General features: G+C 34.3%; 418 protein-coding genes, 56 pseudogenes and 1 riboswitch (1 of these 475 only partly in view). Of the genes and pseudogenes, 187 read left to right on the top strand and 287 right to left on the bottom strand.

Annotated features, from left to right (window positions below; all coding sequences use genetic code 11):
• The 3 genes from ACQ9BO_RS15255 to ACQ9BO_RS15245 form a co-directional block, all read right to left on the bottom strand.
• Positions 1-549, bottom strand: the 5' portion of a protein-coding gene (locus ACQ9BO_RS15255; protein WP_431241441.1) for a pirin family protein. 159 nt of this gene lie to the left of the window's left edge; the window shows 549 of its 708 coding nt (coding positions 1-549); its start codon is at positions 547-549; the stop codon falls past the left edge of the window.
• Positions 550-591: 42 nt separating this feature from the next.
• On the bottom strand, positions 592-1,020 hold the full coding sequence (locus ACQ9BO_RS15250) for a VOC family protein (protein WP_431241440.1): 429 nt from the start codon (positions 1,018-1,020) through the stop codon (positions 592-594).
• Between the two features lie 65 nt (positions 1,021-1,085).
• Positions 1,086-1,664, bottom strand: a complete 579-nt coding sequence (locus ACQ9BO_RS15245; protein ID WP_431241439.1) for a Crp/Fnr family transcriptional regulator — start codon at positions 1,662-1,664, stop codon at positions 1,086-1,088.
• 277 nt (positions 1,665-1,941) lie between these two features.
• Between ACQ9BO_RS15245 and ACQ9BO_RS15240 the strand changes: the two genes are divergently transcribed.
• Positions 1,942-2,340, top strand: a complete 399-nt coding sequence (locus ACQ9BO_RS15240; protein ID WP_431241438.1) for a nuclear transport factor 2 family protein — start codon at positions 1,942-1,944, stop codon at positions 2,338-2,340.
• Positions 2,341-2,599: 259 nt separating this feature from the next.
• Here ACQ9BO_RS15240 and ACQ9BO_RS15235 read toward each other — a convergent pair whose 3' ends face one another.
• From ACQ9BO_RS15235 to ACQ9BO_RS15225, 3 genes are all read right to left on the bottom strand, one after another.
• The gene (locus ACQ9BO_RS15235; protein ID WP_431241437.1) at positions 2,600-3,004 is read right to left on the bottom strand and encodes an ester cyclase; all 405 of its coding nucleotides are present in this window, start codon (positions 3,002-3,004) and stop codon (positions 2,600-2,602) included.
• A 163-nt stretch (positions 3,005-3,167) separates the two neighbouring features.
• The gene (locus tag ACQ9BO_RS15230) at positions 3,168-3,527 is read right to left on the bottom strand and encodes a nuclear transport factor 2 family protein (RefSeq protein ID WP_431241436.1); all 360 of its coding nucleotides are present in this window, start codon (positions 3,525-3,527) and stop codon (positions 3,168-3,170) included.
• A 90-nt stretch (positions 3,528-3,617) separates the two neighbouring features.
• Positions 3,618-4,562, bottom strand: a complete 945-nt coding sequence (locus ACQ9BO_RS15225; RefSeq protein ID WP_431241435.1) for a SphA family protein — start codon at positions 4,560-4,562, stop codon at positions 3,618-3,620.
• Positions 4,563-4,777: 215 nt separating this feature from the next.
• Between ACQ9BO_RS15225 and ACQ9BO_RS15220 the strand changes: the two genes are divergently transcribed.
• The 8 genes from ACQ9BO_RS15220 (at position 4,778) to ACQ9BO_RS15185 (ending at position 10,333) form a co-directional block, all read left to right on the top strand.
• A complete protein-coding gene (locus ACQ9BO_RS15220; protein WP_431241434.1) occupies positions 4,778-5,824 on the top strand; it encodes an alpha/beta fold hydrolase in 1,047 nt (348 codons plus the stop codon).
• A 4-nt stretch (positions 5,825-5,828) separates the two neighbouring features.
• Entirely contained in the window at positions 5,829-6,131 is a 303-nt protein-coding gene (locus tag ACQ9BO_RS15215; RefSeq protein ID WP_431241433.1) for a hypothetical protein, read from the top strand.
• Positions 6,132-6,388: 257 nt separating this feature from the next.
• Positions 6,389-6,790 (top strand): putative quinol monooxygenase, encoded by a 402-nt coding sequence (locus ACQ9BO_RS15210; protein ID WP_431241432.1) that lies wholly within the window; start codon positions 6,389-6,391, stop codon positions 6,788-6,790.
• Between the two features lie 802 nt (positions 6,791-7,592).
• Complete coding sequence (locus ACQ9BO_RS15205; RefSeq protein WP_431241431.1) at positions 7,593-8,408, top strand: oxidoreductase; 816 nt, start codon at positions 7,593-7,595, stop codon at positions 8,406-8,408.
• A 24-nt stretch (positions 8,409-8,432) separates the two neighbouring features.
• Entirely contained in the window at positions 8,433-8,873 is a 441-nt protein-coding gene (locus ACQ9BO_RS15200) for a DUF2147 domain-containing protein (RefSeq protein ID WP_431241430.1), read from the top strand.
• Positions 8,870-9,178, top strand: coding sequence for a hypothetical protein (locus ACQ9BO_RS15195; RefSeq protein WP_431241429.1), 309 nt, complete (start codon positions 8,870-8,872; stop codon positions 9,176-9,178). The genes ACQ9BO_RS15200 and ACQ9BO_RS15195 overlap by 4 nt, the downstream gene beginning before the upstream one ends.
• Before the next feature lie 247 nt (positions 9,179-9,425).
• Positions 9,426-9,773, top strand: coding sequence for a hypothetical protein (locus ACQ9BO_RS15190; RefSeq protein WP_431241428.1), 348 nt, complete (start codon positions 9,426-9,428; stop codon positions 9,771-9,773).
• 2 nt (positions 9,774-9,775) lie between these two features.
• Positions 9,776-10,333, top strand: a complete 558-nt coding sequence (locus ACQ9BO_RS15185; protein ID WP_431241427.1) for a helix-turn-helix domain-containing protein — start codon at positions 9,776-9,778, stop codon at positions 10,331-10,333.
• An 880-nt stretch (positions 10,334-11,213) separates the two neighbouring features.
• Here ACQ9BO_RS15185 and ACQ9BO_RS15180 read toward each other — a convergent pair.
• Positions 11,214-11,657, bottom strand: coding sequence for a winged helix-turn-helix transcriptional regulator (locus ACQ9BO_RS15180; RefSeq protein WP_431241426.1), 444 nt, complete (start codon positions 11,655-11,657; stop codon positions 11,214-11,216).
• Between the two features lie 78 nt (positions 11,658-11,735).
• Between ACQ9BO_RS15180 and ACQ9BO_RS15175 the strand changes: the two genes are divergently transcribed.
• From ACQ9BO_RS15175 to ACQ9BO_RS15160, 4 genes are all read left to right on the top strand, one after another.
• Positions 11,736-12,539, top strand: coding sequence for an enoyl-CoA hydratase/isomerase family protein (locus ACQ9BO_RS15175; protein ID WP_431241425.1), 804 nt, complete (start codon positions 11,736-11,738; stop codon positions 12,537-12,539).
• 4 nt (positions 12,540-12,543) lie between these two features.
• Positions 12,544-12,741, top strand: a complete 198-nt coding sequence (locus ACQ9BO_RS15170; RefSeq protein WP_431245228.1) for a hypothetical protein — start codon at positions 12,544-12,546, stop codon at positions 12,739-12,741.
• On the top strand, positions 12,647-12,862 hold the full coding sequence (locus ACQ9BO_RS15165) for an alcohol dehydrogenase catalytic domain-containing protein (RefSeq protein ID WP_431241424.1): 216 nt from the start codon (positions 12,647-12,649) through the stop codon (positions 12,860-12,862). The genes ACQ9BO_RS15170 and ACQ9BO_RS15165 overlap by 95 nt, the downstream gene beginning before the upstream one ends.
• A 62-nt stretch (positions 12,863-12,924) precedes the next feature.
• Positions 12,925-13,548, top strand: coding sequence for an NADP-dependent oxidoreductase (locus tag ACQ9BO_RS15160; RefSeq protein ID WP_431241423.1), 624 nt, complete (start codon positions 12,925-12,927; stop codon positions 13,546-13,548).
• A 391-nt stretch (positions 13,549-13,939) separates the two neighbouring features.
• Here ACQ9BO_RS15160 and ACQ9BO_RS15155 read toward each other — a convergent pair whose 3' ends face one another.
• Positions 13,940-14,305, bottom strand: coding sequence for a winged helix-turn-helix transcriptional regulator (locus tag ACQ9BO_RS15155; protein ID WP_431241422.1), 366 nt, complete (start codon positions 14,303-14,305; stop codon positions 13,940-13,942).
• A 97-nt stretch (positions 14,306-14,402) separates the two neighbouring features.
• Between ACQ9BO_RS15155 and ACQ9BO_RS15150 the strand changes: the two genes are divergently transcribed.
• Positions 14,403-14,996: an FMN-dependent NADH-azoreductase gene (locus ACQ9BO_RS15150; RefSeq protein ID WP_431241421.1), complete on the top strand. Its 594-nt coding sequence runs from the start codon at positions 14,403-14,405 to the stop codon at positions 14,994-14,996.
• A 134-nt stretch (positions 14,997-15,130) separates the two neighbouring features.
• Here the strand turns inward: ACQ9BO_RS15150 and ACQ9BO_RS15145 are convergent, their stop codons facing one another.
• The 8 genes from ACQ9BO_RS15145 to ACQ9BO_RS15110 form a co-directional block, all read right to left on the bottom strand.
• A complete protein-coding gene (locus ACQ9BO_RS15145; RefSeq protein ID WP_260669929.1) occupies positions 15,131-15,940 on the bottom strand; it encodes a hypothetical protein in 810 nt (269 codons plus the stop codon).
• Positions 15,941-15,977: 37 nt separating this feature from the next.
• Positions 15,978-17,537, bottom strand: coding sequence for a DUF1254 domain-containing protein (locus ACQ9BO_RS15140; protein WP_431241420.1), 1,560 nt, complete (start codon positions 17,535-17,537; stop codon positions 15,978-15,980).
• Between the two features lie 33 nt (positions 17,538-17,570).
• Positions 17,571-18,914 carry a DUF1254 domain-containing protein gene (locus ACQ9BO_RS15135; protein ID WP_431241419.1) on the bottom strand — a complete coding sequence of 448 codons (1,344 nt, stop codon included), beginning with the start codon at positions 18,912-18,914 and terminating at the stop codon, positions 17,571-17,573.
• Between the two features lie 804 nt (positions 18,915-19,718).
• Positions 19,719-20,330 carry a hypothetical protein gene (locus ACQ9BO_RS15130; protein WP_431241418.1) on the bottom strand — a complete coding sequence of 204 codons (612 nt, stop codon included), beginning with the start codon at positions 20,328-20,330 and terminating at the stop codon, positions 19,719-19,721.
• Between the two features lie 4 nt (positions 20,331-20,334).
• Positions 20,335-20,508 carry a hypothetical protein gene (locus ACQ9BO_RS15125; protein WP_431241417.1) on the bottom strand — a complete coding sequence of 58 codons (174 nt, stop codon included), beginning with the start codon at positions 20,506-20,508 and terminating at the stop codon, positions 20,335-20,337.
• Positions 20,483-20,749, bottom strand: coding sequence for a hypothetical protein (locus ACQ9BO_RS15120; RefSeq protein ID WP_431241416.1), 267 nt, complete (start codon positions 20,747-20,749; stop codon positions 20,483-20,485). Before ACQ9BO_RS15120 ends, ACQ9BO_RS15125 begins: the two co-directional genes overlap by 26 nt.
• A gap of 62 nt (positions 20,750-20,811) precedes the next feature.
• Positions 20,812-21,117, bottom strand: a complete 306-nt coding sequence (locus ACQ9BO_RS15115) for a hypothetical protein (protein ID WP_431241415.1) — start codon at positions 21,115-21,117, stop codon at positions 20,812-20,814.
• Between the two features lie 10 nt (positions 21,118-21,127).
• Positions 21,128-21,502 (bottom strand): hypothetical protein, encoded by a 375-nt coding sequence (locus tag ACQ9BO_RS15110; RefSeq protein ID WP_431241414.1) that lies wholly within the window; start codon positions 21,500-21,502, stop codon positions 21,128-21,130.
• Between the two features lie 52 nt (positions 21,503-21,554).
• Here ACQ9BO_RS15110 and ACQ9BO_RS15105 point away from each other — a divergent pair, with 52 nt between their 5' ends.
• Positions 21,555-22,037, top strand: a complete 483-nt coding sequence (locus ACQ9BO_RS15105) for a winged helix-turn-helix transcriptional regulator (RefSeq protein WP_431241413.1) — start codon at positions 21,555-21,557, stop codon at positions 22,035-22,037.
• A gap of 173 nt (positions 22,038-22,210) precedes the next feature.
• On the opposite strand, the gene ACQ9BO_RS15100 is transcribed toward ACQ9BO_RS15105, so the two are convergent.
• The 4 genes and pseudogenes from ACQ9BO_RS15100 to ACQ9BO_RS15085 form a co-directional block, all read right to left on the bottom strand.
• Positions 22,211-22,663, bottom strand: coding sequence for an Lrp/AsnC family transcriptional regulator (locus tag ACQ9BO_RS15100; RefSeq protein WP_431241412.1), 453 nt, complete (start codon positions 22,661-22,663; stop codon positions 22,211-22,213).
• 138 nt (positions 22,664-22,801) lie between these two features.
• A pseudogene (locus ACQ9BO_RS15095) lies at positions 22,802-23,741 on the bottom strand (bile acid:sodium symporter family protein).
• 145 nt (positions 23,742-23,886) lie between these two features.
• On the bottom strand, positions 23,887-24,918 hold the full coding sequence (locus ACQ9BO_RS15090; RefSeq protein WP_431241411.1) for a methionine synthase: 1,032 nt from the start codon (positions 24,916-24,918) through the stop codon (positions 23,887-23,889).
• 30 nt (positions 24,919-24,948) lie between these two features.
• Positions 24,949-26,001 (bottom strand): DUF1852 domain-containing protein, encoded by a 1,053-nt coding sequence (locus ACQ9BO_RS15085; RefSeq protein WP_431241410.1) that lies wholly within the window; start codon positions 25,999-26,001, stop codon positions 24,949-24,951.
• A gap of 266 nt (positions 26,002-26,267) precedes the next feature.
• On the opposite strand from ACQ9BO_RS15085, the gene ACQ9BO_RS15080 reads away from it, so the two are divergent.
• Positions 26,268-26,741, top strand: coding sequence for a nitroreductase family protein (locus ACQ9BO_RS15080; RefSeq protein ID WP_431241409.1), 474 nt, complete (start codon positions 26,268-26,270; stop codon positions 26,739-26,741).
• The gene (locus tag ACQ9BO_RS15075; RefSeq protein WP_431241408.1) at positions 26,707-26,898 is read left to right on the top strand and encodes a hypothetical protein; all 192 of its coding nucleotides are present in this window, start codon (positions 26,707-26,709) and stop codon (positions 26,896-26,898) included. Before ACQ9BO_RS15080 ends, ACQ9BO_RS15075 begins: the two co-directional genes overlap by 35 nt.
• 220 nt (positions 26,899-27,118) lie before the next feature.
• Here ACQ9BO_RS15075 and ACQ9BO_RS15070 read toward each other — a convergent pair whose 3' ends face one another.
• Positions 27,119-27,781, bottom strand: coding sequence for a hypothetical protein (locus ACQ9BO_RS15070; protein WP_431241407.1), 663 nt, complete (start codon positions 27,779-27,781; stop codon positions 27,119-27,121).
• Complete coding sequence (locus ACQ9BO_RS15065; RefSeq protein WP_431241406.1) at positions 27,778-29,523, bottom strand: arylsulfatase; 1,746 nt, start codon at positions 29,521-29,523, stop codon at positions 27,778-27,780. The genes ACQ9BO_RS15070 and ACQ9BO_RS15065 overlap by 4 nt, the downstream gene beginning before the upstream one ends.
• 457 nt (positions 29,524-29,980) lie before the next feature.
• Here ACQ9BO_RS15065 and ACQ9BO_RS15060 point away from each other — a divergent pair, with 457 nt between their 5' ends.
• Together ACQ9BO_RS15060 and ACQ9BO_RS15055 are read left to right on the top strand one after the other, a co-directional pair.
• Positions 29,981-31,027: a DUF1254 domain-containing protein gene (locus ACQ9BO_RS15060; RefSeq protein WP_431241405.1), complete on the top strand. Its 1,047-nt coding sequence runs from the start codon at positions 29,981-29,983 to the stop codon at positions 31,025-31,027.
• Positions 30,960-31,385: a DUF1214 domain-containing protein gene (locus ACQ9BO_RS15055; protein ID WP_431241404.1), complete on the top strand. Its 426-nt coding sequence runs from the start codon at positions 30,960-30,962 to the stop codon at positions 31,383-31,385. The genes ACQ9BO_RS15060 and ACQ9BO_RS15055 overlap by 68 nt, the downstream gene beginning before the upstream one ends.
• 205 nt (positions 31,386-31,590) lie before the next feature.
• Here ACQ9BO_RS15055 and ACQ9BO_RS15050 read toward each other — a convergent pair whose 3' ends face one another.
• The 5 genes and pseudogenes from ACQ9BO_RS15050 to ACQ9BO_RS15030 all read right to left on the bottom strand — a co-directional run bounded on the left by ACQ9BO_RS15050 (position 31,591) and on the right by ACQ9BO_RS15030 (position 37,172).
• The gene (locus ACQ9BO_RS15050; protein ID WP_431241403.1) at positions 31,591-32,397 is read right to left on the bottom strand and encodes a DUF2490 domain-containing protein; all 807 of its coding nucleotides are present in this window, start codon (positions 32,395-32,397) and stop codon (positions 31,591-31,593) included.
• Between the two features lie 566 nt (positions 32,398-32,963).
• Positions 32,964-33,371 (bottom strand): hypothetical protein, encoded by a 408-nt coding sequence (locus ACQ9BO_RS15045; protein ID WP_431241402.1) that lies wholly within the window; start codon positions 33,369-33,371, stop codon positions 32,964-32,966.
• A 194-nt stretch (positions 33,372-33,565) separates the two neighbouring features.
• Entirely contained in the window at positions 33,566-34,585 is a 1,020-nt protein-coding gene (locus ACQ9BO_RS15040) for an META domain-containing protein (protein WP_431241401.1), read from the bottom strand.
• 369 nt (positions 34,586-34,954) lie between these two features.
• A pseudogene (locus tag ACQ9BO_RS15035) lies at positions 34,955-36,381 on the bottom strand (amino acid permease).
• 176 nt (positions 36,382-36,557) lie between these two features.
• A complete protein-coding gene (locus ACQ9BO_RS15030; protein WP_431241400.1) occupies positions 36,558-37,172 on the bottom strand; it encodes a YdeI/OmpD-associated family protein in 615 nt (204 codons plus the stop codon).
• 229 nt (positions 37,173-37,401) lie between these two features.
• Here ACQ9BO_RS15030 and ACQ9BO_RS15025 point away from each other — a divergent pair, with 229 nt between their 5' ends.
• On the top strand, positions 37,402-39,087 hold the full coding sequence (locus tag ACQ9BO_RS15025) for a S41 family peptidase (protein WP_431241399.1): 1,686 nt from the start codon (positions 37,402-37,404) through the stop codon (positions 39,085-39,087).
• Positions 39,088-39,123: 36 nt separating this feature from the next.
• On the opposite strand, the gene ACQ9BO_RS15020 is transcribed toward ACQ9BO_RS15025, so the two are convergent.
• The 25 genes from ACQ9BO_RS15020 to pnuC all read right to left on the bottom strand — a co-directional run bounded on the left by ACQ9BO_RS15020 (position 39,124) and on the right by pnuC (position 64,955).
• On the bottom strand, positions 39,124-39,822 hold the full coding sequence (locus ACQ9BO_RS15020; protein ID WP_431241398.1) for a DUF1826 domain-containing protein: 699 nt from the start codon (positions 39,820-39,822) through the stop codon (positions 39,124-39,126).
• A 33-nt stretch (positions 39,823-39,855) separates the two neighbouring features.
• Positions 39,856-41,214, bottom strand: a complete 1,359-nt coding sequence (locus ACQ9BO_RS15015; RefSeq protein ID WP_431241397.1) for an NAD-dependent succinate-semialdehyde dehydrogenase — start codon at positions 41,212-41,214, stop codon at positions 39,856-39,858.
• Positions 41,215-41,412: 198 nt separating this feature from the next.
• Entirely contained in the window at positions 41,413-42,501 is a 1,089-nt protein-coding gene (locus ACQ9BO_RS15010) for an efflux RND transporter permease subunit (protein WP_431241396.1), read from the bottom strand.
• Positions 42,473-44,524 (bottom strand): efflux RND transporter permease subunit, encoded by a 2,052-nt coding sequence (locus ACQ9BO_RS15005; protein ID WP_431241395.1) that lies wholly within the window; start codon positions 44,522-44,524, stop codon positions 42,473-42,475. The genes ACQ9BO_RS15010 and ACQ9BO_RS15005 overlap by 29 nt, the downstream gene beginning before the upstream one ends.
• 4 nt (positions 44,525-44,528) lie before the next feature.
• On the bottom strand, positions 44,529-44,828 hold the full coding sequence (locus ACQ9BO_RS15000) for a DUF190 domain-containing protein (RefSeq protein WP_431241394.1): 300 nt from the start codon (positions 44,826-44,828) through the stop codon (positions 44,529-44,531).
• A gap of 179 nt (positions 44,829-45,007) precedes the next feature.
• Complete coding sequence (locus tag ACQ9BO_RS14995) at positions 45,008-45,301, bottom strand: efflux RND transporter periplasmic adaptor subunit (RefSeq protein WP_431245128.1); 294 nt, start codon at positions 45,299-45,301, stop codon at positions 45,008-45,010.
• 5 nt (positions 45,302-45,306) lie between these two features.
• A complete protein-coding gene (locus ACQ9BO_RS14990) occupies positions 45,307-45,903 on the bottom strand; it encodes a hypothetical protein (protein ID WP_431241393.1) in 597 nt (198 codons plus the stop codon).
• A gap of 48 nt (positions 45,904-45,951) precedes the next feature.
• On the bottom strand, positions 45,952-46,491 hold the full coding sequence (locus ACQ9BO_RS14985; protein ID WP_431241392.1) for a TolC family protein: 540 nt from the start codon (positions 46,489-46,491) through the stop codon (positions 45,952-45,954).
• Positions 46,476-47,204: a TolC family protein gene (locus ACQ9BO_RS14980; RefSeq protein WP_431241391.1), complete on the bottom strand. Its 729-nt coding sequence runs from the start codon at positions 47,202-47,204 to the stop codon at positions 46,476-46,478. The genes ACQ9BO_RS14985 and ACQ9BO_RS14980 overlap by 16 nt, the downstream gene beginning before the upstream one ends.
• A 284-nt stretch (positions 47,205-47,488) precedes the next feature.
• Complete coding sequence (locus ACQ9BO_RS14975; protein WP_431241390.1) at positions 47,489-48,136, bottom strand: porin family protein; 648 nt, start codon at positions 48,134-48,136, stop codon at positions 47,489-47,491.
• Between the two features lie 64 nt (positions 48,137-48,200).
• Entirely contained in the window at positions 48,201-49,484 is a 1,284-nt protein-coding gene (locus ACQ9BO_RS14970) for a T9SS type A sorting domain-containing protein (RefSeq protein ID WP_431241389.1), read from the bottom strand.
• Positions 49,444-50,949 carry a choice-of-anchor J domain-containing protein gene (locus ACQ9BO_RS14965; RefSeq protein WP_431241388.1) on the bottom strand — a complete coding sequence of 502 codons (1,506 nt, stop codon included), beginning with the start codon at positions 50,947-50,949 and terminating at the stop codon, positions 49,444-49,446. Before ACQ9BO_RS14965 ends, ACQ9BO_RS14970 begins: the two co-directional genes overlap by 41 nt.
• Before the next feature lie 385 nt (positions 50,950-51,334).
• Positions 51,335-52,045: a hypothetical protein gene (locus ACQ9BO_RS14960; protein WP_431241387.1), complete on the bottom strand. Its 711-nt coding sequence runs from the start codon at positions 52,043-52,045 to the stop codon at positions 51,335-51,337.
• Positions 52,029-52,424, bottom strand: a complete 396-nt coding sequence (locus ACQ9BO_RS14955) for a hypothetical protein (protein ID WP_431241386.1) — start codon at positions 52,422-52,424, stop codon at positions 52,029-52,031. The genes ACQ9BO_RS14960 and ACQ9BO_RS14955 overlap by 17 nt, the downstream gene beginning before the upstream one ends.
• Entirely contained in the window at positions 52,408-54,351 is a 1,944-nt protein-coding gene (locus ACQ9BO_RS14950) for a M4 family metallopeptidase (protein ID WP_431241385.1), read from the bottom strand. The genes ACQ9BO_RS14955 and ACQ9BO_RS14950 overlap by 17 nt, the downstream gene beginning before the upstream one ends.
• Before the next feature lie 395 nt (positions 54,352-54,746).
• A complete protein-coding gene (locus ACQ9BO_RS14945) occupies positions 54,747-56,300 on the bottom strand; it encodes a tetratricopeptide repeat protein (RefSeq protein ID WP_431241384.1) in 1,554 nt (517 codons plus the stop codon).
• A gap of 279 nt (positions 56,301-56,579) precedes the next feature.
• Positions 56,580-57,017, bottom strand: a complete 438-nt coding sequence (locus ACQ9BO_RS14940) for an energy transducer TonB (protein WP_431241383.1) — start codon at positions 57,015-57,017, stop codon at positions 56,580-56,582.
• A 130-nt stretch (positions 57,018-57,147) separates the two neighbouring features.
• A complete protein-coding gene (locus tag ACQ9BO_RS14935) occupies positions 57,148-57,510 on the bottom strand; it encodes a hypothetical protein (protein WP_431241382.1) in 363 nt (120 codons plus the stop codon).
• The gene (locus ACQ9BO_RS14930; protein ID WP_431241381.1) at positions 57,507-58,502 is read right to left on the bottom strand and encodes an AMP-binding protein; all 996 of its coding nucleotides are present in this window, start codon (positions 58,500-58,502) and stop codon (positions 57,507-57,509) included. Before ACQ9BO_RS14930 ends, ACQ9BO_RS14935 begins: the two co-directional genes overlap by 4 nt.
• Complete coding sequence (locus tag ACQ9BO_RS14925) at positions 58,489-59,070, bottom strand: hypothetical protein (protein ID WP_431241380.1); 582 nt, start codon at positions 59,068-59,070, stop codon at positions 58,489-58,491. Before ACQ9BO_RS14925 ends, ACQ9BO_RS14930 begins: the two co-directional genes overlap by 14 nt.
• Complete coding sequence (locus ACQ9BO_RS14920; RefSeq protein WP_431241379.1) at positions 59,063-60,826, bottom strand: hypothetical protein; 1,764 nt, start codon at positions 60,824-60,826, stop codon at positions 59,063-59,065. Before ACQ9BO_RS14920 ends, ACQ9BO_RS14925 begins: the two co-directional genes overlap by 8 nt.
• On the bottom strand, positions 60,819-61,790 hold the full coding sequence (locus ACQ9BO_RS14915; protein ID WP_431241378.1) for a hypothetical protein: 972 nt from the start codon (positions 61,788-61,790) through the stop codon (positions 60,819-60,821). Before ACQ9BO_RS14915 ends, ACQ9BO_RS14920 begins: the two co-directional genes overlap by 8 nt.
• Positions 61,778-63,370 (bottom strand): AAA family ATPase, encoded by a 1,593-nt coding sequence (locus ACQ9BO_RS14910; RefSeq protein ID WP_431241377.1) that lies wholly within the window; start codon positions 63,368-63,370, stop codon positions 61,778-61,780. Before ACQ9BO_RS14910 ends, ACQ9BO_RS14915 begins: the two co-directional genes overlap by 13 nt.
• 15 nt (positions 63,371-63,385) lie before the next feature.
• Positions 63,386-64,393, bottom strand: a complete 1,008-nt coding sequence (locus tag ACQ9BO_RS14905; protein WP_431241376.1) for an AAA family ATPase — start codon at positions 64,391-64,393, stop codon at positions 63,386-63,388.
• Positions 64,383-64,955, bottom strand: a complete 573-nt coding sequence (gene pnuC / locus ACQ9BO_RS14900; RefSeq protein WP_431241375.1) for a nicotinamide riboside transporter PnuC — start codon at positions 64,953-64,955, stop codon at positions 64,383-64,385. Before pnuC ends, ACQ9BO_RS14905 begins: the two co-directional genes overlap by 11 nt.
• Positions 64,956-65,843: 888 nt before the next feature.
• Here pnuC and ACQ9BO_RS14895 point away from each other — a divergent pair.
• A complete protein-coding gene (locus ACQ9BO_RS14895; protein ID WP_431241374.1) occupies positions 65,844-66,653 on the top strand; it encodes a polysaccharide lyase in 810 nt (269 codons plus the stop codon).
• A 243-nt stretch (positions 66,654-66,896) separates the two neighbouring features.
• Here the strand turns inward: ACQ9BO_RS14895 and ACQ9BO_RS14890 are convergent, their stop codons facing one another.
• Positions 66,897-67,199 carry an EthD family reductase gene (locus ACQ9BO_RS14890; RefSeq protein ID WP_431241373.1) on the bottom strand — a complete coding sequence of 101 codons (303 nt, stop codon included), beginning with the start codon at positions 67,197-67,199 and terminating at the stop codon, positions 66,897-66,899.
• A 149-nt stretch (positions 67,200-67,348) separates the two neighbouring features.
• Here ACQ9BO_RS14890 and ACQ9BO_RS14885 point away from each other — a divergent pair, with 149 nt between their 5' ends.
• From ACQ9BO_RS14885 to ACQ9BO_RS14870, 4 genes are all read left to right on the top strand, one after another.
• Positions 67,349-68,212 (top strand): GlxA family transcriptional regulator, encoded by an 864-nt coding sequence (locus ACQ9BO_RS14885; protein ID WP_431241372.1) that lies wholly within the window; start codon positions 67,349-67,351, stop codon positions 68,210-68,212.
• Positions 68,184-68,336, top strand: coding sequence for a helix-turn-helix domain-containing protein (locus tag ACQ9BO_RS14880; RefSeq protein WP_431241371.1), 153 nt, complete (start codon positions 68,184-68,186; stop codon positions 68,334-68,336). Before ACQ9BO_RS14885 ends, ACQ9BO_RS14880 begins: the two co-directional genes overlap by 29 nt.
• Before the next feature lie 126 nt (positions 68,337-68,462).
• A complete protein-coding gene (locus tag ACQ9BO_RS14875; protein ID WP_431241370.1) occupies positions 68,463-68,918 on the top strand; it encodes a DUF6597 domain-containing transcriptional factor in 456 nt (151 codons plus the stop codon).
• A 23-nt stretch (positions 68,919-68,941) separates the two neighbouring features.
• Positions 68,942-69,280 (top strand): helix-turn-helix domain-containing protein, encoded by a 339-nt coding sequence (locus ACQ9BO_RS14870; protein WP_431241369.1) that lies wholly within the window; start codon positions 68,942-68,944, stop codon positions 69,278-69,280.
• A gap of 123 nt (positions 69,281-69,403) precedes the next feature.
• On the opposite strand, the pseudogene ACQ9BO_RS14865 reads toward ACQ9BO_RS14870, so the two are convergent.
• The 3 genes and pseudogenes from ACQ9BO_RS14865 to ACQ9BO_RS14855 form a co-directional block, all read right to left on the bottom strand.
• A pseudogene (locus tag ACQ9BO_RS14865) lies at positions 69,404-70,182 on the bottom strand (DUF4861 family protein).
• A 232-nt stretch (positions 70,183-70,414) separates the two neighbouring features.
• Complete coding sequence (locus ACQ9BO_RS14860) at positions 70,415-70,600, bottom strand: hypothetical protein (protein ID WP_431241368.1); 186 nt, start codon at positions 70,598-70,600, stop codon at positions 70,415-70,417.
• Positions 70,601-70,635: 35 nt separating this feature from the next.
• Positions 70,636-70,860, bottom strand: coding sequence for a hypothetical protein (locus ACQ9BO_RS14855; protein ID WP_431241367.1), 225 nt, complete (start codon positions 70,858-70,860; stop codon positions 70,636-70,638).
• A gap of 148 nt (positions 70,861-71,008) precedes the next feature.
• On the opposite strand from ACQ9BO_RS14855, the pseudogene ACQ9BO_RS14850 reads away from it, so the two are divergent.
• A pseudogene (locus tag ACQ9BO_RS14850) lies at positions 71,009-71,704 on the top strand (class I SAM-dependent methyltransferase); the annotation flags it as partial.
• A 48-nt stretch (positions 71,705-71,752) separates the two neighbouring features.
• Complete coding sequence (locus ACQ9BO_RS14845; protein WP_431245127.1) at positions 71,753-72,568, top strand: class I SAM-dependent methyltransferase; 816 nt, start codon at positions 71,753-71,755, stop codon at positions 72,566-72,568.
• A gap of 265 nt (positions 72,569-72,833) precedes the next feature.
• Here ACQ9BO_RS14845 and ACQ9BO_RS14840 read toward each other — a convergent pair whose 3' ends face one another.
• Together ACQ9BO_RS14840 and ACQ9BO_RS14835 are read right to left on the bottom strand one after the other, a co-directional pair.
• Complete coding sequence (locus ACQ9BO_RS14840; protein ID WP_431241366.1) at positions 72,834-73,286, bottom strand: hypothetical protein; 453 nt, start codon at positions 73,284-73,286, stop codon at positions 72,834-72,836.
• A 154-nt stretch (positions 73,287-73,440) separates the two neighbouring features.
• Positions 73,441-74,076, bottom strand: coding sequence for a hypothetical protein (locus ACQ9BO_RS14835; RefSeq protein ID WP_431241365.1), 636 nt, complete (start codon positions 74,074-74,076; stop codon positions 73,441-73,443).
• 262 nt (positions 74,077-74,338) lie between these two features.
• On the opposite strand from ACQ9BO_RS14835, the gene ACQ9BO_RS14830 reads away from it, so the two are divergent.
• Positions 74,339-75,136, top strand: coding sequence for a polysaccharide deacetylase family protein (locus ACQ9BO_RS14830; RefSeq protein ID WP_431241364.1), 798 nt, complete (start codon positions 74,339-74,341; stop codon positions 75,134-75,136).
• 84 nt (positions 75,137-75,220) lie between these two features.
• Here ACQ9BO_RS14830 and ACQ9BO_RS14825 read toward each other — a convergent pair whose 3' ends face one another.
• On the bottom strand, positions 75,221-77,623 hold the full coding sequence (locus ACQ9BO_RS14825) for a TonB-dependent siderophore receptor (protein ID WP_431241363.1): 2,403 nt from the start codon (positions 77,621-77,623) through the stop codon (positions 75,221-75,223).
• A 224-nt stretch (positions 77,624-77,847) separates the two neighbouring features.
• Here ACQ9BO_RS14825 and ACQ9BO_RS14820 point away from each other — a divergent pair.
• Positions 77,848-78,989 (top strand): annotated as a pseudogene (locus ACQ9BO_RS14820) (PepSY-associated TM helix domain-containing protein).
• Between the two features lie 28 nt (positions 78,990-79,017).
• Here ACQ9BO_RS14820 and ACQ9BO_RS14815 read toward each other — a convergent pair.
• From ACQ9BO_RS14815 to ACQ9BO_RS14790, 6 genes are all read right to left on the bottom strand, one after another.
• Positions 79,018-79,284 carry a hypothetical protein gene (locus tag ACQ9BO_RS14815; RefSeq protein WP_431241362.1) on the bottom strand — a complete coding sequence of 89 codons (267 nt, stop codon included), beginning with the start codon at positions 79,282-79,284 and terminating at the stop codon, positions 79,018-79,020.
• Between the two features lie 59 nt (positions 79,285-79,343).
• Positions 79,344-79,784, bottom strand: coding sequence for a methyltransferase domain-containing protein (locus ACQ9BO_RS14810; RefSeq protein ID WP_431241361.1), 441 nt, complete (start codon positions 79,782-79,784; stop codon positions 79,344-79,346).
• Between the two features lie 15 nt (positions 79,785-79,799).
• Positions 79,800-80,270 (bottom strand): helix-turn-helix domain-containing protein, encoded by a 471-nt coding sequence (locus ACQ9BO_RS14805; RefSeq protein WP_431241360.1) that lies wholly within the window; start codon positions 80,268-80,270, stop codon positions 79,800-79,802.
• A complete protein-coding gene (locus tag ACQ9BO_RS14800) occupies positions 80,246-80,620 on the bottom strand; it encodes a hypothetical protein (RefSeq protein ID WP_431241359.1) in 375 nt (124 codons plus the stop codon). Before ACQ9BO_RS14800 ends, ACQ9BO_RS14805 begins: the two co-directional genes overlap by 25 nt.
• Positions 80,621-80,713: 93 nt before the next feature.
• Positions 80,714-81,709, bottom strand: coding sequence for an SDR family NAD(P)-dependent oxidoreductase (locus tag ACQ9BO_RS14795; protein WP_431241358.1), 996 nt, complete (start codon positions 81,707-81,709; stop codon positions 80,714-80,716).
• A 102-nt stretch (positions 81,710-81,811) separates the two neighbouring features.
• Complete coding sequence (locus tag ACQ9BO_RS14790; RefSeq protein ID WP_431241357.1) at positions 81,812-82,996, bottom strand: serine hydrolase domain-containing protein; 1,185 nt, start codon at positions 82,994-82,996, stop codon at positions 81,812-81,814.
• Positions 82,997-83,585: 589 nt separating this feature from the next.
• On the opposite strand from ACQ9BO_RS14790, the gene ACQ9BO_RS14785 reads away from it, so the two are divergent.
• Positions 83,586-85,529: a glycoside hydrolase family 97 catalytic domain-containing protein gene (locus tag ACQ9BO_RS14785; RefSeq protein WP_431241356.1), complete on the top strand. Its 1,944-nt coding sequence runs from the start codon at positions 83,586-83,588 to the stop codon at positions 85,527-85,529.
• Positions 85,530-85,589: 60 nt separating this feature from the next.
• Here the strand turns inward: ACQ9BO_RS14785 and ACQ9BO_RS14780 are convergent.
• The 13 genes and pseudogenes from ACQ9BO_RS14780 to ACQ9BO_RS14720 form a co-directional block, all read right to left on the bottom strand.
• Positions 85,590-86,211: pseudogene (locus ACQ9BO_RS14780) on the bottom strand (DUF417 family protein).
• A gap of 79 nt (positions 86,212-86,290) precedes the next feature.
• Positions 86,291-87,103 carry a helix-turn-helix domain-containing protein gene (locus ACQ9BO_RS14775; RefSeq protein ID WP_431241355.1) on the bottom strand — a complete coding sequence of 271 codons (813 nt, stop codon included), beginning with the start codon at positions 87,101-87,103 and terminating at the stop codon, positions 86,291-86,293.
• Between the two features lie 42 nt (positions 87,104-87,145).
• Positions 87,146-88,499: pseudogene (locus ACQ9BO_RS14770) on the bottom strand (glycosyltransferase family 2 protein).
• A gap of 87 nt (positions 88,500-88,586) precedes the next feature.
• Positions 88,587-89,258: a hypothetical protein gene (locus ACQ9BO_RS14765; protein ID WP_431241354.1), complete on the bottom strand. Its 672-nt coding sequence runs from the start codon at positions 89,256-89,258 to the stop codon at positions 88,587-88,589.
• Between the two features lie 152 nt (positions 89,259-89,410).
• A complete protein-coding gene (locus tag ACQ9BO_RS14760) occupies positions 89,411-90,103 on the bottom strand; it encodes a YaiO family outer membrane beta-barrel protein (protein ID WP_431241353.1) in 693 nt (230 codons plus the stop codon).
• Positions 90,078-90,626: a tetratricopeptide repeat protein gene (locus tag ACQ9BO_RS14755; protein WP_431241352.1), complete on the bottom strand. Its 549-nt coding sequence runs from the start codon at positions 90,624-90,626 to the stop codon at positions 90,078-90,080. The genes ACQ9BO_RS14760 and ACQ9BO_RS14755 overlap by 26 nt, the downstream gene beginning before the upstream one ends.
• A complete protein-coding gene (locus ACQ9BO_RS14750) occupies positions 90,626-90,991 on the bottom strand; it encodes a response regulator transcription factor (protein ID WP_431241351.1) in 366 nt (121 codons plus the stop codon). Before ACQ9BO_RS14750 ends, ACQ9BO_RS14755 begins: the two co-directional genes overlap by 1 nt.
• A gap of 74 nt (positions 90,992-91,065) precedes the next feature.
• Entirely contained in the window at positions 91,066-92,514 is a 1,449-nt protein-coding gene (locus ACQ9BO_RS14745) for an ATP-binding protein (protein ID WP_431241350.1), read from the bottom strand.
• Positions 92,484-93,050, bottom strand: coding sequence for a GAF domain-containing protein (locus tag ACQ9BO_RS14740; RefSeq protein ID WP_431241349.1), 567 nt, complete (start codon positions 93,048-93,050; stop codon positions 92,484-92,486). The genes ACQ9BO_RS14745 and ACQ9BO_RS14740 overlap by 31 nt, the downstream gene beginning before the upstream one ends.
• Positions 93,051-93,309: 259 nt before the next feature.
• Entirely contained in the window at positions 93,310-94,728 is a 1,419-nt protein-coding gene (locus tag ACQ9BO_RS14735) for a TolC family protein (RefSeq protein WP_431241348.1), read from the bottom strand.
• Positions 94,709-96,064, bottom strand: coding sequence for an HlyD family secretion protein (locus ACQ9BO_RS14730; RefSeq protein ID WP_431241347.1), 1,356 nt, complete (start codon positions 96,062-96,064; stop codon positions 94,709-94,711). Before ACQ9BO_RS14730 ends, ACQ9BO_RS14735 begins: the two co-directional genes overlap by 20 nt.
• Positions 96,065-96,066: 2 nt before the next feature.
• Positions 96,067-97,722 (bottom strand): peptidase domain-containing ABC transporter, encoded by a 1,656-nt coding sequence (locus tag ACQ9BO_RS14725; protein ID WP_431241346.1) that lies wholly within the window; start codon positions 97,720-97,722, stop codon positions 96,067-96,069.
• 106 nt (positions 97,723-97,828) lie between these two features.
• Positions 97,829-98,164: a hypothetical protein gene (locus tag ACQ9BO_RS14720; protein WP_431241345.1), complete on the bottom strand. Its 336-nt coding sequence runs from the start codon at positions 98,162-98,164 to the stop codon at positions 97,829-97,831.
• A gap of 586 nt (positions 98,165-98,750) precedes the next feature.
• On the opposite strand from ACQ9BO_RS14720, the gene ACQ9BO_RS14715 reads away from it, so the two are divergent.
• The 9 genes from ACQ9BO_RS14715 to ACQ9BO_RS14675 all read left to right on the top strand — a co-directional run bounded on the left by ACQ9BO_RS14715 (position 98,751) and on the right by ACQ9BO_RS14675 (position 114,563).
• Entirely contained in the window at positions 98,751-100,577 is a 1,827-nt protein-coding gene (locus tag ACQ9BO_RS14715; RefSeq protein ID WP_431241344.1) for a PKD domain-containing protein, read from the top strand.
• Entirely contained in the window at positions 100,555-103,701 is a 3,147-nt protein-coding gene (locus ACQ9BO_RS14710; protein ID WP_431241343.1) for a PKD domain-containing protein, read from the top strand. Before ACQ9BO_RS14715 ends, ACQ9BO_RS14710 begins: the two co-directional genes overlap by 23 nt.
• Positions 103,673-104,797: a hypothetical protein gene (locus tag ACQ9BO_RS14705; protein ID WP_431241342.1), complete on the top strand. Its 1,125-nt coding sequence runs from the start codon at positions 103,673-103,675 to the stop codon at positions 104,795-104,797. Before ACQ9BO_RS14710 ends, ACQ9BO_RS14705 begins: the two co-directional genes overlap by 29 nt.
• Positions 104,712-108,038: a DUF11 domain-containing protein gene (locus tag ACQ9BO_RS14700; RefSeq protein ID WP_431241341.1), complete on the top strand. Its 3,327-nt coding sequence runs from the start codon at positions 104,712-104,714 to the stop codon at positions 108,036-108,038. Before ACQ9BO_RS14705 ends, ACQ9BO_RS14700 begins: the two co-directional genes overlap by 86 nt.
• Positions 108,028-111,153 carry a gliding motility-associated C-terminal domain-containing protein gene (locus ACQ9BO_RS14695; protein WP_431241340.1) on the top strand — a complete coding sequence of 1,042 codons (3,126 nt, stop codon included), beginning with the start codon at positions 108,028-108,030 and terminating at the stop codon, positions 111,151-111,153. The genes ACQ9BO_RS14700 and ACQ9BO_RS14695 overlap by 11 nt, the downstream gene beginning before the upstream one ends.
• Positions 111,154-111,208: 55 nt before the next feature.
• Entirely contained in the window at positions 111,209-112,132 is a 924-nt protein-coding gene (locus ACQ9BO_RS14690; RefSeq protein WP_431241339.1) for a PorP/SprF family type IX secretion system membrane protein, read from the top strand.
• A 117-nt stretch (positions 112,133-112,249) separates the two neighbouring features.
• Entirely contained in the window at positions 112,250-113,794 is a 1,545-nt protein-coding gene (locus ACQ9BO_RS14685; protein ID WP_431241338.1) for an OmpA family protein, read from the top strand.
• Positions 113,772-114,074 (top strand): OmpA family protein, encoded by a 303-nt coding sequence (locus ACQ9BO_RS14680; RefSeq protein ID WP_431241337.1) that lies wholly within the window; start codon positions 113,772-113,774, stop codon positions 114,072-114,074. The genes ACQ9BO_RS14685 and ACQ9BO_RS14680 overlap by 23 nt, the downstream gene beginning before the upstream one ends.
• Before the next feature lie 207 nt (positions 114,075-114,281).
• Entirely contained in the window at positions 114,282-114,563 is a 282-nt protein-coding gene (locus tag ACQ9BO_RS14675; RefSeq protein ID WP_431241336.1) for a hypothetical protein, read from the top strand.
• 381 nt (positions 114,564-114,944) lie between these two features.
• Here the strand turns inward: ACQ9BO_RS14675 and ACQ9BO_RS14670 are convergent, their stop codons facing one another.
• The 3 genes from ACQ9BO_RS14670 to ACQ9BO_RS14660 all read right to left on the bottom strand — a co-directional run bounded on the left by ACQ9BO_RS14670 (position 114,945) and on the right by ACQ9BO_RS14660 (position 116,918).
• Positions 114,945-115,853 carry a sensor histidine kinase gene (locus ACQ9BO_RS14670; protein WP_431241335.1) on the bottom strand — a complete coding sequence of 303 codons (909 nt, stop codon included), beginning with the start codon at positions 115,851-115,853 and terminating at the stop codon, positions 114,945-114,947.
• Entirely contained in the window at positions 115,799-116,191 is a 393-nt protein-coding gene (locus ACQ9BO_RS14665) for a tetratricopeptide repeat protein (protein WP_431241334.1), read from the bottom strand. The genes ACQ9BO_RS14670 and ACQ9BO_RS14665 overlap by 55 nt, the downstream gene beginning before the upstream one ends.
• A 151-nt stretch (positions 116,192-116,342) precedes the next feature.
• Positions 116,343-116,918 carry a tetratricopeptide repeat protein gene (locus ACQ9BO_RS14660; protein WP_431241333.1) on the bottom strand — a complete coding sequence of 192 codons (576 nt, stop codon included), beginning with the start codon at positions 116,916-116,918 and terminating at the stop codon, positions 116,343-116,345.
• A gap of 219 nt (positions 116,919-117,137) precedes the next feature.
• Here ACQ9BO_RS14660 and ACQ9BO_RS14655 point away from each other — a divergent pair, with 219 nt between their 5' ends.
• Entirely contained in the window at positions 117,138-117,809 is a 672-nt protein-coding gene (locus ACQ9BO_RS14655) for a response regulator (protein WP_431241332.1), read from the top strand.
• Positions 117,810-117,944: 135 nt separating this feature from the next.
• Positions 117,945-118,550: a hypothetical protein gene (locus ACQ9BO_RS14650; RefSeq protein WP_431241331.1), complete on the top strand. Its 606-nt coding sequence runs from the start codon at positions 117,945-117,947 to the stop codon at positions 118,548-118,550.
• Positions 118,551-118,714: 164 nt separating this feature from the next.
• On the opposite strand, the gene ACQ9BO_RS14645 is transcribed toward ACQ9BO_RS14650, so the two are convergent.
• The 8 genes from ACQ9BO_RS14645 to ACQ9BO_RS14610 form a co-directional block, all read right to left on the bottom strand.
• A complete protein-coding gene (locus ACQ9BO_RS14645) occupies positions 118,715-119,812 on the bottom strand; it encodes an AI-2E family transporter (protein WP_431241330.1) in 1,098 nt (365 codons plus the stop codon).
• Entirely contained in the window at positions 119,790-120,539 is a 750-nt protein-coding gene (locus ACQ9BO_RS14640; protein WP_431241329.1) for an ion channel, read from the bottom strand. Before ACQ9BO_RS14640 ends, ACQ9BO_RS14645 begins: the two co-directional genes overlap by 23 nt.
• 33 nt (positions 120,540-120,572) lie before the next feature.
• A complete protein-coding gene (locus ACQ9BO_RS14635) occupies positions 120,573-121,442 on the bottom strand; it encodes a hypothetical protein (RefSeq protein ID WP_431241328.1) in 870 nt (289 codons plus the stop codon).
• A gap of 2 nt (positions 121,443-121,444) precedes the next feature.
• Positions 121,445-122,032 (bottom strand): hypothetical protein, encoded by a 588-nt coding sequence (locus tag ACQ9BO_RS14630; protein ID WP_431241327.1) that lies wholly within the window; start codon positions 122,030-122,032, stop codon positions 121,445-121,447.
• 110 nt (positions 122,033-122,142) lie between these two features.
• Positions 122,143-122,529 (bottom strand): HlyD family secretion protein, encoded by a 387-nt coding sequence (locus ACQ9BO_RS14625; RefSeq protein ID WP_431245126.1) that lies wholly within the window; start codon positions 122,527-122,529, stop codon positions 122,143-122,145.
• A 40-nt stretch (positions 122,530-122,569) separates the two neighbouring features.
• Positions 122,570-123,205 carry an HlyD family secretion protein gene (locus ACQ9BO_RS14620; protein ID WP_431241326.1) on the bottom strand — a complete coding sequence of 212 codons (636 nt, stop codon included), beginning with the start codon at positions 123,203-123,205 and terminating at the stop codon, positions 122,570-122,572.
• A gap of 10 nt (positions 123,206-123,215) precedes the next feature.
• Entirely contained in the window at positions 123,216-123,833 is a 618-nt protein-coding gene (locus ACQ9BO_RS14615; protein WP_431241325.1) for a TolC family protein, read from the bottom strand.
• A 91-nt stretch (positions 123,834-123,924) separates the two neighbouring features.
• On the bottom strand, positions 123,925-124,551 hold the full coding sequence (locus tag ACQ9BO_RS14610; RefSeq protein WP_431241324.1) for a TolC family protein: 627 nt from the start codon (positions 124,549-124,551) through the stop codon (positions 123,925-123,927).
• A gap of 325 nt (positions 124,552-124,876) precedes the next feature.
• Between ACQ9BO_RS14610 and ACQ9BO_RS14605 the strand changes: the two genes are divergently transcribed.
• Entirely contained in the window at positions 124,877-125,884 is a 1,008-nt protein-coding gene (locus tag ACQ9BO_RS14605; RefSeq protein ID WP_431241323.1) for a BamA/TamA family outer membrane protein, read from the top strand.
• Positions 125,885-126,092: 208 nt separating this feature from the next.
• On the opposite strand, the gene ACQ9BO_RS14600 is transcribed toward ACQ9BO_RS14605, so the two are convergent.
• The 4 genes from ACQ9BO_RS14600 to ACQ9BO_RS14585 all read right to left on the bottom strand — a co-directional run bounded on the left by ACQ9BO_RS14600 (position 126,093) and on the right by ACQ9BO_RS14585 (position 130,631).
• A complete protein-coding gene (locus ACQ9BO_RS14600; protein WP_431241322.1) occupies positions 126,093-127,160 on the bottom strand; it encodes a type II asparaginase in 1,068 nt (355 codons plus the stop codon).
• Between the two features lie 24 nt (positions 127,161-127,184).
• Positions 127,185-128,633 carry an aspartate ammonia-lyase gene (locus tag ACQ9BO_RS14595; RefSeq protein ID WP_431241321.1) on the bottom strand — a complete coding sequence of 483 codons (1,449 nt, stop codon included), beginning with the start codon at positions 128,631-128,633 and terminating at the stop codon, positions 127,185-127,187.
• Positions 128,634-128,836: 203 nt separating this feature from the next.
• A complete protein-coding gene (locus ACQ9BO_RS14590) occupies positions 128,837-129,880 on the bottom strand; it encodes a DcaP family trimeric outer membrane transporter (protein ID WP_431241320.1) in 1,044 nt (347 codons plus the stop codon).
• Between the two features lie 499 nt (positions 129,881-130,379).
• The gene (locus tag ACQ9BO_RS14585) at positions 130,380-130,631 is read right to left on the bottom strand and encodes a hypothetical protein (RefSeq protein WP_132991200.1); all 252 of its coding nucleotides are present in this window, start codon (positions 130,629-130,631) and stop codon (positions 130,380-130,382) included.
• 477 nt (positions 130,632-131,108) lie between these two features.
• Between ACQ9BO_RS14585 and ACQ9BO_RS14580 the strand changes: the two genes are divergently transcribed.
• The gene (locus ACQ9BO_RS14580; protein WP_431241319.1) at positions 131,109-131,831 is read left to right on the top strand and encodes a hypothetical protein; all 723 of its coding nucleotides are present in this window, start codon (positions 131,109-131,111) and stop codon (positions 131,829-131,831) included.
• Between the two features lie 68 nt (positions 131,832-131,899).
• Positions 131,900-132,292 (top strand): hypothetical protein, encoded by a 393-nt coding sequence (locus ACQ9BO_RS14575; protein ID WP_431241318.1) that lies wholly within the window; start codon positions 131,900-131,902, stop codon positions 132,290-132,292.
• Positions 132,293-132,377: 85 nt separating this feature from the next.
• Here the strand turns inward: ACQ9BO_RS14575 and metQ are convergent.
• The 12 genes and pseudogenes from metQ to ACQ9BO_RS14515 all read right to left on the bottom strand — a co-directional run bounded on the left by metQ (position 132,378) and on the right by ACQ9BO_RS14515 (position 142,415).
• A pseudogene (metQ, locus tag ACQ9BO_RS14570) lies at positions 132,378-133,194 on the bottom strand (methionine ABC transporter substrate-binding lipoprotein MetQ).
• 115 nt (positions 133,195-133,309) lie between these two features.
• Positions 133,310-133,963 carry a methionine ABC transporter permease MetI gene (locus tag ACQ9BO_RS14565; protein ID WP_431241317.1) on the bottom strand — a complete coding sequence of 218 codons (654 nt, stop codon included), beginning with the start codon at positions 133,961-133,963 and terminating at the stop codon, positions 133,310-133,312.
• Positions 133,956-134,987, bottom strand: coding sequence for a methionine ABC transporter ATP-binding protein MetN (gene metN, locus ACQ9BO_RS14560; protein ID WP_431241316.1), 1,032 nt, complete (start codon positions 134,985-134,987; stop codon positions 133,956-133,958). The genes ACQ9BO_RS14565 and metN overlap by 8 nt, the downstream gene beginning before the upstream one ends.
• Positions 134,988-135,265: 278 nt before the next feature.
• A complete protein-coding gene (locus ACQ9BO_RS14555) occupies positions 135,266-136,744 on the bottom strand; it encodes an aminotransferase class V-fold PLP-dependent enzyme (protein ID WP_431241315.1) in 1,479 nt (492 codons plus the stop codon).
• A gap of 140 nt (positions 136,745-136,884) precedes the next feature.
• On the bottom strand, positions 136,885-137,223 hold the full coding sequence (locus ACQ9BO_RS14550; RefSeq protein WP_431245125.1) for a peroxiredoxin family protein: 339 nt from the start codon (positions 137,221-137,223) through the stop codon (positions 136,885-136,887).
• Positions 137,145-137,783, bottom strand: coding sequence for a DUF4369 domain-containing protein (locus ACQ9BO_RS14545; protein WP_431241314.1), 639 nt, complete (start codon positions 137,781-137,783; stop codon positions 137,145-137,147). Before ACQ9BO_RS14545 ends, ACQ9BO_RS14550 begins: the two co-directional genes overlap by 79 nt.
• A 290-nt stretch (positions 137,784-138,073) precedes the next feature.
• Positions 138,074-138,174, bottom strand: a riboswitch (SAM riboswitch).
• 236 nt (positions 138,175-138,410) lie between these two features.
• Positions 138,411-139,496 (bottom strand): NAD(P)H-dependent flavin oxidoreductase, encoded by a 1,086-nt coding sequence (locus ACQ9BO_RS14540; RefSeq protein ID WP_431241313.1) that lies wholly within the window; start codon positions 139,494-139,496, stop codon positions 138,411-138,413.
• 17 nt (positions 139,497-139,513) lie between these two features.
• Positions 139,514-139,963 (bottom strand): nuclear transport factor 2 family protein, encoded by a 450-nt coding sequence (locus ACQ9BO_RS14535; protein WP_431241312.1) that lies wholly within the window; start codon positions 139,961-139,963, stop codon positions 139,514-139,516.
• A 1-nt stretch (position 139,964) separates the two neighbouring features.
• Complete coding sequence (locus ACQ9BO_RS14530; protein WP_431241311.1) at positions 139,965-140,699, bottom strand: SDR family NAD(P)-dependent oxidoreductase; 735 nt, start codon at positions 140,697-140,699, stop codon at positions 139,965-139,967.
• Positions 140,700-140,704: 5 nt separating this feature from the next.
• Positions 140,705-140,923: a tautomerase family protein gene (locus ACQ9BO_RS14525; RefSeq protein ID WP_026729644.1), complete on the bottom strand. Its 219-nt coding sequence runs from the start codon at positions 140,921-140,923 to the stop codon at positions 140,705-140,707.
• Between the two features lie 4 nt (positions 140,924-140,927).
• A complete protein-coding gene (locus ACQ9BO_RS14520; RefSeq protein ID WP_431241310.1) occupies positions 140,928-141,482 on the bottom strand; it encodes a YceI family protein in 555 nt (184 codons plus the stop codon).
• 357 nt (positions 141,483-141,839) lie between these two features.
• Positions 141,840-142,415 carry a Crp/Fnr family transcriptional regulator gene (locus ACQ9BO_RS14515; RefSeq protein WP_431241309.1) on the bottom strand — a complete coding sequence of 192 codons (576 nt, stop codon included), beginning with the start codon at positions 142,413-142,415 and terminating at the stop codon, positions 141,840-141,842.
• Between the two features lie 160 nt (positions 142,416-142,575).
• Here ACQ9BO_RS14515 and ACQ9BO_RS14510 point away from each other — a divergent pair, with 160 nt between their 5' ends.
• Positions 142,576-142,974, top strand: a complete 399-nt coding sequence (locus ACQ9BO_RS14510; RefSeq protein ID WP_431241308.1) for a DoxX family protein — start codon at positions 142,576-142,578, stop codon at positions 142,972-142,974.
• Between the two features lie 207 nt (positions 142,975-143,181).
• Positions 143,182-144,771: an ABC-F family ATP-binding cassette domain-containing protein gene (locus ACQ9BO_RS14505; protein ID WP_431245124.1), complete on the top strand. Its 1,590-nt coding sequence runs from the start codon at positions 143,182-143,184 to the stop codon at positions 144,769-144,771.
• 208 nt (positions 144,772-144,979) lie between these two features.
• Here the strand turns inward: ACQ9BO_RS14505 and ACQ9BO_RS14500 are convergent, their stop codons facing one another.
• The 13 genes and pseudogenes from ACQ9BO_RS14500 to ACQ9BO_RS14440 form a co-directional block, all read right to left on the bottom strand.
• Positions 144,980-145,138: a LytTR family transcriptional regulator DNA-binding domain-containing protein gene (locus ACQ9BO_RS14500; protein ID WP_431241307.1), complete on the bottom strand. Its 159-nt coding sequence runs from the start codon at positions 145,136-145,138 to the stop codon at positions 144,980-144,982.
• A complete protein-coding gene (locus ACQ9BO_RS14495) occupies positions 145,135-145,746 on the bottom strand; it encodes a LytR/AlgR family response regulator transcription factor (protein WP_431241306.1) in 612 nt (203 codons plus the stop codon). Before ACQ9BO_RS14495 ends, ACQ9BO_RS14500 begins: the two co-directional genes overlap by 4 nt.
• Positions 145,727-146,743, bottom strand: coding sequence for a sensor histidine kinase (locus tag ACQ9BO_RS14490; RefSeq protein WP_431241305.1), 1,017 nt, complete (start codon positions 146,741-146,743; stop codon positions 145,727-145,729). The genes ACQ9BO_RS14495 and ACQ9BO_RS14490 overlap by 20 nt, the downstream gene beginning before the upstream one ends.
• 342 nt (positions 146,744-147,085) lie before the next feature.
• Positions 147,086-147,250, bottom strand: a complete 165-nt coding sequence (locus tag ACQ9BO_RS14485; protein ID WP_431241304.1) for a hypothetical protein — start codon at positions 147,248-147,250, stop codon at positions 147,086-147,088.
• Positions 147,247-147,852 (bottom strand): DUF1223 domain-containing protein, encoded by a 606-nt coding sequence (locus ACQ9BO_RS14480; protein ID WP_431241303.1) that lies wholly within the window; start codon positions 147,850-147,852, stop codon positions 147,247-147,249. The genes ACQ9BO_RS14485 and ACQ9BO_RS14480 overlap by 4 nt, the downstream gene beginning before the upstream one ends.
• A 154-nt stretch (positions 147,853-148,006) precedes the next feature.
• Complete coding sequence (locus ACQ9BO_RS14475; protein ID WP_431241302.1) at positions 148,007-148,375, bottom strand: Ohr family peroxiredoxin; 369 nt, start codon at positions 148,373-148,375, stop codon at positions 148,007-148,009.
• Positions 148,376-148,475: 100 nt separating this feature from the next.
• Positions 148,476-149,489 (bottom strand): alpha/beta fold hydrolase, encoded by a 1,014-nt coding sequence (locus ACQ9BO_RS14470; RefSeq protein ID WP_431241301.1) that lies wholly within the window; start codon positions 149,487-149,489, stop codon positions 148,476-148,478.
• Positions 149,490-149,793: 304 nt separating this feature from the next.
• Entirely contained in the window at positions 149,794-150,207 is a 414-nt protein-coding gene (locus ACQ9BO_RS14465; protein WP_431241300.1) for a cupin domain-containing protein, read from the bottom strand.
• Positions 150,208-150,635: 428 nt separating this feature from the next.
• Positions 150,636-150,782, bottom strand: coding sequence for an SDR family oxidoreductase (locus tag ACQ9BO_RS14460; RefSeq protein WP_431241299.1), 147 nt, complete (start codon positions 150,780-150,782; stop codon positions 150,636-150,638).
• 23 nt (positions 150,783-150,805) lie between these two features.
• Positions 150,806-151,378 carry an SDR family NAD(P)-dependent oxidoreductase gene (locus tag ACQ9BO_RS14455; RefSeq protein WP_431241298.1) on the bottom strand — a complete coding sequence of 191 codons (573 nt, stop codon included), beginning with the start codon at positions 151,376-151,378 and terminating at the stop codon, positions 150,806-150,808.
• Between the two features lie 586 nt (positions 151,379-151,964).
• Complete coding sequence (locus ACQ9BO_RS14450) at positions 151,965-152,231, bottom strand: IS3 family transposase (RefSeq protein WP_431241297.1); 267 nt, start codon at positions 152,229-152,231, stop codon at positions 151,965-151,967.
• Positions 152,232-152,362: 131 nt separating this feature from the next.
• Positions 152,363-152,575, bottom strand: a complete 213-nt coding sequence (locus ACQ9BO_RS14445; RefSeq protein WP_431241296.1) for a transposase — start codon at positions 152,573-152,575, stop codon at positions 152,363-152,365.
• Positions 152,576-152,617: 42 nt separating this feature from the next.
• A pseudogene (locus ACQ9BO_RS14440) lies at positions 152,618-153,776 on the bottom strand (IS3 family transposase).
• A 408-nt stretch (positions 153,777-154,184) separates the two neighbouring features.
• On the opposite strand from ACQ9BO_RS14440, the gene ACQ9BO_RS14435 reads away from it, so the two are divergent.
• Positions 154,185-154,475, top strand: coding sequence for a hypothetical protein (locus tag ACQ9BO_RS14435; protein ID WP_431241295.1), 291 nt, complete (start codon positions 154,185-154,187; stop codon positions 154,473-154,475).
• 34 nt (positions 154,476-154,509) lie between these two features.
• Here the strand turns inward: ACQ9BO_RS14435 and ACQ9BO_RS14430 are convergent, their stop codons facing one another.
• Both ACQ9BO_RS14430 and ACQ9BO_RS14425 read right to left on the bottom strand, forming a co-directional pair.
• Positions 154,510-155,334, bottom strand: a complete 825-nt coding sequence (locus ACQ9BO_RS14430; protein WP_431241294.1) for a reverse transcriptase domain-containing protein — start codon at positions 155,332-155,334, stop codon at positions 154,510-154,512.
• Between the two features lie 257 nt (positions 155,335-155,591).
• Positions 155,592-156,212, bottom strand: coding sequence for a hypothetical protein (locus ACQ9BO_RS14425; RefSeq protein WP_431241293.1), 621 nt, complete (start codon positions 156,210-156,212; stop codon positions 155,592-155,594).
• A gap of 332 nt (positions 156,213-156,544) precedes the next feature.
• On the opposite strand from ACQ9BO_RS14425, the gene ACQ9BO_RS14420 reads away from it, so the two are divergent.
• Positions 156,545-156,862 carry a hypothetical protein gene (locus ACQ9BO_RS14420; protein ID WP_431241292.1) on the top strand — a complete coding sequence of 106 codons (318 nt, stop codon included), beginning with the start codon at positions 156,545-156,547 and terminating at the stop codon, positions 156,860-156,862.
• Positions 156,850-157,497 carry a hypothetical protein gene (locus ACQ9BO_RS14415; protein ID WP_431241291.1) on the top strand — a complete coding sequence of 216 codons (648 nt, stop codon included), beginning with the start codon at positions 156,850-156,852 and terminating at the stop codon, positions 157,495-157,497. The genes ACQ9BO_RS14420 and ACQ9BO_RS14415 overlap by 13 nt, the downstream gene beginning before the upstream one ends.
• Positions 157,498-158,015: 518 nt before the next feature.
• Here the strand turns inward: ACQ9BO_RS14415 and ACQ9BO_RS14410 are convergent.
• Positions 158,016-160,523, bottom strand: coding sequence for a hypothetical protein (locus tag ACQ9BO_RS14410; protein ID WP_431241290.1), 2,508 nt, complete (start codon positions 160,521-160,523; stop codon positions 158,016-158,018).
• Between the two features lie 371 nt (positions 160,524-160,894).
• On the opposite strand from ACQ9BO_RS14410, the pseudogene ACQ9BO_RS14405 reads away from it, so the two are divergent.
• Positions 160,895-161,312, top strand: a pseudogene (locus tag ACQ9BO_RS14405) (OsmC family protein).
• 215 nt (positions 161,313-161,527) lie between these two features.
• On the top strand, positions 161,528-162,298 hold the full coding sequence (locus ACQ9BO_RS14400) for an alpha/beta hydrolase (RefSeq protein WP_431241289.1): 771 nt from the start codon (positions 161,528-161,530) through the stop codon (positions 162,296-162,298).
• Between the two features lie 138 nt (positions 162,299-162,436).
• On the opposite strand, the gene ACQ9BO_RS14395 is transcribed toward ACQ9BO_RS14400, so the two are convergent.
• The 3 genes from ACQ9BO_RS14395 to ACQ9BO_RS14385 all read right to left on the bottom strand — a co-directional run bounded on the left by ACQ9BO_RS14395 (position 162,437) and on the right by ACQ9BO_RS14385 (position 164,652).
• Positions 162,437-163,354 carry a hydrogen peroxide-inducible genes activator gene (locus ACQ9BO_RS14395; protein WP_431241288.1) on the bottom strand — a complete coding sequence of 306 codons (918 nt, stop codon included), beginning with the start codon at positions 163,352-163,354 and terminating at the stop codon, positions 162,437-162,439.
• 318 nt (positions 163,355-163,672) lie between these two features.
• Positions 163,673-164,158: a MarR family winged helix-turn-helix transcriptional regulator gene (locus ACQ9BO_RS14390; RefSeq protein WP_431241287.1), complete on the bottom strand. Its 486-nt coding sequence runs from the start codon at positions 164,156-164,158 to the stop codon at positions 163,673-163,675.
• A gap of 2 nt (positions 164,159-164,160) precedes the next feature.
• Positions 164,161-164,652 (bottom strand): GNAT family N-acetyltransferase, encoded by a 492-nt coding sequence (locus ACQ9BO_RS14385; protein ID WP_431241286.1) that lies wholly within the window; start codon positions 164,650-164,652, stop codon positions 164,161-164,163.
• Between the two features lie 274 nt (positions 164,653-164,926).
• Between ACQ9BO_RS14385 and ACQ9BO_RS14380 the strand changes: the two genes are divergently transcribed.
• On the top strand, positions 164,927-165,274 hold the full coding sequence (locus tag ACQ9BO_RS14380; RefSeq protein WP_431241285.1) for a winged helix-turn-helix transcriptional regulator: 348 nt from the start codon (positions 164,927-164,929) through the stop codon (positions 165,272-165,274).
• Positions 165,275-165,278: 4 nt separating this feature from the next.
• Here the strand turns inward: ACQ9BO_RS14380 and ACQ9BO_RS14375 are convergent, their stop codons facing one another.
• The gene (locus tag ACQ9BO_RS14375; protein ID WP_431241284.1) at positions 165,279-165,872 is read right to left on the bottom strand and encodes a Crp/Fnr family transcriptional regulator; all 594 of its coding nucleotides are present in this window, start codon (positions 165,870-165,872) and stop codon (positions 165,279-165,281) included.
• Between the two features lie 357 nt (positions 165,873-166,229).
• Here ACQ9BO_RS14375 and ACQ9BO_RS14370 point away from each other — a divergent pair, with 357 nt between their 5' ends.
• The 10 genes from ACQ9BO_RS14370 (at position 166,230) to ACQ9BO_RS14325 (ending at position 174,645) form a co-directional block, all read left to right on the top strand.
• The gene (locus tag ACQ9BO_RS14370) at positions 166,230-166,655 is read left to right on the top strand and encodes a GlcG/HbpS family heme-binding protein (protein ID WP_431241283.1); all 426 of its coding nucleotides are present in this window, start codon (positions 166,230-166,232) and stop codon (positions 166,653-166,655) included.
• Positions 166,656-166,804: 149 nt separating this feature from the next.
• Complete coding sequence (gene mgrA, locus ACQ9BO_RS14365) at positions 166,805-167,800, top strand: L-glyceraldehyde 3-phosphate reductase (protein ID WP_431241282.1); 996 nt, start codon at positions 166,805-166,807, stop codon at positions 167,798-167,800.
• Positions 167,801-167,825: 25 nt separating this feature from the next.
• Positions 167,826-168,644 carry a glycoside hydrolase family 30 protein gene (locus ACQ9BO_RS14360; protein WP_431241281.1) on the top strand — a complete coding sequence of 273 codons (819 nt, stop codon included), beginning with the start codon at positions 167,826-167,828 and terminating at the stop codon, positions 168,642-168,644.
• A 2-nt stretch (positions 168,645-168,646) separates the two neighbouring features.
• Complete coding sequence (locus ACQ9BO_RS14355) at positions 168,647-169,294, top strand: glycoside hydrolase family 30 protein (RefSeq protein ID WP_431241280.1); 648 nt, start codon at positions 168,647-168,649, stop codon at positions 169,292-169,294.
• A 10-nt stretch (positions 169,295-169,304) separates the two neighbouring features.
• On the top strand, positions 169,305-169,940 hold the full coding sequence (locus tag ACQ9BO_RS14350) for a carbohydrate-binding protein (protein WP_431241279.1): 636 nt from the start codon (positions 169,305-169,307) through the stop codon (positions 169,938-169,940).
• 165 nt (positions 169,941-170,105) lie between these two features.
• Positions 170,106-170,696, top strand: coding sequence for a TetR/AcrR family transcriptional regulator (locus ACQ9BO_RS14345; RefSeq protein ID WP_431241278.1), 591 nt, complete (start codon positions 170,106-170,108; stop codon positions 170,694-170,696).
• Between the two features lie 208 nt (positions 170,697-170,904).
• The gene (locus tag ACQ9BO_RS14340; protein ID WP_431241277.1) at positions 170,905-171,348 is read left to right on the top strand and encodes a PaaI family thioesterase; all 444 of its coding nucleotides are present in this window, start codon (positions 170,905-170,907) and stop codon (positions 171,346-171,348) included.
• Positions 171,349-171,401: 53 nt separating this feature from the next.
• On the top strand, positions 171,402-172,952 hold the full coding sequence (locus ACQ9BO_RS14335; RefSeq protein ID WP_431241276.1) for a DHA2 family efflux MFS transporter permease subunit: 1,551 nt from the start codon (positions 171,402-171,404) through the stop codon (positions 172,950-172,952).
• Positions 172,953-173,020: 68 nt separating this feature from the next.
• Complete coding sequence (locus ACQ9BO_RS14330) at positions 173,021-173,608, top strand: TetR/AcrR family transcriptional regulator (protein WP_431241275.1); 588 nt, start codon at positions 173,021-173,023, stop codon at positions 173,606-173,608.
• A 224-nt stretch (positions 173,609-173,832) separates the two neighbouring features.
• Positions 173,833-174,645 (top strand): SDR family NAD(P)-dependent oxidoreductase, encoded by an 813-nt coding sequence (locus ACQ9BO_RS14325; RefSeq protein WP_431241274.1) that lies wholly within the window; start codon positions 173,833-173,835, stop codon positions 174,643-174,645.
• A 120-nt stretch (positions 174,646-174,765) separates the two neighbouring features.
• Here ACQ9BO_RS14325 and ACQ9BO_RS14320 read toward each other — a convergent pair whose 3' ends face one another.
• From ACQ9BO_RS14320 to ACQ9BO_RS14305, 4 genes are all read right to left on the bottom strand, one after another.
• The gene (locus ACQ9BO_RS14320; RefSeq protein WP_431241273.1) at positions 174,766-174,954 is read right to left on the bottom strand and encodes a hypothetical protein; all 189 of its coding nucleotides are present in this window, start codon (positions 174,952-174,954) and stop codon (positions 174,766-174,768) included.
• 127 nt (positions 174,955-175,081) lie between these two features.
• Entirely contained in the window at positions 175,082-175,390 is a 309-nt protein-coding gene (locus ACQ9BO_RS14315; RefSeq protein WP_431241272.1) for a hypothetical protein, read from the bottom strand.
• 413 nt (positions 175,391-175,803) lie between these two features.
• Positions 175,804-176,190 (bottom strand): DoxX family protein, encoded by a 387-nt coding sequence (locus tag ACQ9BO_RS14310; RefSeq protein WP_431241271.1) that lies wholly within the window; start codon positions 176,188-176,190, stop codon positions 175,804-175,806.
• A 152-nt stretch (positions 176,191-176,342) separates the two neighbouring features.
• Positions 176,343-177,356, bottom strand: a complete 1,014-nt coding sequence (locus ACQ9BO_RS14305) for a zinc-binding alcohol dehydrogenase family protein (protein ID WP_431241270.1) — start codon at positions 177,354-177,356, stop codon at positions 176,343-176,345.
• Between the two features lie 809 nt (positions 177,357-178,165).
• Here ACQ9BO_RS14305 and ACQ9BO_RS14300 point away from each other — a divergent pair.
• From ACQ9BO_RS14300 to ACQ9BO_RS14270, 7 genes are all read left to right on the top strand, one after another.
• On the top strand, positions 178,166-178,738 hold the full coding sequence (locus tag ACQ9BO_RS14300; RefSeq protein WP_431241269.1) for a GNAT family N-acetyltransferase: 573 nt from the start codon (positions 178,166-178,168) through the stop codon (positions 178,736-178,738).
• A gap of 83 nt (positions 178,739-178,821) precedes the next feature.
• Positions 178,822-179,274 carry a carboxymuconolactone decarboxylase family protein gene (locus ACQ9BO_RS14295; RefSeq protein ID WP_132991246.1) on the top strand — a complete coding sequence of 151 codons (453 nt, stop codon included), beginning with the start codon at positions 178,822-178,824 and terminating at the stop codon, positions 179,272-179,274.
• Positions 179,275-179,368: 94 nt separating this feature from the next.
• Positions 179,369-179,707: a YciI family protein gene (locus tag ACQ9BO_RS14290; RefSeq protein WP_431241268.1), complete on the top strand. Its 339-nt coding sequence runs from the start codon at positions 179,369-179,371 to the stop codon at positions 179,705-179,707.
• A gap of 138 nt (positions 179,708-179,845) precedes the next feature.
• Positions 179,846-180,346 carry a sigma factor gene (locus ACQ9BO_RS14285; protein ID WP_431241267.1) on the top strand — a complete coding sequence of 167 codons (501 nt, stop codon included), beginning with the start codon at positions 179,846-179,848 and terminating at the stop codon, positions 180,344-180,346.
• Complete coding sequence (locus tag ACQ9BO_RS14280) at positions 180,321-181,040, top strand: RNA polymerase sigma factor (protein ID WP_431241266.1); 720 nt, start codon at positions 180,321-180,323, stop codon at positions 181,038-181,040. The genes ACQ9BO_RS14285 and ACQ9BO_RS14280 overlap by 26 nt, the downstream gene beginning before the upstream one ends.
• 63 nt (positions 181,041-181,103) lie before the next feature.
• Positions 181,104-181,922 (top strand): helix-turn-helix domain-containing protein, encoded by an 819-nt coding sequence (locus ACQ9BO_RS14275; RefSeq protein WP_431241265.1) that lies wholly within the window; start codon positions 181,104-181,106, stop codon positions 181,920-181,922.
• A 79-nt stretch (positions 181,923-182,001) separates the two neighbouring features.
• Complete coding sequence (locus ACQ9BO_RS14270) at positions 182,002-183,051, top strand: alpha/beta hydrolase (protein ID WP_431241264.1); 1,050 nt, start codon at positions 182,002-182,004, stop codon at positions 183,049-183,051.
• A 225-nt stretch (positions 183,052-183,276) separates the two neighbouring features.
• Here the strand turns inward: ACQ9BO_RS14270 and ACQ9BO_RS14265 are convergent, their stop codons facing one another.
• Together ACQ9BO_RS14265 and ACQ9BO_RS14260 are read right to left on the bottom strand one after the other, a co-directional pair.
• On the bottom strand, positions 183,277-183,627 hold the full coding sequence (locus tag ACQ9BO_RS14265) for a hypothetical protein (RefSeq protein WP_431241263.1): 351 nt from the start codon (positions 183,625-183,627) through the stop codon (positions 183,277-183,279).
• Positions 183,545-184,156, bottom strand: coding sequence for an NAD(P)H-binding protein (locus ACQ9BO_RS14260; protein ID WP_431241262.1), 612 nt, complete (start codon positions 184,154-184,156; stop codon positions 183,545-183,547). Before ACQ9BO_RS14260 ends, ACQ9BO_RS14265 begins: the two co-directional genes overlap by 83 nt.
• Positions 184,157-184,238: 82 nt before the next feature.
• Between ACQ9BO_RS14260 and ACQ9BO_RS14255 the strand changes: the two genes are divergently transcribed.
• Positions 184,239-184,628 (top strand): winged helix-turn-helix transcriptional regulator, encoded by a 390-nt coding sequence (locus ACQ9BO_RS14255; protein WP_431241261.1) that lies wholly within the window; start codon positions 184,239-184,241, stop codon positions 184,626-184,628.
• A gap of 64 nt (positions 184,629-184,692) precedes the next feature.
• Here ACQ9BO_RS14255 and ACQ9BO_RS14250 read toward each other — a convergent pair whose 3' ends face one another.
• From ACQ9BO_RS14250 to ACQ9BO_RS14240, 3 genes are read right to left on the bottom strand one after another with little or no spacing between them, the layout of a single operon-like run.
• Complete coding sequence (locus tag ACQ9BO_RS14250; RefSeq protein ID WP_431241260.1) at positions 184,693-185,166, bottom strand: GNAT family N-acetyltransferase; 474 nt, start codon at positions 185,164-185,166, stop codon at positions 184,693-184,695.
• Between the two features lie 45 nt (positions 185,167-185,211).
• Positions 185,212-185,598 (bottom strand): hypothetical protein, encoded by a 387-nt coding sequence (locus tag ACQ9BO_RS14245; protein WP_431241259.1) that lies wholly within the window; start codon positions 185,596-185,598, stop codon positions 185,212-185,214.
• Positions 185,591-186,679 carry a PLP-dependent aminotransferase family protein gene (locus tag ACQ9BO_RS14240; RefSeq protein ID WP_431241258.1) on the bottom strand — a complete coding sequence of 363 codons (1,089 nt, stop codon included), beginning with the start codon at positions 186,677-186,679 and terminating at the stop codon, positions 185,591-185,593. The genes ACQ9BO_RS14245 and ACQ9BO_RS14240 overlap by 8 nt, the downstream gene beginning before the upstream one ends.
• 77 nt (positions 186,680-186,756) lie before the next feature.
• Here ACQ9BO_RS14240 and ACQ9BO_RS14235 point away from each other — a divergent pair, with 77 nt between their 5' ends.
• Complete coding sequence (locus ACQ9BO_RS14235) at positions 186,757-187,158, top strand: DoxX family protein (RefSeq protein WP_431241257.1); 402 nt, start codon at positions 186,757-186,759, stop codon at positions 187,156-187,158.
• A 170-nt stretch (positions 187,159-187,328) separates the two neighbouring features.
• Here ACQ9BO_RS14235 and ACQ9BO_RS14230 read toward each other — a convergent pair whose 3' ends face one another.
• The 11 genes from ACQ9BO_RS14230 to ACQ9BO_RS14180 form a co-directional block, all read right to left on the bottom strand.
• Positions 187,329-188,030, bottom strand: coding sequence for a DUF5597 domain-containing protein (locus ACQ9BO_RS14230; protein ID WP_431241256.1), 702 nt, complete (start codon positions 188,028-188,030; stop codon positions 187,329-187,331).
• Complete coding sequence (locus ACQ9BO_RS14225) at positions 188,018-188,818, bottom strand: beta-galactosidase (RefSeq protein ID WP_431245123.1); 801 nt, start codon at positions 188,816-188,818, stop codon at positions 188,018-188,020. Before ACQ9BO_RS14225 ends, ACQ9BO_RS14230 begins: the two co-directional genes overlap by 13 nt.
• Before the next feature lie 225 nt (positions 188,819-189,043).
• Positions 189,044-191,251: an endo-1,4-beta-xylanase gene (locus ACQ9BO_RS14220; RefSeq protein WP_431241255.1), complete on the bottom strand. Its 2,208-nt coding sequence runs from the start codon at positions 191,249-191,251 to the stop codon at positions 189,044-189,046.
• 12 nt (positions 191,252-191,263) lie between these two features.
• Positions 191,264-192,628: a glycan-binding surface protein gene (locus ACQ9BO_RS14215; RefSeq protein WP_431241254.1), complete on the bottom strand. Its 1,365-nt coding sequence runs from the start codon at positions 192,626-192,628 to the stop codon at positions 191,264-191,266.
• 36 nt (positions 192,629-192,664) lie between these two features.
• On the bottom strand, positions 192,665-193,531 hold the full coding sequence (locus ACQ9BO_RS14210; RefSeq protein ID WP_431241253.1) for a RagB/SusD family nutrient uptake outer membrane protein: 867 nt from the start codon (positions 193,529-193,531) through the stop codon (positions 192,665-192,667).
• Positions 193,532-193,554: 23 nt separating this feature from the next.
• Positions 193,555-194,262 carry a RagB/SusD family nutrient uptake outer membrane protein gene (locus ACQ9BO_RS14205; RefSeq protein WP_431241252.1) on the bottom strand — a complete coding sequence of 236 codons (708 nt, stop codon included), beginning with the start codon at positions 194,260-194,262 and terminating at the stop codon, positions 193,555-193,557.
• A gap of 45 nt (positions 194,263-194,307) precedes the next feature.
• The gene (locus ACQ9BO_RS14200) at positions 194,308-197,475 is read right to left on the bottom strand and encodes a SusC/RagA family TonB-linked outer membrane protein (RefSeq protein WP_431241251.1); all 3,168 of its coding nucleotides are present in this window, start codon (positions 197,473-197,475) and stop codon (positions 194,308-194,310) included.
• 508 nt (positions 197,476-197,983) lie between these two features.
• A complete protein-coding gene (locus ACQ9BO_RS14195) occupies positions 197,984-199,015 on the bottom strand; it encodes a LacI family DNA-binding transcriptional regulator (RefSeq protein ID WP_431241250.1) in 1,032 nt (343 codons plus the stop codon).
• A 219-nt stretch (positions 199,016-199,234) separates the two neighbouring features.
• Positions 199,235-199,627 carry a hypothetical protein gene (locus ACQ9BO_RS14190; RefSeq protein ID WP_431241249.1) on the bottom strand — a complete coding sequence of 131 codons (393 nt, stop codon included), beginning with the start codon at positions 199,625-199,627 and terminating at the stop codon, positions 199,235-199,237.
• Positions 199,602-199,934 (bottom strand): cation:proton antiporter, encoded by a 333-nt coding sequence (locus tag ACQ9BO_RS14185; protein WP_431241248.1) that lies wholly within the window; start codon positions 199,932-199,934, stop codon positions 199,602-199,604. Before ACQ9BO_RS14185 ends, ACQ9BO_RS14190 begins: the two co-directional genes overlap by 26 nt.
• Positions 199,931-200,713, bottom strand: coding sequence for a cation:proton antiporter (locus tag ACQ9BO_RS14180; protein ID WP_431241247.1), 783 nt, complete (start codon positions 200,711-200,713; stop codon positions 199,931-199,933). The genes ACQ9BO_RS14185 and ACQ9BO_RS14180 overlap by 4 nt, the downstream gene beginning before the upstream one ends.
• Before the next feature lie 418 nt (positions 200,714-201,131).
• On the opposite strand from ACQ9BO_RS14180, the gene ACQ9BO_RS14175 reads away from it, so the two are divergent.
• The 6 genes and pseudogenes from ACQ9BO_RS14175 to ACQ9BO_RS14150 all read left to right on the top strand — a co-directional run bounded on the left by ACQ9BO_RS14175 (position 201,132) and on the right by ACQ9BO_RS14150 (position 206,506).
• The gene (locus tag ACQ9BO_RS14175) at positions 201,132-201,653 is read left to right on the top strand and encodes an ankyrin repeat domain-containing protein (protein ID WP_431241246.1); all 522 of its coding nucleotides are present in this window, start codon (positions 201,132-201,134) and stop codon (positions 201,651-201,653) included.
• A gap of 45 nt (positions 201,654-201,698) precedes the next feature.
• Positions 201,699-202,046: an ankyrin repeat domain-containing protein gene (locus tag ACQ9BO_RS14170; protein WP_431241245.1), complete on the top strand. Its 348-nt coding sequence runs from the start codon at positions 201,699-201,701 to the stop codon at positions 202,044-202,046.
• Positions 202,030-202,614 carry an ankyrin repeat domain-containing protein gene (locus tag ACQ9BO_RS14165; RefSeq protein WP_431241244.1) on the top strand — a complete coding sequence of 195 codons (585 nt, stop codon included), beginning with the start codon at positions 202,030-202,032 and terminating at the stop codon, positions 202,612-202,614. The genes ACQ9BO_RS14170 and ACQ9BO_RS14165 overlap by 17 nt, the downstream gene beginning before the upstream one ends.
• A gap of 110 nt (positions 202,615-202,724) precedes the next feature.
• The gene (locus ACQ9BO_RS14160; protein ID WP_431241243.1) at positions 202,725-203,207 is read left to right on the top strand and encodes a DUF2271 domain-containing protein; all 483 of its coding nucleotides are present in this window, start codon (positions 202,725-202,727) and stop codon (positions 203,205-203,207) included.
• 127 nt (positions 203,208-203,334) lie between these two features.
• Positions 203,335-205,481 (top strand): annotated as a pseudogene (locus ACQ9BO_RS14155) (PepSY domain-containing protein).
• Positions 205,482-205,494: 13 nt separating this feature from the next.
• Positions 205,495-206,506: pseudogene (locus ACQ9BO_RS14150) on the top strand (FAD:protein FMN transferase).
• A 65-nt stretch (positions 206,507-206,571) separates the two neighbouring features.
• Here the strand turns inward: ACQ9BO_RS14150 and ACQ9BO_RS14145 are convergent.
• Positions 206,572-206,991: a Pr6Pr family membrane protein gene (locus ACQ9BO_RS14145; RefSeq protein ID WP_431245122.1), complete on the bottom strand. Its 420-nt coding sequence runs from the start codon at positions 206,989-206,991 to the stop codon at positions 206,572-206,574.
• Positions 206,992-207,522: 531 nt separating this feature from the next.
• On the opposite strand from ACQ9BO_RS14145, the gene ACQ9BO_RS14140 reads away from it, so the two are divergent.
• Positions 207,523-209,724, top strand: coding sequence for a mechanosensitive ion channel family protein (locus ACQ9BO_RS14140; protein WP_431241242.1), 2,202 nt, complete (start codon positions 207,523-207,525; stop codon positions 209,722-209,724).
• A 79-nt stretch (positions 209,725-209,803) separates the two neighbouring features.
• Here ACQ9BO_RS14140 and ACQ9BO_RS14135 read toward each other — a convergent pair whose 3' ends face one another.
• The 5 genes and pseudogenes from ACQ9BO_RS14135 to ACQ9BO_RS14115 all read right to left on the bottom strand — a co-directional run bounded on the left by ACQ9BO_RS14135 (position 209,804) and on the right by ACQ9BO_RS14115 (position 216,190).
• On the bottom strand, positions 209,804-210,262 hold the full coding sequence (locus ACQ9BO_RS14135) for a hypothetical protein (protein ID WP_431241241.1): 459 nt from the start codon (positions 210,260-210,262) through the stop codon (positions 209,804-209,806).
• Between the two features lie 307 nt (positions 210,263-210,569).
• Complete coding sequence (locus tag ACQ9BO_RS14130) at positions 210,570-211,838, bottom strand: efflux transporter outer membrane subunit (RefSeq protein WP_431241240.1); 1,269 nt, start codon at positions 211,836-211,838, stop codon at positions 210,570-210,572.
• A 17-nt stretch (positions 211,839-211,855) separates the two neighbouring features.
• Positions 211,856-215,024: pseudogene (locus tag ACQ9BO_RS14125) on the bottom strand (efflux RND transporter permease subunit).
• A 6-nt stretch (positions 215,025-215,030) separates the two neighbouring features.
• On the bottom strand, positions 215,031-215,474 hold the full coding sequence (locus ACQ9BO_RS14120; protein WP_431241239.1) for an efflux RND transporter periplasmic adaptor subunit: 444 nt from the start codon (positions 215,472-215,474) through the stop codon (positions 215,031-215,033).
• A complete protein-coding gene (locus ACQ9BO_RS14115; RefSeq protein ID WP_431241238.1) occupies positions 215,456-216,190 on the bottom strand; it encodes an efflux RND transporter periplasmic adaptor subunit in 735 nt (244 codons plus the stop codon). Before ACQ9BO_RS14115 ends, ACQ9BO_RS14120 begins: the two co-directional genes overlap by 19 nt.
• 268 nt (positions 216,191-216,458) lie before the next feature.
• Between ACQ9BO_RS14115 and ACQ9BO_RS14110 the strand changes: the two genes are divergently transcribed.
• From ACQ9BO_RS14110 to ACQ9BO_RS14095, 4 genes are all read left to right on the top strand, one after another.
• On the top strand, positions 216,459-216,992 hold the full coding sequence (locus ACQ9BO_RS14110; protein WP_431241237.1) for a hypothetical protein: 534 nt from the start codon (positions 216,459-216,461) through the stop codon (positions 216,990-216,992).
• A gap of 5 nt (positions 216,993-216,997) precedes the next feature.
• Positions 216,998-217,417 (top strand): sensor histidine kinase, encoded by a 420-nt coding sequence (locus tag ACQ9BO_RS14105; RefSeq protein WP_431245121.1) that lies wholly within the window; start codon positions 216,998-217,000, stop codon positions 217,415-217,417.
• A gap of 82 nt (positions 217,418-217,499) precedes the next feature.
• Positions 217,500-218,231, top strand: a complete 732-nt coding sequence (locus ACQ9BO_RS14100; RefSeq protein ID WP_431241236.1) for a LytR/AlgR family response regulator transcription factor — start codon at positions 217,500-217,502, stop codon at positions 218,229-218,231.
• 18 nt (positions 218,232-218,249) lie between these two features.
• Positions 218,250-218,543, top strand: a complete 294-nt coding sequence (locus ACQ9BO_RS14095) for a DUF3861 domain-containing protein (protein WP_431241235.1) — start codon at positions 218,250-218,252, stop codon at positions 218,541-218,543.
• A gap of 84 nt (positions 218,544-218,627) precedes the next feature.
• On the opposite strand, the gene ACQ9BO_RS14090 is transcribed toward ACQ9BO_RS14095, so the two are convergent.
• From ACQ9BO_RS14090 to ACQ9BO_RS14070, 5 genes are all read right to left on the bottom strand, one after another.
• The gene (locus tag ACQ9BO_RS14090) at positions 218,628-219,311 is read right to left on the bottom strand and encodes a hypothetical protein (RefSeq protein WP_431241234.1); all 684 of its coding nucleotides are present in this window, start codon (positions 219,309-219,311) and stop codon (positions 218,628-218,630) included.
• A 200-nt stretch (positions 219,312-219,511) separates the two neighbouring features.
• Positions 219,512-219,766: a hypothetical protein gene (locus ACQ9BO_RS14085; RefSeq protein ID WP_431241233.1), complete on the bottom strand. Its 255-nt coding sequence runs from the start codon at positions 219,764-219,766 to the stop codon at positions 219,512-219,514.
• Positions 219,745-220,122 (bottom strand): redoxin domain-containing protein, encoded by a 378-nt coding sequence (locus ACQ9BO_RS14080; protein ID WP_431241232.1) that lies wholly within the window; start codon positions 220,120-220,122, stop codon positions 219,745-219,747. Before ACQ9BO_RS14080 ends, ACQ9BO_RS14085 begins: the two co-directional genes overlap by 22 nt.
• Positions 220,123-220,125: 3 nt before the next feature.
• The gene (locus ACQ9BO_RS14075) at positions 220,126-220,653 is read right to left on the bottom strand and encodes a TlpA family protein disulfide reductase (protein WP_431241231.1); all 528 of its coding nucleotides are present in this window, start codon (positions 220,651-220,653) and stop codon (positions 220,126-220,128) included.
• A gap of 115 nt (positions 220,654-220,768) precedes the next feature.
• Positions 220,769-221,086, bottom strand: coding sequence for a winged helix-turn-helix transcriptional regulator (locus tag ACQ9BO_RS14070; protein ID WP_431241230.1), 318 nt, complete (start codon positions 221,084-221,086; stop codon positions 220,769-220,771).
• A 167-nt stretch (positions 221,087-221,253) separates the two neighbouring features.
• Between ACQ9BO_RS14070 and ACQ9BO_RS14065 the strand changes: the two genes are divergently transcribed.
• The 4 genes and pseudogenes from ACQ9BO_RS14065 (at position 221,254) to ACQ9BO_RS14050 (ending at position 224,739) form a co-directional block, all read left to right on the top strand.
• Complete coding sequence (locus tag ACQ9BO_RS14065; protein ID WP_431241229.1) at positions 221,254-222,168, top strand: DsbA family protein; 915 nt, start codon at positions 221,254-221,256, stop codon at positions 222,166-222,168.
• 170 nt (positions 222,169-222,338) lie between these two features.
• Positions 222,339-223,174 (top strand): annotated as a pseudogene (locus tag ACQ9BO_RS14060) (sulfite exporter TauE/SafE family protein).
• Positions 223,175-223,178: 4 nt separating this feature from the next.
• Positions 223,179-223,568 (top strand): DUF1634 domain-containing protein, encoded by a 390-nt coding sequence (locus ACQ9BO_RS14055; protein ID WP_431241228.1) that lies wholly within the window; start codon positions 223,179-223,181, stop codon positions 223,566-223,568.
• A 147-nt stretch (positions 223,569-223,715) separates the two neighbouring features.
• A pseudogene (locus tag ACQ9BO_RS14050) lies at positions 223,716-224,739 on the top strand (LLM class flavin-dependent oxidoreductase).
• A gap of 148 nt (positions 224,740-224,887) precedes the next feature.
• On the opposite strand, the gene ACQ9BO_RS14045 reads toward ACQ9BO_RS14050, so the two are convergent.
• From ACQ9BO_RS14045 to ACQ9BO_RS13965, 17 genes are all read right to left on the bottom strand, one after another.
• Complete coding sequence (locus ACQ9BO_RS14045; RefSeq protein WP_431241227.1) at positions 224,888-225,184, bottom strand: hypothetical protein; 297 nt, start codon at positions 225,182-225,184, stop codon at positions 224,888-224,890.
• Positions 225,185-225,233: 49 nt separating this feature from the next.
• The gene (locus ACQ9BO_RS14040) at positions 225,234-225,707 is read right to left on the bottom strand and encodes a TonB-dependent receptor domain-containing protein (RefSeq protein WP_431241226.1); all 474 of its coding nucleotides are present in this window, start codon (positions 225,705-225,707) and stop codon (positions 225,234-225,236) included.
• Positions 225,682-226,413, bottom strand: a complete 732-nt coding sequence (locus tag ACQ9BO_RS14035) for a hypothetical protein (RefSeq protein ID WP_431241225.1) — start codon at positions 226,411-226,413, stop codon at positions 225,682-225,684. The genes ACQ9BO_RS14040 and ACQ9BO_RS14035 overlap by 26 nt, the downstream gene beginning before the upstream one ends.
• 8 nt (positions 226,414-226,421) lie before the next feature.
• A complete protein-coding gene (locus tag ACQ9BO_RS14030; protein ID WP_431241224.1) occupies positions 226,422-226,775 on the bottom strand; it encodes a hypothetical protein in 354 nt (117 codons plus the stop codon).
• Positions 226,730-227,329, bottom strand: a complete 600-nt coding sequence (locus tag ACQ9BO_RS14025) for a carboxypeptidase-like regulatory domain-containing protein (RefSeq protein ID WP_431241223.1) — start codon at positions 227,327-227,329, stop codon at positions 226,730-226,732. Before ACQ9BO_RS14025 ends, ACQ9BO_RS14030 begins: the two co-directional genes overlap by 46 nt.
• Before the next feature lie 163 nt (positions 227,330-227,492).
• Positions 227,493-228,470 (bottom strand): glycoside hydrolase family 43 protein, encoded by a 978-nt coding sequence (locus ACQ9BO_RS14020; protein WP_431241222.1) that lies wholly within the window; start codon positions 228,468-228,470, stop codon positions 227,493-227,495.
• A gap of 181 nt (positions 228,471-228,651) precedes the next feature.
• A complete protein-coding gene (locus tag ACQ9BO_RS14015) occupies positions 228,652-229,827 on the bottom strand; it encodes an aldose epimerase family protein (RefSeq protein ID WP_431241221.1) in 1,176 nt (391 codons plus the stop codon).
• A gap of 21 nt (positions 229,828-229,848) precedes the next feature.
• Entirely contained in the window at positions 229,849-230,871 is a 1,023-nt protein-coding gene (locus ACQ9BO_RS14010) for a glycoside hydrolase family 43 protein (RefSeq protein ID WP_431241220.1), read from the bottom strand.
• Between the two features lie 94 nt (positions 230,872-230,965).
• The gene (locus tag ACQ9BO_RS14005) at positions 230,966-232,798 is read right to left on the bottom strand and encodes a glycoside hydrolase family 2 protein (protein ID WP_431241219.1); all 1,833 of its coding nucleotides are present in this window, start codon (positions 232,796-232,798) and stop codon (positions 230,966-230,968) included.
• A gap of 289 nt (positions 232,799-233,087) precedes the next feature.
• Positions 233,088-234,011, bottom strand: a complete 924-nt coding sequence (locus ACQ9BO_RS14000; RefSeq protein WP_431241218.1) for a glycosyl hydrolase family 43 — start codon at positions 234,009-234,011, stop codon at positions 233,088-233,090.
• A 414-nt stretch (positions 234,012-234,425) separates the two neighbouring features.
• On the bottom strand, positions 234,426-235,598 hold the full coding sequence (locus ACQ9BO_RS13995) for a cellulase family glycosylhydrolase (protein WP_431241217.1): 1,173 nt from the start codon (positions 235,596-235,598) through the stop codon (positions 234,426-234,428).
• Between the two features lie 272 nt (positions 235,599-235,870).
• Complete coding sequence (locus tag ACQ9BO_RS13990) at positions 235,871-236,404, bottom strand: RagB/SusD family nutrient uptake outer membrane protein (protein ID WP_431241216.1); 534 nt, start codon at positions 236,402-236,404, stop codon at positions 235,871-235,873.
• Between the two features lie 8 nt (positions 236,405-236,412).
• Complete coding sequence (locus ACQ9BO_RS13985) at positions 236,413-236,736, bottom strand: hypothetical protein (RefSeq protein ID WP_431241215.1); 324 nt, start codon at positions 236,734-236,736, stop codon at positions 236,413-236,415.
• Complete coding sequence (locus ACQ9BO_RS13980) at positions 236,714-237,394, bottom strand: RagB/SusD family nutrient uptake outer membrane protein (protein ID WP_431241214.1); 681 nt, start codon at positions 237,392-237,394, stop codon at positions 236,714-236,716. Before ACQ9BO_RS13980 ends, ACQ9BO_RS13985 begins: the two co-directional genes overlap by 23 nt.
• A gap of 18 nt (positions 237,395-237,412) precedes the next feature.
• Positions 237,413-238,270 (bottom strand): hypothetical protein, encoded by an 858-nt coding sequence (locus ACQ9BO_RS13975; protein ID WP_431241213.1) that lies wholly within the window; start codon positions 238,268-238,270, stop codon positions 237,413-237,415.
• Positions 238,254-239,669 carry a hypothetical protein gene (locus tag ACQ9BO_RS13970; RefSeq protein ID WP_431241212.1) on the bottom strand — a complete coding sequence of 472 codons (1,416 nt, stop codon included), beginning with the start codon at positions 239,667-239,669 and terminating at the stop codon, positions 238,254-238,256. The genes ACQ9BO_RS13975 and ACQ9BO_RS13970 overlap by 17 nt, the downstream gene beginning before the upstream one ends.
• Entirely contained in the window at positions 239,651-240,340 is a 690-nt protein-coding gene (locus tag ACQ9BO_RS13965; RefSeq protein ID WP_431241211.1) for a TonB-dependent receptor plug domain-containing protein, read from the bottom strand. Before ACQ9BO_RS13965 ends, ACQ9BO_RS13970 begins: the two co-directional genes overlap by 19 nt.
• A gap of 468 nt (positions 240,341-240,808) precedes the next feature.
• Here ACQ9BO_RS13965 and ACQ9BO_RS13960 point away from each other — a divergent pair.
• The 7 genes and pseudogenes from ACQ9BO_RS13960 to ACQ9BO_RS13930 form a co-directional block, all read left to right on the top strand.
• A pseudogene (locus ACQ9BO_RS13960) lies at positions 240,809-240,967 on the top strand (hypothetical protein); the annotation flags it as partial.
• A gap of 716 nt (positions 240,968-241,683) precedes the next feature.
• Positions 241,684-241,863, top strand: a pseudogene (locus tag ACQ9BO_RS13955) (two-component regulator propeller domain-containing protein); the annotation flags it as partial.
• A 108-nt stretch (positions 241,864-241,971) separates the two neighbouring features.
• Entirely contained in the window at positions 241,972-242,370 is a 399-nt protein-coding gene (locus ACQ9BO_RS13950) for a hypothetical protein (RefSeq protein ID WP_431245227.1), read from the top strand.
• 112 nt (positions 242,371-242,482) lie between these two features.
• Positions 242,483-242,539: pseudogene (locus ACQ9BO_RS13945) on the top strand (two-component regulator propeller domain-containing protein); the annotation flags it as partial.
• Positions 242,540-242,554: 15 nt separating this feature from the next.
• Positions 242,555-244,735: a hybrid sensor histidine kinase/response regulator transcription factor gene (locus ACQ9BO_RS13940; protein WP_431241210.1), complete on the top strand. Its 2,181-nt coding sequence runs from the start codon at positions 242,555-242,557 to the stop codon at positions 244,733-244,735.
• Between the two features lie 272 nt (positions 244,736-245,007).
• The gene (locus tag ACQ9BO_RS13935) at positions 245,008-245,745 is read left to right on the top strand and encodes a bifunctional helix-turn-helix transcriptional regulator/GNAT family N-acetyltransferase (protein WP_431241209.1); all 738 of its coding nucleotides are present in this window, start codon (positions 245,008-245,010) and stop codon (positions 245,743-245,745) included.
• A 280-nt stretch (positions 245,746-246,025) separates the two neighbouring features.
• Positions 246,026-247,307, top strand: a pseudogene (locus ACQ9BO_RS13930) (acetyl-CoA C-acetyltransferase).
• Positions 247,308-247,455: 148 nt separating this feature from the next.
• Here ACQ9BO_RS13930 and ACQ9BO_RS13925 read toward each other — a convergent pair.
• Positions 247,456-248,067, bottom strand: coding sequence for an FMN-dependent NADH-azoreductase (locus tag ACQ9BO_RS13925; RefSeq protein WP_431241208.1), 612 nt, complete (start codon positions 248,065-248,067; stop codon positions 247,456-247,458).
• A 107-nt stretch (positions 248,068-248,174) separates the two neighbouring features.
• Here ACQ9BO_RS13925 and ACQ9BO_RS13920 point away from each other — a divergent pair, with 107 nt between their 5' ends.
• From ACQ9BO_RS13920 to ACQ9BO_RS13890, 7 genes and pseudogenes are all read left to right on the top strand, one after another.
• Positions 248,175-248,546, top strand: coding sequence for a winged helix-turn-helix transcriptional regulator (locus ACQ9BO_RS13920; RefSeq protein WP_320567172.1), 372 nt, complete (start codon positions 248,175-248,177; stop codon positions 248,544-248,546).
• Positions 248,547-248,696: 150 nt separating this feature from the next.
• Positions 248,697-249,851, top strand: coding sequence for a PQQ-dependent sugar dehydrogenase (locus tag ACQ9BO_RS13915; RefSeq protein WP_431241207.1), 1,155 nt, complete (start codon positions 248,697-248,699; stop codon positions 249,849-249,851).
• On the top strand, positions 249,736-251,511 hold the full coding sequence (locus ACQ9BO_RS13910; RefSeq protein WP_431241206.1) for a carbohydrate-binding protein: 1,776 nt from the start codon (positions 249,736-249,738) through the stop codon (positions 251,509-251,511). The genes ACQ9BO_RS13915 and ACQ9BO_RS13910 overlap by 116 nt, the downstream gene beginning before the upstream one ends.
• A 242-nt stretch (positions 251,512-251,753) precedes the next feature.
• Positions 251,754-253,661: pseudogene (locus ACQ9BO_RS13905) on the top strand (fumarate reductase/succinate dehydrogenase flavoprotein subunit).
• A gap of 90 nt (positions 253,662-253,751) precedes the next feature.
• A complete protein-coding gene (locus ACQ9BO_RS13900) occupies positions 253,752-254,498 on the top strand; it encodes a succinate dehydrogenase/fumarate reductase iron-sulfur subunit (RefSeq protein WP_431241205.1) in 747 nt (248 codons plus the stop codon).
• A 105-nt stretch (positions 254,499-254,603) separates the two neighbouring features.
• Complete coding sequence (locus tag ACQ9BO_RS13895) at positions 254,604-255,287, top strand: sulfatase-like hydrolase/transferase (protein WP_431241204.1); 684 nt, start codon at positions 254,604-254,606, stop codon at positions 255,285-255,287.
• Positions 255,278-256,066 carry a sulfatase-like hydrolase/transferase gene (locus ACQ9BO_RS13890; protein WP_431241203.1) on the top strand — a complete coding sequence of 263 codons (789 nt, stop codon included), beginning with the start codon at positions 255,278-255,280 and terminating at the stop codon, positions 256,064-256,066. Before ACQ9BO_RS13895 ends, ACQ9BO_RS13890 begins: the two co-directional genes overlap by 10 nt.
• Positions 256,067-256,207: 141 nt before the next feature.
• Here the strand turns inward: ACQ9BO_RS13890 and ACQ9BO_RS13885 are convergent, their stop codons facing one another.
• Positions 256,208-256,957, bottom strand: coding sequence for a 4-hydroxy-tetrahydrodipicolinate reductase (locus tag ACQ9BO_RS13885; RefSeq protein WP_431241202.1), 750 nt, complete (start codon positions 256,955-256,957; stop codon positions 256,208-256,210).
• Between the two features lie 412 nt (positions 256,958-257,369).
• Between ACQ9BO_RS13885 and ACQ9BO_RS13880 the strand changes: the two genes are divergently transcribed.
• From ACQ9BO_RS13880 to ACQ9BO_RS13820, 13 genes are all read left to right on the top strand, one after another.
• Complete coding sequence (locus tag ACQ9BO_RS13880; RefSeq protein ID WP_431241201.1) at positions 257,370-257,804, top strand: DUF1810 domain-containing protein; 435 nt, start codon at positions 257,370-257,372, stop codon at positions 257,802-257,804.
• 278 nt (positions 257,805-258,082) lie between these two features.
• Positions 258,083-258,586 (top strand): sigma factor, encoded by a 504-nt coding sequence (locus ACQ9BO_RS13875; RefSeq protein WP_431241200.1) that lies wholly within the window; start codon positions 258,083-258,085, stop codon positions 258,584-258,586.
• 165 nt (positions 258,587-258,751) lie between these two features.
• Positions 258,752-259,438 carry a hypothetical protein gene (locus tag ACQ9BO_RS13870; RefSeq protein ID WP_431241199.1) on the top strand — a complete coding sequence of 229 codons (687 nt, stop codon included), beginning with the start codon at positions 258,752-258,754 and terminating at the stop codon, positions 259,436-259,438.
• Positions 259,372-259,584 (top strand): hypothetical protein, encoded by a 213-nt coding sequence (locus ACQ9BO_RS13865; RefSeq protein WP_431241198.1) that lies wholly within the window; start codon positions 259,372-259,374, stop codon positions 259,582-259,584. Before ACQ9BO_RS13870 ends, ACQ9BO_RS13865 begins: the two co-directional genes overlap by 67 nt.
• Positions 259,575-259,853: a FecR domain-containing protein gene (locus ACQ9BO_RS13860; RefSeq protein WP_431245120.1), complete on the top strand. Its 279-nt coding sequence runs from the start codon at positions 259,575-259,577 to the stop codon at positions 259,851-259,853. Before ACQ9BO_RS13865 ends, ACQ9BO_RS13860 begins: the two co-directional genes overlap by 10 nt.
• A 14-nt stretch (positions 259,854-259,867) precedes the next feature.
• A complete protein-coding gene (locus tag ACQ9BO_RS13855; RefSeq protein ID WP_431241197.1) occupies positions 259,868-262,378 on the top strand; it encodes a carboxypeptidase-like regulatory domain-containing protein in 2,511 nt (836 codons plus the stop codon).
• Positions 262,345-262,638 (top strand): hypothetical protein, encoded by a 294-nt coding sequence (locus ACQ9BO_RS13850; RefSeq protein ID WP_431241196.1) that lies wholly within the window; start codon positions 262,345-262,347, stop codon positions 262,636-262,638. The genes ACQ9BO_RS13855 and ACQ9BO_RS13850 overlap by 34 nt, the downstream gene beginning before the upstream one ends.
• A gap of 35 nt (positions 262,639-262,673) precedes the next feature.
• A complete protein-coding gene (locus ACQ9BO_RS13845; protein WP_431241195.1) occupies positions 262,674-263,228 on the top strand; it encodes a hypothetical protein in 555 nt (184 codons plus the stop codon).
• Positions 263,229-263,232: 4 nt separating this feature from the next.
• Positions 263,233-264,690, top strand: coding sequence for a RagB/SusD family nutrient uptake outer membrane protein (locus ACQ9BO_RS13840; protein ID WP_431241194.1), 1,458 nt, complete (start codon positions 263,233-263,235; stop codon positions 264,688-264,690).
• Positions 264,659-266,119: a hypothetical protein gene (locus ACQ9BO_RS13835; RefSeq protein ID WP_431241193.1), complete on the top strand. Its 1,461-nt coding sequence runs from the start codon at positions 264,659-264,661 to the stop codon at positions 266,117-266,119. The genes ACQ9BO_RS13840 and ACQ9BO_RS13835 overlap by 32 nt, the downstream gene beginning before the upstream one ends.
• A 180-nt stretch (positions 266,120-266,299) precedes the next feature.
• Positions 266,300-267,442, top strand: a complete 1,143-nt coding sequence (locus ACQ9BO_RS13830) for a cytochrome-c peroxidase (RefSeq protein WP_431241192.1) — start codon at positions 266,300-266,302, stop codon at positions 267,440-267,442.
• Positions 267,443-267,595: 153 nt separating this feature from the next.
• Positions 267,596-268,312, top strand: a complete 717-nt coding sequence (locus tag ACQ9BO_RS13825) for a DUF6624 domain-containing protein (RefSeq protein WP_431241191.1) — start codon at positions 267,596-267,598, stop codon at positions 268,310-268,312.
• On the top strand, positions 268,281-268,883 hold the full coding sequence (locus tag ACQ9BO_RS13820) for a DUF6624 domain-containing protein (protein WP_431241190.1): 603 nt from the start codon (positions 268,281-268,283) through the stop codon (positions 268,881-268,883). Before ACQ9BO_RS13825 ends, ACQ9BO_RS13820 begins: the two co-directional genes overlap by 32 nt.
• Here the strand turns inward: ACQ9BO_RS13820 and ACQ9BO_RS13815 are convergent, their stop codons facing one another.
• The 5 genes from ACQ9BO_RS13815 to ACQ9BO_RS13795 all read right to left on the bottom strand — a co-directional run bounded on the left by ACQ9BO_RS13815 (position 268,884) and on the right by ACQ9BO_RS13795 (position 277,579).
• On the bottom strand, positions 268,884-270,884 hold the full coding sequence (locus ACQ9BO_RS13815) for a heavy metal translocating P-type ATPase (RefSeq protein ID WP_431241189.1): 2,001 nt from the start codon (positions 270,882-270,884) through the stop codon (positions 268,884-268,886).
• Positions 270,885-271,362: 478 nt separating this feature from the next.
• A complete protein-coding gene (locus ACQ9BO_RS13810; RefSeq protein WP_431241188.1) occupies positions 271,363-272,631 on the bottom strand; it encodes an efflux RND transporter periplasmic adaptor subunit in 1,269 nt (422 codons plus the stop codon).
• Positions 272,632-272,633: 2 nt separating this feature from the next.
• Positions 272,634-273,875 (bottom strand): TolC family protein, encoded by a 1,242-nt coding sequence (locus ACQ9BO_RS13805; protein WP_431241187.1) that lies wholly within the window; start codon positions 273,873-273,875, stop codon positions 272,634-272,636.
• Positions 273,876-274,028: 153 nt separating this feature from the next.
• Positions 274,029-277,148 carry an efflux RND transporter permease subunit gene (locus ACQ9BO_RS13800; RefSeq protein ID WP_431241186.1) on the bottom strand — a complete coding sequence of 1,040 codons (3,120 nt, stop codon included), beginning with the start codon at positions 277,146-277,148 and terminating at the stop codon, positions 274,029-274,031.
• A 107-nt stretch (positions 277,149-277,255) separates the two neighbouring features.
• Positions 277,256-277,579: a DUF6660 family protein gene (locus tag ACQ9BO_RS13795; RefSeq protein ID WP_431241185.1), complete on the bottom strand. Its 324-nt coding sequence runs from the start codon at positions 277,577-277,579 to the stop codon at positions 277,256-277,258.
• A 303-nt stretch (positions 277,580-277,882) separates the two neighbouring features.
• On the opposite strand from ACQ9BO_RS13795, the gene ACQ9BO_RS13790 reads away from it, so the two are divergent.
• Together ACQ9BO_RS13790 and ACQ9BO_RS13785 are read left to right on the top strand one after the other, a co-directional pair.
• Positions 277,883-279,004 (top strand): hypothetical protein, encoded by a 1,122-nt coding sequence (locus ACQ9BO_RS13790; protein WP_431241184.1) that lies wholly within the window; start codon positions 277,883-277,885, stop codon positions 279,002-279,004.
• A gap of 3 nt (positions 279,005-279,007) precedes the next feature.
• The gene (locus ACQ9BO_RS13785; protein ID WP_431245119.1) at positions 279,008-279,790 is read left to right on the top strand and encodes a porin family protein; all 783 of its coding nucleotides are present in this window, start codon (positions 279,008-279,010) and stop codon (positions 279,788-279,790) included.
• Positions 279,791-280,257: 467 nt separating this feature from the next.
• On the opposite strand, the gene ACQ9BO_RS13780 is transcribed toward ACQ9BO_RS13785, so the two are convergent.
• From ACQ9BO_RS13780 to ACQ9BO_RS13745, 8 genes are all read right to left on the bottom strand, one after another.
• On the bottom strand, positions 280,258-280,845 hold the full coding sequence (locus ACQ9BO_RS13780) for a chemotaxis protein CheB (protein WP_431241183.1): 588 nt from the start codon (positions 280,843-280,845) through the stop codon (positions 280,258-280,260).
• Positions 280,827-281,636: a CheR family methyltransferase gene (locus ACQ9BO_RS13775; RefSeq protein WP_431241182.1), complete on the bottom strand. Its 810-nt coding sequence runs from the start codon at positions 281,634-281,636 to the stop codon at positions 280,827-280,829. Before ACQ9BO_RS13775 ends, ACQ9BO_RS13780 begins: the two co-directional genes overlap by 19 nt.
• A 7-nt stretch (positions 281,637-281,643) precedes the next feature.
• A complete protein-coding gene (locus tag ACQ9BO_RS13770) occupies positions 281,644-282,009 on the bottom strand; it encodes a response regulator (RefSeq protein WP_431241181.1) in 366 nt (121 codons plus the stop codon).
• Between the two features lie 103 nt (positions 282,010-282,112).
• A complete protein-coding gene (locus ACQ9BO_RS13765) occupies positions 282,113-282,772 on the bottom strand; it encodes a response regulator (RefSeq protein WP_431241180.1) in 660 nt (219 codons plus the stop codon).
• A 17-nt stretch (positions 282,773-282,789) separates the two neighbouring features.
• On the bottom strand, positions 282,790-284,106 hold the full coding sequence (locus tag ACQ9BO_RS13760) for an ATP-binding response regulator (protein WP_431241179.1): 1,317 nt from the start codon (positions 284,104-284,106) through the stop codon (positions 282,790-282,792).
• Positions 284,107-284,144: 38 nt separating this feature from the next.
• Positions 284,145-285,680, bottom strand: coding sequence for a CHASE3 domain-containing protein (locus ACQ9BO_RS13755; protein ID WP_431241178.1), 1,536 nt, complete (start codon positions 285,678-285,680; stop codon positions 284,145-284,147).
• 16 nt (positions 285,681-285,696) lie between these two features.
• The gene (locus tag ACQ9BO_RS13750) at positions 285,697-286,581 is read right to left on the bottom strand and encodes a sensor histidine kinase (protein ID WP_431241177.1); all 885 of its coding nucleotides are present in this window, start codon (positions 286,579-286,581) and stop codon (positions 285,697-285,699) included.
• The gene (locus ACQ9BO_RS13745) at positions 286,581-286,841 is read right to left on the bottom strand and encodes a response regulator (RefSeq protein ID WP_431245118.1); all 261 of its coding nucleotides are present in this window, start codon (positions 286,839-286,841) and stop codon (positions 286,581-286,583) included. The genes ACQ9BO_RS13750 and ACQ9BO_RS13745 overlap by 1 nt, the downstream gene beginning before the upstream one ends.
• A 344-nt stretch (positions 286,842-287,185) precedes the next feature.
• Here ACQ9BO_RS13745 and ACQ9BO_RS13740 point away from each other — a divergent pair.
• Both ACQ9BO_RS13740 and ACQ9BO_RS13735 read left to right on the top strand, forming a co-directional pair.
• Positions 287,186-288,030: pseudogene (locus ACQ9BO_RS13740) on the top strand (SDR family oxidoreductase).
• Positions 288,031-288,164: 134 nt separating this feature from the next.
• Positions 288,165-288,380 (top strand): SemiSWEET family sugar transporter, encoded by a 216-nt coding sequence (locus ACQ9BO_RS13735; protein WP_431241176.1) that lies wholly within the window; start codon positions 288,165-288,167, stop codon positions 288,378-288,380.
• A gap of 386 nt (positions 288,381-288,766) precedes the next feature.
• On the opposite strand, the gene ACQ9BO_RS13730 is transcribed toward ACQ9BO_RS13735, so the two are convergent.
• The 3 genes from ACQ9BO_RS13730 to ACQ9BO_RS13720 form a co-directional block, all read right to left on the bottom strand.
• Positions 288,767-289,048 carry a hypothetical protein gene (locus ACQ9BO_RS13730; RefSeq protein ID WP_431241175.1) on the bottom strand — a complete coding sequence of 94 codons (282 nt, stop codon included), beginning with the start codon at positions 289,046-289,048 and terminating at the stop codon, positions 288,767-288,769.
• On the bottom strand, positions 289,021-289,353 hold the full coding sequence (locus ACQ9BO_RS13725; RefSeq protein ID WP_431241174.1) for a hypothetical protein: 333 nt from the start codon (positions 289,351-289,353) through the stop codon (positions 289,021-289,023). The genes ACQ9BO_RS13730 and ACQ9BO_RS13725 overlap by 28 nt, the downstream gene beginning before the upstream one ends.
• A 309-nt stretch (positions 289,354-289,662) precedes the next feature.
• Positions 289,663-290,001 carry a hypothetical protein gene (locus ACQ9BO_RS13720; RefSeq protein WP_431241173.1) on the bottom strand — a complete coding sequence of 113 codons (339 nt, stop codon included), beginning with the start codon at positions 289,999-290,001 and terminating at the stop codon, positions 289,663-289,665.
• A 226-nt stretch (positions 290,002-290,227) separates the two neighbouring features.
• On the opposite strand from ACQ9BO_RS13720, the gene ACQ9BO_RS13715 reads away from it, so the two are divergent.
• From ACQ9BO_RS13715 to ACQ9BO_RS13700, 4 genes are read left to right on the top strand one after another with little or no spacing between them, the layout of a single operon-like run.
• On the top strand, positions 290,228-290,725 hold the full coding sequence (locus ACQ9BO_RS13715; protein ID WP_431241172.1) for a PAS domain-containing protein: 498 nt from the start codon (positions 290,228-290,230) through the stop codon (positions 290,723-290,725).
• A complete protein-coding gene (locus tag ACQ9BO_RS13710) occupies positions 290,683-291,366 on the top strand; it encodes a PAS domain-containing protein (protein ID WP_431241171.1) in 684 nt (227 codons plus the stop codon). Before ACQ9BO_RS13715 ends, ACQ9BO_RS13710 begins: the two co-directional genes overlap by 43 nt.
• Positions 291,357-291,929 carry a PAS domain-containing protein gene (locus ACQ9BO_RS13705; protein WP_431241170.1) on the top strand — a complete coding sequence of 191 codons (573 nt, stop codon included), beginning with the start codon at positions 291,357-291,359 and terminating at the stop codon, positions 291,927-291,929. The genes ACQ9BO_RS13710 and ACQ9BO_RS13705 overlap by 10 nt, the downstream gene beginning before the upstream one ends.
• Positions 291,899-293,431: a sensor histidine kinase gene (locus ACQ9BO_RS13700; protein WP_431241169.1), complete on the top strand. Its 1,533-nt coding sequence runs from the start codon at positions 291,899-291,901 to the stop codon at positions 293,429-293,431. Before ACQ9BO_RS13705 ends, ACQ9BO_RS13700 begins: the two co-directional genes overlap by 31 nt.
• 66 nt (positions 293,432-293,497) lie before the next feature.
• Here the strand turns inward: ACQ9BO_RS13700 and ACQ9BO_RS13695 are convergent, their stop codons facing one another.
• Positions 293,498-293,929: a response regulator gene (locus tag ACQ9BO_RS13695; protein WP_431241168.1), complete on the bottom strand. Its 432-nt coding sequence runs from the start codon at positions 293,927-293,929 to the stop codon at positions 293,498-293,500.
• Positions 293,930-294,119: 190 nt separating this feature from the next.
• Between ACQ9BO_RS13695 and ACQ9BO_RS13690 the strand changes: the two genes are divergently transcribed.
• The gene (locus ACQ9BO_RS13690) at positions 294,120-294,623 is read left to right on the top strand and encodes a pyridoxamine 5'-phosphate oxidase family protein (RefSeq protein WP_431241167.1); all 504 of its coding nucleotides are present in this window, start codon (positions 294,120-294,122) and stop codon (positions 294,621-294,623) included.
• A gap of 96 nt (positions 294,624-294,719) precedes the next feature.
• On the opposite strand, the gene ACQ9BO_RS13685 is transcribed toward ACQ9BO_RS13690, so the two are convergent.
• The 4 genes from ACQ9BO_RS13685 to ACQ9BO_RS13670 form a co-directional block, all read right to left on the bottom strand.
• The gene (locus ACQ9BO_RS13685; RefSeq protein ID WP_431241166.1) at positions 294,720-295,433 is read right to left on the bottom strand and encodes a DUF72 domain-containing protein; all 714 of its coding nucleotides are present in this window, start codon (positions 295,431-295,433) and stop codon (positions 294,720-294,722) included.
• A complete protein-coding gene (locus ACQ9BO_RS13680; protein ID WP_431241165.1) occupies positions 295,430-295,966 on the bottom strand; it encodes an endonuclease in 537 nt (178 codons plus the stop codon). Before ACQ9BO_RS13680 ends, ACQ9BO_RS13685 begins: the two co-directional genes overlap by 4 nt.
• A 38-nt stretch (positions 295,967-296,004) precedes the next feature.
• Complete coding sequence (locus ACQ9BO_RS13675) at positions 296,005-296,160, bottom strand: hypothetical protein (protein WP_431241164.1); 156 nt, start codon at positions 296,158-296,160, stop codon at positions 296,005-296,007.
• Positions 296,161-296,229: 69 nt separating this feature from the next.
• Entirely contained in the window at positions 296,230-296,802 is a 573-nt protein-coding gene (locus ACQ9BO_RS13670; protein ID WP_431241163.1) for a ferritin-like domain-containing protein, read from the bottom strand.
• Between the two features lie 188 nt (positions 296,803-296,990).
• On the opposite strand from ACQ9BO_RS13670, the gene ACQ9BO_RS13665 reads away from it, so the two are divergent.
• Positions 296,991-297,584, top strand: a complete 594-nt coding sequence (locus ACQ9BO_RS13665; RefSeq protein WP_431241162.1) for a hypothetical protein — start codon at positions 296,991-296,993, stop codon at positions 297,582-297,584.
• A gap of 101 nt (positions 297,585-297,685) precedes the next feature.
• Here the strand turns inward: ACQ9BO_RS13665 and ACQ9BO_RS13660 are convergent, their stop codons facing one another.
• From ACQ9BO_RS13660 to ACQ9BO_RS13635, 6 genes and pseudogenes are all read right to left on the bottom strand, one after another.
• Positions 297,686-298,333, bottom strand: a complete 648-nt coding sequence (locus ACQ9BO_RS13660; protein ID WP_431241161.1) for a DUF5661 family protein — start codon at positions 298,331-298,333, stop codon at positions 297,686-297,688.
• Between the two features lie 89 nt (positions 298,334-298,422).
• Complete coding sequence (locus ACQ9BO_RS13655) at positions 298,423-298,584, bottom strand: DUF1328 family protein (RefSeq protein WP_320567139.1); 162 nt, start codon at positions 298,582-298,584, stop codon at positions 298,423-298,425.
• A gap of 108 nt (positions 298,585-298,692) precedes the next feature.
• Positions 298,693-299,776: pseudogene (locus ACQ9BO_RS13650) on the bottom strand (DNA topoisomerase IB).
• Between the two features lie 11 nt (positions 299,777-299,787).
• Positions 299,788-300,027, bottom strand: coding sequence for a DUF7218 family protein (locus ACQ9BO_RS13645; protein ID WP_431241160.1), 240 nt, complete (start codon positions 300,025-300,027; stop codon positions 299,788-299,790).
• Positions 300,028-300,234: 207 nt separating this feature from the next.
• A complete protein-coding gene (locus ACQ9BO_RS13640; RefSeq protein WP_431241159.1) occupies positions 300,235-300,630 on the bottom strand; it encodes a hypothetical protein in 396 nt (131 codons plus the stop codon).
• Between the two features lie 12 nt (positions 300,631-300,642).
• The gene (locus tag ACQ9BO_RS13635) at positions 300,643-301,527 is read right to left on the bottom strand and encodes an XAC2610-related protein (protein ID WP_431241158.1); all 885 of its coding nucleotides are present in this window, start codon (positions 301,525-301,527) and stop codon (positions 300,643-300,645) included.
• Between the two features lie 147 nt (positions 301,528-301,674).
• On the opposite strand from ACQ9BO_RS13635, the gene ACQ9BO_RS13630 reads away from it, so the two are divergent.
• Positions 301,675-302,262 (top strand): DUF4142 domain-containing protein, encoded by a 588-nt coding sequence (locus ACQ9BO_RS13630; protein WP_431241157.1) that lies wholly within the window; start codon positions 301,675-301,677, stop codon positions 302,260-302,262.
• Between the two features lie 306 nt (positions 302,263-302,568).
• On the opposite strand, the gene ACQ9BO_RS13625 is transcribed toward ACQ9BO_RS13630, so the two are convergent.
• From ACQ9BO_RS13625 to ACQ9BO_RS13590, 8 genes and pseudogenes are all read right to left on the bottom strand, one after another.
• Positions 302,569-303,552 carry an aldo/keto reductase gene (locus tag ACQ9BO_RS13625; protein WP_431241156.1) on the bottom strand — a complete coding sequence of 328 codons (984 nt, stop codon included), beginning with the start codon at positions 303,550-303,552 and terminating at the stop codon, positions 302,569-302,571.
• A gap of 94 nt (positions 303,553-303,646) precedes the next feature.
• A pseudogene (locus ACQ9BO_RS13620) lies at positions 303,647-304,700 on the bottom strand (NAD(P)-dependent alcohol dehydrogenase).
• Between the two features lie 252 nt (positions 304,701-304,952).
• Positions 304,953-305,360, bottom strand: coding sequence for a cupin domain-containing protein (locus ACQ9BO_RS13615; protein ID WP_431241155.1), 408 nt, complete (start codon positions 305,358-305,360; stop codon positions 304,953-304,955).
• Positions 305,361-305,664: 304 nt separating this feature from the next.
• Positions 305,665-306,537, bottom strand: coding sequence for a helix-turn-helix domain-containing protein (locus tag ACQ9BO_RS13610; protein ID WP_431241154.1), 873 nt, complete (start codon positions 306,535-306,537; stop codon positions 305,665-305,667).
• Positions 306,538-306,739: 202 nt separating this feature from the next.
• Positions 306,740-307,594: a DUF4982 domain-containing protein gene (locus ACQ9BO_RS13605; protein WP_431245117.1), complete on the bottom strand. Its 855-nt coding sequence runs from the start codon at positions 307,592-307,594 to the stop codon at positions 306,740-306,742.
• Positions 307,568-308,550: pseudogene (locus tag ACQ9BO_RS13600) on the bottom strand (glycoside hydrolase family 2 TIM barrel-domain containing protein); the annotation flags it as partial. The gene ACQ9BO_RS13605 and the pseudogene ACQ9BO_RS13600, both read right to left, overlap by 27 nt.
• Positions 308,547-309,149 carry a sugar-binding domain-containing protein gene (locus ACQ9BO_RS13595; protein ID WP_431245116.1) on the bottom strand — a complete coding sequence of 201 codons (603 nt, stop codon included), beginning with the start codon at positions 309,147-309,149 and terminating at the stop codon, positions 308,547-308,549. The gene ACQ9BO_RS13595 and the pseudogene ACQ9BO_RS13600, both read right to left, overlap by 4 nt.
• Positions 309,140-309,553: a hypothetical protein gene (locus ACQ9BO_RS13590; protein WP_431241153.1), complete on the bottom strand. Its 414-nt coding sequence runs from the start codon at positions 309,551-309,553 to the stop codon at positions 309,140-309,142. The genes ACQ9BO_RS13595 and ACQ9BO_RS13590 overlap by 10 nt, the downstream gene beginning before the upstream one ends.
• Before the next feature lie 210 nt (positions 309,554-309,763).
• Here ACQ9BO_RS13590 and ACQ9BO_RS13585 point away from each other — a divergent pair, with 210 nt between their 5' ends.
• Positions 309,764-310,147, top strand: coding sequence for a hypothetical protein (locus tag ACQ9BO_RS13585; RefSeq protein ID WP_431241152.1), 384 nt, complete (start codon positions 309,764-309,766; stop codon positions 310,145-310,147).
• Positions 310,148-310,314: 167 nt separating this feature from the next.
• On the opposite strand, the gene ACQ9BO_RS13580 is transcribed toward ACQ9BO_RS13585, so the two are convergent.
• Both ACQ9BO_RS13580 and ACQ9BO_RS13575 read right to left on the bottom strand, forming a co-directional pair.
• A complete protein-coding gene (locus tag ACQ9BO_RS13580; RefSeq protein ID WP_431241151.1) occupies positions 310,315-310,806 on the bottom strand; it encodes a TlpA family protein disulfide reductase in 492 nt (163 codons plus the stop codon).
• A 114-nt stretch (positions 310,807-310,920) separates the two neighbouring features.
• Positions 310,921-311,604, bottom strand: a complete 684-nt coding sequence (locus tag ACQ9BO_RS13575) for a S24 family peptidase (protein WP_431241150.1) — start codon at positions 311,602-311,604, stop codon at positions 310,921-310,923.
• A gap of 309 nt (positions 311,605-311,913) precedes the next feature.
• On the opposite strand from ACQ9BO_RS13575, the gene ACQ9BO_RS13570 reads away from it, so the two are divergent.
• The 34 genes and pseudogenes from ACQ9BO_RS13570 to ACQ9BO_RS13405 all read left to right on the top strand — a co-directional run bounded on the left by ACQ9BO_RS13570 (position 311,914) and on the right by ACQ9BO_RS13405 (position 347,382).
• Positions 311,914-312,051 carry a hypothetical protein gene (locus tag ACQ9BO_RS13570; RefSeq protein WP_162847919.1) on the top strand — a complete coding sequence of 46 codons (138 nt, stop codon included), beginning with the start codon at positions 311,914-311,916 and terminating at the stop codon, positions 312,049-312,051.
• Positions 312,044-312,322, top strand: a complete 279-nt coding sequence (locus tag ACQ9BO_RS13565) for a hypothetical protein (protein ID WP_431241149.1) — start codon at positions 312,044-312,046, stop codon at positions 312,320-312,322. The genes ACQ9BO_RS13570 and ACQ9BO_RS13565 overlap by 8 nt, the downstream gene beginning before the upstream one ends.
• Before the next feature lie 12 nt (positions 312,323-312,334).
• Positions 312,335-313,048, top strand: a complete 714-nt coding sequence (locus ACQ9BO_RS13560; protein ID WP_431241148.1) for a DUF3164 family protein — start codon at positions 312,335-312,337, stop codon at positions 313,046-313,048.
• Between the two features lie 119 nt (positions 313,049-313,167).
• Positions 313,168-313,368: a hypothetical protein gene (locus ACQ9BO_RS13555; protein ID WP_431241147.1), complete on the top strand. Its 201-nt coding sequence runs from the start codon at positions 313,168-313,170 to the stop codon at positions 313,366-313,368.
• Positions 313,369-314,404: 1,036 nt separating this feature from the next.
• Positions 314,405-314,563, top strand: a complete 159-nt coding sequence (locus ACQ9BO_RS13550; protein ID WP_431241146.1) for a hypothetical protein — start codon at positions 314,405-314,407, stop codon at positions 314,561-314,563.
• 58 nt (positions 314,564-314,621) lie between these two features.
• Positions 314,622-315,074 (top strand): CHAP domain-containing protein, encoded by a 453-nt coding sequence (locus tag ACQ9BO_RS13545; protein ID WP_431241145.1) that lies wholly within the window; start codon positions 314,622-314,624, stop codon positions 315,072-315,074.
• Between the two features lie 45 nt (positions 315,075-315,119).
• The gene (locus tag ACQ9BO_RS13540) at positions 315,120-315,602 is read left to right on the top strand and encodes a hypothetical protein (RefSeq protein ID WP_431241144.1); all 483 of its coding nucleotides are present in this window, start codon (positions 315,120-315,122) and stop codon (positions 315,600-315,602) included.
• 26 nt (positions 315,603-315,628) lie between these two features.
• The gene (locus ACQ9BO_RS13535) at positions 315,629-316,210 is read left to right on the top strand and encodes a hypothetical protein (protein ID WP_431241143.1); all 582 of its coding nucleotides are present in this window, start codon (positions 315,629-315,631) and stop codon (positions 316,208-316,210) included.
• A 272-nt stretch (positions 316,211-316,482) separates the two neighbouring features.
• Complete coding sequence (locus tag ACQ9BO_RS13530; protein WP_431241142.1) at positions 316,483-317,817, top strand: hypothetical protein; 1,335 nt, start codon at positions 316,483-316,485, stop codon at positions 317,815-317,817.
• Positions 317,817-319,520 (top strand): hypothetical protein, encoded by a 1,704-nt coding sequence (locus ACQ9BO_RS13525; protein WP_431241141.1) that lies wholly within the window; start codon positions 317,817-317,819, stop codon positions 319,518-319,520. The genes ACQ9BO_RS13530 and ACQ9BO_RS13525 overlap by 1 nt, the downstream gene beginning before the upstream one ends.
• A complete protein-coding gene (locus ACQ9BO_RS13520; protein ID WP_431241140.1) occupies positions 319,520-319,846 on the top strand; it encodes a hypothetical protein in 327 nt (108 codons plus the stop codon). Before ACQ9BO_RS13525 ends, ACQ9BO_RS13520 begins: the two co-directional genes overlap by 1 nt.
• A complete protein-coding gene (locus ACQ9BO_RS13515) occupies positions 319,809-321,176 on the top strand; it encodes a hypothetical protein (RefSeq protein WP_431241139.1) in 1,368 nt (455 codons plus the stop codon). The genes ACQ9BO_RS13520 and ACQ9BO_RS13515 overlap by 38 nt, the downstream gene beginning before the upstream one ends.
• An 11-nt stretch (positions 321,177-321,187) precedes the next feature.
• Positions 321,188-321,616: a hypothetical protein gene (locus tag ACQ9BO_RS13510; protein ID WP_431241138.1), complete on the top strand. Its 429-nt coding sequence runs from the start codon at positions 321,188-321,190 to the stop codon at positions 321,614-321,616.
• Between the two features lie 261 nt (positions 321,617-321,877).
• Positions 321,878-321,994 (top strand): annotated as a pseudogene (locus ACQ9BO_RS13505) (transposase); the annotation flags it as partial.
• 267 nt (positions 321,995-322,261) lie between these two features.
• Positions 322,262-323,701 carry a hypothetical protein gene (locus ACQ9BO_RS13500; protein ID WP_431241137.1) on the top strand — a complete coding sequence of 480 codons (1,440 nt, stop codon included), beginning with the start codon at positions 322,262-322,264 and terminating at the stop codon, positions 323,699-323,701.
• A gap of 288 nt (positions 323,702-323,989) precedes the next feature.
• Positions 323,990-324,214, top strand: a complete 225-nt coding sequence (locus tag ACQ9BO_RS13495) for a hypothetical protein (protein WP_431241136.1) — start codon at positions 323,990-323,992, stop codon at positions 324,212-324,214.
• 255 nt (positions 324,215-324,469) lie between these two features.
• Positions 324,470-325,612: a hypothetical protein gene (locus tag ACQ9BO_RS13490; RefSeq protein WP_431241135.1), complete on the top strand. Its 1,143-nt coding sequence runs from the start codon at positions 324,470-324,472 to the stop codon at positions 325,610-325,612.
• Between the two features lie 502 nt (positions 325,613-326,114).
• Positions 326,115-327,299 (top strand): hypothetical protein, encoded by a 1,185-nt coding sequence (locus ACQ9BO_RS13485; RefSeq protein WP_431241134.1) that lies wholly within the window; start codon positions 326,115-326,117, stop codon positions 327,297-327,299.
• Positions 327,300-327,355: 56 nt separating this feature from the next.
• Positions 327,356-329,659, top strand: coding sequence for a hypothetical protein (locus ACQ9BO_RS13480; RefSeq protein ID WP_431241133.1), 2,304 nt, complete (start codon positions 327,356-327,358; stop codon positions 329,657-329,659).
• Positions 329,641-330,603 carry a hypothetical protein gene (locus ACQ9BO_RS13475; RefSeq protein WP_431241132.1) on the top strand — a complete coding sequence of 321 codons (963 nt, stop codon included), beginning with the start codon at positions 329,641-329,643 and terminating at the stop codon, positions 330,601-330,603. The genes ACQ9BO_RS13480 and ACQ9BO_RS13475 overlap by 19 nt, the downstream gene beginning before the upstream one ends.
• 107 nt (positions 330,604-330,710) lie before the next feature.
• Positions 330,711-333,560, top strand: a complete 2,850-nt coding sequence (locus ACQ9BO_RS13470) for a hypothetical protein (protein WP_431241131.1) — start codon at positions 330,711-330,713, stop codon at positions 333,558-333,560.
• A 15-nt stretch (positions 333,561-333,575) separates the two neighbouring features.
• Positions 333,576-334,379 (top strand): hypothetical protein, encoded by an 804-nt coding sequence (locus ACQ9BO_RS13465; RefSeq protein ID WP_431241130.1) that lies wholly within the window; start codon positions 333,576-333,578, stop codon positions 334,377-334,379.
• A gap of 290 nt (positions 334,380-334,669) precedes the next feature.
• Positions 334,670-336,901, top strand: a complete 2,232-nt coding sequence (locus ACQ9BO_RS13460; protein ID WP_431241129.1) for a hypothetical protein — start codon at positions 334,670-334,672, stop codon at positions 336,899-336,901.
• Positions 336,902-336,999: 98 nt separating this feature from the next.
• On the top strand, positions 337,000-339,399 hold the full coding sequence (locus ACQ9BO_RS13455; RefSeq protein WP_431241128.1) for a hypothetical protein: 2,400 nt from the start codon (positions 337,000-337,002) through the stop codon (positions 339,397-339,399).
• An 88-nt stretch (positions 339,400-339,487) separates the two neighbouring features.
• Positions 339,488-340,492: a hypothetical protein gene (locus ACQ9BO_RS13450; RefSeq protein ID WP_431241127.1), complete on the top strand. Its 1,005-nt coding sequence runs from the start codon at positions 339,488-339,490 to the stop codon at positions 340,490-340,492.
• Between the two features lie 176 nt (positions 340,493-340,668).
• A pseudogene (locus ACQ9BO_RS13445) lies at positions 340,669-341,036 on the top strand (tail fiber assembly protein).
• 65 nt (positions 341,037-341,101) lie between these two features.
• Positions 341,102-341,752, top strand: coding sequence for a DUF5977 domain-containing protein (locus ACQ9BO_RS13440; protein WP_431241126.1), 651 nt, complete (start codon positions 341,102-341,104; stop codon positions 341,750-341,752).
• A gap of 73 nt (positions 341,753-341,825) precedes the next feature.
• The gene (locus ACQ9BO_RS13435; protein WP_431241125.1) at positions 341,826-341,975 is read left to right on the top strand and encodes a hypothetical protein; all 150 of its coding nucleotides are present in this window, start codon (positions 341,826-341,828) and stop codon (positions 341,973-341,975) included.
• A 3-nt stretch (positions 341,976-341,978) separates the two neighbouring features.
• On the top strand, positions 341,979-342,614 hold the full coding sequence (locus ACQ9BO_RS13430) for a DUF5977 domain-containing protein (protein WP_431241124.1): 636 nt from the start codon (positions 341,979-341,981) through the stop codon (positions 342,612-342,614).
• 78 nt (positions 342,615-342,692) lie between these two features.
• Positions 342,693-343,307, top strand: coding sequence for a hypothetical protein (locus ACQ9BO_RS13425; RefSeq protein WP_431241123.1), 615 nt, complete (start codon positions 342,693-342,695; stop codon positions 343,305-343,307).
• Between the two features lie 137 nt (positions 343,308-343,444).
• A complete protein-coding gene (locus ACQ9BO_RS13420; RefSeq protein ID WP_431241122.1) occupies positions 343,445-344,038 on the top strand; it encodes a LamG-like jellyroll fold domain-containing protein in 594 nt (197 codons plus the stop codon).
• Positions 344,039-344,155: 117 nt separating this feature from the next.
• On the top strand, positions 344,156-345,742 hold the full coding sequence (locus ACQ9BO_RS13415; protein ID WP_431241121.1) for a hypothetical protein: 1,587 nt from the start codon (positions 344,156-344,158) through the stop codon (positions 345,740-345,742).
• A 223-nt stretch (positions 345,743-345,965) separates the two neighbouring features.
• Positions 345,966-346,268, top strand: a complete 303-nt coding sequence (locus tag ACQ9BO_RS13410) for an ArsR/SmtB family transcription factor (protein ID WP_073414322.1) — start codon at positions 345,966-345,968, stop codon at positions 346,266-346,268.
• Between the two features lie 7 nt (positions 346,269-346,275).
• Positions 346,276-347,382, top strand: a pseudogene (locus ACQ9BO_RS13405) (NADH:flavin oxidoreductase).
• Between the two features lie 204 nt (positions 347,383-347,586).
• On the opposite strand, the pseudogene ACQ9BO_RS13400 reads toward ACQ9BO_RS13405, so the two are convergent.
• The 7 genes and pseudogenes from ACQ9BO_RS13400 to ACQ9BO_RS13370 form a co-directional block, all read right to left on the bottom strand.
• A pseudogene (locus tag ACQ9BO_RS13400) lies at positions 347,587-348,713 on the bottom strand (acyltransferase family protein).
• Between the two features lie 66 nt (positions 348,714-348,779).
• A pseudogene (locus ACQ9BO_RS13395) lies at positions 348,780-349,354 on the bottom strand (DUF1349 domain-containing protein).
• 264 nt (positions 349,355-349,618) lie between these two features.
• A pseudogene (locus ACQ9BO_RS13390) lies at positions 349,619-351,834 on the bottom strand (glycoside hydrolase family 3 C-terminal domain-containing protein).
• 205 nt (positions 351,835-352,039) lie between these two features.
• Entirely contained in the window at positions 352,040-353,680 is a 1,641-nt protein-coding gene (locus tag ACQ9BO_RS13385) for a DUF6377 domain-containing protein (RefSeq protein WP_431241120.1), read from the bottom strand.
• Positions 353,681-353,852: 172 nt separating this feature from the next.
• Complete coding sequence (locus ACQ9BO_RS13380) at positions 353,853-354,821, bottom strand: acyl-CoA dehydrogenase (protein ID WP_431241119.1); 969 nt, start codon at positions 354,819-354,821, stop codon at positions 353,853-353,855.
• A complete protein-coding gene (locus ACQ9BO_RS13375) occupies positions 354,724-356,115 on the bottom strand; it encodes an acyl-CoA dehydrogenase family protein (protein ID WP_431241118.1) in 1,392 nt (463 codons plus the stop codon). The genes ACQ9BO_RS13380 and ACQ9BO_RS13375 overlap by 98 nt, the downstream gene beginning before the upstream one ends.
• A gap of 282 nt (positions 356,116-356,397) precedes the next feature.
• Positions 356,398-357,314 (bottom strand): annotated as a pseudogene (locus ACQ9BO_RS13370) (EamA family transporter).
• 187 nt (positions 357,315-357,501) lie between these two features.
• Between ACQ9BO_RS13370 and ACQ9BO_RS13365 the strand changes: the two are divergent.
• A pseudogene (locus ACQ9BO_RS13365) lies at positions 357,502-358,921 on the top strand (PLP-dependent aminotransferase family protein).
• Between the two features lie 219 nt (positions 358,922-359,140).
• Here the strand turns inward: ACQ9BO_RS13365 and ACQ9BO_RS13360 are convergent.
• The 6 genes from ACQ9BO_RS13360 to aspA all read right to left on the bottom strand — a co-directional run bounded on the left by ACQ9BO_RS13360 (position 359,141) and on the right by aspA (position 366,292).
• Positions 359,141-360,088: a bestrophin family protein gene (locus ACQ9BO_RS13360; RefSeq protein ID WP_431241117.1), complete on the bottom strand. Its 948-nt coding sequence runs from the start codon at positions 360,086-360,088 to the stop codon at positions 359,141-359,143.
• Positions 360,089-360,275: 187 nt separating this feature from the next.
• Positions 360,276-360,998, bottom strand: a complete 723-nt coding sequence (locus tag ACQ9BO_RS13355; RefSeq protein WP_431241116.1) for a hypothetical protein — start codon at positions 360,996-360,998, stop codon at positions 360,276-360,278.
• Positions 360,999-361,075: 77 nt separating this feature from the next.
• Positions 361,076-362,185 (bottom strand): HAMP domain-containing sensor histidine kinase, encoded by a 1,110-nt coding sequence (locus tag ACQ9BO_RS13350; RefSeq protein ID WP_431241115.1) that lies wholly within the window; start codon positions 362,183-362,185, stop codon positions 361,076-361,078.
• Positions 362,186-362,478: 293 nt separating this feature from the next.
• Positions 362,479-363,153, bottom strand: coding sequence for a response regulator transcription factor (locus ACQ9BO_RS13345; RefSeq protein WP_431241114.1), 675 nt, complete (start codon positions 363,151-363,153; stop codon positions 362,479-362,481).
• 310 nt (positions 363,154-363,463) lie between these two features.
• Entirely contained in the window at positions 363,464-364,540 is a 1,077-nt protein-coding gene (locus ACQ9BO_RS13340) for a BamA/TamA family outer membrane protein (RefSeq protein WP_431241113.1), read from the bottom strand.
• Positions 364,541-364,882: 342 nt separating this feature from the next.
• Positions 364,883-366,292 (bottom strand): aspartate ammonia-lyase, encoded by a 1,410-nt coding sequence (aspA, locus tag ACQ9BO_RS13335; RefSeq protein WP_431241112.1) that lies wholly within the window; start codon positions 366,290-366,292, stop codon positions 364,883-364,885.
• Between the two features lie 156 nt (positions 366,293-366,448).
• Here aspA and ACQ9BO_RS13330 point away from each other — a divergent pair, with 156 nt between their 5' ends.
• Together ACQ9BO_RS13330 and ACQ9BO_RS13325 are read left to right on the top strand one after the other, a co-directional pair.
• Positions 366,449-367,027 carry a pentapeptide repeat-containing protein gene (locus ACQ9BO_RS13330; protein WP_431245115.1) on the top strand — a complete coding sequence of 193 codons (579 nt, stop codon included), beginning with the start codon at positions 366,449-366,451 and terminating at the stop codon, positions 367,025-367,027.
• 24 nt (positions 367,028-367,051) lie between these two features.
• The gene (locus ACQ9BO_RS13325) at positions 367,052-367,447 is read left to right on the top strand and encodes a hypothetical protein (RefSeq protein WP_431241111.1); all 396 of its coding nucleotides are present in this window, start codon (positions 367,052-367,054) and stop codon (positions 367,445-367,447) included.
• 57 nt (positions 367,448-367,504) lie between these two features.
• On the opposite strand, the gene ACQ9BO_RS13320 is transcribed toward ACQ9BO_RS13325, so the two are convergent.
• The 4 genes from ACQ9BO_RS13320 to glyA form a co-directional block, all read right to left on the bottom strand.
• Positions 367,505-368,002 (bottom strand): GNAT family N-acetyltransferase, encoded by a 498-nt coding sequence (locus tag ACQ9BO_RS13320; RefSeq protein WP_431241110.1) that lies wholly within the window; start codon positions 368,000-368,002, stop codon positions 367,505-367,507.
• 1 nt (position 368,003) lies between these two features.
• The gene (locus tag ACQ9BO_RS13315; RefSeq protein WP_431241109.1) at positions 368,004-369,044 is read right to left on the bottom strand and encodes a GMP reductase; all 1,041 of its coding nucleotides are present in this window, start codon (positions 369,042-369,044) and stop codon (positions 368,004-368,006) included.
• 204 nt (positions 369,045-369,248) lie between these two features.
• Positions 369,249-369,842, bottom strand: a complete 594-nt coding sequence (locus tag ACQ9BO_RS13310) for a tRNA-(ms[2]io[6]A)-hydroxylase (RefSeq protein ID WP_431241108.1) — start codon at positions 369,840-369,842, stop codon at positions 369,249-369,251.
• Positions 369,843-369,975: 133 nt separating this feature from the next.
• Positions 369,976-371,250 carry a serine hydroxymethyltransferase gene (gene glyA / locus ACQ9BO_RS13305; protein ID WP_431245114.1) on the bottom strand — a complete coding sequence of 425 codons (1,275 nt, stop codon included), beginning with the start codon at positions 371,248-371,250 and terminating at the stop codon, positions 369,976-369,978.
• A 109-nt stretch (positions 371,251-371,359) separates the two neighbouring features.
• Here glyA and fahA point away from each other — a divergent pair.
• Positions 371,360-372,642: pseudogene (gene fahA / locus ACQ9BO_RS13300) on the top strand (fumarylacetoacetase).
• Positions 372,643-372,771: 129 nt separating this feature from the next.
• On the opposite strand, the gene ACQ9BO_RS13295 reads toward fahA, so the two are convergent.
• On the bottom strand, positions 372,772-373,116 hold the full coding sequence (locus ACQ9BO_RS13295) for a hypothetical protein (protein ID WP_431241107.1): 345 nt from the start codon (positions 373,114-373,116) through the stop codon (positions 372,772-372,774).
• 51 nt (positions 373,117-373,167) lie between these two features.
• Positions 373,168-374,208: an agmatine deiminase family protein gene (locus tag ACQ9BO_RS13290; RefSeq protein ID WP_431241106.1), complete on the bottom strand. Its 1,041-nt coding sequence runs from the start codon at positions 374,206-374,208 to the stop codon at positions 373,168-373,170.
• A 188-nt stretch (positions 374,209-374,396) separates the two neighbouring features.
• Here ACQ9BO_RS13290 and ACQ9BO_RS13285 point away from each other — a divergent pair, with 188 nt between their 5' ends.
• Both ACQ9BO_RS13285 and ACQ9BO_RS13280 read left to right on the top strand, forming a co-directional pair.
• Positions 374,397-375,914 carry a choice-of-anchor I family protein gene (locus ACQ9BO_RS13285; protein WP_431241105.1) on the top strand — a complete coding sequence of 506 codons (1,518 nt, stop codon included), beginning with the start codon at positions 374,397-374,399 and terminating at the stop codon, positions 375,912-375,914.
• Between the two features lie 202 nt (positions 375,915-376,116).
• Positions 376,117-377,381 (top strand): annotated as a pseudogene (locus tag ACQ9BO_RS13280) (OmpA family protein).
• Between the two features lie 276 nt (positions 377,382-377,657).
• Here ACQ9BO_RS13280 and ACQ9BO_RS13275 read toward each other — a convergent pair.
• The 7 genes and pseudogenes from ACQ9BO_RS13275 to clpB all read right to left on the bottom strand — a co-directional run bounded on the left by ACQ9BO_RS13275 (position 377,658) and on the right by clpB (position 385,049).
• Positions 377,658-378,549: pseudogene (locus ACQ9BO_RS13275) on the bottom strand (carbon-nitrogen hydrolase).
• A gap of 174 nt (positions 378,550-378,723) precedes the next feature.
• Positions 378,724-379,137: a hypothetical protein gene (locus tag ACQ9BO_RS13270; protein ID WP_431241104.1), complete on the bottom strand. Its 414-nt coding sequence runs from the start codon at positions 379,135-379,137 to the stop codon at positions 378,724-378,726.
• 338 nt (positions 379,138-379,475) lie between these two features.
• Positions 379,476-380,363 (bottom strand): annotated as a pseudogene (locus ACQ9BO_RS13265) (DUF808 domain-containing protein).
• A gap of 409 nt (positions 380,364-380,772) precedes the next feature.
• Positions 380,773-381,300: a hypothetical protein gene (locus ACQ9BO_RS13260; protein ID WP_431241103.1), complete on the bottom strand. Its 528-nt coding sequence runs from the start codon at positions 381,298-381,300 to the stop codon at positions 380,773-380,775.
• 31 nt (positions 381,301-381,331) lie between these two features.
• Positions 381,332-381,736, bottom strand: coding sequence for a hypothetical protein (locus tag ACQ9BO_RS13255; protein WP_431241102.1), 405 nt, complete (start codon positions 381,734-381,736; stop codon positions 381,332-381,334).
• Positions 381,737-381,831: 95 nt separating this feature from the next.
• Entirely contained in the window at positions 381,832-382,323 is a 492-nt protein-coding gene (locus tag ACQ9BO_RS13250; RefSeq protein WP_431241101.1) for a T9SS type A sorting domain-containing protein, read from the bottom strand.
• A 128-nt stretch (positions 382,324-382,451) separates the two neighbouring features.
• The gene (gene clpB, locus ACQ9BO_RS13245) at positions 382,452-385,049 is read right to left on the bottom strand and encodes an ATP-dependent chaperone ClpB (RefSeq protein WP_431241100.1); all 2,598 of its coding nucleotides are present in this window, start codon (positions 385,047-385,049) and stop codon (positions 382,452-382,454) included.
• Between the two features lie 204 nt (positions 385,050-385,253).
• On the opposite strand from clpB, the pseudogene ytxJ reads away from it, so the two are divergent.
• Positions 385,254-385,644: pseudogene (ytxJ, locus tag ACQ9BO_RS13240) on the top strand (bacillithiol system redox-active protein YtxJ).
• 82 nt (positions 385,645-385,726) lie between these two features.
• Here the strand turns inward: ytxJ and ACQ9BO_RS13235 are convergent.
• Positions 385,727-386,893 carry a hypothetical protein gene (locus ACQ9BO_RS13235; protein ID WP_431241099.1) on the bottom strand — a complete coding sequence of 389 codons (1,167 nt, stop codon included), beginning with the start codon at positions 386,891-386,893 and terminating at the stop codon, positions 385,727-385,729.
• Positions 386,890-387,888, bottom strand: coding sequence for a DUF2157 domain-containing protein (locus tag ACQ9BO_RS13230; protein WP_431241098.1), 999 nt, complete (start codon positions 387,886-387,888; stop codon positions 386,890-386,892). The genes ACQ9BO_RS13235 and ACQ9BO_RS13230 overlap by 4 nt, the downstream gene beginning before the upstream one ends.
• A 228-nt stretch (positions 387,889-388,116) precedes the next feature.
• Here ACQ9BO_RS13230 and ACQ9BO_RS13225 point away from each other — a divergent pair, with 228 nt between their 5' ends.
• Both ACQ9BO_RS13225 and ACQ9BO_RS13220 read left to right on the top strand, forming a co-directional pair.
• Complete coding sequence (locus tag ACQ9BO_RS13225) at positions 388,117-389,199, top strand: pectate lyase family protein (RefSeq protein WP_431241097.1); 1,083 nt, start codon at positions 388,117-388,119, stop codon at positions 389,197-389,199.
• A gap of 28 nt (positions 389,200-389,227) precedes the next feature.
• Positions 389,228-389,434, top strand: a complete 207-nt coding sequence (locus tag ACQ9BO_RS13220; RefSeq protein ID WP_431241096.1) for a T9SS type A sorting domain-containing protein — start codon at positions 389,228-389,230, stop codon at positions 389,432-389,434.
• 76 nt (positions 389,435-389,510) lie between these two features.
• Here ACQ9BO_RS13220 and argH read toward each other — a convergent pair.
• From argH to ACQ9BO_RS13170, 10 genes and pseudogenes are all read right to left on the bottom strand, one after another.
• Positions 389,511-390,793: pseudogene (gene argH, locus ACQ9BO_RS13215) on the bottom strand (argininosuccinate lyase).
• A gap of 138 nt (positions 390,794-390,931) precedes the next feature.
• On the bottom strand, positions 390,932-392,002 hold the full coding sequence (locus ACQ9BO_RS13210; protein ID WP_431241095.1) for a M20 family metallo-hydrolase: 1,071 nt from the start codon (positions 392,000-392,002) through the stop codon (positions 390,932-390,934).
• A gap of 248 nt (positions 392,003-392,250) precedes the next feature.
• The gene (gene argB, locus ACQ9BO_RS13205) at positions 392,251-393,027 is read right to left on the bottom strand and encodes an acetylglutamate kinase (protein WP_431245041.1); all 777 of its coding nucleotides are present in this window, start codon (positions 393,025-393,027) and stop codon (positions 392,251-392,253) included.
• Between the two features lie 97 nt (positions 393,028-393,124).
• Positions 393,125-394,073, bottom strand: a pseudogene (locus ACQ9BO_RS13200) (N-acetylornithine carbamoyltransferase).
• Positions 394,074-394,204: 131 nt separating this feature from the next.
• Positions 394,205-394,967: pseudogene (gene proB / locus ACQ9BO_RS13195) on the bottom strand (glutamate 5-kinase).
• 188 nt (positions 394,968-395,155) lie between these two features.
• A pseudogene (locus ACQ9BO_RS13190) lies at positions 395,156-396,350 on the bottom strand (glutamate-5-semialdehyde dehydrogenase).
• Between the two features lie 108 nt (positions 396,351-396,458).
• Positions 396,459-397,599, bottom strand: a pseudogene (locus ACQ9BO_RS13185) (aspartate aminotransferase family protein).
• Positions 397,600-397,679: 80 nt separating this feature from the next.
• Positions 397,680-398,657: an N-acetyl-gamma-glutamyl-phosphate reductase gene (argC, locus tag ACQ9BO_RS13180; protein WP_431245040.1), complete on the bottom strand. Its 978-nt coding sequence runs from the start codon at positions 398,655-398,657 to the stop codon at positions 397,680-397,682.
• Positions 398,650-399,844 (bottom strand): annotated as a pseudogene (locus tag ACQ9BO_RS13175) (argininosuccinate synthase). The gene argC and the pseudogene ACQ9BO_RS13175 overlap by 8 nt, the downstream one beginning before the upstream one ends.
• Before the next feature lie 55 nt (positions 399,845-399,899).
• Positions 399,900-400,546 (bottom strand): annotated as a pseudogene (locus tag ACQ9BO_RS13170) (GNAT family N-acetyltransferase).
• 202 nt (positions 400,547-400,748) lie between these two features.
• Between ACQ9BO_RS13170 and ACQ9BO_RS13165 the strand changes: the two are divergent.
• Positions 400,749-400,916: a hypothetical protein gene (locus ACQ9BO_RS13165; protein WP_431245039.1), complete on the top strand. Its 168-nt coding sequence runs from the start codon at positions 400,749-400,751 to the stop codon at positions 400,914-400,916.
• Between the two features lie 102 nt (positions 400,917-401,018).
• Here the strand turns inward: ACQ9BO_RS13165 and ACQ9BO_RS13160 are convergent, their stop codons facing one another.
• The gene (locus tag ACQ9BO_RS13160; protein WP_431245038.1) at positions 401,019-403,286 is read right to left on the bottom strand and encodes a M1 family metallopeptidase; all 2,268 of its coding nucleotides are present in this window, start codon (positions 403,284-403,286) and stop codon (positions 401,019-401,021) included.
• Between the two features lie 184 nt (positions 403,287-403,470).
• On the opposite strand from ACQ9BO_RS13160, the gene ACQ9BO_RS13155 reads away from it, so the two are divergent.
• From ACQ9BO_RS13155 to ACQ9BO_RS13145, 3 genes are all read left to right on the top strand, one after another.
• Complete coding sequence (locus tag ACQ9BO_RS13155; RefSeq protein WP_431245037.1) at positions 403,471-404,322, top strand: aldose 1-epimerase family protein; 852 nt, start codon at positions 403,471-403,473, stop codon at positions 404,320-404,322.
• 1 nt (position 404,323) lies between these two features.
• Complete coding sequence (locus tag ACQ9BO_RS13150) at positions 404,324-404,872, top strand: GNAT family N-acetyltransferase (protein ID WP_431245036.1); 549 nt, start codon at positions 404,324-404,326, stop codon at positions 404,870-404,872.
• Positions 404,873-405,002: 130 nt separating this feature from the next.
• The gene (locus tag ACQ9BO_RS13145; RefSeq protein ID WP_431245035.1) at positions 405,003-405,563 is read left to right on the top strand and encodes a DUF3575 domain-containing protein; all 561 of its coding nucleotides are present in this window, start codon (positions 405,003-405,005) and stop codon (positions 405,561-405,563) included.
• Between the two features lie 2 nt (positions 405,564-405,565).
• Here the strand turns inward: ACQ9BO_RS13145 and ACQ9BO_RS13140 are convergent.
• Both ACQ9BO_RS13140 and ACQ9BO_RS13135 read right to left on the bottom strand, forming a co-directional pair.
• Positions 405,566-405,789 (bottom strand): annotated as a pseudogene (locus tag ACQ9BO_RS13140) (VF530 family DNA-binding protein).
• Between the two features lie 110 nt (positions 405,790-405,899).
• Positions 405,900-406,556, bottom strand: a complete 657-nt coding sequence (locus ACQ9BO_RS13135; protein WP_431245034.1) for a hypothetical protein — start codon at positions 406,554-406,556, stop codon at positions 405,900-405,902.
• Between the two features lie 138 nt (positions 406,557-406,694).
• On the opposite strand from ACQ9BO_RS13135, the gene smpB reads away from it, so the two are divergent.
• The 3 genes from smpB (at position 406,695) to ACQ9BO_RS13120 (ending at position 408,965) form a co-directional block, all read left to right on the top strand.
• Positions 406,695-407,150, top strand: coding sequence for an SsrA-binding protein SmpB (gene smpB, locus ACQ9BO_RS13130; protein WP_026729458.1), 456 nt, complete (start codon positions 406,695-406,697; stop codon positions 407,148-407,150).
• An 80-nt stretch (positions 407,151-407,230) separates the two neighbouring features.
• Positions 407,231-407,869 (top strand): hypothetical protein, encoded by a 639-nt coding sequence (locus tag ACQ9BO_RS13125; RefSeq protein ID WP_431245033.1) that lies wholly within the window; start codon positions 407,231-407,233, stop codon positions 407,867-407,869.
• Between the two features lie 88 nt (positions 407,870-407,957).
• Complete coding sequence (locus ACQ9BO_RS13120; RefSeq protein ID WP_431245032.1) at positions 407,958-408,965, top strand: helix-turn-helix domain-containing protein; 1,008 nt, start codon at positions 407,958-407,960, stop codon at positions 408,963-408,965.
• A 28-nt stretch (positions 408,966-408,993) separates the two neighbouring features.
• On the opposite strand, the pseudogene ACQ9BO_RS13115 reads toward ACQ9BO_RS13120, so the two are convergent.
• A pseudogene (locus ACQ9BO_RS13115) lies at positions 408,994-409,634 on the bottom strand (protein-L-isoaspartate(D-aspartate) O-methyltransferase).
• A gap of 356 nt (positions 409,635-409,990) precedes the next feature.
• Between ACQ9BO_RS13115 and ACQ9BO_RS13110 the strand changes: the two are divergent.
• The 6 genes and pseudogenes from ACQ9BO_RS13110 to ACQ9BO_RS13085 all read left to right on the top strand — a co-directional run bounded on the left by ACQ9BO_RS13110 (position 409,991) and on the right by ACQ9BO_RS13085 (position 415,902).
• Positions 409,991-410,955: pseudogene (locus tag ACQ9BO_RS13110) on the top strand (Gfo/Idh/MocA family protein).
• Positions 410,956-411,042: 87 nt separating this feature from the next.
• Positions 411,043-411,930 carry a 3-hydroxyacyl-CoA dehydrogenase family protein gene (locus tag ACQ9BO_RS13105; RefSeq protein ID WP_431245031.1) on the top strand — a complete coding sequence of 296 codons (888 nt, stop codon included), beginning with the start codon at positions 411,043-411,045 and terminating at the stop codon, positions 411,928-411,930.
• 524 nt (positions 411,931-412,454) lie between these two features.
• A pseudogene (locus ACQ9BO_RS13100) lies at positions 412,455-413,125 on the top strand (YggS family pyridoxal phosphate-dependent enzyme).
• Positions 413,126-413,187: 62 nt separating this feature from the next.
• Positions 413,188-413,535 (top strand): four helix bundle protein, encoded by a 348-nt coding sequence (locus ACQ9BO_RS13095; RefSeq protein ID WP_091496967.1) that lies wholly within the window; start codon positions 413,188-413,190, stop codon positions 413,533-413,535.
• 136 nt (positions 413,536-413,671) lie between these two features.
• Positions 413,672-415,032 (top strand): annotated as a pseudogene (locus ACQ9BO_RS13090) (exonuclease domain-containing protein).
• Between the two features lie 30 nt (positions 415,033-415,062).
• A complete protein-coding gene (locus ACQ9BO_RS13085; protein WP_431245030.1) occupies positions 415,063-415,902 on the top strand; it encodes an ion transporter in 840 nt (279 codons plus the stop codon).
• On the opposite strand, the gene ACQ9BO_RS13080 is transcribed toward ACQ9BO_RS13085, so the two are convergent.
• Positions 415,899-416,075 (bottom strand): hypothetical protein, encoded by a 177-nt coding sequence (locus tag ACQ9BO_RS13080; protein ID WP_431245029.1) that lies wholly within the window; start codon positions 416,073-416,075, stop codon positions 415,899-415,901. The two genes, ACQ9BO_RS13085 and ACQ9BO_RS13080, sit on opposite strands and share 4 nt — an antisense overlap.
• Here ACQ9BO_RS13080 and miaA point away from each other — a divergent pair.
• From miaA to ACQ9BO_RS13065, 3 genes and pseudogenes are all read left to right on the top strand, one after another.
• A complete protein-coding gene (miaA, locus tag ACQ9BO_RS13075; protein ID WP_431245028.1) occupies positions 416,056-416,976 on the top strand; it encodes a tRNA (adenosine(37)-N6)-dimethylallyltransferase MiaA in 921 nt (306 codons plus the stop codon). The two genes, ACQ9BO_RS13080 and miaA, sit on opposite strands and share 20 nt — an antisense overlap.
• A gap of 283 nt (positions 416,977-417,259) precedes the next feature.
• Positions 417,260-418,005, top strand: a pseudogene (locus ACQ9BO_RS13070) (acyl-[acyl-carrier-protein] thioesterase).
• 193 nt (positions 418,006-418,198) lie between these two features.
• Entirely contained in the window at positions 418,199-419,173 is a 975-nt protein-coding gene (locus ACQ9BO_RS13065; RefSeq protein WP_431241922.1) for an integrase core domain-containing protein, read from the top strand.
• An 87-nt stretch (positions 419,174-419,260) separates the two neighbouring features.
• Here ACQ9BO_RS13065 and ACQ9BO_RS13060 read toward each other — a convergent pair whose 3' ends face one another.
• The 17 genes and pseudogenes from ACQ9BO_RS13060 to ACQ9BO_RS12980 all read right to left on the bottom strand — a co-directional run bounded on the left by ACQ9BO_RS13060 (position 419,261) and on the right by ACQ9BO_RS12980 (position 435,065).
• On the bottom strand, positions 419,261-419,794 hold the full coding sequence (locus ACQ9BO_RS13060; RefSeq protein WP_431245027.1) for a hypothetical protein: 534 nt from the start codon (positions 419,792-419,794) through the stop codon (positions 419,261-419,263).
• Positions 419,781-420,470 (bottom strand): peptide chain release factor H, encoded by a 690-nt coding sequence (gene prfH, locus ACQ9BO_RS13055; RefSeq protein WP_431245026.1) that lies wholly within the window; start codon positions 420,468-420,470, stop codon positions 419,781-419,783. Before prfH ends, ACQ9BO_RS13060 begins: the two co-directional genes overlap by 14 nt.
• A 13-nt stretch (positions 420,471-420,483) precedes the next feature.
• Positions 420,484-421,875, bottom strand: coding sequence for an RtcB family protein (locus ACQ9BO_RS13050; RefSeq protein ID WP_431245025.1), 1,392 nt, complete (start codon positions 421,873-421,875; stop codon positions 420,484-420,486).
• A 4-nt stretch (positions 421,876-421,879) separates the two neighbouring features.
• Entirely contained in the window at positions 421,880-422,149 is a 270-nt protein-coding gene (locus ACQ9BO_RS13045; protein ID WP_431245024.1) for a hypothetical protein, read from the bottom strand.
• Positions 422,150-422,167: 18 nt separating this feature from the next.
• Entirely contained in the window at positions 422,168-422,626 is a 459-nt protein-coding gene (locus tag ACQ9BO_RS13040) for a hypothetical protein (protein WP_431245023.1), read from the bottom strand.
• A 508-nt stretch (positions 422,627-423,134) separates the two neighbouring features.
• A complete protein-coding gene (locus ACQ9BO_RS13035) occupies positions 423,135-423,851 on the bottom strand; it encodes a response regulator transcription factor (protein ID WP_132991417.1) in 717 nt (238 codons plus the stop codon).
• Between the two features lie 3 nt (positions 423,852-423,854).
• Positions 423,855-425,441, bottom strand: coding sequence for a sensor histidine kinase (locus tag ACQ9BO_RS13030; RefSeq protein ID WP_431245022.1), 1,587 nt, complete (start codon positions 425,439-425,441; stop codon positions 423,855-423,857).
• A 59-nt stretch (positions 425,442-425,500) separates the two neighbouring features.
• Positions 425,501-426,096: pseudogene (coaE, locus tag ACQ9BO_RS13025) on the bottom strand (dephospho-CoA kinase).
• A 1-nt stretch (position 426,097) separates the two neighbouring features.
• Positions 426,098-427,096: a glycosyltransferase gene (locus ACQ9BO_RS13020; RefSeq protein WP_431245021.1), complete on the bottom strand. Its 999-nt coding sequence runs from the start codon at positions 427,094-427,096 to the stop codon at positions 426,098-426,100.
• Between the two features lie 126 nt (positions 427,097-427,222).
• Positions 427,223-428,415, bottom strand: a pseudogene (fabV, locus tag ACQ9BO_RS13015) (enoyl-ACP reductase FabV).
• A gap of 103 nt (positions 428,416-428,518) precedes the next feature.
• Positions 428,519-430,171, bottom strand: a complete 1,653-nt coding sequence (recN, locus tag ACQ9BO_RS13010) for a DNA repair protein RecN (RefSeq protein WP_431245020.1) — start codon at positions 430,169-430,171, stop codon at positions 428,519-428,521.
• A 58-nt stretch (positions 430,172-430,229) separates the two neighbouring features.
• The gene (locus tag ACQ9BO_RS13005) at positions 430,230-431,114 is read right to left on the bottom strand and encodes a DUF4835 family protein (RefSeq protein WP_431245019.1); all 885 of its coding nucleotides are present in this window, start codon (positions 431,112-431,114) and stop codon (positions 430,230-430,232) included.
• A 64-nt stretch (positions 431,115-431,178) separates the two neighbouring features.
• Positions 431,179-432,388: pseudogene (gene coaBC / locus ACQ9BO_RS13000) on the bottom strand (bifunctional phosphopantothenoylcysteine decarboxylase/phosphopantothenate--cysteine ligase CoaBC).
• A gap of 9 nt (positions 432,389-432,397) precedes the next feature.
• Positions 432,398-432,715 carry a DNA-directed RNA polymerase subunit omega gene (locus tag ACQ9BO_RS12995; RefSeq protein WP_008463064.1) on the bottom strand — a complete coding sequence of 106 codons (318 nt, stop codon included), beginning with the start codon at positions 432,713-432,715 and terminating at the stop codon, positions 432,398-432,400.
• Positions 432,716-432,723: 8 nt separating this feature from the next.
• Positions 432,724-433,518 carry an outer membrane protein assembly factor BamD gene (locus ACQ9BO_RS12990; RefSeq protein WP_431245018.1) on the bottom strand — a complete coding sequence of 265 codons (795 nt, stop codon included), beginning with the start codon at positions 433,516-433,518 and terminating at the stop codon, positions 432,724-432,726.
• A 136-nt stretch (positions 433,519-433,654) separates the two neighbouring features.
• Complete coding sequence (gene dapA / locus ACQ9BO_RS12985; RefSeq protein ID WP_431245017.1) at positions 433,655-434,536, bottom strand: 4-hydroxy-tetrahydrodipicolinate synthase; 882 nt, start codon at positions 434,534-434,536, stop codon at positions 433,655-433,657.
• Between the two features lie 13 nt (positions 434,537-434,549).
• On the bottom strand, positions 434,550-435,065 hold the full coding sequence (locus tag ACQ9BO_RS12980) for a DUF6913 domain-containing protein (RefSeq protein WP_431245016.1): 516 nt from the start codon (positions 435,063-435,065) through the stop codon (positions 434,550-434,552).
• A 47-nt stretch (positions 435,066-435,112) separates the two neighbouring features.
• Here ACQ9BO_RS12980 and ACQ9BO_RS12975 point away from each other — a divergent pair, with 47 nt between their 5' ends.
• On the top strand, positions 435,113-435,892 hold the full coding sequence (locus ACQ9BO_RS12975; RefSeq protein WP_431245015.1) for a 5'-nucleotidase C-terminal domain-containing protein: 780 nt from the start codon (positions 435,113-435,115) through the stop codon (positions 435,890-435,892).
• Between the two features lie 52 nt (positions 435,893-435,944).
• Positions 435,945-436,856, top strand: a complete 912-nt coding sequence (locus tag ACQ9BO_RS12970) for a bifunctional metallophosphatase/5'-nucleotidase (RefSeq protein ID WP_431245014.1) — start codon at positions 435,945-435,947, stop codon at positions 436,854-436,856.
• Here ACQ9BO_RS12970 and ACQ9BO_RS12965 read toward each other — a convergent pair.
• The 12 genes and pseudogenes from ACQ9BO_RS12965 to rpsF form a co-directional block, all read right to left on the bottom strand.
• A complete protein-coding gene (locus tag ACQ9BO_RS12965) occupies positions 436,842-437,537 on the bottom strand; it encodes a hypothetical protein (RefSeq protein ID WP_431245013.1) in 696 nt (231 codons plus the stop codon). The genes ACQ9BO_RS12970 and ACQ9BO_RS12965 overlap by 15 nt on opposite strands.
• Positions 437,524-439,530, bottom strand: coding sequence for an NAD-dependent DNA ligase LigA (gene ligA, locus ACQ9BO_RS12960; protein ID WP_431245012.1), 2,007 nt, complete (start codon positions 439,528-439,530; stop codon positions 437,524-437,526). Before ligA ends, ACQ9BO_RS12965 begins: the two co-directional genes overlap by 14 nt.
• A gap of 246 nt (positions 439,531-439,776) precedes the next feature.
• On the bottom strand, positions 439,777-441,207 hold the full coding sequence (locus tag ACQ9BO_RS12955) for an OmpA family protein (protein WP_431245011.1): 1,431 nt from the start codon (positions 441,205-441,207) through the stop codon (positions 439,777-439,779).
• On the bottom strand, positions 441,135-441,713 hold the full coding sequence (locus tag ACQ9BO_RS12950) for a tetratricopeptide repeat protein (protein WP_431245010.1): 579 nt from the start codon (positions 441,711-441,713) through the stop codon (positions 441,135-441,137). The genes ACQ9BO_RS12955 and ACQ9BO_RS12950 overlap by 73 nt, the downstream gene beginning before the upstream one ends.
• Before the next feature lie 11 nt (positions 441,714-441,724).
• Positions 441,725-442,657 carry a PorP/SprF family type IX secretion system membrane protein gene (locus tag ACQ9BO_RS12945; protein ID WP_431245009.1) on the bottom strand — a complete coding sequence of 311 codons (933 nt, stop codon included), beginning with the start codon at positions 442,655-442,657 and terminating at the stop codon, positions 441,725-441,727.
• Positions 442,658-442,704: 47 nt separating this feature from the next.
• Entirely contained in the window at positions 442,705-444,357 is a 1,653-nt protein-coding gene (locus ACQ9BO_RS12940) for a gliding motility-associated C-terminal domain-containing protein (protein ID WP_431245008.1), read from the bottom strand.
• A complete protein-coding gene (locus ACQ9BO_RS12935) occupies positions 444,305-452,419 on the bottom strand; it encodes a hypothetical protein (RefSeq protein ID WP_431245007.1) in 8,115 nt (2,704 codons plus the stop codon). Before ACQ9BO_RS12935 ends, ACQ9BO_RS12940 begins: the two co-directional genes overlap by 53 nt.
• On the bottom strand, positions 452,337-453,743 hold the full coding sequence (locus ACQ9BO_RS12930; protein WP_431245006.1) for an immunoglobulin domain-containing protein: 1,407 nt from the start codon (positions 453,741-453,743) through the stop codon (positions 452,337-452,339). Before ACQ9BO_RS12930 ends, ACQ9BO_RS12935 begins: the two co-directional genes overlap by 83 nt.
• Before the next feature lie 1,333 nt (positions 453,744-455,076).
• Positions 455,077-455,550 carry a DUF6495 family protein gene (locus ACQ9BO_RS12925; RefSeq protein ID WP_431245005.1) on the bottom strand — a complete coding sequence of 158 codons (474 nt, stop codon included), beginning with the start codon at positions 455,548-455,550 and terminating at the stop codon, positions 455,077-455,079.
• Positions 455,551-455,689: 139 nt separating this feature from the next.
• Positions 455,690-456,129 (bottom strand): annotated as a pseudogene (rplI, locus tag ACQ9BO_RS12920) (50S ribosomal protein L9).
• A gap of 67 nt (positions 456,130-456,196) precedes the next feature.
• Positions 456,197-456,492: pseudogene (gene rpsR, locus ACQ9BO_RS12915) on the bottom strand (30S ribosomal protein S18).
• 5 nt (positions 456,493-456,497) lie between these two features.
• Positions 456,498-456,839, bottom strand: coding sequence for a 30S ribosomal protein S6 (rpsF, locus tag ACQ9BO_RS12910; RefSeq protein ID WP_068842999.1), 342 nt, complete (start codon positions 456,837-456,839; stop codon positions 456,498-456,500).
• 176 nt (positions 456,840-457,015) lie between these two features.
• Between rpsF and ACQ9BO_RS12905 the strand changes: the two genes are divergently transcribed.
• Positions 457,016-457,714, top strand: a complete 699-nt coding sequence (locus tag ACQ9BO_RS12905; RefSeq protein WP_026729423.1) for a LytR/AlgR family response regulator transcription factor — start codon at positions 457,016-457,018, stop codon at positions 457,712-457,714.
• Here ACQ9BO_RS12905 and priA read toward each other — a convergent pair.
• The 3 genes and pseudogenes from priA to ACQ9BO_RS12890 all read right to left on the bottom strand — a co-directional run bounded on the left by priA (position 457,711) and on the right by ACQ9BO_RS12890 (position 461,366).
• A pseudogene (gene priA, locus ACQ9BO_RS12900) lies at positions 457,711-460,160 on the bottom strand (replication restart helicase PriA). The gene ACQ9BO_RS12905 and the pseudogene priA sit on opposite strands and share 4 nt — an antisense overlap.
• Positions 460,161-460,188: 28 nt before the next feature.
• Entirely contained in the window at positions 460,189-460,935 is a 747-nt protein-coding gene (bla-B1-FLAV, locus tag ACQ9BO_RS12895; RefSeq protein ID WP_431245004.1) for a subclass B1 metallo-beta-lactamase, read from the bottom strand.
• 14 nt (positions 460,936-460,949) lie between these two features.
• Positions 460,950-461,366: a DUF2147 domain-containing protein gene (locus tag ACQ9BO_RS12890; RefSeq protein ID WP_431245003.1), complete on the bottom strand. Its 417-nt coding sequence runs from the start codon at positions 461,364-461,366 to the stop codon at positions 460,950-460,952.
• Positions 461,367-461,373: the final 7 nt, after the last annotated feature.

The following is a 461,373-nucleotide window of genomic DNA, read 5'->3' as shown; positions in this document are numbered from 1 at the left end:
CTTTTTCTTAAGTTTATAATTTGCTGTAGCACCTTTTTCAAATTGACCTATATTCAGCCATGCATCCTGCTGTATCCAAAGTCCCTGATCATCAGGATTGGGAGATACTACTTGATTAAAACTATCATTCTGAATGTTCAGAGCAATTTGTTGATATCTCGGCGCTACATCACTTTTATTAGGCTTAATCCAAATTTGCAAGAACCTTAATTCATCGGTATGACTGGGATTCGATTCACTATGACGAATGCCAGTACCTGCGCTCATTATTTGAATATCTCCTGTTTCTATAACAGCCTGCATACCTGTATCGTCTTTATGCTTGATGGATCCAGATAAGGGTATGGAAATAATTTCCATATTGGCATGCGGATGAGCCGCAAATCCAGTACCAGGTATAATCTGGTCTTCATTCATAATTGTCAATGGACCAAAAGCTTGGCGTGATTCTTCGAAAAATGGACCGAAATTAAAAGAGTGCTTCCCATTAACCCAACCTCTATCGGTTTGAAATCTTGTTGCCGCGGGATGAAATACTATTACTGACATAAGTTTATGTTTTTATTTTTAATTTTTATTAATAGAGAAGAATTAAATAGCTGTTTCCTGGTAAAGTCCTATAACCATACCATCAGGCAGTTGCAGATGACAGTACCGCATAACATCGCCAACAGGAATGATTTCTGTCAGGATCTTTACGCCTAGCGATTGAGCCTGATTTAATGCGAGCTGAATATCTTTTACCTTATAGGTAATAACAATATTACTATCCTTAAAAAAATATTCGGGAAAACAAGAGTAAGATGTATACAGTTCAAGAAGCGTACCATCCTCTGTAAGTAATGCAGACAAACCGCATTCGTCGTAAATTTCGGTAGCGCCACATAACGAAACAGCTAGTTTTTTCAGTATATTGAAATCATTGCCGTCTGCTTTAATCGCTACTTTTTTGAAGTCATTAATCTGTTCATAACTTTGCAGTTGAAGGAATAGTTCAACAAGACAAAGTTCCGTATTCACAGATTTGTAAACATTGACATTTAATAACAAAGAAATTGATATAGATCAATTAAGACAGAAGATTTTTATTTCTTAGCGGACTGATTTCTTATCCTACTCAGTGTTTCTGGAGTAATTCCTAAATAAGAGGCAATCATATTTTGGGGCATACGAAGTGCAAATCCGGCATATTTTTGGATAAAATTCAGGTATTTTTCTTCTGCAGTATAACTTATAGCCGAATGTATTCTGTTTTGGGAAGCAACAAAACTCCTTTGCAATATCAGATTAACCATATCATTAAACACAGTAATTTCTTTACAAAGCATATCAAAATCTGCTTTACGAATCAATACTATTTCGCTGTCTTCTATCGCATCAATATTAAATCTCGAAGGTTCGCCGCTAAGTAGGCTTTCCCTGTCGCCTGTCCACCAATTCTCTACCGCAAAACTAAGAACATGCTCAATGCCTTTGTCATCTACAGAATAAGTTCTCACACAGCCTTTAGTTATAAAAGCATTATAATTCCATACATCTCCCTCCTGCATCAAATATTGCTTTTTACGCAGTTTTTTGATAACAGCTACAGATTTTATAAGTTCTGATTCAGAATCAGTCAGGGTTATTTTACTATTGAGATAATTTTGAAAAACTTCGTACATGCGACATATTTAATAATTCAAAAATAAGAAAAAAAATATGCTTTAGCTATATTCTTGAGGTATGTTAGAGAACTATTATTTAATACTTAAAAAAACTATCACAATTACCATTTAACATATATCACTTTAGGGCACTGGCCCATACAGAAATTATTAGATATTGAAATAAGCTATAGCACGGAAAAAATTGATAAAAGTCAATTACTTTATTATTAAATATCAATGCTTGTTTACACTCAAATCAGCAATTTTGTAATATAATAACAACTAAAAAATCATGAAAACAGCTAAAGAATTATTATTGGGCTATCTGGAAAACATTAATGATGCAGATGCAACTATTGACCTATTTGAAGACAACGCGGCAATCGAACTGCCATACTTGGCAAGTCTTGATAAGCAATGGCGCTGGGAAGGGCGTGATGTACTTTATAACTTTATAAAAAGTTTTCCAAAGGGTTATGAAAACTTTGCTTTCAAAAACATTCAAATACTCATAGATACCCCTGAGCAGGTTTTTGCTGAGTATCAGGTGGAATCCATCTTTAAAAAGACAGGAAAAGTATATTATCAGACTTATATGGGAAGGCTTGTTGCCGAAAACGGCAAGATCAAATTACTAAGGGAAGCATTAAATTTAGTAGAGGTTACTAAAGCCATGACTGTACAGCAGTAATCTATTTACGAAACACTCCTCTTATCAAAAAAGACTGTCCTGTTATTTCTAATCAGGACAGTCTTTTTTAATTATTTAATAAGGCTAAGACAAACTCTATTTTAAATTTATCAATCTTATGATTTAGTATAGGAGATTATAAGTAGATAGTAATAAAAATTTGAGCTTTTAAGTTTATTACTTTGCCAAAAAAACAAAAGTCTGCGGATATCAACTACTTTAAAAAGTTTAATATCCTCAGCTTTAAAATTACACTAAATTATTTCTCTTCAGCCGCAAAAGCCGCACCAAGATTTCCTAAAACACCAATTTGTCCTAAAAGCACCGTTGCGGCAGTGTAGCAATTAAAGGATAATACCTTACCATCTTTTATTCGAAACACATCGCGACAAGGTGTCTGAATTCTATTACCTGTTGCAGGAATTGTACCAGAAGGCAGTTTTAACGGCCCTTTATGAGTTCCATTTAAAGACAACTCAACTACCACTACATCTCCAGATACATACATGTCATAAAGTTCACGATGCATATCAGGAAACGCCTTAGCATAAATTTCTACCGGAAGCCCTAATTCCTTTTTGCCTGTGTAGGTAACACCGGCTGATTCGTCATTAAATGTTCCATCCTCTGTAAATAGAGATATAAATTTCTCTACATTCTGCACCTCAGCCGCAAAGATAGAGTTCCTTAATAATGCGTTCGCTTTCTGAGTTTAAACTGATGTCTTCTGTTTTAACTAATTTTACGTTCATGATTTTTAGTTTTATACCGGCTGGTCCGGCGTTAGAAATGATTAAAAAAATTGTTTATTAATGATTTTATGCTCTTTAAACCTGCGGGTCTATAAAAACGATTAATGTTTTTATAAGTCCGTTTTCAAGTGTAATTATATCCATACCTGTTTCAACATCGGACTTATCTTTTGATCCCAATTGCCAATATAATCTTGCTACATTATGATGATGTTCTATAGGTTTTCTTAAAGTGAATTGATAAAGCGGGAACATCTTCTGAACATTTTCAATCAACCCATTTAACTCCCCATGGCCGTGCGCCACAAAATGCGGATCAATAATATCTAAATCAGGCGCGTAAACTTTTTCAATATCGGCTATCCTCAATTGTTCATTCCTTTCGCTCCATATAGCCAGATGCTTCTCTACAAGAAGGATTTCATTCTTTTCCATATTAATATTTTAAATTATTTATTAGTTTTTTTCAACTACTTAAAGACTTTTAATCATTTTAAAAAGGGATAGCAACACGCAACGTTGGCCTTACCCCTGAGTGGTATTTTTTGCAATCGTTTCAAAAAACACTTTACCTTCAATTAATAACCCAGAATGCCCAAGATAAACAAGTCCTGGACCAAGGCCAAAAACACTCTGTTTAGTGTTTTCTATACCATACTGGTTAATATAATATTTATTATCGCCATCATAACTGTCCTGATTTAACTGGGCGAGATAATAGGCAGCGACTTCTACGTGCAGATTTTTAAGCAAAGCAAATTCGACCGAATAGTTTCCGTTATAAAAAGCACCAGGCTTGTCCTCTTTACCAATTATATGCGTGTTATAATTAAATTGATTCCTTGTACTAACACTTAGTTTTTCATTAATGGTAAGGGTAAAGGCATGATAAAAACCTATTGTGTAAAGATGTGCTGAGGGATTAATAGCATAATTTTTACTGTATGAGCCAATTGGAAAAGATACATCAAGTTCTATCCTATGTGAGAATTGCTTGCCAAATAGTTTTTTATCACTCCATTGTATTGCAGTACCTTGAACTACATCTCCTAACATTGACGGGTTAAATGCAGGTGCATCGCCATTTTGAGATGTAGCAGTTATTTTTACTACAGGAATTAGTACAGTAACTCCCAAATTGCCACCAAAAAGTTCAATTGGCGTAAGATAAATAAACTGATGCATAGACAAAAGCGAGTTTATCTTTAAGTCTGAGCCTGTATTTTTTCCATTTGAATTATTTACCTGATGATTTTCATAAGCCTGCGTGTAGTTTACATATACAAAACCCGGCTTGCCTGCAATACCATCATACATGTTAGCGAGTCCAAGATTTGTTGGAGGCAGAACAGGATCTTGTGCATAAACAAATTTCCCGCTTAGAATTAAGAGTAAGAATAGCAAACTCGACCATAGCTTACCGGCCTTTTTTTCTTTGTTATATTCCTGTAAAATAAAAACTGTTTTCATAGACGTCTTAAATAATGGATTAGCAACATCACAAAACTATCATCTGCATATCCAAAAGGACTTGATTTATGATAAGAAATCAATTGACATTTATCAACTTCTTAATTATCATAAGTCAATCGCCAGGTACTAACCTTTGCAGAACTTTGACTTATCAAAAACAACGACTTTTTATAGAAATTAAGTCATTATAATAATTATAAAACTTCAGAATAATGAAATCAAAAAATCACCCCTTCAGTCCAATGCAATACAATGCAAATGTGAGATCACCAAAATTATTTGTGAAACAAATCTTTATAGTGTTACTATTAGCTTTAAGTATTCAAAGTGCCATGTCACAGGAAAATATTAAGAATTCTAAAAAAGAACTTTCAGATGAAAGGCTTGTGAAATCACTTCCTGGATTCAAAAACGGTTTTTCGAATGTAAATGGTTTTAAAATACATTATGTAGCTGGCGGTCAAGGCAAACCTTTAGTCTTACTTCCTGGATGGCCTCAAACCTGGTGGTCATTCCATAAAATCATGCCGGAATTGGCAAAAAAATACTACGTAATTGCAATTGATATTAGAGGCATGGGGGCATCAGACAAGCCACAATCAGGCTACGATAAAAAGACTATGGCTAAAGATGTATCTGAATTGCTTCACAGTCTGGGAATTGAAAAAGCACACATTGCCGGACATGACATAGGTGCGCAAGTTGCTTTTAGCGTTGTCGCTAATTATCCTAATCTTACAGAGAAATTAATAATAATGGACGTTCCACATCCTGATGATTCATTTGCATCTTCGCTATTACTGCCTGCCGTTGGCACGCCAACCGATAAGTTAGATCCCGCAAGACCTTACTTATGGTGGTTTGCTTTTAATCAGGTAAACGACATGCCCGAAGAAATACTTTTGGGAAGAGTAGCGACTTTTCAAAAATATGTTTTTAACTACTTATTGTTTGATGAGAAAGCGCTAAGTCCATTTGACAGGGCGGTATATGCCAATGCCTATGACAGCCGTGACGGAATTAGAGCAGGAAATGGATGGTATAAAACATTCCCTCAGGATATTGTCGATTATAAAGATTATTCAAAATTACAAATGCCGGTTTTGGCAATAGGCGGACCTGGATACAATTGGCTTCAATATGTACTTCCAGCTAAAACCACTAATCTTAAAGTAGTAAAAGCGGAAGGAAGCGGTCATTTTATAGCAGAAGAAAAACCACAAGTTGTCATCGATTATATCACAGAATTTTTAGACTAAAATCATGCTACATCTAAAATACTTTTATAAAATTTTCATCCTGATTGTACTTCTATTTGCTTATGCGGCTAAAGCACAACAACATCATATGATGTCTGCAAACTCAAAAAATGTTTATCTCTCGATCATGCATAACATGATAATTGAAATGGACAAATATGAAATTACAAATGGCAATAATACTGTCAGAGGAAGAATTGCCGTAAGAAGTATTGGACTGGCAGATCTTATTGAGCAGTATTTTGGAAGCTTAGAACCTAAAAGAGCATACGTTTTTGCACTTACAAAATCATCATCTCTCCCCTAAACAAGTGATTACCAAATAAATTTATTCATATCAGACGATAATGGTTTGTAATTCGGGCAGTCAACAGAATTAGTAAAATCACTGCACAATGTTAACAACTCTAATTATTTACATGTTATACTTGTCGATACACAAACCAACAAAACAGTGTTGATTGATCACATTTAAGATTGCTCTAGAATTTTTTATTGAATCCACAAATCAATACCCAAAAATTGCATAAATAAAATTTTAATAAATATTAAATCATACAAATTATGAAATCTAATAATGTAACAAAGACAGAAACGAACACTCCATCTTCTGTCGTAAGCCATGATAAAACCTTACCAACCCAAATTTTGGTAAGTGCATATTACAGAGTACACTCTGATGACAGACAAACATTCATTAATGCAGTAATACCAGATATGACTGCCGCCGCAAAGATGCAAGGATGTATTTACTATGCCTTTGCTCAAGACCTGACAGATCCTAATACTTTTCATCTTCTTGAAGGTTGGGCGGATGAAGCCGCATATGAACGTCATGAGAATGCAGAAACATTTTTAAATGCACTCAGTACCGTGGTTAAAAATGTGAGAATATTAGATCGTCAGGGCATTCGCTATGATGTTGCGAAACAACACATTGATGACCCAAGAGGGAAGATAAATTAATTCTACATTATATAAAAAAACCTCCAAAACATTTTGGAGGTTTCCAATTTTGAGCTAAAAAGAGTGCGAACCAGCAATTTACTATTTTTAGAATGCTTCTTGAGGTTGGCCATTCCTAACACAGCTTCGGGCACTTCATAATTAGTCGTATTTTAAGAAAGATTCAATACATGTTAAATTTTATAATAAAACAAAAAAATGTGCTCCAAATTTTGTGGCAGAATGAATCGTGGCTTATCACTCTTGACATCAGGCTTAAATCATTAAAATTAAACTCTTCACGACTAAGGTTCGAATCGTAAAGTCTCCGTGGATAGCCTAAAACGCAACTTTCAAATTCTACAAAAAAGCTAAAATTCACGGAAACTCTACAATTTCAAAATTTACAATATATTTATAAAACAAAAAGAATAATACTACTGTCTTCTAGTTTGTTAGGATGCTAATTTTTGCGTGTGATTTCATATCGAAATAGCAGAAGTGAATTTGGTTGCAGAATCGGTGCACTTTGGTCAAAGACATTTATAAAACCAGTATATACACAGCTTCAACGATAAAGTATATAGTAATTCCCAAATTAATTATAGCACCCTGATCCCAATTCCATTAATTTTATATCCTTTATCAGCATCCCCCAAAAATCGATTTTGTATACCAAAATCAAAGTATAGTAACATAAAATGCAAATGTTGAATCTTTTTAAGATTTTATATTAGAAAAGTATACAACTATCAGGGATTCGTATTAATTCATACTTCTATTATCATTCTAATTTTGCCTTATAATTTAAACGAAATAAGAAATGAAAAAAATAATCTTAATTACAGGCGCAAGTTCAGGTATGGGCAAAGAAACCGCGAAAGCACTTATCAGACAAGGTCATACAGTTTATGCAGTAACAAGACGAATTAACCAGATGCAGGATTTAAATGCATTAGGAGGATATCCTATTCAAATGGATGTTACAAATGAATCTGAAATAGAAAATGCTGTAAATGCAATTATTCAAAAAGAAGGAAAAATAGATGTCTTATGGAACAACGCCGGTTTCGGTTTGTATGGATCCGTTGAAGATATTTCTTTGGAGGAAGCCAGAAGACAATTTGAAGTAAATGTTTTTGGAATTGCGGCAGTAACCCAAAAAGTGGTGCCCCATATGCGTAAAGCAAATTCAGGAACAATCATCAATACCTCTTCAATGGGAGGAAAAATGTACTTTCCCATGGGGGCATGGTATCACGCTTCCAAACACGCAGTTGAAGGGCTAAGCGACTGTCTACGATTAGAATTGAAAGCATTCAACATTAAGGTTGTGGTTTTAGAACCTGGTTTTATTGCAACTGAATTTGGTTCTGTTTTACTGGACAACTTCTCAAAAATCTCCCCAAAAAGCGCTTATAAAAATCTGATGGAAAAAATCGTTGAAGGAACCAAAAAGTCGGCAGAAGGAAACGGCTCTTCCAATCCATCCGTTATTTCTGATGCTGTCCTTAAAATTGTAAACAGCAATAATCCGAAAACACGTTACAGGGTTGGAAAATTCGCAAAACCAATGGTCTGGATGAGGACATATCTGGGAGATAAGCTTTTTGATAAAATTGTGATGAGCCAAATGTAAAACCTATTTATAAAAACAAAAATGATGAAAACAGCTAAAATTTTGTTTGTGCTTTTATTGGCTATGGCCTCTAAAATGCAGGCTCAAGCTAATGAGAAATCGATAGTTGGCGTGTGGGAATCTGACAAAAAGGATGTGCGAATGGAATTCTTTAAAGATGGTGCCAATTATTCGGCCAAACTTTTATGGGGAAATCTTGTGGTTGAAAGAGATGGCATAACTTCTAAAAAAGACAGTAAAAACCCAGATACAAGATTGAAAACCAGAAACATTCTTGGCATAATCAGCTTAACAGGCTTGGAATGGAACGGCAAAGAGTACACTAACGGAAAAATTTACGATCCTCCAAGCGGTGACACCTATACCTGCAAGGCATGGATGGAAGACGGAAAACTTCACTTAAGAGGTTATTTAGGAATATCATTATTAGGAAAAACAGTAATCTGGCATAGATACAAATCATGAATTTTTACAATCATACCCTAAATTGGATAACAGGCGAATTATTTGAAGCCTATTTTATCACTAACTTTGGCGTTATCACGATCATTGGTGGCATTTTATTTGGAAAATTCGGTTCTACCTTAAATGCCAAAGCATTAGTTATTCCTTTAATTGTGGTGGGAATAATTTATGCCGCAATTGGACTCTCGATGATCGTATCAAACAATAACCGATTAACATCCTACAAACAGGATTTTGAAAAAGACCATTATGCTTTTGTAAAAGCCGAAAAAAACGCGTTGAGGATTTCCAGATCGGATATATGATATCAAAGATTGTGGCCGCTGTTTTTTTTCCTAGTACGTCACGCTCTTTTGGTTCTCTAAAAGTCAAGCTCTTCACGGATTAGGCCTTGGACTTGCCCTTTTTGCCTTAGCCGGATTAATGGTTGATTATTTTTCGCAGGAGAGAGCCAATGCATATTACGAAATGATAGTAACAGAATTAAGCAATGCAAAAATTTAAAACTAAAGAGTTAAAGTAAATTAATAATTTGTTTTTGATCAAGAGAATATGAAACCGATAATCAATTTAAAAAGCATTTCCGACATAAATAAGTTTGTGCACCAGGGCAATATCAATCATCCGCTGGTGGCTGTTATCGATTTTAGCAAAGTAGACGAATATGTAGAAGAAGGCACGCGCATCTGCTGTGATTTTTATTCGATAATGTTTAAAAATTATTGTGCAAACGGACTCCGATACGGCAAGCAGACATATGATTTTCAAGAAGGAAGCCTAATCTGCATCGCTCCCAAACAGACAATGACGATGGATAATGAAATTGAAAAAAGAGACGACATGATGGGATGGGGGCTTTTTTTCATCCAGACCTTATCCGCAATACTTCTCTGGGATTAAAAATGAAAGAATACACGTTTTTCTCCTATGAAACATCCGAAGCCTTACACCTTTCTGAAAAAGAAAAACAGATATTGCATGACTGTGTTGTAAAGATTCAAAACGAACTTCAGGAAAACATTGACAATCATAGCCAAACTTTAATTGTATCCAATATCGAATTGCTTTTAAATTACTGTACGCGTTACTATGGCCGACAGTTTATTACCAGAAAAAATTCGAATCGGGATATTGTCGCTAAAGTCGAAAACCTTATTAAAGAATATTTTGCTAAAAGTGATCTAAAAAAGAACGGGCTTCCAACAGTAAAAGATCTTGCAGATGCACTTCATTTGTCTCCAAATTACTTAACTGACTTGTTGAAAAAAGAAACTGGAATGAATGCTCAAGACCATATTCATTATTTTCTCATGGAAGAAGCCAAAAGCATTTTAATGAATACAGATTCTTCTGTTGCAGAAATTGCCTATTCTCTCGGTTTTGAATATCCGCAGTATTTTAGCAAACTATTTAAAACTAAGACAGGAAAGACACCTAAGGAGTATAGAAACCTAAATTGATATTTTTTACAACAACTCCATTTTAAAATTTATCATGGGTAAATTATGATAGGGATATTTTGGAAATTTGAATTTGCTTAAATTGTTCCGTGAGTTCACAAAGCCAGATGGCACCACTTGAAGACAATTTGTGACATTTTTTTTACTACTCCTACTATACTACGATAACTTTGAATCATTCTTTTTTGATTTTCTTTCTTTAAAATAATGCTTTAATAAGAAATCTAATGTGATGATTCGAAGTAATTTGCGCAAGTGGCACTTGCACAAATTCATTATCTGACTATGCGAGCGGACTAATTGAGAACAAAAGATGATAATTCACGAATAATAATTAGTAGCAGTGTCAAAAAGTACACAATGACACTTCTTTTGACTACAATGATTGGTCAATCATAAAATATTTTAAAATTGTTTATTAGTTTACTTCCATAAGACAATTTAGTTTTTACAATTTTTACATCAATCCCCAACATGACATCTAAACCAAATTTACAAAGCCAATGGAAGACAGACATTACATATAATACGCCAATTTCTTCAAATCATCCAAAAATGATGTTGAAATTTGTCCTGTCGAGGTCACAAAAAGAGACAACTAATTAATAGTTGTCTCTTTTTTTATGCACTAATGTGTAGATTTTTCAAGCCTTTACAGCCTAAAATTTGCAGTTCGATTTTTTCAAAAGAAATTCTTAGTCCGTTTGAAATAAACAGTCTTAAAGTGGCACTATCAGAGATTTAATCGAAGCTAAAGGATGGTTCGAAATCCCGTTAAGGATATAGGATTTTTTTCTCTTTTGGTTTATCGTAATTTTTTGATATTAAATACAATAATTCCAAAATAATTTCAGCTTCCTTCTCATCTACTTGAGTATCATTATTTTGACACAATCGCTTTTTTCATTTTGTCAGTCAGCTTATCTATAAAAGCCTGTTTATCTTTTTTGATTTCTTTTAAAAATTCAATGTGATGCTCAGAAAGCATAAAATACTTTTCGCCCCAGATATACATCTCGATTAATACCGGAAGCAGATCAATGCCCTTCTCAGAGAGTTGATATAAAAATTTCACTTTGCTTTCGGGGTGATCCAGCTTTACAATGATCCCTGCGTCTTCAAGAGTTGACAATCTTGCGGCAAGTATGTTAGTCGCAATTTTTTCATCCGATTTCAGAAAATCACCATAAGTGCACTTCTTATAGTACATCAGATCTCGAACAATTAAAAGCGACCATTTATCTCCTAACAAATCAAGAGAACTGCTCACTGGACAGCCCGACCTTTTTTTAATTTCTTTCATTATTATTTCAGCTACTTGCATTTTGCAAGTAAATTTAATTATATTTGTACTTTCAATTTGCAAGTAAAATTACAAAAAATTAACCAAAACGACTACATTATGATTTTTACCACACACAAAATTACAAATGGATACTGGAAAATCAGTTTCAACAATCCTCCTATCAACATGTTTGATACCGAATTTTCTAAACAGTTAATGACTATAATGGACGAACTGGAGTCAAATGAAAACCTAAAAGTTGTAGTCTTTGAGAGTGAAAATCCAGACTTTTTTGTTGCTCATGTAGAGTTGCTAAATGTTGGAGACTTTCCAAAAGGAACCGGAAAAACAGGCCTTTCTATAGCTTGGCCAGATATTGCACGCAGACTGGAACTTGCCCCTTTTGTAACCATAGCTTCCATCCGTGGCCGTGCCAGAGGACTTGGAAGTGAATTTGCACAAGCATTTGATTTGCGATTCGCCAGCAAGGAGAAAGCATTCTTAGCTCAGGTAGAAATAGGGATCGGTTCATTTCCTGGTGGTGGCGGACTTGAGCGTCTGCATCTGCTTACAGGACGCGACCGAGCTCTTGAAATTATTTTAAGCGGTAACGATTATGATGCAGATACAGCCGCATTCTACGGCTGGGTAAACCGCTCAATTCCAGACACTGAACTGGATGAATATGTTGAAAAATTTGCAAGGCGCATAGATTCATTTGACAAAAAACCAATTGCCGCCATAAAGCAAATTATGAACCAAAGAGCCAAACTTCCTTCAAACGAAGAAATTTTAGACACACAGGTTAAATTCTTTGCCTCACTCGAGGAGCCGGAAGCGCGCAACCGCATTAAGAATCTATTTGAAAGAGGACTCCAGCAAAATGGCGATCTAGAACTAAATCTTGCTGATAACATCTAAAAATATGAAAGCATATATCTTACCTAAATACGGCAAAACAGAAAAATTAGTACTCAGCGATGTAAAAATACCTGAAATTGGAGATTATGAGGTATTAGTAGAAATTCATGCTCGCCAGCATCAACCAGCTGGACTTAAAAATAAAAAATGGGGATTTCAAGTTAATCCTTCCTTACCAATTACCTTTAATATTAGGTCATGATATTGCAGGAATAGTGGTGGAAACCGGTTCTAAAGTCAGTCGCTTTAAAATTGGAGACCAAATTTATGGACGAGCTGACCGATTTTCATATCGGTTCCTTCGCAGAATATATTGCTGTTAATGAAAATGATCTGGCACTAAAACCTATAAATATATCAATGGAGCAGGCGACTGTCAATTCCATTGGTCGGACTAACTGTATGGCAGGCATTCGTCGAAAAAGCGAAACTTCGTAAAGGCCAAAAAGTTTTTATTCAAGCAGGTTCTGGCGGAGTTGGTACAATAGCAATTCAGTTTGCCAAACATCTTGGGGCATTTGTCGCCACAACAGCCAGCGAAAAGAATTTTGACATGCTGAAAGCCCTTGGAGCTGATATTATAATAGATTACAAAAAGGATAACTTTGAAAATATTCTTAAAGATTATGATGTGGTACTTAACAGCCAGGATGTTAAAACACTTGAAAAATCATTGACAATTTTAAAACCGGGAGGCAGTATTATCTCAATTTCTGGACCTCCAACTCCAGAGTTTGCAAAATCAATAGGCGCATCAGCAATAATACGCTTCATTATTTGGTTGACCAGCCTAAAAATCCGTAATAGGGCTAAAAATTTAAATATTAATTATTCCTTCTTATTCATGAAGGCGAACGGAAGACAACTCGAACAAATAAGTAGTTTACTAGAATCTAAAGCAATTAAACCAGTTGTGGATAAAGTATTTTCTTTTGAGCAAACCAACGATGCTTTTGAATATATGGAAAAAGGACATGCAAAAGGAAAAGTGGTTGTAAAAATAAAATGATCACCTACTTCTCTTTAATTATCAGCAATAAATCTTGATTCAAATATTCTTCTAATTATTATCTAAATTTACTTCTAATACTTTGAACTTTTGACGACAAAAATTTATGAATATAAATTAATTTTATAAAATCATGTGTTTATCAAATTAACGATTTTAACATCTGACCCTAAACCATAACCGAATTAAAATCAAAGGCAATTATCTTACAAATCAACTTAAAAACAAGCCAATTTCTTTAAATCATTCATAAAATGGTTTGTAAATTGTTCTGTAAGGATCACAAATCTAATCCCATTTCTAGCGAAATGGGATTTTTTTGCTTATTTTCTATCATTTAGTAATCAGGTGGGAAATTGATTATGCATAAAAGATCAAATCAAAAACTTATTTAAATCGAAGTAGATATTTTAATTTTATGCATTCTTCCCCACTCTCCTAAAACAGAAACCAAATTTTTCAGAGTTTCCGCATAATCAGTCGGAAAATATTGTGTGATTGCAGGAAAATTGTCTGTATAAACAACTCTTTTAACTAATCCGTTCATTTCTAAAGATTTTAATTCACTTGAAAGTACCCTAGCCGAAATACCAGTTACAGTTCTTTGCAACTCATTAAAACGTGTATATCCACTAATTAATGCTATAATAATCCTTAGTTTCCATTTACCACCTAATACATACAAAGCATCTTCAACTGCGGCTAATTTTTCAGCGCATTCTATTTCAGAAATGATTTGCTCTTTTTTCTTTTCCATTGATTTAACTAACCTAAATATTACTACTAACCTTTTGTTTACTACTTACTTTTTATTAGCTAATTTAAATATTTTTGTCTTATAAAATAATCATCAAATGAAAAAAATACTGCACATTAGTTCAAGTCCTAAAATAGAAAATTCATCCAGTAGAATATTAGGTCGAGAAATTGTTAGAAAAATTACCGAAAAGTATCCTCATAGTATTATCAAAAAATATGACGTTACAAAAATGCGACTTCCGCATTTAAATGAAATTCAAATTAATTCATTTTTTACAGATCCGAACGAGCGCTCTACAATGCAAAAAAATGCTATAGAGCATTCTGATGAGGCAATTGCCGCATTACAGGAAGCCGACATTATTGTGATAGAAGCACCAATGTATAATTTTACAATAACATCAACTTTAAAGGCCTATTTTGATATTATTGCAAGATCTGGAATAACTTTTCGTTACACCGGAAACGGATTATTACCAGAAGGTTTGTTAAATAAAAAAACTGCATATATAGCGACTGCTTCTGGCGGAATTTATTCTCAGAGAGAATTACAGCCATATGATTTTGCAGTTTCTTACACCCGCTTTTTTCTTGAATTGATTGGCATTAAAGTAGCCGCTGTTTACCGTTCAGAAGGACAAGCTGTAATTGGCGAGAAAAAGCATTACAAAAAGGAATCGATAGTATAAAAATAGAATAATCAAGATTCGAACAACAAGGAACATCAAAAGATAAAAGTATAATTTAATTCTACTTGTAATAAATTTCCTTTATTTAATCAAAAATAAAAATTGCAATTAGATAGGAAGTTGGTATAGTATGGTCAAAAAATAACCTGAAACTGCAAAATAGCCTGCCAATTTCCGATTAAATCTGGTCTCACTACATTATAAAAAGCTTGAGCGCCTGCAGAATAAAAAAGTTTGCTTTTTTGTCCTATTTGGAATGTTTTTCCTGGGCCTCCGCCAATGGGAACCAGCCATTTATCATTGTCTGATGCCAGCCAGTTGACTTCAACCGTAGCATTGCTTTCAATAAACCATCCCTTAGAAAAATTATAATAAGCAATGTATTGAATACTTCCAGAATTTACTTTGTTTGCTTCATCGCCTCCGAGCGACCAATAGTTTTGAGCTACAATTCCGCCTGAAAATTTATCTCCTGCTAGATACAATAAAGCAGTTGGCCCAATGCTCAATTGGTTGCTTCCTAAAGCTGGATTTGTTCGGGTAGGAATTTGCATTGCTGGCCCTATTCCCCAACTAAATTTCCCTTTCTTCTGAATGCTTGAAAAATAACCGTTAAACAATATATTTCCCATTCCTCCTTCATGTGTACCGCCAGGAGTTAAAGGCGGTACACTTTGAAAAGGAATAATAGTATAAGTTATCAATTTTAGATTACTTCCCAATTTAAAAGGATAAACGGGTTGTATTGAGAATGAACTCGCTGTGCCATCTGCAACGGGCAATAAAACTTCCTGCAGAAAAACACTTCGCAAACCACTTACGGGATCTTGTCTTTTTTTGCTCATTTCTTCGATAGAAGTTTTTTCTGGTTCATTCTCTTGGCTGAAAACCGGAAGCCAAAAGAAACTAAATAAAAAGATTAAAATATATGATTTTAAATTCATTGCTTATCATTTTATTAGTCATGTAGGTTTAACCAAACTATTCAAATTTTTCAAAATCGCCCGGCACCCACGAGTTATCCAGTGCTTTTTCGGTTGGGCCATATAAACGTAGAATAGCGAAATAGCCTTTACCCGGAACCGTTTTTAGCCAATTTTTAGTTTTGCCCTCCGGTGCTTTTGGACCTACGTACAAATCAGTAGAGCCGTCTGCATTTTGTACCGGTTTATCTTTTGAACCAAGTGATGGGAAAGGTTGTCCATTAGCATAACCAGAAGCGTTTTCTGCTTCGTATAAAGTAAGCGACCAGAAATTAGCAACCGGAACATTTGCAGGAAGTGTTACTTTGTATGTTGTAGAAGGATTAAGGTATTTGCCTTCTTTATCGCGGAAACCTACCACATATTTAGCACCTTTACCCGGCGTTTGTGATGCCATTCCAGGACTCCAAGAATAATAATCCGTAAAGAACCATATACGTGTATCAAGATCCATATATCCTCCTTCTTTACGTTTCCAGTCCAACTCTTTCGTAAAAGGGCCTGAAATATTATCGCGAGTAGCGCCAGTCATTGGATTTACCCATTGGCGATCAGGATACATTAAAAACGAACGTCCACTAACTTTGTTGCTCATACCTACTACACGACTCATTCTATAAGCGGCTTTGGTCGCTTTATCAAGAATATCCTTAGTATGCTGATCAGGATTAAAAGGCTGTCCTTTTACAATGCCTAATGAAGCCAACATTCCTAGCCAGTCTGCTGAACCAACGTTTGCAGAATCTTCTGTATCAACAAGATGTTTTAATTGTTCGAATGCTGAAAAATCACGAGCAGGAAGCATATTCGCCTTTACACCCGAAGCATCCGGAAATTTCATTGGCAATGCACTGCTTTCTTTACCCAAAGGATAAATTTTAGATTTCTCTACCAAAGAAACTGCAGGTGTCAATTCGGTAGGCAATTCATAAAAAGAACGAAGGAAAATAAATAGATTATTAGTTTGCGAACGATACACAAAATAACCTGAAGGTACGGTTCCTTTGTAATTTGGTGGCAATATCAAAAATTTACCTCCTTTACCCGCATCTGGACCAAAAAAGCCAAGATCTCCAAAATATTTGCCTCCATCTACCGGAATTGGACGTTGCCAAAAATCCAGTAAAATTCCTTGCAACATGGGCGGTGCTTCAAAAACTATTGGTCCATCTTTACCCAGATCAACATAACTCATTGCATAAATAACATCAGAGTTTGGTGTTGTTACTAATGTGTTAGCATCCAATCGTTTTTTCCATATTGGCAAAACATTATAGCCTGCACCAAAGGTTTTTTCTGAACCTTCTTTCATACTAATTGTATTAATTAAAGGCAAAGCCCAAAGATACGTTTGGCAAGCGCGTTGAAACAATAATTCATCTGCTAGTGTTTTAGCTTGTTCGTCTGTTGGACGATTCTCTTCAAAAGACATATTGGCCAAATCATCAAATTTTGAACTTCCATCTGATGAAGTGGTTTGCGTTTCTGTAGTCTTATTTTCCTTGCGACCTATAAATATTGCAATTGATAATACTGCCAATACAATTTTCTTTTTCATAAGGTAACTTTTTAATATTTGCTAAATCATTTATTAAATTTTTGCAATAGCTGGCGGCGTCCATGTGCCTTTGGTAATTCCTTCTTTGCCCCAATACGCGCGGATATATAATGAAAATGTTCCACTTGGTGACGGAAGCCAATTACTTTCCTTATCAGCTCCAGGAGATACTGAGCTTACGTAAATCGTTAAAGAACCATCTGCGTTCTTTTTAAGGCCTTTGTTTTTTGTGCCTAGTGAATATCGGTTTATTTTATTTTTGGAAAATAAATGGTGCTCATTGTACAAAGTCAGCGACCAGAATCCCTGTACAGGAGGTTCTTCTCCCTTTGCAAACGTTACCGTATAATTATTCTTGCCGTCCAGCTGCGTTTTATCTGAAGCATTATCTGTGTAGAAATACTGTGTTTCATTTGGCCTGTTGTCAAACATGTTTGATTTGGCAGTTGCGGCTCTGTTGTAATAATCATAAGTTCCAGAACCTTCCCAATCAGCACTGTAATAGGAACGGTTCCAGCCGTTTCCGGCGACTACTCCGTTGTTTTTCCAAAGGAAGAAACTATGTATGATACTTTCTTCTGTTTTTTGAGCTGTTTTGACAAGTGCTTCTTTTATTGCTGGATCTGATTTTGTCGCCGCCAATAATTCTTTAAGCTGTGCATATAATTCTTCTTCACCTTTAAGCGGAGGCAAAATTTCTAAAACTTTTCCAAGTTCGTTATCATCAAAAAACTTTTCAGGAACAACCCATTTTGTTTCTTTTCCGTCAGAAGCTGGACCTTTTATAGATGGCAGATTTTTATATATAACAGTTTTCATTTTACCATCAAATTCAGCAACAGGATAAGCGACAATCTGATTTATAGTAGCCTGAATGGCTTGTTTATCTTCTTTTGAGTCATTTTGGAATACTCTCGGGATAATATTGGCTAATGTTGTTGGACATTTAACAACATCTGTAATTCCTTTAGGAGTTTCACCTTTCCAATTAGGTCCGGTTAACAGGTAAAATCCCGGTTTAGTGCCATAAGGTTTTCCCAATTGCCCAAACTGATTTGTTCTATGATCGTACATGGCATACACCCAAAAACGGTCTCCAAAATCTGGAACTTGAACGACTACAGGCTGTGAATCTAAATCGAAAAATCCAAGACCATAAACTACATCCTGATTGGGACAAGTAACAAACGTTTCGTCAGGCGTAATATAATCGTTAAGCATCGCCAATTGTCCCTGAGGAGCTACTGGCAAGACGCCATTTAAATAAGCTGGCTTAGGCGCTTGTGTTATGGCTGTGCGTCGGTTTAGCATATTTATCATAGGCCATGCCCAAACGTATGCAAACTCTCCTAGTTTTTGTGCGTATTCTACGCTCATTTTCTCCTTTTTGGAAGTACTAGAGAAAAGTCGTCGCCTGCTTCAGTATTCTTTATTTCTAAAGTAGTCGACACAACCGGTGTTGTTTCCTCTGTTTTAACCGTTTCTTCTTCGGACTTTTTTTGCATGAAGATGCTATTCCTACTGTTAATAAAAATAATACCGCTAATTGTAATGATTTTTTTCATGTCATGTTGTGATTAAATTATAATTCTATAACTGCAATCCTACTTTTATGGTTTAATTGCTAACTTGGCAAACGGTTTATATGCCTCTGGAATGATTATCAAGGATAAATAATGGTTATTTTTGTTTTATGCTTTCAATTATTGTAAAATAAAATTACTAAGGCATATTCTAAAATATTTAAAAAAGTGGTTGCATATTATAATTTGAAACATCAAAGCATTATGAAATGTAGCAACTTTCTGAGGTTCCCTGCAAAAGTGCTCGCAAAAAGTTAAGGTTAATTCAGTTTAAGCCAGCTTAAAAGATCAAAAAATAGATTCTTGGTTCAATCACCAACAAGACGGACATCCAAACCAAATTCACAAAGACAACAAAGACAGCCTATACTTCCAATAAGCCATATTTCTTCCTATCATCCATAAAAGATGTTGAAATTTGTCCTGTCGAGATCACAAAGCCAAATGGCTCCAATTGAAGACAATTGGAGCCATTTTTTCTATACAATATATTATCTTGTTTACTTTTTCCTTAGTTTTAATTAATGGTTCTGTCGCAGTACGCAAAATACTCTTGTCAGTTTTCCTAAAATATTAAAAAATCATATCCTAAATTATATCATTTTACGTATGATTCCTCCACCATAGTAATTTTTATATCATCTTCCTGCGACGAATTTAAAAAGTCGCCCGTCGCAAATGCTTCTCCAAGTGTCTTTACACCATTTGAAGTCGCTTTTCCAGATAAAATTCCGTTTACCGCCTCTACAACTAAGGGAGCAGTCACAGCATAAATATCTTGGCCTTGAGCCGAAATTCTTCTTTCTTCATTACCTTTTAAAGCAACGACTTCAAGACTAAATTGCTGTGAAGATCTGTTTTTTTCATCTATCGCTTTTGGCTCTGGCGTACTGTTGTTTCTAAGATCGTCTAAAGAGTTATGACTTAAATAGGTAGTAACCGTATTCACGTTTAAATGGTTCGAAATTGTAATGATTTCTGAAAGAGGCAGACTTACCACTTCTTTGTTGCCTATTGGTTTTTTAAAATTCCATTCTTTTGAAGGAGTTGGTTCAAGTTCTTGTAAGCGATTGTCTTTGAACGTTAATCTTTTGTAGTGATTTCGATCTCCTGTCAATCTCGTCCCTTTTGTAGGATGCCAGGAATCCAGGCCAATATAAACGTTGATTTCATCTGTATGCTCCCACTCTTTTGTTAATTGAGTCGCCAATACATCAGCCAATCCACCATAAAAGGTGTACCGCTGGAATGATTAAGATTTCTTTATTTTTGGCTTCTTCTGAAAATTCATCAATAATATCTAACACTGGTTTTTGTTCTGCCGATAAATCAATATAATGACTGCCAGATCTTAAAGTCGCTTTAATTATGGGCGCCGAAGTATCCAAATATGGACCAGCGACTGTTTATAATAATTTTGGTGTCTTTAAAAGCTTCATCTAATGATTTTGGATCATCTATATTTGCCACTCTTATTTCTGAATCCGGAAAAAACGGAAGCAAAGCGACCAATTTTTCCGAATCTCTTCCAGCAAGAATCAAATTTCTATAGCCTTGTCTGTAAAGTTCTGCTACAATAAATTTTCCTGTATGTCCATATGCTCCATAAATTGCAATAGTATTTTCCATAAATTATATTTTTTAGATATTATTCTATCAGATGATTAATAAATATTTGAAAAGTTGTTTTTTTATTGAACAAGCAATAAAGTATTTTGTGTCGTGATTAATTGCCGCATCGATTGTTTCAGGTGGTTGTTCATTTCATTGATCAATTTTTGTTTTAATTGATAGTCTTTTTCATTTTCAAAAGATGAAATAGAAACCAAAAGATTTTTGTCCTGAAAAACTGGAAGTCTGGGAAAATCATTTTCTTGCATTTCACTGACCCACAGTGTTGTATTTTTGATCTCTATGCTTTCTAAAAATGGTATATATTCAGTATTAAAAAGAGCAATTACTTTGTCCAGTGTACTGTTGCGGCTATAAAAATTCACCACAACAATTTTATGACTCGCGTCTAAGAAATTGGTAGAAATACTTGTGGCAAGTGGACGCGAGCAAATAAACGTTGTCTGAATTGATCATCATCTCATTGGCTCCTTTTCCAAAGTCTTTCCAAGTTTTACTGTCAACATAAAAATCATTTAAGAATTTTATTCTTGCTTCCATATTCTTAAAACCTCTAAACCATACAAATCTATCATTTACGCTGTCAATTTTAAATTGTCCCAAAGTAAAACCGCCAAGAATATGCATTGGAGCAACAAAATGAGCATTGAAGTACTTTTTAAACTCGTCTGTCATATTAGGCTTTAATAAATAATTACGAAGCTCTAATACTGTAATTTCTTGATTATTTGATTCTTGGGCGTTTGTCATAATTCTTAGTTCTTAAAATGATTAAAAGCGGAGCAAAAACAATCTATCACGAATGAAAATCAGAATCTGTTTAATAAAATATATTAATAATTCCTCTAACAAAGAAAACAATATAATATCTTTACCACAAGTACGTACAAAAAAGTACCCTACGTACCAAAACCATACTAATACTGAAAATCAGTATTTTAAAAATAAAAAAAATGGCAAAAAAATAAACGTAAAAGCGTATTGCCCAGTTGATTACGCATTTCAACGAATTGGAGGAAAATATAAAGGCCGAATTTTGTGGTCACTAAAAGATGACATCTTGCGCTATGGCGAACTAAAAAAAGCCATTGAAGGAATCACACCAAAAATGCTCACCCAAACTTTAAAAGAATTAGAAGCTGACGGATTGATTTTCAGAAAAGTATATCTCGAAGTACCGCCTCGAGTTGAATATTCGTTGTCTGAAACTGGCATTGAGTTAATTCCTTTCATCAACCAAATGAGTGCTTGGGCTGAAAAACAAATGGCTTTGATTCAGATTTAAAATGTAATAAAATAGCATTTGGATTTTGTATCGTATAGTCACAAAAAGAGACAACTAGTTGATAGTTGTCTCTTTTTTTACGAATAAATATGTAGATTTTTCAAGCCATTACAGCCTAACATTTTACTGCCCGATTTTTTTACAATATTTCAAATAAACAAACCATCGCAAAACTATCCGTACAGATTTTTTATTTCCGCCATAACAAAGGTACTCTGAGTGCTCCCTATGCTTTCCACAGATCCCAATTTATTAAATACAAAATCCTGATAATGCTTCATGTCTTTAGCTGAAACTTTCATTAAAAAATCATAATCTCCTGAGATATTATAACATTCCACTACTTCTTCTATTTTCATAATATCACTAACAAACTGATTTCCAATATTACGATCGTGTTGTTTAAGCTTGATATTACAGAAAACAATGAATCCTCTGTTTAATTTCTCTGCATCTAGAAGCGCTATGTACTTCTTAATATAACCATTGTTCTCCAATCTTTTAATACGCTCAAAAACGGGCGATGCAGAAAGATTTACCATTTTAGCAAGCTCTTTCACAGTGTATTTAGAATTATCGTGAAGTATATTTAATAACTTAAGATCAATATCGTCTATTTGTTCCATAGAATATTACTTTAAACAGGTTTAATTTATTTCTAAATTAGAATAAAATTCTTTAAACACAACTAAAAACAATACAAAAATCTTATTCTGCACCAATTAAAAATATAATAACCTGCACTTAAATTCATAAAACAAAAATCACACTTCTTTTCGGCGAGCCATACCCTGAGCGATGATGCTGGCGGCAATCAATTGCAAGGCATGGTAAAGCATTAATGGCAACAATACGATTCCGGTAATAGTACTATGCTGAAAGAGCACTTTTGACATAACAGTGCCGTGTACCAATGATTTTTTAGATCCGCAGAATAAGACCGTAATACGGTCTTCATCTGAAAAACCAAGCAAACGACTGAGTAGTCCAACACAAAAGAATACGGCAAAAAACAGCGCCATCATTCCTACAGCAAGTCCGGCAAGTTCAAGAGCGGTGAAACCTTCAAAAAGATGTTCGGAAAATGACTTACAAAACGACGTGTAAATAATCGTTAAAATAACTGCCTGATCGAAATATTTGAGCTGTTTCTTATATTTTTCGGCAATGGCACCAAAACGGGAATTGAGACTTATGCCAATGATGACAGGAAGCAAAACTTGAAGAATCAACTTTATGACGATAGTACTGACATCAAAATCGCCCGTTGCAGAAGCTATGAACAATCCAACCCAGAGCGGCTGTAACCACTACCCCTATCAAACTAGAAATACTCGCATTGAATATGGCCGCAGGAATGTTTCCCTTGGCGATCGAAACCATAACCACAGAAGAGGATACTGTGGACGGCAAAGTCGCCAGAAAAAATACACCCAACCAAAGCGACTCGAAACCGTTATTGACAAACAACGGGCGGAATGCCAAAACAAGGAGCGGAAAAAACAAAAAGGTTGTCAACTGAACAACAATGTGCATTTTCCAGTTGGAAAGTCCGGCTTTTAGTTTCTCAATACTCAGCCGCATCCCGTAAAACAAGAAAATCAAGGAAACGCCAGCATTTGCAATTTCCTCAAGCGAAACAGGTTCTTTGATCATTCCTGGCTTTGGCAAAAAATAAGCCAGCAGAATCATGGTGGCTATCATTAACAGGAAACCGTCGAAACCTGCTTTTTTTAATACTTCTAATAATTTCTTCAATTTGTTTTTAATATTATTCCTCCGTGGAGTTCAGATTATAAAAATATCTTACGCAGATAAGCTAGGAAAAAATCTTGGCAGATAGCGCGCATTAAACAGAAAGCTCTTTGCGAATAATTTCTGCTCCTGCGCTTAAAGCATTTAATTTACCGCTGGCTACGTTTCGGGACAAAGGAGCCATACCGCAGTTTGTAGAAGGATAAAGATTTTCGGCGTCTACAAACTCAAGAGCTTTACGCGCCGTATCAGCTACTTCTTCAGGTGTTTCGATAGTATTGGTTGCGACATCAATAGCTCCTACCATTACTTTTTTGCCGCGAACAAGTTCCATTAAATCTAAAGGCACATTAGAGTTGTGGCATTCTAATGACACCACATCAATTTTAGATTTTTGAATTTTCGGAAAAATTTCTTCGTATTGTCGCCACTCTGAACCTAATGTCTTTTTCCAATCAGTATTTGCTTGTATTCCATAACCATAACAAATATGAACCGCAGTTTGGCAATGTAAACCTTCAATGGCTCTTTCTAAGGTCGCCATTCCCCAATCGTTTACCTCATCAAAAAACACATTAAACGCAGGTTCATCAAACTGGATAATATCTACTCCTGCGTCTTGAAGTTCTCTTGCTTCTTCATTGAGTGCTTTCGCAAATTCCCATGCCAGTTTTTCGCGGCTTTTATAATGGTCATCGTACAAAGTATCTACCATTGTAAGCGGGCCTGGCAATGCCCATTTTATAGGCTTATTAGTCTGTTTGCGTAGAAATTTAGCATCCTCAACAAAAACTGCTTTCTGGCGTGCAACCTCACCTACAACCATAGGAACACTCGCATCATAACGGTTACGGATTTTTACGGTTTTACGATTTTCAAAATCTACACCACTTAAATGTTCAATAAAAGTCGTTACAAAATGCTGGCGTGTCTGCTCGCCGTCACAAATAATATCCAGACCTGCCGATTGCTGTTCCTGCAAAGAAATGCGAAGAGCATCCTGTTTTCCTTCAAGCAATTGCTCTCCTTCTAATTTCCAAGGTGACCAAAGTTTTTCCGGCGGTGCAAGCCAGGCAGGTTTGGGCAAACTTCCAACAATAGAGGTGGGTAATAATAATTTCTTCATGATAGTATAATTTTAATGCGTTGTAATCAATTAAAGGGTAAAATTGGCAGACCACTGCTCCAGAACATTTTTATAAGGCTTAATGAAATGCTCTTCTGCATATTTGCCTTGTTCAATAGCCAGTCGGCTACGTTCTTCACGGTCATATTCTACACGAGTGAGCGAATAATCTTCGTGTTTAAGACTAGGCTGGTAGATTTTCCCGGCCACTGAATTTGCATTGTAAATTTCGGGGCGATAAATCTTCTGGAAAGTCTCCATCGTACTGATTGAGCTGATTAGTCCAAGATCAGTATAATCAGCAAGTAGATCTCGGGAATGATAAAAAGCCATTGGTGCCAAACTGTTCGGAGGCATGAAAAAACGAACTTTTAAGCCCATTTTAGAGAAATATTCATCAGTGAGAGAATACTCGTTCTGCAGATATTCAAAGCCCAGAACTGGATGCTGATAGTCAGTGCGGGTATAAGTTTTATTGCTCGATACACTTAGACAAATGATCGGTGACATCTTAAAGTGCTCTTTATAAGTATCTGAGTTCACAAAGCACTTATAAAGTTTTCCGTGCAAATCACCAAAATTTTCAGGAATAGAAAAAGCGACTTTATTTTTATTGTGCTCGATCAATAAAACACTGAAATCATAATCCCGAACATAAGAAGAATAATTATTTCCAGCAATCCCTTCGATTTGCTGGCCAGTCTTACGGTCAATAATATTCGTTTTTAAAACTTCAATCATCGGTAGATCGTTACTGCCATTCTTATCATCAATACTCATCGTTACTGTGAGGATTTCAAGTTCCACATGATAACGATCCCCTTTTGGATTATCCAAATGAGCCAATGCATTGAATCGATTGTTAATCATATTTAAGGCATTGCGCAAGTTTTGTTGGCGATTAGCTCCTCTAGCCAAGTTTGCAAAATTGGTTGTCAAACGCGTTTTACTTGAAGGGTGATAATTTTCATCTAAACAAGTGGTTTTCAGCGTGAACACAAAATCATTCTTGATCGTATTCTCGGTGTTTGCAATATCCTGTTTTTCGTTTATTCTTAAATCTTCTTGTATTTTCGCTTTCATGATGACAAGGTTTAGTTTTTTTACCCTGCAAATTTGAAAATAAAAGATTTAATATTTTACAAAACTAAAAAATTAAGATAATTATACTTTTTTATATAACTTTTAAAGATTATTAATCTTTTTACAAATACAATAATAAAGGAAAACAGATAATTATTCTTTAGAGAACTCAAATATGACTGATTTGAAGTTTCTCATAGCAATTCAAGCCTCGAAAAAGAAAACAAATAAATTTATATTTGCCTAAATTTAAGATAGACATAGTAATGAATTTGATAGAAAATTTGAAATGGCGTTACGCCACAAAAGCTTACAATAACATTAAAGTAACAGAAGAAAAGATCGATCAGATCTTAGAGGCTATCAATCTTTCAGCATCTTCTTGTGGTCTGCAATCATATCGCGTTTTTGTTGTAAGCAATCCAGAAATCCAAAAGAAATTAGGTGCTGATTCGTATAATGGACAGATTAGTTCTTGCTCTCATTTGTTGGTTTTTGCCGCATTCAATGACATGACTTCAACTTACATTGACGATTACATCGCAATGACAGAAAAACAAAGAGGTCTTGAAACTGGCGCCCTATCAGGATTTAGAAATGGATTGCATGCCTATTTTGGATCTATTGATACAGAACAAAAAGCACTTTGGGCATCCAAACAGGCTTATATAGCACTAGGAACTGCACTAATTGCTCGCGGCAGAATTGAAAGTAGATGCCACTCCTATCGAAGGATTTAATGCCGATATTGTCGATGAAGTTTTGGGCTTGAAAGAGAAAGGGTCGCATTCTTCAGTTATCCTCGCTTTAGGATATCGCGATTTGGAAAAAGACTATATGGCAACTGTGAAAAAAGTTCGTTTGCCTATAGACGAAATGATAACTAAAGTTTATTAATAGCTACTAAATTTACAACTCAAAAATTTTGTGATTAATAATGCCGTTAAAAAATTTTCATAATACTCACAAAATTTTGATATAAATCATTCCTTGATCATTTTATAATTTTACTAAAAAACTAACTCGTTTTCTTCAGGCAAGTATGAGTAATTATTATAAACAGAAAAACTTCTCTATACGAGAAGTTTTTCTGTTTATAATAATAATTTAAGAGCAATTATCGCTTACGAGAATTATAAGCAACCGCTTTTGATTTCTGTTCCAAGTCAATAGTCACTTTTTGAAGCGTGCCAGTAAATTTATTATCCCAAGCTTTATAATCTTCTGTAACTGGAGTTGCGTCATCGCGTCCAATATCTGCAGTTTCATCAGTGCAGAAAATTACGGCGTGTGTTTTTGCAATATTGCCTTGGGCGACTTGTTTATCATTTATAAAAATAGACGCCACAGCACTTTTCCCCATTCCACCTCCACTGTAATCAAATTTGAGCTTTACAGTCACATTTCCTGCAGGAACTGATTCTTTAGAAGCGATAGTATATCTTTCTTTTCCAAGCCAATTATAATGAAATATTGGTTTTCCCCCTTTCATATATAATGACCAGCCTCCAAATCTTCCGCCTTGGCAAATAACTACACCATTGGCACTATTGGATTTATCTAGTTTTGCTGTAATCGTAAAAGAAGTATTTTTTACATTAATAAAGGCATTTTCAACCATACCGGGGGCACCATTATAAAGTGTCAATGAATTTCTTCCGGCCATAAGATCCGGTCTTCCGGCAAGTTTTGCATTTAATCGTTCAAACGACCTGTCGTCTATTGGCAAGACATGATATTTTTTTGCTTCAGACATAAACAGATCTTGAAGTTCTTTCAATTTCTCTGGATTTTTTTAGCGAGATCTGTAGACTCACTAAAGTCATCAAGAGTATTGTAAAGTTCCCATTTATCCTGATTTAATGGAACCGGTTTATCATAACTCCACGGTACTTTATGAAGTGCAACTGCGACCCAACCGTCATGATAAATCGCTCTCGATCCTGTAAGCTCAAAATATTGTGTATTATGCTTTTCTTTTGCTTTGCCGTCATTAAAAGAATAAACCATACTCACACCTTCTATGGGATGTTCTGTAATACCATTGACTGTTTTTGGTTGCGGAAGTCCGCTTGCTTCCAGTACAGTTGGCGCAATATCAATTATGTGTGTAAACTGGGTTCTTAAACCACCTTTTTCTTTTATGCCTTTTGGCCAATGCACAATCATTCCATTTCGAGTACCTCCAAAATTGGCGGCGATCTCTTTTGTCCAAGCAAAAGGCGCATCACCAGCTACTGCCCAAGTCGCTGAATAATGCGGAACACTATACGGACTCCCTTGCAAATCCAAATCCTTATAATATTCCTGAACCGTTGTTGGAGCGCCATTTAAGAATGCTAGTTCGCTTCCGCCTCCTAATCCTCCTTCTGGACTATCGCCATTATCTCCTAAAATGTAATAAACAATTGTGTTATCAGCAATTCCCATTTCTTCAAGCGATTCATAGACTTTTCCAACATAATAATCAGCATATTCGCCAAATGCCGCATAAATTTCCATTTGTCTGGCATACACTTTCTTTTCCATATCCGAAAGTTTATCCCAATCTTTAATATCTCGATGTTTGGTCGCTAATTTTGTATTTTGAGGAACAAGACCCATTTTTTTCTGTCTTTCAAGGGTTTGTTCTCTCATTTTATCCCAGCCCATATCAAATTTTCCTTTATATTTTGCAATCCATTCTTTCGGAACATGATGTGGCGTATGAGTTGCTCCCGGCGCAAAATAAACAAAAAACGGTTTATCTGGCGTCAACGCTTTTTGCGCTTTGATCCAATCGATAGCATGATTTGCTAAATCTGGCATAAGATGATAATTTGGGTCTTTTGGCGGATCGATTCGGGTTGTGCCATCAAAAAGCCCAGGATACCATTGATTGGTTTCGGCTCCCATAAAACCGTAGAATTTTTCAAAACCAGCTCCTGTCGGCCAACGATCAAAAGGACCAGATTCACTGATTTCCCAAGGCGCAGTTTCATGACATTTGCCAAATTGAGCTGTATTATAACCATTCAATTTTAAAATCTCTGCTAAAGGTGTAATATTTTGCGGACGTAAGCCCGTATTGCCTGGAAAAGCAGTTGCAGTTTCAGCAATTGTTCCCATGTTATTAGAATGATGATTTCGTCCTGTTAAAAGCGCAATTCGGCTTGGCGAACACAATCCAGTAGTATGAAAACGATTATAGCGAAGTCCAGACGCCGCCAGTTTTTCAGCAGTTGGCATTTGTACTGGCCCACCAAAGGCACTTGGCATCCCAAAGCCCATATCATCAATCAGAACAACCAAAACATTTGGTGCATTTTTAGGAGCTTCAGCTTTAAATGGTTTAGGAGGTTTAGCATCTCTTGCGTCGAGTTGATCATACTCAGGCATTTCTGGTTCTTTGATAGGAAGAACCGTTCTGTCTATTTCTTCGTTTGTTGCCGTTAAATTAGTTTCATTGTTTGTTGTGCTTTCTTTTTTGCATGCTGTCAGCACCACTATCATAAAACTAAAGCTGAGGAGAAGTTTTTTCATAGTATAAAGTTTTAAAAACAGATAAATTTACAATACTTGAAAAGACTAACTGAAAACATAACCACCTAACATGTTGCAAGTTACAAAATGAAACCATTTTTATAAATAACAATAAAAAATTAATATCACACTCCGCAATTGAATCATTCTTTTTGTTTAGAAATTAGTTCCAATATATCTGTATCTCCAACAAAGGCCAAATAAATAAAGATACTCTGTAGATGTTTTTATAAGAATTCGAAATATTCAAACTTTTAGTTCCTTCCAAAGGTTTGAAAATAAAATGATCAATCTTTCTGAATCCTGCGATTTTCCCTAATACTTATTTCTCTTCAATTTTGATGTTTCAAATTGTAATTTGAAACCATGTTTGGGGTTAAATACTGCAAAATTTTACTTTAATATTCTAATTTTAAAATCAGAAAAAAATTACTCGTAAAAGTAAAATGTCAAAATCATGAAAAATCTAACCTCTCTATTTGTTGTTGCTTTTTTAATATTTACTTCTTGTAAAAAAGATCATGCGACAGATAACCAAAGTAATGCAGACAAAGCCACTTCTACCGATTCGATAACGGCTATTACAAAAGAAGCTTGGATTTATGGCTATCCAATGTTTTATAACTATAAAACTATTTATTCAAGTGCAATTAATAAGCAAGCGAAAGAATATGTGGGGTTTAATAAATTCAAAAGTTTTTCTGAAAGTGCAACTCCAGCTGATACTTTGGTTGTTACCATCAACAACGATACACCTTATTCAATGGCCGCAATTGATGTTTCAAATGAGCCAGTAATTCTTGATGTTCCAAAAATTGAAGACAGCCGATATTATGTGATGCAGTTTGTAGATTTATATACCTTCAATTACGAATATGTGGGATCTAGGGCAACTGGAAATCAACCAGGAAAATACCTGATTGCCGGTCCGGATTGGAAAGGCGAAACACCAAAAGGCATTAATAAAGTTTTGCATTCAGAAACGAATTTGATTTTTCTTGTTGGACGCACACAACTTCACGATCCTTCCGATGTTCCTAATCTTAAAAGAATACAAGAGCAATACAAATTAATTCCGTTGCATCTATTTACAAATCAGCCGGCTCCAGCAGTTAAAAAATATAATATGCCACTTCCTGAATGGAAAGAAAGCGATTATACTTCTCCGCAATTTATTAATGTCTTAAATTCTTTATTACAATACACCAATATCGACGACAGCGAAAAAGAACTTAGAACTCGTTTTGCAAAAATAGGAATTGAACCCGGCGTTCCGTTTGACAGTTCTAAATATCCACCTGAAACGATTAAAGCAATAGAAAAAGGAATTGCAGAAGCAAAACAGGAATTAGATGCTAAAGTAAACGGCGTGAAAGATGCTGGAAGTCTTTTTGGCACACGAAAAGAATTAAACAACAACTATCTCAACCGCGCGATTGCAAGCAATTGCAGGATTGTACGGAAACACAAAAATAGAAGCAGTTTATACAGGAAGTATTGTTGACACTAATAAACAAACACTTTTGGGCGATAAAAATTATGTGTTGAAGTTTAAGAAAAATGAACTTCCTGAAGCAAAATATTTTTGGAGCGTTACGATGTATAATTTGCCTAAGCGCTTCCTTGTACCAAATAAAATCAACAGATATTCAATTGGAAACAAAACCAAAGGATTGAAATATGAAGCAAACGGAGATCTGATTATTTACATGCAGAAAGATTCTCCAGGAAAAGACAAAGAAAGCAATTGGCTTCCGACTCCGCAAAAAGGACCATTTATGTTTGTTATGAGAATTTACGGGCCACAGCCTGATGTAATTAATAATGTTTGGAAAATGCCTTTACCAGAAATGGTGAAATAAATAATATAATTGACATCTATACAAATCATCCAGCTTTAAAATATTTTAAAACTGGATGATTTTATTTTTTACTGCCGAGCTGTCCACCATATTTAAATTATCGTTCAATTCTTTTGTTTACTGAAAATGAACAGATAATAAAAAAACAGAATTCATTAGGAACACTGATTTTCCTCATTAACGAAGAAAGAAATCTCCAAATAATTTAATCTGCGCCACCATCGACGCTATCAAAAGTTTCTCGTTCCTTAGGTCGGATGCTGTATTTGACTGAAACCATTGGTCCGTAATAAACGTCAAATTGAGTTCCGTTTGTGCGCAACTGCATCTGGCCAATTATTCCAGCCAGAAAGTGAATATTTGGCGTAATTCCTGCTGTATAATAGACCGATAATCTGAAGATATCAAAATGTTCTTCGGCATAATCTTTCTTGGCAAACTTTAGCATCAATTCAGTGTAATAACCAATATTCGGCGCTAGAAACAGAGGTTTTTCCTTGCTTTGACGAAGATAATGATTCACTCCAAATCTTGCCCTTATTCGAGGAATTACCTGTTGCTGGCCAGTTCTGTCATCAAAAAATTTAGTTTCAAAACGCAACTGCTCAAAAAGCGATCCTTTCGGCATTTCTTGCGTATAAGTTCCCATGACAATTAATCTGTTTTCAAGGGTTTCGTAATTCCCCATTTCTTCTAAATTATATTTTTGATTATGGGCATAGCCAAGCCACAACTTCATATTCTTAAAACCTGAAAATACAATCCATGGTCTTATAACTTTACGTTGCGTATATTCAAACGGATTAGAACTATCATAAGTTCCCTGCGTTACCAATTGAAAATCGACCTGGCCGCTTAAATGCCATTTATCATATATTGGAAAAGCGATATCTCCTTCTGAAATAGAAGCTGGAATAAACCCCATAGTATATGGCGCATCTTGTTGTGCATATATAATTGATTCGCAAATAATACAAAGCAGTATTGTAATTGCCTTTTTAACTTTACTCATCTATTTTCTAATTTACATTTTATATAGCATTCATTTTATTGTCTAGGTGACAACTTGAATACTTCGAAACAGACCTCTTATAATTTGAAATAAAAATGACCTGCAAGTAATATTGTCTGTCAATTTTCAATCACTTAGGGACAGACTATATTTTATAAAATTCATATCCACTAAATTAAATCTAATGCTTAAAATAAAATTTCTAAAAATGTTGCAAATTATAATCTGAAACAAAGTTATAATAATGAGGATAGAATAAATTTCGGAGCCGTTGGTACATACAATCAGATTGATTTACATTGCTAAAATAAAAACATAGTATTTAAAAAAGCATTGAAAACCAACTATATGTTAACGTCATCCACATCCACATGATGAATAAAATACCCGATCGCGCCGATTTGCAATCCTTGCCCCCAACAGTAAGACACAAAACAAATCATCAAAACAAAAGTTACACAAATTAACGTGTTTTTTTAAATTTACAAAGTGAACTAACCAATCTTTGTGGGCACGGATTGCAAATCCGCACTATCGTTGCGGAGATAAAACTGCGGTATTAGGTTTCATTCGGAAATTAATTTTTCCAAGTACTCATCCTTTTTATTTTCCCATTCTATATCTTGATTATCTTGCGGGATTTCAAACATTTCTAGAATTCTGTCAATTTCATTCTTTTTTCTTTTGAAATATTCAGTGGCGGTTTCTATTTTACTAAAGAATTCTGTGTGAAATAATAGGCCATATATTCCAAATGTAACAGCAAAAGGAATATTTCCAGCATTGGCTTCAACCGTTATTCTCGCACCATTTATATTTTCTTGATCATTTAAAATCTTGCCTCCTTCAGAACCTTTCTTTCCTATTGAATTGCCATTTTCGTATTTAATCCAACTTTCGGTTAATTCAATTTCTACATTCAGAACTTCTTCTGGCGTTGATTTTCTGAATATTCTTTTTATAAATTCTTTCACTTTAGTTTTTTTAGTCACACAAATTAACGTGTTTTTTTAAATTTACAAAAAGAACTAACCAATCTTTGCGGGCACGGATTGCAAATCCGCGCTATCGTGCAATAAAATAAAAAAACCAGTGAATCAACTTCACTGGTTTTGTATTTATTAGTTATAAATCATCAGCTATTTTAAGATGATTTATAGAACCTAATTTATTTTGTAATGCCAAACATCATGACCAATTTATCGTTCAGATAAAAATTAAGCGTTTGGTCGGCTACATCAAGACGCAGGTCTTTGCTATTTAAATAAGATACTATTTTTTGTTCTGTTTTATTTCCTTCACCAATACATGCCATTCTTGTAGTCGCTATTTTATCAAAAGAAATACGATCACCATTCGTTTCATAAGTTCCAAAGAAGTTGTTGCAACCTGTATTGCCGCTCACTTTCTTTTCTGCTGGATTAAACTTAATAGAAGCTTTTCCGTAATCTTGCCCAACGTTTTCAAGTGCAATTAGTTTCCAATTGTTTTTTGCAATAAAACTCCACAATTGGTCTTGAGTTGGAATAGAAAATTCCATCACCACTTTGTTCTTCGCATTTTTGAACTGTACTGTATTGTTCTTCTTTACAATTTTGAACTTTTTATTGGTTATCGCGACGTTAAACTCTTGTTCTAATTTCATGCTTTCGTCGTCGCAAGCCATTAAAGTTCCCATAGGAGAATTGGTCTTGATTTGATTTTTTGAAGAAAGCTTCGTGTATTTTACATTAAAATTATTGCACCCGTTTTTACCGCTTATTGTGCCCGTTTCATCATTAATTGTAATAAATGCTTTTCCGCTGTTTATCTTTTTTCCGTTTAATTGGGTCAAGATCATTTTGGTATTATAAATTCCTTTTTCTTTGCTTACAGGCGTTTTAGAAATTATGCTTTTCAGTTTATATTGGTATGCAGAAGCATCAGCCGGAATAGGTTCTTGCCTTTTTGTTCTTGTTACCAATATCTCATATCGATTTCCTTTTTCAAAATTAAAACCTTCAATATGATCATAAAACAACTGCCAATCTTTGTCATTATCATACTTTACCTGCAGACATTCCATTGGGCCAACACCCTGACATGGCACTTTACTTTCTTTCACAAACATTTTTAAACTTTCCTGACCATATGTAAATGTTGATAATAACACTACCACAAAAACATACATACATTTAAATCTTTTCATTTATTTTAATTTTTTTAGAACACCGATTAAGCGCTCAGATTATTCAATGATTTTTTTGCAGGCAGGAATTGTGCCACTTTAAAATAGAGAATGTTTTTAACTTTTTTTATTAGCACTAAAATCCGTTTTTTCTTTGATAAACAAATTGCTAAACATTGACAATCAGTTTGTTTGTTCAATAAGAACAAAAAATCTTCTTTATATTACATTTAAGGATGTTTTAGTAAGATTTTTAAATATTTTAGACAAAACTACCATCGTAGTAATACGCGGATTTATAATCCGCGGCATCGTTGCGGAGATAAATCTACGATCGGATAACAAAAAAGCAAAGTCCCATTTCATTAGAAATGGGACTTTTTTAACTATTTATTTCTTTGTATCAAATACCTTATAAAACACAAAAAGAATCCCCAACCAAACAGGAATTAATTCAACGGATAACTTCATATTCGTCATCCACATGATGGCTAAAATACCCAATAAAAATGCAAAACAGATGTAATTGCTTACTGGATAGAATATAGAAGCAAACTTCGTTTTTGTGTTTTCTTTGTCTTTTGCACGTCTAAATTGCAGGTGCGTATATGAAATCATAACCCAATTAATCACTAAGCAAGACACTACTAAAGACATTAAAATACTAAAAGCTTCTTCTGGCATTATTTTATTTATTAAAATACAGATCGCGGCAAAACAGGAAGAAATTAAAATGGCATTAATTGGCACCGAATGCTTGTTTAGCTTCTTTAAAAACTTTGGAGCATTGCCTTGATCCGCCAAACCAAACAACATACGTGAGTTGCTATAAACACTACTGTTATACACCGATAATGCGGCTGTCAATACAATCAAATTAAGCACATTGGCGATAAGGCTTGTAAAGAATATTTTGTGGCCAAAAAGCTCAAATTCCATTCCGTTTAAATTTTGGAAAACCATCACAAATGGACTGCTGTCTGTCGTAATTTGTCTCCAAGGCGATAAAGCAAATAAAATTACCAATGCACCCACATAAAATATCAGGATTCTATAAATAACCTGATTGGTTGCTTTTGGAATATTTTTTTCTGGGTTTTCTGCTTCGGTCGCCGTAATTCCAATTAGTTCTAAACCACCAAAAGAGAACATAATCAGCGCCATTGCCGACAATAAACCTTGAAAATCTCCAGTTGCAGTTTTTTCAAAGATGCCTTTTGGAAAGAATCCGCCATCATTATACAAATTATGAATTGTAGCATGTTCTCCTCCTGTACCGCTTATTAACAAATAAGTTCCAAAAAGAATCATAGCAATAATTGCCACAACTTTTATGATTGAAAACCAAAATTCAGTTTCTCCGTACACTTTTACAGAGGCAAAATTCAAAGCATTAATAACCAGAAAGAAAAATAAGCTGGATGCCCACAACGGAATTTCAGGCCACCAAAACTGCACATAAACTCCAATCGCTGTAAGCTCAGCCATACTAACTAGAATATACAAAATCCAATAATTCCAACCTGATGCAAAACCGGCAAAAGAACCGCAATATTTATAGGCAAAATAACTAAAACTTCCTGACACAGGTTCTTCAACAACCATTTCGCCAAGTTGTCTCATAATAAAAAAGCGATAATTCCGGCAATAGCATATCCTAAAATAACAGAAGGTCCTGCTAATACGGCGACTGGTCCAATACCAAGAAAAAGTCCTGTTCCTATAGAACCTCCTAAGGCTATTAATTGAATATGTCGATTAGTTAGTCCGCGTTTAAGCTGATTTTCTTCTACAGCATCTTGATTTTTTTCACAGATTAGATTTTTAGATGAGTTAAATGTACTCAGAAATGTATAAACAGCGAAGATAAGTTAAAAAAGGAATCGTCAAAGCATCGTTTTTTCATAATCTTTATAAAAAACAAACCCCTTAAATGTTTTTTAAGGGGTTTTCTCCGTAGTTGTATTTTTATACAAAATTTAGTTTTTACTGCTTATTTTTTAGATTGCCAAAATCTGTCTTTTCCTTCTGCAATCCATTCTAAAGATTGGGCAATTCTTTTATTTCTCGTTTCGTCTGTCTTTGCATCTGCAATCCAAATGATATAATTTTTACGGAAAGATGGCGACTTGCTTTCAAAAATTTCGGTTGCTTTGCCGTCTTTTGCTAATGCGTCAATAAATTCTTTAGGCGCTACAACTTCTGCAGATGATTTTTCTTTTACAGGTTTGGGTTTGGCTGTACCATTTTCATTTAAAACCATTGCTTCTTTAATATAGGCAACTAATTTTTCTTTAGTTGGCAATTCAGACACATCTTTAATTTTGTCCATATAGCCAAACTTTTTGCCAGTCGCAACACTTGTTTGTATATCCTTGTCTTTCATTAATTCTGCTTTGTACAAACTAAAAGAACAATGCTGTTTAAAACCGCCCATCATAACTAAATGATCGCCTTTATAAGAATAATGCGGTGTTCCCCATTTAATATTTTCTTCAACTTCTGGACAGGTACTAAAAATTATTTCACGTAAATTATTAAGAATAGGTTTTGCAAAATCGGCCATTTTTTCAATGTATGCCGTAACGTCTTTGTTATAATTTTCCATTGACTGAAGAATTTAATTTGTGATATTTAGCTAAATAGTAATCCTTATTCGAAGTTAAAACAAATCGCATTAAATACGATTATTCTGATTGTTTAAATTATTGCAATTTCGCCTAACAGTCATAAATATAATATAACCTGGATTTTTGTATACATAAAATGTACTAAATTGGTTCCTATTGCAATTATTATTACTCAATTTTACGATTCAAAATTCAAAAAAAATATTTATGAATAAAAAAATTTTCTTTGCAATTACGCTTTGTTTTTCTTTGGTTACTCAAATGATTTCTCAGGAAAAACTATTACTTACAAATACTGAAAAATATAAACAATTCGGTCTAATTTGGGGATTGATGAAATACCATCATTCTGAAGTAAGTGCAGGAAAATATAATTGGGACGAAGTATTTGTTACCAATTTTGATAAGCTTGAAAGTGTAGATACACAAAAAAGTCTCGATGCATTTTTATTAAATTTTGTACTATCAGCAAAAGAAAGTAAGATCAAAACCAATACGAATACTGACGGTTTATTTACAAAAAACTATGATTATAAATGGATTGAGCAATATTCAGACAACAAAGAACTTTACACTAATCTAAAAAACTTACAAACCAATACAAATATTAACACTTACTATACTTCAAAGAGTGGCATCCCAACTTTCGAAAATGAAAAAGGATTTAAAGCATTTGACTATAAAATAAAAAGCCACAGATTATTGGAACTATTTAGTTTTTGGAATGTTATCCAATACTATAATGTAAATAAGTATCTGATGGACAAAAACTGGTTTAGTCAATTAGAAAATTTCATTGGTGATTTCACAAACAGCAATTCTCAATTAAAGTATGAGTTGGCAAAAACCAATTTGATCGTATCACTAAACGATTCACATTCCTATTATTTCTCAAAAACAGTAGTAGATTCTTTGCTTAAATTTAAGCCACCAGTCTCCGTGGTGAATATTAATGATACTTTAGTAGTCACAGGAATATTCAATAAATTGGCAGAAAAAGATGATTTGAAACTAGGGGACTTGATTATTGAGATTAATGACACAGGCATTAAATCGTTTCAAAAGCAAAAAATAGGATCAATGATTTCTTCTTCAAATGATACTCATTTAAAATTTTGGGCGAGATACATATTGTGGAATAAGGAAGATAGTATTAAAGTCAAAATAAAAAGAAAAGATGCTATTACTACAAAATATATTCATCTTTATAATACTTTTTCTAAAGATGAGGAACATTCTAGCCTCCCATTTTTTTCCTATAAAAAAGAATGGCAAATCATTGATGATAATATTGGCTATATAAATCTTGGTAAAATTTCAAAAGAGGATATCGAAAAAGCATTAGAAGCTTTTTCAAATACTAATGGGATTATATTAGACTTAAGAAATTATCCTAAAAATATTTCAGGCTCAGAAATTGCCGAATATACCTATCCTGAAAGAAGAGAGTATATTAAAGTTCTTTCACCATTAGCAGAAAGACCATCTTTGGCAAACTTTGGCAAACCTTCAATCAGTATGATCATAGATCCTTTTAAAGCTGGCGACAAAAACTCAAAATACTACAATAAAAAAATTATTCTGTTAGTAAACACTTCCACTCAAAGTAAGGCTGAGTACATCGGAATGATTATTCAACAATCTCCTTCTTGTATAACTTTAGGCCAAATGACATCGGGTGCTCCATTGAATGTTGCCGTTTTCAAACTGCCTGATGGAACAGAAATTCAATTTACTTCAATGGGAGGATTTTATCCTGATGGTACGGGTGTGCAAAGAAACGGTTTGAAAATAGACCACTTTGTAAAGGAAACAACATCAAATTTTACCGCCGATCAATATATTCTGAAAGGGATTGAATTAATAAATGCCGCAAAAAACAAAGCAAATTAATTTATGTACCAATTATTGACGCCTAAATAGCCTCCTTTAACAAATCAACAACAATCGATACTCGCCATCATTTTCTTTTGGTGCTCTGTGAATGCAAGGCAGTACTTGTTGTTTGGGGTGATCTACAGCCAGGCGCCAAAGATGCATTTTTCCTAAATTGATAGGTGATGCATCCTCATTTATCTGATAATGCAAATCGAAATAATTTTCCGTTAAAAAGCTTTCAAATTCTTCCTCTGGTCCATTATGCAACTCTTTTAGTTTTGCTCGGATTTTTGGAATTAAAACTTTTTGTTCTGCTTGAGAATTAGGTATAATGTCACTAGAAGCTCCGTAATAGGTGCATAAAAAAGTGTCTGTTGCAATAGGCGAACGATCAACATGAAACGAATAAACATCTGTCGATATGAAATCAAATTCATCATCACGTTCATAGCATTTCAGCAAATTAAGAGACGGCGATGCTCCAAAATCTGTTAATAATTGCAAATCATTCAGGATTATTTCTCTTGCTGTATTTCCCTTTTCTGAAAGTTGCAACGCTAGTAGATCTTCAGGAAAAATTTCGGTTATATTTTCTTCTAAAGATAATTTAGCAACAATCTCTTTAAAATTGCCATCCAAATCTCTGTGCCAACATAAGGCATTTGTTTCTCCTTTGAAATTTGTGTTCACAAGTTCAGAAAAAGTAGATACAATTCCTATTTGATTGTTGGCAGAAAATTCATTACTCATCATATAATTTTAAAGAAGCTAATAATTCGACTTTTAATATTTATTGATATAAACCGTTTTCTTGTTTACAAATTCCTGAATACCATCTTGCGAAAGTTCACGGCCATATCCCGAATTTTTAGTTCCGCCAAAAGGCAATCTCTGATCACTTTTCACCAGTTCGTTCACAAACACCGCACCTTCGTTAAATTTCGGCACTAATCTAGACGCTCTTTCGAAATCCTCTGTAAAAATTGTAACTCCAAGTCCAAACGGACTGTTGTTGGAAAGCGCAATTGCTTCTTCTTCATCTTTAAAAGCAGTAATTCCGATCAACGGACCAAAAACTTCTTCTTTAAAAATAGACATGTCCGTGGTAACATTTCCAATAACTGTAGGTTCAAAATAAGCTTTGTTCCTTTTGCCTCCCAACAAGATTTCTGCTCCCTTATCTAATGCATCTTTAAATTGTTTTTCCAATTCTTCAGCAAGATCAACGCGGGCCATAGTACCTATTGTTGTTTCCTCACTCAAAGGGTCTCCTGAGCGAAGCTTGCTTACTTCTTCTAAAAATGCTTTTGTAAACGCAGACGAAATGGAAGATTCTACCAACAAACGTTTTCCTGCAATACAGCTCTGCCCTGCATTTTGAAAGCGCGCTTGAACGCAAGTTTTAACGGTCTGTTGCAAATTACAGTCGGCAAAAACGACCAAGGCATTACTTCCTCCAAGTTCTAAAACTGTTTTTTTAATTTCACTTCCAGCAACTCCTGCCACAGCTCTTCCTGCGGCTTCGCTTCCTGTTAAAGTAACTGCTTTGACTTTAGGATTTTTGATGATTTCTTCTACCATTTTGCTCCCAATAGGCAAATTTGTAAAACATCCTCCAGGGAAACCTGCTTTTTCGAATATTTTTTCAATACTCATAGCACTTTTCATGACATTGCTGGCATGTTTTAAAATTGCAACATTTCCTGCCATTAGTGCCGGCACTGCAAAACGCATAACTTGCCAAAAAGGATAATTCCAAGGCATGATTGCCAAAACAATTCCTATTGGCTCATAGCTTACATAACTCTTATATGCTTCTGTTTCGATTATTTTATCAGAAAGCATCTTAGAAGCGTTCTCAGCATAAAAATCACATAAAGCCGCACATTTTTGTACTTCTGCAATTGCTTGAGTAATGGGTTTTCCCATTTCCTGAGTTATAATTTGAGCATATTCCTTTGAATTTTTCCTCAATTCCTCACCCACCGCTCTCATCAATATTGAACGTTCAGAAAATTGAGTTTCTTTCCAAATCGCATATTGAGCATCTGCCTTATCAATTGCATTTTCAACATCTTTTATACTAAATTCTGCGACTTCATATACAGTCTCCTGATTATATGGATTTATAGACTTTATCATATTATTATTTTTTACCGTATCTATTAAAAACTTTTAATAAGATACAATTTATTTTTCACATACTAAGACACTGGTTCTTTTCAAAAAAAATGACAGCATAAAGTAGAAATCAAAAGTAGAAAGATTGCGGTTAATTAAATAAAGCCGAAAGAAAATAAAACTTTCGGCTTCACATTATTTTGTTCTAAAATGTTTATTTCATTTTTTCTCGTTCATCCAAAAATATAAGGGCGGAATTAATATTGGTGCAAAAAATAATGTACTCGTCAATCCGCCTATAATTACCGTTGCGAGCGGGCGTCGCACATCTGAACCAATACCTGATGATGTAGCGGCAGGAATAAGACCAACGATAGCGACAACCAGAATTGATAATAAAGCTCTTAATTGCTCTTTTGAAGCGGTCAATACATTTTCCTGCAAATCATCTTTGTTAAACAATGTTTTTCTGTTTAAAGCTGATACAAGAAGCACGCCCGACATTACTGAAATTCCAAAAATGCTCACAAAACCAACACCTGCAGAAACATTAAAATAATACCCTCTAATAAGCAAAGCCATAATACCGCCGCCCAAAGCAAACAAAATACAACTCATTGTAATCATAGTATGCTGAAAATTTTTATAGAGCATAAACAAAAACAAGAAAACCATAATAATGGTTAGAGGAATGGTGAATGCCAATTGTTTTCCTGCTCGTTCCAGATTTTCATATTGCCCTCCGTAAATGATGCTATAACCTTTAGGAACAGTCACATTTTTCCCTACTTTTTCTTGCAGTTCTTTTACAAAACTTCCTTGGTCTCTTCCTTTGATATTGGTTCTAACTGTAATCATGCGTTTACTGCCATAACGATAAATATTCGTTTGTCCTTCAACGAAATGTATGTTTGCCAGCTGATTCATTGGGATTAATGCACCGTTTGAAGAGGGTACCAAAATATCTTTGATCGCATCGATAGAGTTTCTGTACTGTGGCAAAAAACGAACTACAATGTCATAACGTTTTGCACCATCATATAAGGTCGAAATTGTTTTTCCGCCAATTGCTACCTCGATCATATTTTGAATATCGGCCACATTGATTCCAAATCTCGTCGCTTGTTCTCTATTAATATCAATTGCTAATTGCTCTTGATCTCCTTCTTGTTCAATATTAACATTATCAGCACCTTGAGTGTTTTTAGCAATTTGGGCAATAGTTTCAGCCTTTTTTCTCATCATTTCCAAATCATCGCCTACAACAGAAACTGCTAGATCAGCCGCACTTCCGTTTACGATTTCCATAACCTGATCGATAATAGGCTGTCCCGAAGAAAATTGTACCGATGGAATTTCTCGCCGCCAGATCGTTTTTTATTATTTCGACCAAATCTTTCTTGGCAATCGTATCGCTCCAGAGTTTATAATCTTTTAATCCTACTAGAATCTCATTTCTATTAGCAGGAAATGGGTCGGTACCATCATCGTTACGCCCTGTTTGCGTTATTACGTAAGATATTTGCGGATATTTTGCGATTATTTGTCTAATTTTAGGAGCATACTTCGCATTTTCTTGTATCGAGATTCCGGCTGGAAAATTTCCTCTTAAAAAGATTGATCCTTCATCTAATGTTGGCAAAAATTCGGTTCCTAATTTTAATCCACATAAAATAAATATTGCAACAATCGAAAAACCAATTACTGTTGTTTTTTTATGATTATTTAAAAAACGAGCTAATGCTTTTTCGTATGAATTAGTCAAATAGTCCAATACCACATTTTTGTGCTCTTTTATGGGTTTATCTACATCTAGCATTGCCTTTCGATAAACAAACGAAATTAAAACCGGAATAAAGGTAAGTGCTCCGAGCATGGAACCGATAACGGCAAAAGCCAAAGTCAAGGCCATTGGCGAAAACAATTTACCCTCTACTCTAGTCATTAAAAGTATTGGCATATAAGCCAAAATGATAATCGTTACAGAAAAGAAAATTTCTCGACCTACTTCCTGCGCGGCCTGAAGCGTGATTTGAACAATTCCTTGTTGTTTTTCTTCTGGTGTTGCTGTTCGGTATTTCCTTATAAGATGTTCCGCCATTAGACAGGCGCCGTCAACAATAATTCCGAAATCTATAGCACCAAGCGAAAGCAAATTGGCAGGAATACCCGTAAGTCGCATTAAAATGAAAGCAAACAATAATGAAAACGGAATGGTTAAAGCCACAACTAATGCGCTTCTGACACTTCCTAGAAACAAAATCAATAATATAATTACAATCGAAATTCCTTCAAATAACGTGTGCGCAACAGTTTCCAGCGAATGATCAATCAAGAAAGTCCTGTCGTACATAGGACGCAGTTTTACGTCTTGAGGCAAATCATTTTCCTCTAAATCGGCCATTCTTTCTTTTAAAGAAATCAAAACCTCACTCGGATTTTCATATCTTCTTAAAAGAATAATTCCTTCAACACCACTGCTTACATCTTTTTTGTCTTTGGTAACTGTATATCCCATAACGCCGCTTGGCGGAGGTGGCGTAATTTCAACAGTTGCTACATCACGAACAAAAACCGGCACTCCATTTTCAGATTTAAGTACAATGTTTTGAATATCTCGCTCTGTTTTAATTGCTCCTAAACCACGTACTGCAAAACCTTGTCCGCCTCTTTCAATTATATTTCCGCCTGTGTTTAGGTTGTTTGCATCGACTGCATCCATTACGTTTTTGAGCGTAAGATTGTATTTTCTTAGTTTTTCTGGCGAAGTAATAATATGAAACTGCTTTAATGGTCCGCCAAAAGTTGTTACATCGGCAATTCCTGGAACTTGCAACAAAGCAGGTTTTATCACCCAATCTTGCAAATCTCTGAGTTCTGCCTGACTGTAATTTGCCGGAGCTTCTACAACATATCTAAAAATCTCACCTACTGCGGTAGAAAGTGGTGCTAATGAAGGCGTGACACCATCTGGCAATTCAGCCTCTGTAAGTCGCTCTGTTACCTGCTGACGTGCAAAATAATCGTCAGTACCGTCTTTAAAAGTAAGCTGTACTACTGACAAACCAAAAATAGTTCTGCTTCTTCGGTCTAAAACATTTGGCGTATTCTGCAAGGCTCTTTCAATAGGAACCGTGACTTGTTGTTCTACTTCCTCAGCCGCTCTTCCGTCATATTGTGCTACAATGATCACATTGGTATCTGCAATATCCGGATATGCTTCTATTTTTAGCTTGGTAAAACACCAAAAACCAATCGACATTAAAACAATGCTGATTGCAATTATAACCCAGCGGTTACGAAGGCTGAATATTAGTAAATTTTTGATCATATGTTTACCATTTTTCTACATGATTCGTAACTATAAAACCTCCATTATACACTTTTCTTAAAGCTATTAAAGCAGATTTTACCTTTTCGTCTTCGTCTATAAAATTGATCAGTAAAGGAATTTTATCAAAACTGAACAAATCATGAGGCCTATTTAAATACCGACTGGCTCCATAGCCTAATTTGCCATGAAATACTGTAGCTCCCTCGATTTTGTGCTCGATCAAAAATCGTAAAATGTACTCGTACAAAGGTTGCGTTCCTTTTAACTCGTCTTTATCAATATATACTTGTGCTTGTGTCATTGTTTTTCTTTTAAAGTGTTAGCAAATACTATTTTCACTCTCTTTTTACAGACATAATCTTTATTATCAATACCCAAAACTGAGTCCTTTTAACTGCATAACGCCTTTAACCGCTATTGCATCACCGCTTGTTAAACCGCTATAAACAACAATTCTGTCTCCTATTTGATTTCCTATCGTCACTTCTGTACGTTCAAATTCTTTGTCGCCTTTTTTACAAAAACATAATTTTTTGCTTGAACCGTTACTAATGAATTTTTATCGATACTTATATTATCTCCTTCGCTTACACCAAAAGAAACTGTCGCAAACATGCCGGCCTTAAATTTGCCGCTTGCATTGCTCAGACTAATTCGCAGTTTCACCATTCTGGTTGACTGATCAATCATATCAGCAATGTCATCAATTTTTCCTGAGAATTTTTCATTCGGAAAAGCTGTGAATTGCACCGTACAATTATCTCCACTTTTTATTCTGCTTATCTGATTCTCTGGAATATCACAAATAATAAATGATGTTCCTGCTTTTGCTTTTTGAGTGCTTCGGGTTCAAATCCTCCGGCTTTCAAGTTCGTTTCGAACTCAATCAAGGTCGCTTTCTCATTGGCCAAATTGGTCTGTTCTACAGATAATGCTGTCTGAGCTTCGAGCAAATCTTTTCCTGTTGCGGCACCGTGCGCCAACAAATCTTTAGCCCGATCAACTTCTATCTGTTTTTGTTTTATGTTTTTATTCTGAATTTGATTGATATTAGCCAAATGCTGAATAAGCTGGGTGTAGCTGGCGGCCAAGTCAGGATTTTCAAATAAAATAATATTTTGCGACGCTCCTTCCTGTGATTTCATGACAGTTGCAGAAACTTTTGCGGGAGCCATAATTTGATTATTAAGAACCGAATTCCCTATAGATTCTGTTTCAAAAAAAACAACACTGCTGTCAGTAGGAAATACAATAGTTTTTCCGTTATTCGTAACCTGTGGCATATTGTTTACAGCTTGATCTTGTTTATTTTCTTTTCCGCCGCAGGCATAAAGAAATAATGCTATAATGCCGCTATACTTTATTAAATGTTTCATAAGTAGATAATTTTATTTTTAATGAATCTCGAAAATTATCGCAGATCATTATTGTGCTATTTGATTAATTAATCCTGAAGCGTAAAGTAATGTGATATAACTCCTCCTGTATTCTTGCATAGAATCGTAATATTGTTGTTGTATATCGAGCCAACTTCGTTGTGCCTCTAGAAAATCGATAATAGTTGTTCCACCTCTTAAATAGGAATATTTTACGCTCTTTAGAATATTTTCTGATCTCGTCAGCAATCCGCTAAAATTTTCAAGATTGCTTTTTTGAGTCTGATAAGCATTAAAAGCATTCGTTATCTCTGTCCGAATTAAAACCTCGGTAGCTTGTAAATTCTGCTCGGCTTGTTGTTTTAGGTAACCTGATTTTTTTATTTCACCTTGATTTCTCGAAAAAAACGGAAGTTCGACCGTACCATACAAACCAACATACGGAATTGTATTTTGCGGATTGTAAATTAATCCGAGTTCAGGCTGTGGATAAGCTAATGACTTTTGAAGATTAATATTCGTATTGGCAACATCTAAGATTGATTTAGAAGCCAAAACATCGGTTCGTTTATCTAAACCTTCTTGCAAAAATCTTCTAAATTAGAAGGCAGAACGAATGTAAAATCATCATTAGAATCAATGTTAATTTCATCCTGAGTGCCTAGCAAATATTTAAGGCTAAGCAATTCGTTTTTTAGATTTTGCTCAGCTTTTTTTATTTCTAATGCATATTGATTTGCCAGCAGAGTCGTTCGGTTTAAATCTGTTTCTGTAATTACTTGATTTTTTAAACGTACTTTATTTATAATTACCAAACTATCTAAGTTACCGCTGGCTTTTTTTACTATTTCTAATTGTTTTTGCGCTGCCCAAACATCAACCCATTTCAAGCCTACATCCTGAAAAAGATTACGTTCTATTTCATTGTAGTTTTTTTGTGTCAGAACCGAATTTTGGCTTGCAAAATCAATTTTGTTTTTACGTGTTCCTGCAAGCTGAAAAACTTTTCCTAATTGCAAATTCGTTTGTGTATTGGCGCTATTAAGAAAACCAGTATTTGGTGCATAATTTTTTTCTCCAGCTACGCCAATATAATTAAATCCCAAAATTAGATTGGGCCTTAATTTTGCTGTCATAATATCACTTTCAGCCATATTGATATCATAATACTGACCTTTGAGAACGGGATTGTTTTTCTTTGCTGTCTGAAGGGATTTTTGAAGATTGTAATTGGTTTGTGAAATTCCGTTGACTGAAGACAAACTCAACAAAACAAATAAAAGAAAGTACTGTTTTTGCATAGCTTTATTCTTTATTTATTGCATTATAAATATACGTAAAACCTAATTATCAAACAATTAGAGATCATGAAAATAAAATCTATCATTTATCCTCTTTATCTACCCTAAGTTAAAAATTATCCATTTTTGATTTTTTTAAAGATGTTTCAAATTATAACTTGGAACATAATTTTTGAAAGTTATTTTTTTGAAGAAAATCAAAAGAAAATTAAGAACAAGCAATAAAAAAAGCCGCTCCTAAAAAGGAACGGCTTTCGAACTATATAAAGAACCTACTAACTCTACTAGTTAAAAAAATAACCAAATGTTACTTGAAAAACTCTATTCTTCATATTGCTGTTAATAATGTAATTGGTGTTTGAAGTTGCATCTTTGAATACATTGGTATAAGACATATTGTATCTTGCATCTACATAAAATCTGTCTTTGAACTGGTAACCTAGTCCAAAATTTACTGACGCATCTACTCCATTCGAATAATCTTTCAAATTAAGATTCTCATAATTTTCGTATCCTAAAAAGTTGTCCTGATATTCGTTTTTAGCCTTCAAAAGTATTCCCACTTGTGGTCCTGCCTGAAGGCTTAAACCTTTGGCTACATAATATTTTAACATTACAGGAATGTTTATGTAGTTTAAGCTTACTGTGCTTTTGTAATGTGAATTTTGAACGTCGGCATCAGCATACGAAAACTTCATTCCTTGCTGGCTGTATAGTAACTCAGGCTGAACCGAAAAATTCTCGGTTAAAGGAATTTCTCCCATTAAACCAACCGTAAATCCGCTTTTGCTTGAAGAGTCTATTTCACTTTCATCAAAAGTAAGACTCGAAATATTTAAACCTGCTTTTACACCCAGTTTAACCTTTTCGGTTTGAGCTGTTACAGTTGCACACAACATAAGTGTACACATAATTAGCATGGATTTTTTCATAATATTTAATTGTTTTTAAGAATGGCAACGCTAAAAAGAGTCGCCATTTCTATCTGTAATTTTGTTACTTCTTGATAATTTTAGCCGAATATTTTTTGCCTTGTATTGTACAATCTAAAATGTACACTCCAGTAGTTAATTCGCTAAGATTTATCGTTGATGGCATACTAGAATAGGTCTTGTTCCAAAGCACATTACCATTCATAGCAACTATTGCAATTTGAGTTTCACCTTGAACATCATCGGCCAAGAAAATGTTTACATTATCTACAACTGGATTTGGGAAAGCTCTAAATGGATTTGTTAGTTTTCCAATAATCAAACCTTTAGACTCATATGATACCGACATGCTGTTACATCCATTACTATTTGTCGTCTGAAGGCTATAACTTCCTTCCCAAATTGTTGCTACCGCTTTTTCAGTTGCATTTGGAATTGGTTTTCCATTTAAAAACCATTGGTAAGAAACAGCATCTTCAGAAGCAATTATTTTCTTATCGTCTAAAACTCTAATCGAAGGTTGCTTATTTTCAAGGACTGTAATACTAGTATTGAAAATTTTACCTAATCCGTATTCATTGTAAACTGTTACATAATACTCGCCACTTTTCGTTGTACTATATGTTGGATCTGTTGAACCATCGAACCATTCGTAAGCTTTGTATTTTCCTGGGTTCAAAATTACCTCAGGACCGCAAACATTTCCGCTTACCAATTCAGATTCAAAAGTGTCAAATGTTACACTTACTTTTCCTGTAATCGAACATCCGTTTTTCAAAACAGCAGTTACAATATAGTCTCCAGGTTTGGTTACTTCAATTGCATTGGTAGTTTCGCCAGTATTCCAGATAAATGAATCGGCATCAACTTCTTTACTCAATAAATTAGATTCGGCATTCAAATAAACGCTTTTACCTGCATATCCATGAACTGAAGCATTGTCAAATAATTTAAAATCTGCCGCTACTCCTTGATAAGTATAATCTTCGATTGTATTATTCTGAGCAATAATGTCATTCTCTAATTTTGCATTAAAATTAAATATGTGAGAATCTCCATCCACTAATTTAGGCTTTGTTTTAAAAGTATATTCGATACTTTCTCCAACAGGAATTCCTGCCGCAACAGCTTCTGAAATTTTCTCCGAAGTGTTTTTGTATTCCATATTTACCTGAATCGAATTGGTCGCAATAGCAATCTGACCTTCGTTTGTCAATCTTACTTTGTACTCTTCGTTTCCGCAAACATCTTTTGGTGATAAAATTTGCATCGAAACATCTGTAACTGCCTCGTTAAAGATTTTTAAATCATCTAAAACCAAATAAGAATAACCGGTCAGCCTTAGCATGTCTAAGACGAAACATTACTGATTTTCCTTTATACTTCGTGATATTCAAATCAACTTTTTTCCACTCAGTGTCAACATATGAACCTTCTTTGTTCGCTCTCCATAATTCTGTCCAAGTACCGCCAACTGTTTTAATATCTACAAGTAAAATGTCGTTAACGTTACTTTGCATTGCATAATAAAACTCTAAAGCACTTGCATTTTCTCCTAATTTGTACATTGGAGAAACTAATTCACTGTAATAAGCTAGGTTCTCTAACTGGCTGTAAAGCATGTTTGCTTTAGTATCGCCTGTATGATCTTTTTTAGGCACAGTCAAATTAACATTGTCTGGAGTCGTTACCACTCTCCATGGATAGTTGTCATCACTTAAACTAGAAACAAATCCTTTTTGACCAAATAATGAACCACTTGGTGTCGTTGAGAAATTTTCAAGGCTTAATTCTGAAGCTTTTGCAACAACTTCAAAAGATCCTTTTATAACTTGAGCTTGATCTTTTGGTTCAGTAGCAGAATATGCTTTTACAGCAATGTCATATTTTCCAGTCGCTAACTGTGGCAAATTATCAATTTTGTACGTAATTGTCTGTCCTACTAATATCTCTCCTGTTTTTTCAAAAGAAATTGGATTTCCAACAGCAGTTCCGTTTTGAGAAATTTGATATTCAATCGTAAACTTATCCAATGCATTATAAGCCGAATTTCTAAAGTTTACATTAAATTCATGAGAAGGTGCATCTTCGTAAACCGTTTCTGCAACAACTAAATTAGAAGGTCTTAAATTCGATTTCTTTTCTTTAATTTCGATATTATCTACTGCAAAACCGTTTGCAAATAATCCGTTGTCATTGTGTACGAATGCTACCATTACACATGATTTGCCAGCATATTCGGTTAAATCTACACCATATTCCCACCACGAACCATAATACGGAATGTGGAATACTTCTTTCCAAGTCTGACCTCCATCTGTACTCACTTTTACAGCTCCGTCAGAGAGATGTTGAGCATCACCAAAACCATCAAATGATAAATGCGCTTCTTTGTAATTTGTCAAATCAAATACCGGCGAAACCAACATATCGTTTGCTTCATCACAGTTGCATTTGTCATCATTACTTGCCATGAATTTTGTATGATCATCAATAAACCATCCTGGCGAACCTAGATCTGCGCGAGTTCCTTGTTTCCAACCTGCAGATCCTTTGTTTTCAAAAGTTCTCCAGCCTTTGTATTTAGAAACATCTTCAAAATCCATTTTATATGGAAGTACAGAAACTTTCATATCTTCATTATTCCAATTATCGTATGCCAATACATAAGAGTTATTGGCTTGCTTAACATCTTGCAACATATCTTCTGGAAAAACAGTTAATGTTACAGTATGCTCGCCAGTTGTTTTCAAACTAATATTTGGAACATTGATTGTAATGGTGTCTTTAAACTTAGCAAAATTCAAAGTCATTTTTTCAGTTTTAGAGAAAATTTCACTTTTTGTCGCATCTAAAACTTTAGTTGTTACATTAACAACCTGACTCGTCGTAGCGAAATTGTTAGTTATTTTTGCTTTTACCGTAACATTTGTATTGTTGATGTCACATTTACCTGCATCTAATTTTGCATCTATTATTGCTAAATCATAAGGAGCATCGCTTACAAGAATGTTATCTAAAAATCCTCCTAAGAAACCATCATTATAGTCGTCTGTTTTAACGTGGAAACGAAGTGCTACTTTTTTCCTGCAAGAGAATTTAAACGTATTTGATAAGGATCTTTTTTAAGAACTGTATTTACTCCAGTAAACCAGCCCCCATCAAACAAATCATTTCCGTGTACATTATCAGGATAATTTACGTCTTCAACTTTTTCCAGCTTTTTCCTTTATCTTCAGAGTATTCAACTATTAATCCGTCGTATCCTTTATGGAATAAATAATACAAATCGAATTCAGCATAAGGAGAAACAATATTTGTAAAGTCAAAGATTGGAGATTCTAACACGAAATCAGAATTAAGAGCGGGTCTTTCATTTGTTTTAAAATCTACCATACCCCACATATATTGTGACTTAACAGATCTAAACGATGCTGGGTAATTTTGGAACAAAAACTTTTGATTTGTTGTGTTTAATGATTTTGTATTCCATCCTCCTGGGGTTCTTTCAAAACCTTGAACATAAGGAAATTGACTTATGATACCGCTGTAAGCCGCATTTAAAATACTGTTATTGGTTGTAACCGGGTCTTTATCGTATGTTACATAAGCTTCATAAGTATGTAATCCAAGTCCAGATAAATCTACTGTTCCATCAAAAGGAATTTTGATTTCTGATTTTCCTTTAAAAGCAGTTTCTAAAGTAATATCTTTCCAAACGGTAACACTTCCTGGTGTTGTATCAGCATATCCAATTTTCAATTTAGTTCCTGCTGGAATATCCTGACAACCTAAGTTGTAAAGTGAAATTGCTAATGTATGATTTGCTGTTTGCACTCCTCCATTGTAATCAGGAATTTCTAGATTCGTTACCTTAATATCAAAATCTTTATCAGCTAGGTACAACAATTTGTGCCGTAAAGGTATAACCATCTTTTTGACCAAATTCAGTAATTGGTTTAAGATCTGTTTTTACTTCAATATAATTTACAGCACCACCTGTTTGATATGGTATTTTGTCTCTAAGTTCTAGAGTCACTTTTTCTCCAGGTGCTAAATCTTTAGGGAAGTAGATTTTACCATCATTAGTATAAAACACAATAAGCCTGCCTAAGGCACTTGCCATTGCTCTTAATTTGTAATTTAAAACTTCATACGCCTTAATTGGAGTAATTCCTGTGTTTTCAAAAGTTATATAAAAAGGTTCATCGCCTTTTAACTGTCCGCATGGCAACGCTGGATTTTGTACCGAAACAATTGATAATTGCTTATCAGAATAAGCGAGCACCAACACCAATTGCATACCAAGCATTAGTAACTTGTTTGTATTCTTCAGAACCTAATCCGTATAAATCTTCTGTCGCCATTAAAGAGGCATTACGCATATCTCTAAAATTTGACGAAGGCGATAAATACTCTGTTAACGTTAAATAAGCAATTTTTTCTGCTTTCTCAAGACCAATTCCTTTAATCTTGTAGCTATTATTAAGATCATTAACTCCTTCTCCACCTTCAACTAAAAGGTAATACCAATAATTGGTGATTCCGCTGTTTTGGTGAACACCTCCATTGTCAGAACCTGTATTTGCAGGATCTGCCCAATATTGGCCTCCGTAAGTATCTGGCTGACCAGCCGCTTTTGGGTCAGCCATACTTCTCAAACTTCCGTGTTTGTACAATTCATCACCCAACATCCAGATATCATTTTTTGAATCTTTTCCAGCATAAAGCTCAATAGAAATACCAAAAATATCACTGAAAGATTCATTCATTGCACCAGATTCTCCAAGATAAACTAAACCTGCAGAAAATTGCGTTACTGCGTGCGTCATTTCGTGGCCGGTAATTCCTAAACTCACAAACGGTCGCTTATCACCATCTCCAAACTGCGCCCAACCTCCTGTCCAAGAAGCATTTTGAACATTAGTTCCTAAATGTGCCAGTGCAAAAATGGTCATCCCTTTATCATCAACACTATTACGGTTAAATTTTTCTTCATAATAGTTCAACGTTTTTTGCATTCCCCAATGAATATCAATTGTCGCTTCATCATGGTCTTTGTTGTACAAATCATTCCAGTTGTTATCTTCATCGATATATTCTGTAAGCACATCGTCTGATGCATGCTCAGCATGATTCATATTTAAAGTGTACATTGGAACTTTGTATTTTCCTACTAAGCTTTCCAATCTATAACCATCTGCATATTGCGTTGTTCCAAAAGTAACATCTCCAGCAAATCTTGCTTTTCCTTTACCAATAGCAGGTCTTCCGTCTGCAACTGGTGAAGAAGCTGAACGAACATCTCTGTTCAAATCAATTTTTAAAATCGTTTTTCCAGAATTTGCGTCAACATAAATCGTTTGACTTGATTGCGGATTCGTTGCAAAAACATCATATTTCCACGCCAAGTGATATTCGTTCAATTCAGAAGAAAAATCTGGGCCTACATATACCAATTCGCCTTCTGGCTTTTTGCTGATGTTTTTATTTACTAAAGTGCTTAGTTTTTTGCTTTGCCAAACATATTCTTTAGCATTTACGGTTCTAAGAGCGCTTTCAAGACCTTGAGAAGCATTAATTTTATAGCTCCCGCTTTCTGGTAATTTTTTTCTAATCGCACCAAAAGCATCAATCTTGGTTTTGTTTTCCCTAACCTTATAAATTGATCCTTCGACAGGAATAGAATTATGCAATTGCTGATAAGTAGCTAAAGTTCTCCCGTTTTTATCTGAGATAGATTTTAATTGCATTCTGTCTGAACTGGCCAATCCAAAAGCTTCTTTTTTAACTTCAAATATGTTTTTTGACGTTAAGTTTCCAGATTTAGCAAATGACTTTACTTTCATGATTGAATCTTGAGCAGTTCTTTTGCTTGTCGCAGAATTTCCATATTGGCTAAATAGCTTTTGACTTGCTTGTGCTTGTTTCATTACAGCATCTCCTTCTTCTTTTGAAAGTTGCTGTCCTTTTATGTTTTCTTCTCGAATTACTAAAGAATTACTATCCTCAGTTTCCTGAATAGCACTTTGATCATTAGTTTTCTTAGAAATTTGATCCTTTGTCTGACTTGCAGTGGGCGATCCGAGCGCCGTTTGCACATTACCTGATTTGCTTTTTGGCAAAGGTGACTTTGACTGAGCCATTCCTGCGGAACTGACTAAGAAACCTAGCAAAAGAAACAAATACCTGGGTTTAGTGTAAATTTGGTTCATTTTTAAAAATTTAAATTAGTATTAAGGTTGCATTGTTAATAAGAGCGATGCTTTAATTATTCGCGCAAAAAGCATAAAAAAACATTGTCTAAAATCAAGTAGAAGTTTGATCTTTAGAATCTGGTTTCGTAATTTTTTGCAGAATTTTTAACAGGGCGCTTTTTTTGTTTCTGCTTCCTCTAAAAGTTCTTCCAAACTTTTAAGAGGTGCATTCTTTTTCTTCGCATTCATTTAAAATTAACTTCTGATATTTTTTTGGTAAATATAGAAGCCGAAATTGTCGCCAATAAAAAAAGGACTAATGCAAAAACACTCTTAAACAAAAAAAGAGCACTTAAGTAGCACTCATTTCAAAATAAAACCAACTGTACCAATTAGTTACAATTAAAATTATTTTACATTGTTTCTCCCTTAAAACTGTTTAAATAAGTGGAAAGATTTACTTTTTCGTTTGTCAAATCAAACTTTTTACGCAATCTTGTGCGGGCATTTTCAATAGATTTAAACGATTGTCCCGTGATTTGAGAAATCTCTTTTGTAGTTAAATCTAAATAAAGCAGTGCGCATAATCTGCGCTCTTTTGGAGTAAGTGTTGGGTAATCGATGGTGAGTCTGTCAAAGAAAGATTTATGAACTTGCTCAAAACTAATTTCAAATTCTTTCCAGATATCGGTATTCAAATCTTTTTCTAAACGTTTTAATACAATATCAATCGCCTGTTGTAATTCTTTATTGGGTGTTTTGAGCTTGATCATTTTTAAATCGGTCAAAATCTCATTGATATTATCTGTACGCTGAATTTCGGCCATGGCTTTTCCTACCAAAACCATATTTTTGGCTTCAAGGCTTTGGTTGAGTTCTTGCTGTTTTGCTTTTAATTTTTCTTTCTCAAGCTGATTTTTAATATTCCTGTTTCGGTATTTTATCAATAAAATAATCAGAAACAATATTCCAACAACCAAAATCAAACCGATGACATAATACTTAAATCGCTTTTGTTCTTCTTCTAGCGTTCTGATTTTATTTCGAACTTTATAATCTTGTTCCAGCCTGATTCTTTCCAGATTTACGGCCTTTTGCTCAATATTAATGCTATCGCTGATTTTACTGTATTGCTCAAAATAATAAACCGCATTTTTATAATCCTGTTTGCTCAAATACGCATGATACAGCATTTTATTGAGTCTCATAGCAGAAAAACCAAACGATTTGTCTTTATTCAATTCTAAAGCTTGTTTTGCGTTTAAAATCGCGTTTTCCAAATTATTCTCTTGCAAATTATATTCAGAAAAAGATTCGTGTACAAATGCTTTCAGAGAATTATCTTTACTGAAATTAAGCAAATCAAAAGCCTTTTTAAAATTAAGATCTGCATTCTTTTTGTCTTTTTTGAAAGCATAAGCTCTTGCTAGATTTGTATAAACATAAACGCTTAATTTATTGTCGTTTAACTTATTGGTCAACAAATGCGCTTTCTGATAATAGTATAAAGAAGAATCTGGATTTTTGTCTAAATAAATTGTTCCAATATTATTTAGAATTTTTGCCAATTTAACGGGATCATTTTTTGCTTTTTGATATTTATAAACATGAGCAAAAAATTGTAAAGCTTTTTCCTGATTATTGCTTTTTGCATATAAGATGGCGAGATTGTTTTCGAGTCTGGCCGACTCCGGAACATTATTCATTTCCTTGTAAATATCGTAGGCTTTTAAATAGTATTCTAAAGAGACATCGAGAACATCCTTTGAATCATAAATTTCTCCAGCAGTTACATAAACTCCCGCCAAAGCTAAATCTGGCGTTGCTGTTTTCTTGGCTTCAGCTTCTGCCAATTCAATATACTTTACTGCCCTTTCCCAGTCTGAATTCTTTAATCTTAAAGCGATTTTTCGGCTTAATTCTACCTTCTTTTCGTGATTGTCAATAGCGTTCAAACTATCAATCAATTCTTTTGTTGAAGATTGAGATTGAATCGATAAAGAGAAAAAAGAAGAAAAAGGGAAAGTAATCGTGGTATCATTGGTAAAAAATCTTAAAAGATGTTTTTTAATTAAGCAAAATAAAGAGTTCTAACGCTTACAAAAAAATACTGTTATGAATTTAACATAAATTCATAACAGTATTTAAACAACGGTTCAAATTAGTAAGTTTTATATTTTTGGTCAAGTCCAAAAAAATCCTTTTATTGCCGTTTCTTAAAAAAATCTGTTGACAAAAAAATCATTTTAAATACAATAATAAGGCACCGAATACATGCATCTTACAGCTTTTCCATTTTTGATTGCGGGTTTCCAATTAGGAGATAATTTTAAAACACGCTGTAATTCTTCTCCTGATCCATATCCAAAATCATGAAGGATTTTTATATCGGATAATCTTCCATCTTTTTCAATTACAAAAGAAGCAAAAATTGCAGAAGCTTTCATTTCATCTTGAACCACCTCTTCTGGTATAACATAATTTTTCTTTAAAAAAGCTTGGAACTTTTGTATGCCTCCAGGATACTGCGGATGAACATCAACCTCTGTAGCATTGTATAATTTTTCTGGTATGTTGCTTTCAATTTTGACAGACTTTTGAGGTCCTCTTAAAGTAGGATCAGCTATTGTTGGTTCGTTGGTATTTTTTTGACAGCTTGCAATGAAAATAAAACTAAAAAGCAAAAAAAACTTTTTTTCATGGTTTTTATGGTGTTTCTATTTGGTTTAAGAATTTACTAATGTAAAAATTAAAACTGTTTTTACATAACTGATTGTAATAGAAATATGAAACGTTTTTGGTATCTAAATATCTTTAAACAGTAATCAAATCCGAAGAATACTTCGTCTTTTCCACCGCATTATTTTGGGCTATTTTTTGAATTTCTGCTTCAATTTCAATGTCATTTTTAAAAATTGCATATAATTCGTCAACAATTTCTTTTGATGTGATTTCATTAGAATAGCCAACAAACTCAATCAACTTATCTTTTCTTTGATGCATTTTGAAACCTGCCAAAGGAAATTCTGATAACCGATTAGAAATATCAATATTATTGACTTTTAAATCTGATTTTGTTACAAAAACTATTGGATTTCGTGCTTCTAAACCTACTAAAAATGGAATACCGTTTTCTATTTTTAAACTGCAAAAATCGCCGGTTCTATAACGAATCAAAGGCAAAAAGAATTGTCGCCTCCGGTTACAACTAATTCGCCTCTTTCGCCATTTGGAAGTTTTATATCGTTGTGTTCATCAAAAATTTCCAAATATAAATCGGGGCGAATAACTTTATGTCCGATTTCAGAAGCAAAGGCAATATTCCTGCATTCTGTCATAGAATAAAGATCTATAACAGGACATTTAAAGTAATCTTCCAATTTGTTTTTGACGCCTTTTGTCAACTTCATTGCTGAAGATATTAATGCTTTTGGGCTTATTTTAGGTTTTAAATCTAATAATGCTGTAAATGCAATTGGATCACCTGTCAGGATTTCCGGATTGTATTTTTCGAGGTATTTTTTCGCATCATCTGGATGATTCCACTCAGATGGATTCAGATTTATTTTTAAAATTCCGGCACCGTTTAAATAAGTTGATAAAGAAGCATACGTCAATGTTGTTTCTTGAGCACAAATCAATGCAATGGCAGTTGTATTGTTGCTTTCGGTGATAGAAATATTGAACTCTTTCAGTACCGATTCAATTTGTGGCAACCAACTCGCCTGAGAAACCGAATCAAAAAGTACATCTAGCTTCGATCCTGTTGATCCAGAAGTATGATAAACCAGAAGTTCTTCTAAATTGGCTTCATTTGAAACCAATAAATAAGGAAACTTTCTAATATCTTCTCTGGAAATAGTTGGAAAAACATCGAAATCATTTCCTTTATTCTGATAAAAAGGAACTGTTTTGATACACCATTCAAAATAATCTGCCAGCCAACTTGGAGTTTGCCCTTCGTTCCAGAATACTTTTTTATCGTAAAATCTCTTTTTGTACAACTTAACTCTTGAAAGCTGTTCTGCATTTAAGCGATCACCGCTTTTAAAATTGAATTTTGGAGCAAAAGCATCTTGTCTAAGTTCGTTTAAAAAACTTAAATCGTCAAGCAACGGAAAACGTTCTTGGTCTGTTAATGCTATTTGTGGGCCTTTACTCGCGTCCATAAACATTTGCGGCTTCACGGGCTTTTTGTTCCGCCATTTCTCTCTGAATTCTCATGATTCTTTCATGAGCTTCATACGATTCTTTTAAAACTCTATATCGCTCTTCACTGTTTATCGAAGACAATTTATCTGCCGCTTCATTATGATTTTCGCCATAAGGAATAATTTCACAGCAATATAAAAGCAATCTTACCATTTCTTCTGCGCGTTCGTCATCAGAAATCCACTCATTATGTTTTACATATACAGTGGTTTTAAGCAGTTCTTCAAACCAAAATTGATGTAATTTGTTTTCTATTTGAGGATTATTTATAAAATCGGGATGACATAATAACCATGTCGAAATGTGAATGGCTCGCCAATGATTGTCATCAACAAGTTTTAAATCAAAATTTGACGGATTTTTAAAATCCTTTTTCAAAAAATTATTGCTTACAATCCTGTAAGTATCAGTAATCAAGGCGATTGAATTTAATCCTCCTAATTCAAAAAAATCAGATGATCTTAAATAAGAATCTGGGCATTTCCTTAGGTGTGTAACCAGTTCAAAAACATCATATTTAGACATAAGCATAATTTTGTTGTGAAAACTCAGCCGCAAACTTCAAAAGTTCAGCTTCATTTGTAACATAGTAAACATTCCATCCCATATTTTTCAATCGAACTACCAAATGTTGATTATAATCTGGTGGAGAATGCAAAACCATTGTTCCATGTCCGCCAGCATTTTTTAATGCAATTTCAGCCAGTTCCCAATTGGTTTGTTTGGTATGTGTATCAGCATCCAGCATGCTGAAAATATCGTTATCAGTAACAATCACAATATGCGATTTTTTATGGGGTTTTATTTCAAATGGTTTTCGTAATCGTTCAATTCCATAAGCATAACCGGTTCCTAAATAAGAAGTCAAGGTTGTCAGCAAATCTGTTTCGTCTGTAATAAAACCATCTGTTTCCAAATAACTTCCCGGCTCGCCAGAAAGACATCCCATAACCGAGGCTCCTGCACGCAAGGCAGATAATCCTATAATTGTTGTCGCCAAAATTGGCCAAGAAAAGTTATGTCTCGGATTTCCCATCGAACCGGAACAATCGATACCAAGGTAAACGTTCAGCGGACTTTTTGAAACTGAATTATCTGAATCTGAACCATAAGTTCTTTTTTGAGTCGTCAATCCCGGAATAAGTTCTGGCGATAAAATGGCAGATTGAAGCCAATCTACTTCTTCAATAGAATCGCCAATATCCCAAGTTTCTAATCCTTCTGGCAAATCCATTGATACATTTTCAGACGTTTCTACCGGAAAATCAATTAAATGAGGCAAAGCAATTTCCTTGTAATAGGCATTTATCAAAGATTGTTCATCCGCATTTGGATTGGCTTGTTGCATCAAATCAATGTAATCGCCGGGTCCCATGTAGCCATTTCTTGGTCCGTGCCCTCCGTATTCATTTCTTTCAATACCTAAACTTTCCTTTTTCTTTTTATCGTCACTTTTTTCTTTTGAGTCGATGGCTTCTTTTCGCATATCAATTACTTCATCATAACCTTCCAAATCAAGTTTGGTCATACCTGAAATATCCATAGCGCCTTTTCCTGCGTCTTCAGCATCTAACAATACTAAAATCTTCTTTCGTGCATCTTTAAATTTTTTGTCATCCATCAAATATGGATACAACATCACAGCAAAACGACCACCGCCATGAATCCAGTTTTTTGAATAGCTTCTTATCAAAGAAGCCAACAACGATGCATCAGAATCTATTTTCTTGCTATGAAGCGATAGTTTTGTTGCCAATTCTCCTCGATTCAGTCGCCATAAATATTCATAAGTACGCATCATCAACGTCCAGAATTCTGAAAAACTTTCCTCTGTATTAATCGCTTTATAAACTTCTGACATTCTTAATTTATTGACGCGCCGCAACTTATCATTTATTATAAAATCTTCATATAAGTTAGCCACCATTGGCGCTCTGTCTTCTATACTTGGTAATCCAAAACGAATTCTATTCAGCAAAACAGCGTTGTCATATAAATTTGCAGGCGTAAAAATATGATGACCAATTTCGTGTGCCAGCACTTCTAGAGCATAATCGGTTATATTGCGCTCTACAATTTCTTCCAAATTAATAACAATGCGGTGATCTGTTAACCGAATCATTGCAAAACTGCCCGTAAGTCCTTCTTTATAAGCTTCTTCGTTTGATAAACACCAAATAGGTTCTTGCAAACGCAACATAGGATTCCATTCCAACTTTGCTTGTTGCCAATGGGATTTCCATACTGCGAGCGTTTCTTCTATTTTGGATTGATTATGCATTTCCAAGACTGTATAAATATATAAAATACGAATTCTGCAAGGTAAAAATCAGCGTGTCTCGCGTAGTTACAACTGACGAAATTACAGTTGTGTCTATTTCATTATTATCTCTTCCTAGCCATTTCTCTAAATTTGTAATTCGTTTAGAATTTAAAGCAATATCTTCTGCATCAACCGTTTCAGCCGGAAGCAAAACTTTTCCAAATTGATCTGCAAACAACGCATAACTGCTTTTTGAGTCGGTTGCAAATATATACTCGCCCATTTGTGCCAGTACCGGCGGTTCTTCAAAAAAGCCAGTCATTCCTTTAAAACCGCCTTGAACTCCTTCAAATTTTGTTTTATTTTCCGACCACGGATTTTCAAAAATTTGATTTGCATTTGAAGACGAATCAATAGTTTTGATAATTGTTTGCTGTAGACTTTCAGAAAGCCCAGCAAAATCATCCTTTAAGCGAATTCTTAAATGTGCTAAACCGCATTTCCATGCATAAATACGTCCTACAATTTTAAAATCTTCTATAGTTTTAATTTCACTACTGCTGTTTGCAACAAGTTTACACCATTCTATAACTTTTTCTGGAGCATGAACTTCAAGGTTCAAAAGAACATCGTGCAACAATGAAATGGTTTTTAAAGGAAATTTTACCGCTAAATTTGGCATATGCGCCATTAACAGCCAAGCTTCTTTATATTCATCTTTATAACGAATTGCTACTCCGCTTCCAATTAGTTTCAGTGACTCTAAATAAAGTGCTTTTACAACTTCATGGATTTTTTCTGGAGAATCATTAAAAACAGCAATAGCCTTTACAATAGGCTCTACGACTTCTACCATCCAATTGGCAAAAATGTGAGCATCTAAATTTCCATATTTTATTTCACCTTCATTGTACCATTGATTGTAGAGCGCACTATTATCACTAAATGTTGAAATGAGCGGCTGAAAGCTTATTTTTTCCATTGCGACCATCTTTTGTAATTCGTATAACGCTGATGCAGGTATTTTAGTTTTAAAATGTCATCTGCTCTGTATCCATAAAGCTTTTTCTCCTGCGACCATATCTGGAGTTGTTTTTCGATATTTAAAAGTCGGCTGTCGATTTCTTTTGAAGATATATTTTCAAGTCCTTTTTTAAATTCGGTTTCAAATTTATCAACCGGATCATTTCGGTCTAAATCCTGACTCACATATTCATCACAAGACAAATCAAACAATTCGCGCGACCATACAATTCTGTCTACTCGATATACTTCATTGCCCGCTTGATCAAAAAATGGAGATTCTAAATGTGGCGTCAAACTATCATGCAAAACAAATGGCAAAACTTGTCTCACATCTTCTAATTCCACTTTTTTATTTCCTCTAAAATAAGCCATCGCTTTAGAAAACATCAATAAAGTCATTATTTTTCTGACCGATAAACCATTTTTAGCCTGCGAACCTAAATCTTTAATTGGGTCTTTTCCTGTTTCTTTTCTAAAAAGCGTACGCATGTCAATACCCGACAATTTTGCCGTGTCTTTTGTCATATATTCCAATCGATTCGAAGCTGGTTCAAAAAACTCAAATTGGCGACAGAAAAACTCAATGCGTTTGCGCAATCCGGGTTCTATCTGAATTCCTCTAATTTGTTTGTTTATCGTATTGAGCTCTTCTTCAGTAAAAATAATTTCTTCTGGAATTATAGATTCTGGCTTAAAGTTGAGTTCTATACGTTGCAATAAATCGTCAATAAATCTTGTATTAAAATGCATCGCTCTAATTACAATATCGATTCTGTCTTTTAAAGCTTCAATAACTTGATACGTTCCTCCTCCCGCATCGTCATTGGCAGTCAAATACCAAGCGCCTTCCGGACATTCATAAATTTGATCGAAGATTTCAGCATAATTATCAGCCAAAACCGTTAATAAAGCCGATTGTGTTCTGGTTGGAATTCGGTTATACTCGTCAATGATTTTCACCCTCATTCCGAGCCATTTTCTCCAAGCTATTCTGATATCTGAAGTTTTCTCCGCCTTTACCATGTCTGAAGGCAGTGGATGCCCCAACAAATCTGAAATTGTCATTTGAGGCTGACCATGCTGAATGGCGCGCATTACATCTTTTTTGTCATATCCCGCCAACAATCCCATCAATACTGATGTTGCTGTTTTTCCGCGACCTGGGCCACCAACTATAAGGCATTTTCCTAATGCGGCCAAATTCAATAACGGCATTAAAACAAAACTCGAATAACTTTGATCTGTTGGCAAGTAAACTGGTACTTTGCTGTCTCCAAATAAAAACTTTTTAGGATCACCATCATTGAATTCGATATCATAATACGGACTAATAACAGCTGTATTTGTGATCCAAAAATAAGCCTGACGCAATTTTTCATCCAAAGCCACTGAATCCTTAGAATCACTTTGATCTGTATCGCTTGAATATAAATCTTCTACCTTAAATTTGGTAGCTTTATGAGTTTCTTGTGGATTTGTAGGTGATTCTGGAACTTTCTTGAAAAACCCCATTGTTTTATTTATTAAATCTGACATGCTTATATTTTGTTTCTAAGTTAGATTAAATTTACTGTTTTCTTGATCAAATACTACTTTTGAGACCTGTTCAATTCTTTCTTCAACAGTTCCCCTAAGCATATAATATTTAAGATTTCTAGAATTCAAATCATCAATTATTTTTTCTTGAAATTCTTTTCTTTTTACATCACCAGATCTGTCCCAAGTGTCATCATAAGGAATATCAGTATCGCATAAAAAGATGATGTCATGCCTGTTTTCGGCTTTTTTAGCCAGATTTTCTAATGCATCCAGCGCTTTTCCATGATAATCGAGCGAAAACAAATAAGTCGTAATCGCATTAGTATCAGAAAATAAAAACTGATTCGACTGCAAGACTAGAGCATCTTCTCTTTCGATATGAGTTTCGGCTATTTTTAAAAGATCCTCTAAAGTGAGTCTTTTATTAATTTGGTGTTTTTCCCAATATTCTCTTCCATATTCAGGCATCCATTGCGTATTGAAATGGGATGCTAATTTTTCTGCCAAAGTTGTTTTTCCTGTTGATGGCGCACCAAGCAGAACCACTTTCGTAATCAAATCTTTATAAACATTTGGATGAAGAAATTCTTTGTTTTTATAAGAATCATTTCTGATTTTAGTAGCCGAAATTGGAATAGCGTTCCTATCAATATCAACCTGTCTGTTCATTGCTTTTAGCGCAACACTCATATGTTCCCCATAAGGTTCGCTAGAATAAAAATGTGATACATTACGATCGCCTAAAATTGATAAGACATAATCTTCCTGAATCTTCATAATCTCGGCTGTGTATCCACTGTCATTAGGTGAATTGGCGCCTTCGATAACAGTAATTTCCGGATATATTTCGCGTATCCAGCCAGCACGTATTGATAACGGAATATTTATTACAGGATCATCATAAACCAGCACGATCACTTCATCAACCTCTTTAATAGCCGTTTCTATTAATAACTGATGACCTTTGTGGAAAGGGGCAAATTTGCCTAATGTCAATCCGACAGTATTTTTAATTTTCATAAATTAACTCTTGATTGTATGCTTTTTTCCATTCCAAATATCCTGCAATTGCCATAATTAAGAAAAGCACATACAATATTGCTGTAAAATAAAGCTCTTTATAACTGTAAACACCAATAGCTACTACATCGACCGCTATCCAAAACAGCCAAGATTCCAGCACTTTTATAATCATCAAATATTGAGCAACGAGACTTGCAACCATTATAAAAGCATCAATATAAGGACAAGATGCATCGGTTCTTGTGTCCATAAAATAGCCTACCAAAATTGATATAAAAACGGTTAGAGCAACCCAAAGAATTCTTTTTGTCAGCAAGCTTATACGCAACGTATCATGATTAGCACCACCATATTTCCAACTGTACCAGCCATATCCCTGCAGAAATATATAAATGATATGCAAAATCATATCTGAATATAATTTTGAAGTATAAAAAACGAAGCAATACAACATCACTTGAATCAAACCAAAAAACCAACACCAGATATTTTGTCTAATTGTAAAATAAACGGCTAAAAAACCGAAAATTGCGCCAAAAATTTCTATAACTGTATCCATAATTGTTGATAAAGATATAATAATGAATTGAAATTTTAGAGAGCAAAATAGGTTTTTTGAAGCAGTATTTGATCAAAATTTATCTTGCAAGTTTTATTTTAAAATCGAGACAAAAAAAACGCTAAACAGTACAGTTTAGCGTTTTTCACCTCTTTTTTCAGAACAACTTAATATACGTTTACTCCGATTTTCTTATTGTTTTGGATCCACACTCAAGGGAGGTAAAGTCATTTCTTTGCTGTTTAGCATTGTTTAGCTTGCTAGATTGTTCTGTATCTTCCATTTTCCATTGATCCGCCATAAGAACCGCTTTGTTGTGGTCTTGGAGGAGTTGCTGAATATTAATTTATATAGGATTACTACTATGATAAAATTAAAATCTTAATTGCTTACTTCTTCATATTAATCTCAATTTGATGTTTCATATTAGAAAATTGAACAAATTCTATACTATGAAACAGCTGTTGGATATTAATTTATTGTTGGTCAAAACATATGAGTATGGCCTAATTTCAATAAAAATTAAAAACCTAAATCGATGATTTAGAAAGTTTTAAAAATTATTTTAATAACTGACGTCTTTAAAAACTTCTAAAAACATCAAAGATTGCACGTAAAATCTGTAGGCTGGATTTTTGTGTACGTAAAAACGTACTTTATTACTCCCCGTATAAATAATTATTAATCACCTTTACATCATCTATTAAAAGTCATTGATAATCAATCATATAAATTTCAACAAAAAACAAATTAAAATTCGAAGAATCAAATGAAGACATATACTGATTTATAAGATTTGAAAAAGTCTCATGTTTCAGCATTAAAAGCAATAACCACAATTTATTATTTACTATCTATTAATTATTTACTAACCTTAAAATTTTAAAAATGAAGAAGTTATTAAAATTATCCAGTTTATTATTAGTTATGGCGGCAGTGTTTTATGCCTGCGGAAATGAACAAGACTTGAATGTTGCTCAAAATCTTGAAAATCTTGTAAAAGATGAACAGCCCATTGTAAACAATGACGACACAAACTTAACCAAGAAAGCCGCCGCTGAAACTGCCGCTGTTGCCGCTTTAGCAGGTAGCGCCAGTGCTAGAACAATTACATTACAAACCAATACATTATCGTGTCCTGGTGGTTTGTGTACCTCTTATGGTGTTTGGTCAGAAGGACTTTATACAGTTTGGTTTCAAATGAAATTCAATTCAGGATTTTATTGGAGCCGAGGCGGTAAATGTGGATACGGAATCCTAATTGGTGACCAAAACACTGGTGGCGATCCAGGTTGGGATGGAAATGGAGGAAGTGCCCGATTTATGTGGTATTGCCCGAATGGTTCAAACACTGCAAAAGGAAGCGGTGCTTACCTTCAACCTTATGTTTACTACAAAGATCAACCAGGACAATACGGTAATGATTTCGGAAAAAAATATTACATCCAAGAAGGTGTAACTTACAATTGCCAAATCTCTGTTAAGCTTAATACAGGATCAAATACTGACGGATATGTTAAATATTATGTCAATGGAACTGAAATATTGAATGAAAAAATTCGTTGGGTGACTAACAATGCTAAGCGAAATGTCAATGCAGTAAGTCTTCACACTTTCCGTGGCGGTAGTCAAGATTATTGGACAGCTCCAGTAACAAGTTCTATTTACTATCCAAGTGCTTCTTGGGATGCTAAATAATAATTATATTTAAAACCAATGCTTTAAAACTCAAAAGCCTATTTCTAAAGAAATAGGCTTTTTTATCATTTTGCATTTAACGCTTCTTTATCAGAATGTTATTTAAGTATTGTCAAAAAACACGAGTTTAGTCCTAGTAATTGTGCAGGCATCAATTACGTTTCTCAAAATAAGTCCGGTATTGTTTGGTTTTTCTATCCACTAAATTACTGAAAATTGCTATACAATAATTCTCGAATCAATTTAGATGTTTTTTGTATCATACACATAAATCTGGACTTCATCATCGCTGGCAAAAATCCTTCTATCTATCACGCATTCCTGCCTAATTTCTGATTTAAAAGCACTCATCATTGATTCCATTGACTCGAAATACAAATTGGCAACACGATAAACTTCAGAATGTCCTGTCAGCGATACAACCGGCCCTTTATTAATTTCATATTTTACTAAACCCGGAAGCCTTTTTGCCAAGGGAACATGAACCTCAAAATAGTGTTTCTCAAAGAAAACCACGTCTTTTGGCGTTTTATAAATTACAGTCATTTTTGCCATGATACAAGTTTGATTAAATAGTTGATTTTCAATATATGATAAAATTAACTTCAAAGTTCAATTTTTGTAAAGTGCTAATTAGACATTCTTAAGGGGAGATTTGGACAAAAACTTTTCATATCTTTATAAGAAAAACAAAAATGAAACTGCTTACTATTTTAGTTCCAGAAGGAGAGAATAATCTTTCCAGTATTACTGGCGCGTACGAAATCTTTAATAAGGCAAATGCTTATTACAAAGCAAACGGCAAGAAAGAATTATTCAAAATTCAGCTCGCCGGTCTTTCTGAAAAAGTAGAATTTAATAGCGGACTTTTTACTATTACACCGCATATTCATATTTCTGCTGTTGCAAAATCTGATCTTATTATAATTCCGTCATTAAATCACAATTATAACCTAGCATTGCAACACAATGAACTTTTAGTAAAATGGTTGGAAAAACAATATCATAGTGGCGCAGAAATCGCTACTATTTGCACAGGAGCATTTATCTTGGCGGCTTCGGGGCTTCTTGACGGAAAAAGCTGTTCGACGCATTGGTCGGTTACTGAAAATTTCAATCTTCTATTTCCAAAAGTCAATTTGCGCACTGACGAATTAATTACAGATGAAAATGGAATTTATACCAATGGCGGTGCGTATTCCTTTCTAAATTTGATGATTTATCTTATTGAAAAGTATTATGATCGAAAAACAGCTGTTTACTGCGCTAAAGTTTTCCAGATCGAAATGAACAGAAGTACACAGTCTCAATTTGCTATTTTCTCAGGCCAAAAAAGGCACGACGACCAAATTGTTCAACAAGCGCAAATGTATATTGAGGAAAATCTAGGAGAAAAAATATCTATCAGCGAATTGTCCTCAAAATTTAATGTTGGCAGAAGAAATTTCGACAGAAGATTTGTCAAAGCAACCGGAAATACACCAATTGAATATTCACAAAGAGTCAAAATTGAAGCAACTAAAAAAACCTTTGAAACAAACAAAAAAAACGGTCAATGAAGTGATGTATGAAGTTGGTTATTCAGATGTTAAAACTTTTAGAGATGTATTTAAAAAAGTGACTGGAATATCGCCATTAGAATACAAAAAGAAATATTATAAAGACGTTCTTTTGATGGCTTAAAGATTTAAAAAATGTTATAATTATCTTATTTTTTGGTTCTAAACCTGTTCCTTTTTTATTTATTTTTTAATTTAGAACTAGCTTAAAATCAGGGAATTTAGACACAAGCAATTTCAACATAATCTTATGCAAATACTGCCTTCAGCCAGTTTAGCGCCATACATAAAAAATTACACTATTGTTACGATTGAAAAGGATCTTGACAACGAAGTATTCTATCCCAGTGGCTATGTCGATTTTATTGTCAATATATCTGAAGGATATGCCGCTACGATTATTAACGGAAAACAAAAAGATACACCAGCTATAGAGCTTTTAGGCCATCTCACCCTTCCTACTCGACTTTCTGTAGCCAAAGGAACTTCAATACTTATTGCGCGAATTTATCCCTACGCCAGCGCATTATTTTTCTCCGATCCGTTGTCTGAATTTACAAATTATGCAACTGACATGTATGATGTTTCTTTAGCAGAAAATAGAGAATTATATGGCCGAATCATGGAAGTGCCTGAACTTTCAGCCAAAATCAAAATTCTAGAAAATTATTTTCTGAATCAATTGAAAAAAATGAAACGAGATTAAAAAAAGTTTCAACATTACAAGCATTGAGCCAACAACTTACTCTCGATTCTCAATTATCGGTTTTGCCATTTTTGGCACAGCATTCGGGATTGTCAGAAAGGTATATTCAAAAACTTTATATGTCCAATATCGGCATTAGTCCTGTTGCATATACATCAGTACTACGTTTTAACAAAAGCCTTCAATTGGTACTCAATACGCCACAATCACTGACAGAAATAGCATACGACTGCGGATACTATGATCAAGCTCATTTTATTAAAGAGTTCAGAAAATTTACTGGCATAACACCTTCTGCATCGAGAAATTCAACATTAAAAAATGACACTGATTTGCAACAAGCAGTCAACATTGGTTTTTAAATCTTATTTATCAAAAAGTAACGTCACCATATTTCTATAAAATGATGTCTAAGTAAAAAAAGAATCGGTAAAAACACAATGAGTTTTTACCGATTCTTTTTATTGTTATTCTATATTCTTCAACTATAATAATTGTTTCATATAAGCTTCCAATTTGTCCAATGTATTCAATTCTTGTTCTCTTGCACTTGACGAAATAATTTTTGTCTCTAAATTTTTAGTTGGTTTTGAGATCAGCAAATATTGATTTCCGTCGTCGGTCGTTTTTTCATAATCTTTTGGATTATAGATAATCCCTGCTCCAATTCCAACAATTTCGGCCGCAACATCCTCTGGGTGTTTCCCCCAAACTGCAATATAATTTGCTCCTTTTTTTGTCTCAAAATCTTTAAAATAGTTTACTCCAGTTGCAAATTGTACTTTTTCTCCAGTCAAACTAACAGCTTCAACTTTAGCTTCTCTTTTTCCTGAAAATACGGTTACACGCACTAAAATATCCACTTTTTTCCTTTGTATGGCACACCTCTTGAAATCATTTCCATATATGAAGTAGTTTCTGTTTTACCAATGTGAGCCAAGCGATTCGACACTGGATTCAAAGGAATCAATTTCTCTCCATCCCAAAGTTTAACACCTCCTAATCCTACTGTATTAGCAACTTTATAATAGTCTGCTCCCCATCCGTCTTTTTGCTGTTCCGGAGTTGGGTACCAATGCGGCGCTTTTAGTTCTAAACCTGGTTTTGCTTTTGAGTAAACATCAATCGCAACTTTATCACTAAAATAGATTCTCAACGCCATCCATTCATTTTCAACTGCAGGTCCGTGATGCCCAATTGTACTGTACAAATCCCCCGATTCTGAGCCAACATCTGTCAGATAAGATATTTTGTCTGCTTTCATATACAAACTTGCATCTGTTTTATTCTGCGCAAAACAAGTAAAGCAAAACGATAAAGTCGCTAAAAATGATAATTTCATAATTTCAATTTATTAGATATTTAATTTTTATAAATTTAAAATAACTGTTGAAATTACACGAATAATTCTATAAGATTATTTAAAAATTATGTGAAATTTATTTTTTAGTTATCACAAATACTATTTCGCAAGCTTTAAATAGAGATAATAAATACTATTTGGCCGGATGATTGTCGCTAAACATGTCTCGATGCATTTTCCACCCCTCTTTTGTTTTTTTCCAGATCACGATTACTTTTCCATCATCTATTTTTTTGCCATTCATATCAGTCATTTCATAAAAACTTTCTTCGGTTACAGCCGTTTTTTCGTCACCATAAAGATGTTGAATGGTAAACACAACGTGCACTTGAGGTCCGCCTCTAAAAAAGGAATCTATTTGCTTTGCTCCACATTTTGGCTCTGAATTTGGCGGAAACAAGCAAGCATCCTCTGTATATCTAGCAACAATAGAACCGTCGTTCTTGTTTGTAAAATCGGAGAACGTTTTGTTGCTGGCTTCAATAACTTTTTTACCTCTTTTAAAACCGGATCTGTCGTTTGGGCATTACACCAAAAAGTAAGCATAATAAATGCGCTTAAGATAATTTTTGTTTTCATGGTTTATATATTTTTTCCAAAGTAAATTATTTCGAAAATCAGAAAATTGTAAAATAACGAACAACTTTTCAGAAAGCTAAAAAGCTGTAAAACAATAGCGCAACACTCAAAAAAATCCTTATTTTTAACTAACCTTCATTTTTGTACTATGACCGATACATCACAACTTCGAAGCTCCATTTTCAAACATCTTGACGGTTTAGCGGTTGCTCCCACTGCAATTGCACTAAAGAATAAAGCTGTTTTAGATTATATACTTAAGAAAAAAACAGTACAACTAGCTGAACTTACTAGCACCTTCAAAGCAAATGAAGGCTATTTAAATGTTGGCTTAAGAATTTTAGCTTCTCAAGGATTCCTAGATTACGATGTTGATAATAGCACTCAAGAAATCACAATTTCAATAAATGAAAAAACAGAAACTGCTTTTTCATTATTTCATCTTTATGAAGATGTGGCCGATTTGCTTCAGTTCTCCTCTCAATTTCATCCACGTTTATTTGAAGATGCGCCCTTTGAAAAACTCAACTTGATTTTTGAAAAATATAAAACGAATTACGGACTCGAATCTTCGGATAATCTCATAACAAACGAAATTCAGAATCAAATTTTAAAGCATATTGAAGGTTATTTAATTGGACCAACAATTGTGCGCTTAGCGATGAAAGGAATGTTTCATAAATATTTCATGGAGACTTGGTTCAAGCCAGAAGAATTTCATAAATCACCCGAAAATTTCAAAAAATACTTGACTTTTTTACTCACTTAGGTTGGTTCATAGAAAAAAAGGAAATTATCAATTTACCGATATAGGTCTTTTTTTGCCAAAAGAGCCAGTGCTTATGGCGTAACGGTTTCTTATTTGCCCACATTTGCCAAAATTAAAGAATTGATGTTTGGAGATCCAATGATTTTAAGAATGGTTGCTGATGGCGAAAATGAAATTCATGTAGATCGCGAAATGAACGTTTGGGGAAGCGGAGGTGCGCATGATACTTATTTTAAGGTTGTTGATGAAATTATAGTGAAACTTTTTAATTTGCCAATTGAAGAACAGCCAAAAGGAATTCTGGATATGGGTTGTGGCAATGGCGCTTTCCTGCAACATATTTTTGAAGTAATCGACAGGCAAACTTTAAGAGGAAAAATGCTCGACGAATATCCTCTTTTTTTAGTAGGAGCCGATTATAATCAAGCGGCATTAAAAGTGACAAGAGCCAATCTTATAAAAGCTGATATTTGGGCAAAAGTAATTTGGGGCGATATTGGCCGTCCCGATTTGCTTTCAGATGATTTGAGAGAAAACTATAATGTCGATTTAAAAGATTTACTTAATGTGAGAACCTTTTTAGATCACAACCGAATTTGGGAGGATCCAAAACAAGCTAATAAAGGCAGAATCAGCAATTCTACTGGCGCATTTGCCTTTAGAGGAAAAAGAATCAGCAATAATCTTGTTGAAGATAATTTATTGGAACATTTGCAAAAATGGTCACCTTATGTAAGGAAATTTGGTTTGCTTTTAATTGAATTGCATACCATAAATCCTAAAATTACGGCCAGCAATTTAGGAAAAACGCCAGCAACTGCTTATGATGCGACTCACGGTTTCTCTGACCAATATATAGTCGAAATTGATGTGTTTAATAAAATTGCTCGCCGAAGCTGGATTGTTTCCAGACCCATCTTTTTTCAGAAAATTTCCTGATGCTGACATTGCAACGGTAAGCATTAATTTGTTGAAAGGGAATTAATTTATAACCAATAAAGAAGATATTTTATAAACAGAATTTATTGTAGAGAATTTATTGTAGAGACGCACCGCAGTGCGTCTAACGTTTTTTGTATCCATGTCAATATACGTTACGCAAGACGCACTGTCGTGCGTCTCTACGGATAGAAAACGTTCTAAAGCAAAAAAAACTCCAAAATCAAATGACTTTGGAGTTTTTTATATTAGTATTTTTAAAATATTACATTTCGTTCAAGTCGTTGAACTCGTGTAAAGATTTCAATGTGCTTTCGTAAAATAAGATGGCCGCGATAAGGTTTCCTTTATCAGAATAAGGCATCATTTTTCTTTGGAAATCAACCGTTGTATCCAAGAAAGTTGTAGTACCAATTGCTTGAGTATCTAACACTTTTTTGTGCTCATTATCGTCTGGAATCCCCAAATCTGCCATTGTAACTCCTGGTTTTGTAACCAAAGCAATGTAAGGAAGTGTTTTTACCAAAACTTTAATACGCTCGATGTACAATTCTAAAAGTTCTCCCTTTTGCATACCGCTCAATTCTTTTTGATCATGGTATTTACGGATTAGGGCTGTTGTACTGATAATACTTCTTGGAGCATTTTTTGCTTGTGCTGATACAGCTACAGTAGCCAAGAAGCAAAGGAAACTTAGTAAAAAGATCTTGCTTTTCATTTGTTAGTAGATTTGGTTAATGGTGTTTCGAAACAAAAATATATAAATTAACTTAAATTGCAACTGTATTGATTTCTTTTTTGCAATTAAATTTTCGATTATATTAATTTATAAGTTAAATATTACAAATTATTTAAAAATCAATCTTAAATTCTTATGACTTAATGATTCTGAAGCGTCCTGGATATTTAATCCATATACTTTTCTTATTTCCATAATAGTCCATATATTCTTCGCAAACAAATACTGCATGCGCTGTTGACCATGCAACTACACCGCAAAACTCACTTCCTGCTTCACGTTTCAATTTTTCTATTTGTTTGCCTTTTTGGAATCCCAGATATTTATAAATTGTTGGCGTATAGACTTCGCCACTTTCTAAATCCTCCAATGCTTTATCAAAAGTATCTTCTTTATCAATAATCTGTTTGTATTTTGCCATTACAGCGTAGGTCAATATTGCGTATTCGATTATTTTTTCATTCTCGCAATTATCTTTAATACAAACAAAATCGGCAGATATTTTAGCTTTGCTTATTTCGTCATTATTAATATGAAAAGAGTCGTTATTTTTTAGTGTTATTTTTTGCTCTTTATCATTTATTTTCTCCGTTACAAAAAGATTGTCTAAGCCGTAAATATTTAAAGAAGCTTTAATAAATGCAATTGAAGAACAATTTGTGCGCTCGCCCTGCTTAAAGCTTTCAAATATTTTATCAGAACTTAATTGACCATACGAACTTGAACAGACAAAGACTAAAAATAAAAATATTGAAGTTACAGATTTCATGCCTTTAAGTTTTATAATTGTGTACCAATACATCTTTGAAAATAATATTGGGTTTACAAATCTAAAAAAATCAACTCATAGTCTAATCTACTTTTCAAATTTTATTAAAAAATATAAATTCTTTATCGGTTTCTTAAAAAAGAAAATTTAAAACTTATGAAATTAATTTTTAAAAATTATCTTTATATCAACTCAGAAGGAGCATGAAAAGGATAAAAAAACAATAAAATCACAGTAAATGAACTAATCGAAATTTCTTTTTATGAAGAACTTATTTTCAAAAAAAACAGCACTGATTCTAATTGTTGCTATTGCCGTTTTTGTTCTATTTTTTAAAATGTATCCAGAAGAAAAGACTTCTGCTGAAAAATCACCTAAAAAATCATATCCACCCGGTGTCCTTTTTACTTTTGACGATGATTACATAGAAGATTGGTACCAAGCCGATCAATTATTACGTCCTTACGGATGGAAAGCAACTTTCTTTGTTTGCTGGTATGGAAGTTTGACCGAAGACCAGAAAGCGAAACTTCATTTTTTGCAAAACAGAGGACATGATATTGCTGGTCATGGTTATAATCATTTGAATGCACTAAAATATTCAAAAGAATTTGGCATCGAAAAATACATCAATGATGATATTTTGCCCTTGAAAGTCATGATGAAGAAAGATGGATTCAACATACATTCCTTTGCATATCCTGATGGTGCGCGAGATGCAGAATTGGATACTGAATTACTCAAACATTTTGATATCATTAGAGGTACAACTTATGAAGAAATTAGGCCAGAATCTCAATTTTGCTATTATGAAGGCAACAGAGTAGTTTACGGTTTAGGAATTGATGACGACTACAAACAATTCAATATTCCTTATTATAAAACGCTAATCGATTATGCCAAAGCTCATAATAAAATAGTCATTTTTTACGGCCATAAAACTGTTGCTAATGCTGATGAAAAATTAGAAACTCCGATTTCTGCATTAGAAGATCTTTGCAAATACGCCAAAAACAATGGTCTGAAATTTTATACTATTGATGATTTGGCTAAATTATAATTAAAAAGTAAATCAAAAGGGATGATTTCAAACAATTGAAATCATCCCTTTTGATATTATAGAATTCTATTTTTGAAACACAATTTAGAATTTAAACGTCACATTTGCTGTTACACGTGTTGGGTTTTGAGCCGCAAGTCGATATGACCAATATTTTTCGTTTGTCAAGTTGTCCACTTTCAAGCCAATTCTATATTTTGGCTGATCGTAAAAAAGCGAAGCATCTAAAACGGTATAAGACGGAATAGTAAATTTGAAAGTAGTGGTGTTTGTCTGATAGTATTCACTTCCATAAATTCCACCAAAACCAATTCCTAAACCTTGCGCACGTCCCGTAACTACCCTATAACTTGCCCATAAATTTGCCGTTCTTGGCGATCCTGCTGTACTTGGACGTAAACCTTCAACATTCGGGTTGCTTTTTTCGTATTTACTATCATTGTAAGTGTATCCAGCAACAATGTTTAATCCAGAAATTGGATTGGCAATCAATTCTGCCTCAAAACCTTTACTAACCTGCGTTCCATCCTGAATTGAATAATTAATATGATCTGGATCGTCACGAGTAATATTGGTAACAGCAATATCATAATAACTAAGTGTTGCCGATACTTTAGGAAGATCAAACTTAAAACCTCCCTCCCATTGATTCGCTTGATTTGGTTTGAAAGTATTCCCATAAAAATCCGAACCAGAAACATTGCTGAAACCATTCATATAATTACCAAAAGCGACCACTTTATCTTTTACAAGTTGGTAAACTACTCCAAATTTTGGAGATACCGCTGTTTGATTATAATTTCCAGCAATAGAATCTTTACTAGGATAATAAGTACCATGATTCTCGTATTTATCAATACGAACACCACCCATAACTAATAATTTCTCCGTTACATTTAAAACATCCGAAACATAAGCGCTATATGTATCTTCGTCATTAGATACAAAATTTGCATAAGTGGCATTGGCAAACATTGGTTCCACTTTTTGAAGAGTAAAATTATCGTAAGTCGCACCTGGTTTCTTGTAATCCATCGCTGGCATATTCACTGTCGCATCATTTCTTGTAGCACGTAAACTGTAAAAATCTAATCCTGCAACAACCCTGTTTTTAAGCTTGCCAATATTAAATTTCCCAATAAAATTTTGCTGAATATCAGTTCCATAAAATGGTGAATCCTGGTTAGTAACCTGTTGTCTTAATGTTGTTGCCGATCTCATTTGCAAAGCCACAACATAACCCTCAGACGATGATCTAGTTCTTGACAAAATAGTTTGAGAAGTCCATTCGTCAGACATTTTATATTTTAACTGCGTAAAAATATTGTATTGCTGACTGGTATAATTGATTGTATTATTAGCGAAAGATAATTTATAAGGAATATCAAGTGCTTCAATACTACTTTGTGTGTTAGCCACCACAAAAGGAGCAAGTCTTGTTGGCGAAGTTGCTTTGTACAAACTAAATTCAATATCAATTAAAAGATCTAGCCTGTCATTGATTTTATATGAAAAACTTGGTGCAATTGAGAAGTTTCTGTTAAAACCAGCATCTTGAAAACTTCTTTCGCTATGAAGCGCTGTATTGATTCTCAACAAAGCTGTTTTATCCTGATTAATTGGCGTATTTACATCAAAAGTCAATCGGTTTAAATCCCAACTCGCCGCTGAATAAGAGACTTCTCCTTTAAAAGTATCAAAAGGTTTTTTCGTAACACGATTGAAAAGTCCTCCAAAAGAAGACAAAGTACTTCCAAAAAGTGTTGCAGATGGTCCTTTAATTACCTCAATACGCTCTAAGTTCGAAGGATCAATTGTAGTGTAAGTAAAACTTCCAACACCATTTCTAACTACTTGTGGAGTAGGAAAACCACGAGACATTGAAGTTGTTCGACCTTGATTACGAACCTCGGCAATACCCGCTCCAGGAACATTTTTAAAAGCACTATTGTAATCTGTTACTACTTGCTCTTTCATTAATTCCTTGCTTACTACAATATAAACTTGAGAATTTTCAATGTTTTTCAAAGGCATTTTGGCTACATCAAAACTCTCTTTTTTAGCAAATCTGTTTCCTCCTGTACGAATTACGACATCATCTAAATTTTCGATTGATGAATTTACTTTGACATCTATTGAAACTGAAGGAATTTGTTCTGTAATTTCAGCAGTTTCTAATGAAGATTCGTAACCTGACATGGTAACTTCTAAAGTATATTTCCCAAAAGGAACTTTTTTAAACTCATAATTTCCTGCTGAGTTGGTTACGGCAGTTTTATTGATTTCGACCAATTTTACCAAAACGCCCTGACCAGCATTTCCTTCATTTGTAATCACACTTCCAGAGATTTGCCCTGTTTGAGCGTGAGCAAATCCAAAACTGAAAAACAAAGCAATTAATAAAAATGTTGGATTGTTTATTAAATCTGATATTTTTAAGCTAGAAGATTTTACAAAAGAGGAAATTAAATGTAAAGATATTTTCATGTTATTCTTATTTATACTTATTCTAAATATGGCGCAAATGAACAATATTTATTTCAATCTATCAACTGAAAAGTGCAATTTTTTCAGAAAAAATCATTAAAAATAAGCGTACCAAAAACACTAAATCAAATCCTTGAAAAGCGCTAATTATTATTTGGACTGTTTCTAAAATACAACTATATTTGCGCGCACAGCCCAGAATTCTCAATAAATACATTTCAATTATGATTTCAATTCCGAGTCTAAAACAGATTAAAAATATAGCTCGCCAAATTCACTTATGGCTTGGGCTTGCAACCGGAATTATTGTTTTCATAATTAGTATAACAGGCTGTATTTATGTTTTTGAAGAAGAAATAAGAGACTTTTCAAAAAACGAAAAATTAGTTGTTCCGATTCAGGAAAAGCCTTTTGTTGGACTTGAAAAAATTATCAACAGCTTTCAGAAGGAATTTCCAAAAGATAAAATCACTGCAATCAAAATAAACCAGCAAATTCTAAATGCCGCTGTAGAACTTTCGACAAAAAAGAAAACCTACTATTTTAATCCGTATGATGGTTTTCTGATAGGCAATGAAAAACAAGATTGGCTAACTGTTGTGAGAAAACTTCACACAGAACTGCTTTTGGGTGAAACAGGTAGTTTTATACAACGCTGGGCAGTTGTAATTTTTGCTTTGATGCTAATTACCGGATTAATTCTATGGTTCCCACAGCAAATGAGGTCTTTAAAACAATCTTTGACGATTAAATGGAAAGGCACTTTTAAACGTGTTAATTATGATTTGCACAATGTATTGGGATTTTATGCTTCTTTTTTCTAATTGTGATTGTATTTACGGGTTTGTTTTTTGCTTTTAAAGAAGTTAAAAATGCAGTTGCTTTTGTAACAGGAACAAAACTTAGCGAAGGAACAGAAGTAAAATCTGAAACCATTCCGCAAAAAGAATCTCTAGCGGTACGTTACGACCGAATTTACAAAACAATAAATCAGAAATATCCGGGTGCAAATACCGCATCGTTTTCAATAAAAAAGGACAAAGATGTAAGATTAAGATTGACTTATCCTTACAAATGGTCCCGAAATCAGAATACATTTTTCTTTGATCCCAAAACTGGGCAACTACTTCGTTACAAATTATATAAAGATTTCAATGTCGCTGATATTATAGAAGCATCAAATTATGAAGTTCATACTGGAAGATTCTTTGGTTTATTCGGTAAAATAATCGCCTTTTTTGCGAGTTTGATTGCGGCAAGTTTGCCGATTACAGGATTTATTATTTGGCTTAAAAAGAAGAAAAAAACACAGAAAAAAGCTCCTTCGAAAAAGACTCACAAAAAATTAAAAGAGGCAATAATTTAAAATATTGCCTCTTTAATTTTATATCATTTTAAGCTTTTGTTCCGTAAAGGAAAATCCTTTTGAAAGCATAAATAGCGGGAAGTTTCGGGAAATTTTCCGCTATTCTTTCTTTATAAATGTTTGTAAAAAGATTTTTCTGATCTTCATTAAAAAGTTCCATATACGGAATCAACGCTGAACCAGAAATAAAGTCATAAAGTTCATCGTGACTTTTAGCAATGATGGGATAAACCTTCGTCATAATTTGAATATCTTCGAGATTACCGTCAAACATTATTTGTGCGTACTGATCCATACTCAACACAGGAGATTTTCTTTTCCAACCTTTTAAATAACTTTTAAACGGTTCTTCACTTACAAGCTGATGCAGGATTTGATTGAGCTTATTTTCATTCTGAACCGGCATTTGTATTGCAAATTGCCCCCAGAATTAAGCAAATTAATAAGCTTTGAAAATAACTCTTCATGATTGTCAGACCATTGCAAAGCCGCATTGCTAAAAATCAAATCCCATTTTTTATCGGAATTTGCAATGCCTTCATTAGTAGATTGTTCAAAATGAAGATTTTCAATTTCAAATGCTTTTGATTTTGCCAGCATTTCTGCTGAAGAATCGACTCCAAGAAAATCAATCTGTTTGAATTTTTCGGCTAAAAAAATAGACTGCTCCCCTGTTCCACAACCTAAATCAATGGCCTTTCCAGATTCTACAGGTTTAATCAGCTCCATTAAATCAAGGAAAGGTTTAAAACGAATGTCTTTAAACTTATTATATATTTCAGGATTCCAAGGCATATTTATCTTTATTTACTAATTGTTAGTATTTAATTTATTCAATAAATCTGTTGGTGCATAACCAAATCTCTTTTTAAATGCGACCGAAAAATGCGAAAGATTTTCAAAACCAGTTTCATAACAAACATCAATCGGTTTTTTCCTTTTTTCAGCAAACTGATAATGTGCCAATTCCAATCTTTTCTTCGTGAGCCATCGCTGTGGCGTGCTATCAAACGTTTTGCTAAAATCTCGTTTAAAAGTTGTCAGACTTCTGCCAGTTAAATAACTGAACTTTTCTAAAGGCAGATTGAACATAAAATTCTTTTCCATAAATCCAGCCAAATCAATTTTTCCGGGCTCTTCAAAATTCGCCAATACATTATCAATGTCTTTATCAATTGCTCTCAGAATCGTGATTGCTTCTGTGATTTTCAGAGAAGCAATGTCCTCAGGAAGTTCGTCCATATCAAAATACGGAATCAATGATGCGAGACAGCTTTCCAACAAAGGATGATTGCTGAAGGTGTATATTTTTTTGATTCTACCGCTTTTGGTTTTCTATCTAATTTAGCATAAAAATCACGCAATTTTTGTACTGACAAATGCATTACAACCGTTTTATGTGGTAGCCCATCTTTAGGATAATTAATAATAGTTGCCAACTGATTTCTTGGTATCAAAAAAATATCTCCTTTTTTAAAAACATAAGTTTCATCAGCTTGTACAATTTTTGTTTCTCCTGAAATAAACCATATCAGCATGTGATGCTCAAACATAATATCCGATTTGAAAAATGCATCTTCATATCTAGAAAGTTTTATGTCTTCGGTGATGTATTTTGCTTCGTAATTCATTGTATTTCTTTCTGATAAAAAAACACTGCTTTTATTTTTTAATCTTTATTCTCCTAAAGATATTAAAAAATAAAAAAGCAGTGTTGGTTTTATTTACTTAATATTAAATTTAATCCCAGTCATTTCTTCGCTTAAAGCCCATAAACGCTTAGCATTGTCTTGATCCAAAGAATATATCTTAACTCCTGGAGTTATCGAATTATCAATCGCAATTGACGCAATTTCTGAATCTTCACAATACACCCCGCCAATATTATTCAATTTTGGACTTACAGCACACCAAACTGTTGTTGCGGCACCTTGAGGTATTGTTTTAAGTGAAGTCGCGACTTCTGGACGAATATTGCCTTCTGCATCGCACAATCCCATTTTAATGAATAATTCTAATGGTGCTTCTCGAGCTAATTCGGTGCCACCAATTGAACCCGGATGTAGTGAATAAGCTCTTACATCATGTTGCTTTGCTCTTTGGTCTAATTCTAATGCAAATAAATTGCTTGCTGTTTTTGACTGGCCGTAAGCTTGTAGTGTTTCATATTCTCGATTCAAAAAATTTGGGTCATCAAAATTAAAATCTCCAAACTGATGTCCTTGAGAAGATACATTGACTACTCTTGCTCCATTTGCTTTTTTTAAAGCAGGCCATAATTTGGCGGTAAGCTGAAACTGAGCTAAATAATTAGTTGCCAATTGTGACTCAATACCGTTGCTCGTTCTGCGAAGCGACACCCACATTATACCTGCATTGTTAATTAGTAAATGGAGAGGCCTATTTGAATCTAAAAATCTTTGGGCAAAAGTGTCAATAGATTTTGGGTCTGCTAAATCGAGTGCTTCTACTTCTGTATTTTTAATTCCTATCAGATTTCTATTGGCTTTTTCAACATCTCTTGCCGCAACTATAACTGTTGCACCTACTCCTGCCAATGCTTTTACTGTTTCCAAGCCAATTCCAGTGTTTCCGCCTGTTACGATTGCGATTTTGCCTGTAAGATCAATACCTTTTATAACATCACTTGCTGTTGATGCAACATTAAATCCAGAATCAACTGGTTTTTGCATTAATCCTTGATAATTGTTCTGTTCCATTTTTAAAATTTTTAATTATTTTTTAATGAAACAAAGGTATAAGTCATTCAATGCATCAATTTTGTTCAAACGTCCGAATGTACTTTGTTTAAACGTCCAGAATTACTGTTTAGCATCATACGGAATATATTGATCCCATTGCCAAGGCGTGTAAGTGTCTGCAATAGCTGTTTCTAATAAATATTTTATTATGCTTCCAGTACTGTAACTGTTGGACAAAATCAACATCCCGATGCCTTTTTCTGGAAAAACAATACTATAATTTTGAAAACCAGAACCTTGACCCTCTTTAAATGCTCCAACTCCATAAGGCGATTTTAAAACACCCCAACCCAAACCGTATGAAAGATCGATGGCATCATTCCAATTGCCATCTTGAGTTGCGCCTGGTCCAAATTGGTTTTTAGACCGAATGCGAATCTGCGGACTAAACATTTCTTGATATGATTTTGCTTTTAGTATCTTTTTGTTCAAAATTGCCGTCATGAATTTGCTATAATCTTCAGCAGTCGTTTCCAAGGTCCCTGCACCTCTTGGCGCATTATCTTTGTCTTTTTCCTGCTTTTTTCCGTCATTATCATAGCCATATGCATAATCTTTTTCAAATTTTTCCTGCCATTTATAGCTGGAATTTGTCATTCCCAAGGGCTTGAATATTCTTTCTTGAGCTAGTTCTTCTAAAGGTTTTCCTGTAATTTTCTCAATCACAACTTGCAGATACGTTAGTCCTTCTCCAGAATAGCTGTATCGTGATCCTGGTTCAAATTTTATGCGCAGTTTTTCATCTGGTTCAAACCAACGCCAATTTGGAAATCCTGCAGTATGATCCAAACACATTCGGGCTGTAATTTTTACATATTCAGGGCTTGCTTTTAAGTCGGTATAATCTTCATGCCATACTTTGTGCTCATATTCATAAATTGGTTTTGGAAGATAACTTTGTAATGGCTTGTCTAAGCTTATAACACCTTCTTCAATCATTTTCATTACTAAAACAGCAAAAACTGCTTTGCTTAAAGATGCACCATACATGTTGGTTTGAACTTGTAATTCTTTTTTATTTTCAACATCGCTGTAACCAAAAGCTTTCATATATACCGGCTTTTTTGCATTAAAAACAGTTACCGACAATCCTTTTACATCGGCTTTTTGCATTAAAGTTTTGATCTTGTTTGTTAAAGAATCGGGAGAAATGGAACTTCCGTCGAGTTTATGGATTGAAGTAGATTTTTGGGCAGACACAGAAAAAAGACCTGCAAGAAAAGCAATCAAAAGAATTTTTCTCATTTTAAAGTTATTAAAAGATTAGTCTGTTTTCGATTTTTTCAGATAATCGGCTTAAACTTTTAAAGCAAAATCACCATCAAACAATCTGATTATAAACTTAATAGAAAAATAACCAATTTCAAAATAAGAAATTTTTAGTCTAATTATTTCGGAATGACTCGAGCGGAGTTTTAATTCTTATTCTGTTTTTTAGAATTCAAAATGGTTTTTCTGATAATAAATAAGGAAACTCCGTATCCAAAAATGATGAAAAGCAATAAAATCATTTCAACTATTACATTTTGCGATACAATTTCCATTATCATATCTATAATATTTAATTCAAAAATAAACAGCATCTTCTCTGTGAAAGTAAATTTAGTTGTTATTTTTTAAACACAACTTTAATGGGATTGCTTAGTTTTTTTACAAAATCAAATGGTTTGAGTTCCTGTAAAACTTAGCTTTTAAAACAATTCTTTAAAAATTTCCAAGCAAAATCTTCATTCAAAATGATTCTTTTAAAAAACATTTCAAAAATAGTGTTATTTTTACACTTATAACTATTTTTAACCGCTATATTTTTACTAACCTATTTAAAACCGCCAAAATGAGATGTTTTTTTCTTAGTTTTCTTTTATTTTCAATTTCATATTCGATTCAAGCCCAAAAAACAGAGGCATTTAGCCCTGATAAAAACATAAAACTCGAAATTTCTGTAAACAACGGAAATGCTTTTTATAATGTAAGTTTTCAAAACAATGAATTTCTGGGGCAATCTCCTCTTGGTTTGGTAAGTTCTGTAGGAGATTTTTCTAAAAACTTAAAATTGGTCGGCAGTGCCAAAGAGAAAATCCAAGAATCCTACAAGTTAGATCGCTCAAAAGTCAGTCAAGTGAATTATAAGGCGAATCAATTAAAATGTATTTTCACAAATACTGCAAATGACACTCTAAATGTCATTTTTAGAATTACAAATACAGATATTGCTTTCAGTTATATCATTCCAAAAAGCAAAAAAAATAGCGGAAACTGTACGATTGAAAAAGAAATTACAGGTTTCAAACTTCCTTCAAAATCCACCACTTTTATTACGCCACAAGCACCGCCATTAAGTGGTTGGGAAAAAACAAAACCTTCTTATGAGGAAGAATATACTCGAGAAGCTACTATTGGGACAAAATCACAATACGGATTAGGATTTACTTTTCCAGCACTTTTTCATGTGGAAGATAAAGGCTGGCTTTTGATTTCTGAAACCGGAATCAGTGGAAATTATGTTGGAACTAGATTAAGTGACGCGAGCACTGACGGAATTTACACGATTAGTTTTCCGCAAGAAGGCGAAAACAATCATGAAGGTCCAGTAACAGCAACGGCAACTTTGCCAATGCAAACGTCTTGGAAAACCATAACATTAGGGAAAACATTGAAACCAATTGTTGAATCGACTGCTTCTACAGATGTTGTAAAGCCTCTTGTCAAAACTTCAAAAATATTTGATGCCGGCCGTGCGAGCTGGAGCTGGATTGTTTGGCAAGATGAAAGCTGTAATTACAATGACCAAAAAACTTTTATTGATCTTGCCTCAGACATGAAATGTGAATTCATTTTGATTGATGCGCTTTGGGATGTAAATATCGGAAAAGAAAAAATGGCCGAATTGGTCCATTATGCTAAATCAAAAAATGTTGGCGTTTTACTTTGGTACAATTCAAATGGAAACTGGAATACAGCGCCACAAACGCCAAAAAACAAAATGAATACATCAGAAGCGCGTCGCGAAGAAATGAAATGGTTGCAACAAATTGGCGTCAAAGGATTAAAAATTGATTTTTTTGGCGGAGACAAGCAAGCTACTATGAAATTATATCACGATATACTTGTTGATGCCGCTGAATTTGGCTTGAACATTAATTTTCATGGCGCTACCCTTCCCCGTGGTTGGGAAAGAATGTATCCGAATTACATGACAAGCGAAGCGGTTCTTGCTTCTGAAAATTTGGTTTTCCAACAAGCATTCAGTGACAAATATGCTTCAACCGCGACGATTTACCCTTTTACAAGAAATGCTGTCGCTTCAATGGATTTTGGTCCTGTTTTTTTAAACAAACGTCTGCATCGTGAGCCAAACAAAGGCACAATCCGTAAAACTACAGATGCTTTTGAAATGGCGACAGCGGTTATTTTCTTTTCAGCTGTTCAACATTGGGGATTAACGCCAGAAAATTTAAAAGAAAAACCTTCTTACTTGTTCGATTATTTAAAAGCTGTTCCGACAGTTTGGGATGAAACCGTTTTTATAGATGGTTATCCTGGAAAATATTGTATAATTGCCCGCAGGAAAAATACAAAATGGTATGTTGCCGCAATTAATGGCGAAGACAAACCAAAGAATATAACCGTAAATCTTCCGATGTTAAAAGGCAAAAATGTTTCTGTTATAAGTGATGGTGAAGGTCAGGAATCAAAATTCAGTACTATCAAACTAAATAAAGCTTCGTTCAATCTTGAGCTTTCTGCAAATGGCGGAACGGTTTTGTTTATGCCTTAATTTTCAAAAAATATACAAAAATCCCTGCGTATTAAATGCGCAGGGATTTTTGTATATTTTTTAATGAATAAACGTTTTTGCTTTGCCAAGAATTCTTTTTGCACTATCAGATGCAATAATCAAACCGTACGCTCATCATAATTATATCTTTTAAAACCAAACGTCCTCCGACAGAAAGATAAGGAAAACCAAACTCTGGCGTCGGGAAATCTCCTCCTAGATTTGGGACATAAACTTCAGGCGTTGTGATTAAAAAGGACAAAGTGACAAATGACATTCCGAAAGTTAAAAGTCCGCCCCAAAATCCAATTTTAGGAAACCAAATTCCTAAAAGAACCAATAAACCAATCGAAACAATTACAGTTCCCAATCCGTACGAAAAAATGTAAGTGCCATTTTCTTCGTGCCATTTAATGTTTTTTTCAACTGTTTTGCCTTCTAAATTTTTGTGCAATGTGTACGCTTTGACTTGTTTTCCTTCATCATTGGCAACCATTTTATTGGCATCTTTATAAAAGAAACTCATAAAAGGACTGTTTGAAACAAGCGGAACAATTCCGTCAGCTTCATATTTAAAGGCTTTTAATCCACCAATCCAAGCCATTACGATGAAGATGGCAATTCTCAAAAAGTGAACAAAATTGTTTTGTCCGCCAGCAATAAATCTTATAAATTTTTCCATTTTGATTCTGTTTTAAATACACACCAAAATTAGTTTACAAGTGCATGGATAAAAATGGATTTAAAGGAGTTTACATGGACTATTTAGCCACAATAGAAATACCGACTTCTTTTCGGAAATCCTTCGGGGAAATTCCGACATTCTTTTTAAAATAACGGCTGAAATAGAACTCATCTTCAAAATTAAGATCAACGGCAATTTCTTTAATCGGCTTGAGGGTTAAATGCAAAAGTTTTTTGGCTTCTAAAACGATGCGATCCTGAATAAGTTGTGAAGGTGATTTTCCGAAATGCTTTTTTATTCTTTTACTAAATGTATTGACCGTAAGTTTGTATTTAGAAGCATAAAAAGCTACTTCTTTGGCTTCCCGAAAATGTTCGTCGAGCAAATGCTGAAACTGTAAAATAGTAGCATTACCAATCGATTCCTGAATTTCAGAAGGCATTTTCAACTGTTTTTCTTTACTGCTTAATGCTAAAACAACCTGCAAATAGGATTTTAATATCGAATCGTCATAATCAAGTTTCGAATCTTCAACCTTTTTCATTCTTTCGATGATGCTGATAATTTCTTCATAAATAAAATCAGAAATGGTTACAAAAGGTTCCTTATAAATATCATTGAACAAAATTCCATTGCAGGCAACTTCTTTTTTATGATATTCAATACAATAAAAATCTCCATGAAAACTCACTTGATTTATAAAAGGCGCTGAAGAATTATTCCATTTAAATAATTGATATGGAGATAAAAAGACAAGACTTTTCCCGCTACATTCATAATCCGTTAAATCAACTGAAAAAGAAGCCTGACCGTCAAATATCAGAATATAATAATACGGTTCGTTTATTTCTTTTCCAATAAAATCGGTTTTCTTTAATTCAATTCTCATAACGGAGCTCCTTTTTCAGAAATAGGATAATACAAAAATAACTTATTCCTTTTTAGTAAAACCTTTTCGGGTCATTTCGCCCCAACCGTGCGTTCCTTTGATTTTCTCTTTATACCCCACTAAAGCCGCGTAAACTGCCATTGGATGAAAATATAGTGGTTCAATAAAAGCCGCCAATAGCAACTTAAAAAAATCGGCTTGTTTTGGATATTTATGAAAAGTTCTTTCTTCGCTGAACAATGCCAAAACCGAAAAGAAAACGGCAAAAGTGTAAACAAATAATAACAGCAAAAAGAAAAAATGCCAGTTAAGCAAACCTAAAATTATAAAAACCAAGGTAATGACAAGGCCGATAAATTCAATTCCTGGAGCCAAAAACTCAAATAATGTCCAATAAGGAACACTCAGCATTCCCAACAATTTATATTTTGGATTCATGAACATTCTCTTATGAAAACTAAGTGTTTCGATTGTTCCTCGCATCCATCGACTGCGTTGTTTTTTGAATATTTTGAATTCTTCTGGAGCTTCTGTCCAACAAAGCGGATCTGGAATGTAACTTACAGAATATGGCAACTTATTTTCAAGCATATAGCGACGCATTCGAACTACTAGTTCCATGTCTTCACCTACTGTTTTTGTACTATATCCGCCAGCCAATAATGCAATTTCCTTGTCAAATGCACCAAATGCACCAGAAATCAATAATAATCCGTCCAGTCTTCCCCATGCCATTCTTCCCAAAAGAAATGCACGCAAATATTCTAAAACCTGAATCCTCGGAATCATGCTGTCTGGAATATTCACTTCGATCAAACGGCCGTTTTTAATTATACATTGATTGGCAATTCTCACCACACCTCCAGTTGCAATAATGCGTTTTTCATGCGATTCTAGAAAAGGTTTTGCCAATTTCAAAAGTGAATCTTTATCTAAAATACAATCTACATCAATACAAACCACATACGGATTTTGAGCAATATTCAATCCTACATTCAAAGCATCGGCTTTGCCTCCATTTTCTTTATCGGCAACAATTAATTTTTTGAAAGCGGCGTTTCTAGAAGTATAAATTCCTTTGAGTTTTTTGGTCTCAATTTGTGGATGGAAATCAAGTTCGGTCAAAACTAAATCATACGTTTTGATTAGAATTTCCATTGAATTGTCTTTACTTCCATCATTTACCACAATAACTTGATAATTATTATAATTCAATGAAAGCAAGGATTTTACATTTTCTTCAATTGTAAAACCTTCATTATAAGCTGGCGCAATCAACGAAAGTTTTGGCGCTAACTCGCTTGTAAGCAAAACTTCGTAGTCAACAAAACTGTTTTTTTAGATAGCTCCTAAGCTCCTTTGTAGAAAGATACGCTAAGATAAGATACGAAGACATGATCAATATCGCATAGCCCAAAATAAGCACTATGTATATATCTACAAACCACAGCAATTCGTTATTTAAAAAATCCATTAGTTTTAATTATACGGTTAAAGTCTGCAATACATTTTGCGCTTCATATTTAATCAAAGTATTTGGCGCTCGATCTACTAATTCAGCCACATAAGGAACTTTTTGTGTAAGCTTCAGTTCTTTAATGAGTTTTAATCCAAGTGTGACTACAGTTGTGTTTTTTGATTCCAATAAAAGCTCCACTCCTTTTGTATCGCCTATATCATGTTTTTTAAAAGCTCCAATTATATTCAACTGTGTCCAATCATCGATCGGATCAGGATGTTCGGTCAAATGAACAATACCTTTTGTTCCCGCTAATTTGATACAAGCATTAATTGCGACGATTTTTAAAGTCTTTTTTCGGGCTTTGGAAAATGTTGTAATATTTTCAAGTGCATCGCTAATATTAAACTCAGCAAGTTCTGTAATTCCTTTGCATTTTACTTCCCATCTGAAGTTTCTAAGTTTCTTAAATGAATCATTTATCAACCCTGAATCTTTATAAAGCTGTTCTAGTTTTTGAGCATAAACACCATCATAGTTTTTGTGCAGATTTAGGATCGTTTCCATTACAACTTCTCTAAAAAATGCATTATTTAAAAACAAATCCAAGCTTCTTTCTTTCTGAATTGTAGCAAAAGTCATGTCTTCAAAAACCACTGCCGCCATCAATTCTTCAATTGCTCGCACTGTATTCAATTCTGAGTCTTTCTCTTTTAATGTTTTTATTTCTGCTCCAAATAATGACTACATACAACAAAAAAGAGGCTCCAATAAACAAGTATATTGAAAAAATCAAAAATGGTACTACCCAATCCCCTTTTTCATATAGTTCCCAAACTTTTTCCATATTAAAAACGTTTAGTAACGATTAGCCGCAGATTAAACCTGTTTCTATATTCTCCTGGAGTATATTCCTCGCGCTCATAAAGAAAAATTGGTCGAACGAAAAAAGAATCTCCAAAACGATGCTGATATTGCAATCCAACTCTAAAAGCTTCTAACGGTTGTGTAAAGCCGTTATAAAGATACAAGTACGGAACCGTTCCGTATTGAAGTTCTAATCTTATAATACTTTCTTTTTCTTCATTAGTTTTCTGCAAACTCAAAACATGTGAAAACAGTGAATTTCCGGTGTCGTAATACGGTCTGTATGCCAATGTATAACTTCCTGTATTGTATGCAATTTGTCCTGTAAGCAATGTAATATCATCATTTTCAAAATGCATAAATCGCGCTCCAAATGCAAAATCAAATTTTTTAACTGGTGCAAAATAATATTCTAGACCAGCCTTTCCAACGGGAAATAATGTTTCTCCTGTTGAAAGTCCAGCATTGGCATATAAATAACTTTTGTTGGAAAAGGTTTGATAAAAATCAGTTTCAAAAAGCATTTGTGTATCATTGCTGGTATTTCCAATATTAGCGCGACCCACAATTGCCGATTTGCTGAATTTATGTGAATATTCAACATACCCATAATGCAAAGGCGATTGCCCTGGCTCTGAAGTAGAAATATTAAGATAAGATGCTCGCAATTGCATTTTTTGCTTTTTTACCAATCAATGTTCGAATGCTTCTAAATGGCTGTGTGCTATTGTCTGCAATAGATGCTTTTTCTATAAGTTCCAAAGCTTCTTGATCGCGGTTTAGTTTTTCAAGACAAGTCGCTTTTGTTTTGATAACTTCTGTAGATTTAGGCTCGATTTCAAGATATTTATCACAATATGAAATACATTTTTCATATTGTTCTGACCAAAAATACGTATTGATAATCGCCAAAAGAGCATCCGGATTTGGTTTTGCCCTATCAGCCATCGGAGCCAATATCTTTATTGCTGTGGAATACTCCTTTTTCCAACTATAAATTCGGCCTGTATAAACCTGAATATCTTCGTTTTCAGGAAATTTTGCACGCAAAGGCTCAATCAATGATAAGGCTTTATCGAAATTATTCTTCTCTGTTTCTTGTTTTACTTGAGCCAAAACTGCATCGATATTTACTTCTTGCCCAAAACAAATTGAAGAAACAAACAACAAAACAATTGAATAATATAGAACTTTCATTAAGCTTTGATTTTTAACAACTTATTAATTCGGACTAAAAGAACGGCAGGACTGATTGGTTTGGCAATAAATTCATTTGCACCAATATCAAAAGAATCCAGTTCAGTTTGTTCAACACCTGAAGAAGTCAATATTATGATAGGAACTTCTGAATTAATAGTTTCCCTCACATACTGCGTAATTTCCATTCCGCTTATACCAGGCATGTTTATATCGGTTAAAATCAAGTCGTAATTGTTTTTTTCGATGGCTTCAAGCGCATCTTTTCCGTCAGAAAACTGGTCAACAGTAAATCCTTTGGACTCTAAGAAAAATGATAATGATTTGCGTAGGATATCATTATCTTCGGCTAAAATGATTCTCATTGTTATTATAATTTGAGGCAAAAATGCCATTTATATTAGGCGTATATGTAAAGCTAAGGCTTATTTCTTTTTTATCAAAGCTCCTTTAGGATTTTAACGGTCTCATCTATACCACAATGCAAAATGTTTATTTTATCAGCACTTTCAGAAGTAAATTGTTTTTTTGAAGCTTCTTCTTCAATAATTGACAAACAATTTGTGAGATCAGAAAGCATAAAAATATCTAAGCTTGATTTCATATTATGTGCCAGTTTCTTTGCCACATCATACTCCTCATTCTTAAATGCTTCTTCAAGTTGTACTGTTTGACTAGGGATTTTTTCTATAAAAAGATCAATCATTTCTTTTCTAAAATCAGGATTGCCACAAGCCATTTCGTCTAAAATAGAAAAATCAATAATTCTTCTTCTTCCATGATCAGCATCTGGGCTCATTACCGTTTTAATAGCTTTTAAAAGCACCGCCTGTTTAAAAGGTTTTGGGACATAAGCATTCATTCCAACCTTGTAACAACGTTCCTGCTCTCCAACAAGAGAGTGCGCGGTCATGGCAATAATCGGAATATCCGATTTCATTTCATTTCTGATGTATTCTGTGGTCTGATAGCCATCTTTAATTGGCATTTGAAGATCCATCAAAACTAAATCATAATTATTCTTTGATAAAAGTTCGATGCCTTCTTCCCCATTTTCGGCGATATCTATTTCAAAACCAAAATTTTGCACGACGCTTTTTGCTAATTTCTGATTCAGAATATTGTCTTCGCAAAGCAAAATTTTTAGATTTCCGAGGTCATTTTTTGAAATTGTTTTGACAGTCTCAAGTCTTTCAGTCGCTTTTTTATAAGAAATAACAAAAGAAAATTCTGAGCCTCGTCCTTCCTTACTTTTTACCTGAATTTCAGCATTTTGAAGTTCAACCAATTGTTTTACAATATTTAGTCCGAGTCCAGTGCCTCCAAACTTTCGAGTTGTGCTTTCTTCGGCTTGTGTAAAACGTTCAAAAATAGAATTCAGCTTGTTTTCTGGAATTCCAATTCCGGTGTCTTTTATAGAAAATCGCAGTGAATAATGACCTTCTGTTTCTTCGATCATTTTTACCGAAACTGTAACATCTCCATCATGAGTAAACTTTAACGCATTTCCAATAAGATTAACCAAAATCTGATTTAATCTTCCTTGATCTCCAATAACCGTATCAGGCATATCAGCATCTAAAAAGAGATTGAATTCTACCTCTTTGTGCGCTTTTACTTTTAATAAATTATAAACATGTTTAAGTGTCTTTTTTAAATTAAAAGGTTCTGAATCAATCGTTAAATTTCCCGATTCGATTTTAGAAAGATCTAAAATATCATTTACAATCAAAAGCAGATTTTCGCCGGCAATCTGAACGCTGTCAATATAATCGCGCTGTGTTTCATCAAGTTTTGTTTGCGCCAAAAGATCTGTAAAACCAATAATTGCGTTTAATGGTGTACGGATTTCGTGGCTCATATTGGCCAAGAAACTGTCTTTTGCCAAAACAGCACGTTCTGCAATTTTTTCTGCGTGGCCAATTCAATATTTTTAGTCTGAACTTCCAACTGATTTATGACGTGTTTTGCAACTATTGAAAGCGCATTTCGCTGATTTTCATCTAATGTTTTTGTAACATGATCTATGGCGCATATTGTTCCGATGTTAAATCCATCTGGAGTTGTAAGCGGAATTCCGGCATAAAATCTTATTTTAAAACCGCCGGTAACATTTGGATCATCTTTAAAACGCTCGTTCAAAAATGTGTCATTAATTTCGACCATTTTTGATTCCATAATGGTATATTGGCAAAAACTGATTTCACGCGGCACCTCTGAAACTCCTATTCCAATCTCAGATTTAAACCATTGTCTGCTTTCATCAATAAAAGAAATATGGGCAATTGGAACTCCACAAATATAAGAAACCAACTTTGTGGCATCGTCAAAAGCATGATCTGGAAGTGTATCTAAGATATTATAACGTTTTAGGGTCGCTAAACGTTCGAATTCATTCTCTGGAATTGGATTTTCTTTGCTCATTTATAAAGTGGTAAAGTGCATAAAGGTAAAATATTTCAGCTAAAAATTGGCATAAATTGTGGTTTAAGCAGGCTAATAACTGAATAAAGCACACATATGACACAGATTGAACGAATTTTCACTGATTATATATAAAATCTGTTCAATCCGTGTTATCTGTGTGCTATTTACTAATGATTAAAAACAAAAACAGCAGTAAAAAAAATTACTGCTGTTTTCTCCTAATATAACCAACAACTAAGCGAACAAATAAGCTTTTTTAATCTGGATTTGCCAGTATTTTGTACAATTCGGCATTTGACATATAAAACTGATTTTCAATGCTAATTTGAGACAGTTTTGCGCTCACTAGATTATTCTCTCTCGAATTAATCAAGAAAATGGAGCTTTCGCCAAATGAAAACAGTTTTTCTTCTGAATTCAACATTGTAACGTAATCTTTTACCAGATTATCAATTACCTTTTTTTGTCTTTTTAAAGATGATATTTCAGTTTGTTGTGCTTTAATTTTGTTTTTCAGCTCCAACCTTTGTTGCTCGATATCAAATTGTATATCCTGAATTTTGAATTTTGCCAATTTAAGGCTTCCTCTTTCTTTTCTTAAAAAGATAGGAATACTAAAATCGACATTAAATTTGTAATCATCGGCATTGAAAGAACTCCAATATGAAGGCTCTGAAATATAATTGTAGCCAACATTCAACTTAGGAAGCAATGAATTTGCTTTCAGTTTTCTGTTGATTTCCAACATATCCATTTTTGTTTCCAAAGCCTGAAGTTTTGGATGTGATTCTAAGCCTTCAACCTCCACCATCATCGCGTCGGTTTTTAAGGTTGTTTCTAATGTTTGAATCAGATTTTCTTCTGGTTTTACATTATCTTCTAACTCAACCGGAACGTTTTCAATCCATAAATAATTGGACAAGTACAATTTAGCTTTAGCCAATTTTAAATTTCCATTTTCAACATTAAGCTGTCTGTTTCTTACTGTGATTCCAGCTTCAACACTATCAATTGCAGGTGCATCGCCTAATTCAATCAACTTTTTTACGCCTTCAAAACGTTTGCTTGCAAAGCCTAAATATCGATTATAAAGTTCGGCTTCATTATAGCTTTTTCTCCATTCAAAATAGGCTTCGCTTGCTTTGTACAACACTTCAATTGCTTTTAGTTTTCGCTGTGCATCGCTTAATTTTACTTGCAGTTTTCCTTCCCTAACATCAGCCATTCTTTGATTGATGAACATTCCTTGTCCTAAAGCTACGTTTATGCCTAGTGAAGTCAAACCCGCTTCTGGAGTTTTATTCTGCGGATTATAATATTGCCCGTCAGTATCGTCAAAACCCGCTTTTATCTCAATTCCGTACCAAGTCGGGATTTTGAAACTACTATTTAATAACGAATAATATTCGGTTCCTTTAAACTCTTTTTTGCTGTAATCAACTTCAATTTTAGGATCAAATCCGCCACGTGCGACCATAAGCGGCGCCTGTGCATTGCTGATATCAAGGTTCGCTTGTTTTACTAATGGATGGTATTTTTTGACGTATCCTAAAAATTCGCTGTAACTTAATTCTTCTTTATTAAAATCCTGACCATACGAAATCGAAAAACAGAATAAAAACAAAAGAGAAAATAGTCTTGCAACGTATTTCAATTTATTTTTTGTCCTTTTCATATTTTGCCTCCTTTACATCTGACTTATAATAATTCGGTGGAAAACCATTTAGATTTCGCCATATTTCATACCAAACCGAAACCGTTTCCAACAAGGCAATACTTTGCGCTCCAGCTCCAATACTCAATTCCTTTGGCCATTTATTGTCTGGACCATCTGGCGAAATAAGTACTCTGTATTTTCCATTAGAACTGATGAAATTTTCGATAGCTACAATTCTTCCTCCATAAGTTCCGTACGATAATCCCGGCCATCCAGAAAATACGATTCTTGGCCATCCATCAAACCAAACTCTCACTTTTGCACCACGATGCACCAACGGAAGATCGATTGGATCCACATAAGTTTCGACAGCAATATCATAACTTGCCGGCATAATGCTTACAATTGGAGTTCCTTCTTTGATCGTTTCTCCCAAACCAGCCAGCAAAGCACGGTTTACATAGCCACTTTGTGGTGCTGTAATATAATATAGTCCGTTTCTAAGTCGGTAATTTGTGTATTGATTTTCCAGCTTATTTACCTGCGCTTCTGTGTCATATTGCGTGCTTAAGGCAGTGAATTTATCGCTTCTTGATTTCGAAATTTTCTCGGCGTACTCAGCTGTAATTCGGTTAATTTCGACTTTTGCATTTATCAATTCATTTTTGTCGCTTAAAAGCTTGTTTTGCTGTGTAATGATATACGCTTCAGATTCCTGAAGTTTTAGTCGTTTCTGCTCGACATCTGTCAATGGTTTTAAACCTTCTTTATTCAGTGCTGTCGAACGATCAAATTGTGTTTTAGCAATTCTCAATTGCGTTTTTACAGCTTCAAGATCCATACTATCACTCTTTATTTTCAATTGCGATTGTCTTATCTTATTTTGTGCTTGTTGGAGTTTTAACTCTCTTTCTGTGTTAAGTGATTTTGCCTGAACTTCAAGAGAATTTACTTTGTCGCCATACGATTCAACTGCCATTTTTTTAGCATCAACCTGCTGTTTTGTATTTCCAACAAGATTTGGATCTAGGTAATCTTCTTTTACCTCAGAAATAAAAACAATTGTATCGCCTTTTTTAACATAATCACCTTCCTGCACGTACCATTTTTCGATTCTTCCCGCAATGGCGTTGTGGACTGTTTGTGGTCTTTGATCTGGTTTTAAGGTTGTAACCGAACCGCTTCCTGAGATATTCTGCGTCCAAGGAAGAAACAGACAACCAACAGCAAACAATAAAAATCCGATGATGACTCTGTTTAAAATTTTATAATGTGGTCTTCGAGCAACGTTTGTTATAGACGTGTATTTTCCTGGAGTTATAATTATATTATTATCTTTTGATATATTGAGCATGATTATAGCTTTATGTCGTTAATAATTTTTCCGTCGTCAATGGTTATCATACGATCGCATTTGTTCTTCCAAATATCATTTTTAGAAGTTACGATTACCGTCCAGTCATTTTCTTCAGAAAGTAAAAAATCAACAATTTTTCCTGATGTCAATTCGTCCATTTTATCAACAGGATCTTCAAGGAATAAAATATTAGGTTTATGAACAATGCTTCGCGCAAGCAATATTTTCTGAATATCTGAAGCCGAAAGTTCATGTCCGCCCGGATGAACTTGATGTTCCAATCCGTTAGGAAATGTTTTGATATCTGGTGTTAAGCCAACACTATCTAAAGCCCATTTCAAATCGTCGTTATTCAGTTCTTCGTTTCCAAAAAGAATATTTTCTCTGATGGTTCCTGCAAAGAGTGTATCGCCTTGCAAGTATGTTCCTGCTTGTGCTCTGTAGCTGTCTTCATCAAGTCGGTTCATAAAACTATCCGTAACATACATATCACCGCTTTCCGGCTCCAACAAACCTGCAAGCAATCGAAGCAGTGTACTTTTTCCAGCTCCGTTTGTTCCTCTTAAAATTATTTTTTCGCCTTGATTTATTTTCAGATTGATATTTTTAAGCGACTTTTTATTATGCTCTGGATAGTTATAAGCAACACTTTCAGTTTCGATTGTGATTCCAGTTTCATTTACAGCTGATTTTTCAGGAATGCACGAAATTTCCATATCGGTTACTTGGCCGATTTTTTCGACAGATGTCAATACATCATAAAAAGATTCAAGTCCGAAAATGATTTTTTCTACCGAATTGATCAGTAACACAATAACAATTTCAGTCGCCACAAACTGCCCAATGTTCATTTGATGGTGAATTACCAGAAAACCACCAATAGACAATAAGGCGACTGTAACAATTACTTTAAAAATAGTTAGCTGAATGTATTGTTTTTTCATTACCTGAAAGTGTTTTTCACGATTATCTACATATTTCGTTACATAACCGTCATTGCGTTTCAGCGCATATTCGAAACCACCTTTTTTGCGGAAGCTTTCGCGATTTCGTGCAATTTCCTGAAGCCAAGCCGCAACTTTATATTTGAATTTTGATTCGTTAAGACTCGTTTCAAGACCATCTTTATAAGAAAATTTAAAGATGATGTACAAAATGGCAATAAACAAAAGTCCAATTACCATAAAGAAAGAATGATACAAAACCAATAAAATAATTCCAAGTCCAACCTGTAAAAAGGCTGTACAAAAGTCCAAGAGCAGTTTTGCTGTTCCTTTTTGAACCATCAGAGTGTCGAAAAATCGGTTTGCTTTTTCAGGTGCATATTCAGAATACATTTCTTTGAATTTTATCAAAGGCATTCTGTACGCGAATTCAAACGATGAACGCACGAAAATTCGCTGTTGCAGATTTTCGACAATTCGAAGTTGCAGAATGGTCAAAACGCCACCAAAACCAACTCCGATTGTTACCAGAATTACTAAAATAATCCAAGAAACACTTACTTGTCCGCTTTGAATAAAATTGATGATAGCTTGAATTCCCAAAGGAAGCGAAAGGTTTACTAAACCGGCAAATGCCGCATAAAATATAATTTGATACACATCTCGCTTATCGAGCGTGAGTAAATTGTAAAAACGTTTAAAAGGTGTCATGAATTTATGTATAAATATTACATTAATAAATAATTATTAATTTACGAAAAAAATAATGCATTGGATTTCAATTACATGTATTTTTCAACATCAAAAAAACTACTATTTATGCAATATTTTGAGGAGGGCGCAAATGAATTTTGCCATGAAATCCAAATGAGAAAATCGGATTGTTGATGTATTTTTTGCCTTTTGCATCAACCTGAAAATACAGATTAGCCATTGAAGAATCTAAAGGCATGATATACTCTAGTAAAGGAATTCCCTTTGCTAGCTTAGTAGTTTTGGTTTCCTTGTTTTCATAATCATCCAATTCTTCCGGGATTCCGTCACATTTGAAGATTTTTTTCAAGAAATTACACGTCATTCCTTTTACAGAATGTTGCTCAGAATTGTTATTTACAATTCTTGCAAAAGTTCCAGACATATTAATGCTGTTCATTAAAAAATAGCCGATAAGCAATGCATGAACGCATTTACAAAAGATACTATTTTTAATTTTACTCAACATTTTTCTGTTCTTAATGGGGCGCAAGTTAGGACGAAATTTTCGGCGCTACATTAAAATAACATTAGAATTGGTTTAGCTTTTGTTATTTTTTTCTTAATGAAAATTAAATGCGAAAGCACTCCTTTTTTGACTTATTTCTGCGAAATTTAATTTCAAGGGATAATAAAAATATCCTCATTTCTGATTTATAAAAAACATTGTATTTCTCAATATTTTTTCAAAATTGCTACTTTTTAAATTTGCTGAAAAGTGCATTTCAACCGAACTAACTTTCACAAAACCTCGACGAACAGCATGTTTTATTGTTGCAACATCTAATTTATTGTTTCATTTTATAATTTGAAACGTCAAAAACGCCTTACTGCGTATCTACTTTATTTAACTTTGAGGGACTCCCCTTTTCATTCATCGTCAGAAAACCTGCAAATGCTCGCAACACTATTTAATTCACACATCGTAATTATTAATTTAAGGTTGTTGTAATCTTATTTATGCGCCTTTAAAATTCTGATTGCTTATGCCACAATTTTATTTTTCCTCTGCGGTTTCAAATTTTTCTAAAAAACTGTATTCAGCCATTATTTTAATAATTTTAGGTACAGTAAGTGTAAATGCCCAAAACTGTACTGTAAATGCAGGAATACTTAATGTTACTATTTGTGAAACTGATGCATTGGTTTTAGAGGGAAATAACCCTTCCCCAATAATTGGCGACGTGTCATGGACCCAAATATCTGGACCCACTGTAGTAATAAACAGCCCAAATAATCCCAGTACAACCGTAACAGGATATGTTGGCGGAAATAGCTATACTTTTAGATACGGTGCGACCTGTGGAGACGGAACCTTTACCTACCAAGACAAAGTAGTTGTGGTACAACCCATTACTATAGCAAATGCAGGTGGAAATATTACTAGTTGCCCAAACAGCTCAGGAAATTTAACTATTTCAGGAAATTCACCTCAAAACTCCGGTGAAACTGGTCATTGGGAAATCGTAGACAGCAACAATGCGGGTGTTGTTATAAATTCACCTGATTTGCCAATTTCTACTATTACTTTACCTTCTACTAGTTGTGGCGTCACAACGTTGCAATGGGTTATTGAAGGACCAGAATATTCTCCTGGACAGCGCCGCAGAACTACTTCACAAATAACAGTAACCAATTACGGTGGTGTAACACCTGTTTCTGCCGGCCCAGATCAATCTTTGAGCAATTGTTACACTACCACGCAAAGCGCAAACCTTGTCGGAACTTATGGTGGCTGTAATTTAAATGGACAAAGCGGTACATGGACATTTGTAAGTGGCCCTAATACTCCAACAATTGCAAATCCTGGTTCAAATAACACAGGCGTTTCAAATCTTATCGAAGGTACTTATACCTTTAGATGGACTGTCACAGGGCCATGTGCTTCTGGAAACGATACTGTTTCTATTACTGTCCCTCCAGCAACACAAGATGTAACCACTCTTCCTGGTGGTGATGTAGATATATTCTTTTGTGATAATACAATCACTCAGACAACACTTGAAGCACAAACACCTTTATATGCAGGTGAAACTGTACTGTGGACGCAAATATCCGGGGATCCAGGTGCTGTCATTGTATCACCGACGAATCCTACCACGCTAATTACTAACATTTCTGATTCTGGCGATCCGTATAAATTTAGATATACTTTAACCAATAATAATACAGGTTGCGTTTTTACTAAAGATTATAATATTCAATATAATGGCGCTACAAGAACTATTGTGGCCAATAATGGTAATGATTTGGTGGGAAGCTGTAATCAAACCGTTTTTACGGTTCCACTAACTACAACAGGTACAGGAATAAATCAATATCGAATTGTAAGTGGTCCAAGTACTTCGCCATTGGCTCCATTTCCTACTGCATTACAGAATGTCGGAAATTCACTTACGCTAACTTTGACTGCTTCTGGCACCTACAACCTTGAATTTATCAGAAGTGAAACTGGTACACTCCCTGTCGGTTGTGACTATGGTTTTGACAGTATGAATATATTAGTTTCTGGCGAACCAACACCTTCAAACGCGGGATCTGATGTTAGTTTACCTTGCGGTGACACCTCTACAATGCTGTCTGGTGTAGCAACGACAGAAGGTGCGCATTATTGGAGTCAACTTAGTGGTCCAAATAATGCTGTAATTGCTGATCCTCTTGCTGTAGATACACAAGTTAGCGGACTTGTACCTGGTTCTTATATTTTTCAATATATCACAAAAGGTGGTGGTGCAACTTGTGGTTTTTCAGTTTCACAAGTTACAATACATGTCTCGGATACTAATTTAAGTGGAGGCAGCTGCAGGACCTGATCAAGTTGTTTGTGCGGATTCTCAGGTAAAACTTGCCGCAACTCCAGTAGATATTGACGAAATTGGAGAATGGAGTCAAGTTTCCGGACCTAGCACTGTTACATTTTCTGATATAAATGATCCAAATGCTGTTGCAACTGGATTTACTACAAATACCTCATCTTATGTTTTGCAATGGACTGTTTCTTACCTACATCCGGGGCCTTCCTGCTCTGCTTCTGTTAATGACCAAGTAACTATAATAACTAATAGTAATAATGCCGCCGCAACATCAGATGCAGGACCTGATACTTGCTACCCTTCTGGAACAACTTCCTTTAATCTTGCTGGTAATACTCCGGGCACTTTTGAAACAGGGTTCTGGTCAGTAACACCTTCAGCCGGTGTCATTATTGCCGACACAAGCGATCCTAATACATTAGTTACCGTTCCTGGAAACGGAACTTATACTTTTACTTGGTCTATAGAAACATTCACAAGACTTTGCGCGACAAATCAAAGCGACGTTTCTATTACTATTGCTGATACTCCTCCATCTGCTGATGCAGGTCCGGATCAGGATATTTGCGGCACTACCATAACTATGGTCGCATCAACAAATAGTGGTGCTGTAGGAACATGGACCAGAATCTCTGGTTTTGCAAATTATACCGTGAGCGACATTCATGATCCAAATGCTGTTTTTACTTTTAGCTATAGTGGTTTTTATATTTTTAGATGGACTGTAGATGCAAATGTATGTGGTGAAGCGTTTGATGATGTTACTTTAACCATTGGAGTGCCTCCAGCACAGGCAATTGCAGGACCAGATCAAAATGTTTGTGCCAATACCAGCGTTACAATGGTCGCTAATGCTTATGATAGCTTTTTTGAAAATGGGCAATGGTCTGTACTTACAGGTGCTCCAAATCAACCCAATATTGTTGATCCATCAAATCCAAATACAGTAATTAATGGATTAGTTGCAGGAACTTATACTTTTAGATGGACTATTGCGGCAAAAAATGTCTTCTTATGTCCAGATACTTTTGATGATATGATAGTTGTGGTAAGTCCGCCTGCCAATGCCGGATCAGATCAAACCTATTGTGATGTTACAAGTGTTCAACTTAAAGGAAATGAAAACTCAACCGGAACATGGACACTTACCTCAACTACTGGAAACGCCGCAGACGTTGTAATTACACAATCTCCGCCAGACAGTTATATTGCCAATGCAACGGTAGTTCCTGGAGAAGATTATGTTTTTACTTACACTACTACTCCTGCTACTTTTCCTGATAGCTCTACTTGTCCTGGATCATCTGATTCAGTAAACATATCCGTCTTTAGTGGCGCAAGTATCGACCCAATAGCAGGACCTGATCAGACTTTGTGTATTTCTGATGTTAGTGCGACTACAACTTTAGACGGAAATACACCTCCAGCTGATGTTACAACCGCCACATGGCGTTTTGTATTTCAACCAAGCGGAAGTGTAGCAATAATAGACACGCCAAATTCTCCGAACAGTACACTTTCAAACTTAACTGTACCGGGATTGTATATTTTAGAATGGGTTTTTGAAAGCCAGTCTTGCAGAACTTTATCCGATATTGTCCGTATTGAAATGTATGATGCACCAAGTACAGCAAATGCTGGACCGGATGATGCAGTTGCATGTCAAACCTCTTATGTAACAGCGGCAGTTGCACCTACAGTAGGTATTGGAACATGGACTTTGACGTCTAATCCACCTGGCGGAACCTTGACAATTGATAGTCCAAATAGTCCGACAACAACTTTGTCTAACATAACGGCTCTAGGAACTTATGAATTAACATGGACGGTAACTAATGGTCCTTTCACAAGTCCGTCTTTGTGCCAGCCTTCCTCTGATAGTGTATCAATAACTTTTAACGATGATCCGCCTTCAATTGCAGATGCTGGCCCTGATCAGGAATTATGTAATGAAACCATTGTTACTATGAATGCTGTACCTGTAACTTCGGGTGTTGGGACATGGACACAAGTATCAGGACCTAATACGCCACTAATTCCGCCAGGAGGTCAAAACAATCCAAATCTTGTAATTACAGGAATTATACCAGGGGTCTATGAATTCTTATGGACGACTACTACGGTAAATGCTAACGGTTGTACTTCAGAAGATTCTGTTATTATAACAAACTACGAACAACCTTCAACTGCCGATGCGGGACCAGATCAAACGATACCACAATTCTCAACTGTGAATATGAATGCTGTGACCCCTACAGTTGGTACTGGAATGTGGACTCAAGATTCGGGTCCAAGCACAGCTGTCTTTACTGATCCAACTTCACCAACAACCACTGTCTCAGGAACTGTCTCAGGAACATACATTTTTAGGTGGACAGTAACTAATGGTAATTGTAGTGCTTCTTTAGATGCTATGGTACTTACTATTTTATCTGTTGCAGATTTAGAATTAACTAAAACATCAAATCATACTACTGGAAGTGCTGGTGACGTTGTAACTTTTAGCATAGAAGTATTTAATAACAATGCTTTAGGTGGTGCTACTACAGCGACGAATGTTGCAGTGCGTGACTATATTCCATCTGGTTATACATTAGTTCCTGGCTCCGTAAGCAATTCAGGACAATATAATGTTGGTGATAATACTATTTTATGGAGTGGCCTCACAATTCCTGTTGGAAGTCAAATAGTTTTGACTTTTGATGCAACTGTAAAAGCTAGCGGAACTTATGTAAATAATGCAGAAGTAGTAGCATCTGATCAGTTTGATCCAGACAGTACTCCAAATAATAATATTTCAACAGAAGATGATCAGGATAATGTGACTTTTACCTTAGACGTTGTCGATTTATCACTTCAAAAAACAGTTTCTCCTACAACTGTTAGTATTAATGACAATGTAACATTTACAATAGCCGTTACCAATAGTGGACCGAATAATGGTACTGGAATTAGGGTTTTAGATCACTTACCACCTGGTTATACCTACATTAGTGATAACAGTGCCGGAAAATATAATCCTTCAACAGGAATTTGGAATATTGGTAACCTAAATAATGGCAACTCCATTTCACTTCAAATAACTGCAAAAGTTAATGTGGCAACAGCGAGCAAATTATATTAATGTTGCAGAAGTTCAGACCGTTAATCAAATTGACCCTGATAGTACACCAGGAAATGGTATATTAGCAGAAGATGATATGGATGATGCTAATGTAACATTAAAATCAGCTGATTTAGAATTAACCAAATCGGTTACTCCAACTTCTGCGGCGGCGGGGCAACAAGTTAATTTTACCCTTAATGTAGTCAATAACGGTCCAGGAAATGCAACTGGTGTCGATGTACAAGATGTCATTCCGGTAGGCTTTACGCTAATTCCGGGGTCGGTATCTAATGGCGGGACTTATCAAGTTGCTAACGCTACCCTTCAGTGGAATGACCTATATCTGCCTGCTAACTCAAATATTAATTTGACTTTTAGTGCAATTGTAAATCCTTTGGGTGGATATATAAATATTGCACAAATAACTGCTAGCGATCTTCCTGATCCTGACAGTACACCAAATAATGACGATGGTGATCAAAGTGAAGATGATGAAGATAATGCAGAAGTAACATTTATCGGGCCGTCTGCTGATTTATCATTAACTAAGAATGTGGTTACGGGAAATACAAGTCCAGTAGTAGGAAGCCAAATATCTTTTGAGCTTGTAATTACCAACGACGGACCAAATAATGCGACCGGAGTTCAGATTACAGATCTTCTTCCTTCAGGTTATCAATATGTAAATTACAGTTCGTCTGCTGGTCTTTATGATAGCGCAACAGGAATATGGAGTGTAGGAACTGTCGATTCAGGGGTTTCAGAATCACTTATTTTAGATGTAAAAGTACTTCCAACAGGTGATTATAAAAACATAACACAAGTAACAGCCAGTGATCTTCCGGATCCTGACAGTACACCAAATAACGACGATGGTGATCAAAGTGAAGATGATGAAGATAATGTTATCATTACTCCTATTCAGCCGTCAGCAGATTTGTCTTTAACTAAATCCGTAAGCAATACAACGCCATTGGTCGGTTCGTCTGTTACCTTCGAAATTATTACAACAAATCATGGCCCTCAAGATGCTCGCACAAGTTCAGGTGACAGATCTTCTTCCTTCAGGATATACTTTTACCAGTTTCAACGCAACAAGTGGTACCTACAATAGTACAACCGGTTTATGGACATTGGATATCTTAGCAAACAGTGAATCTGAAACCTTGCAAATTATTGCCGTTGTTAATCCGACCGGAGATTATACCAATATTGCCGAGGTGACAAACAGTGATACTCCAGATCCCGATTCGACTCCAAACAATGGAGTTACAACAGAAGATGATTACAGTACAGCAACAACAACTCCTATTCCGTTATCATCCGATTTGTCTCTGACTAAAACAGTAAACAATACTACTCCTATTGTAGGTTCTGAAGTAACATTTGAAATTGTGATAACCAATAATGGTCCTCAAGATAATAACGGAATTCAGGTAACTGATCTTCTTCCTTCGGGATATACGTTTACGGGATTCAGAATCTCTACAGGTACTTATGATTCTGTTACCGGAATTTGGAATGTAGGCAATTTAGTTGCTGGTGATTCTGAAACAATGCAATTACTCGCAACGGTAAATGCTACCGGAAATTACACAAACACTGTCGAAGTCACTGCAACCGATCTTGCCGATCCTGATTCGACACCAAATAACGGAGTAACTACAGAAGATGATTATGCAGAAGCGACTACAGTTCCAGTTCCAACCTCAGCAGATTTATCTTTGACAAAAACAGTCAATAATCCTACTCCGCTTGTTGGTTCTTCAGTAACTTTTAGCATACAAATAACAAATTCCGGTCCACAAGAAGCAAATGGTGTTGTGGTAACTGACTTATTACCTTCTGGCTACAATTATGTATCTTATAGTGCCACAACAGGAACTTATGATTCTACAAATGGACTTTGGAATGTTGGAAATATGCCAATTTCAGATTCTTACACTTTACAAATAACTGCTTTGGTTAATGCAACAGGAAATTATACCAATAGTGCAGAAATCACAGCCAGCAGTCAGCCAGATCCTGATTCAACTCCAAATAACGGAATTACAACAGAAGATGATTATGCGGAGGTTACTACTACTCCAACAGCACAATCTGCTGATTTATCGATTACCAAAACAGTAAATAATGCGACACCACTTATCGGTTCTCAGGTTACTTTTGAAATTGCTGTAACTAATAATGGTCCACAAGACACCGCTGGCGTTACGGTTACTGATTTACTTCCTTCAGGATATACGTTCAATGCATATAGTGCTACTTTTGGAACTTATAATAACGCAACTGGTTTATGGACAATTGGCAATTTGGCAAACGGAGTTACGCATAACTTACAAATTACGGCAACTGTAAATGCATCAGGAACTTATTTGAATACAACTGAAGTGACCGCAAGTAGTTTACCTGATCCAGATTCGACTCCTAACAATGGAGTCATTCTTGAAGATGATTATGCGGCTTCAGGCGTGATTCCTGTTGCTCCTCAAGCCGATTTATCGCTTACTAAAACTGTAAATAATAGTTCGCCGGTAGTTGGTTCTCTAGTCACTTTTGAAGTTAAAGTAACCAATAGTGGTCCAAATGACGCGACAAATGTTTCCGTTGAAGATTTATTGCCAAATGGATACGCGTTTAATAGTTATACAATATCTACAGGTACTTTTGACAGTACTACAGGAATGTGGTCAGTAGGAAATCTCGCAAATGGTGAGGTTGAAACTTTACAAATAGTTGCCGAAGTTCGAGCAATAGGAAACTTCAGAAACATTGTAGAAGTACATCACAGTGATCAAATCGACCCGGATAGTACACCAAATAACTTTGTAACTACAGAAGATGATTACGCTTTCGCGGAAACTGTACCGGTTCCTGCAACAGCTGATTTATCTCTTACTAAAACAGTAAATATTGTAAGGCCAGTTATAGGCTCACAAGTGACCTTTAGTATTGCGGTGAACAATTCTGGACCACAAGATGCTACCGGAGTTGTTGTTGAAGATTCTCTTCCTGCAGGATATACTTTTGTTTCTTATAGCACAACGGCTGGTACTTACAACAGCGGAACTGGCTTATGGACGGTAGGTGCAATTCAATCAGGAACAACCCATACTTTACAACTAACTGCTACAGTCAATGCAACAGGTCCGTACCTTAACATTTCTGAGGTAGTTGCAAGTGATCAATTCGATCCAGATTCAACCCCTAATAATAATGCCATATTAGAAGACGATTATGCGGTTTCTGCAACGATACCAGAAGCACCAAGCTCAGATTTATCGATAACTAAAACCGTTGATAATCCGTCTCCAATTGAAGAAACTGAGATTACTTTTGAAATTGTTGTAACCAATTCTGGTCCAGAGAACAATACTGGTGTTCAAATAACTGATTTGCTCCCTATAGGATTTACATACTCACGCTATACTGTTTCTACTGGAACTTATAATCCAACTACAGGACTCTGGAATGTTGGTAATTTGACTAATGGACAATCTGAAACTTTACAAATTGTTGCCATAGCTAGTGCTGTTGGAAATTTTACAAATATTGCTGAAGTTACTGCGGCTGATCTCCTTGATCCGGATTCAACACCTAATAATGGTGTTACAACCGAGGATGATTATGCGGCCGTACTGGTAACAATTAGAGCCAAAAATCCTCCTTCACCAAAATCTGACCTATCGATAACCAAAACTGTAAGTAATCCAACTCCTTTGGTTGGATCGCAAGTAACTTTTGAAATTATCATAACAAACAATGGAATTGATGATAATAACGGAGTTCAGGTTACAGACTTGCTTCCATCTGGTTACGCATTTAATTCATTTACCGTTTCAACTGGAACTTATAATCAAGCCACAGGAATTTGGACCGTAGGAAATTTAGCAAACGGAATCTCTGAAACACTTCAAATTACAGCAACTGTAAATGCTACAGGAAATTATCTAAATAGTGCTGAAGTAACTGCCGCTGTTATTCCAGACCCTGATTCAACGCCAAATAACGGCATTACAACAGAAGACGATTATGCTGAAATATCAACAACACCAATTCAGCAAGCTTCTGATTTATCATTGACTAAAACTGTAAATAATGCAACTCCGTTAGTTGGAAGTCAAGTTACTTTTGAAGTCATTGTTACCAATAATGGACCGCAGGATAATAATGGTGTTCAAGTTACAGATTTGCTTCCGACAGGATATACTTATAACAATTTTACCATTTCAACAGGAACTTTTAATTCTACAACCGGATTATGGACAGTTGGAGAGCTAAAAGTTGGAAAATCACAAACATTACAGCTTGTAGCAACAGTTAACCCAACAGGAAACTACACAAATGCTCGCTGAAATAACGGCAAGCGATATTCCAGATCCTGATTCAACTCCTAATAATGGAGCTAATGCAGAAGATGATTATGCTGAAGCAACAACAACTCCTATTCAGCAAGCTTCTGATTTATCATTGACTAAAACAGTAAATAATACAACTCCGTTAGTTGGCGGTCAAGTTACTTTTGAAGTCGTTGTTACTAATAATGGTCCACAAGACAATACTGGAGTGGCAGTAACTGATTTACTTCCTACAGGATATACTTATAACGGATTCACAGCTACAACTGGAACATATAATCCTACAACAGGATTATGGACCGTTGGTAATCTAATCAATGGTAAATCAGAAACTTTACAGATCACAGGTACCGTAAATCTTACTGGTGTTTATTCAAACGTTGCTGAGGTAACAGCCGCCACACTTCCTGATCCTGATTCGACTCCAAATAACGGAGTTACAACAGAAGATGATTATGCAACTGTTACAACAACTCCAATTACTCAGGCGACTAATTTATCATTGACAAAAACAGTAAATAACCCAACTCCGCTAATTGGTACTGATGTTACTTTTGAAGTTATTATTACAAATAGCGGTCCTCAAAATACTGCAGGAGTTGAAGTAACTGATTTATTGCCAACTGGCTATACCTTCAAAAGTTACAGTGCGACCAAAGGAACTTATAACAAAACTACCGGAAAATGGACTATTGGCTCTCTAATTAATGGTGACTCTCAAACCTTGCAGTTGACAGCAACTGTAAATGCTTCGGGCAATTACACTAATATTGCTGAAGTGACAGCGAGCACTCTGCCTGACCCAAATTCAACTCCAAATAATGGAGTTACAACGGAAGATGATTACGCCACCGCAATTACTGCACCTGTCGTTCCAATGGCAGATTTGTCACTTATAAAAGCGGTCGTTGGAGGCAATTTAAGTCCGATTTTTGGTGCAACAATAACATTTGAAATAACAGTAAATAATAGTGGTCCGCAGGCGGCAACAGGCGTTAGTGTAAAAGATCTTCTTCCTAGCGGTTATCAATATATTGTTTATAGCTCAACCGCTGGGCAATATTTTAATACAACCGGAATATGGAACATCGGAACAATTCCGAGTGGAGGATCTGAATCGTTATTAATTGGAGTAAAAATTAATACAACAGGCAATTATAACAATATTGCTGAAGTCTATTCTTCAAATGAACTTGATCCAGATTCGACACCAAACAATAATGTAACTGGCGAAGACGACATGGGTTCTGTATTAGTAACTCCAGTTCCTGCAGAAACAGATCTTTCAATAGAGAAAAATGTCGTTGGCAACAACCTCACTCCCGCCGTTGGATCACAAATTGGATTTACTGTAACCATAACAAATGACGGTCCAAGTATTTCAACCGGTGCCACAGTTAAGGATATTCTGCCATCTGGCTACCAATATTCGTTCTTTAATTCTACATCAGGAAGCTATAATCCTGCAACAGGAATATGGACACCAGGAATCATTTTACCAGGAAACAGTCACACATTATTGATAAATGCTTTTGTTAAAGCACCAACTGGAACTCCTGATGAATATTTGAATATTGCAGAAATAATGACTTCAGATCAACACGATCCTGACAGTACTCCAGGAAATGGTGTCACTACCGAAGATGATTATGACAGTATTTCTGTAACGCCTCAAATTGTCATGGCCGATTTATCGATCAGCAAAACGGCACTAAATCAAGATGCAACGTATGATGTTGGCTCAACCGTTATCTTTACCGTTACCGTTAAAAATGATGGACCTGCAAATGCAAGCGGTGTTTCTGTTAAAGATTTACTACCACCAGGATTCAAGTATTTAACAAGTGCTCCAACAAGTGGTCTTTACAATTATATTACGGGAGTTTGGAATGTTGGTATTGTGACAGCTGGCAATGACGAGTCGCTCGATATTTATACGACCGTAAATGCACCGACAGGAGTTGCAGGCGAATATACCAATATCACCGAAATAATCGCCAGCAATCTGCCTGATCCTGACTCAACTCCGAATAACGGAGTGACAACAGAAGATGATTATGACAGCCTTTCAATCAATGTAGCAGTTGCTGATTTAAGCCTTGATAAATCTGTAAGCAATAAAAATGCAAACGTAAATGAAGTAATTACGTTTACATTACAGCTTAATAATGAAGGACCTAGTACCGCAACCGGCGTTAATGTTGACGATATAATTCCGTTAGGTTATCGAAATATTACCAATATTAACAACGGAGGAATATTCAGCAACAATACTATAAAATGGGCAAACCTTACAGTCCCTGTTGGTGGTGTAACGTTGACTTACCAAGTTACAGTTAATAATCCAAAAGGACTTGAACAGGAAGATTATAAAAACATGGCCCAGGTTACAGCTTCAAATCAGTTTGATCCTGATAGCAAGCCAAACAACGACAATGGTGATCAAAGCGAAGATGACGAAGATTCTGAATTCATAAACATTCCGTCAACTGATATTGCCATCATCAAAGAAGTTGACAAAACAGATGTAACCATGTACAGCACCGTTGTATTTACAATTACAGCCCAAAACCTTGGAAATCTAGGCGCAACAAATGTTGAGGTAAAAGATTTGTTGCCAAAAGGATACGAACTGCAATCGGCTTTGACATCATCCGGAACATACGACAGTACCACCGGGATTTGGGAAATTCCAAATGTTGCTCCAAAAGGCATCCAAACGCTAACGCCGCAAGTAAAAGTGGTTGATTTTAAAGATTATCTAAATATTGCTAATCTGGTTTCAATGGATCAAATCGATACAAATGCATCTAATAACCAAGACAGTGCTACCGTATCGCCAAGCTGTTTGAAAATTTGGAATGAATTCTCTCCAAATGACGACGGACAAAATGATACTTTCTACATTGATTGTATCGCACAGTATCCTGACAACCAATTGTCCATATTTAATCGCTGGGGTAATTTGGTTTACTTCAAAAAAGGTTATGACAATACTTGGGATGGAAAAGCAGAGGGATCTGCAAAAACACTTCCTGAAGGCACCTATTTCTATATTCTTGATCTAGGAGACGGTTCTCAAAAAACCTCTGGATGGCTTTATCTAAAATAAAAACATCGGAGTACTAAAAATTAAGAATTAGGATTAACCAAAATATGAATTGGCTATGATTAAAAATATTAAAATAGTTTTCACTATACTCGGTCTGATGACATTCTGCGGAGCTCTAGCACAGCAAGATCCGCAATACACGCAATATATGTATAATACAATGACGGTAAACTCTGCGTATGCAGGATCATTAGGACATTTAACGGTAACTGGACTTATAAGAACACAATGGGTTGGTATTGATGGTGCGCCTGATACGCAAAGCTTTTCATTAGATACCCCAATTGCAAAAAATCTAGGTTTGGGAATCTCGATTGTAAATGAAGAAATTGGCCCAATGGAAGAACAATATCTAGATGCCAATTTCTCCTATACTATTCAATCTGGTGAAACACATAAATTGTCTTTTGGTGTAAAAGGAGGCGGAAGAGTTTTAAATATTGACTGGACAAAAGGAAGTCATAGAGATCCCGATGTTCAGTTTCGTGAAAACATCACAAACAAGTTTCTGCCTGTAGTTGGTGCCGGATTATATTGGCACGGTGAACGCGATTATATTGGATTATCAGTTCCTAACTTTTTGACGCGAGAGCGCTATACTTATGATGATATTGCCGATGATCTTATTAACGAAAGAATGCACTTGTACCTTATTGGAGGAATTGTTTTTGACTTATCAGCACACACAAAATTCAAACCGGTCGCAATGGTAAAATACGTAGCTGGTGCTCCGCTTATTGCTGATATCTCAGCCAACTTTATGTTCAATGATGCCATTACTCTTGGCGTTTCTTATAGAACTTCAGATTCTGTAAGCGCTATTGCAGGTTTGCAGATTTCGCCAATGTTTATGGTTGGTTATGCTTATGACTATACTTTGACTGATCTTCAAAATTACAACAGCGGTACGCACGAAATTGTGCTTCGATTTGAATTGGTTAACCGTAAAAAAGGACTAAAATCACCAAGATTCTTTTAATACAATTGTCTATGAAAAGAAGAATTACTATACTCGTACTGCTAGTCATTCAAATGGCATTTTCGCAGACCAAAAACAAAACAGCCGACGCACTTTTTGATAAAATGTATTACGTCGATGCTCGCAAAGTCTTATGAGATTTCGGTAAACAATGGAGACAACTCTAAAGAGATGCTACAGCGTCTTGGCGATTCCTATTATTTCAATACAAAAATGTCAAGCGCTTCAAAATGGTACGAAAAACTGATTTCTGCCTATTCAAATGAAGTTTCTGCCGAATATTACTTTCGATATGCGCAGTCATTGCAAGGCGTTCAAAATTATGAACTGGCAAAAAAATGGATGAAGCTTTACGCACAAAAGCAAAAATCAACCGATTCAAGAGCACAGAATTTCTCTTTGAAAAATGTAACATTGGAGGATATCGAAAATATTAAACCGTCCTTTTTGCTCGAAAATTTAGATATAAATTCAGCTTATTCTGATTTTGGACCAATGTTTTACAAAGGCGATCTCGTTTACTCTACTACAGTTGATTCTTCGTTTCTAAAAACCAACAAATACGGATGGAATGATCAACCTTACTTGAACATGCAGTTGGGCAAAATAAACGATATGCAGTCGAATGTCACTTTCAAAGAAAAATTCGGAAAAGACATTACAACGCAATATCATGAAGCCTGCGTGGCATTTTCTCCAGATGAAAAAACAATCTATTTTACCCGAAACAATTACAACGGAAAACTAAAACGAGACAGCAAAGGTGTCAATAATATCAAAATCTTTTCGGCAACAGCTGTCGAAAACAATAATGGAACTGTTTCTTGGAAAGATGTAAAAGAACTTCCTTTCAACAGTGATGATTATTCTGTTGGACATCCTTCTGTGAGCAAAGATGGCAAAAAACTTTATTTTGTTTCCGATATGCCGGGAACACTGGGTTCAACAGATATTTTTGTAGTGGATATTTTAGGAAACAACCAATTCTCTCAACCTAAAAATTTGGGAGAAAAAGTAAATACCACCGGACGCGAAATGTTTCCATTTATAACAGATCAAGCATTATATTTTGCTTCTGATGGTTTCTTAGGGCTTGGCGGTCTCGACGTTTTTGAAAGCCGATTGAAAGATGGTGTTTTTGATTCTCCAGTCAATCTTGGTGCGCCTTTAAACAGCAACAGAGATGATTTTGCTTATATCGTAAATGAAGATACCAATAAAGGTTTTGTTTGTTCTAATAGAAAGGACGGAAAAGGCGACGATGATATTTATTCGTTTGAACGTTTTTGCGTTCAGGGCGTAAAAGGTTACGTTTTTGATGCTATTTCCAATAAAAAAATTGCAGGTGCTGTAGTGACCTTAAAAAATGCTGGCGGAGTTGCAATTGAGGAAACCGTTTCTCAAATTGATGGAAAATATGAATTCAGCAAAACGTTAGATTGTGGTACCTCCTACACTATTGAAACTGCGAAAGATAATTATACTCCCAGTTCGAAAGTGATTCTGATACCAAAAAATTCTGGAAAAACCGAAGTCCCAATTGGTCTAGATCCTGCACTTATTGTTCGTGAAAATGGTCTATTGAAAATCAAAATCGGAGTTATTTTCTTTGACCTCGACAAATCTGATGTTCGATATGATGCTCGCAATAGAATTAAATAAAGTGGTGCTTTTAATGACACAATATCCTACAGTTGTTATTAAAATTGAATCCCACACCGATTCACGAGCAAACGATCAATATAACCTTGAACTTTCAGACCGAAGAGCCAAAACCACCAGAGATTATATTATTTCGCAAGGTATAGCTCCAGAACGTATTGAAAGCGCTATTGGTTATGGAGAAACACAACTTCTCAACAATTGTTCAAACGGAGTTCCGTGTACCGAAGCACAACATCAAATGAACAGACGAAGCGAATTCATCATTACTAAAATGTAATTTCAGTCTTTTCTGACTCTTTTAAAAAAAGTTTGAATTGTACATTTTAATACAATGATTATCAGTGTAGTTATTTTCTTTCAGAGTCGCTATTTATTTTATTTTTTGACATATAAACAGGTATTTATACCTGTTTGTACCTGTAACTTAAATTCTAATTTTGAGCACCAAAACCAAAAAATAACCAAAACCAACCAGCTCAAAACTATGATTTCAGATTTCTTTGAAACGAATAACTATTTTGTCGATAAAAAGGATGGCTTTCAGGAAAGTTGCCATATCTATAACGAAAAAAGAGAAAGAATAGGCCGAATCAAACAAAAATTAAGTTTAATTCAAAAAGTGCTTCCAACAGCTTTTGTCAAATCAATACTTCCTTTTAATATTGAAATTAGAAGTGCAAATGGTGGCTTAGAAGCTACTATTTTAAGAAGAGGTAGTTTCTTAAAATCTGAAATTGTGATTCAAGATGCTTCTGGAAAAAAATAGGTGCAATAAACCCAAATTCTAGCTTTTCTAAGCCTGTTTTTAAAATTCTAAACACTTCCAATCACGTCATTGCAGAAATTTGTGATGTCTGGAAAAAATCTAATTTTATCATTAATGATTCTTCTGACAATCAGATTGGATCAATCGATAATAAATGGAGCGGAAAGATGAAAAACAGCCGCAATATCAGCAAGTGGCTACAATGTAAATGTTATGGCAACTTATTCCAACCATGAAGAAAAGATCGCAATCTTATCTAGCGCAATTGCTCTCAATATGTGCTTTTTAAATTAAAAAACTTCTTTTAATTAAGGCATTTAAGAACTTAAATGCCTTAAAATCTATTTTAATTTAATCATTAGATTTTGAGTGATTTTTTGTTTAAATATCAAACAGAATAGTAAGTTGAGTTCCCTTTCTTCTTTTAGACAAAATTTCAAAATGGCCTTTTAAAGAATTTGTTCTTTCTTTAATGTTATTAAGTCCGATTCCCTTTTTTTCCGTTGCAACATCAAATCCCTTTCCGTTATCTTTAATAGATAATTTTAGTGACTTATTGCCAATCATTTCAATTTTTATAACGGCTTCTGAAGCGTTAGAATATTTATGGATATTCAAGATTCCCTCCTGAATTATTCTGTAAATATTTATTTTATGGATATTTGAAACTGCATCCCAATTAAATCCTTCATCAATTACATAATGAAATTCGATATCATTTACTTCTTTTTGTTTATCGACTAAATTTGATAACAAAGTATTAAAATCGCTGTTTTCCAGAAAAGACTCTTGGCTCAAGTCATGAGAAATCGCCCTAATTTCGTTTTCTACATTTTGCAGTTCAAAAATATATTCTTTCCTTTTCTCTATTGTTTTTTCATCAACTTTAGCATTAAAAAAACCTAAATTCATTCGTATCGAATATATTTTATTCATTACACCGTCGTGAAGTTCTCTGGCAATTTTGTTTTTTTCTTCGTCTTTTGCTCTGTTTATTTTTTCATTTTGTTCGCTTAAAAGTTGAAATATCTCATCACTGTCGCTTTGCCGCTGTTTTACAAATCGCAGTTCTTTGTTTCTAGATCTCAAATAAATGTAAAGTGAAATTGCAGAAAGCACTAAAAAAAGAGAAAACGAGAAAATTAAGATATAAAAATTTTTTCTGGTTAGAACTTTGTTTTCATCTTCAATACTTTGAGTTTCATATTCGATTCTGGCATATCTATTACTCGATATTATTTTAATCTTTTCAATACTATCACGCATTTCAATGTATCTATTGGCATACACAAGACTCTTTTTTTATCTGCTTGAGACAACAATTTAAGACTTCTTAAAACCTCATTTGTATTTCTCTGGCCAATAGCATTCTCATGAGCTTCTTTTAGACTTTTAATTGCTTTTAGGGTATCTTTTTGTGTGAGATAAAACTCTCCTAAATTGATTTTAGCATATATGGTTCCCGCTGGGTCATTAGTGTTTTTTTTAATTTTAATAGACTCAAAAAATAAGGCCTCAACATTTTTGTAATCTTTGTTTTTCATCTTACAATGCGCCAAATTTGATAAAACTGTGGCGTATGTACTTGGAGATCTATGAAGTAAATCTTGCGTTAACAACTGGCTCAATTCTTTTATTACTTCAGGATATTGTCCTTTTATCTCATAAAGATTGCAAATATTAATAACAGAGATTACATTATAATCATTTACAGCGTCTTTTGTTCTTAATCCTTTTTTTCCATTGTTTTTAAGACTCCTAATGCTTTTTGATGATACTTTAATGCTTCATCGTACAAAAAAGTTTTTCTAAACAATTACCCATCATATTATTACACAAAAAAAGATCTTTTAAATTATCTGTTTCCTCGAAATAATTCAACGCTTTTGTAATTTCAATTTCACATTCAGGATAGTTTCCGTCATAAAATAAAACATAAGCTTTATTAAAATGTACACGACCCAATTTATCATCATCGTGGATTTTTTGATAAATTTTTTGAGCCTTTAAATAATAAAAATAAGCACTGTCTTTTTGGGTATTTTCGTAACAATCTCCCATATAGTACAGCGATTTTGCCATTCTTGAACTGTCTTTATCTTTAATAGAAAGTTTTAAAGCTACTGCGCTGTACTTATATGATTGGTCCAAATTATTTAAAAAATAATATTCTGCTCCTATTTTTAAATAAAGATTGCGAAGAACAGTATCATTCTTTTTATTCGGTAACAGCAATGCTAATGAATCTAAATATTTTACCTTTTTCTCATTCGAAAGTGATTTATAATGTTTCTCATTAAAAAGACTTTCTTGATCTCCACTAAAGCGTGATTTATCCAAATAAATAAGGCACACAAGAGTGATTAAAAAAAGACTAAAAGCTCCAACTTTAAATTAAACTTCACAATATTTGATATTTATTGAACCAAATATAAAGCAAAAAAAAATCAAATATGAAATAAACTTTTCAAACAGAAATGATTGTCTTGAATTCAACTTAAACTAGAGATTTTTTTAAAAAAATATTACTATTTTAACATAATCATTATTTATGTTTGTAAAAAAATTTACAAAATGCCTCTAAATATTTTGATTGTTGACGACCATCCTATGACCGTAGACAGCTACGTCAATCTATTATCCTATGAATCATTCAATACAGCCTCCGAAACCATTTTTCACAAAAATTACAATTGTGAGAACGCGCACAAACAAATAACACAACTAAAAAAGCGACATCAAAATATTGATTTTGCAATTCTAGACGTTAATTTGCCTCCTTATACTGAATTAAATATTTTAAGCGGAATTGACTTGGCCGCTGTAATTAGAAAAACACATCCGGAATGCAAAATTTTATTGCTAACCATGCATACGGAAGTCTTTATCGTTAATAGAGTATTAAACGATATAAAACCTGAAGGATTCATTTATAAAGGCGAAATAAATTTTGAGTCGTTCCCTTTAACATGTGAGAAAATTTTATCTGGAGAAACTATTTATAGTTCAGAAATCAAAAAATCACAGAAAGAATTCTCTCAAAAAAATTATGATTGGGATAAATTTGATACTGAAATTTTAAATCTGCTTGCTAAAGGCATAAAAACAATTGACATTCCAACTCACATTCCTTTATCTATCAGCTCCGTAGAAAAACGAAAAGCCAATATAAAAAGTAGGCTCTTATTAGGAAAAGGAAGCGATACAGAACTAGTAAACAAAGCTCGACAACTGGGGCTTCTGTAAAATGTTTTTATATTAATCTATAAAGCCACTGTTAACAACCTAAAATTGGCCTAAAGGGCAATAAATGCTTTAATTAAATGTTTATACATATAGAGATAAACAAATTAATTTAAAGAATATATGCATTTAGTACAATTGAAAAATAGAATCGGATTTTTGTTTTTGATTCTTGCAATCGGAATTTCGGTTCAAGGATTTGCGCAAAAAGAGCTGGATAACAAATACAAGCCAATTCCGGCGAAAACTCCAAAAACAAAAGAAGTTGTTCCGCCAAAAGAAGAAGCTCCAAAAGTGAATCCACCGGCGCCTGTCGAAAAGCCAGATCCTTCGAAAATTGACCCAAACGAACTTTTTAAAGACACCAATTTGTATAAAACACCTGCAAATGTAGAAGGTATTTTTTACAGACAAAATCAATTTTTGGGAAGCTTTAAAACCTCGACTTATACCTCAACAATTCGCTATCGTGACGCCGCTTTTGTTGATGGCGACAAAATCAAAGTATATTTAAACGACAAAGTAATCGAGCCCGAAGTTACAATGAATGGTGAATATCAAGGTTTTAAAATTACCTTGGTTCCTGGCATCAATAAAATAGATTTTGAAGCTTTAAATGAAGGTTCTGCATCGCCAAATACAGCCGAATTTCAAGTTTACGACGACAAAGGCGCAGTAATTGAATCCAGCCAATGGAATGTTGGCACAGGATATAAAGCAACTATTGTATTGTATAAAGAATAATTTTTCGCTTTTAGCTCAGCTAAGATCTTATTTTATACTTTATTAATTCACACAACCACTAAAAGTTATTTTTATAACAGAATAAGATTTATTTTATTCAGAAACAAAAAAATCCCATTTCTTTCAAAATGGGATTTTTTCATATTATAGATCTTATAACTGATTTACGCCAGAGGTTCAATATTTTCTAATGGTTCTGGCTCAGCTTCCGTCTCTGCATTATCATCTAACCAAGCAATAAATAATTTATAACCTATTGAAAATACAATTGGTCCTACGAAAAGTCCAATGAATCCCGACATGATAAAGCCGCCAATAACTCCGAGGAAAATAATTAACATTGGCACTAACGCTCCTTTTCCTAACAAAAGCGGCTTCAAGACATTATCTGAAAGTCCGCTGATAATGAAAAATATGGTCCAAAAGATAGCATAACCAGAGTCTCCAGTAGAAAATAAATATACGATAACACCAATATTAATGATAATTGGTCCAATTTGCAGAATCGAAAATACAAGGCATATCAAAGTCAAAATTCCGGCATACGGAATATCAGCCATAAATAACCCAATTGCCTGAATAATAGTTTGAATAACAGCAACTCCTAATATTCCTTTAACAACTTGATAAATTGTTGAAACCGAAATAGTCATGATTTCATCTGCTTTATTTCCAGCAATTTTTCTAAGAAATTTCATAGCAAAAGTCTTCCCTCCAGTAACCAATAAAACTCCAGCTATAATTACGGATAGAATAAACTGCAAAAATGCGGCACCAGAACTCAAAATGCTTCCCATAATTTTTGAAGAAAACTCTTTGATTTGATCCTGATATTTTACTACGCCTTGCTCTAAATCTGTTGACATCATTAGCAGAAATTCATATAGAGGTTTACCAATTATCGGCCATTCTTTTATATTTTGTCCAGGAGGCGTAATTTTTAAAGTTCCAGCTTCAAAATTATTTTTCAATTCTAAAAAATTGGCTATTGCCGCTTTTAAAAAATAAATAAGTGGCACTAACATAACTGCAATAATTACAATTGTTATTATTACAGATGCCAGGGTTTTCCTTCCTTTCAAGATTCTTTGAAGAAAATCAAACATTGGAAAAAATACGACCGAAAGTATTACCGCCCAAAGAATTGGCATAAAAAACGGCAACAGCAATTTAAGACAAAATCCAACGATCAGGAAAATGAAAAATAACTGCAAAATCGTATCAAAGAGCTCTTTGCGTTTAATTGAATTGGTTGTTTTCATGTTTATTTTGATTTAGATATGATTGGTTAAATTTGATTTTATTTTTTTGGATAGAAAAATTAGCATCAGAAACTAATCTTCCTATTAAGATGACAGGATATAAAACTCCCGTAAGCACTTCGATCTGGACCAAAGAGCGCGCTAATGGATGCAACGGCACAATTTCTCCATAACCTGTAGAACTCATGGTGATATAACTGAAATACATAAAACTCGCCTGATCGCTATTGATTTCAAACTTAGATTCCACCAAATTAAAAGAGCCTTCAATATGCCTAAAAAGAAATAAGTAAAGCGTACACCAAAAATGAACCAACAGCATGTACACGACAACCGAACCTATTATGCGATAAGTAGTTACTGGACCCGGTTCTAATACTTTTTTCAAAACCATTATAATTAAAAGCGCCATAACTGCAATGGACAAAAAAAGGTCAGCAAACAAAATGATGATGTTTCTGTTGAAATAATCTATACATTGAATCACAACAAACAAAATCGGAATAATTGAAATCAAGAGCGCTTGTTTTTTATGCTTCGAAAGTGAAAAAATACCAGCAAACAAAAACAACATCCAAAAAATATTGAGCCAAACCATAAAATGTGGGTAACTTCCAAAAAACGGAATAGCGACAAAATGCATAATAAAAAGCAAGACAAGCATCCCGCTTAATCCACTTTCTTTATTCCATAAGCCAAATAAAAAACGTTCTTTTTTTGCCATCATAATATGAATTATCAACTGTTGTTTTCATAAAAATTAAATCGGTATCGGCTCTACTTCTACTCTGCCAATTGGTCTTCGCCACAATTTGAAAAGCAGAATGATCAAAATAGGAAAAAAGCATATCGCAGACATTACAAGATAAATATCTTTGTAAGCCAATAATATTGAGGCTTGAGCGGTTTGATTTGAAAGGCTTTTTTCTGCTTTTTTCTGCGCTTCAGCATCTGATAAACCCATATATAAAAAGTTTCTTTTGTAAGTTTCCAATTGATTTTCTGCCATTTTATTAACCTCTGATAATTGCTGACTTAAACCTGTTTTATGCTGGATATTCATATTTGTAATAAATGTTCCGAGAATAGCGCTTCCAAGCAAAGACGCAAAAACAGCTTGCGAAATAATTCCGGTCATCATGCGCGATGTACTCAAAATTGGCGGAACACCTTCTGAAATATAAAGCAAGGAAACAGGAAATAGAAAACCCATTCCTAAACCTTTAAAAACAAGCGGCACAAAAAAATCAGTTGAATCAATTCCGGGGTAAAATCTAAAGAACAGGATCATATGATAAAATCCATAACAGGCAAAACCAATCACCCAAATAGTGGCCAAATAAATCCTTTTAAACAAAAGATAAGTCGAAAGCGGAATCGAAATACATAATCCAAATAATATTGCCAAATGCGTCAAAGCATTAAGTACTGGGTCAAATCCTAAAACATTTGTCATATATCCCGTTACAACGCTTCCAGTGCCATTCATCACGCCGATATAAAACATCAAAAAAGCGCCAATGACAACATTTTTATATTTATAAACATCTGGGTTAATAATGGGATCAGAAGTAAAACGAACGTGCGACAGATAAATCCCGGCCATTATAAACAATAATCCTATTGCCAAAACTACTTTAGGATCGCTGAGCCAATTTCTAGTTTGTCCCTCCGCACATAAAAAAGAATTATTAGAAAAAATAAAAGCATGATAATCCAACCGCGCCAATCAAACTGAAATACATTTTTCATTGGAGCAACATCTGCTCTGTAAAAAAACCAAGCCAATAGAATACAAATCAAGAAATTGACATTCAAAAAATAAATTCCAAAAGTCCAATTATGCAGACTTGTAAAATTTGTTCCTAAATATTGATAAAGATGCTGACTTCCTTTTTGAATAAACTGCAGAATTCCATACAATAACGCCATATTAAATGCCGGATTGTATTTTATTAAAATAGGAACCATTGATGCAAATATTCCAATTACAGAAACTATAGCTAGAAGCGATCTAAAAAACACAAACCATTCAATAGTAGACACAAACAACAAAGCAGTATTGAAAATCAAAGACAGAAAACTCGCTGACAAAATCAAGGTTCGAACCTTGATTTGTTTCCCCAATTTTAGTCCCAAAGGCATAAAACCAAGCATAGCAAAAATGGGAATATAAATGGAGTATGTAAAAACAGTAGTCGATTCTCCAAAATGCCCCATGATTTGCGAATTATCATAAGTGGTAACGTTGAGACCATTAAAAAAAGGAATGGTAAGGATATATAATCCTATGAGAGTAAAAACGCTTCCTTTTTTCCTGCAAACATCTCTTATTTTTTTACGTCAACGGTTACATTCATTCCTGGTCTTACTTCTGCCAATTCTTTAGCGGGAGTTTCAAACTCAATCTTCACGGGAATTCTTTGCGTAATTTTTACAAAATTCCCTGTAGAATTATCAGGCTCAACCATTGAAAATTTAGCGCCCGTTGCCGGAGAAAACCCAACCACTTTTCCTTTAAATTCTTTTCCATCAAGAGCATCTATCGTAATGGTTACTTCTTGTCCGCTTTTGATTTTTTCAATTTGGGTTTCTTTGAAATTTGCCGAAATCCACAATTTTTGATTCAAAACAATGGTTGCGACAGTCTGATTTGAATTGATCAATTCTCCAATCGACAAATTGCGCTCGCCAACATATCCATCTCCTGGCGCAATAACACTGGTATAGGATAATTGCAGTTTTGTCGCCGCTAAATCAGCTCTTTTTCTCGCGACTGTAGCTCGTGCTTGCTTCGAGGTTGATTGTACTTTGCTTGGTTATCGAACTGCTTGCTTCTAGATTTTTCTGCCCTGCTTTTACATAAGCTTCTTCCGATTTTAATTTTGAAATGACTTGATCGTATTGATTTCGCGTCACTGCTGAATCTGCATACATGTTTTTAAATCGCTGATAATCTTTTTGTGCTTTTTCAAGGCTCGCCATATCGCCGGCCAGTTTTTCTTTTCCCGATGCCTGATTTGACATCGATGTTGTAATATTTTGTTCCAATGAATGCAGATTTCCTTCGGCTATAGCCAAATCGGCTTCTGCCTGATTTACTTTTATAATGTATTCCTCATCATCCAAAATGATCAAAGTATCTCCCCTATGAACAAATTGATTGGATTCAAATCTGATTTCTTTGATATGCCCTGTGGCTCTTGCCGCAACATTGTTGATATAAGCTTCAACCTGAGCATTATTAGTGGTTTCATAAGTACTAAAGTCAAAAAACAAACTCAAAATCCATAAACCGCCGGCAATCAAAAAACCAAAAGACAGCACAGTAAGAATGGTATTTCTCTTTTTATCTTTTTGAATCGTTTCGTTTTGGACATTTGCTTCGCTCATACTTTTTAAATTAAAGTTTTCCCATTGCGTATTGCAGAGAATAATATTGAATAATTAAATCTAAATTGGCATTAACCAATGAGATTCTGGAATTGTTCAGTCGCAACTCAGCATCGACTATTTCGCTGATCAAAGCAAAATCATTGTCATACCGACTTTTTACGATTTTATAATTGCTCATTGAAAGTTCAACATCTTTCTTGTACGTTTTAATATTTTCTTTGCTTTCTGCATAACGCACATAAGCATTCTTAACTTCGGTACTGATTTGATCTTTTGTAACCTGAAGCGCTATATTGCTTTTGTCAATTTCTAATCTATCGCCCGAAATACGGTGTTTAAGATTGTAAAAACTCGAAACATCCCAATTCAGCGAAACGCCCGCCGCCCAGTAATTCAGAATATTGACATAATTTGGCCATTGTGCCGGATATTCGGTATTCAAAATAAGATTGGCATTTACATTTGGCATAAAACCGCTTTTAGTCAAACTCAAAGACGATTCAGATAATTTGATTTTTACTTCGGCTCTTTTAATTTCTTCTCTATTTTGAAAAGCTTCGGCCAAACTTTCCTGTAAGTTTACATTTTCTGTCGGAAGCATGCTTTCTGTGACTATTGGCTTCAAAATAGTATTGGTTGGAAAACCAATTAAAATATCCAGATAATTACTGATCAATTCTATTGTATTGGTACTTCTAAAAACCGAAACTTTAAAATTAGATTGCTCGCAATTCTGTTCTTAAAAGATCACTTTTGATATTTTGTCCGTTATTTACTCGCGATTTCAACTGCCTGATACGAAGATCAGTATTGATGATGTTTTGTTTCGTTACTTCAATTTGCCTGTATAACTTTTCGAGTGTAAAATATTGTTCTGTAATGGCGTTTTTGACATCGGCTTCAGTCATTTTAACAGCCGATTGTTGCATTTGGCTCAGAAGTTCTTGCTGATCAATTCTCTTGTTAATGGCACTTCCATTGTAAATTGGCAACGACGATATGATATTGGCAAAAGCCTGATGATTATAATAATCTACCGAAATATTGCTTTCATAAAAACCTTCATAAATTTTAGGATCGCCTATGTAAGTATATCCTCCGTTGACGCCAATTCGTGGCATTTTTGCAATTTTTGCCTGACTGACATTTTCATTGGCAATGGCTAAATCTGCATTTGCAATTTTAAGTTGGCGATTATTTTGAATTCCTAATAATATTGCTTCATCAAGCTTAATTACTTTTGCCGATCCAAGACTATCTTGTTGTGCAAAACTCAAATTGACACAACAGTATATCAAAGCCAGAAACTTTAATTTTAAATCTTTTAATTGCCAATATCTCATTAAATTTTATGCGTTTAAATTTGATTTTTGAGATTGCTTTTTTTGTCTTCAGAAACACGCTTTAATCATTCGGTTTTAGTTTTTCTTTAGGCTTATTTTAAGAAATAAATTTAGAGAATTCTTAAAAGGAAAATCGCAAGAACTTGTTTCATTTTATAAAATGGAACGTCTTAAACAGCCCTTAAGTTTCATGAAAAACAAATTGGTTTTAATTTAGATGTCAGACAATTAACCGTAACCACCTCATCTCTTAAATCATATGCAAAAGCCTTTCTTTATAACACTTCTTCTCCTTTGTTTTTCCTGTACTTTGGCTCAAGAAAAAATGACAGACAGCACAAAGACTAAAACATCTGAAACCAAGAATATTGATTTTAATGTAATGCCTTATATAAGTTACAATAGAACGTTGGATTTCATGTTTGGAGCAATCCCAATGATGATGTACAAAACGGATAAAACCGATACAATTTCACCAAAATCTTTGTCTGGGCTTACCGCCATTTATACCACAAACAAATCATATTTTATTTGTTCTTTCAACAAATGGCATTTTAACGAAGACAAATGGCGTGCACAGTTGTTCCTTATGACTGGCAATCAAAATTCTCAATTTTTTATGGATGATTTTGATGCCCCTACTTTTTATGATTACAGTACCAAAACTACTTTAGTAAGTGTGAGTTTGTTGCGAAAAATCGTCAAATCATTTTATGGCGGATTAGGTTATTCGTATGCACATTATGACACCGCGTATGAAGATGATATACAGCCCGCCTCTACCTCACATACAAACGGACTGCAAACCATTTTGCTCTATGATACCCGAGATGCCATTTATTATCCTACCAAAGGAAATAAAATAAGAGCAAGATGGATTAGCTATCCCGAATGGTTTGGAAATGAAGTCAATGCTAATAAAATCATTTCCGAATATAATTCTTATTACTCCGTAAGAGATAAAAAAGATGTTGTAGCGACACGTTTCGCTGGTAAATTTGGATTAGGAAATATTTCTTTTGAACAGCAGGTAACAATTGGTAACGATGACATCAGAGGCTATTCTGAAGGCAAATATCGTGGTGATGGACTTATGGCTATTCAAGGCGAATATCGATATAATTTCAATAAAAGAATGGGTGCTGTAGGTTTTGCCGGTATTGCAACAATTTATGGATCGGATACACCTAGTTTTGATTGGAAATTATATCCGGGAGCTGGTGTAGGTTATCGGTATAGAGCTTTTAAAAACGAAAAATTCAATGTTGGTTTAGATGGCGCGGTTGGAAAAGGCGATTGGGGAATTTATTTTAGAATTGGAGAGGCTTTTTAAGAAAACAAATATTTTTTTGCGGCATCGATTTAAAAGATAGCTCCATAGGTTTTATTGAACCCCTTGTAATAAAACCTACTCGGCCATCATTAACTAAACCAATAATAAAAAAACGAAATAAAAGTTCTAATTTTTGCAAATTGAGTATTGTGATGTTTTCGTGATAATAAAACAACTCAATACTCAACAATACTTTTTCACAAAACTCTTAGTATTCCAAGAATATTTTTTGAAGTTCGTCCAGTTTTCGAGGTTTCAATAAAGCCACCGTCAATAAGATTCTAGCCTTTTGCGGATTTAATCCATAAGACGCAATAAGCCCTAATTCATCATCATTGCATTCTACGTTACGTCCAACAATACCTGTTGCAACACGTGTGCTTCGCACTACAATAATTCCTTTTTTGCTGGCTCTGGCGCAAGCATCAAGCGATGCTTTGTTCATATTTCCGTTTCCAACTCCAGCAATTACGATTCCTTTAGCTCCTTTTTCGATAGAAGCGTCAATCAAATCTGGTTTCATATCAGCATCAGCATAAATAATATCTACGCGAGGAAAAGAAGTAACGCCTTTTACATCAAATTCGGAAGTTTTTCCAAATTTTTGATCAGGATAATGATAAAAGTCATTCACTCCGTATGCCGTAGTTCCAATAAGTCCACGAATTGGAGACATAAAAGTTTGAACAGCAGTTGTACTTACTTTGGTAAGCGATTGAGCAGAATGAATCCAATCATTCATAACCAAAAGCACGCCATGACCTTTAGCATTAGGATCTGCGGCAACTGCAATTGCATTGTACAAATTCAAAGGTCCATCGGCGCTTATGGCTGTCGAAGGGCGCATAGAACCAACAAGAACTACAGGCTTGTCTGTTTTTGATACAAGATTTAAAAAATATGCAGTTTCCTCCATAGTATCAGTTCCGTGAGTGATTACAAAACCGTCAACATCTTTACTGGAAGCCAATTCATTGATTCTGTTTGCTAATTTCAACATGATTTCAAAAGACATATCCTGAGATCCTACATTCGAAATTTGCTCGCCTTTGATGTCTGCCAGTTTCAATGCATCTGGAACTGCATTTACCATTGCATCTATAGTAACTTGACCAGAGGTATATCCTGATTGTACGCCACTTTTAGCGGCTCCGGCAATAGTACCTCCCGTTGCCAAAATAAGAACCTTAGGTTTTGCTTGTCCAAATAGGCTGATGCTTAGTGACAACATCACCAAAAGAAGCATTCTTTTATAAAAATTTACATTTGATTTCATATTTTTTTACTTTTTAAGTTGATGTTATTTTTGTCCTGTCAAGGTTGCGGGATCAAGAAGTTTTTTAATTTGATCTTCTGTCAGCAATTTCTTTTCACGAATAAGCTCCAGAATTCCTTTATTAGTTTCAAGTGCTTCTTTGGCCAGTTCTGTTGTTTTTTCATATCCTAAAACTGGATTTAGAGCGGTAACAATACCTACACTTCTTTCCATATAATTATTCAAGACATCTTTATTTACAGTAATGCCTTCGATACAATTTTTTCTAAACAATGGAAAAGATTTAAAAAACAATCCTTGCGATTCCATCATCGCAATGGCTTCAATAGGCTCATAAGCATTTAACTGCAATAAGCCTGAATGTGTCATGAGTGTCACCGTTAGATCATTTCCCATTACTTTAAAGCAAAGCTGGTTCATGAGTTCTGGCATAACAGGATTGACTTTACCTGGCATAATTGAGGATCCAGGCTGAAGTGCAGGCAAATTGATTTCAAAAATACCTGTACGAGGTCCAGAAGTCAAAATAATAAGATCGTCGCTTATTTTAGAAACAGCAACCGCCATGCTTTTTAGCGCTGATGAATAGAGCACAAATCCTTGCTGGCTAGTTGTAGCCGCAATAAGATCCTTGCTCATTACAATTGGTTTCCCTGTGATTTTTGCAAGATGTGTCGCAACCTTTTCAGCGTATCCCGGTGAAGCCGTAATTCCTGTTCCAATGGCAGTAGCTCCCATGTTTTGCTCGCATAAAAAGACTTCGACTTTGCGAAGCGTATTAACTTCTGCATCTAATTGATTCCCAAAGGCATGAAACTCCTGTCCCACAGTCATTGGAACAGCATCTTGTCCTTCTGTACGTCCCATCTTCAAGACATCTTTGAACTCATCTCCTTTTTTATGGAATGCTTTTGCAAGCAAATCGGCTTCTTTTACCAGTTTATCATTATGAAGCAACAAAGCTACTTTTATAGCTGTCGGATAAACATCATTTGTAGATTGCCCCATATTTAAATCGTCATGAGGTTCAATGTATTGATATTCTCCTTTTTTATGTCCGCTTAATTCGAGGGCGATATTGGCAAGAACTTCATTAACATTCATATTTGCCGAAGTACCTGCGCCGCCTTGGTATAAATCTACCAAAAACTGATCGTGGTACTTGCCGTCAATAACAGCTTGACACGCTTTTTCTATCGCCGCAAGTCGGTCTTTTTTTAGTCGGCCAACATCAGCATTTGCTCGAGCGGCGACTAATTTTACCATAGCAAAAGCTCTAACATAATCTGGATAAAATTGTGTTGTCATGCCACTGATCTGAAAATTCTCTAATGCACGAGCCGTTTGGACTCCATAATATGCATTTGCAGGAATTTGTTTTTCGCCCAAAAGATCTTTTTCAGTTCTGGTTTGAGCCTTTAGAGAAGTAATACACAAACTGCACAATATTATGTATTGTATTTTTTTATACATATTTTCTATTTTTTTGTTTTGGTAACTTTTTACAGCTATCAACTGTTAGTTTTTTCTATAGAATGTTTCTGAGAAATTGTATTTAAAAGAAAACTGCACTTTTGTGATCGAAGTGCTCCAACCATCTCTAAAGTTATCTCGGTCTCCCCATTGAAATTCACCTCCAACTAAACAGTTTTTTGCTGGTGAATAAAGCACATTAGCTATAATGTACTGACCTTTTTGAAAGAATCGTTGGTCATTGCATTAGAGTTATCAATATCAATCATTGAATAACCTACTGAACTTGTGAATTTGTCATTCCATGAATGATCCAAAAAAGCGACTACTCCAAGCAAAGGAAGCGCAACACCTTTTATAGGTCTTGCTGGATTTCCTGTGTTTTCAATTCCAATATCTACAGGAGCATCATTCATGTAGTTCTGAATTCCTTCTCCATAAACGACCTGTCCTCTAAAAACATCACTTTTACCAAATTTGACATTCGTACTCAAGTTCAAACCCCAGCCAAGTGCATCTCCAGATAAATCATATTGGTCATTATTTAGATCTTTCCACTCCACTTTTCTCAAAATTCCCGCTAGCTCAAGATATCCCCAATTGAATGCATGACGGTATTCTGCTGACAAATCCGGAAATGGAAATCTTGCATTTACACCTTGAAGTTCGATACGATCTGCATAAATTCCCTGATCTGCACTTGCTCCTGGTCTTTCTAATGCAATCGTCAAGCGGGTATCGCCCTGAATTGGCATATAACGAATTTGAATATTTCTAAAAAACACCATTCCGGTTGGCCCCCAATATTCTAATGTATTTGGAAAAACATCAATATCCATAAATGGGCTCCAAGTTTGCCCAGCTCCAAATTTGCCTAATTCAGCATAAGCATGGCGCAAACGGAAAGTAGTTTGGCCAGCATCAACTCCAGTTCCAAACAACTCAAATTCAAAATGAGTTTTTAATTCTCCAATTCCAGTATCAAAATAATTTTTGATTCCAAATCTTGTCTGGCGCACGGATGCATAATAGTTTCCGTCTGGGCCGTATTGATCTTTGTACGATGGCAGTTTTGTTGGTCGGACAACATCGTACCAATCGGATTGAATCTGATTAAAATTATAACCAATATCGGTCATAATGAAACCATAGATTTCCATACTCTTTTTTGCTCCATCATCCTGCCCATGCATGAGGTTTATGGCCAGAAAGCTGACAACAATGGCCAGATACCTGATCTTGACCATACGCAAACACTTTTTTTCATAATGATTCTAGTTTAATTTATATTGATTTCGAGGGATTTAAATGAAAAAAATTTAAAACTGTCTTTCTTTATGGATGTCTTATTTTGGCGTTTACAAAGTTTTATTATAACATAAATCTTACTAATTTAATTTCATTACTCATCTGAAATATGTGGTTTTCAAAATTTTATGTTAAAACAGCATAAAATTACAAAGTAAAAATGTTGATTATCAAATATTTGTGTTTCAATTTATAATTTGCAACCTAAAAAAAATCCTGAGATGATCGTAAAAAAGATGCGCGAGGCACCGAAAAATCAAGGTTTTTTTATCTTTAAAAAAAAATGAAACAAAAATTACTTGCGAAAAAGATTAAACAATCGTTAAAATAAATACTGAAATTTAAATTTTGATATGTAACAAGCATAAAAAAAATCCCATTTAAAAATGGGATTTTCATAACTACTAACCAATTCATTAAAATAAAACTAACAACCATTTATTTTTTATCCCATCCATTTCTGATCAGGTAAATCAAAATTTCTTCTTCTAATTCTTTAGCTAAATTTTCTGCTTCCAATTTATATTGAAAATACTTTTCAAACTTTTTCTTGTACTTCTCGGTTTTTAGCATGTTGGAGCAATAATCATCGCAGATTGCTTTAAAATTATCATCTACTAGATACAAAACCTTTAGAGATTCTAAATATTCTGAGAATTTTAAATTATATAACTCTTTGGGAACAGACATACTATACAATTTATAAAATTAAATGAATCCTTGTTTTTGGTGAAAACAAAATGACAATCAAAAAAATAATCGATTAAAAAAAGAAACAAACAATTTCTTATTCGATATACATTTAAATATTCTATAAAGTTAGGCAGGAATAAAGCTTAAAATATCTTTTTTTTATACAAGTCTGTTTCATATTATAAAATGAAACCTTTTGATTTTTAACAACCTAAATTGAACCACTTTTGTTAAATGCATTCTTTTAAGCCAAAATCAAAAAAACATAGATTTACCGCAGATTTAAACAGTCTCTATTTTAGAAAATAGTTTTTTTGAAAAATTGATGTTAGCCTAAAAAAGTATGCAAATTACTTATGCATTTATTTTTTTGCAACATCTTTTTAAGTAAAATCTAATTACGCATTCCAAAATCGATAAAACTTCTTATATATTTGTTTGCCTTTAACTATCAATTTTAACCCTATTAATTAGATGAAAGAATATAAAATGAACAAAGGATGGGCAGTTTTCATGTACATCTTTGGGACACTTTTAATTGCTGTTTTCGGTTTCTTGCTGTTTATGCCAATTATTCCAGCCGTAAAAAATGATCTTCCTCCAAATTCATATTGGATTTTTGGACCTTTATCCCTTGTTATGCTTTGCGTATTTGTAATTGCAGTTTTAGATACCGCAAAAGGCAAATTTGTAATTGACAAAAACCGTATTTATAACATTACCACACTTTCAAAAAGAGAATTATTTTTTCATGAAATCAAAGGTTACAGAGTCAATGACAAGTTTATTATAATTGAATCTAAAAGCGAGACCAAAAAAAACATAAAAATCAGTACTTATTTTGGCAAAACCGATGAAATAAAAAAATGGCTTAGAGATAATAACTATCGTGATTTGGATGTGATTGAAGAAATTGAAGAAAAGCAAGAGATTTTAAATAATGAAGAATTTGGCTGGAACAAAGCTGAAAGAAAGAATAAGTTAAATCAGGCGCAAATATTTGCCAAAATCATGAATGGAATTGGGGCAATTGCAGGAGTTTGGGTATTATTTTTTCCAAATCCGTACAAGTATGCCATTGTTCCATGCATTATATTTCCTATTGCTTCCCTAATTGTTTTGCGTAGCTTTAAAGGCTTAATAAGGATTGATGAGAAAAAAACAGTGCATATCCTAGTATTTACTTTGGTTTCTTAATGAGCACTTTGTGCATATTTTTAAGAGCTTTGATAGATTTCGAATTGCTTGAATACTCCAATGTTTGGATGCCAACACTATTAATTGCTTCGGCTTTTATTGCTATTTTATATTTTTCTCATTTAAAAACAGAGCACAACAAAACATCTGAAATTTTAAGTTTTTTGGGAATTTTTGTATTTGCAATATGTTACGCGTACGGTACATTCATAACCATAAATTGCCTTTATGACCATTCTGAGCCTAAAGTATTTAAAACTTCTGTATTAGATAAAAGAATTTCTACAGGAAAAACAACAACCTATTATTTACAGCTTGGCCCTTGGGGACCTCGAAAAGAAAGTGATGAAGTCAAAGTCTCTAAAGAACAGTACAATAATTCTAAAATAAATGATGAAGCAGAAGTTTATTTAATGAAAGGGGAATTTGACATTCCTTGGTTTGAGGTTTCAACTAATTAATTTATTGCTTCTATTAAAAAAAAGACAGATACCATCAATAATTGATACTATCTGTCTTTTTTTATTTTAAAACCTTAAATTTAAATTACCAGCCTTTTACCGCTCCGCCTTTAAATTCTTGTTCTGCGGCTTTTTCAACTTCTGGAGATTGAAAAGCTTGCAAAAACTGTTTTACTTTCTCTTCGTTTTTATTGTCTTCACGACTAACTACCAAATTCACGTATGGAGATTCTTTATCTTCAACAAATAAAGCATCACGTGAAGGAACTAATCCAGCGGCAGAAGCAAATGTATTGTTGATAATCGCAATAGAAACATTCGCATCGTCTAAAGCACGTGGCAATTGAGGCGCTTCTAACTCCAATATTTTCAGATTTTTAGGATTATTGATAATGTCGGTTACTTTTGGAAGCAAACCAACACCATCTTTCAATTTCAATAAACCATTTTTCTGCAAAAGCAATAAAGAACGTCCTCCGTTTGTTGGGTCATTCGGAATAATAATCGTGCTTTCGTTTTTCAAATCCGAAAGGCTTTTTATTTTTTAGAATAAGCCGCAATTGGATAAACAAATGTTTTTCCAATAATTGCCAATTTATAGCCACGCTGTTTAGATTGCTCATCTAAATAAGGTTTATGCTGAAAAGCATTGGCATCAATATCGCCTTGGCTTAAAGCTTCATTCGGAATCACATAATCGTTAAAGGAAACCAGTTCCACTTCTAATCCAAATTTTTCTTTCGCTACTTTTTTAGTACTTCCGCAACTTTTAATTCTGGCCCCGAAGCAACACCAACTTTTATAAAATGTGGATCAGTATTTTTTGCTTTTCCGCAATTTGACAACACAAGCGCCAAAGCCAAAACTCCAGCCGTTCTTAAAATATTTAATTTATTTTTCATTTCTATATTAATTTTTAATGTTCAGTTTCAGGTTTCTCCCGAAGCCTCGGGATCAAGTTTCAAGTTCTAACTCATAACTCATAACTCATAATTCATAATTCATAATTCATAATTACTATCGGTGATCAAATCGCTTTGATAATCGGTCTCCTGCAAACTGAATCAGGAATACCAAAATCACCAATAATCCTAAAACCGAGTTCATAGTCAGCGCATCATAGCCAATATATCCGTACTGATAACCAACTTGTCCTAATCCACCGGCGCCAACTGCACCGCCCATTGCAGAATAACCTACAAGCGTAATTAACGTAATTGAAGCCGCATTAATCAATGATGGCAAAGCTTCTGGAAGCAAAACTTTATATACAATCTGAAAAGGTGTTGCGCCTAAGGCTCTTGCCGCTTCTATTAATCCTGACGGAAGACTTAACAAACTGTTTTCAACCAAACGTGCTATAAAAGGCGCCGCGCCAATACTTAAAGGAACCAATGCCGCACTAACCCCAATAGAAGTTCCTACAATAGCACGTGTAAACGGAATCATCCAAACAATCAAAATAATGAATGGAATAGAACGAAAAATATTGACCAAAACCGATAATATTCGGTTTAAAACGGGCTGTTCTAAAATTTGATTTTTACGAGTCAAGAAAAGCAAAATTCCCGTTGGAAGCCCTAATAAAAATCCAAAAAAGCCCGATACAAAAGTCATAACAATGGTTTCCCATGTTCCTTTTACTAATAAATCTATAATTGAATCAGACATAACCTATAATTTCTGTTTTAATGTGTTTTGAATTAAAATATTGAATCGCCGCATCGTAATTTTCGCGTTTTCCTGAAAGTTCAATCAGCATAACACCAAAATTTACTTCGCCAGCCTGATCCATTTGTGCGCTTACAATTTTGAAATCAGTATCAAAAAGCCTTGAAACTTCTGAAATTACAGGTTCATTAACTGATTTTCCAGTCATTTCTAATTTTAATAACGGATTCAGATTTCCATTATCTTCTTTCTCCAATTTCTCCTGATAAACCGATGGAACTTCAATATGCAACGAAGAAGAAATAAATTCTCGAGTCAATTCCTCTTTTGGATCAGCAAAAATTTCTCCTACGGTTCCCTGCTCGATCAATTTACCATGACTGATAACTGCCACTTCATCACAAATTGATTTTACCACTTCCATTTGGTGCGTAATCAGCAAAATGGTAATATTCAATCGCTTATTAATGTCTTTCAATAAATTCAAAATAGAACGTGTTGTTGCAGGATCCAGAGCGCTTGTCGCTTCGTCACACAACAAAACTTTTGGATTATTGGCTAATGTTCTAGCAATTGCCACTCTTTGCTTTTGTCCTCCCGAAAGACTTGCTGGATAATCGTTTGCTTTTTCTGCCAAACCTACCAACTGCAATAATTCTAAAACTCGTGTTTTGATTTCAATTTTTGAATTTCCTGCCAATTCTAGTGGAAAAGCAACATTTTCAAAAACAGTTCGCGAAGACAACAAATTAAAATGCTGAAAAATCATTCCGATTTCTCTTCTTTCAATTGCAAGTTCACTGTTTGACAACTGCATGAGCGCTTTTCCATCCACAATAATTTCTCCCGAAGTTGGTCTTTCCAACAAATTCACACAACGGATCAACGTACTTTTTCCGGCACCAGAAGTCCCAATTACGCCAAAGATTTTCCCCGGCGGCACCGTCAACGAAACATCTGAAAGTGCCGTGACAATTCGGTTTTTCTGATGAAAAGTTTTGGTTACATTTTTTAATTCAATCATTTCTTATTCAAGTTAAAAACAAAAAAGCCTTTCAATTGTTCATGAAAGGCTTTTTTGAAATAAATAATATCATTTTATATAGAAGCCAGCTCAATGAATAGCATTACAACATTACAGCACATCATACTGCTGTTGTAATAATTCTTCATATTCTGGTCGTTTTTTCTCATTTCGGTTGCAAATTTAAAGAGTTATTTTCAATTTCAATACAAAAACGATAAAAACTTTTATTACCCTATCAAAATAATAGGTTATTTTGTTGATACATTTAAAAAAGTCTATTCCAAATCAAACCATTCATTGACTTCTTTAGCAATTGTATCTTGGATTCTAGGATTATCAAACTCATTTGTTGCAGGATTATATTCATAATCCTTTTGCCATTTTTTGTAATTTGAAGCCACTTGTTGAATTGCATTGCAAATAAAGGAGAGCTCTTCGTTTGTCATAATGGGATGAAGCGACAAACGAACCCAACCTGGTTTATTAGTCTGGTTTTTCTGTGCCAATTCAGTTGTAATTGCTTTTGATCGCTTTTCATCAATATTAAAAAGATAATGCGCATAAGTGCTCGCACATGACCAACCTCCGCGAACCTGAATTCCAAAACGATCATTTAAAAGTCTCACAATCAAATTATAGTGAATATCATCAATTACAAACGAAACGCATCCAATTCGTTTGCTTGTTAAATCTCCTAAAATCGATAAGCCTTTTATTTTTTGAAGCTTTTCAAAACAAATAGCCAATAGTTCTTTTTCTCTATTGGTAATCTGCTTCACTCCCATTTTTTCTTTTAGTTCCAATGCCAAAGCGGTTCTAATAACTTGCAAAAATCCCGGAGTTCCGCCATCTTCTCTAACTTCGATTATATCACTGTACAAATGATTTCCAAACGGATTTGTCCATTTTACATTTCCTCCCCCAGGATTATCAGGGAATTCAGCGTTGTATAATTTTTCATTAAAAACCAAAATACCGCTTGTTCCTGGCCCACCCAAAAACTTATGTGGCGAAAAGAAAATAGCATCTAATTGTTGTTCTGGATCTTTTGGATGCATATCGATTTTGGCATAAGGTGCCAAAGCCGCAAAATCAACAAAGCAGTAGCCACCGTTTTGATGCATGATTTTAGCCAATTCATAGTAAGGCGTAATAATTCCTGTTACGTTTGAGCAAGCTGTAAACGAACCAATCTTTAAACTTCTGTCAGCATATTTTTTTATTTCCACAGAAAGAATAGCAGGATCAACCAAGTTATTTTCATTTGGTGGCAAGATCACAACATCAGCATCGATCGCGTACCAAGAAACCTGATTAGAATGATGCTCCATATGTGTAATAAAAACTACAGGTTTGTCATTTTCATTGGCATAATTTTTCTTCAAACCAATAATTCGCCGCAGTTTTGATAATGCCGCAGTCATTCCTGTGCCGGCAGTTACTAAAACATCTGATTCATTTGCATTAACAGATTTTTTAATTATCTCTCTTGCAAGCTGATAAGCATAAGTAGAAGTTTTTCCTGTTTGACTCGAAAGTGAATGCGTATTGGCAATCATCGGACCAATTTTATTGAGCATTATATCTTCAATCGGCATGTATAATCTTCCGCTGGCAACCCAATCTGCATAAATCAGATTCTGTTCTCCGTAAACCGATTCGAAAGTATGTTCAATTCCTACTGTGTTTTCTCTAAATTTAGAAAAGTAACATTCAGGCTCCGTTGGTTTTGTTGTTGGCTCAATAGCATTCATTTCCCTATCATTTTTAAATTAACAAATTGTATTATTGGTTGATTAATTGGTGCTTACTTTTTTATCCAAAAGCGATTTTAAAGTAGATTGCAACTCTTCTCCATGAAGATTTTTTGCGACAATTATTCCTTTAGAATCCACTAAATAATTGGCTGGAATTGCTCGTACTCCGTATAATTTTGCCACTGCACTGTTCCAAAAAGCAAATCCGAAAGATGTGTCCATGTCAACTTATCATCCTGAATTCCTTTGATCCAGTTTTCTTTCTTTTTGTCTAAAGAAATGGCGATGATATTAAATCCCTTATCATGGAATTCTTTATAAGTCGCAACAATATTTGGGTTTTCTCTACGGCAAGGCCCGCACCATGAAGCCCAAAAATCTACTAAAGTGTAGCCTTTCAAGTTTTCTGAAAAACGAACTGGTTTTCCTTCTGTATCTTTCTCTGTAAAATCTGGTGCTTTTTTCCAACTGCTAATCCGTCTAATACAATAGCTAAATCTTTTAACTCTTTCACGTAAGTGGTATTGTGAAGACTTTTATCCAGCAATGCAATATTTTGTGTGATCTGTTCTGGAGTAAGTCTATACGACCAATTTCTATACAAGACATAAGCTGAAACAATCGATTTTGGGTTTTCTGTAATGAATTTGCTGATCTCTACATCTTTTGATTTTTTATAGGTTTCAAACAAATCTTGCGCCGCAGAACCTTCAACTACTGAATTCGTATAATACTTTTTTGGACTTAATTTCACCGTAATCGGTCCCTTTTCAAGGAAAATATACAAAGGAGAACTAGCCGTATTTACACTTAAACCGTACAATTCTGGCGTTTTTACTTTAGTTTTAAAACTAAAATTCCCGTCTTTGACTTTTACCGAATCGATTGTGGTAAACATCTTATTGTGAAACTTTTGCAGATAAACATATTGTGCAACCGTATCAACAACAGTTCCTTTTAATTGCAAATTATTTTCTTGTGCTTGGGTTTGTATGATTCCAAAAGAGAAAGCTAAACCTAATAGTATTTTTTTCATGTAATTTGATTTTTAGTGGATTAATTATGTTTTAGTTTTATTTGTGATTTTCGTTTAAAATTGGACAATAAAGCCTTTCAGACATTGTTTAACGCCCTTTTATATGATTAAAAAAAGATAAAAAAGAAGAAAACCTAACGTGGTCGCATTCGGAAAACCATCTTATTATTTTCTTGAAAGAATAAATTCAAACGATCAGAATAAGTGCGTGCTACAACAGACTTGGTTTTCATTTTTGAAATACTAAATTTTAATATTGATGATCTTACTCAGATTCACTTCGGAAATCTTTCTTATCTGTCCCACAAGATGGGAAGGATTTAGCACCTTGTTTGGCAACAGGTTGCTAAGACTTCATTGGGCCTACTCCCTCAGTCTTTCTGGATAAGTATCATTGCAGATGTTTTCTGCACTACAAATATATATTAATTCTACCGAATTAGTCAAGTTTAAAATAACTTTTTTCAAATTATTTTTTAAACCCAAAATAAAAACCTCAATTACAACATTTTAAAAATCCAACCATATTGGCTTTTTAAGACTAAAACTTGCAAAATTTCATAAAAAAAACTCATTTCGATACTGAAATGAGTTCCGTTTATCCTTAAAAAAAGCACTATTAAACCATTATTTTTTCAATTCATCAAAATATGAGTTTGTTTCTTCAATCAAAGAATGCATCAATTCCCCTGCTCTTCTATGCTTTAAAATTGGCGAAATCTGTCCGCCCCAAAAAAGTATCATATCCCATTTTTCTTGATCCAATGCCGCTTTTCTTAAATGCGACATAAAAGTAGTTTGTAGTGGAAATGGCAACACTGATGCTTCTTTTCCTAAAATTTCTTTTGCAATTCGGCTTGTGATGCCACGCCCTAACCTTCCTGTATAAGCGCGCGATAAAGTCGTGTATTTAGAAGCTTCAGAAAAAAGCATTTCTCTATGAATTGGTAATGCGTTTGATTCTTCAGTAGCTAAAAATGCGGTTCCAATTTGAGCCGCACTCGCCCCTAAAGCCAATGCTCCAGCAATTCCCTTTCCGTTTGCAATTCCGCCAGTAGCGATAACGGGAACTTTTACTTTTTCTTTAATCAATTGCAATAAAACAAAAGTTCCCGTTACGGAAGATTCGGCGGAAGCCAAAAATGAAGGTCGGTGCCCGCCTGCTTCAAATCCCGAAGCGATAATCATATCAACTCCTGAATTTTCTAAAAAAATAGCTTCATCTAAAGTGGTTGTCGCACCAACAGTTACAATTCCAAGTTTTCTGCATTGTTCCAAAATATCCTGAGAAAGCGTTCCAAACATAAAACTGAAAACCTTCGGACGAATATCTAAAACCACTTGTAGCTGATTTTCAAATCGGGATTGAAATGGTGCTGGTTTTTCTGGCAACGGAATTCCGGCTTCATCAAAATAAGGCTTAAAGAGCTCTTTTGCTTTATCGTACTGTTCATCTGAGATTCCATTTGGATCAGCATCTGAATCAGAAACCCATAGATTTAGATTATATGGTTTGTCCGTTAAAGCTTTTATCTGTTTGTCAGCTTCAAAAATTTCCTGCGGACTTAAAGTATATGCACCATAACCACCCAATCCTCCTGCATTTGAAACGGCGGCTGTAAGTTCAGGTGTTGAAAGATTGCCACCAAAAGGACCTTGTAAAATTGGATACTGAATCCCTAATAATTCCGATGCTTTTGTATTGTACCACATCATTTTAAAATTTAAAATTATTCGCTTAAATCCGTCAACATTTTATTGACAATAAGCCATTTTCCATCAATCTTATGAAAAGATAAAAAATCTCGATAATTGAAATCGTACATTTTCACATTTAGTTCTGCAACAGCGATTGAATTTACGACTTTTATATTCAAAATTTCACCTTTAAAAGGTTTTCCTGAATCTTTTGGGCTTTGTCTGTTTTGTACGCCATTCAAATAAAGATCGACAGTTTTGAAATAAGGCTGTCCTTTTACATCACCAAAAACAAAACTTCCCGGATAAAAAATACTTCCTAAAAGCATGACATCGCCTTCGTAAATTCCTTTAAAATAATAGTTCTCTACTGCATCTTTTATGGCCGCAATTTCAGCTTGATTTTCCATTTTGATCGTATTTTGTGCTTTTATGCTCTGGAATGACCAGAACATAAAAGCAGTTAATAAAATAGTTTTCATTTTAATTTAAGTTGTGCCCTGCTCCTTTTCCACCGTCAACATTGATAATTGAACCGGTAATAAAATTGCTTTTGGCAACCGTGTACACCATTTCGGCAACATCGTCAATTTCTCCAACTCGGTTTAACAAATGCAGACCAGCGGTTGCATCAGCATTATCACCATGCATTGGAGTTCTGATTACTCCCGGAGCAACAGTATTGAAACGAATGTTTTGTTTACCAAATTCTGTCGCTAATTGAACTGTAATGGCGTGAATTGCTCCTTTGCTCGCGATTGGCGCCGAAGCCGGCCATCCGCCTAAACCGTGATTTACTAATGGCGTTCCGATATTGATAACAACGCCGTCTTTTTGTTTCAGCATTTGAGGAACTACGGCTTGTGTTGTGAAATACGTTCCTTTTAAGTTGGTTGTCAAAAATTTATCTAAATACGCTTCGTCAACTTCTAAGAAAGGCTTGCTGTCAAAAATTCCAGCATTGTTAACCAAAACATCCACTGAACCGAATTTTTCGATTGCAATTTTTACTAATTGTTCACCAGTTTCTTTGTTGCTGATATCTCCGGCATACATGGCCAAATTATCGCCTCCGCCAAATTCATTAAAAGCACTTTCTAATGACGAAGGAGTTACTGAATTGATAACAACATTATCTCCTCTGTCTAAAAAATATTTGGCGATTCCTTTTCCAATACCAGACGCCGCTCCAGTAACGATTATAGTTTGTTTTTTCATGATATTTATTTTTTATCGGCTGTGATGCCTTTTTCTCTTAATACAGATACTTGTTCTCCTGCGTAACCCCAATCGTCTAATTCAACTTCCTGAATTACAACGTGAGTCAAATGCGGATCTTTATTTAAAACCTCGGTAATCAAATTAGTGATACCGCTTATTAATTGCTGTTTTTGCTCGCGTGTTACGCCTTCGCGAGTCAATTCTAATTTTACGTAAGGCATGGCTTTAGTTTTTAGATTGTTCTGAAAAAACGGCTTCGGCATTGATATTAAAATCCAATTCAAAGTCATTGTAAATTAAGGTGTCGCCCAAATCTTTGAAGAAATTTCCTGAGCGGAATTTGATATCGTATTTGGTACGATCAATTACCATTTTCCCTGTAAGGGCAATTGCATTTCGATTGTTTTCTAACGTTGCTTCAAAACCTGCAACGTGTGTAATATCTTTTATGGTAAGATTGCCTTCAAGATAAAAAGTGGTGTCTGATAATTCTTTTACAGAAAGAACATCAAAAGTTGCTGTTGGAAATTTTTCGATTGAGAAAAAATCATCTGAGGCAAGGTGACCCCCGAATTGTGTGTTTGTTGCCGGATCTGTTACATCCAGAATTTTAATAGAAGTTGTATCAATTACAACTTTCCCTTCTTTTACTTTTCCATCCTCTATGATGAAATTACCTTCTTTGATACCAATTGTACCATTATGTGCACCGGTTACTTTTCTTCCAGTCCATTCTACGTTGCTGTTTGAGCTTACGATTTTATAATTTGTTGTTTCCATTGTGATTGTATTTAATTGTGTTAAGACTACAGTACAAAGGAACGGCGGTTATGGAAATTGGTTACGTGACCTACATCACATTCTTTTTTGAGGTTCAAAGGCTCAAAGGGACAAAGGGACAAAGGGACAAAGTTTTTTTGCATAATGCTTATTTTGGTCTCTCGCAGATTTGGCAGATTATGCAGATAAAAAAGATTGAAAAAATAATCAGCTCAATCTGCAAAATCTGCGAGAGACCATGTATTTGTCGCTTTGCGAGATTAATTAGTAATTACATAATCCCCTTAAATCAACAAAATCTGCGTGAAACAAACTATTTAAATCCGTTTCATCCGCAAAATCCGTGGGCCATAAAACCTACGAATTATAAAGTCTGCTCAGTGTTTCTCTGGAAACTCCTAAATAAGCCGCAATCAAATGCTTCGGAACAAGATTATACAATTGCGGATATAATGCCAAAAGCTCTTCATAACGCACTTTGACATTGTTATTCATAAAAGATAAAAGCCTTTTTTGAGAAGCAATGTAGCCTTTGTTCGTTCGCCAGCGGAAGAAATGCTCCACTTGATGAAATTCTTTGCAGAGTTTTTCGCGGTCTTCGTTTGACAGGCAAAGTACTTCAGAATCACTAATGCAGTCAACGTTTATGGTAGCTTCTGTTTGATTGTATAAAGCAGTATAATCTGATGCCCACCAAGTTGGCATAGCAAACTGAAGAATGTACATTTTGATTTCATCATTAATAAAAAAAGACTTCAAACAGCCTGAAATAACGAAATACTCACAGTTTACTTTATCTCCGGCACTAATAATGGTTTGGCCTTTTTTAAAAGACAGAGGTTTGAAATGAGAATAGAAATACTCAAACTCTTCTTCTGTCAATACAGCGGTTTTGGCTATATGTTGTTGCAAAATGGCTTTGGCTTCCATCATTAATTTTGGGATTTTAAATCTACTGTAAAGTTATAAAATCAGATGAACTTTCGGATTGTCTATTTCAGAAATCATTTTGTCCGTTTCACCTAAAAACTGATATTTTTTCTCTTGGTTCTGACGCAATTTTGTCCTGTTTAACAACTTAAAAATTAAAATCATGAACACAAAAACGACAAAAATTATTTATTGGACAGGAATCATTTTAACTTCTTTATGGTTTGGCGCCAGCGGGTTTTTCGAATTAACTTCAAATCCAATTGTTTGGGGAATAACACAACAATTGGGTTATCCTGCACATTTTATTTACATTCTTGGCGTATTTAAAGTCGCTGGAGTAATCACATTATGGATTCCGAATAAATTATTACGATTGAAAGAATGGGTCTTTGCCGGAGTTTTCTTCGACATTATTTTTGCATTTCTCTCAAAATTGGCAGTTTTAGGTTTTCCGGCAACAATTGATGCTATTATTGCTTTTGCGATGGTAAGCGTAACTTACGCCATGTTTAGAGAATTATATTCTGCAAACTATTCTAAAAACGCGATTGTAGGCTAATTTTAAGCTTTTTAAGATCAAAAAAATATAAAAGCGTCTAAGAACTTCTCAGACGCTTTTGATTTGTTATGATATTTAAAACATTTCTTATCTTTGCACTTTAAAATAAAACACTTCCGTAAATGTGAATAAATAATTTCTTTCAGATATAGAGACAGCAAGCCAGACCTGGTTTTTGCTGATTTATTAATGCTTAAGAAAGAGATTATGATCATTCTGCAAAACATTTCATATACACATTCTAATACAGAATTGCTGTTTAGCGCTGTCAGCTTAACAGTAAATACAGGCAATAAAATAGCCTTAACAGGACATAACGGTTCTGGAAAATCGACTTTGCTTAAAATTATTGCAAAAGAATTATTTGCGTCAAGCGGAACAATTGAAATTGGGGCCGAACCCTATTATATTCCGCAAATTTTCGGACAATACAATCATTTGACTATTGCCGAAGCTTTACAAATTGATCAAAAACTGACCGCTTTTCATGAAATTCTCGAGGGAAATGTAACTGAAGCCAATTTGAATATTCTGAACGACGACTGGACAATTGAAGATCGTTGCAACGAAGCGCTAAAATATTGGCATCTAAATGATTTTGATTTAAATCAAAAAATGCAATTTTTAAGCGGAGGCCAGAAAACAAAAGTATTTCTTGCTGGAATAATGATTCATCAACCCAAACTTATTTTATTAGACGAACCCAGCAATCATCTAGATGTTGAGGGACGAAATTTGTTGTACCAATTCATAAAAGATTCAACCACAACAATGCTGATTGTCAGTCACGATCGAAAATTGCTGAATTTGCTTGATACAACTTGCGAGCTAAAATCAAACGGAATCAAAACCTATGGCGGTAATTATGATTTTTATTTAGAACAAAAAAACATCGAAAAAAATGCTTTAGCACTTGATATTCATTCGAAGGAAAAAGAGCTTCAAAAAGCCAAAGAAAAACAGCGAGAAACAATTGAAAGACAACAAAAACTGGATTCAAAAGGCAAAAAGAAACAGGAAAAAGCCGGAGTTGCTCGCATTATGATGAATACTTTAAAAAATAAGGCTGAAAATAGTTCTGCTAAAACCAAAAGCGTTCATGAAGAGAAAATTGGTGGCATTTCACAAGAATTGCGCGAACTGCGTGAAAATGTTTCGAGTTTAGACAAAATGAAATTCGGACTTGATAATTCGCGCCTGTACAAAGGAAAAATAATCGTAGATGCCGAATCGCTGAATTACGCCTACAATGAAGAAAACATCTGGAAAACCGATTTGAATTTTCAGATTCTTTCGGGCGACCGAATCTCCATAAAAGGAAACAATGGCTCAGGAAAAACAACACTGATTAAATTAATTTTAAAAGAATTACAGCCAAAATCAGGAATCTTGAAAATCGCAGATTGCGAAAGCCTTTATATTGACCAGGATTATTCACTCATAAACAATTCTTTGACTGTTTACGAACAAGCACAACAAAATAATACTTCAGGATTAGAAGAACATGATATTAAAATGCGATTGAATCGTTTTCTTTTCGGACAATCTGATTGGGATAAACCTTGTCTTTATTTAAGCGGAGGAGAAAGAATGCGCTTAATGCTTTGCGGTTTGACAATCACAAATCAAGCTCCGGATTTAATCATTTTAGACGAGCCAACGAACAATCTCGACATCCAGAATATCGAAATTCTGACTGCCGCTTTAAACGAATATGAAGGTACACTAATTGTGGTTTCACACGATGAAATATTCTTAAAAGAAACAAACATAAATAACTGTATTAGTTTGTTTTAAAAACACTTATATAAATAAAAACTTAAAATTAATTCACAAGTTTCTTTTACATAAAATACAGAATGATTTAACCGCAAAGCACGCAATGGTTTACGCAAAGTTCGCAAAGTTTTTTACACATAGCTTTGCGTGCTTTGCGGTTGTACTAAGTCCTGAATGTAAAAATCTTAGCGTGCTTTGCGGTTAAACTATTTACATTTCACAATTATCAACGGTTTTCCAGCCAGCTCAAAAAAGCTGTCGCTTTCTCTTTTCCAACTAATAATTTCTCCTCAGTCGGAATAGTGAGTTTAATAATCAGCTTGCGCGAAAAATAATGCTCCGCTTCTCTTATCGCCGAAAAATTCACCAAATACTGTCGGTTCATTCTAAAAATTGAATTGGCGACAACAACTTGTGCACCTCATCCAAAGATTGCGTAATCTGATATTCGGTTTTATCAAAAGTCATTATCGTGGGCGTTTCATTTTTAATAAAGAAAAACGCTATGTTTTCAGTTTGAATTGTTTGGTATTTATTGTTTTTAAAGACCAAAAAGCTTTTTTTGCCTGTGTTTTCGCCGGTTCTGGTCAAGAGATAATCGAAATCGGGCATCATTTTTTTATTTCTTTGGAAGAAATTCTTCAGTTCGCCTGCTTTTTTGATCGCTTGCGAAATGCTATCTCTTGAAAAAGGCTTCAGTACATAATCGATTCCGTTTGATTTAAAAGCTTCAATCGCATAATCATCAAAAGCCGTACAGAAAATGACCGGAGACAAAACCTCAACATTTTTAAAAATCTCAAAACAAAGTCCGTCTGCCAGTTGAATATCCATAAAAATCAAGTCCGGCTGATCGTTTTCCATCAAATAAGCCACCGCTCCATCAATACTCTGAATGTACGACAAAATCTGAGCATCAGGCCTGATACTCAAAATAAGCTGACCTAGCGCTTTGGCCGTTTTTACTTCATCTTCAATTATTATGATATTCATAAATAAGCGGTATTTTAACTTTAAAAATAGTGTCGTTTTTGTCAATTTCGATTTCCTTGTGAGCCAAATGCATAAAACGTTGATTGATATTATCCAAACCAACGCCCGTTGACAAAACGCCACGTTTCAGCTGAATTGGATTTTCAATTACTAGAAAATCATTTTCTGTATATAATTTAATTCGCAAAGGTTTTTCTAAAGAAACAACATTGTGCTTGATGCAATTTTCAATCAAAAGTTGCAACGAAAAAGGCGGAATGGCGCAATCGTATTGTTTTGGATCTATTTCATTTATTACTTCAAATCCATCTTCAAAACGTGCTTTCAGCAAATAAACATACGAATCTAGAATCTGAATTTCCTCCTTTAAGGATATCAAGTCAAGCTTTCGACTATCTAGCGTAAACCTATAAAAATCAGACAGTTTCAAAATAAAATCTGAACTCTGCGGATCTTGAATATCAACCATAGATTTTAGCGTGTTCAAACTGTTGAACAAAAAATGTGGATTGACTTGCTGTTTCAAAAGTTCGTATTGAGCACCTAGATTTAAAGCTTTGGTTCGTTCCAACTCCACGCCTATTTGTTGCGTTTGATAATTCTGAAAAAGCAAATGCAGAAACATATACACAATCAAGTTGATCAAAACGCCTCGAAGCTCAAACATAATTGGCGCATCCATTTTTGAAACCTGAAAGAGCTCCTGATGCGCGATTACCAGTACAACCATAAGCAAAATCCCTAATACAACGCTTAACAACAACTTCCAGTTAAACAAACTCTTATTAGTGCGTTGTGCCGAAAATTTCGGCAAACTATAAATGTTGTAATACCAGATAAAAAGCGAAAATAGAAGTGTAATTGAAGAATTGATTACCAAATCGCCAAGCGTTGTGGCCGCATCGAATAATTTGGGAATAGAAGCAAGAATCGCAAGTGCTATAGAACTTCCCCAAATGACTCTCGAAGAAACCTGAAAGCGTTTTACTTTTTCCATATTTTTTATTTGTTTCTCCCGAAGCTTCGGGATTATGTTTCAGGTTTCAAGCTGGCTTTACTTTGTCAAAGATAGCAATAAATTAACGGGGTTTTGATTATAAAAAAAGTAAAATCACAATCAAGAACCCGTTCTATTTTTTTATATTTCAGACTTAATTTATAAATTTACATAATAAATTAAAAATTACTGGTATTCAATAATTTAAATACAAATAAAAACACACTACTGTCATTGTGTCAGAACCAAAAAAAGCACTTTTTTCGCCCTAAATCTTTCTCAAAATGACAGTTTAAGACATTCGAATTTCATTTTAAAAATATTGAAAATCAGCTCCCTTTATTACAATAAATTTTGTGCAAAAACTGCTCGGTTTGTCCCCAAAATAATTCCGGAATTCATGTCTTGAACAAAACCGATAACTTCAAAATCTTTTGCATTAAAACCTTTTGGCAAAGAAACCGAAACATTCCCTTTTGGATTTCCAGTCAAAGCAAAACTATTCAAGTCATGCGGACAATTTGAAAATGCGACAAAACACGATTGGCATTCTCCCCTCTTTTCACATTACTTTTAGCCGATTTTTGAACAACTGCAACATACAAACGATTGTTTTTTGAAATCTTATTTATGTTATAATTTAAATTCAGTTTGTTTTCCTGCTGACTTGCTTCCAGAGTTATTTCGGCAACAGCAGGTTTTAGAAGCGCTGTAAGAATTCCGTTTTGAACTGCTGTTTCCTGAGAACCGATGCAATCTATTTTGCCATTGATGATCAATTGGGGCGTATAAATGGGCTCTTTTTCCATGAATTTAGCGTAATCGTATTGTCGTTTTGTATTTGCCGCACTGCTAAATATATCTTTCCAGCCTTGTTTGTCCCAATAATCAACATGATACGATAGAACAAAAACATTGCTGTCTTTGTATTGATTTTGGATTTTTCCCATTAATTCATCTGCCGGAGGACAGCTTGAACAGCCTTCAGAAGTATATAATTCTAAAAAGGCAAAACCTTTTTTGTCTTTATTGCTTTGGCCAAAAACAGCGTTTCCTGCTAAAAGCAACAATATTGCAAAAGCATTAATTATTCTTATCTTTTTCATCATTTCTATTTATTTTCTCCATAGTTTTTAAAACCTTGGAGGTATATTTTTCTATTTTAAAAGCCTTTAATTTAAACCCGACAGGTTTTTAAAACCTGTCGGGTTTGCTCTAAGTTACAAAATATTAAGTTCGACATTAATGTTTCCTCTTGTAGCTTTAGAATAAGGACAAGTTTGATGTGCTTGTGCTCGCTAATGCTTTAGAAGTTTCTAGATCTAAACCTGGCAAACTGATATTCAATCTTGCCTGCAAAGAATATTCGCCTTCAGTAACACATAAATCAACCTCAGCATCAACAGCAGTTTCTGCCGGAAGTTTAATTCCTTGTTTTGACGCCGCGATTCCTAAAGCACCAATAAAACAAGCCGACCAGCCCGCGACAAACAACTGCTCTGGATTTGTTCCCGGACGTGATGATCCCGGTGAACTTAATTTGATATTCAATTGTTCGTCTGAACTTTGAGAAGCTCCTTCTCTACCGCCTGTTGTGTGTGTTTTTCCTGTGTATAAAACTTTTGTTTCCATAATAATTTTAGATTTTAGATTGTTGATTTTAGATTATTTGAATTTTATTATTGAGATTTTCATTGACATTGACATTGACATTGATATTGATTTTTGATATTTATTTCAAATTATCCACGTCAATTATCGCTTGCGCAAATGCTTTTGGATCTTCTTGAGGCACATTATGTCCGATTCCTTTTAAGATTCTGTGTTCGTATTTTCCTGTGAATTTGTTGGCGTATGCTTTTCCATCCGCGAAAGCGCCGTCAAAATCGCTTCCAATTGTGATTGTTGGAACTTTGATTTCTGGTCTTGTGGCCAAACGTTTTTCAAGATTGTTGTATTTTGATTCTCCAGCCTCTAAAGATTGTCTCCATCTGTAATTGTGAATCACAATCGCCACATGATCTGGATTGTCAAATGATTGTGCGGTTTGGTCGTAAGTTGCTTTGTCGAAATTCCATAGTGGAGAAGCAATTTTCCAGATCAGTTTATTGAAATCGTAGGTATTTTGTGTGTAACCTTGTTTTCCTCTTTCGGTTGCGAAATAATATTGGTACCACCAACCCAATTCAGCTGTTGGAGGAAGCGGTTTTAAATTTGCTTCTAAATTCACTACCAAATAACCGCTTACCGAAACCAAACCTTTTACGCGCTCTGGCCAAAGTGCCGATACCACAACCGCCGTTCTCGCTCCCCAGTCAAATCCGCCAATTACAGCTTTATCAATTTTCAAGGCATCCATAAAAGCGATAATATCACTCGCTAAAGCCGCTTGCTGGCCATTTCTGAACGTATCTTTTGAAAGAAAGGTTGTTGTGCCGAAACCTCTTAAATAAGGCGTAAAAACGTGATATCCTTTTGCAACCAAAATCGGAACGACTTCGTTGTAGCTGTGAATATCGTAAGGCCAACCGTGAAGCAATATAACCGGAGTTCCGTTTGACGGACCTGCTTCTGTATAACCTACATTTAATAATCCGGCATTGATTTGTTTTAAAGTTCCAAGTGAACTGTTTGTTTCGATAGCTTTTGGAGCTTGTGCATTCGTTACATTCACATTCATAAAAAGAATTGCAATTAAGATTGATTTTGCAAAAATGTTGTTTGTAATTTTTAATAGCGTTTTCATAATTTTTATTTTTTGATTAGTTGATTATCAGTTAATTTCTTCGTAAAAGGTATCTTGACAATTGTTGTTTTTAAAGTAGAAAAAAGGTGAAGTGGACAAAGTTTAGGGTGAAATGGACAAGCTGTTAATTGTGAATGATCTTGCCACAGATTATGGGGATTAAATGGATTTTCTCTCGCAGATTTAGCAGATCTAGCAGATTATTTTTTTCAACCATTGCAAATAATTTATCTGATCTGCCGAATCTGCTAAATCTGCGAGAGAAAAAACTTTACAGTTAAGCTATTCGCATTTCAACCTGAAACTATTTCTTCATAACCAAAACCGGTTTTCCTTTTTCGACTATATACGTCGCCAATTCTGAGGCTTTTATATCTGTATTATTTCTTGCTGAGTGAACTATTCCGGCCGGAATAAAAAGTACTTCTCCGGCTTTTAATGTAATTGGCACTTGGCCTTCAACTTCATATTCTAATGATCCTTCGAGTACATAAATAATCTCTTCGCCCGGATGAAAGTGTTTCCCAAAAGCGGTATGACCATCAAAATCGATTCTAGCTTGAACTATTTCCTTGTTTGGAATACTCAAATCGTGTTTTTGCAAATCAGTGCGTTTTATTCCGTTTTGGGTCGCGATTTGATTCGGAACCAAAAAGGCGATGATGCCTAAAATGATAATTGCGATAATAACCCAGGTTTTTTGTTTTTTAGTTTCCATAACTTTTGATTTAAATTATTTGTTATCAGTTAATTTCTGAGTCAAAAGTATGCCGACAATGCTTCCTGCGAAATCATAAAATAGCCGAAATGGACAAAGTAGTAGTTTAAGTGGACAGAGGGAAATGCGAATAATTTAACCGCAAAGCACGCAAAGATATTTTTAAGCCGTACGTATTATAAACGCAAAGATCGCAAAGCTATCTGTATATAACTTTACGATCTTTATAGATAATTTTTTCACGCAGATCCTTCAGATTTAGGCAGATTTGAGCAGATTTCTTATTCAAAAATTAAAATAAATCTGCTCAAATCTGCCAAATCTGCGTGAAACAAAAACTTTGCTCCCGATAGCTATCGGGATTGCGTAAACCTAAGCGTGCTTTGCGGTTAAACTTTAATTTATAATTAATAATTCACAATTAATAATTAAGCTAAAACCATTCCCCCATCCATAATAAAATCAGCACCGGTGATAAATTTTGTCGCGTCGTCGCTTAAATACGAAACCATTTTAGCCACATCTTCCGATTTTCCCATTTGTTTCAATGGCACTTTTTCGACTACAACATCCATAATTCCTTTTACGGTGTTTTCGTCTAAACCGACTTTTTCATTACTTCTGTTTCCGTAGGACCCGGACTAACAGAATTCACTCTGATTTTTCGTGGCGCTAATTCCAACGCCGCCGATTTCATAACCGAATTCAAAGCCGTTTTGCTCGCCGAATAAACCGAAGATCCCGGCCCCGGCATACTTGCAGTATTCGAAGAAAGAAACACTACCGAAGCACCGTCTTTTAAAATTGGGATAAATTTGCTCAGCGTAAAATAAGCGCCTTTCAAATTGACATTCATAATGCTGTCGTACAATTCCTCCGAAGTTTGCTCAATGGTTCCCAAACCCGCAATTCCGGCATTGATAAAAAGAATATCAACCGCACCGAAATCTTCTTTTACTTTAGCAACCAGATTCTCAATATCCAAAACATTGGCTTGATCTGCGGTAAATGCTGTAACGTCTAATTCCTGTGCCGCTTTTTCAATGGCTTCTTTTCGTCTTCCGGTAATAAAAACCTGAGCGCCTTGCTCTTTTAATTGTTTTGCTGTTGCGTAACCTATACCGCTGTTTCCGCCTGTAATTACGGCTACTTTATCTTTTAAATTGTCCATTATTTTATGTTTTTAAATTAATGGGACAAAGTTAGATTGGAAATTGGGTTGGTTTTTTGATGGTATCATGGAGTATACTAAATATGCTTTTTTATGATGATGATTTTCAGGAGCTGTTTCCTGCCGTTCGCTGTATCTTTTATGCCGAACCCCTGCACAAAAAGATGCCACTTCCATCAGAGTAAAACACAATACAAATTATAAAAACAAAAGCTACAATATCATGTAGCTTTTGTTTTAATTCCCCGCTGATACGAACGTCAAGCTTTTGAAAGTAACCAACTTCAAAATTATGAGCGCTATTGAGACGTTCGCGCAGACAGGAGGTTTATTCTATAAAAAGTATAATCATTAGAAAAAGTACTATTATAGCTATTAATAGCTTTTTGCTTTTTCGTTCCCAAAGCATCTTTTTTCTTTGGGCTTCGATTTGAATCAATTTATGTACATTTTTAAAATCAATATGACTTCTTACACTTTCCATTTTTTCTATCAAAAATATAGAACAGTAAGAAGTAAAAAAGTCTATTAAGGTTTCATTTATAATAGAATAAGACAAACATTCCCACTAATGCGAATTTGTCCGTTAATTTTTGATTGCTTGATTATTTTTCTTTATTGATACATAAATACCCAATTCTCTCATACATTTCAACACTGTAGTGTGTGATACAAAATAACCTGATTTTTGAAGTTCTACTGCAATACGATGGCATCCATAAGTTTCTTTAGAAGTAGAAAAGATAGAACTGATTTCCATTTTTAAAGCCATTTTCCATTTTTGTGTTTCTGTGACAGAACCCTTTTTCCATATTCGATACGTTCCTCTATTTACGCCTAATGTTATGCACATAAATTTTATCGAATACTTTTTTCATTTTCTGCCATAAAATGAAAGATGAAAGGTTTTCCGAGAGAAATATATTTACTAGCATTTCTAATGATTTCAAACTTTAAATCCGTTTCCTTAATTTTTTTTCGAGATTATATTTTTTTCTCTTCGGAGTTTAATTTTAAATATCCATAGCCTGGAAAGCTTCCTGTTCCAAGTTCTTTACATTCCTTACGCCACAGAAATAAAAGGTTTTTGTGTATTTGTAAATCTTTAGCTGTCTGAGCTAAACTTCCATTTTCATAGCTTAACATAACTGCTTTTAATTTGAAATCTCGTTCATAAGTTTTTCTAATCGCTTTCATAAATTTAAAATTAAGAATACAATTGGTGTTATTTTAACATAGCTAATTTATTATATTGAATTCTTCTATAGTTTTGTAATTAAGAGTTGAATGTATTCTTCTTTTATTATACCAATTTTCTATATACTTAAATATTTCAATTTTCATTTCATTTGTTGTTAGTAAGCTTGTTTGCTTATAAATTAATTCTCTTTTCAATGTATTAAAAAAACTTTCAGCCACAGCATTATCTTTACTATCACCCTTGCGACTCATACTTTGAATACATTTAAATTCTTTCAATTTATTAGAAAATATTTTATTCGCATACTGTGATCCTCTATCAGAATGAAATATTAATCCGTCTGAAACTGGACGATTAATAATAGCTTTTTCAAACGCCGCAAAAGTGGTCACCGCTGTAGAAAGTACGGAACTCAAATTCCATCCTACTATTTTTCGATCATACAAATCCATAACAATAGTCAGATACAAAAACCTTCTCTTTATTTGGATATAAGTAATATCGGAAACCCAAACTTTACAAGGCTTATCTACTTTAAACTGTCTTTTTAATACGTTAGGAGCAACGTATAGATTGTGTTTTGAATCGGTTGTTACTTTGAATTTCTTTTTTACTTTGCTACGCAATCCAAGCAGATCCATGTAAAATGACACTTGTGTATCAGAAATTTGAAATCCACGCCTATGGAGTTCTCTGGTAATTAGTATGCTCCCTTTATGCTCGCTTAAATTCAAAAAATATAGACGTTATTTCTTTTTTAAGTAAATAGACACGTGTTTCTGTTTTCGAAAAAGGTTGTTTTGTCCATAAATCGTAAGTTGAATGAGAAGCTCCTAAGACTTCGCACATCTTGTATAAAGGATATTTATCTCTGTTCTGATGTATGAAATTACAAAGTACGTGCTTGCCCTGATCTATGTACTTCAGTCCTTTTTTCAGTATTTCTAACCGTAGTTGAGAATCTGCAAGTTTCTTTTCTAATTCGTAGATTTTCTTGTTTTCAAAATATACTCTTTTTCTACCTTCACCTGGGAAACTTCCTTTTCCGAATTTAAGGTAGGCACTACGCCATTTAGAGAGTATTTTAGGAGTGATACCTAATTCTTCTGCAGTTTCTGAAACCGTATTTCGTACATAACTTAATAGAACTGCATTTTCTTTAAAAATTGGGTCGTAATGTCTAACATTCTTTCTCATATTGCAAAGCTAACACAAACACATCATACTCACTACTAAACACTTACTTGTGATTAAAAACTAAAATATACCAACTCTTCCAAGTGTTCTTTTATAAAACCTGATCGCCTTGCTCTTTTAATTGTTTTGCTGTTGCGTAGCCAATACCACTGTTTCCACCTGTGATTATGGCTATTTTATCTTTTAAATTGTCCATCATTTTATGTTTTTAAATTAATAGGACAAAGTTAGATTGGAAATTGGGTTGGTTTTTTGGTGCTATCAGGGAGTATACTTGAATTGGATCATACTTCTCATAAATAAATCTTTATAAGTTATGGATTTCCGTAAAAAATGCCTTCTATAAATATCAATCTTTGTATAAATACCAATAAAAAAATTAATTATTCATTAACTAAATTTAAAAAAATGGGACTTATTACAAAATCTGACTTACATTACACCGATTATTCTTGGACGGTACTAAAAGAAGACGATCCAAAAATATCTGGAGAACCCGACAGCACCTTGCTTAACCGCAAAGAAGGCTACGAAGTTTTATATTTCATTAACAAATTTTCTGAAATACAAGGTTTCAAAAATAAGAATTCAGCAATTAAAGTTGAAAAAATGATTAGGAATGAAGTTCCAAGTGACAAAAGAAGCCAGTTAAATATCAAAACATGGATTGAACAAAATTGGAGTACGAGTAAATTTTAATCAAAAATTAGTAATGCAGATAAAATCTGCATTACTAATTAAAATTTTCTTTTAGATGCTTAGTAATTGCAGTGAATGCAATATGCCTGCTTTTACTGATTTGTTTTTGAAAAGAATTAGTTTGAAATTCAACACAGCAACGTCTAATATAACTATGATAATTTGCCTGCTTTTTGTTTTTCCTTTCACTAAATTTAAATTCATAAAATCCTCTATCATTTAAAACAAGATTATATCTCATCTTTTTGTTTACTCTCTTTTCCATAAGATCTCCATCTTTAAATTTTACTGGAAGATTATAAATTTTCTTAACCTGATTTTTAAAAATTGCTTTTTTTGTATTAGGATTTTGCTCTATTAATTTTAGCGTTCTTTTACTTTTTCGCTTAACTGTAGATATAATTTTTCTATAATATTTAGCAAGATTAGTAGATTTTATTCCCGTATGGTAACCTCTAAACTCAAACCCCAAGTATGCCATAGTAGAAGATATTTCTTTTCCATCTTTTAAAACCCTAAAACATTCCAATCTACTTTTGTTTGCAGAAACTATATTTCTGAAAACAAATTTTTCTGTTTTATCTTTGCTTATTTCTATTTCATATTGCTTTATTAAAGCGTGAATATAATTTTCAATTTCGTCACAAAATTGCTTGTCACAAACAATAAATATATCATCAGAATATCTCCTATAATATACATTATGTTTTTTGACCCAATTGTTCACAATGTCTAGATCAAAATCAAAAAGATAAAGATTTGCTAAAACAGCACTTATAGGTAAACCTTGAGGAATCCCATATTTAACAGTTTTCCCATTATCTATTTTTTTTGAAAATGGATTCGAATAAATTGGCAATCTACCTTCTTTAATATGTCTTCTAAAATCTTCATTAGATTCAAAAAAACACCTAAATCCTTTTGTTTTTCGAATATCAGCTAATTTAGATTCGTCAAAAGGAGCTTTTCTTCCATTTTTATTTTTTCGAATACGTAAATCATCTAAAAGAACATACTTAAAGTTTGTACAAGCTCTAAAAACATTATAATGATCTTTAGGAATATTTTCAGACTCATTTAGTGCTTTTGCCCATTGCTTCTTTAAAATTTTATGATCTAAAGTTGAAAAAAGCTTTTCAAATCAATCGCCAACACAGCCGTTTCTTTATCTTTGTCGGTTCTATTTTTAATTTCATCAAAACATTCTCTTGCAAAATGAATATTTGATTTGCCAATTCCGGAATTTTTAAATGTTTCTATTTTTCTATATGCAATAACTGCCTCATCTTGTAAAGGTTCTTTTTTAAGAAGCTGTTCATATCTGGTTTTTAAAATATCGGCATAATATCCATATATTAAAGCATCTAAATGACTTGCATAGTGTAATGGTCTTTTTTTGGAATTCTTGACTGGATGTAAAGTCTTATGGCGATAATGAGTATGTTTCCTTTTTTCAGTAGTAAATTTTTCAAAATTACCTTTTTTAAATTTTCTATCGGAAAGAATTGTGTGGATTAATGGATAAAAGGCATAATTTTCTACATACTTTTTACTCGTAATTTTTCGTTCAATATTTTGCCAATTGCTTCCTAACTCCAATGATGGTGATAAATGCAAATAGCCTTTTTCTTTTAGCCAATTAGGTTTATCCATAGTCATATAATAAAAGAATCTGCGATCAGCAATAGCGTTAATAAAAATTACATACCTCATTTTATGAGTTGGATCGGTACCCAATTACTGAGTCATTGGTTTTGCGAGTAAATTTCTGAGAATTACTATGAAAGCATTTATTATTGTATTACCTTGCATTAAATCAATTATAACTAATGACCTAATTGGCATACTGTTTGATTGCATCATTATTCTGCTCTCGGTGTGTCTATCGATAGAGACACCGAAGAGAATTGTTAAATCTTCGGCCCTCAAATATCTTTCTATATTTGAGTAAAACAAAATAAATTCTGTCTTAAGATCCACACAGTTGTAATATAACTCATCACGCAGATTCTTTTCAAATTTAACATTAAAATTCATATATTGGCATTTTAACTAAAATAAATTAACCAATGTCAGAATTTAAAACTGGAGAAATAATAGTCTTCAAAACACACCCATTTTTAAAAGAATTCACAAATATTAAACTTTCAGCATATCCTGATTATACTTCACCAATAATGGTGATTAAAGAAACAAAAGAAAAATCATTTGATAAAGAAACTGGTCGCGATATAGGACAACAATTGCATTGTGTATATTACAACTCACGGGATGGAAAATTTAATGACAAATGGATAAATAGTAAACTAATAAACAAAGTTCTTTTTTCTGTACTAAATCATAAAATTCTCAGTGATTTTAATTTAAAAAAGAATTGGATAACTTAAAAAAAGAGCATACTAGCAAAAATTATGAAGATTTAATTAAAGAATATCATTTAAATAAAAAAGTAATTTTGAAAAGTGTAGATTTAGAATTATTCAAAAACAAAATTAACCGTACTACAGAAAATGGGGAATTAGTTGAGACAAATCATTTAGAGTTTCTACCTCCTTTAATGACCGTTATTGGTTTCAAGTTTACAGATGATAAAAACAAGTTTTGCGAAAAAACTGGCTCTCCATTAATAGAATTAAAGTGTAAATGGTATAATTCTCACACAAAATCATTTTCCGAAAATTTTCTTCCCATTGAAACGTTGTATCAAGTTAATGATACGCAAGATATAATATTTAAAACAGATTTACTTTCCGATATAGTAAATTCTATAGAAGAGAACTTTTTCTTTAATTTACCCGCAATCAAATCGTTTAAATTAGAAGGTCAAGATATCATGATAACTCATACGCTTGGCCGTTCTGAAGCTGTTTTATATAAACATTACTTTTATCAAATGAATTATTTTGACTATATAAGCCACAATAAATCTGCTGTTACTATTGATGAAACATTTACTAAAAAAATGAGAATGAGGTTTTTGGAAAAAAATATCCTAATTATAATTCAAGAGGATTTAGATTAAAAACTATTGATTGTAAATTTGTTATTGGTTCTTATTACTATATACGATACAAGGATGCTTATGACAACATTACCAGAAGGGTAGTCAAAATTAATGATCTATTAATTTATATAAAAGATTTTAAAATTTTTAAGGATACTTATAAAAATTTAGATTCTTGGATTACCGAAGATGCAACTTTTGTTAATTACAATTATCATGATAACGGTAAAATATATATTTATTCAGATGGAGAAATAATACCTGATAATACATTACCAAAAACTATTTTTGACGATAAAAATGTTGAGATAATTTTAAAAACAAATTGCTTACTAAGAAAAGGCAAAATCCGTAACTTTAAAATTAATAGCATATTAGATATTCAAGAAATAATTGATGGACAATTTATTTTTGAGGATTTAGCATAAAAATTCAAGATTGAATAGTGAAAAATTATTATTAAAAAAATCAGGTTCAGCATTTAACCGCTAAACCTGATTTTTTTTAATGAATTATATTTAACCTTTTACAAAAACCTATCTCCTACCCCTAAAACCACCGCCACCTCTAAATCCGCCACCATTAAACCCGCCTTGACGTTGGAAATTTTGGAAATTACGAGTTTGCGATTCACCACGGTCTCTTGAAAAAGCAGAGCGATCAAGATCGTTTGTAACATCAGCACGGCCGGGTTCTCCAAGCGGTTTATTGGGTTGTCCTAGCGTTTGTTCTGGTCTGTTTAGATTATTTCCTTCAGTTCTGTCGCCTAATCGGGTTTCACCACCTAGGTTTTGGTTGGCTTTTGGCAAGTTGTCACGTTGGATTCGTTCTCCAGCGCCATTTGCTCCAAGTCCTTCGTTGGGTTTGTCACGCTGGATGCGCTCCCCTGCTCCATTGGCACCAAGTCCTTGATTCGCTCTATTCTGAATGCCTTCACCTGCTTTTTTTGACGAGCCCAAAGTTCCTGCTTGTGTCCAGCCACCGTTTCCATTATTATAATGACTCCAGTTTCCGTTTGCATCTCTTTTATAGACATGTCCGTCGTGGCCTGCGTATAGATTATTATTGGTGTGAATCGTAGTTCCTCCGCCACGGCGATGCGTAATCACACCTTCTTTTCCGCCCGAAGTTTTATACGCCACTGCTGTCCCGCGTCGCGTTGTGATATGTCCGGTCTGCGCCCATTGATTGCCATTTGTAGCGGCAGAATGCCCCCATTGCGCATACGCATTATGTCCTTGATTGGTTCTGGCGTAATTTCCTGTCCACGGATTATAGGTACTTGCGGCAGTGCGACCGCCGTACCAACCTTGCACACTTGCAGAACGCCCGTATCTTCCCGTTGCTGGATTGTACCAAGCCGACGTTCCTGCGGCACCATAAGGTCCGTACACACGTCTTCCGGTAGCGTAACCACCTGTCCACGGATTATAAACCGCTCCGCCTCCATACGCATACGGCCACGGACGGTAAATTGGATACATTCCGCCATAATATACATACGGCGGATAATACCATCCAGTACCATAACTCAATATGGCGCCAAAAGTAGCTCCAATAATAAAAGCACCCAAATAACCGGCAGTTGAACTGCTTTCTACAGTAGTATCGGTTGTGGTTTGCGTTACATACGTCACATTATACACCGGAGAACTTGGTGGAATCGTATAAATTTCTTTCGGAACAGAATCGCATGTTTTCCAAGGTCCGTTTGGACTTGTCGACATAAACCAAACGGCTTGAAAACACAAATAATACAAATCGCCTACTTTGATAATTTTCTCTTGCGTATTGCTTGCATATTGCATTTTTGTACCATCAATTGGTTTAAATTGAGGCGTTCCGCCATCATAGGTCACTTTTACCTTTGCTTCGGCATCTGATTTTTTCAAAATAGCCGTCGTTGGAACTTGCGACAACATTACCGCATCATTGGCTTCCTGCGTTCCAGGTACAGAGGCCAATACATTTGCACGTGGCGAATTTTTCGGGATTTTAGCAAAATCAGCTGGCAAATTATTTCCTGCATACGACCACGGTCCTGTCAATTCTTTCGATTTAAACCATCTTCCTGATAATAATACATAATATTGCCCGTCGGCTTCATTGGCAAAAACATCATTTTCGGTATTGTCAATGTACATCAATTTGGTTCCGTCAATTTTAATGAATTTCGGATTTCCAGTTACTGCGATCAATTCGGCTGGTTTATTGCTGTAGAAAACTTCTGGAGCATTGCCCGAAGTTGGAGGCGGAATCATTTTTTTGACATCATCATAATTTTCTCCGGATGGAAGATTGCTTAAGCCTGAAGGTAGTTTTGTCGTTTTTGTCCATTTGCCTTCCACTTTTTTCGAAGTCAGCCAGATATTTTCGGCTAGCAAATAATAATCTTTCGTCGTTTTATCAAAAAACAAATCCCAATTGGTGTTCACCACATATTGTATATCCGATTTATCAATCGGAACTAAAACCGGCTCGCCTTGAACAATAAGCAAAAGCGACGGCTTTGTACTGTAAAAAATTGCTGGCGGATCGTTTTTAGCCGCAATTCCCTTTGGCGGACTTTTGGTATGACTTAAATCGGCCAAAATGCGATCTACAGAAATAGGATCTCCGCTTTGAGGCAGTGTTTCTTTGAACAGTTTTTCCATTTCAGGAACTTTCTTTTCGTCCAATGCTGGAAATCGCACATCGGTCACTTGAAGGTTTTTGATATAAGCGCTTCGGTTGTCTTTATCGACCAATGTTTCGGCTTTTAAAGAAGCAACGCCCAAAACCTGTTTTCCATCTTTTGGCGTCAAAGAAAAAGCTACTCGAGCTGTAAGTTCTTTAAAATCTTTCCAGTCATCCACCTGAGGCTGATAATAAACGAGCTTTGTACCGTTATTTTCAGCTTCGCGTGGCCAACCGTTATCAGCAAAAGTAGAATCTGTAACAGTATCAGACTTTTCAGCTTCTGTAGGTACTTGCTCTTTGTCTTTCTTGCAAGAGAACAAAACGGCACTCAAACAAACTGTAATTATTAGAAAAGCATTTTTCATAAATCTAAAAGTTAGGTTATTCACTCAAAAAATTATTCTTCTGATATTCTTATAAAAATTGTTTCGGATAAAAATAATTTCAATGCTTTTATAAAACTAAAAATCAGCTGTTTACTTTGTTTCAAATTCTAACTTGAAACCAAATAACGAAGTGAAACATGCTCTTTCCTCTCCTATTCAAAATTTAGGAATAAAAAAATTTCAACTAAAAGTTTTAATCTACACCAGTAAAACCTATGATTATAAATTATTTTTATAACTACTAAAAATTATTAATTTGATTAATGATTACCATCACCATAACTTTGTCCCATCAAAATCAAAGAAATGATTTGATCATCTTAAAAAATAACTTTAAAAAATTAGAAATCATGAAATTTACAAGAAGAGCAAACGCAAATTGGAAAGGTACAGGAATGGAAGGAAAAGGAACCATTAGTACGCAAAGCACAACTTTAGATAATGCACAATTATCTTTTAAAACTCGTTTCGAACAAGGTGTTGGAACTAATCCTGAGGAATTAATTGCAGCGAGCACATTCTGGCTGTTTTACTATGCAATTAAGCTTTTTATTATCTGAAGCTGGTTTTGTTCCGGAAGATTTAGACACAACAGCTAAAGTAACTTTTGAAGACGGAACGATCACTTTAATTGCTTTAGAACTTACTGGAAAAGTTCCTGGAATTTCTGCAGAAGATTTTCAGAAAACAGCTCAAAAAGCAAAAGAAATTTGTCCGATTTCTAAACTTTTGAATACAGAAATTACTTTATCAATCACTTTATTATAAATAAATTAAATTCCAATACAAAAATTTCAAATCCCAATTACTCACAATCTTGTCATTCCGAGGAACGAGGAATCTCCACGAGAAACTCTACAAAGATTGGCGACATACCTGACGGAGCAACTTGCGAAGATTCCTCGTTCCTCGGAATGACAAGATTGCGGGGAAACGGAATTTAAACAAACAATCTAAAATCAACAATCTAAAATTTTATAAAAATGAAAACAATATTTAAAAGCTTTTTAGCATTCGCAGTAATAATCCTTAGTTTGACACTTACAACAGCAAACGTAAACGCTCAAACTACTCCTAAAATTAAAAACGTAGTATTGGTTCACGGTGCTTTCGCGGATGGATCAGGATGGAAAGGTTTGTACCAAATCTTGACAAAAAAAGGTTATAATGTAACAATCGTTCAGAATCCGTTAAGCTCTTTAGAAGATGATGTCAGAGCAACAAATTTAGCCTTAGACAAACAAGACGGACCAACAATTTTGGTTGGACATTCTTGGGGAGGCACCGTAATTACTGAAGCTGGAAATCACCCAAAAGTGGCGGCTTTGGTTTACGTAGCGGCTTTACAGCCTGACAATGGAGAAACTTCTGTTCAATGGCTTCAAACTGCGCCTCCAGCTCCCGAAAATGGTGTTTTAGCTCCAGATGATAAAGGTATTGCTTACTATGACAAAGCGAAATTCCACGCTGGTTTTGCAGGCGATTTAAGCAAAGAAGATGCTGATTTTATGTTTGCTTCACAAGGTGCTTTTTATGCAAAAGGTTTTGTAACGCCAATTACTAAAGCGACTTGGAGAACTAAACCTTCTTACGGAATCGTTGCAACTGAAGACAAAAGCATCAATCCTGACATCGAACGTGCGATGTACAAACGTTCTAACACAAAAATCACTGAAATTAAAGGAAGCCACGTGGTTTTTATTTCTCAGCCTGAGAAAGTGGCAAATGTGATTATTGAAGCTTCTAAAAAATAATTATAAATTATTAATTGTTAATTATCAATTCAATATAAGCTTGTCATTCTTCATTCCTCAGAATGATAAAAACATAAAATTCCAAATTCCAAGTCTTAAAAAATTGGAATTTGGAATTTTTATTTTGGAATTTAAGTATTACATAAACTTACTAACCGCTTTTATAAAATAAGGCGAATCGTTCCAACGGATTTTTTTATAGCTGAAATCTTTTTTGAGCGATTCAGGAAGGCAATTCCAAATGGCTTCGTTCATTTTTTCGAGCAATAATTTCTTTGAAAACGAATCTGAAACTACGAGGCTGATTTCTCTTACCGGAACGGGTTCTTTAAAAGGTTTGAAAAGTCCGCCGGATTCGTTTACTGTTGAAAGCTTCGGAATAATCGCGAATCCTAAATGTGCGCGAACTAGGTTTTTTAAAGTTTCTATGGAATTGATATCATAGGTAAATTGTTCCTTTATTTTATCCGAAGATTTTAATCCGCAAATATCTAGCAATTGTGCGTTGTAGCAATATTCATGATGCAGGAGTAATAATTCGGTTTTATCGCCGGGTTGCATTTCATAAAATTCATTATTCGCCATCGGATGGGTTTGATTTAAATATGCCACAAATGGTTCTTTAAAAATAACGTGTTCAATTAAATTTGGATTTCCCGTTGGAGTCGCCATAATGGCAACGTCAATAGCACCGGTTTCCAATTCTTTCATCAATACTCCGGTGTAAGCTTCTTTGATGATAAAATGCACATTTGGCGCCGCTTCTTTCATCGCCTGAATAAAAAGCGGAATCAGATAAGGCGACAAAGTCGAAATAATGCCGAGTTTTAATTCTCCTTCCAACAGATTTTTCTCGTTCACCACAAAATCCCTGATTTCATCTACTTCACGAAGAATCTTTCTGGCTTTGTTGATAATCTCAATTCCAAGAACGGTTGGCGTGAGCGGTACTTTATTTCGGTCAAAAATCTTGATTCCAATTTCTTCTTCGAGATTTTTTAGCTGAATCGTAAGTCCGGGTTGCGTTACCATGCAAACTTCGGCGACTTCTTGCAAAATGACGTTCTTCGTCTAAAGCGACAATATATTTTAACTGCTGAATGGTCATCTTTATAATTTTATTTTATAAAGATACATAAATATCAATTTCGTTTATAAACCAAAATTTTACAGATGTTAAAGTTTTGCAAAAACATCAAAACTCTAAATCCAAAATATACACTTTATCGTACATAATAGAAACGATTTTTAGGAATAGTGGCAAATAAGAATGGAGTAGTTTTTGGAGCATATCGGACTTTATCACCTATCCTGAATATCATTTTATAACCAAATTATATAAAAAAAGCGATCCTAATAAGATCGCTTTTTGTTTTATTTCTCTTCTTCACTCTTCAATTGCAAAGCCCTCTGCAAAAAACTTTGATGCAAAATTTTATTTTCGGCTTCTTCAATAGCTCTTAACAGATTGTTTTGATTGTTAGTGATTTCGGTTAAAGCACTTTTCATGACTTCCCAAACGGGTTTCATTTGTTCGATAAGCTCCTGCCCTTTTGAAGTCAACTGAATGAGTCTTTTTCGTTCGTCGATTTTGTCTTTTTTAGAGCGAATCAGTTTTTGTTTTTCCAGTTCTTTCAACAAACTTATTGTTGACGGATGCGTGTAGCCTATTTCATTGGCAATCTCCACGACGCTTAAAGTATCTTTATGATATAAGGTATAAATTACTGGAAACCATTTCGGTTCAAAATCAATTCCGTATGACTTGTAAACCAATGCGCCGTCTTTTCGCAATTGCTCGCTCAAACGCTGTAATCGCGTCGAAATAGCCAAAATTCCTGATTCGTCTATAATATTCATTTCTATTTCTTTAAAGTTAAATGACAGAAAACATTATCGGGTTTCATTAACGGGAATTTTTCTGGAAGCGCTTCTTTTTCAATTCGCACAAAATCATTCTTTTCATAAAATCGCAATGCCGCTTCTAAAATCGCAACAGTTCCCAAATATAAATCATCGATTCCGTTTTCTTTGCAATATTCTATTAAAGTCTCTAATAATTGCTGTGCAATCGAAAACTCTTTTCCGCGGAATTCTTTCTTTACAAACATCTTTCGTATGGCGGCCGAATGTTCATCAAATTTTACCAAAGCTATCGTACCAACTAATTCATCATTGACAAATGCGCCCCAAAATCCGCCACCTCCAGCATAATAAAAGTTCTGAATATTGAATAAATCGGGCTGATCTTCTCTCGTAATCGGAACATTGAATTCATTAATTTGAATGTTTAATATTAAGTCGGCAATGGCATTTTCGAACTTGTTTTCTATTGGAACTATTACAGGTTTCATTTGTTTTAAAATTTTATTACACAAAACTACGTAGTTAAATACATAAATGCAATTATTTATGATTTATTTATACTTTTGTTTAAGTCATGCCACCAAGACGCTAAGACACAAAACTTAATTTGTTTCCCGCAGATTTGGCAGATAATGCAGATTTATTAGGCTGAATAAAATGAATTAAAATATTTTTAATCAGTGGCAAAAAATTATCTGTGCAATCTGCTAAATCTGCGGGAGTAAAAAAATATCAAAATTTTCAGTACGCAAAAATAAAATTATGGCAAGAAATCAAAAAGAGGAATTTCAGGCGCTTCAAGATACTTTGTATGTTTTGGGCGGAAAATGGAAACTTCCTATTATCAATTCTATTTGCAACGGAAATAACCGATTCAAAGACATCAAAGAAAGTATTCCCGGAATAACATCCCGAATGTTGTCTAAGGAATTAAAAGATATGGAACTGAATAATTTAGTCAAAAGAACCGAAGATCCTGACGCTTTAATTCCGATTCTTTATGAATCAACGTCGTATTGCAAATCTTTTGGCCCTATAATTTCTGAAATGATCAAATGGGGAATTTCACATCGAAATCATATCAAGAATAGAGAAGCTTCAAAAAGCTAAATTGCTATTCCTGCGCTTTTCCGCTTTTTAGGTGTTTTGTGCGTAATCGGCTTAAAAATTCAGGCGTTATTCCGAGATATGAAGCGATATATTGTTGCGAAACACGCTGTGAAATAGATGGATAGCGCGTAATAAATTCGACATATTGTTCCATTGCAGTGGAAGAAACGGTTTTAAAAAGTCTTTTTTGAAGTTTTGATAAATGCCGTTGAATCATCAAACGAAACATTCTTTCTAAATGCGGCACTTCGTTGATTAGGTTTTCTTTAGATTGTCGGGTTAAAACCAAAAGCTCGCAATCTTCCAAAGTTTCAATATACATATCACTTGGCACTTGATCTTCAAAACTCGTAATGTCGCTCACCCACCAATCTTCAACAGCAAACTGGAGTGTTAATTCCTGTCCGTTTCGGTCAATAAAATATTCTCTAATACATCCTTTATTAATATAAGCTTCAAAATTACAGATTTCTCCAGCTTTAAGCAGAATCGTTTTCTTCGGAACCATTCTGAATTCAAGACTTTTTTCAAAGATTTTTACTTCTTCTTTAGAGAGACGCGCAGATCTGGAAAGGTAATCGTGAATTTTCTGAAACATTTTATCTCTTTTAGCAATTGGGCAATAACTTCATTTACAAACAAAAAGTAAATATAAGAGGTTTTATTTATTATTATTTCTTGATCTAGTTTAAGAAATGAAATAATTTAATAATTCATCTTTGTTTTCGCTTAAAGCTGTAGGCTATAAGCCAATGTCATTAAGTTAAGAGTTTTTCGCTAAGATTTTCTTTAATCTAACTCTCGCAAAGTCGCGAAGACGCAGAGAAGATAGTCCTAAACTTTGTGTCTTTGCGACTCTGCGAGAAAAATTTAACGCTTAACTTAAATGACATTGGCCTTTAAGCTTTACGCGAAAAAATTAACCATTAACAATTCATAATTTACAATTATTAAAATGGATTCTCAAATTGCTCTGGCTTTCGCCGAAATTGAAAAACTGATTCCGCAATACCTTCAAATAGAAGAAGATCGACAGATTTCAAACGGAAATGTTGCGGTTTGCATCATTAATGAAGAAGGAAATATTTACGGCAAAATGTACGGAAATGACAAACCACGCCAAAGACAATCGTACAAGATTGCCTGGACAAAAGCGAGCCAAGTGTGGCTTACCGGAGTAAAAACAGGAGAATATGAAAAAATGGTTTTCAACGGAATTTTCGACGAAAACGCAAACGGAATCGAAGCTCCAGATTTAATTGGCTGGCAAGGCGGACAACCGATAACTTTAAAAGATGGTACAAAATTATCAGTTGGTTTCAGCGGTTTCAGAGGCACAACCGATTTAGAAATTGCTGAAAAAGCTTTTGAAAAAATCTAAATTTAAACACATAGAATCATAGATTTTACTTGCGCAGAAAGGCGTTTCACTTGTTTAAATACACATAGTTTTTCCATCAAAAAAAGTGTCGCATTTCACTTTTCACTTTTTACAATTTATAATTAACAATTTATAATTAACAATTAAAAATGACTTACATACCAGATTCAAACCGTTATCAAAAAATGCAATACCGTCGTTGCGGCAATAGCGGTTTACTTTTGCCAGCACTTTCTTTGGGATTGTGGCACAACTTTGGCGGTATTGACAACGTTGATAATGCACGCGAAATTCTGCACACTGCTTTTAATAATGGCATTACACATTTTGATCTTGCTAATAATTACGGTCCGCCTCCAGGTTCAGCAGAAATTACTTTTGGCGAAATATTCAAACAAGATTTTAAAGAATATAGGGATGAACTTTTGATTTCAACAAAAGCCGGATGGCCAATGTGGGACGGACCTTATGGTGATTTTGGTTCAAAAAAACATTTAATAGCAAGTTTAGACCAAAGCTTAAAACGCATGGGACTTGATTATGTGGATATATTTTACCATCACCGACCAGACCCAAATACGCCAATGGAAGAAACTATGGCGACACTTGATTTGATTGTACGCCAAGGAAAAGCACTTTATGTTGGAGTTTCAAGCTACAGTCCGGCAGAAACTGAAAGAGCGTATCAAATTTTGAAAGAATTAGGAACGCCTTGTGTCATTCATCAGCCGAAATATTCCATGTTTGAACGTTCTGTTGAAGATGGTTTGTTGGATGTTTTAGAAGTAAACGGAATTGGTGGCATTGCTTTTTCTCCTCTTGCGCAAGGACTTTTGACCAATAAATATCTTAATGGGATTCCAGAAAATTCAAGAGCAAACGCCAATCGTGGAAACGGTGCAATGGAAAAAGATGCTATTACCGAAGAAAATATTGCTAAAGTTCGCCGATTAAATAAAATGGCCGAAGAACGCGGTCAGAGTTTGGCACAAATGGCATTGGCGTGGGTTTTAAAAGACAAACGAATTTCATCTGTAATCATTGGCGCAAGCAAATCAGAACAAGTAATTGATTCTTTAGGCTGTCTTCAAAATACTTCTTTTTCAGAATATGAATTGCAGACTATCGATCAAATTTTAGCATAAAAATCTAAACCAAAAAACCTCAATTATGACTATTAATACCAACAAAACATGCCTGACCATCATGTTATCTGGATTTTTATCTGTTGGTTTATTGGCGCAACAAAAAGCCAGTAAAACAATAGATTACAAAAGCGTTACCGTTTATGTAACGGCTAAAAATTCGGACAAAAAACTAAGCAAAACCGAAACGCTTTCTTTTTCTGCAAAATCACAAACAACAGAAAAAGAAATTGCGGTTTTTGTTGATCCAGCCAAAACTTATCAAACCATGTTAGGAATTGGAGGCGCTTTGACAGATGCTTCTGCAGAAGTTTTTTATCAGCTTCCAAAAGACAAACAACAGGAAATCCTGACGGCTTATTATGATAAAGAAAAAGGAATTGGATATACTTTGGCACGCACGAACATGCAAAGTTGTGATTTTTCGAGTGATATTTACAGCTATATCAAAGAAGGCGACAAAGATTTAAAAACTTTTGATATCAGTCACGACAGAAAATATCGAATTCCGTTTATAAAAGAAGTAATTGCAAAAGCTGGAGGCAAAATCACTTTGTATGCTTCGCCTTGGAGTCCGCCGGCTTGGATGAAAACCAATAATAACGTTTTACAAGGCGGTACTTTGAAACCAGAATACCATCAAAGTTGGGCTAACTTTTTTGTGAAATTTGTAAACGAATACGAAAAAGAAGGCATTCCGATTTGGGGTTATACGGTTCAAAATGAGCCAATGGCGGTTCAGCGCTGGGAATCGTGTATTTTTACTGCCGAAGAAGAACGCGATTTCATCAAAAACTTTCTAGGTCCAACCATGCAAAAAGCTGGACTTTCAAAAAGAAATTGATTATGTGGGATCACAATCGTGATTTGATGTATCAACGCGTAAGTACGGTTTTGGAAGACAAAGATGCGACAAAATATGTTTGGGGCGTGGGCTATCACTGGTACGAAGACTGGATGAAAAACGGAATGAATTTCGAGGCTGAACGCCGAGTTGCTGAAGCTTTTCCGGACAAACCATTAATTTTAACGGAAGGCTGTGCCGCCGATTTTGATCAAAAATTATTAACCGATTGGAGTTTTGGCGAAAAATACGGCATGTCGATGATCAACGATTTTAATATTGGAACCGTTGCTTGGACCGACTGGAATGTTTTATTGGATGAAAAAGGCGGGCCAAATCACGTTCAAAATTTCTGCATGGCTCCTATTCACGCCGATTTGAAAACCGGAAATTTAATTTATACAAATGGTTATTACTATTTAGGACATTTTTCTAAATTTATTCGCCCTGGTGCAAAACGTATTGCTTGTAATTCAAGCAGTAATAAGCTTTTATCTACTGCTTTTGTAAATGAAAACAATAAACTGGAAGTTGTGGTAATGAATTCAGGCGAAACTGATGTTGATTATTTTCTTTGGATAAAAGGAAAAGCGACAAAAGTAACAAGTGCTCGCACATTCAATTGCTACTTTGGAAGTTCAATAATTTAAATACAATTCCATGAAATCATTTTTAATACTGAATATCGTTTTACTGAATTGTTTTGTTTGCACGTCGCAAACATCAAAAGCATTGAAACCGCAACAAATTCCGGGCAAAATAGAATGCGAATTGTTCGATCAAGGCGGCGAAGGAATTGCATATCACGATACGGACGAAATAAACAACGGAAGCGGAAAATTGAATCCGGTAAACGGAAATCCGCTGAATGAATTCAGAATAAAAGAAGGCGTTGATATTTCGTATTCGAAAGATGGCGATATTGACAACAATCCATATAATAAAGTTCCGAGAAGCATTGGAGAACTTTATATAGGCTGGACAATGCCCGGAGAATGGATAAATTATACGGTTAATGTAACCAAATCTGGAACTTATAAAATAGGTGCCCTTTATACCGCAAATGGAGATGGCGAAATCAGTATCGAGGTAAATGGAAAAGATGCTACCGGAAAAATGAAAATTACCTCAACACATGATGACAAAGATCCAATCGATTGGCGACAATGGCATCATTGGAACAGCTCTGACTCTATTGGAACAATTAAATTGAAGAAGGGCAAACAAACACTCCGACTTCATATTGTTTCAAATGGCAACATGAACTTTGATTATCTGACTTTTACTGCCCAATAATTTATAATGCCCCAAAAGCTCCCAGTACTAACCAAATGGGAGCTTTTATTTTTTCTGAAAATGATTTTTTACTCCTAATTTTAATCTTCTATTTAAAATAAATCAGAAAAAAGATCAAAAATAATACCGATTGGTATATATTTGCAGTATCAAAATGATTTTGTCATGAGCAAAGCAGAAAGAACCAAGCAATTTATTATCGAAAAGACGGCGCCAATCTTTAATATGAAAGGATATAGTGGCACTTCAATCAGTGACATTACTGATGCGACTGGTTTAACAAAAGGAAGCATATATGGCAATTTTGAAAGCAAAGACGAAGTAGCGATTGCATCATTCAAATACAACGTAAAAAAACTTCAAGATGCTTTTTCAAAAGAGATTGACAAACAGACAACTTTTAAAGATAAATTGTTAGTTTACCCAAAACTATACTCAGAATACGCAAATTTAAGAGTAACAAAAGGTGGCTGTCCCATTTTGAACACTGCAACAGAATCAGATGATACGCATCCTGTTTTGAAGAAATATGCTGAAAGAACGCTTAATTATTGGAAAGAAAAAATAATGTATTTTATCGATCAGGGAATTTTGGCAGGAGAATTTAAAGCGAAATCTATTGATACCGAAAAAACTGCACTAACTATAATTGCTTTGATTGAAGGCGCCATAATGATCAGCAAACTGACTAACAGTCTGGATAATTTGTCAACTATTATGACTTCGGTTTACAAAGTAATTGACGATTTAGAATAAAGCAATTTCAGAAAGTTGCTTTTTTTAGCAAATAAAATATACCAATCGGTATTTTAAAAATTATAAATTGTTAATTATGAATTATAAATTTAATTGTAAGACTGAGCGAAGTCGAAGTCAACCTGAAACCTGAAACAAACAATAAACAATAAACAATAAACAATAAACAATAAACAATAAACAATAAACAATAAACAATAAACAACAAATGAAAACAAGACTACAAGTACTTCAAGATCATATTGGAAGAGAATTTTCAGTCTCTCCTTCTCCCTTCATGCTTTGGATGAATCCGATAGTTGTTGCGGCAGAACAAGGAACTGTTACCTTCAAATATGTAATTCGACATGAAATGTCAAATCCGATTCAATCTTTGCACGGAGGCATAACCGCCGCGATTGCAGATGATTGTATTGGCGCGACAATGTTTTCACTCGACGAAGAAAACTTTTACACAACTATCAATCTAAATGTTGATTATTTTGCTCCGGCACATGTAGGCGACACGATAATTGCCAGATCTTCTATCATCAAAAAAGGAAAACAATTTGTAAATGCACAATGCGAAATCTGGAACGAAGCCGAAACCCGACTAATTGCAAGAGCTTATTCGAATCTATTCAAAACTAACGTAATTAAAAAAGTGCTTTAATTTTCAAAAGCCTTTTTTTAACCAAAAATATACCAATCGGTACAAAATAAAACATGACACCATTACAACGAAAACTTCTGATTTTAACCGTAATCCTTGCGGCGATTATGGAACTTATTGATATTTCAATTGTCAATGTGGCACTTTCGCACATGAGTGGAAATCTTGGAGCAACTCTAGAAGATACTTCCTGGGTCATAACCGCTTATGCCATTGCCAATGTAATCATCATTCCGATTACGAGTTTTCTAAGTGCAAATCTCGGACGCAGAAATTATTACATTGGTTCGGTTATTTTATTTACATGCTGTTCTTTTATGTGCGGGCATTCGTCGAATATATGGATGCTTGTCTTTTTCAGATTCTTTCAGGGAATTGGTGGTGGCGCTTTATTATCCATATCTCAAGTTGTAGTATTTGAACTTTTCCCGAAAGACAAACAATCAACCGCAGGTGCTTTATTTGGAGCCGGAATTTTCATCGGACCAACAATCGGACCAACGCTTGGCGGATATATTACAGAAAATTATGATTGGCCTTGGATTTTTCTAATCAATATTCCAATCGGAATTTTAGTAACGATTTCGTGTATTTTCTTGTTGAAAGAACCGCCTGTAAAACCAGAAATAGCTAAAGTCGACTGGATCGGAATTGCTTTATTAGCAATTGGTGTCGGTGCACTTCAAACTGTTTTAGAACGCGGCGAAGTCGAAGATTGGTTTGAAACTCGTTATATAGTGGTTCTTGCTGTTATTGCTTCAATTGCCTTATTGACTTTTATTTATTGGGAATTAACGGTCGACAAACCCGTTGTCAATCTTCGCGTTCTTAAAAGCAAATCTTTGAGCATTGCCGCAATTCTAACTTTTGTGACCGGATTTGGTATGTTTATTTCTATTTACATCAGTCCAGTTGTGGCGCAACGACTTTTGAGTTTTTCACCTTATCAAACTGGTTTGCTTTTATTGCCAGGCGCTTTATTTGCTTTAGTCGCCTTAAAACTATGTGGGACATTGCTTCAAAAAGGTGTTTCACCCGTTCTTATTATTGTCGCGGGATTTTTACTGTTTATTTATTTCAATTGGAGAATGTCTGAAATCACTTTAGATACCAGTGCTTTTGAAGTATCAACGGCCTTGATTTTCCGTGCCCTAGGAATGGCTTTATTGACTGTTCCATTGACAATGTTGGCTGTTTCTTCACTTGATGACAAAGACGTTGGACAAGGCGCCGCACTGAACAATATGATGCGCCAATTGGGCGGTTCTTTTGGCGTTTCTATTATAAACACCTATATCGCGCATCGTTTTGCTGAACATCGAAACGTTTTGGTTTCGAATGTAAGTTTGGATAATCTAAAAGCAATGAATCGTCTTAACGGCTATATTGCTTACTTTCAACATCATGGTTTTGCTTATAACGAAGCAAGATCAAAAGCACTTAAATTAATGGAAAACATCATAATGAGACAATCTTCTTTATTGAGTTATAGAGATGCTTTTCTTTTCGTCGGTTTATTTTTTGTCATCACGCTACCCCTATTATTACTGGTAATGAACAAATCTAAAAAGCCAAAAACCAATATAATTTTATCCGATCATTAAATAAAACACGAAAAAATTTGTTTTTATGACCAATCGGTCATATATTTGTACCGTAAAATTTAGCTATCATGGCAAAGGGAGAAGAAACCAGACAATTTATCATCGAAAAAGCGACACCTATTTTTAATACAAAAGGGATTGCGACAACGTCTATGAGCGATATTATGGAGGCAACCAAATTGTCAAAAGGAAGCATGTACGTTCATTTTGAAAATAAGGAAGTTCTTGCCTGTCTTGCTGTTGATCATAATATGAAAAAATTAGGCGATAAACTGGTTTCTGAAATCAGCAAAAGCAAAACAGCTAAAGAAGAATTATTTACTTATATCGATTTTTTTAGTAATGCTGTCAATCCGCCTTTAACTGGAGGTTGCCCGTTATTAAATTTCGGGACTGAAGCCGACGACACCAACCCTATTGTTAAAGAGAAAATCAATAAAGGTTGTAATGCCAATCAGCAATTATTAGCCAACAGTGTCAACAAAGGAATTGCCAACGGAGAATTTAAGCCAAACTGGAATGCCGACGAATTTGCAGTAATCATGTTCGCCATGATGGAAGGTGGTCATTTAATTTCAAGAATGTCAGGCAACAACGATAAAATGAAAATAATCGCTAAAACCCTCAAAAATATAATAGAGGAAAACAGCCTCTAATTTTTTTTATTAAATAAATGACCGATTGGTCATATTTAAATGACAATATCAAAAATCAATTTCAATATTTAAAAAACTTATTAATAGAAATAAAAACAAATAGCAAAAACTAACTCATAACTCATAACTCATAACTCATAACTCATAACTCATAACTCATAACTCATAACTCATAACTCATAACTCATTAACAATTCATCATTAACAATTAACAATTAGAAAACATGTCAAAAACAATTTTAATTTCAGGAGCATCAAAAGGATTCGGAAGAGCCTGGACAGAAGCATTTTTAGCAAAAGGATACAAGGTAGTCGCAACAGCCAGAAATATTGATACCCTAGCCGATTTAAAAGCACAATACGGAGAGGCAATTTTACCTCTTAAACTAGATGTAAACAACCGCTCAGAATCGTTTGCAGTGGTAGAAAAAGTACAACAGCATTTCGGGACTATAGATATCCTGATCAATAATGCGGGTTATGCTTTAAACGGAGCTGTCGAAGAAGCTACAGAACAAGAAGCGAGAGCACAATTTGAAACCAATTTCTTTGGTACACTTTGGTTAACACAAGCCGTATTGCCAATTATGAGAAAACAACAAAGTGGCCATATTATTCAAGTTTCTTCTATTTTAGGAATCGCTACTTTACCAATAATTGGTTTATACAACGCATCAAAATTTGCTGTTGAAGGTCTTACTGAAACATTGGCTTCAGAAGTAAAACAATTCGGAATCAACGTTACTTTGGTTGAACCAAACGGCTACGTTACTGATATTTGGGGCAACGGAATCATAAGCGAAAGCATCCCTGCTTATGACGGAATTAAAAAAGCAATCGCAGATGGACATGATCCTGATACTTTCGGGAAAACAAGCGCAACAGTTCCAGCCATCATTAAATTAGTTGAAGCTGAAAATCCTCCTCTACGCCTATTCTTAGGAAAAGTAGCTTTACCATTTGCCAAACAAACCTACGAACAAAAACTAAAAACCTGGGAAGAATGGGCAGACGTTTCTGTTGCCGCTCACGGTTAATTTGATTTCTGATTTTAATTGAAAAAGCGAGACAACTTCTAGTTTATAGAAAGTCTCGCTTTTTTTAGTTCAATTGCATCATCCTTACTTCAAATCCATTTGCTCAAAAATTGATTTTTTTCATTCAGCATCTGAAACATTATCTCTATTTTTTTCGGGATCAAATAACATTGCAGTACACAAACAATTTTTTCTTTCTTTGCTTAATAAAATAGGACAATTGATACAGCTTTTGCAGTTTTCCCAAAAATGCTCATCTTTTGTTAGTTCAGTATACGTTACCGGTTCAAAACCGAGTACATGATTCATTTTCATAACAGCAAGCCCTGTCGTTAAGCTAAATATCATTGCGTCAGGATACTTTCTACGACTAAGTTCAAAAATCTTCTTTTTGATTTTTTTGCCAGTCCAGTATTTCTAAATTGAGGAGCGACAATTAATCCAGAATTTGAAACATAACGGCCATTTTCCCATGAAGATATAAAAGCAAAACCTGCCCATTTTCCATCTTTTGTAAATGCAATAACAGCTTCACCTTTTTTATTTTTTCCGATAGTAATTCAGGTGGCCTTCCTGAGATTCCAGTGCCGCGAGCTTTTGCAGATAAAAGTGTTTCTTTACAGATTTCATTTAAATAAAGAATATGTTCGGCTTTTGATTCTTCGATAAAAAAATCATTAGCTTCACTAACTTTTCCTGTTGAAGAAAAAACAGACGCATTTATCCTCTGTTGAGTGGCTTCCATAATAGACTAAACTATTTTAGTAATTAACAAAACAGTGATAAAAAGAACTACGGTAAACACCATCAAGTTGACTAATCGATCTTTATTTCGTCTAGATTTATTTGAAAAATATGCTTTTGTGATTTCTTTACTTCTATTTTTATTCGTTTTCATCATTTTATTTTTTAGAATTAAAAAGCGGTTTTTACAAAACAATCCTGCTATTAACTCATAAAAAACAAAAGGCGTGCCACAGCAACTAAAAACATCATAAATAGCTAATTGTAAACCACATACCAAAAAACATACAAAATCATTCTTTAGAAATTTATCAAAATGATACGATAACATTTTCAAAATGGAAGGGATGAAACATAAAAAAGCTCTAAATTTTTGATTTAGAGCTTTTTTGTTGGTACTATTTTAGAAAGGAATTAATCCCAATGATTTGTTTTAGAAACTGCAAATTTTCCTGCACCTGTAAAAAACAAAGCGACAGATCCCAAAAGATAAAGCATAAGCAATTCATTTGCGTAACCTCCATGATCACTAATTGAAAACATATCTTGTGAATGAGCCACCGTTAATGCTACCACGCAATTTATAGCAAAAACAACTGATGCAATTCTAGTTCTCCATCCTAATAAAATAAGCAAAGGAGCCAAAACCTCACCAATATAAACGGCATAAGCAAATGTTCCCATGTTTTCTACCAGAAAAGAAATTCCGTGAAGCAGTTTTGCTACTCCATGAAAAAGCATTAAACCTCCAACGCTGATTCGCAATACTAATAATCCAAGATCTCTGTTTTTTGAAATCATAATAATTTTCTTTTGGTTTTAAAGTTTCGTTACAATTAAATTTTACAAGTAAACTAAAATACAACATTTTGTTATATAGCAAACACTATTCTTTAAAAGGTTTTCTACACAGATTATCAGAAAAGTCAAAATCTCCGATTCAATATTTTTATTTAAAACTTAATGGCAATTTTTCCAATCGTTCTACCCGATTCCAAAAGTTGATGCGCTTTCTTTAAATTATCAGCTGTTAGTCCGTTTAACGTTTGATTTAAGGTGGTTTTTAAAATTCCTTGATCAAGCAAATCGGCAACTTTGTTTAAAATATGATGTTGTTCAATCATGTCTTCTGTCTGAAACATCGAGCGTGTGTACATTAATTCCCAAGAAAAAGAAACACTTTTGCTTTTCAAACTGTTTAATGCAACGGGGTTGCTACTTCCTGTAATTGAAGCAATATGGCCTTGAGGTTTAATAAGTTCAGTCATAATGTCCCAATAAGCATTAGTATCTACAAAATCCAAAATAAAGTCAACGTGTTCAAAACCTGCTTCTCTAACTGTCGAAATCAGGTTTTTATGATCTACAACATAATCAGCACCTTGCTTTTTGCACCAATCTATTGTTTCAGGACGCGACGCTGTTGCAATAACAGTTAATCCGGCTATTTTCTTGGCCAATTGAATAGCAATTGAACCAACTCCTCCAGCTCCGCCAATAATTAAAATTGATTTTCCTTTGTCTTTTTCGGCACTAATTCTGATTCTGTCAAACAAAATTTCCCAAGCAGTCAATGCAGTCAACGGAATTACAGCCGCTTCTTCAATATTTAATGATTTTGGTTTTCTGCCTACAATTCTTTCATCTATAATCTGAAATTCGGCGTTACTTCCTTGTTTTGTAATATCTCCAGCGTAATAAACTGGATCTCCAACCTCAAATAAAGTTACTTTTTCTCCAACGGCCTGCACAATTCCAACGGCATCCCAGCCAATGATTTTTGGCGTTTCAAGCACTGTATCTTTTGCGCTATTTTGGCGGATTTTAAAATCGACGGGGTTTACAGAAATTGCATCAATTTTTACTAATAAATCATGTGAGCCTGGCACTGGTTTTACAGTTTCAAATTCTATAAAACTTTCCTTTTCTTCTATGGGTAATGATGTTTTAAATCCTATTGCTTTCATTTCTTTTTAATTTTATATTAAAATATACCAACAAAGATACTAGTGGTTTAAATTATTGAAGTTGTATATTTTTATCCAATATCGGTAGAAATTTAGCAATTGTAAATTGGTTTCTCGCAGATTACAGATTCAAATCCTTTCAAAACCTAAATAACTGAATTTCAAATACTTTTATTTGAACTGTTTTTAAAATTAAAAATATTTCGAACTTTTTTCAAATAATTCAAAATCCAAGTTTGAACTTTTATCGTAGTTAAGAGTAAAAAAGCTGGGAATGCAGTAAACTCAAATGACAATATTTTTTGGGTCATTTTGAAATTTATCGCATTTCTGACTATCAGTTGTTTTATTAAATTTTAAGAAGTTACAATTTGGACAAATTAGAGATTGAAAGATTAAAAAAATCTTTGCATTATTTAAAGAGTAAACAAAGGGAATTGAAAAGGCATGATGAAAATGAAATCCGAAGTTTTGAATCGATTATTAAATATCAAAAAAACTTTATGGTGGAACAATACAAATTGTTGCATTACGAACCATTAATCAAACAAGAAATCAAAAACACCGAAATTTTCATCGGCAACGTACAGAAAATTATAGACCGATACTCCTAGACTGTTTTTCAAGAATTTAATTTGGTTTATTATTCATCAGCGCTTCTAGTTTTCAATTTTGAATTCCAGAAAGCGTCACAATATTTTCGTAGAACTTTGTCAAAGTTTCAAACTTTGACAAAGTTTTAAGCGAAAGCATGCTTCTTTGTGTTTAAATAAAAACTTTAACTTTGCTAAAGTTAAGCATTCCAAAAAATGAATATCCGAAAAGCCCAAATATCTGATTCAGCACAAATTGCTCCGATTTTATTATTGGCAATGGAAGATATTATTTATAAATTCATTAAAAAGAAAGATTACGCTTCCGCGAAAGATTTCCTGCTACATTTCATTGGGAAAGAAAACAACCAATATTCATATCAAAATTGTTTTGTGGCTGAAGCTGACAATGAAATAATTGGCGTCGTGAATATTTATAATGGCGCGGATTTAGAAATTTTGCGAAATCCAATTATAGAATACGTAAGAAGCAATTTCAATCCCGAATTTGATCCTGAATTCGAAACAAAGGCTGGTGAATTTTATATTGATTCATTAGGTGTAAATCCAAAATATCAAGGGAAAGGAATTGGCTCAAAAATCCTTCGATTTCTGATTGAAGAATATGTAACTCAAAAACATCACACTTTAGGATTATTGGTTGACGAAGATAATCCGAATGCCAAAAAATTATATTTAAATCTCGGATTTCAGTCGGTTGGAGAAAAAACTTTGGTCGGAAAAAAGCTTGAACACCTTCAAATTAGCCCAAAAACATTGGTTTTTTAATTTTTTTTACATTTTTTTTCAAAATTTTGTCCAATTCCGAAAGTTCAGTTGTCATTAGGGTATAACATTTAAAATTATACATCATGGAAACTAGAATTAACGTATTCGAAAAAGGTCAAAAAGCAATCTCAACATTATTTGGAATCAGTGGTTATTTGAAAAAATCAGAACTTGAAAGATCACTTTTCGAATTAGTCGAAATTAGAATTTCTCAAATCAACAATTGCGCATATTGCCTTGATATGCATACTAAAGAAGCGATGGCGCACGGCGAAACAACACAACGTTTATTTGGTTTAAGTGCTTGGAAAGAAACTCCTTATTTTACAAAACGCGAAAGAGTAGCACTTGCTTACGCCGAAGCTGTAAATGCCTGTGAGGTGCCAGATGAAATCTACGAAATCGCAAGAGCTGAATTTTCTGAAGAAGAATTAATCGATCTTACGCTTGCCATTGGAACAATCAACATGTGGAATCGTCTTAACATCGCTTTTGCGAATACTCCTGGAACTTACAGAGTGGGCCAATTTGGATAAATAATCTGGGCTGTTTTTATTTTGGCAAAAACAGTAAATTTATGTCGATATAAAAACAGCTTCTTTTTTATAAAATCATTAAAAACGAATCAAAATGAACGAATTCATATTAATTTTCAGAAGAGATTTTTCAACAAAAGAGCTTCAGCCTTCGCCTGAAGAATATCAACAGCATTTACAGCAATGGCAAAATTGGTTTGGAAGTCTGGTCGCGCAAGATAAATTAGCCAGACCTTTACAACGCTGGGACGGAAAAGGAAAATTAGTAACCTCTAACAAAGGAATTACTGATGGACCTTTTGTAGAAATCAAAGAATCTATTGGCGGATTGATCGTTATTAAAGCCAAAGATTATGATGAAGCCGCCGCAATTGCTCAAGATTGCCCAGTATTGAATTTTGGTGGCAATGTTGAAATCAGAATGGCAGTTTAAAAATAATTATGAGTTTTGAGTTATGAATTATGAGTTGATAATTCTTTAACTTAAAACTCATAACTCATAATTCATAATTTGGAAAACAAAGAGCTAATACCCAATTTATTCAGAACCGAGTACCAAAAAATTGTTTCGGTGCTTTGCAGTTTGTTTGGCATTCATCATATTGAAATTGCCGAGGATATTGTGAGTGATACTTTTTTGACTGCTTCGGAAACTTGGGCTATAAAAGGAATTCCAGATAATCCGACAGCTTGGCTTTATACCGTTGCTAAAAATAAAACCAAAAACCATTTTAAGCGAAATGACATTTTTGAGAAGAAAATCGTCTCTGAAATAAAACATACTTCCCCATTAAATGGTGAGGAAATTGAAATTGATTTATCAGAACAAAATATTGTTGATAGTCAGCTGGCGATGATTTTTACGGTCTGCAATCCTTGTAATTCAGACGAAGCGCAGATTGCATTGGCATTGAATTTATTGTGCGGTTTTGGAATAAGTGAAATCTCAGATGCTTTTTTATCGAATAAAGAAGTGATTTACAAACGTATAAATCGTGCCAAAGAAAAACTCAAAGAAGAAAACATCAAAATTGAAAGTCCGAGTATTGCTCGCAATCAAAGACCGAATTGATACGGTTTTAAAAACGATTTATTTGCTTTTTTCTGAGGGCTACTACTCTACTTCTCAAAATACAACTTTACGAAAAGATCTTTGTGCCGAAGCCATGCGCCTTACTTATTTATTGATTCAGAATTCGGCAACAAATTTGCCTTCTACAAATGCTTTAATGGCGCTGATGTGTTTTCATTCTTCTCGATTTGAAGCTAGAACTTCAGAAAACGGCGAAATTATTTTATACGAAGATCAAAATGAAACGCTTTGGAATCAGGAATTGATTGATCGCGGCGCTTATTTCTTAGGAAAATCATCTATCGGAGATACACTTTCAAAATATCATATTGAAGCCGGAATCGCCTATTGGCATACACTGAAAAGCGATACTTCGGAAAAATGGAAAAACATACTTGAACTCTATAATCATTTGATTATTCTGGAATATTCGCCAATTGTAGCTTTGAACCGTACTTTTGCCTTATCAAAAGTTATGGGCAAACAAGAAGCAATAATTCAAGCAGAAAAACTAAATTTGACTGATAATCATTTTTATTATTCGTCGCTCGGGAATTTATATAGTGATATTGATAACCAAAAAGCGAAAAATCATTTTGAAATGGCTCTTAAATTGGCCAAAACAGTTTCGGATAAAAATATCATCAATAAAAACATTTTGGAACTTCATTCTAAAATTGAAAATCAGAAATAAAAACTCAATATGCTAAACCACAATTTTTTTGAATCTAATTATAAAAAACTCGGCTTCTTTGCCTTGAATGAAGATTTTATTGAAGAAATTAATGGAGAAGCGTATAAACCTTATATTAAAGTCCTTTATCTTCCTGAAGAGTATTCAATTACGATCGACTTTAAACATTATCAAACTTCTTGTCCATCCCTATTTTTCATCAACAGCAATCAATATCTGCAAATTGATAAAGAAGGGCAAAAACCAGGTTATTTTATGTATTATAACCGAGATTTTTATTGTGTACAGATTCATGATGCCGAAGTTGCCTGTGACGGATTATTATTCAATAATATTTTTGAAATGCCAATGACAGCAATTCCGGATAAAGAAGTTGTGTTTATAGACGGCATTTACAAACAACTGCAACAAGAATTTGATGCTCCCGATTCTTCTCAAGAAGAAATGATTAGAACCTATTTGAAACAGTTGATTATAAAAGCAACCCGAATTTGGAAAATACAGCAATTGGGCGTTTTGAATGATGAACCTTCAAAGGAAATGGATTTCTTTAGAGATTTCAGCCGATTGGTTGAAATTCATTTCAGAACCAAACACACCGTTGCTGATTATGCTGATATTCTTGGTGTTGCTCCAAAAACACTTTCGAATAAATTCAATCGATTAGAACTTCAACAGCCAAATGATATTATCAAAGACCGAATTATTCTGGAAGCAAAACGACTTTTGGGCTATTCCTCTTTAAGCGTAAAAGAGATTGCTTATCAGCTTGGATATGAAGATCCGGCCTACTTTAACCGACTTTTTACCAATAAGGTTGGCGACACTCCATCGAATTTTAAGAAAAAATACCTTCAAGGGAAAAATATACAATTAGAATAGACTTTTATCTATTTTTAAGGCTTTATAACCGCCATATCTTTGTCCTATCAAATTATAAATAATTAAAAAGATAAAAGATATGAAAACTATTAAAGCATTACAACAGCGCTTATTTATTGCCGCATTGTTAATCACAAGTACAATTGCTTCAGCACAAGAAAGACCTTTTAAAGGACAAAATGACCCAGAAATTTTTACAGAAGTACGAGGCTTTTTAAACGCATTAAATTCAGGTGACGGAAAACCATTGGAACAATTGCCAGTCGCTGATGCAAGAAATGTATTAGTTGGAGCCCAAAAATCGGTTGAAGTTGATTATTCAGGAATTGAAGAATCTGAAAAAGTAATTTCTCAAAACGGTTTAAAAGTAAAAATTCACATTACAAAACCTAAAGGCGCAAAAGCAAATGCACCAGTCTTTATTTTCATTCACGGCGGTGGCTGGGTTTTAGGAGATTATCCAACTCATAGAAGATTAGTGAGGGATTTGGTTGTCGAAAGCGGTGCAGTGGCAGTTTTCCCAGATTATACGCCTTCTCCAGAAGCAAAATATCCGGTCGCAATCAATGAAATTTATGCCGCAACACAATGGGTTTCTGAAAACGGGAAAGAAATTGGTGTTGATGGTAAAAATCTAGCCGTTGTTGGAAACAGTGTTGGAGGAAACATGACAGCCGCAATTACTTTGATGGCAAAAGATAAAAAAGGTCCACACATTAAATTGCAAGTTTTATTATGGCCTGTAACGGATGCCAATTTTGAAACTGAATCTTATAATTTATATGCAAACGGACGTTTCTTGACTAAAAATATGATGAAATGGTTTTGGGATAATTATTTGCCAGAAACTTCAAAAAGAACTGAAAAATATGCTTCTCCATTGCAAGCTAGCTTAGCTGAACTTAAAGATCTTCCTCCTGCATTAGTTCAAACTGCCGAAAATGATGTTTTAAGAGACGAGGGCGAAGCTTATGCCAGAAAACTAAACGAAGCTGGAGTTCCTGTAACTTTGACAAGATACAACGGATTAATTCACGATTACGGACTTTTAAATCCAATTTCAAATGTTCCCGCTATTCAAACTGCTATTCAGCAAGCCGCAATCGTAATCAAAACAACTTTGAAATAAGAATCAAATCAAAAAATTAAAAAATGGGCAGAAATTATTCTGCCCATTTTTATTGCTCAAAAAATCAAAATAGGCTTATAAAAAATCTTTTTAAAGGCTTACTTTATTCTTAGGCTTACTACTTAAAATAAAAAAAAACAAAAAAATATCCAGTGGCGAAAGTAGCAAGTTGCTAAACCAAAAAAATCACTATAAATAGTGATTTTTTATTCTGAACCTAAAAATTTAAAAGTTTGAAGCAAACTCTAGGGCGAAATCTTCCAATTTGATTTTTCCATCAACTGAAGTTTTATTTTTCAAAAAATCCTCGGCAATTGCTCCGCTTCTCAAGCCTGTTCCCATTTCTGTATACAAACCTGCAATTTCTTCGGGCAATCCAGCCTGAGCCATACCGTTTAAGGATTGTTCGTCAGTAAACTCAATCCAAGGCAATTCTGGTTTATCAATTGCTTCTCCTAAAACTTTTGCGGCATCACCTGGCGTGCGAACGTCACTAACAATATAACGAACATTTATTCCTGATCCTGTTTTTTCTAATTCTTCTGCAACGGCAGTCGCAATATCTTCCGGATGCACGTAAGGAACTACAGTTGCGAGCAGAATAATTTGCACCAATAATTCCAGCGCCTTTTATAATTGGAACATCATGATAAAAATTGGTGTAGAAAAATCCGGCTCTCAAAAATGTTATCGAAGTATTTTCTAAAGTCTCGTAAATTTTTTCGATGTTATAAATTCCGGCGATTGGACCCGTTCCATTTGGTAAATCAGCGCCAATACTACTTAGCATTACTACTCGTTTAATTCCTGAATTTTTAATTGCTTTTGCAAAAGCATTTCCTGCTTCTGTCATATTCGCCAAAATATTTGAACCGCCCATATTTGGAGGTGTCATTACATAGACCGCATCAGCTCCTGCAAATGCTTTCTCTAAAAATAAAACATCACTCACAGAACCAATTGCTGGTTTTGCGCCTAAAGCTTTAATTGCTTCACTTCTATCAGAACTACTGCTGATAACGGTTACTTCATGTCCTGAAGCTACAAGTTTTTTTGCTAATGGTTTGCTCACGTTCCCTAAAGAACCAGATATTGTAATTTTCATAATGATATATTTTTTTATTATCTGAAACAAAGGTATATTTGCACTTACTTTTAGACAAGTACTTACCCTAAAGTATGCACAAATGACAGCGATAAAAGAATCTTCAACTATACAGGAAAATAAACAATATGCATTGGAAAAATGCCCTGTAACTTATGTTATGGAAAAAATTGGCGGTTATTGGAAACCCATTATTCTATACCATCTTTCCGGCGGAAGTCAACGTTACAGTGAATTAAAAAGAGCGATTCCAGCCGTTAGTGAAAAAATGCTGATTCAGCATCTTAAACAACTTGAAGCTGATAATCTTATTATCAGAGAAGCAAAACCAGTTGTTCCTCCTTTTGTAACGTATCGTTTAAGTCCCGCAGGAAACGGCTTGATGCCTGTTATTCAGGCAATGGCAGAATGGGCTTTTATTGATAAGGAAAAAGGATTTTTTAAGGTGCAAAGGGACAAAGTAACAAAGTAACAAAGCGACAAAGTTAAAAGTGCAGTAAAAACCTTTGTCTCTTTGTTACTTTGTCGCTCTGTCCCTATTTAAGTTTATTAGACAAATGAACGGCTGTTAATGCAAATCCGTTTTTAAGATATACTTTTTGCGCTGTATTGTTTGTGAATGCAGTATCTAAAACCACATAATCTTTATCGAGAGAGATTGCAATTTCTTCAACATGTTTCAATAATTGTGTTGCTAAACCTTTACCTCTATGACTTTCTAAAGTACAGAGATCATCAATATAAATGATATTGCCACTGTGAAGCGAAGTCATAATTCGGTAACCGGCAAATGCAACAACCTTGTTTTGATCCATTATTCCGGCGATATTGTATTTTTCGTTTTGCATCATTTCGGCAATTGTAGGTTTCCATTTTGTTTTATCCAAATGTGGCCTTAAAACAAAAGCTACATCCCAGCATTGCTCGATTTCTAATTCGGTTTCAATTTTTTTGATTTGATAAATAGTCTCCATAATTCTGTTTTTATTCAAAATTATAACAGTCTTCAAAATTTAAAATAACCCAATTTTAAAATCAATACTGGTCCAGAAAAGCTACGAAAGCACTTTTTTCAAAATCGCAAAAGCTTTCTCCATTTCACTTTCATCTAAAGATGCAAACCCCATTCTGATGGCATTTGTATCGAAAAAATCATTTTTATAAAACTTTCCATTGCTTATTGAAAGTCCTTTTGCAGAAGCATCATTCGACATTTTCTCCAAATTAATATTCTGATGAAAATTTGCCCAGACTGCCAATCCGCCTTCGGGAATTTTAAATTCAATTTGATTTTTAAACTCCGATTGGAGAATATCACAAAAATGATTTCTGCGCTGTTTGTAAATTTTTAATGATTTTCTGAAATGCCTTTCCATTTCTCCATTTTCAAATAATACAGCAAAAGCTTCCTCCAAAAGCGTATCACCTTGTCTATCAATCATTTTTCTCAAAGATGATGCTGACTTCAATAAATGCAGTTGGTCCAACCATAAAACCTATTCGCAAAGCCGGCGCAAAAGTTTTAGAAATAGATCCAATGTAAATCACATTTTGATTGTGATCAATGCTTGCAAGCGGTAAATACGGTTTGTTTTCGTAATGAAAATCAAAATCATAATCGTCTTCAATAATCGCAAAACGGTATTCTTTGGCAAGATTGAGCAATTTCAAACGGCGTTCCATACTCATTGTAACGCCTGTTGGACAATGATGATGCGGAATTACATAAACTGCTTTTATTTTTTTATGTTTCAAGATTTCTTCCAAATATGCTGTATCCATTCCGTTTTCGTCAATCGGAATTCGCTCTAATTTTGCGCCAGAATATTGAAACGTCTCATCAGCTGTTGTAAAACTCGAAACACCAACAGCAATTATATCATTAGAATTCAGAAGCAATTGCGAAGCTAAATAAATTCCCATTTGACTGCCTTTTGTGATGATCATATTTTCAGGAGAAATTGACAAACCTCTCGTATTGGAAAGATAATTGCAAATCGCAATACGCAAGTTTTCTGATCCAAATGAACTTCCATATTTCAAGAAATTTTTTCCATAAAATTTTCGAGACAAACTCCTATATTCTCGCATCAGCTGATCGATTGGTGCCAAGCGGACATCGGGAAAACCGTCATCAATAGTTATTTGGTTTTTCTGAATGTTTTTTCCTGAAGTAATAATTTCTTTCTGAAATTTATTTTCCCAAATAAAACCTTCTTGTAATTGTTTGTTACTGTTTTCCGATAATTTTATTTTTGAAATTATAGGAAGCTTAGAAAGTACAAAAACACCTTTTCTATCAATTGATTCAGCCCAGCCCTGACTTATCAATTCTTCATAAGCCAATTTCACCGTATTTCTGTTGATTCCGATAAGTTCTGCCAAAACACGAGAACTTGGCAAAATATCTGATGGTTTCAACGTTCCATTGGTAATCAATGCAATAAAGGTATTGCAAACCTGAATATAGAGCGAAACCGAAGATTCGCGATCAACTTGAATTAATGATTTATAGGGCAACATCTGGGCTGTAGTTTTTATTAAAATTGGCTCGTAAATTTACCCAACATCTTTTTACTTTTACATAAAAATTTATCCAAATGAAAAATATATCCCTATCACATGCCGGTTTTATATTAAGAATCTTTTTAGGAATCACTATGCTTTCTGCTGTTGCAGATCGTTTTGGCCTTTGGGGCGCACCAGGAGCACCGGGCGTAGCTTGGGGAAATTGGGACAATTTCATTGCTTATACGCAGACGCTAAACTCTTTTGCAAGCAAATCTCTAGCAGAAATTTTGGGTGCTGTGGCTACATTTTTTGAAATTGCCTTTAGCTTGCTCTTAATCATCGGATTTAAAACACGATACGCCGCACTCGGAACAGCAGGATTAATGTTGCTTTTTGCAATTTCCATGTCGATCGCAATTTCTATAAAAGCACCTTTAGATTATTCTGTTTTTACCAGTTTCTGTCTTCGCTTTGACACTTTCTGCAATTGAAAAAACGTCTTTTTCTTTAGATACAAAGTAACAAAGTAACAAAGGTGCAAAGGTTTTTGCTCACATCTTTAAAAAGAATAAACCCGACAGATTTTAAAAACCTGTCGGGTTTGATTTATAAAATACAGTTTGGAAACCTTTGAAACTTTGTCGCTCTGAACCTTTGAACCTCATTCAAAAGAATACAATTTTATCTTCTGAATTTCATAATCATCAACGGCAATTCTTAAATGACGGCCTTGATGAGTTTGATCTCCGTTAAAATGACGAATGGTTTTCCATACTCCGTTTTCAAAAATTCCTTGATCTGTTTTTAAAATTCCTGCGTTTAATTCTTTATTCTTTAAAGGTTTGAAAGTCACAACAATTCCGGAACCAGAAATATAGAATTCGTCTGGAGCAATTTCGATTATAATGGCACTTGTCATTGGCCAAACTGCTTCTTTGGCACCATCTGACCAATTTAAAGTATAATCATGTTTAAAAGTAAATTCATAATTTCCTAACTGAATGATTTGTGACTGATTTTCTTTATCCAATAAAACGCCATCAATTTTTCCTTGTCCTTTATTTACTTCAATAACAGGTGTTAATTGTTTTATCAATTCATAAATTTTGCCCAAAGGTTCTTTTTTGGCATCTCCTACAGACTCAATTGAAAAAGGCGAAAATCCAATCGCTTCATAATGCCCAATGGCATATAAACCTTTAAACGGCGCCGTAGTATCAAAACGATGTTCTGGAATAAACAACGGATCGCCTTGACGTGTAAACAAATCATTCCAATGCTTAAAATTAGGATTGTAAAAATCTGGTGAAAGAAAATCAATTGAATTTCCTGTAGCTTTCCAAACGTCCATTACGTGAGGCAATGGACCTGCACTTGGGTATTCACCTGGTTTTTTTCTGGTGCGTTTAATGCCGCATTTACAAACATTGGCAATGAGTAAGCTTCTTTTCCTGCTTTGGCTACTTTATTGGTAAATTCTGAAAAATACCAAGCCATAAAAATTTCATCAGTCTGAATTCCTTTTCCAAAGATTTGTTCCCAATTTCCTTTAGTTTTGAAACCATTTTTCTTCCAGATTTCTAAAAACTCAGGAACTAATTTTTCCTTGTTTTGTCGCATGTATTTTAATAAAACAGCAGGAACTTCTTTCTGGAAAGCAACATTTGCTTCTGGACAATAATCTCTAGCTGTTGGCAACATTCCAATTTCATTTTCGACCTGAATCATAATTACCGTCTGCTCTTTCTGGTCGAAATCTTTGATATGTTTCATCAGTTTTTGAAAAGCACTCAAATCGGCGACCAAATTATTCTCGTTGAAAGGCGTCAGGATTTCATGACTTTTATTCTTGTCATCTTTGATTCTTGGATATTTCTTCTGATTCAATTTTACCCATGCCGGGGCGTGACTTGACATACTGTTTTTCCATGAACCAAACCACAGAAATACCAATTTTAAATTCTCTTTTCTGGCTTTTACAATTAAATCATCCACTAAAGAAAAATCGAATTTGCCTTCTTCCTGCTCTATTAATTCCCAATATATCGGCGTCAAAACTGTATTCAAATTCATGTCGGTAAGTTTGGGCCAAATCGGCTCCATACTTTCCATTGTGGTTGCTGAAGAATTTCCTAATTCTCCACCACGAATTATAAACGGTTTTCCGTTGACAATTAACTGTATTTTATTTCCCTTTTTTGAAGATTCGGAATTTTTTCTTGAGAAAATCCAAACTGAATAAATAGTATTAAAAGCAGGAAATAATTCCTTTTTAGAAAATAAAGCATTCTGATTATTTTAAAATTATAAAAAACAAATAATCCATGCACAAACCCGAAATGGAATTTGTGTCATGGATTACTTCAAACTAAAAAATTATTTTTTTACTAATTCACCAGAGAATCCAGTGCTTACATCTTTTCCTGCAAGTCCATCTGCAGTTCCTTTGTAAGCATGTTTGCGTACATAATTTGCATCCCAAAGGTTTGGAGATTCATTTGGAAGCCAGAACTCGTGCTCTTTTACACTGTCTGAAACACCCCAAATTGTAATTCCGTATTGCTGTGCCGCTGGAATGTATTTTTTGTACATATCGATAACATATTGATACATTGCCGCTTGAGAAGCTTGTTGCTCTACTGTTGGTGTAGCAGTTCCTAATCTGATATCTAATTCAGAAATTTTGATCAATTTTCCTGAAGCCGCCAGTTTTTGGAACATCTGAACAATTTTATCTTTATCAGTTGTCAGCGAAATGTGCATTTGAGTTCCAATTCCGTCAACTGTAGCGCCTTTACTTTCAATGTATTTCACATATTCGATCAAACCATCACATTTGTCTAATCTTGATTCCAGATTGTAATCATTGATGAAAAGCTTATCAGTAGCATTTCCATTTGCACGAGCTAATTTAAAAGCAGTTACAGCGTAATCTTTTCCTAAGTATTTCACCCATGAGAAATAATCGGTTGCTGTATCACCTTCGTTTCCACTTCTTAAAGTCCCGTCTTCTTTCATTGGTTCATTTACAACATCCCATGCAAAAACGCTTGTTTTATAGTGCGCCATCATTTTAGTAATCCAATCTGCCATAGCATTGCCAATAATGGTAGTTTTTTCTGCATCAGTCTTATCAATATTAACTGGCGGAGTCGCTCCTCCGCTTGAAGTTCCGTCAGAAACCACCACATTATCGATGTAATATGTTCCTGCAGTTCCTCCTAAATCAAAGTTCAACCCAGTTTCTGTTCCATTTCCTTTAAACTTCCATTCAATCAATTTCCAAGTTGGTGAAGTTGCCTGATCTCCTTGATAATGTGCTGTTGTTCCAGTCGTAGAGCAACGTACAGAACCTGTTGCTTCTGAACGAATCATAAAAGAAATTGTATAATCTTTATCCAAAATTAGCTTGGAAGTAAAATCAGCGTGAATCTGTGTTTTCCATTGATTAGCCGCATCGCTGGTAGCGTTTACAACTTTCAATGCTCCGTTTCCTTCGTAGGCATTTGCTGTTGGTGCAAGGGTCATAGCAACAGTTGGTACAGCAGGATTGTACTGCGACCATCCTGTAAGGTCTGTGTTAAATTTACCATTGGAAACCAAATTCGTAACTCCTACAGGCGCATCTAAATCTACAACCGCAAGCGTATTTACATCAATTAAATACGTCACATTTGGCAAATAACCTAAATCAATATTGAATTGAAAACTTGTGCTTCCTGCTTTAAAATCACCCGGAGCCAATTTAATTTTAACCTGTTGCCAAGAAGATGTCGTTGCAAAGGCTTCTGTCCAAGATCCTCCCGTAGCGTACCAATCTTTGTATGGATATTGATTTGTCAGAGAACCATTAAACGAAATACGTCCTTTTCCAGCAACATCTGATTTGATATAAAATGAAATTTCATAATTATGAGCAATATTAATAGGGACATTTGGCGACGTCAGCTGTAAATTGTAAGTCGCCGAAGATGTCGCACTTGACTGCAATTGCACTGCTTGTGAAGTACTTGTAAGTCCAGAATTTGCTACTACCGAAATTCCTTTTCCTGGATTATTTCTTGACCAGTTTGTAAAAGCACCGCTTTTTAAACCTGCAATATCCAAAATATTTGTTCCGCTTGAACCTGGAATTACTGTTGGAGCAATAATGCTGTTCAAATAACTCGCATTTTGATTGGAATGCCAAACAAGAGTGTGTCCAAAAACTTTTAATCCTGCTTTCTTTGTTTCTGCAATAAAAGCATCAATTGTCGCAAAATTTATTTCCCCTTTTGAATTTACCATTGCGCCGTGTTTCATTGCGTAGCCTGGCGTCACTTCGTCAAAATTTTCATTTACAATTTTGCGGTAAGCGGCATCACTCATGTATAAATCTGCTCCAATTCCGTTTCCAAGAACGAAGTCAGTATAATTTTTTAAAGGCTCGTAACGGCTAATTTTTTCGACTAGCTCTAATGGAAGCTCTGCGCCAGTTACAGCACCGTGTTCCGGATCTTTTTCCCAGTCCATTAAATTATCATCGCAAGATGACAAAAACATTAGAGACAAGGCGACTATTGGAAGTATATTTTTATATTTCATTTGGATGCTTTTTTAGTTAAAATCGTTATAAACTGGCGTGTTTAAAGAAACTATTCTCCAGTTGTCTGTATACACTTTGACAGAAGTTGCTTTTGCCGCAAATTCTACTTCACTTGCAGTTCCTGTAACATCTTTAAGTTTCACGTTTGAGTTTTCGAAATAGATTCCGAAGTTCTGGTAAGTTGCGGCTTCTCGGAATGCTAAAACAGTTTCGAAAGTATAAGCTTCTTTAGACCAAGCGTAGAATTTATTTAACGGAATTGTTACAGTTCTCCAACCAGTTGTTTTAAATTCTGTTGATTTTCCATCAACAATCCACGGAACATAATTATAAACAGCGCCTGCCCATTCTCCTCCATTAAAGTTATTAATCATGCATATTTTTAAGAAACCTGAATCTTTCCACACATCTGGAACAAAAACATCAAATTGAAATGCAACTTTATCTAGCGGTGTATTTGCTGGAATATATGGCGTCAACTGAGCTCTCCAGTTATCAACTCCGTTTCCTGCAGTCCATACTTCTGAAAGACGATTTTTTCCTGCTTCAAAAGAAGCGATACGAGCCGGACGATGCGGTACATATTTTCCTTGCGAAACATTCCCAATTCCAATTGCGGCTGATTCTAAATCTGCTGGCTGAATCATACTTGTGCTTGTTCCCCAATATCCGTGCTGTCCTTGTCCGTCAAAATTAAGAAGCAATCCTTTTTTGAAATTGAAGTATGCCGGAGAATAAACTCCACCGTTTGAACCTTCAACGAATAATGAACCTCCATTATCTGAAACTCCGTTTGGCATTGTAACCATAAAAAACTCACCATCAGGATCTGAAACAATTCCGGTTGTTACCACCACATTTCCAGGGAAAGTTACTTTTTTAATTTCTGTCAAACCAGAGCCTGAAACTGTAATAATTTCACCTGGATTAGGCATTGTATTCGAAATGTCAGTAATCGAAGGTTTTCCCGAACGAATATCAAAATTGAACGTCGTTTCTGTATTATCATTTACAAAACGAATTGTATTTCTGACAGCTGGATCAGCTTCAATTGTAGGCGTATCAGATGAAACGCTGACAATCATCGAATTATCAGAAACAAAAACGACATTAAAATACGTTGAATATCCATTGATGAACACTCTTCTTAATCCAGTAAACCCTGAACCTTCAATACGCAATGTCTGACCTAAACGAGCAAAATTCACTTCTCTATCTGGAACGGTTGAATTTACATCTTCTAGAAATACTTTGCTGATTACTATTTGTTTACTTGCATTATCATTACTATCACAGGAAGTAAACAGCATACTAAAAACCATTATTCCAAGAAGCGCAATGGATGCCCAATACTTTTTATTTAAAATATATTTCATATTAATCTTTCTTTTAGATTTATTATTTTCAGATTATTAGAATAAGTCTTTGATTTTTTCTTCCTTAAACTCATAAGGAACTGGATTTTCTCTCAACAATGGATTCTGAACCAATTCAGATTCTGGATAAGGCAAAAGGAAAATAGTCGCATCAATTACACCGATTGAACGTGTACTGTTACTTCTTGTAGCATCAATTGAAACTGTGTTTGTTGCAGAATCATATAAAATCGGTACTATAGTTCCTCTATTTTGAGCCGTTACATAATTTATTACTTCTTGTTGTTTGTAATATGATCTTCGAACTAAATCATACCAATATTGTCCTTCCATACATAATTCTACTCTTCTTTCGTGAATAATATCAGCATAAGTCAAAGTTGTTTTTGGATCAAGTCCTGCGCGTTGGCGAAGCGCATTTACTCCTGCAATTGCCAAAGCATCTGCAGTTGAAGCGTTATTTCCTAAAGCGGCTTCAGCATAATTCAAATAAACCTCTCCTAAACGCAACATATAAGTGTTTAAACCTGAATTCATACGAGTCGTTTTAGGATTATCTTTTGTAGAACCTACAACGCCTTTTTTAACTGTAAGGAAATCCTTTCCATGATCTACGGTATAACCCCCGTTTGCTTTGTTTATTTCTGCATAAAAATCATCGTCTCCCATCCAAGTTGCTTTACGGCGGGCATCTTTAGATTCATATTCTTTCAGAACATCATAAGAAGCTCTAGTCCAATAACCCCAAGCCGCATCATCTCCCGTAATATCAGAGCCTAGTGCAAAATATGCCTGTTGTGTATTGTTTACTCCATAATCGCCATTTGGAACCCATTGAAGCGCAAACATTGATTCTGGATTGTTGTTATTGTCAATTTTAAATAAATCAGCATAATTAGCCAATAATTTGTACGGACCAGAATTGATTACTTTTTCTGCCGCTTTTTTGCTAAATCGAGGTATTCTTGTTTTCTTGTTCCGCTGTTTGGATTATCACTTACGCCAGAAAAAGACAAATAAACTCTAGAAAGCATTCCGTAAGCACTATATTTTGTCAAACGTCCCGCCTGACCTGCAGTTTCTGGAAGATATTTCGCGACAAATTCTAAATCGCGAATAGCAAATTCATAAACATCTTTCATCGGGTTTTTATTTACAACCGGATTTTTAACCAATTCTCTAGGATCTGTAGAAATAATGGCGTCACCCCAAAGCGATGCCAAATACCAATAAGCAGTTCCTCTCATAAAACGAGCTTCAGCAATATATTTGTTTTTGATAGTCGAATTTACATTACTATCTGAAATACCTATAATTACATTATTAGATTGTTGTACAACATTGTATAATGATCCCCAAGCCGAAACTAAAGGGCCTGTCAAACCAGTTTCAGACAAATCTGTAAATGGATAAACGTAATCTGAATATGGTGCATACAAGTTATCTGAACGTCCATCTCCTAAGCCGTAATAGAATTTATCATTAAAATCGAACCAAACTTTATTGTAAAGTGGTCCAGTCGCGACCTGAAAATCAGCTTCCGACTGGTAAAAATTTTCTTTTGTAATTTGATCTTCAGGTTCAACATCTAAAAGATCACTGCAACTTGTCCAAACAAATGGTAATGCGATCAAAAGAACCGAGTATATTATTTTTTTGTTTTCATTGTCAGCAAAATTTTAGAAATTAACATTTAATCCAAGTGTAGTAATCATTGGCGAAGGATAGCGTCCGTTATCGATACCTGTTAAAAGTGCATCTTGATTTAACGAACCAACTTCTGGATCATACCCTTTGTATTTTGTGAATGTCAAAATATTTTGAGCATTTGAATACACTCTTATATTTGAAATTCCGTATTTAGAATATAATTTTTGAGGCAAATTATATCCGATCGAAATATTTTTGATTCTCACATAAGAACCATCTTCAATAAATCGGTTGCTGAAACGGTAATTCGATGATGATGCCGCTGATGAAGCCGCAATTCTTGGCATATAAGGATCTCCTCCAACAATGTGAACATTACGGTAATCGTTTGGTCCAGTTGGATCAATTAATTCCAATTGTGCATATCCTAAAGCTGAAGTCAATAAATTTGTGTTTTCACGAGGATTTTCTAACCAACGTCTTTGGTAGTTTGCAACATCATTTCCGTAAGAACCTGTCACCAAAACACTCACATCAAAACCTAAGAAAGAAAATGAGTTATTGACACCAAATGTAAAATCAGGATTTGCATTACCAATATAATCACGGTCTTTTTCGTTGATTACGCCATCTTTATTAATGTCTTCAAAAATATAATCGCCAATCCAAACACCATTTTCACCAATTTTCATTCCTTCTGGCAAAGCAGTTGGTTGTACTACTCCGTTTTTATCTTTATAATAAAAATCTGTAGCATTTTCAAAACGTCCTATAACTTTGTAACCGTAGAATTGTCCAATTGGTTCTCCAACCGCAGTACGCGTAACAACTGTCACATCAGAACCTTGCTGAATGCTTTTGTTCAAAATTCCTGTTTCTGTATTCAATGAAAGCACTTTGCTTCTATTCATTGAGAAAGTAACGTTAGTTTTCCAAGTGAAATCTTTTCTGTCCATGTTCAAAGTATTCAATGTAAACTCAATACCTTTATTTTCAAGCGAACCAACATTTACCCAAGGTGAAGATGTTGCTCCTTGCCCTGTCGTACCAACATATGCTGGCAGAGGCAATTGCAGAAGCAAATCGTTAGTTTTTTTATAATAAACATCTGTAGTCAATTCGATTCTGTTGTTTAAGAATCCTAAATCAAGACCTACGTTTGTTTGAGAAGACGTTTCCCATTTCAAATCTTTATTTGCTGTATTTGCGGCAAGAAGTCCAGTTCCCCAATTTGTTGCAGAAGCATTATAAGTCGAAGTATAAGCAAAGTTTGGTACGTTTTGATTTCCTACTTCTCCCCAACCAACACGCAATTTCATATTGTTGACTACTTTGCTGTCTTTTAAGAATTCTTCGTTTGAAACTTTCCAAGCCACAGCCGCAGATGGAAACCAACCCCAACGATTTTCTTCAGCAAATTTTGAAGAACCGTCACGACGAATAGTCGCTGTCAATAAATATTTGTCGTTGTAAGAGTAAATCAATCTAGCAAAATAAGATTTTAAAGCACTTGTATTACTTGCATTTGAGTTTTTCGCAGTTGTCGCGTCACCAGCATTTAAGTCTGTTGCGCCATTAGTCAAATATCCTGAACGGTAACCGTAAAGATTTTCCCAATGTGACTCTTGCATCTCTTGAGAAACCATTGCATTGATATTGTGCGAACCGAACGTTTTATTGTAATTCAATGAATTTGTCCAAAGCCAAAAATCACTATTTGATTTTGTTCTTGTTCCTTCACGAACATCATTTACAAGAGCACCAAAAGTGTATGATGGACTAAAAGTGTAATTGTTTACAAAACTATAGTCTACAGAATATTGCGTTTTAAATTTCAGGTCTTTTGTAAAACTGATTTCAGCATAAGTGCTGGCTCTCATATTATAATTGATATTATGATTGTCTTTTATAGAAGCCAGACCAATTGGGTTGTTTTGTACAAATTCAGTTGTATCTGGGCCATCAAAAGTTCCGTCTGCGTTACGTACAGCAACGTTTGGAGTTTGTTTAAGAGCTGTCAGAATCAAAGAATCATCAGTAACAGTAGTTGTTTGGTTGGTTTTGCTCATTGCAAAATTTACTCCCACCTTAAAATAGCTTTTTAGTTGAGAATCAATAACCCCTCGCAAATTAAAACGATCAAAACCAGATCCGATAGCAATACCTTCCTGATCTAAATACCCAATTCCCATTGCATAAGTAGTTGCATCAGAACCTCCAGAAGCTGATAAGTTGTAGCTTTGCATCAAGGCAGTTGTAAAAAGCTCTTTTTGCCAGTCTGTTCCTTCACCAAGCAAATCAGGTCTAATGAAATAATTGTCACGTTGAACGATTCCTAAATCTGAACGCGTATTTTTAAGCGTACCATATTCTTTCAAATTTAGCAAATCCAAGTGTTTTGGAATTTCTTGCCAACCAACATAGCTGTCAAAGTTAAGCGCCATTTCTCCTTTTTTCCCTCGTTTTGTTGTAACGATAATTACTCCATTTGCGGCTCTAGATCCGTAGATTGCCGTTGCCGAAGCATCTTTTAAAACATCCATCGAAACAATATCTGAAGGATTGATGAAAGACAATGGATTTGAAGTTGCTCCGCTTGCTGTACCATCAATAATAACCCCGTCGATTACATATATAGGTTCATTTGATCCGTTTAATGAACTTATACCACGAATACGAACTGAAGAACTTGCTCCTGGCGCACCACTATTGGCTTGCATTTGAACCCCTGCAACTCTTCCTTGCAAAAGCTGGTCAACAGTCGTTGTTACCGACTCTGTAACTGCTTTGCTTGAAATTGAAGAAATTGCACCAGTCAAATCACCTCTTTTCATGGTACCATAACCTACTACGACTACCTCTTTTAAGTCATTTGAATCTTCTTCAAGTGTTACATTTATTTTTGTTTGATTAGCAACAGCTACTTCTTTTGTTTTATATCCAATGAAACTGAAAACCAAAACGCCGTTTGCAGGCAATGTATTAATGGTATAGGCACCATCGAAATTAGAAACCGTGCTGATATTAGTTCCTTTTACAATGATATTAACACCAGGTATTGGTCCATTTGCATCTGAAACTACTCCAGATACATTGGTTTGGGCATTTACCGCGGCAGAAAATACAAACATCAGGAATAACATCCCCAGCTTTTCAAAGTATTTCCATTTGCTTTTAGTAATTAAAAAGTTAGTCATAAATGGTTGATTTAATTAGTTAATAGTTATGGTTAGTTGTTTTTTATAGACTTATCTTAGTTTGAACAAATATATATAAAATACAACAACACACAACCGGTTGTGCAATTTTTTTATTCGAATAATTAAAAAAATACCCGTTTAAAAAATATATACTACATTTTTTTTATTAAAATTTTAAACATTTAGCAAAACACTATTCTCTATCTACGAAAACGTTGTAGATAAAATAGTGTTTCATTGAAAAAACTAAAAAAAATGTAAAAATTAAGATTGGATTTATTTTCAATTTCAGTTCGCAAAGCCAACTTGATTGAACTGTAAGTAAACATTGAGTAATTCAACTGCAACGTAAGAAAAATGCCAAGATCTTAATTTTATTCAGAAAAATAAACTAAAAAGACAATCGGTTGCTCAGAATAGCAAAAAAAACTCCCGTCAATTGAAATGACGGGAGTTCTATAGTATTGAAAATAAGCCTTCAATTTAAGGCCAAAGACTTTGGCTATTATTTTCTATGGGAAGATTCTCGAACCAGGACTTCGGTATTTAAGAATGTTATCTCCTGGACTTCACTCTCTTTCAAGGATTTTAGGTTTTTTATAATAATTTCAGCAGTGGCTTTACCCATTTTTTCCGCTGGATGTGTAATCGTAGATAAGTTTGGATCAATAATTTCAGAAATTGGATCGTTATTAAAACCAATAACTGCTAAATCTTCCGGCACTTTTATGCCTCTTTTTTTGGCAGTCTGAACGGCACTAACCGCAATAATATCTCCAGAAGCAAATAGTCCATCTGGAAGCGGTTTTAGATCAAACAATTTATTGCTGGCTTTTACTCCATCTTCATACGTAACCGATTTCAAATCAACAATCAATTCATCAATTATAGGCAAATTATGATCACGCAAAGCTTCCATGTAGCCACGTTTTCTTTCATTATAAAGGTTTCCAAATTCGGCACCAGCAGTTAAATGTGCAATTCGAAGACAACCTTGCTCAATTAAATGCTTGGTCGCTTTATAACCTGCCGAATAATTGTCGATTACAACTCTAAAAGTATTATAATCCTTCGGAACCCTGTCAACAAATACGAGTGGAATATTATTATTTGAAAATTGCTCAAAATGCGCCGTATCTCTAGTTTCCATTGCAAGCGAACAAATTACGCCGCTTACGCGATTACTATACAATGATTTAGCCATATTCACTTCATCATGATAGGAGTCATGCGACTGCATAATAATAACCGAATAATCCGATTTTTGTGCTGTAATTTCAATACCACTAATAAGTGATGACAAAAAGGGCTGTGTAACCGTTGGAATCAAAACCCCAATTGTTTTTGTTTTATTGCCACGCAGTCCTGCCGCCAGAGTATTAGGAACAAATCCCATTTCTTTGGTCGCTTTTTTGACTTTTTTTATCGTTTTATCACTTATTGAATGATGATCTTTTAAAGCTCTTGAAATTGTGGAAGTCGCTAAATTCAACTTCTCTGCAATATCGTAGATCGTGACGTGTTTATTCTCTTCCATGAAATAAATAATATGAGATGTAAATATAAGTTATTTTACAACATTATATGGATTTCTAAATTTGAGCCAAGTTAATTTTCTAATTATCTAATTACTTTTATTCCTCATACATTTCCATCCAAAGGCGTGTTTCTTCAAGATCAAGCTCTTTTTCTATCTTTCTGAAAATCTCCTCATTTACAGAGCCATTTTTGTGCATTACTTCTAATTTTGCACGCTCTACATTAAGCAGATCGATTTGCAGTTTTGTAAAATCATTGAAAATCTCCCTCCCATTACATTGCCTTTTCCAAAGAAATTTGCAGGAAGTTCTGTTTTCTGCAAGCGATTGAATTTTACTTCATATTTGCTTTTGATATTATGAAGCAAATCGTCATTCAGAAGTGAAAAATTATCTTCAATATGGGCGATCGTTTCAGAAACAATCACATTTCTGATTTCATATTCTTCAGCCAAAATAGAGTACGGCTGTAATTTTAATTTTCGAATGAGCCACGGAAGCGTTAATCCTTGAACTACCAAAGTCGAAAGTATAACACAGAAAACCAAATAAATAATAAGATTACGAAGCGGAAATCCCTCTTTTTCATTCAGCATTAATGGCAAAGCCAATGCGGTACGCCATAGAAACCACACCACGCATTCCAGACCAGCCAAAAATAATCATGTTTCTATAATCAAATTCTTCGTTTTGACGGATTTTTTTGCTGAGAAACCTCGGAACCAATGTCGCCGGAATAATCCATAAAAAACGAACCAAAATAACCACTATACTAATACTCGCTCCCCATAAAAATAAAGAGGTACCCGAATAATTGCTAATTCCCGAAATAATATCGCGCAACTGCAGACCAATTAATATAAAAATCAGTCCGTTTAAAATATTGGTCAAAATATTCCAAATCGTTCCGGCCATCATACGGCTTTCATGGGTAAAAATGCTTCCCGATCTCGCCGACAAAAAAGTCCGGTTGTTACTACTGCAAGTACTCCTGAGCATTCAAAATGTTCTGCCAGCAAATAGGATGCAAAAGGTGTTAACATTGTCAATGTTGCCTCAATAATATCATCGCAGACAAATCTTTTATGAATGATACTCATAACGTAACCAACTAAAAGACCAATTGCAATTCCTAAAGTTGACATGATAAAGAAATTCAAACCTGCTTCCCACAACACAAAATTACCAGCAACTATAGCAGTTAATGCATATTTATAGGCTACAAGTCCGCTTGCATCATTCAGCAGGCTTTCACCTTCTAAAATAGCAATCAATCGTGGGTGAAGTCCAAGTCCTTTTGTAATTGAAGTTGCAGAGACAGCATCTGGAGGCGAAACTATAGCGCCTAGCAAAAACGCTAACGGCCAAGAGATATCATCTATAAGCATATGCGCGGCAACCGCAACCGAAAATGTGGTAAACAAAACCAAACCAACTGCCGCAAGCGTTATCGGACGAATTGTTTTTTTAAACTCATACCAGCTTGTGTACCACGCCGCATGGTATAAAAGTGGCGGTAAAAAGATAATAAAAACGACTTCTGGATTTAAGGCAATAACAGGAAGTCCTGGAACTACGCTGATCGCAACACCACAAAGCACTAATACTATAGGGATAGGAAAATTATATCTTTTGCTTATCAAGCTCAAAAAGGCAACGCCAAACAGAAGCATTATAATTACGGTAATATTTTCCATTTAGAAATGTTTTGGATTTTTAAGGTTTAATTTTGGAAACGGCTACTAAATTAATATTTAATCAGAATTATACCTTTTTGTTTTGTAAAAAAACATTCGACAAAATAATTTTACCGATTTTTTGTAGAGACGCACTGCAGTGCGTCTCTCCTACAGATATACTTTGCGTTACAATTAAATTTTAATCCGAATTAAACTTTTATCACGATTATAAGTCTTATAAAGGCTGAATCAGACAAAAAAAGTCTTAAAATCTGCTTAAAGCAAAAGTTTCTAAGCTAAATAAATTGATTTACTGAGATTAATTTTTACATTTGCGTTATTTTTATTTATTCTAAATAGAACAGCTTTTTCTAAAATTTTAATCTTTAAAAGAGCTAACAACTTTAACTAATTGAAAAACAACAAATACCAAAATATGAAAAAGAATTTCTTTCTTTCTTTAGCATTAACTACCGCTTTATTTGTTAGTGCGCAACAAAAAAATACTTTATTAGACGCTTCATTCTGGAAAACAGCTCCAGATGTAAATACCGTTAAAGCAGAAATAGCAAAAGGAAATAATCCTGCAGAAGCCAATGCAAACGCTTTTGATGTTACTACTCTGGCAATTAACAACGACGCACCTCTAGAAAGCATAAAATTTTTATTAGACCAACCTGGAAATCCTGTAAGCAAATCTACTCACGATAATCGTATTTATTTACACTGGGCGACTTACAGAGGAAATACTCAACTTGTACAATATTTAATCAGCAAAGGTTCAGACATCAATCTTGAGGATAGCCACGGCACTACTCCGCTTGTTTTTGCCGCCTCAAATGGACAATCTGATCCAGCGCTTTACGAAGCTTTTTTAAAGCAGGAATCAATCCGAAGAAAAAATATAAAGATGGAGAAAACTTGCTTCTTTTGGCTATTCCATCGGACAAGGAATTAAAACTGACTGACTTTTTAATCACAAAAGGTTTATCGCTAAAAGACGTTGACAATAACGGAAGTACTGCTTTTGATTATGCTTGCGAAAACTGGAAATATTACTCTTTTGAAAAAGTTATTAGACCGAAAAGTAAAATATACTGACAACGCGCTTCTTATAGCAACTCAAGGAAACCGTAGAGAAACTACTTCTCTTGATGCTTATAAATTTTTAGTTGAAGAATTAAAATTAAAACCAACTGTAACTGGAAAATCTGGCGAAAATGTATTGCATTTATTGGCAGGAAAACCAAATCAAAAAGAAATCATTTCTTATTTCCTTTCTAAAGGTGTTGATGCAAACAAAATAAACAACGATGGAAATACGGCGTTTATGATTGCCTGCAGGCGCTAGAGAAAATGGTGCTTTAGAAGTTTTATTGCCTGTTGTTAAAAACATCAATTTACAAAATGCAAAAGGAGAATCGGCTTTGACAATGGCTGTGAAATCTGGAACTCCAGATGCTGTGGCGCTTCTTTTAGGAAAAGGTGCAGATGTTAATGTAAAAGATAAAGACGGAAATAATCTAGGTTTTTATTTAGTACAATCGTACAGACCAGATCCTAAACAAGACACTTTTGATGCTAAAGCTAAACTGCTTCAAGAAAAGGGATTAAATCTTGTCGCTCCGCAAAAAGACGGAAGCACTTTATATCATTTTGTCATGCAGCTGAAAAACGATTTATCTTTGCTTAAAAAATTAGCTTCTTTGAATATTGATGTAAATGCAAAAAACAAAGACGGAATCACAGCACTTCATAAAGCGGCAATGGTTGCAAAAGATGATACTATCTTGAAATACTTGCTTTCTATTGGTGCTAAAAAAGAACTTACAACAGAATTTGACGAAAGTGCTTATGCTTTAGCAAAAGAAAACGAGTCGTTGACAAAACAAAATATCTCAATCGAGTTTTTAAAATAAATTTAAAAAGTTATGAATTATGAGTTATGAGTTTTGAATTCAATTCTTTAACTCACAATTCATAACTCATAACTCATAACTCATAACTCACAATTCATAATTAACAAAAAATGAAATCAATTCTAAAAATCGCGCTTACAAGTGCTCTTATCTGCCTTATTTCTTTTCAATCAAACGCACAGACTAGCAAATATAAATGCATGCTTCAAATGGCAAATTATATGGGCGAAGGTGCATATATCGTGGTTTCGTTAATTAATCCAAAAGGCGATTATGAGAAAACACTTTATGTAATGGGAGATGATAAAAAATGGTACAAATCATTAAAAGAATGGAACAAATTCCATACTGCAAAAAATGATGACATTAGTGCTATTTCAGGAGCGTCAGTTACTGGAGGAGACCGAAGTGTCACTACTTTCGAAATCGATGAATCTAAAATCAATAAAGGATATAAATTAAGATTTGAATCGGCTGTTGAGGATCAAAAATATTATGTAAGCGATCTTGAAATTCCGTTAACAACAGCTGGTTTAGCTGATAAAACTGAAGGAAAAGGCTACATCAGATATGTAAGATTAAACAAAATCTAATTCTCGCTTAAACTAAAAAATATGGCTTTGTCAAAATTTAAAACTTTGACAAAGCTTATTACATTTTATTATATTACAATAGCTTACATTCAATGACTCTTTCTTTTGGCGTTACACACACTTAGCCTTGGCTTTGTTTTCTTCTCTGTTTTTACTGCTGGCATCTATTACTGGAATTATTCTAGCTGTTGATGCTGTACAGGAAAAAACTTTGCCTTATAGAACAGAAAATTTTGACACACTAACTGTAGGTCAAACACTTCCCGTTTTAAAGAAGAAATATGCCGAGATTACAGAATTAAGCGTCGATTATAATCAATTTGTAACGCTTCAAGCTATTGATGAAGATGGAAATGATATTAAATCTTTTATTGATGCCAGAACGGGTAAAATACTAGGAACTCCTGCAAAAAAAGCGAATTTATACAATGGATTACGAGTCTTCATCGTTCCTTATTTCTACATGAAACAGGTCGTTTTTTTGTTGGTGTAATTTCATTTTTATTATTCCTGATCGCTATTTCGGGTTTTATGCTTGTTTTAAGCCGACAAAGAGGAATTCGCAATTTCTTTTCGAAAGTAATCAAAGAATATTTTGCCCAATATTATCATGTTGTTTTAGGAAGACTTGCCTTGATTCCGATTTTGATTATTGCGCTTACAGGAACTTATTTATCTCTTGAAAGATTTAATTTTTTTGTGGGAGATGAAAAACCAAAACCTATAAAAACGGAACTTTCGGCCGAAGCCAAAAAAACTTCAGTCTTTGAAAAAACACTTTTGAAAGAGGTTAAGAAAATCGAATTTCCTTTTACAGATGATCCAGAAGAATATTATATCATTGAATTAAAAGATCGCGAAATCGAAGTCAATCAGGTTACTGGTGCCGTGGTTAGTGAAAAGCTTTCGCCAATGACAATTCAATTGGCCGCTTTAAGTCTTGATATTCATACAGGAAGAATAAATGCAATTTGGGCAGTAATTTTGGCAATTGCTTGTCTAAATATCCTGTTTTTCATTTACTCTGGTTTTGCAATAACTTTAAAACGAAGAGCGAGCCGAATCAAAAATAAATTCAAAGCCCACGAAAGCGATACCATTCTTTTAGTTGGATCTGAAAACGGAAGCACTTTGCGTTTTGCAAATGCTATTTTGAAACAATTGATTGACCACGGCAAAAAAGCACATATTGCAGAATTGAATAGTTTTACGGTTTTCCCAAAAGCCGAACATTTTATCGTTTTCTCTTCTACACATGGATTGGGTGACGCACCGTCAAACGGAGGTAAATTTGAAACCCTTTTAAAGAAACACAATCAACAGCAAAAAATTAAATTTTCAGTGGTTGGTTTTGGTTCCAAAGCCTATCCTGATTTTTGTGGTTTTGCAATCGAAATTGACAAACTTCTGGAAAAACAAGATTGGGCAGAACGATTTATTGATTTGCATACTGTAAACGACAAATCGGCCACAGAATTTGTAGAATGGATTAAATTGTGGAGTGCCAAAACCGGAATAGAATTATCTACTACTCCGTCTGTTTACAATCATGTTCCAAAAGGACTTCAAAAATTAATGGTTTTAGACAAAACATTGGTTTCTGATTCTGAACAAACTTTCTTGGTCACATTAAGGGCAAATGCAAGAACCAAATTTACATCTGGAGATTTACTAGCAATTTATCCAGCAAACGACACTAGAGAACGCCTTTATTCTATTGGGAATCATTCCGGAAATATTCAATTGGTTGTCAAGCTACATCCGCATGGATTGGGTTCTGGTTTCTTGAATGAGTTAGTTCCTGGAAAAGTTATAAAAGCAAGAATCATCAATAATCATGCTTTTCATTTTCCTAAAAAAGCATCAAAAGTAGCGTTGATTTCTAACGGAACCGGAATTGCGCCTTTTCTCGGAATGATTGAACAAAACAAGAAAAAGACAGAAACCCATTTGTATTCTGGCTTTAGAATGGAAACAGAAACCGTTTCTGGCTACAAAAAGTTTGCTTCTGAAATGATTCAGAAGAAGCAACTTCATAATCTACATTTGGCTTTTTCGCGAGAAGCGGAACATCATTATGTAATGGATTTGATCAAAAGAGATGCTGATTTCTTTATCAACTTATTGCAGAATAATGGCGTTATTATGATTTGCGGTTCACTTGCTATGCAACAAGATGTTGAAACCGTTTTGAATGATTTATGCTTAGCCAACGGAATGAAAACTCTTTTGAGCTATAAAAACAACAAACAACTCCTAACCGATTGCTATTAGATTTTTTATGTCAATGACACCAAAATTACCTTTAAATAAGCTTTTGTTTTTGTTTGTAATTGCCTGCAGTTTCTCATTAAATGCTCAGGTTTTACGAAAAAGAACGACATTGCTTATGGGCGGACGTTTTGATATTAGCATTGTTGCAACTGATTCTTTAACAGCTGAACAAAATATAGATCTGGTAATTGCCGAAATTACGCGAATTGAAAATTTAATTTCAGATTGGAAACCAACTTCACAAGTTTCTGAAGTGAATCAGAATGCAGGAATTAAACCTATAAAAGTAGATCGCGAAGTTTTTGAACTTGCACAAAGAGCCATCAAATTATCGCAAATTACAAATGGGGCTTTTGATGTAAGTTTCTGTCGCAATGGACAGAATCTGGAAATTTGACGGCTCAATGACCGAAATGCCTTCGGCGGAAGCCATAAAAAAATCAGTAGAGAAAGTCGGTTATAAAAACATCATTTTAGACAGTGTTCAATCGACAATTTTCCTGAAATTAAAAGGAATGAAAATTGGTTTTGGCGCTCTGGGCGAAGGTTACGCTACTGATAAATGCCGTGAAATGATGATTGCAAAAGGAATCAAAGCCGGAATTATTAATGGGTCCGGAGACATGAGCACTTGGGGAAAACAACCAAATGGAAATCCATGGAAGATTGGCATTACAAATCCGTTTAATACTGAAAAACTTTTAGCTGTCGTTCCACTCGAACAACAAGCCGTAACAACTTCTGGCAGTTATGAAAAATTTGTTGTTTTTAATGGCAAACGCTATTCACACATTATAAATCCTTCAACTGGTTATCCTGCAACCGGTTTATGTTCTGTTTCTGTTTTTGGCCCAAATGCCGAAACCGCAAACGGATTAAGCACTTCGATGATGGTTTTAGGCAAAAAAAATGGTTTGATTTTGCTTAAAAAGTTCCCCAAATATTCTTGTTTGATAATTACAGATAAAGGAAAAGTGATTAAATCTAAAAACTTCAATATTAAACACTTTAAGGCAAAGTTTTAATTTTTAGCTACTATCCCGAAGCTTCGGGGCTAAGAAACTAAGTTGCTATTTTTTTTTGCAGATTACTATTTGACACTTTTACTTCTTTTATTAGAAATAAAAATTAAAATAAATGATAAAATCACAAACGCCACTAGAACAAAAAGTCCGTTTATAATTGCTTTTTCAAAACCGATTTTTGACACATCTACAAATGGATAAGGATAAAAATTGGTTGAAATTCCGTGAAGCAAAGTATAAATCATATAAATGATTGGATATATTAGCCACGGCAAAATAACCTTAAAAGAAATCTTTTCCGGAGCAACAACAAACAGCCAATAAATAAAGAATAAAGTCGGCACTACGGCATGAAAAATTTCGCTGACAATACGATGTTGTCCTTGTAAATCGACAATCGATCGAAGAAGCAAGTTAAATACTGCTCCAACAATTACAATATATACTGTGATTGCCGTAATTGTAGCATATTTAGAAAAAAAGATTTAGCATTGGATTTTCCTCCAAATAAAAATAGTGCAGACCATAAGAATACTATAGAATTAGTGAGAATTGTAAAAAAACTAAAAAAACGCACTGTGGTGCTTAAAAAAGTAAATCCAGATCCTGCATAAAACAAACAAAACTGCATTGGCAAAGCATATAGCTCCAAGATAAAAATAATGCTTGGCAAAATCTTGCTTTTTACTTTTTTGGTATTTTCCTTATTCATAATTACTTAAAGTCAGATCACTAAAATAAAAATTTTATTTCTCACTTTATGAAATTCTTCAAAAAAAACACACAAAACTTAATCCTGATTTTTCCTAATATTTACTTAATTAGAGCTTAGAAGTAGTCGAAAAAATTTAAATTTGAAAACCCAAATTTCATTCTTAAATTATGATTTTAAAAAGAAGTTACCTTTATTTATTCGCCTTATTTTTTGTATCGTTCGCTTACTCACAAACTGCTTCGCAAAAAAAGAAAACCGTCCAAAATTATTTGAAAAAACCACAACCGACAGTGATTACCTGATGGCAATTGAAAAAGCCAGCGAAGTCATGGAATCTGCCTACAACGACGCCGATTTTGATGGTGGAACGCATCATTTATTTGGCGAAATCAAAAGAACACAAAGCAAACTTGATCTTATTTTGACGAGTCTGAAAGGCGCAAATCCTAACGTGCGTAATCAGCAAATGTATCGCATAGTTTTAAAAGAAATTCAGCAAGAACTGGAAGATCAAAATACAGCTATCAATTCTCGAAATGCCGAGCTTGAAAAGATCAAAAACAGATTTGTCGATCTACACAAAGACAAAACTTTTATGGAACTCATAAAAGATACGGTTCGTCGCAAGCAATTCAAGAAAGAATTCGCCAATCTTAAAAGTAGATATTTGGCAACAGACAGTTTGATGACTAAAAATCAAGGCATCTTAAACAATAAAAAAAGACTGACTGTAGAAAGAAAAATTGCGGTTTCAAACGCTTTAATTACTGTTGAAGGCAAACTGGAACAATCTGGAATTAGTATCCTAAGAAAAGAATATCCATTTTTATGGAGTACAAACGATTCTGTACCTAAAAAAGCAGTATCGCAAAACATTAGAGCTAAAGTAATTATTGAAAAAAGCGTTGCTTCTTATTATCTAAGTTACCGCGCTGGTGGATTGATTACATTATTGTTCTTTATGGGAATTTTGTTTTGGTACATTTTCCGAAATTTAAAGTACCTAAAAGAAAACGAATATGCCGAAAATCTGGCTCTTTTTAATTTTAATTATTTAAATCGAGGTGTTCTCATTCCTGTTCTTGTTATCGGACTTAATATTGCCGTAGTCAGCAATTTGTATGCTCCTGCCTTGTTTCTGGAAATGCTTCAGCTTATTTTGCTGGGAGTTTTAACCATTCTTTTCAAGAACAAATGGTCATTACAATCAATGAAAAACTGGGGACTGCTTTTGGGGCTTTTCTTTACACTTTGTTTCCTTGATTTATTTATAGAAGTTGGTTTTATACAGCGTTGTGCTTTCATTGTAATTAATGTTTTGGGAATACGCTACGGTTTGGTTCAAATCAAAAGCATTAAAGATCAATTGTATATTAAAGGATTTTTTAAATGGGCAAGCATTATTTTTATTGGTTTTAACGGCTTATCGATACTTTATAACCTTTTCGGAAGAGTTTCACTTTCGAATATGTTGACACTTACCGCTTTTATTTCACTTACACAGATTATTGCGCTTAGCGTTTTATTAAAAATTATTCTTGAAATCATTCTGCTTCAAATTTATACTACTAGAATAAAACGCGGTATTGAAAAGATTTTTGATTATGAAAGTTTATCAGATACTTTAAAAAAGCCCTTTATCATTGTGATAAGCTATATGTGGCTTGTGGTGATTGCTTCTAATCTAAATATTTGGGAATCGCTTCGTACTTCTTTAGGAGATTTGCTGAGTCATCCAAACACTATCGGAAGCATTACGTTTACTTTAGGAAACATTGTTTTATTTTTTATCATTATTTGGATTGCCCATCTTCTTCAAAAATATGTGGCTTACTTTTTTGGTGAAATCGATGATGAAAACGAAGAAAACGTAAACAAAAGACAGCATTCTAAATTACTGATTACAAGACTTCTTGTTTTAATTGCTGGTTATCTTCTTGCAGTTGCGGCTTCAGGAATGCCATTGGATAAATTGAGTATTCTTCTAGGTGCACTTGGAGTTGGTGTTGGACTTGGGCTTCAAAATGTGGTCAATAATTTTGTATCTGGTGTCATTTTAATTTTTGATAAACCAATTCAGATTGGAGATGTCATCGAAATTAGTTCAGAATCTGGCCGAGTGAAATCAATGGGATTAAGAACTACAAAAATTAATGCGCCAAATGGTGCCGAAATTATTATCCCGAACGGAAATTTACTATCTCAAAACATCACAAACTGGACGTATACAGACAATTTTAAACTTGTGGAAGTTGCAATCGAAATCAATGGAGATACAACTCCAGATGCCATAAATGAAATTATAATGCAAGCGCTTGAAAGTCTGCCTTTAATTAATTTGGAAAAAGCGCCACAAATTTTCTACACCGCAATTTCAGACGGAAAATATAAGCTGTCGATTAAATTCTGGTGCAGTATTTACCGTACCGAAGAAACTATTAGTAGTGCACGTCAGGTTTTGTTCAGTAATTTTAAAGCAAAGGGATTGACTTTTTCTACTTAAAATTTTAGAACCGAAATACGCTAAAATCAAAAAACGTCCCGAAATTCGGGACGTTTTTCTTTGTCATGTTTAAATATGATTAGTGGTGATCGTGGTTTTTATTTGAATGCTTGTCGTTTCCTTTTCCTTTATCATTCCCGTAATGGTTTCCGTTATTCCCTTTTGGTTTTTCACCTCTATTTTTCTGAGGTTTTCCATGATATCCTTTTGGATATTCTGCTCTGTGTTTAGTATGATAAGTATAAGGAGCATCTCCTCTGTAATCATTCAAAACCACTTTATATCCTGAATAAAGATCATAATTTCTGTATCTGTCCGGAAGCCTTTTTGCGCGTACCCATCTTCCGTTATTATCTGAAATAAATACGCTTTGATTTATATCATAATAAACATCAATATCTGGCAAATAATAGTATCTGCTGTTATCGTAGCCAACCGGTCCCCAATTTGGAGGTGTTCCAATATTTACATTAACTGAAACCTGAGCCTGAGCAAAAACACTTGTAAAAAGCATTAAGGCGAATACTAACTTTTTCATCTTTTTAAAATTTAAATATTAATTATAGTATATAGTAATCGAAAGTAGTGCCAAAATTCATATTTAAAGCATTCAATATACAATACCACCAAACCAATCGACGAAAAATGCTTCTCAGCCGATATACATGCAAAAAAACATCTCAAGATTTGAGATGTTTTTTATTTTTTATTTCCAGCCTCCACCTAAAGCTCTATAAAGATCAACTACAGCTTGCAATTTCTGCAGATTGTCATTAACACCACTCAATTGAGTCGCTAAAAGGTTCTGTTCAGAAGTCAAAACATCAGTGTAATTTGTTGCCGAACTATATTCTAAAAGTTGCTTGCGTATAATCAACCGCTTTTACCAAAGCTTCAATTTGTTTTGTTCTCGAATCTTCTTTTTCAACTGCCATTTGATAAGAATACAAAGCATTTGAAACTTCCTGACCAGCCGTCAAAAGACTTTGCTGAAAATTGTTATAAGCTTGTAATTGCTGTGATTGGGCGGTTGTCAATCGCATTTTATTGATTCCGTGATTGAAAATTGGTTGCGTTAATCCGCCAATAATCGAGTAAAAAACAGAATTAGTAAAGAAGTCCGTCAACTGCAAATTCGAAAATCCGCCACTTGCTGTAAGTGTCAAACTTGGATAAAAATAGGTTTTAGCCAAATTTGTAGATTCAAAAGCCACTCTGAAATTAAACTCTGCCTGACGCACATCTGGACGATTCTCCAATAATTGTGATGGCAAACCTAAAGAAAGATTTTCAGGGACAATCTGCGAATCCAGATTTCCTCTTTCAATTGGCCCTGGCGCTTGTCCTAACAAAATATTCAAAGCGTTTTCTGTTTCACGAATATTCTGTTTCAAATCTGGAATCAAAACCTCAGTCGCGTGCTGATTGGCTTCACTTTGCACAACTGCCGCGCCAGTAACAATAGCACCTTCTTTAAGTTCTTTTATTGTTGCAACATTTTTAATACGACTTTCTAATGTTTCCTGCGTAATTTTTAGCGATTTATCATAAGCAAGAAGTCTGAAATAATTATTGGCAATATCTGAAATCAATTGCGTCTGAACAGCTTGTTTTGCCGCATCTGATGCTAAATAAGTTGCCAAAGTCGCTCTTTTGGAACTGCTTAATTTCCCCCAAATATCAGCTTCCCAACTTGTGCTTAAACCTAATTTATAAGTCGTTGTCAAAGTATTGATATTGATTCCTGCAGGAAAATTTAGTCCCGCTTCAGATTGTTTGGTATGCGTTGCGTTTGCATCCAATTGCAATGTTGGATAATAAGCCAATTTGCTTTGGCGCAAAGAAGCACGAGCCTGTACAATATTCTCAATTGCATTTTTCAGGTTAAGATTATTATCTAGTCCTTTCTGAATTAAAGCATTCAATTTTTCATCTTTAAAAACAGTCTGCCAAGGCATATCAGCAATCGTAGTTGTATCAGCAGAAGCCTGATCACGATACAATTTGTCTGTCGAAAGCGTTGTGGGACGTTCGTACTTTTTGGTAACGGAGCACGCACTCAAAAGTGCGGCCGTCATTACCAACAAAATATATTTATTTGAACTATTAGTCATTTCTTTTTAATTAAATTTTACTCTTTGTGAGCTTCTAATACGTGAATTTCTTCATCATCATCTTCGTCATCATAACCATCTTTTGCCGGACCGCTCACTTTTTCCTGTAAAGTCTGGAAAATGATAAACAGCACTGGAATTACAAAAACTCCCAAAATGGTTCCGATCAACATTCCTCCCACAGCTCCTGTACCAATTGATTTATTTCCAACAGCTCCTGCGCCAGAGGCAAACATCAATGGAACAAGTCCGAGAATAAAAGCAAAAGATGTCATCAAAATTGGTCGCAAACGTGCCACCGCTCCTTCAATTGCTCGCTTGAACGATTGGCAGACCTTTTCGCCTTCTGTCCAAAGCAAATTCAACAATCAAAATACCGTTCTTGGCAAGAAGTCCAATCAACATGATTAGAGAAATCTGTAAATAAATATTGCTATTCAGTTTGAAAATAATCGAGAACAAATAAGCTCCTGCCAATCCAAACGGAATTGACAATAATACCGCAAACGGAAGAATATAACTTTCGTACTGCGCACTCAACAAGAAATAAACGAACACTAAACACAATAGGAAAATAAATATCGTCTCACTTCCCGAAGCTAATTCCTCACGCGTTAATCCCGAAAATTCATATCCGTAACCTGCAGGAAGGTTTTCTGTCGCCACTTCTTGAATCGCTTTAATCGCATCTCCAGAACTATAACCTGGCTTTGGTGCTCCTGTAATCGAAATCGACGTAAATAAGTTGAATCTCGAAATTGATTCTGGTCCAAAAACACGTGTCATATTTACAAACTCTGTTATTGGCGCCATATTTCCTGCGCTATTTCGAACAAATATTTTATTCAGACCTTCTTTATTCGTTCTGAATTCTGGAGAAGCTTGAATCATTACACGATATTGTTTCCCGAATTTATTGAAATTCGAAGCATACAATCCGCCATAATAACCTTGCATGGTTGACAGAATCGTATTTACAGAAACTCCTGCGTCTTTGGCTTTCGCCAAATTAATATCCATCATATACTGAGGAAAACCAGGATTAAATGGCGTTGTTGCATATTGAATTTCTGGGCGTTCTGCTAATTTTGCTAAAAATTCATTGTTTACTTTATAGAATTCGGCAGTAGTGTGACCACCTTTATCCTGCAATTGGAATTCAAATCCACCACTTTGTCCAAAACCTTGAATAGTAGGCGGTGAAATAAAGAAAATATTAGCTTCGCGAATACCGCTTGTTTTAGCAAATAATTGCCCAATTACATCATCAACACTAAGGTCACGTTCATCCCATGGCTTCAATTTTACGATAACCATACTATAGGCACTTCCTGCTCCAGCTGTAAAGTTTTGTCCAATGATTCGAAGCGTGTTTTTCACGCCCGGAATTGTCTTCGCGATACTGTCTACTCTTTTAGCAATAATATCTGAACGCTCCATAGAAGAAGATGGTGGCAAACTGATATTCGCAAAAACAGTTCCCTGATCTTCGGAAGGAACGAAAGCTGACGGCGTCGTTTTCATCATATAAACTAATGCAACACCAGCAATGACAATTGAGGCTAATGCAATCCATTTTTTTACAGAAAGAAAACTTACAGAACGTTTATATCTTTCGGTTACATTATCGAATGCAACGTTGAATGAAGTATAAAAACGCTGTAAATAGCTTTTATGCTTATGATCATCTGCATGCGGTTTCAATAAAAGCGCACATAATGCCGGGCTCAATGTCAAAGCGTTTACTGCCGAAAGAATGATTGCAACAGCCAGCGTAATACCAAATTGCTTGTAGAAAACCCCTGTCGATCCATTAATAAAAGTTACCGGAATAAATACGGTCGCCATTACTAATGTAATCGAAATAATTGCTCCAGAAATTTCGTCCATTGCATGAATGGTCGCTTTTTTAGCCGATTTGTATCCGTGATCGAGTTTGGCGTGCACGGCCTCGACGACGACAATTGCGTCATCGACCACAATACCAATGGCGAGCACCATCGCAAAAAGCGTCAATAAATTGATCGTAAATCCGAATAAATTCAGGAAGAAAAACGTTCCTACAATCGCAACCGGAACCGCAATTGCCGGAATCAATGTCGATCTAAAATCCTGAAGGAAAATAAATACTACAATGAAAACCAATATAAATGCTTCAATCAAAGTATGAATTACTTTTTCAATCGAAGCATCCAGATTTTCATTGACGTCAACCATAATGGTATATTTCATTCCTTTTGGAAAACTCTTTGCCGCTTCTTCAATCAGTTTTTTAGAATTGATGATTACATCACGGGCATTTGACCCCGGAGTCTGGCTGATTGCCATTGTCGCCGATTCAACGCCATTTGTTTTAATCGTTGACGAATAACTCAGAGACCCCAACTCTACTTTGGCAATATCTTTTAAACGCAACATTTGTCCGTTTCCAACTGATTTTATGACAATGTCTTCAAATTCTTTCGCACTCGTTAAACGCCCTTTGTATTTAATTACATATTGAAATGCCTGATTTCCGTTTTCACCGAATTTACCTGGCGCCGCTTCAATATTCTGCTCCGCCAAAGTCGCCGAAATATCACTCGGAATCAACTTATATTGTTGCATTACATCTGGTTTCAGCCAGATTCTCATTGAGTAATCTTTTGCACCAAAAACCGTTACATCTCCTACTCCAACTACACGCTGGATTTGAGGCACAAGATTAATTTTCGCATAATTCTGAAGAAACGTCTGATCATAAGCTTTATCATCACTATAAAGTGAAAAAATCAACAAGTTACTACTCTGACTTTTAGTAACCGTTACACCTGCCTGAGTTACCTCAACAGGCAATAAACTTGTAGCTCTTGAAACCCTATTTTGAACGTTTACTGCCGCTAAATCAGGATTTGTTCCTACTTTAAAGAAAATTTTAATCGAAGCATTTCCATCGTTTGTGGCAGTAGAAGTCATGTAAGTCATGTTTTCTACACCATTAATCTGCTCTTCCAACGGAATAACGATACTTTTCAGTACCACATCGGCATTGGCACCTGTATAACTAGCCGAGACATTTACTGTTGGCGGTGCAATATCCGGATATTGAGAAATAGGAAGCTCAATCAATCCTAAAACACCCAAAATAACAATAATAACAGATATTACTGTTGAGAGTACAGGTCGTTGTATAAATTTTTTAAACATGTGTTTTTATTTTAAATCGGCGTAAACTTTATCGGCTTGTTGATTTTGGCTCTTGATTTCTGTTCCGTCTTTAAGTGTTGCCACCCCTTCTAGAACAATTTCATCTCCCGTGTTCAAACCGCTTGTAACGACATAATAATTTCCTGCACTATTGTCTAAAATGGTAATGTTGGTACTTTTTGTTTTACCATCTTTACCAACAGTTACTGCAAATATTTTATCCTGAAGTTCATATGTTGCACTTTGCGGAATAATCAATCCGTCTTTTACTTCATTCGGAATTCTGACAGTTGTACTGCTTCCGCTTCTAATAATACTTCTTGGGTTTGCAAAACGAGCTCTGAACGTAACCGAACCTGTTTCAGTATTTATTAAACCATTTACAGTTTCTACTCGGCCTTTTTCTGAATAGGGTGTTCCGTCAGAAAGCACTAATGAGACTGCTGGCATATTTTGGATTTTTTGTGCCAATGTTGCACCCGGTGTTTTGCCCTCGGTAAAATCCAACAATTTTTTTCGTTTATTGCAAAATAAGCATAGACATTTCCAATACTAGAAACTGTTGTTAAAGGATCAGCAGTATTTGAACTCACCAAACTTCCTAAACGAAACGGAATCGAACCTACAACTCCATCAACCGGACTTGTTACAGTTGTATATCCTAGATTGGTTTTAGCATTGACTAAAGCCGCATTTGCCTGAGCCAACGTCGCCATAGCCGATTCATAAGTATATTGTGCTGATTCTAAATCATATTTACTAATAATTCCTTTTTCAACTAAAGGTCTTACTTTATTAACTGCCAGTTTTGCGGCACTTACTTCGGCCTGAGCACTTTTAATGCTGGCACTTGCCGTGCGAACTTGCTGTTCATATTCTGGCGCACTAATTTTAAACAATGGCTGTCCTGCTTTTACTACAGCACCTTCGTCTACAAAAATCTTATCAATATAACCTTCAACTCTCGGACGTATTTCAATATTTTGCTGTCCTTGAATACTCGCAGGATAATCGCTGTATAGGGTTGCAGATTCTGGCCGCAAGGTCAGCGTTTTATACTCCTTAACCTGTGACGCGGCTCCGGCCTGAGCCGATTTATCATTTTTACCGCAAGAAGCGATAAGAACTGAAGTCGCGAAAATGCTTAAAAATGATTGCTTATTCATTGTCAAAAATGTGTAATTATCTATTTATTAATAAGCAAAAGAACTAAAATAGAGTACACAAAATTTTTAGAATAGACGAAGAGCAAAGGACAATCGATAGAGACAGCCTGACACCCGACGGTTTTTTATACAGAATTAAACAAGCGTTTAATTTAAAACTCGTCGGCTAAAAAATGGTTTCTATTGGCTGTAGTGCCATTTTAAGCGATTGGTTCCAGATTGTATTCAAATAAAATGTAATATTGTCTTTATAAATCAATAATTTGTAATGGCTTCAAATATCTACAGACCCTATTTATTTGCCGGATTGCATATTCTCGGCTGGTTATTATTAGGATTTATCATGCTGTTTTACATTCCTTTAACTTGGAATGTGATTCTTCCTGGCGTATTTTGGCTTTGGCAAATAATCGTATTGTTTCTGCTCATTATTATTTTTTATACGAATGCCAAAATCATAGTTCCAAAAACCATTATTAAAGACAATACATCACCCTTTTTATTTTGGGCTTTTTTCGCCATTTGTGCACTACAGTTTATCGCTTACTTCTATAATGCTAAAACCGATGTACATACGAAAGTGAGTTTAGTTTTAGGCTTTAAAAAATACCGAAATCCTTATTTTGACAACTATGTTTTCATGCTCACTTTATTGGTTTTAGGAATCAGTACGAGTTGGGCTATGTTGCGGCATTGGCAAAAAGCGGCGCAACACAAACAAAAATTAGAACAGGATAAAACGATGGCCGAACTGGCAATGTTAAAGGCGCAAATTAATCCCCACTTTTTTTCAATTCGTTAAACAGCATTTATTCGCTAACTTATACTGATATTGAAGATTCTAGAAATGCGCTTCATACTTTAAGCCGAATGATGCGCTATCTGCTTTACAGCACTGAAGAAACAACTTCTTTGCTCAAAGAAGCTGAATTTATGAAAGACTTTATTGCGTTAATGAAGCTTCGTGCCAACAGCAAATTGACCATAACAACTGATATTCCCGAAAAATTACACGATTATCCGATTGTTCCAATGCTATTGCTTCCGTTAGTTGAAAACGCTTTTAAACACGGAATTCACGCAACAGACAAAAGTGAAATTTATATTAAGCTTCGCCAAAATGGAAGCGAACTTGATTTTGAAGTTGAAAATACTTATTTCGAAAAATCTGGAACAGCCGTCGAAGGTGGCATTGGCTTGACCAATACAAAAGAAGACTTCATTTGATTTATCCGAATAAACATAGTTTGAAAGCCGGAGTTGCCTCAAATGGAAAATATAATGTAAAACTGCGGCTAAATTTAGAATAATGATGATATTAAAATGTATAGCAGTTGACGATGAACCTCTAGCATTAAAACTGGTAGAAACCTTCATAGAACAGACGCCTTTTCTGGAATTGACTGCAAGTTGCGATAATGCTGTAGAAGCAATGGGGTTGATTAGGCAAAAACAGCCTGATATTGTATTTCTAGACATCAATATGCCTAACCTTACCGGTATGGAACTCGCTAGGCTTTTGCAAGATACGCCGGGATTGATGCCTAAAATAGTTTTTACAACGGCATATAATCATTATGCTATTGAAGGCTATAAAGTAAATGCGGTAGATTATCTTTTAAAACCTTTTAGCTATGAAGAATTTCTTCGAGCCGCTAATAAAGTGCCGCAAATAACTGAGGAAAACTCAAATAACTTTCAATCCATTTCTGCTGATGATGAATTTATTTTTCTGAAAGTAGAATACAATTGGGTCAGAATTTCGCTGAAAGATATTTCATATATCGAAAGTTTGAAAGATTATGTAAAAGTGCATCTTGATGATTCGCAGAAAACGGTTCTTTCTTTAATTTCTTTAAAAGCTTTAGAAGAAAAACTGCCTTCATCGAAATTTATTAGAATTCATCGTTCGTTTATTGTATCGCTTGACAAAATAAGTGCCATCAGCAAGCATTCTGTTTTTATTGGAAAAACTGAAATTACGGTTGGCGAACAATACAAAGAACCATTCAAAACCATCGTTGACAAGTGGTTAAAATAAAATTAGATTTTAATTATCATGGAAAAAAGAGCAAACAAATACTATTTGACATTAAGCTTAAAAGAGTACGCAAACGGAGAAACTAAGCCTGCAAAAGAACTCGGAATCGAATTTTCTAATCATGATGAGATTTTTGGCATCATTCAAAAAATGAAAGACAAAAACTTATTTGAAGATCCATCTGAAGCCACGCAGTTTGCGTTAGGATTGAAATTATTCAGCGAAATCAAACTAAAACACCGCAAAAATCCATTATTTGAGGAGCTAAACGAAGTTTTTCCCATTTTCATGAAAAAACTGAAAAGTTTATAACATAAAAAATGCATCGAAAATGATGCATTTTTTATTCTATCTGACTTCAAATTGTAAATAGCTTAAGCTTATTTGTTTTTTAGCTTAAACCATTAAAGTTCCGTTTTTATCCTGAAAGACAATATAATCATCTATTCTTCCGGTTTTGTAAGCATTGCGGAATCTTCCCATTTTTCTTGGAATTTTTTCATCATTCCGTACAAATTTCACCTCGATTCTTTCTTTTCCTTTTTTTAATAATAGTTTTAGCTCATGATCTTCGAAAGTATAATCAGCAATTGTACTCCCAATCATATATTCCGTCAGTTCGTCCCATACTAAATTGTAAGAATCAGATATCCGTGGCTTCATCTTTTCATAACAATCTTGAGAACACCCAACGATTCGATCGTTGACAAGGACATAATTATTTGCGTACCAAACAGAATAAACAAGATATTCTTCATTATCGAGCAGTAGTCCAAAAAAGCAAGTACTGTCTAATCCGTAAGTACCTAAGTGTGTATTTATTTCTGTAATTTTTCTACCAATCAATTTATTCCTTCGAGCTTCTTTCAGTAAAATTGGTTTACTAAAAATTAGCGTTTCCATTCTGTTTTTCAATAAGCCAAAAAGCAGTTCTGAATTTTTATCTGTTTTTTCTTGATTAATTTCTGAATATTCTTTCCAATTCAACCTCTTCCAATAATTTAAATCTTTTTTCTTAATTATCATTGAATATTGTTCAATATTCCCCATTCTCAGATTTAAATAATCGCTCTTTTCCATGACATCGTTCCCTCTTCTAATTAAAATAATGACGCAAAATTACAACAGGCCTTTAATTAGAAAAGGCCTGAAAAGTCATAAATATGCCAGAATAGGATAATTCAAGTTCTCAATAAAGACGGCAGTTAACGATCTATTAAAAAAATTTATGCAAAAAAAGTCTCATAAAAATGAGACTTTTTTGCTTTTTATTCGATCGCTTAAGCTTTCGCTTTTCTTTTTACCGTACAGCCAATTTCTTTAGTTTGAGTAACTGCTGGTTTTTTGTTGCTTTGCAAAGCCGCAATTGCATCTTCGGCATATTTTGTTTTTTCGGTTTTTGTTCCTTCTGGATCATTATCTATTGCTCCTACATACTCAATTACATTTCCTTTTGCAGTTTTAGATACAATAAAAATATGAGGTGTATGTTTTGCTCCGTATTGATCTGTAGTCACTTGTCCTGCATCAAACAAATAAGGGAAGGGATATTTTTTTCTTTAGCCAAATCTTGCATTTTACTGAATTCATCAGCTTTTGAAGCTTCAGGATCATTTGGGTTAATTGCGATTACAGGATATCCCTGAGGTCTGAATTTTTTATCCAAATCAATAATTCGTTGTTCATAAGCAACTGCATACGGACATGTGTTGCAAGTAAAAACCACAATAAATCCTTTTGCTTTAGGAAAACTTGCAAATGAAACTTCTTTGTTATCCACATTTTTAAGTTTAAAATCTGGTGCTGGATCTCCAGGTTTAAGCGTTGCGGTTTGTGCTTGAGAAAGCCAAGCCGTAAACGTCAATACTAATAAAATGATAATCTTTTTCATAATTTACAGTTTTTTATATTCAGTTAATAGTTGTTCGTATGTCAATTCGGTTTCGACAAATTTTCGTTTATCGTCTTTAATAAATAAAGTTGCGGGAATACTTCCAGACCATGAAGGATCAATTCTGTCAATATATTCCTGCGGACTGCTTTCATTCAGCAGAAACACTTCGTTTTTCATATTTTTTCGTTTGACGAAAGGAATTACGGCTGAATTCAGTTTAGATTTAAAATCAACGCTTACTAATAAAACGGCTAATTTCTCTGTTTTATATTCGGCCTGAAGTTTTTCAAAATGAGGAAGTTCTTTTACGCATGGTGCACACCAAGTTGCCCAAAAATTCACGACATACGTACTATCTTTGCCATTTTTCATTCGTTCTTGAAGCTGATCTACAGTAATTAATTTCACATTTTGACCAAATGAAACTGTCGATAAAGCGACCAATAAAAAAGGCATAAAAACGACTTGGCTTTCATAAGAAACACATTTTAGGATTGATTTGTCTCTTACAAATATAAATGAATACAAACTTTCTTTTTGTTAATGAAAATTTAATGATTTGTTTTTTAGGTTCAGAGGCGCAAAGATGCAAAGATGCAAAGGTTACTTTCTTGCCGAATTTTGCAAAGCTGAACTTTAAAACTTATTTTTCAAAAAAAGACTCCAATTGTCTGAAAACTGGAATTAGAGATTTTCCTTTTTCTGATAAATTATACTCCACATGAAGCGGTTTTAGTTTAATGACACTTCTGTTTAAAAGTCCGTGTTCCTCCAATTCGCGCAGAGCAACAGTAATTGACTGTTTATTTGAATCTTTAATGTCTCTCAAAAGTCCGTTGAAGCGCAATGGACCATCGACGGCTAATAAAAAGATTTGCGGTTTAAATTTTCCTGATAACAATTTTAAAAGTCCCGCCGCAGGACATTCAGTTTCTTTTGGAGTTTTATTTTCTGTAGTCATATTTTTTTGACTAATTGACTTTTGGTTAAACACTAGCGAACTTTGTTATAAAAGTATAAAATTTTAAAAAACTGAATCCGACTTTTCCAGCAGTTTTTATGAAAAAATGGCCACTACTATTAATCCTGATCTGCAGTATATGCTGTAAATCGCAAACGAATTTAAAAATGACCGAAAACAATTCGAATCCGTTATTTTGTGATCCTGTAACTGGAACATGCGAAATGCCTTCTAACACGCAATCAAATGAAACTGCCGACATTAAAACTGAAACCAAACCCATCAAAATAGTTTATTATACAGATCCTATTTGTTCTTCGTGTTGGGGAATCGAGCCACAACTCCGAAAACTAAAACTGGAATATGGAGATTATTTTGAGATTGAGTATCGAATGGGCGGCCTGCTTCCAGATTGGAGCTATAATAGTGGAGGCATAAGCAAACCATCAGATGTGGCGCATCATTGGGATGAAGCAAGTTTGCATTACGAAATGCCTATCGATGGAAATGTTTGGATTGAAGATCCGCTGGATTCCTCTTATCCTTCTTGTATTGCAATGAAAGGCGCTCAAATGCAAGACAAAGAAAAAGCTGTTCAGTTCATGCGCATACTTCGCGAAAAATTATATCTCGAAAAGAAAAATATTGCTAAATGGCAAAACATTGAGGAAGCCGCAAAATTAGCAAAACTTGACATTGAGAAACTAAAAGCTGATTATGATGATGCCGAGGAGCTTTTTCAGGAAGATTTGGATTACGGAAAAAAACTTGGCGTAAGAGGTTTCCCGACATTATTTTTTGCCGACAAAAATGATACTCGTTTTGTGGTTTACGGCTCAAGACCTTATGCTGAGTATGAAAGTGCTTTGTTAGCCATTTTTCCAAACGCAAAAAAGAAAATGATTCCAAATGAAGATCCATTATCGCTTTTTGAAATTTTTCCGACATTGACACCAAAAGAGTATTCCGTTATTTTGAATAAATCCTATTTTGATGCTCGAATGATTCTTGGAAAATTACATGAAAAGGGCCTATTGAACAAGACATCAATAAAGAATGGTTCACTGTATCATAAAAAATGACTTCTGTAAAGCCACAAAAATTAATCTTTGTGGCTTTATTATTTCAACAAAATTTCAAAAGTTCAGATTTCAATATAAAACGTTTTCGGATTTTTAAGGACTTTTTAAGCCCCTAAAAATTCTTCGGCCAAATATCAATTCGTAAATTAGCCGAAACAAATTTTATTCGAATGACAGTACTTACGTTTACGCTCATTATGATTCTCGGTGCTTTTTTAGCAGGTTTTATTGGTTCATTATCAGGATTAGGAGGCGGCATCATTATTATTCCACTTTTAACTGTCATTTTAGGCGTTGATATACATTATGCAATTGGAGCCGCATTAGTTTCTGTAATTGCTACTTCATCAGGTTCTGCGGCGACTTATGTAAAAGAAGGGATCACTAATATGCGATTGGGAATTTTTCTTGAAATCGCGACAACAATTGGTGCAGTTGGGGGTGCATTGCTTTCTGCCATTGCTCCTACTTCATTTATAGCCGTTTTATTCGGACTTACATTGATTTTCTCAGCAATCAATTCCCTTCGAAAAAAGAAGAACATATTGTATTAGAATCAAGCCCTTTGGCTAAAAAACTAAAATTGAATGGAACTTACCCAACACATGACGGAGAAGTTGTAAGCTATGGCACAAAAAATGTTTTAGGAGGATTTGGAATGATGGGATTAGCCGGGATGATGTCCGGTTTGCTCGGAATTGGCTCTGGCGCTTTTAAAGTTATCGCAATGGATAATATTATGCGAATTCCGTTTAAAGTTTCAACTACAACCAGCAATTTTATGATGGGCGTTACCGCAATGGCGAGTTCTGTAATTTATATTCAAAAAGGGTACATTGAGCCTGGAATTTGTATGCCGGTCGTAATTGGAGTTCTTTTTGGAGCTATGGCCGGAGCCAAGGTATTGGTGCGAACAAACCCTAAAAAATTGAGAATCTTTTTTGCCTGTTTAATTTTTGTACTTGCAATTAATATGATTTATAACGGACTAAATGGAAAAATCTAAAGCTATGCAACACGAAAAATTTGGAGAAAAAGACTTTCAGGCTATTGTTGGAAACTTATTGCGTTATGGTGTATGGATTTCACTATCAGTAGCTTTTATTGGCGGAATTGTTTATTTGATGCATCACGGAAGCGACATTGAAGATTATTCGGTTTTTAAAGAAAATGATCGAAATATTTTTGAAGTAATTGCCGATGTGTATCATGGCGTAATTCAAGGAAATGGTGAATTTTTAATTTTCTTCGGAATTATATTATTATTTCTTACACCGGTTTTTAGGGTATTGTTATCATTATTTTCTTTCCTTATTGAAAAGGATTATCTTTATGTTGTTATTACACTGATTGTTATTTTAATTATTATAACCAGTATTTCATTTGGATTCTCGCATTAAATGGCTGTAGGCTTTAAGCCGTAAGCTGTAAGCTCTTTAAAAAGCTTAAAGCCTATTGCTTAAAGCTTAAAGCAAAAAAAATTGCAAAAGGTTATCGGTTTTAACAAGCTTAAAGCCTATTGCCTAAAGCCTAAAGCTTATAAAAAAATGGAAATAGGAATTGACAGTTTTGCTTCGGCAATGTATGGCGACAACAATACTTTGAGCAGTGTTGACGCAATGGAACAATTACTCCAAAGAATTGAACTTGCAGATCAAGTAGGTCTTGACGTATTTGGAATTGGAGAGCATCATAAAAAAGAATTTTTAGATTCGGCTACCGCCGTGATTTTAAGTGCGGCAGCAGCACTGAACAAAAAATATACGTTTGTCAAGTGCGGTTTCTGTTTTAAGTGCCGCCGATCCGGTAAGAGTGTACCAAAGTTTTGCGACTTTAGATTTAATTTCGAAAGGAAGAGCCGAAATTGTTGCAGGCCGAGGATCTGCTATTGAAGCTTATCCCCTTTTCGGATTTGATTTGAATGATTATGATGCACTATTTAAAGAGAAATTAAATTTATTGCTTCAAATCAGAGATAATGAATTTGTGACTTGGTCAGGAAAATTTCGTCCAGCTCTAAATAATCTTCCCGTTTATCCGAGAGCATTACAAGAAAAAATGCCGATTTGGTTAGGTGTTGGCGGAACTCCAGAATCTTTTATCAGAGCCGGAAGTCTGGGATTGCCTTTGATGGTCGCTGTTATTGGCGGCCAAACACATCGTTTTCGTCCGTTGATCGATTTATATCGTGAAGCGGGAAAAGCCGCAGGCTATAAACCCGAAGAATTGAAAGTTGGTTTACATTCGCCTGGTTATATTGGAACTACAACTGAAAAAGCAATCGAAGAATATTATCCTGGTTATGCCGAACTTTGGACAAAATTAGGCTACGAACGTGGCTGGCCTCCAGTTACCAAAGGAAAATTTGACGGACTTATTGACGATTTAGGTGTTTTGATTGTTGGAAGCCCAGAAAGAGTCGCTGAAAAAATATTGCGACATAGTGAAGCGCTTGGAGGTGTGGACCGATTTACTTTTCAAATGGATAATGCCGGATTAACACATACTCAATTAATGAATTCGATAGAGTTAATTGGAACAAAACTGATTCCTTTAATTCGAAAAGGATAATTTTTCAGCCACAGATTAAAAGGATTAAAAAGATTATTTTTAAACTTAGAATCTCAGCATCTTAGAATCTCAGCATCTCAAAAAAAGCATCCGCTACAACTAACGGATGCTTTCTCTTTAACTAACAATTCTTTTTAAAGGCGAATAATTAAAATTTATAAGTCACACCAACTCTAAAGTTTGTCGGCGCTTCTGTTTGCCAATAATAAGCATTTAACCAGCTGTAGAAAGAACCGCTATATAAATATTTATTTAAGATATTAAATACGTTAGCTGTTACTTTAACTTTACCAGTTTCATAAGACAAACCTCCATCTAATTTAAAGTAAGAAGGTAGTCTTTGAAGGCCTGCGCTCCAAGTATCAGTTTGGCGTCCGTCAAGGAACGTTGCTCCGATAGAAGCGCCAAAACCTTTTAATTTTCCGCCTTGTACTGTGTAATTCAACCAAGCATTTGCAGTATGTTTAGCATAACCCGGAACGATATCGCCTTCTTTAATTCCTGTTGCGAACAGAAACTAAAGGATCAACCTTATTTACAATAGATTCTGTAAAAGCATAATTTGCAATAAGATTTAAACCATCAAACAATTTTCCTCTAACATCAAATTCAACTCCTTGGGCTCTTTTTTCTCCAAGAACAATTTTGTATTGTTCATTTGGTGTATTTCTCGGATCAGCGGTAAGTTCATTCTTTTTCAAGATGCTATAAACAGATACGCTAGTGTTCCAAGAACCGTCAAACCAGTCTTTTTTAATTCCGAATTCAACATTGTTTCCCGTAAGCGGTTTTACCTGACCATCTCTAACAACTCCTGATTGAGGAGAAAAAGCCTGATCGTATAATCCGTAAAAGGCTGTACTTTCGTTTAAAGAATAACTAACTCCTACACGAGGTGTAATGTGACTATCTTCTTGTGGATTATCATAACTACTAGTCTGCTTAATCCATGTATATCTTGCGAGCAAGAGTCAATCTTAATTTATTCTGAAAGAAACCAAGCTCATCCTGAATATAACCCGCAAGATATTCCGAACCGTAAAGTCCACCAGCTCTTTGGCTCAATGGCGTGTCGTGGTCAAAAGCTGGGAAACCGTTAGATGGAGTTCCGTAATTTGGATTGTAAACATTAAAAGGATTGTCAACTGTATCAAGATCATGAGATTGTCCCCAATCTGCCATATAATCCTTGCTTCCTAAATCTACACCACTTAAAATTTTGTGGCTTACAGATCCTGTATTGAATTTTCCGTTAACAAATATTTGTCCTAAATACATATTGCTTTCTGCATCCCAAATACCAACGTTTCTGATAATTTCCCCTTTTGCAAGAGTTCCTTCTGAAATTCCATCATAATTTCTGTCAACATCACCAGGACCAACTACACCCGGCCAAGAGCTATATCCTTGTTGAATATATTTAAAATAAGAAGTTTGCGCTGTAAGTTTCCAGTTGTCATCAAATTTGTGTTCAAACATCAAATAACCACTATGGTCCTGAATATTGGTATCTGGCAAACCTGGCTGTGTCATTGTGAAACCTACAGGCAAAGTTGCATATCCGTCAGATGCTGGCCCAAAAACATAATAAGAACCAACTTCGGTCATATTTGCGTACTGAAAATTGTATTCAGCTGTAATTTTTGTTTTGTCGTCAACCTGATATGAAATCACCGGAGCAATTACATAACGGTCGTTATGCTCAAACGGACGGTGAGAACGTTTTTTTGCGCAGCGCCATTAAATCTGTAAAGCAGTTTTCCTTTTTTATCTAATTTTCCGTCTAAATCAAGACTTACTCTGTAAAAATCGTAGCTCCCTCCTAGTACTGAAACTTCGCCTTTTGTTACTCCAGTTGGTTTTTTAGTTACCACATTATAAAGTCCGCTTGGATCACCGCTCGAAAGCATAAATCCTGCTGGCCCTTTTACAAATTCGATATGATCTACAAAACTCATATCTTCGGTCAATGGTCCCCAAAAAGAAGAAACTACATTAAACCCGTTTCTAAAAGCCTGAATTTGAGATCCACGCATTGTAATGTTTGTATATAAATCCCCCAGTGCTCTAAACGCACTGCCCCACTTACGTTACGGATAACTCCATCGCTCATGCTTGTAATTTGCTGGTCTTTCAAAGTCTGACCACTTACAATCTGTACGTTTTGAGGAATCTCTAAAACTGGAGTCTGCAAACGCAATGACAATGAAGGTTTGTCTTGCTTGTATTTGTTTTTTGTAATAACAACCTCATCAAGATCTTCTTGACTTTCAGAAAGTGCAAAGTTTTTTGTCGTAGTTTGTTTTGCCGTTACAACAATGGCATCTTCCTTGCCTTGAATACCAACGGAATGAATACTAATTGTGTAAGATCCCGGTTTAACATTTCTAATTTCGTACTGACCATTTTCATTGGTTACAGCACTATATTTTGTTCCTTTAAGAGCAACAGAGACACCTTCTGCCGGAACATTTCCGCTTAGAGATATTTTTCCTGTTACCTTGCCTGTATTTTGATTTTGCGCTAACATCGTAAAAGACGTTAAGAAAAATACAAAAAGACAGATTTTTTTAATGGTTAAACTATTCATTTTGTCTGGTTTTAAATTTCGTTGGCAAAAGTACTTTCTAAAACTTGTTTTTCCAAATTATTTTTAACCATTCTAAATAAAAATAAATTTCTGCTTCTATTTAATAATAAAAAAACTCTTCTCATATTGGAGAAGAGTCTAATTGTTTTTTCTGATTATCAAGTCATTTCGTTTCTAAAAATGAAAAACTATCAGGTTTCGCTACGATTTTATTTCCCGAAAATTCAATTGAAATAATTCCTGCTTTTCTTGGGGAAACAGCACTTTCATTAAAATGAGTGTGCAATACATAATGCATTTTATTGTCTTTATCCCAAAATACATCGCCGTGGCCTATTCCGTTTTGTTTAGTATTTTTTCTGCTGATAATAGGGCTATCTGTTGCTTTTTCCCAAGGCCCAAGTGGACTTTTGCTTGTAGCATAACCTACTGCATAATCAATATTTCTAAAATCATTAGCCGAATAAATCATGTAATATAAGCCGTTGTGTTTTAAAACCGTTGGCCCTTCTGTAACTGGCCAGCTTACATTTTGAGTGTTTTCCCACGGCAAAATTCCTGAAATACATTCGGTTAAAGTTTCTGGTTTTATGCTTTGAAGATCATCGTTTATTTCTGCTACGAAAATTCTATTCCCATTTGTCAAACGAACATGATACAGGTATTTTTTTCCATCTTCATCAATAAAAATAAACGGATCGATTTGATTTCCAGCTTTAATAATAGGCTCTTTTGATTCGCTTTTAAATGGCCCAAGCGGACTATCGCTGGTTGCAACTGCAATATTCTCATTGGCCGTATAAATCATGCAAAATTTGTTTTTATACGAAAGAATCTGTGGTGCCCAAAATCCTTTATCTCCAAAAGCATCTCCTTTTTTCAAAGCCAAACCATTCTGAGCGCCAATTGGACCTTTCCAGTCTTTTAAATCACTTGAAGTATATACTTGAAATCCTTCACCATTTGGAATATCTCCCGTTGTGGTTCCGTATAAATAGTACGTTCCGTTATTGTAGAAAATTGTAGGATCTGCCAATAAAATGGTATTTGATTTTGCTTCTTTTGGTTTGTCTATGTTTTTTTCCTGCGAACAGGCAGTAAAAACGCAGAATAATGATATTACGGATAGTATTTTTTTCATGTTTTATAGGGTTTATGTTTTTTAACCGCAAAGAGCGCAAAGGTTTCCGCTAAGAACACAATGAATTTGAAAAATAAGGAATTACTTTGCGCCCTTCGACTTCGCTCAGGGTGACAAAAGTGATAAAAAACTTAGCGCACTTTGCGTAGTCCTTTGCGACCTTTGCGGTTAAACGACTTAGTTATTTCACAGAAAACTGATAATAAGAAACTGTATGATATTTTTGTCCCACTTTCAAAACAATCGGCGCAAATTTTGGCTGATTTGGTGCATCTGGAAAATGTTGTGTTTCTAAAGCAAAAGCCGTTCTGAAATCATCTTTTGAACCACTTTTAAAAGTGTTTTTTGACTGCATGAAATTCCCACTGTAAAATTGCAATCCCGGTTCTTCTGTGAAAATATCCAATGTGATTCCAGATTTATCTCCTGAAATTGTTGCGGCGTGATTCAGGCCGTTTTTCTTCGTTCCGTTCAAGACATAATTATGATCGTAACCTTTTCCGAATTTTAATTGCTCATCTTTCGTTTCAATTCGTTCGCCAATAGTATGCTTTGAAGTAAAGTCAAATACCGTATTTTTTACCGATTTTAATTCGCCACTTGGAATCAGTCCTTCATCAACCGGAGTAAATTCGTTTGCATAAATCTGTAATTCGTGATTTAAGATGGTGCCACTTCCCTCTCCATTTAAATTAAAAAAGGCATGATTTGTTAAGTTTACTAGCGTCGTTTTGTCTGTAGTCGCTTCATATTCCATTTTAACCGAATTATCATCTGTAATCGTATACGTTACTTTTACATTTAAATTCCCAGGAAAACCTTGTTCCCCATCTGGCGAAACGTAAGTAAAAACCAAAGTGTTTTCATTTGTTTTTTTAGCATTCCAAACTACATCTTGAAAACCTTTTATACCGCCATGTAAAGCATTTTTTCCATTATTTAAAGGAACTTGGTATTGTTTTCCTTCCAAAGTAAATTTCCCTTTTCCGATTCGGTTTCCAACTCTTCCTATTGTTGCACCAAAATACGGCTCTGTAGATGTTTTAAAACCTTTTGCACTGTTCATTCCAACCACGACATCGGTTGATTTTCCGTTTTTATCGTTTACCCAAAGCCCAATTAATCTTCCGCCGTAATTCGTAAAAGTCGCTTTGATTCCTTTATTTTCGATCCAATACAAATTGACTTTTTTACCGTCAATTATGGTGTCAAAATTTTTAGTTTCTAAAACTGTTTTTACTGAATCTGTTTTGATTTCAGTACTTTCCTTCGAAACCGAATCTTCCTTTTTATTGTCTTTGCAATTAAATTGAAAAAGCGCCAGCAAAACAACTGCGACAATTTGAATGTTTTTCATTTTTATAATTTTAAGATGATTTTATTTTGATGGAATTGCCAATTTAGTTTCTTCGCTAACTGGCTCTCCCAAAACTGGAAATCCGTTGGCATCCCAATTGATTTTCTGCATTCTTGGCGATCTTTTGTTTCCGCATCCTTCTCCTGGATTTGAATTAGCGTGGTACAAAATCCAGTCTTCTTTTCCATCAGGAGATTTAAAAAACGAATTATGTCCCGGTGCATAAACTTTATTTTTATCTGATTGTTTGAAGATCGGCTCTGGAGATTTTTTCCAAGCCGAAGCATCTAACAAATTATCACTTCCATTAAAAGTCAATAATCCTAAAGAGTAGAAATCAGTCCAACATCCACTTGCAGAAAACACGATGAAAATTTTTCCGTTTCTTTCTAAAAATTGTGGGCCTTCGTTTACATTTACTTGTGGTGGATTTACATCATCATGTAATGCTCCGTGTGTTTCCCAATCGTTTGTTGGTGCCGAAATCATAACGCGTTCGCCATCAATTTCAAGTGGATTTTTCATTTTAGCGATGTAGATATTTTGCTGTCCGTTGGTGTCGCCAGCCCATCCAGCCCAAATCATATATAGCTGTTTTTTATGTTCAAAAACATTTCCGTCAATCGCCCATTTATCTGTTTTTGCCGCTATTTTTCCTTTGAATTCAAAATTGCCTTTAAACGGATCTGATGATTTATTCTCTAAAACATACATTCTGTGATTGTTATTATCGCCATTATCTGCGGCAAAATAACAGTACCATTTTCCGTTAATAATGTGAAACTCTGGTGCCCAGATTTCTGCTGAATAGTTGGTGTTTTTTGGTGGTGTCAATATTACTTTGCTTTCAGCATTTTTGATGTCCGACAAGTCTTTTGTTTTCCATAAAACCAATTTATTTCCAAGTGTATTGGTGTAGTAATAATAGCCTTTGTAATATGTGCTATATGGATCTGCTCCTGATGGCAGTATTGGGTTTGTGAATGTTTTTTGCTGGGCAAAACTTATTGTTGAGAGCAGAAAAAGAATTAGGTATTTTTTCATTTTTAGTTTTTTTTATTTGAATTTTTCCCGCAGATTTGGCAGATTGTGCAGATTATTTTATCCGCTAAATCTGCTAAATCTGCGAGAGGAAAAATCATTTTTGATTCAAAGCATTAATAACTTCAGTATTGATTTTATTTACAGCTTTGAAATCCATTTTGTCTACTTTTCTATCGTATGTCATAAAACCATTTACTTCGCCTTCAACATCTGTGGTTTGCGTATAAACTGCGGCTGAAAATCCTGTTTTTACATAATTCTTTAGAATTTTAGCGTATTTAATATATTCAGCTGTAACTTCAGCTTCATTTTTAAATTTGATGTAACCCCAATTATCATTGGCTCTCCATAAATGGCCTTCTAAAGGCAATCCAATTCCGCCGTATTCGCCTAAGACAGTAACTCTTCTGGCATCATACAAATACATTTCTGGTCCTGGATAATTGTGCAAATCCAAAATATCTCCGGTTTGAAAGTGATTTCCTCCGCTTGACGAATTAATTAATCTACTTGGGTCGTGATTTTTTGTCCATTCTGTAATTTCAACCGTTTTAAATTGTCCCCAAGCTTCGTTAAACGGAACCCAAACCACAATACTTGGGTATGAATACAAATGATCCATTATTTCCTTCCACTCTTTTCTGTAGATTTCTTCTGATTTTGCTGAACGCTGTAATTCAGTTCCGTCGAAGTATTTTTTATTTTGCCAAATCGGCTGGTCATCTCCACTTGGCATGTCTTGCCAAACTAAAATCCCCAATTGATCGCAATGTGTGTACCAACGTTCTGGTTCTACTTTTACGTGTTTGCGAATCATATTAAAACCTAATTCTTTCGTTTTAATGATATCATATTTCAAAGCTTCGTCAGTTGGCGCGGTGTATAATCCGTCTGGCCACCAACCTTGATCTAATGGTCCATATTGAAAATAATCTTTATTGTTTAACTGCATTCTCAAAATACCGTTTTCATCTCTTTTAGAAGAAATTTTTCGCATAGCAAAATAGCTTTTCACCTCATCAACCACTTTATTTTTGCTGATTAAACGAATTTTTGTCTGATACAAAAACGGACTTTCCGGCGACCATAATTTCGGAGCATTCAAAACAATATCATTGCTTTCGCCCACAACCGCTTTTTCTTTAGCAATTTCTTTTCCACCATCAAAAACAGAAATTTCAACTAAATCTCCTTTTTCGGCTCCATTTATATCAGCTTTAATGCTGATTGTATTTTGTTCGATATTTGGCGTTGTTTTTAATTCTGAAATGTTTTTAGCATTTACCGGTTCTATCCAAACCGTCTGCCAAATTCCCGTTACAGGTGTGTACCAAATTCCTTCTGGATTTTTAACCTGTTTTCCTCTTGGCTGAGGCCCGTCGTTTGAAGGATCCCAAACTTTCACAACCAGTTTTTGATTTTTTCCTTTTTGAATAAAAGGTGTAATATCAAACGAAAATGGTGTATAACCTCCTGTATGCGAACCAACTTTTACGTCATTTATAAAAACTTCTGTTTTCCAATCGACTGCACCAAAATGCAAAAGAATATTTTTACCGTTCCAATTTGATTCAATCGAAAAATTGGTTTCGTACCAAAGTTCATTTTTGGCTCCAACATCTTTCATAACACCAGACAAACTTGATTCTGCCGCAAAGGGAACCAGAATTTGCCCATCATATTTTGAAGGCGCCGTTTTGCCAAATTCCTGAATAGCATAATTCCATAAACCATTCAGATTTTTCCATTGGTAGCGCTCCATAATCGGACGGGGATATTCAGGTAAAGTTTTGTTCGGATCAACCTGCTCTGCCCATTTTGTTTTGATTTTATCGCCTTGCGGTTTCCATTGTGCATTTGCTGTAAACACTGATAATAAGGCTAAAAAAAGATGCTTTTTCTTTTCATTCGGTATATATTTAAGCACTTTATAAAAATGCTGTGATGTTTCTAAATCAAAATGAATTACCAGACTTATATCCACATAAGCCTGGTAAATTCCCAAACTAACTTAACTAACCAATTCTTCTTAATTATGAGTTTTGAATTATGAGTTATGAGTTTAACGCCACTCAACTCATAATTCATAACTCATAATTCATAACTTATAACTTTTTTGTAAGGCCAAATTTCTTCACCAAACTGTCGTATTCTTTTTTGAAATTGTAATCATACAGCCGTGGCGTACTTTTTCTGGAAGACTGTATTTGTCCCAATCAGAAAAAAGTGTAGCCTGAGGCTTGAAACCAAGGTCCGTTTAGATTATCTGCGATGGATAATCCGTATGAAACTCCTGGATATTGTTCGTAATACATGTACCATATTTTGTCATCAGGAGAAGGAATCAACATTGGAGCTTCTCTGAAATTCGGACTGATAGATTGCTGGGGCAAAGAATAAGGTCCTAAAAGGGATTTTGATTTGGCAATTCGGATGGTTTTTCCGGTTGTCCAATACAAAGTTGGATAGGTTTCGTCTTTAATCACAGCGTAGTAGGAATCGCCCACTTTACGAATAAAAACATCAATTGTTCCCATATCCCAATCGAATAAACGTTTTGGCGTTCCTTCGAAAGTTTTTAAATCTTTAGACAAAACATACAATGTACGCTGACTTGCCCAATAACGTTCTCCATCTTCTTTTGTTCCTTCCAAATGCGGCGTGTGCCAAGTCATGATAAATTTTTGGGAGTCTTTATCATAATATAATTTTGGAGCGCCAATTCGCTGTAATGCATTTGAATAATCTGGCGTGCTTTTTAAATCTGGCGTATAATCTGAATGTTTTTTCCAAGTAATCAAATCATCCGAAACCCATATATTTATAGCTTTTGCATCATCTCCGGTATTTCCCGCGATGTAATATTTTCCGTCTGGACCTTTGCAAATGTCTGGATGACCTTTATATTCTTCAAAAACACGTTTTCCGTCATTCAGATTTTCCCAATGCAAACCATCTAAACTCACAGAATAATACAATCTGCCGTAATCGCTGTGCGTCATGTGCGCAAAAAGATAGGCTTCGTTTTTAGGTTTTTCATTTCCCTTAACTTGTCCCGGCGGATCTGGTTGCTGTGCTTTCGCAGAAAATCCAATCAGAATTATCGCTAGAAAAAAGAGTCTTATTGCGTGTGTTTTCATTGCTGTTCGTTTTAGTTTTTTGCCCACGGATTAAACTGATGAAACAGGTTTCCGCTGATTGTTTTTTTACCACAGATTTAAAGGATTAAAATGATTTTTTTTAACACATAGAAACATAGTTTTACTTTGCCTGTAAAGGCGTTTCACTTACATCAATAAACATAGCTTACACAATCTTGTCATTCCGAGGAACGAGGAATCTCCGCTAGAAACTTTACAAAGATTGGAAATTCGCTACGGAGTTACTTGTGGAGATTCCTCGTTCCTCGGAATGACAAACTACGCAAGAACTATGTGTAGAAACTAGTTTCTTTTACATTCTTTTTAATAATTTCAAAATCTATGTTTCTACGTGTTTGATTTTTTTACCACGGACTTAATCCCTTTAATCTGTGGAATCTGTGGCTAAAAAAGCTACTTCTTATTCGCTTCAGAAGTCATCTTTTTGATCAAATCTGTTTCAGCTTTAATGTATGGCGTTCCGTCTGTGTGTAAAACTTCGTGAAACCAAACTTTTGGTTCAGCAGTATATGTTTTTGTCCAGCTGTCCCAAGCGTATTTTGTTTGTGTTTTTCCGTCAACAAATCCCCAGTTGATCATACCAACATTGTATTTTCTGGCAATTGGCAAAAATCCTTCGAAAGTACTTCCGTTTGGTCTTGCCATATATTCTGTACAGATTAATGGTTTTCCGTAACGTTTTAATTGTTTGATTACTTTTTCGAAATCCTGAGGCGTGTTGTAATTGTGGAAAGAAACAATATCAGACTGTTCTAACTGCAATTTGTGCATTGGTCGCATTTTAGCTTCGTCGCTCCAATCGCCAACCCAAACTCCAGAAGTCAATGGTTGTGACGGATTGCTTTCTCTTGCCCAAACAAAAACATCTTTTAAAAGAGGCAAAATCAAATCCACTTTGTTTTTGATTTCTACTTTTTCGTAAGACGGGCCTGTCATATTATCTGGTTCGTTCCAAACATCCCAACCTAAAATACGATTATCATCTTTAAAATGACCTACAGTTTCTTTTACATATTTCTCTAAACGAGGATATTGTGTTTTATCCTGAAGTGCTTTTTGACCTGGAGCCTGAACCCAACCTGAATTGTGCGTATGTGGTTTTGGAGCGCGTTGTTTTCCTAAAGCAGGAAACGGATCCCAACAAGAATCAAACAACACAAAAAGTGTTTTGATATGATGTTTATCTGCAATTTCAAGAAACTGATCCATGCGTTTGTAAAGTCCTTCGGCGTCTTGTTGGTGCAATAAATCATGAAGATAAACACGCATTACATTCATGCCTAGACCTTCTGCCCAACCCAATTCCTGATCAATTCTTTTTGGGTCAAAAGTATCTTCCTGCCACATCTCTAACTGATTTATAGCTGTGCTAGGAGAATAATTTGAGCCCACTAACCAAGGCTGTTCTGCGTACCATTTATTGGCCTGATCTTTTGTCCAGATTTCTCTTTTTTCTGCTGAAGTGGTTTCGATTTTGTTTTCTTCAGCATTACTCTTTTTATTGTTGCGACTAAGCAATACTAGCCCTGCCAACATAAATGTCAGACACAATTTTACTTTCTTCATTTTCAATATTGTTATTATGAACAATTGTTCTTTATGATAAGGGAATCAGATTTATAAATCTGATCCAAAAAAAATCAGCTTTAACACATCGTGTGTGTTTTTCTATTTATCAGCTTTAATTTAAATCCCTCTAAATCTGCTTTAATCTGTATAAATCTGCGTGAAAAAATGAATGTAAAAAGTATTTCACGCAGATTTTGAAAGATTTCAGCAGATCAAATTAGATTTCACTTGTTGAACGAAATTATTTTATTTTCATCCAATTCGTGATTTTAATATCCTGAGTTTTGATCTAAATTTGGATTATTATCTACATCTGTTTGTGGAATTGGCATTCTGTGATTTTTCCCCACTTTGAAGTTTTTAAAATCGGAATCACGAAGTGCGATTTTATCAACAGAAGCTTGAGTGTTCAAATCTCCCCAACGTTTTAGATCTTCCCAGCGAACACTTTCTCCTGCTAATTCTAAAACTCTTTCCATTTTTAATCTTTCCAAGAACAAATCATGATTATTTCCAATTTCAGGATGTGCAACCGCTAGCGTGTTCATGTTAGCACGCGCTCTTACCATATCAACATATTGGTACGCTTGCGCAGTACTTCCTAATTCGTTCAAAACTTCTGCATAGCGCAACAAAATATCACCATAACGAACTAACCTGTAGTTCACCTGAGAATAGTAATCTTCATTATCTCTGTAATAATCACGGCTTCCTTTTCTGAACCAAGCTTCGTTATTGTTCCATTCCCAGTTTCTGTTGTATGTTTTGTCTCCAAAATCAGCTAATAATTGAGGATAATACAAAGTCCATCTTAAACGGATATCAAGATTTCCATCTTTATTTTTTCTTCTTTGAAAGCATTTACTAACCAAAAGCGTGCTTGTCCGTCAGACCATCCAATTCCTCTTGGTGCAAAAAACTGACAACGGTTGCTAGAAACTGCGGCGTTTTGATCTTCTCCAGTTCCGCCTTTTCTTTGGTCTCCAAATTGAATTTCAAAAACAGATTCGCTATTGTTTTCATGTAAATCTGTAAAATTGTCTCTGTAGTTTGCTTGTAAACTGTATTTTGCACCAGCTCCAGAAATCAAATACTCTAAAGAAGTTTTTGCTTCAGCCCATTTGTGTTGCCGCATATACACTTTTGCAAGAAAAGCTTTTCGTCGCGCCTTTATCAGGTCTTCCAATATCTGCACCTGACCAGTCTCTTGGCAAATCTGCGTAAGCTTCATTCAAGTCTTTTTCAACTTGAGCCCAAATTTCTGTTACCTTAACTTGCTTTGGCAAATCTGCTGGCGTAGATGGATCTAGAACCAACGGAATATCTTCCCAAATCACTGCCGCATAATAGTAATGCAAGGCTCGTAAAAATTTAGCCTGCGCTATAATTCTCTTTTTCGCGTCTTCATTTTGGAAAGTAATATTTGGAACATTTGCCAAAACTTGGTTACATCTGAAAATCGCTTTGTAAGTATCTCTCCATGTTACAGCATTTCCTTCCCAGAAATTATAATTGATATAATTGAATCTTGTCCAATCTGCCAATTCTGTCCACGGACTTACGCTATATCCTTCATCAGAAGTCAAATCTAAACGGAAATAAATCCATCTTGCCCACAAACCATCTTTGTAAAACATGGCATAAATTGAATTTACTCCAGCTTGTGCGTCACTTTCAGTTTTCCAATATTGATCTACTGTAATATCATTTGGGCTATTTAGGTCAAGTTCTTTTTCGCATGAAGCAAAAATGAGACCTAGAAAAGCTACGGTTATTATGATTGATTTTTTCATTATGCTATTTTTTTAAAATTAAAAGCTAAACTCTACACCAAAAGAATATGTCTTAAGATTTGGGAAAGCCCCATTATCAACACCTCTTTCAAAAATATTACCGTTGGTAAATTCAGGATCTAAACCTTGATATTTTGTAATTGTGATGATGTTTTGTGCCGAAAGCGTTAATCTTGCTCTTGTAATACCAGAGTTTTTTAAGACACTGCTTGGCAAATTATAGCCAAATCCGATGTATTTCAATCTGATGAAATCGCCACTTTCTAAGAAACGGTCGCTGTCTCCTCTTGAGTTTAAAGTCGAACCTTTTGTAATTCTAGGGAAATCAGTGTTTGGGTTTTCTGGTGTCCAAGGCTGAATTCCTGTTCTGTAGTTACTATTGTCGTCAAAACGATCCACAACGCTTCTGAATCCGTCATAAACAGTCGCTCCGTGTGAAGCAATCCAGTTCATAGAAAAATCAAAACCTTTGTAGTCTGCTCCTGCATTGAATCCCATTTCAAATTCTGGCCACGGACTTCCTACCACAGCTTTGTCTTCATTTGTAATTTGTCCGTCTCCATTGTTGTCTTTAAAACGAATATCTCCAGGAACAGCATTTGGCATAATTACTTTTCCGCCTGCCGTTTTATAATTGTCGATTTCTTGCTGATTTTGGAACAAACCATCTGTTTGTAAAACATACCACATTCCTACTGGCATACCCGCTCTTGTAACTGTATTTCCAGAAAAGTTTTCGTTTTGTCCGTTACCCAATGAAACTAATTTGTTGTTTACTTTTGTGAAATTCACAGAAGCGTTAAAAGAGAATTCATTGATTTTTTTGCTATAAGCCAATTCCAATTCAAAACCTTTATTTTCAACCGTTGCGAGCATTAGAAATTGGATTTCCACCATCATTTCCTGTTGTCAATAAAATTGGGAAACCAAATAATACATCTTCTGTACGAGCAATAAAATAATCGGCTGTAAGACGCAAATCATTGTTTAAAACGCCAAGATCTAAACCAAAATTCGTTTGTTTTAATTTTTCCCAACGCAATTCTGAATTCGATAATTTTACTTGAGTTGCAGATGGATATAACTTTTGCTCGTTACCCATTACAATCTGCCCAAAATTGTTTACGAAGCTTTTGTATTCATAATTTCCAATATTTCCAGAACCTAACTCTCCGTAACTTGCTCTTAATTTTAAATCTTTAATGAATTCTGATTTGAAGAAAGATTCGTTACTAACTCTCCATCCTGCAGAAAGTGAAGGGAAATTACCCCATTTGTTTGCGTCGCTGAATTTTGAAGATCCGTCACGTCTTAAAACGGCATTAAATAAATAGCGATTATCATAATTGTATTCTAATCTTCCTAAGTAAGATGCCAAAGTCGCTTCGTTAATGAAACCTCCAACAACAGGCGAATCTCCTTGATTTAGAACTTCATAATATTGACCTGTTCCAGAATTCATTGGAAGATTTCTCTTTGTTCCATAAATTTGGTTATAGTTATCTTTTTGGTACGTCTGACCTACTAAGAATGTAATATCATGTTTACCAAATGCTTTTTTGAAAGTCAAGGTATTTTCAAACAACAAGGTTTCTGATCTTCCTTTGTTTTGATCGGTATACGATTGATCAATTGGCTGATTTAAAGACCAGTTTCCAACTTTTCTCATGAATTTATAAGAGTCGAAACTAGTTTCATATCCAAAATTGAAACGGTATTTCAACCAAGGAGCAAATTTTAATTCCGACCAAATATTTCCTCTAATTCTGAAATTTTCATTAATCGTATTTGCAAAATCAGCAATTGCTAAAGGGTTTGTTCCAAAAGTATCTGCAACACCTTGTTTTCCGTAACCGTAGCCACCTGGATTTGCAGGATCATACAACGGAATTGTAGGCGTCATTCTGTACACATCAATAATTGGATTTCCAGACATTTCATCTGTTTTTGAATTACTGATCGCTAAGTTTTCTCCGATGCTAAAAATTCCTTTTGTACCGCTTGAATTTACTCTAAATGAAATTCTGTCGAAATCAGTTCCGATAACAGTTCCTTCGTTTCCAAAATAATTTCCAGACATAAAGAATGTTGAGTTTTCATTTCCTCCAGAAAAACTTGCATTGTAATCTTGCATCATTCCAGTTTTGAAAACAGCATCCTGCCAATCTGTATTCACAGACATGTTCAAATTTTGTCTTGTAAATCCAGCATTATCATACGCCATGTTGTTGTATTTTGCGAACTCTTCAGTTCCCATCAAATCGTAACGTGGCATAACCTGAAAGCTCGTTTTTGCAGAAACCTCAACCTGAAGCGGTCCTTTTTTCCTTTTTTCGTAGTAATGATGATTACACCATTTGTCGCGCGTGAACCATAAATCGCCGCCGCCGATGCATCTTTCAAAACTTGAATGCTTTCAATATCATTTGGGTTAAAATCTCTATTTGCAGAAGTTACTAAACCATCAATTACGTATAATGGATTTGTATTTTGAAGATTCTTTAAACCACGAATCTCAACGCTGGCTTCTTGTCCAGGACGACCTCCACCGCGCACTTTTACTCCAGTAACTAAACCTTGAAGTCCGTCTGCAACTGTTGTGATTTGTCTTTTTTGAATTTCTTCTGGTTTTACTAATGCAACTGCTCCAGTAAGATCTTTTTTCTGTTGTGAGCCGTAACCTACAACAACTATCTCATCGAGTTTCATTGCATCTTCTTCTAAAGTAACATTTATAGAAGTTCTGTTGTTAATAGCAATTTCTGTTGTTTTGTAGCCTTGCGAGCTAAAAATTAAGGTCTGGTTACCGCTAGCGTTAATTTTGTAGCTTCCATCAAAATCAGTAACCGCTCCATTTGTCGTGCCTTTGATTACAACGTTTGCAAACGGAATTGATTCACCAGACGCAAGCAACAACTTTTCCAGAAATCGAGATTTGTTGGGCATAGGTTTGTTGTAATAATAAACTAAAGAAAAACAAGAGGTAATATCTCTGCTTTAAAATTTGAGTGAACTTTGTTTTCATTGATTTTTCATTTTAGATAGTTTTCATTTCTTGGTTGGTTTTACAATAAATAATTAAATTTCTAATCATCTCTGATTGGAGCAAAACAGTATTTAATTTTACTCACTGATAATAATTTGTTCATTTGGTTTCAAAATTGTGATTGGTTTTATTTTTCAAATATTTTTTTATTGATACTATATTTTTTCAGCCTAAAAATTATCAATATGGTTTATTTGAAAATTCAAAGTAGATGATTTTAATTCAAAATAAAATGCTTCATTTGTGTCAATATCTCTCTCAAATGATTCAAATTGTAGAAAAAAGGTCAGAAAATACGAGGCTTGCAACATTTGGTAGAATATTGAGACGATTTGAAGAAATTTATTTTTTTATAAAAAAACATAACAATGCGTAAATTCTTTCTTTTTACATTTTTATTACTTTTTTCTATAAATTTTATTCAGGCTCAGGAATATTATTTTAAACATTTTCAAGTTGAAGAAGGATTGTCTAACAACACGGTAATTACATCAACTCAAGATGAAGATGGTTTTATGTGGTTTGGAACGAAAGATGGACTGAACAGATTTGACGGCTATCGTTTTAAAACTTACAGAAGCCAATCTGACCCAATTAACAGCCTCGGAAGCAACTACATACAATCAATTCATGCTTTTAACGGCATTATTTGGGTAGGAACTGACAAAGGTTTGTATCAATACAATAAAAAAACAGATCATTTTACAGTCTTGAATGAAGCCATAAATGATCGTATCAACGATATCAATCATGATAAAAAGGGAAATATTTGGTTTGTTTCTGGAAATATCCTTTATAAATATTCGCCGAGCAAAAAAGAAACTAAAACTTTTAATCCGAATAAATATTTTGTTACAACTTCTATTTGCCGTGATGAAAATGGCGAAATCTGGGCTTCTTCTTTAAATAAATTATATCATTATTCAGAGGAAAGTCTTTCGTTTGAAAGCATGAACATAAATCCGCCAGCTGATAAAGCCAATTTCAGAATTACGGTTGTCTACGCTTTAAATAAAAACAACATTCTGATTGGTACGCAAGATCATGGAGTTTTGGTTTATAATGTAAAAGATAAAACGACTTCAGTTTTGCAATTTTCAGGAAAAGAGCCCGTTTTTGTGCGTCAATTTAAAAAGAGAGGAAACGACGAAATCTGGATTGCGAGCGAATCTAGTGTTTATGTTTATGATTTGAAAACAAAAACGAGCATTAATCTGAAAAAAATTACAACGATCCATACGCCATTTCAGATAATGCGGCCTACTCTATTACCATTGATAAAGAAAACGGAATCTGGATTGGAACTTATTTCGGCGGAATTAATTATCATCAAAAACAATATACACAATTCAAAAAATATTTTCCGCAGAAAAATCAAAATTCCATCAGCGGAAGTGCAGTCAGAGAAATTCATAAAGATGATTATGGCGATTTATGGATTGGAACTGAAGATGCAGGCGTAAATCGTTTCAATCCGAAAACACAGCAATTTACTTCTTATCCTGTTTCGTATTACAATATTCACGCTTTAATGCCTCGAAAAGATAAAATTTGGGTCGGAACATTTGAACATGGTCTAGATGTTTTGGACCGAAATTCTGGAGCTGTCATAAAACATTACAGTGCCAATAATCCGGCTTCTGGACTGCACAGTAATTTTATTTTTTCTTTTTATGAAACTAAAAAGAAAGAACTGATTGTGATTACAACAATGGGCTTATATCGTTATGATGAACTGGAAGATAATTTTGACATTTTAAAAAATTTCCCCGAAACAACCCATTATACAACTTACAAAGAAGATCACGACGGAAATTGCTGGGCCGGAAGTTATCGCGACGGCTTGTTTTACTACAATCCAAAAACGCGAAAAAAGAAGTTTTTACCTATGATTATAAGAACCAAAATGGAATCAGCAATAATTCTATAAATCACATTTTTGAAGACAGTTCAAAAAATCTTTGGTTTGCGACTGAAAACGGCCTGAATTTATTTGATAAAAAAGCAGAACGTTTAAGAAATTCACAACTAAAGATGGATTCCCGAGCAATGTTGTTTATTCAATATTAGAAGATAAAAGCAACAATTTATGGCTTACAACATCAAAAGGTTTGGTGAAATTTGGCCCTGATCACCAAAGCATAAAAATTTATACGACCGCAAACGGATTATTAAGCGATCAATTCAATTATGCATCTGCTTTTATGGACACAAATGGCGATATGTATTTTGGAAACCTGAACGGAATGATTAGCTTCAACCCAAAAAATTTCACCAAAAACAAATACACGCCTTCTATTTTTATTACCAATCTGCAAATCAACAATAAAGATATTGATGCCAATGAAAATGATTCGCCAATAAAACAATCTATTTCACATTTAGACGAATTAGAACTCAACAATAATCAATCGTCATTCAATCTAGAATTTGCGTCTTTGAATTACACTGCGCCAGAACTTACAGAATATTGGTACAAATTGGAAAATGTCAATAATGACTGGGTCTATTTGGGCAGAAACAATAAAGTTTTCTTTACTGAACTGGCGCCTGGTGATTATATTTTCAAAGTAAAATCATTAAATAGTTTTGGCGTTTGGAGTAAAGAAGTTGAATTAAAAATTAGAATTCTGCCTCCATTCTGGGCAAGTTCTTATGCTTATTTTTTCTATTTTCTGCTGATTTGTGGTTCGTTTTACTATATCATTCGTTATTCTCAAAATCTAACGCAGATTAAGAATAACCGCAAAATAAAACATCTGAACGACGAAAAAGAGAAAGAAATCTATCAGGCAAAAATTGATTTTTTTACCAATGTTGCACACGAAATCAGAACGCCTTTAACGCTTATTAAAGGCCCTTTGGAAAAATTGCTGATCATGGAATACCAATCGCCAGAAGTGCCTCAGAATCTTTCTATAATGAAGAAAAATACTTCGCGTTTATTAAAATTGGTAAACGAATTGCTGGATTTTAGAAAATCTGAAATCGGAGGGCTTAAACTTACTTTTGTTGAAGCGAATATTTCGTCGATTGTACGAAATCTACATTTAAGATTTACGCCATTAATTGAAGAGAAAGAGATTGATTTTGAATTAGAATTAGGCGAAAAAGACATTTTTGCTTTTGTGGATAAGGAAGCTTTCAAAAAAATCCTAAGCAATTTAATTAGTAATGCTATAAAATATTCCAAAGAAAAAGTTTCCATTTCGCTTTTTAGAGATGATAAAAAACTAACTTTAATTGTCAAAAATGATGGAAATCTGATTCCGTTTCAACTGAAAGACAAGATTTTCGAACCCTTTTTCAGAGTCGACAATATGGATAATACTTCGGGAACCGGAATTGGGCTTTCGCTTGCACATTCGCTTACACAGCTTCACAACGGCAATCTGCAATTGATTGCTGATCCTAAATTAAATATTTTCGAACTTGTTGTGCCATTGCATCAAGAAGAAGAATTCATGCTTTATACGGAAACCGAAAAAGAAGCAAATGAGGCTGATTTTGAAAAAACAGAATTGGAAACAAAACTTGAAAAACCTCAAATTTTGGTTGTAGAAGATAATCTTGATCTTTTAAATTTCATTACTTCAGAATTGGCTTCAACATATACCATTTTAAAAGCTGAAGATGGCGAAAAAGCATTGAAAATAATTCATAATCAAAACATTCAGCTTGTAATAAGCGATGTTTCCATGCCAATTATGGACGGAATTACGATGTGTAAAGAGATTAAAACAAATCTTGAAACGAGTCATATTCCGGTCATTTTATTGACGGCCAAAAACTCGCTGAAATCGCAGATTGATGGTCTAGAAGTTGGCGCAGATGCTTATGTGGCTAAACCTTTTTCGATGGATTATTTAAAAGTTCAAGCCAATAATCTGATTGAAAACAGAAAGCAGATTATGAATTATTATGCAAGTTCACCGCTTTCGCATATCAAAAGCATCGCGCACAATAAAACAGATGAAAAATTCCTTAAAAAACTGGACGACGAAATCCTTAAAAACATTACAGATCCCGATTTAAGCGTAGAATCTCTGGCCGAAATCATGAATATGAGTCGCTCTACTCTGTATCGAAAAATCAAAGATTTATCTAATTTGAGTCCGAATGAGCTGATTAATCTTGTTCGTCTAAAACGCGCCGCAGAATTGCTTTTGAACGAAAATTACAAAATGTATGAAATCGCCGAAATGGTGGGTTATAAGTCGCAGACGAGCTTTGGAAGAAATTTTCAAAAGCATTTTTCAATGTCGCCTTCAGATTATATTGCGATGAATAAATAAATTAGATAATGTGTCAATTTGATAATTAGATAATTATTGGTTTGTGTAAATCCTTTTTCAAAATGCGCTCTGTTATACGTTGCGAAGACGCACAGCAGTGCGTCTCTACGATATACTTTGTGTTGATATGTAATAATCCTCATTTTATACTGTAGAGACGCATTTCAATGCGTCTCCACATCGGATATCATTTTGTGTTAAAACAAAATATTTAGTTGACAAAAGCAACTAATTTCATATATTTGCATTATTCAATACAATATTTCAAATTTATGAACACAACAACTTCAAAAATTAGAAGTTTTAATCGCTTTTATACCGCACATTTAGACATATTAAGCCAACATTATCTTGATAGTGATTATTCACTTACAGAAGTCCGAATTCTGTACGAAATCAGTGAAAGCAAAACTATTACGGCACAAACAATTACCGAAATTCTGAATTTAGATAAAGGATACGTAAGCCGAATTATAAAACGCTTTTTAAAAGAAAACATCATTTTAAAAGTTGCTTCATCAGAAGACAAACGTGCTTTTAATATTGCACTCAGTAATTCGGGAAAGAAATTACTTCAATCCTTAAATAGTAAAGTAGAAAAACAGATTGAACATAAAATTGAAAATCTGAATTTCTTTGAAAAAGAGAATTTGCTCAATTCGATGCATACTATAAAAAACCTGTTATCTGAAAATAAACCTGTTAGAAGCGACATTACCTATCGCCACGAAATTAATCCAGGCGATATTGGTTATATTATTTATCTGCATGGATTTATTTACGGAAACGAATCTAATTTTTCGAACGAATTTGAAAAATACGTTATCAAAACTTTTTATAATTTCTTAGAAACATATTCGGCAGAAAATGACCGCATTTGGATGGCTGAATACAACAATAAAATTGTAGGTTGCATTGCAATTCAGCATCAAACAAACAATGAAGCACAATTAAGATGGTTTCTACTAGATCCAACTTTTAGAGGATTGGGAATTGGAAAAAACTTCTAACTGATGCCGTAGATTTTTGCAGAGAGAAGAAATTTAAAAATGTTTTTCTGCTTACTACAAGCATGCAAGATACCGCTTTGGAAATGTATAAAAAAGCAGGATTTACACTTACAGAATCTGTAGAAGTCACTCAATGGGGAAAAACTTTTAGAGATGAACGTTATGATCTTAAACTAGAATAACATTATTTTTCAAATTTCCTAATTGGCACATTTTCTAAATTATCTAATTATAACATTTTCTACCTATCTTTAATCTTCAAAACAAATCTAGTTTTAAGATGAACAATACCTCAACAATTAGAAAAGTCGCCATTGTTGGCTACAACCGAATTCCGTTTGCACGAGCAAATACTGCATATTCAAATGTTGGAAATCAAGAAATGATGACTGCGGCGTTAAACGGACTTATCGATAAATACAATTTAAAAGGACAGTTATTAGGCGAAGTGGCCGGAGGCGCTGTTGTCAAACATACCTACGACAACAATTTAATTAGAGAATGCGTAATGAAAACGTCGCTCAATCCTGCAACTCCAGCCTGCGATTTGCAACAGGCTTGCGACACCGGAATCGAAAGCGCCGTTTATATTGCCAATAAAATTGCACTTGGACAAATTGATTGCGGAATTGCAGGCGGTGTTGATTCCATCAGCGATATTCCGATGTCGGTGAGTGAAAATTTGAGAAAGATTTTATTAGAAGCCAGACAAGCAAAATCATTAAGTGGAAGAATCAAGAGTTTTCTAAAAATTCGCCCGAAAGATTTATCGCCTTTGGTTCCTCGAAATGAAGAATCCCAAACCGGACTTTCGATGGGCGGACATACTGAAATCACAGCAAAATATTATAAAATATCGAGAGAAGATCAAGATCAATTTGCATTGAATAGCCATTTGAAAATGGCAAAGGCCTATGACGAAGGCTTTTTTGATGATATGATTACGCCTTTCAACGGACTTGATAAAGACAACAATTTAAGAAAAGACAGTACAATTGAAAAACTGAGAAGCCTGAAACCTGCTTTTGATAAAACAAATGGAACATTAACCGCAGGAAATTCAACTCCGCTGACAGACGGAGCTTCATGCATACTTTTAGCCAGCGAAGAATGGGCAAAAGAGCAAGGACTTCCTGTTTTAGCTTATATAACATTTGCTGAAATTGCCGCAATAGAATATGTCAAAAAGCAACAAAATCTGTTATTAGCGCCTTTGTTTGCGGCTTCAAGAATGTTGGAAAAAGCAAATTTGAATCTCCAGGATTTTGATTATTATGAAATTCATGAAGCTTTTCTTGCGCAGACTTTGGCAACTTTAAAAATTTGGGAAAGTCCAGAATTAAGTGCCGAAATTGGCTTAAACAAAACGCTTGGCGCAATCGACAGAGAAAAGCTGAATGTAAAAGGAAGCAGTCTTGCAGCGGCACATCCTTTTGCTCGCAACCGGAGGCCGAATTATTGGGGTAATGGCTAAACTTCTGAATGAAAAAGGTTCAGGAAGAGGTTTTATATCCATTTGCGCCGCTGGCGGACAAGGCGTTACAATGATTATTGAGAAATAATCCAAAAATCGATATTATAAATCCTATTTTCGTTGGCAAACCCGACAGGTTTTAAAAACCTGTCGGGTTTATTTTATAAAATCTGATAAATCTGCTAAATCTGCGGGAGTAATTTTTTCACGCAGATTTGGCAGATTTTTTGATTTTCTTAAAAAGCAAATTCTTCAACAGAAGACAAAGCTTTTGGCAAAGCATTTTCGGCAAAATCAGGAATTGCTGTTCCTTCAACACGGAAAGTCGTAACATCTGTCATGCCTAAAAAACCAAATACGGTGCGCAAATACGATTCTGAGAAATCATAACTTTTATATGGTCCTTCAGAAAATATGGCTCCAGAAGCAATTGATAAATATACTTTTTTATCTGTAACCAATCCTTTTGGCCCTTCGGCACTATAACTAAAAGTCTTTCCTGCTCTGGCAATTTGGTCAATCCATCCTTTTAAAACTGCTGGAATTCCGAAATTGTACAAAGGCACTCCAATTACAATAACATCTGATTCTAATAACGTTTTTATTGCCGCATCAGAATATTTCAATGTTTCAGTTTGTTCTGGCGAATGCGCATCTTCAGGCGTATAAACGGCATTAATATGCGAACCCGTCAAATAAGGCAAAGGTGTTTTAGTAAGATCCAGTGTCTGAACTTCAGTTTCAGGATTTGATGCAGTTAATTTTTCAATAACGGCATTCGATAATTGATTACTAAACGAAGTATCTCCGTTGGTACTAGTAATTATGCGTAGAATTTTTTGGCTCATAATTTATATTGTTTGTTTTACAATACAAACTTATCTACATTTGCTATACATTTTATAGTACTATCCTCGAGGATAGCGCTATCATTGAGGATAGTAAAGCAATACGTATGAAAACAAAAGCCGAAATAACAAAAGAAATGGGTTGTGAACCAGAAGAATGTCTTGCCGCATTATTACCCGTAAGAGATGCATTAGAAGTTTTAAGCGGCAGATGGAAATTGCCTATTTTGATTGCATTATCAAACCGACCAAAACGATTCAAAGAGATTTCTAAAGATATAAACGGAATTACAGATAAAATGCTTTCTAAAGAGCTCAAAGATTTAGAAATGAATAAACTGGTTACTAGAACGGTTTATGATACTTTTCCGCCAACTGTTGAATATGCAAGAACTGAGCATAGCCATACTTTATATAATGTTATTGGAGCCTTAAACGAATGGGGAACTTTACATCGAAAAGAAATCATTGGCAAATAAGTAATTGTTAAATAAGTAATTAAGAGGAAAAAGATTAAATTTGGTTACCCAAATTTATTAATCCTATTAAATACTTATGAAAAAAACTTACAGGTCCGAATTAAAAAAAGGCGACAATTACTGCATTTATTTTGTGTTTTCATTTTATTGATGACCTCAAAATCCTACAGTCAGTACATTACACAAAATCTTGCTCCTACAGCAGTTATCAAAGAAGGACTTTCGTTGGAACAATCTTCTGATGGAAGAATTTTCATAGCAGAAAGAGGCGGTATTGTAAAAGTTTTTCAGAACAATGCTGTTTCTACCGTTTTTACCGTAAATACCGTTACAGACAATGAGCAAGGTCTACTTGGTTTGACTTTGCATCCAGATTTCGCCACAAACGGTTATATTTATGTTTTTTATTCAATCAATGACGGAACTGTCATCAGACATCGTATTGAAAGAATTAAAATCGATAATGCCAATCAGGTGGTCAACAGACAGGAAATTTTACTTTTAGAACCTATTGGCGGTGGTTTCCATAACGGAGGTGACTTAAAATTCTTTAACGGTTTTCTTTATGTAACTGTTGGTGACAGCCAGCAGAATACCAATTCTCAGGATTTGGACACATACAAAGGAAAAATCCTCAGACTTACAGAAAATGGACAGCCTGCACCTGGAAATCCATTTTATGGAAGCGGTTCTTTACAAAGACAAAGCATCTGGGTATATGGTTTTAGAAATCCTTGGAGACTGGTTCCGAATATAAAAGCCAATAAATTATTTGTTTTGGATGTGGGAACTTCCTGGGAAGAAATAAACGAAATCAGCAATCCTGCCATTCGCAATTATGCCTGGGGACATCCACAAGGAGGTGACGGAAAGCAGACAGAAACCAATTTATTTACCAATCCGATATTCACCTACGGAACAGGAACAATTGGTAATGCGTTGACCAATGGTGTATTATATAATCCGGATACACCACGTTATCCTAATCTTGAGGGCAAATTTATTATTAAGGATTTTGTTCGAAATGCCATACGCTCTTTTGACCCAAACATCACTGATCCCGTTTCTACAGAATTTTATTCGGCTCCACAACAGCAGGCTCTCGGAATGATGCTGGGCAATGACGGCTATATTTATTATTGCGCATACGGAAACAATGGCGCGCTTATTAAACTTGATTACATTGCAATTGCTCGCTCCTACTATTGTAAATCATCCACTTTCTCAATCCATAATGGAAACAAAACCTGTAACATTTACAGTTTCTGCCAGTGGTGTTGGACTTACTTATCAATGGCAGTATAACAATGCGAATATTAACGGTGCAACTGCCGCTAGTTATACAATTCCAAATGTTACTGCCGCAAATACAGGAAATTATCGCGTTATTGTGACAAATACCGCCGGAAATGTAATCAGCAATAATGCAGTTTTGACAGTAACTCCTTTTACGAATGCACCAACAGTTTCGATAGTTTCTCCTTTGCCTTCTTTAAAATGGAATGCTGAAGATATTGTCTATTTTGAAGCAACGGCATCAGATATTGAAGACGGCACATTACCTGCAAGCGCTTTTTCATGGAGTATAGATCTTTTTCATGAAGATATTCCGGGAGCCGGACATTCGCACCCAGGCGCAAGTCCGCAAGGCGTAAAATCTGGAAATTTTACAGCATCAAATCAAGGCGAAAAAACACCAAATGTCTGGTATCGTTTTACGGTAAAAGTAACAGATAGCAATGGTTTAACAGCTACGGCTTTTGTTGATATCAAACCTAATCTGGTTGATGTTACAGCGACTTCTTCGCCTGTACCACTTAATTTAGAATTTAATCAAAAAACAGTTACAGCGCCTTCAACAAAACAAGTTGTGGCAAACGCGGCTTTACAGACTTTAAATGCGCCAACTCCGCAATATATTGGAAATATCCGTTATGACTTTGATCACTGGAGTCAGGGCGGAACAGCCAATCAAACTTTTAAAGCTCCGGCAACAGGAACAATAACTTATACCGCTTTTTATACAGCAACTGAGCTTCAAAATGCACCTTATCAGGGAGTAGTGGCTCAGATTCCCGGTATTATTGAAGCCGAAAATTATGATGTTGGTCCTAATGCTTTTCTAGATAAAAATGGCGGTGGAGATACTGCATACAGAGCTGGTGACGGCGTTGGAACAGAAGTTTGTAATGAAGGCGGATTTAATCTGGCTTATGTAGCTAAAGATGAATGGCTGAAATATACCGCAAGAGTAAATACTACCGGAACTTATACTATTAATTTAAGAATCTCAACACCTTACAATACCCGAAAATTACATTTGGAAGTTGATGGCACAAATGTAACGGGTGTTGTGAACATTCCAAATACGGGAGGTTTTCAGGCTTGGCAGACTGTCGCTATTCCAAATATTACATTAACGCAGGGCGATCACGTTATTACTTTGTATTTTGATGAAAACGACATCAACGTCAATAAAATGGAATTTATTCTCATAGCGGGTACTGCGGCTCCTACTGCCGATTTTGAGTTTACACCTCAAATGGGTTGTACAAATACTGCTGTCACTTTTACTTCTGTTTCTGTCGGTACTGTAGATACTTATACTTGGAATTTTGGCGTAAATGCACAGCCTGCGACAGCAACAGGAATTGGTCCGCATTCTGTTATTTACAGTACAGAAGGTGATAAAGAAGTTTCTTTGACTGTAACTAATTCTGGCGGAAGCAATACTAAAGATGTTTCCTATATGGTTCATGATTGCCATCTTGGTGTAGAAAATCCAGATGAAGCATCAAATAAAATCATCGTTTTTCCAAATCCGTCTAAAGGAATTTTTCATTTATCTAAAGAAGTGGAATGGACAGTATTTTCTGTTTTGGGAACTAAAATCAAACAAGGCAAAGGAAATCTGATTTCGATCTCTGAACATGCTCGCAGGAATTTATTTCATCAAAACAAATGAAACCAGCAAAGCGATACCAATCTGCAAGCAATAAATTTTAGAAAATAATTATAAACCCGCATAACCCCAAAAAAAGGTTTTGTGGGTTTGTTTTTTTATTTCGGCCATAAAAAACACTTTATAAAATGAAGTTTAAATTTTGACAAATTATTCGTAATTAAATAATTTATAGTAAATTAGAGTGCCCTTACAATTTCGATTTCTTTAAAATTTTGTCTCAATTATTTTAAACAGCTGAAAGAATGGAATCAAAAATACCCGAAGGACCTCTTGCCGATAAATGGAGTAATTACAAAGCTAAAGCCAAACTTGTGAACCCTGCCAACAGAAAAAAACTAACTGTTATCGTGGTAGGAACCGGACTAGCTGGCGCTTCTTGCGCGGCTTCATTGGCAGAACAAGGCTATAATATCAAATCTTTCTGTTTTCAAGATTCTGCCAGAAGAGCGCATTCTGTGGCAAGCACAGGGAGGTGTAAATGCCGCCAAAAACTACAAAAATGACGGCGACAGTACTTTTAGAATGTTTTATGACACCATAAAAGGTGGTGATTTCAGATCTCGCGAAGCCAATGTATATCGCTTGGCAGAATGTTCTGTAGCTTTAATAGATCACGCTGTAGCTCAAGGCGTGCCTTTTGCAAGAGAATATGCAGGTTATCTGAATAATCGATCTTTTGGTGGCGTTCAGGTTTCAAGAACTTTTTATGCACGCGGACAAACGGGACAACAGCTTTTGCTAGGAGCTTATCAAGGCCTTCTTCGACAGGTTTCGCTTGGAAAAGTAGATTTACATACACGACACGAAATGCTGGAATTAGTTATCATTGATGGAAAAGCAAAAGGCATTATTGCAAGAAATCTTGAAACTGGAAAATTAGAACGTCATGCCGCCGATGCTGTTGTTCTCGCTTCTGGTGGCTACGGAAAAGTATATTATCTCTCCACTTTGGCAATGGGTTGCAATAGTTCTGCCGTGTGGAGGGCGCACAAAAAAGGCGCTTATATGGCCGGTGTGAGCTGGATTCAATTTCATCCTACTTCTCTGCCACAACACGGTGAAAATCAGTCTAAATTAACTCTAATGTCGGAATCGCTTCGAAATGACGGGCGCATCTGGGTTCCGAAAACTGCAAATGATGACAGAAATGCCAATGCAATTCCCGAAGAAGAACGCGATTATTATTTAGAACGCAAATATCCGTCATTTGGAAATTTGGCTCCGCGAGATATTTCGTCAAGAGCCGCAAAAGAAAGAATTGATGCCGGACATGGCGTTGGCCCAATGAAAAATGCTATTTATTTAGATTTTTCTGATGCCATCAAAGCACAAGGAAAAGATAAAATAGAAGCCAAATACAGCAATCTTTTTGCCATGTATGAAAAGATTACCGGAATAAACGCCTACAAAGAACCTATGCTTATTTCTCCTTCTGCACATTTCACAATGGGTGGCCTTTGGGTTGATTATGAATTAATGACCACAATTCCTGGTTTATTTGCTTTAGGCGAAGCCAATTTTGCCGATCATGGCGCAAATCGTCTGGGCGCAAACTCATTGCCGCAGGCTTGTGTAGATGGCTATTTTATAGCACCTTATACGATTCCGAATTATTTAGCTGGTGAATTAAATGCTACAAAATTTGATACTTCACATCCCGCTTTTGAGGAAGCTGAAAATGCTGTAAGAAGACAATTAGATCGTTTTTTGCATACTAACGGATCGCTTTCTGCCGATTATTTTCATAAAAAAATTGGACGCCTTCTGTATGAAAAATGCGGTCTTTCGCGAAGCAGAAAAAACTGGAAGAAGCTTTAATCGAAATTCGTGAACTCAAAGCTTCATTTGAAAAAGATCTCAGAATTACTGGCGATAACACTTTAAACAGTGAACTGGAAAAAGCAGGAAGAATTGCCGATTATATAGAATTAGCCGAACTAATGTGTTATGATGCATTACAGCGCGAAGAATCCTGTGGCGCACATTTTAGAGAAGAATACCAAACTCCCGATGGAGAAGCTGTTAGAAATGACGAAGAATTCTGCTACGTTTCGGCCTGGGAATGGAAAGGATTAAACAACAAGCCTGAACTTCACAAAGAACCATTAACATTTGAGTCAGTTGAGCTCGCAGTGAGAAGCTATAAATAAATGGTGAATTGTTAATTGTAAATTATTAATTAACAATTCATAACTCATAACTCATAACTCATAATTCATAATTCATAATTAACAATTACTATGAAACTTTATCTAAAAATTTGGCGGCAGTTTGATGCATCATCAAAAGGAGAAATGACAGATTATGAAATTGATGGAGTTTCAGAACATATGTCTTTCCTAGAAATGTTGGATTTATTGAATGAATCTTTAATTAAACAAGGCGAACGCGTCATTGAGTTTGATCACGACTGCCGTGAAGGGATTTGCGGACAATGTGGTGTAATGATTAACGGAAGAGCTCATGGTCCTTTAAAAAACACTACAACCTGCCAACTTCATATGCGAAGTTTTAAAGATGGCGACACGATTTATATTGAACCTTTTCGAGCAAAAGCTTTTCCCGTATTGCGCGACTTGAAAATTAACCGTTCTTCATTTGACTCTATAATTTCTTCCGGTGGCTATATTGGCGCGTCAACAGGTCAGGCACCTGAAGCAAACAGTATTCCTATATCTTATGAAACTGCCGAAGCTTCTTTTGATGCTGCGGCCTGTATTGGTTGTGGCGCTTGCGTTGCGACCTGCAAAAATGCGAGTGCGGCTTTGTTTGTTGGTGCAAAAGTCACGCACTTGGCTTTGCTTCCACAAGGAAAAATTGAAGCTTCTAAAAGAGTTTTATCGATGGTAAAACAAATGGATGAAGAAGGTTTTGGAGCTTGTTCTGATACGAGAGCCTGCGAAATAGAATGTCCACAGGGAATTTCGGTACTTTCTATTGCAAAAATGAACTATGAATATACTAAGGCACTACTTTTAAAGAAATAACAATTTTCCTCTTATTTAGGAAAAAGAATTTTCTCAAGCAGAATAGTTTCCCGTTTTGCTAATTATATTTGTATGCCACTATCCAAATTAATTACCATGCAAATCATGAGAAAAAGTCTAGCCTTATTTTTACTATTCCTTTCTTTTTTCAATTTTAGAATTACCGCTCAAAACAAGAAATCGGATTCAAAACCAAATATCGTAATCATCAATATGGATGATATGGGTTATGGCGACACAGAACCTTATGGAATGACGGGAATTCCTACGCCGCATTTTAATCAGATTGCTCAAGAAGGAACTCGGTTTACAAATTTTAATGCTGGTCAGGCTATTTGTACTGCCTCAAGAGCCGCTTTGCTTACAGGCTGTTATCCTAACCGAATAGGAATGTCTGGTGTATTACTTCCGGGCGCAAAACACGCTCTTAATCCAAAGGAAGAAACCATTGCTTCAATGCTTAAAAAAGTGGGTTATAAAACCGCTAATTACGGCAAATGGCATTTAGGAAACGAAATGCCTTACTGGCCAACAAATTATGGTTTTGACGAGTTTTATGGAATTCCGTATTCACATGATGTGTGGCCGATTGATTATGATGGTTATTCATTAGTTACAGATCCAAAAGATATGCGTTCGAGCTTTCCTCCTCTTCCTCTTATTAATAATACCAAAGTAATCGACACTATTCGAAATATTAAGGAAGCTTCAAAATTAACCACTCTTTTTACTGAAAAAGCTGTTGGTTTTATCAAAAAGAATAAAAAAATCCATTCTTTTTGTACTTGACGCATCCTTTGCCACATGCTCCTTTAGCGGTTTCAGATAAGTTTAAAGGAAAAAGTGAACTAGGCCTTTTTGGCGATGTTATTATGGAAATTGATTGGTCTATTGGAGAAATTTTAAAAACATTAGAAAAAGAAGGAATTTCTAAAAATACGGTTCTAATTATTACAAGCGATAATGGTCCTTGGCTTGTTTTTGGTGACAATGCCGGTTCTTCCGGCGGTTTTAGAGAAGGAAAATCAACAACTTGGGAAGGTGGTACAAGAGTTCCGTTTTTGATTCGCTGGCCCGGAAAAATTGAAGCCGGAATGGTAAACAGTTCTCTTTTTACTAATATGGATCTTCTGCCTACAATTGCATCAATTACAGGTGCTTCGGCGCCAGAAAATAAAATTGATGGCTTAAATTTTCTTCCTCTTTTAACTGGAAAAACGGATAAAGGTCCGCGAGATACCTTTTATTATTATTTTGGAGTTGGGAGCAATAATCTGGAAGCCATTCGCTATAAACATTGGAAACTAGTATTTCCGCATAAGGGAACAACTTATAACAAAAATTTACCAGGAAAAGATGGTTTTAGAGGCAAAGGCGCAATTGCAGAAGTTCCAATGGCGCTTTACGATTTAGCACACGATCCTGGTGAAATACGAGATGTACAAGAATTATATCCTGAAATCGTTCAGCAGATTCAAAAAATAGCCGAAACTGCACGAGAAGATCTTGGCGATGATTTAACCCATCAAACGGGGAAGAATATTAGAAAACCTGCAAGTGTCAATTAAATCTTTGTAAAAAGAGGTATTAGAAAATGAAATGTGAAAATCTCTCGCAAAGTCGCAAATTTTTGTTAAATAAAATTTAAGCATTATTTACTAAAAACTTTGCGACTTTGCGACTTCACGAGATTAAAACCTTCACCACAATTAAACAGCAAAATAAGGCGATAAAATATCTTCAAAATTATAAAGGCCTCTTTTCTTGTCCTTTAAGTTTTCGGCGACAAAAACGACTCCATTTCCAAAAGCTTCCCTAGAAATTGATTCGTGAATTAAGCGAACGGTTTGATACGGGAATCCAAAAATAACTTCATGTTTGCCAACTATTCCACCTGCTCTTACAGAATTTATATTCTCTTTTTCAATATCCAAAGCTTCTGCAATTTTTACTGCTGTTCCTGAAGTCCCCATTTTCTTTTTAAAATGTTCCTCATTGACCTCAATATCAACCCAAGGCGCAATTTTCTTTAAAAATTTTGCGGCAAACAATAAATAATTTACTCCTAAAGTGATATTTGGTGACCAAAAAACGGTTGTTTTGTTAGATAATTTTTTGAGTAGCGTTAATTCTTTTTCCTCATAATGTGAGATAGCAGAAATGATTTTTACATTTTTCTGAGCCGCAAATTCGCCATAAGCATAAATACCCTCATTTGAAGAAAAATCGATAATAGCATCAACCGGATGCTTTTCTAATAATTCTTCGACCTTTGTATTTGCACTCGAATAAATTAGTCCAGGTTCTTCTGATTCGATTCCTAAAAATTCAGAAACTGACCTGTGTTCTAAAACATTGCTTTGTCTTAAAACCCATTCAAGTGAGAATTTTTTGTTTTCTAGCAATACTGATGCAACTGATTTTCCAGTTTTCCCGAATCCGATTAGTCCTATTTTCATATATTTTTTAATTTTTGGACGAAATGCCCGTTAGCAGAAATTGGCATTTTATTGAAATGAATGCCGAATAAAAATGATAATTAATAAAACTGTTAATTATCGTCTTTTGCTAAAATAAAAAAAATAGTACAGGAATGCCATCAAAATTTTCCTTATTACACAACGAAAGAAGTACTTAATAAGAATAATATTGCTAAATTGATTTTTCGCTCTAAATTCATTTTTTAATTATTGTTTTCTAAAAGTCATCTTTTTTAACAATCTCTAAATCGTAGACAGGATAAGCCTTACATAATTATATTTCTGTTATTTCTTTAAAAATTAAGAGTAAAAAAAGTGATTTTCAAGTGTACCACTAAACATATTTTCAGTAGTTTTATCTCGTGATTGTCCCAAACAAAATCAGCATATAATGGCCTACAATAAGAATGAATTAATGCGTTTTTTAGACGCACAAAATAAGCTTTACCTATCAGCGCTGGCTGAAATTAAAAACGGTAAAAAAGAATCTCCTTGGATGTGGTTTGTTTTTCCACAAATTAAAGGATTGGGTTCCTGCGATACTTCAAAATTTTATGAAATAAAAAATGCCGATGAAGCTATTGCCTTTTTAGAACATCCAATTCTTGGAAAACATCTTATTGAAATTACTTCGGAATTGATAAAAAATGAAGAAAAAACGGCAGAAGAAATTTTTGGAAACCCTGATGACGAAAAACTTCAGTCTTGTCTGACACTATTTGCCAGCATTCAAAACACCGAACCTGTATTTCAAGAAGCACTCCATAAGTATTTCGATGGATCCTCAGATTTTCATACACTGCAATTGCTTTACAGTAATTTATAATATTCTTTAACCGCCAAGCACACAAAGGTTTACGCAAAGTTCGCAAAATTTTTACGCAATGCTTTGCGAACTTTGCGCTTTTATTAAGCTCATTACATAAAAATTCTTTGCGTGCTTTGTGGTTAAATAAACCAATTCTGAATAAATTTTGATGAAACAATCTTTATTTTAATTTTATTTAGAATTAATATAAATAAACTTTTATATTTGCCGCTTTCTGAGAAAATCCCAGAAGGCTGAATCCTATATTTACTATTGTTTTCCAAATAAAATATCCTTTGATAAATACTACCAGCAGTTATGAACTAAACCTTTTCCATTCTTTTAAAAATGGAGACGAAACTGCATTCAAGTATTTCTACGACAAATATTTCAGAAGAATACAATCTTTTAACTTCCAATTTATTCACGATCAGGATGAAGCCGAAAATCTTGCTCAGGAAGCTTTATTGCATTTATGGCAAAGTAGGGAAAGCGTAGATTCTATAAATGGAATTCAGGCTTTCTTATTTACATACTCCAAATCAAAATGTCTGAATCTAATCCGTCATAACAAAGTGAAGGATAAATTCAAAAATGACCTGCTGAACCAAAAAGAAAGAGAGCTGGATATTGAAGTTTTAAATTCTATTCAGTTCGACACTTTAGAATTAACCGAATTAGAACGCATTATTCAAGAATCTATTGGTGATTTGCCAGCAAAAACGAGAGAAGTTTTTATAAAAAAGCGCTTCGAGAATAAAAAAATGCAGAAATCGCAGAAGAAATGGATGTTACCTTAAAAGCTGTCGAAGCCCATATGACAAAGGCTTTAAAGATTTTAAAAACTAAATTATCGGATTATTTGTTTATGATTTTTATCCTTATTTATAATAATTAAGGATAAAAGATAGGGTATTTTAATTCTGAAGTGTACTAACAATAGCGAATAGTTTTAAAACGCAAATATGACACCGGAAGTACTAAATAAATATCTTTCTAACGAAGCTTCAGAGCAAGAAGTTCAGGCACTTTTTGAATGGATTGAAGCATCAGAAGAAAATAAAAAACAATTTATAAACGCAAAGAAAGCTTGGGTTTTATCTGGACTTTCTGAAGATTTATCTATTGATTCAGTTCCGGTAATTCAAATCAAAGCAAAAAATAAAATCAGGCAGTATCTGCAGTATGTCGCTATCTTTTTAGTGTTTTTGAGCTTTGGAACCACTTTTTTCTTATTTAGTAAGGCAGATGAAACTTCAAAAGAAATTGTTCTTGCGCTTGGCGACGGCCGACTGGAATATTTTGGAGGAAAAAATCAGAGCAAAATTGTAAATGACAAAGGCGATTTAGTTGCTAAAAAATTTCCAGATCAAATCGTTTATTTTGGCAAAGTACAAGATGAGAACATCAATTACAATACTTTAAAAGTTCCGTACGGAAAACGCTTTAAAATACAGCTTTCAGATGGTACTGTTGTTAGCTTGAATTCGGGAACAACATTGCGTTATCCCGAGCAATTTGGCATGAACGGAAACAGAAATGTTTATTTAACAGGAGAAGCATTTTTGAAGTTGCCAAAGACAAAATGCATCCCTTTATCGTGCATGCAAATCAGACAAATATTGAAGTTCTTGGAACAATATTTAATGTGAGTGCCTATCCTGAAAATCCAACCGTCAATAGTACCTTGATTGAAGGAAGCGTTCAAATATCTGAAGCTGTCAATCCTGCAAATTCGATTTTGCTTAAACCAAACCAAATGGCGACTTGGCAGAATAATTCAAAAAAATCATCCTAAAAGAAGTTGAGCCAGCCTTTTATGTTGCCTGGACAAAAGGTGAACTTGCTTTTAAGGATACTCCATTTTCTACAATCGCTAAAATTATTCAGCGTACTTATGACGTTGAAATTGTCAATGAAAATTCTGATTTGGCCAGACAGAATTTTACCGGTACAATAAAAATAAGCGAATCTAGTGTCGAGAACATTTTAGACCTGCTAAAACGCGACACGCCTTTTAATTATTCAATTGAACAAAAAACCATTACAATTACCAATCCGCGATAAATAAATAAATAAACATGACATTTACGGCACACCCTGCTTCAAGAAAAATTCTGTTTTTCTTAGCTCTCTTTATATCTATTTTTAAAGGATTTTCACAAAATAAATTAATAACAATACATGCCAAAAACAAACCTATAAGCCTAATTATCAAAACGATTGAAGAGCAAAGCGATTTTAGGATAATTTATAATGCACGAAAAATCGATGCCGAACAATTAGCCGACTTGGATGTAAATAATGCAACTTTAGAAACAGCTCTTAAGCAATTATTAAAAAACAAAAACATTTCGTTTTACATTCAGAAAAAACAAGTTTTATTGACAAGCACTGATTCTAAAGAAGCTTTAGATTCAAATGGCAAGGAGACAGAAAGAGTGATACACGGAACTGTTTTTGGCGCAAAAGACAAAATGCCACTTCCGGGTGCAACCATTCGCATAAAAGATACGGGAATGGGCGCTATAACCGATTTTAACGGAAAATTTGTTTATCAGTTAAATGGAAATAATATTGATGATATCGTGCTTGAAGTTTCCTATTTAGGAATGCAGACGCAATTTCAAAAAGCAAACAACAAAAAAGAGTTTACTTTTTATCTTGAAGAAGCAACAGATGAGCTTAATCCGGTTGTAATCACCTCATCTTATGGGACTAAAAAATTAAAAGAAGAAATTGTTGGATCGATTTCTACTCTAAATTCAAAAGATATTGCGGTAGAACAAGCCTCTGAATCTATAGACAAAATGATTACCGGACAAGTTGCCGGAGTTTTAGTCGAAAATACTTCAGGAGTTGGTGGTCCGGTGAAGATTAATATTCGCGGACAAGGAACTTTGCCTTCCTTAACCGGAGCAAAAACGGGAACTTCAACACAACCACTTATTATTGTTGACGGTGTTATTATGGGTGAAGAATACGGAATTGACAGTGCTTATTTTAGCGGAAACGGCGATTTTACGGAAAGCTTTGGTAATCCGTTAATGAAAATTGCTCCTGAAAATATTGAAACGATTTCTATTTTGAAAGATCTGCATGACTGTTGGTATTTATGGTGCCGATGGTGCCAATGGAGTTATTCTGATTACAACAAAAAAAGGAAAAAAGGGAAAATGCAATTTGGTTTCTCCAATCAGCTTGGGGTTTCGTCTGCCATTAATCAGATAAAATACTTGAATGGGGAACAATATACCGAACTTCGAAACGAGTTTTTAAAAAATACGACAACTAACTTTGTTCCTGCAACTTACAATGGGGTAAATACTGATTGGTTCGGTTTGTTAAACAGAGCTGGTATTTATAACAAATATAATTTTAATGTATCAGGCGCAACATCAAAATTTTCTTATCACGACAACATCAGTTATACAAAAATTGATGAACCGCAAATGGGAAATAACACCAAACAGCTTAATGCGGGTATTAATCTGGGCTACAGCTCTGGAAAACTGGATATTAATTTAATGCTGAATCCGAGTTTTATTCAAAAAGATGCTCCAAATATCTTTTATTCTTTTGCCTATCTTCCTACTCTTTCACCTTATAATGAAGATGGATCTTACTCTACACTGGGCGTCAGCGGTATGATGCGTGGCAATCCGCTTGCGGCTATAGAACAAAATAAAAATGAAGCCCAAACGTATGGCCTTTTAGGAAGTTTGAGTGTTTCATACAAACTTAGTAATGCGATTCGATTTGCTTCTCTTTTTGGTATGGATTATGCAAAAAAAGATCAAGATCGTTATTTTTCGGCACTAAATGAAAGCGGTCAGCTTCCGGGAACTTTTACGTTAGACAATATCACCTATCCAAGATGGGGACGCCGACTTATTAATGAAAGACATGCTAAAAAATGGAACTGGCAAGGACAAGCCTTATTTGAAAAACAGCTTACAGAAAATCATGCAATTGATGGTGTTGTAGGTTTTGAACTTTCTGAAGATAAAACCGATTTTAGTTATCAATCTGGAGTTGGTTTTGTTAATCCGTATGTTATTAATCCGGTTTCTAATGCTTTAAGAGATGACAATCCAGCAACGGCTTCAATTGATGAACGTACAGCAAATCAGACTTACGGAGGAGAAATTAGCTATAATTCAAGAGTTTCATTGTTCTCTCAGCTAAATTACAACTATAAAAAACGTTATTTTTTATTGGCTAATTTCCGTCGCGATCAGAGTTCTGTTTTTGGCGATGATAGTGATATTGCCAATAATGGCGGTGCCGGAGCGAGCTGGATCATAAGCAATGAAAATTTTCTTAATGGAAGTTCGTGGATTGATTTCTTGAAACTAAAAACGAGTTATGGTACTACAGGAAATTCAAGAATTGGTTCTTACCGCTCAAAAGGTCTATATAATATTGCGCAAAACAATTATAACGGAGGTTCTGGTGCAACAACAGGTACAGCGCCAAACGGCGATCTAAGCTGGGAAAAAACACCAAATTCAACGCCGGAATCGATTTTAATTTTTTTGGCCGAGTGGAACTTTCATTGGAATACTTTTATGACAACAAAAGTGATTTAATTACAACCCGAGATATCCCTACAGAAAGCGGTTACAGTTCTATTCAGTTAAACGCCGCAAGTATGTATAATCAAGGAGTTGAGCTTACAACCCGCATAAAATGGGCAAAAAGCAACGCTTTTAAATGGACAACATCATTCAATATTTCTACTGTAGACAGCAAAGTTACGGACCTAAAAGGTCTAGGAAGCGACTACTCTACTGCCGAACTGGCTTTGGCACAAAAATCGGCTACAGTTCAACCACGGTATGGGGAATAAAATGGGTTGGCGTTGATCCTGCAACAGGAAGAGATTTGGTAACAAAAAATGGCAAAATTTATGACCTAGTAACTTATCGATCTTTATACACTGTGGCTGATTGGGAACCTATTGGTGATACTCAGGCAAAGGCATACGGAGGATTTTATAACAATTTTACGTTCTTCGACAAGTTAATTTTGGCTATTAGAGGAGATTTTCAGTTTGGCGGTGATTTCTTTGCTCCTGATGTTCTTATTGACAAATATTCAAATACTATCAACCGAAATCTTTCAGTAAATGCTGATGATCATTGGCGAAATCCAGGTGATATCGTTTCACAGTCGGCAGTTACAAATTCGCAAGTAACGGCAAATCTCAGCAAATATGTTTATGATGCTACTTATTTCAGAATAAGCAATATCAATTTAAGCTATAATGTTCCAATCAAAAATATTTTCCTCGATACTCTTTCTGTCTTTGCAGATGCAACAAATGTGATGTATTGGTATAAAGAAAAAAGTCCAAAAGGAATGAACGGAATTCGAGAATTCAGCTTTACATATCCACAGGCACGAACAATTTCACTTGGTGTTAATGCAAAATTTTAAGACTATGAATTATTTAAAATATATCACAATAGCAATCCTGATTTTTTCATTGCAAAGTTGCAGTGATTTTCTAGAGCAGGAACCAGGAACTCAAACTTCTATCGATGAACTTCTGCAAAACAAAGAAGGCACTTTAAAAGCTTTGAAAGGACTTTACACAGAAGTTGAAGCCAATGTAAGAAGCGATCGTTTTGTCGCTTATTCTGATTTGCAGGGAGGTAATATCAAATTTACGCCAACTTCATCAGGAAGTAGCAGAGGCCAGATTTCGCCTGCACTTAATGTCCGAGAATTATATTCTTTTGAAGATACTGCGGAAAACAGCAATTTTAAATCGTTCTATGACGACAGTTATGACATTATTAATCAAGCTAATCTAATTCTAGAATATACTCCTAAACTTACAGATGCCTCTGAAACTGAGAAGAATCAGATAAAGGCTGAAGCTTTGACAATCAGAGCTTATGCACATTTTCTTTTAGCACAAGTTTACAGCCAAAATTATAGCTATACACCAGATGCCTCACATTTAGGAATTGTTTACAACAAAGAATCTATAAAAGCCGGGCTCAAATACCCGAAAAGAGAAACACTTGCCACAACCTATTCTTATATTATTGAAGATTTAAAAACAGCCATTTCGAATTATTCCGACGCTTCATTAATGACTGGACCAACTTATTCTTATTTCAACAGAAATAATACAAAAGCACTATTGGCAAGAGTTTATTTGTACAAAAGAGACTGGACAAATGCTTATGATACAGCAAACGATGTGATTACAAATTCAGGTGTTGCCTTAGTAAATACTGCTGATTTTGTTACGCAATGGACACAGCCAGATCTTCCAACTTCTGAAGCACTTTTAGAATTTTCAGTTCCAAAAGACTCCGAAAGTACTATAACATCATCAATGTCAAGTTATTTTGGTGTTAACGAAACCACTTATGCCAATTATGTCGCATCAAATGATTTGTACAATCTTTACGAAAACACTGATTTAAGAAAACAATTATTTATTAGCGTAAATCTTTCGACTTTGGTTAATGGTGTACTCGTTCCTGTTAATTACAACTTTACCCGAAAATTTCAGGATAATGCAGGTTATGTTGCTTTTAGAATAAGCGAAATGTACTTAATTCGTGCAGAAGCCGCGCTGGAAAACAACAAACCTGATCTTGCAATGGCAGATGTCAATACGATTCGTGCTCGTGCAAAAGCCACATTATTGACCAATACAACTAATTTAAAAGAAGATATTCTCCTAGAACGCAGAAAAGAGCTTTGCTTTGAGGGCCATTTATTCTTTGACTTGGCGCGAAATCATAAAGGAATTTCAAGAAATGACGGCTGTATTTCAACTGTTTGCAGTCTGAGTTATCCGTCGCCAAAATATGTGTTGCCAATACCTCTTTTTAATATTAATCTTAATGAAAACTTACAGCAAAATGAATCCTATTAAGATACTCCGCATAGCAGGTCTAGCATTGTTATTGGCTTCCTGTTCAAAAGACGATTATAAATTGGGTTCTGAAATAGAACCGCATTTGAGATTTAACTTTCAAGTTAAAAGTGATAATACACCATTGGAATATCCTGCGGTAAATGGAGGTTTGATAGCGCAATCGAGTTATGTCAACAATTCGGTTAAAACCTTAAAAGTTCCTGTAGCATTGACAACACGCTCATTAAAAAATACGGTAACGGCAAATTTCAGTTCTGTTTCATCAACGGGTGATAATGAAAGTTTTACTGTAAATCCGGTTAATGAATTAGTGTTTCAGGGAAACAAATTGACAGATACTATTTTTGTTTCTTTTGATAAAAGATGGAAAGAAAATCAAAATATTACTTTGAAATTAGAAACGGTATCCGATCCAGAAATTCACATTGGAAATCTGAATTCAGAATATCCAAATGATTCGTTTAAAATTGAGTTAGGAACCATTAAGACAAATTACACTTTTCCTGTTTCGCAGTATATAATCAAAGGCGAAGTTGGGGAAACGATTGACTTTAAAGTGAATTTTCCAAACGGATTTTTTGCCTCTGAATTAGAAAATTTGGAAATCTTTAAGTTCTTAAACGGATTTAATTATTCTTTGACTCATGATGATTTTAGTAAAAGTACAAATTCGGTTACGTATCATTTAACGCTTTTAGAGAATATTCAAAATGACGATGTTTATTATGAATCTTCTATTTCATTAGTAAATGCGGGAAATTACAATGCAACGGGAAATACCATTCTTCAGATTGTAAAACCTATAAAATCGACACGAGATGTAAATGCAAATCCTGCTTCAAAATTCTATGATTTATCCAATCAATTTTACCTGACTTATGGAGAAACTTGGTTTGACAAAAGCGGTACTTGTGCATGGCAGGCGTATAATGCGTTTACTTATCCGGTTGTAGTTACAAAAGACCACGAAAATGCCATTTTATACAGCGATAAAGGAACTGCAAACCCAAATGATGATGTTTATCATGATGCATTCCGAATTGGATTCAATGTTGCAACAGGAACCAATACTACAAATTCATTCAATTTAAAAAGATGGTTTAGTAATGAAGCGACGGCATCGGCTAGTTCTCCCGGATTTAATATTACATCGGCTTTGGAATTTTTCCCAGCAAATGGAAACAGCAAAACAAACGGAAATGTCTTGGTAATTCCGCAATACATTACAATCGCAGGAACAAATAAAAACAGTTATAGCATTGCGATTTCAGGCTCTGGAACTTATAAAGAAATCAGTGCCGGTTTGTTTGAAATTGTTTTTGAATTGAAACTAACAAACGACAAACTTTTTGGCGGAACCGTTACAGCGCAATACAAAATGTACAATAACAAAACCTATCCGAAAACTGCTTGCGTTAACGATTGACTGTCCTAAAGAGAAAGATCTTTAAAATTATGGTTGATGGTTAACTGTTGATGGTTGATGGCGCTTAAGCTTTGTCAAAGTTTAAAACTTTGACAAAGCTTTTGGAGTGTAAAATATAAAGGTTTCAAGTTTCAGGTTGCTACAAAACTTGAAACTTGAAACCTGAAACAAATCAAAAAAATGAAAAAACTAATCTTACCAATCGTATTCCTGTTGGGATTATCGGCTTATAAAACTGCCGAAGAACCAGATTACATCGATATTCAGGAATTACGAAAACTGTATTCCAGTGGTGATTCATCAAAATGGCCAGTCGCAGAATTGAATGAAAGTATCGATAAATCTAAATTTCAAGATATTGGCGTGCTTCCAGATGTTCCATATCCTGCTTACAATCCATATTCTAAGGAAAAAGAGAGTTTGGGAAAGATTCTATTTTTTGATCCGAGATTATCTCGAAGCGGACAAATTGCCTGTGCTTCCTGCCATAATCCTGAATTGGGCTGGACAGATAATTTAACACGTCCCTTTGGACATGACAGACAAACAGGAAAACGCAATTCAATGACGATTTTGAACTCGGCGTATGCCACTTCTTTATTTTGGGACGGAAGAGCTAAAAGTTTAGAAGATCAGGCGCAATTTCCTGTTCAGGATCCTTTAGAAATGAATGAAAAATTGACAATTGCAGTTGATAAAATTGCCAAAATTAAAGGCTATAATTCCTTATTTACAGAAGCTTTTGGAGACAAAAAAGTAACTTTAGAACGCATTCAATATGCCATTGCTACTTTCGAAAGATCAATCAATAGTCCGAAAAGCAAATTTGATCAGTTTGTAAGCGGAAAAGCAGATGTATTTACTGATTCTCAAGTAAAAGGCTTGCATTTATTCAGAACCAAAGCACAATGCATCAATTGCCATAATACGCCTTATTTCAGCGACAATCAGTTTCATAATGACGGACAGACTTTATTCGGAACAAAAAATGAAGATTTCGGTCGTTACAATGTCACCAAAGATGTAAAAGATATTGGCAAATTCAGAACACCTACACTTCGCGAGGTTGTAAACACAAAACCGTGGATGCATCACGGACATTTTCCAACTTTATTAGATGTTGTCGAACTTTATAATTTAGGAAATCCTTCCCCTGTTCAAAAGAAATATCTAGGGACAGCAAGAGATTCTCTGATTCCAAAAGCAGATCCTATGTTGAGAAAACTAGATTTAAATAAAGAAGAAATCACCGATTTACTGGCTTTCATCGAAACGTTAAGCACGCCGACCAGAAGAATCATAATTCCGGAAATGCCAAAATAACAGCAACAAAAATGATTTGTCTTTTTGCCCCAATTAATTACAAATCTGTTAAGCCCTTTTCAATTTTCGGAAAGGGCTTTTATTTTTAACACATTAAATATCAATCACCTAATTATAAAATTTGTATTTTCATCCTTCTAAATATTTCGCATTATGTTTTTGAAGTATATGAAACCGTTTTTGCTTGTATTTGTACTCTTTTCTAGCTTTTATAATTCTAAAGCACAGACAAATTATACCTATGAAGAACTAATTGCGAAGGCTTCTTTATTCCATCTTCAAAAGGATTCTAAAAATGCCATAGAAAATTTCGAAAACGCTTTTTCAATACAACCGCCAAATGCTTTAAATGCATATAAAGCATCAAGTGTTTATGCTTTGAACGAAAATAAAAGTAAAGCGTTTGAATATTTAAACATTGCTCTTGATAAGGGCTGGACTGAAGCCGAAGCGCTTTCAATTGATCCTTATTTTGATTTTCTAAGAAGCAATTATAAAAAAGAATGGGAAGCAATAACAGAACGTGCTTTTAAAAATGAAAAACAATTTGAAAAAACAATAAAACTACCAGAACTCCGCAGACAAATTAATGCAATGACAATTCAAGATCAAAGAATTCGGTATTTAAAAATTCAAACTTCTGATCCCAATCAATTAGCAAATCTCCAACAACAAATCAATGAACTGGATTTTAAAAATCTTACTCAGGCGAAAGAGATTATCAAGAAATACGGCTGGCCAAAAATAAGCGAAATAGGAAAAGACGGCTCTAATAATTTGTGGCTGATTGTACAACACGCTGACCAAGATATTTTTTTCAAAAAAAGCTTTAAATGCAATGCACAAGCTAATTGGAACAAACGAAATTGATATGGAAAATTATGCTTTTTTATATGATCGGGTACAATGTAATCTTAATTACAAACAACTTTACGGAACTCAAGTAAATTGGACTCACAACGGAAAAGCTTCCAGTTTTAGAGGTATTTTAAATGAAACTAAAGTCGATGAAAGAAGAGCCTCTTTTGGTCTTCTTCCATTAAAAATTTATGCATTAAATTATGGTTTTCAGTATTCGCTACCAAAAGCGGAAGAAGCCTTAAACAAAGACAAAAAAGATACTGAAAAGACATTAAATCTGATCAAGGAAGCTAAAAAGCATTATATCACTAAAGAGTACCAAAAAGTATATGATGATTACAATAATGCTTCTATGATTTTAGGAGGAATGTCAAGTGCTCAAAATTATGAAGCCTCTATACTTTTTGCCAAAATTTACAATCAAATTAAGGAAGAGCAATATAGAAGCATTTCATTAGATTTTTTAAGCCTAAATCATCTTAGAGGTGATTTAAACAAGAAAGAATTATTAGCAAATAAAGATTTTCAAAGCTTTTATTCTGAAGAAAGATGGCAAAATATTATACAATCCATTAAATAGTTAAAACCTCATCTTCTGAATTCTGACTGCATTCAAAATTGCCAATAAAGCTACTCCAACATCAGCAAAAACAGCTTCCCACATTGTAGCGAGTCCGCCAGCGCCGAGAATTAATACAAAAGCTTTCACTGCAAAAGCCAAGGTAATATTTTGCCAAACAATCTTTTTGGTTTGTTTTCCAATGTTGATTGCCATTGCAATTTTGCTTGGTTTGTCATCTTGAATTACAACATCTGCGGTTTCTATGGCGGCGTCGCTTCCTAAACCTCCCATTGCAATTCCGACTGTACTTAAAGCGATTACTGGCGCATCGTTTACACCATCGCCTACAAAAGCGATTGTCTCATTTCTGGCTTTAATTTCGTTTACTTTATTGACTTTGTCTTCTGGAAGCAGATCTCCAAAAGCTTTTGCGATTCCGAGTTTATCTGCTACAAACTGAACAACATTGGTTTTATCTCCGCTCAACATAGTCAGTTTTACTCCTAAAGATTTTAGTTTCGAAACGGTTTCTTTGGCGTCCTCTTTAATTTCATCGGCAATTGTAAGATATCCAGCATATTTCCCTTCAAAAACAATTGCAATTGTTGTATAAACTATCGAAGATGGATCAATATCATACGGAATTGAATATTTGTCCAAGAGTTTAAAATTCCCAACAAACAATTCTTTTCCATTATATACTGCTTTTAATCCGTGCCCTGAAATTTCTTCGATTTCTTTTAATTCTATTGAAGAATCAATTGCCCCAACATGATTATGAATGGCTGTTGCAACAGGATGGGAACTTTTATTTTCTAAGACATTGACTAGTTTTAAAATTTCATCTTTATCAAATTCCGGTTTTATGATGACTTCTTGAACTTTAAAAACACCTTCGGTCATGGTTCCCGTTTTGTCAACCACTACATTCTGAATTACCGAGATACTATCAAGGAAATTACTGCCTTTAAACAAGATTCCGTTTCTGCTTGCGGCGCCGATTCCGCCAAAATATCCCAACGGAATGCTAATCACTAAAGCACAAGGACACGAAATAACCAAGAAAACCAAAGCGCGGTACAACCAGTCGCTAAAAACATAATTATCGACAAAAAGCATCGGAATTATACAAATTCCAATAGCAAGAAATACCACAATTGGTGTATAAATTTTAGCAAACTTTCTGATAAACAATTCGGCTGGCGCTTTTTTGGTTGTTGCATTTTGTACCAATTCCAGAATTTTAGACAATTTGCTGTCGCTGTAAGCGGTTGTAACTTTTACTTCGACGATAGTGTTTCCGTTTATCATTCCTGCCAAAACGGTGTCTCCTTTCTTTTTTGTATCTGGTTTGCTTTCACCCGTTAAAGCCGCCGTATTGAATGAAGCAGAATCTGATAACAATTCACCATCCAATCCTAATTTCTCTCCCGCTTTAAGCTGAATAATAGCTCCAATCTGAACGTCTTTGGCTTTGACTTTTACAGCAACGTTGTTTTCTAAAATATGCACCTCATCAGGACGCTGATCTAAAAGTTTTTTAATACTCGTTTTAGCTCTGTTAACTGCCATTCCTTGAAAGGTTTCTCCAATCGTATAAAACAGCATAACAGCAACACCTTCGGGATATTCACCAATCGCAAATGCTCCAATTGTCGCAATACACATGAGCAAAAACTCAGAGAAAATGTCTCCTTTGACAATGCTTTCATAAGCTTCTCGAAGAACGGGAAGTCCAACCGGAAGATACGCAATTGCATACCAAGCAATTCTGACATATCCTGCAAACCAATCTTGCGGAAAATAGTTGTCAAAACCAATTCCGATAATTAGTAAAACAAAAGATATAATCGAAGGCAGAAACAATTTAAACCAACTCCCATCAACATTGTGTTCATGATCATGACCTCCGTGATCGTGTCCGTCATTATCAGAATGCACGGGTTCATCATGTGAACAGCGACAGGAAGGTTTGGCTTTATTTTTTGTACTTTTTATTTCTTTATCTTGATGTATCATTTTTTTGAGTTTCAAGTTTCAGGTTTCATGCTTTAATACCTGAAATTTCTGTTTAAATAATGTTCTAAATTTAAGCATTTTGTGGGAAAGTTTATTGCCACAAAGGCACTAAGACACGAAGTTTTTTTGCCACAGATTAAAAGGATTGGAAGGATTAAAAAAAACTGCTAAATCTGCGCTGAATAAAAATCATTTTAATCTCTTAAATCTGTGGCAAATTTTATTCTTCAATTGCCTCCAGCTTTAGCTGGAGGTTGAATAAATTCTAATTTGTAGGCTTTAGCCATACTTGAGCATTTTGGCTAAAGCCTTTTCTTATTATCTCTTTTTACCTCCAGCTAAAGCTGGAGGCAATTCAAATTAATCGTATAGAATCTTCATAAAAAACTCTGCGTCTTTGCGCCTTTACGAGCAAATTTAATTCCAGCATAAAAAACTCAGCAACTTAGCAACTTAGAACCTTAGCCTCTTAAAAAAATTAGTGTGAATGCTCTCCTCCGCCTTTCATTGCTGACAGCAAATAAAATGCACCTTTTGTTACAATTTTAGCATTGGCCGGAATGTCATTTACAAACTTCACTTCGGTAAAACCTAAATCAGTTGTTCCTGGAATTACTTCTATGGCTTTAAAATGCACTTCTTGTTCGTGTACTTCTTCATTTTCACCATCTTTATGATCGTGTTTTTCTTCGGCTTTTTCATCTTCTTGAACAAACACAAAATATTTATCAGCATTTTTGACAACTGCATCTTTTGGAAGCGCTGGAACAGTTGCATTGGTAATGTTGATATTTGCCGAAACATACATTCCCGGAATTAAACCTTTGGCATCAGCAGGATCGATTTTAGCATGAACAGCAACAGTTTTGCTTTCATTAGAAAAAGATTTATTGATTCCGAAAATTTTTCCTTTAATTGATTTATTTGACTGATTTGTCAGTACAAAATCAATTACTTGACCAATCGAAATCGAACCTAAATCTTTTTCATATACATTCAAATCCAAATGCATTTGGCTATTATCTGTTACTTCAAAAAGTGAAACTCCTGTATTGGCAAAAGCCCCTTTCGCAATATTAATTTTTCCTACATAACCACTTATAGGTGAAACAATTGGCACAACAGATGTTGTTCCTTTTGTATTGACGTGCAAAGCATCGAGTTTGTTTTTTGACGCCTGCGCGCGTGCTCTTTCGGTCGCCAATTTGGCTTTTACTTCCTGAAAAGTTTTTCTCGGATTTATATTTTCATCACTCAATGTTTTTTGGCGATTGTATTCTAACTGCAGATATTCCACATTTGCAATAGCTGACTGGTAGTCTTCTTGCATTCCAATTACTTCTAGATTTTGAATAGTCGCCAAAACTTTTCCTTTGTTTACGAATGTTCCTTCCAAAACAAAAATGTCTTTTACGGTTCCGCCAATCAAAGTCGAAACCTCAGCAGAATTTTGCGGAGGAACTGTTGTATAACCATTTGCTTTAATGACTTTATTAAGATTTCGATCTTCAACAATTCCTGTTTCAATTCCAATTGTTTTGTATTGAGAAACAGTTAACGCCACTTCTGTAGTAGATTTTTCTTCTTCTTGTGGTTCTTCTGCTTTCTTTTCATTGCAACTTGCTATGGAAATAACCGCAAAGCACGCAAAGACAAAACGCAAGGCACGCAAGGAAATTAAACTTTGCGCTCTTTGCGTAAATTCCTTTGCGAACTTTGCGGTTAAATAACTAGATATATTTTTCATTTTTAATTGTTTTTGATGGTTGGGAATTGAAGTTCGATGGCGCTTTGATTATAGCTATGCGTTGCTTCTGCAAATTGTTTTTTGATATCAATTGCCTGATTTAAAAAACTGATATACGACCAGTAACTCATATCACCGTTTGCATAACTTTTCTGTGCTGTTTCAATAATCTGATTGGCATATTGGGATCCTTCATTTTGGAAATACGCTAAGTTTTTCTGCTGTTTTTCGAAGTTATTTTTCAATTCTTCTCTTTGTAAATTCAGCATCATTTTGCTTCTATCTAAAGCCAATTGCGACTGCGAAATGCTGATTTCAGCCGCTTTGGCTTTCGTCGTATTTACGCCACCAAACAACGGAATTTGCAAACCCGCCGTAAAACCCTGAAAAAGAGATTCGGTATTAATGGTTTGTGCAAAATACCCCAAACCAACCTTGGGCGTGCGCAATGCTTTAAAAGTTCCCGCTTCTTTTTGGTAAACCGAAATCTGCTGTTGGTAAAAATCGGTCATTAAAGTCTCTGCTTTTATATTTTCTTGACTTTCCTCAAAAGTATATTGCAAAGAAGTATTTGGGTCGGGAACAATATTTTCATCTGTCTGAATGAAAAATTGCAATTGTTTCTGATAGATTGCCAGATCGTATTCTAACTGTACTTTCTGGGTTTCAATTTCCTTTACTTTGGCTTTAGCGCTTATAACTTCAATATTTCCGCTTTCTCCAGTTTTAAAACGCAGTTCGGCATTTTTTAGGAATTTCGTATAAATATCATTCAATTCTGAATTGAGTTTCTGAATTGAAACCCCATACAAATATTGGTAATAAGCCAATGTAACTGCTTTTTCGATTTCATAAGAAGACAAAGCTTTTCGTTTCTCTGCTAATTTTGCCAATTCTTCCTGCAATTGTCGGTTGGCTTTTGTAATATTTCCTAATGGGAAAAACTGCTGTACCGAAACATTATGGTCAAAATCGGCACTATTAAATTGACCGCCTTGATATTGCACCTGAAGTGGATCTGGCTGAAAAGTCGCTTTCTTTAGAACAGTTTGTTTTTCGATTTCTTTATCGGCAATTTTCAAGTCGATGTTGTTTGATTTTGCAAGTTCTATGGCTTTTTCAAGGCTAATTGATTGTTGTGCAAATGTTGCTGTTCCTGCTAGTAGAAATGCAATTAACCGAAATCCGGGTAACCATCTAAAGCAGAAATTTTTCGATTGATTTTTATATTTTAAATTTTTCATTTTTATCATTTTTGCCTCCCGCAGATCTTGCAGATTAAGCAGATTTTTTCTTTTTAAATTAATCTGCCAGATCTGCTTAATCTGCGAGAAAAATTATTTTCTGCACGTAGCAATAAATTATCTAATTATCTAATTATCAAATTTTCTCATTTACTAATTATCTCTGCGGTTAAATCTCTCCAACAATAAATACAAAATCGGCAAAACGATTAAAGTCAATAAAGTTGCCGAGATTAATCCGCCAATTACAACCGTTGCTAGAGGTTTCTGTACTTCTGCCCCACCGCTTGTGGATAATGCCATTGGAAGAAATCCTAATGAAGCTACGGTCGCGGTCATTAAAACTGGACGCAAACGTGTTTTGGTTCCAATCAAAATTCTCTGAAACGGATCTGAAATACCTTCTGTTTTTAATTGATTGAAATATGAAATCAAAACAATTCCATTCAAAACCGCAATTCCGAACAGTGCGATAAAGCCAATTCCTGCCGAAATACTAAAAGGCATTCCTCTCAGCGAAAGCGCAAAAACACCTCCAATGGCCGATAACGGAATCGCACTGAAAATTAGCAAAGCTTGTTTGGCGCTTTTAAAAGTAAAATACAATAAGACCAAAATCAGCCCCAAAGCAATAGGCAGAGCGACAGAAAGTCTTTTTGAAGCTTCAATCAGATTTTCAAATTGTCCGCCGTATGTCACATAATAGCCCGCAGGAAGTTGGAAACTTTTATCCAATTTTAACTGAATTTCTTCCACTACGCTTTTAATATCTCTTCCGCGAACGTTTAATCCGACAGTGATTCTTCGTTTTCCGTCTTCGCGGATAACCTGAACAGGACCTTGTTCGTACTCCACAGAAGCAACCTGAGAAAGTGGTACTTGCTGGCCATTTGGAAGCGGAATAAACAAATTGCTGACATCGGTAATATCTCCGCGATTGTTTTCATCCATTCGTACCACAACATCAAACCTTTTGCTTTCATCATAAATCTTTCCGGCCACTTCTCCTGCAAAAGACGAACGGATGATTTGATTGATGTCTGAAATATTCAATCCGTAAAGTGCTATTTTATCATAATCGTATTTGATGGTAATTTGCGGTAATCCTGTTACTTTATCGGCTTTTAAATCTCCTATTCCTTCAATTCCTTTTATTTTCGAAATCAATTCTGTCGCTTTTGCATCCAGAACTTCCAAATCGTCACCAAAAATCTTGATTGCAATATCAGATCTGCTTCCTGTCATTAATTCGTTAAAACGCATTTGAATCGGCTGTGAAATCTCAATATTTACCCCAGGAATTACTTCCATTTTTTCTTTCATAGCATTTGCGATTTCCTCCCAATTATGGAATCTGCCTTTCCATTCTTTTTTGTCTTTTAAAACAATAATCAAATCCCCGCTTTCAATCGGCATTGGATCGGTTGGAATTTCACCGCTTCCTATTTTTGTCACAATTGTCTTTATTTCTGGAAATTCAGCTTTTAAAATCCGTTCAAGTTTTGTCGATGTTTCCACCATCTGCGTAAGCGAACTTCCTGTCATAATGCTTGCGTTGATTGCTAAATCCCCTTCTTCAATTGTCGGAATAAATTCACCACCCATATTCTGGAAAATGATAAAAGCAAAAGCAAATAATGCAATTGCGGTGGAAAGAACCACTTTTTTAAATTCTAAAGCTTTTTTCAATAAAGGTGTATAACGGCTTTCAAGCCACGCAATCATTCGGTCGCTAAAGTTTTCCTTATGCTCTGTTTTTTTAGAAAGAAACAAAGCACTCATCATCGGAATATAAGTCAGCGAAAGAATAAATGCGCCAATAATTGCAAAACCAACTGTCATAGCCATTGGTTTGAACATTTTTCCTTCGGTTCCAATCAAAGCGAGAATTGGCAGATAAACAATAAGAATGATGATTTCTCCAAAAGCCGCACTGTTCCTAATTTTTGAAGCCGAATTGTAAACCTCAGCATCCATTTCTTCCTGCGTCAATTCTTTTTTGTTTTTGAATTTCTGCAGATGATGCATAGTAGCTTCAACAATAATTACAGCTCCATCGACGATAATTCCGAAATCTATGGCACCAAGGCTCATTAAGTTTCCACTTACACCAAAGGCATTCATTAAAATAACGGCAAACAGCATTGCCAATGGAATTACTGAAGCCACAATCAATCCAGCGCGAAGATTTCCTAAGAATAAAATCAAGACAAAAATGACGATTAAAGCTCCTTCTAATAAATTTTTGGCAACGGTTCTAATAGAATTGTCTACCAATTTCCCTCTATCGATAAAAGCTTCGGCAACAACTCCTTCGGGAAGACTTTTGTTTATCTGAGCCATTTTTTCGTGAACACGATTTACAACGGCGCTAGAGTTTTCTCCTTTCAGCATCAAAACCATGCCTGAGACAATTTCTCCTTTTCCGTCTTTTGTTGATGCTCCGTAACGTAAAGCGATTCCTTCGCGCACCTGCGCTACATTTCGAACCAAAACAGGTGATCCGTTTCGGTTTTTAACCACTACATTTTCAAGGTCTTTTATGCCTTTTGCCATTCCGACACCGCGAATAAAATAGGTATATTGATCTTTTTCAATATAAGCGCCTCCCGTGTTTTGATTGTTTTTCTCTAAAGCATCAAAAATTTCGGTAATCGTAACACCCAAACTATTAAGCATGTTTGGGTTCACAGCAATTTCGAACTGTTTTAGTTTTCCGCCCCAAGAAGTTACTTCGGCAACGCCTGTAATTCCCTGCAATTGCGGAATAATAATCCAATCTTGAATAGTCCTCAGCTCAATTGCACTGTATTTGTTTTCGTAGCCTTTTTTGGCGTAAACATCATATTGGTAAATTTCTCCTAAACCTGTAGAAATAGGCGCTAATTCTGGAGAATTTACATAATCTGGAATATTTTCTTCGGCTTGTTTTAAGCGTTGAAATATCTGTTCGCGCGCCCAATAAATATCAACGTCATCTTCAAAAACAACGGTTACAACCGATAATCCGAAACGAGAAATACTGCGGAGTTCTATTACTTTCGGAACTGTTTTTACAGCTCTTTCTAAGGGATAAGTAATTAATTGTTCGACTTCCTGACTTGCTAGTGTTGGTGCAGTTGTAATAATCTGAACCTGATTATTGGTTACATCAGGCAAGGCGTCAAGCGGCAATTTTTTAAGCGAATAGCTTCCCCACGCTATGAGCGCAAGGGTAAATAATAGTATGACAAATTTGTTTCGTATACTAAACTGAATGATTTTATCTAACATTTGAATATATAATGACGTGAGAAATTAGACAATTAAATTGTCTGTAAACGTGTGGAAAGTCCACAACTCTCTCGCCCATTTTCAAAACATTGAAATGGGCATAATCACTATGCTATCTGAGGGGGTTGCCAAATACTTCCGTAGAAATCGGAAATAAAAACAGAATTATAACTCGGTAAAGAAATTGAAATTTGATTGTACGTTTTTGGGAACTCAAAAACTACAGCAGATTGGTAGCTTAAAACTTGCGCGCCACAGCAATTACAAGCACAGAATGGAGAACACAAATCGTTATCCTTATCGTGAGAATGATTTGCTTCAGATGAAAACTGGGCAGTCTTATGCATAGCACTATTCACTTCCATATCTGCGCAAGGCATATTTGAAAGTGCCATCAAATAAATTGATAATACTATTGCAATCCATTTCATAGCTGTAAAAATACTATTTATTTTCAAAAAAAGCAAATAACTGATAATGACAAATGTAAAAAAATGAAAGGCGATTAGAACAACACTAAAATTATTTTTAGCTTAATTAACACTTTCTAGAAAAATATTGCAAGTGGTAAGAAAATTTCGTTAACTTTAACATAAATTAACATCTATTAAGCCCAAATTTTTAATTACAAAAACCTAACCTATAAGCAGATAAGATAAAAAGATTTCCATACATACATTAGTACATATTTATTTTTCGCAGTTCAATTAATTAATTTTAAAACACTCTAATCAATGAAATGTAATACACTAATATCAGCCTTTTTATTATTATTCAGCCTTCAGATTTTTGGCCAAGTATATACAAACAAAATTGTAGGCAAAAGCAATGAGCAACTTAAAGACAGTCTAAAAACCACTGAATATCCTTATGCACTTCCGATATGGGGAGAAAAAGTAGCTCAAAAAGGATATAAACTTCCTTATTCAGCAGGGGTTTCAGTAAACTGGTTTTGGCAGGATTCTGAAATTGTTATCAATGATTTAAATATTGGATTTAATCATGGGCCTCAATATAATTTAGATGAAATCGTTCGTTTTGATAAATCTTCCGTAGAAGCAACAGCTTTAACTATTAGACCAGATATTTGGTTGTTACCTTTTTTAAATATTTATGGAATTTTCGGAAAAGCCAATACTGCTACTAAAATCAATGCCGGAATTTGGATTCCTGATGCCAATAACAATTGGTCTGAAGTTGCCAATTTCAGTACAAGGGCAAATTTTGACGCCACAACTTTTGGTCTTGGTATGACCCCAACAATTGGTATTGGAGGCGGATGGCTTGCTCTGGATATGAATATGGCTTGGACCGATATCAGTTCACTTGATAAACCTGCATTTTCTTATATTTTCGGCCCTAGATTGGGTAAAACATTTAAATTTAAAAATCCTGATGAGAATATTGCCCTTTGGGTTGGAGGTTTTAGAGTTCATATTTCTGGAGATACTAATGGCGATCTCCCTTTGTCTGATTTTATTGATTTAAGCACCGCTCAGGCTAAAGTAGATAGCGGACTTCAAAAAGTATCTGAAAACCAGACTAAAGTAGACAACTGGTGGGATAGCTTAAGTCCGGCGGAACAAAAAAATCCGGTTAATATAGCCAAACATAATACAGCAGATAGAGCTTTAGAGAGAGCTGGAACTTTCTTGGCAACTCTAGACGGAGCATTAAGCACAGCTGAAAATTCTTCTGTACAATATTCACTGCAAAAGAGACCAAAAGACATGTGGAATTTTATTATTGGATCGCAATACCAATTCAACAAACATTTTATGTTTCGTGCTGAGTGCGGTTTCTTGGCTAGCCGTACACAAGTATTAGGAAGTTTGCAATACCGTTTTGGACTGTAATTCATTCTATATGAAAAAAGCTTATTCATCGTCATCACTTTCTTTTGTATTTCATCGGCACAGTCACAAGTATTGATTTCTTTGATTTTTGGAGACAAGCTTAACTCGGAGTTTTTGGAATTTGGTCTAGAAGGTGGCGTCAATTTTTCTACCATTTCAAATATGGATTCTTCCGGAACTAATCCTGGTTTTAATCTTGGATTTTATTTTGACCTCAGATCAAGGAAAAATCCGGCTTGGATGATTAATACAGGTGTAATTGTGAAATCTCCTATGGGTGCGCACGGCATTCCAGTTTATCCAACTGGTGACACAAATCTAGACAATACTTTTGCCGGAGGAAGTGTGAACCGCGAAATTCGATATTTCAATGTTCCTATTTTAATTAAATATCAGTTCAAAAACAGAATTTATGTAAAAGCTGGGCCGCAGTTTGGTTTATTGGCGAAAGCGTTTGATGAATTCAAAACGGAATATGAAAAAGATGATGTGATCTACAAAAGAAATATACGCGATCAAATTCATGTTATTGATGCTGGACTTGCGGCAGGTCTTGGCTATCATTTAAATGTTGGAAACGGACTTAATTTTACGGTGCAATATTATTATGGCCTAGTTACGGTAATGAAAGGCGACGGCCCAAATAATCAATTCAATAGATCGTGGTATATTACTGCCGGAATTCCTATTGGAAAAGGAAAAGCTACTCAAAAAAGAGCTGAAAAAGAAGCAGAGCTGAACAAAATTATTCTTCCTGAAGATGAAAAACCAGCGCCGAAAAATTAAGTAGCCTGTTTATAAATAACTCAAAAAAAAATTAAGGTTTGAATACATGGTTTCCAAAACCTTGTAAGTGTCTATAAATATGAAAATAATACCTGCAAGCTGGATTACCAATTAAATTAAACTTATAAAAACTCATTAAAGCTGTTTTTATCCCGCTAGGGATTTAATATTGGTAGAAATTAGTTTTACCGAATCGCCATTTGTCCCGTAGGGACTACATTTTGCACAAATCCGAATAAAAATGGTATTAAACATTAATCCCTACGGGACAAAATAGAAGGGGATATTTTTTTCTACCAATATTAAATCCCTAGCGGGATAGAAAAACGAAGGAAATTTTTAAATTTATATCTTTTAAATTTCACATCTCAACTACAAGATTTTAAAAAACTTGCAGAAAAAAATCAAAAATTCTAAACAGTTGTTACTCATTCAAAAAAACAAAAAAATCGAACTGAGATTTTGGCCTATTTCGTATTTATAGACGCAATGAAATGAAGGATTTCTTGATTATGCAAAATAAAATCTGGATTTGTATATAAAATAGCATTATTTGGCATGAAAGGCATTTCGGCAGAAAGCGGATTTTGAACTGCAATAGTTCCTCCCGCGACTTTTATGGCTTTCAAGCCTTCTGTTCCATCGGCATTTGAACCTGACAATAAAATTCCAACTAAAGAAGATCCATAGATTTCTGCCGCCGATTCAAAAGAAACATCTATACTTGGGCGGCTATAATTTATTTTTTCGGAAGTATCTAAAGCAAGAATTCCTTCTTTTTCAAATAGCAAATGGTAATTAGAAGGTGCGATATAGATAAAACCAGGCAACAATGGCACTTTGTCCTCAACAGCTTTCACTTTTATATTTGATTTCAGACTTATTAGATCTTCTAAAGTTTGATCATCAGTACTTTTTCTATGAAGAACAATTACAAGTGCAAAATCATTGAGTTTTATCAATTCAGGCAAAATCTTCATTAAAGCATTCAAACTTCCTGCTGATCCTCCAATAATAACTACTTTACAATCTGATATTATTTTAATTTCCTCCATATTTTATCTTTATCCAATTGTTTGTATTTGTTTGGAGCTATAGAATATTTTATGGTTTCTTTTGTACCTAAAGCCAAGAATCCGAGAACGGCCAGACTTTCATCAAATAGATTGATGACGCGTTTTTGCAAATCAGCATCAAAATAGATCAAAACATTTCGGCACAAAATCATGTCAAATTCATTGAAGGAAGTATCTGAAACAAGATTATGCTGTGAAAAAACCATTTTTTCCGCCAGCTCCTCATTAAACTTTGCAATTCCGTAATTTGCCGTATAATAACTTGAAAAATCCTCCTGACCGCCTGCATCGCGATAGTTTTGGGAGTATTCTTTCATCATTCTTAATGGAAAAATTCCTTTTTTGGCCGTTTCCAAAACTGTTGCATTAATATCTGTCGCATAAATTAAGGATTTATGCGACAGTCCAGCTTCTTTTAACATGATCGCCATAGAATAAACTTCTTCGCCTGTAGAACAGCCAGCGTGCCATAAACGGATAAAAGGTTTTGTGCCTAATAATGGCAGAATTTCTTTTCTGAGCACCATATAAAATGCTGGATCACGAAACATTTCGGTGACATTCACCGTAATTTCATCAACCATTCTTTTATAATATTCAGAATCTGAACGAACTTTTGAAAGAAATTCAGTAAAATTTGTAAAGCCATCTAACTGAAAAATTCGGTTTACTCGCCTTTTTAGCGACGCTCGCGAATAACTTCCAAAATCAAATCCATAATATTCATAAACCTCATTGATAAGTGTTTCTAGCTCAATATCCTCAATCATAATTTATTCAAATTTTGCTCAAAACAAGCGACAACTTATCAACATCAACTGGTTTTGAAATATAATCATCTGCCCCAGCCTCTAAACATTTTTCTTTATCCCCTGTCATTGCCTGAGCCGTAACCGCAATAACAAAAATAGATTCCCTTGATGGAATCGATTTTATTAACGGAATCGCATCATAACCGTCCATTTCCGGCATCATCATATCCAATAAAACGGCGTCGATCTTTTCATCCGATTTTAATAGCTTTATAGCTTCTTCGGCACTTGTACAAGACAAACAATCGTAGGATTTGACACGCAATGTATGCGTTAATGCGAAAATATTTCGAGAATCGTCATCTACAATTAAAAGTCGTTTTTTACTCATAAACTCTTATATTTTTTTGCCACAGATTTAAAGGATTCAAAATGATTTAATTTTTAAAAAATCCTTCTAATCTGTGTAATCTGTGGCATAAACTTTTTTATTATTAAACTTTATCATAAAGCCAAACACGCAATAGCGACAACAGCTGATCAACATCTACAGGTTTTGTAATATAATCTGAAGCGCCTGCCTTGATGCATTTTTCACGATCTCCTGTCATTGCTTTTGCCGTCACGGCAATCAGAGGTAAATTCAGGAATTTCGGATTTGCTCTTATCTTTTCGGCTGTTTCGTATCCGTCCATATTTGGCATCATCATATCCAACAAAACAACATCAGTATCTGGATTTTCATTCAAAATTTTGATGGCTTCATTTCCATCAAAAGCTGTAATAATATTCATTTTAAAGACTTCTAAAGCTTTTGTAAGTGAATAAATATTGCGCACATCATCATCGACAATCAGAACTTTTTTCTCATGCAGAATGTTGTTCAGTAAATTTAGTTTTTTATGGCTTTCGTTCTTGTTTTTTCCTACTTTTTTCTCTTCTACCAAATGCAAGAAAAGCGAAACCTCATCAAGCATTCTTTGATACGAATGAGCCGTTTTTACAATAATCGAATCGGCATACTTTTTAATTTTTACTTCTTCTTTAAGCGACAAGCTTTTTCCTGTAAACACAATGACAGGCAGTTTTTCCAAACCTGGATTTTTCTTTACGCCATCCAAAATTTGATACGCTTGTTTGTCCGGAATTCCCATGTCGAGAATTACACAATCTACTTCTTTTTATTCAGCGCTTGAATTCCATCAGAAACTTCGCTTTTTATTTCCGAATTGATGTTATACGTTTCTAGGAAGAAGGCCAATGCTTTTGCGTGTTTTGGATTGTCTTCTATAATCAACACTTTTTGCGCTTCTTTATTGATGATGTGTTCTATTCTTAAAAACACTTCGGGAATCTTGTCAAAAGCGACTGGTTTGTCTAAAAAGTCAACCGCACCTTTCAGCAAACTTTCTTGTTTTAATTTATGCGAAGACATGATATGAACTGGAATATGCTTTGTTTCCAAATTGTTTTTCAGCTCTTCCAAAACTTCCCAGCCACTTTTTACCGGAAGTTCAATATCCAACAGAATTCCGACCGGTTTATACAATAATGCAAAATTCAAAGCGTGATCTCCGCGAACTGCAACTACCGCTTTATATCCTTTTTTGTTAGCAAAAGCCAATAGCGATTTGGCAAAATTGACATCATCTTCAATAATCAAAATTACTTTGTCGCCTTCTTTTACTGCATTTCGGTCGTCTTCAATTTCGTCCGGAATTATCGGGCTTATATATTTTTTTGTGGCAACGGGTTCTTGTTCAGGCTCAATTTCAGTAAAATCAGTTGGAGGAATTTTCTCTACATTCACTTTGTTATAAGCTGAGCCAAATACTGGAAGACATAATGTAAACGAACTTCCTTCGTTGACTTTGCTATGAAGGATAATTTCTCCTCGCAATAGTTTTGCCAATTCTCTACTGATTGACAATCCTAAACCAGTTCCACCATATTTACGTTTTGTAGATCCATCTGCCTGTTGAAAAGCTTCAAAAACAAGTGGTTGTTTTTCCAGCGGAATCCCAATTCCTGTATCTTTTACAATGAAGCAAATGATTTTATCATCATCAGTATCAATTTTTATTTCAAGGCTAACTTTTCCTTTTTCTGTAAATTTAATGGCATTCGAAATCAGATTTTTCAGAATTTGCTCCAAACGCATTTTATCTGTTTTGATAACAATTGGGGCTTCTTTCGAAATAATCTCAAATTCGATTCCTTTTTCTTTAGCAACCAAATTGAATAAGTCCCAAAGCGTATCTGTAATTTCTTTAGTGGAAACATCCAAGAATTCCAATTCCATTTTTCCAGCTTCGATTTTCGACAAATCCAAGATTTCATCAATCAAGCCCAACAAACTGTTTCCTGAACTTTGAATCACTTTTGCAAACTCAACTTCTTCATTGTTCATGCTTTTGTTATTGTTTTCCGACAACAATCGGCTTAAAAGGAGAATTGAATTTAAAGGCGTTCTTAATTCATGCGACATATTTGCTAAAAACTCCGATTTATAACGCGTTGTAAGCTCTAAAGCTTCCGATTTTTTCTGGATTTCGTTGTTTTTTCTTCCAATAAAACGCTTCTTTCAGACAATTCTTCATTGGTTTGTTCCAATTCTTCCTGTTGCACTCGCAATTCTTCTTCAGAAGCTTGAAGCTTTTCTGTCTGCGCTTCTAACTCTGCATTAATTGCTTCTAACTCTGTATGCTGTTGTTGAAGCTCTTCAGACTGCGCTTTAGTTTCCTCAAGCAATTCCATTACTCTTCTTCTGTTTTGAGTCGATCTGATCGCAATTCCGATATTACTTGCAACTGATTTCAAAAACTCCAAATGCAATTCTGAAAATCCATAAATACTTGCCAATTCAAGGGCGCCTTCCACTTTATTATCCAGCAAAGGCAAAGCGACAATATGCGTTGGTTTGATTTGCCCTAAAGCATAATTGATTTGTATATCATCTGAAGTTAAAGTCTTTAATTCCAAAATTGTACGAGATGAAATTGCTTGTCCGATAAGACCATCTCCTTTTTTTATTCGTTCCCTGCTTTTGCTCGGAATATAACTATAACCTCCAGTCGCCAAAAGTTCGTCTCCATCATTCACATATAATACTCCAGCACTGCTGTTGGTATAATTGCACAAAAATTCGATAATATCTTTAGATAATTTCTCTAATGCTTTATCGCCAAGCATAGTATTATTCAATTCGGCAATACCGGTTTGAAGCCATTCTTTTTGTGACAACAAATCAAAAGAATTCTTAAGGCTGACTCCCATCGTGTTAAGTGACTCCCCTACGCTTCCGAGTGCATCCGCTTTTGTGTCATCTACCCGAATATCGTAATTTCCGTTTGAAATATTATTTGCAATTGTGCTAATGGCCTCGATTCTTTGAGCAGTTTCGATATCTTTTTTCTCCAGTTCATTTTGTAACGCTGTACGTTCATTGTAATCTTTCAAAATTCGGGTCAAGAAAACTATCGAAATTAAAAAAGCAATGAAAAATGCTACTACAATCAAAATCAAGCTATAAGTCCCGTAACGTTCAGAATTGGCATTTCGTTCTGCTAAAAGTCCTTGTTCTGTGCTTTCTGTTTTTTTAATCACAGTACGGATTTCAGTCATCATATTTCGGCCTTCATTCAAATCAAAAACCAATGTTTCCTTATTCAAACGCTTCTTAACAATCTGATTATTTAAATATTTAAAGAAATTTTCGCGAAGCACTTTTAATTCGGCCAATTGCTTTTGCTGTGAAGGATTATCGACAGTTAGTTCTTCTACTTTTTCAAAATAACCGTTAGATTTTGATTCAGAATCTCTGTATCGCTCAACAAATTGCTCATCGCCAGTAATTAGGTAACCGCGCATGCTAGTTTGCGCTTCAATAATTACCGAAGATCCTTCGTTTAAATTGTAAATTACTTCCTGTGTATGGTTGACCCAAAAATTACTATTCAGCAAACTTTTAATGCTGATAAACGAAGCAACAGAACTTATTGTAAGCACCAATAATGACACTAAAGAACTGATTAGCAAATTTCTTTTAAAGTTATTCTTCATAGATCTAATTTATATTTTACTCGTATTTTAAAGGAAGTACAATAATAAAGCTTGCGCCCTCTCCTACCTTGCTTTTAGCAGTGATTAATCCGTTATGTTTCTCGATGATTTTTTTGGCGATTGCCAGCCCAATTCCGGTTCCTTCATAAGTTTGGCGGTCATTGAGGCTTTGAAAAATAATGAATATCCTGTCCAGATAAATTTCGTCAAACCCAATTCCGTTGTCTTTTACTGTGATTCGGCAGAATTTACCATCGGGAGAAGTTGGGCTATCAAAGGACTTTTCAACTATTAATTCTGAAGTGATTTCAATTAACGGTGGCTCATTTGCACCCGAAAATTTAATGGCATTCCCAATAAGATTTTGAAAAACCTGACGCAATTGACTCGGAATGCTATCAATTGTAGGAAGTTCAGAAGTTTTTACTGTTGCATTTTTTCGATCAATCAAATAATCAAAATCAGAGAGCACTTCCTGCAAAACAACATTTAAGTCGGTCGTCTCGGGCTTAACTTGTGCCGACAATCGAGAATATGCCAAAAGATCCGTGATTAAAGTCTGCATTCTCTCAGCCGATTTTATCGTTCGATCTACATAATCAATTGCTTTTGCGTCAGTGGTTAAATAAAGATCTTTTATGATTTTGATAAAAATCTGAATTTTACGAATTGGCTCATTCAAATCATGTGAAACTACCCATGCAAATTGCTGTAATTCATGATTTTTCAGCTCCAATTCTTCATTTTTCAAAACCAATTCCTTAGTTCTTTCGGCAATTTTGATTTCGAGATTGTCCTGCGCTTCTTTTCTGATTTTTATTTCTTTTGAAAGAAGATCCTTGATGCCTTTTAGTTCGTTTTGCTGTTCGTAAATTTTGATGAAAGTTTTTACTTTAAGCATCAGCAAATCAGTATCAACAGGCTTTGTGATATATTCAACAGCGCCAGTTTCGTAGCCTTTAAAAATGTATTTTTTTCGATATTTAAAGCCGAAAGAAATATGACCGGAATATCTTTTGTCCGTTTATTTCCCGAAAGGATTTTCACAACTTCGAAGCCATCAAGACCTGGCATCTGGACATCCATAATAATGAGGCAGTAATTTGTTTTTAAAATTTTCCTCAGTGCTTCTTCCCCAGATTCGGCAGAATCGACATCAATATTATGCGGCTCAAAGTTTTCTTTAAGGCAATAATATTTGCCTTTATATCGTCTACAATTAATACCATTCTTTGTGGGGGAATAAAAAGTTATGAATTAAATGTTATTTTGGTTTAAAATGTTCTTGAAAAGCTATTCAAAGCATCTGATCCTACTTTGAAAACAGCTTTAGCGCAACTTTCAAATTTATAAAGAAAAGTTAAAAATGACTTTCATTGAAAATCAAAATCGTTACATAATTCCCATGTTTTAACATAAAAAAACATTTTTTTGAGGCAATCTTAGAATTATTTCAGTCAAAAAAGCTCCTAAAAAGTCGATAAATTGCTTTAAATTAAATTATTATGGAAAAGAAAAAGACATTTCCTGAACAAAAACAGGAACTTCCCGGAAATGAATATTTAATGCATCCAGAACCCGAAATTATTAGGGAAAATTATGCCGGAAGCGGGAAGCTTTTCAAAAAAGTTGCTTTTATAACTGGCGGAGACAGCGGTATTGGACGAAGTGTGGCGGTTCATTTTGCCCGAGAAGGTGCCAACATTGCAATTGTTTATTTAAAAGAAGATAAAGATGCTTTGAAAACTAAGGAATTGATTGAGAAAGAAGGGCAAAAATGTTTGCTGATAAGCGGTGATTTGAAGGAGGAAAAATTCTGCAAAAGTGCCGTAAAAAATGTGTCGACACATTTAAAAAAATCAATGTGTTAGTCAATAATGTCGCTGTTCAATTTCCGCAAAGCGAATTGGAAAAAATAACTGCAACGCAACTTAAAAAAACGTTTGAAACCAACATTTATCCCTATTTCTATATTACAAAAGCGGTTTTGCCTTTTTTAAACGAAAATGATACGATTGTAAACACAAGTTCTGTCACAGCATATCGTGGCAGTGAACATTTAGCCGATTATGCAAGTACGAAAGGAGCTATTGTGAGTTTCACAAAATCATTATCGACAATGCTGGCTAAAAGAAAAATTAGAGTAAATGGTGTCGCGCCAGGCCCCATTTGGACTCCGTTAATCGTTGCCAGTTTTGATAAAATTTCAGATTTTGGAAAAGATAATCCGATGGGAAGAGCCGGCCAGCCATCCGAAGTTGCTCCTGCTTATGTTTTTCTCGCATGTGAGGACAGTAGCTATATTACTGGGCAATTTATTCACATTAATGGCGGGGAAATGGTTGGTTAAAAAAAGGTTCTAAGGTTCTAAGATGCTAAGGTTCTAAGTTTTTTTGTAATCTACTTAATAAACCTAATTGCAGAACCGACCAATACTTTAGCATCTTAGCATCTTAGTAGCTCAGAACCTTTAAAAATAAAAATATGAACTACATAGACATCATAGGATTATTTGCTGGGGCATGTATAACATTCTCTACAATTCCACAGATTTTAAAGGTTTGGAAAACAAAAAAGGTAAAAGACATTTCGCTTAAAACTTTTGGTATCCTGACCTTCGGAATTGTTGTCTGGATTATCTATGGCATTTTAAAAAGGACCTTCCCATCATCATTACCAATAGCGTTTCTCTATGCCTAAATTTACTGATGATATATTTTATTATTTATTATGAAAAAGAATGAGATTTTTCAGATTCTAAGTTGCTAAGTATTTTTTTAAAACTTCAAAAAAAAAAATTCTGAGACAACTTAGTTTAAAAACTTAGTATCTCAGAATCTTAGTACTTAGAATCTCTTCTAATAATATATAATGCTTGGCTAGCTAGCTAATTTCTGGTTGTATAATTTAAATGACCAATGGTGTTTTACTCTAAAAAGTTTAAGAGCGGTAACTGCTTCAGAAAAACTCATAGATGAAATTCTTCTAATTTCACTCAATTGTTTTGCTCGCAATATCAATTAAAGGTTCAAATGTTTTTAAATAATTGTATGCATGTTGCTCAATTTCCATCTCTACAATATGATTCAAAATACTTTTTTCAGAATCGTTCCTACGATACCTTTTTCTGGCATTGTTTTGAATTGATGAATCTTTTTTGAAATCCTCGAATTTTCTTTTCCAATATAAATGTAGTTTCCTGAATCATTTGTAAAATGCTGTTTAACCTGCGAAACTAAAGGCTCGTTTTTGCTTTCAATTGTTGGCATTCCCAATAAAGTGAATTGAATGCGCTTGTGGCTTTCAAAATACAAAACACTATTAATGACCGATGAATTGCTTAAAACCGCCGATTGATTTTTGTGCAAAATCTTTTTTCGCCATTTGCCCCAAAACTATGGCAAACATTTCCGTTTTCGCAATAAACAAAAAACACAGGCGCCGATTGAAATGCCTCAATGCTCAAACTTACATCCTGATGAAAAACCAAATCAAAATGCATAAACAAAATCTTATCATCAAAACGAGTTCCTTTAATAGATCCTTTCGTCCATTTTGATTTTATGTCAAGATTATAGTCATTGTCTTTTGCACTCAACGTGCCATGAAAACTATCTTTAAGATCATTAAAAACAGTATCAAATTCGCCATTGTTTAAGTATAGTTTTTTCATTTTGGTTTGATTTTTTATTAAGCAGTCAATACTTGATTTGTCAAATAAAATGAGTTTGGTAATTTCCTCATTTTCTATAATCCAAATTTCGTACATATTGCAAATCAAAACCTTACAGAATTTCAGTCAGATATTTCATAATTTTTATTTACAAGGGACAAAGTGGCAAAGAGACAAAGGTTCAAAGGTTTGCAAAGCAACTTTGTTACTTTGTCCCTTTGCACCTTTGTTACTCAAAAAAAACAGCCGCCTCAGAATTCTCTGAAACGACTGCTCCTCAGCAAAATAAAAATACCTATTTATTTTATCTTATGTAAGTTCACTGATATCGGCATTTTTCGAATAATTTTTCTTCGGAATATCTTTGAAAAACTCTGCTTCATCTAAATCGGCTGTTGGGCCATATCCTAATAAATGTGTTCCTTTGACGTGATCTTTTGTTTCGATTATGTACAAAATTGACATATCATCTGGATTGCTCATCCCTTCATACCGGTGATGCGCTACAATATAAATTTCGTCTGGCTGATAAGCATATTTTGTATCAGAATCTATTAAGCCACTTTCGTCAAATAAAAAATTTGCCGTATAACCTTCGTCTTGATATTTCTGAATATAGTCGGTTTCGTGTTTTTGTTCTTTTTTCATGATTTAAAATTTGAATTACATGGTTTGCAATCTAAGTTTTATCAAATTTCATCATACCATTCAAATAAAATTAACTCTATTAATTTTAAAATTAGCTCATTCAAAAAAGACCAATTCTAGTCCTGAAAATTTTTCTTAATTTTAATTTTCAATCATAAAAAACATTAAAAACCACTATATTTAGTACATAAAATTTATTTTTCAACTCAGCAAAAACGAATTTTAAATGAACAATACGAATTACGATTTTCTTTCAAATGGAGGTGAAATGGGAGCCCTAACCCGCGCCAAAGATTGGAGCAAAACCTCGGTGGGTGCTGTTGAAACTTGGTCACAAAGCCTTCGCGCCACTTTGGGAATCCTTTTACATTCAAAATTTCCCATGTTTTTGTTTTGGGGACCAGATCATATTTGCTTTTATAATGACGCCTATCGTCCCAGTTTAGGAAACGAAGGGAAACATCCCGACATACTTGGCCAAAAAGGTGCCGAATACTGGCCGGAAATTTGGGATTTCATTGGCCCACTGATTGATCAGGTTTTGACTAATGGAGAACCAACCTGGCATGAAGATCAATTGGTTCCGATTTATAGAAACGGACGATTGGAAGATGTTTACTGGACATTTAGCTATAGTCCAGTTGTAAATGATGATGGAAAAATTTCTGGCGTTCTAGTTGTATGTACCGAAACGACAGAGAAAGTAAACATTCGAAAAAATTAGAAGAAAGCAATGAACGCTATAGAAATAATATATTGCAGGCGCCAACTGCAATGTGCATTTTTAGAGGAAAAGATTTTGTTGTCGAAATTGCAAATCGGTTAATGCTGGAAATCTGGGAACGTACAGAAGATGAAGTGCTCAACAAACCCGTTTTTGAAGCCATTCCTGAGGCATCCGGAGTTGGCCAAGAAGATCTTTTAATGAATGTATATCTAACGGGAAAACGCTTTACAGCAAATGAACTTCCAGTAAAATTAACCCGAAACGGCAAAATTGTAGATACTTTTATTAATGTTGTGTATGAAGCTTTAAAAGAACCCGACGGAACAATTTCTGGAATTGTAGCCACTGCAAACGATGTGACGCTTCAGGTTATAGCGCGAAATGCAATTGAAGAAAGCGAAAAACGATTTAAAAACATCGTACAGCAAGTACCATTGGGCATTGCAATCTTAAAAGGACCTGATCATATTGTCGAATTAGCAAATGATACCTATTACAAAATTGTAGATAAAACCGAAGAAGAAACACTCAACAAACCCGTTTTTGACACGGTCCCCGAAACGAAAGAAGCTGTTTATCCATTGCTTTCTAAAGTTTATGAAGAAGGAATTCCTTTTTTACAGACGAATTGCTTGTAAACTTAAATCGGTACGATAAAACCGAAGAATGTTATTTTAATATTGTTTTTCATCCTTTGAGAGAAGAAAACAATGAAGTTTCTGACGTTATTGTAGTTGGTTATGAAGTAACTGAATCTGTACGATCTAAATATCTATTAGCAGAACAAGAAAAAGCTTTTAGAAATCTCGTTATGCAGTCGCCAATCGCAATGACATTTTTAAAAGGAAAAGACCATATTATTGAATTGGCGAATACAACAATGCTAAATGATATTTGGCAGAAAACGGAAAGTGAAACGATTGGCAAACCAATATTAGAGGTTTTCCCCGAATTATTAGACCAAAAATATCCGCAATTGCTTCGTGAAGTTCTTGTTAATGGAAAAATCATTCGCGAAAATGAATCTATGGCCTACATTGACATTAAAGGAAAATTGGAGAAATTTTATCTGGATTATCAATACACGCCACTTTATGAATCTGATGGCGAAATTTCGGCAGTAATGGTTACGGTGAATAATGTTACTGAGAAAGTGGAAGCGCGAAAAAAGTGGAAGAGGCAGAAGAACGAGTTCGGTTAGCTTCGCAAATTGCCGAAATTGTAACGTGGGATTTGAATGTCTCGACGCAAGAATTAATATATTCAGATAATTTGCCAACGCTTTTTGGCCTTGACAAAAATCAGAAAATTAGCCGTGCTCACATTTTGGAACAAATCTATCCAGATGACATTCCGGTTATCGAGAAGGCATTTGCTAAAGCAATAAAAACCAATATTTATAAATATGAAGCCCGAATTATTAAGCCCGATAATTCAATTGCATGGATTAAAGTTCACGGAAAAATGTTTTTTGATGAACTAAAAAATCCTGTAAAAATGCTGGGAATTGTAATGGATATAACCGATGAGAAAAACAGACAAGAAGTTTTAATGAAAAGTGAAGAAAAATTCAGACTTCTTGCCGATTCAATTCAGCAATTTGTTTGGACAAGCGATTCTATGGGAAATCTGAATTATTTTAATCAGGCGCTCTACAATTATTCTGGACTTACAAAAATCAATATCAATCAAAATGGTTGGTTGCAAATTATTCATCCTGATGACCGCGAAGAAAACATCAACCGTTGGATGGAATCCATAAAAACGGGAAAAGAGTTTTTGTTTGAACATCGCTTTTTACGCCATGATGGACAATACCGATGGTACGCAAGCCACGCAATTCCACAAACAGATGCCGATGGAAAAATTCAAATGTGGGTTGGGACAAGCACGGACATTCAGGAACAAAAAGATTCGACGGATTTGCTTGAAAAACAGGTTTTGGAACGTACAGAAGAGCTAGAAAGCAAAAACAAAGATTTGATCAACATGAATATTGAGCTTCAGTCTTTTGCTTATATTTCGAGTCATGATTTGCAGGAACCACTTCGAAAAATTCAGACTTTTGCCAGCCGATTGACTGATTTGGACGAACAGAATATTTCGGTGAAGGCCAAAGGATATTTGGAACGTATTGAATTTTCGGCCAAAAGAATGCAAGCGTTGATACAAGATCTACTCACCTATTCTAGAACCAATTCGGCTGACAGAACTTTTATCAAAACAAATTTGGATGAAATAGCTGAAGAAGTGATAATGGATTTTTCTGATCGAATTGAAGAAAAAAATGCCGTTATTGATCTTCATCCGCTGGGCGAAGGAACTGTAATGCCTTTTCAATTTAGGCAATTATTGCATAATTTAATTGGAAATGCGCTGAAGTTTTCCCGCAAAGATGTTCCACCTCATGTTCAAATCAAAGCACGAAGAGTTCTGGGCAATAAACTGGATTTCAAGGTTGATTATCCTGATAAAATCTATTTCTGCTTACGAATTTCGGATAACGGAATTGGTTTTGACGACGAATACAAAGAACGTATTTTTGAAGTTTTTCAAAGATTAAATACAGAAAGCGAATTTTTAGGAACCGGAATTGGACTCGCTATCGTAAAAAAAATCGTCGAAAATCATAAAGGAATTATCAAAGCACACAGTGAAAAAGGCAAAGGAGCTACTTTCAAAATCTATTTACCAGAATTATAAATAAAAACACCAGATTCGTTTTTTACAAAATGAATCTGGTGTTTTTATTTTTTATTAATGCTGAAATTATAATCTGTAAACAAAAGTTTTTCTATCGGGAACAAATTCTTTCCAATTTATGGTCAAAGAATGTTCAATAGATTTTATGATGTCTTTCATCAAAACCGGTTTTGTAATAAAATAATTGGCTCCTAAATTGAGGCATTTTTCAATAATACTTGGCTCATTTGAAGTCGAGAAAATGATAACCGGAATATCGCTGTTTTCTTCAGATCCTTTGAGTTCGTTTAAAACATCAAACCCGTTTTTGCCAGGCATATTCAAATCTAAAAAAATAACATTTGGTTTTGGTGGTGATTGCGCAATCGCATTAAGCAGTTTTTCTCCGCCAGAATAGGTCTGCAGAATTATATCTTGTGATAATGATTCGACTGCATCTGCAAAAAGACTCAAATCGTCCTCATCATCATCAGTGTAGAATATTAGTAATTCATCCATGTAGAAAGGGCTAAAACTGTTTTTGTAAAGATAATATAAATTAATTTACATACAATATTTTGATAAACAATTCTGACAAAACCCCAAATTGAAATCTAATAATTTTAAAATACAATTCTATAATTTTTTTGAATCCAAAAACCTCAACTTTGCTTAAAATCAATTATTTACAATATTAAACACAGAAATCATGGGAGATCATAAAAATCTTACCGAGGAACTAGCGGTAAATAAAATACAAGAATTAGCAGAGAACATAAAAATATGCATGTTCTGCACGTACAATAACGATCGTTTACAATCAAGACCAATGTCTGTTCAGAAAATTGATGATCTAGGGAATTTATGGTTTTTATCAGACAGAAATAGCAGTCAAAATGCCGAAATTACATTAAACCCGACAGTTGAATTGTTTTTTTCTGAACCAAGTGATAAATTCTTAACCCTTCATGGATCTGCAACAATAAGATATGACAGAGAAACGATTAAAGATTTATACGATCCTATTGTAAAAGTTTGGATGCCTGGAGGGATTGATGATCCTAATTTAAGCGTCATAAAAGTCGTTCCTGAAGATGGTTACTACTGGAACAATAAACACGGTAAAATGGTTGCAATCGCAAAAATGACTGCCGCCTTAATTACCGGAAAAACAATGGATGACGGAATTGAAGGGAATTTGCAAGTGCAGTAAATTAAGTTTAACCGCAAAGTCCGCAAAGGTTTACGCAAAGTTCGCAAAATATATTTTTCTTTGCGTGCCTAGCGTAAACCTTTGCGGACTTTGCGGTTAAATCATAATACGTTTCATCTCTAAAGCATCTAAAATTCCTGCATCACTGGCGGTATTATTAAAATACACAAATCCTGATTTTAGAAAGATTTCTTTCTTCATTTGAAACAATTCCTCAAAAGAATAACTGGAATAAAATATTTTTGGAACTCCATGCAAGCGAATATAAATAACTGGAAAATCAGTAAAAATTGTTTGTGGCAAATTGGGATGGCTGACACTGCAAAATGTAATGCCGTTTTCTAAAAAAGCATCCCAAACTTCCTGATTCCACCAGCTTTTGTGTCGAAATTCAATAACGTTTTGGAAATTCAGATTTAAATTTTGAATGATATGCTGTAATCGTTCAGCGGTAAAAGAATAACTTGGCGGAAATTGAAACAAAATACAAGCTAATTTTTCCTTAAATCCTTCCTGACAACAATTGTAAAAGTCGTTTAATAATTCCTCGCATTGCTCAAACTTTCTGATATGCGTGATTTCTTTGGGAGCTTTTACAGAAAACAAAAAGTTTTCGGGTGTTTTGTTGTACCAATTTGTAAATATTCTTATTGTCGGAAATTTATAAAAACTTCCGTTAAATTCATAAGTACTGAAATACTGGCAATAAAAATCAAACCATTTTGAAGAAGGCAGATTTTCAGGATAAAAAACACCTTTCCAAAAACGATTATTGTAGCTTGAGCATCCTATTAAAATATCATTTTTCATATATGCAGTTGTTGACAATTAGTACAGAAAAAACTTCTGCGTTTCCATTTTCCTGTTTGCTTTCTGACGAAAGGCAAATTACATCGCAGACATAAGCTTTTCGTATAAGCGAGCCAATGTTTTTTCAATTCAAATTTCTTTTTCCAATACAAAAACTCAAAACTATAAACAGAACATTCAGAAATGATTTCGACAATTTTATCTTCTGGAATTTTTCCAACCAAAGATTCTGGATGAACAAAACATCGGTACAATACCTCATTTTTTATAATATTTCCTACTCCCGAAAATATATTCTGATCTAAAATTGCATCGCAAATCAATGTATTTGGAATTTTGTCCAGGCTTTCTTTTGCCTTTTTCGGATTCCAATTTTCATTCAGCACATCAACAGTCCAATCATAATATTGATCAACGGCTCCTTCTAAAATCTTGATTGAGCAGGTATAAAAATTAATTTCTCCGTTAGCAAATTGCAGATGCATCCTTGGTTTTGTCTCTTTTTGCTCATTCACTCGGTACGTGCCAAACATCAGCATGTGGATTTTGACGGTAAAATCTTCAAAACAAATCAAAAAATGTTTTCCCCAAGTTTTGAATGACAAAATTTTTTTCCTTTTAATCGCTGAATATCTGCACTGCTGTTTCCTGAAACTTCAATTACTTTTTGGCCAGAAAACTGCTGTACTTCTTCTTTTAATATCAATATCGATGGACCTTCGGGCATAATCTTCTTTTTAGATTTATTAAAAAAAGTGCAGTTTTTCAACTGCACTTTTCAACTTGAATTTTAATCTTATTCGGCTTCCGCGACTTCAAGATTTACTGCATTTACAGCAACTTCGGTCAATAGTTTATCGGCTCCTTTTTCTTCATCAAGTGTTTGTTCCAATAATGAAGCGGCTTCTTCCCAACCCAGCGTTTCGGCAAACTGTCTTAAAGTTCCGTAAGTTGCAATTTCATAATGTTCGATTTTTTGACTGGCGGCAATAATTCCGGCATCTCTAACTACGCCAATTTCAGTTTCTTCCAAAATTCCTTTTCCTTCTTCAATTAAACCTTCCATAGCATCACATTTTTTTGCCGTTGGTTTTTTGCCAATCAGTTCAAAAACTTTTTCTAAACGAGTAACATGCTCTTCGGTTTCAACCAAATGATTATTAATCGCCGAAATTAATTCTTCAGAAGTTGCGTTTCTTGCCATTGTTGGAAGCGCTTTTGTCAAAGCTTTTTCGGCCCAATATAAATCCTTTAAGCTTTCTTCAAATAATTCGGTCAACCCAGTCGCCGCATTTGATTTTGGTTTGATAACTCCCCTTTTTGATTCCTGTTTGGCTGGAGTCTCATTTTTATGATCTGTACTTTTCATGATAATTTTTTTTAATGATTAATAGATGATAAAATTAGCATGAGAAAACTCAGCAAGGTTATAGGATTCGATGATTAACTTTCATTCTAAACATCTGTTAATTATACAATTGCATTAAACAATTGTATAAAGAATACTCTTGCATTTAGAACTAGATTTGTTTTATAGAAATTATAAAATCACATATCATGAATACTATAAATAAAAACAACAGCATTTTTAACAGAAACCCAAACATGGCCGATAGAAATACGGTGATGAATGAAGAACTATATGATTTTGAAGATCAAAAAAACACTGACAACAGTATCGAAGAAACTGCAGATCGTGGCTATACCGTAAGAAACGGCCATAATCCTGACAAACCAAATCCTAATGAGGATGTTATGAATTATGATGACGATGATTTAGACGATCTAAATGATGATTTTCATAATGACCGAGATTTAGAAGACAATAATGATGATATCTATGAAGTCGAACTGGAAAATGACGAAGATTATGTGGACGAAGATCTTGACGAGGAAGTAGAAAATGACGAATTTGACAATCCCGCAGATACTTTTGAAAACGATTTTAATGAAGACGAAGATGACTTAGAGGATCTTGATGACGATGATGACGATGACGATGACGATGATGACGATGACGACGATGACGATGATGACGATGACGATGACGATGACGAAATTGAAGATGATGAAAATAACTATGTCGAAGATGACGTACAAGAAGAAGATAATGAAGACAGTTATCCCGATAATGATCCTCGCAAATTTTAAATTAGAAAGGAGAAAAAATTCAAAAACCGTTAAATTGCTTTAACGGTTTTTTTGTGATCAAAACGATGGGAATTTCCCAAATCAACGTGTAAGTAAAAGTTTTAATCACCAATTTTTTCAAGTGTCGGAATGTCATCCATTTTCTGCAGACGTTCGGCTAATTCATTTCTGGCTTCTCTCAATTCAATTTCGGCTTTGCCTAATTCTTTATACCATTCTTCATTTCCTGTTTTCGAATTTTCGATTTTGCGCAAGATTTCAAAAATTTCTCCTTCGGCTTCCATTACTTTCAAACGTTTGTAATAGGTCAGACTTTCGGTCATGTGTGCAAGTGCAATCATGGCCGTCAAAAAAGGATGATTATTTGTCACATTCACATCTCTGACGCGTCCGTGCTCCAATTCGACTTTTAAAGCAAAAGCAAATTCTTCCATATTAAACCTTTCATACTTGCTGTTTGGATTTAAATACGCTTTAATTGCTTCAACATTATCCATTGTCGAGAGATCTACTTCCGTTTGTTTGCCATCTATTAAATCTTTATAAACTACATTCGCAACAGCTCTCGCTTCATCTATGGTTGGATCGTTTTCAGGATTTTCAAAATCTCGAATACCCCAATCCCAATTTTTTGGATGCACAGGTTTGATGTATTTTTCACAAAAATCTGTTACATCATTTTTCAAGCTCACCATTTCGTCGTCTCTTTTAATGTAAACGTCTTGATAAGCACCGCTTTTTGTTCCCATGATATTTTTTTGTTTTAAAAGGCAAACGACACATTTATCGAAATAGATGTGCCGTTTTAATTTGTTTTAATTTACTGAGTTTATCAGCACTAAACACTTCTTCTTCCGCTAATTAGCGATATGATAAATAATACCAAGAATATGAAAAATAAAATTTTTGCTATACTAGCGGCTCCAGCGGCGATGCCACCAAAACCAAATATTCCCGCAATGATTGCAAGAACAATAAATATGACTGTCCAACGTAACATAATAATTGATTTTTAGTTAATAACGATTTGTTTGTTTCTCAAATTTCATGCTTTTAAAAGAGATGCATTAACTCTAAATATTTTATTTCTAACGCTATAGATCACTGATTACAGCAAGTTAACCGTATATTTTTCTATCAATTCGGCAAAAGCAGATTCCATTTGAGAAAAATACTTCTTAGTGCTTCTGCTCTTTTTTACTTTATCAAAATACTGCTGAATCGATCCATCTTCATATGTTGAAACCAGCAAGGGATGTACATAATAATTCTTGCAGACGTTTCTTGTGTTTCCGAGCGCATCTGCCGTCGCATCATAAGCCGTAAGAATGTTTTTTTTGATTTCCTTTTCGTCTGTTGTTGTTCCGATTTCCATAAGGTTTTCGAAAAAAATAATTGAGGCGACCCAGGTTCTAAAATCTTTTGCGCTGAAATATTCTCCTGAAATCTCATGCAAATATTCATTTACCATATGACTGTCTAAAACCTTTTTTCGCCATTATTGTCGTAATATTTAAAAACTTCCCAACCCGGAATTTCTTCGCAACGGCTAACTAATTTTATTAATTGCTTGTTTCGAGTTGTGATGGTGTGTTGTTTTCCTTTTTTCCAATGAATTCAAATCGAAGCGCATTTTTATTGATATTGATGTGCCGTTTGCGCAAAGTCGAAAGTCCGTATGATTTATTGTCTTTTGCATACTTTTCATTTCCAATTCGGATATGTGTTTCCTCCATTAACCGAATCACAAGCGCTATAACCTTGTTTTTGGACCACTCCTTCTCTTCTAAATCTTGATCGACCCTTTTTCTTATCAAAGGAAGTTTTTGTCCAAATTCGGCTATTTTATAAAACTTGGTTTGATTCCGAATTGAATTCCATTTTGGATGATAGCGATATTGTTTTCTGTTTTTTACATCAAGGCCAACAGCCTGCAAATGTCCATTTGCTAAATCAGAAATTCTGACATTTACCCATGCTGGTGGCAAAACCAAACTGTTAAAGCGTTTTAATTCGCTTTTCTGCTTGATATAGCGTCCATTCTTTTTATAAACAAATCCCTCTTTTTCCTGCAATCTCTCAATTGGCAATTTTTGATTGCTTACATAAACCAAGTCTAATTTCTCAAGAACCAAATGTGGTGTCTTGATCAATTTTTCAATAAGTTTTTGCTGAGAGACTTTTGTAGCCATAATTTTTAACTTTAATTGTTTCGCAAAGAATTTATCAAGGCCTTTTTATTCATATAGGAACGTCCTTTTATTCCAACTCTAATAGCTTGTTTCAAAAGTTCTTCTTTTGTCCATTCTTCATAAGGCTTGGCTTTTCCGCCTTTTACTCCAGCATCTGGCGTATTGGCAATTCGAGCCGATTTCTCTTTGCTGTAGCCTTTTTTCACCAATGCTTCATACTGTGCTTCATTCTTGATTCTAGGATTTGGCATGACATAAAATTTTAGGTTAATGATTTGATATGTTATGGTATTTCAAAGTTCATCGAAAAGCAAGATTTTTCTGTTATATAATTTTGGCAATAACTTTCATAATTTATAAGTCGGAAGTCATAAAGTTATAAAGTCGAAAGTTTTGAGCATAAAAAATCCCAATTCTTTTGGAATTGGGATTTTTTAAAGTTTAGAAGCTAATTGTTTTCAACTCCAACTCATATTTATTAAAACTTTATTTTGCTTCACTTCAACTTTTCCACCATAAGCATCACCATCTTTTGGGTGAATTTCATATACTTTGATTCCTTCTTTTATTTTTAACTTACTTTTTCTAAATCCTTTACTTTTTAAAATCCATTTTTTAATTTCGGTATCAGAACTAGTGAACTCAATTATAAATTGTCTTGTAAACATTGAGCCTCTTTTTTCCAAATCAATAATTTCTGCATCTTTAGGAAGTTTTTCCAATTGTCCCCAACTTAATGCGGCTTCAATTGCTTCTTCTTTTTGCCATGGCATTACAAAAGAAGAAAAACAGTTTATATAGAGAAAAAATATTCCTAAAAACAGCACTACAGCAATTACCTTAATTATTTTCATTTGAAATTGAATTTATGCTAAACATTTAATCACATTTTTTTTGATCAAATCACCAGTTTTTTCATCTAATTCCAGACAAGTTTTCTTTATTAAAACCATTTTATTATTCACCACTTTATATTCTGCATTCATGTGGCTCGTACCGGCGCAACATTGATTGTGCTCATAAATTCTTTTGGCCTTAGAATCAAATTCTAAAGAAGTTCCACTGAAACTGCTCTGAAAATATTTTCCCGTTTTTGGATTATAAAGAATATATAAACTTGATGTATTTGGTCCGGCATAACTGCTTTCAAAAACAGAAAAATCCGGAATTCCGTCAAAATTATAATCGTCGATACTTATGTTGTTCAAGCCCCAAAGCTGGCAATCTAAATCTATTTTCTGAATTAATTTATCTGTCTTTTTCTCAATAATTTTTACACCAGTAACTTGGGCATAAAAACTACCTTTTTCTTTAGAAATAATCAACTTGAAATATTTGTCTTTAAAAGATTCCGGTTGCAGAATTTCTCTATCTGTCCATTCAACATTATCGCCATAATCGATATTAAATTCTTTCGATAAAGTAATTTTGAGTTCTTTTCCTGAATTAAAATCTTTCCATATTCCATTTAGCTGTTGGCTTTTTTCATTATAATTCTGAAAAGTCAATTTTGCAGTTTCTTTATTCGTTTTGTCTTTTTCTATAAAAACCAAAGTCTTTCCGGTAAGTTTGGCACTTAAAACAATTGGAGTATCAAAATTAGAATAAGCGTAAATCGCCGATCCTACTCCATCAGAATAAAGATAGGTTACAAATTCTATTGGATATTTATCAATAAATCCTGTGTAGCTTATTTGGGCAGATAAAAATGTTGTTGCAAGAAGAAATAGTAAAGTAATTTTTTGCTTCATTATAAGAGTTTATTTTCTTTTTAATGCTAATATAAAATTTTCATTTAAGGTAGCATCCAAATCATATAACAATCTCTTAAAATCCTGTAAGGCATTCCTTGCGCTTCCTAAATAATTTTACATTATAACTTTCAAACAATTAAAATCATGAAAAAGATACTATTAGCCGGAAAAGCAATTTTAGGAGCGGGACTTATTATTATATTTCTTCAATCTTGTAAAAACGAAACTAAACAAGAAGATCCAAAAGAAGTCGCAGAAGATGCAAATGAAGCCAAATTTGATTCTATTGACAACAAAGAAGATGATTCTGAATTTTTGGTAGATCAGGCGGAAATTAATTTAGCAGAAATCGAAATTGGAAAACTGGCCCAGCAGAAAAGCACAAATGCCGAAGTGAAAAAATTTGGAAAAATGCTTGTGGATGAACATACAAAATCCGCTTCTGAAGTTAGCGCATTGGCGAAGACCAAAAACTTTACGCTTCCGACTTCATTAACAGAAGAAGGCCAAGATGAATACAACAAACTAAATGAAAAATCAGGCGTAGATTTTGACAAAAAATTTGCCGATATGATGATAGACGGCCACGAAAAAGCAATTGAAAAACTTCAAAAAGCCTCAAAAGACGCCACAGATAATGATATCAAAATGTGGGCATCAAATAATATTGCAGGTTTAACAGCACATCTGGAACACGCAAAAATGCTGAAGCAAAATCTAGACAAAAAGTAATTTTTTAAGATGCTAAGGCACTAAGATTCTAAGGTGCTGAGGTGCTAAGGTGCTGAGGCGCTAAGACTGAAAAGTAAAATAAATTTAATTGATCATTATTTATTTTAAACAAAGATTCTGAGATTCTGAGATACTAAGTTAAGTGAGCATCTAAGAACCCCCAAATCTTTGCTAAAAACCTCTCAAGAGTTGAATTGCTTGAGGGGTTTGTTTTTTTTGAGGTGCTAAGATGCTAAGTTTCTAAGATTCTAAGTTTTTTATTTAACTCAAGAGCTTAGCATCTTAGAACCTTAGTATCTTAGAAACTTATTTACCAGCTATCTTCTGCAAATGTTCTGGATATCTTGATCCTTCTATTGTTATTTTTGAAGCCGCTTCATTAATTGCCGCAACATCTTGGGCTGAAAGTTCTAGGCTTATTGCACTTAAATTTTCTTCTAAACGATGCAATTTTGTAGTTCCCGGAATTGGCGCGATCCAAGGTTTTTGGGCTAAAATCCACGCAAGAGCAATTTGAGCGTTTGTAACACCTCTTTCTGTAGCCATTTTGGTTAATACTTCAACAAATTGTTGGTTTGTTTTTCTTGCTTCTGGAGCAAAACGAGGCAATGAATTTCTGAAATCTGTACTGTCAAATTGTGTGTTTTCATCAATTTTTGCAGTAAGAAAACCTCTTCCCAGCGGACTGAAAGGCACAAAACCAATTCCGAGTTCTTCTAAGGTTGGGAAAATTTCTTCTTCGGGAGTTCTCCACCAAAGTGAGTATTCGCTTTGAAGCGCCGTAACAGGCTGAACAGCGTGCGCACGTCGAATAGTCTCTGCTCCTGCTTCTGAAAGTCCAAAATGTTTTACTTTTCCTTCCTGAATCAAATCTTTTATTGTTCCGGCAACGTCTTCGATAGGCACATTCGGATCAACGCGATGCTGATAATACAAGTCAATTACATCTGTTTTCAATCTTTTCAATGAACCTTCAATGCTTTGTCTGATCCATTCTGGTCGGCTGTCTAATCCTTTTTTAGAATCTCCTTCCAGAAAACCAAATTTCGTAGCAATTACAACTCTATCGCGAAAAGGCGCTAAAGCTTCTCCTAACAACTCTTCGTTTAAATGAGGTCCATAACATTCGGCTGTATCAAAAAAAGTAATTCCTTTTTCATAAGCCGAACGAAGCAGACTTATCATTTCATTTTTGTCATGAGCTGGACCATATCCAAAACTCATTCCCATACAGCCCAATCCCAATGCTGAGACTTCAAGACCGTTATTTCCTAGTTTACGTGTTTGCATTTTTTCTTTTTTAGGGACAAAGGGGCAAAGTAACAAAGGGGCAAAGTTTTTTCCTTTGTTACTTTGAACCTTTGTTACTTTGTCACTTTGATATTTATTTCAAAGAAGCCATATCAATCACAAAACGATATTTGATATCTCCTTTAAGCAATCTTTCATAAGCGTCGTTTACTTCGTTTACACCAATAATTTCGATGTCTGCAGTAATATTGTGTTCTGCACAGAAATCAAGCATTTCCTGAGTTTCTGCGATTCCTCCGATAGCTGAACCGGCGAAGCTTCTTCTTCCTAAAATAAGGCTGAATGAGGTTACAGGTAACGGATCCATTGGCGCTCCTACAAGCGTTAAAGTCCCGTCAACTTTTAGCAAGTTCAAATAAGCATCGATGCTGTGTTCAGCTGAAACGCAATCTAAAATAAAGTTAAGGCTTTTTGCATGTTTTGCCATTTGCTCTGAATCTGTAGATAAAACTACTTCATCAGCGCCAAGATCTTTTGCTTGCGTCAAATTTTGATATTGATGTGGTAAAAACAACAACATGAGCGCCCATTGCTTTTGCCAATTTGATTCCCATGTGTCCTAAACCGCCGATTCCCACAATTCCAACTTTTTGCCCAGGACCTACTTTCCAGTGTTTTAAAGGAGAATACGTTGTAATTCCAGCACATAATAATGGTGCAACTCCAGCAAGATCTAATTTATCTGAAATATGAAGTACATAATTTTCATCAACAACAATACTTTGAGAATAACCTCCAAAAGTATGTCCGCCTAAATGTTTATCTGGCGAATTGAATGTCAATGTGCTTCCTTCATCGCAATATTGCTCCAAATCGTTTTTGCAATGATCGCATTCTCTGCAAGAATCTACCATACAGCCTACTCCGGCTAACTGACCAACTTTAAAGTTTTTAACATGATTACCAACTTTAGTCACGCGACCAACGATCTCGTGTCCCGGCACAATTGGGTACATTGTTCCGTGCCACTCATTTCTAGCAGAATGCAAATCAGAATGGCAGATACCACAATACAAAATTTCAATTTCTACGTCATGCGCTTGTACTGCTCTTCTTTTAATATCTAATGTTTTTAATGGTGCTTCGGCGACTTCTGTACCAAAGGCTTTGATGTCTTTTGTTTCCATAATTTGTTTTTTGTTGTTTTTTGTTTGAAGTTTCAGGTTTCAAGTTTTGAAACGACGAAAAAGTTGCACGCAGATTTGGCGGATTTAAACAGATTTATTTCTGTAAAAAATTGACAACATGAAAGTTACAAAAATATTCTTTCATTAATATTAAAAAATCATTTACAAATCTGCATAAAAACTTAGCTGAGAAGCTTAGTAACTTAGCATCTTAGTACCTTAGAATCTTAGTATCTTAGTATCTAAAAAAAATCAAGCGCTTTGAAAAGAAAAATATTCTTCATCTGAGACTTTTTCAAGCCAGGTTCCAAAACCTTTGTCAATTTCTGTGATAATGGTGATATAAGAAAATTTATTAAACGGAGTTGCGCCGTACCAATGTTCTACGCCAGGCAAAATCGTAACTACTTCATCTTTTTGGAGCATTCTAATTTCGCCTCCTCTTTCTTGATAATAACCAACTCCTGCAGTAGCGATCAATAATTGCAAACTTGCATTGCTGTGCCAGTTGCTTCTTGCACTTGGTTCAAATGAAACTTCTTTAATAGTCGTATTTTCGGGATGAATTTCGCTGGTTTGCTTTTTATATGACACTTCACCTGTCATATAAGTATTTGGAACTCTTCCTTCTTCGGTCACTGTGGTGTATTGTGTCGACATAATTTTGTTGTTTTTAGGTTAATAATTTATTCAAAAGCTATTGTAAACTATCTTTCGATAGAAAAATCAGAACATCGATCTCTTCAAAAAGAGATTTTGACTTAATTAATTCTTTAAAACTTTATATTATTTTATATCAAGCATTTAAAACTAAACCGTAAAGCTGGGACCCTGCTTTTGTGAAGTGTTTTTTAGTCTTTAAAAACCGATAAATGATTTGTTTGTTAATCTGGGACAAATGTAGAACAATACATTAGTCCAGAAATAACAATATTCAAACAAAAAATTATGAAAATGAAACAATTTACATTCTTAACGATTTTGGAACCGTTCCTGTAAGCCTTTTAAAATAATTATTAAAGTAGCTTGGATATTCAAATCCTAATGAGTAACCTATATCAGAAATACTCCAATCTGTATGCTGTAAAAGCGCTTTTGCTTCGTTGATAATTCTTTCTGTAATATGCGAAGTGGTTGGTTTTCCTGTAACTTCTTTAACCGAGCGATTTAAGTGATTTACGTGTACAGCAAGACTTTGCGCATAATCCTGAGGCGTTTTTAATAAAAGTGGCTGATCTTTTGTCTCAATTGGAAACTGTCTTTCTAATAATTCCAAAAACAAAGAAGTAATTCTAGAAGAAGCATTTTTTGGTTTAAAGAAATTCTCCGACGGTTGCATCTTCATTGATTCATGCAAAATCAGATTGATATAATTGCGCATCAAATCATCTTTAAAAGCATAATCTGTTTCATATTCTTGAATCATTTTTTGAAACAATGAATCTATAAAAACCTTTTGTTCTGCGGTTAAAGAAAAGATTGGCGTACCTCCTATTTTAAATAAAGGCGATTCTTGAAGGGCTTCTGAACGTTCCTTTGATTTCAAGAATTCTTCGGTAAAAACACAAGCATATCCCTCATACTCTCCTGAAATGGTTTCCCATGAATAGGGAATAATTGGATTACCGAAAAACAAAATCGTACCATCAGTTTCTATCCCGCGGTCAGCATATTGTATGATACTTTTGCTTGTATTTATACAAATTTTGTAAAAATCCCTTCGGCTGTAAACAGGAATCTTGCTTTGATCTCCATTTATTTGATAAACCTTAAAACCCTTCAGCTGTAAATCTGAAGTAAAATCGCAATTATTAATATTTTGTGCTTGATTGTTCATTTTGCAAAGTTATGAAAATCAAACATTATTATTTTGTTATTTTTTTTGTTTCTCCCGAAGCTTAGGGATCAGGTTTCGAATTTAACCGCAAAGAACGCAAAGTTTTTTTCTATGGATTGTGAATATAAACGCAAAGTTCGCAAAGCTATACGAAAACTTTGCGAACCTTTGCGTAAATCTTAGCGTGCCTTGCGGTTAAAAACTAATTCTTTAAAATCGCAGTTCGTAATCCTTTCGCGGAAGCGGATAGAATAACTTCTTTGGCATTATCTTCTTTTTGAATAATAATTTGGGAATAGCCGTTAAATAGCTTTCTTTTCCAAGGTTCGGCTGGTGTTATGACTTGAATGATTCCGGGATCTGTATTCATAACGTCCCAATCTTTTACTTTTTGGAGAGGTTTTGCTGAAATATTAATGAAATTTTTTCCTCCCATTAAAATGTCTGCACTTAGAATATACTTTTGAGAATCTTCTTTACTCGGTTCTACAACTGTTCCATTAATATAAACAACAGGCTCAACACCTATTTTTTTATAATAAAAAGTTACTATACTTGTCTTTAGGTCATTTTTTATATCAAATTCTCCACGATACAAATACGATTCTGCTTGATTTTTATAATCCCTATCTTTAAACGCTTCTTTCCACTGGTATTCTTTATCATCTAAATTTCGTGGCTGATCAACATGAAATCCATTTCTTTCTTGGAAATTAGTTATAGAAACCAAAGTCACATCATCGATAAACTTATCTTTTTCTAAAGAAGTCGGATCGCCATTTCCTATGCCTAAAATCTTTCCTCCTATTATAGAAAATTCTATTTCATCATTTGCCGTTGGGACATGCAGGCCGTTTTTATCCGTAGTTTCAACCGTCACTACAAAAACATTTCCTTTTGAGACATTTTCTTTATCCAAAGACAGTTTTATATTTTCTGCATTTCCGGTTGTTCTTTGAATTTCAGAAAGCACTTTTTTACCGCTTTTATAACCAATTGCTTCTAATACTCCAGGAACATACTTGACTTTCCATTCCAAATGACTGTTCAATTCCATTTTCTTTTTCCCCAGACTTTTTTATTCAAGAAAAGTTCAACTTCATCACAATTTGAATGCACCCAAACATCAATTTCCTTGCCTTCCATTCCGCTCCAATTCCAGTGTGGCATGATATGCAAAACAGGTTTATTTCCCCACCAAGATTTTAGATAAAAAACATTGTCTTTCGGAAAACCACAAACATCCATCATCCCAAAATATGAAGTCACCGATGGCCAACCATAAGGCGTTGGTTCTCCGCGATAATCAAAACCAGTCCAAATAAACATTCCTGCTAAATAAGGTCTTTCGGCATAAAACTTCCAGCCTTCTTCTATGCTGTAAAAAGTTGGCCTAGGCTTTTGATCGTAAGCACTTTTATAATGTTTAGCATCATCTGTAAAATACACCCCTCTCGTGGTGAAAGTTGAGCCTTCCTCTGTTCCCATTCCTGGCTGTTGTTTGAACTCGTTTCTGTGCGCGTCAATATCTCCATTTCCGAGATAATTGTAGCCCATAATTTCAACTACAGATGAAATGCCACTTCTAAATCCGCTACTGATTCCAACCGTTACAGGTCTTGTGCTGTCAATGCTTTTTGCAAAATCCTGCATTACATTTGTAATACGCTCACCCACAATATTGCCTTCGATATTCCATTCTTCATTTCCAACAGACCAACAAATAATGCTTGGATGATTTCGATCGCGTTTCATCATTCGTTCCAAATCGTTCAAATGATAATTGTTGATTCCCATCAAACGGGTTTCATCAATTACCAGCATTCCTAATTCATCACAAACTTTCAGCAATTCAGGAGTTGGCGGATGATGCGAACAACGATAAGCGTTTGAACCCATTTCTTTCAGTTTTTTGATTCGGTAATACTGAATTTCATCAGGCAAAGCAGTTCCAATTCCAGCATGATCTTGATGATTATTGGTTCCTTTTAATTTCAGCGATTTTCCATTCAAAAAAAGCCTTTTTCGGCATCAAATTTTATGGCTCTGATTCCAAAAGGCGTTTCATAACCATCAATTGTTTTCCCATTCTGCTTTAATTCAGTAACCAAATGATATAAATTTGGAGCATCAATATCCCATAAAATCGGATTTTTGACATCCAATTTCGAAGTAAAACTTGTTGTTTTGTAAAATTCGGGAGCCAAAACATTTTCAGAAGCTGATGAAATTTGCTTATTTGAAGCGTCAAAAATTGTTTGAACCACTTCAATAAACCCCTTGTAATTTCCTTTATTTTCAATTGAAACTTCAGCCGTAATTACCGCATCATTATTTTTTAATTGAGACTTTACAAAAGTCCCGTTCAAAACAACATGAATCGGATTTGTTTTCTGCAGATAAACATGTCTATAAATGCCAGCGCCTTCGTAAAACCAACCTTCTTCCATTGATGCATCGGCACGAACGACAATTATATTTTCTCCGCCATAATTCACATAAGCTGTAACATCATATTCAAATCCGTTGTAGCCACTTTCCTCGGTTCCGAGGTAATAGCCGTTAAAAAACACTTTTGAATTTCTGAAAACGCCATCAAATTTCAAAGAAATAATTTTTCCCTTATCAGCCTCCGAAATGTTGATTTTTTTCTGTACCAGCCAATGCTTTTATTTGGAAAACCTTTGCCTGCTGTTTTGAATCCGTGGCTAAAACTACCGCTTTCGCTAAAAGCTTGTTCGACCGCCCAATCATGTGGCAAATCAAGTTTTCGCCAAGCGCGATCATCAAAATCTTTAGCCGCAGGACCATCTCCAAAACCTGTTTTTGCCAAATACGAAAAATACCCCATCGCATGGTTGAAATCTTTTTCGGTGTCAAATAAATGCCCGAAAGAAAAACGCCAATCGTTATCAATCAAAATCAATTCTCTACCTGATTTACTTTGGGCGAAAGCCAAAAATGAAATCAAAAAAACAAAAACTGAAAAGGCTTTTTTAAGACAGGAATTTTTCATAAAAATGAATTGGTAAAAATTAGAGCATATAAAATTAGTTTTTTGGAGGTAGAAATTTTAATAGTATTTTATCAAAACCATAAACAATTATCCTTGCATACCCCATAAAAATTGGCCAATAAAATTTAGAATCATTCTATTGGCTATACTTTCTAAAATAATTTTCTTTTGGTGTAATTTTATACTAAAATAAAAAAAACAAAGACTATTATGAGTGTTATTAAAGATGAAAAAAAGCTTCTAAACGCCATTAAACGTATCGATGAGAAGATCGATAAGAATAATGACCAAAAGATTCTTGCCTTTTTTGAATCTCTTGGATTAACTGAAAGAGAAGATGTTCCTAAGAATTTTCTAGACTGGGAAACGATTCTTATTGTCGTTCCCGATCGGCATATTTCACATGAATTAAAATATTACAAATTCTCTATATCAAGACTTTTCTTTGTAACCAATCCGTATGCCGATAAAATCCATATTTATGATTTTAATGAATGGAAAAATGTTACACGAAACAAATCGCAATTTCAAATTAGGGAAATGATGAAAACAAGTTTTGGAGGCGTCAGAAAGTCAAATACAGAAAACGAATAATTAACCAAAAAGCCCAATTCTTAACGAAATGGGCTTTTTTTGTTTCAATTTTTAAGGTTTAACCGCAAAGTTCGCAAAGAATTACGCAAAGGTCGCAAAGCAATTAAATCTTTGCGAACATAGCGTAATTCTTTGCGAACTTCCCGGTTAGATCAGCTCAATACAAGCTATTTAGCCAACAAGCCGTTAACCATATCTTCTAAAGCTTTTCCGTGAATGTTTTTAGCTAAGATTATTCCGTTTTTGTCAATCAAAAAGTTCAACGGAACAGATTGAAGCATATAAGCGCTTACAACTGGCGATTGCCAATATTTCAAATCGCTGACATTTGTCCAAGGCAATTTTCCTTTTGCAATTGCGGCGGTCCATAAAGGCTTTTTTGTATCCATAGAAACACCATAAATAAATAATTTATCCGGATAAGCATTATGCAGTTTTAATAAAGCAGGTTGCTCTTTGATGCAAGGCCCACACCACGAAGCCCAAAAGTCAACTAAAACTAAAGCGCCTCTAAATGACGAAAGCGAAACGACATTTCCTTTTGTATCTGGAAGCTCGATTTCTGGAGCGATATTTCCAACATCGACACCTACAACTTGCGCTTTTGAACTGGTGATTGCACAACATAAGAATCCTAGGACTAGTAAAGTTTTTTTCATAATTGATTAAGTTTATTTATTTATTTGGGGCTGTTTGTCTGTAACAAATATAAATTTCTTTCATGAAACTTATCTTATTTCACAAAGTACTTTATATTTTTATTTAAATCAGTTTTACATCATCGTATTAATACGAATACTTGCTTTTATAAGCGCTAACGCAGATATTTTCGATACATGAATATCTTTTGGCTGATGATGTGAATTCTGACTTACCAATTTCACATATTCCTGACCTTGATCTGATTTCTGAACATATTTTACTGTAATATACTCTTCCCAATCGTTCAGTTTTACGCTTAGAAGATACATTTCGCCAAAAAAGATATTTTCAAATTCGGTTTCCTTATACAGAATAATGTCTCCAGATTTCAATAACGGATACATACTATCTCCTGTTACAGAAATTGCTCCATCACATTTTGGAAGATTCGGAATTTTTATTGTATCCAAAATTCTTTGCGGTTCTCCACTACTAAATAATTCTCTCAATCCTGCAACAGCCTCCAAATCATACAATGGAATTTCTTGAGTAGCATGCAGTGAATCGGCTGTTTTTCTATCATTATTCATAATTATGATGCTAGTGTTTTCTTCCTTAATCATTGGTCCATTTCCTGTTAATAGCCACTCTGAATTCAGATCTGGATAATAGTGTAATATTTTACACGCCTTATCTGTTCCCATATTACTGCTATTGTCCAAAAACTTATTAGAAAAACCCAAATCATTACAGAACTTATACTTAGTAATCCCTTTATAATCAAGATATTCCCGCACTCTTTCAGTTGACCCCATAAAAAGATGTATTATTTTACGTTAAAAATTTGTTTTAATGTATTATTTTACATTATATTTGCAAAGTAAAGAAAAATAAAATTGAAAAACAAGGGGTTAAGCTATAAAATATTGGAAACATATAAAATAAAATAATTCAAAAACACTTACAATTAACTGATTTTCAAACAACAAACCAATTAAAAACACAAAATGAAAAATACTACCCTAAAAAACAAAAAAGATGGTAAATACTACGAATTTTAAAAACAGCATTATAAAAGACATGAAAAACAGGAGATATCACTAAACCTTTTAATGTAAATCGAAATGAAAAAAAATCAAATCAAAGAAAAAATTCAGGAATTAGAAAATTGGCTGATTGAGAATCCAAACAGTTCTGAAAGAAGTTTAATCGAATCTGATATTAAAAAATTAAAAAATCAATTAGAAAAAAATCATGAGTAACACACAAATCGAAGAACGTATTGCAACATTATATCTGGCACTTCAATATTGTTCTGAAAAAAGGAAAACTTTTACCGCCGGAGAAAGAATCTGTATTAATCAAGAGCGTTTTCAGTGGATGCACATTCTGGATAACGAAACTGCCGCTCCCCGTCCCGTTTCTGCGAGTATTGAAAACAAAATTAAAGAAGTTACAAAACTCGCGTTTCAAAATAATTTTAAACCGTATTACGGAGATCCATTCAAAGAAGAAATTTTATTAACCGCTTAAAAAATACTATTTATGAATACTTCAACAGCAAACAATTTCAAAGCTATGGACTTATCTCAATTTTCTGCTCAACAATTAAAAGAAGCTTTAAATAAAATTGAAAGCAAAAAGTTGGAAGAAAGAGATGCTTACAAAAAATTAGTAGCCGAAACGATTCCGAAAGCGCTTTCAAGACTACACGAAACATCTGAAATGATGCGAAATGCCAAAACTGAAACTTTCCAGTTATTTGAAACTATTTTGGATTTAAAAAATCAGGTTTATGGTTTTAAAGAGAAACAAATGTCGCATACATTTTCAAATGATAAAGAAGAAATTACAATTGGCTACCGCATTAATGAAGGTTGGGACGACACCGTAACGATTGGAATTGAAAAAGTGCAAAATTATATTTCGTCGCTTTCTACAAGCAAGGAAACAGCTTCGTTAGTTAAAATTGTTTTCAATCTCTTGAAAAAAGATGCAAAAGGAAATTTAAAAGGTTCCAGAGTTTTGGAACTTCAAAAACTTACAAAAGAGTTCAACAATGAAGAGTTTACAGATGGTGTTGAAATTATTGCTTCTTCGTTTAAACCTGTACGCTCGAGCTGGTTTATTGAGGCTTGTCGAATTGACGAAAATGGCGTAAGAACCAATATTCCGTTGTCGATGTCTTCCGTTGATTTTTTACAAGGATATGCTTTCAATTTTTTCAACCAACAAAACAAACAAAATCATGCGACTTAGTACCATTCATTTATCGTTGCTTTTGGCTTTTTTATTAATTGCAACCAACTTGAAACCAATATTTTTATTTAGAGAATGGTTTTATTTCAAATTAAAAACAACTTTTAAACAATACCTAAATGAGCGTAAAAATAAAGCCAATTACAGATCATGAAAGCTATAAAATAAACGAACATATTATCTTTAAAGACGGACTCGGAAACTGGAATTGCGGCAATGACTTATCTAAAAAAGAACGTCTTGCTTTTAATCAGTACGAAAGCATTGTGATTAAAAATCCGAGATTCAAAAAACATACAACAGCCACCTACAAAGGCTAAAAGATCTCCTAACTTGTAGCCTTCAAAAATACAAGTAAAAAAATGGTTCCTGCTTCTTCTTCTTTCTGAAGAGAACCAGGAACCGGCAAAACGGGCGATTTCTGCCCTAATAAAATAACAGCCAAAACGCATTCTTTCTATTGGAATCCAAACCATAAAAGGTTTTGGAAACAGGATTGTCATGCGGAGTTTGCAGACTAAATTGTTAAATAAAATCTTTAACAATTACAACCTCAGAACGAGGTTCAATATAAAATGGCATTAAGGAGTAAAACCTTTTATCTAAAATGATTAAATGGTTTTGGCTGTCTTAAATATGATGTCCTTTATTATTCAAATTATTAACTCTTTTAAACTTCGTTCTTAAAACTTTTCTTTTTTCTATCATTCAAAATATTATCTCTCATGCCTATATCATCAAACAGAAGTCTCGGAATTCAAAAAATAAATTAATGCGTTACAAACTCATTAAAGAACTGTATCAAAAACACAAAACGGAAGACATTCCAACTACCGTTGTGTGGCGTAAATACGTCTATCCGGTTTACCCGATTTCGAGAACTACTTTGTATGAAATTCTCTGTACACCTATCACATCTGAACTAAAAAAATCGAAGAACTTATGAGCAATCAGCAAAGGCCTTCTTAATTCATACAAAAGAAAAAATCATTCTTTTTAAATCTTCAAAAACATCCTTTTTGTGATGCAAAGATGAAGCATTTACTTCATCTAAAACGACTTCTGTTCGCTTTCCTTACAACTCTGTAAAGCCCTAGAACACAAATGTTCGCAGACCTTGCATGCATTTTTTTTAGGGCTTTTTTCACACAATCTTTGCAATCTCAAAAGGAAACAACTATACCTCGAAACCGAAAAAAAACTGGTTTCACTTCCTTCAAAAAAAAACAACATTTAGGTTGTCTTTTCAAAAACAATTTTAAACCCAACATTCAATTTCAAACACATTCAATGGAACAGTTTTTATACCCCACTCTCACCGCATTCTTTGCCGGTTTCATCACTTGGTTTTTCTCAATGCGAAAATCACTTGCAGAAGACCGCGTGACCGAACTTGACAATGCCGTAAGCGCCGTAAAATATTACCGTGATCTTCTGGACGACATTACCGCCAGACTTACTGTCGCTACAGAAACCATAAAAAAATGGAAATACAGCATAAAGAACTCATGCTGATCAACCAGCAATTGGTTGACGAATTACAAAAATTTAAACAGTTAAACGGAAAAAGCTCATGACACTAGCTCAAAAAACGATCGAAATCGCAACGGCACAAATTGGTGTCGAAGAAATTCCTAGAAACAGCAACTCAGGTCCTGAAGTTGAAATTTATTTAAGAAGCGTCGGACTTGGAAAAGGATATGCCTGGTGCATGGCTTTTGTTTACTGGTGCACGCAGAATGCTTCACAGCAAATTAATGCTAAAAATCCTTTAAAGAAAACTGGCGGTGTTTTGGACCAATACAATTCAAGACCACTTTTGGCAAAAAAGACACCTCAACCCGGAGATGTTTTTATTCTGGATTTCAATAACGGGACAGGTCATGCCGGATTTGTCGAGAAAATTGCTGGAAACACGATTTATACCATTGAAGGAAACACCAATGATTCTGGCGGACGAGAAGGTTATAAAGTAGCCAGAAGAAAACGAGATATAAAAAGCGTGAAAAGCTTTTTACGACTGTAAAACAAAAACTTATAAACCAATTTTAATTATGACTAAAAAACTAAAATGTCTTGTTTTTCTCTTTTCATTATCCTGATTATGATTTCATGCCGAAGTCCGAAACCAGTGCAAAATGAAAACAAAACTCAGACTATTACCATTACCGAAACGTTACACGATACAATCTTTAAAATCGCAAAAGACAGCAGTTCCTACCATGCATTGTTAGAATGCCTTAACGGAAAAGTAATCCTTAAAAATGTTATTCAGGCCGAACCAGGGCGTACATTAAAAAGCCCAAAGGTTCGACTTGATAACAATAAACTCCAAGTTGACTGCAATCTGAAAGAACAGGAACTCTATGCGCATTGGAAATCGAAACAAGTTAAAGATGTCCAAGAGAAAACGATCACGATTACCAAGTTTGTGAACTATCTAACTTTTTGGCAAAAAGTTCAGATTTGGCTGGGAAGATTACTGCTTCTTATTCTCCTTTTTTTAATTGGAAGATTCATCTACAAAATCTATAAACCACTCTGGTTTAAATAAAAATTTTTATTAATAATACTTAAAATATGTCCGCAAAATCCCATTTTTTTATAGAGTCGGGAGGTTTTCCCGCGCAGTTGCCCGGCCAAGGTTTTGGACCTCAATCTGAAACTGTTTTCAACCTGACTTCTAGATTTTCTTTAGGCGCTCCCAAAAAGGCTTATTCAATTTGTAAAGGAATTGTTTTGGTTCAGCCTCAAACTGGCAATGATGATAAAGTGAATCTAATTCTTCGTCCTTACAATCAGCCTTTCCCTGGATTGAATATCAAATATTTCGTTTACAGAGGTTTACAGAAAAGTGATTTTTTTACAACTGATTCCGAGCCATTAATTATTCCCAAAAACAATTCTACTTCTGATTTCATCAATAAGATAAACGACGATTTTAAAGCATTCTATGAAGGGCAAAAACAAGCTGATGGAACTCCTATTGATATTCCTTTTAAAGCCGAATTTATAGCTTACGAAAAACCTGTCGCAAATCCCGATCCAAATGATCTTGCTCTACTATTAGCAACTCCACTATCTGATTTCTTTTTAAAGAATCAAAGTTTGAAACAAAAGATAATACTGAAGAAGAACAGCATCCTTTTGAATTACCTCTAATCGATATTGGAAAATCATTAGGGAATTTTGCCGAAGGCGAATGCGGAATTGATGTTGTTCTAAATTACGGCGATTATAAACACGATTTTGATAATTCTGAATTTGCTTTTAATTTAGAATACGCCCGCAAACCTTTTGCAAAAATTACTGTAACTGGTGACACTCCCTTTAAGCAAAAACTAGAGCGCGAGCAAAGCACTCAATTTATTGATATTGCCGCGTTTTATGGTTCGCATGTTGAAAATGGAGTTGTTACGGCAACTGCTTCTGGAGTGAAAACTGAGAAAAAAGGAAACGTAATTTTCAGTGATCTTCTAAATAATTTCTGGACCAAAAACAATTGGTACATCTACATTCAAAGTGATCGTACTCGTAGTTATGACTTCTACGGAAACTATAAAATTGGTGAAGGCGTTGAAAACCTAAAAACTGGATTGTTAAAAGATACCGCTACAAACCAAGTTCCCATGACCGCTGTAACGTATGGAACTTCTGGATGGCCAGTTTTAATTAATACACAAAACCAAGCCAATATTGTTACGACAAATAACTTGTACCTGCAATTTACAACTGACAACAATAACAACACTGCTTTTTACGGACAGCTTGCAAAAGTTGCCAATGCACAAAAAGACAATTTTATTAATGCCGATGGTTTGCGATTGCCTCCTGATGAAGAAGGAAATTACAGTACGTTGACCTCAACAGTGCAATTGACAACTCCAGCTGTGGCGGGCGAAAATATTGTCGCATTGAGTCTTTTGATTTATCAGGGAAAAATTAATACTTATGAAATTCGTGCCGAAGAAGATGAAAACGGAGATCCTATAGCCGTAAATGGTGTTGCAAACTTTTTTGATAATGTTTTTAATTTAATAAAAGCTAGTCCATTATTGAATTTAGGCAGTGATAACAGTTACTCCAGAATGACTTCTGAAAAACTGAATCTTATCAATGAGTTTTACGATAAAAAACAGCAGGGAATTTCAATTGTTCAAACGCTTACTGTAAACGATGTTATTGAAACCGGAATTGAAGAAACACCAACTGTTGCGCGTGTGACTTATCTAACAGAAGCTGTTGATGTTATGAATAATGCTGTTTCTGCAACTGGAAGTACAACGTCAACAACTAATACATCTGCTTCAGCAAGTGGTGCAGTTGGCAATAGCAAAACGTACCAGTTGCCTGATCCTTACTATTACAGTTTGCAACCATTTACGGATAGTACTGAAACTATCACTGGACTTAAACTAAAAACTTTAGATGGCTCTACTCCTAATAAAATTATTTTGGGATTGACTAAAGAGGAAAATGAGACTATCAAAGATTTGATTTCTACTAATATGAAAAATCCTCGCTTGTTCTTGATTGATCTTTTTGAGGATGGGAATGAATTTATTTCTCCAGAAGATGTTAAATATCAAAAATACAGAGTTGCTATTGTAGTGGAAGATGAAGATGGTAATAACAAGCTCAAAGAGCCTGACAACCCTGTTTTTGTTTATTCACTTGATAAGAGATATCATTTTAGTAAAGGGTATAGTGATTATGTTAAAGAGGATTTGAGAAAAGAATTAATGTTAGATTTAGACCTATCAATATAATGGAACAGGCGGCAATATTAAAATCAGGGGAAGTTGTCAAATTAACTGGACTAATTAACCCAAAATATACTATATACGGTTTTTTAAATTCGTTTGAAGTAGTCATTAATGGAGTAACTAAAATATATAAAGAAACACTAAAAGAGGATTTTAGAGATGATGATCTTTTTGGACAGATAGATAAAGATGTAATTGGTGGATTTTATGAACAAGATTTTTTTCTAGAATATCTTACAGATAAAAATAAGCTTAACCAATTAAAAGATCATAAATATCCTTTTAAATCAGCATCTGCTAATGATGAAATAATTGTAAAAAAATTAAAAGTTTTAAGTCCATATACTGATTTCTGTAAAATTGAAACTTATAAATGGACTTATCAACCAAATATTCCAATCGTAGATTACGGAACTTGGCAAATTAAAATTCCAACTGGAGTTCTTCCAAATCCTCTAGAAGGAGTAAATATTCAATTGAACCCAACAGCCATGCAATTTTATAATCATAAAATTGGGTTATTTGTCACTCCACTTACAGATCAAAATGATAAACAAGCAAAAGCTTTTTTAATTGCAAAAATTGCGATTCTTATTAATTCCATACAGCTAAATCTATTTTCGCAATTTTTAACAGAACCTGAATTTCAAACATATTTAAGCCATCAAACTTTTGAATGGACCAACAGCCCAATATTTGACAATCCTAGTGTGGAAATATTGGAAGACTATTTAAGGAATTTGCATTCTTATTACAAAAGTTTTTATGCAAATCAAATTTTAGTTAAAAATTCTTCGACAAAAGATAAATTTTATTGGCTAGCAACAGTTTTATCTGCCGAAGCACTAGCAACTGTGCCTGCTATTGATAAATTTGAGTTGCTTTACAATTTAAGTAAGCAGAATGTAACATTAAACGAACGGAATGGCGGTGAAGCATTAGCACTTAAATTAATTGAGTCATTTACTTTTCCTTCAGTTTCTTCTTCTGATAGAAATGACCTATTAAAAGATTTGGTAAATTTTCATGAATACATAACATTACAAGGAGGAAATGGACCACATCCTGTAGAATCAAAAACTACACTTTTTGAAATTCTATATAAAGATATTGATGATGACAGGTATTCCAGATATACGTTTGGATTTTGGAATTCATATAATAATAGAATGAAGTATATTATATTATTATACAAAACGTGGTATTTCTCAACATACAATCCTATATATCCTGATCCTTCTTATACTAAACAACTAAATGCTTGTAATGTATATGAAGAATCTTATTATATGAAATTAATAGATAACCCAGACCCAACTAACAGCATAAAAGTTCCTAAATATTACAATAACATTACTGCCCCACCTTTCATTATTTATGAAACCGTTACAGGAAAGCGTGATGGAGCAAAAATTGAAACTTCAACTGATTATAGCTACAAAATAGTTGGCAAATCAATTGAAGTACATCAATTTAAGATTGAATCACGAAAGGGATTCGATGATCACTATTTAGGTTCGGAACTTTATGGCACGTACGAATTTCTACAACCCATTACTGTAATGGGGCTCAAACCTGATTTAGATTTAGTTGAAACGTTTAAAGGTGGAGAAAACTTAGGTGACCAAAAGATTCACTTAATACCGGCTTTCTTATTGCTTTATATGGAAGATTATAGCAACTTAAAAAAATCGATTTTGGGGTAATGCTTACAGCCGAAATTGCTTTAAACCTTACAGGTATAGGTGCCTTAGCAGATTTACAATACTTAGGATATCTTTCTAGAATGAGATTTTTACAAACGGCAGAATCTGTTTTAGCATCAGATGCTGTTTTAAGTTGGAATGCAGTAAGTGGAGTTGTAAGTGCTGTTGAATTTACAGCCGTTAATGCAATGGCTTTAAATAATTATACAATTCACACAACTAACGATTCTGCAACAAAAAAGCCGCACAGAAAGCCAATGAATTTCTTTTTGGGTTACAATATTTTCAATGTCGGGAAGATCATATCTACAATCAAAAGTTATTGATTCTGCTTTTGAATTAAATAGTACTGTGAAACAATTTAATGATGATGGCATTTCAATTTATAGACCAGAAATGACACCAAGTCAAATCCAGCAACTTGATCAAGCACTCTTTGTTGTCAAAGATATAGCAGGAAGTAAAGAATTAGTTGTAAATACAATGATTCAAAAACTAGAATCTTATGGTAACGATGCATCTGAAATTCTGCAAAAATATAGACAAATTGACAACAGTGCCGAAAAATATGCTTTTTATGTTGATCTAGGCTTCTTTGAAGATCCTGCAATTAGAAAACTGTTCAATGCTAATCAAGGCAAAGCAATTGACAATTGGAGGTTATGTTACGCTAATGGAATTACAGTAGAAAGAAAGAGTCTCAGTTTCCTAACCAATGAGAAATATGCTAAAGATTTAGTAAAGCTCTATGAAGATACAAATATTCGTAACACCTTAGAGCCATTTGAAATTACTAAGAAGCAAAAATTTCTAGATACTTATGGAAATATTAGTGATCCAGATTTTGCTAAAATGAAGGCTAATACTAATTTTGTAAATGAATGGGAAAGGTATTATGATGATTTAATTACAAGAACTAATTTTAATTCATTAAACCAAACAAAACAAATTGAATTCTTAGAAAGATATGGTGCATCTGAGGCTATGTATCTACGTGTCAAAAACAACCCTGATATAATATTATCTTTCAGTAAATATGCTCAAAGACCTGAATTAATATCAAATATTCAACTTTATTCTGCTGATATTAAAAATGAAATTATTTTCTTTGAAAGATTTAGTTCAAAAAATGAAGAATGGTTTAATATATTTAAAAATGATCCTTTAGAAATTACATATGAGATAAATTATTGTGAGGAAAGATTAGTTAAAACATTTAATCATTTTAAATATGAAAAATTAATTTCAAGAGATGAAATAGTTTTTAATATTTTAACAGATACAGGAATTGATACATCCTGGGCAAATAATTCAAAAATTATTTCAGGAGAATTGAGTTTTGATATAAATACTTCACAACTTAAACAAAATGGATATAATGTTAAAGGACTTGGTCAAAAATGGGTAGATGATACTTTCGAAATATTTGATGATAGAATAAATTCGGTAAAAGCTGAATGGACAGAAAACATTAATTATCCAGGCGGAGAATCTCTTGGATATAAGGAATTTATCAATGTTTATGAGAATACTTATGATCAAATAGAAGCTGTAAAGGCTACTACATTTTATAAGACAATGAGTAGCCGAAAATTCATAAATATTAAAGATATTTTAATAAACCAAGGCTATATAAAAGTAATATTAACAAAATAAAAATGTTTAAAATGAAAAGTTATTTAATATTTAATCTAAATAATAAATTTATTTCATCTCGAAATACAAATCTCTTACATGATTTTTTCACTCAATTCAATATTTCTGAATCTTTAAAAAACAGTATTTTAGTAAGAGTTAATGCAGAAATGAATTTTGAACTTAGTGTTTCTGAATTACAACAATTGGAACTTGCCGCCTCAGAAAAAATAGATGAATTAGTTGCAGACGCAAACTTTGACCCTTTTAAAGAAAGATTGAGAAGATTATATCCTCTTCAATATAGTGCTGATCCATTTATTTGGAAAGGTCTAACTTATTATTTATATATTAAGACAAACCTCATTGATAGTCAAATATCGGAAATACGAAGCTTTTTAGCTCATATTAAAGAATTTACAAATCAAAATCAACCTATGAAATATACTTTTAAAAATTAAAATCCAACGATAGCGCGGATTTGTAATCCGTGCCCGCAAAGTGATTCCCCGCTGGCGCGAGCGTCCCGCTCCCCGGCTAGCGCGACCCGATCGCACAGATTTACCTCCGCAACGATAGCGCGGATTTGCAATCCGTGCCCGCAAAGATTGGTGAGTATCGTTTGAAAAAAATGCCCCGATCGCGCAGATTTAGCCCCTCGCTAGCGCGAGCGTCCCGCTCGTGAACGCAAAGTATTTCTTATATTAGCTCAAAAATAATAAATGAGCAGAAAATACAAATTTGGAGATAAAACTGGAGCTTACTTTATAAGTTTTGCTACGGTATACTGGATAGATGTTTTTACAAGAGAAGAGTATTTTGGAAGCATTGTAGAATCTCCATGCTGGCACGAGCATCCCGCAAGTGAACGCAAAATTGTCTTATCTTAAAATAGATAAACGTAAAAACCATAAAAACAACTCAAAGACAAAAAATCTTTGAGTTGTTTTAAACCTAATATTTCTCTCAAGAGAAAGACATTCAACAAAACTCAAAAATCTTATCAAAAAGCCCAATTTGGAAACTAAAACTTATAGTTTCCCTGCTCTGCTATTGGCTTTTTTAACTACGCTTCTTCCTTTTAAACCCAACAAATTAATTAAAATATGAGTACAGACCACAACAGAATAAAAGTGGCTGATTTAGAAAAAAATCAGCCAAATAAAATTTTAAAAACCAACCAAAATGGTGAATTAGAGTTTAGCGACGCTACTATTCAAGTAGAAAACTATAACGCTCTAGATTATACAACCGAAGGAAAAGCATTAGATGCAAGACAAGGAAAAGTCTTAAAAGAGATGATCGATAATATCAAATCTCCCAACAATTTATCTACAACCGAAGTTTTAAACCTAGTAAAAGACAATAAATTAATTCCAGGTGATTATTATCTGATAAATGATTTTCAAACTATCTATACTATTAATGGTTCAGATTCTACACCTCCAACTTATCCAAGATTAATAACTTCCTATGTTTCAGGATATGCAACTTTAGATGCAGGATATGATTATGTATTGATTGTTGGTAAACAGGTTAAAATTACAAAACTTCCCACAGGATATTCCGGATCATTACAAATTGGTCAAACCACAACTATATCAGAAGTAGCTTCGAACTATTATTTTAAGTTTGCAAATGGCATGCAAAATTTAATGGGATTAGAATTTAGTTATACTACTCCAAGATATTCAAATGGAATCCCAGATAATTTAGTAGTAAACGATTCAAATGGCAAGCCTGTAATTCGCCCTGGCGGAGTTTTAAATATAGAAGTACATAATAATACTCCATACATGAATATGACTGCCACCGAAAACTTGGGAGTCCCAATGGAATCAATTATGTTGAAAGCTAAATCAACTAATGAGTTTGAATTAGAAGGAAAATCTGTTACGTATACTGATGATGTTATAGAATATCAATTACCAACCGACGGAGACATAGCGGTAAAAGGAAAAATTTTAAGACGTTATAATAATGCATTAAATATTGATATAAGAGACGACTGGAGAGTAAAAAGATACAGAAGATGGAAAATTGATTCAGCTTCAATTTTAAAAGTTTTAAATCAAGATCAAGCAGTTACTTCATTAACAGGTTTCAATGGAGTTTATCAATTTACTGCAACAAAATCATCAAGCGCAACCCCAGATCGATTTTATATTGCAAGTGATTTGGATTCAAAATCTATAACCTTAGATGAATTTACCAGGGTTACTAATTTTACTTTGGCAACATTATCCTATACTAGCGCTAAAGATTATCCTATTTTCAGTTTAGATTCTAGCCATAATCCGGTCAATGTTTCTCGAATGAAAGTTTCAGGGTATTTTGGAAATACTGTAATACAGCGCAATTTAGGGGAATTAAATTTTAGTACCAATATAGATGTCGAAGTACTATCAAATAGCACTTTTGTCTGTTCATTTGTTTCAGAAGGTAAATTTATAAAGATATATGATAGTTTATTTTTGGACACGTTACAAATTGCGAGCATATTCAACAGCAATGATGATGATATCCTCTTCCAAATTTTTATCTAATGTCCTAATCGGCAACCCTAATATGCTTTTTTCACAAATTCGATAATAGCTGTTAATACAAATAATTATAGTGGTGCACCGTTTCCTAATGTAAGATGGATTTGGATTGAATTAGCTACAAATACCGAAATTGAGAACAGTCTAATAGGAGGTAGTCAAACAAATTTTCGTTTTAAAAATTCTCATTTATTAGATTCCACATTATTTGTTTACAATAGCATGTCAGGAGAATCAAATAGCGGTATTTTTCAACATAAATTAATTTTTGATAATTGCTTTATGAAATATATGTCAATTTTTAATAGAGCAAAATTATCAAGTACAATTTTTGATTCGATTATAAGTAATCCCGAATATATCCCGGCAAATACACAAAAAAGAAATTTATATGTAAATTCTACAGATTTATCTCAAATTAAAATAAAATTCAACAAATATAGCAGGAAACTATATTACGAATACAGAGACGCTTCTGATGCCTTAGTGATTAACACATATTCTTTGCCATCGTAAAAAATATTATTTTTTGTAAGAAGACAACCAGATTTAATAATTATTGCTTTTCCAAGTCAAACTTATCTACTACACTTCATGCCTTCATTCTACAAAACAGTAAAATGAAAACCCTATTGTGACGCCACTAACACAATTTTTAAACAATAATTTTTTAGGTATTTCTAATATCAACCTAAAATAATTACGGTTAGCCCTTGAAATAACTGAATACAAGCCTGTAAATTTTATAAACCCGTAAATAATTAATTAAAAATGAGTACAAATCACAACAGAATCAGAGTGGCAGACTTAGAAACAAATGAGCCAAACAAAATTTTAAAAACAAATGCGAAAGGTGAGCTAGAATTTAGCAATGCAAGTAATCTTCAAGTCGAAAGTTATAACGCACTTGACTGTACGGCAGAAGGCAAAGTATTAGATGCTAGACAAGGAAAAGTCCTAAAGGATATGATTGATAATAAAACCATAAATCTTGCGTCTGACGGAGAAACTCAGATTAACACTGCTATTTCTGAAGACAATAAAGTAATTAGCCGTTCTAAGCTTTTCAATTGGTGGACATGGATTAAGTCGCAGGCTCAAACCATTTCTGGAGCCTGGAATTTCACTAATAAAGTTACACTGGCAACCGGAACAAGTACAACACCTCCTTTAATTATACCTAATGGTGATTTGACAAACGCACAACAAAATGGTGCTATTGAAAGAGATTCAAACGGCCAACTCTGGGAAACTCACAATAATGTAAGATCACGATTGATAACAACATCCGATGGACTAATTTTAATTCCATATAAATCGCCTAATACTATACAAACCAATATATCTGGTACAATATCAGCTACATCTCAATCAATTTCAAATAGTACGGCAGTTGGAAATATTAAAAATTTTTCAATATTAAGATTAAATATTTGTACTGAAGTTTATTTCCTACCTAATAGCCCATCATTAGGTACAATTGAGCCCATAACTGCTAAAACAGAAATTTATTTACGAATTAACAATGGTCTTTTTGCTACTAATTATTCTGGAATTTCTCCGACAAATCAAGTTAAAATAATTGAGCTTTTTGGACTAAAGAATAATGGATTGAAAAATTATCAAAGCCCATTTTTAACTGACATACAAAATTCTGATCCTTTATTAGCCCAATGGTCTACCTTAAGATTTTTGACTCAAAATATCACTGATGGTATTACCACCAATGGAGAAGCCAAATACTACTTGCGAGATGCTCAAAATACTAGAACATTTGGAGCTTCTGAAGCTTCTTTTAGTTTTGTTATTGTAAATACTGTTACCTATTCAGATTCTAATAATATCAATGGGCAAAATATATCAAAAACAACCCGTTCTAATAATTATTCTATTTTTCTAGAAACTATAAGATAGACAATAGATTTAATAACCTAAACTATTTAAAAATCAAAAAAGAAACTAAAATAAAAGTTTCTTTTTTGATTTAATTTCTAACATCTAAATAGCAAACAAAAAAAATCTTAATTGAGTTTGTATGAATCTTTTCTTACTCTCACTAAAACTTTAAATAGTAAGTTTCTTCAAAAATTTTATTCTCTTCTTCCAAAATTATTTTTTACCCCTCATTCACTCTCTTTACAACTCTGTAAAGCACCAGAACATCAATGTTAAACTGCTAAGCGACTCTTTTTAAGCTTCAATTTTAGACACATCTTTACACTGTCAAAAGAAAAAAAGAGATTTTAAGCCGCTTAAAACTTAAGTCTTTTGAAAAATTGCAAAGCAAATCAATTGCTAAAACTGCTTGAAAAAACCCCTAAAATATGCATTTACACCTCAAAAATTGGTTAGACCTAACTACAATTTAATCATTCCGAATACGAACAAAAATTAAAGTCAAAAACAAAATTAGAATATGCCAACTAATCCAATTCCTGCGGTTCCAATTCCTACCGCCAGATATTACCCTCGACTGTCTGAGGTGATTACTGTAGATGATTTGCCTGAGTTTTTATCGTTTGTCGAAAATGGACTGAACTCCATTTTTGATAAAATTCATTATAAAAACCTGCAATATTCAAAAGGATATCGAGGCGATTCGGCTTTTTACAGCCTTGATATCGTAACAAGTAGTCCTCTTGCACTTGAGCTACCATTTGATCTCAAACTTGTCCTCAATCCAGATTTAAAAGATGGAGATCAGTCAATTTCTTCATTTCCTATTACACTGGAATATCAATGGGAAATTTTAGCCTTCTTAAAAACATTCAGTTCCAGCAGTTTTTCTTTTTCTATAAAAGATTTTTATTCCGTGGGATTACAGGTTTTCCGTATCAGCGAAGAACAGGTAATTGCTCACATGATGAATATTTTTGTTGAAGCTCAAGAAGGCAAAACAAAATACGAACAGCTTTTAGCTGATATTAATTCCTTGAAAGAACTCCAGGACAATCCCACTTTTGAAGAATTAGGATTTGCTGAAGATGTAGATCAATCGATTGACAGCATTCTTGCATTAATCAAGAGCAATAGCGCAATTACAAAATCGATTCCGTTATTATTATTTGGAATTTATATAGCCAGAGAAGGTTATAGTTTAAACGAAATCAAACAAAAACTGCAAGAATTCTACAATATTGTAGCTCCAGACGGAATTGAAGCTCACATCAAGAGAATCATTACGCCAAAAGCCAAAGCAACTTTAGAATTAAGTGCAGGTATTGAATTCCCTCACAGCATTCTAAAACCCGTTAATCCTGATGGTTCTGCTTTTTCTAATCAAGCAACTAAGTCTACTTTCGTATTTGCGAAGGCACAATTATACGCTGATACAGAAGCTGGAATTGGATATCAGGCAGAATTAGGCGGTTCATTAACACCTCCTAATGCGATGATTGGTAATACAGGTTTAATGCTTGAATTAGACACTTTAAAAGTCGATTTAAGCAAGAAAACCAATATCCCAGAAGCTGATGCAGATGGGCGTCCGAATGATTTCGTTGGCGTTTATGCTCGCGCCGCTTCTGTTACATTGCCTTCAAAATGGTTTCATAAACCAAAAAAGAAGGAGAAGAAGAAACAAATAACAAGCCGACGCTAAAAATCGGTGCATCCAATTTATTAGTGGGCTCAGGCGGTCTTTCTGGAAATATCTATTTGGAAACTGTTCCTGAACCAAAAAATGGCTCGTTCACTTATTTTAATGACAAATTCGATTTCTACTACCCTATTACAATGTTTGAAAAAGACGAAGTAAATGGTGTTGTAAATGAAAAAGAAATTGCTGATTATCCCGCCCTATTGGTCTATTTACAAAAATTATATACGGCCAAGTTGCCTTATACATTTAAATTTCCATTAGCATTAAAAACAAAAGCTGAATTAAATTCTTCAACAATATATGCTGGCACAGATTACTCTTTCGAAAATGCTTTAGATTATCAGACATTTTTATCTGAACTAGAAGAAAACATGCTTTGGAAAACTATTGGTTCTGAGGAAAAAGGTTTCAAAGTAGGTTTCAACAAATTTGATATTACTTTCAAACAAAACAAAGTTGTTAATTCTAACATTAAAGGTTCTTTAGAAATTCCAAAACTTCAAGGAGAGGATCAAAAACCATTAAAAGTTGGTATTGAAGGGCATTTATTCGACGATGGTGATTTCAACCTTACAGCTTCTTTCAATAAAGACAATAAACCAAAAGCCAATTTATTCAATCTAGTAAACCTTGATTTTCACAGTTTAGAGCTTGGAAAACAAGATGAGGATTATTATTTAGGAACCTCTTGTTATGTTTCTTTTCAAGATTCTTTAATGGGAAATCTATTAAAAGGAAAAGGTTTTGAAGTTGAAAAACTGCGCGTTTACAGCGATGGAAATATTGAAGTTGAAGGAGGATCTATTCCTATTCCTGTCAGCCTTTCGGTTAATTTAGGTCCGGTTCAGATGGCGGTTACGAATATCAATTTTGGTTCAACCCAATTTAACGGCCGTAAGTATAATTTCTGGGGATTTGATGGTGCAATCAGTGTCAATCCGCTTGGAGTTGATGCTCGTGGTGAAGGGGTTAAATTTTATTACAGCACCGAAGGCGATGGCGATTCTTTCTTAAGAATCCAAACTATCGAAGTCGATTTAATTATTCCAGGAACTGCTACAGAGGCTTCGGCTATGGCTATTATTCATGGTATGATTTCGCTTCCTGAACCAGGAAAATCTAAAGAATTTACCGGTGAGGTTTCATTAAAACTTCCAAAAGCAAAAATTTCAGGAAGTGTCGGCATGAGTTTTATGCCAAAATATCCAGCTTTCTTAATTGATGCAAGTATTGAGTTGCCTGTTCCTATTCCGCTTGGATTTTTAGCTATTAATGCCTTTAGAGGTCTATTAGGATTTAGATATGTCGCCACCAAAGAAGCTGTCGGACTTACAAAAGACGATTCTTGGTATGAGTATTATAAACATCCAAAACCGGGTATCAATCTTAAAAAATTCAGCGGACCGCCAGATTCAATGCAGTACAATACTCCATTTTCTATTGGTGCTGGAGCCACTTTTGGAACTGTTGCTGATGGCGGACATGTATTGTCTTTGAGAGCTATGCTTTTATTGTCTCTACCTACTCTATTTTATATTGAAGCAGGACTGAATGTTATTTCAGGAAGATTAGGTCTTATTGAAGATGATCCTAGCAATCCGCCATTCTTTGCTATGGTTGCCTTTGGTGATGATTCTTTAGAATTAGCGACCGGAGCAGATTTCAGCATTCCAAAAGATGGTGGTCAGATATTTAAACTTACTGCACTATTAGAAGCTGGATTTTTCTTTAAAAATCAGAAACCTTGGTATGTTAATTTCGGAACAAAAGATAAACCAATCACAGCAGAGGTTTTAACCTTATTTACCGCAAAATCTTTTATCATGCTTTCTGCTCAAGGAATTGAAGCCGGAGCACGATTAGATTTTAAACTGGAGCAGAGTTTTGGTCCAGCCAAAGTCAAATTATGGGCTTATCTGGAAATGGGTGGGAAAATCTCATTCAAACGCCCTCAAATGGGTGGTTATATTACAGCAGGCGGAGGAATTCAAATCAAGCTTTTAATCATTAATGTCGAAATCGCTTTAAATACCATATTCTCCGTAGAATCATTTAAGCCTTTCTTGATTTATGCCAAATTAGAATTGAGCGTTCGCGTAAAAATTGGTATAATTAAATTACGTAAAAACTTTACTATCGAACTGCAATGGGATCTCAACCGAGTTATTGACCGTACGCCATACAGTCCGCTTCCAAAAGGAACTGTTGGAGATGGTGAAGATGACAGAACCTTAGAAAATGTCAAAGGGGTTCATATGTTGACTAATCAGGCATTTGCTTTGGATTATTTCAAATCGGCTGGAGAAAAAATTATGATCCAGAAAAATTTGATAGTCAAGGAATGCCTAAACATCAGCTGATTACTACAATTATCCCTTTAGATACTTATATCGATATTAAAATGGCTAAAGGATTAATACCTAATGCCGAATTATCTAAAAAAGTGGGTGGATATACTGGTGAAGCTAAAAACTACACCGATATGATGCCTCCTGAAGGAACATCCAAAGCGGGTCGAAAATTGCGTCAGGTTAAACACGAATACGGAATCAAATCAATCAATTTGAAATCTTGGAATGGCTCTGAATGGGCAGATTATAATCCTTTTGAAGCCGTTGTAAAAGATATTGAAAGAAATGAGGAATTAAAGAAATTGCCTTGGGCACATTGGCAAAAAGCAATTGACCAATATGATTCTATTCGAGTATTGGCGACAAATCCGTTTTCGTTTTTAAGTGCGGCAGAACCTGGATGGCATGTTCCTGAACAATTGGGAATTACGTCTACAAAATTGTTCTGCGCGGCAACTGAAACCGAAAAACAGCATATGAATTTCCTTAACAAACAAATTGGAACTCGCTATTATGTACCAATGCAGTACGAAGCTGACAAAATCAATGGATTGTTTTTCAAACTTATTGGAGAACTTCCAGTAATTGTTGACAACTATAAGCTTGAAGGTGGCGATTTCATGAGTATCACAACTGATGAAAATACTTTTGGTTATAACCGATCATTGTCTTTTAGAAATGACAACGAATTGGAAATTATTTTCCCTGAATCAGCAATTGATCCAGAATTAAATTTAACAACTCAGGCAAAAGAAGTAAAAGTTACTGCTTATACAGCGACTTTTGAAGATGCTGATAAATTAGTATCATATGCGCCTGTAAACTTTAGTAAAACTAAGACAGGTGGTCTGTTTTCTGACGAACAAACTTATACGAAAGCAGAACTTTTAAGTGCGATTACCTTATATACTGAAGAAATTGATAGTCAGAAGAAAAAATCGATAAAATTGTAATTAGTCCACTTTCAGCAAAAGCAAAACGCATTAAAGAAATCAGAAACGAAATTGCGTCATTATTTGATGATACTTATGGTGATTTAACAGGAGAAACTGAAATTACATTGACAGATCCTGTAAAAATTGCTACATACAATTCGCTTATGGCTGACTTGGCAATCCTGAAATTGGACGCTGGAAATGAAAATGCTAATTCTGGAGGCAATCCTAATGCATTGACTTTTACGCATTATTATGGCTATAATGGAAGCGCATTATATGATTTTGATCAGGTAATCAAATTTAATGATTCGTATGTAATTACATTCCATCCAAAAGAGAATGCTAAAACTACCATTCTGTTGCAAGTCAATTCTGATGGTACTATTATTAGAGAGCGTCTGATTAACGGAATTGTAACTTCTCTTCAAGTTGTAAATGATAATTTAATTGTAACTCAAGCTCTGAATGCAGAACAATGCAAAGGAATTGGAGAAGCAACAATCGATCTTGACTTTATTGTAGGATGTCTCTCTCCTATTGATTCAACAGCAATTATTGAAATGGATGAAGAATTAAATCCGATTTTAGGGACACAATATTCGAATACCTATTCTTTAGGTTTCAACAAAATATTGCCATTAGCAAATAGTGACCTTCTTTGGATTAACAATATAGCATCAAATGAAACGCAAATTAGTTGGATTAAAGGAAGCGACCGAACTGTAGTTTATCGTTCTAAAATTAACTCAGAAGTAATTAGAGTTCTTCAGCATAATGAGAATGAATTTAGTTTGATTACGAAGGATAAAAAGCTTATCCGTTTAAATATCGACAATGCGTCAAAAGTAATTTCAGCAACAGATACAAAAATAATTTCTTCAGCAGAAGTAGCTGAGATTGTCGATGCCATAATCGCGAATAACAAAACATTGCTCTCAGTAAAATTATCGAATGGCAAATTTGCCCTGGCACAAATTGATGGAAACACTCTTTCATTAGTAAAAAATGACAGCATTTTCGATTCGGCAGTGTATTTATCAAATCAAACATTAAATGATTATTCGGTTGTGGCTTATAATACGCATTATTTGTTTGTATTGAATGAGACTTTAACCCAAGCAAGATTAATTAAGAGAGAAACAAATGTTGCTGATGCTTCAATCATTCATATTCAAAATGAACCGTCTGTAAATGAAATTTTGATGCTTTCCAGCAAACCAAAAGAAAAAGGCGTTTATTTCTCATTATTTAGCGATGCATTTGATAACTGTTCTTTGCATCCTGCCGAACAGGTTTCTGTAATTTCTACAACAACTGCTTTAACAAGCGGAAGTGTCAATTATACAGCATTGGATTTAATCAATGGTTTAGATTTTAGAAGAAATCTAAAAGAATCTAAAATCATTTCAACTGATGCTATCATTTGCTCAAGTTTAGAAAATGCAGAAGATCCGGAACTTGATTATACGACTTATATTCAGAGTATAGATTGGTTTAGCAAAGAAGAGTATTATCATAATAAAACCATTTTGGATATTCCTGCTGTAGAAGAACAGTATCAAGCGATGAAAAATGCTATTCAGACAACAGTACAGCCAATCTGGAGACCAAATACAACGTATTGTTTGGATTTTACTCTAACAGATACAGTTGACGATAATAAAAAGAATCCTGTAGAATTTAAATATTATTATGGATTTAAAACGCTTGGACCAATTGGCCACTTTCCTGTTAAGGATTCTGAAGCAATTGATCCTCAAAATCCGCCGGCGAAAAACGAATTGACAGCATTATCTAAATCTCCGCTGACTTCATTAAGAAATTATCTGGATTATAATCGTTCTTATCCAAATGCAGACGGAAGTTTATTACAGTCTAAACCTTCATTTTATGGCAATGAGCAATGTGATATTTCTTTATTCTTTACAAGTACTTATACTTCTCACATGTTTAAGAATTGGGCAGAATACGAAACGGAAAGACCTGAGATTGAAGGAAAACTTAATCTTTTCATCAAAGATCCGTTGACAGATCTTCTTATTAAATATCCAATAGAACCATTGGAAGAAGGTCAAGAAGAGCCTGTTTATCCAAAATCGATAGAAAAAGATAATAGCGAAGAATGGACTGATGATAATGATCCTAGAATTCCATTAGGGGTTAGAATGCTGAACAATTTTATTGAAGATCCTTCTACAATGCGATGCATTCTAGATTTAGGACAACCTTTAAAACCAAAATCATTAAAATACAAAACAACTTTAACCAATTTAAAACCGTCTAAACTTTATACCGTTTTGGTAAACAACTTCTTTGATGGCGCTCAAATAGGAATTTCAAGCGAAAGCAAAAATATCCTCGTGCATCAATTCGGATTCCAGACTTCGCGTTACAAAAATTTTGAAGAACAAGTTCAGAGTTATTTTGTGAATGAAGAAAAAACTAAAGAAGCTTTATATGATGTGAATGTTAATCTGGATCAGGAACGTATTGATGCTCTGCATTACTTAATCGCTCCTAAAATTGATAATACTACAAATGCATTGAGCGATTCAATGGCTACAAAATATCAGCATTTATTTGATCGTGCGACTGAAGGAATCTTAAAACTGTCTCCTCTTGATCCTGCACAGGGTACTGAGATAAATAGAATTATTGATACGAATACTGGAGCAACGATAGCACTTTTAGTTCGAAACCCAGAGCCTTTTAATATTCCAAAAATGCCTTTAGAAGAAATTCAGGATAGTATTTCTGTTTTAGATGAACTAGGAAATCCAATATCTGGATACAGTGTACTGCATTCAAAAGATTACTCTCAAGCTTTGATTATGCATGACAGCAAAATCATTTCTGGAATAGAAAACTTGAAAATCAGGTTTAAATACAAAATGTGGAATAATGAAGGAAGTAGTCCTTTAACAAACATTATTGATACGCAGATACTGCCAATATACAATACAAATCTTTAAAAAAATAAGAAAAAAATGAGTTCTATAAATCTTCAGGAAAGCCAGCTCTCGGGCTGTGCCACTTATGTAGCAATTGTAGTCGACGAATCTGGTTCGATCAATGGAAACGAAGCACAGCAAATTCGCGACGGGCTAACTTCATTTATCAATTCTCAGGCACAAAGTAATATTACACTTTCGTTAATCGGAATGTCTAACAGCGATACCGCTGTTAGACCCGATAACGTTATCCAGAAAAAAATTTCAAGTAATAGTCAGGATTTTATTGATTGGATTAATTTATATGGTCTAGGAAATCAAAGCATACAATCAGATTATTGGGCTTCTGGTTTAAATGTTGTTAAAAATCTATCTGTTACTCCAGATATCGTTTTTGTAGTTACTGACGGTCTGCAAGTCAATAATTCTGAATTTTTAAAAAATCTGTTTACTGAGTTGAATCTAACTTCGAAAGTTTTTGTGTACGGAGTCACAAGCTCGTTTGATACTATTGAAGAACTAACAACACCACTGACAAACTTCTTAGAAAGAACACCAGTTTTAAAAAATGATCAGATTTCTGCCTTAGATTCAGATTATATCAGAGTTCCCGATTTCAGTACTTTAGGAATTGAATTAAACAGACTTGCAACTAACTTATCAGATTTACAAATTGGTTGTTTTCCTAACGTAAGCATTATTGAGGATAATTTGGTTTATCCTTCTTTACAAAAAGGAATTAGAATTAGTAAATCATGTGGAACTTTAATTCTAAAAAACAAAAGCCGTGTTCCACTGACTTTAAGTGGCGGAACAAAAATTCATAAAGAAAAAATCTAAACGGGCTTATTTTTAAGCTTGACAATTCGGTAACAATTCTAGGGAAATCTGAAGTTGAAGTTCCAATCCGAATTGAAGGGAAACCTTTAGTATTCGGTCATTTTTCAACACCTGTAGATTTAAGCGATGTCTTTAATCCTTTAGGAATAAGCATTAATTTTAATATCGGCAGAGAATCATCAACCATTGAGATTACTCCAGACAAAACAAATCTGCAATCAAGCTATTTACAAATTGCCACCGCAGGTTCAAGAGGAATTGACAGTACAAAAGGAATTCATCTTCGATGGATGCTGAATGGCAAGTTAGGAGAAAATCACCTTCCAAAAGGCGAACTGTTCGATGGAGAAAATTCAAATTCTAGTTTTAATAAACCGGATGATTTTGTAAAAGTTTACAGAGCACCTTATACCAAAATCGCTCAAACTGTAAACTTAACTGACAACCCAAATGTTGTTGACAACAAAAAAGCTCTTTGGATTTATAAAACAGCAAATCCGCAAAGATCTGTTTATGTTAATTTTAAAGATGATAAGAAATATAAATCGGTTAAACTTAGCATCGATCCATTAACAAATCCTGTAGCTTTTATGCAGGCTTATGGAAACAGCTTAATTGAGATTGAAACCAAAACCGATTTATTCTTTGCGACCGAATTAGATTTTTCATCTTCAAATACTTCAAAAAGTGTAAAACTAGAAACTTTATCGGTTGCTGAAAACAAAATCACAGCTTCTAAAAATGTCAGTAGTCGTAAAACATATGATTCTGCACAATTAAACACTAAGATTCGTGTAGTTGCTGAAAATGGAAGAAGCATTCGATTTAAAGCTAATAATTGCTCATTAAATGCCATTCAATTTGAGTTTTATTCTGATTTCATTACTCATGCTAATATCAACGGAGATTGGACTTTAAAAGGAAAATATGGTCTTGCCACAGATGATTTTAAAGTTTTTGAACAACTAGAGCCAAAATTAAACGCTGTTCACGGAAAATGGTTAAAATTCAATGATGACGAATATGTAAACACTAAAAATTACAAAGCAAAATGGAACAGACCAACAGTTGCAAATGATATTACTGATGAAAACATCAAGGATATTGTACTGGAATATATTGAGTTAAGTAAATCAGGCAATCCTAAGGCAGAAAAAGATATTCCTTTTGGTGATCGCGTACCAATTAATGATCCAAAAGATGGTGAAGTACAGCAATACGCTGAAAATTTAACCAACATATCTTATCTGGATCTTTTAAATATTGTCATGAACGATTATCACGTTGCACGTATGCTAGGTTTAGGATGTTTAGATATTGATGAGGAAGTTTATGATGGAGAATATGTTTATTTAACAGAATACACCACTTTTGGAAGTTTAGAAGAAGACATTGATGGAAAAGAAGTACAACATCTTTCAATGAGTATTCCAACTTCTATCAATACTGAGCGTATGCCTCTTCCAATTCAGTTAAATAAAATTGTTCCTGGATTAAATGTTGATTCGGATGAAAATCCAAATAACAGAATTACAGATCCTGAAGGTTATAGTTTTGATGGAAAGAAACGATTTGTGAGTTTATTTATGGATGATGTCATGGATTATGATATTGTCAATCCTAACTCAAAAAATGACTTTTTCAAATCTTCTTTAGAATATGAAGGAAGCAACTTTACTTTTCCTGTCTATTTAGGAATTGATCATAAAATTGATTCCGAAAAAACATGGAAAAGTCCAGAATTATCGCATGATATTGAGTACAAAAGTGTCAATCAAAATCTAAAAGAATCAGAATTTGAAACTGTTCCGATTAATATTCCTGAGTCTGGGAAATCAGTTTTAAATGCCATTCAGGAAGAAACAGGAGAAAACACCTATATCTATCAAGGATACGGAATTAATATTTTCTCGAGAGCAACATCAGGACGTCAAATCAGCATTAAATCGGATATTAAACCTGCCAATAATTTAATGCCACCGAGCAATATGAATGCGCTTTTGGTTACAGAAGAAAAGCCGTTGCAGTTTACTTCTCAATCAGAACAACAACTATTAGACAAGATTACCGGACCTGATAAAACATTGGTCAGAATCATGTTTGATTATTATTCTGCTCAGGAATTGTTAAGTTATCCTGTTCCAAAAGAAATGTCTGTAGTGGAAGCCAAGACCAAAGAATCTATTTTTCCTGATGACAAAGAAATATTGGCAGATCATTTTAAACTGTATTATAAAGATGGACTTCCTGAAGTTGAATATGGTGAAATTGAAAGCATTGATAATGACAGTGTTGACAATCTTACTTCAATCGTAAAAATAAGAGAATATAGAATTATAAGCAGTGGCCAGCAAGTTAAAATTGGATTAGACAATACTAACAAAACAAGATTTGAAAGAGGAGTTTTAACGATTGGAGATCAAAATTATATCATTAAAAATATCGAAGTTAAATTCAAGTCAGATGGAAACTCTAATCAAGTTTTTGATTACGCCCTAATTGAAGTACTGAAAAAGAAGTAACAGACAAACTTCATGCTAATGGAGATGCAACAATCGATTCTGAACAGATTCAAAATATCAAAGTTCCTGAAAGCAGATTGTGTACACTGGTGCAAAATATGCAGACAGCCACAAACTGGCATCAGCCTGAAATTGATTTCACAATTAATTATCCTGAGAGTTTAAATACAATTCATAGAGAAGTTATTGAACATCTAAGTCCAAACGGAAGGAATTTACAGTTAGAAAAAACAAGAGGTGTTTGGAATGACGTTGTTGTTGAAAGATTTTTTGAGAATTCCTATGAAATGGATGAAAATGGAACGTATAAAGCAAATGACGAAGGCGATCTGATTCCATTAGATGAGAAGAAACATTTAGGATTGTATAAAATCATTTTCAAAAACTTCAATTTACCTCAGCATCCTCAATTTAAATCGCAGAAAGAAAACGCTGTAGAATGGTCAAATGGTATTGTGAGGTTGTTTACAAAAAATGCCTATCAAGAAGGAAATCCTGTTCCTGTAAAATCAAGAAAAGAGTTTAAAGTTTATAAAACAGAAAACATTGGCGCAACGGGAGATTTAGTCTTGTATATCGATGATCCAGATTTTAAACTTGGTAACTATGCTTCGCAAACAATGGTCGCTGATTATGATGAAATTTTTGGGGCAAAAAATGGTCTTAACCCAGAAAACGGACTGCGAGATTATGATAATGATTACGTATCTCAATCTGCAAACTATTATCCTAGTTACAAGGTTTATCTGTACGCAGATCCTGTTTCGGGAATTACTGAAGAGAATATTCTTCCAAGGGAAAATGAAAGTACACATTATTCAATTTTCGGAATCAGTACACATTCAAAACCAGAGATCGGTTACAAATCAAAAATTAGTATTCCTTGTCCAATGTACGCTGTCAAAGTGGAGAAGACTGAAAAACCTGAAGAAATTATCGGTGGAAGTTTGTATGCAACTCGTCCAGATTTTTACAATCGTTCGACTTTTACTTTCTCTACCAAGTATAAACAAGACCGAAAACCTTATGGATTATTGCATTACAGAGCAAATGAAGAAGATTTACTGAATGTTTTATACAAACCGACAACTGTAACTACAATCCGAGAAGAATTGAACAAATTGGGCGGAAATGATGAAATTGATTTCAACAAACGATGGGCAGATTTTATAGATTTTAACGGACTTGCTACAAGAGGTCAATACGACGTCTTTCCAAAAACTACATCCGAAGAAAATTTTCAGTTTCCATTACCTGACAATGATGAATTAATAGAACTGATCAACGACTTTATCAAATGGCATAATCAAACACAAGGTACACAAGAGCATACAATAACCTCCATTACATCATTAAATCAGGTTTTAATTTCTCAAGCAGTACAGGAGCCAATGTTAGCGGTTTATTTTATTGAACAAGCCATTTATAATGCTTTTGTTCCATTAACGGAAGTTCCTGTAATTTATGAGCATATCAAAGGCAATGACTATGTTCCTGTTAATAAAAAACAGATCATTAAAGATAAAAACGGAAATGCGTTAAAACCAACTGACGATGATTTTGATATTGCTCCAATGATGAAAATTGTAAATGAAACTGAAAACAGAGTACAATTTACCGATTTTAATCTGGATGGAAATTCACAGAATATTTACTTCTACGCTGTTCGCGAAATGGACATTAAAATGAACTTTGGGCCGTTCAGTAATCTTTTAGGGCCTGTAAAATTAGTCGCTTCTACTCCACCTAAAACTCCTGAAATCAAAAGAATTATGCCAATTCTTGAGAATAAAGTATTAGGAATTAAGCCTGCTGTTCAGATCGAGTTAAATACATATCAGCCAGAATATAAAATCAGAAAAATTAATATTCATCGTGCCACAACAATGCTTGAAGCTCAGTCGATAAGAACAATGAAACTGGCTAAAGAAATTGTAATTGATGAAGATACTTTATCTGCTGATTTTGACAATGTCTGGACTGTTTATGATGATTTTGAAGATTTAGAAGAAGTTCCTTTTGGAGATGGCCTTTTTTACAGAATTACGGTTTCTAAACAAATTGAATATGCAGATCCGGAATCAACAACAAAAAATCCAGTTGTAAATATTGATTATGCTCCTTCACAGCCGTCAAAAATTACAGCTACAGTTATTGTTGATAGTATTTCTCCTGAATCTCCAGTTTTAGAAGCTTCTGGAACTGTCTCGGGAACAAATGGAGAAATATTCTCTTCTATAATTTTCAATTGGGAAAAAACAGTTTATAATGGTAAATATCATTTATACAAAATGAACAGTCACGGAAATTGGGATAAAATTCATGAAGTTTCAACAAATCTTGAAAATATTGCCTTACCGCTTCAGCAAACGAAATTAAATACTGATGAATTGATTATTAAAAATGAAGACGGTGACAGAATCTACCATCATTTTAAAGTAATCTCAGAAAATTCATCTGGTATGCTTAGCATTGACGAAAAAATCCTAACTCTTTAAAAAACTGACAATACCAATGATTTAATTTCATTGGTATTGACTTCAGGACTCATACAAACATTTAAGCAAGAAATAAAACTAAATAAAAATGGCAACAAGCAGAAATGACTTTCACAACAAATTCAATAATGGAGACATTCCATCGCACCTTGATTTCGTAGAAATTTTTGACAATTTCGTTCATAAAAATGATGACAAAGCCGATTTTCAAATGGTCGAAACAGGAACAGATAATCAGCACTACATCACTCCAGCGCTTTTAAAAGCGACTTTTCAAAATGCGGGAATTATTGCTGGCAATTCTTATGTTCCTTATAAAGAATTTCAAGATAACTTTTCAGGAACATCCATTCAGCTGGATTCTTCTCCCATCCCAGACAGCGTTAAAGTCTATAAAAACGGACAATTATTAAAAGAAATTAATGATTATAATTTAAACTACGACAGCGGTGTACTTACTTTTAATGCTCCGATAAATGGTCGAAATATTGAAATAAATTACTGGTCTAAAAATTTTGATACTGAACCTGAAGGAGCTGATTCTAATCCAATTCTTGGTAGTTTATCTATTCCTTACAAAGAAAATTTTGACGAAGATACTTTTACTAACGATAAAATCACTCTAAAAGAAATCCCAGTAAAAGACAGCGTCAGAATTTATAAAAATGGTCAGTTGCTTAGAGAAGGTGCAGGCAAAGATTATGCTGTCGATTACAACAATGGGGTTATTACATTTTCAGAGGTAATAATCGATCGTAATATTGAAGTTGACTACTGGTACAAAAGCACTGTCACTCTATCCGATTTAGAACTGAATACCAAATATGTCGATTTAACAACAGCTCAAACAATTGGAGGAAATAAAACTTTTACTGAAGCAGTTGAAGCTAAAACCTTTATTAAAACTGGAGGAACTTCAAGCCAGTTTTTAATGGCAGACGGTTCCGTATCAACTTCTCCTGGCTCTGATTATGATGCCGATCATTTTATTTCAGGAGTTCCTTTCACAGGAGGATATCAAAAATTTAGCAATGGCTTAATATTACAGTGGGCCTATTTATTTAATAATGCTAATACATATAACTTCCCCTAGCTTGGCCAAATGGCGCATTGAGCGTTATGGTATCTACTTTACGAACAAGTTCTGGAAGCAGGGGATATAATCACGTAGCAAATATTACTATGAGTAATTATTATGCCCTTATTGATGGAAATTACGGGTATATGTTTGCAATTGGCTATTAATCATAAATTGAAAAAATAAAAATTATGTATAAAGGAACTTATAACGAAAACGGAGAATACACAGGTTTTTATGTTGTTGGAATTCATGAAAATATTCCTCAACCTAATGTCGAATTAACCAAAGAAGAATGGCAACAAGCATTATCTAAAAATTATAAAGTAATTGAAGGCAAACATACATTTTCTCCTTTTGTTCAAAACAAAGAAGAGCTTTTAGAAAATTTAAGAGCCAAAAGAAATTCATTATTAACCGAAAGCGATTGGACGCAAATAGAAGATGCGCCTCTTTCTGAAGAGAAAAAACAGCTTGGAAAAATTACAGACAAGAACTAAGAGATCTGACTGATTTGGAAGATTTAGCAACGGTTGTTTGGCCAGTAACACCTATTTAATAAATATCCATTTATAGATTTTAAATGAATATTCAATCAAATAACTATTCTTTATTAAAATAAATATGGAAGAAAACACATCATACAAACCTTTTGCATACATAGATCAATATACTCCAGTAGAAGGAACATCGGTTTATTATAATACTGAAAAAACTTTAGCCGTAAAAAAGAATGATTGCTCCCGAGGAACAGTGGGAAATCTGGTTACTTTGACTGCTCCTGCTAATAAGTTTGTTTCTACTGAAAGTGTTGCGGATGCGGATGAACAAGCACAATCTTGGTTAGATGCAAATGCACAAGCTTATGCAAACAATATTGGAACTTGCGTTATTAGAACTACTGCGTGGCGAGGAGAAAATCCTTCTTGTATACTTGAACCATCTACAACTTTACTGCCTTTTGATTATATGATAATCAGATACAAATGGGCATTAGGTGCAGGTCGAGATTTGGATACCTTCACTGGATTTGTTAGCACTGGAACTGAATGGGATAACAAATATATGGGATTTGGTCATGGTAATGGTACTGAATTACCAAATAATAGCACAGCTATGCAATCGTATATTATGTTTGCTGGAGACAATCAAAAAGAGAATGGAATCGAAGCTTGTCTAATCAATTTCAATAAACTTACCATTGATTATACTTCATTAAAATCAATTCCCGTGAGAATGGTCGTAGACTTGGTTCAAAGAAATTGGAACAGGTAATATTGATGTTGAAATTACAACTTATTCAGGAGGAACAATGCAAAAAATAGATGCAGAATATGATTTTATCAACGTGGGAGGCTCACAGGTACAACAGCTTACTTTTTCTAAAAATATTCCTAAACCACCTTCATGGGTAAATGATATTGATCAGGTAACAAATATTGGATACATAACATACGATAAAGACACTTCGACAGCGAAGGTTGTAATAACTTATTAAATTATGGAAAATACAGGATACAAATCTTTTGAAACATTAGAAAGATACTATACAGATGACAACACATCAACTGGAGAAACGAAACCAAATGTAGTTACAGATCCAGATTATATTGCTCCTTTTCTAGACACTGCGAATTGCCCTCCAGGCGCAAGATTTTATAATTCCAAACAAACTAAAATCGTTGCCAAAAACAACTGTGGCCCGGGATATGTCGGCAGTGATGAAACACTTACCGCCTATGCGAATCAATTTGTTTCGAATGAAAGCGTATTAGATGCAAATAACCAAGCAATTGCTTGGTTAGATGCTAATGCGCAGATATATGCTAATAATGTAGGAGTATGTACAATAGCCCCAATAACAAATCCAACCGTACCAACATTGCAATATGCCTATTATGGAGGCGAGACCATGACGCTTCAGTGGCCAAATTTTATAGATCCAGGAGCCATAACCTATCAATTATATCGTAGTATAAATGGCGGAACTCCTATGCTTTTACAAACATCAACAGATACCTTTTATTATGATAAATTATCAAATGATGTAACATATTCATATCAAATTAGAATTAATTCTAATGGATACACTTCTCCTTACAGTAATACTGTAACAGTAATAGGTCGATCTTCATAAAAAATCATAATCTTTTTGGAGGATAAAACTCCAAAAAGATTATTTATATCCTCAAAAAACTATTAAAAATACCACAAAATGAGCACTAATCATAATAGAATAAAAGTCTCCGATTTGGAAACAAATGAGCCAGACAAAATTTTAAGTACTAATTCATTTGGCGAATTAGAATTTATGAATGTAAATAATCTAAAAACTGAAAATTACAATGCATTAGATTGTACCGAACAAGGAAAAGCATTAGATGCGAGACAAGGAAAAGTTTTAAAGGATTTAATTGACAACAAAGTTGATAAAGTTTCTGGGGAGCGCTTAATTACTATAGCCGAACAGATAAAACTTGCAGAAATTCAGGTTGGTGCTCAAAATTTATTAGAAGAAAAAATTTATGGCACTGTAATGGAAAATCTTTCTATGGCAGGAAGTGTAAATATCGACTTTAATTCTTTTGCTCATGGGAAATTTACTTTGACCGGAAATACAATATGGACATTTACAAATATGCCTGCAGTTGGTAGGTCAATTACCCGAACTTATGAAGTAAACAGTCTAACTACACAGAGTCTTTCCATCACTAATACAATAAAAAACTTTGGCTCTTACTTAGCAGATAGCTCAATTAATTTTATAACTATCGTGGCATCAAACACTACTTATTCTGGATTAAAAATAAATGTCTTTTTTAATAACTAAAAATATGAGGAGAGTATCCGCTATATTATTAAAAAAATCTAAAAATTAAACATTACTATCCATTACAAAGTAATAGCAATGATTTAATAAAGGGATTAAATGGAACTGACTTTGGTATTTCTTATGTATCGGGTGGTGTGATTGGTAATTGCGCAAATTTTGGTAATTCAATCACTCATAAAAACAGAATTGTAATACCTGATAATGATTCAATATCATTTGTTAATAAAAAATTTGCAATGTCTTTTTGGCTTAATTTATCAGCAATAAGATTCGATGCTTCTGTTTATGGCAATATATCTTGGTTCCTCAACAAAAGAAATGATTCTGATAATTTAGAATATCAATGCGGTATTGTAAATGGAGAATTGTTCGCAGGTCTATTTAACAATGGAGGTAAAACTTCTTACATTCATCGTAAAGCAGGTAATTATTCCTTTTTAAATAAATGGACAAACATAATTTTCTCATATAATAATACTAATAATGGTTACGGATTACATATTTATGCCAATGGTATTGAAATATCAACCACTTCATCAGATATAGGAACGTTTACATCACTATCAAACACAAATACACCATTAATACTAGGGCAAGCCTCTTGGAATCTTGGTTTTGCTCCATTATTAGGAAAAATGTGTGAATATTATATATATGATAATGCCGTAACACCTGAACAAGCTTTGTTTATCTACAACGAAGGGCTTGCTGGTCGCAGTTTGATTTAAAAATATAATTTACGAATATATTATTCGATAAAGCCTCAAATTTCAATTTGGCAAAATTGGCATAAATAATCTCTAACTAAACTATACAGCATAAATTTTAAATTTCCAATAAAAAAAATGAGCACAAACTACAACAGAATAAAAGTGGCAGATTTGGAAACAAATCAGCCAAATAAAATTTTAACCACAGACAATAGTGGAGAATTAGAGTTTACTGACATTAACGCTATAAAAGTCGACAATTACAACGCCCTTGACTATACTGATGCGGGCAAAGCTTTAGACGCAAGGCAAGGTAAAATCTTAAAAGACCTTATCAACAACATTAATGCTATATTAATTTCAGATAACCTCAACTTAAATACAATTCAAAAATTAGTCGATGCAATTGAAGATGTAAAAGCTTCTTTGGACACTATTCTGGTCAACAACCTAACTTCCGGCGGAACTACAAAGGCTTTAACTGCTGAAATGGGTAAAACATTGCAAAATACCAAAGTTGATAAAGCTCCAGGCGAAAGACTAATTAATGCCGAAGAAATTACAAAACTCTCTGGAATATCAAATGTTGTTACTACAGTAAAGACAATTGCATCAACTGCTTTAGCGACCCAAAACATTACAGGATTTGTAAATTATATTAATGCCTTGAATCCTGTACTCGTCGTTGGACCTAACGAAATTGTAAAATACACAACCAGCGATACAGGACGAACATTTGAATTAAACTTAAGAAGTCGTTCTTTTGGTGTTGGACAACCGGCGATTACAGCTTCAAATGTTATAGAAATTACTGATTTCTTAAATAAGGACATCAAATTGAGTAATTATCTCTCAACACGAAATGATGGACAATCGCCAACGAATAGAGTATTAGGAACAGATGCTAATGGTAATTTAAAAATGTATAGTATTTCATCATTTCCTGCGCCATTTTTAGAATCTTTAATTGCTGATAGTCCTTTGCCTTCAAATACGGGTAAAGTCATCTTAAAAGGTGCTTTTTTCACTCCAACTATGACAGTTACAATTACCGGACAAACAGTAAATTATATTACATTCATTAATGATAACGAAGTTCATGTTAATGTAACAACAGGCCCTACTGAAGGCTATTTTGATGTCATTTTGAATAATGGATTAACTTCAACTTTTATAGGCAAGATGTTAGTTGTTTTAGGAACAATTTATAAGCCCGTTTTGGCAGATTGGGACACCATTATTCAGACCCCTAACTTAAATTTAGAAGGTTCAATGTTGCTTCAAAATATTGCAACGATTTCGAGTGCTAGATGGACAAAAGCAATTGATCCAACAAAAAAATTCAGGATTCATTTTTCAGTCACAGAAAGTCCTTATGTTTTGAAAAGCTCTGTTCCACAAACTTTTAAAACTGTGTTTAAACTGATTAACATAGCATCAGGTGATAATTATGAAATTAGGGCATGGCTAGAGCCGACAACTACAAGGGTCAAATTTTATTGGTATAAAAATGGTACTCAAATAGGAGTAAATAGATATATAGCTTTTGCAAATTTTAGAATAGAATATGATGGTGTTAATTTATACATAAATCAAGATATAAATAATGAAAGCATAATGTCTGTTATTGATACAATTACTCTTACTGATACATGGAGAATCTTATGGTATGTTGAAAGGTATGACATTACAAAAATCAAATACATTGAACTAGTATCTTGAAAACATTTATAATAATACACAAGCATATTGTTCGGATCTTCTTGATTAACAAATCAGTTTTTTATAATTATTAAGATCAACTAACAAAATCAAAGAAATTTCAAATCAATTTTCTTTAATAAAATTCTTGTTTTTGAATTCAACATTCAGCTCCAATCACAAAAAAATCCTAAACATTACTCTTTTTAATTGATATATCGGGAAAAGTCGATATATTTGCATCATGGAAAATATAGAACTTTTTAAAGCACTTTCAAACAAGTCCAGACTGCAAATGCTGGAATGGCTGAAAGAACCCGAAATTAACTTTCCAGGTCAGCTGGAACATGGCGGATTTGAACACGGCGTTTGCGTCGGACAAATTCAGGCCAAAGCAGGTTTGACACAATCTACAGTATCTGAATACTTATCTATTTTACAGCGCGCTGGTTTCATCGAAGCCAAACGTGTTGGGCAATGGACTTATTATAAACGCAACGAAGGTGCCTTTGAAGCACTTAGTAAATTAATTCAATCTAATTTGTAAAATTACTATGAGTACAAACAACCTATTTTCACCGTTTAACATAAAATCGTTAAACCTGAAAAACCGAATCGTAATGGCGCCAATGACGCGCTCTTTTTCTCCAAACGGAGTTCCAAGTGATGATGTAGCGACTTACTACCAAAAAAGAGCTGAAGGAGAAGTTGGTTTAATATTATCTGAAGGAACTGTTATTGACAGACCTTCATCATCAAACGATGCAAACGTTCCTCATTTTTATGGAGAATCTTCTTTAAATGGTTGGAAAAAAGTGATTGACGAAGTTCATGCTCGCTGGCGGAAAAATGGGACCGCAAATATGGCATATGGGAATTATGGATAATCATCATTCTGGATGGGTTCCTCCTGTTCCTTTTGAAGGTCCGTCTGGATTAAATCGTCCTGATTTTAGAAATGGTGTTGCGATGACTGAAAAAGATATTGAAGAAACCATTCTTGCTTTTGGAAAAGTCACGCTGATGCTAAAAGATTAGGATTTGATACTATCGAAATTCACGGCGCGCACGGTTATTTAATTGACCAATTTTTTAGAGCTGAAACAAACTTACGTGAAGATATTTATGGCGGAAAAACGTTGCCAGAGCGTAATCGTTTTGCGATTGAAGTTGTAAAAGAAGTCAGAAAACAAGTTGGAAATGATTTCGCAGTTATCATGCGTTTTTCTCAATTCAAACCTTCTGATTACAATTATAAATTGGCTAAAAATCCGCAGGAATTAGAAGCTTGGCTTACTCCTCTTGTTGATGCTGGGGTTGATATTATTCACGCTTCACAACGCAGATTCTGGGAACCTGAATTTGAAGGTTCTGATTTGAACTTTGCTGGATGGGCGAAAAAAGTGACTGGAGCACCAACAATTACTGTGGGTTCTGTTGGACTTTCTAGCGATTTCTTTGGCGCTTTTGCCGGAGAAAGTTCTGAACCAACTTCTTTAGAAGAATTAAACAGACGTTTCGACAGAGGTGATTTTGATTTGGTTGCCGTTGGAAGACCGCTTTTATCAGATCCAAATTGGGTTGCAAAAATCAAAGCTGGACAAACAGATCAATTGAAAGGTTTTAGTAAAGAAGCTTTAGGAGAGTTGGTTTTGGAATAAGATGCAAAGGGACAAAGCAACAAAGAGACAAAGTTCTTTTCAATCCTTATAAAATACAAAAGGGATAAACTTAATTGTTTATCCCTTTTTTGAATATCTATAACTAACAAATTAGAAGTTCAATATTTTTCTTTTTCGTTACAAAGCAACAGAGTTCCAAAGATGCAAAGTTTTCCTCTGAGCCTTTGTCACTTTGCGCCTTTGTTACTTTGTCCCTCTGTTACTTTGAAATTTCTTCTGAAGCCAATTTCTAACGGGTTCATCATATAATTTCAAGCATACATACGCTAAAACAATACTTGCTACTAAAAGTGCAATTCCAGGAAGGAAACCATCTTCTAAAGAAACTTTATTGTTTACAACCCAAACCGTGTACCAATAAATCAGCGGATAATGTGTAATGTAAATTGGATATGAAATATCGCCTAACAATTTGCATATTTTAAGTGAAAAAGGATTTTTTATTTCTCCTCCTGCTCCAATTGCAACAATCAACGGGAAAACCAAAATGATACAGATAGATTCATACAAACCGTTCATCCATAATGAGTTTTCGTCTCCAAATCTTGGCAGAGCCAAAACAATGGTAATCAAAATACTGCAAATCCAAAAAGCGCCTTTTAAATGAATAAGTTTTCCTAAACGGCAAAGCAACATACCAGCAAAAAACGGATACAATAATCGTGTAAACCCGATGTTCATTTGTTCTAGGTTTAAAGACCAGCCTCCTATTACATCGCCTTTGGGTCCAAAAACAAGATAATTAATTAGCAGTCCGGCAAATATCAATACAAAAATTGACAGCACTTTTTTCGAAAATTTGCGAAAGATTAGGGCGTACAAGATATTTGCAATATATTCAAAGAAAAGTGACCATGCCGGACCGTCTAAAGGATGCATTTCCCCCAGCCTCTGATTTCAAGTGATGGCGGAATTGGCAATAACGTAAACCCAACTACCATTGTTACAATTACTTTCCAAACTTCCATATTCTCAATCATAGGGAATAATATATCTGAAGCTTGAAAATAATAAAATAGGGCACCAATGATCATTCCCATAATAACCATGGGCTGTAAACGAATTAATCGGCGTTTATAGAATTCCCATTGCGTCATTTTTTCCCAACGATCGTCATACGCGTAAGCGACAACAAATCCAGATAAAAGAAAAAAGAAATCAACTGCAAGGTATCCGTGATTAATAATTTGTTTGAATCGGTTTCCTCCGCTAAAGGTTTCAAAAATGTGAAAAGTAACAACTAGAATAGCGGCAACGCCACGCAGACCGTCGAGAATTTCATAATGTTTTTTTGGTTGAATGTCATTCATATTAATGGTTAATTATAAATTGTTAATGGTGAATTTAATTAATAATTGATAATTTACAATTCACAATTATTGATGGTTTTTCAGCCATTCTAATCTTCTTTGGTCTGGAAGATGTTTTACTGTGAAATTTTCAAATTTAGCCTCAAAACCATTTCCGTCTGGAGAAGCGGCCATTAATCCTACCATCACAGGCGTATTATCCTGCAAAGGCGCATTTCTGGTCATGATGTAATTTTTATCATCATAAGAGAAAAAACTTCAACTGCATCTAATCGTCGTACAACTTTAATCCAAACAAATGGTGGCGCTTTGTCAAGTGTAGTAACGCTCCAATCACTTTTATCATGCGTTACAACTGTACTGATATTGAATTTTCCGTCAACAAATTCTACTCCGGTTTTGATGTAGTTTTTTTCGTCAATGCGAATCATTAATCCCATTTGGTCAAAACGAGCAATATAATTTCCTGTAATTTTTACTTTGGCTTCAAATTCTCCGCCGTAAGTTGCATAATAAAAGGGTGCATCATCAACTGTAAACCCATAATGCGAAATTCTCCAATAATCGCTGTTTGGAGTCACATTCATAATCAATGCATTGTTTTTAATTTCCCATTTTTCAGGTTCGTTAAACCATTGCATTTTATTTAAACTTTGTGCCGAGATTTTACACGCAAAAAATAAAGTCAAAACGGCAAGTATATTTTTTTCATGTTATTTTATTTTTTAAACCATGAAGATATTAAGAAAATTAAGACTGACTTAATGAATCTTACCGTTAAAAAAAATAAGAAAATAAAGCCTTAAATGTCTTAATATCTTAATGGTAAAATTTTAATCAAAAGCAAAGTCGCAAATTTTTACACTTGCGACTTTACAAACCAACCAATTTAGAAATAATAAAACTTATTGAAGTGAGAATCCCACTTTAGATTTTATATCTGTAGATGATGCACCTATTAAAGCTTCAAAAGCTCCTGGCTCAGCAACCCAGTCGTGTTTTTTATCATCAAAGAAACTTAAGGCAGTTTTGTCAACTGTAAAAGTTACTGTTTTTTCTTCTCCTGCTTTAAGCGAAACTTTCTCAAAACCTTTTAATTCTTTTATCGGGCGAGGCAAAGAAGATTTTAAATCGCTGATATAAAGTTGTACAGTCTCAGATCCTTCACGGTTACCTGTGTTTTTTACAGTAACTGAGAATGTAATTTTATCACCTGAAGTCATTTGTTTTTTATCTGCAGTAACTTTTCCATAGGCAAAAGTCGTATAGCTTAATCCGTGGCCAAAAGGGAATAAAGGTTTGATTTTTTGTTTGTCTGCCCAACGGTATCCAACAAAAATTCCTTCGTTGTAAACAACCTCATCACCTCCAGGAAACTGTCCTAAAGCGTGTGCTCCGTTATCTGTTAATTTTACTGGGAAAGTGAAAGTCAATTTTCCTGACGGATTCACATCTCCAACTAAAACATTTGCTAAAGCATTTCCTGCTTCAGTTCCTAAAAACCATCCTTGAACAACTCCCGGAACTTCTTTGATCCAAGGCATTGACACAGCATTTCCAGAAATATTGATGAAAACGATGTTTTTATTTACTTTCGCTAATTTGCTGATTAACTCATCCTGTCCATAAGAAAGTTCCAATCCTTTACGATCGTGTCCTTCATCATCTTGATTTGGACTTTTGTTTAAACCTCCAATGAAAAGAACGATATCTGCATCTTTAGCCACTTTTAAAGCTTCAGCAGTCAATTCTGCTGGTGAACGTTTTTCTTCCAAACTTACTTTAGCTATAACGCCATTATAGTTGCTTGTTGGATCTCCAACGTAACCGCGAGCATAAACGATTTCAGCTTGATTGCCAATTTTTTCTTCAATCCTTCAAGAGGTGTAATTTCGTATCTCGCTTTAAGAGAAGAACTTCCTCCTCCTACTGTCATCATTTTGATTGCATTTTCTCCAATAACCGCAATTTTCTTAGTTTTAGAAAGATTGATTGGCAAAATATTGTTGTTGTTTTGCAATAAAACAATTCCTTCTTCAGCGATTTTACGGCCTGCATCAGCATGTTCTTGTGTTCCAAAAGATCCAAAAGGGCGATTTTTATCCATTGTAGTCAAGAAAGCCAAACGAAGAATACGACGTACTTTTTCGTCTAATTCTTTAGTTCCAACTTCCCCTTTTTTAATCATTTCAGAATAAGGTTTTGCCAAATAATAATTATCATAAGCATTGCTTGTTCCCCAAGAAAGTCCGTTTGTCCAAGAACCGAATTCCATATCCAAACCATTGTAAATAGCTTGTTTAGTATCATGAACGCCGCCCCAGTCTGAAACTACAACGCCTTTGAATCCCCATTCTTTGCGAAGAATATCGTTTAGCAAAAACTCATTATGGCAACATTGCTGTCCTTTGTATTTGTTGTACGATCCCATAATTGCCCATGCGTCACCTTCTTGCACAGCCGCTTTAAAAGCTGGAAGATAGATTTCGTATAAAGCACGGTCATCAACTACAACATTTACAGTATTACGATTTGTTTCTTGATTGTTTAATGCGAAGTGCTTCACACAAGCCGCAACTCCATTTGACTGAACTCCTCTAATATAAGGAACAACCATTTTTGAAGTCAAAAACGGATCTTCTCCCATATATTCGAAGTTTCTTCCGTTTAGCGGACTTCTATAAATATTTACACCAGGTCCTAATAGTACATTTTTATTACGGTAACGTGCTTCTTCTCCAATTGATTTCCCATATAAAGAAGCCAATTCTTTGTTCCAAGTTGCAGAAAGTGCTGTAAGCGCCGGAAAAGCAATGCATGAATCATTTGTCCATCCTGCTTGATCCCATTCGTCCCATTTTACTTCCGTACGAATTCCGTGAGGACCATCTGTCATCCAGTTTTCTGGAATTCCAAGACGTTTTACACCTGGCGAACTAAATTTTGACTGCGCATGAATCATGGCAATTTTTTCGTCAGTTGTCATTCTTTTAAGCGCATCTTCTACACGCTCATCAATTGGCTTTTTATCATCTAGATAAACCGGAACTTTATTTTGTGCATTCAATCCGAATGAACTCAATAAAACTAAAACAACGATTGTTTTAACGTTTTTAAACATAACTATTAATTATTTAGCATTCAATTTTAGTCAAGATACTCTAGTAGTCATTTGTACCTTTTAATAATATTGTAAAACTAAAACGTTATCGTACAAGTTATAATTTTAAACAAAAAAAGTAGTGAATTAAAAAACCAAATAATTGATTTTCAATTAAATAATTAAATTTTTATAGCAAAAAAAGTAGTGATTTTAAAATATTTCTTTATGATTTCAAGGCTAATGAACCAATTTTCATTACCATTTCTTCGAAATCATTTCTCGAAACTGCGACCTTATTTCGAGCTCTGGTTCTGTAATTGTAAATTGTGCTCAAAGAATAACGAAGAAATGCCGCAATCTTAACACTATCTGTAATTCCAAGTCGGATTAAAGCAAAAATTCTTAATTCGGTATTCAGCAATTCATTCTGTTTTAAAACAATTTGTTCTTCTGGAATCAGCAACGCATTAAAATCTTTTACAAAGGTTGGGTACAAATTCAAAAAGATAATATCGAAGTTTTTGTACAATTCTTCCAATTCATTATCGACCAAAGTAGTTGATTTCAGAATTTTATAAATCTCATCAAACTGTTTGCGTACCGCTTTTTTATTCAAAATGATACGATAGTTTTCTAATTTGTTGATGTACGTCGAACAAAGACTGAAAAAATGCGCGATATATTCTTCCTTAACATGATTAGACTCAGATAATTGTGAATTGGTTTCCTGCAATTGTTCATTGGTTTGAGTAATGTCTTTATTCAATTCCGCCAATTTCTGACTCGTTTCATAGAGTTCTGCACGAATTCTCGAAACCTTTTTCATTTGTTTGTAAACATAAATAATCGCTACAATTAAAAATACCGATAACAAACTGATGCACAGCAAATAAACTTGTAATTCCGTTTTTCGTTTTGCTTCTTTTTCTAAATAAACAGTATTGATAATCGAGTAAACCTCTGACATTAAAAGCGTTCTGAATTGCACATTGCAATAAAGTGCATCTTCAATTGCTGACTGCGTGAGTTTATATGCCATATCAACATCCCCAATTTCATAAAAAACAGAAGCTAATTCTTGTAGAGAAGCATTGTCTTTATTGGCATTTTTTAAATCTGAAGTAGCCGAAAGCGCATAATATTTTTTACGAAGTTCTAAATTATGGGTTGCTTCATTAATTTTCCCTAAAAGATACGTAATAATAGCATATTGCGGATTATCTTCAGTGATTGTTTTTAGCAAGTTTTCTAGCTTCTTTTGTGTATTCTCATATTTCCTCTGAAAAAGATCCTGCGTAAGTTTAGTGATTTGATAATCTAAAGTATTAGGTTTTAAAACCTGTAAAAGCGAATCTCGGTATTTTACAATTTGCTGATGATATTCTTCATTATAACTGTTTGTCGCATAATGTTCAAAAAATTCGCGATATGAAATGTAATAAGTTGGCAATAAACTTGCAGAAAGATTTTTCTTGTTGATGCTTTTTATAATAGCTTCCGATTCGCGGTATTTTCCTGAAGACGAATAAAGTGTTACCAACTCTAATTTTGCTAAATTAAGAAGGTCTTTATTTTGAAGCTGTTCGCCAATTTTGATGTTCTTCTTTACATATCGAATAGCCGAATCTGAATTGAATTTCTGATATTCTAAATATAAAGTCTTATTGTAATTGTATTCTTGTTCCGGAGTTAAATTTTCCGATTTTATTTTTTTGAAGTTTAAAATTCGTTCTTCTTTGAGCTTTACATAATGCTGTTTATTTTTTAGTGCATCATTTAATTTATCCAAAATAATATCCTCGCTATCCAAAGCAAATGCTGGAAAGCTGAGCAATAATGCACAAAACAGTAAAAGATTTTTCAAAGTGGTGGTCGATAGTTTTTAGAAAAGCAAATATAATGAGATACTAAGATTCTAAGATGCTAAGGTGCTAAGTTTTTTATTCGCCACGAATTACACGAATTATCACTAATTTTTGTACTGTATTTAAAAATTATAATTCGTGTAAATTCGTGCAATTCGTGGCTTTTAAAAATTATTGTTTAGCAATTGGTGCCGACAAACAGCTTTCTGGAATATCAAAAGCATTGACCAGCGCCACCGCATCTGGGCGAATATCCCAGCATAATTGATTGACTATTTTACGAATCGCTTTTGTTTTAACCGCTTCCATATAACCGTCTTCAAGATACCAGGCTTTGTTTTTTTCGATCTGCGAAAGCGCAAATAATTGATATAATTTGGTCAAAATTTCTTTTGATTTTTCATCGTTAATTGTTTTTAAAGCTTCTTGAAATTGCTCTAAAACAATTCGCTCCAAATAAGCCTGCGCAACGTCAATCATTTGATGCTGTACAACATTAAAGGCGTCATAAGCTTCTAAACCGCCATCAACTAATTTTTTGATACGTCGCGCCGCCGATGCTAATATTGTTTTTTCTCTATGAACAAAAGCTTGATGATGGAATTCTGAATCCAACAAATGTTCATCTTCAGTTCTTCTCGTTGCAATTGGATTTTTCTCGGATAAAGCAGTTTTGGCATTTTCATACACATAATTGATGATGCCGAGCGAACCCATTTCGCCAAAAGATTTTCTGAATTCAGATAAACGGTTTTTAGCAACCAATTGCATTAAAACGGTATTATCTCCTTCAAAAGTGGTGTAGATTTCAGTATCATTTTTTAATGCATCTATTCGGTTTTCAGATAAATATCCTTTTCCGCCACAGGCTTCACGACATTCTTGCAAAATATCTCGTGTACTCCAAGTTGAATATGATTTCAATCCTGTCGCCAAAGCTTCTATTTCTTGCATTTCAGCTTCAGTTCTATTCAAAAATCTATTCGTAAGATATTGAAGTGCAAAATGAACGGCATAAGTTTTTGCCAAATTCGGCAGTAATCTACGCTGATGCATTCTGTAATTTAAAATCGGAACTTCTGATCCGCCTTCTGGTCCAAATTGTCTTCTTTGATCGCTGTAGCGAATGGCAATTGTCAATCCTGATTTGGTCGCAGCCTAAAGCCGAACGCGGAATTCCGATTCTTCCTCCTACCAAAGTTCCCAACATCGTAAAAAATCGTCTATTATCACTCGGAATCGGACTTTCGAATTCGCCTTTTTCGTTTACAGAAGCAAAACGATCCAGCATATTATCCTTCGGAATTACGACATTATCAAAGCTGATTGTTCCGTTGTCAACGCCATTTAAACCCATTTTATGGCCACAATCACCAATGGTTACGCCTTTCACAGTATTTCCGTTTGTATCGCGCAACGGAACTACAAAAGCATTTACGCCATAATCATGATCATCAATGATTAATTTTGCAAAAACAGTTGCCATTTGGCCATGAACTGTTGCGTTTCCGATGTATTCTTTCTGGGCATTTTTATTTGGCGTATGAATCGTAAAAGTCTGGTCGCTGTGATTATAAGTTGCAGTTGTTTCTAATCCTTTTACGTTTGATCCGTGATGTGTTTCGGTCATGGCAAAACAGCCTGGAAGTTTCAGCGAACCAATATCTTTTAGATATTTAGCATAATGTTTTTCGGTTCCAAGTGACTGAACACTCATTCCCCAAAGTCCGAATTGCACGCCAAATTTGATTACCAAACTCAAATCATGATAACTCAGCGTTTCCATGATTGCAAAATAATCCTCTACATTTCCTCCGCCACCATATTCTTTAGGATATGCCATATTTCCAAGGTTTTCTTCGGCTAAAATTTTGCACCAATTGTAAACCGTTTCGCGAAAAACATTAATATCTGTCGAAGTTTCATAAGCAAATTCAGGTCGGGAAATAATTGATTTTACTCTTTTTATGATTGGCGCTTCTTTTCCGTCTAATAATTCGGTTATTTTTTGAATATCAAAATTGCTTGTCGTTTGAGAATTCGCCGTAAACGAATCTGCTTTTGTTTTGAAATTCTGAAGCGCTTCTTCACCTAAAATTCCTAAATCATTTTCGAGTTTTTTAAAATCAGATTCAATTGGCGTTAAATCCAAATCGCTTCCAGAAAGCGCTTTTGCAATATCAAAAATTGATTTGATAGACGATTTATCTTGAATACTTTTTTCAATATCCAATTTCCATTGTGTAAGTTCATTTCGCGAAGGCGGATTTGAAATATCTACTTTCGAAAGTAAATACTCTTTTTCTTCTTGTGATAAAACGTGTAAGGAATTTATAAAATCTTTTAGTGTCGAAAATTCTTTCTGAGTCAGAAGATCATCAGACCACACTAAATAAAACAAAGGAAGAAAGGCTTGAAGTTTTGCTGGTTTCATATAATAGGAATTCGGTTTTTAATGGTTTTCTGCCACAGATTATACAGATTAGAAGGATTTTTTTTCGCCACAAATTCACGAATTATTTAAAAAGCAGATTCAAATAATTCGTGAATTCGTGGCTGATTTTTTGCACAAAACAATTAATCCTTTTAATCTGTGTAATCTGTGGCTTATTTTTTTATAAAAAAAACAGGAATGAAAAATAATCATTCCTGTTTTAAAACCCTGTTAAGATTCTCGTAATTTTACTTTCTAAACCAATAAAAAATGCAAAACCAACTATTGAGAATCTTTAGACGACAGGATATATTTTTGTCTTATCGCAAAAATATGATGTGAATTAAAAACTAACACCGCTATAAAAATTATACTGTAAGCCGCAATCTGTAAAGTGCTTATTTTCTCTTTGAAAACAAATGTCGCCAACATAAAAGCGATCATTGGATTAATATTCAATAACATTCCCACAGTTGAAGAAGGAAGTCCTGAAAGCGCATACAAATTCAGAAACAACGGAATTATGGTAAACGCAATTGCAATGGTTTCGATACAGAAATAAAACTTGAATTCTGTTGGCACTGGTCCGCTGTAAGCTGGATAAAAAGGCAATAAAACCAGCGCCGCCAAAGTAATATGAAATGTTAGCACAACGAATTTATCAAAACCTTTGTTGATTCTTTGACTTACCAAATATGAGGCATACGTCAACCCGATGATGATGCTGAAAAACATATCCATAATATCTGCGTAAGAAAGCAATAAACAACCTAAAATACTTAATCCAACAGCAAGCCATTGTGTTTTTGCTAATTTTTCTTTCAATAAAAAATAAGCCAATAAAGTGGTCAAAATTGGGCAAACCAAATATGCTAGAGAAGTCGCCTTAACGCTAACATGATTCATAACATATATGTAAGTGAACCAATTGGCCATTAAAAAAAGCTTCCACTAATATTAAGCAAAACTGCTTTCTTCTTTTCTGAAGAAGAAAGCGCAACGAAACTCCCCACGGTTTCTTTTATTTTGCTTCTTTTAAAAAGAAAAGCGATCAATAGCATTAAAATACTGCAACTGAAAACTCTAAAAAATAAAATATCTAAGGATTGATAATCATGAATTGGCCTCAGGACCAAACTGAAAAATCCCCATACTGTATAAGCGGTAATCGTCGCTGTATAATATTTTGTTGTTTTCACGATTTCTATTTCTTCTTTTTTTCTGAGACAAATTTCTTAAAAATAAAACAGCAATACAGATACAGTTTTTGTAAATTGCGGCGTAACAGTTTATTTTATGAAATGAGCATAACCGTAAATTGATCGCAAACACTAATGAAAATATGCGAATTACATATTACCAATAAAAAACAATAAATACCACAATATGAAAAGTTCCAATTACTTGTATTTACAGTTTGCAGATGTTATTGAAAAGCAAATCAAATCTGGTCTTTTGAATGTTGGCGACAAATTGCCATCGATAAGAGAGGTTTGTGCTGAAACTGGCTACAGCATGAGCACGGTAAGCAAAGCGTATTACGAAGTTGAGAGCAGATCATTGATTGAATCGCGTCCGCAATCTGGCTATTATGTGAGTAATATTTCGGCCAGAGTTATTGCGGAGCCTTCTGCAAGTAAGCCAATTTTGAAAGTTGAAAATATTGACCGTGAAGATTTAGTCGATTTGGTTTATGGCGATATGCGACTTAAAGATATTACAATGCTTTCGCTCGGTTTTCCTTCAAATGAATTGTTGCCAATTGCAAAATTGAATAAAGGAATGGTTCAGGCCATGCGCCAATTGCCAAATAGCGGTACAAGTTATGAGGAAGTTCAAGGAAATAGCAACTTGCGAAAAGAAATTGCGCGCTGGTCTTTTACTTGGGGCGGTTCTTTGACAGAAGAAGATATTATCACAACTCCGGGCTGTATTTCTGCCATTTCTGATTGTTTGCTGACGCTGACAAAACCCGGAGATACTATTATTACGGAAAGTCCGATTTATTTTGGTATTTTACAGCTTGCAAGATCCTTAGGCTTGTATGTAATGGAACTTCCAACCAATATGACAACAGGAATTGAGTTAGAAGCCGTAAAAAAACACTTAAAACCAATAAAGTAAAAGCTTGTGTTTTGATGAGCAATTTTAGCAATCCTTCTGGAAGTATGATGCCGATTGAACATAAAAAAGAAATTGTACGCTTAATGGATTTTTATAATGTGCCGTTGATTGAAGATGATATTCACGGCGATTTGTACTTTGGCGCAAGCCGACCAACAAACTGCAAAACTTATGACGAAAGCGGTATTGTACTTTGCCGCAGTTCGGTTTCAAAAACTTTGGCGCCCGGATATCGTGTTGGCTGGGTTTCTCCAGGGAAATTCAAAAAGAAATTCTACGAACAAAATTGTATCACACGATCTCCTCTCCTACAATTACACATGAAGTTGTTGGCGATTTTCTTAAAAATGGACGTTATGAAAATCATCTTAGAAAAATCCGTCAAATTTTGAATAGAAACTGTAATAATTATATCAATACGGTTTTAGAATCTTTTCCCGCAGGAACAAAAGTCAGCCAACCTCAAGGCGGCTTTTTCTTTGGGTAGAATTGGATAAAAAAATTGACACTGCTCGCGTTTTATCATCTGGCTATGAAGCACAATATTAGTATTGCTCCGGGCAGAATTTTCTCTTTTCAGGATCAGTTTTCAAACTGTATGCGCTTGAGTTTTGGTCTTCCTTGGACAAATGAATTACGAACTGCTATTCAGACTTTGGGAAGATTGGCGAAACAATTGTAGTATTTCGCATAAAGTTTGTCATTCCGAGGAACGAGGAATCTCCGCAAGTAGCTTGACAAAGATTGGCGAATTTCTAGACGGAGTTTCTTATGGAGATTCCTCGTTCCTCGGAATGACAAAACCATACGATTTCTTTTCAAAAAATTAAATAAAAAACCAGACAGCGCCACTAATCAAAACAGCGCCTGGAACAAATTGAGAAACCAAGTCAATTATTTTTTATAAAACATAATAGGCACCTTTATCTGCCTTTTTAGGTTCTTCGTTCAACTCAAATTCTTTCAGAATATCAAATTCACTTTGGTATTCGTTCAGCATTTGCTTGATGTTTTTTTCAATCGTATTTGCAATCGCCGTAACCGGTGTATCTGTAGGTCTGTTTTCAAAAGGATCCTGCAAATGAATTGCCATTCGTTCAATCAAAAAGAACGCCGCGCCGATTGCGGTAATCAACGGAATTGCAAACCAGCTCAATACACTTGTCAAGCCAAAAGGCAACAACAAAATGAACAAGCACAATGTCAATCTAATGTACATACTGTATGTTGTTGGAAAAATGGTGTTTTTAATTCGCTCGCATTTCCCCATATGATCACATAATCGCGATAAAGTATTGTCGATTTCAACTTGCTGATATTTGTTGAATCTTTTGTCGTTTTTAGCATTTCGTAAATCTCTTCCGTGCAACATTAAAATCGCATTTGGGACATTCTGGTGATTTTTGATGTATTTTATCTCCTCTTCGCTCATCAAGCCTTCAAGGGGTTTTACGGCATCTTTATTTCGTAGCGCCTGACCTAAACTGTAGCACCAAGCGATTTGTCTTTTGGCAAAATTTTCTTTGAATTCGCTTGCCTCAACAGAAAAATCAGGATCTTTATAAAAAGTCAAAACTTGACGAATCAAACTTCTGGAATCGTTTACAATTGCTCCCCACACAATTCTGGCTTCCCACCATCTGTCATAAGCCTGATTTGATTTAAAAGCTAATAAAAGTGATATAATGGTTCCAATCATCGTTGGAATTGCAATAGGAATATCTACAGGTAAATTGATGAAATAATAATGAAAAATCTCAAATAAAATCGTGTAAGCTAATACAAGTACAATTTCTACTTTAATTTTCCCGAGAACGTACTTCATTGGTATTCTTTTCTTTAATAACATATTTTCGGTTTTAAATTAATGTTTCTAGTTTTTGGTTGGTGGTTTTTGGTTAATGGTTGATGGTTGGCAGTTTGCTTAATAAATAGTATTAAAACTATATTTTATGCGATCTCACATTTATAGAATCAGTTATTAGAAAATTGTGGGACCAGCAACCATTAACCAACAACCATTAACCAATAACTGATCAAACCATCTCTTCGTACAATGAAAGCACCGGAAGTCCTAGTTTTTCATTAATGTTTTCTTTTTTATTTTTTTTGAATTTGATTTTTTCTCCTTTTCTGGTTTCAACTAGCAAATCGATCTCATATTTCGAAATTGCTTCAGACAAATAAGGAGCAAGATTTTCGTAATCATCGTCTATTTTAGAAGTCTGACTTACAATTTCATAGGAGAAATTCTCATTCAAAAATTGCTGTACATCTTTAACATGCATGTTGGCTCTGCCGTTTTCAATATAAAGTGCTTTTGTGAAATCTTCTTTTAAGTTCTCATTTCCTAAATGCAGAATTGGGCATTTTTGATTTCCAGCCAATTGAATCAAATATTGATGTATACGTTTTGTTTCTCGTTTGTATGAATTCGTCAGAATGACCAATTTTACTGAGAAATGTTCAATAACGCGTTTGAAAAGTGGCGATGAAAGTCCGTATTGATTGTGGACTTTTATTTTGCAGTTTGGTGTATGTTCTACTATATATCTGCACGTTTCCAGAACTTCTTCCTGACTTATGGTAAGTCCGGTTTTCATTTCACGCAAATAAAATGAAGAAGAAAAGGAATCCGGAGTTTCGGCAACCATCAATAAAATGATTTCACATGCCGAATCTTTGCTTTGATTTACAGCAGATTTTACTGCGCAAATGGTATCATTTTTTAAAGTAGTGGGTATAAGGATATTTTTCATAAGTATAATCATTTATTTTATACATACAAAATAACTCCCTGTAAATTAGAAGGATATTAATCTTAAATTAGAATTTTCTAAGATTCAACATTAGAATTTTTAATGTTGTTTTTCTTGAGTTTTGATTTGTTGAAAATAATGGTAACTATTGTTCCTTTATTTTGTTCAGACTGCACTTGGATTTCGCCGTCGTGCATGCGAATGATTTTTGATGCCAAAGGAAGCCCTAAACCATAACCTATATATTTAGTTGCAATTTTCCCTCTAAAGAAAGGTTCATATAAATGCGGAATATCTTCTGGTGGAATTCCGATTCCGATATCATTGATCGCAATTTTAATCGATTCCTTATTCGCTGAAAGCGTTACAAAAACTTCATTGTTATCAGAATATTTTACGCCGTTGGTAATAATATTATTTATTGCCAATTCTAAAAGCGGTTTGTTACACGGAATTAAAAGTAAATTAGAATCTTTTGGAGCGAAATTAAGTTTGATAATCACGCGGTTGTCTGGATAAATTTTATCCAAATCAGATTTCACATCCAATAAGAGTTCATCAATTCTGGCGATATCCAAAACCTGTTTTTTTCCGTCGTAACCTGTTTGGGTCAGTTTCAGCAAACTTTCAGTCAAATTCCCAAGTCTTGAAGCTTGACTGTATATATTTTGTAAAGATTCAATATATTCAGAAACCTGACGCTCTTTTAAAAGCATAATTTCCGACTCGGCAATAATCGTCGTAATTGGTGTTTTTAATTCGTGTGACGCATTATTTATGAAATTGGCCTGAATTTCAAACGAAGTTTCCAATCGATCTAACATATCATTGAAAGTATGTGTCAAATCTGAAATTTCATCTGAATTTTTGATTTCCGGTAATCTGTTGTGAAGATTTGATGCGCTAATTCGGTTTACTTCTTTCGTAATTCTCGCAACAGGATCAATAACTCTTTTTGCTAAAAAACGACCTAAAAAGAAAGCCAAAAGCACAAATCCGATACCACCAAAAAGCAATATTTTTATAATATAAATACTCGTTGTTTTTCCTCTTCGATCTCTTGCGCCAACAATCACAATATATTTTTGGTTACTTTCTGTAAAGACCTGACCTAAATAATACTTGCTGTTGACTTCAAAATAATCTTTTCCGGTATTTAGAATGTTGGTATAAAACTCGTTAGGCAAATTCAGTTTTGTATTATAATCAAAACTATTGGCACTGTTTATTTTAAGAACATATTCTTCTTCTTCAATAAGTTCTTCCAGTCCATTTTTTTAAGATTGCTGTAGTATTTTATTTTTTCGGGATCTTTTTGAAAATGAATCGAAGCTACAATTTTAGCACGGTCTTCCAACCTTTTTAAAAAATGATAACGGTTATTTTCTCTAAATAAAACGAAAACGATAATACATAACAATAACGTACTGAAAGTCGATAAAGCTACATAATTGAATGTAATTTTTTTCTTATATCCATTTTATAGCTGTATAACATAACCCAAACCTTTCATGGTATGAATCAGTTTGATTTTATAAGGTTTATCAATTTTCTTTCTCAAATAATTGATATAAACATCTACAACATTTGTGTTCATATCAAAATTAATATCCCAGACATTATCCAGAATTTGATCACGGGAAACAATTCTGCCGGCATTTCTGGCTAAATAATACAATAATTTAAACTCTTTGGCTGTCAAAACAATTGCTTCTCCATCTCTTTTTACAGATTTGGCTTTTCCGTCTATCTCTAAATCACCAATTATGATTTTATCGATTCTTTCTGTATCCTGACTGGCTCTTCGATGTAAAGCATTTACTCTGGCATCAAGTTCACCAAATTTAAAAGGCTTTACCAGATAATCATCTGCTCCGGCATTTAATCCTGTTACAATATTTTCAGAAGTTCCTAAGGCTGTCAAAAGCAAAATTGGCACGAAGTTTTTGCCAGCGCGAAGTCTTCGGCAAATTTCAATTCCATTGATATCCGGAAGCATTACATCTAAAACTACAACATCGAAATGGTAATTATGAATCATTTCGAGAGCCGTTTTGCCATCGAGAGCCACACTTACTTCGTTGTTGTTTTCAGCAAATCCTTTTCTTAAGATCGACAAAAGATTTGGTTCGTCTTCGACTATTAGTAACTTCATCTAAATTTGGATATACAACAAAAATAAGGATTGACATTAAAAATGTAAATCAGAATAGTTAAAAATTATGATTTAATTATGAACAACTCGTTTGGCCCAATTAATCCAAACACATAGAAACATAGATTTTAGATTACTTAAAAAAGGCGTTTCACTTATTTTAAATGAACATAGATAGCTATGTGTTAGAAACTAGTTTCTTTCTTAAGTTCTTTTAGACAAATAAAATCTATGTTTCTATGTGTTGAATAATAAAAATAAATTATACTCAATCGATTACAAACACGAACATTAGTTATGACCAAAAAAATTAGAAAGTTTCGCCTGCATTCAAATAAAAACCTTTAGAACTGTTCCCCCAAGCATAATCCATAATCAAGTTGGTTCTTGTAGCTTTATCAATTAAAACACGCAGACCCAGACCAAATGCTGGCTGAATATATTGAAAAAGCTTGGTGTCAGTATCTGGATTGCTTGTGGTTACAAAATTTGTGAAGACAGTACCGCTCAACATTTGGTTGCAAGTAATTGGAAATCTAAATTCAGTAGCCGCATAAACCAAATTTGTTCCTCTAAACAATCCCTGAGTATATCCTTCTCCGCTTCGACTTCGCTGATCCCAGCCAATTGCAGGCAAATTCAAATACGGAACTTTTCCTTTGGTAACAAATTGTCCATATGTCCAAAGCGCCAGAATATATCGTTTATCTTTTTGCGAAACCGGAATAAAATTTCGATACTCGGCATACAAAACATTACTTACTTCTTGATTATCAAACAAAACCGGATTAAATCGATAATTGATATTGGCAAACCATCCATGACTTGCATTTACTTGGTTGTCTCTCGAATCATAAACCAAATTAAGGCTCATTCCGTTCAAAAAATACTCTTTGTCGTCAAAGCCATATTGCTGGTTATAATTATAATGATAAGTAAACTTCCCATTTGCAACATCAAGATCTTTATCAACAATGCTCGAATACCAATCGATGTTAATTCCACCGCCAACATAAAAATTTGGATGCATCTGAAAAGAAACTGCCTGATGAAACTTGAAGTAATTATAATCCATCGGCTCGGCAATTGAATCAATACTGAATCCCGGAATTTCATCTCGTCGAGGCGGAATAATATTTGTTCCTAAACCATAATTGGGCTGTGAAAAGATATACAAACGATAATCACCACTTAAAAATATCTTGTTGTTTTTCAGCAAAATATTATTCTTGACATTTACCAGCCATTGTTTTTTTGTAGTATAGGTTATTCCAACATTGGCAATAGAATATTTATCTGCTTTTTCTTTTCCTTTAAATGTATATTGTGCCACAGCACCATAAAAAAATCCTGTTGCCGGCTGGGAACCAATTGCAGGAATAATCAAGAAAAAGCTATTTTTTACGGGTTTTACAACATAAACAGAATCCTTTTTTTAAAGATTTCTAATATTGTTTTCGGAGGACAAATCTTGGAAGAGTCAATTTCAGTTTGTGCTAATAAGCTAAATTGAATAAAAAAAGCAATCCGAAGATTTTATAGTTATTCTGAAAGTAATTATTTTTTAAAAATTTTACCATGCTAAGTTTTAATTTTTGGAAACAATAATCAATTCATATGTAAATATATGGCTTATTTTCAAGATTTTACAGTACAAAATCAATAAATATAAAATAAAAAAAGCCGTCCATAAAATGACGGCTTGTTATTGTTTTTGTAATATCAAATACTATTTTGTGATAAATTTTGGATGGATCAAGTTTTCCAAAGAATAAATTTCATCCCATTTTTCTTGCGTTATTAGTTTACGTTCTAAAACCGCAATCTGATGTACACTTTTATTTGTTTTTAAAGCTTCTCCAGCAATACTTGCGCTCTCTTCATAACCAATTATCGGGTTCAATTGCGTTACAATTCCAATGCTGTTCATGACCATATTATAGCAGTGATCTACATTTGCCGTAATTCCGTTGATACATTTGTCAATTAAAGTCTGAATTGCATTTGAAAGATAATCTAAAGATGTAAACATTGCAAAAGCAATAACTGGTTCCATAACATTCAATTGCAATTGTCCAGCTTCTGCCGCCATCGTAACCGTTAAATCCTGACCAATTACATAAAAACAAGTCTGATTTACCACTTCTGGTATTACTGGATTTACTTTTCCGGGCATAATTGAAGAACCTGGCTGGCGCGCTGGAAGATTGATTTCATTTAAACCTGTTCTTGGACCAGAACTCAACAATCTTAAATCATTGCAAATTTTAGAAATCTTAACAGCAGAACGTTTTAAAGTTCCCATAATCTGAACATAAGCTCCTGTATCTACAGTGGCTTCAATTAAATCTGGTGAAAGCGTTAACGGAATTCCAACCTCCTCTGCCAAATATTTTACACAGATTTCTGGATAACCCTCTGGTGCATTTACTTTTGTTCCGATTGCTGTTGCGCCCATATTGATCTCTAACAATAATTCCTGAGCATTTTTCAAACGAACGATATCTTCGCCAATTGTAGTTGCATAAGCTTTAAACTCTTGTCCTAAAGTCATTGGAACGGCATCTTGCAATTGCGTTCTTCCCATTTTTAAGACATCCTTAAATTCTTCTCCTTTTTTAGCAAAAGCGACTTCCAAACCAGCAAAAGTTTTGATGAAGCTTTCCATTTTCAAATACAAAGCAATTCTAAATGCCGATGGATAGGCATCGTTTGTTGATTGAGAACAGTTTACGTGATTATTTGGATGCAAGAAATTGTATTCTCCTTTTTTGTAACCTAAATATTCCAATCCGATGTTTGCAATTACCTCATTGGCATTCATATTTACCGAAGTTCCTGCGCCACCTTGAATCAAATCGCTCACAAATTCTTTGTCAAATTTACCAGCAATAACCTGATCGCTTCCGTAGCAAATCGCTTCAGCAATTTTAGGATCAATTGCATTGCAGTCTTTGTTTGCCAAAGCAGCGACTTTTTTTACGTATCCTAAAGCTTTGATGAATAAAGGTTCTTTTGAAATTGGAATTCCGGTAATATTGAAGTTTTCTACCGCTCTAAAAGTCTGAATTCCGTAGTATAAATGATTAGGAATTTCTAATTCTCCTAAAAAATCATGCTCTTTTCTTGTTGATTCCATATAATAAAATTGATATGTTTTACCTTAAAAAATAAGCGTAAAGCTACATTATTTTTATACGAAAGCGGATAGATTTTTAAAATGTTTTATGATTTAGACCGAATATTTTGCCACAAATTATTACCTTTTCAGCCTCAAATAATTACCGAAAAAGAGTTGAAAAAGGAAAGCGAATATTTTCTTGACAAAGAATACAATACGATTATTTACGCCAAAGAGGACTTAAATTTTAAGGATTTTGAATGTTGCGTTTTTAATAATTGTAATTTTTCGGCCTGTACTTTTCTTGCTGTTACTTTTATAGACTGCGTTTTTAATGATTGTATTTTCAGCGAAGCCAAAATTAATTATGTGGCTTTTAGAACAGCAAGATTCAACCGATGTGAAATCAAAGACGTTAATTTTGCAATGTGCGACAAATTGATTTTCGAAATCGAATTTAATGACTGCACTTTGGATTTTTCAAAGTTTTACACCTTAAAATTAAAAGGAACTTTTTTTACCAATTGCAGTTTGATCGCAGTTGATTTTATGGTCGCAGATTTAACGAATGTAGTTTTCTACAACTGTGATTTATACCGCTCCGAATTTGACAAAGCCATCGCCAACAAAACCGATTTTAAAACTAGCTACAATTATACAATCGATCCGTCAAAAACTAAATTGAAAAAAGCTGTTTTTTCTTTGAAGGAAGTGAAAGGATTATTGTTTAAACATGATGTAATTGTGAGTTGAATTAATTTAATTTTAATAAAACAAATGAAAAAGCTTTCTATTCTTCTTTTTTTACTCTTTCATCTAATAACATACTCTCAAAAAACAACTTCATATAAAAACATAGGAGTAATTTTTCCAAAAGATTATGATTCCTATCTTTTTGATAATTCAGAGCGATTCACCCCTACTTCAAATGAAATCAAAGAATTAGAATTTTTGCTTAATAAAAACATAAAAGCTATCAACACTAATAAATTCACCCCTTTAATACACAAAAACTTAGACAAGTACAATAGACAGTATATTGGCTTTTTTAACGAGAAAGGGGAAAGAATTATTTATATAAATTTTCTTTGGAGAGAAAATTACACTTCAGAAAAAAATGGAAAACCGAATGGTATGATGTCGCAGATGGAGGCAGTTATTATTGGAATATAAAATATAATTTAGTCAATAAAACTTTCTTTGATTTTCGAGTAAACACACTTGGTTAAATTAAATTTCCTTCCCCATCACATAATCCTCCATTAAATACCCATTTCCAATTTCTATATCGACCGTTTCTTTAATTTCGAAACCTAGCTTTTTATAGAAATTCAAAGCCGTATTAAATCGGTTTACGTTTAATAAAAGTTCGGTTGAATTATTTTCTAAAGCCATTTTAGCAATTTCTTCAAAAACAATTTTACCATAACCTTTCCCTTGTGTTTCTGGTAAAAGGTAAATTTTATGGATTTTCGTTATGGCTTCATCTTTATAATTATGTTCAATTCCGATAAAACCAATTACTGATTCTGAATCTGAAATCAAATAAAACAACTGTTCTTTATTCTGAATTTGCTTTGAAAGCGCTTCATCAGAATAAATTAGATCTAACATATACTCTAATTGTTCTGAAGTTAAAATTTCGCCATAAGTAATTGGCCAAGTTATGTGTGCAATTTCTTGAATTTTAGCAATATCTTCAACAAATGCTTCTGTAATTTTAATCATATTATTTTTTAAAAACTTGATTTTCTTGTTCGCTTACGCGGATGAAAGTGGTTCTTTTTGTTAATTCTTTTAATCTTGAAGCCCCAACATAAGTGCAAGTGCTTCTTATTCCTCCCAAAATATCTAAAACCGTGTAAATCACATCTCCTTTAAACGGAACTTGAACTGTTTTTCCTTCGCTAGCACGATATTCGGCAACACCTCCGGAATGTTTGTCCATTGCTGTTTTCGAACTCATTCCGTAAAATTGTTTAAATTTTTCGCCTTTTACCTCTATCAGTTCACCACCACTTTCTGTATGTCCTGCCAGCATTCCGCCAAGCATTACAAAATCGGCACCAGCTCCAAAAGCTTTGGCAACATCGCCTGGAGTTGTACAACCACCATCGCTTATAATATGTCCGCCTAAACCGTGAGCGGCATCTGCACATTCGATAATTGCAGATAATTGTGGATAACCGACACCCGTTTTAACACGCGTTGTACATACAGAACCAGGACCGATTCCGACTTTTACGATATCAGCTCCTGCTAAAAGCAATTCTTCGGTCATTTCGCCTGTAACTACATTGCCTGCGATAATGATTTTATCAGGATACTGTTTTCTGGTTTTCTTTAAGAATTGAACAAAATGCTCTGAATAGCCGTTTGCCACATCGATGCAGATAAATTTCAGCAACGGATTTACAGTTATAATTTTTCCGATTTTTTCAAAATCTTCTTTTCCTGTTCCAGTGCTTACGGCAATATAATCGTAGAAATCTGGATTTGCATTTTTTAAGAAATTATTCCATTCTTCTAAAGTGTAATGTTTATGAATAGCTGTAAAAAGCTTTTCGTTTGCCAAAACCTTAGCCATTTCAAAAGTTCCTACCGTATCCATATTGGCTCCCATTATTGGAATTCCTGTCCAACTTGCAGTGCTGTGCAAAAACTTGAAATTTTGTTCTAAGGAAACTTCAGATCGGCTTTTGAGCGTTGATCTCTTAGGTCTAAACATTACATCTTTAAAGCCTAATTTTAGGTCTATTTCTATTCTCATAGTTTGAGATTTTGGTTACTCTCAAATGTAAGAATTTCTGATTTTAGATTTCAGATATTAGATTAACAAAAACTTGAACTTTTGAACAATTACTGATGTGCGTTCGCGAAAAGCACTTTTTAATTTCACAAAGATTCGCAAAGCTTTCACAAAGACTCACAAAGTAAAAACTGAAAACTGCCACTGAGACTCAAGACTAAAAAACTACCCGTGAATAGTCTCTCCTTTTCCGTAATTGGTAATGATTGATTCTTCAAAAGCCAACCATTCTCTCCAGCGTTTTTCAACATCAATTCCAACTCCGTATTTACGAGCATAAGTGATGAAAGTCGTGTAATGTCCTGCTTCACTTTCCATTAATTCTCTGTAAAAAACAGCTAATTCTTCATCTTGAATGTTTTCTGAAAGTACTTTAAAACGTTCGCGACTTCTTGCTTCGATCATAGCTGAGAAAAGAAGTCTTTCTACTAGTCCAGAAACACGGCTTCCGTCGCCGCTTCTTTTCATGTATTGATATAGTTCGTTTACGTAATCATCTTTGCGCTCACGACCTAATTTCAATCCGCGTTTGATGATGATATTATGCACCTGCTCAAAATGATCTACTTCTTCTTTTACCAAAGCCAATAAATCCTGAACCAAATCCTGATGTTCTGGATTGTTTGTAATAATGGTAATAGCATTTGTTGTCGCTTTTTGCTCGCACCAAGCGTGATCTGTCAAAATTTCTTCGATGTTTTTCTCAACAATATTTACCCATCTTGGGTCAGTTGGCAATTGTAATCTTAATACGCCCATTTCTTAAATTATGAGTTATGAGTTATGAGTTAAAAGTTATGAGTTAAAAGTTATGAGTTATAAAAGCAAAAATCGAAAGTCAAAAATAAGGCTTTTGACTTTCGACTTTAAAAACTTTAAGACTTATAATTAATTAATATGCAAAAATTGGTCTTTCGCTCATTAATTCGTTTACTTCTTCAGCAACTTCTTCGATAAGATCTTCGTTTGTATGATCTGTAAGAACTTTATCGATTAAAGCTACGATAGTTTCCATATCTTTTTCAACTAAGCCACGAGTTGTGATTGCGGCTGTTCCAACACGAATTCCAGAAGTGATAAACGGAGATTTATCGTCAAAAGGAACCATGTTTTTGTTTACTGTAATTTCAGCTTTCACTAATGCATTTTCAGCTTCTTTACCAGAAATGTTTTTATTTCTTAAATCAATAAGCATCATGTGGTTATCTGTTCCGCCAGAGATAATGTTGTAACCTCTTTTTACGAAAGCATCAGCCATTGCGTTTGCATTTTTTTGTAATTGCATTGCATAAGTAAAGAACTCATCTTTTAATGCTTCACCAAAAGCAACCGCTTTAGCGACAATAATGTGCATTAAAGGTCCTCCTTGATTTCCAGGAAAAACAGCTAAATCTAATAAAGAAGACATCATTCTGATTTCTCCTTTTGGAGTTGTTAATCCTTGTGGATTTGGGAAATCTTTCCCCATTAAGATTAGACCTCCACGTGGTCCTCTTAAGGTTTTGTGCGTTGTTGTAGAAACAATATGGCAATGCGGAATTGGATCGCTTAATAATCCTTTTGCAATAAGACCCGCTGGGTGCGAAATATCAGCAAATAAGATCGCTCCTACGCTGTCAGCAATTTGTCTGAAACGAGCGAAATCCATATCACGAGAATAAGCCGAAGCTCCAGCGATAATTAATTTTGGCTGTTCTTTAGTTGCAATTTCTTGAATTTTATCATAATCTAAACGGCCAGTTTCAGCATCTACACCGTAGAAAACTGGACGGTACAAACGACCTGAAAAGTTTACAGGAGAACCGTGAGTCAAGTGACCACCGTGAGATAAATCAAAACCTAAAATAGTATCTCCAGGATTCAAACAAGCATGATAAACAGCAGTGTTTGCCTGAGAACCTGAGTGAGGCTGTACGTTTGCATATTCAGCACCAAACAATTCTTTTGCTCTGTCAATTGCAATTTGCTCAATAACGTCAACTACTTCGCGACCTCCGTAATATCTTTTGCCAGGATAACCTTCAGCATATTTATTCGTTAAAACAGAACCAGTCATCGCCATTACTTCATCACTTACGAAGTTTTCAGAAGCGATAAGCTCTAATCCGTGAATTTGTCTTTCTTTTTCCTCTTGGATAAGATCAAAAATTTGTTCGTCGCGTTGCATTTTTTCGTTTTTCGTTAATTTGATGCAAAAATACAAAAAAACGTTTGTCATACAGTTAGATTATGATATATTTGACATGTAATTTTTCAACAAATAATTAACATCTAACATGCCAATAACCGCCAACGATACCAAAAGAAAATCATGGTTAGAAGTGCCAGAAAATAGCGACTTCCCTATTCAAAATATTCCTTTCGGTGTATTTCTTACTAAAGAAAATGTCGTTACTGTAGGAACACGAATTGGTGATTACGCTATAGATTTAGGGGCTTTACAACAGTTAAACTATTTTGAGGGAATAGATTTAACCGATGATATGTTTATGCAAGACACGCTAAATGATTTTATTTCTGACGGAAAAAAACATGGCGTTTAGTTCGAAATCGTATCGCTGATATTTTCGACGCAACTAATCCGCAACTTAGAGATTCAACAAAAGATCGCGATATTGTTATTTTTAATATTGATGATGTCGAGATGCAATTGCCTGTTTTAATTGGCGATTATACCGATTTTTATTCTAGTAAAGAACATGCTACAAACGTAGGTAAAATGTTCCGCGACCCAGAAAATGCTTTATTGCCAAACTGGCTTCATATTCCAGTAGGATATCACGGAAGAAGTTCTACAATTGTTCCGTCTGGAATTCCGGTTCACAGACCAATGGGGCAAACAATGCCTGCAGGTGGCGATTATCCTGTTTTTGGACCATCTCGTTTAGTAGATTTTGAGCTTGAAACCGCTTTTATTACTACTGATGTAAATATTATGGGAGAAAATATCCCAACTTATGAAGCAGAAGATTATATTTTCGGAATGGTTTTGCTAAATGACTGGAGTGCGCGTGATATCCAGAAATGGGAATATGTACCGCTTGGGCCATTTTTAGCTAAAAACTTTGCGACTTCAATTTCGCCTTGGATTGTGACTATGGATGCTTTGGAGCCTTTTAGAACTAAAGGACCAAAACAAGATCCGTCTCCGCTTCCATATTTACAAAGTAAAGGAAAGAAAGCTTTTGATATTCATTTAGAAGTTTCTATTCAACCTGTAGATCAAGAAGAAACTGTAGTTTCTAAATCTAATTTCAAATACCTATATTGGAACATGAGCCAGCAATTAGCGCATCATACTTCAAACGGATGTCGTGTGAATTCTGGTGACATGATGGGTTCTGGAACAATTTCTGGACCAACCCCAGATAGTTTTGGTTCTATGTTAGAATTAACTTGGGGAGGAAAAAATCCGATTCAATTGAATGGCGGTGGAGAACGTAAATTCATTGAAGATCATGATACTGTAATTATTCGAGGTTTCTGCGAAAATCATGACGTAAGAATTGGTTTTGGAGAAGTTGCTAGTCAATTATTACCTCCATTCATCAGACAATGAAGAGAAGATAAATCTGAAGAGATATAAAAAATGAAAACCTTGTTAGAATCTAACAAGGTTTTTTTATTATGAATTGAATCTCGTAAAGACGCAGAGACGCAAATTTTTTATTTGTACAAATAAAATAAATTATTTCACAACTTTCTTGTGTTTGAAACACATAAATACGATTAAGGAACTTGCAATCAGAAATGGTATACAATAAAATAATTCGTTTGCTTTTGCATCAGAAAACATCAATATTGTCCACATAACCCAAACATATAATGAAACTGAACCCATTATTTTTGAAATTATAATTTTAGCATCAAACAACATTAAAATTAACGCCGCAAAACTCAGAACAAAACATATTTTCAGCATAAAAATATTTATTGTCGCACTTATTCCCTGATAACATGAACCTCCTTCAATATAAAAACTTTCTGGAACATTAAAGTAAGTATAAATTGTTGTGCTTATTAATAAAACCAAAAGAACTATCTCTTTTTTCTACTCACTTTCATATAAGTTTTATATCGTAATTTAAGCAGGTATCTGCTGGCTTAAACAATGTAAAGTTCCAAATCCCCAGATAAAATCGATACAGCTTATGCCGATTACTTCTCTGTCTGGGAAGCATTCTGCTAAAATATTTAAAGCTACTCTATCGTTGCTATCGTTGAATGTTGGCACTAAAACACAATTATTCAGAATCAAGAAATTCGCATAACTTGCCGGCAATCTTAAATCTTCAAAATCTACACGTTTTGGCATCGGCAATGCTACAATTACAGGAGATTTTCCGTTTTCTAATTTTGCGTTTTGCAAACGTTTCAAATTGTCCTGCAAAGGCTTATAATTTGAATCGTTTTTATCAGTTTCTACAATCGTTACAATCGTATCTTCATTTACAAATCGGCATAAATCGTCGATATGTCCGTGAGTATCATCTCCTTCAATTCCGTCTCCAAGCCAGATTACGTTTGTAACTCCAAGATATTCTTTAAAAACCGCTTCGTAATCTTCTTTAGTAAATCCTTGATTTCTAACTTGAATTGTTGGATGCATTAAACATTCCTCAGAAGTCAACAAAGTTCCTTTTCCGTTTACATCAATTGCACCGCCTTCAACAATTACAGGTTTTCCTTTATACATAACCTGTGTCAAGGGAACATCAATAAAATCAGCCACTTTTCCCGGAACAAATTTATCTAATTGATAGTTTTTGTATTTCGCCCAACCATTGAAGTTGAAATTTAATGCTTCTCTTTTTGATCCATTTTTTACAATAATTGGTCCAGAATCACGCATCCAGCTTCTGTTGGTTTTATGAATGATATAGGAAACATTTTTAATATTAACACGAGCTCTTTCAAGCATATCAGCAACTTTTTCTTTCAGTTTTTCATCGGCTACGACCAAAAAAACCGTTTCAAAAGTGGCTACTTTTTTTATAAATTCTACAAAAGCCCATTGAACAGCTTCGTATTTTCCTGGCCAATCGTTACCATTGTGCGGAAAACACAATACAATTCCTTGTTGTTTTTCCCATTCTGCTGGAAATCTTCTATTATTTGTTGACATAAAAACGTTCTATATTTTGAAAGTGTACAAAGATAAGCATTCGCTAGGACTATAAAACATCTGATTGAAATTCGCGTCAAATTTTACAAATAATATCTTGCAAAAATTAAGTTAAAGATTAAATAATGAAGGCTTAATATTCAAAAAAGTTCTCCTATTTACTTTTGGCAGAACTAAAAACTATTAAAATGAAAAAATTAACAATCTCATTATTAACAGCTTTACTTATTATGACAAGCTGTAATAACGATGAAAACTCAAATGGTGAACCTGAAGTTATTGTAAACGAAAACCCTGGAACTTTTAAAGAAATTGGTTCTATTACAATTGGCGGTGAAGTCTACGCCGAAATTTCAGCTTATTGCGAAAAAACAAAAAGACTTTTTACAGTAAACAACAGCGGAACTAATCAAATTGATGTTATCGATTTATCTGATCCTACAAAACCAGCAAAAATTGGAAAAATTGATTTAACAGCTTACGAAGGTGCTTCAAACAGCGTTTCTGTTTTTGACGGAAAACTTGCTGTTGCATTAGAATCGACTGTAAACAAACAAGGAAATGGAAAAGTAGTTGTTTTCAATACTTCAGATTACAGCTTGATCAAACAAGTTACCGTTGGTGCTTTGCCTGACATGATCACTTTCTCTCCTGACGGAAAATATATCATGACTGCTAATGAAGGCGAGCCAAACACAGACTACACGCAAGATCCGAACGGTACAATTTCTATCATTGAAACAAGTACTTATAACGTTACAACACTTGATTTTGCTTCATTTGCGAGCCAAGCGACAACATTAGCTAAAGACGGATTCAGAATTTCGAAATTTGCAAAAAGCTTCGCACAAGACATTGAACCAGAATACATCACGATTTCTGATGATTCTAAAACGGCTTGGGTAACTTTACAAGAAAACAACGGAGTTGCAAAAGTTGATTTGACCTCTAAAACTATCACAGCTATTTATCCATTAGGTTTAAAAGATTACAATACTGCAGAAAATGCAATAGATATAAGCGACCTTGACGATAAAATTGCTTTTAATCCTTGGAAAGTGAAAGGAATGTATATGCCAGATGCAATTAGTCATTTTTCTGCTAATAATGTTCCTTATTTTGTTACTGCCAATGAAGGTGATGCAAGAGAATATACTGCTTACACAGATATCAAAAGAATGAAAAGCTTGAAACTTGATGCGACAGTTTTTCCAGATGCGACAAATATGAAACTTGATGCTAATTATGGCAGATTAAATCTTGTTGCTGACATGGGCGATACAGATGGTGATGGCGATTTAGACGAAATGGTAAGTTTTGGGGCAAGATCTTTCTCTATCTGGAACGGAAACACAGGAAAAATTGTTTTTGACAGCAAAAATGATGTTGACAAAAAAACAAATGAATTAGGAACTTACGACGACAAACGCAGTGATGACAAAGGTTCTGAGCCAGAAGCTGTTGTCGTTGCAAAAATGGGAAGCCAGAATATCATATTTGTTGGATTAGAAAGATCAGATGCATTTATGGTTTATGATGCTACAAACCCAACATCTCCACAATATTTGCAAACTGTAAAAACAGGTGATGCTCCAGAAGGAATTCTTTTTATTCCAGCTTCAAAAAGTCCTACTAAAAGAAGTTTGCTAGTAGTAAGCGACGAAGGTGACGGAAGTATAAAAATATATCAACCAGACTTGAAATAAATCTTATTTTAAAAAAAGGGAGGAAGGACAAAATATAAATTTTGTCCTTTTTTTATGTCCCTAATTTTGATTTCATTAACGAATTTACATAATAAAAAGCCAAAACGTGGGAATTATGTAAGAGCAAATAGAACACATTCTAAAACCCACCACATAATTTTGTCATGAGTTTAAAATAAAAACCAACCTAAATTTGAATATCATGAAAAAGAAATTATGCTCTCTGTCCTTTTTAATAGCGACGTTTTCAGCAAGCGCACAAAATATGACGACCACTACTACTCCTACAGTTGATCAATCACAATACAATAAATGGTCTATAGAATTAAATGGCGGTGTCAATAAACCGACTCGAACAATGACTCCTGGTTATTCTACTTCAACTTTAAATCCGTTTCATGCTGATTTAGGTGTGAGATATATGTTTAGCCCAAAGTTTGGGGTAAAATTAGACGTAGGATACGATCAATTTACAGAACGTGATGACACTCCAGATTTTGAAAGTAGATACGTAAGAGCGAGCATCCAAGGTGTTGTAAATATTGGACGCGCCTTGAATTTTGAAACTTGGACAAATACTATTGGTGTTTTAGCACATGGAGGTTTTGGAGTTTCGCAAATTAGTACCGAAACTGGTCCAGGAGGTCAGGATTATATGGGACACGGAATTCTAGGTTTAACTGGTCAAATCAAATTAAGCAATAGAGTTGCTTTAACTGGTGACCTAACCGGAATTGTAAACGGAAAACAAAACTGGAACTTTGATGGAATGGGAACTACTAGAACAGGCGCATTTGATGGTGTTTTATTAAACGCTTCTGTTGGGTTGACATTCTATTTAGGTAAAAATGAAAAACATGCCGACTGGGTTGGTGAAGAAGACAGAATCAGTGAATTGGAAAAAGAGTGGACTTAGTTGAAACTGGACTTTTAGACACTGACAAAGATGGTGTCGCTGATTTGTATGATTTAGAGCCAAATAGTATTGCAGGAGTCGCAGTAAACACAAAAGGTCAATCTATTGATACCAATCAAAACGGTGTGCCTGATGAGCTAGAAAGCTATTTAGACAAAACTTACGAAAAGAAAGGCGCTGGAAGTGGAAGTCTTACAAACAGTACTGTTGAAGAATTAATCAACGGAGGTTATGTAAATGTATATTTCGACTTCAATTCGTCTAAACCAACAAATGCTTCATTGTCTGGCGTTGATTTCTTAGTGAAATATTTGAAAAACAACCCAGGAAAATCAGCTGATATTATTGGTTATGCTGATGAAATTGGAAGCTCAAGCTACAACACTGAATTATCAAGAAAAAGAGCTGAAGCTGTGAAAAAAGTAGCTGTAAATGCCGGAATTGATGCTTCAAGATTGAATGTAATTGCTAATGGAGAGGATACTTCTGTTAACAAAAATTCTAAAGAGGCACGTCAAATCGTGAGAAGAGTTACTTTCCAAGTGAAGTAATCTATATAAAGCTAAAAACGAGAAAAGGAGCTGTTTCATTTTTGAAACAGCTTTTTTTTATAAAAATCTTTAAGTTCCAGCGGAGCGAGATATTTATAGAATTTGAAACCAACAAAGAAAAAGCTCCAGCGGAGCGATATATTAGATCATAAATAAATAAATAAATAAATAAATAAATATGTCTGTTCTTTACTATAAATATTTAGCTTCTCCGAAGCTTATAAAAAGAAAGAGCTGTCTTTTCAGACAGCTCTTTCTAATATAATTTTAATCGAATTATTTATCGATTGCTCTTTTTGTAATGTCTCCAAAAGCATCAATTCTTCTGTCTCTGAAAAACGGCCAGTTTTGACGAACATTTTCTTGAAGATCTAAATCAACTTCAGCAATTAAGATTTCTTCTTTATCGTGTGAAGCCTGAGCTAAAATTTCTCCTTGTGGCCCAGCGATGAAAGATGCTCCCCAAAACTGAATTCCTTCAGTTCCTTCAAGGTATTTTTCTAAACCAATTCGGTTCGCAGCAGACAACGAAAACACCATTAGCAACGGCATGACCTTTCATTACGTTCATCCATGCTCCGTACTGATTTTCTCCATATTGTTCTTTTTCTTTTGGATGCCATCCGATAGCTGTTGGATAGAATAAAACCTCTGCTCCTTTTAAAGCTGTAATTCTAGTCGCTTCTGGATACCATTGATCCCAACAGATTAATGTTCCAACCGTTCCTTTTTTAGTTTCGATTGCTTGGAAACCTAAATCACCTGGCGTGAAATAGAATTTTTCATAGAAATGCGGATCGTCTGGAATGTGCATTTTACGGTACAAACCAGCTTCTGTACCATCTGTATCGATGATATAAGCGCTGTTGTGGTAGATTCCAGCCATTCTTTTCTCGAAGAAAGGAACAATGATTACAACTCCTAATTCTTTTGCCAATTCGCTAAAAGCAATAAATGAAGTACTGTAAAGTGGTTCTGCTAATGCAAAATTATCTACATCTTCGCTTTGGCAGAAATAATGACTGCTATATAATTCAGGAAGTAAGATCACCTCTGCTCCTTGGCTTGCGACATCTCTTACCCAGCTGATACATTTTTTAAGATTATTTTCAGCAACATCATTCAGATTTAACTGAATTACTGATATTTTATATTTTCTTTTCGGCATGACATGAAATTTAGAGTGCAAAAATAACACTTTTTAAAGGAATGGCAAAGCTGATAACTTTTATATAACAAACAATAGATGCATTAAAATTAAAAAACCATTTTACATCAGCTTAAAATCAAACCTCTGCAAAATGGCTTATCAACCTAAAAAAATATCAACTAAGAAAGTGTTTTATTCAATCACAACTTTCTGAGTCAAGAATTCAGTTTCTGATTTTTTGAATTTGATTTCGATAGTTCCTTTTGCAGTTGCTTTGAATTTGTAAACTGTCTTTTTAGGATCTGGCACTTGTTGCGTACAAACTCCATCTACTGGATATTTTGCTACAACTTGCAGACCTTTTACCTCACCGATTGTAGCTTCTGAAATCTTATCAAATTCGCCACAAGCATTATCAACCAAATAAGTTACATCATAACTCAATTCATCATTTACTTTTCCAGTTGCTGGACCTTCAATTTTTGTCACAAATGCTGTTTTTGTTTTAACTGATGTTTCAGCTTTATCGTCGTCGTTGTCGCATGAAATTAATGCAGTTGATAAAAATAATACTACTAAAACTGATTTTAATCTAAAACTTTTCATATAAAATAATAATTAATTGTTAATTACTATGAAGATGCTGTGTAGTTGCAAAGGTTGCTTTGGTAAAATGTTAAATAGTTTACTCAAAATTTCAACCTTCTATAAATCAGAAACTTATTTTTTGTTATTTTTTTTCAAAATGCCAATATTTCTTATAAAAATAAAAACTTCTCATCTAGCCCCGATCGAAGCGACATCCTTTTTCCTGCTTCTTTAGCAGGGAAAAGATACAGCGGAGAGCGGGACAAAACTTGAACTGAAAATGATATTTCTGCTTCAAAAAAACAAAAAAAAACACCAGCCTCTCGACTGGTGTTTTGAATATCTAAGAACAGAAACTAAACTGCTGTTTCTTTCTTTTTGAATATTTTTTTGAAAAGATTTACTATTCCTAGAGTTACAAAACCTAAAACTAATCCTGCCATAAATTCTTTAATAATTGACGGAATTTTAATTTCTTCTGCTAGATGATGAATATAAGGGATATAATGCACAAACAATCCTCCCGCGACCATAATCAAGGCAATTGTTCCAATTACGGTCAAAGCTTTAATTACTTTTGGAAGTGCTTGAACTAAAATATTTCCGATAAATTTTAATACACTTTTTCTTTTTTGCTGTGCTGAATCATCTTGAAACCTACTTCGTCCATACGAACAATTAGCGCTACGATTCCGTAAACACCTATAGTGGCAATGATTGCAATGATGGATACAGTAATAATCTGTTGCAATAATGGTTTCCCGATTACTGTTCCTAAAGCGATAATTACGATTTCTACAGAAAGAATAAAATCAGTTACAATTGCTGATTTTACTTTGTCTTTTTCGATTACCAAAATTTCTTCTTCGGTAAGAACTTCATCAGTTATTCCTTCTGATTCTTCATGTGCGTGAGGAAAAAGAATTCGTAGATTTTTTCTGCTCCTTCGTATGCTAAAAACAATCCTCCCAAAACCAAAATTACCATTATGGCAATTGGAAAAAATGCACTTAACAAAAAAGCAATTGGAAGAATAATAATTTTATTCAATAACGAACCTTTACTGATTGCCCATAATACAGGAAGTTCTCTAGACGATGCAAATCCTGAAGCTTTTTCGGCATTTACAGCCAAATCGTCTCCTAAAATTCCAGCTGTTTTTTTGCTGCAACTTTACTCATTACTGCAACATCATCCATAATTGTCGCGATATCATCTAACAAGGCGAAAAAACCTGAACCCATTTTTAAAATTTATTTTTAGTGATGCGAATCTAGACAATTTGCCTTAATCTGCCCAACAATCGGACATTAAAATTTGTATTTTTTATTCCTATTTTTCTGCTATGTGCTTAAAACCAACTCTAACTGCATTGCCCTAACAGCACCCACAGAATAATGAAAACAATGATGGTTCCGAAGCATCCACCTCCTAATTTTTTAGCACCATATCCTGCTAGCAATCCTCTGAAAATATTGTTCATGATTTTTTAATTTTAATTAATAATTTGCTGATTTTTATCGATTTAAAATTGGATCTTTTTTGAATATATTATGTTATATGAATTAGATTAAAAGTTTCAGAATTCACGGTACAAAAAAACACCAGCCTTTTGACCGATGTTTCAATGCATCTAAAAATATTTTCTACAAATTAATCTGTTGTTACAATATCTCCCCTGTTTACCAAAAATGCTTTATCTGTAATTCCTTGGCCTGTAGGAGGAGCTACCGGAGTTTGCCTGTCTAATTGGATATAATTTCCTTTAGAAGTTAAATTTTTTAATCTGCTTAAAATTAAATTAATTTGAGTACTGGAAAGAGCATTATTTCTAAAAGTAACTCCCTCATTATTATTAACAAAAGTCAATAACGGTACATCTATAGAAGTAAGAAGAGGATTGTTTGTAAAATAAAGTTCTACTGATTTTGTTAGCAAAGGAAAAGAAATAGATGTTAAAGAAGAATTTCTTGAAATATTTGTATCACCTGAATAGCTTATTTTCAAAACAGGAAACGAAACTGAACTTAATTTTTCATTTCCCATTATTTTTAAATCCTTATAAATTTCGCTGAGATTACTAAAATTTATAGTTGTCAAATTTAAATTATCACTTACATTGAGGTCTATAATTTTTTTTACCATGCTCAAATCAATACTAGTCAGATTTGTTGTACCCATAATATAAATATTTTCTGTGTAAGGTCCAAACTCAGATTGTATCTGTGCGGCAGACCTCGGCATCCGTTATATTACCGGTAATGATTATAGTTGTTTTTCCTTTATTTGCACTGCTTCCCGCATATAAAGCATAAGGGACACTTAAGAGCTGGCTTGTACCACTAATCGTGTAATTAGTTCCTCCGGCTGGATCAATTTCTGTTTTTACAAAATGTGATCCTGCTCCCCAGTTAATTCCTGAAAATGTACCTGTTACTGGAGTTCCTCCTCCAATTTCTATTGTTGCCAATCCGTTGGCGTTTGTTGTTGTAGTTTGAGTTTCCACGTAAGAAGCGGCTCCTGTTGCTGAACCTATTAAAATACTAGTTTTAATGCCAACTAAAGTATTTGCTAGCAACGTTCCATCTGTTTTGCGCATCACAGATTGGTAATTCATTTTTTGCGGGGCCTGGGCGAATAAGATTGTGAAAGAACTTAATAATAGTAATACGAGAGTAATTTTTTTCATATATATATCTACTGTTTTTGGTTTTATTTTTTAATAATTTTGAATGTTTTTATTTTTTTCGAATTGTTATTTATTGCGAGAAAATAAACTCCTTTTACTAATCCCTGCATTGAAACTTTTGTTTCGGATGCACTTATTTTATTGTTTTTTGATAGTACTTTTCCGTTTATATCAAATAAATCATAAGACAAGTCATCAAATTTATTTTGCAACACAATAAGGTTTAGTTCATCAACAACTGGATTAGGAAAAGCAGTCATAACCAAACTAATTTCATCGAACTCATCATTTCCTAAAGTCGCGATTTCATAGGCTTGCTGAATACCTTCTTGAGCAGACCCGCCACTACCTTTTAATTGTATAGCCGCAATCTGTCCCACCGAATAACTTGATGTTCCACCAATTCCAGCACCTTTCCCACCAGTAACAACAATACTTTCTTGTGAGTATAAATTAGCGGTAAATAAAATGGTTACAATAATCAATTTTAAAAATTTTCTTTGGCTTTTTTTCATATAAATGATTTAATAGTTTACTCCAAATATACAATTTTTACTACAGTAAAATAGTATTAAAAAAGCAAGAATCTAAAAAAAACACCAGCCTTTCGACTGATGCTTTTCTTAAGAATAACATAAAAAAATTATTTAGCTGTTTGGTTTCTAAAAACCAAGTTGCCATCGAAAGCATCTAATAAAATAATGCTGTCTGTTGTAATATTTCCTGCCAAAATTTCTTTTGACAATTGATTCAATACTTCTCTTTGAACGACGCGTTTCACTGGTCTAGCACCAAAATGCGGATCGTAGCCTTTGTCTGCTAGATAAGCAATCGCTTCTGGAGTTGCATCCATTGTAATGCCTTGCAACGCCAGCATTTTGGTAACACTTTTTAACTGTAAGCTTACAATTCTTGAGATATTCTCTACTGTAAGTGGTGTAAACATTACAATTTCGTCGATACGGTTGATAAACTCAGGACGAACAGTTTGTTTTAACAACCCTAAAACTTCGTTTTTAGCGACTTCTGTTGCGGCTTCAACACTTCCTTTTAGGTTTTCAAATTTCTCCTGAATAATATTACTTCCCATATTTGAGGTCATAATAATAATCGTATTTCTAAAATCGGCCAAACGTCCTTTATTATCTGTTAAACGTCCTTCATCCAGAACCTGCAACAAAATATTGAATGTATCCGGATGCGCTTTTTCGATCTCATCTAAAAGTACAACAGAATAAGGTTTTCTACGAACCGCTTCCGTCAACTGACCACCTTCATCATAACCAACATATCCTGGAGGCGCACCCACCAAACGGCTCACACTGTGACGTTCCTGGTACTCACTCATATCGATACGCGTCATAGCATTTTCGTCGTCAAAAAGATATTCCGCCAAGGCTTTTGCCAACTCTGTTTTACCAACTCCGGTTGTTCCTAAGAATAAGAATGATCCAACAGGTTTTTTCATATCCTGTAAACCGGCACGGCTTCTACGGACAGCATCACTCACAGCTTCAATCGCTTCTTCCTGACCTACCACACGTTTGTGTAATTCATCTTCCAAATGCAATAGTTTTTCTCTTTCTGTTTGAAGCATTTTAGTAACTGGAATTCCGGTCCATTTTGCTACAACTTCTGCAATATCTTCTCTGGTTACTTCTTCTTTAATCAAAGAATTTCCAGATTGGAATTCTAACAATTGTTTTTGCAAAGTTTCCTGGCGTTCCTGCGCTTCTTTTATTTTTCCGTAACGAATTTCGGCTACTTTTCCGTAATCGCCTTCACGTTCTGCACGTTCTGCTTCGTATTTAAAGTCTTCGATTTCGTGTTTTACAGCCTGAATTCCGTCAACGATATCTTTTTCCTGTTTCCATTTTGCATAGATTTCGTTGCGTTCTTCTTTCAGGTTGGCCAATTCCATACCTAAAATTTTCAGTTTGCTTTCTTCTTTTTCACGTTTGATGGCTTCGATTTCGATTTCCAACTGCATGATTTTACGATCCAAAACGTCTAATTCTTCTGGTTTTGAATTGATTTCCATGCGCAGTTTAGAGGCGGCTTCGTCCATCAAGTCGATTGCTTTATCTGGCAAGAAACGATTCGTAATATATCTTTGCGAAAGTTCTACCGCGGCAATAATTGCTTCGTCTTTAATTTGAACTTTATGGTGTGTTTCGTATTTCTCTTTGATTCCACGTAAAATCGAAATTGCACTTTCGGTATCCGGTTCATCGATTAGAACTTTTTGGAAACGTCTTTCAAGCGCTTTATCTTTTTCAAAATATTTTTGATATTCATCTAAAGTTGTTGCACCAATTGCTCTCAATTCACCACGAGCCAAAGCTGGTTTCAAGATATTTGTCGCATCCATTGCGCCTTCTCCTCCACCCGCTCCTACAAGGGTGTGAATCTCGTCTATAAACAAAACGATATCTCCGTCTGCCGCTGTAACTTCTTTTACAACCGATTTCAAACGTTCTTCGAATTCTCCTTTGTATTTTGCTCCAGCAATCAAAGCTCCCATATCTAATGAGAATACGATTTTATCTTTTAGATTTTCTGGAACGTCTCCGTCCACAATTCTATGTGCTAATCCTTCTGCAATTGCCGTTTTACCAACTCCAGGTTCACCAATAAGCATTGGGTTATTTTTTGTTCTACGAGTCAGAATCTGCAATACACGTCGAATTTCTTCGTCACGCCCAATAACTGGATCAAGTTTTCCTGTTCTTGCTAATTCGTTTAAATTTTTAGCATATTTATTTAAAGAATTATACGTTTCTTCAGCTGAAGCCGATGTTACTCTTTCTCCTTTACGCAATTCCTCGATTGTCGCTTTCAAACCTTTTCCAGTAACTCCTTGATCTTTTAAGATTTGAGAAACTTTGCTTTTTGAGTCGAAAATGCCTAAGATTAAATGTTCGATCGAAACGTATTCGTCGTTCATTTTTTGTGCAATAATTTCGGCTTCGTTCAAAGCTTTGTTTGCATCTCTGGAAAGCATAACATCTCCTCCAGAAACTTTTGGGAAATTCTGAATGGTACTGTCCAAAATTTGAAGAAACAACGGAACGTTTACATTTAGTTTTTTCAAAATAAACGGCGCAACGTTTTCATCCACTTCAAAAATGGCTTTGAAAATGTGTTCATTTTCAATTTGCTGTTGGCCATTTCGCTGTGCTAATTGTTGCGACAACTGTATGGCTTCCTGCGATTTAATAGTAAATTTATTTATGTTCATATTTTTTTGATTTGATTGATTTTACTGTTTTGAAATTTATAAGATTAAAGTTACGATTTATCGAGTTAGATTTTTAACTCAAAAGATTTAACTTTGTATTCGAATAGACAAATTATATTCCACAGTAAAAAAACAGACAAAATGACTGATAAAATCAAGTTTCTACTATTTTAACACGTCAAAAAGTCATAAAACAAGCCAAATATGAGTTTTTTTAATTCAATCTTCGGAAGTTCAGAGAACTCAGAAGCCCCTAAAAGCAAAGTAAACTGGAACGAATTAACAGATACGCTTCAATTAATGGAAATTGAAGCCATTTCAAATGAAAAACCAGTCGTCATTTTCAAACACAGTACAAGATGCAAGCATCAGCCGAATGGCTTTAAAACAATTTGAAAGAGAATATGATCTTGAAAATGTTGTTGATGCTTATTTTTTAGATTTAATCGCACACAGAGATGTTTCGAACGAAATTGCTAGCAAATTTGGAGTTTACCACGAATCGCCTCAATTGATTTTAATCAAAAACGGAAAAGCTGTTTACGATGTTTCGCATAGTGATATTGATGCAGAGGCTTTGAAAAGTAAAGTATAGTTTTTTTCTGCCACGAATTCACGAATTATTTTTGATAATCTTTGAAGATATAAATTCGTGAATTCGTGGCGAAAAAACCAATCTAAAAACTTCCTCCAGAACCTCCTCCACTAAAACCTCCTCCACCAAATTCCATTGGAGAATCTTGTGGTTTTACTTCTGGTTTCATTCCGAAAGTTGAAGCTACAATTAAGGCTTCTGCATTTAAAATCGAATCTGAATGATTGATTCTATCGGGTTTAAATGTCAAACCACTTTCTTTTTCTTTTAATTTTCTGATTGAGAAATACGATATTGCGAATAAAACAAGTCCGCCCAAAGTCAAAGCCGCTTCCATCGGCAAAACTGCGTAATAAAATCGAATGGTATAAATCGAAAATCCAATTGCCAGAAAACTTATCCACAGCATAATTCTATCTTTAGTTCTTAAAGCTTGAACTAAATACGCGACTGGAACAATCAAAGTAAAAGCATAAAAGAAGAAAGCAAATGGAATATCTGTTCCGGGTTTTACCTCTGTTCCTAAAAGCTCTGCTGAAAGTTCTCTTACTACCAAATAATTACAAGAAAGATAAAACAATACCAAGCAAAAACTATTTGCCAATAAAAGACCATTATAATAATAGCTTTCGGTTAATTTATCAATTAATTTTCTTGTCGAAAAATAGAAAACTGCCGCAAAAATCATTGCTGTAAATGGTAGAATCGCTTTTGCAATTTCACCAAAATCAAGCATTTGAAAAAACAAAAACGCTGTAATTGATAAACAAAAAACCAACATTGAAAGCAAATGCAGGTATCTCAAAAACATCAAAACCGATACTCCTGCCATAAAAAAAGCTATAACAGACTCGTAGCCTTCTGTAGTAATTCCGATAGCAAATCCGATATTTAAAATGGCTCCCAAGATAAAAGCATCATCTAGTCCATGATTGCGATAATTTTGTTTTGCCAAGAATTCTGAACCAACAAAACCAACTGCGGCAAAAATATAACAGCAGATATCGAAATAAGCATTCTCAGCATGCATTCCAACGATAGAAATCGCACCACATATTGAACTATATAAAAAACTGCCCAGTAAAAAGAATCCAGTTCTAACCAAAACATTGTCCTGGCTTTTAAAAACTGGCAATCCGTTCTTGACAAATTTCTTTTGTTCTTTATTTATAAAACCTCCATTATACAAAGAATTAGCTTCATCAACTAAAATTTCATTATCCAATATCTTTTTATCGTATATAATCATGTCGCGATTTCTTTATGAAAGTTTTTAATTATTTTAATGAACATTACAATTGAGCCAATAAAATATACAGGCAACAGAAAAACAAAAAGTTCCCAAATATTAGAGAAATCAACATTTTCAAAAAGCCTGAACAAAATTATGTTCGCTCCAATATAACCGTATAGGATCATAAAAACATACAATGACATAGCCCTCATTTCATAACTAATCTTATAAAAATAAAAAGTTGAACCTCCTAAAACACCCGTAAAAATCAGCCAGATCAAAATATCATGATGCAGTAAATTACTGATTGTCGCAATACTAATAATATGCAAAGCAAAAGTTAGAAAAACTAAACTAAAATGGGTTTTTAATGAAATCCGATTACTGTAAATTGTCCACAAAATCAATAAAATTCCCAGCATTACAGCAGAATAACTTAAACTTTCACTGGCATAAAAATCATTGTTTTTTAATAAATCCTGAGGCGTTACCGAAAGTCCGACATAAGCGACTAATCCCGTAATCGCAATCGCTAAGACGTTTCTATTATCAAAATAATACGCGCAAAAGAAACTTACTATGGTTGGTACCAATGTTGCCAATCCGTAATGTTCGCCAAAAGGTTTGTATTGAAACTGCAAGTACCCAATAAAAATGCATGTCAGAATATTTGCGACTAACACTAAATACTCTATGACCGGATGATCAAATTGTGTTTCCGACTTTTTAAATCCTTTTGAGTTTTTAAAACAATAGAAAAAGCAAACTGCAATTACAATTAAAAGAAGCGAAAGAATCACAATATGCCCAATTGAATCAATATTTTCATAAATCAATATTCCGATTCCCGAAGTAAACAATAAAACGGATAAATACAGGAAAAGTTTCAACTCTACATTTAATGAAAAAATATTCAAATTACGATAAGAAACTATTTCCTGATATTGATTCTCAGTAATGAGATTTTTATCCAGAAGTCGTTTCGTATTCTGGCTGTCAAACTTATTCATAAGCAATTTATATTGTAAGTACTTTCAAAAATAGTGTTTTTTGATTCAATAAAATTGCAATTGTAAAAATAATCTCGCCAAAAAATCATACATAATTCTACTCAAAATTTCAATTTCTCTAAAATTTCTAAAATAAAGAAACATTTAAAATTTAAGCAATTATAAACATGTAATCGATTACATTTTATTATATATTTGCAACATAAACCACTTAATAAACCATTAAAAATGAAATCAAAGCTAATTTTACTATTTCTAATAGTAAGCGCTAACCTCGTTTCTGCTCAGAACTACTATATGACAGCTCCAGAGGGATTTGGCGCTAATGCAACGGGAGGAGGAAACGCATCGCCAGTAACCGTTTCAACTCTAGCAGATTTAACGGCAAAACTCAAATTAACCACTCCACAGGTGATTTTGGTTTCTGGAACCATAAATTGTACTTACACCAGTTTGTTGATTAATGACAAAACCATTATTGGTCTTCCTGGCGCACGATTAGTGAGTACTGACCAAACTGCAACGGGATCTGGAATCTTAAACATAAAACCGGGATCAAATAATATCATCATCCGAAATTTAATTTTTGAAGGTCCTGGTGCTTATGATGTTGACGGTCACGACAATCTTACTTCTGAAGCAACAAATCTTTGGGTTGATCATTGCGAATTTCAAGACGGAATGGATGGTAATTTTGACAATAAAGGAACAGCCGATAATGTAACAGTTTCATGGACTAAATTTACTTATTTAAAAGCACCAAAAGCTGGAGGTTCTGGCGGAGCCGATGATCACAGATTTTCTGATTTAGTAGGTTCTTCAAAATCTGATGCTCCTGCTGACGGACATTACAGTATTACTTTTAAAAACTGCTACTGGGCTGAAGGGTGTAAAGAAAGAATGCCTAGAGCAAGAAATGCTGAACTTCATATTTTGAACTGTTATTACAACACATCAGTTTCTGGTTCTCTTGCAATTGGTTTAGGAGGCGGAAACAATAATACAACTTGTTATGTTGAAGGAACTGATTTTGCTAAAATAGGAACCGCTTTTAAAAACTACATAAGCACAGATGGCGGAACAGTTGGAATTACATTTAATAATTCCTTAAAAGCATCGGCTGATTTTGGCGACCCAGTTTCAAAACCAACTTATGCTTACACAACAATTCCGGTTGCAGATATCGCTGGCTACATAACAAACACATCTTGTGGTGCTGGCGCGACATTGCAGGTTTCTGCTGACGGCAAAATAGCTTCAAGCTGTTCTAATTTAGGAATCGGCGAAAAAAAAGTCAGATCTAAATCTTGAATATTATCCAACCATTATTGATAATCTATTGAATATCAAATTTCCTAATACAGAAAACGGAACTGCTTTAATTAATTTATTTTCTTCGAATGGATCAAAAGTTTATACAACCAAAAAAAGTGTAATTTCAGATGAAAAAATTGAATTAAATCTGGGAAATCTGGCAAAAGGAACTTATGTATGTAAAATTCAAATAGAAGATCGAAGCAAAACATTTAAATTAGTAAAAAACTAATTCTTCTATAAATCAAAAGGTCATTGAAACAAATCAATGACCTTTTAACTTTTCACTTTTCACATCTTATCAGACATTAAAAAGCCACTTTCATTTTATCTTTAATCGCATCAAGACATAAATTATTGATACTGCCTTCGTGTGTATGTTTAGTCTCTTTTGGAGATTTGTACGTTCCAGCCTCTAATTGTTCTGCAACGGCTTTGTAGGCATCTCTAAACGGCATTCCTGCAACAACCATTTCGTTTAATGTATCTACCGTAAATAAATAATCGTATTTTTTATCTTCTAAAATATGATCTTTCACGGTAATGTCTTTTATTGAGAAAATTGCAATATCTAAACAAGCTTTTAGGTTTTGAATCGCTGGAAACAAACCTTCTTTTAAAAGCTGTAAATCTCTATGATAACCACTTGGAAGATTATTTGTAATTAAAGTGATTTCATACGGAAGCGCCTGAATCTTGTTGCATTTTCCTCTAATTAATTCGAAAACATCTGGATTCTTTTTGTGAGGCATAATGCTTGAACCTGTTGTAAGATGTGCCGGAAGACCAATAAAATCGAAATTCTGGCTCATGTATAAACAAACATCCATGGCAAATTTTGATAATGTTCCTGCAACGCTTGTCATCGCAAAAGCAACTGTTTTCTCTGCTTTTCCTCGGCTCATTTGCGCAACGAACAGCATTGTATTTTAAGGTTTCAAAACCTAATTCTTGCGTTGTAAATGTTCTGTTGATAGGAAATGAACTTCCATAACCTGCGAGCAGATCCTAACGGATTCTGATCTACAATTTTTGAAGCGGCATTCAACATCGTAATATCATCAATCAAACTTTCGGCGTAAGCTGAAAACCACATTCCGAATGACGATGGCATTGCGATTTGCAAATGCGTATAGCCCGGCAATAATACATTTTGATGTTTTTCTGCCGATTCCATCAACAAATCAAACAATGTTTTTACCTGCTCTTTTATTGCTTTTAATTCGTCTTTTAAATACAAATGAACATCTACTAAAACCTGATCGTTACGAGAACGCGCGGTGTGGATTTTCTTTCCGGCATCGCCCAGTTTTACGGTTAAAAGATATTCGATTTTAGAATGAACATCTTCAAAACTGTCTTCTATTTCGAAATTACCAACTACAATATCGGCAATGATTTCGTTTAAAGCATCTACTAAAGATGTTGTTTCTTCTGAAGTTAATAAACCAATCTGTCCCAACATTTTGGCGTGTGCGATTGAACCTAAAGCATCGTATTTTGCTAAAACCAAATCCAGTTCACGGTCATTTCCAACAGTGAATTGTTCGATTTGTTTATCTGTTGGTATTCCTTTTTCCCAAAGTTTCATAGGTCATCTTTTTTTCGCCACGAATTCACGAATTATTTTTTCAAATCTTTGCGATTATTTTTTTCGAATTAATTCGAATTAATATCTCTTTTAGATAATAAAAAAATAATTCGTGAATTCGTGGCGGTTTTTCTTTTGTTATAATTTAAAGAAATCCGTTAGTATTTTGATATACAGGTCGATTCCTTCTTCAATTTCATTTATAAAAATAAATTCGTCTGCTGAATGCGAACGCAACGTTTCTCCTGGTCCTAATTTTAATGACTGACAGCTCAAAACAGATTGATCTGAAAGTGTCGGCGAACCGTAAGTTGTTCTTCCTAAAGCGATTCCGGCCTGAACCAAACCGTGTGCAACAGGAATAGAAGAAGCATTTAAATGCATAGATCTCGGCGTTACTTCGGCATTTACATTTGCTTTAACCACTTCTAGAATTTCAGAGTTTGTATAACGATCTGTTACCCGAATATCTACAACCAAATCACATTCTGATGGCACAACATTATGCTGTTTTCCTGCATTAATCTGTGTTACGGTCATTTTTACTGGACCTAAAACATCTGAGATTCTGTCGAATTTATAATTTTTAAACCATTCCATTACCGGAATTGATTTATATAAAGCATTATCATCGTTTTGGTGCGTCGCGTGGCTTGCTGTTCCTTTTACTTTTACATCTAAAACTAAAAGTCCTTTTTCTGCAACTGCCAATTGCATTAATGTTGGTTCTCCAACAATGGCGCAATCTAGTTCTGGTAAGCTTTTTAAAACGCTATTTAAACCATTTTTCCCACTGCTTTCTTCTTCTGCAGAAGCTACAATTACAATATTGTGAGAAAGATTTTGATTTTCGTAAAAGTGAACAAAAGTTGCTAATAATGAAACCAAGCATCCTCCTGCGTCATTACTTCCTAATCCGAATAATTTTCCATCCTTTTCGATCGCTTTAAACGGATCGTTAGTATATGCCTGATTTGGACGTACAGTATCGTGATGTGAGTTTAGTAAAAGTGTTGGTTTGTTTTCGTCGAAATATTTGTTGAAAGCCCACACATTGTTATTTTCTCTTTTGAAAGGAATTTCATTCTGATTGAACCAATTTTCGATTAAAAGAGCCGTTTGGTCTTCTTCACTAGAAAATGAAGGGGTTTCTATAAGACTTTTTAATAAACTAATTGCTTCCTGGGTAAGCGTATCTATATTTTTCATTTTAATAAGGTTCAAAGGCTCAAAGGAACAAAGCGAGCAAAGTTTTTGAGCTTTCCTTTGACCATTTTTACTTGCGCAAATTTATTTAAAATACCTCGCGCACTCTATTTTTTTGCCACTAATTACACAGATTTCCAAACATTATTTTTTTGTTGTAGATTTAAAATCAAAATGAACTTTTTAATGTTTCTCTAAAATTATTTTCTCTTTTAACAGCAAAAATCAAAGTCAATTTGTGGCAACATTTTTTATAATGTAATCGTTGTATGCGGAATATCTGAATTTTGGAGCATTTTGTGATGTCCAATTTTGATTTTCTGAACGCCTCTTGATAAACTATTGAAGCAGTTATCCAGTTTCGGAATCATTCCGGAATGGATTACTTTTTCTTCTTTTAGTTTATTGTACAATGTTTCGTTGATTTCTGTTATTACAGATGAATCATCTTCTGAATCCTGCAAAACGCCTTGTTTTTCAAAACAGTAAGTCAGCGTCACATCAAAAACTTCAGATAATGCAATTGATAATTCGCTAGCGATTGTATCTGCATTGGTGTTTAATAATTGTCCGTTTTTATCGTGTGTAATCGCACAGAAAACGGGTACAACTCCAGCTTCTAGTAAAGTCGCTAATAATTTGGTATTCACTTGTTTTACATCGCCTACAAATCCGTAATCGATTGTTGGGTGATTTCTTTTTGTGGATTGAATTAAATTTCCGTCAGCTCCAGAAAAACCAATCGCATTATTGTCTTTGGCCTGCAATTGCGCCACAATGTGTTTGTTGATTTGTCCTGCGTAAATCATTACCACAACGTCAAGCATCGGAGCATCTGTAATTCGGCGTCCATCAATCATTTGCGGAACCAAACCAATACTCTGCGCCATTTTTGTAGCCGATTTTCCACCGCCGTGAACTAAAACTTTGTAGCCTTCAATTTTAGAAAAATCAGTTAAAAATTGCTCTAATTCTGCTGGATTGTCGATGATGTTTCCACCTATTTTGATTACGGTAACTTTCTTCATAAGATTCTAAGGTTCTGAGATTCTAAGATACTAAGTTTTTTGTGCGCAAAGTTTCTTAGCATCTTAGTAGCTTAGAATCTTAGCAACTTTAAAAAAATTATATTTTCTTCAAAATCTTTTGTAAAACTAATTGTGCTGAATACGTTCTGTTGTTTGCCTGCTCGATTACGATTGAATTTTCTCCATCCAAAACTTCATCGCTTACGATTACGTTACGACGAACTGGAAGACAGTGCATGAACTTTCCGTTATTGGTTAAAGCCATTTTTTCTGCCGTTACAGTCCAGTTCGGATCACTGTTGGTTACTTTTCCGTAATCGTTGAAATTACTCCAGTTTTTTACATAAACGAAATCGGCATTTTCAAACGCTTTGTTTTGATCGTATTCGATTTTGCAGTCTTTTGTAATTTCTAAACTTAATTCGTAACCTTCTGGGTGCGTGATTACAAAATCCATGTCTTTTTGCATTTGCATCATTTCTACGAATGAATTTGCAACTGCCTGTGGCAATGCTTTTGGATGTGGTGCCCAAGAAAGGACCACTTTTGGTTTATGCTTTGTCTTGAATTCTTCCATTGTAATAGCATCTGCCAAAGACTGTAATGGGTGACGAACAGCACTTTCCATATTTACGATTGGCACTGTAGCGTATTTCAAAAATCCTGAAATTACAGTTTCCTGATAATCTTTTTCCTTATCAACCAAACCTGCGAAAGCACGAATCGCGATAATATCACAATATTGCGAAACTACTTCTGCTTACTTCTTTAATATGTTCTGAAGCACCTGAATTCATTACAGCTCCGTCTTCAAACTCTAATGTCCAGCCTTCGTTGGTAAAATTCATTACCATAACGTTCATTCCTAAGTTCATTGCCGCTTTTTGAGTACTCAAACGCGTTCTTAAACTTGGATTAAAAAATAACATTCCTAAAGTCTTATTCTTTCCTAAACTTTGATTTTTAAGCGGATTCTTTTTGATTTTAATCGCTTGTTTTACCCATTTTGATAATGAGTTGATTTCTTTTATTGAGATATAGTTCATTGTTTTTTTGTTTAATCGGTTAATCGTTGATTTGTTTAATCGTTTCTGTCGCTTAATCAAATCTAACTTTATCCATTTGTGTTTTTTTATGTTCTGCTTTTAATCGATTAACCGAATTAACGATTAAACAATTAAACGATTTTCGTAAATGGAATTTCGTCTTTTAATGCTTTTAAAATAAAATTATCATTCAGTCCGTTGACAATCCAGGTTTCTATATTGGCCGCTTTTGAAATTGCTGCTCGCTTCTATTTTGGATTGCATCCCTCCTGTTCCGTGCGATGATTTTGATTCGCCGATTTCCTTTTCTAACGTTTTTAAATCATTTACCAATTTAATTGTTTCCGGAACTTCATCGTAAATTGAATTCTTTGTGTAAATTCCGTTTGTATTGGTAGCAATGATCAGAATATCAACATTTAAAAGAACCGCCGTTAAAGCCGCTAATTTGTCGTTGTCTCCAAACCGAATCTCATCTGTGGCAACGGTATCATTTTCATTGATAATCGGAATGTAATTGTTTTTGACTAATACATTTATGGTATTCACAATGTTCTTTTTGGTCTGTTCTTTTTCAAAATCAGAGTATGAAAGCAAACATTGTGACGTATTTAAGCCTAAATCCTTAAAATTTTCATTGTAAATCCGCATTAAATGTGGCTGACCTATTGAAGCCAAAGCCTGTTTCACAAAAACATCTTTATCTTGATTATCCAACTTTACAAATTGTTTTGTCGCCGCAATTGCTCCTGAACTCACTATGATAAATTCATATTCGTCGTTTAAAGCCGCAATCTGTATTCCGAGGTCTTCAATCTTTCCCCGCGAAATATGATTGGTTTCTTTGGTTAAAGTATTACTTCCTATTTTTAATAAAATCCGTTTTTTTGCCATGTCTTTTGTTTTTGCCACGAAGGCGCTAAGGCACTAAGTTATTTTTAACGCAAAGGGCGCAAGGTTTCTTATCTTGTTTGTGTTTACAAACGCTAAGTTCGCAAAGCTTTATCTATAATTAAATTACAATAATCTAAAATCAAAAATCGTTAATCATCAATCTAAAATCTGAACTCTAAAATCTAAAATTATCGTATTTGTCCTTCTCCGTAAACGTACCATTTATTGGTCACCAGATGCTGAAGGCCGATTGGTCCTCTTTGATGCAATTTATCAGTGCTTATCGCTAATTCTCCGCCAAGACCAAATTGTCCACCGTCTGTGAAACGGGTTGAAGCATTTTGGTAAACCGCTAACTGCATCGATCGATTCCATAAACTGCTGTGCAACTTCATTATCTCTAGTAATAATTGCGGCTGAATGCCCTCCACAGTATTTATTAATCATATCAATAGCGTGATCCTGAGAATCAATGGTTCCGATTACGATTTTATAATCCAAAAACTCTTCGTACCAGATATCTTCGTTTTGAATTGTTTTCGTATTCTCGAAATTCTCTAAAGATTTATCGACAATAACTTCCACTTTCGCTTCGATTAAAGCTTCAATCAACATCGCTGTAAAACCTTCAAAATTTGGGAGCTTAGAACTTATCAAAACTTTATCCAAAGCATTACAAGCCGAAATTTTAGCTGTTTTAGCATTTAAAATTACTTTTAAAGCCAAATCTGTATCTGCATCTTCATGAACGTAAACAAAATTATTTCCGCGTCCGCTCACAATTACGGGACAAGTTGCGTGTGCTTTTACAAATTCAATAAGTTTTTCTCCGCCTCTCGGAACTATTAAATCGACTTTTTGAGTTGGTTTTTCTAAAAAAGCCTGAGTTTCTGTTCTGTTGTAATTTAGATATTCCACCCACTCTTTTGAAACTCCGTTTTCTTCTAAAGCTCTATGCCAAAGACTTACGATTTTTAAGTTTGATTTTAAAGACTCTTTTCCTCCTTTTAATAAGATCTTATTTCCGGATTTAAAAGCGATTCCGCCTGCTTCAATTGTAACATCAGGACGAGATTCATAAATAATTAAAATCGTTCCGAAAGCGGCTGTTTTATTCACCACTTTTATTCCATTATCATGAGTAAAATGAAAACGCTCAACGCCAACAGGATCTTCCTGAGAAGCTAATTGATTTAATGATAAAATCATCTCGTCGACTTTTTTATCATCTACTTTTAAGCGTTCTTCCATTGCTAAATCTGAGCCGTCGTAATCAGCAAGATCTTCCTGATTGGTTAAGATAATCTGATTCCGCTCCTGTTCGACCAGCTTTGCCATAGTCCGCAGTACGAGATTGCGTTTTTCAATTGATAATGGGTTCATAATTTGTAGTTGGTTGGTTGTTTTTTGGTTGTTTCTTTTAGTAACAGAAACTTATATTTTAAACCTGACGGGTTTTGAAAACCCGTCAGGTTTAATATTGACTGAGAATTAGTTTTTTAACTCTTCTAAACTTTCTTTTAAAGCTTTTACAAACGTATCGATATGCGCTTTTTTCACTGTAAGCGGCGGTAAAATTCTTAATAGATTTTTATTGTTGGCACTTCCTGTAAAAATGTGTTTTTCGATGATCAATTTCTTTCTTAAAGCCGCTACATCAAAATCAAACTCCACTCCAAGCATTAATCCTTTTCCTTTAACTTGTTTGATACCTTCAACTTCTTTGATTTTTTCTAAGAAATATTCATAAACTTCGTTTACATTCTTTTGTAAATCCAGTTTTTCAATTACATCTAAAACTGCAATTCCTGCAAGCACAAGACAAATGGCTTCCGCCGAAAGTTGTTCCTAATAATCCGAAACTTGCTTCGAATTTTGGAGAAATCAAAATCGCTCCAACAGGAAATCCGTTCCCCATTCCTTTTGCAACTGAGATAATATCAGCGTTGATTCCGTGGTGTTGGAAAGCAAAGAATTTTCCGCTTCTTCCATATCCAGACTGCACTTCATCTAAAATTAAAACAACATCATGTTTTTTACATGCTTTCTCTAAAGCTTGAAAAAACTCAGTTGTTCCTTGGTCTAAACCTCCAACTCCTTGAATTCCTTCGATAATTACAGCTGTAACATCACCTTTAGCTAATTCTGCCTCAACTAATTCAATTTGGTTTAGAGGCAAAAAAGTAACTACTTGCCGCGCGTTAATTGGCGCAACAATCTTTTTATTATCTGTAACGGCAACGGCCGCAGAAGTTCTTCCGTGAAAAGAATTATGAAAAGCCACAACTCTTGATTTTCCATTATGGAAAGAAGCTAATTTTAAAGCATTCTCATTGGCCTCAGCTCCAGAACTGCATAAAAACAATTCGTAATCTTCAAGACCAGAAAGTTTTCCTAATTTCTGTGCCAATTCAACCTGTAAAGGATTCTGAATCGCATTTGAATAAAAACCTAAATTATCTATTTGATTTTTAAGTTTTGCTACATAATCCGGTTGTGTGTGTCCAATAGAAATCACACCGTGACCGCTGTATAAATCTAAATATTCTACTCCTTTGTCGTCAATAATTGTACAATCTACTGCTTTTACTGGAGTTATGTCGTATAATGGGTAAACGTTGAATAAGTTCATTTTTTGTTTTGTTTAATTGTTTAATCGTTGATTTGTTTAATCGATTAACCGAATTAACGATTACACGGTTAACCAACAATCTAAAATCCGCTTGGTTTCAAATGTAAACCTGTGGTTTCTTCTAAACCGAACATTAAATTCATGTTTTGAATCGCTTGTCCTGAAGCACCTTTGGTTAAGTTATCGATAATTGATGTTATGAGAACCCGGTTTCCTTTTTTCAATAAACTAATAATACATTTATTCGTTTGCACCACTTGTTTCATGTTGATGTTGGTTGTAGTAACAGTTACGAAAGGTTCGTTTTTATAGAACTCTTCGTATTTTGCTACTAATTGCTCCAAACTATCATCGCAAACTGTATATAAAGTTGCAAAAATTCCTCTTGGAAAATCTCCTCTGTTCGGAATAAAAAGCAATTCGCTGTCAAAATCATCTTGCGGCTGAACCAGACTTTCTGAAATTTCGCCTAAATGCTGATGTTCAAAAGCTTTGTAATGTGACATATTATTATTTCTCCAACTGAAATGAGAAGTTTCAGAAAGGCTTACTCCTGCTCCTGTACTTCCTGTTGTAGCATTAATATGAACATCATTATTCAACAAATTGTGTTTTGCTAAAGGCAATAAAGCCAACTGAATAGCCGTTGCAAAACAACCTGGATTGGCAATATAATTTGTCTTTTTGATTTCGGCTTTATTGATTTCGGGCAAACCGTAAACAAAATCTTTTCCTTCGAAATGCGCATCTTTATTCAATCTGAAATCGTTTCCTAAATCGATGATTTTAGTATGACTCGCAAACTGATTTTCTTTCAAAAATGAAATTGATTTTCCGTGACCTAAACACAAGAAAACAACATTCACATTCGGATTGATTTCTGCTGTGAAGTTCATTTCGATATCTCCCATCAAATCGTGGTGCGCTATAGAAAGAGGTTTTCCAGCGTTTGTTGTACTGTAAACAAAATCGATGTTTACGTTTGGATGATACATTAAAATTCTGATGAGCTCTCCGGCAGTGTAGCCTGAACCACCAATAATTCCGACATTAATCATGATCTAATTTGTTTACAGATGAGAATATGTTTTGCGCATTTCCTAAAATCTTAATAAATCCTTTTGCATCGTCAGATGTCCAAGCATTGTTCATTTCACCGTATTGACCGAAGCCTGTATTCATTAAATCGTTTTCAGATTCAATTCCGTCCAATGAGAAATGATATGGTTTTAATGAAACTGTAACCGTTCCATTCACTGTTTTTTGAGTGTCTTGCAAGAAAGTTTCAATGTTTCTCATAACTGGATCCAAGAATTGTCCTTCGTGGAATAACATTCCGTACCAGTTTCCTAATTGTTCTTTCCAATATTGTTGCCATTTTCCAAGAGTATGTTTCTCTAATAAATGGTGTGCTTTGATGATAATTAACGGCGCGGCAGACTTCAAAACCAACTCTTCCTTTAATTCCAATAATGGTATCTCCTACGTGAATATCTCTACCAATAGCATAAGCACTTGCTAGTTTTTCCAGCGCTACAATATTATTTGATGGTTTATCTGTTTTTCCGTTTAAACCAACTAATTCTCCTTGTTCGAAATGAAGCGTTACTTTCTCTTCTCCTTCTTTTTGCAATTGCGAAGGATATGCTTCACTTGGCAATGGCTGGCTTGATGTCAACGTTTCTTTTCCTCCAACACTTGTTCCCCAAAGTCCTTTATTGATAGAATATTGTGCTTTTTCCCAAGAATAGTGAACTCCGTTTTGAGCCAAATAATCAACTTCTTCTTGTCTTGATAATTTTAAATCTCTAATTGGCGTAATAATTTCGATTTCTGGAGCAATAGTCTGGAAAATCAAATCGAAACGAATTTGATCATTTCCTGCACCAGTACTTCCGTGAGCGATTGCTGTTGCTCCTACTTTTTTCGCATATTTTATAGCCTCAATTGCTTGAAAAACACGTTCAGCACTTACTGATAACGGGTATGTATTGTTTTTTAATACGTTTCCGAAAATCAGATATTTTATAGCTTTATCGTAATATTTATCTAAAATCGTTAAGTTGGCGTGTTTTGCACTTCCTAATTCGTAAGCTCTTTTTTCAATAGCTGTTAATTCTTCAGCAGAAAATCCTCCTGTATCTACAAGTACAGTATGAACTTCATATCCTTTTTCATTTTTTAAATATTTCAAACAATACGAGGTATCTAATCCTCCGCTATAAGCTAATACTACTTTTTTCATTTTTTATAATTTTGGCTAATACTTTCGTATTTAGCAGTTTGAGATTTCTTTTTGGTTAAATTTTAAATAAAAAAATAAATGACAATAATTTGTTTAAGAATAAAGCCTGTTTAATTTTTTTAAGTCTGCTTAAAACAGCCTCATTAAAAGGATGTTTTGGTGGTGTTTTTTGTTTTTCTTTTGGGTCGTACAACATTCCGGTACAAAGACACATTTTGTTTTGTTTGCTTTGTAGAATTTCAAAATTGGTACATGTTTTACAGCCCGCCCAGAAACTTGGATCGGTTGTTAATTCTGAAAATGGGACCGGTTTATAACCTAGTTCAGAGTTAATTTTCATAACCGCTAAACCAGTTGTAATTCCGAATATTTTAGCGTCCGGATATCTTTTTAAAGAATAGTCAAAAACTTTCGATTTGATTTTTTTGCCAAACCTAAACTTCTGTAATCAGGATGTACAATTAATCCTGAATGCGCTACGAATTTTCCGTGTTCCCAGCTTTCGATATAACAAAAACCTGCAAATTTTCCATCGGCCAGAGCAATCATCGCATCACCATTCGACATTTTTTTCTGAATGTACTCAGGAGTTCTTTTAGCAATCCCTGTACCTCTTAACAAGGCAGATGATTCTATCGTATCGCAAATTTCCTGTGCGAATTTGAAATGTTCTTCCTGGGTAACAACAATAGAGATCTTCATTTTCAATAATTGAAGTTAGAGTTAAAAATTAAAGCATATTGATTCGTTTGAAATCCAGAATTGAATCCAATAAAATTAAGCAAAACAGAAGTAACATTCTCAAAATCAAAAACTTGATCAAGAAAATTTACAAAATAATAAATACTTTTAGGATATGTTTGTCCAATGGACAAATTATGTGATTTCAAAATGAAAAATGGATATGAATAAATATACGGCTATAAAACTCAGTGAACACTATAGAGATAGCGTCCGTACTTCGGGAGAAGTAATCGGTGAGTTTGTCCGTGACAAAGAAGTTATATGTAAACTTATTTTATTCATCGGTGCAAAAGTACATTATTTTTTAATTCCCAAAACAAAAAAATAAAATTCTAACATTTTTTTTACGTTTTGTGAATATACAGAAAAACAAAACCCGATAATTGCTGACAACTATCGGGTTATAAATGATTTAAAAATATCTTAAACTTTAATTCTTAGTAAACGGAATTGATTTTCCATCAGATAAAATCATATCAACAGCAGTTTTAGCTTCGTTGAATTTAAACTTCACTCCCGCTCTTTTTGATTCAAAAGTATCTTTTTCTCCAGCTACTGGTTTTACTGAGAACTTAGGATAATCTGTCAATTCAGCATACAAAGCACTGTTTTTCTCTGTGAATTCAATTTTAACAGGTGCTCTAGATGTTGAATAATTTCCTAAATAACCATCTAAAACAACATCTTGCTCCACTTTGCCTTTCCCAGCTGTCCAAACATTATTTGATTCATTGAAATCAGGAAAAGCATGATCTGGATCTAAAGTAATGCTTTCAATTTCTTCAGTAGAATTATGTTTGAAAGACCAATCATTATTACGTTGCCAAATTTCTACTGGCAAATTAACTCTAGTCACTTTTCCGCTTTTTGTTTTAACATCCAACACAATCGGCATTGGCATTTTTTCGAAATTTTCAACTGTAATAATTACACCTTTTGCAGGATCATTTTTCACGTATTTAATCGAATTAATTCCTTGGTCAAAACGCCAGTTGTTTACGTACCAGCTTCTCCAGAACCAGCTTAAATCTTCACCGGCAACATTTTCCATCGATCTAAAGAAATCATCTGGCTGTGGATGTTTGTAAGCCCAACGCTGGATATAAGTTCTAAAAGCGTTATCAAAACGTTCTTTTCCTAAAATTTGCTCTCTCAAAATCACCAACCCAGCGCTTGGCTTAAAATAACAAAGCATTCCAATATTAGCTTCCTTCATATTATCTGGAGAACTCATGATAGTTTCTAAGTCAGGTCTAGTAAATGGTTCTGCCTGTTCATGCAAATCTGTTGCTTTTTCTTTGTATTCACCATTATTGAAAGCGGCAGTACTTAATGAATTGATAAAAGTATTGAATCCTTCATCCATCCATGCAAATAATCTTTCATTTGACCCCACAATCATTGGAAACCAAATATGACCAAATTCGTGGTCTGTAACTCCCCAAAGATCCTCTTTCTGAGACTTCCATCCGCAGAAAACAATTCCAGGATATTCCATTCCGCCTTCATTTCCTGCAACGTTAGTTGCAACTGGATAAGGATATTCGAACCATTGTTTTGAATAATGCTCGATTGCCCCCTTTACATATTCGCTTGAACGTCCGTACGCATCGTTTCCATTACTTTCAACTGGATAAGCTGATAATGCCAAAGCTTTTTTACCGCTTGGCAAGTTGATTTTTGCTCCATCTAAGATAAATGCTGAAGACGATGCCCAAGAAAAATCACGCGCATTTTTGATTTTATAGTGCCACGTTTTTTCAGTTCCTACATTTGTGTTTGCTGTAGCGTTAACTTCGTCAGCAGTACGAATCATAACTGTTTTGTCACTGTTCGAAGCGTCTTTGTAACGTTTTAATTGTTCTGCAGAGAGAACTTCAGCACCATTGATTAATTCTCCAGAAGCCACAACATATTGATTTCCTGGAACCGTCAATTTTACATCAAAATCTCCATACTCTAAGTAAAACTCAGAAGCTCCCAAATACGGTGCCGTATTCCATCCTCGCACATCATCATACACACACATACGTGGATACCATTGTGCAATTGTAAAGATTTTTCCATTCTTAGTTTCCAAAACCCCCATTCTGTCTGATCCTTCAAAAGGAGCAATAAACGAGAATTCGATTTTGATTTTTACAGAAGCTCCTTTTGTCGCTAATTCTTGCGGAAGAAAAATCTGCATTCTAGTATCTGTAATGATATATTTCGCTTCAACTTCTGTTTTAGTTTTTCCTCCTGAAATTATTTTTACAGATTTTATTTTATTTCCTCCGTCAAAAACCTGGCCTTGAGCTCCGTTGCGACTTCCTGTCAAAGGAACAACTGCGTTTCCCCTAGAATCATCTTTAAATAAATTTTGATCTAAATTCAGCCAAAGAAAACCTAATTTGTCGGGACTATTATTGGTATAAGTTATTTCATCTGTACCAGTAATTTCGTTCGTAACTGCATTCAATTTTGCCGAAATCTGATAATCGGCTCTATTTTGCCAATATTCTGGACCAGGCTGACCACTTGCAGTACGTGTCGAAGTTCCGTTTTTAGTATAAAAATTCGGAGCAAAGGCATCATGATAATTGTAATTGTTTACTGGATTTGTTGTTGTCGCCTGCGTAGTTTGTTGCGCCCATACAGAAGAAATCCCAAAAAATAAAGTCGCGGTTAAAATGGCTTTTGCAGATTGCTTTTTCATATTTTTTAGCTGTTTATGTAGCAAATTAATGAAAAAAATACTATTTACAGAGAAATACCCAAGGTTAAATTTAATTTTAGCAAAATTTTATTAATTAAACAAATTAAGCGATTTTCCTAAAAAATAAAATTTATTCAAATACCTTTACAACTGCAATAAAATTAACTATCACAATTCTATTATTTTGAATACAACTATATCAAATTCAGTATTAACAGCTTCAATAAAACATGCTGGAGCCGAATTATTTTCATTAAAAGACAATCAAAACAAAGAATATATCTGGGAAGGAAATTCTAATTTCTGGGGAAAACATTCTCCTGTTCTTTTCCCGATTGTCGGCACTTTAAAAAACAATACTTATTCTATTAATGGAAAAGAATACCAATTGCCAAGACATGGCTTTGCAAGGGATATGGAATTTAAATTGGTTGAAAAAACAGGGAACAGCGCTGTTTTTTCTTTAGAATCAAATGAAGAAACTTTAAAAAAATACCCTTTTGAATTTGAGTTGCAACTCATTTACACTTTAGAAAATACTTCTTTAAAAATAGAATATATCGTAATTAATAAAGGAGAAAACAAAATACCTTTTTCCATTGGTGCACATCCTGCAATAGCACTTCCAGAAAATTTTGAAAGTTATGCTTTCAAGTTCGAAAAAGAAGAAAATCTGAAATTTAATCTTTTGGAGAATGATTTGATTTCTAATAAAACCGAAACTTTAAAAACTACGAACAATGTAGTTCCTTTAAATTATAAACTTTTCGAAAATGATGCTCTTGTTTTTAAAGCATTGGAATCAAAATCATTAACAATACTTGAAAATTCAAAACCATATGTTCAAGTTGATTTTGAAGATTTTCCAAGTTTAGGAATTTGGACTAAAGACCAAGCGCCATTTGTTTGCATCGAACCTTGGTTTGGTTATTCAGACACAGCGAGCAATTCTGGAAATTTATTCGAAAAAGAAGGTATTATTACTCTAGAAATAGACCAGACTTTTCACTCTCAGTTCAGTATAAAAATTTTATAAAATGTTAGATTTCAACTTTCATCCTTTTCCAATAATAGAAACAGAACGTTTGCTTTTAAGAAGAATCACAAACGACGATGTCAATGAAGTTTTTGAATTACGTTCAAATCCTGAAACAATGAAATATATTCCACGTCCGTTAGTAAAGACCAACGACGATGCTTTGGAGCATATTGCAATGATTGATGAGAAAATCGAAACTAATGTTGGAATCAATTGGGGAATTACATTAAAAGGCAACTCAAAACTTTTAGGTATTATTGGCTATTACAGAATGCAACCTGAAAATTACCGCGCCGAAATAGGCTACATGCTTTTGCCTGAATTTCATGGAAAAGGAATCATCCCTGAAGCTGTAAATCGATTAATAGCTTATGGTTTTAACGATATGAAACTGCATTCAATTGAGGCTGTTATAGATCCTGAAAATCTAGCTTCAGAAAAAGTATTGCAAAAATGCGGTTTCGTAAAAGAAGCACATTTAAAAGAATCTGAATTTTATGAAGGCCGTTTCTTAGACAAGGTAATTTACTCATTATTAGAAAAATAGAATTTTAACAATTTCTGACAAAAAAATAATATTGTTAAAACAAATATTATTAATCCATAAAATACGTTAATATGGTATATTTGCACGCGAAATAAGCCACTAAACACTTTTTTCGCTCAAAAACATCCTTATGAAAAAAATACTTTTATTAGCCATTATCTTTATTTCAATTCAATCGCAAAGTCAAACTTTTATTAAATTCAATGGCGCTACAGCACTTTTAGCAATTCCAAATGTTGGTGTAGAAACAAGCATTGGAGAAAAAACAACTTTTAGTTTTGATGTTATGGCCTCTTTTTGGAAATCCTTCAATGGCCACAACCCAATGCAATTTTATACTTTCACTCCAGAAGTTCGTTACCACTTCAAAGAAAAATATGATGGATTCTATGTTGGAGCTCATGCTGGCCCGGATATTTACAAAATTCAAAAATGGAATTATTGGGATACCAATATGTATGAAGATGGCTTTGGATATCGTTTAGGTGTTACAGTTGGTTACAATATCAAATTAAGTGATAAGTTTTTATTGGATATTTTTGCAGGAGGTGGATGGCATCAAGGATTCTATAAAGGACATTACAATGACGGGACACCAGGTAGATATCCTGAAGACAAAGCCAAAGATTATAATAAAAGCGGTGAATGGTTACCATACCGTGGCGGAGTTATGATTTCATATAAGTTATAAAATCAGCTTAATTTAGGAAGTGTTTTAATATATAAATCTTCTACTTTTTTACGAGCCCAATCTGTTTTTCTTAAAAAGTAAGCGATGATTTTATACTCGGATTTGAATTAAAACATTTGATAGGTATTAATTCCCCGAGAGTATCAAAACCATAATAATCGACCAAAGTTTCGACAATTTTTTGAAGTGTAATTCCGTGTAAAGGATCTTTTGATTTATTTTCCATTTTATTCTTTTTTTTAAATTATATCAAAAAGACCGTACTCTAAAAAAGTACGGTCTTCTTTTTTTGCAAAATTACTAAAAGAATTTCACGTTAATCAAATAAAGAATAAATTAGAATATAAATTTGAATCCTACAGAAATTGGGGTTGTTAAGTTTGGAGCACTTCCGCCTAATGCTGTATTGTAATAGGAATCAACATTAGCCACATGAGCTAATCCAAAATTTGTAACTGTTGTTTTTTCTCCATTCTCTGGCTTTAAAGTTGTAGAAGTAAAGTTTGCTAAATCATAAGAGAACTCTACAGAGAAATTCTTAGTTACAAAATAATCAAAACCACCTGATACAGACACCCCAACTTGATTTACTTTTAAGTTGCTTTCTTTTTCTTTTCCAGTAATAACTGGTAGCGCGACTTGTCCGAAGAAATATAAAGAACCTGCTACGTTCCAATATTTTCTAGCCAATGGCTGAATAACAATTAAATCTGTTTTGGCAAGTGTTTTAACATCTGCACTACCAGTTACATAACCATCTGATTTAATGTTAATGTAACCAATTCCAGCACCTACAGCTACAGATGGTGTAATAAACGTTCCCACAATTGGAAGCACTGATAGATTAGTTCCTTTTACATCTCCAGTTTTAGTCTTTTGATATCCAAATTGAGAAGTTGCAAACCAAGCTCCTTTTAATCCTTGGCCAGAATCTTGTGCTTGAACAGCAAAACCGATAAATAAAATACCTACTAGTGTAAAAATCTTTTTCATTTTGAGTTTGTTTTAAATTATGGAACAAACTTAAGTGTAAGCTTTTTCTTTAATACTGATTAAAATCATAGATTAAAAAAATCTTTAATTATCTTATATCGCATCAAAATTTTTCAATTTTGTTTTACATTTGCAGTTATGATAAAATCAGTCAACATATTAAACAAAAGAGCCCGATTTGATTACGAAATAATCGATACCTATACCGCCGGAATTGTTTTGGCTGGTACGGAAATCAAATCAATACGTTTAGGCAAAGCAAATATTACAGAAAGTTTTTGCGAATTCAGTGGCATGGAGCTTTTTGCTATCAATACTTATATCGAAGAATATTCTTTTGGAAATCAATTCAATCACAAATCAAGAAGTGAACGAAAACTACTTCTCAATAAAAAAGAATTAAAAACGCTTCATAAAAGCGTTCAGGCAAAAGGACTTACTATTGTACCATTAAAATTGTTTACCAACGAAAAAGGATTGGCCAAATTGCAAATAGGTCTTTGTAAAGGAAAGAAAAATTACGACAAACGTGAATCTCTAAAAGAACAAGACACAAAACGCGATTTAGACAGAATCAAAAAAGCATACAACTAATGCTTCTTTAATTTTCTCAAAATGATGCTTTTATAAATATTTTATCGTTATTTTTACTACAAACAATATAACCGTAAAATATGAAAAAGTATCTACTTATGTTAACCGCCGTGCTGTCTCTCTCAGGTTGTGGCGACAATACTTCGATCGTAAATAGCTGGAGAGACCCAGATGTAACCGTTGCACAGGAGCAATTTAAGAAAGTTTTAGTCGTTGCTTTGGTCAAAGATGAAGCTTCCAGAAGAATTACTGAAAATAGAATTGCATCAACAAATCCTGTATTCAAAACTTCATATCAATATTTAAATGCAACTTCAGAATTAACAAAGGAGCAAAAATTAAAAATATTGCAAGATGAAAATTTTGATGGTGTTGTTACAATGCGTTTAGTTAGTAAAGAAAAAGAAGTTAATTATGTTCCTGGAACTTACACAGGAATGTATTATGGAGGATTTGACGGAATGTACACCGGAGTTTACGGATATGGTTTTGGTAATTGGTACGGAATGTACTCGCCAAATTTCTACGATCCAGGATATTATCAAGAAACTACCTCTTACATGGTTGAAACCAATATTTTCTCATTAAAACAGAATAAATTAATTTGGACTGGAACTACCGAATCACAATATGCAACAGATTTAGGCCAAACGATAGATGCCATTATGCAGGCTGTTGTAAAAGAAATGAGAAAAGATGGCTCTCTGCCTCCAAAATAGTATACCAAAAAGCGACATATTAAAAATGCTTGCTTTTCTTTTATTCAAAAAATTGACTAATTTTGTCAAGACTAAAATTTTCATTAAAATGAAATCTTTATTAAAAAACGCCAGAGAACAAAAAGGCTTAAAAACACGCGAATTAGCACAGCTTGCTGGAATCGACCAAGCCTTGATAAGCAAATTCGAATCTGGAACACGAAAACCAACCAAAGATCAAATAATTAAGCTTTCTCAACTTTTAGAAATTGATTATGAAACTTTGATGATTGCCTGGCTTAAAGAAAAGATTCTTTATGAAATTGGCGAAGAAGAATTTGCTTTGAAAGCCTTAATTTTAGCTGAACAAGAAATTCAAAACAATAAAAAAGAAATCAACTCAGCATTAATATCTTTTAATCAAAATATTCTAAATGAAATTGAAATCTTAAAAAATAAAATCAATTCTTTCAATCATTTTGAGTTTCGTCAAATTTCAAAAACTTTAGAATTAGAATTTGTATTTAAAAGTATTCATTTAAACAAGAATCCATTGACATTAGAAGAAACCAAACTAATTTTAAATGAAGGAATGACCATTTCTGGAAAAAGCATGCAAAATCATCTTGAAGCCATTAATTTTCAAGAAGCAACATTCTACATTAAAGATCTAATTCAAAAGAAAACAACATTAAATGAAAAGGATTTTCTTTTGCTTCACACTTTTCTTTTTAAAGGATTCGAATCTGACGGTTTTGGAAAATATATCAATGATGCACTTATTATACGCGAAATGAATTTATTTTTTAATTGGTATGAATCACAAAAAAACAATCTGCATCCCTTAATTCTAGCTTCTGAAGCTCATCTAAAAATAGCTCAAATTAAGCCTTTTGAAAATGGAAATCTGCAAATGGCAAACTTAGCATTAAATTGGATTTTAATCCAAAATAATTACACATACGTCACTATTGACGAAGATCAAAAGAGTATCGATGAGTATTTCTCTATTTTGGAGGAAAGTCAGATTCAGAATGATAAATCAATTTTTATCAATTATATAATTAGAATCGAAAAAGAAAACCTAAAAAGAGCGATACAATTAATCGAAAAATAAAAAGCCCAGCTAAAACTGGGCTTTCTCATTAATTTTTATCTTCTAACAAAGGAACAAATCTAAATTCTCCAAACTCATGTTTTTCAAATTGAGTTTCATTCTTCCTGATTAATAAAGTCATAATCTGAACATCTTCTCCCAACGGAATAACAAGCCTTCCTCCTATTTTCAATTGCGCCATTAAAGGTTGCGGAATAAAAGGCGCACCTGCTGTAACTATAATACTGTCAAAAGGCGCAAAATTTGGCAATCCTTTATATCCGTCGCCAAAAGTAACGTGTTTTGGGCGAATGTTTAATTTCGGAAATAAATTAGATGTCGTTTTAAATAATTCACTTTGTCTTTCAACTGTATATACTTTAGCGCCAAGCATAAACAAAACAGCCGTCTGATAACCAGAACCTGTACCGATTTCTAAAACTTTATGATCTTTCTTCACTTCAAGCAATTGCGACTGAAAAGCAACTGTATAAGGTTGAGAAATAGTCTGCCCTGCCCCAATAGGAAATGCTTTATCCTGATACGCGAAATCTTCAAAACTTGAATTCAAAAAAAGGTGTCTCGGGATTTTTTTATCGCATCCAAAACCGCTCTGTCAGTAATTCCTTTTTGTTCTAAAGTGCTTACTAATTGATTGCGAAGTCCTTGATGTTTGGCAGTATCTTTCAAAATGGATTGGTTTTATTTTGGCAAAAATAAGAAACAAAACAGGATTTCAAATATTGATTTTTAAATAATAAATTAATACAGTCGAAAGTCAAAAGTCAAAAGTCGAAAGTTAAAAGTTGTAAATCTCCCTTTGTCAGGCTGAGCGAAGTCGAAGCCATTCATGTCCCTCATGTCCTTCGTCTTTGATGAGAGTGGTAAGTTTAAAAGTACGGATGTAAATTACGACCAATGACTAACAAATAACGACCAACAACCAATAATTAACATTTTACGATTCACAACTCACATTTCACAATTCACTAAATTCTTTTTTACTTTCAACAAATAAATTCTATTTTTGTTTAAAATACATTCTCATGTTAAAAGTAGGAGTTTTAGGTGCTGGTCATCTTGGTAAAATACATTTACGCTTATTACAACAATCTGACAAATACGAATTAGTTGGATTTTACGACGAAAATCAAGAAAATGCCGAAAGAATTTCAAAGGAATTTGGCTATAAAAACTTCAGTACAATTGCAAAACTCATACACGCTGTCGACGTGATTGACATTGTAACTCCAACACTTTCGCACTACAAATGTGCAAAGGTTGCGATCAAATCTGGAAAACATATCTTTATAGAAAAACCTATTGCCAATACAGTTGAAGAAGCTGAAGAAATTATTGCTTTAGCAAACGAATACAACGTAAAAGGACAAGTTGGTCACGTAGAACGTTTTAATCCCGCTTTTATTGCCACAAAAAACATGATCGAAAACCCGATGTTTATTGAAACACATCGTTTGGCAGAATTTAATCCGCGTGGTACAGATGTCCCTGTAGTTTTGGATTTAATGATTCATGATATTGATGCTATTTTAAGTGTAGTTAATTCAAAAGTAAAAGACATTCATGCAAGTGGAGTTTCTGTAATTAGCGATACTCCAGATATTGCGAATGCCCGAATCGAATTTGAAAATGGTTGCGTTGCCAATTTAACTGCTAGCAGAATTTCACTGAAAAACATGCGTAAATCTCGTTTCTTTCAAAAAGACGCTTACATCTCTGTTGACTTTTTAGAAAAAAATGTGAAGTAGTTCGTATGAAAGACGCACCAGAAGTTCCTGGAGATTTTGATATGATTCTTCAAAATGCCGAAGGAGTCAAAAAACAAATTTATTTCACCAATCCGGATGTAGAGCACAACAATGCAATTTTAGATGAGTTAAATTCGTTTGCAGATGCAATTAACAATGACACAACTCCAGTTGTAACACTTGAACAGGCAACAGACGCATTACGTGTGGCATATCAAATTATTGATTGTTTCAACAAATAGTTTAAAAAAATCAAAATAAATTAGCCACGAATTCACAAATTAATTGATGATTTCGTGGCTAAATCATAAAAAAATATCTAGCATAAAATGAAAACAATAGCTGTAATTGGAGCAGGAACAATGGGTAACGGAATTGCTCATACTTTTGCGCAAAGCGGATTTACCGTAAAATTAATCGACGTTTCTGAAAAATCATTAGATAAAGGAATGGCAACAATTGTCGCCAACTTAGAGCGTATGTTGTCTAAAGGAACCATCACTCAAGAAGACGTTGCCAAAACAATCACCAATATTATAACGTATACTGATATTAAAGACGGCGTTGTTGGTGTTGATTTGGTAGTTGAAGCCGCAACTGAAAACGTTGAATTAAAACTGAATATCTTCAAACAATTAAACGAATACTGTTCTCACAATACTATTCTGGCAACAAATACTTCTTCAATTTCAATTACACAAATCGGAGCTGTTGTGGCACACCCAGAACGTGTTATCGGAATGCATTTTATGAATCCGGTGCCGATTATGAAATTGGTTGAAATCATCCGCGGATATAATACAAGTGATGAGGTAACAAAAATCATCATGACTTTATCTGAAAAATTAGGTAAAGTTCCTGTAGAAGTAAACGATTATCCAGGTTTTGTAGCAAACAGAATTTTAATGCCAATGTTAAACGAAGCAATTGAAACGTTATACAATGGTGTTGCTGGAGTTTATGAAATTGACACCGTAATGAAATTAGGAATGGGGCACCCGATGGGACCACTTCAATTAGCTGATTTTATTGGACTTGACGTTTGTCTTGCCATTCTAAATGTAATGTATGACGGATTCAAAAATCCTAAATATGCTCCTTGCCCACTTTTAGTAAATATGGTAAGAGCTGGAAAACTGGGAGTGAAATCTGGTGAAGGTTTTTACGATTATAGCGAAAGTAAAAAAGCAGAGAAGATTTCGAAGCAGTTTATTTAACTTTTATTAAGTTATGACAGAATTAAGGGGCGAGTATAAAAATTTTTGGCAACGTTTTTTTACTCTAAGAAATTTAGACTTTTTTATAAACTGTTTTGTTGTTACGTCCTTAATTGTCATTTTTAATCTTGAGAAAACTTATACCATCATAATTGGATCGGCACTTTTGGTAATTAGCATGTATTTCACTATTTACAAGAGTAGAAACAATATTCATTTAATAGCCTTTGAAGAAAATACTATTATTTTATTTGGTGAAACATTCAATACCCAATGGAAAAAAATATTAGATATAAAAAAGACTAATATTGAATTGGAAGGTATTCCTTCTCGAGCAGGTTTAACAAGTGTAATTTTTTATATTAGATTAAAACATAAAAAAAATATTATACGATAAATTTATTTGATACCTTTTCGGATGAACAAATACTCGAAATATTTAATGAATTTAAAAAGTTCAAAGGAGAAAAAATTATAATTGACGAAAAGTTATATATAATGAGAATCCAAGAAAAAATAGAAAAATGTCAATAGCATCGAACTTAAATACAATCAAAACAAGTTTACCTGAACACGTAACTCTAGTTGCCGTTTCAAAAACAAAACCTGTATCCGATTTGATGCAGGCCTATGAAGCTGGACAGCGCATTTTTGGAGAAAACAAAATTCAGGAAATGACCGAGAAATGGGAACAAATGCCAAAAGATATCCAATGGCATATGATTGGTCACGTTCAGTCAAATAAAGTCAAATTTATGGCGCCTTATGTGAATTTAATTCACGGTGTTGACAGTTTGAAGTTATTGCAAGAAATCAATAAACAAGCTTTAAAAAATAATAGAACAATAGATTGTCTTCTTCAAATTTATATTGCTGAAGAAGAATCTAAATTTGGTTTAGACGAAAATGAATTAAATGAACTTTTAACTTCTTCGGAGTTTAAAGAGATGAAAAATATTCGTATCTTAGGTTTAATGGGAATGGCCACTTTCACCGAAGACCAAAACCAGATTAAAAAAGAATTTACCCATTTAAAATCCATTTTTGATTCATTAAAAAAATTGACGGATATGGTAAAGACGCACTGCAGTGCGTCTCAACAATTTCAATGGGAATGTCGGGAGATTATCAATTGGCAATAGAATGCGGAAGCACAATGGTTCGCATTGGAAGCAGTATCTTTGGCGGTCGTTGATTTTTCAATATCAATTTCAATTGCAAAAATCAATATCAATTTCAAAACTGGGAAAAATTTAAATGGAAAAAATATTCAATTTTGAAGATCGATTAGTTCGTTTTGCTGGAGAATGTATTTTCTTTACAAGACAGTTAGAAAGACTATTTGAAAATGAATATTATAAAAATCAATTAATTCGATCATCCGGGAGCGCCTCTTTAAATTTTGGAGAAGCACAAGGGACAATAACTGATAAAGATTTTGTTTTTAAAGTTTCATTAGTTGTGAAGGAGTTAAAAGAATCAAGAAACTCATTAAAAATTCTAGATTATATTAAAGAAGGCGATGACAGTAAAAGAAATAAACTTCTAATCGAAGTAGAGCAATTAATCGCAATTTCATCAAAAATGATAATAAACAAAAGATAATTTTTTCAATATCAATGACAATGGCAAAAATCAATAACAATGACAACGGCAATTTCAAAATTGAAATTGATTTTTGATATTGCAATTGTTTTTTTGATATTGTAATTGCAATTGATTTTTGACATTGACATTGAATATGTACGCAATACTTGACATAGAAACAACCGGAGGACAATTTAATGAAGAAGGAATTACCGAAATCGCCATCTACAAATTTGATGGACACGAAGTAGTTGACCAATTCATTAGCCTTGTCAATCCTGAAATTCCGATTCAGCCCTTCGTAGTAAAACTGACCGGAATCAATAACGCTATGTTGCAGTCTGCACCAAAGTTCTATGAAGTAGCCAAACGTATTATTGAAATTACTTCAGACTGCGTAATCGTAGCTCACAACGCTTCTTTTGATTACAGAATCCTTCGCACAGAATTCCGTCGTTTAGGCTACGATTTTGAAGCCAAAACGCTTTGCACAGTAGAATTAGCTAAAAAACTAATCCCAGAGCAACCCTCATACAGTTTAGGAAAACTAGTGCGTTCTCTCGGAATTCCTATGGCCGACAGACATCGTGCAAGCGGAGATGCAATGGCCACAACGAAGCTTTTTAAAATGCTTCTAGAAAAAGACACAGAAAAAACAATAGTAAAAGATTTTATAAAACTAGAAGTTGAGAAAGGAATTGCTCCAAAATTCCTCGATATTTTAAGTCAAATGCCAACTAAGACTGGAGTTTACTATATCTATAACGAAGGTGGCACTCTAATTTACATTGGCAAAAGTCAAAATATCAAAAAAAGAGTCAATCAGCATTTTACAGGAGTTACAACCAAAAGCAAAAAATTCAAGCCGAAGTTTTTACCATAACTTATGATGAAACTGGAAGTGAATTAATTGCTCTTTTGAAAGAAAGCGAAGAAATAAAAGTAAATAGACCAAGATACAACCGTGCACAGCGCAAAACCATTTTTCAATATGCTCTGTATGCCGAAAAAGATTCAAACGGTTATATCAACTTAAAGTTAGAAAAAGCAGACGGACGTAAAAAGGAAATTACTTCTTACGCATCATTGCAGGAAGGTAAAAATGCGCTTTTTAAAATTACCGCAAAATACCATTTATGCCAAAAACTGACAGGTTTATATCAAACCAAAAAAGAATGTTTTCAATATAAAATTAAAGAATGCGATGGAGCCTGCATTGGCGAGGTTACTCCAGAAGTTTACAATTTAAGAGTGCGACAATTTATCTCGGAAAACAGTTTTGAAAACAAAAGCATGGTTCTGATAGATAGAGGAAGAAATGTAAACGAACGAAGCGCCATTTTGATTGAAAACGGAATCTACAAAGGTTACGCATATTATGATCTCAATTATCAAATTACCAATATTGATATCCTGAAAAATATTCTGGTTCCGATGCAACACAATCGCGATGTAAAAAATATCATTCAGAGTTACATACGCAAAAGCAAATCATTAAAAATACTTCATTTTTAACAAATCGAAACTTTCATTATCTTTAAGGATATGAAAAACAAAAAATCACAATACGAAATCTTCAGAGAAAAAGTCAAAATCGTTCTATATGGCACCAATACCATTTTAGGACGAATGTTCGATTTAGTATTGTTGGGGCTAATCTTACTGAGTGTTCTACTAATAATGTTGGACACTGTTGAAGGCGTCAGTTCTAAATATCATGAACAATTATTAATTTGCGAATGGGTAATTACGGTATTTTTCACCATAGAATATATATTGAGAATTATCTCGATTCAGAAACCAGTTAAATACATTTTCAGCTTTTACGGAATCATCGATTTACTTGCCGTATTGCCTATGTATTTGTCCATCTTTTTCCCAGGTGCGAGTATTTTATCAATCGTAAGGGCATTACGTTTTCTACGATTATTTAAAATTTTGCACATTCCGCAAATCAACCATCAATCCCTGCAATTAAAAGAAGCTATCGAAGCCAGTAAAGAAAAAATTCTGGTTTTCATTTATTTTGTTTTAATCAGCACCGTTATAATTGGAACGATAATGTATCTGGTTGAAGGAAAAGAATCAGGTTTTACCAGCATTCCAATGGGAATTTACTGGACAATAGTGACTTTAACAACAGTTGGTTACGGAGATATTTCTCCTCAAACTCCTTTAGGACAATTCATTGCCGCTTGCGTAATGATTTTAGGTTACGGAATCATTGCTGTACCAATAGGAATTGTAACAGCCGAATTTGCCAAAAGCAGTTTAAGAAACAATGCTGTAAGCAGTAAAAAAACATGTCGAAAATGTCAGTCGCAAGTTTACTTCGATAACGCTAAATATTGTTATGAATGCGGAACCAAATTGTCAAATAATTAATTTTTAGAAGCTAATCCAGCTGTACATTGCAACTCCTCCTTATATTTGTTGTTTTTTAAAGGCATAAAAGGAGCTTCCGCTGGTCGCTCTTTTACACCAAAAAATTCAACAAATATAAGTCCGGGGTTTCCATTTCCATCTGGGCTAAAAACTATGAAATACCTAATCATCATTGTCGGACCAACAGCTATAGGCAAAACAGCCTTGAGTATTGCTTTGGCACAACATTTTAAATGCGAAATCGTTTCTTGCGACAGCCGTCAGTTTTTCAAAGAAATGACTATCGGAACCGCAGTTCCAAGCCAAGAAGAACTCAATTCAGCCAAACATCATTTCATTCAAAACAAATCTATTTTTGAAAATTACACCGTTGGCGATTACGAAAAAGAAGCACTTTCAAAACTTGAAGATTTATATAAAACTAATGATTTTGCCATTTTAATTGGCGGATCTGGTCTTTATGTGGATGCTGTTTTAAAAGGTTTTGACGAATTTCCAGAAATCGCTCCAGAAGTTCGTGCCGAAATAAATTCAAACTATGAAAAATTCGGAATCGAATATCTTCAAGAGCAACTAAAAAATCTAGATCCAGAATATCACCAGAAAATAACAGCCGAAAATCCACAAACACTACAAAACCCACAGCGAATGATGCGTTTCGTAGAAGTGTGCCTTGGATCACAAAAACCATATTCTTCTTTCTTAAACCAAAAGAAAAACAACAGAGACTTCACTCCTATTCTAATAGGTTTAGATGCCGACAGAGAAATCATTTACAGCAGAATCAACCAACGTGTTGATATTATGATGAACGAAGGATTATTAAAAGAAGCCCAAGCACTTTATCCTAACAAAGCGTTAAATGCATTGCAAACGGTCGGTTATAGGGAATTATTTAGTTATTTTGACGGAGAATTCACTTTGCCTTTTGCGATAGAAGAAATCAAAAAGAACACGAGAAGATTCTCGAAAAGACAATTAACATGGTTCAAACGAAATGAAAACACCAAATGGTTTGATTATGCAACTGATAGAAAAGAAATTATAGAATATATCAAAAACTTACTGAAATGAAGTTTCTAAAATCACTCGGAAACATTTTCTTTATTTTTTGTACAACTGTACTAACTATAGCATTTTCTAAAGCATTAAAAGAAAAAATTGAAAAGCCTCATTTTAAAAATTTAAGTATAACAGAATTTTTAATTTTTGGAATAATCCTATTGAGTCTTATCTTTATAAGCTTTAAAATAATATCAGCATATTTCAAAAAGTCATAATTTAAGGTCTTTTTTCTTTCATCTTTATTCTATTTTCCTAAGGAAAAAATCTAAACTCAACAATCTAAAATTAAAAAATGCCAATATCTCCTAATTTCACCTCAGTTCTAAGCAAAGACTGGGAAATCAATTTCACACAATGCACGCCAACCGGATTCTTAAAATATACCGATTTGTGTAATATTTTGCAATTAACCGTCACTGCGCATTCCGAAATTGGAGGAATCAGCTTTTACGACATGCAGGAATTTCATCAAGCTTGGGTTTTAAGCCGTATGCGCGTTGAGGTTCATGCTTTACCAAAATGGCAAGACGTTGTAACCGTAAAAACATGGATTAACAGCCTTGAAAATTCACGTTCTGTCCGTGCACTTGAAATGTATGTAAACGGAAAAAAATAGTGGGTTGCGAAACGTATTGGGCCGTTTTCAATACACAATTGCGTCGTCCCGAAGCACTAGCACTTCCTTACGAGCATTTCGAATTATTTCCAGAAAACAGAGCGACAGAAGAAGGTTTTTCAAAAATCAATATCAATCATGAAAAAGAAGCCGTTTTCGAAAAAACCGTTTATTTATCTGATTTAGATATTGTAAATCACGTAAACAACGTAAAATATCTGGAATGGTGCCTTGATCATGTTGATCCAAAACGAATTATGAAACAAGAGGTTAAAAGCTTCGAAATGAATTTCATGAAAGAGCTTTCGTTAAAAGATAAAGTTGTAATTCATGAAAGCGAAGACGACGATCATACAACAGCAACATTCAGCATAACGAAGGGTGAAAAAACGTGTTTTGCTTTGGAACTACATTGGAAGTAAAAATATTCATAAACTTATTTCTAAACTTACCTTTACACAATATTGTCATTTCGACGAAGGAGAAATCTTCGCGAGAAACTCTACAAAGATTGGACTCTCGTTACAGATTTACTTGTGGAGATTTCTCCTTCGTCGAAATTGTAAAGGTTAGATATTTCGGTAACAAAATTTAAATTTAATAAATTTTGTTACGATGAGAAATAATAGTCAAGATTGTACATTAGAGAGGAACTATTTAGAGAAATATCGTTTCTTGATAAAAGAATATGAGCAGGTGAAAAACAAAACTCATCCACTTTATAAAAAGGCGATGGATTTTTACACAGCAAATGACACGTGCAGAAAAAGTTTCTTAAAGTATTATAATCGCTATAAACAGAGTGGGAAATCTCAGGATCTATTGCCTCAAAAGCGAGGTCCAAAATATAAAACCCGACGTCCTTTGCCTTTTATAGAACAAAAAGTAATCGAATTAAGAGAAAAAGGAAACAACAAATATGAAATTGTTAGTATCTTAAATCCCAAATTAGGAAAACATGCACCATCATATTCTGGAGTTTATAATATTTTAAAAAGGCATAAAATAAATAGATTAACTCCGAAGATTAAAAAGAATCATCAGAAAATAATCAAGGAAAGAATGGGACAGCTGGGTCATATTGATTGTCATTATTTAAGTAAAAGCATAATTCGTGGAGAAAATAAAAAACTCTATTTAGTCTGTGTAATTGATGATTACAGCCGAATTGCCTGGGCAGAATTAGTTCCAGACATTACCAGTTTAACAGTGATGTTTGCGTCATTAAAATGCTTAAACATCCTAAGCAGTCATTATGAAATAAAATTTGAAGAGATATTATCTGATAATGGGGCTGAATTTGGACCTAAAACAAGCAAAGTCAAAAATAACCATCCATTTGAAAGAATGCTGATGGAATTAGGAATCGTGCACCGATATACAAAACCTTACCGTCCACAGACAAATGGTAAAGTAGAGCGGTTTTGGAGAACTCTGGAAGACGATTTATTAAGAGACACGGATTTTGATTCTCAAGAAGAGCTAAAAGAAGAATTATTACAATATTTATATTATTATAATCACGAAAGACCACATCAGGGAATCGATGGAAAAAAGCCAATTGAAATGATAAATCCGTTACCGAAATAAGTGACTTTTACAGAAATGACAGACTTTGTGCATTAACACTTGGCTAAACAAAAAAACGATGCAAATTGCATCGTTTTTTTATCAACATCACTTTGATTTCTTTTTAGAACCTTTCTTAGATTTCTTATCTTTCTTCTTTTTAAGCAAATCAATTTTATTCTCAATTCTTTTCTCAACATCACTAATATCCGATTCATAATTGAATTGCAACAAATGAAGTTTCGCATTTTTAATTTCTTTTAATGCTTTTTTAAACTCATTTTGCGCTTCCAAAAGAATTGCTTTCTTGATGTAAATCTCCGATTTATTGATTCCTTTTACCGTTAAAGCAAAATCAATTAATTTTTGAGCTTCTTCGTAATCTTCGTTTAAAATCAATGTTTTTAAATAATACGGATACACTTCAAGAGCATGAATATTAATAGCTAAAGCCTGCTGAAAATACGATTTCGCTTCTTCATAATTCATCAATTGTTCTGCCTGAATTCTTCCGTACAAACACAAAACCATTGTATTTTTATCATCATAAGAAAAAGCATAATCTAAAGATTCTATTGTTCCTTCCAACCAAAACGGATAATTATCCAAGGCTTGAAAAAGGTATTTATCAGTTGTTTTCATTTCTTAAATCGTTTTTTAATTTCTGACGAGTTCCTTTGTAGCTTTTCTCTACTTTGTTCTTTTTAAAATCACTTCCTGTAAAAACTCTCACGGGATTTCCACGGGCTACATTGAGTTGGTTTTCCCATTGTTTTCCAACGTGATTTTTAAGCTGAATTAATTTCTCGTCTTCTAGTTTTTTTAATAATCTTTCTGTTGCCAGCTTTTTGTTTTGGTGCTGGGAACGGCTGTCCATAGCGACAACTGCAATTCCAGTCGGAATATGAGTCGCCCGAATAGCCGAACTCACTTTATTAACATGCTGTCCTCCTGCTCCAGAACTTCTCATAGCTTGATACTGAATATCATTTTCTGAAAACGAACTATTTTTTTCTTGCTCAATTTCAAAAATTCCAATAAACCAGTTTTTGCGTTTGTGCATTTTCCTAAACTGACTTTGTCCAATCCATTGAATTGTTCCAATCCAGGATTTCACAAATTGATCTGCATTTTTTCCTTTTACAGAAATCGATGCGGTTTCAATAGTTCCGTTTTCTTCTCCTTTTTCTCTTTGGAGTAAAACCACATCTAAATTTTGATCCTGAGCTTCTTCCAAAACTTTTTTCAGCACTTGGGCAACAACCCAAGTGCATTCTGCAGGTCCGCGCCCCGCTGTTATCTGAATTATTCTTTCCATTTTAAATTTCTTCTTAACGGTCCATTCTAACGATCTTCGGCGTAAATGTTCCTAGAACTTCTACTAAATCGGTTTGGTTTGCCATTACTTTTTCAATGTCTTTGTAAGCCATTGGAGCTTCGTCAATATTTCCACCAATTAAAGTCACCTCATGTTTCTTCAATTCTTTATTAATCAAACTTTGTGTAAAAGTGCTTTTACATTTCGCCCTCGAAAACAAACGTCCCGCGCCATGCGAAGCTGAATTCAGACTTTCAGGATTTCCTTTGCCTTTTACAATAAAACCTGGCGCAGTCATCGAACCGGGAATAATTCCCAACTGACCTTCTCCCGCAGGCGTTGCCCCTTTTCTATGCACGATACATTCCTGACCGTTTACGATTTCTTTCCAGGCAAAATTGTGATGGTTTTCAATCGTTACCACTACTCTTTTCCCAATTGCTTTGGCAATTCTTCTGTGAATATCATCGTGGCAGGCTTTTGCATATTCTCCAGCTAAATTCATTGCCAGCCAATATTCCTGACCATCATGCGTATTCAAATCCAGCCAAGCCAAATGCTGTACATTTTTTGGTAACGGACATTGTTTTGTTGCCAAATAAGTATAATGCTTCGCAATGTTTGCGCCCAATCCGCGAGAACCACTATGCGAAAGAACGGCAAAATATTCGCCTTTTTCGAGTTTCCATTCGTTCTCAGGATTTTCAATTTTAGCAATTCCGAATTCTACAAAATGGTTTCCTCCTCCAGATGTCCCTAATTGTTTATAGGCTTTTGGAAGAAGATTTTTCAATAACGGAATATCTTGAAATCCACTATTATAAAACACCTCATGATCTACTCTTGAAGCATGTGTTTCATACATTCCAAACTTCGTATTGTCTTTTAAAATAGCCTCTAATTGATGTTCTTTTCCTTTAAAATGAGAAGCTGGCAAATCAAAAATCGAAAGACTCATTCGGCACCCAATATCAACTCCAACTCCGTACGGAATCACAGCATTATCAGTAGCTAGAACGCCACCAATTGGCAATCCGTAACCTGAATGTGCATCTGGCATCAAAGCTCCAGCAACAGAAATTGGCAATTTCAGCGAATCGTACAATTGAAATTTTGCCTGCTGATCAATTTCGTTTTCACCAAAAATGGTAAAAGGCACTCTTGTATTCTTAAGCTGATGCATTCTCACCTGAACCGGTTTTATCAGACCTTCGGCCACTTTCCCCCAAGTTCCGTTTCCTTCGTACTTTTCAGGATTTAGCAAAACATCTTTTGCTTCTGTTAGAATAGATTCTTTTTTCTCTCTTTTTCTATATCTGTTTATTTGCCCTAAGGCGATATTTATTGAATTGTTCTTTGGAAAACCTAATTTAATAAGGTCTTTTCCAGATAATTTATTTCCCATGATTTTATATCATTTCATCTACATATTGCTGATACAATATGTGTAGACTTTTATTTTTAATTGGGCTTATCTCTCTTGGGTTTTCACTTTGAAAATACCTCCATTTATAAGACTGCCCTTTTACTAATCTGTTTATTTTTCCTCTAAGATTATAATTTGAAGTATAATTTAAAATAAGTCGCATTTCACTTTCTAAATCAGAATCCAACATTCTTTTATGCGTAATCATGTAAGGTTTTACCTGAAGTACATAGCGCCAAGGCTCATTAAACACATAATGAATTCTATATCTCTAAAAAACTTTACTCCAACGTTCTTGCTTGGCAAAATGTGCTTTTTCTCTTTCTGACAATTCCAATTTCGGATTGTTCCATTCACTTTCCGTAAATTCTTTCAGCCTTTGAATTTGCACAGACGAAGCATTTTTTCTCTTTTTACTTTTCCTTTTTTTAAAGGTTTTATCCGAAGAAAACTGCCGAGTATTTATCTTTTCCAACAAAGTTTTATAAAATTCTGCTTCACTTGATCTTACAACATCATCTCTTAATTTAAAATGACAGTCGCCATCCTTTTTGATAAGGCTCATCAAGCAGGATCCAAGGCAAGTTATTACGCTGTTTCCAAAGTTTTTTTCAAGCTTGTGTAGTTGGATTAATTGTCTATCAAAATCTTCTTTTACTAATCTTTTCTTCCTTCTTTTACTTTTAAAACGAGTACACAAAGCATACTCCTCTACCGTATAATTTTTCATTAAAAAATTATAATGCATTAAGTTAACAGCCAAATAGGCCTAAACATTCTATCGATGCAGATAGATAATAAATCGGTTTTTCGGGAAAATTTTGAAGTGTCTAGAATAAAAAAAGCCCGAAACTAAATGTCTTCGGGCTTTTTATATATCTAAAAATATATTTCTAAGATTGAAATAAGCCACGAAGAACTGCTACACCAAATCCGTTTGGCGTGAAGCTTTGTGATGTAGATGTAAATACAAACATTTTTTCTTCGTTTAAAGGGTTATTATTTTTTTTCGTCTGCAAATATTCATAATTGTTTTTTAATTTTCCAAATTTATTTTAAGAAAATTCATCAAAATAAAATTTCCATTTTAAAAACAAGAAGCAAAAAAAACGCAACAAACAATTAAAAATCAAAACATTAAACCCTATTTATTACATAAAAAGCAATAAAAAAAATTTAGTCAAAATGCATAAAAAAAGCTCTGATTTCTCAGAGCTTTTATCTTTTATAGCGAATTATTATTCAGTTACTTTGCTTTTTACAACTAATCTGAAACCTTCTCCGTGAATATTTAAAATTTCAACATCCTCATCAGATTTTAGATACTTTCTAAGTTTGGCAATGTAAACGTCCATACTTCTTGAAGTAAAGTAGTTGTCATCTCTCCAAATTTTTGTTAATGCTAATTCTCTTGGCATTAAGTCATTTTCATGAAGAATCAACATTTTAAGCAATTCATTTTCTTTTGGAGACAATTTAATAGGTTCTTCATCTTGGAAAGTCAAGAATCTAAGTTTTGAATTTAAGTGGAATTTACCAATATTGAACTCAAATTGTACTTGTTCTGCTTTATTATCAGCAGATTTTCTCTGGATAATAGCTTTAATTTTCATTAACAAAACCTCTGAATCAAAAGGTTTATTTAAGTAATCGTCTGCACCAGCTTTATATCCTTTCAACACATCCTCTTTCATTGATTTTGCTGTCAAGAAAATAATTGGCACTTCGCTGTTTTTCTCTCTAATTTCTTTGGCTAAAGTATAACCATCTTTATAAGGCATCATTACATCCAAAATGCATAAATCATATACATCTTTCTTGAATTTTTCGAAACCTTCCATACCGTTTTTAGCTAAAGTAACTTCAAAGTCATTTAACATTAGATAATCTTTAAGAACCGCCCCAAAATTTAGGTCATCTTCTACTAAAAGTATTCTTTTGTTAGTATTTTCCATATTTTAATTTATTAATGGTATTTTTATTATAAAGGTGCTACCTTTTCCTTTTTCGCTTTCAACATATACTTGACCGTTGTGGTCTTCAACTATTCTTTTTACATACGCCAATCCTAAACCATGGCCCTTAACATTGTGCAGATCTCCCGTGTGCTCTCTGTAAAACTTCTCAAATACTCGTTTTTGAGCTATCTTACTCATTCCCAAACCATGATCTTTCACCTTTATCAGAATCATATCTTTTACATTTTCAGTAAAGATTTCGATTTCTGGAGTATCTGGAGAATATTTAATAGCATTCTCTAAAATATTAACCAATACATTCGTAAAGTGCACTTCATTTATCAAACAAGTAGTTCTCGTCGCATTGTAATGTTTTACGACAGTACCTTGTCTATCTTCTAAAATCAGATTTACGTGTTCAATGGCATCATCAATAACATCAGTAACAATCGTCGGTTCTTTTGTAATGTCTAATTCTCTCTTTTCTAATTTAGAAATCCTAAGAACGTTTTCAACCTGCGCATGCATTCTTTTATTTTCGTCCCTAATCATTTGAAGGTATCGATAAACCTTCTCTTTATCTTCAATAACTTTTGGGCTTCTAATGGCATCAAGTGCCAAATTTATCGTCGCAATTGGAGTTTTAAACTCGTGCGTCATATTGTTTATAAAATCTGTTTTGATTTCAGATATATGTTTTTGACGCAACAATTGATTTAATGCACTTGTATATGCTATTATGATGATAAGCGTAAAAACAATAGACAATATTGTGATACTTAATAATTCTGATAACAAAAACTTCTTTTTGTACGGAAATGTCAAAAACAATTCATACTTGCTATTCCCTTCATTATCAGTATAAATTGGCACATGATAACTTAAATCTTTATCGTAATGAAAACCATCAGATTTTACTTTTGTTGGCAAACCACTGCTAAGAACACCAAACTCAAATTTGGTCTTAACACCATATTCCTCAAGTTCTTTCTTTAAGAGTTTATAAAGTTTGTCTTTTGTAATTCTACCTTCAATAGGAGTCAGTGAAGCGATATCTTTGTACTGAATTTGTTGCTGTACTTTATTTAAGATATCTAAACTACCTGATTTTTCAATTTTCAAATCAGGAATGATAGTCTGTCCTAAAGAATTATTATCAATACCATTATTGTTATTATAAACTTCAGTTACACGTTTAGAACTGAAATTCTTAAATCTTTCGCTACTGAATTTTTTATTGAAAAGCGAACCGCTTATATCATAGTCTTCAGAAGTCAGTGTATTTGAATATACAATTGTTTTATTTGTTTTTGTATTTCTCTGAACGTATAAAACCTCCAGCAAATCTTCTTTTTTAGGAATTTTACCTGTACTGTCTTTTATGCGGTTATATTTGTCATAAAAGCTGTATTCTTCTTGCTGTTCAAGCTTATCAGCTACATTTCCAATTACTTGAGTAACGTGGTATTTAAATTGCTCGTCATTGTTTTTGAACGACGAATTGAACCAAAATACCTGAACCAGAATTATCCCTATTAAGGACAAACTCATAAGCAAAACAAGTATTCTAAAAAATAATTTATTCATCGAAACAAAATTAATATTTTAACAATATACTAAATAATACATTAACCAAATATTAACATTTAAGACTGATTTTGTTTTATATTTAAAATTTTAAGAATTTTAACAACTTCTTCTCTAGCAATTTTAAGATTTACGTTATTAATAACAAAATTACTCTTGGAAATGCGATCTTCATCTTTCCATTGCATTTGCATTCTGCTTAAAACTTGTTCTCGTGTGGTATTATCTCGTTTTAAGACTCTTTCAATTCTTACTTCTTCTGGAGCTGTAACTGTAATTATAGTATCACAATCTTTATATCGGCCACTTTCAAACAATATTGTCGCCTCATAAATTACATATTCTTCTTTTTTATGCGGCAAAAGCCATGCCTCAAAATCTTTTTTTACTGCCGGATGAACTATTGCATTAAGCTGTGCGAGCTTTTCTGAATTATTAAATACAACATCAGCAAGTTTTGCTCTATTTAAAATATTGTTTTCAAAAAGAGCTGTTCCAAATGTTTTTTTATTTTTTCTATGACATCTTCAGTCTGCATTACTGCTCTAGCGCCATCATCGGCAATATAAACGGGGATTCCCATTTCTTTGAAATAATTTGAAATGGTTGTTTTACCACTTCCAATTCCACCGGTCAAGCCAATAACTTTTGTCATTTTATACTTTAAAAAACATTTTAGGAAACGCCTCTTGTGGGTTCTTTTTCAGAAGAATAACTTTTATGAATGATTTTAAAAATCCCGTTCCGTAGCCATAAAATTGTTTCCAAACTGCTATTACAGAAAGATACCCAATCTTGATACTTTTATTTTGAATACTTGCTGTAAGAAAAATAATAACGAAATATACGAAATATAATTGTAATAAAATATCAATATTGAAAATTAACAATAAAAAAGCTAATAATAATCCGAGTAAGAAGAATGTCGGAAAGAAAAAAGTTAACTTATTATGCTCTGGATACCAACTATTTAATATTGGTCGAGCAATTCCGAATTTATGTACTTGAACAGAAAACTTCTCCCAATCAATTCTTCGCTTGTGATATACATATGCTTCCGAAAGCAATCTGGTTTCAAAACCTAAATTCCACAAACGAATTGACAAATCAGGATCTTCTCCCGGGTGAATATTACCAAAACCTTTCGATACCAGAAAAGCCTTTTTAGAAATCCCCATATTGAAACTTCTTGGCTGAAACTTGTTGATTTTTTCAGAACCGCCGCGAATACCGCCAGTTGTCAAAAATGATGTCATCGCAAAATTAATTGCCTTTTGAATGCTCGAAAAGCTAGCAAGAGCTTTATCTGGACCTCCAAAACAATCTACATATTTCTCATCTAGTGCTTTTCTAACTTCGGTCAAATAATTAGGCGGAATAATACAATCTGAGTCAAAAATGATAAAATAATCACCTCTAGCCTTTTGCATTCCAAAATTTCTTGAATCGCCCGGTCCTGAATTTTCTTTAAAATAATACGAAATATTCAATTTTCCTTGATAATTCATCACAACATCCTTGCACGGAATCGAAGAGCCGTCTTCAACAAGAACAATTTCAAAAGGTTCATTATAATCAGATTTTGCAAGACTTTCTAAAAGTTCATCAACTTCATCTGGACGATTATACACGGGTATAATTAAAGAAAAAATCATAATGGGATATGCGGTATTAGAATGGCAATTTTTTATAATTCAAAATTTTAACAAAGATAGGCTATATTCATAAAAAAACCATCAACTTTTGGTTGATGGTTTTTGATTTTATGTTTTTTAATAACCTTATTTGATACTTTCAATATCAACGATTTCGTTTGCCTCAGCTTGATAATCAACTCCTGCAAATTCAAATCCGAATAAATTCAAGAAATCATTTCTGTATCCAGCCAAATCTCCAATTTCTGGCAGTGATTCAGTTGTAGCTTCCAACCAAAGTTTAGCCACTTTTTCTTGAACATCATCCCTCATTTCCCAATCATCAATTCTGATTCTTCCCTTTTCATCAACAGGAACCTCAGAACCATTGTATAATCTGTCTTGGAATAAACGTTGGATTTGCTCGATGCAACCTTCATGGATTCCTTCTTCTTTCATGATTTTATATAAAAGAGAAATATACAATGGAATTACAGGAATTGCAGAACTCGCCTGAGTAACTAATGCTTTATTTACAGAAACATAAGCCTTTCCTCCTATTGATTCTAAGCTGTCAGTAATAGTAAATGCAGTAGCTTCTAAATGATCTTTTGCACGTCCGATTGTTCCTTTACGATAAACCGCTTCTGTCAATCCAGGTCCAATATAAGAATAAGCAACTGTAACAGCTCCTTCAGCTAATAAATTTTCAGCTTTTAAAGCATCAATCCACATTGCCCAATCTTCACCTCCCATAACAGCAACAGTGTTCTCAATATCTTCTTCGTTTGCTGGGGCGATTGAAACCTCAGAAACTTTTCCTGTATGAAAATCAACTGTTTTGTTTGTAAAAGTTTGCCCAATTGGCTTTAAAACCGAACGATGCGTAACACCTGTATTTGGATTTGTGCGCACTGGAGAAGCCAAACTATAAATTACAAGATCTACTTGACCTAAATCAGCTTTGATTAAATCAAGAGTTTCTCTTTTAATTTCGTTTGAAAAAGCTGTCTCCATTAATACTTTTTGCATATAGACCTGCTTTGTGAGCTTCTTTTTCAAATGCTTGCAGAATTATACCAACCTGGTGAAGCAGTTTTTCCTTCAACTGGTGGTTTTTCAAAAAATACTCCAATCGTTGACGCACCAGATCCAAAAGCACTTGTGATTCTTGAAGCCAGTCCGAAACCTGTTGAAGCTCCAATAACCAATACTTTTTTAGCACCAGCAATTGATCCTTTTGATTTTACATATTCGATTTGATTTTTAACATTTTGCTCGGCACCATCTGGGTGTGCTGTCAAGCAAATAAAGCCTCTCATTCTAGGTTCTATAATCATATTTTCTTGTTTTTCGTTATAGCAATTGCCAATATAAGACAATTGATTAACTAATTTTAGCTTTGTTTAATTCGTTTTTAGATGACAAATATAAAGTATTTCTTTAGTTCAACAAGGCTTTAGCATGATTTAAAGCCGAATCAGAAACAACTGCTCCAGATAACATTTGAGCAATTTCGATAACTCTTTCGTCCTGAGACAGAAGCTTTAATTCTGATTGTGTGTCATCATCAATTGTTGATTTGAAAACTTTGAAATGAGAATCTCCTTTAGCCGCAATTTGTGGTAAATGTGTAATAGCAAAAATCTGCATCGATGTACTCATTTCTTTCATGATTTCGCCCATTCTAATAGCGATTTCACCAGAAACTCCGGTATCAATTTCGTCAAAAATTAATGTTGGAAGTTTTGAATATTGTGCCAAAATTGCTTTTACAGCCAGCATAATACGAGACATCTCCCCTCCAGATGCTACTTTTTTAAGCAATCCAAAATCGGTTCCTTTATTTGCTGAAAACAGAAATTGCAATTCATCTTTTCCATTTGAAAAATAAGTTTCTGATGGCAAAAGTTCAATATTGAAACGCACATTAGGCATTCCTAACGTTTCCAAAATAGAAATCAATTTATTGGATAAAACTGGAATTGCAGTCAAACGGTTTTGATGAATTGATGCAGAAAAAGCATCCAACTCCACTATTTTTTGATCAATCACTTTTGTCAACGAAGCGATTTCTTCTTCAATATTCCCCAATTCCAAAACCGTATTACTTAATTCAGCTTCAATTTTGATCAACTCGTCAACGGTAGATACTTGATGTTTCTTTTGGAGATTATAAATCAGTCGCAATTTCTGGCTGATCATTTCTAATTGCGCCGGATCGTTCAATAATTTTTCAGAACAATTTTGAAGCTCTTTCGAAACATCATCAAATTCAATTGTCAAACTTATGATTCTTTCAGACAAAGCTTGATATTCTGCAGAAAATGGAGCTATTTTTTGAAGCGCCGTTTTTACTTCATTTAAATTATGCAAAACTCCGAATTGCTCTTCATTTGCAATTGTCAAAGATTTATCTAACGATTCTTTTATCGCTTCGATATTATTCAGTTTTTCAAAATCAGCTTCAAGCTCTTCTTGTTCTCCTGATTTTAATTTCGCCGAAACCAATTCATTCAATAAAAAAGTATTGTACTCTTGTTCTTTTCCTGAATCGCTTTGTTTTTTCAGCAAAGCATTGAGCTTCGATTTATCTGATTTATATGTTTTTAATAGTTTTTGATATTCTAAAATAACATCGGCATTATTTGCAATAGCATCAATTATTTTGAACTGAACGCTTTCGTCAGACAATTCCTGAGTTTGTTGTTGCGAATGAATATCGATCAAAAACAAACTTAGATCTTGTAATTCTTGAAGATTTACAGGACTGTCATTTATAAAGGCACGTGATTTTCCTGAAGGCAAAATTTCTCTTCGGATAATTGTTTCATCTTCATAATCCAAATCATTTGCTTCAAAAAACTCTTTTAAATTGTATTTTGAAATTTCAAATTGCGCTTCGATCACACATTTCTCTTCTTTATTTTTCAAAGAAGTCAAATCGGCTCTTTTTCCTAAGACCAGCCCTAAAGCACCTAAGATAATCGATTTACCTGCTCCTGTTTCACCTGTAATTATTGAAAATCCTTTTGAAAAATCGATAGAAAGTTTTTCAATCAAAGCATAATTTTTAATCGACAGCGAAGTAATCATAAAATAAATGAGGATATATTAGTTAATGGCGAACGTAAAAATAAGACTAAAAAAGCAACTAATACTTAATTTGTGTCCATTTTGTACTATTCAACGGCGAAACTTTATTCAAAACATCGGTTAAGTCTGAAACAGAAATACTTGGTCCGCCTGAAAAAATTGAAGTTATTTCATCCGATTTTGCATCAAAAAAGACTCTTGTTAAAAAAGCATTCGGTTTGACGGTATTAAATTTCCCAATCAGCAACAATGAAGCTTTAATTCTTTCCTTGGCTCCTTTCAAATCGTCACTCATTTTATCCAAACCTGTGTGATACATATAAGTGACTTGGCGAAGATCGCTGTACATTGGCGAAATCATATCAGTGATCAAATAATAACGATTTTGAATGCCGTCTGCCTGGCTCCAACCTTTTGAACCTCCTTGTTGTGCTACATTTGCAATATTTTGGGCCGTTTGAAGATACTGATTCCCTGCTCCCACCTGAAAAGTATCAGCATCCATACCTAAAATCATGTAACAATAAAACGAAATAACCGAAACTAGATTTGACTCAAAAGTGGTTGGATTAAACAATAAAGGCTCATATTCTGTATACCTGAAATTAAAATCTTTATCATTATAATTTAGTACAGGAGAAGAGTATGTCGAATTGAAGATCAATCGAGAAGATTGCACTTGAATTGTTCCTGAAAATTGATCGGAACTATTTGAAGACAAGGTGATATACATCGAGCAGTTAATTCGTTCATTTTGCTTTAAAACTGATCCAGTCCAATCCGTTTTATTCACAAATTCAGACAATGACGTTTGAAGCGTTTTAAAAACTTGCTGATTTGGATTTGGCAATCTTTCTGTATTAATTGTTACAATACAGTTAAGTTGTTGCGCCTGAGTAAAGCCAAAAATTAAAAACATTAAAAATGTAACTGCTTTATTCATAAAAAAAGATTTGTGTTGATGTAAAATTGATGTTGATACTCTATTTTAAACTTTAAAAAAGTTATTATTTCGAAAAATGCAAAATCACTTTGTTTAAAATATCAACAGCAACAGACTCTTTTGATTTTAATTCCATTGGCTCGATTTTAAAATTTTTGTCAATAAAAGTAACTTTATTGGTTTCTTTTTTAAAACCTGCGCCTTCATCCTGCAAAGAATTAAGAACAATCAAATCTAAGTTTTTTTCTGAATTTTCAGCTTAGCATTTTCAATTTCATTTTGAGTCTCTAAAGCAAATCCAATTAAAAACTGGGCTTTCTTTATTGCTCCCAACGATGCTAAAATATCTTTTGTTTTTTCAAGCTCAATTGAAAATTCTTCAGTCGCTTTTTTAATTTTCTGCGTAGCCACAACTTTTGGTCTGTAATCCGCCACAGCCGCCGCCGCAATTGCCACATCTACATCATTATAATGCAAATGACAAGCATCATACATATCTTGCGCAGAAACTACATTTACAACTTCAATCGAACTGTTTTTTGCCTTAAAATGAGTTGGGCCAGCAATTAAAATTACTTGCGCACCTAATTTTGTCGCTTCGTTTGCGATATCAAAACCCATCTTTCCAGACGAATGATTTCCTATAAAACGTACAGGATCTATCGCTTCGTATGTTGGACCAGCAGTTATTAGTATTTTTTTCCTACTAATGGCAGTTTGCTTGTCAAATCGGCTTCTAGAAAAGCCACAATATTCTCAGGTTCAGCCATTCGGCCTTCACCAGACAAACCACTTGCTAATTCGCCGCTTTCAGCAGGAATCATAACATTCCCGAACCGTTTTAAAGCCGCAAAACTAGATAAAGTTGACGGATGCTTATACATATCCAAATCCATTGCCGGAGCAAAATAAACAGGACATTTAGCCGATAAATAGGTTGCAATTAAAAGATTATCACAGTTTCCTGTTGCCATTTTAGACAACGTATTTGCAGTTGCCGGAGCAATCAACATGAAATCAGCCCAAAGCGCTAAATCAACATGATTATTCCAGACAGCGTCTTGATCATCTTCATTAAAGAAACTTGAATGTACAGGATTTTTTGATAACGTAGATAACGTCAATGGAGTTACAAAATCCTTAGAAGCAGGTGTCATGATCACTTGGACATGTGCACCTGCTTTTATAAAAAGTCGTACTAATGAGGCTGTTTTATAGGCCGCAATCCCACCAGAAACTCCCAGTAGAATTTTTTTCCCGTTTAAAACTGACATTATACTATATTATTTGTTTGAACTTCTGTGGTAAGTTTTACCGTCTAACCATTCTTGAACAGCTAAAGCGTGTGGTTTTGGCAATTTTTCGTAAAATTTAGAAACTTCAATTTGCTCTTTATTTTCAAAAACTTCTTCAAGACTGTCATTGTAAGTCGCAAACTCTTCTAATTTCTCAGTTAATTCTTTTTTGATTTCAGAATTAATCTGGTTTGCTCTTTTAGCCATAATGGTAATTGCTTCATACACATTTCCTGTTGGCTCTTCAATAACTGTTTTGTTGTAAGTTATTGTATTTACAGGAGCATTCGTCTTTTTTAAATCCATGACTTTTTTTATTTAGTATAATTTTTCAAATCTGTTTCCACTCGGGCATTCATTTCGTCTGCCTGTTTTCTATATTTTGTATCGCTTTTAAACTTAATCAAGTTATTGTAAGCTACTTTTGCAACATTTAAACGCTCTTCCATTTTTTGAGGAATACTGTTTATTGCCAATTGATATGCTGAATCATATTTGTAGAACAAAGCATCTTCTTTAAAAGGCGTTCCAGGAAAATCAGCAATAAAATTATCAAACGCTACTAAAGCTGATTTATAATCTGAAATCGTATTATAACCTTTAGCATTTTCGTATGCTTTTTTCTCCAATTTTCCGTTTAAAATTTTCACAGCCTCATTAGCCTGAGGAATGTATTCTGAATTTGGATAATTATCGATAAAAGCCTGTAATTTCTCCAAAGCTTTTACTGTATCTGCTTGATCTAAACTATAAACCGGAGCTAATTTTGAATAACTGTATGCACCCAAAAATGCCGCTTCCTGAACTTTTTCACTTCGTGGATAACCTGAAACGAAACTTTCAAACTGATAACCAGCTAAATAATACTGATGCGTTTTATAGTAAGATTGTGAAAACATGTAAAAAAGCTTTTCTGCTTGAGGCTTTCCTCTATACGAAGGTGCCAATTGTTCAAAAAGACGAATCGCTTTTGAATATTTACCTGCATCATACATTTTTGTTGCCATTTCAAATTTTGTCGCAACATCTTCATTTTTTAATACCTTTTGGTAATCACTACAAGAACAAAAAAGGGCAACAACAATTAATAATGATACTATTTTTTTCATTTTCTTACTTTTATTATGATTCTCTCAGACAATTTGCCAAAGCAAAATCACACCGAAGTTTCGGTGCAAATTTAGTTATTAATTTAGCGATTGCAAAATAATTTTTTACTATCTAAAAATACTAATACTTTAACAATTATTTAATGCTGTTTTTTACAAACTCATTTAGTCTATTTGCTAAAGAATCATCTACAGAAACCAATGGAAGACGAACAGTATTGTCAGCAATTCCAAGGGCTTGGAAGATTTGTTTGATTCCAGCCGGATTTCCCTGCTCAAAAATCATATCGATACTGTCTGATAAAAAGTAATGTGTTTTAAAAGCATCGGCTACTTTTTTATTCAATCCTAAACGAATCATTTCTGAAAATTCTTTAGGGAAACCTTGTCCAATTACAGAAATAACTCCTGCTCCACCTGCCAAAACGATTGGCAATGCAAGCATATCATCTCCAGAAATTACTAAAAAATCTTTTGGTGCATTTTTAATAATCTGCATTGCTTGAGCCATGTCTCCTGTTGCTTCTTTTATTGCAACAACGTTTTCAAAATCATTAGCTAAACGAATTACTGTTGAAGGAAGCATATTGCTTGAAGTTCTTCCTGGAACATTATATAAGATTACAGGAATTGGAGATGCTTCAGCAATTGCTTTAAAATGCTGATAAATTCCTTCTTGCGTAGGTTTGTTATAATATGGCGAGACAGATAATATCGCTTCAAAAGCAGAAAAATCTCTTGTTTTTAATTCTTCAACAATCTGCATAGTATTATTTCCTCCAACTCCTAAAACTAGAGGCAATCTTCCCTTATTTACATCAATTACTGTCTTTATAACCAATTCTTTTTCTTCTGAAGTCAGGGTAGCATTTTCTGCTGTCGTTCCCATAACAACAAGATATTCAACTCCTCCATCGATAGAGAAGTTTACAATTCGTTGTAAAGCCTCGATGTCAACTGAAAAATCTTTTTTAAATGGAGTCACAAGCGCAACACCAGTTCCTATTAATGATTGCATATTATAATTAAATTTATTTTATACTTTTTAAATACCTAAACAACTCGGAAACAAATACTTTGTACTTTTCAATTTCTGTATTTATCATCCATCGATTTAATCTTTGATCCACTGATGAAAATCCGATTTTAAATTTTGCTTTTGATCTGTTAGTCATTAGCATTAAAATTGTTTTTTCAATTTCGTAATAACTAATCAAGAGATCAAATTCTTGCTCTAAAAATTCATTTAAAAAAGATTCTGAAAATTCTCCTCTCCAATTGATATGTGTTTTACCAAAAGTAGGTCTTGAATACGCTTTTTTCTTCTCAAATTTATCTTTATAGATTACAACTTTTATGTTTTTGCTAGCAATTTCGTGCTTGATAAGCTCATTTATCAACTCTTCTGATTTACTAAACTCGCTTTCATCTATCAATAAACCAATTGTTTGTATGTTACTGGTAAAGACTTCACTTTCGACATTATGATTCAGGCTATTTTTTAATGATTTTTTTACAAATAATTCCTTTATATAATTTAAAAACATAGTATTTTTACCAGATTACAAAATTAATTATTTAAGTCGCATTTAAGATGGTAAAACTAAAAAAGTATAACGTATTTTTAAAACTTTTTGTTATATTCTTAACACTATTTTTCATTTTCTCCTGTAGCCCGAAAAACTACAATCTAACCAAGATAGAAGGAAAACAGATTCCAATAACCGAAAAAGGCGCTGAAACTCCTGCAATAGAAAGCTTTATCAAACCGTATCGCGACCATATAAATAAGGATTTGGACAGTGTTTTAGCGTATTGCCCTGAAACTTTAGACAAAAGCGTTGGAAAATGGCAAACAACAATTGGATCGTTAATGGCTGATGTTTGCGTACAAAGAGGAAATCTGGTTTTTAAAAAACGTGAAAACAAAACTATTGATTTATGCCTTTTAAATCATGGCGGAATTCGAGCTATTCTTCCAAAAGGAAATGTAACAACAAGAACTGCTTTTGAAATTATGCCTTTTGAAAACAATCTGGTTGTTCTAGGTTTGAAAGGAGAACAAATTCAAGAAATCACTGCCTATATTATTAAGGAGAAAAAAGCCCAGCCACTTTCAGGAATGACATTTACAATTACGAAAGACAAAACAGCTAAAAATATTCTTGTTCAAGGGAAACCTCTTGATTTAAATAAAATTTATTATGTCGCTACCAACGATTACCTAGCTAATCGAGGCGACAACATGAACTTCTTTGGTAAAAGTGTTGAGAAATATGATTTAAACTACAAGCTTAGAGATGTATTGATCGATTATTTTAAAGAAGTAGATACGATTCCGGTTCCAAAAGACATCAGAATTACTGAAGAATAACATTTCAAGAAAAAAACAAAATTCCACGCGTTTACGCAAAAAAACATATTCAATGAAAAGAAGAGAATTTATCGAAAAAACTGTCGCAAGTACCGCTTTATTAAGCTTAGGTTTGTCATTAAGCAGTTTTGAATCTAGCGATATCAAACATTTGACTATTTTGCATACTAATGATGTTCATAGTCACATAGATCCTTTTCCTGCTGATGACCCACGAAATCCTAACAAAGGCGGTGTATCTCGTCGTGTTGCGCTGATTGAAAGCATTCGCCAGGAAAATCCAAATGTGCTTTTATTAGATGCTGGAGATATTTTTCAAGGAACTCCTTATTTTAATTATTACGGAGGAGAATTGGAATTCAAATTGATGAGCATGATGAAGTATGATGCTTCTACAATCGGAAATCATGATTTTGATAATGGTCTAGATGGTTTGTATGCTCAAATGCCTCATGCTAAATTCGAATTCATCAATTCAAATTATGACTTTAAAAATACAGTCATGAACGGACTTGTAAAGCCTTATAAAATTTTCAACAAAAACGGAATTAAAGTGGGAGTTTTTGGTGTAGGAATCGAACTTGATGGTTTGGTTGACAAAAAAATGTACAAAGAAACCGTTTATAATGATCCTGTAGAAATTGCTCAGGACATGACGAAGTTATTAAAGAAAGAAGAAAAATGCGATCTGGTTATCTGCCTTTCGCATCTTGGATATAATTATAAAGATGAGCCAACAAAAATAAGTGATTTAAAATTCGCCGGATTGACTCAAGATATTGATTTAATCATTGGTGGTCATACACATACTTTTCTTGACAAGCCAACAATTGTAAAGAATAAAGCTGGCGAAAATGTACTAGTAAATCAAGTAGGTTGTTATGGAATTAATTTAGGCCGAATTGATTTTTATTTTGACAAAAACAAGAACCATACAAACCAAGGAAAATCAATTATTGTATAACATCTTTTTTTGAATTCTAGTTTTTTCAAGAAAATATTCGACCATAAAATAATATCCTAAAATTTGTGTCACATCGCGAATAAGCACTAAAACGACCGAATATGAAAAATATTGATTGAAAATATAAAAGATGTCTGAAAAAATATAGCTTATTGCCATTAAGGACATTAAAAGTGCTAAATGTGTTCCTTTTGTAATATAAGTGACGAATGAATAGTAGCTCAAGACACTTAAGACAATTCCGTAAAAAGTGTAAAGCACATTAAATCTTTTCATGTTGTCAAGCTGAAGGCTTAATACAGAAACCAACAAATAAACAATAAATATGACCACGATTGAAACTGGAAGAATATCCTTTCTTTTTAATTTTATTCTTTCGTGGTCTATTATAAAAAGCTTTAAAATCAACAAATAAACGATTAAAAAGCTTATCACAGCACCAAGTTCTGATATCTCGATATCCATCAGATCAAAGACCTGCCCGACGAAGCAAAAGAAAAAAATCACCCCTTCGGTTTTTCCAATTTTAAAATCACTGCTGATAATGAAATAGAAGAAAATGGCAGGCAAAACAACAGCTTTAGCATAAATTGCCAAAATATCCTGTTGTGTGCAGTCCAGTATTATTGTAAACAATAAGGCTACAAAAAATAAAATCAAAGACGGTTTATTCGCTTTCATTTAGTTTAGTTATAAAATCTTCCTCTGATAATATCGGAATATTTAATTTATTGGCTTTTTCCAATTTTGCCGGCCCCATGTTATCACCTGCTACCACAAAATCAGTTTTTGCAGAAATCGAACTTCCTACCTTTCCTCCATTATCTTCGATTGCTTTTTTCAATTCATCTCTCGAAAACTGAGCAAATACGCCCGAAACAACAAATGTTTTTCCGATGAATTTTTCTGTAGCGTTGGGGTTAATTTTTTCAACTATTTCAAATTGAATACCATAACTTTTCAAACGCTCAATTATTCGTTTATTTTCTTCATTTTCAAAAAATTCGATTACGCTTTTGGCAATTCGTTCACCAATTTCATCAACTAAAACCAAATCCATTAGTGAAGCTTGCGCCAAAGCATCGATGCTTTTGTAATGTTTGGCTAATTTTTTAGCAACAGTTTCACCTACAAAACGAATTCCCAGAGCAAAAAGAACACTTTCAAACGGAATCTCTTTAGACTTTTCTACTCCATTCACTAAATTCTCTGCTGATTTTTGCGCCATTCTTTCCAAGTGCAAAATATCTTCGACTTTCAATTCATATAAATCAGCATAATTATGAACTAATCCGTTTTTGAAAAGCAAAGCTACTGTTTCTCCACCAAGACCTTCAATATCCATTGCTTTTCTAGAAATGTAATGTTGCACTCGGCCAATAATCTGTGGCGGACATCCGTAGAAATTTGGACAATAATGATTGGCTTCGCCTTCATTTCGAACCAATTCAGTCTCACATTCCGGACAATGCGTAATATAATGCGTTTTCTCTGAATTTTCTGGTCGTTTATCTAAATCTACTGCAATAATCTTCGGAATGATTTCTCCTCCTTTTTCGACAAAAACAGTGTCATTTATTCTAATATCTAATTTTTCAATTTGGTCTGCATTATGTAATGATGCTCTTTTTACAATCGTGCCCGCTAATTGAACTGGAGCTAAATTAGCCACAGGCGTGATCGCTCCCGTGCGACCAACTTGATATGAAATTGAATTTAATTTAGTTGAGACTTGTTCGGCCTTGAATTTATAAGCTATTGCCCAACGCGGTGATTTTGCGGTATAGCCTAATTCTTCTTGGTACTGAATATTATTCACTTTTATGACAACACCATCTGTTTCATAAGGCAAATTATGTCTGTGTGTATCCCAATAATCTATAAAATCAAAGACTTCATTCATATTATCAACCAATTTTGCTTCCTTAGGAACTTTAAATCCCCATTTTCTTGCCGATTCCAATCCTTCAAATTGAGAAGAAAAAGGCAGATTATTTCCGGTAACAAAATATAATAAACACTCTAACGGACGCTTAGCGACCTCAGCACTATCTTGAAGTTTCAAACTTCCAGAAGCGGTATTTCTTGGATTTGAATAAGGTGTTTCTCCTATTTCAATCAATTCTTGATTCATTTTTTCAAAACCAGCATAAGGCAGAATTATTTCGCCTCGTATATCAAATTTTTCAGGATAATTCCCTTTCAATTGCAATGGTACCGATTTTATCGTTTTGATATTATTTGTTACCTCATCGCCTTGAAAACCATCTCCACGCGTCAATGCCTGGACTAATCTTCCATTTTCATACGTAATACTGATCGATGCTCCGTCGTATTTTAATTCGCAAGTATACTCTAATTTTACATTTCCTAAAACCTTTTGAATTCGGTTTTCCCAATCTAACAAATCTTCTTTAGAATAGGAATTATCTAAAGAATACATTCGATATTGATGCGCAATTGTTTTGAAGTTTTTAGTAATTGCACCTCCTACACGCTGGGTTGGAGAATGCTCATCAAAAAATTCCGGATGTTTGTTTTCTAATTCTTGAAGCTCTTTTAATTTAATATCGAAATCATAGTCTGAAATTGTAGCATTATCAAGCACATAATAATTGTAATTGTGCTGGTTAAGTTCCTCTCGTAAAGCTTGAATATTTTCTTGAATTGTCATAAGATATTAAAATGATGCAGATTGTAATTTTGAATAACTGAATATCAAAATTAGGATTATTTTTTTCAAAAACATCATAGAAACTAAAGTTTTAAAAAATCAAAAATCAAGTCACAAAACGATGCGACTTGATTTTCTTCTTGTCCATTATTCTTAAAAAGAATTAAACAAAACCAACTTCCAAATGGTTTCTTCGTTTTACATTTTTAGCATTGATAATCAAATAATTAGCCTGCAAATATAAAACTATTTCTGGATAATGATAAAGTCAGAACGTCTATTTAACAAATGCTCTTCTTCGGTGCATTTTACTCCGTTTTTGCATTTGTTAATCAATCTACTTTCTCCGTAACCTTTTGCACTCTCAATACGAGAAGCATCGATTCCTTGAGAAATAATATAATCGCGTGTTGATTTTGCTCTGTTATCTGAAAGTTTCAAGTTATACGAGTCTTTCCCTCGAGAATCCGTGTGTGATTCAATCTTGATTCTGATGTTTGGAAACTTCTGCATAATAAAAACGACTTTAGTCAACTCTTCAACCGCCAAAGGCGTAATATCATATTTGTCGTAATCAAAATAGATTGGTTTAACATCGACTTTTTCGACACCTTTGCTTTTAACAACTAGATCATCATAATTACTCAATTCAAAATTGACATCTTTGATTTCGCCACCGTTTTCTTTAGTCGTTTCAACTGTTTTTTCGTCACTGGCGTAATTTGGCTTTGCGGCAATCATTTTTACAACTTTTCCGCAAGGCACTTCAATCGCATATTTACCTTCAAAATTTGTTTTTGTTTCACCAAGAATTTCTGTATATGAATTATATGCCATAATTGAAACATCTGTAAGAGGCAATCTCGTCTTTTTATCTATTGCCATACCTGAAACCGTCTGATTACAAACCGGTTTTCCTTTTGCAAAAGAATAAATGTCATCATCGCCTTTTCCTCCTTCTCTATTTGATGAAACATAACCATACGTTTCTGCACCATCAATTACGAAAGTAAAATCGTCTTTATTGCTATTAATTGGTTCGCCTAAATTGACTGGATTAGAAAAAGTTCCGTCAGGCAAAAGTTTGCTTTCGTAAACATCTAAATCTCCTAGACCATAATGTCCGTCAGAAGAAAAATATAACTTTCCGTTTCTGAAATATGGAAAAACCTCATTACCAAGCGTATTGATTTTTGGACCAAGATTTACTGGAGAACTCATTGTTCCGTCGTCGGCAATTTTTACGTAATACAAATCGGTTTGACCAATTCCGCCTTTCATATCAGAAGCAAAGAAAAGCCATTTTCCATCTTCACTCAATGAAGGATGTCCAACCGAGTAATCAGCATTGTCAAAGAAAAGCTGTTGCGGATTTTCTAATTTATTGTTTACGATATCTCCTTTAACGATTTGAAAATTATTAGTTTTGCTTTCATCAATTACCAATTTATTCTTTTTGACAATATTCGTAGAATAATAAATGGTTTTTCCACTTGCATCAAAAGAAGCCGTTGCTTCATGATACTTTGTCATTACGTTTGGAAGAAATAATGTTTCATTAAACAAACTTCCATCAGCTTGATTTCTATCTGCCAAATACAGATTCAAGAAAGGCTGATTGTTCCAAGTATATAACTTTTCACTAAACTTTGTGGTATCTCTAGCAGATGTAAACACAATTCTGTCTTGAAAAAAGTAGCTCCAAAATCAGATTTACTGGTATTGATATCCAAATTTTTGACTGTATAAAGTGACTTTGCTTTAGACAAACTGTCGAGTTGTTTTTTCTGCGCAACATATCGGTTTATCTCGCTTTGATCGCCTTTTTTATTCAGATATTCTTTTGTCATTTTATCTGCTTGATCATAATCTTTGACTCCTTTCAAAGTCTGAATATAACGCAAGTAATAGATATCGGTTAAATTATTGCCTTGTGCTTCGTATAATTTTTTATACCATTTCATAGCATTTCTTTCATCAGAAATAAAATAATACGAATCGGCGGCGTTCTTTAACGTTTGTACCGATGGATTTTTGCTGTTTTGCAGAATTTCTTCATACGCCTTTGATGCATCTGCGTATGCATAATTTCTAAACAGGGCATCCGCTTTCTTTAAATTAGTCTTTTGAGCAAAACTAAACGTAATGCTCAAGACTAAACTTAGGATATATAGTTTTTTCATAGGTTTTGGATTTAGAAGAATCGAGGGGATTTGATTTTACTTTCGCCTTTATTAAACTGGTAACGCAAGATAATCTCATGCGATCCGTCATTGTATTTATTCAGATCACTAACCGTATAGTCGAAAGCGTATCCAATATAAAAACTTTTAGAAATTTGAAAACCAGCAAGGATACTTACAGAATCATCTGTTCTGTATGAACCACCAATCACAAACTTTTCAGCAATCATAAAATTCGCCGATATATCAGCAGTAAGTGGTGCCCCACTCACTGCTTTCACTAAAAATGCAGGTTTGAATTTTAAATTTGGATTCAAATCAAAAACATAACCTCCCATGAAATAATAATGCAAACGATCATAGTCGATGGATTCCTGAACATCATCGTAATAAGTGTTCTGGATAAAACTTGGAACTGATGCTCCAACATACCATTTATCTGTATAATAATAGATTCCTGCCCCAACAGCTAATTTTGCCTGATTGTCAATGTTTTGATTCAACAAAACATCATTTGGATCATAATACCTCCCTTTTGACCAATCTACGTTTAACATTCTCATACCGGCTTTCAAACCAAAAGCTAATCTTTTTTCATATCCAAGCGGAATAGAATAAGAAAAGTTTCCATCAAGGTAAAGTTCATTTGACGGACCAATTTTGTCGTTAACGACACTGAGTCCCAAACCAACTTTTTCATTTCGAAGTGGTGCATGAATCGAGAACGATTGTGTTTCTGGAGCGCCATCAATTCCAACCCATTGTGAACGGTGCAAAAGCGTTGCTTCCAATGTTCCGGTAGATCCAGCATAAGCTGGATTTACCGCCATTGTATTGTACATATACTGCGTATACTCCGGATCTTGCTGTGCGCTGGCACAGACTGTGATAAAAGAGCATATCAGTATAAAATATGCTTCTAATGATTTTATATATAGTTTCATAACGATACTTATTTAGTTTAATTAATTAGATGATTAACAATGTCTGCTTATCTCATTATAGATAACCATCCTTTTTTAACCGTTCCGTCTCCAATGTCTATCACATAAAAATAAGTACCTGTAGGCGACATATCTCCTCTACTAATAACTCCAGATACATTGGCAGTTCCGTTCCAATCATTTTCATAATGCTGTTTGCTGTACACTAATGCACCGTATCTGTTGTATACTTTCAGCTCATTGTTTGGATATGATTCGATACAGTCAATTCGGAACAAGTCATTAGCACCATCATTATTTGGTGTGAACTCATTATACACTGTCAAACAAATTGGATCAACCGAAGCGGAAGCCGTATTGTTTGTCGCAGAAATATCTAAAGGAGTTGAAATTTCAATAGTTGCAACAGATAAGTAATCAGTTCCGTGAACTACTTCGGCAACAATCGTAAGAACTACACTTTGACCTGCATTTAGTGTTGGAATTGTCCAAAGCTGTGTTGCCGGGTCAAATGTTCCTTGAGTTGTGCTAGAACTAATTAATTCATAACCGTTAGGCAATAAGTCGCTTACAAGTGTATTTATGAAGTTTCCTTGTCCAACATTATTTACTGTTACTGTGAATGTTATTTGCTCACCAAAATTTGGAGTCGGATTACTCACTGTATTTGTAATCGTTAAATCTGAACAGGTTGCTACTGTAACATTCAATGTTTTGGTCGTTGTCTCGTCACAAGTATTGATGTACGTAACCTTAACAGTACCTGCACCAATATCTGACCATGAGATTGTTACATTTCCATCGGCAGTTCCTCCACCAGAAATAATTGTTCCATTCGTAACTGACCAAACATAATTTGATTTACCATTTGCTACTGAATAAGTTACACCTTGGAAAACACATGGCGTATCGTCGCTTGTTGTAATTGGAACTAATGCGTCATTTTCGAATGCAATTGTAATTCCTAATCTTGTTGCGCTTTCACATCCATTTGTTGTATTAGCAAGAGCTGATGCATAATAAGTTCCAGCAGTTAATTGTGTATTTGTCGCTAAAGGTGTTCCTCCTGTTGCCGTAGCGTACCATACGACATTTGGTTCATTTACCAAGATATTAGCAAGTGTCGGCAATTTTGATAAGCAGAATGTTTGCGTTGTTCTTGGTGTTGTAATTACTCCTGGAGTATTCACATTTACCACAACTGCCAAACGAACTGGATTTTCACAGCCAATTGCACTTGAAACAGCTCCATAATAAGTTCCTGTAGTTAAAGCTGTCGTAGCTGGAATTGCCGTTCCTCCTGTGGCAGTGCTATACCAAACTACATTTGCTTCATTAACCTGAATATTAGCCACTGTTGGTGAATTCAAGGTACAGAAGTTTTGAGTTGCATTCGTTGTTGTCGGTGTCGGACTTGGATTTGTAACCGTAACCGTAACCTGTAAACGAGTTGAACTTTCACATCCTGTTGCAGGATCTACAATATTTCCAAAATAAGTACCTGTCGTTAAAGCAGTTGTTGCTGGAATTGGTGTTCCGCCAGTCGCTGAAGTAAACCAAGTAACATTACTTTCGTTTACCTGAATGTTAGCAATTGTTGGCGCCGATGTTGAGCAGAAACTTTGAGAAGCATTTGTTGTAGTCGGATTAATTGTATTTCCAACTGTAACATTTACAGCTAATCTTATGCTCGCTTTCACAACCAGTTACCGGATCTTTGATTACCCCATAATAAACACCAGTCGCCAACACAGTTGTTGCTGGAATTGCTGTTCCGCCTGTTATAGTGCTATACCAAACCACATTCGCTTCATTTACTTGAATATTGGCAACTGTAGGCATATTTCCTGAACAGAAAACCTGAGTCGCATTTGTAGTTGTTGGAGTCGCTGGATTTGTCACATTGATTGTCACACTTAATCTTGTTGCACTCTCGCATCCTGTTGCCGGATCATTGATTGCCGCATAATAAGTGCCATTTACCAATGCCTGAGTAGATGGAATCAAGTTTCCTCCTGTCATGGCATCGTACCAAACGATATTGCTTTCATTGAACTGAACGCTTGCGAATGTCGGAGCATTTACCAAGCAGAAGTTTTGAGTTCCTGCGTTTACCAATGTCGGTGTGCCTGGATCGTTTACGTTGATTACAACTGCCAATCTTGTCGCGCTCTCGCATCCTGTCGCCGGATCGCTGATTGAAGCGTAATAATTACCGCTCGCCAATGCCTGAGTAGATGGAATCAAATTTCCTCCTGTCATAGCATCGTACCAAACAATATTTGTCTCATTAAACTGAACGCTGGCAAATGTCGGTGCATTGATCAAGCAGAAGTTTTGAGTTCCTGCATTTACCAATGTAGGTGTGCCTGGATCGTTTACGTTTATCGTTACGCTTAATCTTGTCGCGCTCTCACATCCTGTTGTAGGATCGCTGATTGCGGCATAATAAGTGCCGCTTGCCAAGGCCTGAGTCGATGGAATCAGATTCCCTCCTGTCATAGCATCGTACCAAACGATATTAGTCTCGTTGAACTGAACGCTTGCAAATGTTGGAGCATTTACCAAACAGAAGTTTTGTGTTCCTGCGTTTACCAATGTCGGTGTTCCCGGATCGCTAACGTTTATCGTTACGCTCAATCTTGTTGCGCTCTCACAGCCTGTTGCTGGATCGCTGATTGCCGCATAATAAGTACCATTTGCCAATGCCTGAGTCGATGGAATCAAGTTTCCTCCCGTCATGGCATCGTACCAAACAATGTTTGTTTCATTAAACTGAACGATTGCGAATGTTGGAGCATTTACCAAGCAGAAGTTTTGAGTTCCTGCGTTTACCAATGTTGGTGTTCCCGGATCGTTTACGTTGATTACAACTGCCAATCTTGTCGCGCTCTCGCATCCTGTTGCCGGATCGCTGATTGCGGCATAATAAGTGCCACTTGCCAATGCCTGAGTCGATGGAATCAGGTTTCCTCCTGTCATTGCATCGTACCAAACGATATTTGTCTCATTAAACTGAACGCTTGCAAATGTCGGAGCATTAATCAAGCAGAAGTTTTGAGTTCCTGCATTTACCAATGTCGGAGTGCCTGGATCGTTTACGCTTATCGTTACGCTCAATCGTGTTGCACTTTCGCATCCTGTTACAGGATCGCTGATTGAAGCATAATAAGTGCCGCTTGCCAATGCCTGAGTAGATGGAATCAAGTTTCCTCCTGTCATGGCATCGTACCAAACGATATTTGTTTCGTTGAACTGGACACTTGCGAATGTCGGTACATTGATCAAACAGAAGTTTTGAGTTCCTGCGTTTACCAATGTCGGTGTTCCCGGATCGCTAACGTTTATCGTTACGCTTAATCTTGTCGCGCTCTCACAGCCTGTTGCTGGATCACTGATCGAAGCATAATAAGTTCCGTTAGTCAATGCCTGAGTAGCTGGAATCAAGTTTCCTCCTGTCATAGCATCGTACCAAACGATATTTGTTTCGTTGAACTGAACGCTGGCAAATGTCTGAGCATTTACCAAGCAGAAGTTCTGTGTTCCCGCATTTACCAATGTCGGAGTGCCTGGATCGTTTACATTTATTACAACTGCCAATCGTGTTGCGCTCTCACAGCCTGTCGCCGGATCGCTGATTGAAGCATAATAAGTGCCGCTTGCCAATGCCTGAGTAGATGGAATCAGGTTTCCTCCTGTCATTGCATCGTACCAAACGATATTTGTCTCGTTGAACTGGACGCTTGCAAAAGTCGGTGCATTGATCAAGCAGAAGTTTTGAGTTCCTGCATTTACCAATGTCGGTGTGCCCGGATCGTTTACGCTTATCGTTACGCTCAATCGTGTTGCACTTTCGCATCCTGTTGCAGGATCGCTGATTGAAGCATAATAAGTGCCGCTTGCCAATGCCTGAGTAGATGGAATCAAGTTTCCTCCTGTCATAGCATCGTACCAAACAATGTTTGCTTCATTGAACTGGACACTTGCAAATGTAGGCGCATTGATCAAACAGAAGTTTTGAGTTCCTGCGTTTACCAATGTCGGTGTTCCCGGATCGCTAACGTTTATCGTTACGCTTAATCTTGTCGCGCTCTCACAGCCAGTTGCTGGATCACTGATCGAAGCATAATAAGTTCCGTTAGCCAATGCTTGAGTCGATGGAATCAAGTTTCCTCCTGTCATAGCATCGTACCAAACGATATTAGTCTCGTTGAACTGAACGCTTGCAAATGTCGGAGCATTTACCAAGCAGAAGTTCTGTGTTCCCGCATTTACCAATGTCGGTGTTCCCGGATCGTTTACGTTTATCGTTACGCTCAATCTTGTCGCGCTTTCGCATCCCGTTGCCGGATCGCTGATTGAAGCATAATAAGTGCCGCTCGCCAATGCCTGAGTCGATGGAATCAGGTTTCCTCCTGTCATTGCATCGTACCAAACGATATTTGTCTCATTGAACTGGACACTGGCGAATGTCGGAGCATTGATCAAGCAGAAGTTTTGAGTTCCTGCATTTACCAATGTCGGTGTGCCTGGATCGTTTACGTTTATCGTTACGCTCAATCTTGTCGCGCTTTCGCATCCTGTTGCCGGATCGCTGATTGAAGCATAATAAGTGCCACTTGCCAATGCCTGAGTCGATGGAATCAAGTTTCCTCCCGTCATTGCATCATACCAAACGATGTTTGTTTCATTGAACTGAACGCTGGCAAATGTTGGAACATTGATCAAACAGAATTTTTGTGTGCCTGCATTTACCAATGTCGGTGTGCCTGGATCGTTAACGTTGATTACAACTGCCAATCTTGTCGCGCTTTCGCGACCTGTTGCCGGATCACTGATCGAAGCATAATAAGTGCCGCTCGCCAATGCCTGAGTCGATGGAATCAAGTTTCCTCCTGTCATTGCATCGTACCAAACGATATTAGTCTCGTTGAACTGAACGCTTGCAAATGTCGGAGCGTTTACCAAGCAGAAGTTTTGTGTTCCCGCATTTACCAATGTCGGAGTGCCTGGATCGTTTACATTAATTGCTACTGCCAATCGAACACTACTTTCGCAATTTGTAATTGGATCTTTTGCTGTAGCATAATAAGTACCGCTCACTAAAGCATCAGTAGATAACAAAGGAGTTGTTGATGTATCGCTACTGTACCAAACTACATTAGATTCATTTACTTGGATATTAGCAACTGTTGGATTATTGATCAAACAGAAATTCTGAGTAGAATTTGTTGTAGTTGGTGTATTTGGATCACTAATAATAATTACAGCATCTTGCAACGTTCCTGTTAAGTTTTCACAAGTTCCATCGCTAGAAACCGCAACATAATAAGTTATTGGACTCACAGCACGTGTTAAACCTGTAACTGTTAAAACTCCCGCAGTGCTTACTGAATAAGTTACTCCTGCAGGCGTATTGTTTACAAGAGGAGTTTTATTGTTGTCAGCGTACCAAGTGAAAACAGGATTTGTCAATGTTGGTGCAGTCGGCGTCAATGACGCCGCAACTCCATTACATACTGTTAAATCGTCAACTTCTATATCCGTTGCTACTGAAGGAGGCAAAATAGTAAATGTTATTTGTTTTCTATCTGCTTCGGCAGTTTCGCAATATTCATCTGAACTAACACCAACAAAATAAGTATAGGTTCCTGGCACTAAACTATTAACAGTTAATGATGGTCCTGTTGCACCAGCGATTGGCTGGCTCACCGTTCCGTCAAATTTGTACCAATGATATACGGGATTTGTAAATGTTCCTACCAAACTTGTAGCCAAAGTTACAGTTCCCGAAGGAGCACAGATCGAGGTTGTTGATCCTCCATTTAAAGTAATATCAGCTAAGATATTTTCTGGACTTGTCGCTCTAACCTCAACTGTAACTTCGCCTCTTGTCATTGCTTCACATCCATAACGAACTGGCTGAACATAATATTTATATGTTCCCGCGCCTAATGTAGCTGGAACTGCATAGGTAATACCATTAGCAACTATTGCACCGCCTGTAGGCGAATCATACCAAACATAGGTCGAACAAGCTTCCTGTGGTATTTGAAGAGTGACCGTACCTCCCGGACAGACCGTAACTTTATTAGTCGGATCTCCTCCTATAACCGAGGTATTTGCAACTCGCTCAACTGTATGAACTCGCAAAAATTCCAAAACTCCTGCAACACCACCAAAACGGATTCTAACTCTGTCATATGATTCTGTAGGTGAAGAAACCAAAACCATCGCCATTGTATTTGCAGATAATAATTTCAAACTTAACAATGTACTATTGTTTTGAATTGGAGCTCCAACTGCAACGTTTCCTAAATAACGTTGAATGCTAAAGCCTGTCAATAAATTAACGTTCAAAATTGTACCTGGTTTTGAAATCACAATTCTTAATGTATCGCTTACTACAGATGGAGTTTTAAACTGAACTGTCATATCTGCCGAAGCAAGAACTCCTGCTCCACTGTACATTGTTGCGAAAGTTGTAACATCATTATCAGCTACATTCCAAGCATCGCTTACTCCAACAGTTGAAGTCAGTGCTCCAACAGGAAGCCCTAAATCAGTTGTTCCGTAAAAGATATCTTGAATGTCTCCAGGTGTACATGTAACTGTAGCAACCGATTTTTTGTAATAAGCCTCATAAACTTTAGTATTTTGAGCAACACTCAAAAGAGCTCCTGATACAATTCTGATTCCATCATAATCTTGCGGACCAGTCGCATTTGAAGGAACAAAAGTAAATTCATAAGCATTATCTCCAGGAAGCACATTCAATAACGCTCCTGAAACAGACTGCATTACGCCAATATCGACTCCTGCTTTTCTTCCAATAACAGAAACTCCTTGCGCAACACCTAATCCACTATATTCAGAACCAAGCTTAACGGTTACTGGTGTTCCTTTTGCAATTGTTGAAGGCCAAGTTAAATCTTGCCAAGTTGTACCAATTCCTAACAGCCCAACTCCTGTTGTGATAGTTGAGAATGTTTGAGGATTTCCATCAACTGCATTAGCTTCGTTGGAAACACCACCTGTAACAATTGAACTCCAACTTTGTCCTGTTGCATATACTCTTTCAGTTAATGATTGACAATTGTCTGGATCTTTAACATTGATTGAAAGTGTTCCTGTTACTGAACATGATCCTAATGTCGCTACAACAGTATAGGTATAAATTCCTGGAATATTTAATGCTCCTGTGGTAAACGGAGGTCCTGCCAATGCATTTCCTTGAGGATCATACCATGCTAATGTTCCATTCGAAGTTGCATTCAAAGTTACATTTGTACCTTGAGCAACAGATTGAGCAGGATCGACAGTCAAGCTTGGCAACGGATTAACTGTTACATTTACTGCTTGTTTTGCAGATGGACAATCAACTCCGCTTGCTTGAGCCTGAACCGAGTAAACACCACTAATTGTTATATTCATAGCCGCTTCGTCTGTCATAACTACGTCTGAAGGGTCAAAGAAAGTATATGTTGTATTTCCACTTGTATCAAGTGCCGTAATAGCATTTTTTAAGTTAGCACTTCCACACGCAACTAATGGAGATGTTACTGTCAAAGTTGTAGTAGTTGCTGGAAAATTAACAACTACTGGTTGCAGTGTATTTACATCATTCTCACATGTTGCAGTATTTCCAACAGAAACATAATATGTATAAGATGTTCCAGAAGTAAATCCATTAATAGTAAGTGCTCCAGTAGATGGGTCTTTAGAAAAAGTAATTCCTGGCTGTGCCACTACTGTTGAACCAGTTATAATTTCTTGTGTTTTGGCCTGATCAGTATAATATTTAAATTGTGCTCCTGCCAAATTAGAAGTTGGAGACAACACTGCAGTTCCTGCACAAGATGACACCACCGGACTAGCAATTGTAATATTTGATGCATTTGCTAATGGCAAGACTGTTACCGTTACAGGCTGACGAACGCTATTTATACAAGTACCACCGCGAACAGCTTCGATATAATACGTTTTAGAACTTGTTAAATTTCCTGTATTATAGGTATTTGTGCTTGTAGCTAAAGCTGTACCTCCGCTAGCAACATCATACCAATTAAGAATATCACCAGCTGTTGTTGAAGCTGTTAACGTTGTTGAAGTTCCTGAACAAATTGGTAAAGATGCTCCTGTAACAGTTGCTTCTTTATATCTAAATGAAGCTCCATAAATATCTAAACTCGTTAGCAATGTTGCTATTCCCCCTAAACGAACTTCAACTGCTGTAAAATCTCCGGACGTTACAAAACTTGCTTTAAAACGTTCACCTCCTAATAATTGAACGCTTACTAATGATCCAATATCAACTTGATCACCGTTTGGCGTTCCTCCATTATAACTTCTTAAGCTTATATATGAAAGAGCACTTACATCGGCAATTCCTCCCGGAATTCCTAATTCAACATCTATAATATCACCAGCTTTTCCTGAAGTAGAAAAAGTCAATATTTGCTGTATATACTCATTGACCAAACCAACCGGAACAGTCAGTCTTGCGACTGTTGAATTGTTTCCATCTACAGAATCACCTTGATTAGAAGAGGAACAAGTAAGACATCCTAATCCGAATATTCCTCCAGTTGAAGTTACTTGTGCATTTGCTTGCAAACAAGAAGTAATTGGTACTGGAGGCGTAACTACAACATTAATAGCTGTTCTTGAAGCACTGACACAATTTGCACCAGTTCTTGCTTCTATATAATATGTTTTATTTGCTGTTAAAGCAGGACTTGGAGTATAACTAGGATTAGTCACTATAGCGGTTCCTCCTGTAGGCACGTCATACCAGTCATAAACTACTCCTCCCACAGGATTTGAAACCTGTAAAGTAACAACTTGTCCCGATGGAATTATTACTGTCGAAGAAGCAACAGTTGGGTCTGCTGGCAACGGATTAACAGTAATTGATGCTTGTGTACGCGTTGAACTTGTACAACTTCCAATTACTGATTCAACATAATAATTTGTCGAAGATGTCAAAGCTGGCGTTGTAAAAGCAGTTCCTGTATATACTAAATTCCCAGCGGTTGCCGCATCATACCAATTATAAGTTGTTCCAGCTACTGGAGACTGAACGCTAATTGTAGCCGTTTGTCCTTGACATATACTTGCAGAGCCTCCGGTTAGAGTTGCCACCACAGGATCATTAACCGTAATTGGAACGGCAAAGCGTACACTGTTTACACAACCATTTCTAGTTATTTCTGCCCAATAAGTTGTATCAGCAGTCAAATTTGGTGTTGTAAAAACTGCAGTACTTGCCAATGAAGCACCACCAGTGGTCGCAGAATACCAGTTAACGGTTTCTCCAACAGCAAGGCCTGCAGTTAATGTAGTACTTTGTCCACTACAAATAATTTTATTTCCAGTAACATTTGAATCTGCATATCTATAACTTGCTTGATAAATATCTAAACTTGTTAAAGTCGCTACCAAACCACCTAAACGAACTTCTACACGGTCAAAATTTGCGCCGGCAGTAATACTAGCTCTAAAGCGATTTCCTCCTAATAATTGAACGTTCAATAAATTATTTATCGAAACTCTATCATTATTAAAAGTTGTTCCATTATAGGTTGCCAAATTAATATAGCTTAATAAACTTAAATCAAGAACACCACCAGGTAATTCTAATTCAACATCTATAATATCTCCCGCTTTACCAGGATTGTTAAACTGTAATGTTTGTTGAATCCATCCATTTACTAAACCAACAGGCACTGTTAAACGTGCTCGCAGTATTAATATCTCCATCAACAGAATTGTCCGGATTTGTACTGCCGCACAATAAACAAAGACCATTTAAACTCGTTTGCTGACTGTTTGCTAATAAGCATCCACCTGCTGGAGTGCTTACAACATTTACAGTAATAGCAGTTCTTGAAGCGCTAACACAACCGCCAGTTGCACTCTGAGTTTCTACATAGTAAGTTTTTGTAGCAGTTAAAATCGGAGTGGTAAAAGTTGAGGTATTAGTTGCAATTGCAGTTCCTCCTGTTGGAACATCATACCAATTTAAAGTTACCCCTGCTTCAGATGTTGTTGCACTCAATGTTGCATTTTGCCCTGACTGAATAGTTACACTTTGAGTCAATGCTGTTGCCACAGCGGGAACTGGATTAGATATTACGTCAACTTGAGCTCGAGTCGGACTTATACAACTTCCGATAACAGCTTCTACATAAAAGCTAGTTGTTCCCAGAGGAACTGTTGGCGAATAAGAATTTCCTGTTGCTAATATTGTTCCTCCTGATGATACAGAATACCAATTATAAGTTGTTCCCGGAATTGGATTTATCAAAGACAATGTTGTTTGTTGTGTTATACCACTTGAACAAACTGCTGTCCCAGATGAACTGATTGCAGGTGCTACCGGATTAGAGACATTAATAACAACTGGCACTCGATTATTTCCTTCACATCCACCTGCTCGAGTTACTCCTATATAATAAGTAGTGTTTGCAGTTAAGTTTGGAGTTGTGTAAGTGTTTCCTGTTGCTAAAGCTGTTGTAGATGATAAAGAACCATACCATGCTAAAGTTGTTCCTGCCACAGGTGTAGCAGTCAAAGTAGTCGCGGTTCCAGAACAAATGGTCTGATTTAAACCACCAGTTACCGTAGGTTTGGCAAAATCCAAACGAACATCATAAACCCTTAAATTAACCAGAAGACTTAAAAGTCCTCCAACTTGAATTTGTACTTGATTGGCATCACCCGGAACAGTGTATCTCACCTCTCCGATGGCGTTGCCAGATAACAAACTTAGGTTCAAAACTGGGCTGTTAAGCGCCACTCTTGGACCTACATCTGTGCCGGAAAGTTTAGTTTGAATTGATACGTTAGACAGTAGTCCAACATCAAGCAAACCGTTTCCAGTACCTAAATAAAGTACAATTTCATCGCCTGCTTTTACAGTCTGATTCAATGTCATGGTCTCCTCGACCGCACAAAGAAGTCCGACTGCATTTTGCGGCGTGGCAAATGTCGTTAGGCCCGGATCAACATCATAGGCCAATGTGGGATTGCTTACATCCAAACCTATACATAGTAAACCTGCCTGACTGTTTGTTTGTGACACTGGTCTACAAACCGTCTGAGAAAAAGCATTACTACATAATAGGAATAAAAATAATAGCCCCACTAATCTCTTCTTAAAGATGAGATCGCAAAAAGTAAAATTTCTTTTCATAATTTGGAAGATTAGAAAATGGACAATAAATAACCTGTCGCGATAAACACGTATGCTTATGCAATTATAAAAAACACTAATAATCAATACTTTAAAATGCACTTAAAGTATTTGGGGCTTACCTATAAGTTACATTTCAGTAAAAAAAACATTTGGATTACACATAACTATGTATACCATAGAGCACTCTTATTCATTCTGAATAATAAGTTCCTCAAAACTTTTAGGAAATACTGATCTGGACCATTCTTCCTAACGAAGTGATTTGTTTGAAGCTTAATTTTCATAAAAGAAAAATTAAATTACTATGTGCGGGGAATTTTTTTATTAATATTCTGGTTTCAATATTATTAGAAGTTGATTATGCTTCCTTAAGATTTTCTGTTCTAGGAAAATCTAAACATTGAAACTTTTAAGCCAATAAATAATAATGATCGTAATTATTTAAACAACAAATACGAAACAACATTATTCATTAACAAAGCCGCCGACTGGGGCTTGAAAACAAATTAATAATACTATGAATAGATTTTTGGAATAAATCCAAAGTTGAATACAATGAAAATTTGTGGGCAAATTTTAAAGCTAACAATAAGCTTAATAGAGTAAGAATAATTTGAACACCTAATGCAAACTTGATAATGAGAGTAATTGTCAATTCCATACGCATATTAATTAAGTTACTTAAAAAATAATACCGATAAACACTTTTAGTTCAAAATTCAAACATTAAACAAAACATTCTAAAAACAGTAACATTTTATAAAATTGAATTGTTTTGTTTAACCTTTCTATTTCAAAAATAAAAAAATAAAATCAAAAACCAATCTAATTTTTCTGTTTTTTTTTAGAATACAGAATTGAAAAACACCTCAAAAAGCGTAAATACATAAGAAAAAACACCGTTTTTACTAGAAAAAGCAAACTTTACGAAGTGTAATAAAAACACGTTTATCTAACGTTAATTTTTAATTACATAAGAAAAAACCTATATATTTTAATTTAAAATACTACAGATTTAACAAAAACCCAATAAAACGCAAGAATATTATGTTTTTAACACCAAACTCTTAAAATATTAAGAAATCCGAAATAAACACGTAAAACTACCTGCTCAAAAAAAATTAAAGATTAAACAAATGTTAAAAAATAAAAAAGATTAAACAATTCACACATAAACTGTTTAATCTTTCCATTACTTAAAAAATCGAAAATCGTCTAATTATGACTCAATAATCGAATTAATTTGCTTGAACAACTGTCCGTCACTTAGAAAAGCTCCTTGTTGAATCAATTCAAAAATTGAAGAATTTCGATCCTCAGTGAAGATCTTTTTCCCAACCTTCATTTCTATAGTCTCAGTAAACATATTGTCACTCAACCATTGCAAACCTTCTTGAGTTAAAAAATCAGTCTCTGGCACTAATGATTTCAAAACAATAGATTGGACATAAGTATCAAAACATTGAAACAAAAAAATATGATTTTTAGAAAAATGTTCCAAAAATTCAGCTCTGCCCAACACACCTTCCCAAATCAAATCTGAAAAAACATCTAATTCCTGCTCAGCCACTTCGGGCTTATTTATCTTAAGAGAATCCCATTCTGCTTTATCAATTGCTTGAGTTGCTAAAAAACTAGCAAATTCTGCATGCAATTCATCAAATTGCTCTTTTGTTAATCTTGCGTATTTCATGTCATTGCGAGGAACGAAGCAATCTCGCTCCTATGTTTATTAAAAATTAAAAAGATGAGATTGCTTCATTCAACGCAATAACATCAAAAGAAAAAAATCCCGATTTTCATCGGGATTTCTATATAGATTTTTAAAACTATTACTTTTCAGCAACAATTTCGTAAGCTAACTCAACGATTACATCTCTGTGTAAACGAACCGAAGCATTGTATTTACCAATACGTTTTACAACACCGCTAGTGATGAATTTTCTATCGATAGCATTACCAGATTTCTCTAAAGCTTCAGCAATATCGATGTTAGTGATAGAACCAAAAGTTTCTCTCCACCAGCTTTTGCAGTAAGTTTAATTTCAAGAGCTTTCAAAGTTTCAGCTAATGCTTTAGCATCAGCAACAATTTTAGCTTCTTTGTGTGCTCTTTGTTTTAGGTTTTCAGCTAAAACTTTTTTAGCAGAAGGAGTTGCTAAAGTAGCAAAACCTTGAGGAATTAAAAAGTTACGACCGTAACCAGGTTTTACAGATACTACATCATCTTTAAATCCTAAGTTCTGTACGTCTTGTTTTAAAATAAGTTCCATGTTGTTGTCCTTATATTTTTAGAAGTTAGGTTCTGAGTTAACAGAAACCAGCGACTAGAGTTTTTAATTATTTTAATAAATCGGCCACGTATGGCATTAAAGCTAAGTGACGAGCTCTTTTTACAGCTACAGAAACTTTTCTTTGGTATTTTAATGAAGTACCAGTTAAACGACGAGGAAGAATTTTTCCTTGCTCGTTAACGAATTTCAATAAGAAATCAGCATCTTTATAATCGATGTATTTGATTCCTGATTTTTTGAAACGGCAATACTTTTTAGTTTTGTTAGTTTCAATGTTTAAAGGCGTTAAATATCTGATATCTCCGTCTTTTTTCCTTTTGCAGATTGTTCGATTGTAGACATAATAATTACGCTTTAGTAGATTTTAATTTTGCTCTTCTTCTCTCAGCCCATGAAATAGCATGTTTATCTAAACTTACAGTTAAGAAACGCATAACTCTTTCATCACGTCTGAATTCAGTTTCAAAAGCTAAAAGAACTTCTCCAGCTACTTTGAATTCGAATAAATGGTAAAAACCACTTTTTTTGTTTTGGATTTCGTAAGCCATTTTTTTAAGCCCCCAATCCTCTTTCGATACCATTTCAGCTCCTCTACTAGTAAGAAATTCTTCAAATTTCGTTACTGTTTCCTTCACCTGAACCTCAGATAAAACGGGATTTAAAATGAAAACAGTTTCATAATGATTCATAAATAAAATATTTATTTGTTAAAATTGGGTGCAAAAGTAAGCATTATTTTTATATATCCAACCTTTTTTTGCTTTTATTCGTCATACAGCAAAAAATACTCGCTCAGTTTAGTTTTTTTCCAAAAAAACAATACATTTACTACTGCTATCCTGAATTTATTCTAAATTTAAATGTTATGAAACTAAACTGTGTTGTTGTAGATGATAGTTCTATACAAAGGACGATTATTGCAAAATTAGTTAATAATCACCCAGGTTTGCACTTAATCGGGGACTTTTCTAATGCAATAGAAGCAAAAAGCTGTATCTCTTTAAATAATATCGATTTAATATTTCTTGATATCGAAATGCCTGTCATCAATGGTTTTGACTTCCTTGACGGACTTAAATCGAAGCCACAAATTATATTTATCACTTCTAAAGCCGAATACGCTTTAAAAGCTTTTGATTATGACGCTACTGATTATCTGCAAAAACCAATTGCAGTGGATCGATTCAACGCTTCTGTCAAAAGGGCAATTGATATGCACTTGCTTAAAAAAGAAGTCAAAGAAGAAGAAGGCGAACATATTTTCATCAAAAGTAATCTTAAAAAACTTAAAATCTTTACCGCTAAAATCAAATGGATTGAAGCTTTTGGAGATTACGTAAGAGTAGTTACGGAAGATGACAGCAATTTGGTGCTTTCTACAATGAAGTCTTTTGAAAATGATTTGTCTAAAGATAAATTTATCCGAGTACACAAATCTTATATCATCAATATTGATAAAGTAGAGCGCTTCAACAGCAAGTTTGCCGAAATCGGAATTACAAAAATCCCATTAAGCCGAAACAAAAAAGAAGATCTAGTAAAAGCATTGTCAACGTCGTCTTAATAGAAATCGACGTTAACAGTAACTTTTATTGCTCTGAACTGTGCAACAGCTTCAAAACTATTCAACATTTTCTGAATAGCTTTTTTTGTATTTCCTAAATGATGATTTTGAGGAATCTTAATTAATATTGTTCTAATATATTCATTTCTTATTCTGCTTATCGCCGGCTCCTCTGGCCCCAAAACCGGCATATTCAAATTTTGGCTTAAAACCTGATACAACCACATTGAACCTTCTTTCAATCGATCAAAGTCGCGGTGTTTCAAAGTCAGTTTTATGATCCGGAAATAAGGCGGATATCTATAAATTTGCCTATCATACAATTGCTCCTTATACATACCTATATAATTATGGTTTGTAACTTGTTGAATCGTATTATGATTTGGATTATAAGTTTGTATAACCGCTTTTCCTTGTTTTTCTGATCTTCCTGCTCTTCCAGCAACCTGGGTCATCATCTGAAAACTGCGTTCAAAAGCCCTGAAATCGGGATGATGCGGCATATTATCTGCATTCATGATTCCAACCAAACTTACATTCTCAAAATCCAGACCTTTGGCCAACATTTGGGTTCCTACTAAAATATCAATTTCACGGTTTTTAAAATTATCTATAATTTTTTCAAAACCAAATTTACCCCTTGTAGTATCCTGATCCATTCTGGCAGTCTTTGCTTTCGGAAAAAGCGACGCCAACTCCTGCTCTATTTGTTCTGTTCCAAAACCTTTTGTTGTTAAATCTATACTCGAACAACTGTGGCAATTGGTAGGTTTTGCAATAGAATACCCGCAATAATGACATCGCGACTGATTCTTATTTTTATGATATGTCAAACTCACGTCGCATTGTTGGCAATGTGGCACATGTCCGCATCGCAAGCATTCCATAATAGGAGAATATCCTCTTCTGTTTTGAAACAAAATAACTTGTTCACCTAAAGACATCGCTTCTGCAATTTCATCAATAAGAACATCACTAAAATGCCCTGTTATTCTTTTTCTAAAATGCTTGTCTTTTAAATCAACCAACACTACTTCTGGCAAACGAACATTTTTATAACGTTCGCTAAGGGTTACCAATCCGTACTTATCATTTTGTGTATTAAAATAGGTTTCGATGCTTGGTGTTGCCGAACCTAATATTACTTTTGCTTTATGAAAATTGGCCAAAACAATTGCCGCATCTCTTGCATGAAATCTTGGCGCTGGATCAGTCTGCTTAAAAGTTTGCTCATGTTCTTCGTCGACAATCAATAAACCTAAATTATTAAAAGGCAAAAACAAAGCTGATCTTGCTCCGATTACAATTTGAGCTTTTTCTGAATTCTCAAGCGTTTGTTTCCAAACCTCAACTCTTTCATTATTATTATATTTCGAATGAAAAACAGCTACTTTATCTCCAAAATGAAAACGCAATCGAGAAACCAATTGCGTTGTAACAGCAATTTCAGGAAGCAAATACAACACTTGCCTTCCTGTTTGCAAGTACTCCTCGATTAATTTGATATAAATTTCTGTTTTTCCGCTTGAAGTAACACCGTGAAGCAGACAAACTTCTTTCTCAACAAAACTTGCTTTTATAGCTCTAAAAGCATCCTCCTGCGCTTCACTTAACTGAAGTTCGTTTTCCGACTTTTCTCCACTAAAAGTAATTCGGTCATGTTGCAAAAAATATTCTTCGAAAATTTCTTTTTCAACCAAAGCTTTTACAACTGCAGAAGAGACATTAGAAAACTCTATCAGTTTCTTTACAGTAATTGGCTTTTTCTCAGAAGCGCTAAGCTGAAAAAATGCCATAACAATTTCTTTTTGTTTGTTGGCACTTTTTAAAACTTCCAGCAATTCTGCTAAACCATTATCAGATTCATATTTAGAATGTAATTTTACATATCTAATCAATTTTGGCTTGTAGCTTTCTTTTATTTCTTCTTCTAAAACAATAATATCTTTCGCAATTAATTTTTGAAGAACTGGCAGAATATTTTTTTATTTAAAATAGAAGCTATTTCCTGAACCTTCAATGAACTTTGATGTCGCAAGGCTTCATAAACCAAAAATTCATCATCTGAAAGTTCTGAATCATTAACTAAAACTTCTGGTTTATGAGAAACAATCGTTTCACTTTCCAATAATAATCCGCTTGGAAAGGCACCTCGATACACATCGCCAATGCCGCACATATAATAGTTTGCAATCCAAAGCCAATGCTTAATCTGGATTTCTGTTGCAATTGGTTTTTCATCTAAAATCTGATGAATTTCTTTGGCTTCATATAATGTAGGAGCATTTTCATGGATATCTAATACAAGAGCCGTATATATTTTGTTTTTACCAAAAGGCACCGCCACGCGCATTCCTATTTTTATGAAATGGAATTCGGCTTCAGAAATACTATAAGTAAAAGTCTTAGACAAGGAAAGCGGTAAAATAACTTCGATAAAAAACATGCAACAATTTTAAATATGATTCGGAAAACTATTTTTTTCCTGAAGATTTTTGAGCGAGATACTCATCAACCAATTTTAATGTATGACTTATAGATTTGTTAGTTGTTCCTTCGTCATGTCCCGGAATAACATACTTTGGATTCTTGCATTTAGTCTGGACTTTTACAATTGATTTTTTCCACTCTTTCACATCAGCATCTCCTAAATAACCTAAATCCTGAGCATCGGCACTTTTAATAAAACAGCCACCATAAAGAATTTTTTCTTTAGCAAACCATGCCACAACATTGTCTGGCGCATGTCCTTTTCCTGGATAATAAACTTCAAAAGTATGCTGGCCAACTGTAAAAATTGAATCATTCGGAATTATAAATTCAGATCTAGGCTCGTTTTTCTGTTTTAAAATATCATCTGTCAATTTAATCGAATAGGTTTTAATGCCTTTTTGTTTAAAAAATTCAAATCCACCAGCGCGATCCTCATGCGAATGTGTAGCAAAAAGCATTACTACCTCTTTCTTATGTTTTACCTTGATACTATCCAATAATGGCTGAAATTGCGTCTTATCCCAAGGCGCATCAAATAAAACAACGCCTGCATTTGTTACCAGATACATAGCATTGGCAGAAATCAGTGTTCCTTTATAGTCATGAAAGGTTTCATAAACATAAAAGTCACCCGTAAGATGACTTATTTGTAATGGCGAATTCTTAGATTGTGCAAAGCTATTTGCTGTTAAAACTAAGAATAAAATTATCGAAGCTAATTTTCGCATTTATTTTGAATTAATTATTTCACACGTGTCCAATATTGCGTTCTTCCCATCAATGAAATTCCAACATAACCGCGAAGTTTTAATTTGTCAGCAGATTCTAATGTAATATAACATTTGTATTTTTTACCATTTGTTGGGTCTAAAATTGTTCCGTCGTTATATTCGCTTCCATCTTTTTTAAGACCATTAATAATCACCATTCCTAAAATTGGTTTGTTTTTTTCAGCTCCATCACATTTGCCGCAAACATCCTTTTTATGATTTTCACGAAGTATTTCTACTACTTTACCATAAATTTTTCCTGATTTTTCGTAAACCTCTACGATTGATTTTGCTTCTCCAGTTTCATCGTCAATTGTTTTCCATTTTCCGATAACACTTTGAGCCTGAACACTCATTGCGAAGAAAAAACACCAATTGCTAACATCCAATTTTTCA

The sequence above is a fragment of the Flavobacterium sp. P21 genome (assembly GCF_050632225.1).
Lineage (GTDB): Bacteria > Bacteroidota > Bacteroidia > Flavobacteriales > Flavobacteriaceae > Flavobacterium.
The sequence above is the reverse complement of the archived record's forward strand: the minus strand, read 5'-3'. Positions and strand labels throughout refer to the sequence as shown.

What these genes read in the sequence shown, in the direction of transcription:
- ACQ9BO_RS14350 (WP_431241279.1), top strand. Translation starts at nt 169,305, where the DNA reads ATGAAATCATTTTTAATACTGAATATCGTTTTACTGAATTGTTTTGTT.
- ACQ9BO_RS13230 (WP_431241098.1), bottom strand. Translation starts at nt 387,888, where the DNA reads ATGAATAAGTTTGACAGCCAGAATACGAAACGACTTCTGGATAAAAAT.
- ACQ9BO_RS15000 (WP_431241394.1), bottom strand. Translation starts at nt 44,828, where the DNA reads ATGACACAAGCACAAGTATATATTGATAAAGACGAGTTAAAAGGAACG.
- ACQ9BO_RS13735 (WP_431241176.1), top strand. Translation starts at nt 288,165, where the DNA reads ATGAACTACATAGACATCATAGGATTATTTGCTGGGGCATGTATAACA.
- ACQ9BO_RS14180 (WP_431241247.1), bottom strand. Translation starts at nt 200,713, where the DNA reads ATGGAAAATATTACCGTAATTATAATGCTTCTGTTTGGCGTTGCCTTT.
- ACQ9BO_RS12905 (WP_026729423.1), top strand. Translation starts at nt 457,016, where the DNA reads ATGAAACTAAACTGTGTTGTTGTAGATGATAGTTCTATACAAAGGACG.
- ACQ9BO_RS14785 (WP_431241356.1), top strand. Translation starts at nt 83,586, where the DNA reads ATGAGATGTTTTTTTCTTAGTTTTCTTTTATTTTCAATTTCATATTCG.
- ACQ9BO_RS14470 (WP_431241301.1), bottom strand. Translation starts at nt 149,489, where the DNA reads ATGAAAACGCTATTAAAAATTACAAACAACATTTTTGCAAAATCAATC.
- ACQ9BO_RS13520 (WP_431241140.1), top strand. Translation starts at nt 319,520, where the DNA reads ATGCTTACAGCCGAAATTGCTTTAAACCTTACAGGTATAGGTGCCTTA.
- ACQ9BO_RS14445 (WP_431241296.1), bottom strand. Translation starts at nt 152,575, where the DNA reads ATGAAAGCGATTAGAAAAACTTATGAACGAGATTTCAAATTAAAAGCA.
- ACQ9BO_RS14525 (WP_026729644.1), bottom strand. Translation starts at nt 140,923, where the DNA reads ATGCCTTACGTAAAATTAGAATTGACTCGCGAAGGCGTAACACGCGAG.
- ACQ9BO_RS13065 (WP_431241922.1), top strand. Translation starts at nt 418,199, where the DNA reads ATGAGAAATAATAGTCAAGATTGTACATTAGAGAGGAACTATTTAGAG.
- ACQ9BO_RS13790 (WP_431241184.1), top strand. Translation starts at nt 277,883, where the DNA reads ATGAAATGTAATACACTAATATCAGCCTTTTTATTATTATTCAGCCTT.
- ACQ9BO_RS14980 (WP_431241391.1), bottom strand. Translation starts at nt 47,204, where the DNA reads ATGCAAAAACAGTACTTTCTTTTATTTGTTTTGTTGAGTTTGTCTTCA.
- ACQ9BO_RS13655 (WP_320567139.1), bottom strand. Translation starts at nt 298,584, where the DNA reads ATGTTACGTTGGACAGTCATATTTATTGTTCTTGCAATCATTGCGGGA.
- ACQ9BO_RS14790 (WP_431241357.1), bottom strand. Translation starts at nt 82,996, where the DNA reads ATGAGAAAAATTCTTTTGATTGCTTTTCTTGCAGGTCTTTTTTCTGTG.
- ACQ9BO_RS13630 (WP_431241157.1), top strand. Translation starts at nt 301,675, where the DNA reads ATGAAAAAGATACTATTAGCCGGAAAAGCAATTTTAGGAGCGGGACTT.
- ACQ9BO_RS13720 (WP_431241173.1), bottom strand. Translation starts at nt 290,001, where the DNA reads ATGAAAAAAGAACAAAAACACGAAACCGACTATATTCAGAAATATCAA.
- ACQ9BO_RS14605 (WP_431241323.1), top strand. Translation starts at nt 124,877, where the DNA reads ATGACAGACAGCACAAAGACTAAAACATCTGAAACCAAGAATATTGAT.
- ACQ9BO_RS15170 (WP_431245228.1), top strand. Translation starts at nt 12,544, where the DNA reads ATGAAAGCATATATCTTACCTAAATACGGCAAAACAGAAAAATTAGTA.
- ACQ9BO_RS14200 (WP_431241251.1), bottom strand. Translation starts at nt 197,475, where the DNA reads ATGACTAACTTTTTAATTACTAAAAGCAAATGGAAATACTTTGAAAAG.
- ACQ9BO_RS13150 (WP_431245036.1), top strand. Translation starts at nt 404,324, where the DNA reads ATGTTAGATTTCAACTTTCATCCTTTTCCAATAATAGAAACAGAACGT.
- ACQ9BO_RS13030 (WP_431245022.1), bottom strand. Translation starts at nt 425,441, where the DNA reads ATGAATAAATTATTTTTTAGAATACTTGTTTTGCTTATGAGTTTGTCC.
- ACQ9BO_RS13555 (WP_431241147.1), top strand. Translation starts at nt 313,168, where the DNA reads ATGAGCGTAAAAATAAAGCCAATTACAGATCATGAAAGCTATAAAATA.
- ACQ9BO_RS13915 (WP_431241207.1), top strand. Translation starts at nt 248,697, where the DNA reads ATGACCTCAAAATCCTACAGTCAGTACATTACACAAAATCTTGCTCCT.
- ACQ9BO_RS14325 (WP_431241274.1), top strand. Translation starts at nt 173,833, where the DNA reads ATGTCAAAAACAATTTTAATTTCAGGAGCATCAAAAGGATTCGGAAGA.
- ACQ9BO_RS13865 (WP_431241198.1), top strand. Translation starts at nt 259,372, where the DNA reads ATGCATCCCTTTATCGTGCATGCAAATCAGACAAATATTGAAGTTCTT.
- ACQ9BO_RS13120 (WP_431245032.1), top strand. Translation starts at nt 407,958, where the DNA reads ATGAAATCTTTATTAAAAAACGCCAGAGAACAAAAAGGCTTAAAAACA.
- ACQ9BO_RS14130 (WP_431241240.1), bottom strand. Translation starts at nt 211,838, where the DNA reads ATGACTAATAGTTCAAATAAATATATTTTGTTGGTAATGACGGCCGCA.
- ACQ9BO_RS13425 (WP_431241123.1), top strand. Translation starts at nt 342,693, where the DNA reads ATGAGCACTAATCATAATAGAATAAAAGTCTCCGATTTGGAAACAAAT.
- ACQ9BO_RS13165 (WP_431245039.1), top strand. Translation starts at nt 400,749, where the DNA reads ATGAATAAATATACGGCTATAAAACTCAGTGAACACTATAGAGATAGC.
- ACQ9BO_RS14565 (WP_431241317.1), bottom strand. Translation starts at nt 133,963, where the DNA reads ATGTCTGATTCAATTATAGATTTATTAGTAAAAGGAACATGGGAAACC.
- ACQ9BO_RS13580 (WP_431241151.1), bottom strand. Translation starts at nt 310,806, where the DNA reads ATGAAAAAAACTTTACTAGTCCTAGGATTCTTATGTTGTGCAATCACC.
- ACQ9BO_RS13410 (WP_073414322.1), top strand. Translation starts at nt 345,966, where the DNA reads ATGGAAAATATAGAACTTTTTAAAGCACTTTCAAACAAGTCCAGACTG.
- ACQ9BO_RS13880 (WP_431241201.1), top strand. Translation starts at nt 257,370, where the DNA reads ATGGCCTACAATAAGAATGAATTAATGCGTTTTTTAGACGCACAAAAT.
- ACQ9BO_RS13560 (WP_431241148.1), top strand. Translation starts at nt 312,335, where the DNA reads ATGAATACTTCAACAGCAAACAATTTCAAAGCTATGGACTTATCTCAA.
- ACQ9BO_RS13040 (WP_431245023.1), bottom strand. Translation starts at nt 422,626, where the DNA reads ATGAAAAATTATACGGTAGAGGAGTATGCTTTGTGTACTCGTTTTAAA.
- ACQ9BO_RS14890 (WP_431241373.1), bottom strand. Translation starts at nt 67,199, where the DNA reads ATGACTGTAATTTATAAAACGCCAAAAGACGTGGTTTTCTTTGAGAAA.
- ACQ9BO_RS13685 (WP_431241166.1), bottom strand. Translation starts at nt 295,433, where the DNA reads ATGAAAAATGATATTTTAATAGGATGCTCAAGCTACAATAATCGTTTT.
- ACQ9BO_RS15205 (WP_431241431.1), top strand. Translation starts at nt 7,593, where the DNA reads ATGAAAAAAATAATCTTAATTACAGGCGCAAGTTCAGGTATGGGCAAA.
- ACQ9BO_RS14645 (WP_431241330.1), bottom strand. Translation starts at nt 119,812, where the DNA reads ATGAAAACAACCAATTCAATTAAACGCAAAGAGCTCTTTGATACGATT.
- ACQ9BO_RS14175 (WP_431241246.1), top strand. Translation starts at nt 201,132, where the DNA reads ATGAAAAAGAATTTCTTTCTTTCTTTAGCATTAACTACCGCTTTATTT.
- ACQ9BO_RS13475 (WP_431241132.1), top strand. Translation starts at nt 329,641, where the DNA reads ATGCCTAAACATCAGCTGATTACTACAATTATCCCTTTAGATACTTAT.
- ACQ9BO_RS15015 (WP_431241397.1), bottom strand. Translation starts at nt 41,214, where the DNA reads ATGATAAAGTCTATAAATCCATATAATCAGGAGACTGTATATGAAGTC.
- ACQ9BO_RS15040 (WP_431241401.1), bottom strand. Translation starts at nt 34,585, where the DNA reads ATGAAAAGATTTAAATGTATGTATGTTTTTGTGGTAGTGTTATTATCA.
- ACQ9BO_RS13285 (WP_431241105.1), top strand. Translation starts at nt 374,397, where the DNA reads ATGAAAAAATTAACAATCTCATTATTAACAGCTTTACTTATTATGACA.
- ACQ9BO_RS13660 (WP_431241161.1), bottom strand. Translation starts at nt 298,333, where the DNA reads ATGGGAACAAAAAGCGGTGCTTATCAAGACGTTTACATTAAAAGAGAC.
- ACQ9BO_RS14495 (WP_431241306.1), bottom strand. Translation starts at nt 145,746, where the DNA reads ATGAATATCATAATAATTGAAGATGAAGTAAAAACGGCCAAAGCGCTA.
- pnuC (WP_431241375.1), bottom strand. Translation starts at nt 64,955, where the DNA reads ATGGATACAGTTATAGAAATTTTTGGCGCAATTTTCGGTTTTTTAGCC.
- ACQ9BO_RS13665 (WP_431241162.1), top strand. Translation starts at nt 296,991, where the DNA reads ATGAATACTATAAATAAAAACAACAGCATTTTTAACAGAAACCCAAAC.
- ACQ9BO_RS13225 (WP_431241097.1), top strand. Translation starts at nt 388,117, where the DNA reads ATGAAATCAAAGCTAATTTTACTATTTCTAATAGTAAGCGCTAACCTC.
- ACQ9BO_RS13490 (WP_431241135.1), top strand. Translation starts at nt 324,470, where the DNA reads ATGAGTACAAATCACAACAGAATCAGAGTGGCAGACTTAGAAACAAAT.
- ACQ9BO_RS13290 (WP_431241106.1), bottom strand. Translation starts at nt 374,208, where the DNA reads ATGTCAACAAATAATAGAAGATTTCCAGCAGAATGGGAAAAACAACAA.
- ACQ9BO_RS14920 (WP_431241379.1), bottom strand. Translation starts at nt 60,826, where the DNA reads ATGCATAATCAATCCAAAATAGAAGAAACGCTCGCAGTATGGAAATCC.
- ACQ9BO_RS13125 (WP_431245033.1), top strand. Translation starts at nt 407,231, where the DNA reads ATGAAAAAGTATCTACTTATGTTAACCGCCGTGCTGTCTCTCTCAGGT.
- ACQ9BO_RS15240 (WP_431241438.1), top strand. Translation starts at nt 1,942, where the DNA reads ATGAAAACAGCTAAAGAATTATTATTGGGCTATCTGGAAAACATTAAT.
- ACQ9BO_RS13050 (WP_431245025.1), bottom strand. Translation starts at nt 421,875, where the DNA reads ATGGGAAATAAATTATCTGGAAAAGACCTTATTAAATTAGGTTTTCCA.
- ACQ9BO_RS13925 (WP_431241208.1), bottom strand. Translation starts at nt 248,067, where the DNA reads ATGAGCCAAAAAATTCTACGCATAATTACTAGTACCAACGGAGATACT.
- ACQ9BO_RS13500 (WP_431241137.1), top strand. Translation starts at nt 322,262, where the DNA reads ATGAGTACAGACCACAACAGAATAAAAGTGGCTGATTTAGAAAAAAAT.
- miaA (WP_431245028.1), top strand. Translation starts at nt 416,056, where the DNA reads ATGAAATACCTAATCATCATTGTCGGACCAACAGCTATAGGCAAAACA.
- ACQ9BO_RS15010 (WP_431241396.1), bottom strand. Translation starts at nt 42,501, where the DNA reads ATGGAAATCGTAAACGGAAGTGCGGCTGATCTAGCAGTTTCTGTTGTA.
- ACQ9BO_RS14895 (WP_431241374.1), top strand. Translation starts at nt 65,844, where the DNA reads ATGAAGAAGTTATTAAAATTATCCAGTTTATTATTAGTTATGGCGGCA.
- ACQ9BO_RS13160 (WP_431245038.1), bottom strand. Translation starts at nt 403,286, where the DNA reads ATGAAAAAGCAATCTGCAAAAGCCATTTTAACCGCGACTTTATTTTTT.
- ACQ9BO_RS13975 (WP_431241213.1), bottom strand. Translation starts at nt 238,270, where the DNA reads ATGCTCGCAACGGTTGAAAATAAAGGTTTTGAATTGGAATTGGCTTAT.
- ACQ9BO_RS14975 (WP_431241390.1), bottom strand. Translation starts at nt 48,136, where the DNA reads ATGAAAAAATCCATGCTAATTATGTGTACACTTATGTTGTGTGCAACT.
- ACQ9BO_RS14825 (WP_431241363.1), bottom strand. Translation starts at nt 77,623, where the DNA reads ATGAAAATATCTTTACATTTAATTTCCTCTTTTGTAAAATCTTCTAGC.
- ACQ9BO_RS14795 (WP_431241358.1), bottom strand. Translation starts at nt 81,709, where the DNA reads ATGGAACAGAACAATTATCAAGGATTAATGCAAAAACCAGTTGATTCT.
- ACQ9BO_RS15050 (WP_431241403.1), bottom strand. Translation starts at nt 32,397, where the DNA reads ATGAGTAAAGTTAAAAAGGCAATTACAATACTGCTTTGTATTATTTGC.
- ACQ9BO_RS14465 (WP_431241300.1), bottom strand. Translation starts at nt 150,207, where the DNA reads ATGGAAACTAAAAAACAAAAAACCTGGGTTATTATCGCAATTATCATT.
- ACQ9BO_RS14735 (WP_431241348.1), bottom strand. Translation starts at nt 94,728, where the DNA reads ATGAAAAGGACAAAAAATAAATTGAAATACGTTGCAAGACTATTTTCT.
- ACQ9BO_RS13710 (WP_431241171.1), top strand. Translation starts at nt 290,683, where the DNA reads ATGTACCGAAACGACAGAGAAAGTAAACATTCGAAAAAATTAGAAGAA.
- ACQ9BO_RS13020 (WP_431245021.1), bottom strand. Translation starts at nt 427,096, where the DNA reads ATGATTTTTTCTTTAATTATACCCGTGTATAATCGTCCAGATGAAGTT.
- ACQ9BO_RS13605 (WP_431245117.1), bottom strand. Translation starts at nt 307,594, where the DNA reads ATGGAATTGAACAGTCATTTGGAATGGAAAGTCAAGTATGTTCCTGGA.
- ACQ9BO_RS13970 (WP_431241212.1), bottom strand. Translation starts at nt 239,669, where the DNA reads ATGCCACGTTACGATTTGATGGGAACTGAAGAGTTCGCAAAATACAAC.
- ACQ9BO_RS14065 (WP_431241229.1), top strand. Translation starts at nt 221,254, where the DNA reads ATGACCGAAAACAATTCGAATCCGTTATTTTGTGATCCTGTAACTGGA.
- ACQ9BO_RS14240 (WP_431241258.1), bottom strand. Translation starts at nt 186,679, where the DNA reads ATGTTGCCCTATAAATCATTAATTCAAGTTGATCGCGAATCTTCGGTT.
- ACQ9BO_RS13640 (WP_431241159.1), bottom strand. Translation starts at nt 300,630, where the DNA reads ATGAAAATAATTAAGGTAATTGCTGTAGTGCTGTTTTTAGGAATATTT.
- ACQ9BO_RS15085 (WP_431241410.1), bottom strand. Translation starts at nt 26,001, where the DNA reads ATGAAAGCGAAAATACAAGAAGATTTAAGAATAAACGAAAAACAGGAT.
- ACQ9BO_RS14080 (WP_431241232.1), bottom strand. Translation starts at nt 220,122, where the DNA reads ATGAAAAAGATTATCATTTTATTAGTATTGACGTTTACGGCTTGGCTT.
- ACQ9BO_RS15135 (WP_431241419.1), bottom strand. Translation starts at nt 18,914, where the DNA reads ATGAGCGTAGAATACGCACAAAAACTAGGAGAGTTTGCATACGTTTGG.
- ACQ9BO_RS15145 (WP_260669929.1), bottom strand. Translation starts at nt 15,940, where the DNA reads ATGAATTTAAAATCATATATTTTAATCTTTTTATTTAGTTTCTTTTGG.
- ACQ9BO_RS15110 (WP_431241414.1), bottom strand. Translation starts at nt 21,502, where the DNA reads ATGACAAACGCCCAAGAATCAAATAATCAAGAAATTACAGTATTAGAG.
- ACQ9BO_RS14990 (WP_431241393.1), bottom strand. Translation starts at nt 45,903, where the DNA reads ATGAAACATTTAATAAAGTATAGCGGCATTATAGCATTATTTCTTTAT.
- ACQ9BO_RS14575 (WP_431241318.1), top strand. Translation starts at nt 131,900, where the DNA reads ATGCCAACACTATTAATTGCTTCGGCTTTTATTGCTATTTTATATTTT.
- ACQ9BO_RS13570 (WP_162847919.1), top strand. Translation starts at nt 311,914, where the DNA reads ATGAAAAAAAATCAAATCAAAGAAAAAATTCAGGAATTAGAAAATTGG.
- ACQ9BO_RS14455 (WP_431241298.1), bottom strand. Translation starts at nt 151,378, where the DNA reads ATGGACAATTTAAAAGATAAAGTAGCCGTAATTACAGGCGGAAACAGC.
- ACQ9BO_RS14135 (WP_431241241.1), bottom strand. Translation starts at nt 210,262, where the DNA reads ATGAAAAAGTTAGTATTCGCCTTAATGCTTTTTACAAGTGTTTTTGCT.
- ACQ9BO_RS13610 (WP_431241154.1), bottom strand. Translation starts at nt 306,537, where the DNA reads ATGAACAATCAAGCACAAAATATTAATAATTGCGATTTTACTTCAGAT.
- ACQ9BO_RS14950 (WP_431241385.1), bottom strand. Translation starts at nt 54,351, where the DNA reads ATGAACCAAATTTACACTAAACCCAGGTATTTGTTTCTTTTGCTAGGT.
- ACQ9BO_RS14015 (WP_431241221.1), bottom strand. Translation starts at nt 229,827, where the DNA reads ATGAAAAACATTCAAATTGTCGCAGTTGTTTTGCTGGCGCTTTTTCAA.
- ACQ9BO_RS14600 (WP_431241322.1), bottom strand. Translation starts at nt 127,160, where the DNA reads ATGAAATCAAATGTAAATTTTTATAAAAGAATGCTTCTTTTGGTGATG.
- ACQ9BO_RS14655 (WP_431241332.1), top strand. Translation starts at nt 117,138, where the DNA reads ATGCCTCTAAATATTTTGATTGTTGACGACCATCCTATGACCGTAGAC.
- ACQ9BO_RS14535 (WP_431241312.1), bottom strand. Translation starts at nt 139,963, where the DNA reads ATGAAAACTATTTTATTAACTGCTTTTATGTTCTGGTCATTCCAGAGC.
- ACQ9BO_RS13135 (WP_431245034.1), bottom strand. Translation starts at nt 406,556, where the DNA reads ATGAAAAAGATTTTTACACTAGTAGGTATTTTATTTATCGGTTTTGCT.
- ACQ9BO_RS14215 (WP_431241254.1), bottom strand. Translation starts at nt 192,628, where the DNA reads ATGAAATATATTTTAAATAAAAAGTATTGGGCATCCATTGCGCTTCTT.
- ACQ9BO_RS14715 (WP_431241344.1), top strand. Translation starts at nt 98,751, where the DNA reads ATGCCACAATTTTATTTTTCCTCTGCGGTTTCAAATTTTTCTAAAAAA.
- ACQ9BO_RS14100 (WP_431241236.1), top strand. Translation starts at nt 217,500, where the DNA reads ATGATGATATTAAAATGTATAGCAGTTGACGATGAACCTCTAGCATTA.
- ACQ9BO_RS15175 (WP_431241425.1), top strand. Translation starts at nt 11,736, where the DNA reads ATGATTTTTACCACACACAAAATTACAAATGGATACTGGAAAATCAGT.
- ACQ9BO_RS13815 (WP_431241189.1), bottom strand. Translation starts at nt 270,884, where the DNA reads ATGATACATCAAGATAAAGAAATAAAAAGTACAAAAAATAAAGCCAAA.
- rpsF (WP_068842999.1), bottom strand. Translation starts at nt 456,839, where the DNA reads ATGAATCATTATGAAACTGTTTTCATTTTAAATCCCGTTTTATCTGAG.
- ACQ9BO_RS13255 (WP_431241102.1), bottom strand. Translation starts at nt 381,736, where the DNA reads ATGAATTACCAATCTGTGATGCGCAAAACAGATGGAACGTTGCTAGCA.
- ACQ9BO_RS13455 (WP_431241128.1), top strand. Translation starts at nt 337,000, where the DNA reads ATGCAGACAGCCACAAACTGGCATCAGCCTGAAATTGATTTCACAATT.
- ACQ9BO_RS13775 (WP_431241182.1), bottom strand. Translation starts at nt 281,636, where the DNA reads ATGATTGAGGATATTGAGCTAGAAACACTTATCAATGAGGTTTATGAA.
- ACQ9BO_RS14760 (WP_431241353.1), bottom strand. Translation starts at nt 90,103, where the DNA reads ATGCAATTGCGAGCATCTTATCTTAATATTTCTACTTCAGAGCCAGGG.
- ACQ9BO_RS14690 (WP_431241339.1), top strand. Translation starts at nt 111,209, where the DNA reads ATGATTAAAAATATTAAAATAGTTTTCACTATACTCGGTCTGATGACA.
- ACQ9BO_RS14000 (WP_431241218.1), bottom strand. Translation starts at nt 234,011, where the DNA reads ATGAAAACACACGCAATAAGACTCTTTTTTCTAGCGATAATTCTGATT.
- ACQ9BO_RS13645 (WP_431241160.1), bottom strand. Translation starts at nt 300,027, where the DNA reads ATGCCAAATCCTAGAATCAAGAATGAAGCACAGTATGAAGCATTGGTG.
- ACQ9BO_RS15020 (WP_431241398.1), bottom strand. Translation starts at nt 39,822, where the DNA reads ATGAGTAATGAATTTTCTGCCAACAATCAAATAGGAATTGTATCTACT.
- ACQ9BO_RS13755 (WP_431241178.1), bottom strand. Translation starts at nt 285,680, where the DNA reads ATGAAGAATAACTTTAAAAGAAATTTGCTAATCAGTTCTTTAGTGTCA.
- ACQ9BO_RS13250 (WP_431241101.1), bottom strand. Translation starts at nt 382,323, where the DNA reads ATGAAAAAAAGCCAAAGAAAATTTTTAAAATTGATTATTGTAACCATT.
- ACQ9BO_RS12995 (WP_008463064.1), bottom strand. Translation starts at nt 432,715, where the DNA reads ATGGATTTAAAAAAGACGAATGCTCCTGTAAATACAATAACTTACAAC.
- ACQ9BO_RS14420 (WP_431241292.1), top strand. Translation starts at nt 156,545, where the DNA reads ATGTCAGAATTTAAAACTGGAGAAATAATAGTCTTCAAAACACACCCA.
- ACQ9BO_RS14545 (WP_431241314.1), bottom strand. Translation starts at nt 137,783, where the DNA reads ATGAAAAAAATACTATTAGGTTTAGCTTTCTCTTTTGGAATCATACAA.
- ACQ9BO_RS15190 (WP_431241428.1), top strand. Translation starts at nt 9,426, where the DNA reads ATGAAACCGATAATCAATTTAAAAAGCATTTCCGACATAAATAAGTTT.
- ACQ9BO_RS13575 (WP_431241150.1), bottom strand. Translation starts at nt 311,604, where the DNA reads ATGGGGTCAACTGAAAGAGTGCGGGAATATCTTGATTATAAAGGGATT.
- ACQ9BO_RS14680 (WP_431241337.1), top strand. Translation starts at nt 113,772, where the DNA reads ATGCTCGCAATAGAATTAAATAAAGTGGTGCTTTTAATGACACAATAT.
- ACQ9BO_RS14700 (WP_431241341.1), top strand. Translation starts at nt 104,712, where the DNA reads ATGCTCGCACAAGTTCAGGTGACAGATCTTCTTCCTTCAGGATATACT.
- ACQ9BO_RS13985 (WP_431241215.1), bottom strand. Translation starts at nt 236,736, where the DNA reads ATGCGGCAACACAAATGGGCTGAAGCAAAAACTTCTTTAGAGTATTTG.
- ACQ9BO_RS14810 (WP_431241361.1), bottom strand. Translation starts at nt 79,784, where the DNA reads ATGCCTTGGAATCCTGAAATATATAATAAGTTTAAAGACATTCGTTTT.
- ACQ9BO_RS14910 (WP_431241377.1), bottom strand. Translation starts at nt 63,370, where the DNA reads ATGTCAGATTTAATAAATAAAACAATGGGGTTTTTCAAGAAAGTTCCA.
- ACQ9BO_RS14195 (WP_431241250.1), bottom strand. Translation starts at nt 199,015, where the DNA reads ATGGAAGAGAATAAACACGTCACGATCTACGATATTGCAGAGAAGTTG.
- ACQ9BO_RS13415 (WP_431241121.1), top strand. Translation starts at nt 344,156, where the DNA reads ATGAGCACAAACTACAACAGAATAAAAGTGGCAGATTTGGAAACAAAT.
- ACQ9BO_RS13935 (WP_431241209.1), top strand. Translation starts at nt 245,008, where the DNA reads ATGAACACAACAACTTCAAAAATTAGAAGTTTTAATCGCTTTTATACC.
- ACQ9BO_RS15210 (WP_431241432.1), top strand. Translation starts at nt 6,389, where the DNA reads ATGAAATCTAATAATGTAACAAAGACAGAAACGAACACTCCATCTTCT.
- ACQ9BO_RS13440 (WP_431241126.1), top strand. Translation starts at nt 341,102, where the DNA reads ATGGAAGAAAACACATCATACAAACCTTTTGCATACATAGATCAATAT.
- ACQ9BO_RS15060 (WP_431241405.1), top strand. Translation starts at nt 29,981, where the DNA reads ATGAAAAATCTAACCTCTCTATTTGTTGTTGCTTTTTTAATATTTACT.
- ACQ9BO_RS14740 (WP_431241349.1), bottom strand. Translation starts at nt 93,050, where the DNA reads ATGAGCAAAGAAAATCCAATTCCAGAGAATGAATTCGAACGTTTAGCG.
- ACQ9BO_RS14255 (WP_431241261.1), top strand. Translation starts at nt 184,239, where the DNA reads ATGACAGCGATAAAAGAATCTTCAACTATACAGGAAAATAAACAATAT.
- ACQ9BO_RS13085 (WP_431245030.1), top strand. Translation starts at nt 415,063, where the DNA reads ATGAAAAACAAAAAATCACAATACGAAATCTTCAGAGAAAAAGTCAAA.
- ACQ9BO_RS12935 (WP_431245007.1), bottom strand. Translation starts at nt 452,419, where the DNA reads ATGGAGATATTAATACTGCGAGCACGTTTAACAGTGCCTGTTGGTTTA.
- ACQ9BO_RS14590 (WP_431241320.1), bottom strand. Translation starts at nt 129,880, where the DNA reads ATGGTCAAGATCAGGTATCTGGCCATTGTTGTCAGCTTTCTGGCCATA.
- ACQ9BO_RS13830 (WP_431241192.1), top strand. Translation starts at nt 266,300, where the DNA reads ATGAAAAAACTAATCTTACCAATCGTATTCCTGTTGGGATTATCGGCT.
- ACQ9BO_RS14120 (WP_431241239.1), bottom strand. Translation starts at nt 215,474, where the DNA reads ATGCCAGCAGTCTCATTAGTGCTTTCTGACGGAACACCCTATTCAGAA.
- ACQ9BO_RS13360 (WP_431241117.1), bottom strand. Translation starts at nt 360,088, where the DNA reads ATGTTATTAAAGAAAAGAATACCAATGAAGTACGTTCTCGGGAAAATT.
- ACQ9BO_RS14070 (WP_431241230.1), bottom strand. Translation starts at nt 221,086, where the DNA reads ATGACTACAGAAAATAAAACTCCAAAAGAAACTGAATGTCCTGCGGCG.
- ACQ9BO_RS14460 (WP_431241299.1), bottom strand. Translation starts at nt 150,782, where the DNA reads ATGGATGTTGTAGTCGAAAAAGTGCCATTGAAACAAATGGGAAAATCG.
- ACQ9BO_RS13895 (WP_431241204.1), top strand. Translation starts at nt 254,604, where the DNA reads ATGAGAAAAAGTCTAGCCTTATTTTTACTATTCCTTTCTTTTTTCAAT.
- ACQ9BO_RS13995 (WP_431241217.1), bottom strand. Translation starts at nt 235,598, where the DNA reads ATGAAGAAAGTAAAATTGTGTCTGACATTTATGTTGGCAGGGCTAGTA.
- ACQ9BO_RS14630 (WP_431241327.1), bottom strand. Translation starts at nt 122,032, where the DNA reads ATGGGGCATTTTGGAGAATCGACTACTGTTTTTACATACTCCATTTAT.
- ACQ9BO_RS14220 (WP_431241255.1), bottom strand. Translation starts at nt 191,251, where the DNA reads ATGAAATATAAAAATATACTTCCAATAGTCGCCTTGTCTCTAATGTTT.
- ACQ9BO_RS13325 (WP_431241111.1), top strand. Translation starts at nt 367,052, where the DNA reads ATGAAAAAGCTTTCTATTCTTCTTTTTTTACTCTTTCATCTAATAACA.
- ACQ9BO_RS14055 (WP_431241228.1), top strand. Translation starts at nt 223,179, where the DNA reads ATGCAACACGAAAAATTTGGAGAAAAAGACTTTCAGGCTATTGTTGGA.
- ACQ9BO_RS13810 (WP_431241188.1), bottom strand. Translation starts at nt 272,631, where the DNA reads ATGAAAAATATATCTAGTTATTTAACCGCAAAGTTCGCAAAGGAATTT.
- smpB (WP_026729458.1), top strand. Translation starts at nt 406,695, where the DNA reads ATGATAAAATCAGTCAACATATTAAACAAAAGAGCCCGATTTGATTAC.
- ACQ9BO_RS13465 (WP_431241130.1), top strand. Translation starts at nt 333,576, where the DNA reads ATGAGTTCTATAAATCTTCAGGAAAGCCAGCTCTCGGGCTGTGCCACT.
- ACQ9BO_RS14235 (WP_431241257.1), top strand. Translation starts at nt 186,757, where the DNA reads ATGAAAAATATATCCCTATCACATGCCGGTTTTATATTAAGAATCTTT.
- ACQ9BO_RS14490 (WP_431241305.1), bottom strand. Translation starts at nt 146,743, where the DNA reads ATGGAAAAAGTAAAACGCTTTCAGGTTTCTTCGAGAGTCATTTGGGGA.
- ACQ9BO_RS14090 (WP_431241234.1), bottom strand. Translation starts at nt 219,311, where the DNA reads ATGGAAAAGAGCGATTATTTAAATCTGAGAATGGGGAATATTGAACAA.
- ACQ9BO_RS15195 (WP_431241429.1), top strand. Translation starts at nt 8,870, where the DNA reads ATGAATTTTTACAATCATACCCTAAATTGGATAACAGGCGAATTATTT.
- ACQ9BO_RS13310 (WP_431241108.1), bottom strand. Translation starts at nt 369,842, where the DNA reads ATGGGCGTATTAAGATTACAATTGCCAACTGACCCAAGATGGGTAAAT.
- ACQ9BO_RS15080 (WP_431241409.1), top strand. Translation starts at nt 26,268, where the DNA reads ATGAATTTGATAGAAAATTTGAAATGGCGTTACGCCACAAAAGCTTAC.
- ACQ9BO_RS13535 (WP_431241143.1), top strand. Translation starts at nt 315,629, where the DNA reads ATGTCCGCAAAATCCCATTTTTTTATAGAGTCGGGAGGTTTTCCCGCG.
- ACQ9BO_RS14475 (WP_431241302.1), bottom strand. Translation starts at nt 148,375, where the DNA reads ATGGAAACAAAAGTTTTATACACAGGAAAAACACACACAACAGGCGGT.
- ACQ9BO_RS12975 (WP_431245015.1), top strand. Translation starts at nt 435,113, where the DNA reads ATGGTAAAACTAAAAAAGTATAACGTATTTTTAAAACTTTTTGTTATA.
- ACQ9BO_RS15140 (WP_431241420.1), bottom strand. Translation starts at nt 17,537, where the DNA reads ATGAAAAAGAAAATTGTATTGGCAGTATTATCAATTGCAATATTTATA.
- ACQ9BO_RS12965 (WP_431245013.1), bottom strand. Translation starts at nt 437,537, where the DNA reads ATGAAAGCGAATAAACCGTCTTTGATTTTATTTTTTGTAGCCTTATTG.
- ACQ9BO_RS13510 (WP_431241138.1), top strand. Translation starts at nt 321,188, where the DNA reads ATGAAAAGTTATTTAATATTTAATCTAAATAATAAATTTATTTCATCT.
- argC (WP_431245040.1), bottom strand. Translation starts at nt 398,657, where the DNA reads ATGATTAATGTCGGAATTATTGGTGGTTCAGGCTACACTGCCGGAGAG.
- ACQ9BO_RS15120 (WP_431241416.1), bottom strand. Translation starts at nt 20,749, where the DNA reads ATGGAAAATACTATTGCAATTTATGGAGCATATGGACATACAGGAAAA.
- ACQ9BO_RS14185 (WP_431241248.1), bottom strand. Translation starts at nt 199,934, where the DNA reads ATGATGGCCGGAACGATTTGGAATATTTTGACCAATATTTTAAACGGA.
- ACQ9BO_RS14335 (WP_431241276.1), top strand. Translation starts at nt 171,402, where the DNA reads ATGACACCATTACAACGAAAACTTCTGATTTTAACCGTAATCCTTGCG.
- ACQ9BO_RS14930 (WP_431241381.1), bottom strand. Translation starts at nt 58,502, where the DNA reads ATGGACGCGAGTAAAGGCCCACAAATAGCATTAACAGACCAAGAACGT.
- ACQ9BO_RS14385 (WP_431241286.1), bottom strand. Translation starts at nt 164,652, where the DNA reads ATGAAACCTGTAATAGTTCCAATAGAAAACAAGTTCGAAAATGCCATT.
- ACQ9BO_RS14315 (WP_431241272.1), bottom strand. Translation starts at nt 175,390, where the DNA reads ATGGAAGCCACTCAACAGAGGATAAATGCGTCTGTTTTTTCTTCAACA.
- ACQ9BO_RS14295 (WP_132991246.1), top strand. Translation starts at nt 178,822, where the DNA reads ATGGAAACTAGAATTAACGTATTCGAAAAAGGTCAAAAAGCAATCTCA.
- bla-B1-FLAV (WP_431245004.1), bottom strand. Translation starts at nt 460,935, where the DNA reads ATGCGAAAATTAGCTTCGATAATTTTATTCTTAGTTTTAACAGCAAAT.
- glyA (WP_431245114.1), bottom strand. Translation starts at nt 371,250, where the DNA reads ATGCAACGCGACGAACAAATTTTTGATCTTATCCAAGAGGAAAAAGAA.
- ACQ9BO_RS14830 (WP_431241364.1), top strand. Translation starts at nt 74,339, where the DNA reads ATGAAGAACTTATTTTCAAAAAAAACAGCACTGATTCTAATTGTTGCT.
- ACQ9BO_RS14915 (WP_431241378.1), bottom strand. Translation starts at nt 61,790, where the DNA reads ATGGAAAAAATAAGCTTTCAGCCGCTCATTTCAACATTTAGTGATAAT.
- ACQ9BO_RS14410 (WP_431241290.1), bottom strand. Translation starts at nt 160,523, where the DNA reads ATGAAAAATGCTTTTCTAATAATTACAGTTTGTTTGAGTGCCGTTTTG.
- ACQ9BO_RS13145 (WP_431245035.1), top strand. Translation starts at nt 405,003, where the DNA reads ATGAAAAAAATACTTTTATTAGCCATTATCTTTATTTCAATTCAATCG.
- ACQ9BO_RS13320 (WP_431241110.1), bottom strand. Translation starts at nt 368,002, where the DNA reads ATGATTAAAATTACAGAAGCATTTGTTGAAGATATTGCTAAAATTCAA.
- ACQ9BO_RS14730 (WP_431241347.1), bottom strand. Translation starts at nt 96,064, where the DNA reads ATGCTCAATATATCAAAAGATAATAATATAATTATAACTCCAGGAAAA.
- ACQ9BO_RS14620 (WP_431241326.1), bottom strand. Translation starts at nt 123,205, where the DNA reads ATGAGCGAAGCAAATGTCCAAAACGAAACGATTCAAAAAGATAAAAAG.
- ACQ9BO_RS14400 (WP_431241289.1), top strand. Translation starts at nt 161,528, where the DNA reads ATGAAAACAATATTTAAAAGCTTTTTAGCATTCGCAGTAATAATCCTT.
- ACQ9BO_RS13615 (WP_431241155.1), bottom strand. Translation starts at nt 305,360, where the DNA reads ATGTCGACACAATACACCACAGTGACCGAAGAAGGAAGAGTTCCAAAT.
- ACQ9BO_RS14905 (WP_431241376.1), bottom strand. Translation starts at nt 64,393, where the DNA reads ATGAAAATTAAAAATACTGTCGGATTGACATTAGGCAAATTTGCCCCT.
- ACQ9BO_RS15005 (WP_431241395.1), bottom strand. Translation starts at nt 44,524, where the DNA reads ATGATCAAAAATTTACTAATATTCAGCCTTCGTAACCGCTGGGTTATA.
- ACQ9BO_RS14515 (WP_431241309.1), bottom strand. Translation starts at nt 142,415, where the DNA reads ATGATGGAAGCCAAAGCCATTTTGCAACAACATATAGCCAAAACCGCT.
- ACQ9BO_RS15180 (WP_431241426.1), bottom strand. Translation starts at nt 11,657, where the DNA reads ATGCAAGTAGCTGAAATAATAATGAAAGAAATTAAAAAAAGGTCGGGC.
- ACQ9BO_RS13035 (WP_132991417.1), bottom strand. Translation starts at nt 423,851, where the DNA reads ATGGAAAATACTAACAAAAGAATACTTTTAGTAGAAGATGACCTAAAT.
- ACQ9BO_RS13515 (WP_431241139.1), top strand. Translation starts at nt 319,809, where the DNA reads ATGTCGGGAAGATCATATCTACAATCAAAAGTTATTGATTCTGCTTTT.
- ACQ9BO_RS13950 (WP_431245227.1), top strand. Translation starts at nt 241,972, where the DNA reads ATGCCTCGAAAAGATAAAATTTGGGTCGGAACATTTGAACATGGTCTA.
- ACQ9BO_RS14435 (WP_431241295.1), top strand. Translation starts at nt 154,185, where the DNA reads ATGGGACTTATTACAAAATCTGACTTACATTACACCGATTATTCTTGG.
- ACQ9BO_RS13525 (WP_431241141.1), top strand. Translation starts at nt 317,817, where the DNA reads ATGGAACAGGCGGCAATATTAAAATCAGGGGAAGTTGTCAAATTAACT.
- ACQ9BO_RS14685 (WP_431241338.1), top strand. Translation starts at nt 112,250, where the DNA reads ATGCTCGCAAAGTCTTATGAGATTTCGGTAAACAATGGAGACAACTCT.
- ACQ9BO_RS15225 (WP_431241435.1), bottom strand. Translation starts at nt 4,562, where the DNA reads ATGAAAACAGTTTTTATTTTACAGGAATATAACAAAGAAAAAAAGGCC.
- ACQ9BO_RS14775 (WP_431241355.1), bottom strand. Translation starts at nt 87,103, where the DNA reads ATGAGAATTGAATTAAAGAAAACCGATTTTATTGGAAAAGAAATAAAC.
- ACQ9BO_RS14115 (WP_431241238.1), bottom strand. Translation starts at nt 216,190, where the DNA reads ATGAATAAGCAATCATTTTTAAGCATTTTCGCGACTTCAGTTCTTATC.
- ACQ9BO_RS13965 (WP_431241211.1), bottom strand. Translation starts at nt 240,340, where the DNA reads ATGCCCAACAAATCTCGATTTCTGGAAAAGTTGTTGCTTGCGTCTGGT.
- ACQ9BO_RS14270 (WP_431241264.1), top strand. Translation starts at nt 182,002, where the DNA reads ATGAAAACTATTAAAGCATTACAACAGCGCTTATTTATTGCCGCATTG.
- ACQ9BO_RS13585 (WP_431241152.1), top strand. Translation starts at nt 309,764, where the DNA reads ATGAGTGTTATTAAAGATGAAAAAAAGCTTCTAAACGCCATTAAACGT.
- ACQ9BO_RS13460 (WP_431241129.1), top strand. Translation starts at nt 334,670, where the DNA reads ATGCTGAATGGCAAGTTAGGAGAAAATCACCTTCCAAAAGGCGAACTG.
- ACQ9BO_RS14555 (WP_431241315.1), bottom strand. Translation starts at nt 136,744, where the DNA reads ATGAATGCTATTGAGCCAACAACAAAACCAACGGAGCCTGAATGTTAC.
- ACQ9BO_RS14755 (WP_431241352.1), bottom strand. Translation starts at nt 90,626, where the DNA reads ATGAAAGTTCTATATTATTCAATTGTTTTGTTGTTTGTTTCTTCAATT.
- ACQ9BO_RS14360 (WP_431241281.1), top strand. Translation starts at nt 167,826, where the DNA reads ATGACTATTAATACCAACAAAACATGCCTGACCATCATGTTATCTGGA.
- ACQ9BO_RS13725 (WP_431241174.1), bottom strand. Translation starts at nt 289,353, where the DNA reads ATGAAAAAACTATACTTAAACAATGGCGAATTTGATACTGTTTTTAAT.
- ACQ9BO_RS15065 (WP_431241406.1), bottom strand. Translation starts at nt 29,523, where the DNA reads ATGAAAAAACTTCTCCTCAGCTTTAGTTTTATGATAGTGGTGCTGACA.
- ACQ9BO_RS14610 (WP_431241324.1), bottom strand. Translation starts at nt 124,551, where the DNA reads ATGAGATATTGGCAATTAAAAGATTTAAAATTAAAGTTTCTGGCTTTG.
- ACQ9BO_RS13820 (WP_431241190.1), top strand. Translation starts at nt 268,281, where the DNA reads ATGCACAAGCTAATTGGAACAAACGAAATTGATATGGAAAATTATGCT.
- ACQ9BO_RS13765 (WP_431241180.1), bottom strand. Translation starts at nt 282,772, where the DNA reads ATGGGAATTCCGGACAAACAAGCGTATCAAATTTTGGATGGCGTAAAG.
- ACQ9BO_RS13675 (WP_431241164.1), bottom strand. Translation starts at nt 296,160, where the DNA reads ATGCCCGAAGGTCCATCGATATTGATATTAAAAGAAGAAGTACAGCAG.
- ACQ9BO_RS13540 (WP_431241144.1), top strand. Translation starts at nt 315,120, where the DNA reads ATGTCTTGTTTTTCTCTTTTCATTATCCTGATTATGATTTCATGCCGA.
- ACQ9BO_RS14530 (WP_431241311.1), bottom strand. Translation starts at nt 140,699, where the DNA reads ATGAAAAAACAAACTATAATCGTTACTGGAGCGGCGTCTGGTATTGGA.
- ACQ9BO_RS13590 (WP_431241153.1), bottom strand. Translation starts at nt 309,553, where the DNA reads ATGAAAAATTCCTGTCTTAAAAAAGCCTTTTCAGTTTTTGTTTTTTTG.
- ACQ9BO_RS14140 (WP_431241242.1), top strand. Translation starts at nt 207,523, where the DNA reads ATGGCAATTGAAAAAGCCAGCGAAGTCATGGAATCTGCCTACAACGAC.
- ACQ9BO_RS13210 (WP_431241095.1), bottom strand. Translation starts at nt 392,002, where the DNA reads ATGAAAAATATAGATACGCTTACCCAGGAAGCAATTAGTTTATTAAAA.
- ACQ9BO_RS14020 (WP_431241222.1), bottom strand. Translation starts at nt 228,470, where the DNA reads ATGAAAAAAATACTATCCGTAATATCATTATTCTGCGTTTTTACTGCC.
- ACQ9BO_RS14840 (WP_431241366.1), bottom strand. Translation starts at nt 73,286, where the DNA reads ATGAAAAGCAAGATCTTTTTACTAAGTTTCCTTTGCTTCTTGGCTACT.
- ACQ9BO_RS13375 (WP_431241118.1), bottom strand. Translation starts at nt 356,115, where the DNA reads ATGAAACCAGCAAAACTTCAAGCCTTTCTTCCTTTGTTTTATTTAGTG.
- ACQ9BO_RS14695 (WP_431241340.1), top strand. Translation starts at nt 108,028, where the DNA reads ATGCTCGCTGAAATAACGGCAAGCGATATTCCAGATCCTGATTCAACT.
- ACQ9BO_RS13770 (WP_431241181.1), bottom strand. Translation starts at nt 282,009, where the DNA reads ATGAGTAAAAAACGACTTTTAATTGTAGATGACGATTCTCGAAATATT.
- ACQ9BO_RS14380 (WP_431241285.1), top strand. Translation starts at nt 164,927, where the DNA reads ATGGCAAGAAATCAAAAAGAGGAATTTCAGGCGCTTCAAGATACTTTG.
- ACQ9BO_RS15100 (WP_431241412.1), bottom strand. Translation starts at nt 22,663, where the DNA reads ATGGAACAAATAGACGATATTGATCTTAAGTTATTAAATATACTTCAC.
- ACQ9BO_RS14390 (WP_431241287.1), bottom strand. Translation starts at nt 164,158, where the DNA reads ATGAATATTATAGACGAATCAGGAATTTTGGCTATTTCGACGCGATTA.
- ACQ9BO_RS13835 (WP_431241193.1), top strand. Translation starts at nt 264,659, where the DNA reads ATGAAAACTTACAGCAAAATGAATCCTATTAAGATACTCCGCATAGCA.
- ACQ9BO_RS14345 (WP_431241278.1), top strand. Translation starts at nt 170,106, where the DNA reads ATGAGCAAAGCAGAAAGAACCAAGCAATTTATTATCGAAAAGACGGCG.
- ACQ9BO_RS14835 (WP_431241365.1), bottom strand. Translation starts at nt 74,076, where the DNA reads ATGAAATCTGTAACTTCAATATTTTTATTTTTAGTCTTTGTCTGTTCA.
- ACQ9BO_RS14095 (WP_431241235.1), top strand. Translation starts at nt 218,250, where the DNA reads ATGGAAAAAAGAGCAAACAAATACTATTTGACATTAAGCTTAAAAGAG.
- ACQ9BO_RS13680 (WP_431241165.1), bottom strand. Translation starts at nt 295,966, where the DNA reads ATGTTTGGCACGTACCGAGTGAATGAGCAAAAAGAGACAAAACCAAGG.
- ACQ9BO_RS13235 (WP_431241099.1), bottom strand. Translation starts at nt 386,893, where the DNA reads ATGATTATATACGATAAAAAGATATTGGATAATGAAATTTTAGTTGAT.
- ACQ9BO_RS14300 (WP_431241269.1), top strand. Translation starts at nt 178,166, where the DNA reads ATGAATATCCGAAAAGCCCAAATATCTGATTCAGCACAAATTGCTCCG.
- ACQ9BO_RS12980 (WP_431245016.1), bottom strand. Translation starts at nt 435,065, where the DNA reads ATGTTTTTAAATTATATAAAGGAATTATTTGTAAAAAAATCATTAAAA.
- ACQ9BO_RS14330 (WP_431241275.1), top strand. Translation starts at nt 173,021, where the DNA reads ATGGCAAAGGGAGAAGAAACCAGACAATTTATCATCGAAAAAGCGACA.
- ACQ9BO_RS14885 (WP_431241372.1), top strand. Translation starts at nt 67,349, where the DNA reads ATGAAACTGCTTACTATTTTAGTTCCAGAAGGAGAGAATAATCTTTCC.
- ACQ9BO_RS13545 (WP_431241145.1), top strand. Translation starts at nt 314,622, where the DNA reads ATGACACTAGCTCAAAAAACGATCGAAATCGCAACGGCACAAATTGGT.
- ACQ9BO_RS14705 (WP_431241342.1), top strand. Translation starts at nt 103,673, where the DNA reads ATGTGGCAACAGCGAGCAAATTATATTAATGTTGCAGAAGTTCAGACC.
- ACQ9BO_RS14260 (WP_431241262.1), bottom strand. Translation starts at nt 184,156, where the DNA reads ATGAAAATTACAATATCTGGTTCTTTAGGGAACGTGAGCAAACCATTA.
- mgrA (WP_431241282.1), top strand. Translation starts at nt 166,805, where the DNA reads ATGACTTACATACCAGATTCAAACCGTTATCAAAAAATGCAATACCGT.
- ACQ9BO_RS13800 (WP_431241186.1), bottom strand. Translation starts at nt 277,148, where the DNA reads ATGTTAGATAAAATCATTCAGTTTAGTATACGAAACAAATTTGTCATA.
- ACQ9BO_RS13270 (WP_431241104.1), bottom strand. Translation starts at nt 379,137, where the DNA reads ATGAAAAGTTTTAGATTAAAATCAGTTTTAGTAGTATTATTTTTATCA.
- ACQ9BO_RS15185 (WP_431241427.1), top strand. Translation starts at nt 9,776, where the DNA reads ATGAAAGAATACACGTTTTTCTCCTATGAAACATCCGAAGCCTTACAC.
- ACQ9BO_RS13635 (WP_431241158.1), bottom strand. Translation starts at nt 301,527, where the DNA reads ATGAAGCAAAAAATTACTTTACTATTTCTTCTTGCAACAACATTTTTA.
- ACQ9BO_RS13750 (WP_431241177.1), bottom strand. Translation starts at nt 286,581, where the DNA reads ATGCTTAAAGTAAAAACTTTCATCAAAATTTACGAACAGCAAAACGAA.
- ACQ9BO_RS13920 (WP_320567172.1), top strand. Translation starts at nt 248,175, where the DNA reads ATGAAAACAAAAGCCGAAATAACAAAAGAAATGGGTTGTGAACCAGAA.
- ACQ9BO_RS13450 (WP_431241127.1), top strand. Translation starts at nt 339,488, where the DNA reads ATGGCAACAAGCAGAAATGACTTTCACAACAAATTCAATAATGGAGAC.
- ACQ9BO_RS13355 (WP_431241116.1), bottom strand. Translation starts at nt 360,998, where the DNA reads ATGAAAAATATCCTTATACCCACTACTTTAAAAAATGATACCATTTGC.
- ACQ9BO_RS15030 (WP_431241400.1), bottom strand. Translation starts at nt 37,172, where the DNA reads ATGGAAAATTATAACAAAGACGTTACGGCATACATTGAAAAAATGGCC.
- aspA (WP_431241112.1), bottom strand. Translation starts at nt 366,292, where the DNA reads ATGGAATCAACAAGAAAAGAGCATGATTTTTTAGGAGAATTAGAAATT.
- ACQ9BO_RS14675 (WP_431241336.1), top strand. Translation starts at nt 114,282, where the DNA reads ATGATTTCAGATTTCTTTGAAACGAATAACTATTTTGTCGATAAAAAG.
- ACQ9BO_RS13060 (WP_431245027.1), bottom strand. Translation starts at nt 419,794, where the DNA reads ATGAAAACAACTGATAAATACCTTTTTCAAGCCTTGGATAATTATCCG.
- ACQ9BO_RS15200 (WP_431241430.1), top strand. Translation starts at nt 8,433, where the DNA reads ATGAAAACAGCTAAAATTTTGTTTGTGCTTTTATTGGCTATGGCCTCT.
- ACQ9BO_RS13855 (WP_431241197.1), top strand. Translation starts at nt 259,868, where the DNA reads ATGACATTTACGGCACACCCTGCTTCAAGAAAAATTCTGTTTTTCTTA.
- ACQ9BO_RS12945 (WP_431245009.1), bottom strand. Translation starts at nt 442,657, where the DNA reads ATGAAACTATATATAAAATCATTAGAAGCATATTTTATACTGATATGC.
- ACQ9BO_RS13870 (WP_431241199.1), top strand. Translation starts at nt 258,752, where the DNA reads ATGACACCGGAAGTACTAAATAAATATCTTTCTAACGAAGCTTCAGAG.
- ACQ9BO_RS13485 (WP_431241134.1), top strand. Translation starts at nt 326,115, where the DNA reads ATGCCAACTAATCCAATTCCTGCGGTTCCAATTCCTACCGCCAGATAT.
- ACQ9BO_RS14845 (WP_431245127.1), top strand. Translation starts at nt 71,753, where the DNA reads ATGTTTGGAGATCCAATGATTTTAAGAATGGTTGCTGATGGCGAAAAT.
- ACQ9BO_RS14110 (WP_431241237.1), top strand. Translation starts at nt 216,459, where the DNA reads ATGGCTTCAAATATCTACAGACCCTATTTATTTGCCGGATTGCATATT.
- ACQ9BO_RS14030 (WP_431241224.1), bottom strand. Translation starts at nt 226,775, where the DNA reads ATGCGTGGATCTCAAATTCAGGCTTTTAGAAACGGGTTTAATGTAGTT.
- ACQ9BO_RS14815 (WP_431241362.1), bottom strand. Translation starts at nt 79,284, where the DNA reads ATGGATCAGTACGCACAAATAATGTTTGACGGTAATCTCGAAGATATT.
- ACQ9BO_RS14585 (WP_132991200.1), bottom strand. Translation starts at nt 130,631, where the DNA reads ATGTCTGTTCCCAAAGAGTTATATAATTTAAAATTCTCAGAATATTTA.
- ACQ9BO_RS15155 (WP_431241422.1), bottom strand. Translation starts at nt 14,305, where the DNA reads ATGGAAAAGAAAAAAGAGCAAATCATTTCTGAAATAGAATGCGCTGAA.
- ACQ9BO_RS13690 (WP_431241167.1), top strand. Translation starts at nt 294,120, where the DNA reads ATGGGAGATCATAAAAATCTTACCGAGGAACTAGCGGTAAATAAAATA.
- ACQ9BO_RS15025 (WP_431241399.1), top strand. Translation starts at nt 37,402, where the DNA reads ATGAATAAAAAAATTTTCTTTGCAATTACGCTTTGTTTTTCTTTGGTT.
- ACQ9BO_RS13780 (WP_431241183.1), bottom strand. Translation starts at nt 280,845, where the DNA reads ATGGAGGAAATTAAAATAATATCAGATTGTAAAGTAGTTATTATTGGA.
- ACQ9BO_RS14160 (WP_431241243.1), top strand. Translation starts at nt 202,725, where the DNA reads ATGAAATCAATTCTAAAAATCGCGCTTACAAGTGCTCTTATCTGCCTT.
- ACQ9BO_RS13095 (WP_091496967.1), top strand. Translation starts at nt 413,188, where the DNA reads ATGGAAAAAATATTCAATTTTGAAGATCGATTAGTTCGTTTTGCTGGA.
- ACQ9BO_RS13550 (WP_431241146.1), top strand. Translation starts at nt 314,405, where the DNA reads ATGCGAAAATCACTTGCAGAAGACCGCGTGACCGAACTTGACAATGCC.
- ACQ9BO_RS14305 (WP_431241270.1), bottom strand. Translation starts at nt 177,356, where the DNA reads ATGAAAGCAATAGGATTTAAAACATCATTACCCATAGAAGAAAAGGAA.
- ACQ9BO_RS12970 (WP_431245014.1), top strand. Translation starts at nt 435,945, where the DNA reads ATGAAAAGAAGAGAATTTATCGAAAAAACTGTCGCAAGTACCGCTTTA.
- ACQ9BO_RS15220 (WP_431241434.1), top strand. Translation starts at nt 4,778, where the DNA reads ATGAAATCAAAAAATCACCCCTTCAGTCCAATGCAATACAATGCAAAT.
- recN (WP_431245020.1), bottom strand. Translation starts at nt 430,171, where the DNA reads ATGATTACTTCGCTGTCGATTAAAAATTATGCTTTGATTGAAAAACTT.
- ACQ9BO_RS15165 (WP_431241424.1), top strand. Translation starts at nt 12,647, where the DNA reads ATGCTCGCCAGCATCAACCAGCTGGACTTAAAAATAAAAAATGGGGAT.
- prfH (WP_431245026.1), bottom strand. Translation starts at nt 420,470, where the DNA reads ATGGAAAGAATAATTCAGATAACAGCGGGGCGCGGACCTGCAGAATGC.
- ACQ9BO_RS13760 (WP_431241179.1), bottom strand. Translation starts at nt 284,106, where the DNA reads ATGTCGCATGAATTAAGAACGCCTTTAAATTCAATTCTCCTTTTAAGC.
- ACQ9BO_RS15090 (WP_431241411.1), bottom strand. Translation starts at nt 24,918, where the DNA reads ATGAAGAAATTATTATTACCCACCTCTATTGTTGGAAGTTTGCCCAAA.
- ACQ9BO_RS14510 (WP_431241308.1), top strand. Translation starts at nt 142,576, where the DNA reads ATGAACACAAAAACGACAAAAATTATTTATTGGACAGGAATCATTTTA.
- ACQ9BO_RS14540 (WP_431241313.1), bottom strand. Translation starts at nt 139,496, where the DNA reads ATGTGGTACAATACAAAAGCATCGGAATTATTAGGGATTCAGTATCCA.
- ACQ9BO_RS13795 (WP_431241185.1), bottom strand. Translation starts at nt 277,579, where the DNA reads ATGAAATGGATTGCAATAGTATTATCAATTTATTTGATGGCACTTTCA.
- ACQ9BO_RS15105 (WP_431241413.1), top strand. Translation starts at nt 21,555, where the DNA reads ATGAAAATCAGAATCTGTTTAATAAAATATATTAATAATTCCTCTAAC.
- ACQ9BO_RS14290 (WP_431241268.1), top strand. Translation starts at nt 179,369, where the DNA reads ATGAACGAATTCATATTAATTTTCAGAAGAGATTTTTCAACAAAAGAG.
- ACQ9BO_RS14480 (WP_431241303.1), bottom strand. Translation starts at nt 147,852, where the DNA reads ATGATGAAAAAGATAAGAATAATTAATGCTTTTGCAATATTGTTGCTT.
- ACQ9BO_RS14595 (WP_431241321.1), bottom strand. Translation starts at nt 128,633, where the DNA reads ATGTATAAAAAAATACAATACATAATATTGTGCAGTTTGTGTATTACT.
- ACQ9BO_RS14855 (WP_431241367.1), bottom strand. Translation starts at nt 70,860, where the DNA reads ATGAAAACAAAAATTATCTTAAGCGCATTTATTATGCTTACTTTTTGG.
- clpB (WP_431241100.1), bottom strand. Translation starts at nt 385,049, where the DNA reads ATGAACATAAATAAATTTACTATTAAATCGCAGGAAGCCATACAGTTG.
- ACQ9BO_RS14580 (WP_431241319.1), top strand. Translation starts at nt 131,109, where the DNA reads ATGAAAGAATATAAAATGAACAAAGGATGGGCAGTTTTCATGTACATC.
- ACQ9BO_RS14500 (WP_431241307.1), bottom strand. Translation starts at nt 145,138, where the DNA reads ATGAACCGACAGTATTTGGTGAATTTTTCGGCGATAAGAGAAGCGGAG.
- ACQ9BO_RS13430 (WP_431241124.1), top strand. Translation starts at nt 341,979, where the DNA reads ATGGAAAATACAGGATACAAATCTTTTGAAACATTAGAAAGATACTAT.
- ACQ9BO_RS14245 (WP_431241259.1), bottom strand. Translation starts at nt 185,598, where the DNA reads ATGATTGATAGACAAGGTGATACGCTTTTGGAGGAAGCTTTTGCTGTA.
- ACQ9BO_RS14875 (WP_431241370.1), top strand. Translation starts at nt 68,463, where the DNA reads ATGCAAATACTGCCTTCAGCCAGTTTAGCGCCATACATAAAAAATTAC.
- ACQ9BO_RS14965 (WP_431241388.1), bottom strand. Translation starts at nt 50,949, where the DNA reads ATGACTTTGAATTTTGCTAAGTTTAAAGACACCATTACAATCAATGTT.
- ACQ9BO_RS14640 (WP_431241329.1), bottom strand. Translation starts at nt 120,539, where the DNA reads ATGATGGCAAAAAAAGAACGTTTTTTATTTGGCTTATGGAATAAAGAA.
- ACQ9BO_RS14750 (WP_431241351.1), bottom strand. Translation starts at nt 90,991, where the DNA reads ATGAGAATCATTTTAGCCGAAGATAATGATATCCTACGCAAATCATTA.
- ACQ9BO_RS13625 (WP_431241156.1), bottom strand. Translation starts at nt 303,552, where the DNA reads ATGCAAACACGTAAACTAGGAAATAACGGTCTTGAAGTCTCAGCATTG.
- ACQ9BO_RS14505 (WP_431245124.1), top strand. Translation starts at nt 143,182, where the DNA reads ATGATCATTCTGCAAAACATTTCATATACACATTCTAATACAGAATTG.
- ACQ9BO_RS14320 (WP_431241273.1), bottom strand. Translation starts at nt 174,954, where the DNA reads ATGAATCATGTACTCGGTTTTGAACCGGTAACGTATACTGAACTAACA.
- ACQ9BO_RS14520 (WP_431241310.1), bottom strand. Translation starts at nt 141,482, where the DNA reads ATGGAAACAACAAATTATAAAATCGTAAGCTCAAACAGCAACGTAGAA.
- ACQ9BO_RS14800 (WP_431241359.1), bottom strand. Translation starts at nt 80,620, where the DNA reads ATGAATTACGAAGCAAAATACATCACCGAAGACATAAAACTTTCTAGA.
- ACQ9BO_RS13315 (WP_431241109.1), bottom strand. Translation starts at nt 369,044, where the DNA reads ATGAGAATAGAAATAGACCTAAAATTAGGCTTTAAAGATGTAATGTTT.
- ACQ9BO_RS12925 (WP_431245005.1), bottom strand. Translation starts at nt 455,550, where the DNA reads ATGAAATACGCAAGATTAACAAAAGAGCAATTTGATGAATTGCATGCA.
- ACQ9BO_RS13260 (WP_431241103.1), bottom strand. Translation starts at nt 381,300, where the DNA reads ATGGGTACAACAAATCTGACTAGTATTGATTTGAGCATGGTAAAAAAA.
- ligA (WP_431245012.1), bottom strand. Translation starts at nt 439,530, where the DNA reads ATGACAATTCAAGAAAATATTCAAGCTTTACGAGAGGAACTTAACCAG.
- ACQ9BO_RS13805 (WP_431241187.1), bottom strand. Translation starts at nt 273,875, where the DNA reads ATGAAAAATTTAAAATATAAAAATCAATCGAAAAATTTCTGCTTTAGA.
- ACQ9BO_RS14450 (WP_431241297.1), bottom strand. Translation starts at nt 152,231, where the DNA reads ATGTGCATAACATTAGGCGTAAATAGAGGAACGTATCGAATATGGAAA.
- ACQ9BO_RS13840 (WP_431241194.1), top strand. Translation starts at nt 263,233, where the DNA reads ATGAATTATTTAAAATATATCACAATAGCAATCCTGATTTTTTCATTG.
- ACQ9BO_RS14375 (WP_431241284.1), bottom strand. Translation starts at nt 165,872, where the DNA reads ATGTTTCAGAAAATTCACGATTACCTTTCCAGATCTGCGCGTCTCTCT.
- ACQ9BO_RS13495 (WP_431241136.1), top strand. Translation starts at nt 323,990, where the DNA reads ATGTCAATTTTTAATAGAGCAAAATTATCAAGTACAATTTTTGATTCG.
- ACQ9BO_RS14025 (WP_431241223.1), bottom strand. Translation starts at nt 227,329, where the DNA reads ATGAATAGTTTAACCATTAAAAAAATCTGTCTTTTTGTATTTTTCTTA.
- ACQ9BO_RS15150 (WP_431241421.1), top strand. Translation starts at nt 14,403, where the DNA reads ATGAAAAAAATACTGCACATTAGTTCAAGTCCTAAAATAGAAAATTCA.
- ACQ9BO_RS13345 (WP_431241114.1), bottom strand. Translation starts at nt 363,153, where the DNA reads ATGAAGTTACTAATAGTCGAAGACGAACCAAATCTTTTGTCGATCTTA.
- ACQ9BO_RS15215 (WP_431241433.1), top strand. Translation starts at nt 5,829, where the DNA reads ATGCTACATCTAAAATACTTTTATAAAATTTTCATCCTGATTGTACTT.
- ACQ9BO_RS14720 (WP_431241345.1), bottom strand. Translation starts at nt 98,164, where the DNA reads ATGAACAGCATTAATATGTCTGGAACTTTTGCAAGAATTGTAAATAAC.
- ACQ9BO_RS13900 (WP_431241205.1), top strand. Translation starts at nt 253,752, where the DNA reads ATGAAACTTTATCTAAAAATTTGGCGGCAGTTTGATGCATCATCAAAA.
- ACQ9BO_RS13105 (WP_431245031.1), top strand. Translation starts at nt 411,043, where the DNA reads ATGAAAACAATAGCTGTAATTGGAGCAGGAACAATGGGTAACGGAATT.
- ACQ9BO_RS13715 (WP_431241172.1), top strand. Translation starts at nt 290,228, where the DNA reads ATGAACAATACGAATTACGATTTTCTTTCAAATGGAGGTGAAATGGGA.
- ACQ9BO_RS13825 (WP_431241191.1), top strand. Translation starts at nt 267,596, where the DNA reads ATGTTTTTGAAGTATATGAAACCGTTTTTGCTTGTATTTGTACTCTTT.
- argB (WP_431245041.1), bottom strand. Translation starts at nt 393,027, where the DNA reads ATGAAGAAAGTTACCGTAATCAAAATAGGTGGAAACATCATCGACAAT.
- ACQ9BO_RS14725 (WP_431241346.1), bottom strand. Translation starts at nt 97,722, where the DNA reads ATGACACCTTTTAAACGTTTTTACAATTTACTCACGCTCGATAAGCGA.
- ACQ9BO_RS13885 (WP_431241202.1), bottom strand. Translation starts at nt 256,957, where the DNA reads ATGAAAATAGGACTAATCGGATTCGGGAAAACTGGAAAATCAGTTGCA.
- ACQ9BO_RS13980 (WP_431241214.1), bottom strand. Translation starts at nt 237,394, where the DNA reads ATGAAAAAATCAATCATAATAACCGTAGCTTTTCTAGGTCTCATTTTT.
- dapA (WP_431245017.1), bottom strand. Translation starts at nt 434,536, where the DNA reads ATGCAATCATTAATAGGAACTGGTGTTGCGCTTGTGACTCCATTTAAA.
- ACQ9BO_RS13695 (WP_431241168.1), bottom strand. Translation starts at nt 293,929, where the DNA reads ATGGATGAATTACTAATATTCTACACTGATGATGATGAGGACGATTTG.
- ACQ9BO_RS14925 (WP_431241380.1), bottom strand. Translation starts at nt 59,070, where the DNA reads ATGTCTAAATATGATGTTTTTGAACTGGTTACACACCTAAGGAAATGC.
- ACQ9BO_RS12950 (WP_431245010.1), bottom strand. Translation starts at nt 441,713, where the DNA reads ATGAAAAAACTATATATCCTAAGTTTAGTCTTGAGCATTACGTTTAGT.
- ACQ9BO_RS12990 (WP_431245018.1), bottom strand. Translation starts at nt 433,518, where the DNA reads ATGAAAAAAATAGTATCATTATTAATTGTTGTTGCCCTTTTTTGTTCT.
- ACQ9BO_RS13005 (WP_431245019.1), bottom strand. Translation starts at nt 431,114, where the DNA reads ATGAATAAAGCAGTTACATTTTTAATGTTTTTAATTTTTGGCTTTACT.
- ACQ9BO_RS14970 (WP_431241389.1), bottom strand. Translation starts at nt 49,484, where the DNA reads ATGCTAAGGCTGACCGGTTATTCTTATTTGGTTTTAGATGATTTAAAA.
- ACQ9BO_RS14010 (WP_431241220.1), bottom strand. Translation starts at nt 230,871, where the DNA reads ATGAAAAAATACCTAATTCTTTTTCTGCTCTCAACAATAAGTTTTGCC.
- ACQ9BO_RS15230 (WP_431241436.1), bottom strand. Translation starts at nt 3,527, where the DNA reads ATGGAAAAGAATGAAATCCTTCTTGTAGAGAAGCATCTGGCTATATGG.
- ACQ9BO_RS14370 (WP_431241283.1), top strand. Translation starts at nt 166,230, where the DNA reads ATGGATTCTCAAATTGCTCTGGCTTTCGCCGAAATTGAAAAACTGATT.
- ACQ9BO_RS13080 (WP_431245029.1), bottom strand. Translation starts at nt 416,075, where the DNA reads ATGATGATTAGGTATTTCATAGTTTTTAGCCCAGATGGAAATGGAAAC.
- ACQ9BO_RS13565 (WP_431241149.1), top strand. Translation starts at nt 312,044, where the DNA reads ATGAGTAACACACAAATCGAAGAACGTATTGCAACATTATATCTGGCA.
- metN (WP_431241316.1), bottom strand. Translation starts at nt 134,987, where the DNA reads ATGATTGAATTAAAAAATGTAACCAAAACTTTTCATCAGAAAAACCGA.
- ACQ9BO_RS14355 (WP_431241280.1), top strand. Translation starts at nt 168,647, where the DNA reads ATGTGGGATCACAATCGTGATTTGATGTATCAACGCGTAAGTACGGTT.
- ACQ9BO_RS15245 (WP_431241439.1), bottom strand. Translation starts at nt 1,664, where the DNA reads ATGTACGAAGTTTTTCAAAATTATCTCAATAGTAAAATAACCCTGACT.
- ACQ9BO_RS13670 (WP_431241163.1), bottom strand. Translation starts at nt 296,802, where the DNA reads ATGAAAAGTACAGATCATAAAAATGAGACTCCAGCCAAACAGGAATCA.
- ACQ9BO_RS14310 (WP_431241271.1), bottom strand. Translation starts at nt 176,190, where the DNA reads ATGATTTCAAAAAACAGAGATCTTGGATTATTAGTATTGCGAATCAGC.
- ACQ9BO_RS14340 (WP_431241277.1), top strand. Translation starts at nt 170,905, where the DNA reads ATGAAAACAAGACTACAAGTACTTCAAGATCATATTGGAAGAGAATTT.